444 protein-coding genes, 10 tRNA genes, 1 other RNA gene and 3 pseudogenes (2 of these 458 only partly in view) are annotated in these 453,614 nt (G+C 57.4%); 233 read left to right on the top strand and 225 right to left on the bottom strand.

All coding sequences use genetic code 11. From position 1 onward, the window contains the following. Together QQL78_RS08010 and QQL78_RS08005 are read left to right on the top strand one after the other, a co-directional pair. Nucleotides 1–332: the 3' portion of an ATP-binding protein gene (locus QQL78_RS08010; RefSeq protein WP_284372287.1), read on the top strand. 994 nt of this gene lie to the left of the window's left edge; 332 of the gene's 1,326 nt are visible here — the last part of the coding sequence; the start codon falls outside the window, past its left edge; its stop codon occupies nt 330–332. A gap of 79 nt (nt 333–411) precedes the next feature. Next, nucleotides 412–861 carry a PaaI family thioesterase gene (locus QQL78_RS08005; RefSeq protein WP_284372285.1) on the top strand — a complete coding sequence of 150 codons (450 nt, stop codon included), beginning with the start codon at nt 412–414 and terminating at the stop codon, nt 859–861. 25 nt (nt 862–886) lie between these two features. Here the strand turns inward: QQL78_RS08005 and QQL78_RS08000 are convergent. Further along, nucleotides 887–963 (bottom strand) — tRNA-Ile (locus tag QQL78_RS08000). A 296-nt stretch (nt 964–1,259) separates the two neighbouring features. Here QQL78_RS08000 and QQL78_RS07995 point away from each other — a divergent pair. The 5 genes from QQL78_RS07995 (at nt 1,260) to QQL78_RS07975 (ending at nt 5,869) form a co-directional block, all read left to right on the top strand. Next, entirely contained in the window at nt 1,260–2,456 is a 1,197-nt protein-coding gene (locus tag QQL78_RS07995) for an OmpA family protein (RefSeq protein WP_284372283.1), read from the top strand. Nucleotides 2,457–2,604: 148 nt separating this feature from the next. Then, on the top strand, nt 2,605–3,645 hold the full coding sequence (gene purM / locus QQL78_RS07990; RefSeq protein WP_284372281.1) for a phosphoribosylformylglycinamidine cyclo-ligase: 1,041 nt from the start codon (nt 2,605–2,607) through the stop codon (nt 3,643–3,645). After that, nucleotides 3,642–4,250 carry a phosphoribosylglycinamide formyltransferase gene (purN, locus tag QQL78_RS07985; protein ID WP_284372279.1) on the top strand — a complete coding sequence of 203 codons (609 nt, stop codon included), beginning with the start codon at nt 3,642–3,644 and terminating at the stop codon, nt 4,248–4,250. The genes purM and purN overlap by 4 nt, the downstream gene beginning before the upstream one ends. Before the next feature lie 72 nt (nt 4,251–4,322). Continuing rightward, nucleotides 4,323–5,480, top strand: coding sequence for a ribonuclease D (rnd, locus tag QQL78_RS07980; protein WP_284372277.1), 1,158 nt, complete (start codon nt 4,323–4,325; stop codon nt 5,478–5,480). A 41-nt stretch (nt 5,481–5,521) separates the two neighbouring features. Then, entirely contained in the window at nt 5,522–5,869 is a 348-nt protein-coding gene (locus QQL78_RS07975; protein ID WP_284372276.1) for a RidA family protein, read from the top strand. Between the two features lie 5 nt (nt 5,870–5,874). Here QQL78_RS07975 and QQL78_RS07970 read toward each other — a convergent pair whose 3' ends face one another. Continuing rightward, complete coding sequence (locus QQL78_RS07970; protein ID WP_284372275.1) at nt 5,875–6,393, bottom strand: hypothetical protein; 519 nt, start codon at nt 6,391–6,393, stop codon at nt 5,875–5,877. A gap of 120 nt (nt 6,394–6,513) precedes the next feature. On the opposite strand from QQL78_RS07970, the gene QQL78_RS07965 reads away from it, so the two are divergent. Next, nucleotides 6,514–6,924: a SufE family protein gene (locus QQL78_RS07965; protein WP_284372273.1), complete on the top strand. Its 411-nt coding sequence runs from the start codon at nt 6,514–6,516 to the stop codon at nt 6,922–6,924. 39 nt (nt 6,925–6,963) lie between these two features. Here QQL78_RS07965 and QQL78_RS07960 read toward each other — a convergent pair whose 3' ends face one another. From QQL78_RS07960 to QQL78_RS07950, 3 genes are all read right to left on the bottom strand, one after another. After that, the gene (locus QQL78_RS07960; protein ID WP_284372271.1) at nt 6,964–7,599 is read right to left on the bottom strand and encodes a DUF1638 domain-containing protein; all 636 of its coding nucleotides are present in this window, start codon (nt 7,597–7,599) and stop codon (nt 6,964–6,966) included. Then, a complete protein-coding gene (locus QQL78_RS07955) occupies nt 7,596–7,751 on the bottom strand; it encodes a hypothetical protein (protein WP_284372269.1) in 156 nt (51 codons plus the stop codon). Before QQL78_RS07955 ends, QQL78_RS07960 begins: the two co-directional genes overlap by 4 nt. 96 nt (nt 7,752–7,847) lie before the next feature. Next, nucleotides 7,848–8,549, bottom strand: a complete 702-nt coding sequence (locus QQL78_RS07950) for a corrinoid protein (RefSeq protein WP_284372267.1) — start codon at nt 8,547–8,549, stop codon at nt 7,848–7,850. A 215-nt stretch (nt 8,550–8,764) separates the two neighbouring features. On the opposite strand from QQL78_RS07950, the gene QQL78_RS07945 reads away from it, so the two are divergent. Continuing rightward, nucleotides 8,765–9,841, top strand: coding sequence for a PA0069 family radical SAM protein (locus QQL78_RS07945; RefSeq protein WP_284372266.1), 1,077 nt, complete (start codon nt 8,765–8,767; stop codon nt 9,839–9,841). 88 nt (nt 9,842–9,929) lie between these two features. On the opposite strand, the gene QQL78_RS07940 is transcribed toward QQL78_RS07945, so the two are convergent. Further along, nucleotides 9,930–10,520 carry an NAD(P)H-dependent oxidoreductase gene (locus QQL78_RS07940; RefSeq protein ID WP_284372264.1) on the bottom strand — a complete coding sequence of 197 codons (591 nt, stop codon included), beginning with the start codon at nt 10,518–10,520 and terminating at the stop codon, nt 9,930–9,932. A 105-nt stretch (nt 10,521–10,625) separates the two neighbouring features. Here QQL78_RS07940 and QQL78_RS07935 point away from each other — a divergent pair, with 105 nt between their 5' ends. Continuing rightward, nucleotides 10,626–11,228 (top strand): TetR/AcrR family transcriptional regulator, encoded by a 603-nt coding sequence (locus tag QQL78_RS07935; RefSeq protein WP_284372262.1) that lies wholly within the window; start codon nt 10,626–10,628, stop codon nt 11,226–11,228. Between the two features lie 105 nt (nt 11,229–11,333). On the opposite strand, the gene bmt is transcribed toward QQL78_RS07935, so the two are convergent. The 3 genes from bmt to QQL78_RS07920 form a co-directional block, all read right to left on the bottom strand. Further along, nucleotides 11,334–12,347, bottom strand: coding sequence for a betaine--homocysteine S-methyltransferase (gene bmt / locus QQL78_RS07930; RefSeq protein WP_284372260.1), 1,014 nt, complete (start codon nt 12,345–12,347; stop codon nt 11,334–11,336). Nucleotides 12,348–12,371: 24 nt separating this feature from the next. Beyond that, nucleotides 12,372–14,240, bottom strand: a complete 1,869-nt coding sequence (locus tag QQL78_RS07925) for a phosphatidylglycerol lysyltransferase domain-containing protein (protein ID WP_284372258.1) — start codon at nt 14,238–14,240, stop codon at nt 12,372–12,374. Between the two features lie 140 nt (nt 14,241–14,380). Then, nucleotides 14,381–14,698, bottom strand: coding sequence for a DUF1476 domain-containing protein (locus QQL78_RS07920; RefSeq protein WP_284372257.1), 318 nt, complete (start codon nt 14,696–14,698; stop codon nt 14,381–14,383). Between the two features lie 160 nt (nt 14,699–14,858). Here QQL78_RS07920 and purC point away from each other — a divergent pair, with 160 nt between their 5' ends. The 5 genes from purC to QQL78_RS07895 all read left to right on the top strand — a co-directional run bounded on the left by purC (nt 14,859) and on the right by QQL78_RS07895 (nt 19,721). After that, nucleotides 14,859–15,620 carry a phosphoribosylaminoimidazolesuccinocarboxamide synthase gene (purC, locus tag QQL78_RS07915; protein WP_284372255.1) on the top strand — a complete coding sequence of 254 codons (762 nt, stop codon included), beginning with the start codon at nt 14,859–14,861 and terminating at the stop codon, nt 15,618–15,620. Between the two features lie 67 nt (nt 15,621–15,687). Then, nucleotides 15,688–15,918, top strand: a complete 231-nt coding sequence (gene purS, locus QQL78_RS07910) for a phosphoribosylformylglycinamidine synthase subunit PurS (RefSeq protein ID WP_284372253.1) — start codon at nt 15,688–15,690, stop codon at nt 15,916–15,918. Continuing rightward, nucleotides 15,918–16,586 carry a phosphoribosylformylglycinamidine synthase subunit PurQ gene (gene purQ, locus QQL78_RS07905; protein WP_284372251.1) on the top strand — a complete coding sequence of 223 codons (669 nt, stop codon included), beginning with the start codon at nt 15,918–15,920 and terminating at the stop codon, nt 16,584–16,586. Before purS ends, purQ begins: the two co-directional genes overlap by 1 nt. Before the next feature lie 36 nt (nt 16,587–16,622). After that, entirely contained in the window at nt 16,623–18,383 is a 1,761-nt protein-coding gene (locus tag QQL78_RS07900) for a sensor histidine kinase (RefSeq protein WP_284372249.1), read from the top strand. Between the two features lie 3 nt (nt 18,384–18,386). Continuing rightward, the gene (locus tag QQL78_RS07895; protein WP_284372247.1) at nt 18,387–19,721 is read left to right on the top strand and encodes a sigma-54-dependent transcriptional regulator; all 1,335 of its coding nucleotides are present in this window, start codon (nt 18,387–18,389) and stop codon (nt 19,719–19,721) included. Nucleotides 19,722–19,772: 51 nt separating this feature from the next. Here the strand turns inward: QQL78_RS07895 and QQL78_RS07890 are convergent, their stop codons facing one another. Continuing rightward, nucleotides 19,773–20,198, bottom strand: coding sequence for a GNAT family N-acetyltransferase (locus tag QQL78_RS07890; RefSeq protein WP_284372245.1), 426 nt, complete (start codon nt 20,196–20,198; stop codon nt 19,773–19,775). 38 nt (nt 20,199–20,236) lie between these two features. Beyond that, the gene (locus QQL78_RS07885; protein WP_284372243.1) at nt 20,237–20,527 is read right to left on the bottom strand and encodes a hypothetical protein; all 291 of its coding nucleotides are present in this window, start codon (nt 20,525–20,527) and stop codon (nt 20,237–20,239) included. 569 nt (nt 20,528–21,096) lie between these two features. On the opposite strand from QQL78_RS07885, the gene QQL78_RS07880 reads away from it, so the two are divergent. Continuing rightward, nucleotides 21,097–24,024, top strand: a complete 2,928-nt coding sequence (locus QQL78_RS07880; protein WP_284372240.1) for an Rne/Rng family ribonuclease — start codon at nt 21,097–21,099, stop codon at nt 24,022–24,024. A 118-nt stretch (nt 24,025–24,142) separates the two neighbouring features. On the opposite strand, the gene QQL78_RS07875 is transcribed toward QQL78_RS07880, so the two are convergent. Then, nucleotides 24,143–24,370 carry a sulfurtransferase TusA family protein gene (locus tag QQL78_RS07875; protein WP_284372239.1) on the bottom strand — a complete coding sequence of 76 codons (228 nt, stop codon included), beginning with the start codon at nt 24,368–24,370 and terminating at the stop codon, nt 24,143–24,145. Nucleotides 24,371–24,464: 94 nt separating this feature from the next. On the opposite strand from QQL78_RS07875, the gene QQL78_RS07870 reads away from it, so the two are divergent. The 4 genes from QQL78_RS07870 to QQL78_RS07855 all read left to right on the top strand — a co-directional run bounded on the left by QQL78_RS07870 (nt 24,465) and on the right by QQL78_RS07855 (nt 28,860). Continuing rightward, a complete protein-coding gene (locus QQL78_RS07870; RefSeq protein WP_284372237.1) occupies nt 24,465–25,217 on the top strand; it encodes a cytochrome c biogenesis CcdA family protein in 753 nt (250 codons plus the stop codon). Between the two features lie 65 nt (nt 25,218–25,282). Beyond that, the gene (locus tag QQL78_RS07865) at nt 25,283–26,545 is read left to right on the top strand and encodes a hypothetical protein (protein ID WP_284372235.1); all 1,263 of its coding nucleotides are present in this window, start codon (nt 25,283–25,285) and stop codon (nt 26,543–26,545) included. Continuing rightward, complete coding sequence (locus QQL78_RS07860) at nt 26,542–27,894, top strand: cytochrome P450 (protein ID WP_284372233.1); 1,353 nt, start codon at nt 26,542–26,544, stop codon at nt 27,892–27,894. Before QQL78_RS07865 ends, QQL78_RS07860 begins: the two co-directional genes overlap by 4 nt. A gap of 72 nt (nt 27,895–27,966) precedes the next feature. Then, entirely contained in the window at nt 27,967–28,860 is an 894-nt protein-coding gene (locus QQL78_RS07855; protein ID WP_284372231.1) for a fructose bisphosphate aldolase, read from the top strand. A 50-nt stretch (nt 28,861–28,910) separates the two neighbouring features. On the opposite strand, the gene QQL78_RS07850 is transcribed toward QQL78_RS07855, so the two are convergent. The 10 genes from QQL78_RS07850 to QQL78_RS07805 all read right to left on the bottom strand — a co-directional run bounded on the left by QQL78_RS07850 (nt 28,911) and on the right by QQL78_RS07805 (nt 35,487). Beyond that, complete coding sequence (locus QQL78_RS07850) at nt 28,911–29,141, bottom strand: N-(5'-phosphoribosyl)anthranilate isomerase (RefSeq protein WP_284372229.1); 231 nt, start codon at nt 29,139–29,141, stop codon at nt 28,911–28,913. Between the two features lie 9 nt (nt 29,142–29,150). Further along, nucleotides 29,151–29,384 (bottom strand): ribbon-helix-helix domain-containing protein, encoded by a 234-nt coding sequence (locus QQL78_RS07845; RefSeq protein ID WP_284372227.1) that lies wholly within the window; start codon nt 29,382–29,384, stop codon nt 29,151–29,153. Then, nucleotides 29,381–29,557 (bottom strand): DUF4169 family protein, encoded by a 177-nt coding sequence (locus QQL78_RS07840; RefSeq protein WP_284372225.1) that lies wholly within the window; start codon nt 29,555–29,557, stop codon nt 29,381–29,383. The genes QQL78_RS07845 and QQL78_RS07840 overlap by 4 nt, the downstream gene beginning before the upstream one ends. Before the next feature lie 9 nt (nt 29,558–29,566). Further along, the gene (gene fumC, locus QQL78_RS07835) at nt 29,567–30,958 is read right to left on the bottom strand and encodes a class II fumarate hydratase (protein ID WP_284372223.1); all 1,392 of its coding nucleotides are present in this window, start codon (nt 30,956–30,958) and stop codon (nt 29,567–29,569) included. A 111-nt stretch (nt 30,959–31,069) separates the two neighbouring features. Then, nucleotides 31,070–31,552 (bottom strand): SspB family protein, encoded by a 483-nt coding sequence (locus tag QQL78_RS07830; RefSeq protein ID WP_284375495.1) that lies wholly within the window; start codon nt 31,550–31,552, stop codon nt 31,070–31,072. 72 nt (nt 31,553–31,624) lie between these two features. Further along, on the bottom strand, nt 31,625–32,872 hold the full coding sequence (gene chrA / locus QQL78_RS07825; RefSeq protein ID WP_284372221.1) for a chromate efflux transporter: 1,248 nt from the start codon (nt 32,870–32,872) through the stop codon (nt 31,625–31,627). Beyond that, the gene (locus QQL78_RS07820; protein WP_284372219.1) at nt 32,869–33,681 is read right to left on the bottom strand and encodes a chromate resistance protein ChrB domain-containing protein; all 813 of its coding nucleotides are present in this window, start codon (nt 33,679–33,681) and stop codon (nt 32,869–32,871) included. The genes chrA and QQL78_RS07820 overlap by 4 nt, the downstream gene beginning before the upstream one ends. 115 nt (nt 33,682–33,796) lie before the next feature. After that, nucleotides 33,797–34,264, bottom strand: coding sequence for a CIA30 family protein (locus tag QQL78_RS07815; protein ID WP_284372217.1), 468 nt, complete (start codon nt 34,262–34,264; stop codon nt 33,797–33,799). Between the two features lie 129 nt (nt 34,265–34,393). Next, nucleotides 34,394–34,742: a transfer-messenger RNA gene (gene ssrA / locus QQL78_RS07810) on the bottom strand. Continuing rightward, nucleotides 34,735–35,487, bottom strand: a complete 753-nt coding sequence (locus tag QQL78_RS07805; protein ID WP_284372215.1) for a FadR/GntR family transcriptional regulator — start codon at nt 35,485–35,487, stop codon at nt 34,735–34,737. Before QQL78_RS07805 ends, ssrA begins: the two co-directional genes overlap by 8 nt. 78 nt (nt 35,488–35,565) lie before the next feature. Here QQL78_RS07805 and QQL78_RS07800 point away from each other — a divergent pair, with 78 nt between their 5' ends. The 18 genes from QQL78_RS07800 to QQL78_RS07715 all read left to right on the top strand — a co-directional run bounded on the left by QQL78_RS07800 (nt 35,566) and on the right by QQL78_RS07715 (nt 52,895). After that, nucleotides 35,566–36,363, top strand: a complete 798-nt coding sequence (locus tag QQL78_RS07800) for a DUF2182 domain-containing protein (RefSeq protein WP_284372213.1) — start codon at nt 35,566–35,568, stop codon at nt 36,361–36,363. Between the two features lies 1 nt (nt 36,364). Continuing rightward, nucleotides 36,365–37,072 (top strand): DUF1326 domain-containing protein, encoded by a 708-nt coding sequence (locus tag QQL78_RS07795; RefSeq protein WP_284372211.1) that lies wholly within the window; start codon nt 36,365–36,367, stop codon nt 37,070–37,072. Continuing rightward, nucleotides 37,069–37,578 (top strand): DinB family protein, encoded by a 510-nt coding sequence (locus QQL78_RS07790; protein ID WP_284372209.1) that lies wholly within the window; start codon nt 37,069–37,071, stop codon nt 37,576–37,578. The genes QQL78_RS07795 and QQL78_RS07790 overlap by 4 nt, the downstream gene beginning before the upstream one ends. Continuing rightward, nucleotides 37,578–38,681 carry a dimethylsulfoniopropionate demethylase gene (locus QQL78_RS07785; RefSeq protein ID WP_284372207.1) on the top strand — a complete coding sequence of 368 codons (1,104 nt, stop codon included), beginning with the start codon at nt 37,578–37,580 and terminating at the stop codon, nt 38,679–38,681. The genes QQL78_RS07790 and QQL78_RS07785 overlap by 1 nt, the downstream gene beginning before the upstream one ends. Before the next feature lie 102 nt (nt 38,682–38,783). Beyond that, a complete protein-coding gene (gene acuI / locus QQL78_RS07780; RefSeq protein ID WP_284372205.1) occupies nt 38,784–39,767 on the top strand; it encodes an acryloyl-CoA reductase in 984 nt (327 codons plus the stop codon). Beyond that, the gene (locus tag QQL78_RS07775; RefSeq protein ID WP_284372203.1) at nt 39,764–40,267 is read left to right on the top strand and encodes a hypothetical protein; all 504 of its coding nucleotides are present in this window, start codon (nt 39,764–39,766) and stop codon (nt 40,265–40,267) included. The genes acuI and QQL78_RS07775 overlap by 4 nt, the downstream gene beginning before the upstream one ends. A 26-nt stretch (nt 40,268–40,293) precedes the next feature. Next, nucleotides 40,294–40,713 (top strand): HIT family protein, encoded by a 420-nt coding sequence (locus tag QQL78_RS07770; protein WP_284372201.1) that lies wholly within the window; start codon nt 40,294–40,296, stop codon nt 40,711–40,713. A 200-nt stretch (nt 40,714–40,913) separates the two neighbouring features. After that, nucleotides 40,914–42,560, top strand: a complete 1,647-nt coding sequence (locus QQL78_RS07765; RefSeq protein ID WP_284372199.1) for a BCCT family transporter — start codon at nt 40,914–40,916, stop codon at nt 42,558–42,560. 109 nt (nt 42,561–42,669) lie between these two features. Then, nucleotides 42,670–43,902 carry an aminotransferase class V-fold PLP-dependent enzyme gene (locus tag QQL78_RS07760; RefSeq protein WP_284372197.1) on the top strand — a complete coding sequence of 411 codons (1,233 nt, stop codon included), beginning with the start codon at nt 42,670–42,672 and terminating at the stop codon, nt 43,900–43,902. A gap of 76 nt (nt 43,903–43,978) precedes the next feature. Then, complete coding sequence (locus QQL78_RS07755; protein WP_284372195.1) at nt 43,979–45,403, top strand: cryptochrome/photolyase family protein; 1,425 nt, start codon at nt 43,979–43,981, stop codon at nt 45,401–45,403. Nucleotides 45,404–45,461: 58 nt separating this feature from the next. Next, nucleotides 45,462–46,673 (top strand): SAM-dependent methyltransferase, encoded by a 1,212-nt coding sequence (locus tag QQL78_RS07750; protein WP_284372193.1) that lies wholly within the window; start codon nt 45,462–45,464, stop codon nt 46,671–46,673. Nucleotides 46,674–46,697: 24 nt separating this feature from the next. After that, nucleotides 46,698–47,138: a TrgA family protein gene (locus QQL78_RS07745; RefSeq protein WP_284372191.1), complete on the top strand. Its 441-nt coding sequence runs from the start codon at nt 46,698–46,700 to the stop codon at nt 47,136–47,138. 4 nt (nt 47,139–47,142) lie between these two features. Beyond that, the gene (locus tag QQL78_RS07740; RefSeq protein WP_284372189.1) at nt 47,143–48,276 is read left to right on the top strand and encodes an NUDIX domain-containing protein; all 1,134 of its coding nucleotides are present in this window, start codon (nt 47,143–47,145) and stop codon (nt 48,274–48,276) included. Nucleotides 48,277–48,310: 34 nt separating this feature from the next. Further along, on the top strand, nt 48,311–49,345 hold the full coding sequence (locus tag QQL78_RS07735; RefSeq protein WP_284372187.1) for a cysteine synthase A: 1,035 nt from the start codon (nt 48,311–48,313) through the stop codon (nt 49,343–49,345). Between the two features lie 53 nt (nt 49,346–49,398). Next, nucleotides 49,399–51,783 (top strand): DUF3772 domain-containing protein, encoded by a 2,385-nt coding sequence (locus QQL78_RS07730; RefSeq protein WP_284372185.1) that lies wholly within the window; start codon nt 49,399–49,401, stop codon nt 51,781–51,783. Continuing rightward, nucleotides 51,780–52,502 (top strand): alanyl-tRNA editing protein, encoded by a 723-nt coding sequence (locus QQL78_RS07725; protein ID WP_284372183.1) that lies wholly within the window; start codon nt 51,780–51,782, stop codon nt 52,500–52,502. Before QQL78_RS07730 ends, QQL78_RS07725 begins: the two co-directional genes overlap by 4 nt. An 81-nt stretch (nt 52,503–52,583) precedes the next feature. Further along, nucleotides 52,584–52,673, top strand: a tRNA-Ser gene (locus tag QQL78_RS07720). A gap of 42 nt (nt 52,674–52,715) precedes the next feature. Next, nucleotides 52,716–52,895, top strand: coding sequence for a hypothetical protein (locus QQL78_RS07715; protein ID WP_284372181.1), 180 nt, complete (start codon nt 52,716–52,718; stop codon nt 52,893–52,895). Here the strand turns inward: QQL78_RS07715 and QQL78_RS07710 are convergent. Further along, nucleotides 52,884–52,957: transfer RNA gene (locus QQL78_RS07710), tRNA-Gly, on the bottom strand. The two genes, QQL78_RS07715 and QQL78_RS07710, sit on opposite strands and share 12 nt — an antisense overlap. Before the next feature lie 345 nt (nt 52,958–53,302). Between QQL78_RS07710 and QQL78_RS07705 the strand changes: the two genes are divergently transcribed. Further along, nucleotides 53,303–53,806 carry a hypothetical protein gene (locus QQL78_RS07705; protein WP_284372179.1) on the top strand — a complete coding sequence of 168 codons (504 nt, stop codon included), beginning with the start codon at nt 53,303–53,305 and terminating at the stop codon, nt 53,804–53,806. Beyond that, entirely contained in the window at nt 53,803–55,020 is a 1,218-nt protein-coding gene (locus QQL78_RS07700; protein WP_284372178.1) for a surface lipoprotein assembly modifier, read from the top strand. Before QQL78_RS07705 ends, QQL78_RS07700 begins: the two co-directional genes overlap by 4 nt. Before the next feature lie 52 nt (nt 55,021–55,072). Here the strand turns inward: QQL78_RS07700 and QQL78_RS07695 are convergent, their stop codons facing one another. Both QQL78_RS07695 and speB read right to left on the bottom strand, forming a co-directional pair. After that, a complete protein-coding gene (locus QQL78_RS07695; RefSeq protein WP_284372176.1) occupies nt 55,073–57,118 on the bottom strand; it encodes an ASKHA domain-containing protein in 2,046 nt (681 codons plus the stop codon). A 227-nt stretch (nt 57,119–57,345) separates the two neighbouring features. Beyond that, the gene (speB, locus tag QQL78_RS07690) at nt 57,346–58,305 is read right to left on the bottom strand and encodes an agmatinase (protein ID WP_284372174.1); all 960 of its coding nucleotides are present in this window, start codon (nt 58,303–58,305) and stop codon (nt 57,346–57,348) included. 135 nt (nt 58,306–58,440) lie between these two features. Between speB and guaB the strand changes: the two genes are divergently transcribed. The 3 genes from guaB (at nt 58,441) to QQL78_RS07675 (ending at nt 63,513) form a co-directional block, all read left to right on the top strand. Then, on the top strand, nt 58,441–59,889 hold the full coding sequence (gene guaB / locus QQL78_RS07685; protein ID WP_284372172.1) for an IMP dehydrogenase: 1,449 nt from the start codon (nt 58,441–58,443) through the stop codon (nt 59,887–59,889). 50 nt (nt 59,890–59,939) lie between these two features. Beyond that, a complete protein-coding gene (locus QQL78_RS07680) occupies nt 59,940–61,100 on the top strand; it encodes an RsmB/NOP family class I SAM-dependent RNA methyltransferase (RefSeq protein WP_284372170.1) in 1,161 nt (386 codons plus the stop codon). A 232-nt stretch (nt 61,101–61,332) separates the two neighbouring features. After that, nucleotides 61,333–63,513, top strand: a complete 2,181-nt coding sequence (locus QQL78_RS07675) for a hybrid sensor histidine kinase/response regulator (protein ID WP_284375494.1) — start codon at nt 61,333–61,335, stop codon at nt 63,511–63,513. A 1-nt stretch (nt 63,514) separates the two neighbouring features. Here the strand turns inward: QQL78_RS07675 and QQL78_RS07670 are convergent, their stop codons facing one another. Next, nucleotides 63,515–64,108, bottom strand: a complete 594-nt coding sequence (locus QQL78_RS07670) for a gamma-glutamyl kinase (RefSeq protein ID WP_284372168.1) — start codon at nt 64,106–64,108, stop codon at nt 63,515–63,517. Between the two features lie 202 nt (nt 64,109–64,310). Between QQL78_RS07670 and recA the strand changes: the two genes are divergently transcribed. The 3 genes from recA (at nt 64,311) to QQL78_RS07655 (ending at nt 68,507) form a co-directional block, all read left to right on the top strand. Further along, the gene (gene recA, locus QQL78_RS07665) at nt 64,311–65,381 is read left to right on the top strand and encodes a recombinase RecA (protein WP_284372166.1); all 1,071 of its coding nucleotides are present in this window, start codon (nt 64,311–64,313) and stop codon (nt 65,379–65,381) included. Between the two features lie 176 nt (nt 65,382–65,557). After that, nucleotides 65,558–68,215 (top strand): alanine--tRNA ligase, encoded by a 2,658-nt coding sequence (gene alaS / locus QQL78_RS07660; RefSeq protein WP_284372164.1) that lies wholly within the window; start codon nt 65,558–65,560, stop codon nt 68,213–68,215. Between the two features lie 4 nt (nt 68,216–68,219). Then, a complete protein-coding gene (locus QQL78_RS07655; RefSeq protein WP_284372162.1) occupies nt 68,220–68,507 on the top strand; it encodes a DUF1330 domain-containing protein in 288 nt (95 codons plus the stop codon). A 149-nt stretch (nt 68,508–68,656) separates the two neighbouring features. Here QQL78_RS07655 and typA read toward each other — a convergent pair whose 3' ends face one another. From typA to QQL78_RS07640, 3 genes are all read right to left on the bottom strand, one after another. Further along, nucleotides 68,657–70,474: a translational GTPase TypA gene (gene typA / locus QQL78_RS07650; RefSeq protein WP_284372160.1), complete on the bottom strand. Its 1,818-nt coding sequence runs from the start codon at nt 70,472–70,474 to the stop codon at nt 68,657–68,659. A 72-nt stretch (nt 70,475–70,546) separates the two neighbouring features. Next, nucleotides 70,547–70,882 carry a DMT family transporter gene (locus QQL78_RS07645; protein ID WP_284372158.1) on the bottom strand — a complete coding sequence of 112 codons (336 nt, stop codon included), beginning with the start codon at nt 70,880–70,882 and terminating at the stop codon, nt 70,547–70,549. A gap of 21 nt (nt 70,883–70,903) precedes the next feature. Continuing rightward, on the bottom strand, nt 70,904–71,362 hold the full coding sequence (locus QQL78_RS07640) for an Lrp/AsnC family transcriptional regulator (RefSeq protein ID WP_284372156.1): 459 nt from the start codon (nt 71,360–71,362) through the stop codon (nt 70,904–70,906). A 117-nt stretch (nt 71,363–71,479) separates the two neighbouring features. Here QQL78_RS07640 and QQL78_RS07635 point away from each other — a divergent pair, with 117 nt between their 5' ends. Next, a complete protein-coding gene (locus QQL78_RS07635; protein ID WP_284372154.1) occupies nt 71,480–71,683 on the top strand; it encodes a DUF6356 family protein in 204 nt (67 codons plus the stop codon). A 6-nt stretch (nt 71,684–71,689) separates the two neighbouring features. Next, nucleotides 71,690–72,499 carry a class II glutamine amidotransferase gene (locus tag QQL78_RS07630; RefSeq protein WP_284372152.1) on the top strand — a complete coding sequence of 270 codons (810 nt, stop codon included), beginning with the start codon at nt 71,690–71,692 and terminating at the stop codon, nt 72,497–72,499. Between the two features lie 32 nt (nt 72,500–72,531). Here QQL78_RS07630 and QQL78_RS07625 read toward each other — a convergent pair whose 3' ends face one another. From QQL78_RS07625 to QQL78_RS07610, 4 genes are all read right to left on the bottom strand, one after another. Then, a complete protein-coding gene (locus QQL78_RS07625) occupies nt 72,532–73,746 on the bottom strand; it encodes an NADP-dependent isocitrate dehydrogenase (protein WP_284372150.1) in 1,215 nt (404 codons plus the stop codon). A gap of 95 nt (nt 73,747–73,841) precedes the next feature. Then, nucleotides 73,842–74,429 (bottom strand): HD domain-containing protein, encoded by a 588-nt coding sequence (locus QQL78_RS07620; RefSeq protein WP_284375492.1) that lies wholly within the window; start codon nt 74,427–74,429, stop codon nt 73,842–73,844. Between the two features lie 4 nt (nt 74,430–74,433). After that, on the bottom strand, nt 74,434–74,676 hold the full coding sequence (locus tag QQL78_RS07615) for a hypothetical protein (RefSeq protein WP_284372148.1): 243 nt from the start codon (nt 74,674–74,676) through the stop codon (nt 74,434–74,436). Further along, nucleotides 74,676–75,329, bottom strand: a complete 654-nt coding sequence (locus tag QQL78_RS07610) for an alpha/beta hydrolase (protein ID WP_276150224.1) — start codon at nt 75,327–75,329, stop codon at nt 74,676–74,678. The genes QQL78_RS07615 and QQL78_RS07610 overlap by 1 nt, the downstream gene beginning before the upstream one ends. A 183-nt stretch (nt 75,330–75,512) precedes the next feature. Here QQL78_RS07610 and iscR point away from each other — a divergent pair, with 183 nt between their 5' ends. The 14 genes from iscR (at nt 75,513) to galE (ending at nt 86,734) form a co-directional block, all read left to right on the top strand. After that, the gene (gene iscR / locus QQL78_RS07605; RefSeq protein WP_284372145.1) at nt 75,513–75,974 is read left to right on the top strand and encodes a Fe-S cluster assembly transcriptional regulator IscR; all 462 of its coding nucleotides are present in this window, start codon (nt 75,513–75,515) and stop codon (nt 75,972–75,974) included. An 84-nt stretch (nt 75,975–76,058) separates the two neighbouring features. Continuing rightward, the gene (locus QQL78_RS07600; RefSeq protein WP_284372143.1) at nt 76,059–77,159 is read left to right on the top strand and encodes a cysteine desulfurase family protein; all 1,101 of its coding nucleotides are present in this window, start codon (nt 76,059–76,061) and stop codon (nt 77,157–77,159) included. After that, on the top strand, nt 77,140–78,720 hold the full coding sequence (gene sufB / locus QQL78_RS07595) for a Fe-S cluster assembly protein SufB (RefSeq protein ID WP_386257682.1): 1,581 nt from the start codon (nt 77,140–77,142) through the stop codon (nt 78,718–78,720). Before QQL78_RS07600 ends, sufB begins: the two co-directional genes overlap by 20 nt. Before the next feature lie 2 nt (nt 78,721–78,722). Further along, nucleotides 78,723–79,088 (top strand): hypothetical protein, encoded by a 366-nt coding sequence (locus tag QQL78_RS07590; RefSeq protein ID WP_284372139.1) that lies wholly within the window; start codon nt 78,723–78,725, stop codon nt 79,086–79,088. 1 nt (nt 79,089) lies between these two features. Further along, nucleotides 79,090–79,845, top strand: a complete 756-nt coding sequence (sufC, locus tag QQL78_RS07585) for a Fe-S cluster assembly ATPase SufC (protein ID WP_284372137.1) — start codon at nt 79,090–79,092, stop codon at nt 79,843–79,845. Then, nucleotides 79,845–81,125: a SufB/SufD family protein gene (locus QQL78_RS07580; RefSeq protein WP_284372135.1), complete on the top strand. Its 1,281-nt coding sequence runs from the start codon at nt 79,845–79,847 to the stop codon at nt 81,123–81,125. The genes sufC and QQL78_RS07580 overlap by 1 nt, the downstream gene beginning before the upstream one ends. Beyond that, on the top strand, nt 81,125–81,610 hold the full coding sequence (locus QQL78_RS07575; RefSeq protein ID WP_284372134.1) for a YIP1 family protein: 486 nt from the start codon (nt 81,125–81,127) through the stop codon (nt 81,608–81,610). Before QQL78_RS07580 ends, QQL78_RS07575 begins: the two co-directional genes overlap by 1 nt. Continuing rightward, nucleotides 81,610–82,191 carry a YIP1 family protein gene (locus QQL78_RS07570; RefSeq protein WP_284372131.1) on the top strand — a complete coding sequence of 194 codons (582 nt, stop codon included), beginning with the start codon at nt 81,610–81,612 and terminating at the stop codon, nt 82,189–82,191. The genes QQL78_RS07575 and QQL78_RS07570 overlap by 1 nt, the downstream gene beginning before the upstream one ends. Continuing rightward, nucleotides 82,191–83,411, top strand: coding sequence for a cysteine desulfurase (locus QQL78_RS07565; protein WP_284372129.1), 1,221 nt, complete (start codon nt 82,191–82,193; stop codon nt 83,409–83,411). Before QQL78_RS07570 ends, QQL78_RS07565 begins: the two co-directional genes overlap by 1 nt. A gap of 95 nt (nt 83,412–83,506) precedes the next feature. After that, nucleotides 83,507–83,583 (top strand) — tRNA-Arg (locus QQL78_RS07560). A gap of 124 nt (nt 83,584–83,707) precedes the next feature. Next, on the top strand, nt 83,708–84,157 hold the full coding sequence (locus tag QQL78_RS07555; RefSeq protein WP_284372127.1) for a hypothetical protein: 450 nt from the start codon (nt 83,708–83,710) through the stop codon (nt 84,155–84,157). Then, nucleotides 84,154–84,843, top strand: a complete 690-nt coding sequence (locus QQL78_RS07550; protein WP_284372125.1) for an HTTM domain-containing protein — start codon at nt 84,154–84,156, stop codon at nt 84,841–84,843. Before QQL78_RS07555 ends, QQL78_RS07550 begins: the two co-directional genes overlap by 4 nt. Nucleotides 84,844–84,955: 112 nt before the next feature. Next, nucleotides 84,956–85,555, top strand: a complete 600-nt coding sequence (locus QQL78_RS07545; RefSeq protein ID WP_284372123.1) for a sugar transferase — start codon at nt 84,956–84,958, stop codon at nt 85,553–85,555. 93 nt (nt 85,556–85,648) lie between these two features. After that, the gene (gene galE / locus QQL78_RS07540) at nt 85,649–86,734 is read left to right on the top strand and encodes a UDP-glucose 4-epimerase GalE (protein WP_284372121.1); all 1,086 of its coding nucleotides are present in this window, start codon (nt 85,649–85,651) and stop codon (nt 86,732–86,734) included. Between the two features lie 88 nt (nt 86,735–86,822). On the opposite strand, the gene mepK is transcribed toward galE, so the two are convergent. Beyond that, nucleotides 86,823–87,392 carry a peptidoglycan L,D-endopeptidase MepK gene (gene mepK / locus QQL78_RS07535; protein WP_284372119.1) on the bottom strand — a complete coding sequence of 190 codons (570 nt, stop codon included), beginning with the start codon at nt 87,390–87,392 and terminating at the stop codon, nt 86,823–86,825. Between the two features lie 354 nt (nt 87,393–87,746). On the opposite strand from mepK, the gene QQL78_RS07530 reads away from it, so the two are divergent. Genes QQL78_RS07530 through QQL78_RS07515 form a run of 4 tightly spaced genes read left to right on the top strand, consistent with a single transcriptional unit; the run spans nt 87,747 to nt 92,023 of the window. Beyond that, the gene (locus tag QQL78_RS07530; RefSeq protein WP_431358328.1) at nt 87,747–89,378 is read left to right on the top strand and encodes a L,D-transpeptidase family protein; all 1,632 of its coding nucleotides are present in this window, start codon (nt 87,747–87,749) and stop codon (nt 89,376–89,378) included. A 32-nt stretch (nt 89,379–89,410) separates the two neighbouring features. Further along, entirely contained in the window at nt 89,411–90,502 is a 1,092-nt protein-coding gene (lpxD, locus tag QQL78_RS07525) for a UDP-3-O-(3-hydroxymyristoyl)glucosamine N-acyltransferase (protein WP_284372117.1), read from the top strand. A gap of 50 nt (nt 90,503–90,552) precedes the next feature. Then, complete coding sequence (locus QQL78_RS07520) at nt 90,553–90,810, top strand: acyl carrier protein (protein WP_284372115.1); 258 nt, start codon at nt 90,553–90,555, stop codon at nt 90,808–90,810. Between the two features lie 4 nt (nt 90,811–90,814). Beyond that, nucleotides 90,815–92,023: a beta-ketoacyl-[acyl-carrier-protein] synthase family protein gene (locus tag QQL78_RS07515; protein WP_284372113.1), complete on the top strand. Its 1,209-nt coding sequence runs from the start codon at nt 90,815–90,817 to the stop codon at nt 92,021–92,023. A 66-nt stretch (nt 92,024–92,089) separates the two neighbouring features. Here the strand turns inward: QQL78_RS07515 and QQL78_RS07510 are convergent, their stop codons facing one another. Next, the gene (locus QQL78_RS07510; RefSeq protein ID WP_284372111.1) at nt 92,090–92,716 is read right to left on the bottom strand and encodes an invasion associated locus B family protein; all 627 of its coding nucleotides are present in this window, start codon (nt 92,714–92,716) and stop codon (nt 92,090–92,092) included. A gap of 707 nt (nt 92,717–93,423) precedes the next feature. Between QQL78_RS07510 and QQL78_RS07505 the strand changes: the two genes are divergently transcribed. Beyond that, nucleotides 93,424–94,974, top strand: coding sequence for a helicase HerA-like domain-containing protein (locus tag QQL78_RS07505; RefSeq protein ID WP_284372109.1), 1,551 nt, complete (start codon nt 93,424–93,426; stop codon nt 94,972–94,974). A gap of 98 nt (nt 94,975–95,072) precedes the next feature. Here QQL78_RS07505 and QQL78_RS07500 read toward each other — a convergent pair whose 3' ends face one another. The 6 genes from QQL78_RS07500 to QQL78_RS07475 all read right to left on the bottom strand — a co-directional run bounded on the left by QQL78_RS07500 (nt 95,073) and on the right by QQL78_RS07475 (nt 100,733). After that, a complete protein-coding gene (locus QQL78_RS07500) occupies nt 95,073–96,377 on the bottom strand; it encodes a branched-chain amino acid ABC transporter permease (RefSeq protein ID WP_284372108.1) in 1,305 nt (434 codons plus the stop codon). Then, complete coding sequence (locus tag QQL78_RS07495; protein ID WP_284372106.1) at nt 96,374–97,384, bottom strand: branched-chain amino acid ABC transporter permease; 1,011 nt, start codon at nt 97,382–97,384, stop codon at nt 96,374–96,376. Before QQL78_RS07495 ends, QQL78_RS07500 begins: the two co-directional genes overlap by 4 nt. After that, the gene (locus QQL78_RS07490; RefSeq protein ID WP_284372104.1) at nt 97,384–97,764 is read right to left on the bottom strand and encodes a hypothetical protein; all 381 of its coding nucleotides are present in this window, start codon (nt 97,762–97,764) and stop codon (nt 97,384–97,386) included. Before QQL78_RS07490 ends, QQL78_RS07495 begins: the two co-directional genes overlap by 1 nt. Before the next feature lie 2 nt (nt 97,765–97,766). Beyond that, nucleotides 97,767–98,585, bottom strand: coding sequence for an ABC transporter ATP-binding protein (locus tag QQL78_RS07485; RefSeq protein WP_284372102.1), 819 nt, complete (start codon nt 98,583–98,585; stop codon nt 97,767–97,769). A gap of 48 nt (nt 98,586–98,633) precedes the next feature. After that, a complete protein-coding gene (locus tag QQL78_RS07480; protein WP_284372100.1) occupies nt 98,634–99,416 on the bottom strand; it encodes an ABC transporter ATP-binding protein in 783 nt (260 codons plus the stop codon). A gap of 126 nt (nt 99,417–99,542) precedes the next feature. Next, on the bottom strand, nt 99,543–100,733 hold the full coding sequence (locus QQL78_RS07475) for an ABC transporter substrate-binding protein (RefSeq protein ID WP_284372098.1): 1,191 nt from the start codon (nt 100,731–100,733) through the stop codon (nt 99,543–99,545). A gap of 182 nt (nt 100,734–100,915) precedes the next feature. Here QQL78_RS07475 and QQL78_RS07470 point away from each other — a divergent pair, with 182 nt between their 5' ends. The 3 genes from QQL78_RS07470 to QQL78_RS07460 all read left to right on the top strand — a co-directional run bounded on the left by QQL78_RS07470 (nt 100,916) and on the right by QQL78_RS07460 (nt 103,158). Further along, complete coding sequence (locus tag QQL78_RS07470; RefSeq protein WP_284372096.1) at nt 100,916–102,010, top strand: PQQ-dependent sugar dehydrogenase; 1,095 nt, start codon at nt 100,916–100,918, stop codon at nt 102,008–102,010. A gap of 76 nt (nt 102,011–102,086) precedes the next feature. After that, on the top strand, nt 102,087–102,533 hold the full coding sequence (locus QQL78_RS07465; RefSeq protein WP_284372094.1) for a MarR family winged helix-turn-helix transcriptional regulator: 447 nt from the start codon (nt 102,087–102,089) through the stop codon (nt 102,531–102,533). Between the two features lies 1 nt (nt 102,534). Next, nucleotides 102,535–103,158, top strand: coding sequence for a cysteine hydrolase family protein (locus QQL78_RS07460; protein WP_284372092.1), 624 nt, complete (start codon nt 102,535–102,537; stop codon nt 103,156–103,158). 141 nt (nt 103,159–103,299) lie between these two features. On the opposite strand, the gene QQL78_RS07455 is transcribed toward QQL78_RS07460, so the two are convergent. Continuing rightward, a complete protein-coding gene (locus QQL78_RS07455; RefSeq protein WP_284372090.1) occupies nt 103,300–104,304 on the bottom strand; it encodes a GlxA family transcriptional regulator in 1,005 nt (334 codons plus the stop codon). A gap of 191 nt (nt 104,305–104,495) precedes the next feature. On the opposite strand from QQL78_RS07455, the gene QQL78_RS07450 reads away from it, so the two are divergent. Next, the gene (locus tag QQL78_RS07450) at nt 104,496–105,866 is read left to right on the top strand and encodes a class II 3-deoxy-7-phosphoheptulonate synthase (RefSeq protein ID WP_284375489.1); all 1,371 of its coding nucleotides are present in this window, start codon (nt 104,496–104,498) and stop codon (nt 105,864–105,866) included. Nucleotides 105,867–105,985: 119 nt separating this feature from the next. On the opposite strand, the gene QQL78_RS07445 is transcribed toward QQL78_RS07450, so the two are convergent. Continuing rightward, complete coding sequence (locus QQL78_RS07445; protein ID WP_284372088.1) at nt 105,986–106,408, bottom strand: MarR family winged helix-turn-helix transcriptional regulator; 423 nt, start codon at nt 106,406–106,408, stop codon at nt 105,986–105,988. Between the two features lie 75 nt (nt 106,409–106,483). Between QQL78_RS07445 and QQL78_RS07440 the strand changes: the two genes are divergently transcribed. The 8 genes from QQL78_RS07440 (at nt 106,484) to QQL78_RS07405 (ending at nt 117,507) form a co-directional block, all read left to right on the top strand. Then, entirely contained in the window at nt 106,484–107,635 is a 1,152-nt protein-coding gene (locus QQL78_RS07440; protein ID WP_284372086.1) for a substrate-binding domain-containing protein, read from the top strand. 142 nt (nt 107,636–107,777) lie between these two features. Further along, nucleotides 107,778–109,376, top strand: a complete 1,599-nt coding sequence (locus tag QQL78_RS07435) for a flotillin domain-containing protein (RefSeq protein ID WP_284372084.1) — start codon at nt 107,778–107,780, stop codon at nt 109,374–109,376. Nucleotides 109,377–109,424: 48 nt separating this feature from the next. Then, entirely contained in the window at nt 109,425–110,648 is a 1,224-nt protein-coding gene (locus QQL78_RS07430) for an urea ABC transporter substrate-binding protein (RefSeq protein WP_284372082.1), read from the top strand. Between the two features lie 103 nt (nt 110,649–110,751). Beyond that, nucleotides 110,752–111,618 (top strand): ABC transporter permease subunit, encoded by an 867-nt coding sequence (locus QQL78_RS07425; RefSeq protein WP_284372080.1) that lies wholly within the window; start codon nt 110,752–110,754, stop codon nt 111,616–111,618. Next, complete coding sequence (locus tag QQL78_RS07420; RefSeq protein ID WP_284372077.1) at nt 111,618–112,655, top strand: branched-chain amino acid ABC transporter permease; 1,038 nt, start codon at nt 111,618–111,620, stop codon at nt 112,653–112,655. The genes QQL78_RS07425 and QQL78_RS07420 overlap by 1 nt, the downstream gene beginning before the upstream one ends. After that, entirely contained in the window at nt 112,648–113,364 is a 717-nt protein-coding gene (locus QQL78_RS07415; RefSeq protein ID WP_284372075.1) for an ABC transporter ATP-binding protein, read from the top strand. The genes QQL78_RS07420 and QQL78_RS07415 overlap by 8 nt, the downstream gene beginning before the upstream one ends. Next, entirely contained in the window at nt 113,364–115,736 is a 2,373-nt protein-coding gene (locus tag QQL78_RS07410; protein ID WP_284372073.1) for an amidase, read from the top strand. The genes QQL78_RS07415 and QQL78_RS07410 overlap by 1 nt, the downstream gene beginning before the upstream one ends. 10 nt (nt 115,737–115,746) lie before the next feature. Beyond that, the gene (locus QQL78_RS07405) at nt 115,747–117,507 is read left to right on the top strand and encodes an AMP-binding protein (protein ID WP_284372071.1); all 1,761 of its coding nucleotides are present in this window, start codon (nt 115,747–115,749) and stop codon (nt 117,505–117,507) included. Nucleotides 117,508–117,586: 79 nt separating this feature from the next. On the opposite strand, the gene QQL78_RS07400 is transcribed toward QQL78_RS07405, so the two are convergent. The 4 genes from QQL78_RS07400 to hemB all read right to left on the bottom strand — a co-directional run bounded on the left by QQL78_RS07400 (nt 117,587) and on the right by hemB (nt 122,569). Further along, nucleotides 117,587–118,150, bottom strand: a complete 564-nt coding sequence (locus tag QQL78_RS07400) for a pseudouridine synthase (RefSeq protein WP_284372069.1) — start codon at nt 118,148–118,150, stop codon at nt 117,587–117,589. After that, nucleotides 118,147–120,615, bottom strand: coding sequence for a penicillin acylase family protein (locus tag QQL78_RS07395; protein WP_284372067.1), 2,469 nt, complete (start codon nt 120,613–120,615; stop codon nt 118,147–118,149). The genes QQL78_RS07400 and QQL78_RS07395 overlap by 4 nt, the downstream gene beginning before the upstream one ends. Before the next feature lie 251 nt (nt 120,616–120,866). Next, nucleotides 120,867–121,433: a lipid-binding SYLF domain-containing protein gene (locus tag QQL78_RS07390; protein ID WP_284372065.1), complete on the bottom strand. Its 567-nt coding sequence runs from the start codon at nt 121,431–121,433 to the stop codon at nt 120,867–120,869. Between the two features lie 137 nt (nt 121,434–121,570). Beyond that, nucleotides 121,571–122,569, bottom strand: coding sequence for a porphobilinogen synthase (gene hemB, locus QQL78_RS07385; protein ID WP_284372063.1), 999 nt, complete (start codon nt 122,567–122,569; stop codon nt 121,571–121,573). A gap of 114 nt (nt 122,570–122,683) precedes the next feature. Between hemB and QQL78_RS07380 the strand changes: the two genes are divergently transcribed. Together QQL78_RS07380 and mfd are read left to right on the top strand one after the other, a co-directional pair. Beyond that, nucleotides 122,684–123,217 (top strand): component of SufBCD complex, encoded by a 534-nt coding sequence (locus QQL78_RS07380; RefSeq protein WP_386257674.1) that lies wholly within the window; start codon nt 122,684–122,686, stop codon nt 123,215–123,217. 31 nt (nt 123,218–123,248) lie between these two features. Beyond that, complete coding sequence (mfd, locus tag QQL78_RS07375) at nt 123,249–126,731, top strand: transcription-repair coupling factor (RefSeq protein ID WP_284372059.1); 3,483 nt, start codon at nt 123,249–123,251, stop codon at nt 126,729–126,731. 5 nt (nt 126,732–126,736) lie between these two features. Here mfd and QQL78_RS07370 read toward each other — a convergent pair whose 3' ends face one another. The 5 genes from QQL78_RS07370 to QQL78_RS07350 all read right to left on the bottom strand — a co-directional run bounded on the left by QQL78_RS07370 (nt 126,737) and on the right by QQL78_RS07350 (nt 130,948). Next, nucleotides 126,737–127,906 (bottom strand): MFS transporter, encoded by a 1,170-nt coding sequence (locus QQL78_RS07370; RefSeq protein ID WP_386258914.1) that lies wholly within the window; start codon nt 127,904–127,906, stop codon nt 126,737–126,739. Nucleotides 127,907–128,071: 165 nt separating this feature from the next. Further along, complete coding sequence (locus tag QQL78_RS07365) at nt 128,072–128,479, bottom strand: adenylyltransferase/cytidyltransferase family protein (protein WP_284372055.1); 408 nt, start codon at nt 128,477–128,479, stop codon at nt 128,072–128,074. Continuing rightward, nucleotides 128,476–128,670 (bottom strand): hypothetical protein, encoded by a 195-nt coding sequence (locus QQL78_RS07360; protein ID WP_284372053.1) that lies wholly within the window; start codon nt 128,668–128,670, stop codon nt 128,476–128,478. The genes QQL78_RS07365 and QQL78_RS07360 overlap by 4 nt, the downstream gene beginning before the upstream one ends. Nucleotides 128,671–128,810: 140 nt before the next feature. Next, nucleotides 128,811–129,452, bottom strand: a complete 642-nt coding sequence (locus tag QQL78_RS07355) for a DsbA family oxidoreductase (protein WP_284372051.1) — start codon at nt 129,450–129,452, stop codon at nt 128,811–128,813. Beyond that, a complete protein-coding gene (locus QQL78_RS07350) occupies nt 129,449–130,948 on the bottom strand; it encodes a class I adenylate-forming enzyme family protein (protein WP_284372050.1) in 1,500 nt (499 codons plus the stop codon). The genes QQL78_RS07355 and QQL78_RS07350 overlap by 4 nt, the downstream gene beginning before the upstream one ends. Before the next feature lie 64 nt (nt 130,949–131,012). Here QQL78_RS07350 and QQL78_RS07345 point away from each other — a divergent pair, with 64 nt between their 5' ends. Then, nucleotides 131,013–131,636, top strand: coding sequence for a helix-turn-helix domain-containing protein (locus QQL78_RS07345; RefSeq protein WP_284372048.1), 624 nt, complete (start codon nt 131,013–131,015; stop codon nt 131,634–131,636). Nucleotides 131,637–131,845: 209 nt separating this feature from the next. Here QQL78_RS07345 and QQL78_RS07340 read toward each other — a convergent pair whose 3' ends face one another. Then, the gene (locus tag QQL78_RS07340; protein ID WP_386257672.1) at nt 131,846–133,660 is read right to left on the bottom strand and encodes an extracellular solute-binding protein; all 1,815 of its coding nucleotides are present in this window, start codon (nt 133,658–133,660) and stop codon (nt 131,846–131,848) included. 296 nt (nt 133,661–133,956) lie between these two features. Here QQL78_RS07340 and QQL78_RS07335 point away from each other — a divergent pair, with 296 nt between their 5' ends. Both QQL78_RS07335 and QQL78_RS07330 read left to right on the top strand, forming a co-directional pair. Beyond that, complete coding sequence (locus tag QQL78_RS07335; protein ID WP_284372046.1) at nt 133,957–134,742, top strand: 3-hydroxybutyrate dehydrogenase; 786 nt, start codon at nt 133,957–133,959, stop codon at nt 134,740–134,742. Between the two features lie 6 nt (nt 134,743–134,748). Continuing rightward, nucleotides 134,749–135,792, top strand: coding sequence for a patatin-like phospholipase family protein (locus tag QQL78_RS07330; RefSeq protein ID WP_284372044.1), 1,044 nt, complete (start codon nt 134,749–134,751; stop codon nt 135,790–135,792). Between the two features lie 15 nt (nt 135,793–135,807). Here QQL78_RS07330 and QQL78_RS07325 read toward each other — a convergent pair whose 3' ends face one another. The 4 genes from QQL78_RS07325 to QQL78_RS07310 form a co-directional block, all read right to left on the bottom strand. Continuing rightward, the gene (locus QQL78_RS07325; RefSeq protein ID WP_284372042.1) at nt 135,808–136,581 is read right to left on the bottom strand and encodes a DUF502 domain-containing protein; all 774 of its coding nucleotides are present in this window, start codon (nt 136,579–136,581) and stop codon (nt 135,808–135,810) included. 87 nt (nt 136,582–136,668) lie between these two features. Beyond that, complete coding sequence (locus tag QQL78_RS07320; protein ID WP_284372040.1) at nt 136,669–137,610, bottom strand: pseudouridine-5'-phosphate glycosidase; 942 nt, start codon at nt 137,608–137,610, stop codon at nt 136,669–136,671. Next, nucleotides 137,607–138,491, bottom strand: a complete 885-nt coding sequence (locus QQL78_RS07315) for a PfkB family carbohydrate kinase (RefSeq protein WP_284372037.1) — start codon at nt 138,489–138,491, stop codon at nt 137,607–137,609. Before QQL78_RS07315 ends, QQL78_RS07320 begins: the two co-directional genes overlap by 4 nt. 51 nt (nt 138,492–138,542) lie before the next feature. After that, on the bottom strand, nt 138,543–139,355 hold the full coding sequence (locus tag QQL78_RS07310) for a DUF4198 domain-containing protein (RefSeq protein WP_284372035.1): 813 nt from the start codon (nt 139,353–139,355) through the stop codon (nt 138,543–138,545). On the opposite strand from QQL78_RS07310, the gene QQL78_RS07305 reads away from it, so the two are divergent. Next, a complete protein-coding gene (locus QQL78_RS07305) occupies nt 139,354–140,544 on the top strand; it encodes a HupE/UreJ family protein (protein WP_284372033.1) in 1,191 nt (396 codons plus the stop codon). The genes QQL78_RS07310 and QQL78_RS07305 overlap by 2 nt on opposite strands. Before the next feature lie 42 nt (nt 140,545–140,586). On the opposite strand, the gene QQL78_RS07300 is transcribed toward QQL78_RS07305, so the two are convergent. After that, nucleotides 140,587–141,207: a thiamine phosphate synthase gene (locus QQL78_RS07300; protein WP_284372031.1), complete on the bottom strand. Its 621-nt coding sequence runs from the start codon at nt 141,205–141,207 to the stop codon at nt 140,587–140,589. 120 nt (nt 141,208–141,327) lie between these two features. Here QQL78_RS07300 and QQL78_RS07295 point away from each other — a divergent pair, with 120 nt between their 5' ends. The 3 genes from QQL78_RS07295 (at nt 141,328) to QQL78_RS07285 (ending at nt 144,954) form a co-directional block, all read left to right on the top strand. Beyond that, nucleotides 141,328–142,080, top strand: a complete 753-nt coding sequence (locus tag QQL78_RS07295) for an RNA methyltransferase (RefSeq protein ID WP_284372030.1) — start codon at nt 141,328–141,330, stop codon at nt 142,078–142,080. A gap of 248 nt (nt 142,081–142,328) precedes the next feature. After that, nucleotides 142,329–143,477, top strand: coding sequence for a heme A synthase (gene ctaA / locus QQL78_RS07290; protein WP_284372028.1), 1,149 nt, complete (start codon nt 142,329–142,331; stop codon nt 143,475–143,477). 1 nt (nt 143,478) lies between these two features. Beyond that, nucleotides 143,479–144,954: a carboxypeptidase M32 gene (locus tag QQL78_RS07285; protein ID WP_284372026.1), complete on the top strand. Its 1,476-nt coding sequence runs from the start codon at nt 143,479–143,481 to the stop codon at nt 144,952–144,954. Nucleotides 144,955–145,155: 201 nt separating this feature from the next. Here the strand turns inward: QQL78_RS07285 and gyrA are convergent, their stop codons facing one another. Next, complete coding sequence (gene gyrA, locus QQL78_RS07280) at nt 145,156–147,906, bottom strand: DNA gyrase subunit A (protein ID WP_284372024.1); 2,751 nt, start codon at nt 147,904–147,906, stop codon at nt 145,156–145,158. Between the two features lie 190 nt (nt 147,907–148,096). On the opposite strand from gyrA, the gene QQL78_RS07275 reads away from it, so the two are divergent. Next, complete coding sequence (locus QQL78_RS07275) at nt 148,097–148,366, top strand: usg protein (protein WP_284372022.1); 270 nt, start codon at nt 148,097–148,099, stop codon at nt 148,364–148,366. 95 nt (nt 148,367–148,461) lie between these two features. Then, the gene (locus QQL78_RS07270; protein ID WP_284372021.1) at nt 148,462–149,529 is read left to right on the top strand and encodes a DUF2855 family protein; all 1,068 of its coding nucleotides are present in this window, start codon (nt 148,462–148,464) and stop codon (nt 149,527–149,529) included. A gap of 2 nt (nt 149,530–149,531) precedes the next feature. Here QQL78_RS07270 and QQL78_RS07265 read toward each other — a convergent pair whose 3' ends face one another. Beyond that, on the bottom strand, nt 149,532–150,491 hold the full coding sequence (locus QQL78_RS07265; protein ID WP_284372019.1) for a radical SAM protein: 960 nt from the start codon (nt 150,489–150,491) through the stop codon (nt 149,532–149,534). A 220-nt stretch (nt 150,492–150,711) separates the two neighbouring features. Between QQL78_RS07265 and zwf the strand changes: the two genes are divergently transcribed. The 3 genes from zwf to pgi are packed head-to-tail and all read left to right on the top strand — an operon-like array spanning nt 150,712 to nt 154,438. After that, nucleotides 150,712–152,178, top strand: coding sequence for a glucose-6-phosphate dehydrogenase (zwf, locus tag QQL78_RS07260; protein WP_284375485.1), 1,467 nt, complete (start codon nt 150,712–150,714; stop codon nt 152,176–152,178). Next, on the top strand, nt 152,175–152,846 hold the full coding sequence (pgl, locus tag QQL78_RS07255) for a 6-phosphogluconolactonase (protein ID WP_284372017.1): 672 nt from the start codon (nt 152,175–152,177) through the stop codon (nt 152,844–152,846). Before zwf ends, pgl begins: the two co-directional genes overlap by 4 nt. Then, nucleotides 152,843–154,438 (top strand): glucose-6-phosphate isomerase, encoded by a 1,596-nt coding sequence (gene pgi / locus QQL78_RS07250; RefSeq protein ID WP_386257661.1) that lies wholly within the window; start codon nt 152,843–152,845, stop codon nt 154,436–154,438. The genes pgl and pgi overlap by 4 nt, the downstream gene beginning before the upstream one ends. 70 nt (nt 154,439–154,508) lie before the next feature. Here pgi and QQL78_RS07245 read toward each other — a convergent pair whose 3' ends face one another. Further along, a complete protein-coding gene (locus QQL78_RS07245; RefSeq protein WP_284372013.1) occupies nt 154,509–154,970 on the bottom strand; it encodes a GNAT family N-acetyltransferase in 462 nt (153 codons plus the stop codon). A gap of 6 nt (nt 154,971–154,976) precedes the next feature. Then, nucleotides 154,977–155,459, bottom strand: a complete 483-nt coding sequence (locus QQL78_RS07240; RefSeq protein WP_284372011.1) for an acyl-CoA thioesterase — start codon at nt 155,457–155,459, stop codon at nt 154,977–154,979. 91 nt (nt 155,460–155,550) lie between these two features. Between QQL78_RS07240 and QQL78_RS07235 the strand changes: the two genes are divergently transcribed. Further along, nucleotides 155,551–157,170, top strand: a complete 1,620-nt coding sequence (locus tag QQL78_RS07235; protein ID WP_284372009.1) for a long-chain-fatty-acid--CoA ligase — start codon at nt 155,551–155,553, stop codon at nt 157,168–157,170. A 26-nt stretch (nt 157,171–157,196) separates the two neighbouring features. Here QQL78_RS07235 and QQL78_RS07230 read toward each other — a convergent pair whose 3' ends face one another. Beyond that, on the bottom strand, nt 157,197–157,454 hold the full coding sequence (locus tag QQL78_RS07230) for a zinc ribbon domain-containing protein (RefSeq protein WP_284372007.1): 258 nt from the start codon (nt 157,452–157,454) through the stop codon (nt 157,197–157,199). An 85-nt stretch (nt 157,455–157,539) separates the two neighbouring features. Here QQL78_RS07230 and QQL78_RS07225 point away from each other — a divergent pair, with 85 nt between their 5' ends. Beyond that, the gene (locus QQL78_RS07225; protein ID WP_284372005.1) at nt 157,540–157,920 is read left to right on the top strand and encodes a MerR family transcriptional regulator; all 381 of its coding nucleotides are present in this window, start codon (nt 157,540–157,542) and stop codon (nt 157,918–157,920) included. Between the two features lie 45 nt (nt 157,921–157,965). Here QQL78_RS07225 and QQL78_RS07220 read toward each other — a convergent pair whose 3' ends face one another. Together QQL78_RS07220 and acdA are read right to left on the bottom strand one after the other, a co-directional pair. After that, the gene (locus tag QQL78_RS07220) at nt 157,966–158,967 is read right to left on the bottom strand and encodes an aldo/keto reductase (RefSeq protein ID WP_284372003.1); all 1,002 of its coding nucleotides are present in this window, start codon (nt 158,965–158,967) and stop codon (nt 157,966–157,968) included. Between the two features lie 39 nt (nt 158,968–159,006). Next, nucleotides 159,007–160,203 carry a 3-sulfinopropanoyl-CoA desulfinase gene (acdA, locus tag QQL78_RS07215; protein ID WP_284372002.1) on the bottom strand — a complete coding sequence of 399 codons (1,197 nt, stop codon included), beginning with the start codon at nt 160,201–160,203 and terminating at the stop codon, nt 159,007–159,009. Nucleotides 160,204–160,792: 589 nt separating this feature from the next. Here acdA and QQL78_RS07210 point away from each other — a divergent pair. The 7 genes from QQL78_RS07210 (at nt 160,793) to QQL78_RS07180 (ending at nt 168,098) form a co-directional block, all read left to right on the top strand. Then, entirely contained in the window at nt 160,793–161,005 is a 213-nt protein-coding gene (locus QQL78_RS07210; protein WP_284372000.1) for a Flp family type IVb pilin, read from the top strand. Between the two features lie 87 nt (nt 161,006–161,092). Continuing rightward, entirely contained in the window at nt 161,093–162,316 is a 1,224-nt protein-coding gene (locus QQL78_RS07205) for a CpaE/TadZ family protein (RefSeq protein WP_284371998.1), read from the top strand. Next, nucleotides 162,313–163,971 carry a TadA family conjugal transfer-associated ATPase gene (locus tag QQL78_RS07200; protein ID WP_284371996.1) on the top strand — a complete coding sequence of 553 codons (1,659 nt, stop codon included), beginning with the start codon at nt 162,313–162,315 and terminating at the stop codon, nt 163,969–163,971. Before QQL78_RS07205 ends, QQL78_RS07200 begins: the two co-directional genes overlap by 4 nt. Next, the gene (locus QQL78_RS07195; protein ID WP_284371994.1) at nt 163,971–164,924 is read left to right on the top strand and encodes a type II secretion system F family protein; all 954 of its coding nucleotides are present in this window, start codon (nt 163,971–163,973) and stop codon (nt 164,922–164,924) included. Before QQL78_RS07200 ends, QQL78_RS07195 begins: the two co-directional genes overlap by 1 nt. After that, nucleotides 164,917–165,885, top strand: a complete 969-nt coding sequence (locus tag QQL78_RS07190) for a type II secretion system F family protein (protein WP_284371993.1) — start codon at nt 164,917–164,919, stop codon at nt 165,883–165,885. Before QQL78_RS07195 ends, QQL78_RS07190 begins: the two co-directional genes overlap by 8 nt. A 7-nt stretch (nt 165,886–165,892) precedes the next feature. Continuing rightward, nucleotides 165,893–166,324, top strand: coding sequence for a TadE/TadG family type IV pilus assembly protein (locus tag QQL78_RS07185; RefSeq protein WP_284371992.1), 432 nt, complete (start codon nt 165,893–165,895; stop codon nt 166,322–166,324). Next, a complete protein-coding gene (locus QQL78_RS07180; RefSeq protein WP_284371991.1) occupies nt 166,314–168,098 on the top strand; it encodes a pilus assembly protein TadG-related protein in 1,785 nt (594 codons plus the stop codon). Before QQL78_RS07185 ends, QQL78_RS07180 begins: the two co-directional genes overlap by 11 nt. 83 nt (nt 168,099–168,181) lie before the next feature. On the opposite strand, the gene QQL78_RS07175 is transcribed toward QQL78_RS07180, so the two are convergent. Next, nucleotides 168,182–168,667 (bottom strand): helix-turn-helix transcriptional regulator, encoded by a 486-nt coding sequence (locus tag QQL78_RS07175; RefSeq protein WP_284371990.1) that lies wholly within the window; start codon nt 168,665–168,667, stop codon nt 168,182–168,184. A gap of 463 nt (nt 168,668–169,130) precedes the next feature. Between QQL78_RS07175 and QQL78_RS07170 the strand changes: the two genes are divergently transcribed. Genes QQL78_RS07170 through QQL78_RS07140 form a run of 7 tightly spaced genes read left to right on the top strand, consistent with a single transcriptional unit; the run spans nt 169,131 to nt 176,596 of the window. After that, nucleotides 169,131–169,958: an FAD binding domain-containing protein gene (locus QQL78_RS07170; protein WP_284371988.1), complete on the top strand. Its 828-nt coding sequence runs from the start codon at nt 169,131–169,133 to the stop codon at nt 169,956–169,958. Next, the gene (locus tag QQL78_RS07165; protein ID WP_284371986.1) at nt 169,955–172,675 is read left to right on the top strand and encodes a molybdopterin-dependent oxidoreductase; all 2,721 of its coding nucleotides are present in this window, start codon (nt 169,955–169,957) and stop codon (nt 172,673–172,675) included. Before QQL78_RS07170 ends, QQL78_RS07165 begins: the two co-directional genes overlap by 4 nt. After that, the gene (locus QQL78_RS07160) at nt 172,672–174,162 is read left to right on the top strand and encodes a 6-hydroxynicotinate reductase (protein ID WP_284371984.1); all 1,491 of its coding nucleotides are present in this window, start codon (nt 172,672–172,674) and stop codon (nt 174,160–174,162) included. The genes QQL78_RS07165 and QQL78_RS07160 overlap by 4 nt, the downstream gene beginning before the upstream one ends. Next, a complete protein-coding gene (locus QQL78_RS07155; RefSeq protein WP_284371983.1) occupies nt 174,162–175,016 on the top strand; it encodes a UPF0280 family protein in 855 nt (284 codons plus the stop codon). Before QQL78_RS07160 ends, QQL78_RS07155 begins: the two co-directional genes overlap by 1 nt. Beyond that, nucleotides 175,009–175,590, top strand: a complete 582-nt coding sequence (locus tag QQL78_RS07150) for an amino acid synthesis family protein (RefSeq protein ID WP_284371982.1) — start codon at nt 175,009–175,011, stop codon at nt 175,588–175,590. The genes QQL78_RS07155 and QQL78_RS07150 overlap by 8 nt, the downstream gene beginning before the upstream one ends. Beyond that, entirely contained in the window at nt 175,587–176,171 is a 585-nt protein-coding gene (locus QQL78_RS07145) for an amino acid synthesis family protein (protein ID WP_284371980.1), read from the top strand. The genes QQL78_RS07150 and QQL78_RS07145 overlap by 4 nt, the downstream gene beginning before the upstream one ends. Next, on the top strand, nt 176,168–176,596 hold the full coding sequence (locus QQL78_RS07140) for a MarR family winged helix-turn-helix transcriptional regulator (protein ID WP_284371979.1): 429 nt from the start codon (nt 176,168–176,170) through the stop codon (nt 176,594–176,596). Before QQL78_RS07145 ends, QQL78_RS07140 begins: the two co-directional genes overlap by 4 nt. Here the strand turns inward: QQL78_RS07140 and QQL78_RS07135 are convergent. The 7 genes from QQL78_RS07135 to QQL78_RS07105 form a co-directional block, all read right to left on the bottom strand. After that, nucleotides 176,593–177,771: an amidohydrolase family protein gene (locus tag QQL78_RS07135; RefSeq protein ID WP_284371977.1), complete on the bottom strand. Its 1,179-nt coding sequence runs from the start codon at nt 177,769–177,771 to the stop codon at nt 176,593–176,595. The two genes, QQL78_RS07140 and QQL78_RS07135, sit on opposite strands and share 4 nt — an antisense overlap. Before the next feature lie 22 nt (nt 177,772–177,793). Then, nucleotides 177,794–178,489: an ABC transporter ATP-binding protein gene (locus QQL78_RS07130; RefSeq protein WP_284371975.1), complete on the bottom strand. Its 696-nt coding sequence runs from the start codon at nt 178,487–178,489 to the stop codon at nt 177,794–177,796. After that, nucleotides 178,482–179,201, bottom strand: a complete 720-nt coding sequence (locus QQL78_RS07125; RefSeq protein ID WP_284375483.1) for an ABC transporter ATP-binding protein — start codon at nt 179,199–179,201, stop codon at nt 178,482–178,484. Before QQL78_RS07125 ends, QQL78_RS07130 begins: the two co-directional genes overlap by 8 nt. Next, a complete protein-coding gene (locus QQL78_RS07120) occupies nt 179,198–180,142 on the bottom strand; it encodes a branched-chain amino acid ABC transporter permease (protein ID WP_284371973.1) in 945 nt (314 codons plus the stop codon). Before QQL78_RS07120 ends, QQL78_RS07125 begins: the two co-directional genes overlap by 4 nt. Beyond that, complete coding sequence (locus QQL78_RS07115; protein WP_284371971.1) at nt 180,139–181,065, bottom strand: branched-chain amino acid ABC transporter permease; 927 nt, start codon at nt 181,063–181,065, stop codon at nt 180,139–180,141. Before QQL78_RS07115 ends, QQL78_RS07120 begins: the two co-directional genes overlap by 4 nt. 23 nt (nt 181,066–181,088) lie before the next feature. Next, nucleotides 181,089–182,387: an ABC transporter substrate-binding protein gene (locus QQL78_RS07110; RefSeq protein WP_386257647.1), complete on the bottom strand. Its 1,299-nt coding sequence runs from the start codon at nt 182,385–182,387 to the stop codon at nt 181,089–181,091. Nucleotides 182,388–182,479: 92 nt separating this feature from the next. Further along, nucleotides 182,480–183,838 (bottom strand): hypothetical protein, encoded by a 1,359-nt coding sequence (locus QQL78_RS07105; RefSeq protein ID WP_284371969.1) that lies wholly within the window; start codon nt 183,836–183,838, stop codon nt 182,480–182,482. A gap of 86 nt (nt 183,839–183,924) precedes the next feature. Here QQL78_RS07105 and QQL78_RS07100 point away from each other — a divergent pair, with 86 nt between their 5' ends. Continuing rightward, nucleotides 183,925–184,698, top strand: coding sequence for a copper chaperone PCu(A)C (locus tag QQL78_RS07100; protein WP_284371967.1), 774 nt, complete (start codon nt 183,925–183,927; stop codon nt 184,696–184,698). A 153-nt stretch (nt 184,699–184,851) separates the two neighbouring features. Then, nucleotides 184,852–185,292, top strand: coding sequence for a type II 3-dehydroquinate dehydratase (aroQ, locus tag QQL78_RS07095; RefSeq protein ID WP_284371965.1), 441 nt, complete (start codon nt 184,852–184,854; stop codon nt 185,290–185,292). Between the two features lie 306 nt (nt 185,293–185,598). Here the strand turns inward: aroQ and tsf are convergent, their stop codons facing one another. Both tsf and rpsB read right to left on the bottom strand, forming a co-directional pair. After that, nucleotides 185,599–186,474: a translation elongation factor Ts gene (gene tsf, locus QQL78_RS07090; protein WP_284371963.1), complete on the bottom strand. Its 876-nt coding sequence runs from the start codon at nt 186,472–186,474 to the stop codon at nt 185,599–185,601. Nucleotides 186,475–186,549: 75 nt separating this feature from the next. Continuing rightward, a complete protein-coding gene (gene rpsB / locus QQL78_RS07085) occupies nt 186,550–187,425 on the bottom strand; it encodes a 30S ribosomal protein S2 (protein ID WP_284371961.1) in 876 nt (291 codons plus the stop codon). A gap of 253 nt (nt 187,426–187,678) precedes the next feature. On the opposite strand from rpsB, the gene QQL78_RS07080 reads away from it, so the two are divergent. Then, nucleotides 187,679–188,248: a PA14 domain-containing protein gene (locus tag QQL78_RS07080; RefSeq protein WP_284371959.1), complete on the top strand. Its 570-nt coding sequence runs from the start codon at nt 187,679–187,681 to the stop codon at nt 188,246–188,248. 28 nt (nt 188,249–188,276) lie between these two features. Here QQL78_RS07080 and olsA read toward each other — a convergent pair whose 3' ends face one another. The 3 genes from olsA to QQL78_RS07065 form a co-directional block, all read right to left on the bottom strand. Then, nucleotides 188,277–189,110 (bottom strand): lyso-ornithine lipid O-acyltransferase, encoded by an 834-nt coding sequence (gene olsA / locus QQL78_RS07075; protein WP_284371957.1) that lies wholly within the window; start codon nt 189,108–189,110, stop codon nt 188,277–188,279. Continuing rightward, the gene (olsB, locus tag QQL78_RS07070; RefSeq protein WP_284371955.1) at nt 189,107–189,871 is read right to left on the bottom strand and encodes an L-ornithine N(alpha)-acyltransferase; all 765 of its coding nucleotides are present in this window, start codon (nt 189,869–189,871) and stop codon (nt 189,107–189,109) included. Before olsB ends, olsA begins: the two co-directional genes overlap by 4 nt. Before the next feature lie 147 nt (nt 189,872–190,018). Continuing rightward, nucleotides 190,019–190,201: a DUF3553 domain-containing protein gene (locus QQL78_RS07065; protein WP_284371953.1), complete on the bottom strand. Its 183-nt coding sequence runs from the start codon at nt 190,199–190,201 to the stop codon at nt 190,019–190,021. Nucleotides 190,202–190,249: 48 nt separating this feature from the next. Here QQL78_RS07065 and QQL78_RS07060 point away from each other — a divergent pair, with 48 nt between their 5' ends. Then, nucleotides 190,250–190,846: a histidine phosphotransferase family protein gene (locus QQL78_RS07060; RefSeq protein ID WP_284371951.1), complete on the top strand. Its 597-nt coding sequence runs from the start codon at nt 190,250–190,252 to the stop codon at nt 190,844–190,846. On the opposite strand, the gene QQL78_RS07055 is transcribed toward QQL78_RS07060, so the two are convergent. From QQL78_RS07055 to QQL78_RS07010, 10 genes are all read right to left on the bottom strand, one after another. Then, nucleotides 190,843–192,108, bottom strand: a complete 1,266-nt coding sequence (locus QQL78_RS07055; RefSeq protein WP_284371949.1) for a glutamate-5-semialdehyde dehydrogenase — start codon at nt 192,106–192,108, stop codon at nt 190,843–190,845. The genes QQL78_RS07060 and QQL78_RS07055 overlap by 4 nt on opposite strands. Before the next feature lie 43 nt (nt 192,109–192,151). After that, nucleotides 192,152–193,258 (bottom strand): glutamate 5-kinase, encoded by a 1,107-nt coding sequence (gene proB, locus QQL78_RS07050; protein WP_284371947.1) that lies wholly within the window; start codon nt 193,256–193,258, stop codon nt 192,152–192,154. Beyond that, the gene (gene obgE / locus QQL78_RS07045; protein WP_284371945.1) at nt 193,246–194,280 is read right to left on the bottom strand and encodes a GTPase ObgE; all 1,035 of its coding nucleotides are present in this window, start codon (nt 194,278–194,280) and stop codon (nt 193,246–193,248) included. Before obgE ends, proB begins: the two co-directional genes overlap by 13 nt. Nucleotides 194,281–194,303: 23 nt before the next feature. Further along, complete coding sequence (locus tag QQL78_RS07040) at nt 194,304–194,840, bottom strand: GNAT family N-acetyltransferase (protein ID WP_284371943.1); 537 nt, start codon at nt 194,838–194,840, stop codon at nt 194,304–194,306. A gap of 2 nt (nt 194,841–194,842) precedes the next feature. Beyond that, nucleotides 194,843–195,445 carry a LysE family translocator gene (locus QQL78_RS07035; RefSeq protein ID WP_284371941.1) on the bottom strand — a complete coding sequence of 201 codons (603 nt, stop codon included), beginning with the start codon at nt 195,443–195,445 and terminating at the stop codon, nt 194,843–194,845. Then, nucleotides 195,442–195,999, bottom strand: a complete 558-nt coding sequence (locus tag QQL78_RS07030) for a GNAT family N-acetyltransferase (protein ID WP_284371939.1) — start codon at nt 195,997–195,999, stop codon at nt 195,442–195,444. Before QQL78_RS07030 ends, QQL78_RS07035 begins: the two co-directional genes overlap by 4 nt. Before the next feature lie 111 nt (nt 196,000–196,110). Continuing rightward, entirely contained in the window at nt 196,111–196,380 is a 270-nt protein-coding gene (rpmA, locus tag QQL78_RS07025) for a 50S ribosomal protein L27 (RefSeq protein ID WP_025044752.1), read from the bottom strand. Between the two features lie 11 nt (nt 196,381–196,391). Then, nucleotides 196,392–197,126 carry a 50S ribosomal protein L21 gene (locus QQL78_RS07020; RefSeq protein WP_284371936.1) on the bottom strand — a complete coding sequence of 245 codons (735 nt, stop codon included), beginning with the start codon at nt 197,124–197,126 and terminating at the stop codon, nt 196,392–196,394. 311 nt (nt 197,127–197,437) lie between these two features. Further along, on the bottom strand, nt 197,438–198,271 hold the full coding sequence (locus QQL78_RS07015; protein WP_284371934.1) for a DUF2059 domain-containing protein: 834 nt from the start codon (nt 198,269–198,271) through the stop codon (nt 197,438–197,440). After that, nucleotides 198,271–199,116: a DUF2059 domain-containing protein gene (locus tag QQL78_RS07010; protein ID WP_284371932.1), complete on the bottom strand. Its 846-nt coding sequence runs from the start codon at nt 199,114–199,116 to the stop codon at nt 198,271–198,273. Before QQL78_RS07010 ends, QQL78_RS07015 begins: the two co-directional genes overlap by 1 nt. A 228-nt stretch (nt 199,117–199,344) precedes the next feature. Here QQL78_RS07010 and QQL78_RS07005 point away from each other — a divergent pair. Further along, nucleotides 199,345–199,434: transfer RNA gene (locus QQL78_RS07005), tRNA-Ser, on the top strand. 115 nt (nt 199,435–199,549) lie between these two features. On the opposite strand, the gene QQL78_RS07000 is transcribed toward QQL78_RS07005, so the two are convergent. Together QQL78_RS07000 and QQL78_RS06995 are read right to left on the bottom strand one after the other, a co-directional pair. Continuing rightward, on the bottom strand, nt 199,550–200,083 hold the full coding sequence (locus tag QQL78_RS07000; RefSeq protein ID WP_284371930.1) for an HdeD family acid-resistance protein: 534 nt from the start codon (nt 200,081–200,083) through the stop codon (nt 199,550–199,552). A gap of 75 nt (nt 200,084–200,158) precedes the next feature. Further along, the gene (locus QQL78_RS06995; RefSeq protein ID WP_284371928.1) at nt 200,159–200,650 is read right to left on the bottom strand and encodes a DUF1269 domain-containing protein; all 492 of its coding nucleotides are present in this window, start codon (nt 200,648–200,650) and stop codon (nt 200,159–200,161) included. Between the two features lie 92 nt (nt 200,651–200,742). Here QQL78_RS06995 and QQL78_RS06990 point away from each other — a divergent pair, with 92 nt between their 5' ends. Next, nucleotides 200,743–201,687 (top strand): LysR family transcriptional regulator, encoded by a 945-nt coding sequence (locus QQL78_RS06990; RefSeq protein WP_284371927.1) that lies wholly within the window; start codon nt 200,743–200,745, stop codon nt 201,685–201,687. A gap of 6 nt (nt 201,688–201,693) precedes the next feature. Here QQL78_RS06990 and cls read toward each other — a convergent pair whose 3' ends face one another. The 3 genes from cls to QQL78_RS06975 form a co-directional block, all read right to left on the bottom strand. After that, complete coding sequence (gene cls / locus QQL78_RS06985) at nt 201,694–203,106, bottom strand: cardiolipin synthase (protein WP_284371925.1); 1,413 nt, start codon at nt 203,104–203,106, stop codon at nt 201,694–201,696. Nucleotides 203,107–203,215: 109 nt separating this feature from the next. Then, nucleotides 203,216–203,947 carry an endonuclease/exonuclease/phosphatase family protein gene (locus tag QQL78_RS06980; RefSeq protein ID WP_284371923.1) on the bottom strand — a complete coding sequence of 244 codons (732 nt, stop codon included), beginning with the start codon at nt 203,945–203,947 and terminating at the stop codon, nt 203,216–203,218. Next, complete coding sequence (locus tag QQL78_RS06975) at nt 203,935–205,488, bottom strand: phospholipase D family protein (protein ID WP_284371921.1); 1,554 nt, start codon at nt 205,486–205,488, stop codon at nt 203,935–203,937. The genes QQL78_RS06980 and QQL78_RS06975 overlap by 13 nt, the downstream gene beginning before the upstream one ends. A 143-nt stretch (nt 205,489–205,631) precedes the next feature. Here QQL78_RS06975 and QQL78_RS06970 point away from each other — a divergent pair, with 143 nt between their 5' ends. Then, complete coding sequence (locus tag QQL78_RS06970) at nt 205,632–205,991, top strand: potassium channel family protein (RefSeq protein ID WP_284371919.1); 360 nt, start codon at nt 205,632–205,634, stop codon at nt 205,989–205,991. Nucleotides 205,992–206,045: 54 nt separating this feature from the next. Here the strand turns inward: QQL78_RS06970 and QQL78_RS06965 are convergent, their stop codons facing one another. The 8 genes from QQL78_RS06965 to QQL78_RS06930 form a co-directional block, all read right to left on the bottom strand. Continuing rightward, nucleotides 206,046–207,701 carry a Na/Pi cotransporter family protein gene (locus tag QQL78_RS06965; RefSeq protein ID WP_284371917.1) on the bottom strand — a complete coding sequence of 552 codons (1,656 nt, stop codon included), beginning with the start codon at nt 207,699–207,701 and terminating at the stop codon, nt 206,046–206,048. Nucleotides 207,702–207,755: 54 nt separating this feature from the next. Beyond that, entirely contained in the window at nt 207,756–208,649 is an 894-nt protein-coding gene (locus QQL78_RS06960) for an HAD-IIA family hydrolase (RefSeq protein ID WP_284371915.1), read from the bottom strand. Nucleotides 208,650–208,662: 13 nt separating this feature from the next. Continuing rightward, complete coding sequence (gene phnE / locus QQL78_RS06955; RefSeq protein ID WP_284371914.1) at nt 208,663–209,478, bottom strand: phosphonate ABC transporter, permease protein PhnE; 816 nt, start codon at nt 209,476–209,478, stop codon at nt 208,663–208,665. Further along, on the bottom strand, nt 209,478–210,299 hold the full coding sequence (phnE, locus tag QQL78_RS06950; protein ID WP_284371912.1) for a phosphonate ABC transporter, permease protein PhnE: 822 nt from the start codon (nt 210,297–210,299) through the stop codon (nt 209,478–209,480). Before phnE (QQL78_RS06950) ends, phnE (QQL78_RS06955) begins: the two co-directional genes overlap by 1 nt. Continuing rightward, a complete protein-coding gene (phnC, locus tag QQL78_RS06945; RefSeq protein ID WP_284371910.1) occupies nt 210,296–211,093 on the bottom strand; it encodes a phosphonate ABC transporter ATP-binding protein in 798 nt (265 codons plus the stop codon). Before phnC ends, phnE (QQL78_RS06950) begins: the two co-directional genes overlap by 4 nt. 83 nt (nt 211,094–211,176) lie before the next feature. Beyond that, nucleotides 211,177–212,151 (bottom strand): phosphate/phosphite/phosphonate ABC transporter substrate-binding protein, encoded by a 975-nt coding sequence (gene phnD, locus QQL78_RS06940; RefSeq protein WP_284371908.1) that lies wholly within the window; start codon nt 212,149–212,151, stop codon nt 211,177–211,179. Between the two features lie 83 nt (nt 212,152–212,234). Continuing rightward, complete coding sequence (locus QQL78_RS06935; RefSeq protein ID WP_284371906.1) at nt 212,235–212,891, bottom strand: HAD-IA family hydrolase; 657 nt, start codon at nt 212,889–212,891, stop codon at nt 212,235–212,237. A 59-nt stretch (nt 212,892–212,950) separates the two neighbouring features. Continuing rightward, nucleotides 212,951–213,487 carry a histidine phosphatase family protein gene (locus tag QQL78_RS06930; RefSeq protein WP_284371904.1) on the bottom strand — a complete coding sequence of 179 codons (537 nt, stop codon included), beginning with the start codon at nt 213,485–213,487 and terminating at the stop codon, nt 212,951–212,953. A gap of 214 nt (nt 213,488–213,701) precedes the next feature. Here QQL78_RS06930 and QQL78_RS06925 point away from each other — a divergent pair, with 214 nt between their 5' ends. The 4 genes from QQL78_RS06925 (at nt 213,702) to QQL78_RS06910 (ending at nt 215,674) form a co-directional block, all read left to right on the top strand. Continuing rightward, nucleotides 213,702–214,154 carry a YeeE/YedE family protein gene (locus tag QQL78_RS06925; RefSeq protein WP_284371902.1) on the top strand — a complete coding sequence of 151 codons (453 nt, stop codon included), beginning with the start codon at nt 213,702–213,704 and terminating at the stop codon, nt 214,152–214,154. Between the two features lie 10 nt (nt 214,155–214,164). Continuing rightward, entirely contained in the window at nt 214,165–214,575 is a 411-nt protein-coding gene (locus QQL78_RS06920; protein WP_284371900.1) for a DUF6691 family protein, read from the top strand. A gap of 86 nt (nt 214,576–214,661) precedes the next feature. Continuing rightward, a complete protein-coding gene (locus QQL78_RS06915; protein ID WP_284371898.1) occupies nt 214,662–214,922 on the top strand; it encodes a hypothetical protein in 261 nt (86 codons plus the stop codon). A 221-nt stretch (nt 214,923–215,143) separates the two neighbouring features. Continuing rightward, nucleotides 215,144–215,674, top strand: a complete 531-nt coding sequence (locus QQL78_RS06910; protein WP_284371896.1) for a hypothetical protein — start codon at nt 215,144–215,146, stop codon at nt 215,672–215,674. Nucleotides 215,675–215,863: 189 nt separating this feature from the next. Here the strand turns inward: QQL78_RS06910 and QQL78_RS06905 are convergent, their stop codons facing one another. The 4 genes from QQL78_RS06905 to QQL78_RS06890 form a co-directional block, all read right to left on the bottom strand. Continuing rightward, the gene (locus tag QQL78_RS06905; protein WP_284371894.1) at nt 215,864–216,433 is read right to left on the bottom strand and encodes a hypothetical protein; all 570 of its coding nucleotides are present in this window, start codon (nt 216,431–216,433) and stop codon (nt 215,864–215,866) included. A gap of 233 nt (nt 216,434–216,666) precedes the next feature. Then, entirely contained in the window at nt 216,667–217,437 is a 771-nt protein-coding gene (locus tag QQL78_RS06900) for an RlmE family RNA methyltransferase (RefSeq protein WP_284371892.1), read from the bottom strand. 1 nt (nt 217,438) lies between these two features. Continuing rightward, nucleotides 217,439–218,560, bottom strand: coding sequence for a Ppx/GppA phosphatase family protein (locus QQL78_RS06895; RefSeq protein ID WP_284371890.1), 1,122 nt, complete (start codon nt 218,558–218,560; stop codon nt 217,439–217,441). Between the two features lie 89 nt (nt 218,561–218,649). Beyond that, nucleotides 218,650–219,414 (bottom strand): Stf0 family sulfotransferase, encoded by a 765-nt coding sequence (locus QQL78_RS06890; protein ID WP_284371888.1) that lies wholly within the window; start codon nt 219,412–219,414, stop codon nt 218,650–218,652. Between the two features lie 222 nt (nt 219,415–219,636). Between QQL78_RS06890 and QQL78_RS06885 the strand changes: the two genes are divergently transcribed. The 10 genes from QQL78_RS06885 (at nt 219,637) to QQL78_RS06840 (ending at nt 227,236) form a co-directional block, all read left to right on the top strand. After that, nucleotides 219,637–219,933: a virulence factor gene (locus QQL78_RS06885; protein ID WP_284371887.1), complete on the top strand. Its 297-nt coding sequence runs from the start codon at nt 219,637–219,639 to the stop codon at nt 219,931–219,933. Between the two features lie 56 nt (nt 219,934–219,989). Next, nucleotides 219,990–220,919 carry a methylenetetrahydrofolate reductase gene (locus QQL78_RS06880; protein WP_284371885.1) on the top strand — a complete coding sequence of 310 codons (930 nt, stop codon included), beginning with the start codon at nt 219,990–219,992 and terminating at the stop codon, nt 220,917–220,919. A gap of 27 nt (nt 220,920–220,946) precedes the next feature. Then, complete coding sequence (locus QQL78_RS06875; protein ID WP_284371883.1) at nt 220,947–222,026, top strand: methyltetrahydrofolate cobalamin methyltransferase; 1,080 nt, start codon at nt 220,947–220,949, stop codon at nt 222,024–222,026. Nucleotides 222,027–222,234: 208 nt separating this feature from the next. Next, nucleotides 222,235–222,510, top strand: coding sequence for an STAS domain-containing protein (locus QQL78_RS06870; RefSeq protein WP_284371881.1), 276 nt, complete (start codon nt 222,235–222,237; stop codon nt 222,508–222,510). Next, a complete protein-coding gene (locus tag QQL78_RS06865) occupies nt 222,507–222,872 on the top strand; it encodes a response regulator (RefSeq protein ID WP_284371879.1) in 366 nt (121 codons plus the stop codon). Before QQL78_RS06870 ends, QQL78_RS06865 begins: the two co-directional genes overlap by 4 nt. Nucleotides 222,873–222,884: 12 nt before the next feature. Continuing rightward, complete coding sequence (locus QQL78_RS06860; protein ID WP_284371877.1) at nt 222,885–225,131, top strand: chemotaxis protein CheA; 2,247 nt, start codon at nt 222,885–222,887, stop codon at nt 225,129–225,131. Continuing rightward, nucleotides 225,128–225,586 carry a chemotaxis protein CheW gene (locus tag QQL78_RS06855; RefSeq protein ID WP_284371875.1) on the top strand — a complete coding sequence of 153 codons (459 nt, stop codon included), beginning with the start codon at nt 225,128–225,130 and terminating at the stop codon, nt 225,584–225,586. Before QQL78_RS06860 ends, QQL78_RS06855 begins: the two co-directional genes overlap by 4 nt. Next, nucleotides 225,583–226,434 (top strand): CheR family methyltransferase, encoded by an 852-nt coding sequence (locus tag QQL78_RS06850; protein WP_284371873.1) that lies wholly within the window; start codon nt 225,583–225,585, stop codon nt 226,432–226,434. Before QQL78_RS06855 ends, QQL78_RS06850 begins: the two co-directional genes overlap by 4 nt. Nucleotides 226,435–226,484: 50 nt before the next feature. After that, nucleotides 226,485–226,871 carry a response regulator gene (locus QQL78_RS06845; protein ID WP_284371872.1) on the top strand — a complete coding sequence of 129 codons (387 nt, stop codon included), beginning with the start codon at nt 226,485–226,487 and terminating at the stop codon, nt 226,869–226,871. Then, nucleotides 226,868–227,236 (top strand): DUF8776 family protein, encoded by a 369-nt coding sequence (locus QQL78_RS06840; RefSeq protein WP_284371870.1) that lies wholly within the window; start codon nt 226,868–226,870, stop codon nt 227,234–227,236. The genes QQL78_RS06845 and QQL78_RS06840 overlap by 4 nt, the downstream gene beginning before the upstream one ends. Before the next feature lie 176 nt (nt 227,237–227,412). Here the strand turns inward: QQL78_RS06840 and QQL78_RS06835 are convergent, their stop codons facing one another. The 5 genes from QQL78_RS06835 to QQL78_RS06815 all read right to left on the bottom strand — a co-directional run bounded on the left by QQL78_RS06835 (nt 227,413) and on the right by QQL78_RS06815 (nt 231,323). Then, the gene (locus tag QQL78_RS06835) at nt 227,413–227,916 is read right to left on the bottom strand and encodes a chemotaxis protein CheD (RefSeq protein WP_284371868.1); all 504 of its coding nucleotides are present in this window, start codon (nt 227,914–227,916) and stop codon (nt 227,413–227,415) included. Further along, a complete protein-coding gene (gene cheB / locus QQL78_RS06830; protein WP_284371866.1) occupies nt 227,913–229,022 on the bottom strand; it encodes a chemotaxis-specific protein-glutamate methyltransferase CheB in 1,110 nt (369 codons plus the stop codon). Before cheB ends, QQL78_RS06835 begins: the two co-directional genes overlap by 4 nt. A gap of 235 nt (nt 229,023–229,257) precedes the next feature. Beyond that, nucleotides 229,258–229,779, bottom strand: coding sequence for a gamma carbonic anhydrase family protein (locus QQL78_RS06825; protein WP_284371864.1), 522 nt, complete (start codon nt 229,777–229,779; stop codon nt 229,258–229,260). Continuing rightward, nucleotides 229,776–230,429 (bottom strand): guanylate kinase, encoded by a 654-nt coding sequence (gene gmk, locus QQL78_RS06820; protein WP_284371863.1) that lies wholly within the window; start codon nt 230,427–230,429, stop codon nt 229,776–229,778. The genes QQL78_RS06825 and gmk overlap by 4 nt, the downstream gene beginning before the upstream one ends. Before the next feature lie 3 nt (nt 230,430–230,432). Continuing rightward, nucleotides 230,433–231,323 carry a YicC/YloC family endoribonuclease gene (locus tag QQL78_RS06815; protein WP_284371862.1) on the bottom strand — a complete coding sequence of 297 codons (891 nt, stop codon included), beginning with the start codon at nt 231,321–231,323 and terminating at the stop codon, nt 230,433–230,435. 268 nt (nt 231,324–231,591) lie between these two features. Here QQL78_RS06815 and QQL78_RS06810 point away from each other — a divergent pair, with 268 nt between their 5' ends. Then, a complete protein-coding gene (locus tag QQL78_RS06810) occupies nt 231,592–232,326 on the top strand; it encodes a PAS domain-containing protein (protein ID WP_284371861.1) in 735 nt (244 codons plus the stop codon). Between the two features lie 12 nt (nt 232,327–232,338). On the opposite strand, the gene QQL78_RS06805 is transcribed toward QQL78_RS06810, so the two are convergent. The 5 genes from QQL78_RS06805 to trkA all read right to left on the bottom strand — a co-directional run bounded on the left by QQL78_RS06805 (nt 232,339) and on the right by trkA (nt 237,463). Further along, on the bottom strand, nt 232,339–232,740 hold the full coding sequence (locus tag QQL78_RS06805) for a DUF2177 family protein (protein ID WP_284371859.1): 402 nt from the start codon (nt 232,738–232,740) through the stop codon (nt 232,339–232,341). Nucleotides 232,741–232,829: 89 nt separating this feature from the next. Beyond that, complete coding sequence (hflX, locus tag QQL78_RS06800) at nt 232,830–234,128, bottom strand: GTPase HflX (RefSeq protein WP_284371858.1); 1,299 nt, start codon at nt 234,126–234,128, stop codon at nt 232,830–232,832. Continuing rightward, the gene (gene hfq / locus QQL78_RS06795; RefSeq protein ID WP_007119530.1) at nt 234,125–234,364 is read right to left on the bottom strand and encodes an RNA chaperone Hfq; all 240 of its coding nucleotides are present in this window, start codon (nt 234,362–234,364) and stop codon (nt 234,125–234,127) included. Before hfq ends, hflX begins: the two co-directional genes overlap by 4 nt. A 168-nt stretch (nt 234,365–234,532) precedes the next feature. Beyond that, nucleotides 234,533–236,053 carry a TrkH family potassium uptake protein gene (locus QQL78_RS06790; protein ID WP_284375479.1) on the bottom strand — a complete coding sequence of 507 codons (1,521 nt, stop codon included), beginning with the start codon at nt 236,051–236,053 and terminating at the stop codon, nt 234,533–234,535. A gap of 33 nt (nt 236,054–236,086) precedes the next feature. Continuing rightward, complete coding sequence (gene trkA / locus QQL78_RS06785) at nt 236,087–237,463, bottom strand: Trk system potassium transporter TrkA (protein WP_284371857.1); 1,377 nt, start codon at nt 237,461–237,463, stop codon at nt 236,087–236,089. Between the two features lie 107 nt (nt 237,464–237,570). Between trkA and QQL78_RS06780 the strand changes: the two genes are divergently transcribed. Together QQL78_RS06780 and QQL78_RS06775 are read left to right on the top strand one after the other, a co-directional pair. Next, complete coding sequence (locus QQL78_RS06780) at nt 237,571–238,098, top strand: hypothetical protein (protein ID WP_284371856.1); 528 nt, start codon at nt 237,571–237,573, stop codon at nt 238,096–238,098. Between the two features lie 101 nt (nt 238,099–238,199). After that, nucleotides 238,200–239,216: a nuclear transport factor 2 family protein gene (locus QQL78_RS06775; protein WP_284371854.1), complete on the top strand. Its 1,017-nt coding sequence runs from the start codon at nt 238,200–238,202 to the stop codon at nt 239,214–239,216. Between the two features lie 126 nt (nt 239,217–239,342). Here QQL78_RS06775 and ntrX read toward each other — a convergent pair whose 3' ends face one another. The 5 genes from ntrX to dusB all read right to left on the bottom strand — a co-directional run bounded on the left by ntrX (nt 239,343) and on the right by dusB (nt 246,558). Beyond that, complete coding sequence (gene ntrX, locus QQL78_RS06770) at nt 239,343–240,749, bottom strand: nitrogen assimilation response regulator NtrX (protein WP_284371853.1); 1,407 nt, start codon at nt 240,747–240,749, stop codon at nt 239,343–239,345. Continuing rightward, complete coding sequence (locus tag QQL78_RS06765; RefSeq protein WP_284375478.1) at nt 240,742–242,958, bottom strand: sensor histidine kinase NtrY-like; 2,217 nt, start codon at nt 242,956–242,958, stop codon at nt 240,742–240,744. The genes ntrX and QQL78_RS06765 overlap by 8 nt, the downstream gene beginning before the upstream one ends. A gap of 166 nt (nt 242,959–243,124) precedes the next feature. Then, nucleotides 243,125–244,495, bottom strand: coding sequence for a response regulator (locus QQL78_RS06760; protein WP_284371852.1), 1,371 nt, complete (start codon nt 244,493–244,495; stop codon nt 243,125–243,127). A gap of 3 nt (nt 244,496–244,498) precedes the next feature. After that, nucleotides 244,499–245,584 (bottom strand): two-component system sensor histidine kinase NtrB, encoded by a 1,086-nt coding sequence (locus QQL78_RS06755; protein ID WP_284371851.1) that lies wholly within the window; start codon nt 245,582–245,584, stop codon nt 244,499–244,501. After that, complete coding sequence (gene dusB / locus QQL78_RS06750; RefSeq protein WP_386258912.1) at nt 245,581–246,558, bottom strand: tRNA dihydrouridine synthase DusB; 978 nt, start codon at nt 246,556–246,558, stop codon at nt 245,581–245,583. Before dusB ends, QQL78_RS06755 begins: the two co-directional genes overlap by 4 nt. 201 nt (nt 246,559–246,759) lie before the next feature. On the opposite strand from dusB, the pseudogene ispF reads away from it, so the two are divergent. The 4 genes and pseudogenes from ispF to QQL78_RS06730 all read left to right on the top strand — a co-directional run. After that, a pseudogene (ispF, locus tag QQL78_RS06745) lies at nt 246,760–247,239 on the top strand (2-C-methyl-D-erythritol 2,4-cyclodiphosphate synthase); the annotation flags it as partial. Beyond that, on the top strand, nt 247,236–247,727 hold the full coding sequence (locus tag QQL78_RS06740; RefSeq protein WP_284371850.1) for a phosphatidylglycerophosphatase A family protein: 492 nt from the start codon (nt 247,236–247,238) through the stop codon (nt 247,725–247,727). The pseudogene ispF and the gene QQL78_RS06740, both read left to right, overlap by 4 nt. Beyond that, nucleotides 247,728–248,204, top strand: a complete 477-nt coding sequence (locus QQL78_RS06735) for a CinA family protein (protein ID WP_284371849.1) — start codon at nt 247,728–247,730, stop codon at nt 248,202–248,204. Between the two features lie 142 nt (nt 248,205–248,346). Continuing rightward, complete coding sequence (locus QQL78_RS06730; protein ID WP_284371848.1) at nt 248,347–249,528, top strand: ammonium transporter; 1,182 nt, start codon at nt 248,347–248,349, stop codon at nt 249,526–249,528. Here the strand turns inward: QQL78_RS06730 and QQL78_RS06725 are convergent. Next, nucleotides 249,510–250,787 (bottom strand): MmgE/PrpD family protein, encoded by a 1,278-nt coding sequence (locus QQL78_RS06725; protein ID WP_284371847.1) that lies wholly within the window; start codon nt 250,785–250,787, stop codon nt 249,510–249,512. The genes QQL78_RS06730 and QQL78_RS06725 overlap by 19 nt on opposite strands. Continuing rightward, nucleotides 250,784–251,236 carry a type II toxin-antitoxin system RatA family toxin gene (locus tag QQL78_RS06720; RefSeq protein WP_284371845.1) on the bottom strand — a complete coding sequence of 151 codons (453 nt, stop codon included), beginning with the start codon at nt 251,234–251,236 and terminating at the stop codon, nt 250,784–250,786. The genes QQL78_RS06725 and QQL78_RS06720 overlap by 4 nt, the downstream gene beginning before the upstream one ends. An 80-nt stretch (nt 251,237–251,316) precedes the next feature. On the opposite strand from QQL78_RS06720, the gene hpt reads away from it, so the two are divergent. The 4 genes from hpt to QQL78_RS06700 all read left to right on the top strand — a co-directional run bounded on the left by hpt (nt 251,317) and on the right by QQL78_RS06700 (nt 253,505). Continuing rightward, nucleotides 251,317–251,853, top strand: coding sequence for a hypoxanthine phosphoribosyltransferase (gene hpt, locus QQL78_RS06715; RefSeq protein WP_284371843.1), 537 nt, complete (start codon nt 251,317–251,319; stop codon nt 251,851–251,853). Further along, nucleotides 251,850–252,023: a hypothetical protein gene (locus QQL78_RS06710; protein WP_284371841.1), complete on the top strand. Its 174-nt coding sequence runs from the start codon at nt 251,850–251,852 to the stop codon at nt 252,021–252,023. The genes hpt and QQL78_RS06710 overlap by 4 nt, the downstream gene beginning before the upstream one ends. Before the next feature lie 114 nt (nt 252,024–252,137). Beyond that, nucleotides 252,138–252,614: a c-type cytochrome gene (locus QQL78_RS06705; protein WP_284371839.1), complete on the top strand. Its 477-nt coding sequence runs from the start codon at nt 252,138–252,140 to the stop codon at nt 252,612–252,614. Between the two features lie 3 nt (nt 252,615–252,617). Continuing rightward, nucleotides 252,618–253,505 carry a cytochrome c gene (locus tag QQL78_RS06700; RefSeq protein WP_284371837.1) on the top strand — a complete coding sequence of 296 codons (888 nt, stop codon included), beginning with the start codon at nt 252,618–252,620 and terminating at the stop codon, nt 253,503–253,505. Nucleotides 253,506–253,523: 18 nt separating this feature from the next. Here QQL78_RS06700 and lipA read toward each other — a convergent pair whose 3' ends face one another. Both lipA and QQL78_RS06690 read right to left on the bottom strand, forming a co-directional pair. After that, nucleotides 253,524–254,477, bottom strand: a complete 954-nt coding sequence (lipA, locus tag QQL78_RS06695; RefSeq protein WP_284371835.1) for a lipoyl synthase — start codon at nt 254,475–254,477, stop codon at nt 253,524–253,526. Nucleotides 254,478–254,580: 103 nt separating this feature from the next. Continuing rightward, on the bottom strand, nt 254,581–255,684 hold the full coding sequence (locus QQL78_RS06690) for a DUF6456 domain-containing protein (RefSeq protein WP_284371833.1): 1,104 nt from the start codon (nt 255,682–255,684) through the stop codon (nt 254,581–254,583). Between the two features lie 289 nt (nt 255,685–255,973). Between QQL78_RS06690 and QQL78_RS06685 the strand changes: the two genes are divergently transcribed. Beyond that, nucleotides 255,974–256,303, top strand: coding sequence for a DUF6477 family protein (locus QQL78_RS06685; RefSeq protein ID WP_284371831.1), 330 nt, complete (start codon nt 255,974–255,976; stop codon nt 256,301–256,303). A 51-nt stretch (nt 256,304–256,354) separates the two neighbouring features. On the opposite strand, the gene QQL78_RS06680 is transcribed toward QQL78_RS06685, so the two are convergent. After that, nucleotides 256,355–257,893, bottom strand: a complete 1,539-nt coding sequence (locus QQL78_RS06680) for a trimethylamine methyltransferase family protein (RefSeq protein ID WP_284371829.1) — start codon at nt 257,891–257,893, stop codon at nt 256,355–256,357. Between the two features lie 198 nt (nt 257,894–258,091). On the opposite strand from QQL78_RS06680, the gene guaA reads away from it, so the two are divergent. The 9 genes from guaA (at nt 258,092) to QQL78_RS06635 (ending at nt 266,161) form a co-directional block, all read left to right on the top strand. Beyond that, the gene (gene guaA / locus QQL78_RS06675; protein WP_284371827.1) at nt 258,092–259,681 is read left to right on the top strand and encodes a glutamine-hydrolyzing GMP synthase; all 1,590 of its coding nucleotides are present in this window, start codon (nt 258,092–258,094) and stop codon (nt 259,679–259,681) included. Then, entirely contained in the window at nt 259,672–259,950 is a 279-nt protein-coding gene (locus QQL78_RS06670) for a putative quinol monooxygenase (RefSeq protein ID WP_284371826.1), read from the top strand. Before guaA ends, QQL78_RS06670 begins: the two co-directional genes overlap by 10 nt. Beyond that, the gene (locus QQL78_RS06665) at nt 259,947–260,810 is read left to right on the top strand and encodes a DMT family transporter (protein WP_284371824.1); all 864 of its coding nucleotides are present in this window, start codon (nt 259,947–259,949) and stop codon (nt 260,808–260,810) included. The genes QQL78_RS06670 and QQL78_RS06665 overlap by 4 nt, the downstream gene beginning before the upstream one ends. Before the next feature lie 41 nt (nt 260,811–260,851). Next, the gene (locus tag QQL78_RS06660; protein ID WP_284371822.1) at nt 260,852–261,766 is read left to right on the top strand and encodes a DMT family transporter; all 915 of its coding nucleotides are present in this window, start codon (nt 260,852–260,854) and stop codon (nt 261,764–261,766) included. Between the two features lie 31 nt (nt 261,767–261,797). After that, complete coding sequence (locus QQL78_RS06655; RefSeq protein ID WP_284371820.1) at nt 261,798–262,652, top strand: ATPase; 855 nt, start codon at nt 261,798–261,800, stop codon at nt 262,650–262,652. A gap of 87 nt (nt 262,653–262,739) precedes the next feature. Further along, nucleotides 262,740–263,660: a homoserine O-acetyltransferase MetA gene (gene metA / locus QQL78_RS06650; RefSeq protein WP_284371818.1), complete on the top strand. Its 921-nt coding sequence runs from the start codon at nt 262,740–262,742 to the stop codon at nt 263,658–263,660. A 1-nt stretch (nt 263,661) separates the two neighbouring features. Next, complete coding sequence (locus QQL78_RS06645) at nt 263,662–264,633, top strand: alpha/beta fold hydrolase (RefSeq protein ID WP_386257623.1); 972 nt, start codon at nt 263,662–263,664, stop codon at nt 264,631–264,633. A 48-nt stretch (nt 264,634–264,681) separates the two neighbouring features. Continuing rightward, on the top strand, nt 264,682–265,551 hold the full coding sequence (ppk2, locus tag QQL78_RS06640) for a polyphosphate kinase 2 (RefSeq protein ID WP_284371816.1): 870 nt from the start codon (nt 264,682–264,684) through the stop codon (nt 265,549–265,551). Further along, on the top strand, nt 265,544–266,161 hold the full coding sequence (locus tag QQL78_RS06635) for a TetR/AcrR family transcriptional regulator (protein ID WP_284371814.1): 618 nt from the start codon (nt 265,544–265,546) through the stop codon (nt 266,159–266,161). The genes ppk2 and QQL78_RS06635 overlap by 8 nt, the downstream gene beginning before the upstream one ends. Here the strand turns inward: QQL78_RS06635 and QQL78_RS06630 are convergent. The 4 genes from QQL78_RS06630 to QQL78_RS06615 all read right to left on the bottom strand — a co-directional run bounded on the left by QQL78_RS06630 (nt 266,158) and on the right by QQL78_RS06615 (nt 269,938). Further along, nucleotides 266,158–267,150, bottom strand: a complete 993-nt coding sequence (locus tag QQL78_RS06630; protein ID WP_284375472.1) for an LLM class flavin-dependent oxidoreductase — start codon at nt 267,148–267,150, stop codon at nt 266,158–266,160. The two genes, QQL78_RS06635 and QQL78_RS06630, sit on opposite strands and share 4 nt — an antisense overlap. A 205-nt stretch (nt 267,151–267,355) precedes the next feature. Beyond that, on the bottom strand, nt 267,356–267,844 hold the full coding sequence (rpsI, locus tag QQL78_RS06625; RefSeq protein ID WP_037939483.1) for a 30S ribosomal protein S9: 489 nt from the start codon (nt 267,842–267,844) through the stop codon (nt 267,356–267,358). Between the two features lie 2 nt (nt 267,845–267,846). After that, the gene (gene rplM, locus QQL78_RS06620; protein ID WP_284371810.1) at nt 267,847–268,308 is read right to left on the bottom strand and encodes a 50S ribosomal protein L13; all 462 of its coding nucleotides are present in this window, start codon (nt 268,306–268,308) and stop codon (nt 267,847–267,849) included. 199 nt (nt 268,309–268,507) lie between these two features. Continuing rightward, entirely contained in the window at nt 268,508–269,938 is a 1,431-nt protein-coding gene (locus tag QQL78_RS06615; protein WP_284371808.1) for an aminotransferase-like domain-containing protein, read from the bottom strand. Nucleotides 269,939–270,036: 98 nt separating this feature from the next. Here QQL78_RS06615 and QQL78_RS06610 point away from each other — a divergent pair, with 98 nt between their 5' ends. Continuing rightward, nucleotides 270,037–270,267 (top strand): DUF1127 domain-containing protein, encoded by a 231-nt coding sequence (locus tag QQL78_RS06610; protein WP_284371806.1) that lies wholly within the window; start codon nt 270,037–270,039, stop codon nt 270,265–270,267. Nucleotides 270,268–270,342: 75 nt separating this feature from the next. Here QQL78_RS06610 and QQL78_RS06605 read toward each other — a convergent pair whose 3' ends face one another. Continuing rightward, nucleotides 270,343–270,771 carry a PaaI family thioesterase gene (locus QQL78_RS06605; protein ID WP_284371804.1) on the bottom strand — a complete coding sequence of 143 codons (429 nt, stop codon included), beginning with the start codon at nt 270,769–270,771 and terminating at the stop codon, nt 270,343–270,345. A gap of 59 nt (nt 270,772–270,830) precedes the next feature. On the opposite strand from QQL78_RS06605, the gene QQL78_RS06600 reads away from it, so the two are divergent. The 4 genes from QQL78_RS06600 (at nt 270,831) to gluQRS (ending at nt 274,796) form a co-directional block, all read left to right on the top strand. After that, complete coding sequence (locus tag QQL78_RS06600) at nt 270,831–271,616, top strand: enoyl-CoA hydratase (protein WP_284371803.1); 786 nt, start codon at nt 270,831–270,833, stop codon at nt 271,614–271,616. 346 nt (nt 271,617–271,962) lie between these two features. Further along, nucleotides 271,963–273,312, top strand: coding sequence for a methylenetetrahydrofolate--tRNA-(uracil(54)-C(5))-methyltransferase (FADH(2)-oxidizing) TrmFO (gene trmFO, locus QQL78_RS06595; protein WP_284371800.1), 1,350 nt, complete (start codon nt 271,963–271,965; stop codon nt 273,310–273,312). A gap of 9 nt (nt 273,313–273,321) precedes the next feature. Continuing rightward, nucleotides 273,322–273,930 carry a class I SAM-dependent DNA methyltransferase gene (locus QQL78_RS06590; protein ID WP_284371798.1) on the top strand — a complete coding sequence of 203 codons (609 nt, stop codon included), beginning with the start codon at nt 273,322–273,324 and terminating at the stop codon, nt 273,928–273,930. After that, nucleotides 273,927–274,796: a tRNA glutamyl-Q(34) synthetase GluQRS gene (gluQRS, locus tag QQL78_RS06585; RefSeq protein WP_284371796.1), complete on the top strand. Its 870-nt coding sequence runs from the start codon at nt 273,927–273,929 to the stop codon at nt 274,794–274,796. The genes QQL78_RS06590 and gluQRS overlap by 4 nt, the downstream gene beginning before the upstream one ends. Before the next feature lie 27 nt (nt 274,797–274,823). Here the strand turns inward: gluQRS and hisI are convergent, their stop codons facing one another. Then, nucleotides 274,824–275,180 carry a phosphoribosyl-AMP cyclohydrolase gene (gene hisI, locus QQL78_RS06580; protein ID WP_284371794.1) on the bottom strand — a complete coding sequence of 119 codons (357 nt, stop codon included), beginning with the start codon at nt 275,178–275,180 and terminating at the stop codon, nt 274,824–274,826. Nucleotides 275,181–275,254: 74 nt separating this feature from the next. On the opposite strand from hisI, the gene QQL78_RS06575 reads away from it, so the two are divergent. Beyond that, on the top strand, nt 275,255–275,710 hold the full coding sequence (locus QQL78_RS06575; protein WP_284371792.1) for an iron-sulfur cluster assembly scaffold protein: 456 nt from the start codon (nt 275,255–275,257) through the stop codon (nt 275,708–275,710). A 310-nt stretch (nt 275,711–276,020) separates the two neighbouring features. On the opposite strand, the gene QQL78_RS06570 is transcribed toward QQL78_RS06575, so the two are convergent. The 5 genes from QQL78_RS06570 to sciP form a co-directional block, all read right to left on the bottom strand. Beyond that, on the bottom strand, nt 276,021–276,149 hold the full coding sequence (locus tag QQL78_RS06570; protein ID WP_284371790.1) for a hypothetical protein: 129 nt from the start codon (nt 276,147–276,149) through the stop codon (nt 276,021–276,023). 97 nt (nt 276,150–276,246) lie between these two features. Continuing rightward, entirely contained in the window at nt 276,247–278,337 is a 2,091-nt protein-coding gene (recG, locus tag QQL78_RS06565; RefSeq protein WP_284371788.1) for an ATP-dependent DNA helicase RecG, read from the bottom strand. Further along, nucleotides 278,334–280,454 (bottom strand): NAD-dependent DNA ligase LigA, encoded by a 2,121-nt coding sequence (gene ligA, locus QQL78_RS06560; protein ID WP_284371786.1) that lies wholly within the window; start codon nt 280,452–280,454, stop codon nt 278,334–278,336. Before ligA ends, recG begins: the two co-directional genes overlap by 4 nt. Nucleotides 280,455–280,544: 90 nt before the next feature. Then, entirely contained in the window at nt 280,545–281,252 is a 708-nt protein-coding gene (gene ctrA / locus QQL78_RS06555) for a response regulator transcription factor CtrA (RefSeq protein WP_284371784.1), read from the bottom strand. 107 nt (nt 281,253–281,359) lie between these two features. Beyond that, nucleotides 281,360–281,638 carry a CtrA inhibitor SciP gene (sciP, locus tag QQL78_RS06550; RefSeq protein ID WP_284371782.1) on the bottom strand — a complete coding sequence of 93 codons (279 nt, stop codon included), beginning with the start codon at nt 281,636–281,638 and terminating at the stop codon, nt 281,360–281,362. A 127-nt stretch (nt 281,639–281,765) separates the two neighbouring features. On the opposite strand from sciP, the gene mnmA reads away from it, so the two are divergent. Further along, complete coding sequence (gene mnmA, locus QQL78_RS06545) at nt 281,766–282,908, top strand: tRNA 2-thiouridine(34) synthase MnmA (RefSeq protein ID WP_284371780.1); 1,143 nt, start codon at nt 281,766–281,768, stop codon at nt 282,906–282,908. 116 nt (nt 282,909–283,024) lie between these two features. On the opposite strand, the gene lpxB is transcribed toward mnmA, so the two are convergent. The 13 genes from lpxB to pyrH form a co-directional block, all read right to left on the bottom strand. Beyond that, on the bottom strand, nt 283,025–284,185 hold the full coding sequence (gene lpxB, locus QQL78_RS06540; protein ID WP_284371779.1) for a lipid-A-disaccharide synthase: 1,161 nt from the start codon (nt 284,183–284,185) through the stop codon (nt 283,025–283,027). Next, nucleotides 284,182–284,982: an LpxI family protein gene (locus QQL78_RS06535; RefSeq protein ID WP_284371777.1), complete on the bottom strand. Its 801-nt coding sequence runs from the start codon at nt 284,980–284,982 to the stop codon at nt 284,182–284,184. The genes lpxB and QQL78_RS06535 overlap by 4 nt, the downstream gene beginning before the upstream one ends. Next, nucleotides 284,979–285,761 carry an acyl-ACP--UDP-N-acetylglucosamine O-acyltransferase gene (gene lpxA, locus QQL78_RS06530; RefSeq protein WP_284371774.1) on the bottom strand — a complete coding sequence of 261 codons (783 nt, stop codon included), beginning with the start codon at nt 285,759–285,761 and terminating at the stop codon, nt 284,979–284,981. The genes QQL78_RS06535 and lpxA overlap by 4 nt, the downstream gene beginning before the upstream one ends. Continuing rightward, nucleotides 285,758–286,231 (bottom strand): 3-hydroxyacyl-ACP dehydratase FabZ, encoded by a 474-nt coding sequence (gene fabZ / locus QQL78_RS06525; protein ID WP_025044623.1) that lies wholly within the window; start codon nt 286,229–286,231, stop codon nt 285,758–285,760. Before fabZ ends, lpxA begins: the two co-directional genes overlap by 4 nt. A gap of 69 nt (nt 286,232–286,300) precedes the next feature. After that, nucleotides 286,301–286,882, bottom strand: a complete 582-nt coding sequence (locus QQL78_RS06520; RefSeq protein ID WP_284371771.1) for an OmpH/Skp family outer membrane protein — start codon at nt 286,880–286,882, stop codon at nt 286,301–286,303. A gap of 3 nt (nt 286,883–286,885) precedes the next feature. Beyond that, complete coding sequence (gene bamA / locus QQL78_RS06515; RefSeq protein ID WP_284371769.1) at nt 286,886–289,243, bottom strand: outer membrane protein assembly factor BamA; 2,358 nt, start codon at nt 289,241–289,243, stop codon at nt 286,886–286,888. A 142-nt stretch (nt 289,244–289,385) separates the two neighbouring features. Further along, nucleotides 289,386–289,511, bottom strand: coding sequence for a hypothetical protein (locus tag QQL78_RS06510; protein ID WP_284371767.1), 126 nt, complete (start codon nt 289,509–289,511; stop codon nt 289,386–289,388). Between the two features lie 157 nt (nt 289,512–289,668). Continuing rightward, on the bottom strand, nt 289,669–291,015 hold the full coding sequence (gene rseP, locus QQL78_RS06505) for an RIP metalloprotease RseP (RefSeq protein ID WP_284371765.1): 1,347 nt from the start codon (nt 291,013–291,015) through the stop codon (nt 289,669–289,671). Between the two features lie 4 nt (nt 291,016–291,019). Next, complete coding sequence (dxr, locus tag QQL78_RS06500) at nt 291,020–292,192, bottom strand: 1-deoxy-D-xylulose-5-phosphate reductoisomerase (protein WP_284371762.1); 1,173 nt, start codon at nt 292,190–292,192, stop codon at nt 291,020–291,022. 3 nt (nt 292,193–292,195) lie between these two features. Then, on the bottom strand, nt 292,196–292,990 hold the full coding sequence (locus QQL78_RS06495) for a phosphatidate cytidylyltransferase (protein WP_284371761.1): 795 nt from the start codon (nt 292,988–292,990) through the stop codon (nt 292,196–292,198). Nucleotides 292,991–292,999: 9 nt separating this feature from the next. Next, entirely contained in the window at nt 293,000–293,740 is a 741-nt protein-coding gene (gene uppS / locus QQL78_RS06490) for a polyprenyl diphosphate synthase (RefSeq protein ID WP_284371760.1), read from the bottom strand. Nucleotides 293,741–293,844: 104 nt separating this feature from the next. Then, nucleotides 293,845–294,408 carry a ribosome recycling factor gene (frr, locus tag QQL78_RS06485; RefSeq protein ID WP_284371758.1) on the bottom strand — a complete coding sequence of 188 codons (564 nt, stop codon included), beginning with the start codon at nt 294,406–294,408 and terminating at the stop codon, nt 293,845–293,847. A 109-nt stretch (nt 294,409–294,517) separates the two neighbouring features. Continuing rightward, nucleotides 294,518–295,246 (bottom strand): UMP kinase, encoded by a 729-nt coding sequence (pyrH, locus tag QQL78_RS06480; protein ID WP_284371756.1) that lies wholly within the window; start codon nt 295,244–295,246, stop codon nt 294,518–294,520. Nucleotides 295,247–295,340: 94 nt separating this feature from the next. On the opposite strand from pyrH, the gene miaA reads away from it, so the two are divergent. From miaA to QQL78_RS06455, 5 genes are all read left to right on the top strand, one after another. Further along, on the top strand, nt 295,341–296,225 hold the full coding sequence (gene miaA / locus QQL78_RS06475; protein WP_284371754.1) for a tRNA (adenosine(37)-N6)-dimethylallyltransferase MiaA: 885 nt from the start codon (nt 295,341–295,343) through the stop codon (nt 296,223–296,225). A 74-nt stretch (nt 296,226–296,299) separates the two neighbouring features. Continuing rightward, complete coding sequence (locus QQL78_RS06470; RefSeq protein WP_284371752.1) at nt 296,300–297,103, top strand: helix-turn-helix transcriptional regulator; 804 nt, start codon at nt 296,300–296,302, stop codon at nt 297,101–297,103. A gap of 302 nt (nt 297,104–297,405) precedes the next feature. Then, complete coding sequence (locus QQL78_RS06465) at nt 297,406–298,491, top strand: ABC transporter permease (protein ID WP_284371751.1); 1,086 nt, start codon at nt 297,406–297,408, stop codon at nt 298,489–298,491. A gap of 14 nt (nt 298,492–298,505) precedes the next feature. Continuing rightward, on the top strand, nt 298,506–299,963 hold the full coding sequence (locus QQL78_RS06460; RefSeq protein ID WP_284371749.1) for an ABC transporter permease: 1,458 nt from the start codon (nt 298,506–298,508) through the stop codon (nt 299,961–299,963). Nucleotides 299,964–300,056: 93 nt separating this feature from the next. Beyond that, on the top strand, nt 300,057–302,147 hold the full coding sequence (locus QQL78_RS06455) for a dipeptide ABC transporter ATP-binding protein (protein ID WP_284371747.1): 2,091 nt from the start codon (nt 300,057–300,059) through the stop codon (nt 302,145–302,147). A gap of 55 nt (nt 302,148–302,202) precedes the next feature. Here the strand turns inward: QQL78_RS06455 and QQL78_RS06450 are convergent, their stop codons facing one another. Then, nucleotides 302,203–302,727, bottom strand: coding sequence for a hypothetical protein (locus tag QQL78_RS06450; protein ID WP_284371745.1), 525 nt, complete (start codon nt 302,725–302,727; stop codon nt 302,203–302,205). Between the two features lie 142 nt (nt 302,728–302,869). Further along, complete coding sequence (locus QQL78_RS06445) at nt 302,870–303,448, bottom strand: lytic transglycosylase domain-containing protein (protein ID WP_284375470.1); 579 nt, start codon at nt 303,446–303,448, stop codon at nt 302,870–302,872. A 229-nt stretch (nt 303,449–303,677) separates the two neighbouring features. Between QQL78_RS06445 and QQL78_RS06440 the strand changes: the two genes are divergently transcribed. Continuing rightward, entirely contained in the window at nt 303,678–304,202 is a 525-nt protein-coding gene (locus QQL78_RS06440; protein ID WP_284371742.1) for a single-stranded DNA-binding protein, read from the top strand. Continuing rightward, nucleotides 304,202–304,636 (top strand): GNAT family N-acetyltransferase, encoded by a 435-nt coding sequence (locus tag QQL78_RS06435; protein ID WP_284371740.1) that lies wholly within the window; start codon nt 304,202–304,204, stop codon nt 304,634–304,636. The genes QQL78_RS06440 and QQL78_RS06435 overlap by 1 nt, the downstream gene beginning before the upstream one ends. Before the next feature lie 22 nt (nt 304,637–304,658). Here QQL78_RS06435 and aroB read toward each other — a convergent pair whose 3' ends face one another. After that, complete coding sequence (gene aroB / locus QQL78_RS06430; RefSeq protein WP_284371737.1) at nt 304,659–305,771, bottom strand: 3-dehydroquinate synthase; 1,113 nt, start codon at nt 305,769–305,771, stop codon at nt 304,659–304,661. Beyond that, nucleotides 305,764–306,360, bottom strand: a complete 597-nt coding sequence (locus tag QQL78_RS06425; protein WP_284371736.1) for a shikimate kinase — start codon at nt 306,358–306,360, stop codon at nt 305,764–305,766. Before QQL78_RS06425 ends, aroB begins: the two co-directional genes overlap by 8 nt. Before the next feature lie 80 nt (nt 306,361–306,440). Between QQL78_RS06425 and QQL78_RS06420 the strand changes: the two genes are divergently transcribed. Genes QQL78_RS06420 through QQL78_RS06410 form a run of 3 tightly spaced genes read left to right on the top strand, consistent with a single transcriptional unit; the run spans nt 306,441 to nt 309,155 of the window. Continuing rightward, complete coding sequence (locus tag QQL78_RS06420; protein ID WP_284371734.1) at nt 306,441–306,590, top strand: hypothetical protein; 150 nt, start codon at nt 306,441–306,443, stop codon at nt 306,588–306,590. A gap of 57 nt (nt 306,591–306,647) precedes the next feature. Then, entirely contained in the window at nt 306,648–308,177 is a 1,530-nt protein-coding gene (locus tag QQL78_RS06415; RefSeq protein ID WP_284371732.1) for a hypothetical protein, read from the top strand. 3 nt (nt 308,178–308,180) lie between these two features. Then, a complete protein-coding gene (locus QQL78_RS06410) occupies nt 308,181–309,155 on the top strand; it encodes a site-specific tyrosine recombinase XerD (RefSeq protein WP_284371730.1) in 975 nt (324 codons plus the stop codon). On the opposite strand, the gene QQL78_RS06405 is transcribed toward QQL78_RS06410, so the two are convergent. Continuing rightward, on the bottom strand, nt 309,092–309,919 hold the full coding sequence (locus QQL78_RS06405) for a metallophosphoesterase family protein (RefSeq protein ID WP_284371728.1): 828 nt from the start codon (nt 309,917–309,919) through the stop codon (nt 309,092–309,094). The two genes, QQL78_RS06410 and QQL78_RS06405, sit on opposite strands and share 64 nt — an antisense overlap. An 87-nt stretch (nt 309,920–310,006) precedes the next feature. Here QQL78_RS06405 and QQL78_RS06400 point away from each other — a divergent pair, with 87 nt between their 5' ends. Together QQL78_RS06400 and QQL78_RS06395 are read left to right on the top strand one after the other, a co-directional pair. After that, nucleotides 310,007–311,329: an HlyC/CorC family transporter gene (locus QQL78_RS06400; protein WP_284371726.1), complete on the top strand. Its 1,323-nt coding sequence runs from the start codon at nt 310,007–310,009 to the stop codon at nt 311,327–311,329. A gap of 121 nt (nt 311,330–311,450) precedes the next feature. Continuing rightward, nucleotides 311,451–312,398, top strand: coding sequence for a hypothetical protein (locus QQL78_RS06395; RefSeq protein ID WP_284371724.1), 948 nt, complete (start codon nt 311,451–311,453; stop codon nt 312,396–312,398). Nucleotides 312,399–312,402: 4 nt separating this feature from the next. On the opposite strand, the gene QQL78_RS06390 is transcribed toward QQL78_RS06395, so the two are convergent. Then, nucleotides 312,403–314,826 (bottom strand): GcvT family protein, encoded by a 2,424-nt coding sequence (locus QQL78_RS06390; protein ID WP_284371722.1) that lies wholly within the window; start codon nt 314,824–314,826, stop codon nt 312,403–312,405. A 154-nt stretch (nt 314,827–314,980) separates the two neighbouring features. Between QQL78_RS06390 and QQL78_RS06385 the strand changes: the two genes are divergently transcribed. Next, nucleotides 314,981–317,398: a GcvT family protein gene (locus QQL78_RS06385; protein ID WP_284371721.1), complete on the top strand. Its 2,418-nt coding sequence runs from the start codon at nt 314,981–314,983 to the stop codon at nt 317,396–317,398. Between the two features lie 46 nt (nt 317,399–317,444). Then, nucleotides 317,445–318,059, top strand: coding sequence for a nucleotidyltransferase family protein (locus tag QQL78_RS06380; RefSeq protein WP_284371719.1), 615 nt, complete (start codon nt 317,445–317,447; stop codon nt 318,057–318,059). A gap of 225 nt (nt 318,060–318,284) precedes the next feature. On the opposite strand, the gene QQL78_RS06375 is transcribed toward QQL78_RS06380, so the two are convergent. From QQL78_RS06375 to QQL78_RS06360, 4 genes are all read right to left on the bottom strand, one after another. After that, nucleotides 318,285–322,373: a cadherin-like domain-containing protein gene (locus QQL78_RS06375; protein WP_284371717.1), complete on the bottom strand. Its 4,089-nt coding sequence runs from the start codon at nt 322,371–322,373 to the stop codon at nt 318,285–318,287. Next, entirely contained in the window at nt 322,370–322,918 is a 549-nt protein-coding gene (locus tag QQL78_RS06370; RefSeq protein WP_284371715.1) for a hypothetical protein, read from the bottom strand. Before QQL78_RS06370 ends, QQL78_RS06375 begins: the two co-directional genes overlap by 4 nt. A gap of 471 nt (nt 322,919–323,389) precedes the next feature. Next, nucleotides 323,390–323,473, bottom strand: a tRNA-Leu gene (locus QQL78_RS06365). Nucleotides 323,474–323,572: 99 nt separating this feature from the next. Next, entirely contained in the window at nt 323,573–323,881 is a 309-nt protein-coding gene (locus QQL78_RS06360) for a hypothetical protein (RefSeq protein WP_284371713.1), read from the bottom strand. Nucleotides 323,882–324,087: 206 nt separating this feature from the next. Here QQL78_RS06360 and QQL78_RS06355 point away from each other — a divergent pair, with 206 nt between their 5' ends. Both QQL78_RS06355 and QQL78_RS06350 read left to right on the top strand, forming a co-directional pair. Continuing rightward, nucleotides 324,088–324,666, top strand: coding sequence for a YqaA family protein (locus QQL78_RS06355; protein ID WP_284371711.1), 579 nt, complete (start codon nt 324,088–324,090; stop codon nt 324,664–324,666). Then, the gene (locus QQL78_RS06350; RefSeq protein ID WP_284371709.1) at nt 324,663–325,127 is read left to right on the top strand and encodes a disulfide bond formation protein B; all 465 of its coding nucleotides are present in this window, start codon (nt 324,663–324,665) and stop codon (nt 325,125–325,127) included. The genes QQL78_RS06355 and QQL78_RS06350 overlap by 4 nt, the downstream gene beginning before the upstream one ends. Here the strand turns inward: QQL78_RS06350 and QQL78_RS06345 are convergent. Beyond that, nucleotides 325,124–325,549 (bottom strand): Lrp/AsnC family transcriptional regulator, encoded by a 426-nt coding sequence (locus tag QQL78_RS06345; RefSeq protein WP_284371708.1) that lies wholly within the window; start codon nt 325,547–325,549, stop codon nt 325,124–325,126. The genes QQL78_RS06350 and QQL78_RS06345 overlap by 4 nt on opposite strands. Nucleotides 325,550–325,658: 109 nt before the next feature. On the opposite strand from QQL78_RS06345, the gene rocF reads away from it, so the two are divergent. Both rocF and ocd read left to right on the top strand, forming a co-directional pair. After that, a complete protein-coding gene (rocF, locus tag QQL78_RS06340) occupies nt 325,659–326,579 on the top strand; it encodes an arginase (protein ID WP_284371706.1) in 921 nt (306 codons plus the stop codon). 11 nt (nt 326,580–326,590) lie between these two features. After that, on the top strand, nt 326,591–327,643 hold the full coding sequence (ocd, locus tag QQL78_RS06335; protein ID WP_284371703.1) for an ornithine cyclodeaminase: 1,053 nt from the start codon (nt 326,591–326,593) through the stop codon (nt 327,641–327,643). Here ocd and QQL78_RS06330 read toward each other — a convergent pair. Beyond that, nucleotides 327,640–328,812, bottom strand: coding sequence for an FAD-dependent monooxygenase (locus tag QQL78_RS06330; protein WP_284371701.1), 1,173 nt, complete (start codon nt 328,810–328,812; stop codon nt 327,640–327,642). The two genes, ocd and QQL78_RS06330, sit on opposite strands and share 4 nt — an antisense overlap. Nucleotides 328,813–328,917: 105 nt before the next feature. Next, entirely contained in the window at nt 328,918–329,373 is a 456-nt protein-coding gene (dksA, locus tag QQL78_RS06325) for an RNA polymerase-binding protein DksA (protein ID WP_284371700.1), read from the bottom strand. A 138-nt stretch (nt 329,374–329,511) separates the two neighbouring features. Here dksA and QQL78_RS06320 point away from each other — a divergent pair, with 138 nt between their 5' ends. From QQL78_RS06320 to QQL78_RS06300, 5 genes are all read left to right on the top strand, one after another. Further along, complete coding sequence (locus tag QQL78_RS06320) at nt 329,512–330,351, top strand: AAA family ATPase (RefSeq protein ID WP_284371698.1); 840 nt, start codon at nt 329,512–329,514, stop codon at nt 330,349–330,351. A gap of 385 nt (nt 330,352–330,736) precedes the next feature. Continuing rightward, entirely contained in the window at nt 330,737–332,095 is a 1,359-nt protein-coding gene (locus QQL78_RS06315) for a DUF2927 domain-containing protein (RefSeq protein WP_284371696.1), read from the top strand. Between the two features lie 29 nt (nt 332,096–332,124). Then, a complete protein-coding gene (locus QQL78_RS06310; protein ID WP_284371694.1) occupies nt 332,125–332,298 on the top strand; it encodes an apolipoprotein acyltransferase in 174 nt (57 codons plus the stop codon). Next, the gene (locus tag QQL78_RS06305) at nt 332,298–333,485 is read left to right on the top strand and encodes a vWA domain-containing protein (protein WP_284371692.1); all 1,188 of its coding nucleotides are present in this window, start codon (nt 332,298–332,300) and stop codon (nt 333,483–333,485) included. The genes QQL78_RS06310 and QQL78_RS06305 overlap by 1 nt, the downstream gene beginning before the upstream one ends. Nucleotides 333,486–333,561: 76 nt before the next feature. Next, nucleotides 333,562–334,245 carry a M48 family metalloprotease gene (locus tag QQL78_RS06300; protein ID WP_284371691.1) on the top strand — a complete coding sequence of 228 codons (684 nt, stop codon included), beginning with the start codon at nt 333,562–333,564 and terminating at the stop codon, nt 334,243–334,245. A gap of 9 nt (nt 334,246–334,254) precedes the next feature. Here the strand turns inward: QQL78_RS06300 and QQL78_RS06295 are convergent, their stop codons facing one another. The 6 genes from QQL78_RS06295 to QQL78_RS06270 form a co-directional block, all read right to left on the bottom strand. Continuing rightward, nucleotides 334,255–334,815 carry an RSP_2648 family PIN domain-containing protein gene (locus tag QQL78_RS06295; protein ID WP_284371689.1) on the bottom strand — a complete coding sequence of 187 codons (561 nt, stop codon included), beginning with the start codon at nt 334,813–334,815 and terminating at the stop codon, nt 334,255–334,257. Beyond that, nucleotides 334,815–336,059 (bottom strand): RSP_2647 family RNA methyltransferase, encoded by a 1,245-nt coding sequence (locus QQL78_RS06290; RefSeq protein ID WP_284371687.1) that lies wholly within the window; start codon nt 336,057–336,059, stop codon nt 334,815–334,817. Before QQL78_RS06290 ends, QQL78_RS06295 begins: the two co-directional genes overlap by 1 nt. Nucleotides 336,060–336,117: 58 nt before the next feature. Next, nucleotides 336,118–336,786 (bottom strand): DUF6778 family protein, encoded by a 669-nt coding sequence (locus QQL78_RS06285; RefSeq protein WP_284371685.1) that lies wholly within the window; start codon nt 336,784–336,786, stop codon nt 336,118–336,120. 169 nt (nt 336,787–336,955) lie between these two features. Continuing rightward, the gene (locus QQL78_RS06280) at nt 336,956–337,228 is read right to left on the bottom strand and encodes a hypothetical protein (RefSeq protein ID WP_284371684.1); all 273 of its coding nucleotides are present in this window, start codon (nt 337,226–337,228) and stop codon (nt 336,956–336,958) included. After that, a complete protein-coding gene (locus QQL78_RS06275) occupies nt 337,228–340,023 on the bottom strand; it encodes a [protein-PII] uridylyltransferase family protein (protein WP_284371682.1) in 2,796 nt (931 codons plus the stop codon). The genes QQL78_RS06280 and QQL78_RS06275 overlap by 1 nt, the downstream gene beginning before the upstream one ends. A gap of 180 nt (nt 340,024–340,203) precedes the next feature. Next, nucleotides 340,204–340,674 (bottom strand): YbaK/EbsC family protein, encoded by a 471-nt coding sequence (locus QQL78_RS06270; protein ID WP_284371681.1) that lies wholly within the window; start codon nt 340,672–340,674, stop codon nt 340,204–340,206. Nucleotides 340,675–341,089: 415 nt separating this feature from the next. Between QQL78_RS06270 and QQL78_RS06265 the strand changes: the two genes are divergently transcribed. From QQL78_RS06265 to QQL78_RS06255, 3 genes are all read left to right on the top strand, one after another. Continuing rightward, complete coding sequence (locus QQL78_RS06265) at nt 341,090–341,824, top strand: alpha/beta fold hydrolase (RefSeq protein WP_284371679.1); 735 nt, start codon at nt 341,090–341,092, stop codon at nt 341,822–341,824. A gap of 125 nt (nt 341,825–341,949) precedes the next feature. Then, on the top strand, nt 341,950–342,981 hold the full coding sequence (locus QQL78_RS06260; protein WP_284371677.1) for a sensor histidine kinase: 1,032 nt from the start codon (nt 341,950–341,952) through the stop codon (nt 342,979–342,981). Nucleotides 342,982–343,200: 219 nt separating this feature from the next. Continuing rightward, a complete protein-coding gene (locus QQL78_RS06255; RefSeq protein WP_284371675.1) occupies nt 343,201–344,466 on the top strand; it encodes a hypothetical protein in 1,266 nt (421 codons plus the stop codon). 179 nt (nt 344,467–344,645) lie between these two features. On the opposite strand, the gene QQL78_RS06250 is transcribed toward QQL78_RS06255, so the two are convergent. Beyond that, nucleotides 344,646–345,626, bottom strand: a complete 981-nt coding sequence (locus QQL78_RS06250) for a hypothetical protein (protein ID WP_284371673.1) — start codon at nt 345,624–345,626, stop codon at nt 344,646–344,648. A 573-nt stretch (nt 345,627–346,199) separates the two neighbouring features. On the opposite strand from QQL78_RS06250, the gene QQL78_RS06245 reads away from it, so the two are divergent. From QQL78_RS06245 to QQL78_RS06235, 3 genes are all read left to right on the top strand, one after another. Then, on the top strand, nt 346,200–346,601 hold the full coding sequence (locus tag QQL78_RS06245; protein ID WP_284371671.1) for a DUF2852 domain-containing protein: 402 nt from the start codon (nt 346,200–346,202) through the stop codon (nt 346,599–346,601). Nucleotides 346,602–346,660: 59 nt separating this feature from the next. Further along, nucleotides 346,661–347,086 (top strand): RDD family protein, encoded by a 426-nt coding sequence (locus tag QQL78_RS06240; protein ID WP_386257595.1) that lies wholly within the window; start codon nt 346,661–346,663, stop codon nt 347,084–347,086. A 93-nt stretch (nt 347,087–347,179) separates the two neighbouring features. Then, nucleotides 347,180–348,001 (top strand): arginyltransferase, encoded by an 822-nt coding sequence (locus QQL78_RS06235; RefSeq protein WP_284371667.1) that lies wholly within the window; start codon nt 347,180–347,182, stop codon nt 347,999–348,001. 164 nt (nt 348,002–348,165) lie between these two features. Here QQL78_RS06235 and QQL78_RS06230 read toward each other — a convergent pair whose 3' ends face one another. From QQL78_RS06230 to QQL78_RS06220, 3 genes are all read right to left on the bottom strand, one after another. Further along, the gene (locus QQL78_RS06230) at nt 348,166–350,517 is read right to left on the bottom strand and encodes a TRAP transporter large permease (RefSeq protein WP_284371665.1); all 2,352 of its coding nucleotides are present in this window, start codon (nt 350,515–350,517) and stop codon (nt 348,166–348,168) included. Further along, nucleotides 350,517–351,485: a TRAP transporter small permease subunit gene (locus QQL78_RS06225; RefSeq protein WP_284371663.1), complete on the bottom strand. Its 969-nt coding sequence runs from the start codon at nt 351,483–351,485 to the stop codon at nt 350,517–350,519. Before QQL78_RS06225 ends, QQL78_RS06230 begins: the two co-directional genes overlap by 1 nt. A gap of 130 nt (nt 351,486–351,615) precedes the next feature. Beyond that, the gene (locus QQL78_RS06220; protein WP_284371661.1) at nt 351,616–352,704 is read right to left on the bottom strand and encodes a TRAP transporter substrate-binding protein; all 1,089 of its coding nucleotides are present in this window, start codon (nt 352,702–352,704) and stop codon (nt 351,616–351,618) included. A gap of 252 nt (nt 352,705–352,956) precedes the next feature. On the opposite strand from QQL78_RS06220, the gene QQL78_RS06215 reads away from it, so the two are divergent. The 5 genes from QQL78_RS06215 (at nt 352,957) to ilvN (ending at nt 358,744) form a co-directional block, all read left to right on the top strand. After that, nucleotides 352,957–354,378 (top strand): cache domain-containing protein, encoded by a 1,422-nt coding sequence (locus QQL78_RS06215; RefSeq protein WP_284371659.1) that lies wholly within the window; start codon nt 352,957–352,959, stop codon nt 354,376–354,378. After that, entirely contained in the window at nt 354,375–355,019 is a 645-nt protein-coding gene (locus QQL78_RS06210; RefSeq protein WP_284371657.1) for a response regulator transcription factor, read from the top strand. The genes QQL78_RS06215 and QQL78_RS06210 overlap by 4 nt, the downstream gene beginning before the upstream one ends. Nucleotides 355,020–355,210: 191 nt before the next feature. Next, nucleotides 355,211–355,831, top strand: coding sequence for a glutathione S-transferase family protein (locus QQL78_RS06205; protein ID WP_284371655.1), 621 nt, complete (start codon nt 355,211–355,213; stop codon nt 355,829–355,831). Nucleotides 355,832–356,359: 528 nt separating this feature from the next. Beyond that, nucleotides 356,360–358,111: an acetolactate synthase 3 large subunit gene (locus tag QQL78_RS06200; protein WP_284371654.1), complete on the top strand. Its 1,752-nt coding sequence runs from the start codon at nt 356,360–356,362 to the stop codon at nt 358,109–358,111. Nucleotides 358,112–358,183: 72 nt separating this feature from the next. Beyond that, nucleotides 358,184–358,744 carry an acetolactate synthase small subunit gene (gene ilvN / locus QQL78_RS06195; protein WP_284371652.1) on the top strand — a complete coding sequence of 187 codons (561 nt, stop codon included), beginning with the start codon at nt 358,184–358,186 and terminating at the stop codon, nt 358,742–358,744. Between the two features lie 351 nt (nt 358,745–359,095). On the opposite strand, the gene QQL78_RS06190 is transcribed toward ilvN, so the two are convergent. After that, entirely contained in the window at nt 359,096–359,422 is a 327-nt protein-coding gene (locus tag QQL78_RS06190) for a hypothetical protein (RefSeq protein WP_284371650.1), read from the bottom strand. 238 nt (nt 359,423–359,660) lie between these two features. Here QQL78_RS06190 and QQL78_RS06185 point away from each other — a divergent pair, with 238 nt between their 5' ends. From QQL78_RS06185 to QQL78_RS06175, 3 genes are all read left to right on the top strand, one after another. After that, on the top strand, nt 359,661–360,458 hold the full coding sequence (locus QQL78_RS06185; RefSeq protein ID WP_284371648.1) for a helix-turn-helix domain-containing protein: 798 nt from the start codon (nt 359,661–359,663) through the stop codon (nt 360,456–360,458). A gap of 113 nt (nt 360,459–360,571) precedes the next feature. Next, nucleotides 360,572–361,750 (top strand): aromatic ring-hydroxylating oxygenase subunit alpha, encoded by a 1,179-nt coding sequence (locus tag QQL78_RS06180; protein ID WP_284371646.1) that lies wholly within the window; start codon nt 360,572–360,574, stop codon nt 361,748–361,750. Next, nucleotides 361,747–361,989: a hypothetical protein gene (locus QQL78_RS06175; RefSeq protein WP_284371644.1), complete on the top strand. Its 243-nt coding sequence runs from the start codon at nt 361,747–361,749 to the stop codon at nt 361,987–361,989. Before QQL78_RS06180 ends, QQL78_RS06175 begins: the two co-directional genes overlap by 4 nt. Before the next feature lie 116 nt (nt 361,990–362,105). Here the strand turns inward: QQL78_RS06175 and QQL78_RS06170 are convergent, their stop codons facing one another. The 4 genes from QQL78_RS06170 to QQL78_RS06155 form a co-directional block, all read right to left on the bottom strand. Further along, entirely contained in the window at nt 362,106–363,515 is a 1,410-nt protein-coding gene (locus QQL78_RS06170; RefSeq protein WP_284371642.1) for an amidase, read from the bottom strand. 55 nt (nt 363,516–363,570) lie between these two features. After that, the gene (gene prfB, locus QQL78_RS06165; protein ID WP_284375468.1) at nt 363,571–364,695 is read right to left on the bottom strand and encodes a peptide chain release factor 2; all 1,125 of its coding nucleotides are present in this window, start codon (nt 364,693–364,695) and stop codon (nt 363,571–363,573) included. Between the two features lie 89 nt (nt 364,696–364,784). Beyond that, nucleotides 364,785–367,337, bottom strand: a complete 2,553-nt coding sequence (locus QQL78_RS06160; protein WP_284371640.1) for a penicillin-binding protein 1A — start codon at nt 367,335–367,337, stop codon at nt 364,785–364,787. Nucleotides 367,338–367,449: 112 nt separating this feature from the next. Continuing rightward, nucleotides 367,450–368,664 carry an N-acetylmuramoyl-L-alanine amidase gene (locus QQL78_RS06155; protein ID WP_284371638.1) on the bottom strand — a complete coding sequence of 405 codons (1,215 nt, stop codon included), beginning with the start codon at nt 368,662–368,664 and terminating at the stop codon, nt 367,450–367,452. Between the two features lie 200 nt (nt 368,665–368,864). Here QQL78_RS06155 and QQL78_RS06150 point away from each other — a divergent pair, with 200 nt between their 5' ends. Next, nucleotides 368,865–369,143, top strand: coding sequence for a hypothetical protein (locus QQL78_RS06150; protein WP_284371636.1), 279 nt, complete (start codon nt 368,865–368,867; stop codon nt 369,141–369,143). Here the strand turns inward: QQL78_RS06150 and QQL78_RS06145 are convergent, their stop codons facing one another. Next, nucleotides 369,144–370,292: a pyridoxal phosphate-dependent aminotransferase gene (locus tag QQL78_RS06145; RefSeq protein WP_284371634.1), complete on the bottom strand. Its 1,149-nt coding sequence runs from the start codon at nt 370,290–370,292 to the stop codon at nt 369,144–369,146. A gap of 88 nt (nt 370,293–370,380) precedes the next feature. Between QQL78_RS06145 and QQL78_RS06140 the strand changes: the two genes are divergently transcribed. Beyond that, complete coding sequence (locus QQL78_RS06140) at nt 370,381–371,124, top strand: DsbA family protein (RefSeq protein ID WP_284371632.1); 744 nt, start codon at nt 370,381–370,383, stop codon at nt 371,122–371,124. 6 nt (nt 371,125–371,130) lie between these two features. On the opposite strand, the gene QQL78_RS06135 is transcribed toward QQL78_RS06140, so the two are convergent. From QQL78_RS06135 to hemA, 5 genes are all read right to left on the bottom strand, one after another. Next, entirely contained in the window at nt 371,131–371,670 is a 540-nt protein-coding gene (locus tag QQL78_RS06135) for a GIY-YIG nuclease family protein (RefSeq protein WP_284371630.1), read from the bottom strand. Next, nucleotides 371,667–372,821 (bottom strand): DNA cytosine methyltransferase, encoded by a 1,155-nt coding sequence (locus tag QQL78_RS06130; protein WP_284371628.1) that lies wholly within the window; start codon nt 372,819–372,821, stop codon nt 371,667–371,669. The genes QQL78_RS06135 and QQL78_RS06130 overlap by 4 nt, the downstream gene beginning before the upstream one ends. A 50-nt stretch (nt 372,822–372,871) precedes the next feature. After that, on the bottom strand, nt 372,872–373,996 hold the full coding sequence (gene ispG / locus QQL78_RS06125) for a flavodoxin-dependent (E)-4-hydroxy-3-methylbut-2-enyl-diphosphate synthase (protein ID WP_284371626.1): 1,125 nt from the start codon (nt 373,994–373,996) through the stop codon (nt 372,872–372,874). Between the two features lie 134 nt (nt 373,997–374,130). Further along, nucleotides 374,131–375,381 carry a helix-turn-helix domain-containing protein gene (locus tag QQL78_RS06120; RefSeq protein WP_284371624.1) on the bottom strand — a complete coding sequence of 417 codons (1,251 nt, stop codon included), beginning with the start codon at nt 375,379–375,381 and terminating at the stop codon, nt 374,131–374,133. 121 nt (nt 375,382–375,502) lie between these two features. Next, nucleotides 375,503–376,726 (bottom strand): 5-aminolevulinate synthase, encoded by a 1,224-nt coding sequence (hemA, locus tag QQL78_RS06115; RefSeq protein ID WP_284371623.1) that lies wholly within the window; start codon nt 376,724–376,726, stop codon nt 375,503–375,505. Nucleotides 376,727–376,949: 223 nt separating this feature from the next. Between hemA and QQL78_RS06110 the strand changes: the two genes are divergently transcribed. Together QQL78_RS06110 and QQL78_RS06105 are read left to right on the top strand one after the other, a co-directional pair. Next, a complete protein-coding gene (locus tag QQL78_RS06110) occupies nt 376,950–378,320 on the top strand; it encodes a M20/M25/M40 family metallo-hydrolase (protein WP_284371621.1) in 1,371 nt (456 codons plus the stop codon). Nucleotides 378,321–378,353: 33 nt separating this feature from the next. Beyond that, nucleotides 378,354–379,319, top strand: coding sequence for a hypothetical protein (locus QQL78_RS06105; RefSeq protein ID WP_284371619.1), 966 nt, complete (start codon nt 378,354–378,356; stop codon nt 379,317–379,319). Between the two features lie 6 nt (nt 379,320–379,325). Here the strand turns inward: QQL78_RS06105 and QQL78_RS06100 are convergent, their stop codons facing one another. From QQL78_RS06100 to QQL78_RS06090, 3 genes are all read right to left on the bottom strand, one after another. Beyond that, nucleotides 379,326–380,282, bottom strand: a complete 957-nt coding sequence (locus QQL78_RS06100) for a DMT family transporter (protein ID WP_284371617.1) — start codon at nt 380,280–380,282, stop codon at nt 379,326–379,328. Nucleotides 380,283–380,439: 157 nt separating this feature from the next. Beyond that, nucleotides 380,440–380,516 (bottom strand) — tRNA-Asp (locus QQL78_RS06095). A gap of 329 nt (nt 380,517–380,845) precedes the next feature. After that, a tRNA-Asp gene (locus QQL78_RS06090) sits at nt 380,846–380,922 on the bottom strand. A 336-nt stretch (nt 380,923–381,258) separates the two neighbouring features. Between QQL78_RS06090 and QQL78_RS06085 the strand changes: the two genes are divergently transcribed. Together QQL78_RS06085 and QQL78_RS06080 are read left to right on the top strand one after the other, a co-directional pair. Further along, nucleotides 381,259–381,510 (top strand): hypothetical protein, encoded by a 252-nt coding sequence (locus tag QQL78_RS06085; protein ID WP_284371615.1) that lies wholly within the window; start codon nt 381,259–381,261, stop codon nt 381,508–381,510. A 122-nt stretch (nt 381,511–381,632) separates the two neighbouring features. Beyond that, a complete protein-coding gene (locus QQL78_RS06080) occupies nt 381,633–381,899 on the top strand; it encodes a hypothetical protein (RefSeq protein ID WP_284371613.1) in 267 nt (88 codons plus the stop codon). Between the two features lie 460 nt (nt 381,900–382,359). Here the strand turns inward: QQL78_RS06080 and QQL78_RS06075 are convergent. The 8 genes from QQL78_RS06075 to tgt form a co-directional block, all read right to left on the bottom strand. Next, nucleotides 382,360–382,435 (bottom strand) — tRNA-Val (locus QQL78_RS06075). Nucleotides 382,436–382,480: 45 nt separating this feature from the next. Further along, on the bottom strand, nt 382,481–383,044 hold the full coding sequence (locus QQL78_RS06070; protein ID WP_284371612.1) for a histidine phosphatase family protein: 564 nt from the start codon (nt 383,042–383,044) through the stop codon (nt 382,481–382,483). Further along, the gene (locus tag QQL78_RS06065) at nt 383,041–383,622 is read right to left on the bottom strand and encodes a histidine phosphatase family protein (protein WP_284371610.1); all 582 of its coding nucleotides are present in this window, start codon (nt 383,620–383,622) and stop codon (nt 383,041–383,043) included. Before QQL78_RS06065 ends, QQL78_RS06070 begins: the two co-directional genes overlap by 4 nt. Nucleotides 383,623–383,972: 350 nt before the next feature. Beyond that, nucleotides 383,973–384,047: transfer RNA gene (locus tag QQL78_RS06060), tRNA-Val, on the bottom strand. Between the two features lie 60 nt (nt 384,048–384,107). Then, nucleotides 384,108–384,596 (bottom strand): HU family DNA-binding protein, encoded by a 489-nt coding sequence (locus QQL78_RS06055; RefSeq protein ID WP_284371608.1) that lies wholly within the window; start codon nt 384,594–384,596, stop codon nt 384,108–384,110. 196 nt (nt 384,597–384,792) lie between these two features. Continuing rightward, a complete protein-coding gene (lon, locus tag QQL78_RS06050) occupies nt 384,793–387,204 on the bottom strand; it encodes an endopeptidase La (protein WP_284371606.1) in 2,412 nt (803 codons plus the stop codon). A 235-nt stretch (nt 387,205–387,439) separates the two neighbouring features. Continuing rightward, nucleotides 387,440–388,525 (bottom strand): alkene reductase, encoded by a 1,086-nt coding sequence (locus tag QQL78_RS06045; protein ID WP_284371604.1) that lies wholly within the window; start codon nt 388,523–388,525, stop codon nt 387,440–387,442. Nucleotides 388,526–388,796: 271 nt separating this feature from the next. Continuing rightward, nucleotides 388,797–389,924 carry a tRNA guanosine(34) transglycosylase Tgt gene (gene tgt / locus QQL78_RS06040; RefSeq protein WP_284371602.1) on the bottom strand — a complete coding sequence of 376 codons (1,128 nt, stop codon included), beginning with the start codon at nt 389,922–389,924 and terminating at the stop codon, nt 388,797–388,799. Nucleotides 389,925–390,037: 113 nt separating this feature from the next. Between tgt and QQL78_RS06035 the strand changes: the two genes are divergently transcribed. The 3 genes from QQL78_RS06035 (at nt 390,038) to rimK (ending at nt 392,658) form a co-directional block, all read left to right on the top strand. Next, nucleotides 390,038–390,931, top strand: a complete 894-nt coding sequence (locus QQL78_RS06035) for an SPFH domain-containing protein (protein ID WP_284371600.1) — start codon at nt 390,038–390,040, stop codon at nt 390,929–390,931. Continuing rightward, nucleotides 390,931–391,206 carry an NfeD family protein gene (locus QQL78_RS06030; protein WP_284371599.1) on the top strand — a complete coding sequence of 92 codons (276 nt, stop codon included), beginning with the start codon at nt 390,931–390,933 and terminating at the stop codon, nt 391,204–391,206. The genes QQL78_RS06035 and QQL78_RS06030 overlap by 1 nt, the downstream gene beginning before the upstream one ends. A 69-nt stretch (nt 391,207–391,275) precedes the next feature. After that, a complete protein-coding gene (gene rimK / locus QQL78_RS06025; protein WP_284371597.1) occupies nt 391,276–392,658 on the top strand; it encodes a 30S ribosomal protein S6--L-glutamate ligase in 1,383 nt (460 codons plus the stop codon). On the opposite strand, the gene QQL78_RS06020 is transcribed toward rimK, so the two are convergent. Beyond that, on the bottom strand, nt 392,655–393,395 hold the full coding sequence (locus QQL78_RS06020) for a hypothetical protein (RefSeq protein WP_284371595.1): 741 nt from the start codon (nt 393,393–393,395) through the stop codon (nt 392,655–392,657). The genes rimK and QQL78_RS06020 overlap by 4 nt on opposite strands. A gap of 283 nt (nt 393,396–393,678) precedes the next feature. Here QQL78_RS06020 and QQL78_RS06015 point away from each other — a divergent pair, with 283 nt between their 5' ends. The 4 genes from QQL78_RS06015 to tpiA all read left to right on the top strand — a co-directional run bounded on the left by QQL78_RS06015 (nt 393,679) and on the right by tpiA (nt 395,605). Continuing rightward, nucleotides 393,679–394,041 carry an SUF system Fe-S cluster assembly protein gene (locus QQL78_RS06015; protein WP_284371593.1) on the top strand — a complete coding sequence of 121 codons (363 nt, stop codon included), beginning with the start codon at nt 393,679–393,681 and terminating at the stop codon, nt 394,039–394,041. Between the two features lie 57 nt (nt 394,042–394,098). Further along, a complete protein-coding gene (locus QQL78_RS06010; RefSeq protein ID WP_284371591.1) occupies nt 394,099–394,461 on the top strand; it encodes a HesB/IscA family protein in 363 nt (120 codons plus the stop codon). Further along, nucleotides 394,458–394,787 (top strand): TfoX/Sxy family protein, encoded by a 330-nt coding sequence (locus tag QQL78_RS06005; RefSeq protein WP_284371589.1) that lies wholly within the window; start codon nt 394,458–394,460, stop codon nt 394,785–394,787. The genes QQL78_RS06010 and QQL78_RS06005 overlap by 4 nt, the downstream gene beginning before the upstream one ends. Nucleotides 394,788–394,861: 74 nt before the next feature. Beyond that, nucleotides 394,862–395,605 carry a triose-phosphate isomerase gene (gene tpiA, locus QQL78_RS06000; protein ID WP_284371587.1) on the top strand — a complete coding sequence of 248 codons (744 nt, stop codon included), beginning with the start codon at nt 394,862–394,864 and terminating at the stop codon, nt 395,603–395,605. A gap of 48 nt (nt 395,606–395,653) precedes the next feature. On the opposite strand, the gene QQL78_RS05995 is transcribed toward tpiA, so the two are convergent. The 5 genes from QQL78_RS05995 to QQL78_RS05975 all read right to left on the bottom strand — a co-directional run bounded on the left by QQL78_RS05995 (nt 395,654) and on the right by QQL78_RS05975 (nt 402,047). Then, a complete protein-coding gene (locus QQL78_RS05995; RefSeq protein WP_284371585.1) occupies nt 395,654–397,030 on the bottom strand; it encodes a TRAP transporter large permease in 1,377 nt (458 codons plus the stop codon). A gap of 4 nt (nt 397,031–397,034) precedes the next feature. After that, nucleotides 397,035–397,715 carry a TRAP transporter small permease gene (locus tag QQL78_RS05990; protein WP_284371584.1) on the bottom strand — a complete coding sequence of 227 codons (681 nt, stop codon included), beginning with the start codon at nt 397,713–397,715 and terminating at the stop codon, nt 397,035–397,037. Between the two features lie 84 nt (nt 397,716–397,799). Then, nucleotides 397,800–398,795 carry a DctP family TRAP transporter solute-binding subunit gene (locus QQL78_RS05985; RefSeq protein WP_284371582.1) on the bottom strand — a complete coding sequence of 332 codons (996 nt, stop codon included), beginning with the start codon at nt 398,793–398,795 and terminating at the stop codon, nt 397,800–397,802. A gap of 253 nt (nt 398,796–399,048) precedes the next feature. Beyond that, complete coding sequence (locus QQL78_RS05980; protein ID WP_284371580.1) at nt 399,049–400,278, bottom strand: sigma-54-dependent transcriptional regulator; 1,230 nt, start codon at nt 400,276–400,278, stop codon at nt 399,049–399,051. Next, on the bottom strand, nt 400,275–402,047 hold the full coding sequence (locus tag QQL78_RS05975) for a sensor histidine kinase (protein ID WP_284371578.1): 1,773 nt from the start codon (nt 402,045–402,047) through the stop codon (nt 400,275–400,277). Before QQL78_RS05975 ends, QQL78_RS05980 begins: the two co-directional genes overlap by 4 nt. Nucleotides 402,048–402,090: 43 nt before the next feature. Between QQL78_RS05975 and QQL78_RS05970 the strand changes: the two are divergent. Beyond that, nucleotides 402,091–403,280: pseudogene (locus tag QQL78_RS05970) on the top strand (cytochrome P450). A gap of 214 nt (nt 403,281–403,494) precedes the next feature. Here the strand turns inward: QQL78_RS05970 and QQL78_RS05965 are convergent. Continuing rightward, nucleotides 403,495–403,956: an Lrp/AsnC family transcriptional regulator gene (locus QQL78_RS05965; protein WP_284371576.1), complete on the bottom strand. Its 462-nt coding sequence runs from the start codon at nt 403,954–403,956 to the stop codon at nt 403,495–403,497. A 142-nt stretch (nt 403,957–404,098) separates the two neighbouring features. Between QQL78_RS05965 and cysG the strand changes: the two genes are divergently transcribed. From cysG to QQL78_RS05935, 6 genes are all read left to right on the top strand, one after another. Beyond that, nucleotides 404,099–405,493: a siroheme synthase CysG gene (cysG, locus tag QQL78_RS05960; protein ID WP_284371574.1), complete on the top strand. Its 1,395-nt coding sequence runs from the start codon at nt 404,099–404,101 to the stop codon at nt 405,491–405,493. Further along, nucleotides 405,493–405,789: a DUF2849 domain-containing protein gene (locus QQL78_RS05955; protein WP_284371572.1), complete on the top strand. Its 297-nt coding sequence runs from the start codon at nt 405,493–405,495 to the stop codon at nt 405,787–405,789. Before cysG ends, QQL78_RS05955 begins: the two co-directional genes overlap by 1 nt. Then, nucleotides 405,789–407,468 carry a nitrite/sulfite reductase gene (locus tag QQL78_RS05950; RefSeq protein ID WP_284371570.1) on the top strand — a complete coding sequence of 560 codons (1,680 nt, stop codon included), beginning with the start codon at nt 405,789–405,791 and terminating at the stop codon, nt 407,466–407,468. Before QQL78_RS05955 ends, QQL78_RS05950 begins: the two co-directional genes overlap by 1 nt. Next, nucleotides 407,458–408,210, top strand: a complete 753-nt coding sequence (locus tag QQL78_RS05945) for a phosphoadenylyl-sulfate reductase (protein WP_284371568.1) — start codon at nt 407,458–407,460, stop codon at nt 408,208–408,210. Before QQL78_RS05950 ends, QQL78_RS05945 begins: the two co-directional genes overlap by 11 nt. Next, nucleotides 408,207–408,608, top strand: a complete 402-nt coding sequence (locus QQL78_RS05940; protein ID WP_284371566.1) for a DUF934 domain-containing protein — start codon at nt 408,207–408,209, stop codon at nt 408,606–408,608. The genes QQL78_RS05945 and QQL78_RS05940 overlap by 4 nt, the downstream gene beginning before the upstream one ends. An 81-nt stretch (nt 408,609–408,689) precedes the next feature. Beyond that, nucleotides 408,690–409,538, top strand: a complete 849-nt coding sequence (locus QQL78_RS05935; protein ID WP_284375466.1) for a ferredoxin--NADP reductase — start codon at nt 408,690–408,692, stop codon at nt 409,536–409,538. 73 nt (nt 409,539–409,611) lie between these two features. Here the strand turns inward: QQL78_RS05935 and QQL78_RS05930 are convergent, their stop codons facing one another. Further along, a complete protein-coding gene (locus QQL78_RS05930; RefSeq protein ID WP_284371564.1) occupies nt 409,612–410,664 on the bottom strand; it encodes a translation initiation factor 3 in 1,053 nt (350 codons plus the stop codon). A 55-nt stretch (nt 410,665–410,719) separates the two neighbouring features. Here QQL78_RS05930 and infC point away from each other — a divergent pair, with 55 nt between their 5' ends. Continuing rightward, on the top strand, nt 410,720–411,412 hold the full coding sequence (gene infC / locus QQL78_RS05925) for a translation initiation factor IF-3 (protein ID WP_284371562.1): 693 nt from the start codon (nt 410,720–410,722) through the stop codon (nt 411,410–411,412). A gap of 258 nt (nt 411,413–411,670) precedes the next feature. Here the strand turns inward: infC and QQL78_RS05920 are convergent, their stop codons facing one another. The 8 genes and pseudogenes from QQL78_RS05920 to QQL78_RS05890 all read right to left on the bottom strand — a co-directional run bounded on the left by QQL78_RS05920 (nt 411,671) and on the right by QQL78_RS05890 (nt 419,870). Continuing rightward, complete coding sequence (locus QQL78_RS05920; protein ID WP_284371560.1) at nt 411,671–413,401, bottom strand: OmpA family protein; 1,731 nt, start codon at nt 413,399–413,401, stop codon at nt 411,671–411,673. A 75-nt stretch (nt 413,402–413,476) separates the two neighbouring features. Next, on the bottom strand, nt 413,477–413,713 hold the full coding sequence (locus tag QQL78_RS21685; RefSeq protein ID WP_386258907.1) for a hypothetical protein: 237 nt from the start codon (nt 413,711–413,713) through the stop codon (nt 413,477–413,479). Nucleotides 413,714–413,856: 143 nt separating this feature from the next. Beyond that, a pseudogene (locus tag QQL78_RS21680) lies at nt 413,857–414,336 on the bottom strand (FAD binding domain-containing protein); the annotation flags it as partial. Nucleotides 414,337–414,485: 149 nt separating this feature from the next. Continuing rightward, nucleotides 414,486–416,849, bottom strand: a complete 2,364-nt coding sequence (locus QQL78_RS05910) for a xanthine dehydrogenase family protein molybdopterin-binding subunit (protein WP_284371557.1) — start codon at nt 416,847–416,849, stop codon at nt 414,486–414,488. 88 nt (nt 416,850–416,937) lie between these two features. Further along, nucleotides 416,938–417,270, bottom strand: a complete 333-nt coding sequence (locus QQL78_RS05905; RefSeq protein ID WP_284371555.1) for a VOC family protein — start codon at nt 417,268–417,270, stop codon at nt 416,938–416,940. Then, nucleotides 417,271–417,756, bottom strand: coding sequence for a (2Fe-2S)-binding protein (locus QQL78_RS05900; protein ID WP_284371553.1), 486 nt, complete (start codon nt 417,754–417,756; stop codon nt 417,271–417,273). A 153-nt stretch (nt 417,757–417,909) separates the two neighbouring features. Further along, nucleotides 417,910–418,905 (bottom strand): molybdopterin-binding protein, encoded by a 996-nt coding sequence (locus QQL78_RS05895; protein ID WP_284371552.1) that lies wholly within the window; start codon nt 418,903–418,905, stop codon nt 417,910–417,912. Continuing rightward, the gene (locus QQL78_RS05890) at nt 418,902–419,870 is read right to left on the bottom strand and encodes an XdhC family protein (protein ID WP_284371550.1); all 969 of its coding nucleotides are present in this window, start codon (nt 419,868–419,870) and stop codon (nt 418,902–418,904) included. The genes QQL78_RS05895 and QQL78_RS05890 overlap by 4 nt, the downstream gene beginning before the upstream one ends. A 203-nt stretch (nt 419,871–420,073) precedes the next feature. Between QQL78_RS05890 and QQL78_RS05885 the strand changes: the two genes are divergently transcribed. The 3 genes from QQL78_RS05885 to grxD are packed head-to-tail and all read left to right on the top strand — an operon-like array spanning nt 420,074 to nt 421,029. Next, complete coding sequence (locus tag QQL78_RS05885) at nt 420,074–420,310, top strand: BolA family protein (RefSeq protein ID WP_284371548.1); 237 nt, start codon at nt 420,074–420,076, stop codon at nt 420,308–420,310. Nucleotides 420,311–420,314: 4 nt separating this feature from the next. Beyond that, complete coding sequence (locus tag QQL78_RS05880; protein WP_284371546.1) at nt 420,315–420,662, top strand: hypothetical protein; 348 nt, start codon at nt 420,315–420,317, stop codon at nt 420,660–420,662. 4 nt (nt 420,663–420,666) lie between these two features. Further along, nucleotides 420,667–421,029 carry a Grx4 family monothiol glutaredoxin gene (gene grxD / locus QQL78_RS05875; protein WP_284371544.1) on the top strand — a complete coding sequence of 121 codons (363 nt, stop codon included), beginning with the start codon at nt 420,667–420,669 and terminating at the stop codon, nt 421,027–421,029. A 162-nt stretch (nt 421,030–421,191) separates the two neighbouring features. On the opposite strand, the gene QQL78_RS05870 is transcribed toward grxD, so the two are convergent. Both QQL78_RS05870 and QQL78_RS05865 read right to left on the bottom strand, forming a co-directional pair. Beyond that, a complete protein-coding gene (locus tag QQL78_RS05870) occupies nt 421,192–421,581 on the bottom strand; it encodes a cell division protein ZapA (RefSeq protein WP_284371542.1) in 390 nt (129 codons plus the stop codon). After that, nucleotides 421,581–422,060: a hypothetical protein gene (locus QQL78_RS05865; protein WP_284371541.1), complete on the bottom strand. Its 480-nt coding sequence runs from the start codon at nt 422,058–422,060 to the stop codon at nt 421,581–421,583. The genes QQL78_RS05870 and QQL78_RS05865 overlap by 1 nt, the downstream gene beginning before the upstream one ends. Nucleotides 422,061–422,314: 254 nt before the next feature. Here QQL78_RS05865 and tkt point away from each other — a divergent pair, with 254 nt between their 5' ends. Both tkt and QQL78_RS05855 read left to right on the top strand, forming a co-directional pair. Then, nucleotides 422,315–424,330 carry a transketolase gene (gene tkt, locus QQL78_RS05860; RefSeq protein ID WP_284371539.1) on the top strand — a complete coding sequence of 672 codons (2,016 nt, stop codon included), beginning with the start codon at nt 422,315–422,317 and terminating at the stop codon, nt 424,328–424,330. 247 nt (nt 424,331–424,577) lie between these two features. Then, nucleotides 424,578–424,745, top strand: a complete 168-nt coding sequence (locus tag QQL78_RS05855) for a hypothetical protein (protein ID WP_284371537.1) — start codon at nt 424,578–424,580, stop codon at nt 424,743–424,745. A gap of 118 nt (nt 424,746–424,863) precedes the next feature. Here QQL78_RS05855 and QQL78_RS05850 read toward each other — a convergent pair whose 3' ends face one another. Continuing rightward, nucleotides 424,864–425,835 carry a DUF808 domain-containing protein gene (locus QQL78_RS05850; protein WP_284371535.1) on the bottom strand — a complete coding sequence of 324 codons (972 nt, stop codon included), beginning with the start codon at nt 425,833–425,835 and terminating at the stop codon, nt 424,864–424,866. 184 nt (nt 425,836–426,019) lie between these two features. Between QQL78_RS05850 and gap (QQL78_RS05845) the strand changes: the two genes are divergently transcribed. From gap (QQL78_RS05845) to gap (QQL78_RS05835), 3 genes are all read left to right on the top strand, one after another. Beyond that, entirely contained in the window at nt 426,020–427,027 is a 1,008-nt protein-coding gene (gene gap, locus QQL78_RS05845; RefSeq protein WP_284371532.1) for a type I glyceraldehyde-3-phosphate dehydrogenase, read from the top strand. 69 nt (nt 427,028–427,096) lie between these two features. Beyond that, entirely contained in the window at nt 427,097–427,240 is a 144-nt protein-coding gene (locus QQL78_RS05840) for a hypothetical protein (RefSeq protein WP_284371531.1), read from the top strand. A gap of 113 nt (nt 427,241–427,353) precedes the next feature. Next, a complete protein-coding gene (gene gap, locus QQL78_RS05835) occupies nt 427,354–428,355 on the top strand; it encodes a type I glyceraldehyde-3-phosphate dehydrogenase (protein ID WP_284371529.1) in 1,002 nt (333 codons plus the stop codon). A 10-nt stretch (nt 428,356–428,365) separates the two neighbouring features. Here the strand turns inward: gap (QQL78_RS05835) and coaD are convergent, their stop codons facing one another. From coaD to QQL78_RS05820, 3 genes are all read right to left on the bottom strand, one after another. After that, nucleotides 428,366–428,860 (bottom strand): pantetheine-phosphate adenylyltransferase, encoded by a 495-nt coding sequence (gene coaD, locus QQL78_RS05830; RefSeq protein ID WP_284371527.1) that lies wholly within the window; start codon nt 428,858–428,860, stop codon nt 428,366–428,368. Between the two features lie 81 nt (nt 428,861–428,941). Then, nucleotides 428,942–429,376: a CBS domain-containing protein gene (locus QQL78_RS05825; protein WP_284371525.1), complete on the bottom strand. Its 435-nt coding sequence runs from the start codon at nt 429,374–429,376 to the stop codon at nt 428,942–428,944. Nucleotides 429,377–429,437: 61 nt separating this feature from the next. Then, on the bottom strand, nt 429,438–430,334 hold the full coding sequence (locus tag QQL78_RS05820; protein WP_284371523.1) for a LysR family transcriptional regulator: 897 nt from the start codon (nt 430,332–430,334) through the stop codon (nt 429,438–429,440). Nucleotides 430,335–430,475: 141 nt separating this feature from the next. Between QQL78_RS05820 and QQL78_RS05815 the strand changes: the two genes are divergently transcribed. The 5 genes from QQL78_RS05815 to QQL78_RS05795 all read left to right on the top strand — a co-directional run bounded on the left by QQL78_RS05815 (nt 430,476) and on the right by QQL78_RS05795 (nt 436,640). Then, nucleotides 430,476–431,975 (top strand): CoA-acylating methylmalonate-semialdehyde dehydrogenase, encoded by a 1,500-nt coding sequence (locus tag QQL78_RS05815; protein ID WP_284371521.1) that lies wholly within the window; start codon nt 430,476–430,478, stop codon nt 431,973–431,975. 181 nt (nt 431,976–432,156) lie between these two features. Next, the gene (locus QQL78_RS05810) at nt 432,157–433,299 is read left to right on the top strand and encodes an acyl-CoA dehydrogenase family protein (RefSeq protein ID WP_284371519.1); all 1,143 of its coding nucleotides are present in this window, start codon (nt 432,157–432,159) and stop codon (nt 433,297–433,299) included. Then, nucleotides 433,296–434,327, top strand: coding sequence for an enoyl-CoA hydratase/isomerase family protein (locus QQL78_RS05805; RefSeq protein WP_284371517.1), 1,032 nt, complete (start codon nt 433,296–433,298; stop codon nt 434,325–434,327). Before QQL78_RS05810 ends, QQL78_RS05805 begins: the two co-directional genes overlap by 4 nt. Nucleotides 434,328–434,336: 9 nt before the next feature. Further along, nucleotides 434,337–435,221 carry a 3-hydroxyisobutyrate dehydrogenase gene (mmsB, locus tag QQL78_RS05800; RefSeq protein ID WP_284371515.1) on the top strand — a complete coding sequence of 295 codons (885 nt, stop codon included), beginning with the start codon at nt 434,337–434,339 and terminating at the stop codon, nt 435,219–435,221. A 72-nt stretch (nt 435,222–435,293) separates the two neighbouring features. Then, on the top strand, nt 435,294–436,640 hold the full coding sequence (locus QQL78_RS05795) for an MmgE/PrpD family protein (protein WP_284371513.1): 1,347 nt from the start codon (nt 435,294–435,296) through the stop codon (nt 436,638–436,640). A gap of 12 nt (nt 436,641–436,652) precedes the next feature. Here the strand turns inward: QQL78_RS05795 and uvrA are convergent, their stop codons facing one another. The 8 genes from uvrA to QQL78_RS05755 form a co-directional block, all read right to left on the bottom strand. Then, nucleotides 436,653–439,514 (bottom strand): excinuclease ABC subunit UvrA, encoded by a 2,862-nt coding sequence (uvrA, locus tag QQL78_RS05790; RefSeq protein ID WP_284371511.1) that lies wholly within the window; start codon nt 439,512–439,514, stop codon nt 436,653–436,655. A gap of 84 nt (nt 439,515–439,598) precedes the next feature. Next, nucleotides 439,599–440,753: an MFS transporter gene (locus QQL78_RS05785; protein ID WP_284371509.1), complete on the bottom strand. Its 1,155-nt coding sequence runs from the start codon at nt 440,751–440,753 to the stop codon at nt 439,599–439,601. A gap of 18 nt (nt 440,754–440,771) precedes the next feature. Continuing rightward, nucleotides 440,772–441,335, bottom strand: coding sequence for a methyltransferase (locus QQL78_RS05780; RefSeq protein WP_284371508.1), 564 nt, complete (start codon nt 441,333–441,335; stop codon nt 440,772–440,774). A 285-nt stretch (nt 441,336–441,620) separates the two neighbouring features. Beyond that, nucleotides 441,621–443,015 (bottom strand): dihydrolipoyl dehydrogenase, encoded by a 1,395-nt coding sequence (gene lpdA, locus QQL78_RS05775; RefSeq protein WP_284371505.1) that lies wholly within the window; start codon nt 443,013–443,015, stop codon nt 441,621–441,623. A gap of 95 nt (nt 443,016–443,110) precedes the next feature. Continuing rightward, on the bottom strand, nt 443,111–443,692 hold the full coding sequence (locus QQL78_RS05770) for a DUF924 family protein (RefSeq protein WP_284371504.1): 582 nt from the start codon (nt 443,690–443,692) through the stop codon (nt 443,111–443,113). A 103-nt stretch (nt 443,693–443,795) separates the two neighbouring features. Further along, a complete protein-coding gene (locus QQL78_RS05765; protein ID WP_284371502.1) occupies nt 443,796–445,055 on the bottom strand; it encodes an MFS transporter in 1,260 nt (419 codons plus the stop codon). A gap of 106 nt (nt 445,056–445,161) precedes the next feature. Then, nucleotides 445,162–446,217 carry a tRNA preQ1(34) S-adenosylmethionine ribosyltransferase-isomerase QueA gene (gene queA, locus QQL78_RS05760; protein WP_284371500.1) on the bottom strand — a complete coding sequence of 352 codons (1,056 nt, stop codon included), beginning with the start codon at nt 446,215–446,217 and terminating at the stop codon, nt 445,162–445,164. 9 nt (nt 446,218–446,226) lie between these two features. Then, a complete protein-coding gene (locus QQL78_RS05755) occupies nt 446,227–449,601 on the bottom strand; it encodes a YhdP family protein (RefSeq protein ID WP_284371499.1) in 3,375 nt (1,124 codons plus the stop codon). A gap of 94 nt (nt 449,602–449,695) precedes the next feature. Between QQL78_RS05755 and QQL78_RS05750 the strand changes: the two genes are divergently transcribed. The 4 genes from QQL78_RS05750 to QQL78_RS05735 all read left to right on the top strand — a co-directional run bounded on the left by QQL78_RS05750 (nt 449,696) and on the right by QQL78_RS05735 (nt 452,990). Continuing rightward, complete coding sequence (locus QQL78_RS05750; protein WP_284371497.1) at nt 449,696–450,157, top strand: peroxiredoxin; 462 nt, start codon at nt 449,696–449,698, stop codon at nt 450,155–450,157. After that, nucleotides 450,154–450,957, top strand: a complete 804-nt coding sequence (locus QQL78_RS05745; RefSeq protein ID WP_284371495.1) for a ferritin-like domain-containing protein — start codon at nt 450,154–450,156, stop codon at nt 450,955–450,957. Before QQL78_RS05750 ends, QQL78_RS05745 begins: the two co-directional genes overlap by 4 nt. A gap of 205 nt (nt 450,958–451,162) precedes the next feature. Then, nucleotides 451,163–452,491, top strand: coding sequence for a DUF5930 domain-containing protein (locus QQL78_RS05740; protein ID WP_284371493.1), 1,329 nt, complete (start codon nt 451,163–451,165; stop codon nt 452,489–452,491). Beyond that, complete coding sequence (locus QQL78_RS05735) at nt 452,481–452,990, top strand: bactofilin family protein (RefSeq protein ID WP_284371490.1); 510 nt, start codon at nt 452,481–452,483, stop codon at nt 452,988–452,990. Before QQL78_RS05740 ends, QQL78_RS05735 begins: the two co-directional genes overlap by 11 nt. A 151-nt stretch (nt 452,991–453,141) precedes the next feature. Here the strand turns inward: QQL78_RS05735 and QQL78_RS05730 are convergent, their stop codons facing one another. Then, a protein-coding gene (locus QQL78_RS05730; protein ID WP_284371489.1) for a peptidylprolyl isomerase crosses the window boundary here: on the bottom strand, nt 453,142–453,614 show its 3' portion. 85 nt of this gene lie beyond the right edge of the window; 473 of the gene's 558 nt are visible here — the last part of the coding sequence; its start codon lies off the right edge, out of view; the stop codon is at nt 453,142–453,144.

Here is a 453,614-nt window from a genome sequence, read left to right as displayed (position 1 = left end):
TGCGTCAGCTGGCGATCCGGCGTGCGGTGGACAATCTGATCTCAAATGCGGTGCGCTATGGGGCGCGGGCAGAGGTGTCGGTGCTGCTGACCGACAAAACCCTGCGCATCCGTGTCGAGGATGACGGACCCGGCATCCCCGAAGAACGCCGGGTCGAGGCCACTCGCGCCTTCACCCGTCTTGATCCGTCACGCAATCAGGATCTGGGGGGTGGTGTGGGGCTTGGACTGGCAATTGCCACGGATATTGCCCGTGCCCATGGCGGCGTCCTGCGCCTAGGGGAATCGCAGCGGCTGGGTGGGTTACGCGCGGATATCGTCATCGCCCGTTAAACCGAATGCGACCCAGCGGAACAATTGCACAGCCATGGCAGATTCGTCACGCTGGGCCCGACAACAGCCGGAGCATCCCATGACCCCCTATGACATGATCAAATCCCACCTCGATTCTGCCGTGCCCTTTGCCAATCACGTTGGTGTAAAACTGCTTGAGATCGGGGATGGCACCGCCAGTGCGGAACTTGACCAGCGCGATGAAGTCTCCAATCACATCCAGTCGATGCACGCAGGTGCGATGTTCACTCTGGGCGAGGCAGCCTCGGGCGCAGCGATGGCGGGTGCTTTGGCCCCGGTGATCCTGAACATGCGGCCGGTGGCGGCTGTGGCAAATATCGCGTTCAAGAAAGTTGCCAAAGGTCTGCTGACCGCTCAGGCGAAGACATCACAAGACGGGGCGGCGCTGATGCAAGCGATCAAGGCCGACGGCAAGGTCGCTTTTGATGTGCAGGTAGAGCTGCGCGATTCATCTGGTGATGTGGTCGTGGAAATGACGGTAAACTGGTACGTAAGCGCAAATCGCTAGTGGTATCTGGCTGAAATGGCGGCGATGGTAGGCCCGGCAGGACTTGAACCCGCAACCAAAGCGTTATGAGCGCTCTGCTCTAACCAGTTGAGCTACAGGCCCGCCATGGCGCTGGGGGTATTCTGCGGCGGTGGTTTCGTCAAGGCTTGGGATGTGATTTTAACCAGCTGGCCCGCAGGCCAGTGACTTGCAGCCTAAAAGGGGCATTTGCAGGTGGGATTTTGCGAAATTCGCCTTTCCTTGGTGGTTTTTCAGAAAATTGCACCGATTTTTGTGGGAAAAACCCTACTTCATCTTGACCAAAGGTAAGAGAAGCTACACTACAGGTTGTGTGCGGGCGGATTTCTGCTGATCAGGCTTGACACAACTGCAAGATTTAGTGGGGGGACTAAAACACAATGTCATTTTTCAAGGAAAATATAGTCTGGATTGCACCAACAATCGCGATTGTTCTGGTAGCAACGGGATATTTAGATCGGGAAAACGGCTTTTCGTTATTCTCTTCGGATGGACAGGAAAGCGAAATCGCAGCGGCGGCTGATCCTTACGAACAGCAGCGTCTGGCGGATTTCAACGCGTCGGTTGTTGCGGCATTGGCCAGCCCGAACGGTGCTAACACGGCACAGTCACAGGCATCCGCAGGCAGCATCACCACAGCTGAAAACAATCCCTCTGGGGAGGTGACGCGCAACGCACCGCTTGATCTTTTGCAGGTCGCCCCCGTGGAGAAACCACAGGTCGAACCCGCCAGCCAGAATGCACCGTTTAACGGCGAAAGCGCTGCGGATTTCTTTGCTTCCGCACAGGCGAATCTGGCAGTGGCCAATTCCTGCGAACAGGATCTGGGCGAACTGGCATCTTCTGCACGGATATATTTCCCTGCCGGTGGGCTTTCCGGTGAAGACGCCGGGCTTTCAGCTGCGCGTTTGCTGGGCATGGTGTTGCAGGATTGTCCGGGATATGCGGTGCAGGTTGAAGGTCATTCGGATCCTTCCGGTAACCCGCAATCCAATCAGAAGCTGAGCAAGCAACGGGCCGAGGCGGTGATCAACCGTTTGGCTGCATCTGGTATGGACACATCGAAATTCATCGCTGTGGGCTTTGGCGACACGCGACCTTCGAATGTGGTGGGCGAGGAAAGTGCTGCCTATTATGATCGACGGGTTGAGTTTTCGATCGTGAAATCGGCCCAGCAGGCCAGCTTTACCCCATCGGCCAAACCCTGGCAGGAAAAGCCAGCGGCGGATTGTGTGGCGCAATTGACCAGCAAGGCAGCCTTGGCGCGTCAATATTATGCGCCCGGTTCAATTATTGCGCCGGCTGGTGAATTAGGCGCGGTACTGGACCTTGCTGCAGAGGTTGCACAATGTGACGGGGCGTGGCTGCGCATTGTCGGGCAACACTCTGATCGTGCGGGCAACCGCGAGAATGTCTCAACCGGACGCTTGCGGGCATTGGCCATGCGAAATGCCTTGCTGTCTGCCGGACATACGCAGGGTCGGATTCTTGTCGGCGCACCGTCATATGCGGTCAATGTTGAGGGCGAGCCGGGTCTGCCGCAATCGCGCGTGGATTTTCAGGTGATTTACGACTGATCCGGGTCAAACGGATTACAAGCGGTGAACGGGGGGGCATCTGTCCCCCGTTTTTCGTTTTAGACGGCATTTGTCGGTGTGCCTGTGGTTGCTTGGCTGGGGTTGATAGGGTATCGCGGCGTCATTGTTTGGATACTGGGGATCACGCATGACAAAGAACGGGTTGACCTACGCTGATGCAGGCGTCGACATCGACGCAGGAAACGCGCTTGTTGAGCGGATCAAACCAGCGGCCAAGCGCACCGCGCGCCCGGGCACCATGTCCGGTTTGGGCGGCTTTGGGGCGCTGTTTGATCTTAAGGCGGCAGGGTTTGTTGACCCTGTGCTGGTGGCGGCAACGGATGGTGTGGGCACCAAACTGCGGATCGCGATTGATACCGGGAACGTCGACGGGATTGGCATTGATCTGGTGGCCATGTGTGTCAATGATCTGGTTTGCCAAGGGGCGGAGCCGCTGTTTTTCCTCGACTATTTCGCAACCGGCAAGCTGGAGCTGGATCAGGCGACGCGCATCATCGAAGGCATCGCCGAAGGTTGTGCCCTGTCCGGTTGCGCGCTGATTGGTGGCGAGACCGCTGAAATGCCGGGGATGTATCATGCGGGCGATTTCGATCTTGCGGGTTTCTCTGTTGGTGCGATGGAGCGGGGCACAGAACTGCCGCGCGGAGTCGCCGAGGGGGATGTTTTGCTGGGTCTGCCCAGCGACGGTGTGCATTCCAATGGCTATTCGCTGGTGCGCCGGATTGTGGAAACCTCTGGACTGGCGTGGGAAGATGACTGTCCCTGGGGTGAAGGTACGCTGGGTGCGGCTTTGCTGACGCCGACAAAACTCTATGTCAAAGGTGCGGTCGCGGCGTTGCGGGGCGATTGCGTTCAGGCGCTGGCGCATATCACCGGGGGCGGTCTGACGGAAAACCTGCCGCGGGTTCTGCCCGAAGGGCTGGGTGCGGAGATTGACCTGACCGCATGGGATTTACCCCCTGTTTTCAAATGGCTGGCGGCATCTGGCGGCATGGCTGAGGCGGAGTTGCTCAAGACCTTCAACTCCGGTGTCGGTATGATTGCCGTGGTCGCCAAGGATCAGGTCGCGGCAGCGAAAGCGGCCTTTGCGACAGACGGGCATCAGGCCTTTGAAATGGGTCGCATCACAACCGGGGCAGGGGTTGCGTATAAGGGCAGCCTGCTTTGACCAAACGGGTTGCGATTTTCCTGTCCGGTGGCGGATCAAACATGCGGGCGCTGGTTGAGGATATGACCGGAACTGCACAAGAGGATCATCCGGCGCGGCCTTGTGTGGTGTTTTCCAATCAGGTTGAAGCGGGCGGAATCGCCTGGGCCAAAGCCCGTGGCATTCCCACGGAGGTGGTGGATCACCGCCCCTTTGCTGGTGACCGTGCGGCTTTTGAACAGGCGATCAGCGCCGCATTGGCCCCCCATGCACCCGATCTGATTTGTCTGGCCGGTTTCATGCGCAAGTTGACGGGAGATTTTACCGATCAATGGGCCGGTCGTATGATCAATATCCACCCGTCCTTATTGCCTAAATACAAAGGATTACATACCCATCAGCGGGCCTTGGACGCGGGGGACAGGGCACATGGCTGTACTGTTCATGAAGTTACGGCAGCATTGGATGACGGGCCGATTCTGGGGCAGGCCAGCCTGCAAGTGGGTTGTGAAGATACAGCGGAAACACTGGCCGCACGGGTATTGAAGCTAGAACATCAGCTGTACCCCGCTGTGCTGCGCCGTTTTGCTGCGGGTGACCGCAGCTTGGTGCAGTTGAACGGCTGACTGGTCAATCATCTGTCCGTGATGTAGCTATTCAGCAAAGTCAGGATAGCCTATTCTTCGCGAAGTGAGAGCATGAAAACAATAACAACAACCGCTGACCTTGCCGAATTTTGCGCGCAGGCGGCCAAACACCCCTATGTCACTGTAGATACAGAGTTTCTGCGCGAGCGAACCTATTATTCCAAGCTTTGCCTTGTCCAGCTGGCGATGCCCGGAAGCGATGACAGCAACGCGGTTTTGCTTGATCCTTTGGCTGACGGCATTTCGCTTGAGCCGCTTTATGACTTGTTCCGCGATACTTCTGTGGTGAAGGTTTTCCACGCGGCGCGTCAGGATCTTGAGATTTTCTTTGTCGATGCACAGGTGTTTCCAGAACCGTTGTTTGACACACAGGTTGCGGCGATGGTCTGCGGTTTTGGCGAGCAAGTGGGCTATGAAACACTGGTGCGCAAGATTTGCCATGAGGGTGTCGACAAATCCTCACGGTTTACTGATTGGTCTCGCCGTCCCCTGTCTGACGCGCAAAAGAAATATGCGCTGGCCGATGTGACCCATCTGCGCCAGATCTACGAGTTTCTGGCTGAAAAACTGGAAGAAAGCGGGCGGGCGCGTTGGGTCAAGGAAGAGCTGACCATCCTGACATCACCCGATACCTATATCACCGCGCCGCAGGATGCGTGGAAACGAGTGAAGACGCGGACAAATTCGCCGAAATTCCTAGGCATCGTGCGTGAGCTGGCAGCCTTTCGCGAGGATTACGCGCAGAAACGCAATATACCGCGTAATCGTGTCTACAAAGATGATGCGCTGGTTGAGCTGGCTAGTCTGAAACCCACCAATGCCGAAGAGCTGGGCCGGGCGCGGCTGCTGCTGCGTGAAGCCCGCAAGGGCGAGATTGCAGAGGGCATTCTGGCTGGCATCGCCAAAGGCGTGAAAACCCGCGCCGAGGATCTGCCCAAACCGGATCGCAGCCGCGAAAAGCTACAGGTTAATCCGGCGCTGGCGGATCTTTTGCGGGTGTTGTTGAAGGCCAAGACAGAACAAGCCGGAGTCGCGGCCAAGCTGATTGCGCCAGCCTCTGATCTGGATGCGATTGCGGCGGGGATGCGTGACGTGCCGGCACTGAAGGGCTGGCGGCTTGAGGTGTTTGGCACCGATGCCCTGCGTCTGTGTGACGGCAAGATTGCTTTGACCGCCAAAGGCAATGATGTGCAGGTGGTTGAGGTTTAGAACCGCACTGCAAAGTTTTGAAAAGAAACAAGGAAGATAAAATGTCTGAGATCAAGCGCTACCACTCCAACCAACGGATGAGCCAGATTGTCACCCATGGCGACACGATCTATCTGGCCGGTCAGGTTGGCACTGCCGGTGCCTCTGTGGCGCAGCAAACCCAGGATTGCCTGGACCAGATTGACGCGCTGCTGGCCGAAGTCGGCTCCGACAAGACTCGCATTCTGCAAACAGTGATCTGGCTGCACAGCATGGATGATTTTGCGGAAATGAACGGTGTCTGGGATGCCTGGGCACCTGAAGGGCATACGCCTGCACGTGCCTGTGGCGAGGCCAAGTTGGCCAAGCCGGAATTCACGGTAGAAATTATCGTAACAGCTGCGAAGTAAACAGGTTAGCGCCGGGCCACCTGCGCGTTGAGTTGACCCTCAACGCGGATCCGGCGCACGCCAGCCAACTGCTGATCCGTCACGTGACGCGCTGCAATCACTTCACGGGTGGGTTTGGTGCCGATTGCCGTCTGTGCGGTCGGGCGAACCCCTTCAAGCCGATAAGTCAGAACACCTTCTACCGGCAATTCTTCCTCATTTTCAGGTGTCAGCTGCACAGCATAGATGCCCTGACGCGCGGCCAGACCTGTGGCGCGGATGATGGCACCGCCGGGCACCCGCTCGATTGTCAGATTGGTGACCTGTTCAAAGGGTCGCCCCGCATAAACTGCTTCAGCGGCGCGCCTGTTTGCAAACAAACCGCCACGTTTCGGGATCAGCGGGTTGGTGTTTTCCACCTGTGCAACTGGTTCTGACCGCGACTGTCCGAACCAGTTCAGCGGGTTCACACGGCTTTGGCTGATGGCAGTACAGGCGCCCAGGCCGAGTGTCACTGCGAGGAGAAGGGGGATTGTCTTGCGCATAGGGGCCGCCTTGGAAAATCTGGTCGTGTTTTGAGTATCCTATCGCGTGGGGCTTGGGAAGGGGCTGGACCTTTGCCATCTGCACTTCTAGGTCTGGGCAAAGACTGAAAGGGTGCACAGATGGCCAATGACGCGTTTGAGGAACTGGTGGAGGATTTCGAGTTTCTGGACGATTGGGAAGACCGCTATCGCCATGTGATTGATCAGGGCAAGGCGATGGAGCCTTTGGAAGAGGCGCTGCGTGTGCCCAGCACCAAAGTAGACGGCTGCGCCTCGCAGGTCTGGCTGCATGCGCAGTTTGATAAAGGGACGCTGCATTTTGACGGCGCGTCTGACGCGATGATTGTCTCGGGGCTGATCGCCGTGCTGCGGATTCTTTACAACGGGTTGACCCCGGCAGAGGTTCTGGCGGTGGATGCCCGCGCTGAAATGGGGCGCTTGGGGTTGAACGATCATTTGTCCGCGCAACGTTCCAACGGGCTGCGGGCGATGATCGAACGGGTACGCGAGACAGCTGCAGCGGTAGAGTAACGCGCCGCTGGCTTGAGACTGCCCAAAATCGGCCCGTGCCTAGAGGGTTTCCAGCGCGGTTTTCAGATCGCCATAGCCGGTAAAGCGCCGCTCGAAGGGCAGACCAAGGCGGGCGGCGCAGTCTTGCGCCTTGGCTGTTAACTCGGGATCATCGGTCTGGGCCTGATAGATCAGTTTTTCATAATTGCCAAAATACATGTCGCGCAAATCGGGATGCCTGTCCAACCCCATGGGTTTCCAGATAAAGGCGTCGAACTGGCGGACCAGAAAATCGGTCAGATAAAAACTGGTGAACTCACGGTCCGCTTTTTCGGCAAAGGCGTCATTGCCTTCGAAAAAACTGTAGCAATGCGGCCCTGCAATCATTTTTACGCCCATCTCCGCACAGGCGGCCTGCAACAACCCACCGGTGCCGCAATCGGCATAAACCACAAAGATATCGGCATAGTCGTTGCGATGTTTGTCGACGCTTTCGCGCACCGACTGGGTGATTTTCTCCGGAAACAGGTGATATTTGGCAGGCAGACAGGTCAAGTCCAGATGGTCCCAGCCGTTTACCGCCTTCAGGTCGATGATCTCGCGTGCAAGGGCCCCGCAGGCAATCAGCAGAATGCGGCCTTTGGCAGCGTCGAGCGGCAGGCCTTCTTCGGTCAGAACCTTGTCTGAGGGAATCATCGGCGCAACACCCGCAAAGCAACGGCGGCAATCAAAAAGGCGGGCAGGGCGGCGACCAAAACAGCGGGGCCGCCAAGGGTCAACAGCCACACGGTAACCGCCGCTGCGATTATGGCACTGGCAAAGATCAAGGCAAAGCGGGCATGGGGCATGGCGGTCTCCTGTCTGGTTCAAGATAGGCGCAGCGGTCCTTACAAAAAAGGCCCCGCAATCCTGCGAGGCCTTCCTATCCGTTCAAAGCATCGCACTCAGGCCGATTTGGCTTGGTTATGTTTGCGTGCCATCCATTCTTTTGCAGTTTCCACAGCAACAGCGGCATCGCGGCAATAGGCGTCCGCGCCGATGGCCTTGCCGAATTCCTCGTTCAGCGGGGCACCGCCCACCAGAACAATGAAATCCTCGCGGATGCCCTGTTCAACCATCGTGTCGATGACAACTTTCATATAGGGCATCGTTGTGGTCAGCAGGGCGGACATGCCAAGGATATCAGCTTCTTCGCTGTCCAGCGCCGACAGGTAGTTTTCAACCGGGTTGTTGATGCCCAGATCGACAACCTCAAACCCGGCACCTTCCATCATCATGCCGACAAGGTTCTTGCCGATGTCGTGGATGTCGCCCTTGACGGTGCCGATGACCATCTTGCCAACGCGCGGCGCACCGGTTTCGGCCAGCAGCGGCTTGAGGATGGCCATGCCGCCCTTCATTGCATTGGCGGCCAGCAACACCTCAGGCACAAACAGGATACCATCGCGGAAATCGGCACCGACAATGGTCATGCCGCCCACCAGCGCCTTGGTCAGTACCTCATAGGGCTCCCACTTGCGTTCCAGCAGGATGTTCACGCCCTCTTCGATTTCTTCCTTCAAGCCGTCATACAGGTCATCGAACATCTGCTGAACAAGCTCTTCGTCGTCGAGTTCCGACAGGATGATTTCGTCTTCTTCGGACATTGGCATTTCCTCTATGCGTATCGTGCTGGCGCTTGGCCCATGGTTCTTATTGTCATGTAATATGCAAAATTGACACGCAAATTGCGACATTGGTTGCCGTTTGTGCGACTCATTTTTCTCACGTTGATCATGAATTTTGCACATGTGGACAGGGGGATAGCGCGGGAATACGAAATGCTCCTTTCTAGCGTTCTTCATTTGTTCTACTCTGCCCTATGGATAATGAACGCAGCAGATACCGCATTAAGGCCCGCGCATCGGTCAGTAATCACGTTGGGCGCTTTGAACGCCATTGCCGTGAAACTGTCGATGACGGCTGGCACAGGGACGAAGAATTGCCGCTGTTGCGCACAGAGACAAGTATAGAGCGGCCGGGCAGTGTCATCACCTATAACCGTTCGCCTGACCTGCCGTTTGATCGCTCGATTAACCCTTATCGGGGTTGCGAACACGGCTGCGTTTATTGTTTTGCACGGCCCAGCCATGCTTATCTGGGGCTATCGCCGGGGCTGGATTTTGAAACCCGGCTTGTGGCCCGTCCCGAAGCACCGGAAGTTTTGAAACGCGAACTGGCGGCCAAGCGCTATAAAGTGGCCCCGATCGCCATCGGCACAAACACCGATCCTTATCAACCGATCGAGAAGACCCAGGGCATCATGCGTGCCTGTCTGAAAGTGCTGGCAGAAGCAGGGCATCCGGTGGCGATTGTCACCAAGGGCAGTCTGATCGAACGTGACATCGATATTCTGGCCCCGATGGCACAGCGCGGCTTGCTGCGTGTTGGCATTTCGGTGACAACCTTGGATGCGAAACTATGCCGTTTGATGGAACCACGTGCACCGTCACCGGCCCGGCGGCTGGCGGTGATCCGGCGCTTGGCCAGGGCGGGGGTACCCGTGCGCATCATGGCCTCCCCGATGATCCCGGCGCTGACCGATCCCGAGATGGAGGCGATACTGGCCGCCGGGAAAGACGCAGGTGCGGGCACCGCCAGTTGGATCATGCTGCGCCTGCCGCAAGAGGTGTCGCCATTGGTGCAGGAATGGTTGGCGCAACATTATCCCGACCGTGCCGAACGTATCATGACCCGCTTGCGGGAAATGCACGGGGGCAAGGAATATGACGCCACTTGGCACCGGCGGATGCGCGGTGAGGGACCCTATGCAGAGATGGTGGCGCAGCGGTTTAACGTGGCGGTCAAACGCTTGGGGTTGAAGTCTAACGCGCCACCAATGCGCTGTGATCTGTTTTGCGCCCCCGTGTTGCCGGGGACGCAAATGTCGTTGCTGTAAGGGGGGCGCTGGCCCACAGTTGGACCGTCAGTGGTGGAGGAGGTCCAGAGCAACGGTTCCCCGAAGATCATGAGCTTAAGGCCGCGCCCTATGCACCTTCACCTGCGATGGCTTCGACCTTGCCCAGCCATTTTTTCACCTTGTCAGGTGTGGCTTTGCCTGCTGGTGCGAAATGGGTCAGTTTCACTGGCTTAAGGCCGATAAATTGGAAAATCTGTCCTTTGATCTGGCGGAACAGCGCCTTGCGATAGAGCAAGGCAAAGAAGAAATCAGGCGTATCAGAGGTGACAATCGCCCGCGCGCTGCGTCCTTTCAGCATGGGTTGCGGCATCCCCATGGTCAGTTTGCGGGTGTCAAAGGCCCATCCGGGCAGCAGGACCCTGTCAAAAAGCCCCTTAAGCTTGCCGGGCAGGCCACCCCACCACATTGGCGTTGTCATCACCACATGCTGTGCCCATTCAATATCGGCTTGCACGGCCTCAAGACAGGGCTCCAGCGGTTTATTCTGCGCATAACCTGCAAAGCCATAATCGGTATCAAAATCAAGGTCATGCAGATGGGTAAGGCGCACCTCATGCCCGGCCTTACGCGCTGCAGCGACATAGGTTTCGGCGATGGTTTTGGTGAGGGAGGTGGCGGCGGGATGTCCGTTCAAGACAAATATGCGTTTGGTGCTCATGGCGTTTCCTGACGATTTATGAATATTGACCGTGGTCATATTTCTGCACAATGGGTTGGTCAATCATAAATTGACCGTGGTCAGGAAGTTCTGTAATTTCACGTCATGAACAAGCCCATACAAAAGCGAAGCCAGGCAACACGTGCCAAACTGATCGACGCAGCAGAGAAAGCCATCCTGTCAAAAGGCTTTACCGCGATGCGGGTGGAGGATGTGGTTCAGGAAGCCGGTGTGGCGAAAGGCACCTTCTTTGCCCATTTTCAGGACAAGGACGCCCTGATGGATCTTTTGATCGGCAGAGAGATCGAGACCTATCTTGACGATTTTGAAGAAATGCCGCCGCCGGAAAGTCTGGATGAACTGGTTGACCGGCTGATGCCGCTGATGAATTTCATGACAAGTGAAAGATATGTCTTCGACGTTATCCTGCGCCATTCAGGCGCTGCGGCGAAAGAGGACATTGGCCCGATTGCCAGTACCTTTGAGCATCAACTGGAGATATTTACCCGATGGCTGAGTGAAAAACCGTTTCGCAAGGATGTGTCACCCTTGATCTTGGCGGAAGGGATTCAAGCTTTTGCAGTGCAATCCATGGGGTTGCAATTCTGTGCGATCAGTCGCGAAGAGCCGATGCAAAGCAGGCTAACGCAATACCTGAATGCTTGGTTGATCCTGCCGGCCAGTTCGGTTTCCGGGAACGGCGCGTGAGCGGGCAGTATTTTAGGTCAGGGCAAGGGCTGCGCCTTTGACGCCGTAGCAGATCGGGCGACGTGAAGCGCCGCCCAATATCGAATATTGAATACGATGTGAAGGTTACCCCCGACGGCGGCCTTTACGCGGGGCGCGTACTGGGGCTGCACCATCGGTTCCGTCACTGGCGGATGAAAATTCACCCAGAGCAGATACGATTTCTGCCAGTTCCGGCGCGCTGCCTTTTACTGTGGTATCAAGGGCTTCGCGCATCGCTTTAAGGTGGTTTGGCATGGTCCCGCAACAGCCGCCAATCACCGAGGCACCGCAGTTGCGCGCCATCACCGCATATTGCGCCATCAATTCGGGTGTGCCGTCATAGTGAATATGCCCTTCGACATATTTCGGGATGCCCGCATTGCCCTTGGCGACGATTGGCCGGGTACTGCCCTTGCCGGCAAAACCCAGAACTGTGCGCAGCAGATCCGACGCACCCGTGCCGCAGTTTGCGCCATAGGCCAGCGGCGCATTGGCCAGACCTTCGACCATATCGACCATCCCCTCAGAGGTGATGCCCATCATCGTGCGGCCCGCAGTGTCGAAACTCATCGTGCCGACCCATGGCAATCCGGCCAGCGCAAAACCTTCGGCGGCGGCGGCATATTCCTCGGCGGCGCTGATGGTCTCAAGCCAGCCGATATCGGCACCACCTGCTTTTAACCCATCTGCGGTTTCATGGAACATTTCGACAGCAACCGCATGGCTGAGCGTGCCGACAGGTTCCATAATCTCGCCCGTGGGGCCAACAGAACCTGCGACAATCACTTTGCGCCCAGCTGTATCCGCGATCTCGCGGCCAATCTCGGCGGAGACACGGCTCAGCTCATGGGCGCGTTTCGCGGCGTTATGCAATTTGAGACGTGAGGCATTGGCCCCGAAACTATTGGTCAGGAACAGGTCACTGCCTGCATCCACTGCACCTTTATACAGGGCGCGGATTTTCTGTGGCTCATCGGTGTTCCAAAACTCAGGTGGTTCACCCGACATCAGCCCCATGTTGAACAGGTTTGTCCCTGTGGCCCCATCGGCCAGAAGGGTGCCTTTTTCGGCTAGGAGATCAGTGAAAGCATTGCTCATATGGGGTGCCAATTCTGTAAGGTTTTACCTCCCCTTCCATGGGGCGCTGTTCAACGCAACTTCATAATCTTCATGTTGTTCATGAGGTTGGTCGGAGGATGGCAGGGCACGTGGGTGATGCACCTCGCTTGCGATATCAATCAACCCAAGAACCAGCGCGGGTTTTGACGGCGCGGCGGCGTATCTTGGCAGGTAGAGGGGGGCGAAACTGGCTTTGAACTGGCGTAAACCGGGGTTTTCATAGGCATGGCGCAGGGGCGGGCTGTGTTTGACCCATTCGGGGGCCTGTGGAATCGCCGCAAGGCTGAGCCGGGACTTGCCATCTGAGCGGGCAGCGTCAATCGCACTGTGGATCAACAGATGCATGGTGCCATCAGGCGCGGTGGGGATTTGGCGCATCAGATCAAGACAAGGCGTGGTGGGATCGTTGTGAAAGCTGGCATAAGCGATCAGCCGTCCGTTCTGTCGCGCCAGAAACACATCCTGTACGGCCAGATAGTGCTGACAAAACCGTCCCATCGTGCCGCCCCGTGTGGATCCTTGCGCTTGCTGCCATTGGGTATCAATCGCGGCCATTTCCCTTAGGGGCAAGGCTGTCGCCCTTTCCACGATCAGTCCCGCACGCAGCGCTTTGCGCAATTTACGACGCAGACCACGTCTGCTGGCATGGTCCAGATCATAGGCGGACAGATCAACCACACATTCCTGTGCAATCTGCGCCACGTGCCAGCCCTGGGCGCGGGCAGCTACAGCGGTGCGGGCACTGCATTTATAAACACAGGCGCTTAGGGCATGGGCCGTGGCTTTTGCCTTGAGATGCGCAAGGGCGTCTGCGGGTTGGCCGGTGGCGGGGTCAAACAACATGGTTGCGGTTTGCGGAGTGAACCAAAGCGCATAAGACCCGGTGTCATGCTGCTGCATATGGCCGGCGTTTTGCGCCAGAATACCATGTTCGGCCAATTGCTGACCGCTGGGCGTTGCGGGGGGGCGGGCGGCCTCCGGCTTGGGCTGTTTTGTGAGGAAAACGGTCGCCACCGCCAATACTGCAGGAAAGGCATAATAAAATGCGCGAAACACAAGGATTGCGGTGACTAGATCCGTGGTTGGCACCTGCGGCAGGAGGGAAATCAATGTCAGCTCAAACGGCCCGACACCGCCGGGCGCGCCGGACAGCATCGCCGCGCCTATGGCCAGCATGAACACCGGCAGAAAGCTGCTAAATCCAAGCTCAGGTGCGGGGATCAGCAGGTAGAAAGCACCTGCGGCTGCCAATATGTCCAGCCCCGCCCATGCCAGAATATTTCGGATCGCATGCAGGCTGGGCATTTGAGCATAATGTCTGAAAGGGGCAAGCGCGGGGGTAAAGCTGAGGATAACGACCGCAACAGGCAGCATCGTTGCAACCAGCAGCGCGGGCAGGCTGGTCCAATCAGGCGCGGGCAGGATCAGACAGGCTAGGGCGCAGAGAAAGGCAAGTGCCGTCATGAAGGTGACAGAAACAAAGACCGAAAGCCGCATCGCACCTTTGAAACCGATGTGGGGCAGCATGCGCCAGCGCACGGCAGCGCCGGTGAAGATGCCAAAGCCCGCAGTCTGTGCCACGGCGATGGCGGCAAAACCGCTTTTTCGGGCGAGGGCCGGATCAACGCCGGTGCGAAAATGGCAATGCGCCAGCCCATCATATCGCGCCACGGCCCAAAAGCTGATCCCGCATAGCAATCCGGCCAGCAGGAGGGTATCAGATGGCAAGGTGGCAAATGATTTTGGCAAGCTGGATAAAAGTGGCGGGTCAACCACGCCGGTCAGAATCCACAGGCTCACACCCATGATCAAGAGCGGAGCGGAAAAACGCCCGATCACCGCCCAGGAAAAACTGCGTAACTGCCACTTCATGCCCGATTTTCGCCAAGTTTCCCAAATACGCACCCAAGGGCATGCTAGGCGGAGGAAAGACGCCAATTCGTTAACGGCAGGCGTCAGGGCAGGGGAAATGCGGTTTCCATTCGAGTGAAAACCGCGTTAATTTTTTGGGATTAGCTGGCTTCGTTCAGGATTTCGTTCTGGGCCTGCTGCATCAGTTCGGACATCTTGCGCCGGATGGTCGCCTCATCCGCCTCGCCGCCCAGATCGCCGGATACCTTGCGATAAACATCTTCGTGGCCCGCTTCCTCAAAATCGGATTTCACAACCTCGCTTGCATAGGCCGCCGCGTCCTCCCCGGTTTTGCCCAGAAGATCCGCCGCCCAAAGGCCCAGCAGTTTGTTGCGTCGGGCATCCGCCTTGAACTGCATTTCCGCATCATGGGCAAATTTGGTTTCAAATGCGTTTTCGCGGTCTTTCATTGTCGACATAGGGGCTTCTCCTGTGTTCATTTGACGTAGTTGTTAGATGTGTATGACATGACCCTTTAACAAGATGTTTGCGATTGCTTGCAGCAGAGCAGGGCATAGATTAAGAGGGCCGCAACAGGTGCCGGGGACCCCCCCTGACCCATATCCCGAAAGGACGCCCATGGCCCGGCGCACAAAGATCTACGAAGGCAAAGCGAAAATCCTGTATGAAGGCCCCGAACCGGGCACAATTGTGCAGTATTTCAAGGATGATGCCACGGCGTTCAATGCTGAAAAGAAGGACGTGATTGAAGGCAAGGGGGTGCTGAACAACCTGCTGTCCGAATATTTCATGAAAGGTCTGAATCAGATCGGTGTGCCGACGCATTTCGTGAAACGCCTCAACATGCGCGAACAACTGGTGCGCCAGGTCGAGATTATCCCGCTTGAGGTGATTGTACGCAATTACGCCGCCGGGACCATGTCCAAACGTCTGGGCATCGAAGAGGGTACGCAGTTGCCGCGGCCGATTGTCGAATATTGCTATAAAGACGACAAGCTGGGTGATCCTTTGGTCACTGAAGAACATATCGCCGCCTTTGGCTGGGCCAGCCAGCAGGATATGGAAGATATCCTGAGCCTTGCCCTGCGGGTGAATGATTTCATCTCAGGCGTGATGTTTGGTGTCGGGATCAAACTGGTGGATTTCAAGATCGAGATCGGCCGGGTTTATGACGGTGATTTCCAGCGCTTGATCATTGCTGATGAGATCAGCCCTGATTCCTGTCGTTTGTGGGACATTGAGACAGGACAAAAGCTGGATAAGGATGTGTTCCGCCGGGATCTGGGATCGTTGACCGATGCCTATACGGAAGTGGCCAAGCGGTTGGGCGTGATGCCCAAGACCTCTACGCCGATTACCAAACCGACGCTTATTAATTAATATCGAAACAGCCCGTGGCAGGCCGCGGGATTGAGTTTAATGGCAAGATGAAGCTGGGGGACGCGCTATGAAAGCACGGGTGCATGTGATGTTGAAGAATGGTGTGTTGGACCCGCAGGGCGAAGCCGTGCGCCACGCGCTGGGGGCCATCGGCTTTGATGGGGTGAACGGCGTGCGTCAAGGCAAGGTGATTGAGCTTGATTTGGCTGAGGGTTCGACCGAGGCGGATGTGAACGCGATGTGCGAAAAGCTGCTCGCGAATACGGTCATTGAAAGCTACACGGTGGAGATGTCCTGATGCGCGCTGCTGTTGTTGTCTTTCCGGGGTCAAACTGCGACCGTGATCTTGCGGTGGCTTTCGAGGCTGCGGGCTGTCAGGTGGATATGGTCTGGCACAAGGACAGTGATCTGCCGCAAGGTGTTGATATTGTGGGCGTCCCGGGTGGGTTTTCCTATGGGGACTACCTGCGTTGTGGGGCCATTGCGGCGCAGTCGCCGATTGTAAAATCGGTCAGGGCCCATGCGGAACGTGGCGGTTACGTGCTGGGGATCTGCAATGGGTTTCAGGTCCTGACCGAAACCGGTCTGTTGCCCGGTGCCTTGTTGCGCAATGCCGGGCTGAAGTACATTTGCAAGACCGTTGGTCTGCGGGTCGAGACCTCGCAAAGTGCTTATACCGAAGGGTATAACGCTGGCGATGTGGTCGATATTCCAATCGCCCATCATGACGGAAATTACTTTGCGGATGCTGATACATTGGCGCGTCTGCAAGGCGAGGATCGCGTGGCCTTTACCTATACGGACAACCCGAACGGGGCGCAGGCGGATATTGCCGGCATCCTGTCTGAAAACCGCCGTGTGCTGGGCATGATGCCACACCCGGAGCGGGCGGCGGATGCTGGCCATGGGGGCACTGATGGGCAGGCGCTCTTTCGCGCATTGGCAGGGGCGCTGACCACCGCGTGACTTGAGTGCGCGGCGGGGCCTGCGTAGGGTAGGGGGATGAGCGAGACCTCCTCTATAAGCAAACCTGCATTGATCATTTCCTGGCGCGTGCGTCTGGCGGTGGCACTGATCATGATACTGGCAGTGTTGGTGATTTCGATCACCAATAATCTGCTGACCAACCGTTTCACCGAAAGCACGCGCAACCGGGCCGAGCTGCGGATTGCGCTCTACAGCGGTAACCTGATGGCCGAGCTGCGCCAGAACGCGATTGTGCCGCAATTGCTGGCGCGTGACCCGTCGCTGATCATTGCCCTGCAAGAAGCGGATTATTCCCTGTCGACCCAGCGGTTGATTTCCTTTGTCGAGGAGATCGGGGCGGCCTCTTTGATGCTTTATGATCTGGACGGGCGCACGGTGGCGGCAACGGATCGCAACCGTCTGCAATCCTTGCATAAATCATCGCCTTATTTCGTCGATGCAATCCGCGCCAATGTGACGATTTTCAGTGTGATCAAACTGGAGGGCGGCGGCTACAAATTTGTCTATTCGCGGCGCATTCAGGCAGGTGGTGATACGCTGGGTGTCATCGCGGTCGAGGTCGACCTGCAAAAATTCGAACGTGCCTGGGCCGGGATTTCAGATGCGGTCATAGTGATGGACAGCGCTGGGGAGATCATCCTGGGCACCTCGCCGCGTTGGCGCGGGTTGAGCGAGGCAGAGGCCCTGACCGCCACCTCACCACAAACGGCAATTGAACGGGCCATCAAGGTCACCGCGGATTGGACGGCACTGCCTGCAGATACCTATTTGCAGGGCGAGGCGGTGATGCGGTTGGAACACCGGATCGCCTTTCGCGGCTGGCGCATGGTGAGTTTCACCACCTATGAAAGCGTGCGCGAGCGGGTCAATGCCGTACTGGCGCTTGAGGTGATGGGATTTGCGATTCTTTTGGCGCTGGCTTTTTACTTTCTGAGCCGACGCACGGCGGGACGTCTGGCGATTTTCCAGCGCGAGTCGGCCAAACTTCGCGCATTGAACGTGGCCTTGCAGCGGGAAATCGCTGAACGCAAACGGGTTCAGGAAACGCTGGCGGTGGCCGAACAGACCCTTGAACAATCCAGTAAACTCGCCGCTTTGGGCGAGATGTCTGCGGCGGTCAGCCATGAATTGAACCAGCCTTTGGCGGCGATGAAAACCTATCTGGCGGGGGCGCGGTTGCTGTTGCGCCGCAACCGGCCGGATGAGGCGCTGTCGTCTTTTGGACGGATCGACGATTTGATCGAGCGGATGGGCGCAATCACAAGACAGCTGAAATCCTATGCCCGCAAGGGGCAGGAGGCGCTTTCACCGGTAGATATGGGGGCAGCCCTTGCGTCATCCATGTCGATGATGGAGCCGCAGTTGCGTCAGCGTCAGGTGGAAATTGTGCGCATTCTGCCGGATGAGCCGGTGATTGTGATGGGGGACCGGATGCGTATTGAGCAGGTGATGGTGAACCTGATCCGCAATGCTCTGGATGCCACCAAATCCGAACGCCACCCGCAGGTAGAGATCATTCTGTCTGCGGGGGAGACCGCAACCCTCACGGTGCGCGACAATGGTCCGGGGATTGCGGATCTCGACGCGCTGTTCGAACCGTTTTACACCACCAAGCAGCCCGGCGACGGTGTCGGCCTGGGGCTTGCCATCTCGTCGGGCATCGTCAACGACCTAGGTGGACGGTTGACGGCGCGCAACGGACAGGCGGGCGGGGCGGTCTTTGAGATGCAATTGCCCATCATGGGTGAAACGAACAAAGTAGAAGCAGCGGAGTAAGCTATGGCTCAGGCGATGAAGATTGCGATTGTCGATGATGAACAGGACATGCGCCAGTCAATCAGCCAGTGGTTGGCCCTTTCGGGGTATGACACGGAAACTTTCGGTTCCGCCGAGGACGCCTTGAAAACGCTGGGGCCGGACTATCCGGGCATTGTGATTTCGGACATCAAAATGCCGGGTATGGATGGGATGCAGTTCCTGAAAAAGCTGATGGGCAGTGACAGCGCCTTGCCGGTGATCATGATCACCGGGCATGGCGATGTGCCGATGGCGGTTGAGGCGATGCGCGTGGGTGCATTTGATTTTCTGGAAAAGCCGTTTAACCCCGACCGGATGAGCGAGCTGGCCAAAAAGGCCACCAATGCACGGCGTCTGGTGATGGACAACCGTGCCCTGCGCCGCGAGTTAAGCGACGGCGGACAGCTGATGAAAAAGCTGATCGGCCAGTCGCCGGTGATGGAGCGCCTGCGCGAGGATATTCTGGATCTGGGGCAGGCGGATGGCCATGTGTTAATCGACGGCGAAACCGGCACCGGCAAGACACTGGTGGCCCATGCGCTGCATGCTGTGGGATCGCGGGCGGGCAAGAAATTCGTGCTGGTGTCCTGCGGGGCGCTGGAAGAGGAGATGCTGAGCAAACGGTTGTTCGGCCCGATGCAGCCCGAAGATGCGCAATTGCCCGCCATTGAAGAGGCCCGCGGCGGCACCTTGGTTCTGGAAGATGTGGAAGCCTTGTCTGAAACGCTTCAAGCGCGTCTGCTGAGTGTGATCAACGAACAGGGCACCCCGGCAGAAACGCGGATTGTTGCGATCTCGAACCTGCAAGAGGCGGGGCGGACTTCGGAAGATGCGCTGCGCAGTGATCTGTTCTACCGGCTTGCCGCATTGCGCATCACTGTGCCACCGCTGCGCCAGCGGGGCGAGGATATCCTGACCCTGTTCACCCGGCTGAGCGAACAGTTCTCCGAGGAATACGGCTGTGACACGCCACAGGTCAGCGCACAGGAAGCCGCGCAACTGTTGCAGGCCCCCTGGCCGGGCAATGTACGTCAGCTGATCAATGTGGCGGAACGTGCTGTGCTGCAATCGCGCCGCGGGTCGGGGACCATCGCATCCCTGCTGATGTCGGATCATGAGGAAATGCAGCCGGTGATGACAACCGAAGGCAAGCCGCTGAAGGAATATGTTGAAGCCTTTGAGCGGATGTTGATCGACAATACCATGCGCCGCCACAAGGGATCGATTTCATCGGTGATGGAAGAATTATGTCTGCCACGCCGGACGTTGAACGAAAAGATGGCGAAATACGGGTTGCAGCGCTCGGATTATCTGTAGTCTTGCTCGCTGCTGGTCCGCGCGGGGATGCTGCGTGGGCCAGCGGCACGGCTATAGCGCCTTGCGAAAGGTCACCTTGTCATCCCCTGCGGCCCAGAAGTCGCGAATGCGGGCTTCGGCTGCGTAGCCATTCTTGGCATAGAAGTCTCGGGTTTGGGCAAAGTCGTCGGTACCAGAGGTGTCGGCAATCAGAATACGCGCGTCTAAATCGCGCAAGTGCTGTTCAAGAGCACCGGTTAGACCGGTGCCAACACCCGCGCCCTGCTGGGCAGGGGCCACAGCAATCGCCAGCATGTTCCAGGTTCCCTCGGTAAGCTGTTCGGACTGGGCAAAACAGAAACCGCAGGGCGTGCCGTCGCTTTCTGCCGTCAGCCAGAGCACTTCGGTACTGCCATTCAAGAACGGCGTAACCATGTCTTGCAACATATCAGAAGGAAACAGCTCTGTCGCATCCAGCACTTGTTTCAGCGCTGGCATGTCAGATGCTAACGTTGGCCTGACTGTAAGCGCGGGCATCAACCGTTTTTGCGTTCGACGATCTCGAGTGCCTTGCCATTTGCATCGGTCACGCAGGTCCACATCCCACCCCCCGGCACATCCACGATAAAGCGCTGTACCTCAATCACCGGAATGGTGGTGTTGATGGCGACATTGGCAGCGCCGGTTTCCGCAGTAACCGCAGCCACACAGCTTTTCTGGCCCCGCAGATCGGCCAGGGCGACAGGATCATTGGCCACTGCCAATTCATCACAGGCGACAAGTCCCAAAAGGGAAAAGCCAAGAACAGAGCGGGTCAGAATATGCATGGAAGGTCCTTTGGGTCGTTGGTCAGGGGCACCGCGCTTGGTCGCGGTTTGAATATTTTCAGGCGCAGCATGCGCGGCATCAGATGAGCCTGATCAGGCAGATTTTGTCAAGCAAGCCCCGTGCAAAGGGTGGTTTTGCTGAAGTGGGCGAACATTGCCCATTGTGTTCTCAGGGACAATCCCCTTATCTAGTAGGATCACGGGTAAGTCGCGCTAAGGCGTCACAGATCCTTGAATGAGAGATTCGCTGCTTGCGGCAGCCCCAAGCTGGGCACGCATGCAGACCGATTGGGCCGGAAACGGCCAGAGAACCGCTGATGTTGGATGGGCCAGACCCCGAAGATGTTCAGTAAATAATGGATGCGGCAGGCCGGATAGGCATGACCGTATCGGAGAAGAACCGCGATGACGCGCGCAGAAGCTACGAGCAGGAATGGACTGGCCTTTTCAGGCCCCGTTTCGCTGTACGCTATGCTGGCACCGCCATCCATCGCCCTGACAAGCCACACCGCAACGTCACAAGCTCCCCCGGGGGCTGATCTGGCGCATGTGCTGTGCATAGTGAAAACATGCCTAAAAAAATGCTTATCGATGCCACCCACGCGGAAGAAACCCGCGTTGTTGTGGTTGACGGAAACAAGGTCGAGGAATTCGATTTTGAATCAGAGAACAGACGCCAGCTAGCTGGCAACATCTATCTGGCCAAGGTGACGCGCGTTGAGCCGTCCCTGCAGGCCGCTTTTGTGGATTACGGTGGCAACCGCCACGGTTTTCTGGCTTTCTCTGAAATCCATCCTGACTATTACCAGATCCCGGTGGCCGACCGTCAGGCGCTGCTTGAAGAAGAGCGCGCCTATGCCGAAGCACAGGCCAGCAAGGACGAAGACGAGGCCAAACCCAAGCGCCGGTCACGTTCGCGCAGCCGTGCAAAGCCCAAGGCAGAGGATGCCGTGTCCGGGGATGCCAAGACATCCACCGAGATCGAGGGTATGGAAACCGTCGATCTAAGCGATGATGATGACGTTGAAGTCGATGCTAACGAAGCCTCCTCTCCGATGGAGCGGGTGCCGGAAACACCCATCGAGACACCGGAAGTCAGCGCAGATGATGACGCCGACGAAGAAACAGCCACTGACGAAGTGGCTGCAACGGATGGCGATGCCGCCAAAGACGATGACACTGACACCAACGACGATGCGGAAGAGCCAAAAGCGGCAGATGCGACATCCAAGGATGAAAGCATCGAGTCTGTTGCGGATGAGGATGACAGCGAAGACATCCGCCCGGTGCGTAAACCACGCCCGCGCCGCTATAAGATCCAAGAAGTGATCAAGATGCGTCAGATCCTGCTGGTGCAGGTCGTCAAGGAAGAACGCGGCAATAAGGGTGCTGCCCTGACAACTTACCTCAGCCTTGCCGGGCGCTATTGTGTCCTGATGCCAAACACCGCGCGGGGTGGCGGCATCAGCCGTAAGATCACCAATGCCGCAGACCGCAAGAAGCTGAAAGAAATCGCCAACGAAATCACCGTGCCTTTGGGGGCAGGTCTGATTGTGCGGACTGCCGGTGCCAAACGCACCCGCGCCGAGATCAAGCGCGACTATGAATACCTGCAGCGCCTGTGGGAGCAGATCCGCGAGCTGACGTTGAAGAGCATCGCACCTGCGAAAATTTACGAAGAAGGTGACCTGATCAAACGCTCGATCCGCGATCTATATAACCGCGACATTGACGAGGTGTTTGTCGAAGGCGAACGCGGCTATCGCATCGCCAAGGATTTCATGAAAATGATCATGCCGTCTCATGCCAAAAACGTGAAGCGCTACGAGGAAAACCTGCCGCTCTTCGCCCGTTACAAAGTTGAGGATTACCTGTCCGGCATGTTCAACCCCACGGTACAGCTGCCCTCGGGCGGGTATATCGTGATCGGTGTGACCGAAGCGCTGGTGGCAATTGACGTCAACTCTGGCCGTGCGACCAAAGAAGGCTCGATCGAACAGACCGCGACCAAAACCAACCTTGAGGCCGCCGCCGAAGTGGCCCGCCAGCTGCGCCTGCGTGATCTGGCTGGTCTGATCGTCATCGACTTCATCGATATGGACGAACGCCGCAACAACACGGCTGTCGAAAAGATGATGAAGGACAAGCTGAAGACCGACCGTGCGCGCATTCAGGTGGGCCGGATCAGCGGCTTTGGCCTGATGGAAATGTCACGCCAGCGTCTGCGCCCCGGCATGATCGAGGCCACGACACAGCCCTGTGTGGCCTGTCACGGCACCGGTTTGATCCGGTCGGATGACAGCCTTGCCCTGTCAATCATCCGCCACATGGAAGAAGAGGGCACGCGCCGTCGCACCCGTGAGGTGTTGATCAAGGCACCGGTTGGCATCGCCAACTTCCTGATGAACGCCAAACGTGAACATGTTGCGCAGATTGAAGCGCGTTACGGCATGGCTGTGCGTATCGAAGGTGATCCGCATCTGGTCAGCCCCGATTTCACGATGGAGAAATTCAAAACCGCAACCCGCAATGTGCCTGTTGCCGGTGCGCATGTGGTCTCTGTCGATACGTCGCTGATGGATCAGATCGACGAGGCAGAAGCCGAAGCGGCGGAAGCCGCCGAAGCCTTGGCTGCTGCTGAGGAAGAAGCCGACGACTCCCGCTCTAAATCGCAGCAGAACGGACGTGATCACAACGGCGAACAGCAATTTGATGCGGATGGGAAACCCAAGCGCAAACGCCGTCGTCGCCGCAGCCGTGGCGGCCGTGGCAAGAACGGTGGTGAAAACGGCAATAACGAGAACCGTTCGGATGATGCGGATCAGAATGCCGCACAGTCTGGCGATCAGAACACCGCACAGGGCGATGCGCCGCAAGCTGACGCAACACAGAACGATGCGCCGAAAAGCGATACAGCTGCCGAGGTGAGCGCGAGCGATACTGCTGAGGAGAAGCCGAAGAAGCCCACTTCGCGCAGCCGGACTCGCAAGCCAAAGGTAGAAGTCGAAGCGGTTGCAGAAGCGGCGGCCGATACCGATGCATCTGCGTCAGAAGTTGTATCAGAACCGGCAGAGGTCAAGGAAAAGCCCAAACCGAAGCCCCGCAAGCGCAGCACCGCCACCTCTAAAACTGCGACCTCGAAAAAGGCAAAGGCAGCAGAGGAAACTTCGGGCGAGGACACGCCGGTTGAAGACGGCAAGGCCGAGGTGGCCAAGGAAACCAAAGAAACCAAGCTGAAAAAGCCGCGCGCCAGCCGCGCCAAGCCCAAACCAAAGGCTGCGGAAAAGGTCGAAACAGCTGCGCCAGCGCCAGTCGCACAAGAAACCGCCGCGCCGGCCGCACCGGTTGCAGAGGCACCGATTGCTGACACGCAGGTGCCTGAACCTGTGGCTGTGACGTCTACACCGGAACCCTTGGCAGCCTCTGCCGCCGCGGAGCCGGTCAAGGAAGAACCCAAGAAGCCCAAGAAAAAGGGCTGGTGGTCTTTGGGCCGCTAGGAGATTGCGCCAGTAATGAAAAAGGCAGGCCCTTGTGGCCTGCCTTTTGCGTTCGCGGGGAAATATGCTGCGTGTCTTGGACAGGGCGCAAGCTGGCGTGCCGGGGCCTTAGCTGTCTCTAATTGCCTTTGCGCACAAGATAGATCTGCGCATCTTCCTCTTCGCGGGTTTCGACCAATGTATGACGGGCCTCGGCACAGAAATGCGGTACGTCGATGATCGCAGCGGGATCATCCGCCCGCATGGCAATCTGTTCACCCGGTGCAAGACCCGCCAGACGTTTTCGCAGTTTTAGCACGGGCAGGGGGCATAGCAGCCCGGTGGCATCAAGTTCATGTGTTTTCATGCCCTGCGCAGTACGCCAGTTGTTACATCAGGTCCACAGCCTTGTGACCATTGGCCGCGTGACGCCCCTGCCAATCGGGTCTAAGGATGGTGGCATGTTTGGAATTGAACTCATTGATGCGGGCCTTTTGCCCGCCATGCTGATCGCCCTGATTGCAGGTGTTGTCAGTTTTCTTAGCCCCTGTGTGTTGCCCATTGTGCCGCCTTATCTGGCCTATATGAGCGGGGTTTCCCTGAACGATATGTCCACGCAGGAAGAAAGCCGGCGCAAGGCGGTGATTGCCGCGCTGTTCTTTGTCATGGGGCTCAGCACGGTGTTCCTGATCCTTGGCTTCACAGCCTCGGCCTTTGGGGCGTTTTTCCTGCAAAATCAGGTGCTTTTTGCGCAAGTTTCGGGTGTGGTGATCATAGTCTTTGGTCTGCATTTCCTTGGCTTGTTCCGCATTCCCTTCCTTGATCAAGAGGCGCGGCTGGATGCAGGCGACAAGGGTGGTTCCAGCTTTGGGGCCTATGTTCTTGGCCTTGCTTTTGCCTTTGGCTGGACCCCGTGTATCGGGCCACAGCTGGGCGCGATCCTTTCCTTGGCGGCTTCCGAAGCCTCTGTGTCCAAAGGGACATTGTTGCTGGGGGTTTATGCCGCCGGTTTGGGCATCCCGTTCCTGCTGGCGGCCATGTTTATCACCCGCGCTATGGGGGTAATGAACCGTCTGAAACGTCATATGAAAACCATTGAGCGGGTGATGGGCGGTTTGCTGGTGGTGGTCGGGCTGATGATGGTCACAGGGGCCTTCACAACGCTGGCTTTCTGGCTCTTGGATACTTTTCCTGCTCTTGGCATGTTGGGCTGACGCGACTCGCCCAAGCTCTTACTCTTGCGAAAAATCGCGGATAAGGTGGGATCAAAGAGGGCGCTATGGGCAAGACATCTTCAGACCGCGTGAGAAAGCGCCGGGTGTTTTACATTCCCGGCTATGATCCGATCCACCCGCGCCGCTACCGCGAGTTGTACCGCAAGGAAAGCGCGGCACAGGCGGGGATCTCTGGCTATGAGATCGCGCTTAAACCCAAACCCAAAGGGGCGCATTACGGGTGGTTGGTGGATGCGCGGATTGACGGGGCAGAGGTGCAGGCGGATGTTGACGTGCTGGTCTGGTCCGACATCGTGCGCGATTCCATGGACAGCTCTATCCCTGCAACATACCTGCAACTGATCCGCACGGCTTGGGTCTATATCGGGTCAGGGGCCCTGTGGCGGATGATGAAGCTGCGCAAGGGGCCAGTGATTGCTGCGCTTTATCCGGTGGGGATGTTGCTGGTGCAACTGGTGCTGGCCGCGATCCTCGGCTGGGGCTTCGGGCAGGTAGCGGGATATGGAACGGCGCTTTTGGTTGGCCTGGTGACGGGACCGGAAGATGCCGCACTTGGCGGCACGGCAGTGGCCGCTTCTGTGGGGTTGTTAAGCGCCGTGGCCTTGTTGCGTTGGTTCAAGAAGTTGGATGGCAAGTTCTATGCCTATTACCTGATGCATGATTACTCTTATTCGGCTTCGTCCAAAGGGGCCAATCCGCCAGAGCTTGAGGCACGGATTGCGGTTTTCACCGATGTCATTGCGCAGGCCTTGCAGGAGGATGTCCAGGAGGTTCTGGTTGTCGGCCATTCCTCTGGTGCGCATCTGGGGGTGTCGATCCTTGCGGATCTGATCCGACAGGGCAGGGTGCCTGCATCTGGTCCGGCACTGTCGTTTCTGAGTTTGGGACAGGTGGTGCCGATGGTTTCTTTCCTGCCCGACGCCAACCGCTTGCGCGGCGACTTGCGCCATCTCTCCGCATGTGACGAACTGACTTGGGTAGATGTAACAGCCCCGGGAGACGGATGCTCTTTTGCTCTGTGTGATCCGGTGTCAGTGTCTGGCGTGGCCCCAGAGGGCAAGCAATGGCCATTGGTGTTTTCCGCCGCTTTTACCCAGACGTTAAGCCCTGAACGCTGGAAAACACTGCGCTGGCGGTTTTTCCGGCTGCATTTTCAATATCTTTGCGCTTTTGATCAGCCCAAGGATTATGATTATTTCCAGATCACCGCCGGACCGATGACATTGGGCAGCAGATATGCAGATCGCCCGCCCAGCAAGTCACGCATCACCCGCGCGGTCAGCAAATACACCTCGGTTGCCGCATGACCCTGCCGCCCAAACCCCCCAGCCGACCGGCCAAAGTGTCGCTTTGGCGCTATGCCAAATTGTTTCGAACCGATATTCTGTCGGCCCAGCCTGCGCGGCTCTATCGGGCGTGGATGGCCGAGTTTAAAACGCCGTTTTTCCGCAGCTATCTGATCAACCAGCCGGAATTGATCAAAACCGTGCTGAAAGACCGTCCCGATGATTTTCCAAAGTCCCAGCGGGTCAGCGAAGGCCTGCGCCCCTTGTTGGGCACCGGTGTGTTTCTGAGTAATGGCGAGGCATGGAAACGCCAACGCCGCATCATTGATCCGGCATTTGAGGGCGGGCGGCTGCGCGAGGTTTTTCCTGCTATGTGGGAGGCCGCCGAAGCCGCTGTCGCGCGACTGGATACCCGTGCAGGCGAGATGGTGGAAATCGAGGCAGTGACCAGCCATGTGGCCGCTGATGTGATCTGCCGGACGTTGTTTTCCATTCCCATCGAACATCAGATTGCGCGGGCAGTTTTTGATGAATTCCGTATCTTTCAGCGCTCGCAACCTCTGCTGAACCTCGCCGCCTTCATCCCGCTGCCCCGCTGGATGCCGCGATTTTTCCGCAAAGGCACCAAAGCCAGCGCAGAAAAAATCCGCGCATTGATCACTGAACTGACCCATCAACGGATGCAGGAGATTGAAGCGGGCAGCGCACCGGATGATTTGGCGACCAAGATCATGACCACGGTTGATCCGGTCACCGGCGCGCGCTTTGACGAAGCTGAAATGGTTGATCAGGTCGCGATTTTCTTTCTTGCGGGGCATGAGACGAGTGCCTCTGCCTTGGCATGGGCGCTTTATCTGCTGGCAACCCATCCCGAATGGCAGGATCAGCTTGCAGAAGAGGCACAGGCGCTAAAGACTTGCGATTTCAGCGTGATGTCGAAACTACGCCTCAGCCGCGATGTGTTCCGCGAGGCGCTTCGGCTTTATCCGCCGGTGCCGATGATGGTACGCGAAGCAACATGCCCTGAACAGTTTCGGGATCGCGAAGTCGGCAAGGGATCACAAATTGTGCTAAGCCCCTGGCATCTACACCGGCACGAACGGTTGTGGGAGAATCCCGACGGGTTTGATCCGGCCCGCTGGCAGGGCGAGAATGGCAGGAAATGTGGCCGTGACGCCTATATCCCGTTTTCGGCTGGCGCGCGTGTTTGCACCGGTGCGGGCTTTGCCATGGTGGAGGGGCCATTGATCCTTTCGTGGATTTTGCGGGATTTCCGGGTGGTGGCGGACCCCGGACGCGTTCCTGTGCCCGTGGCGCATTTGACGGTACGGTCCGACAAAGGCATCTGGTTGCGGCTGGAACGGCGGTAGGTTCTATCATCCGCCGCCGCTTTGGATTAGATACGCCTGCAAGCGGAATCAAAATGACGGGGATCGACGGCCATGGCACTTAACGCAGCACAAAAAGCGCAGATGGAAAGCGGCAAAGGCTTTATTGCGGCACTGGATCAATCCGGCGGCTCCACCCCCAAGGCGCTGAGCCTTTATGGCGTGGAACCAAGCGATTACAACGGTGATGCAGAGATGTTTCAGGCGATGCATGACATGCGCGCGCGGATCATTCTGGCGGATGGGTTCACCTCTGAAAAAGTGATTGGCGCGATCCTGTTTGAGCGCACCATGGATGGCGAGATCAACGGTAAGCCCGTGGCGCAGCTTTTGTGGGAAGATCGCGGTGTTGTGCCCTTCCTTAAGATCGACAAGGGCTTGGAGGACGAGGCGAACGGTGTGCAATTGCTGAAACCGATGCCAGATCTGGCGGACCTTTTGTCCCGTGCCGGCAAAGCGGGAATTTTCGGCACCAAGGAACGCTCGGTCATCCATTCTGCGGATGAGGCGGGGATCGAAGCGGTTGTGGCACAGCAGATGGAGGTGGCGCGACAGGTCTGTGCCGCAGGTCTGGTGCCGATCATTGAGCCGGAAGTGAATATTCATTCCGAAACCAAGGCTGAGGCCGAAGAGATGTTGGAAAAAGCCCTGATGCGCCATGTCGCGGCATTGGCGGCAGATCAGATCGTCATGCTGAAGCTGACCCTGCCAGAGCGGCCGGGCATCTATGATGCGCTGGCGGATCATCCAAACGTGCTGCGGGTTGTGGCGTTGTCGGGCGGGTATTCAACCGATGATGCCTGTGCGCGGCTGGGCCAGAACAGCAAGATGATTGCGAGCTTTTCACGGGCTTTGACAGAAGGGTTGAACGTCAAAATGACGGATGAGGGGTTCAACGCGGCTTTGGGTGCGAATATCGGCAAGATTTTTGACGCGTCGGTGGCCTAGCAAGGCGAAAACTTTCAAAGTTTCCGAGCGTTTTCTTTGAAAGAAAACGACTACAAAACTGCGCGGACAGCTTCCTGGTTGCAAAAAATCACGATTTGTCCCGCATTTTCTATGGCATGGAAGCCACGCCTGCGCAGCTCTGCCTTGAATTCTTCCATGCCAACATAGCGTTCGATATCGCGCTTTTTTCTTCGAACAACACCGCCGGTCGCGGCAGCACGCGAGCTGAAGAGATCAATAATCCACTCTTGCGTGGTAAGAGGTGAAGACAGAGATTGCATCTTCTGACCCTAACCGCTGTTTGGTAAACGATCCTTTAATGCGCGCAGCACAAACAGCCGGATCGCTGAGGCAAGCCCCATGTCCAATCCGCGCGCCTCGTCAATTTGCGCGACCAGGGCGTTGATCGGCAGGTCCATCTCATCAGCCAGATCGCGAAACTCGTTCCAGAATTCATCCTCAAGAGACACCGACGTGCGATGCCCCTTGAGGGTGACGGAGTGTTTGACAGGGCGGCCGCTCATGTTTCGCGTTTATGCCCCTCCAACGCGCGCGCGTCTTTTTCCGCGCGCGTTCTCAGACTTTCTTTTGTTGCCTTGCTCTGTCCAAATCGCACGGTGTTTTCATCTGCGCGGGCCTTGCGGGACGCGCGGGCACGTTCCTTTCTGACCTTGTTCAGATTAATCGGCGTGCTCATCAATCGATCCTATTTGGGGCCAATCATATCTTCAGGGCGCACCACACGGTCAAAGGTTTCCGCATCGACAAAACCCAGTGCAATCGCTTCATCTTTCAGGTTTGTGCCGTTCTTATGAGCGGTCTTGGCCACCTTGGTGGCATTGTCATAGCCGATGGTGGGAGCCAGGGCCGTGACCAGCATCAGGCTTTCCTTCATCAGCTTCTCGATACGCGGCTCATTCGCCAGTGTGCCCACGACCATGTTGTCGGTAAAGCTGCCTGCGGCATCACCCAGCAACTGCATGGATTGGATGACATTATAGCTCATCATGGGATTATAGACGTTGAGTTCGAAATGACCCTGTGATCCGGCGAAACCGACGGCGGCATCATTGCCCATCACATGGGCGCAGACCATGGTCAGCGCCTCGGCCTGTGTCGGGTTCACCTTGCCCGGCATGATCGAAGAACCCGGTTCGTTTTCCGGCAGGATCAGCTCGCCCAACCCAGAGCGTGGACCAGACCCCAGCAGGCGCATGTCATTGGCAATCTTGAACATCGAAGCAGCGACGGTTTTCAGCGCGCCGGAGAACATCACCATCGCGTCATGGGCGGCCAGCGCCTCAAACTTGTTGGGCGCGGTCACGAAGGGCAGGCCGGTGATATTGGCAATCTCTGCTGCGACTTTCTCGGCAAAGCCTTTACGGGTGTTCAACCCGGTGCCCACAGCTGTGCCGCCTTGGGCCAGCTCGTAGATGTCAGGCAGGCAAGCCTCAACACGGGCAATGCCCTTGGCCATCTGATGGGCATAGCCGCCAAATTCCTGACCCAGTGTCAAAGGCGTTGCATCCTGCGTATGGGTGCGGCCGATCTTGATGATGTCTTTGAACTCTTCCGATTTTGCCTCAAGCGCGGCGTGCAATTTGCGCAAGCCGGGCAGCAGGGTATCACGGGCCACCATACCAATTGCCACATGCATGGCCGTTGGGAATGTATCGTTTGACGATTGCCCCATGTTGCAGTGGTCATTCGGGTGGACGGGAGATTTGGAGCCCATCACCCCGCCAAGAATTTCAATCGCGCGGTTGGAAATGACTTCGTTGGAGTTCATGTTCGACTGGGTGCCGGAACCGGTCTGCCAGACCACCAGCGGAAAATTGTCGTCAAACTTGCCGTCGATCACTTCCTGCGCGGCTTGTTTGATTGCTGGAGCCAGTTCAGCGTCCAGATCACCAAAGCCAAGGTTCACTTCGGCACATGCCTTTTTGATCACACCCAAAGCGCGGACAATCGCCACCGGCTGACGTTCCCAACCAATGGGAAAGTTGATGATCGAACGCTGGGTCTGTGCGCCCCAATATTTATCGGAAGGAACTTCCAACGGGCCAAAACTATCGGTTTCTGTGCGGGTATCGGCCATGATGGGGCTCCTGATCTTGCCTTGATATGTTCCATTGGGGTGTAACGCCGACCTTGGGTCAGCGCAATCGGAGGACCGCAGGAAAGCCCGTCCAATTCTAGAAAGAGCGCGCTATTTTCGGAAAGAATCAAGCGAGACGATTTCAGCGTCTTTGCTTTTGGTCTCTTTCGGGGGGGCGGAGAGATCCGCCTTTGGCTCTGGCGCCACATCCTGAGTTTCCGGGCTATCCGCGTCTTCGTTCTCTTGCTGCTCGAAACGCAGACCAAATTCGACGGAAGGATCCACAAAGGTGCGGATTGCATCATATGGAATATAAAGCGGTTCTGGCGCATCGCCGAAGTTCAGGGTGATGGAAAACCCGTCCTCGGTCACGTCCAGCCCGTCATACCAATGCTGCATCACAACAGTCATTTCACCGGGATAGCGGTCTGACAGCCAATCGGCCAGTTCGGCATCAGGATGGGAGGTATCAAAGGTGATGAAAAAATGGTGGTCGCCGGGCAAGCCACGGTCGGCCACGTCCAACAACACTTTGCGGATCAGGCCCCGCATCGCGTCATGCATCAGGTTGCCATAGTCAATCTCGCGGCTCATCAGTCCCTCGGTGCGTCCCTTAGTTGCGCGTACCATACTTCTTTTGAGGGTAAGGGGAAGGGGGGTGTGAGGTCAAACCGACGCAATTGCCAAAGCACTTGTCGCGCAAATCAGCATTGTCACAACAAATCCGCGCTTCAGGACCAGCATCAGCACGCCGGCCAGTACCGCAAGCAAGGCAGCCGGTAGGTTGAAGCTGGTCCAGACCGGCAGCGGCATCGCCAGTATGGCAGCGGCGTTGACCTGATCAAACAGGACATGCATCGCAAACCACAGCGACAGGTTGGCGATAACACCCACAACAGCGGCTGTGATTGCCTGTAAGGCGCCAGCAAGGCGAGGCTGCGCAGAAATACGTTCAAGGTACGGGCCTGCAAGGAATATCCATAAGAAACAGGGGGTAAAGGTGACCCAAAGTGCGATTGCGCCAGCAGCGATGGCACCGGAAACGCCTGATTGAGCGAACCCGGCCAGCAGGGCCACGAACTCGGTAACCAGAATCAGCGGCCCCGGTGTGGTCTCGGCCAGACCAAGGGCATCAATCATCTGCGCCGTGGTGATCCAGCCGTAATTCTGCACCACGGTCTGGGTCATATAGGCCAGCACCGCATAGGCTCCACCGAATGTCACCACCGCAAGTTTTGAAAAGAACAGCCCCAATTGCAGCAGAAATGTCTGATCCAATGCCCAAAGCAGCACCAGCGGTGTGGCCCAAAGCAGGCCCCAGACCATTAAGGTTCTAAGGCTCTGGGCCTTGCGGGCAGGCGCGGGGTCAATTCCTGTGGCAGCTCCGCTGCGCGTCGTCATTCCCCAAAGGCCTGCCGCAAGGATGATGAGCGGAAAGGGCAGCCCCAACACAAAAAGGCCCAGAAACGACAGCACGGCCAGCGCCCATCCTTGTTTCCCATGTAAGGCTTTGCCCGCCACTTTGCGCAGGGCCTGAAACACCACAATGATCACCGCGGCCTTGATGCCCAGAAAGGCCGCCTGCACCAGCGGCAGCGCGCCGTAATAAGCGTATCCCAGCGCCAGAACCGCGATCACCAAGGCACCGGGGACAACAAACAACAGCCCTGCCAGAATACCACCGGCTGTGCCGCGCATGCGCCAACCGGCATAGGTTGCCAGCTGCATGGCCTCCGGCCCCGGCAAAAGCATGCACAGGGAAAGGGCCCGAAGGTAGGCCGTTTCGGACAGCCAGTCGCGCGTTTCCACCAGTTCTCGGTGCATCAGGGCGATCTGGGCCGCCGGACCGCCAAAGGATAACAGCCCGATGCGGCCAAACACCCGGGTCATGTCGGACCAGCCTGGCGTGCTCATGCTTTGCCGCCGGGCCAGTCATGGCCTTCGCCTTGACCATCCCGTGCCCAACGGTAAAGCGCGTCATACAGCGCCATGCCCGCCTCAAGCTGGGCCAGATCATCCTTGTATTGCCGTGACAGACCCACCGAAAAGGCAAGCAGCCCCGCCGCTTCGGGGCTGGCCGCGTGTGTGTTGGTATCCGCCGCACGAACAACTGTGGCAAGACGGTCCAGGGGGGCGGTGTGCAGGGCAAATTCATCCAACATGGTATCGAACGTGCATCTGTCGTCACGGTGCGACCAGAATGTGTCTTCGATATCAAACGGGGTTGCCCCGTAACGCTCTGCCACGCCATTGACCTCGGCAGGAGAGACAAAGAGGAATTCTGCCGTCGGGTCGATAAACCGACGGATCAGCCACGGACAGGCAATACGGTCGATCTTGGGGCGGTGGCGGGTGACCCAGAGCGTGCGGCCTGCGATCTTATCGGGGATCGATGTAGCCGGAATGCGCGGTGCCTGTGGGTGATCGCGCCAGGCGTAATTGCCGCCGCCAAGATATTCCGATTTTAACCCTTGATTGCGCAGCATCGCACTCATGCCTTGGGATAGTTTTATGCCTTTTTGGCAGGCGATAATGCTGGGACGCCCATCCAGTTTTGCAACCAGCCCGCCAAAATCCGTGTGGGGATGACGGAAAAATCCGGGGATCAGGAAAGGATCATCCGCAAAGTCGGGATCGATCGAGATGTCGACCAAGACAGGCGCATCGGGCAGGCCGATCAGGCGCAACAGTTGAGGGACGGAAATTTCATTCGGGGCAGCCATGGCATGCGTCCTTATTCTGGATACATGCGAACCTCTGGCCAAAGCCTCACGGGGCGTTCGCGGTTGAACCCCATAAGGGCAGGGTGCAGTGACGCGGCACGATAGTCAAGCGCGCTCAGATCAGGCGGACGCCGGATATTGCGATATCGGCGTGAAAGGCACGTCCGATGGCAAGGACGCCGATACGGCGCAGGCGAGCGGGGGCAAAAGGGATGGTGGTCCGGTGGGGCCGTATGTCCGCGAAGGGGATGTGGATGCATTGCCATTCCGGTTTCGCCATGAAATCAGCGCGATAAGAATGCCAGGGTTTCTCAAGCTGATCCGTGCGCAGCCGCAGATCATAAACTTCGGCATTGCCCCAGACGTCCAATTGAATGCCTTCAAACGGCGAGGCATCCAGAGTGCCGCCGCCCTCGGCCACATCAAAGGCCATTTGAACAAAGCCGCCGTTGTTATCGAGCGAGACTTCTCCGCGCAACCTTGTGGCTTGCCGCCCGTTGTACGCGGTGGTTGCCACATGAGCTTTTGACACCCCACCCATCACGGTGTCGGTGACGCATTCCCAATCGGGGTTCAGGTCCATTTGGATGCCCTTTGGCTGAACCGTTGTTCCGAGAAAGCGTGGTCCAACGGTGATGAACAACATTTGCTTGCGCTCAGATAGCGCAAGATCGACCTCTGCCAAGGCAAAAGGGTGAAATGGAGGGGAAAAGGTGTCGGATTCTGTTGCCAGGCTCCGACAGGCCCCGCCTTAGGTCGCTAAACCCAAGGAGTTAAGTTTCAATAGCTGAAACTGCTTACGCAGCCATCGCCATTGGAGCACGATTGTCATTTGCAATTGTACAGTTTGGGCCGATACGGTGGCACCCAGCCGAAACAAAGCTAACTTCTTTAGGCGTTCGTCGATCCTATTTCGACCCCATGATCCCCAAATGAAGGATGTTTTGGTGGAGTCGCCGGGTACCGCCCCCGGGTCCGATCCGATTATTACAAGCGCGTTTATGTTCATAGTCCCGAAGGACAAGGTAGATATAGGGCAGGCGTTGCGTCTAATCAATGGGTCTCGGTCAGGCTTTCGCGTGATTTTGCCCGTTTGGCCATCACATCACGGCCCAGGTGCAGGGTATATTGCTCCAGATCATTCAGTGCCGTGTCGGCAGCCATGGCATCCTGCGCTTCAAGCGCATCTGCAACACGGGTGTGCAGGGCGACAATTTCCTCCCGTGAACGCGCGGTAAAGGTGATCATGTTCATCAGGGGCTGCATTGCCTCCACCGCGCCGGCAAGTTGGTAGGACATCACCGGATTGCCCGCTCCGTCCACCAATGCCCGGTGAAAAGCGACGTCGGACGCGCAAAAGGCTTCGTCGGTAAGGCCCGGTTGTGACTGGCGATAGCATTCGGCCCGCATGGTGGCGAGGTGATCTGCGCTGCGACGTTGCGCACTGAGTGGGGCGCAGGCGCGTTCCAGCGCATACCGTGCCTCACAGGCGGTTTCAAAGCTGACCGCGTTCATCGACAACAGCAGGGTCGAGGTGGTGATTTGCTGGCTATAGGCCTCTTCAAAGCTGATCCTGTTGACAAAAGCCCCGCCCGTGGCCCCGCGTTGTGTGCGGATAAGCGATTGTGCAGCCAGTCTTTTCAACGCCTCGCGCACCGTGGGGCGCGAGACATTGAAGTGCTCGGAAAGCTCTGCCTCCGAGGGCAGGCGTTGGTCCACAATCAGATCCCCGGAGACAATCGCGTCACGGATGGCATTGGCAATCTGGGCCGACAGATCAGCGGGGTTTTGCGGGTCTATTTTCATATGTCTTACATTTAATGTTTGCGAGGCTTTTAATTGTCTGACATTAAAAAGGCAAGAAGGCGAGTCGAAGGGGATTTCATGACGGCTGCGGTGCGCACATCACTCTGGTTGGGCTTTTTTGCGCTGATCCTTGCGTCTTGGGTGATGATGTATCTGATGGCGATGGACATGGATGTCGACCTGTTGGGCCGTCCCGGCGAGATGGGCGAACGGATGCGAATGATGGATCCGCGCATGCCGATGTATATGCCGATGGCCAATTTCGGACCGCTGTTTGTAATGTGGGGGGCGATGATGGCGGCGATGATGTTGCCGACCATGGTACCGACATTGCGCGCCTATGAGGATCTGATGGTCAGTGCCAATGGCACGCGCGCCGGGTGGTTGGGGGTGATTCTTGGCTATTTCACGGTTTGGCTGCTCTTTGCCGCGTTGATCGCAGCGGTTCAGCTGGCGCTGCTGTTTGGCGGTGTGGTGGATATGCTGGGCATTGCCAGGTCGCGCTGGTTTGCCGCCGGATTGCTGCTGGCGGTGGGGCTGTTCCAATTCACCCGTACCAAAGAGATTTGCCACGGGGTTTGCCATTCCCCAACCATGTATTTCCTGGGCCACTGGCGCACTGGATTTGCTGGCGGTCTGCGCATGGGGCTGGGCCTTGGCGCATTCTGCGTTGGCTGTTGCTGGGGATTTATGGCGTTGGGGTTTGCCGGCGGCGTGATGAACCTTGCCTGGATGGGGATCGCAACCTTGTTTATGGTGGTGGAAAAGCTGCCGCAGATTGGACATTATATCACGAAACCAATGGGTTTTGCCTTGATCCTCGGCGCTGTTGCCGTGGCCGCATGGCCCCAGATACAAATGATAACCGGAGGATAACATGGCTGTTAAGAAAAGACCTGATGCGGATCGCTTGGCAATCTCGCAACGTATTGACCAGCGCATGCCCAACCCCGGGCGGCGCGACAGCAATCCAACCGAATGGGCGATCAAGGGGGAGCTGTTTTTGAACTGTTCCTGTGAAGTGTTCTGCCCCTGCGTGGTGTCGCTGGGCGGGCATCCGCCTACCGAGGGCCATTGTCACGCATGGATGGCAATTGCCATTGATGAAGGCCATTACGAGGGCGAGGATCTGGGCGGGCTGAATGTTGGTCTGCTGGTCGATATTCCCGGGCGCATGGGCGAGGGCAACTGGAAGGTTGCCGCCTATGTCGATGAACGCGCCAGCGGCAAGGCTTATAACGGCATTTTGCAGATATTCTCGGGGGCCGCAGGGGGGACAACTGGATTGTTCACCATGCTGGTTTCCGAGATCATAGGGGCGGAACGTGCGCCGGTACAGATCCTGCGTGAGGGCACCAAGCGCTCGATCCAGATTGGCCGTAAAATTCAGGGAGAGATCGAGATGCTGGCGGGCAAATCACCAGAGCATCCGGTGATGATTTCAAACTCCAAATACTGGATGGGCCCGGATATCATTGCGGCAACCGGCCTGAAAAGCCGGGTGCGCGATTATGGTCGGGTCTGGGACTTTGGCGGAAAATCAGCCGAGATCTGCCCGATTGACTGGAAAGGTCCACGCCCATGATCGACAAGGGCTATGTTCTGACAATAGCGCGCTATAATGCATGGCAAAACAATCAGATCGTGGACATTGTTAAAGCTATGGATGAAGATGCTTTATGGCGCGATCACAAGGCTTTCTTCGGGTCAATTATGCATACGCTGAACCATATCCTCTGGGCAGATACCCTGTGGATGAGCCGCTTTTGCAGTGATGTAGATCTGCCAGACGTACCGGGAAGCGAAAGCACCAACTACATGGCCACCCGCGGAGAATGGCAGGCGGCGCGGTTCCGTCTGGATGGTCGGATCCGGATCTGGGGAGAGACTTTGTCCAACCTGGATCTGGCAGGTGAAATGACCTGGTACTCTGGTGGGATGCAAAGGGATTTCACCCAGCCTGTCGCGCTTTGCATCACCCATATGTTTAACCATCAAACCCATCATCGCGGTCAGGTGCATGCGATGCTGACGGCTTCAGGGCAATCCGCGCCGACAACTGATATTGTCTTCATGCCGGAGGATGCCTGATGGCCCTGATTTCACCGTCGCGCCGGTTGCGCCGCACCCCGTTTTCCGAAGGGGTCGAAGCGGCTGGCGTGAAAGCCTATACGATCTACAATCACATGCTGTTGCCCACGGTATTTCGCAGTGTGGAAGAGGATTATCGCCACTTGAAAGAGGCGGTACAGGTCTGGGATGTGGCCTGCGAGCGGCAGGTGGAACTGCGCGGGCCGGATGCGGCGCGGCTGATGCAGATGCTGACCCCGCGCGATCTGCGAGGCATGTTGCCGGGGCAGTGTTTTTACGTGCCGATTGTCGATGAGACCGGTGGCATGCTGAATGACCCGGTGGCGGTGAAGCTGGCCGAGGACCGTTGGTGGATTTCGATTGCCGATAGTGATCTGCTCTATTGGGTCAAGGGGATCGCCAATGGCTATCGTCTGGATGTGTTGGTTGATGAACCCGATGTCAGCCCGCTGGCGGTGCAGGGACCAAAAGCGGATGAATTGATGGCGCGGGTCTTTGGCGACGCAGTGCGTGATATTCGGTTCTTCCGTTTCGGCTGGTTTGAGTTTCAGGGCCGCGCGTTGCTTGTGGCGCGGTCGGGCTATTCCAAACAGGGTGGGTTTGAGATCTACGTTGAAGGCTCCGATATCGGAATGCCCTTGTGGAACGCCTTGATGGAGGCGGGCAGGGATCTGGACGTGCACGCCGGGTGTCCCAATGGCATCGAACGGGTTGAGGGTGGGCTGCTGAGCTATGGCAATGACATGAATGACGACAATACCCCTCATGAATGCGGGCTGGGGCGGTTTTGTGATACGCAGACGGCGATTGGCTGCATGGGGCGGGATGCTTTGTTGCGCGTTGCCAAGGAAGGGCCGATCCAGCAGATCCGCGCGATCGAAATTTCCGGTGACAGGGTGCCCGGTTGTGACCGTATCTGGCCGGTGACGGTGGGCGGAAAAGCTGTGGGGCAGGTGACCTCTGCGGCCTGGTCGCCTGATTTCAAGACAAATGTGGCGATTGGCATGGTGCGCATGACCCATTGGGACGATGGCACGGCGGTCCGGGTGGAGACACCTGAAGGCGCGCGCGAGGCTGTGGTCAGGGAAAAATTCTGGGCCTAGGCCAGAGTGGCAGGTTTCGCATGTCGGAGGCTCTGCCTGCGGACCTTGGGTGCTTTAGAGGCAAGGTGAAAATCGGGCGAAGGCCCTGAAGAGGAGAAGACGATGTTTAATGCGCTGTTGGTAAGTAAGGATGATGAGGGGAAAACCTCGGCTGAGGTGACGCAGATGTCGTTGGATCAGCTGCCCGAAGGGGATGTGACCGTTGCGGTCGAATACTCCACGGTGAATTACAAGGATGGCCTGTGCATCGGGCCTGGTGGCGGGTTGGTGCGCAATTATCCCCATGTGCCGGGCATTGATTTTGCGGGCACGGTCGAGGCCTCGGATGATCCGCGCTATAAGGCGGGGGATAAGGTGGTTCTGACCGGTTGGCGTGTGGGAGAGGCCCATTGGGGCGGCTATGCCCAGAAGGCACGGGTCAAGGCGGACTGGCTGGTGCCGCTGCCAGCGGGGCTGGATACTCGGCAGGCGATGGCGGTGGGCACGGCGGGTTTCACCGCGATGTTGTCGGTGATGGCGCTGGAGGATCACGGCATCAAAGATGGTCCGGTTCTGGTGACTGGAGCTGCCGGCGGTGTCGGTTCGGTAGCAACGGCGATTTTGGCACAGCTGGGTCATGAGGTTGCCGGTGTGACCGGTCGGCCGGAGACAGCGGACTATCTGAAATCGCTGGGGGCAAGCCGGATTGTGGCGCGTGAGGAGATCAACGAGACCGTGAAACGTCCGCTGGAAGGGGAAACCTGGGGCGGATGTGTGGATGCTGTGGGCGGTGCGATGCTGGCGCGGGTTCTGGGCCAGATGCAATATGGCGCAAGCGTTGCGGCTGTTGGTCTGGCCGGGGGGGCCGGTTTGCCGGCGACGGTCATTCCGTTTCTGTTGCGCGGTGTGAACCTTTTGGGCATTGATAGTGTGATGCAGCCCTATGACAACCGTTTGCGCGCCTGGGAGCGGATTGCCCGCGATCTGCCGATGGATAAGCTGGAAGCGATGGTGCGCCCGGCGACCCTGTCTGATTTGCCAGCGCTCGGCGCTGATATCCTGAAGGGGCAGGTGCAGGGACGCGTTGTTGTTGATGTAAACGCATGAGGGTGCAGGAATGCAGCGTGCCGGAGGGGGCCTTGCTGAACGCCTATGTCGGGCGTGACGGGGCCTATACTGATTGCTTTGAGACCGCATATGCGGGGCAGGTGGATTTGCCTGCCTTCATCACCGCGTTTTACACCACTTGGCTGTTCCGGCTTGAGCGCGCGGTGTTGAGTCTGGCCCTGCGCAAAAAGATCCATGACAGTGATGTGGTGGCTTTGGCGCAGGGGCGCAGCGAGGCTTTTGCTATCTGGACCGTCGAGGCACGGGGCAGCGCGGAAATCCTGCTTTGTGACAATGCTGGGACAACGCGGTCTTATCTGGCGGTGGCAGCACAGGAGGATGGCACAACGCGGCTGATCTTTGGTTCTGCGGTTGTGGGCCGTAACACCGGACAGTTGCCGCTGCTGGTTCGGCTGGCAACGCCGCTGCATCGGCTTTATTCCATCGGCTTGTTGCGATTGGCCGCGCGCAAGGTTGAGCTTGCCGCAACCAGCGCCTAGAAGGTCAGGAAACCAGGGAGATCCACATGTCAGACATCTATGATGATCAGAACATCTTTGCCAAAATCCTGCGGGGGGAAATCCCCAGCATCAAGGTCTTTGAAGATGACGAGACGCTGTGTTTCATGGATATCATGCCGCGCACGGAGGGGCATTGTCTGGTCATCCCCAAGACTCCTTGCCGCAATATTCTGGATGCCACTCCGCAACAGCTTGCGGCCTGTATGGCGACGGTGAATAAGGTGGCGAATGCGGCAAAGACAGCCTTTGACGCAGATGGGATCTCCCTGTTCCAGTTCAGCGAAGCGGCCGGTGGGCAAGAAGTGTTCCATTTGCATTTCCACATTCATCCCCGTCATGAAGGTGTGGCAATTCGCCCGCCGGGGACGATGGGTGATATGGATGTGATCAAGGCCAATGCCGCGCGGATCACTGCCGCGCTGTAAATTTAACATCTGATTGACCTTTGAACCAACTGTCGGCACTGTGAAAGTGCTGTAGCTGCCCGCTTTTGCGCGGCACGGATGTCGCGTTCGGCGCATGGGCAGCCGAAAACCGCCGTCAGTTCCCATGTACCATGTGTTCTGCTGACCGGTGACGGAGGGGGGACTTCCGTTCCAATCAAACTCAAGAAAAGGACATCTCTATGACAGATGCCACTTCCAATCAGGGAATACCGGAGCCCGAAGGGGCCGCAGATATTATCGATACCGATTATGAGATCGGACAGGACAACGTCGATGGCTCGCTTGGTCGCATCGGTTTTGATATCCACAATCCGGTTTTTGCGATCTCCGCAGCGGCCATTGTTGCGTTTGTTTTCTATACTCTCGCCTTGCCTGAACAGGCGGCGGGGGTGTTCTCTTCCATGTTCAGTTTCACCACCAAGAACTTTGACTGGTTCCTGATTGGTGCGGCGGATCTTGTGGTGATTTTTGCACTTTTGCTGGTTGTGTCACCTTTCGGATCTGTGCGTCTGGGGGGGGCGGATGCGGCACCGGATTACACCTATATGGGGTGGTTCGCGATGTTGTTTGCCGCCGGCATGGGCATCGGGTTGATGTTTTACGGCGTATCCGAACCTTTGACGCATTTCTCTACCTCCTTTGGTGAGACAGCTGTGGGTGAGAACGGATTGCGCACGGATTGGGCCCCTTTGGGTGCTGCAACCGGGGATGAAGCGGGGGCAGTACGGCTTGGCATGGCGGCGACGATCTATCACTGGGGGCTGCACCCTTGGGCGATCTATGCCACTGTTGCGCTGGCGCTGGCTTTGTTCACTTATAACAAAGGGTTGCCGCTGACGATCCGTTCGGCGTTTTATCCGCTGTTGGGGGAACGCATCTGGGGCTGGCCGGGGCATGTGATCGACATCATCGCGGTGTTTGCCACGCTCTTTGGTCTGGCGACCTCTCTTGGCTTTGGTGCGACACAGGCCAATGCAGGCTTGAACGAGCTGTTTGGCGTGCCCATCGGCAAGACCACAGAAGTGGTACTGATTTCTGTCATCACTGCCGTGGCTTTGGTGTCTGTTATGCGGGGCCTTGATGGCGGGGTTAAGATCCTGTCAGAGATCAATATGGGGCTCGCCGGTTTGCTGGCGATTTTCACGCTGATCGTTGGGCCAACAGCCTTCCTGTTCGCCTTCTTCTGGGACAGCCTGAAGGCCTATGTCGAATATCTGCCTGCCTTGGCCAATCCGTTCGGGCGTGAAGATGTGAACTTCTCCCAAGGCTGGACGGCGTTTTACTGGGCGTGGTGGATCAGCTGGTCGCCTTTTGTCGGCATGTTCATTGCCCGCGTCAGCCGTGGCCGGACGGTGCGTGAATTTGTGATTTGCGTTCTGCTGATCCCATCGATGGTCTGTGTGATCTGGATGTCGATCTTTGGCGGCACGGCGATCCATCAGGTACTGGCGGACGGGTTCACCGGTGCGCAGGATGCGGGGCTTCCCTTGCAGCTGTTCAAGATGTTGGGCGAATTGCCTTTGGCCTCGATCACATCCTTCATCGGGATTGTTCTGGTCATCGTGTTCTTTGTGACCTCATCGGACTCCGGCAGCCTTGTCATTGATACCATCACCGCAGGCGGCAAGATCGACGCGCCAATGCCGCAGCGAGTGTTCTGGTGTATTTTTGAGGGGGCCGTGGCGATTGCCCTGTTGCTGGGCGGTGGTCTGGCGGCGTTGCAATCCATGGTGATCTCAACCGGGCTGTTGTTCACGGTGGTGCTGCTATTGATGTGTTATTGCATCTTCCGTGGCTTGCAAAGCGAGCGCGCTGAGAACAAGTAAGGCAACGGCCATTTGGCCGCGCTGAAATGACCTGACAAAAGCCCCGGTGCCTTGCTGCATCGGGGCTTTTGCGTTTGACCTGCCGGGCGTTTCGTTGGACGCTGTTGGGATGACAAAACAGATACTTGATACCGCTTGGGTGCGCGCCCAATTCCCCGCCTTCGCCGAGCCGTCCTTGCAGGGGCAGGCTTTCTTTGAAAACGCAGGCGGGTCTTACACCTGCAAGCCGGTGATCGACCGGCTGTTTCGCTTTTACACCCAACGCAAGGTGCAGCCTTATAGCGCTTACGAGGCCAGCAGCCTTGGCGGGCAGGAGATGGACGAGGCCCGCACACGGATGGCGGCGATCCTTGGGGTGGCAACCGATGAGCTGAGTTTCGGGCCCTCTACGACGCAGAACACCTATGTTCTGGCGCAGGCGTTTGGGCAGTTGTTGCAGGCAGGTGAGGCGATCATCGTCACCAATCAGGATCATGAGGCCAACACCGGACCCTGGCGCCGCTTGGCGGAGCGCGGTATCGAAATCCGCGAATGGTGTGTGGATGCCGAAACCGGCGCATTAAACCCGGATGATCTGGAAAACCTGCTGGACGAGAAAGTGCGTCTGGTGTGTTTCCCGCATTGTTCCAACGTGGTCGGGCAGATCAACCCGGTGGTGGAAATCACCGCCTTGGCCCACGCGGCAGGGGCGTTTGTCTGTGTGGACGGGGTGTCCTACGCGCCGCATGGCTTTGCTGATGTTGGGTCACTGGGGCCGGATATCTATCTGTTTTCGGCCTATAAGACCTTTGGGCCGCATCAGGGGCTGATGGTGATCCGCCGCGCCTTGGGTGAACTTCTACCCAATCAGGGGCATGTTTTTAATGGCGATGTGCTGTATAAACGGTTTACCCCCGCTGGTCCTGATCATGCACAGATCGCGGCCTGCGCTGGCATGGCGGATTACATTGATGCGGTCTATGCGCATCACTTTGACGGGGTGGCGTCACCGGCGGAGCGGGGCACGGCGGTGCATGATCTGATGCGCGCGCATGAGACGACATTGTTGCAACCGTTGCTGAATGCGGTGGGGACGCGCAATTCCGTCCGTCTGATCGGCCCATCAGAAGCGGCAGAACGGGCGCCCACCGTTGCACTGGCCCTGAACCGGCCGGGCGCAGAAGTTGCGGCCGAGTTGGCCAAGCATGGCATCATGTGCGGGGGCGGTGATTTTTATGCAGGCCGTGCGCTGTCTGCAATGGGGGTTGAGGGGGACAAGGGTGTTTTGCGGCTTAGCTTTACACATTACACCAACCAATCGGAAATAGATCAGCTTTTATCGGCACTTGAGGCTGTTTTATGAAACCATTTTCTTGACTAAAACGTGCCTGCGCTAACTCCTTTAAGAACACGACCAACAAAGGAATTCTGGCTGCGACATGACTGAGAAAACACCGATCCTGATGTGGTTTCGCCGCGATTTGCGGCTAAGCGACCATGCGGCCCTGACCGCAGCCTGTGCGTCCGGGCGTCCGGTGATCCCTTTGTTTATCCATGACCCTTTGGTGGCAGAGCTAGGCGCGGCACCGAAGTGGCGGCTGGGCCTAGGGGTTGGTGCCTTGGCGGATCGACTTGCGAAAATGGAAAGCCGTCTGATCCTGCGGCGCGGTGCGGATGCGCTGACGGTTTTGCAAGAGCTGATCACGCAGACTGGTGCCGGCGGTGTCTACTGGTCGCGCCTTTATGATCCGGCCAGTGTCGCGCGTGACAAGGACATCAAGGAAACCCTCAAAGAACAGGGCCTTGAGGTGCGTTCCTTTGGTGGGCACCTGATGTTTGAACCCTGGACTGTTGAGACCAAGACAGGTGGGTATTACAAGGTTTACACACCGTTCTGGAATGCGGTCAAAGAGTTGGGCGTTGATACGCCCCGTGCTGCGCCAAAGCAGATCCCGGCACCGGAAGTTTGGCCTGACAGTGATGAACTGGATCAATGGGAGATGGACGCGGCAATGAACCGCGGGGCAGACGTGGTGCGCCCCTTTGTGCAATTGGGAGAGCTGGCAGCGCAGGACCGTCTGGCCCGATTCACTGCTGACAAGATTGCCAGTTATAAGGACAATCGCAACCTGCCGGGGGTCGATGGCACCTCCAACCTGTCGGAAAACCTGTCCCTAGGTGAGATCAGCCCCCATCAATGCTGGCAAGCTGGCGAACGCGCCATGCAAGAAGGCAAACAAGGGGCCGAGACCTTTCTGAAAGAGCTGGTCTGGCGTGAGTTTGCTTATCATCTGATGCATCACACGCCGCATCTTCTCAAAAGCAGCTGGCGGAAGGAATGGGATGCCTTCCCCTGGAAAACTGACGGTGAAAGTGCCGAGGTTATGGCGTGGAAACAAGGGCGTACCGGGGTGCCCTTTGTCGATGCGGCAATGCGCGAGCTTTATGTGACAGGCCGGATGCACAATCGGGCACGAATGATTGTGGCCAGCTATCTGACCAAACATCTGATGACCGACTGGCGCATCGGCATGGCGTGGTTTGAGGATACGCTGATTGACTGGGATCCCGCCAGCAACGCCATGGGGTGGCAGTGGACAGCAGGGTCGGGGCCGGACGCATCTCCGTTTTTCCGGGTCTTCAACCCGGAGACGCAGCTGGACAAGTTTGATCCCGAGCGGGCCTATACCTCGCGCTGGATTGCCGAAGACAGGGGTAAGCCGCACAAGGATGCGCTGGCCTATTTTGATGCGGTGCCGCGCAGCTGGTCTCTATCGGCAGATGCCGATTACCCCGATCCCGTGGTTCCCTTGGCAGAGGGACGTGCGCGCGCATTGGATGCCTACGAAAACAGAGAGTTTTAACGATGATGCAGGATGAGGATGCGGGTGAAGCCCCCATACCATCCCACAGGGAGTGACCATGATTTTAACCACTACAGACGGGCAGACAGGCCTGCCGCGATACTTTTCACGGGTGTTTGAGATGGCGCAGGCAATGCGCAACGGGCGGGTGGATTTTGTGCTGCCTGACGGGCGGGTCTTTCGCGCCGAAGGGGCCAATCCGGGGCATGTGGCGGAATTGCATGTGCATAGCACTGATCTGTTTGCCCGGCTGATCCGCGAAGGCGATCTGGGGTTTTGTGATGCCTATCTGGATGGTGATTGGTCCACGCCGGATCTGCAGGCCTTTATGGATCTGGTGCATCATGGCAATGAAAACATGTATGACGGGTTTCCGGGTATGGGATTGGTGCGCCGGTTTGAACAGCTGCGGTTCTGGTTGCAGCGTAACTCCAAGTCACAAGCCCGCAAAAACATCAGCTATCATTATGATCTGGGGAATGATTTCTACGGGTTATGGCTAGACGACACGATGACCTATTCGTCAGCCTTGTTCGAGCAGGACGCGCAGCTTTCTCTGGAGGCGGCGCAGATTGCCAAATACAAAAGCATGGTTGACCAGATGGGCGTTAAACCCGGTGATCATGTGTTGGAAATAGGCTGTGGCTGGGGCGGTTTCGCCGAATATGCCGCCAAGGAACGCGGGCTGAAAGTGACCGGGCTGACAATCAGCGAAGAACAGTTTAACTATGCCAAGCATCGCATTGAAAATGCGGGTCTTTCTGGTGTAGTTAACTTTAAACTTCAAGACTACCGCGATGAACGAGGTCACTACGACGGCATCGCCAGTATCGAGATGTTTGAAGCCGTGGGGGAGCAATATTGGCCGACCTATTTTGACGCTGTGCGCGAGAGGCTGAAGCCGGGCAAGGCGGCGACGCTACAGATTATCACCGTCGATCACGCCCGATGGGATGTCTATAAGCGTGGTGTGGATTTTATCCAAAAATATATATTTCCCGGTGGGATGCTGCCTTCTCCTAAAGTGTTGCGCCAACAGATCGAACGCGCCGGACTGGTGGTGGATACCTCTATCGAGTTTGGCAAAAGCTATGACATCACGCTGCGCCGCTGGCATGAAACCTTCAATGCCAAATGGGATCAGATCAAGGCGCTGGGGTTTGATGACAGGTTCCGGCGGATGTGGAATTTTTACCTCACTTCCTGTGCTGCGACATTTGACAGTGGAAATTGTGACGTAACCCAGATTACCATACGCAGACCCGGCTGACGGGGATGCATCAGGAGTACGTTCATGCCCACCGCCGCGCGATTGATGGCCGCTTTCTGCGTGGCTGTGACCGCTTATTTCATCTCTTTGATGGTGATGCCGCTGATGCCGGAAAGCACGGACTTTGGGTATTTCATTCCGGTTAACATCTGCCTTGGCCTTGGTGTCGGATGGTTTGCCATGGGCCGCAGGGCTGGGCGCGGCACCACAGCGGCGATCAACAACGGGCTGACGGGCATGTTTCTGCTGATGCTTTGGGGCATCGGTGTGCAGGCGATCAATGAAATGGTTCGGCTGGCGATGCGCAACCGGTATGACGGCCCGTTTGAGGCACTGGTGGCAATCTTTCGGATTGGTGCGGAATATGCGGTGATGGTTGCAACCGTGCCGATTGGGATTGCCTTGCTGGTTGGCACGTTATTCTGCGGGCTTTTGACCGAATTTGCGAGCAACAGATGGCCCTAGGGTCATGAGAAACCTGTTTTTTTACGGCAGTTTGCGGCACCTTCCGTTGTTGGAGGTCGTGTTGGGGCGCGCTGCGGACGATATTGATACGATGGATGCCACGCTGTCAGGCTACCGTGTCAGCGCCGTGGCCGAAGGGCCGTTTCCGATGATCGAGACACAGGCTGGCCAGACCGCCAAGGGGGTGCTGGTGCGCGGTCTGACGTCGGATGACATTGCGCGACTGGATTTTTACGAGGGCAGTTTTGCCTATGATCTTGTGCCGGTGACATTGTCAGGGGGGCAGGCGGCAGAAGTCTATGTGCCGCAAGCGGGGCTGTGGACCGCGGACGGGCCTTGGTCCCTGACCACATGGGCCGAAAAATCCGGAGAGATGAGCGTGATCGCAGCGCAGGAGGTGATGGGCTATTTCGGCCAGCGGACCCGCGATGACGTGGCGGCAATGTTTCCGGTGATCCGGGCGCGGGCGGATGCGCAGCTGCGCGCGGCGCGGTCGTTGCACGGGCAGGATGGTTTTCCGGGCCATGTTGAAGTGTTGTCCCGCATCCGCAGCTATTCCAACTTTTATGCGCTGGACGACATCACCCTGCGCCATTCGCGTTTTGATGGCACCCTGTCCGACAGTCTTGATCGTGCGGTGCTGATTGATGCGGATGCGGCGATTGTGCTGCCTTATGATCCGCTGCGCGACCGGGTGCTTCTGGTTGAGCAGGTGCGTCTTGGTCCCATTGCACGCGGGGATCGGGCCAGTTGGCAGCTGGAACCGGTGGCTGGCCGTATTGATCCCGGTGAAGCACCAGAACAGGCGGCACGGCGCGAGGCAAAGGAAGAGGCGGGGCTGGCCTTGGGGCGGCTGGAAAAGATCGCCGAAACCTATCCCAGCCCAGCCAGTTCAACAGGGTTTTACTATGTCTATCTGGGGCTCGCGGATTTGCCGGATGCGCTGACCGGAATTGGTGGTCTGGACGCTGAAAATGAAGACATCCGGTCGCACCTGCTGTCCTTTGATGATCTGATGGCGCGGGTGGCGCGGTTTGATCTGGCCAATGCGCCTGTCGTGATGGCCGCTTATTATCTGGCGCATCACAGGGATCGCTTGAGGTCCGAGGGGGCGACAGATACACCTGACAGGGAATAAAGCTGCGCCGCAGCTGTAACTATTGGGGGCATTCATGCACATCGCATCTGATCTGGCCAAGGCCGTCGGCAAAACACCACTTATCAAGCTGCGCGGCCCGTCCGACGCGACGGGTTGCGAGATCCTTGGCAAGGCCGAGTTTATGAACCCCGGCCAGTCGGTCAAAGACCGTGCCGCCCTGTTCATCATTCAAGATGCCATTGCCAAGGGAACGCTGAAACCGGGTGGCACGATTGTCGAAGGCACGGCAGGCAATACCGGCATCGGTCTGGCGTTGGTGGGATCGTCGATGGGGTTCAAGACAGTGATCGTGATCCCCGAAACCCAATCCGAAGAAAAGAAAGACATGCTGCGGCTGGCGGGTGCGGAACTGGTGCAGGTGCCAGCTGCGCCTTACCGCAACCCAAATAACTTTATCCGTTATTCCGAACGTCTGGCCAAGGCTTTGGCACGCACCACCAACGAAGGCGTCGTCTGGGCCAACCAGTTTGACAATGTCGCCAACCGTCAGGCGCATATCGAAACCACAGGCCCCGAGATCTGGGAGCAGACTGGCGGCAAGGTAGATGGCTTTTGCTGTGCTGTGGGGTCTGGCGGGACATTGGCGGGAATCGCCCATGTGTTGCAGCCAAAGGGCGTGAAGATTGCGCTGGCAGACCCTGATGGCGCGGCACTGCACAATTATTACACCACTGGTGAACTGACCTCTGAAGGGGGGTCCATTGCCGAAGGCATCGGGCAGGTGCGGATCACCAAGAACCTTGAAGGGTTCAAACCCGACTTCAGCTACAACATCCCTGATGCCGAGGCGCTGCCGGTGGTCTTTGATCTGTTGCAGGACGAAGGGCTCTGTCTGGGGGCCTCTTCCGGCGTGAACGTGGCAGGGGCCATGCGGTTGGCACGTGAATTGGGGCCGGGGCATACAATTGTGACTGTCCTGTGTGACTTTGGCACACGTTATCAGTCTAAATTGTTCAATCCGACCTTCCTGCGCGAGAAGGGGCTGCCGGTGCCCGCGTGGCTGGACCGTGATGCCGTGGTGCTGCCAGAGGTCTTTGAAGATCTGTGATGCTGATGTCTGTCGTCCGTCGCTGGTTGGCAATTGGGATAATGGTCCTGGCCATGGCACAGGCTGCCATGGCGCAAGGGGTCGGTGCCTCTGAGGTCACCCGCTGGAGCGTGGCCGCCGCGGCTGCGGAACAGCTGCTGGATTCTGAAAACAGCACCGAACAACGGCTGGAAATCCTGCGTGAAGAGATCGTTGCCTTTCGCACCGACTTTCGTGAAGCGACCAGTCAAAACGCGGCGCGTATCACAACCCTGCGCGAGCAGCTTGCAGCCCTAGGTCCAGAACCCGAAGGTGAGGGGGCCACGCCGGAACCCCCCGATGTTGCCGCCAACCGCGAAGAACTGAATGCACAGCTTCAGACCCTGTTGATACCGGTGCAGCGCGCCGAGGCCGAGTTTGTGCGTGCGGATGCCATCGTTAGCCAGATTGACCAGACCCTGCGGGAAAGACAGACGGAACAGCTGCTGGAAACCACACCGTCACCGCTATATCCGGTCTATTGGCAGCCCGCTTTGGCTGATTTCAAAGCCGCGCTTGCCGGGTTGTGGCGCGAGAAACCTGAGGCTGGCGGCCTTGCCAGCGATCTGCGCCAGACCCTGCCGGTAACCCTGTCGCTGACCGTGCTGGGGCTGGTGTTGATCCTGCGTGGCCGCGTCTGGTCGCAAATGATCGTCAACAGCCTGCACCGTTTTGGGGCGCGTGGGTTCGGCATCTGGCGGTTTGTGGTGTCACTGCTGCGGATTTTCCTGCCTTTTGCAGGGCTGAACCTATTGGCGCTGGCTGCGATCTCAACCGGTGCTTTTGGACCACGGTTGGACGAGATGTTCCTGCTGTTTGCCTTCCTTGGCGGGATGATGCTTGGGGTGCGTTGGGTTTCCGAGCGGGTGTTTTCGCGCGATGATGACGAAGCATTGATTTCGCTTGGCCCTCAGGATCGCCGCGCTGCGCGGTTTCATGTCTCTGTCATCACGGCGCTGATTGTTGTGGCGGCCCTGATTGCCGAGATATTTGACGCGGGCGACCCGGCACCGGCCTCCAAACCCGTCCTGATGTTCCCGATCACCGTGCTTGCCGCTGTATCGCTTTATCTTATTGGCAAGATCCTTGGCAGGGTGACGGATCCCGGACAGGATGAAACGCTGGGCACAGAGCTGCGGGCCTCGACGTTGGCGCGGATGATCCGCGGCCTGGGGAAGGGGGCGATGCTGATAGCGGTGGTGACGCCGTTACTTGCGGCCCTTGGATATTTCCGCGCGGCTGATGCGCTCTTGCCGCCCTATTTCATGACCCTGACCCTTTTGGGGCTTGTCATGGCGCTGCAACGGTTTTCGGCAGATGTCTATGGGGCCGTTACCGGCATAGGTGTGCAGGCGCGGGATGCGCTTTGGCCGGTGCTGTTCGGGTTTATCCTTTTGCTGCTTGTCATGCCGTTGCTGGCTTTGGTCTGGGGAGTACGGGTCAATGACCTGACCGAGCTTTGGACCGTCTTCCTGCGCGGCTTTTCTGTTGGGGAAAGCCAGATTTCACCAACGGATTTCATTGCTTTTGCGGTGATCTTTGCCATTGGCTATGTGCTGACGCGGCTTGTGCAATCTGCCCTCAGAAATAACGTATTGCCCAAGACACGGCTTGATGTGGGCGGGCAAAACGCCATCGTCTCCGGTCTGGGCTATGTCGGTATCTTCCTTGCAGCCCTTGCTGCGATCACCGGTGCAGGGATTGATCTGAGCTCACTGGCCATTGTTGCCGGTGCCCTGTCTGTCGGTATTGGTTTTGGTCTGCAAAACATTGTCAGCAACTTTGTATCCGGCATCATCCTGTTGATCGAACGCCCGATCTCTGAAGGGGACTGGATCGAGGTAGGGGATCAGATGGGCTATGTGCGCGACATCTCTGTGCGCTCCACCCGTATCGAGACATTCGACAGGACAGATGTGATCGTACCCAATGCTGATCTGATCAGCGGTACGGTGACGAACTATACCCGTGGAAATACCGTTGGGCGGGTCATCATTCCGGTCGGTGTGGCCTATGGCAGCGATACCCGGCAGGTCGAAACCATCCTGCGCGAGATCGCAGAGGCCCATCCGATGGTGGTGCTGACACCGCCGCCTGCTGTGCTTTTGCTGAACTTCGGTGCGGATGCTTTGGAGTTCGAAGTGCGCTGTGTCTTGCGTGACGTCAATTTCATGATGGTGGTCAAGAACGACTTTAACCATGAAGTTGTTGCGCGGTTTGCCGAGGCGGGCATTGAAATACCCTTTGCCCAGCGCGATGTCTGGCTGCGCAACCCGGAGGCGCTGCGCCCCGCCATGCAGTCGCCAGAGGCACAAGATCATACAGATGCAGTGCAAACAGCGGAACGCGCGCAGAAAGCGGATGACGATATCGCGCCCAGGGCCGATGATCGAACCGGGCCAAAAGGAGCAACTTCATGACCCGTATGCTGTTTCGCGAAGACGCCTATCGGCGCGAGTCCCCTGCCAAGGTGCGCGACATTACACCGGAAGGCGGGATCGTCTTGGATCAGTCGCTGTTTTACCCCACCGGGGGGGGGCAACCGGGGGATTCGGGCTGGATCAGCTGGGATGGTCAGCGCCTGCCCATTGCCACGACCGTCAAAGGCGAAGGTGATGCAATTGTGCTGGTGCCCGCAGAGGCATCCGCCCTGCCACCCAAAGGGGCGCATGTGGTGCATGAGCTGGACTGGGACAGACGTTACAAACATATGCGTGTGCATACGGCGCTGCATCTGTTGTCTGTGGCGATGCCCTTTGGGGTGACCGGCGGGCAAATCTCTGCGACCCATGGGCGGTTGGATTTTGATATGCCCGATGCGCCAGAGGATCGCGAAGAGATTGAAGAGACCCTGAATACATTTGTCGACATGGATGCCCGCGTCAGTGAAAGCTGGATCACCCAGGCCAAGCTGGAGGCAAACCCGCATATGATCAAAACGATGGCAGTCCGGCCACCCAAAGGCACGGGGGATGTGCGTTTGATCCGAATTGGCAATGACGACGAAGGCTGGATTGATCTGCAACCCTGTGGCGGTACCCATGTGGCGCGCACTGGCGAAATCGGCGCATTGCGTCTGGGAAAGATGGAAAACAAGGGTCGGATGAACCGGCGTGTCTATCTCCATCTGGACAGTTGAAACACAGTGACAGGGAATGCGGCCAAGGGTGCGTTTTCGCTCTTGCAAAGGGGGGCGCGGTCATACTAAACCCCGCGCAATGGATCGGTGGCCGAGTGGTCGAAGGCGCACGCCTGGAAAGTGTGTAGGCGAGAGATCGTCTCCAGGGTTCGAATCCCTGTCGATCCGCCATTACCCCTCTTTTTGACAATACTGACAGATGCAGTGGCCCGCATGAATGTGCTGGCGATTCTGGTGGCTGCGGGCGTTTCTGCGGGGTGCATGGATCAGGTTGATCTGCGTGATTTTGGAAGCCTAAGTATGCGTCTGTCGAAACGGTCGATCGCTCGCCGAAAGGCTGCATGGACCAAAGAAGTTGGTAAATCTTCTGAAAATAAGTGGTGGAGCGGGTAACGAGAATCGAACTCGTAACTAAAGCTTGGGAAGCTGCCGTGATACCTTTTCACCATACCCGCATGCCTGATCGAATATGATATCTTGAAGGCATGGTCAAGCGATCGTCAATGGGGACAGAACTAGGGTGACTTGCGGGCAATTTTTAATGTCGCTCTATTTCTGGTTGTTCTTCCTGAACGGGTAGCTTAGGTAACTATCCTGAAAATAATGAGTATCCAGAGCGGGGAAAACAGATGCCATTCACCTTTCAATCCAGACGTGCAGCCTTTCAATGCGTAGCGCTTGGTTCAATTGTCTTGCTGTCGGCATGTGGGTCTGGCGGGCGCTCCAGCAATATCACTGCAAGCGGAGTTGAGCGCGTTTCGGACGGAAGGGTAGATGTTTCACTGGAAAGTGAATCGAATTTGTCCGTGTCAGATGCGCGGGTGGGGCTTGTCGCATTCGCAACCGGGATCAATGAACGCAAAGGGCAGGTGGTCGCTGTGGCCGGTATCGCTGATGATCCAGAGGTAGGCGACCCTGTCACAGAGGGCACCGTGACCTACAACACACGCTATAATTACATCGTTCTTGATAACACAAGTCGTTCAGGCAATTACATCAGCGCAGATCAAGGTTCCCGCCGCTTCATCGGCCGTACGACCTTGACCGCAGACTATAGCGAAGGAACACTTACCGGCACATCGTCGGATCTGGAAGTAGATGGTCAGATCAGTGGTCAGGAAGTGACCGGTTCCGTACAGGTGGATTACAACGTCAGCGGTGGCATTGTGGGCACAAAAGTGCTGTCTGGTCGCATGGATACCGCGTTGAACGGGCAGGTTGGCAGCACCGGCGTGATCGCAACATTCCATGGTACTGACAGCAACTCGGCCATTGCAGGTGGATTGGTCGGGACCGCAAATTGACGCAAAGCGCGACTCAGGGCGTCGCGGCTTGGATTGGTGTCTTCCTGACGGTTTTCCTGTTGCTGTCGCCCGGACCGATCCATGCCCTTGAAGACGCGGGGCCGGATCAAAGCCGATTGTCACAAGCGCGTCTATTGCGTGCTGACGGGGAGTTTGCGCGTGCGATAGAGATATTGCGCGCGGCCCTCAGGTCACACCCCAATGACATTCCGTTGCGCGAAGAGCTGGGCTATACACTTATTCTGGATGGTCAGATGGCGGCCGCGCAGTACCAGTTCGAAATCCTGGCAGAGCGCAACCACAGCCCCGAACTGAACAGGCTGTACCGCAGTGTTCTGAACCGGATCGTCGCGGAACGGCCCTTTGGTGTGAGTGTCATTCTGGGATTTACCCCGTCCGACAACATCAATCAGGGAACCGACAACAAAGCGATTGAAAATGATCTTTTGGGGACCGGTACCATCGACCCGGCAAACCGCCGGATTGCGGGGTGGAACAGTCGTATTGGCCTGAAGGGATACGCTCGTACCACGCTTTCCCCCCGCGATCTGGTGGTGTTTGACTGGCGCGTGGAGCGAAAGTTCTATTCCACCCATCTGGCACCGCAAAGCGACCTTGAACTCGGCCTTTCCTATTCACGGTTTTTTCCGCAGGCGGAAATCGGGTTGCGTACCTTCCATCTGTCCAGCTTTCGTGATGCCGGTGATGTGACACGCAATGGCGTCAGCTTTTTCGGATCCTACAACATCGACCGCCGCCGCCGCATTGATGGGCGCCTGCAACTCTCGACCTTTGATGTCGAGGGAGGAAGCGCTGTTGACGGGCCGCGCGTTCTGGTTGATGCAGGTTATCTGCTGACCCCAAGCCCATCCCTCGCGCTGCGCTTTGGGGTGCAGGCGGAACATGCGAATGCTGAGGCGGATGTGCAGCGTTACACAAGCCTTGCCGCCACCCTGCGCGCCAGCACTGCGTTTCGCAACGGCACCGAATTGAGCGGGCAGGTGGTTTTTGGCAAGCGAAACTTCGGCAGTCTACTGGGGTTTGCACGACAGGATCGTTTTGCGGATGTCTCTGTGACCCTGTTCAACAGCACGTTCAGCTATCGTGGGGTTGTACCAAAACTGACCTGTCAGATTGGCAAAACGACATCCAATGTCGCAATCTTCGAGGCCAGAACACGGGCCTGTGGCGTGGCGTTGTCCCGCCGTTTCTAGCGGATGGGCCCGCCAAAATCTGACCGACCCATCCTGCTGAGCGTAAGATCCGTCAGCCGCGCCGCCTGCGCCGTCCGCCACCACGCGCTTCACCGGCCTTGCCGCCGGTGTTGAAGGTCTCGGTTGGCAGGGTGACGATGGAGTTCAGGATCGGGAAAGGTTCGACCGCATTGGGGATGGCTGAGGCATTGACAAAATGCTCCTGAAAACGCGGCTCGATTGCGGTTTCGATTTTGTGAATGTCGCGCACGGTCTGTTCGATCTCCGCGCGGGCCTCTGTGTTCAGCAGGGCAATCCGCGCGCCGGTACCTGCGGCATTGCCCGCAGAGGTCACCTTGTCCAGCGGGCAGTCGGGGATCATCCCCAGCACCATCGCATGTTTGGTGCTGATATGTGCGCCAAATGCGCCGGCAAGCACCACGCGGTCCACCTTGTCGACGCCGAATTTATCCATCAACAGACGCGCACCGGAGTAAAGCGCTGCCTTGGCCATCTGGATTTCCCGGATATCGCGGTTGGTGACGGTGATCATGGGGCCACCTTTACCCGTGCCGTCATAAACCAGATAGGAATTGGTGCGCCCGTCGGCAAAGACGTTGGCCGATCCGGTTTGCGCCGCGGTGCCGATCAACCCGGGGGCATCGACAATCCCGTGGATGCGCATCTCTGCAACCATCTCGATAATGCCGGAGCCGCAAATGCCGGTGACACCCGTGCTGGCAATCGCTGCCTCAAAAGCCGGATCATCAGACCATAGATCACTGCCGATCACCTTGAAGCGCGGCGCTTTGGTTGCCGGATCAATCTCCACCCGTTCAATGGCACCGGGGGCAGCACGCTGGCCAGAGCTGATCTGCGCCCCTTCAAAGGCAGGGCCGGTGGGCGATGAACAGGCCAGCACCTTTTCCTTATTGCCCAGCAAAATCTCCGCATTGGTGCCCACATCAACCACCAGCACAAGGTCCTCGGACTTATCCGGTGCCTCTGACAAAGCCACTGCCGCCGCATCCGCCCCCACATGTCCCGCGATGCAAGGCAACAGATAAACATGGGCCGAAGGATGGATGTTCAGCTCCAGATCAGAGGCCCGCAGCCGCATCTCGTCGGACGTGGCCAGGGCGAAAGGGGCCTGTCCCAACTCAAATGGGTCAATCCCCAGAAACAGATGGTGCATCACCGGGTTACAGACAAACACCACGTCAACAATCAGCTGTTTGTCGATCCCGGCCTCTGAGGCAATCTGGCTGAACAACCCGTTCATCCCTTCGCGCACAGCGGTGGTCATCTCCTCGGCACCGGAGGCATTCATCATCGAATAGCTGACACGGCTCATCAGATCCTCGCCAAAACGGATCTGTGGGTTCATCACCCCGGAGGAGGCAACCACGTCGCCGGTTGCCAGATCACACAGATGCGCGGCAATGGTGGTCGACCCCAGATCAACGGCAAGCCCATAAACCGTACCCTCGTAATAACCAGGCCAGATGTGCATGATCCGGTTGGGGTTCTCATCATCCCCAAGATGGATCGCAACGGTGACTTTCCAGCTGCCCTTGCGCAGAATCGGCTGCATCTTCTGTAGGATGTGCAAATCAACAGTGACCTCGTCGAGTTCCCATTGCTCCTGCAAGGCCATGCGCAACCGTTCCAGATCACCGGAAGGATCGTGCATGTCGGGCTCTGCGACCTCAACGTAAAACAATTTGGTCGAGGGGTTCAGCACGATATCGCGGGCCTCTGCGCGTTTGCGTACCACTTGCTTATGCACCTGACTTTCAGGTGGGACATCAATCACGATGTCCCCCTGTACCGTCGCCTGACAGCCCAGCCGGCGCCCGGAGATCAATCCGCGTTTGTCCTGATAGCGTTGCTCAACCGCATTCCATTCCGACAGGGCATCCTCCTGCACGGTGACCCCGTGTTTGGAGAATTCACCATAACTTGGCGTGATCTGGCATTTCGAACAAATGCCGCGTCCGCCGCAGACCGAATCCAGATCAACGCCAAGCTGACGCGCTGCAGTCAGGATTGGCGTGCCAGCCGGAAAATGCCCGCGCTTGCCGGAAGGGGTGAAGATAACAAGTGGATCACTGCTCATTGCGCTATTCCCAAGGGTGTTTTGCGCCACCATACCGTGATCATCCGCAAGCGAAAGGCGATCCGCGGCACAAAACGCAACATCCCCGCCACAGATGCTGTCCTGCGCATAATACGCCCCTCTTATTGGCCTTAAATGCTGCGGGGAATCGATCTTTGATCGATGGGGCAGAGCCCCCAATAAAATGGCGTGCAGCTTTGCGGCGCCTTTCTGCTGCAATCCGCGAATTACAACTGGCTGCGGGCGTGGAAAATAAAGCCCAGAAAATTCAGCAAAACCTGTGCTGCCAGAATTGAGGTGGATCCGCTTGGGTCGTAATCCGGCGCAACCTCGACCAGATCAATGCCGACAATCTCATGCCGTTCCGCAGCCGCCTGCAACAGCTCCACCACCTCATAATAGAGGAACCCGCCATGTGACGGGGTGCCGGTGCCGGGTGCAATGGAGGGGCAAAAGGCATCAATATCTATCGTCACATAAAGCCGCGCACCGGTTGGCACATGGGCCAGCACGCCGCGCAGCCCCATTTCGCGGGCCTGCCGCACGGAAATAATGTCGGACCCCATTGCGCGGGCATCATCATACCCCTCCTTGGCGGTTGAGCTGACATTGCGAATACCGACCTGCGTGAGCCCCGTGACATAGTCCTGCTCGGCCGCACGCCGCATCGGGTTGCCGTGGCCATGGCGCACCCCGTGGCGCACATCGACGAAATCCAGATGGGCATCGATCTGCAGAATGTGGATGTCCCCCTGACCGTCGAAAGCGCGGATGCAGGGGATGTTGATCGAATGATCCCCGCCAATCACCACCGGCAAGGCACCCGCATCCAGTATCGCCCGCACACCAGCTTCGATATTGGCATGGCTGGTCTCGGTGTCAGTATGCACAATATCGGCGTCGCCAATGTCGACGATATTCACATTGCCCGGCAGATAGGTCACATCATCTTCGTGATCATAGGCACCGGCATGGCCAAAACTGAACAGGGTCGAGGCCTCGCGCACACCGCGCGGGCCAAACCGCGCCCCGGCGCGAAACTGGGTGCCCGCATCAAATGGTGCGCCCAGGATCGCCACATCTGCATCCAGCGCCGCCCAATCCGGCTGATAGGGGCGTTTGCCAAAGGTCGATATCCCCACAAACGGCAGGTTCAGCCGCCCCGCATCATATCCGTGATCTGCCATTGTTTACTCCTTGTTCTGGGCAGCTTTCCGCAAACCTTTGATCAATACAAGTCTACCTCCCAAATCACCCTTTTCATCAGCGCCAGACCGTGAAATAGGAAATTGCCAAATGAAGCCATAAGCCAGAGGTGCAAAATGGAAATTCGTGAGGCTCTTACCTTTGATGATGTGTTGCTGGTGCCGGGAGCATCTTCGGTGCTGCCTTCCACCGCGGACACACGTACACATGTGACACAATCCATTGCATTGAACATTCCGTTGCTCAGCTCTGCGATGGATACCGTAACCGAAGGCCGGATGGCGATTGCCATGGCGCAGGCGGGGGGCATGGGGGTTGTGCACCGCAATCTGACGGTGGATGAACAGGCCCGCGAGGTGCGCCGCGTGAAACGCTTTGAAAGCGGTATCGTCTATAACCCGATCACCCTGACGCCGGATCAGACATTGGCCGATGCAAAAGCCCTGCAAGAGCGGTACAACGTTTCCGGCTTTCCGGTGGTGGATGAAAAGGGCCGGGTGGTCGGCATTGTGACCAACCGCGACATGCGTTTCGCCTCTGATGATGCCACGCCGGTCAAACATATGATGACCAACGAAAATCTGGCCATGCTGATGGAACCTGCCGACCGTGGTGAGGCGCTGAGCCTGATGAAGGCGCGCCGGATTGAAAAGCTGCTGGTGACCGATGGTAAAGGGGTTTTGACGGGGCTGCTGACGTTAAAGGACAGCGAGCAATCAGTGCTGAACCCGACAGCCTGCAAGGATGATCTGGGCCGTCTGCGGGTCGCCGCTGCAACCACCGTGGGGGATGCCGGTTTTGAACGTTCGCAGGCGCTGGTAGAGGCGGGGGTCGATATGATCGTGATCGACACGGCCCATGGTCATTCCGAAGGGGTGGCGCATGCGGTAACCCGCGCCAAAGCGCTGAGCAATGAGGTACAGGTTGTCGCGGGCAATGTGGCCACAGGCGAAGCAACCCGTGCCTTGATTGATGCGGGCGCGGATGCCGTGAAGGTTGGCATCGGGCCGGGGTCCATCTGTACCACGCGCATGGTTGCAGGTGTTGGCGTGCCGCAGCTGACCGCGATTATGGATTGCGCGGCAGCGGCAGGCGACATTCCGGTGATCGCGGATGGCGGCATCAAATTCTCCGGTGATTTTGCCAAGGCAATTGCGGCGGGGGCGTCCTGTGCGATGGTCGGCTCGATGATCGCAGGCACGGACGAATCCCCGGGCGAGGTGATCCTCTATCAGGGCCGCAGTTTCAAAAGCTATCGTGGGATGGGGTCGCTTGGTGCCATGGCACGGGGTTCGGCAGATCGCTATTTCCAGAAAGATGCTGCCAGTGACAAGCTGGTGCCTGAAGGCATTGAGGGTCAAGTGCCTTATAAAGGCAGCGCCGGCGCGGTGGTGCATCAGCTGGTGGGGGGGCTGCGTGCGGCCATGGGCTACACCGGCTGTGCAACCGTGCCAGAGATGCGCCGCGGCTGTAACTTCGTCAAGATCACCGGTGCTGGGCTGAAGGAAAGCCATGTGCATGACGTTCAGATCACGCGGGAATCGCCGAACTACCGGGTTGGATGATCGAGGATTGTCAGCATCTTGCTGGTAATATTTAAAGTATTGGATGAACTATGACTCCTGGTGCCAGAGTGGCCGCGGCCATTGAGGTTTTGCATGATATGTCCGAAGGATTGGCCGCCGAACAGGCGCTGACCCGTTGGGCGAGACGCAGCCGGTTTGCCGGGTCCAAGGATCGTGCGGCCATCCGCGATCATGTCTTTGATGTGTTGAGATGCAAACGCACCGCGGCGCATTTCGGCCAAAGCAGTACGCCCCGCGCTCTGCTGATCGGGATTTTGCGCCAGCAGGGCGCTGATTTGGACGCCTTGTTTTCCGGCATTGGCCATGCGCCCCAGCCCCTGAGTGAAGCAGAAGCTCAGGCACCGTTGCCGCCCGAGGAGGAAGCCACCCTGTGGAACCTGCCGGATTGGTTGATTCCGCTGTTCAAAGAAGCTTTGGGCGCGGAGGCTGGGACCACGGCCATGGCATTGCAGGAACGTGCGCCGATTTTCCTGCGGGTGAATATCGCAAAAATTGATCGTGCAGCGGCGATTGCCCAGCTGGCAGGGGAAGGGATCACCGCAGAGGTGAATCCGCTTTGTGACACCGCGCTGAGCGTTACCGAAGGCGCGCGCAAGATCCGCAATTCCGCCTGTTACACCGAAGGGCTGGTCGAGTTGCAGGATGCGGCCAGTCAGGCGGTTGTGGCCACCCTGCCGACGGGTGTGAAACTGCTTGATTATTGTGCGGGCGGGGGTGGTAAGGCGCTTGCCGTGGCCGCGCAGCAGGGACGGCAAGTCTTTGCCCATGACATTGACCCGCGCCGGATGGCGGATTTATCCGCACGGGCGGAACGGGCAGGGGCTGCAGTGACCCAGTTGGACAGTGACGCGCTGCCTGGTGCTGCGCCTTTTGACGTTATCTTATGTGATGCACCTTGTTCAGGGTCCGGCGCATGGCGGCGCGCGGCGGAAGGAAAATGGACACTGACAGCAGCGCGGCTTGCTGAGTTGACTGCCATTCAGGACAGTATTCTGGACGAGGCGGCGGGTTTGCTTGGCGATCAGGGCACCTTGGCATATGCGACTTGTTCGCTGCTTCGGGAGGAAAATGAAGATCGGGTTGCGGCGTTTCTGGCCCGTCATCCCGGATGGCGTTGCAGCGACCAGCATCGATATGCGGTGGGGCCGGCGGGCGATGGATTCTTCGCGGCACACTTGATGCGTGATTGATTTTGTATATTTTCAATCATGACGTGCGATTCTAAACGCAGTTAAAGGCTGATTAACCCTTCGTGCGCGTAATAGGGGACGATTCGTGCATGCCAAGGGGACCTCTTTGCCCGACACCCAAACCCAGCGACCGAAGCGCTCAAAGCAGTTAAGCGGTGCTGCGCGTCAGGCCCGTTGGACCCTGGCGATCTGCCTGTTTCTGGCGGCACTGGCACTTGTTGCCCCTTACCGGATGTTAAGCCTTGGCCTGATCTCCTCCTCTGTGACCCTGTTTGTTCTGGGGGGGCTGGTCTGGGCCAGCAAACGCCGTGCGCTACGCAAACAAAATGCCGAACTGGCGGTGATTGAAGGGTTCATACGGCGCGACGCCACGCCAAGCTTTGTGGCGAATGCAGATGGCCAGATCCGGTCTGCTAATCCAGCGGCGCATCAACAGTTCGAAATTGACGGATTTAATACATTGGCGGGGGTGCTGAAATCCTCTGTCACCAATCCGGGCGGCATTCTGTTCCGACTGCAATCCCGGGCGGTGGCAAGTGGCGCGGCACAGGAAGATATATTCACCCGCGCCGGGCATTTGCGCCTGTGCGTACATGTGGTGGCCGAAGATGCCTATGTCTGGCGGGTTGATCAGCTGGGCGAACGGGCACCACCGCGGGCGGCGCAGGAAGGGCAGCATTTGCCGATGGTCATGATTGGCCGCAGCGATGCCATCTTGTTCATGAATGACGCGGCGCGGCGGTTGATTGGCAGCAGGGTCAAAGGGCTGGACCGGTTGTTCAACGCCCTGCCGGTGGTGCCGGGCATCCCCACTGATCTGATCACTTCTGACGGGCCGCAGCGGGTTCTGGTTGCAGAGGTAACAGCGGGCGCGGGGCGTCGGGCGCTGTATTTCCTGCCGGTGCCGGAACAAGCGGTTTCCGCGCAGGGCTGGCAGGCCTTTGAGGATCTTCCGGTGCCGCTGATCAAGGTGGCCCCGGATGGCAAGGTGAAGACCTTTAACCGGATGGCGGCAAATCTGGTGGGTGTGGCCTTGGAAGATAATGTGCATCTTTCCAATCTTATGGAAGGTTTGGGACGTTCCATTGCGGATTGGATCAATGACACGCTGGCCTTCCGCAAGGTACAGAAATCAGAGTTCTTGCGGCTGAAGCGGACAGACCGAGAAGTGTTTGTGCAGGTCGTTCTGAGCCATGTTATGGATGAGGGCGAACCCTCCTTGGTTGCTGTTTTACATGATGCAACGGAGCTGAAAACACTGGAGGCGCAGTTTGTCCAAAGCCAGAAAATGCAGGCAATCGGGCAATTGGCCGGTGGTGTGGCGCATGATTTCAACAATTTGCTGACCGCCATATCTGGCCATTGTGATCTATTGCTTTTGCACCGTGATCAGAGTGACCCGGATTACGGTGACCTGATCCAGATCAACCAGAATGCCAACCGTGCTGCCTCACTGGTCGGGCAGTTGTTGGCCTTTTCCCGCAAACAGACGCTGCGGCTTGAAACCATTGATATGCGGGATACTTTGGCGGATTTGACGCATCTGCTCAACCGTCTGGTGGGGGAAAAAATTACCCTCACGCTGACCCATGATCCGGTGTTGAAACCGGTGCGGGCGGACAAGCGGCAGCTGGAACAGGTGTTGATGAACCTTGTCGTCAACGCCCGTGATTCAATGCCCGCGGGCGGGGAAATTCGCGTCACAACGGAATATATCGAGCTGAAGGAACCACTGGACCGGGACCGCGCATCGGTCCCCCCCGGCCAGTATGTCACGGTGCAGGTCAGTGATGATGGGGCGGGGATCGCCCCGGACAAGCTGCAAAAGGTGTTTGAGCCATTCTATACCACCAAACGCACCGGCGAGGGCACTGGATTGGGCCTGTCGACCGCCTACGGAATCATCAAACAAAGCAATGGCTATATCTTTGTCGATTCTGTGGTGGATAAGGGCACGACCTTTATTCTTTACCTGCCGGTCTATGTCACGCAACCGGCCAAGACCCAAAAGGTGCCGGACAAGGTGATGGCAACGCCGCAGCAAAGTGAGGAGGGGGTCATCCTGCTGGTTGAGGATGAAGCCCCGGTGCGCGCCTTTGCCAGCCGTGCATTGCGGTTGCGGGGATATACGGTGTTGGAGGCGGATTCCGCCGAGGCGGCATTGAAAACGCTTGAAGATCAGTCGCTTAGCATAGATGTTTTTGTGACCGACGTGGTGATGCCCGGCATGGACGGTCCAAGCTGGGTGCGCGAGGCGCTGAAAATCCGGCCTGACGTGCGGGTGGTGTTTGTCTCTGGCTACGCCGAAGACAGCTTTGGCGAAGAACAGACCCGCATCCCGAATTCGGTCTTCCTGCCCAAGCCGTTTTCACTAAGTGATCTGACCGAAACCGTGCAAAGCCAACTGCATTAATTCAGGGGATGGAGGCATATAGATCAAACTCTTCTGCACATTTCTTTTTGAAACGCCGCGCCACGTCATCCGAAAGGGGCAGCGCCATCTTTGGGGATACGTTTTCCTGTTTCAGGATCAATTCAACATTAAGTCGCTCTTTCAGAAAAGACCGCAGCCGGGGTTGATCCTCATAGCGGAAAAAATGCGTGACGCCGGTGCCGTTAGGCTGGGTCTTCATGAACTGGAACTGGCTGCCGACATCCGCAAAACCCGGTTTCTTGCCTTTCATATAGGCCAGCACAAAATCGTCAAAGCTGACGCCATGGGTGCTGTTGGGTTTGCCCTCCATAAACGGGCGTTGGCGATACCTGTACCAGCTGCCCAGCCATGATATAGGTTCGCGCATCACGGCCATCACTTCCAGCTCGGTATTACACACTCGTTCAAACATCGGTCGGATGAAGCGGTTGTAGCGATAGACAGGCGCGTGTTTCAGCATGGGTGGTTCGGAAATCACCATATCCGCGCGCGCTGCCAATGCGGTCTCATAGGCGGTTGTGCCTGTCTTGGGCACCGATAGAAACGCAAGGCGTTCCTTATAGAAAACAAGCATTTGAGGGCCCCGCCAATAGAAACTGCACCTGTCAGGTCTAGCGTAAACGACTTTTTAACCAAAGAGGGAAAAAGATGGCTGTAGAAGAATTATGTTGAAATGTTCTCGTTTTGGCCTCATATGGAACATTAGCAGAACATATGACAGTGGACGGTGAGAGATTGCCGATGCCACAACACTATGACACTAAGGGAACAGGCACATGGCAACGGCAGATCTTTTGACAATGACAGATAAAAAAACAGCGGAAAAGCAAAAGGCGCTCGACAGCGCGCTGGCGCAGATTGAGCGGCAATTCGGCAAGGGGTCGATCATGAAACTGGGCTCCGAAGGGGCCATTCAGGACATCAAGGCCAGCTCGACCGGGTCACTTGGCCTGGATATCGCGCTGGGTATTGGCGGTTTGCCAATGGGCCGGATCATCGAGATCTACGGGCCGGAATCCTCTGGTAAAACAACGCTGACGCTGCATTGCATCGCAGAACAGCAAAAGGCCGGTGGCGTTTGCGCCTTTGTGGATGCGGAACATGCGCTTGATCCGCAATATGCCAGAAAGCTGGGCATCGACATTGATGAATTGCTGATCTCGCAGCCCGATACGGGTGAACAGGCCTTGGAAATCACCGATACGCTGGTGCGTTCCGGTGCGGTGAACATGGTGGTTGTCGATTCGGTTGCGGCCCTGACGCCCAAGTCTGAACTCGAGGGTGACATGGGCGACAGCTCTGTTGGCGTGCAGGCCCGTTTGATGAGTCAGGCGATGCGCAAATTGACCGGCTCCATCTCGCGGTCAAACTGCATGGTGATTTTCATCAACCAGATCAGGATGAAGATCGGCGTTATGTTTGGCTCTCCCGAGACGACATCAGGCGGCAACGCGCTGAAGTTCTACTCTTCCGTTCGGCTGGACATCCGACGCATCGGCGCGCTCAAGGATCGTGACGAGGTTGTCGGCAACGCCACACGGGTCAAGATTGTAAAAAACAAAGTGGCCGCCCCGTTCAAGCAGGTTGAATTCGACATCATGTATGGCGAAGGCATTTCCAAGATGGGCGAGCTGTTGGATCTTGGTGTCAAAGTGGGCGTCGTGGATAAATCCGGATCGTGGTTCTCTTACGGGGACGAACGGATCGGGCAGGGGCGTGAGAATGCCAAACAGTTCCTGAAAGACAATGAAGCCATGGCGATGGACATCGAGGATAAGATCCGCGCGGCGCATGGGCTGGATTTCGACGGGTCTGACAAGGATGACGCGGATATTCTGGAGGCCTAGATCCCGGTTGAATTCGGTCCGGCGGATCCATCTGATTGGCGTCGGTTAAGATTTGGGTAAGATTTGGGAAGGGGCGGGTCGAATTGACCTGTCCCTTTTCGCGTTCTGGGCTGTGGACACCCCATGCGCACAGGGCTATTTCTGGCAAACCGTAATCCCGCCCGGAAGGCCAGCCCATGAAGACCCTGAACGAAATCCGCTCCACTTTCCTGTCCTATTTTGACAAGAACGGGCATGCCGTGGTGCCTTCCAGCCCGCTGGTGCCCCGCAATGATCCGACCTTGATGTTCACCGCGGCGGGGATGGTCCAGTTTAAGAACCTGTTCACCGGTGTTGAAACCCGCGACTATACCCGCGCGGCCACAGCCCAGAAATGCGTCCGCGCCGGTGGCAAACACAATGATCTGGACAATGTCGGCTATACCGCGCGTCACCATACGTTTTTCGAAATGTTAGGGAATTTTAGCTTTGGCGATTACTTCAAATCCGAGGCTATTCCGCTGGCCTGGGATTTGCTGACCAAAGGGTTTGGCATCGATGAAAGCAAGCTATTGGTGACGGTCTATCACACCGATGATGAAGCCGTGGAAATCTGGAAAAAACATGCGGGCCTCAGCGATGACCGGATCATCCGCATTGCCACGGATGACAATTTCTGGTCTGCGGGTCCAACCGGCCCCTGCGGTCCCTGTACCGAAATTTTCTATGATCACGGCGATCACATCTGGGGCGGCCCTCCCGGATCGCCAGAAGAAGACGGTGACCGGTTTGTCGAAATCTGGAACCTTGTGTTCATGCAGTATGAGCAGCTGGAAGATGGCACACGGCGCGATTTGCCGAACCAGTCGATCGACACCGGTATGGGCATCGAACGTGTTGCCGCCCTGTTGCAGGGCACCAATGATAACTATGCCACTGACCTGATGCGCAGCCTGATCGAGGCCTCTGCCGATGCCTCTAACACAGATCCTGACGGGCCGGGCAAAACCCATCACCGTGTGATTGCGGACCACCTGCGCTCCACATCGTTTCTGATTGCAGACGGGGTGATGCCGTCAAATGACGGGCGCGGCTATGTGCTGCGCCGGATCATGCGCCGGGCGATGCGCCATGCGCATTTGCTGGGGGTGCAGGATCCACTGATGCACAAACTGGTGCCTTCGCTGGTGGGCCAAATGGGGGCGGCCTATCCTGAACTGGGACAGGCGCAATCGTTGATCACAGAGACGCTTCATCAGGAAGAAACCCGCTTTAAACAAACCCTTGAGCGGGGGCTGCGCCTGCTTGAGGATGAGGTGTCCGGCCTGCCAGAAGGCGCCAATCTGCCCGGACAGGCGGCGTTCAAGCTTTATGATACCTTTGGTTTCCCACTTGATCTGACACAGGATGCCCTGCGCGAAAAAGGTCTGGCGGTGGACACCGACGGGTTTGATGCGGCCATGGCGGAACAAAAGGCCAAGGCCCGCGCGGCATGGTCCGGTTCGGGCGAGGCGGCTGATGCGGCGGTCTGGTTTGATGTGGCCGACAAACATGGCGTCACTGATTTTCTGGGCTATGACACGGAAACCGCTGAGGGGCAGATTGTTGGCGTGGTCAAGGATGGAGGATTGGTCGAGGCCGCCGAAACCGGTGATACGGTGCAAATCGCGCTGAACCAGACGTCATTTTACGCCGAATCCGGTGGCCAGGTTGGCGACACTGGCAGCATCCGCACGGATAGCGGCGTGATCACCGTGACCGACACGCGCAAAGCGGCAGATGTTTTCGTCCACTTCGGAACGGTATCCGAAGGGACGATCAAGCAAGGGCAGGCGGCTGTATTAAACGTTGATCATGCCCGCCGGACCGCGATTCGCGCCAATCACTCGGCAACCCACTTGTTGCACGAGGCCCTGCGCGGGGCGCTTGGCGATCATGTCGCGCAACGCGGGTCGCTGAACGCCGCGGATCGGCTGCGGTTCGATTTCAGCCACAACAAAGCCCTGAGCGTCGAGGAACTGCGTCAGGTCGAGCGGGAGGTGAACGACTACGTGCGTCAGAACACCGCCGTGGAAACCCGCATCATGACGCCTGATGATGCCCGCGCCTTGGGTGCGCAGGCCTTGTTTGGCGAGAAATACGGCGATGAGGTACGTGTGGTGTCAATGGGCCGTGAAGAGGGGTCGGGCAAGGGCACGGATAAGAATACCTATTCGCTGGAGCTTTGCGGCGGCACCCATGTGCGCCAGACCGGTGACATCGGCGCCTTCGTCTTGCTGGGTGACAGCGCCAGCAGCGCCGGTGTGCGCCGGATCGAGGCCCTGACCGGTGCTGAGGCGCTGACATGGCTGCGCGATCAGCAAACCGCGCTGGCGGGTATTGCCGAAGGGTTGAAAACCTCAACCGCTGATGTGCCAGAGCGGGTCAGATCGCTGATGGAGGAACGCAAGAGCCTGAGCAATGAAGTCGCGCAGCTGCGGCGCGAATTGGCGATGTCCGGCGGTGGCGCTGCCGCTCCTGAAGCCATCGAGGTGAACGGCGTGAAGTTCATGGCACAGGTGCTACAGGGGGTGACGGGCAAGGACCTGCCGGCATTGGTTGATGAATTCAAGGCAAGCCTCGGAACCGGGGCGGTGTTGCTGATCGCTGATACCGGTGGCAAAGCGGCTGTTGCCGGTGGTGTCACGGCTGATCTGACCGATAGGGTTTCTGCTGTTGATCTGGTCAAGGCGGCAGTTGTCGAATTGGGTGGGAAAGGCGGCGGTGGCCGTGCTGATATGGCGCAGGGCGGCGGTGCCAGCGCAGAAAACGCGGATGCTGCCATCGCGGCGGCAACCGCCATTTTGAAAGGATAAGACCATGGGCGCACTTTGGATTGCACATGTCACGGTGACGGATGAAGAGGCGTATAAGAAATACGCCGCCGGCGCGACTGTGGCGATTGCTGAGCACGGCGGCGAATTCATCGCGCGTGGCGGGCGGTTTGTACAACTGGAAGGTCGCGAACGCCCCCGCAATGTGGTTGCGCGTTTCCCGGACGTTGAAACCGCAGAAAAATGTTATCATTCAGATGCCTATCAAGCGGCGCTGGAACACGCCAAAGGCGCATCCGAACGCGAATTGATGATCGTCGAAACATCCGAATAGAAAAAAGCCCCGAAAAAACTGCGGGGCTTTTTCATTTCTGATTTGTAGCGGGATGAGCCGGAAAGCAACGGTTGCTTTCGACTTGCCCCTCTTTTTGGCTCTAAATGCTGCGGAGGGTCCGGGAGGCAGAGCCTCCCGAAATTCCGAGTTTACGCAGATTTCGCCATCCGCTTGCGCTCATGCGGATCCAGATACCGCTTGCGCAGACGGATCGCGTTGGGTGTGACCTCAACCAATTCATCATCATCAATATAGGCAATGGCCTCTTCCAATGACAGGATCTTGGGCGTGGTCAAACGTACGGCTTCATCCGTACCGGAGGCCCGCACGTTGGTCAGTTTCTTACCCTTCAACGGGTTCACTTCCAGATCGTTTTCGCGGGAGTGTTCGCCAATGATCATGCCGGTGTAGACATCCGCCTGCGCACCGATCATCATCTTGCCGCGTTCCTCAAGGTTCCAAAGGGCAAAGGCCACGGAGGTGCCGTTTTCCATGGAAATCAAAACGCCAGCGCGGCGGCCTGGGATCGGGCCTTTATGCGGCGCCCATGAATGGAATACGCGGTTGATCACACCTGTGCCGCGGGTGTCGGTCAGGAATTCACCGTGATAACCGATCAGGCCACGTGAGGGTACATGGGCGATGATGCGGGTTTTGCCTGCGCCGGCTGGTTTCATCTCGACCAGCTCACCCTTACGCACGCCGGTGATCTTTTCGATCACTGCGCCGGAATATTCGTCATCCACGTCGATGGTGGCTTCTTCGATCGGTTCATGACGTACACCGTCAATCTCCTGAAACAACACCTGCGGGCGCGAGATGGACAGCTCAAAGCCTTCGCGGCGCATGTTTTCGATCAATACACCCATCTGAAGTTCACCACGACCGGCAACCTCAAAGGCGTCACCGCCGGGGGTGTCGCTGATTTTGATCGCCACGTTGGACTCGGCTTCCTTGTGCAGACGTTCGCGGATGACGCGGGATTGTACCTTTTTACCGTCACGACCGGCCAAGGGGGAATCGTTGATCCCAAAGGTCACAGTGATGGTGGGCGGATCAATCGGCTGTGCCGGGATCGCCTCGGAGACGGATTGATCAGCCAGTGTATCGGCAACGGTCGCCTTGGTCATGCCCGCGATGGAGACAATGTCACCGGCTTCGGCCACGTCGATGGCTGTCTGCTCCAACCCGCGGAACGCAAGGATCTTGGTGCAGCGGAAGTTTTCAATCAGCGTGCCGTCACGCGACATTGCCTTGATCGTCTGACCGGCTTTCAAAGTGCCGGTTTCAACGCGACCTGTCAGCAGACGGCCCAGAAACGGGTCGCCGCCCAATGTGGTGGCCAGCATGGTGAAAGGCTTGTCCGCCTCGGCAACCTGCGCCGGGGCAGGCACGTGATCAAGGATCAGCTGGAACAGATCATCCAGCCCGTCACGTTTGCCGTCCAGCTCGTGATCGGCCCAGCCGGCACGGCCAGAGGCATACATGGTCGGGAAATCAAGCTGTTCGTCGGTGGCGTCAAGGCTGGCAAACAGGTCGAAACATTCGTCCAGCGCCCGGTCGGGTTCGCCATCGGGTTTGTCGACCTTGTTGATCACAACAATCGGCTTCAGCCCCAGCTTCAGGGCCTTGGAGGTCACAAACTTGGTCTGTGGCATCGGGCCTTCGGCAGCATCGACCAGCAGGACAACACCGTCCACCATCGACAGGATGCGCTCAACTTCACCACCGAAATCGGCGTGGCCGGGCGTGTCCACGATGTTGATACGTGTGCCCTTCCATTCAACGGAAGTCGGTTTGGCAAAGATTGTGATGCCGCGTTCACGTTCCAGATCGTTGCTGTCCATGGCGCGTTCGGTGGTCGCCTGGTTCTCACGATAGGTGCCGGATTGTTTCAACAGTTCGTCCACCAGCGTTGTTTTGCCGTGGTCGACGTGTGCGATAATTGCGATGTTGCGCAGGTCCATGGGTTCAGCCTTGTTCAGGGAGTTGGGCGGGCCATACCGTGCAGGCGCAGCAAAGGCCAGATAAAAAGAAAGTTAATGTGTATTGCTGGCCGAAAAGAGGTGAATAATCAGGATTCCGCTGATGATCAGCGCCAATCCCAGCAGTGCCGGCATGTCCAGCTTTTGACCAAACAGTACAAATCCAATGCCCGCGATCAATACGATGCCCAGACCAGACCAGATGGCATAGACAATTCCGACCGGCATCGCCCGCAGTGCAAAGGACATGCAGTAAAACGACAGCCCGTAAAAGACCACAACTGCCAGCGCCGGCCAGAACCGGGTAAACTGCTGTGAGGCCTGCAAGGCAGTGGTGCCCAGCGTTTCGGTCAGAATGGCAAAGAACAGCCAGATGTAATGGGCAGGCATGTCGCGTCCTTTCACGGGTCCTCAGAGGGGCAGGGCGGTGGTTTCCTTGATCTCTTCCATCACAAAACTGGCAGAGACATCAGACAGGGGCACCTTGGCAATCAGCCGTTGATATAACCGGTCATACCCTGCCATATCCGTGACCTGCGCGCGGATCAAGTAATCCAGATCACCCGACATGCGGTAAACGCCCATGATCTCTGGCATGCTTTTGGTGGCGGATGAAAACGCTTTTAACCAGTCAGCGGTATGCGAGCTGGTCCGCAGCTGGATGAACACGGTTAGTTTCAGGCCAAGGGCCTCGGCATCCAGAAGGGTCACGCGCCCTTTGATCACACCGGCCTTTTCCAGAGCACCAATCCGCCGCCAGCAGGCATTGCGCGACAAGCCCACGGTTTCGCCAATAGACTCGAGCGATTGCGCCGCATCGCGTTGCAGTTCGATCAGAATACGGCGGTCGATTGTGTCAATTTCTTTCATAGCGATACTTTGGTGGGAAGTTTTCTCTTCTGCAAGGCAGAACACGTGATCTTTGGGAAAATTTCACTTCCGTTTTTTAACATACTGACCCAAATCAGATAGCCACGGAGAGCCCCGATGATTGCCCGCATTTTTCTTGATCACCCTGCCAAAGTTGACGAAACATTCTTTGAGCATATGGCCTTTGCACTCAAATTTTCGGGGTTGTTGTTTGTGGCGGCCGGTGCGGCGCTGGTGCATGCCTTTGTGCCATGTCTTTGTGAAAAAACCGCAAGCGGGATTATCAAGACATTGTATGAACGCACCCATAACCGGGGCTAAGCCAGCATGTGCAGATGGGCGGCGTGGCAAGGCGCGCCGATATTCGCAAGTGAGATATTGACCGCACCGGATCATTCCCTGATCCATCAGTCCCGCGACGCCAGCGAGTGTAAAACCGCGATCAACGCCGATGGGTTTGGTCTGGCGTGGTATGACAAACGCCCGACACCGGGGCTGTATCGGGATGTGCATCCGGCATGGTCCGATCCAAACCTGAAATCGCTGGCTGAACAGGTGCAGGCGCGGCTGTTTATGGCGCATGTGCGGGCCTCCACCGGCACGGCGACCAGCCGTAATAACTGCCATCCTTTTGTGCAGGGCAGTTGGACATTCATGCACAATGGTCAGGTGGGCGGCTTCGAACATTTGCGCAAAGCCGCTGATATGTTGATCCCCGATGAGCTTTACCCCAACCGCAAAGGGGCAACAGACAGCGAGGCGCTGTTTCTGGTGGCCTGCGGTTTCGGTCTGGAGCAATGTGCGAAAACCGCGTTGGAACATACTGTTGCGCTGTTTGAAGATATGGCGCGGGGCGTGAACAGTACCCCGCATATGCGCATGGCAGCAGCCTTGTCGGATGGGGATACGCTTTATGCGGTGCGCTATGCCTCTGATGACCGGGCGCCGTCACTATATTATCAGTGGAACGCCCAATGGGCCGGGTGGTCGGTGGTTTCGGAGCCATACGAAACCGACTGTGGTGGCTGGAAAGAGGTGCCCAAAGGCAGCTTTTGCCGGTTTACGCCCACAGAGGTCGAGATCACGCCGTTTGTGCCACAGCTGCGTCACGCCGCGATCCAGCTGGCCGGGGAATGAAAAGGGCCGCATCGCTGCGGCCCTGTCTATCCTTAACCTGCGAGTGCCTTGTTCAGGTTTTCATCGACCTTCTCAAGGAAGCCCATGGTGGTCAGCCAGCCCTGATCGGGACCCACCAATAGCGCGAGGTCTTTGGTCATATGGCCACTTTCCACTGTGCCGATGACCACTTTTTCCAGCGTTTCGGCAAAGTTGATCAGCGCCGCATTCTCGTCCAGCTTGCCGCGGTGCTTTAATGCGCCTGTCCATGCATAGATGGAGGCGATGGAGTTGGTTGAGGTTTCTTCACCCTTTTGATGCTGGCGGTAATGGCGGGTTACGGTGCCATGGGCCGCTTCCGCCTCAACCGTTTTGCCATCCGGCGTCATCAGCACGGAGGTCATCAGGCCAAGCGAGCCAAAGCCCTGTGCCACAGTATCGGATTGCACGTCCCCATCGTAGTTTTTACAGGCCCAGACATAACCGCCGTTCCATTTCATCGCACAGGCGACCATGTCGTCGATCAGGCGGTGCTGATAGGTGATGCCTGCCTCTTTGAATTTATCCTCAAATTCAGTCTCATAGATATGTTGGAACAGCTCCAGAAAGCGCCCGTCATATTGTTTGAGAATGGTATTCTTGGTGGACAGGTAGACCGGCCAGCCTTTGGCCAGACCATAGTTCATCGAGGCGCGGGCAAAGTCGATGATGGATTTATCAAGGTTGTACATTGCCATGACCACACCGCTGTCAGGCGCGTCAAAGACTTCCTGCTCAATCTCGGTGCCGTCCTCGCCGACAAATTTGATCGTCAGCTTGCCCTTGCCGGGAAATTTGAAATCGGTGGCACGGTATTGATCGCCAAAGGCATGGCGACCCACGACGATGGGTTTTGTCCAGCCGGGCACAAGACGGGGAACGTTTTTACAAATGATCGGCTCGCGGAAAATTACCCCGCCCAGAATGTTGCGGATGGTGCCATTGGGCGAACGCCACATCTTTTTCAGGCCAAATTCCTCGACCCGCGCTTCGTCCGGTGTGATGGTCGCACATTTGACGCCAACCCCGTATTTCTTGATCGCTTCCGCTGAATCAATGGTGATCTGATCATCGGTGTCATCACGGGCCTGAATGCCCAGATCGTAATATTTCAGATCAATGTCCAGATAGGGCAGGATCAGCTTTTTCTTGATGAAATCCCACATGATGCGGGTCATTTCATCGCCGTCGAGTTCAACAACGGGGTTCTCTACCTTGATCTTGGTCATGGGGATTCCTTTGGCTACGGGGGACGCTATGCACGCGATGTAGCTTATATAAGGTTAAAGGGAAAGTCCGTATACGACGGTATACAGTGTGTCGATTACTTGGTTGAGCGCTCGGCAAAGAAGGTTGCAATGCGCGCTTTTGCGTAGTCCCACAAGGCGGGTGCGCCGATGGCGATTTTGGATCCGACGCGGTTGTGGATCTGTTGTTCGGTGACATCAAAATCGATCCAGCTGCCGCCACCCGATTGCAGGTTTTGCATTGGCGGCTGGAAACGGTCCAGCGATTTGGCAAATTGGGCTGAGGGCGATTCTGCCGCTTCGAATTCGTCCCAGATGGCACGGAAGCTGACACGCAGATCCTCCGGCAGCAGGCCAAAGATACGGTCGGCGGCGGCCTGTTCCTGCGCCTCAATTGCGGCGTGATCCAGATCTCCGAATATCGGATTGTCGCCTGCGTCAATCTCGACCAGATCGTGCAGAATCAACATCTTGATGACCAGCGTGATGTCCACGTCAGGTCCGGCCTGATCCGCCAGCACCATCGCATAAAGCGTCAGATGCCACGAATGCTCGGCGGAGTTTTCGTAACGCGAATTGTCGCAAAGCTCGGTGGCGCGGATGGTGCTTTTGAGCTTGTCTGCCTCGTTCAGGAACGCGATTTGTTGATCCAGCCGCGTTCCCATATCGTTAGTCATTCCCACCCGCCTGTGCACGGTGCGCCTGCAATGTCTGGGCCAGAAACTTGCGCCCCTGATCATTGGCCATCCGGGTACGGATCGCTGTCAGAAAGGCCTCTTCCAGAGTTTGGGAGGAGGCCCCCAGCACATCACCCATGCGCATGAACAGGCGGTCCTCGCCGGTCTCTGCCTGAACCGCAAGGCATTCTTCAGCCAGTTTGTTGGCCATTTCGATGACAACAGAGTCGGCCATCAGCGTGTTGTCTCCGTCAGGCGGCGCTTCACGTAATCCGTGGTCGATGTGATCAGCGTGTCCATATGCGGCTCTTCAAAGAAGTGGCCGGCACCCGGCACTTCCTGATGGGTGATGGTGATGCCCTTTTGCTCATGCAGCTTGTTCACCAGACTGACGGTATCGGCTGGCGGGGCGACACGATCCGCCGTGCCGTTGATCACCAGACCCGATGCAGGGCAGGGCGCAAGGAAGCTGAAGTCATACATGTTTGCAGGGGGTGAGACCGAGATAAAGCCGGTGATCTCGGGGCGGCGCATCAAAAGCTGCATGCCGATCCATGCACCGAAGGAGAAGCCAGCGACCCAGCAATGTTTGGAATTGTTGTTCATCGACTGCAGGTAATCCAGTGCGGATGCCGCATCTGACAATTCACCGATGCCCTGATCATATTCGCCCTGCGACCGGCCCACGCCCCGGAAGTTGAACCGCAAAACGGTGAACCCCATGTTATAAAATGCGTAATGCATATTATAGACGACTTTGTGGTTCATCGTCCCGCCAAATTGTGGATGCGGATGCAGGATGATGGCAATCGGGGCATCACGTTCTTTTTGGGGGTGGTAGCGGCCTTCAAGGCGGCCTTCCGGTCCGGGGAAAATGACCTCTGGCATGAAAGTTCCTGTCTGGTTGTCCAAAGTGGTGTTAGAGGGTGTCGCGAATTGTTGACGACTTCGCTCGACTACTTTAGAACGGTTCTAATCTGGTGGTCCGCATAAGAGGCGGCCCGGGCTTTTCGTTTAGGCGCAACAGCGGCCCGCGTCAATGAACGCGGCAGCAATCAAGGGACGGGTGTGATGAAGCTTTCAACCAAAGGCCGCTACGCGATGGTGGCACTGGCGGATATTGCGTTGCAGCGGGATGACAGTTTGGTCTCTCTGGGGGACATTGCCGAACGCCAGTCGATTTCATTGCCCTATCTGGAGCAATTGTTTGTAAAGCTGCGCCGTGCCGAGCTGGTGTCTTCGGTGCGTGGTCCGGGTGGCGGCTATCGTCTGTCACGTCCGGCGTCTGAAATCCGGGTGGTGGATATATTGTCGGCGGTCGATGAAACCGTGGATGCCATGCACAAGGGGGCAGGGGTATCGGGTGGCGCGTCAGGCAGTCGTGCGCAATCCCTGACCAACCGTTTATGGGAAGGGTTGAGCGCCCATGTTTATGTTTTCCTGCACCAGACGCGGTTGTCAGATGTGATTGAGAACGAACTGGCCCCCTGTCCTGCGGTGCCCAACCTGTTTGACGTTGTGGATGAGGCGTGAGGTTTGATCCGATAGACGCGCAGAGCGCGACGCGATTTTATTTTTGTTGGGGCGCTGCCCCAAACCCCGGAGGTTAAGGGCAAGATGAAGGCCGAACGGTGTTATCTAGATCACAATGCGACAACTCCCTTGAGGGAGGAGGCGCGCGCGGCGATGATCGCGGCGATGGATGTTCTGGGCAACCCTTCCTCTGTGCATCGCGAGGGGCGCAAGGCCAAGATGCTGGTAGAAAAGGCCCGTGCGCAGGTGGCTGCACTGGTCGGATGTTTGCCGGCGCAGGTGGTTTTTACCAGTAGCGCAACGGAGGCGGCGGCGCTGGCGGTGGCGCAGAAGGCGCGGCATGGGGGCGTTTTTGCGGCCTTGCCGACAGAGCATGATTGTCTGGGCGTGTGGAGTGAGGGAGCGCTGCCGGGGTGGTATGACCGGCAGGGTCGGTATCAGCCGCAGCCGGAAGCGGATGTGTGCTTGCTGGCGCTTTCTGCGGCCAATAGCGAGACCGGCGTGATGCCGCCGTCGGGGTTTCTGAAGCAGATGGATGCCCAGCATGTGATCTGTGACATCACTCAGGTGGCAGGCAAGATCGCAGTTGCCTTTGAAGCGGGGCACCGGCCTGCCTATGCAATCCTGTCAGCCCATAAGATGGGGGGACCAAAGGGAATTGGCGCTATGATCAATTTCACCCATGATGATCCCGAGCCCCTGTTGCGTGGCGGCGGGCAGGAGATGAACCGGCGTTCTGGTACGGAAAACATCACCGGCATTGCCGGGTTTGGAGCGGCGGCTGAGGCGGCAGCCCGAGATCTGGCCGCGGGGCGCTGGGAAGAAATTGAAGAACTTAGAAACATTCTAGAAAACGCTCTTGCGACTTCCGCAAAGAAGACTATTTTTGTCGGAAATCAAGTGCCACGTTTGCCCAATACTTCTTGCATCATTGCGGAAGGCTGGAAAGGCGAGACACAGGTGATGCAGATGGATCTTGCTGGATTTGCCATTTCGGCGGGGTCGGCCTGTTCCAGCGGCAAGGTCAAGGCCAGCAAGGTGTTGCAGGCCATGGGCTATAATGAGAGTGAAGCCGCAAGCGCCATTCGGGTGTCCTTGGGGCTGGAGACAACAAAGACGGACGTTTTGCGTTTTGCCGATGAATGGCTTGCAAAACGCGACAAACATGCACAACGGGCGGCCTGATGCGGCCCACGGGAAAAGGACAGATCTCTTGGATACTGTGATTGTAAAAGAAAATGATGGCGTCAAAGACGGCGTAGATCAGGAAACCGTGGATGCTGTGCGTGAAGTGGGCGGTGCCTATAAACATGGATGGTCCACTGACATTGAAATGGAATATGCGCCCAAGGGGCTGACCACCGATATTGTCCGTCTGATTTCCGAGAAGAACGATGAGCCACAGTGGATGCTGGACTGGCGGTTGGAAGCCTATGAACGCTGGCTGACCAAGACAGAGCCTGATTGGGCGATGGTGGATTATCCTGAGATTGATTTTCAGGACCAATATTACTACGCCCGTCCCAAAAGCATGATCGAAAAGCCGAAATCGCTGGATGATGTTGATCCCAAACTGTTGGAAACCTACAAAAAACTGGGCATTCCTTTGAAAGAACAGGCCATTCTGGCCGGCGTCGAAGGGGCCGAAAACATGGGCGACGAGCCGCGTAAGGTTGCGGTGGACGCGGTGTTCGATTCGGTTTCTGTGGGCACCACGTTCAAGGATGAGCTGGCCAAGGCCGGGGTGATCTTTTGCTCGATCTCCGAAGCGATCAAGGATCATCCTGAATTGGTGAAGAAATACCTTGGGTCCGTGGTGCCGGTCTCTGACAATTTTTACGCGACACTGAACTCGGCGGTCTTTTCGGATGGTTCATTCGTGTATGTCCCACCCGGTGTGCGTTGCCCGATGGAACTGTCGACCTATTTCCGCATCAACGCGGAAAACACCGGCCAGTTCGAGCGCACTTTGATCATTGCCGACAAGGGTTCCTATGTGTCCTATCTTGAAGGCTGTACCGCACCACAACGTGATGAATCACAGCTGCATGCGGCGGTGGTCGAGATCATCATCGAAGAAGATGCAGAGGTGAAATATTCCACCGTTCAGAACTGGTATCCCGGCGATGAGGATGGCAAGGGCGGCATCTATAACTTTGTGACCAAACGCGCCGATTGCCGTGGCGATCGCGCCAAGGTGATGTGGACACAGGTCGAGACCGGCTCTGCCGTGACATGGAAATACCCAAGCTGCATCCTGCGCGGCGACGACAGTCAGGGCGAGTTCTATTCCATCGCCATCGCCAACAACATGCAGCAGGCCGATACCGGCACCAAGATGATCCATCTGGGCAAGCGCACCAAGTCGCGCATCGTTTCGAAAGGGATTTCCGCCGGTAAGGCGCAGAATACCTATCGTGGGTTGGTCACCATGCATCCCAAGGCCAAGGAATCGCGCAACTATACGCAATGCGACAGCTTGTTGATCGGGGATCAATGTGGGGCACATACGGTGCCTTATATCGAGGTGAAGAACAACAGCAGCCGGGTTGAGCATGAGGCGACAACATCCAAGGTGGATGATGATCAGATGTTCTATTGCCGCTCGCGCGGGATGGACGAGGAAGAGGCCGTGGCGCTGGTTGTAAACGGGTTCTGCAAGGACGTGTTGCAGGCGCTGCCGATGGAATTTGCGATGGAAGCACAGGCGCTTGTGGCGATTTCGCTGGAAGGATCGGTGGGGTAATCATGGTTGGTGGGTTAGATGCACATAGCGCACAATATCAGACCCGCGAAATGCAACGAGATGCCTATCTGAAGGTTGGCGTCTTTACGTTTTTTGCATCCGGCACCGTGGCTTGGATCGCGCTGAAATATTATGAAATTTCAGTTCATTTTGTGTTCATTCTGCTGGGGTCGGCGCTTTTCGGATTTTTGGTCGGCCATCTGACCAAACGCCATGGTCTCAAGATCAGTGCAGCCTTGCAGGAAGAAGACAGAGCGGCCCGCAAAGCCTACAAGGACGCGAAACTTAAAGAATTTATGGACAACAAAGCGGACAGCGCCGCAGAGAACATCAAGAACACGCGCCAAGGCGCTGAGAAGGAAGACTAAAATGCTGAGCATTAAGAACCTGAACGTGAAACTGGAAGACGAAGACAAGCAGATCCTCAAAGGTGTGAACCTTGAGGTTGAGGCTGGTAAGGTACATGCGATCATGGGGCCAAATGGCTCTGGTAAATCGACCTTGTCTTATGTGCTTTCAGGCAAGGACGGCTATGAGGTGACCGAAGGTTCTGCGACGCTGGAAGGGGACGACCTGCTGGATATGGAGCCGGAAGAACGCGCCGCGGCCGGTCTGTTCCTTGCGTTCCAATACCCTGTAGAAATCCCCGGTGTGGGCAACATGACCTTCCTGCGCACCGCGGTGAACGCACAGCGCAAGGCGCGCGGTGAAGAGGAAATGTCAGCGGCTGAATTCCTGAAAGTGGTGCGCGCACGGGCGAAAGAGTTGAAAATCGACGCGGATATGTTGAAGCGTCCGGTGAATATGGGGTTCTCCGGCGGTGAGAAAAAGCGCAATGAAATCCTGCAGATGGCTATGCTTGAGCCAAAAATGTGCATTCTGGATGAAACGGACTCCGGTCTGGATGTTGACGCGATGAAACTGGTGGCCGAGGGTGTGAATGCGCTGCGCACTGAAGGGCGTGGTTTTCTGGTAATCACCCACTATCAGCGCCTGCTGGATCACATCAAGCCAGACGTGGTGCACATCATGGCGGATGGGCGGATCGTAAAGACCGGTGGACCGGAGCTGGCGCTTGAGGTCGAAAACAACGGCTATGCCGATATTCTGGCCGAGGTGGCGTAATGACGGCACTTGCGGAAAAAACCAATCCTACCGAAGCCTTGATCTCAGGGCGTGACGGGGCGGTGAAAGGCTGGTCCAAGGCGGCCCGCACCGATGCGCTGGCGCGGTTGCGCACCATGGGTGTGCCAGACCGGCGCGATGAATACTGGAAATACACACGGCCAGACACGCTGACGCAGGCTGCGGCCCCAGAGGCAGCGGTGTTTGACAGTGGTGAAGCGCCGATTTTTGACGCTGTTGACAGCCTGAAGCTGGTTTTTGTCGATGGTGTTTTTGATGTGGATGCCTCTGATGATCTGGCCCTTGAAGGGGTGACGATCGAGCGGCTGGCCACAGCGCAAAGCGATCTGCATTGGGCGCGTGACCTTTATGGTGTGCTGGAAACCAATGGGCAGACACCGGTGGCGCGGCCTTTGGCGACCTTGAATACTGCCTTGGCAACTGACGGTGTGTTGATCCATGTGACAGATAAGATCAGCAGGCCCGTTAGTTTAATTTATCATCACAAATCAGATGCTTCTGACGCAATCTTACACCATTGCATTAAGTTGGACGCTGGGGCGGAACTGACTGTTCTGGAAAGCGGCCCGGCTGCGGCGCGGCTGAATATGGTCACCGAAGTCGACGTGGCGGATCATGCCTCTTTCAACCATGTGCGTTCGCAAGGACGTGATCACGAACGTCGCGCTGCGACCCATCTGTTTGCGCGCTTGGGCACAGAGTCAAACTTCAAATCCTTCACCCTGACTGTGAACGGCGTTCTGACCCGCAATGAGGCGGTGATCGAATTGACCGGTGATGACGCCAAGGCGCATGTCGCCGGCGCTTGTGTCGGGGATGGAGAGTTCCACCACGATGATACGGTGTTCATCACCCATGACGCGGTGAATTGTGAAAGCCGTCAGGTGTTCAAGAAAGTGCTGCGCAATGGCGCGGTTGGTGTTTTCCAGGGCAAGATCCTTGTCAAACCCGATGCGCAAAAGACCGATGGCTACCAGATCAGTCAATCATTGTTGCTGGATGAAGATAGCCAGTTTCTGGCCAAGCCGGAGCTTGAGATCTACGCGGATGATGTAATCTGTTCGCATGGCTCTACCTCTGGTGCGATTGACGAGGATGCCTTGTTCTATCTTCGCGCGCGCGGCATTTCCCACGGCGAAGCAACCGATTTGCTGACCCTGTCCTTCCTTGCCGAAGCGGTAGAAGAGATCGAGGCCGACGGGTTGAAGGACGTGATCCTTGAGCGTTTGACCGGCTGGCTGGCGCGTCGTCGGAGCTGATGCCGGCGACCCGCGATATTGTTGCCACCTACCGGGGGCCGGGCAAGGTTATGCGCCGGTTGCTGGGCGAGGGCGCGCGCGAAGACCGTGCGCTGATCTATCTGATGATCGGGTGTTTGATGGTTTTTGTGGCACAGACCCCACGTCTGGCGCGGCAAGCCTTTGAGACAGGCGAAAACCTGCAAATGCTGATGGGGGCGTCGCTGATGGCATGGATGTTTATCGCGCCGCTGTTGCTTTATGCCTTGGGGGCTTTGACCTTTCTGCTCGCGCGGGTGGCGCGGGCCGATATCAGCAATTACGGGGCGCGTCTGGCGTTGTTCTGGGCGCTTCTGGCCTCCTCTCCGGTTATGTTGCTTTGGGGGCTGACCGCGGGGTTCATCGGACCGGGGGCTCAGATGACGGTTGTTGGCTTTTGCTGGTTTGCCTTGTTCATGTGGTTCTGGATTGCAGGGTTTCGCGCCGCATTGGCAGAGGGCGCGTGATGCTGGATGCCTTGATCCCATTGGTCCAGACCAGCCTGCGTAATCCCCGTGGCGCTGCCAGGTTGATTATGGCAATGCGCCTGGGGCGCGAGGCGCTGTGGACAGCGTTGGCGCTGGTGGCGGTGATCAACAGCTTTCTGGTCCTGTTGATCGTGCATACCTCGGCCACCCCCATACCGCTGCCCGGATATTTTGAAAAACCGCTGACCCTGTTTGTGCTGATTGCTGGGCTGTTGGTGGTCTATATCCATGCCATGTATTGGGCGGGGCTGGCTGTTGGTGGCAAGGGTGATCTGATGGATGTGTTGGCGGTTGTGGTCTGGTTTCAGGTCCTGCGCGCCATAGCACAGGCCGCAATCGTCGTCATGTCGCTGGCGATCCCGCCATTGGGGGGGCTGCTCTCTTTGGTTGTTGCGGTTTGGGGGTTGTGGATTTTCCTGAGCTTTCTTGCAGAGGCACTTGGTCTCAAGTCGGTGTGGCACGCGGTCGCGGTGCTTTGTGTGGCGTTTGTCGGCATCGTGCTGGGTGTGGTGGTTTTGATTGCGATGTTCGGGGGCGCGGCCCAAGGAGTGTTAAGCTGATGTATGATGTGACCGAAATCCGCCGCGATTTTCCGATTTTGTCCCGCAAGGTGAACAACAAGCCCTTGGTTTATCTCGATAACGGGGCCTCTGCGCAAAAGCCGCAGGTGGTGATTGATGCGATCACGCGCACCTATTCCGAAGAATATGCCAATGTGCATCGCGGGCTGCATTACCTGTCCAATCTGGCGACGGACAATTATGAATCCGTACGCGGCAAGGTGGCGCGTTTTCTGAATGCCGCCTCAGAGGATGAGATTGTTTTCAACAGTGGCACCACAGAGGGTATCAATCTGGTGGCCTATAGCTGGGCCATGCCGATGTTGCAGGCCGGGGACGAGATCATCCTGTCGGTGATGGAGCATCACGCCAATATTGTGCCCTGGCAGTTCCTGCGCGAACGGCAGGGTGTGGTGATCAAATGGGTCGATGTGGACAGTACCGGCGCGCTGGACCCACAGGCGGTGATGGATGCCATTACCCCCAAGACCAAGCTGATTGCGATCACCCATATGTCAAACGTGCTGGGCACCAAGGTGGATGTGAAAACCATCACCCAGGCTGCTCATGCCAAAGGGGTGGCGGTGTTGGTCGATGGTTCGCAAGCGGCTGTGCATATGCCGGTTGATGTGCAGGACATCGGCTGTGATTTCTATGCGATCACTGGGCATAAGCTTTATGGTCCTTCCGGTTCCGGCGCGATCTATATCAAGGCCGACCGGATGAAACAGATGCGCCCCTTCATCGGTGGTGGCGATATGATCAAAGAGGTCAGCAAAGACGGGGTGATCTACAACGATCCGCCAATGATGTTCGAGGCGGGCACGCCGGGCATTGTGCAAACCATCGGCATGGGGGTGGCAATCGACTATATGATGGGGCTGGGGATGGCGCATATCGCCGCCCATGAGGACCGTCTGCGCGATTATGCCGTGGCCAAGCTGGGGGGGCTGAACTGGATACAGGTGCAGGGCACAACACCGGACAAGGGCGCGATTTTCAGCTTTACCATGGAGGGGGCCGCCCATGCGCATGACATCTCGACGATCCTTGATAAAAAGGGTGTCGCGGTGCGCGCAGGGCAGCATTGCACGGGGCCTCTGATGGAACATATGGGCCTGCCTGCCACCTGCCGCGCCTCAATGGGGCTGTATAACACAGAGGCGGAAATTGACGTTCTGGTCGAGGCGCTGGAACTGGCGCATGATCTCTTTGCCTGACGGGTTAAGGGAATTTGCGCCGTGACCGGATAAGTGTCCAAAACCATGCTGGCGGCCATTGCGAGAGGCGGGCAGCTTATGTATAGGAACAGCGTGGACCATTAGCTCAGCTGGATAGAGCGCTGCCCTCCGAAGGCAGAGGTCAGAGGTTCGAATCCTCTATGGTCCGCCACTTTTGCCCTGCATATCTGTTACTCGTAACATTTCCCCACAACATGCGCATAGTAGGGTGTTGTTTGTCATTACGCGCCCAGCGGATTTACCACGGTTTAACCGCGACCTTGCTATTAACGCTTATGTTGAAAGCAGTTTCGCTGGTCCTTCCTGTATTGATTCCGTCCTGGCGGTTTTTCAAGGCGATTGAACCCTCTCCACGGGTTGAATGGCGGGTGTTGGCCTTGGATGCACCAGCCGGGACCGAAGGTGGCGCATGGGTGGCCTATCAGCCCCGTCCAAACTCTGTTTCTTTGGCGCAGATGATCAGGCGGCTGTTTTGGAACCCGGTATGGAATGATGCGCTTTTTGTGGTCAGCTGCGCAGAGCGGATTGCCCTTGGGGTGGCACCGATGTCCCATAGTATCAATGAAATACAGCGCAGGATCTTACGTGATATCAAAAGGTCGGGACCGGATGTGAGCGGTGAAATGCTACAGTTCCGGCTGGTCTTTGTGTATTTCGAAAACGCAGGGTTGGTACAGGATGTGGTCTTTGTGTCAGATCCGTTTTCGGTGGGTGCGCCGCCTTGACCTTTGATTTGGCCCTGCGGCTGACGGAAATCCTGCTGGCCTTGGCATTTTTGCAGCAATGCAGTGAACATATCCTCTGGTCAGGGGAAACGCGGTGGTTGTTTGTCCCACGCGCGGTGCTGAGCTGTGTTCTGTTGACTGGCCTTTACAGCCCGTGGGTGCTGCTGGCCCTGTCATTGCACAGCGTGCTGGTGCTGCATCGGTTTAACGGGCCTTATAACGGTGGCAGTGACCGGATGGGCCTGTTGGTGCTTTATTGCCTATGCCTGTCGCAGCTGTTGCCCGCAGGGCTGCCCGGCGAGGCGGCTTTTGGCTATCTGGGCATGCAGGTGATCCTGTCCTATTTCATTTCCGGGTGGGTCAAGATTGTGAACCCCGAATGGCGCAGTGGCCGGGCCTTGCGTGATGTGTTCAGTTTCTCCGCCTATCCGGTCAGTGAGGATCTGCGGGGATTTGCCCGGCGGCCCTTGCTGTTGTGGGCGATGTCATGGGCGGTAATGGGTTTTGAGCTGGTGTTTCCACTGGCACTTTTGCATCCAGCAACGCTTTATCTGGCGCTGGGAGTTGCGGCCGGTTTCCACCTTGCCAATGCCTGCCTGTTTGGGCTGAACCGCTTTGTCTGGTTCTGGATTGCCTCTTACCCGTCGATCCTGTGGTTGCAGGGGCGATTGATCGACAGCTTTTAAGGGCGATCCTCCCGACAGAATGGTGTCATTGACCCGGTTTGAAACGCTTTATTAACCAATTCGGAACAGTCTGATTTCTGGTTCAAATCCCGGAAGGCGGGGGATGTAGATCGTGCAAATTGGGGGAACGCGGCTGTTCTGGCGGTTCAAGCGCCTGAATGACCTGGTGATATCGGTGCTGCTTTTGCCGGTGCTGGGCACGGCTGCGGTTCTTTTGCTGGTGGTGAATCCATGGGTGAACCCCGGTCCCCTGATGTTCCGGCAGACACGGGTCGGGTGGTATGATCAGCCGTTTGTGATGCTCAAATTCCGCACCATGCGGCCGGATGCAGGACAAGCCAGATTTGCAGATGCCGAATCGCATCGGATCACCGGTTTCGGCGCGATATTGCGCCGGTTTCGGATAGATGAATTACCACAAATTATCAATGTATTACGCGGCGAGATGAGCCTGATCGGCCCACGCCCTGAGCAACCTGAATTTGCCCGCCAATACTGGCAGACACTGCCGGATTATCATCACCGCCATGTGGTACGTCCGGGGTTAAGCGGGCTTAGTCAGGTGGTGCAGGGCTATACCAGCGATGATCAGGGCACCCGCGTCAAACTGGCGCTAGATCTGCGATATATTTCGAAATCGGGTTTCAGGATGGAGGCCTATATCTTCTGGCGCACGCTGGTCACTGTCTTGACCGGCTATGGTGCGATTTAGCTGTGCTGGCTGGTTTTGATTAACCAAATCCTCTTACTCCACTCCTAAGGATCATCCAACGATGTGTTCTGCCTCGCGCAAAGGGAGGGATCTATGCCCGCTACAATCCTGTTGACCGGTGGTGCCGGGTTTGTCGGCTCTCACACCTATGTTGCCTTGATCGAGGCCGGGTATAAGGTTGTCATTGTTGATGATTTTTCCAACGCTGCACGGGATGTGCCCGACCGGCTGGCGCAGATCACCGGCGCGCCCGTCATTGCCTATGATGTGGATGTGGCCGATGCGGCGGCCCTTGAGGCGGTGTTTTGCAGCCATCAGTTTGATGCGGTGATTCACCTTGCCGCGAAAAAGTCGGTGCCCCAATCCTTGGCCAATCCGCAGGGGTTCTTCAATTCAAACATCACTGCACTTTTGACGCTGCTGCGCGTCATGGGGCAGCATCAGTTGCGCACCATTGTCTATTCCTCCAGCGCTACCGTCTATGGTGTGCCCGAGGCTCTGCCGATCCCTGAACATGCGCCGCTGAGTTATACCAACCCCTATGGGTTGTCGAAATTGCTGGGTGAACAATTCCTGAACCAGAAGATGCGGGCAGGGCGGGAATGGAAGGCCGGGATATTGCGTTACTTCAACCCGGCAGGGGCACATCCGTCAGGTTTGATTGGTGAGGCCCCGTTAAGTGACGGTGGCAATCTGATGCCCCTCGTGGCGCGCGTGGCCAAGGGCCAGTTGCCGGGGCTGGCGATTTTCGGCGGCGATTATGGTACGCCGGATGGTACGGGAATCCGCGATTACATCCATGTCTGTGATCTGGCTGAGGGGCATGTGCTATCGGTGAACCGATTGTTGCAACAGGGGTGTTCGCACACGGTTAACCTGGGTAAGGGCAGGGGATATTCCGTGTTGGAGCTGATCAAGACTTATGAGAAGGTCAGCGGGCAAGTGATCCACTACCGCTTCAAGGCACGGCGCGAGGGCGATGTTGCTGCAAGCTATGCAGACCCGAGTTTGGCGTCCAGCGTGCTTGGCTTTCGGGCAAAGCGTAACCTTTTGGACATGTGCCAGTCCAGTTGGCGCTGGGAAACCATCAGCGATCCTGATTGGTATCCCAGGAAGCTGCCCGCAGCACCAATGGCAATGCCGCATCAGGTGCCGTCGGCGATGCCGCTCGCTCACTGAGCTTTCGGGTGAATATGTTCACGAGGAACATATCTGGGCGTAAAAAAAGCGCCTTAAAAGGCGCTCTTCCCGGTTCTGTTATAGCGGCTTAGCCGCCCCAGCTGCGGACCACGCCGCAATCCATATGCACAAAGTTGGACCCGGAATACTGACCAACACCGCCACCGTGACAGGCAATTGCGGCCCGTGCCATCTGTTTCACGGAACGAGAGCTGAGGCGCAGATCGGCGGCCTGTCCCCGCATGTGCAGAGAATTTTTCGCCACACCACGCGAGCGGGACCGCAACATCGCGTTTGTTTTCGGGCTGCGATACCCGGACAACAGCATATAAGGTTCGTTTACATCCAGCAGGTTATGCGCCGCTGCCATGATATCCACTGTGCGCAGATCCATGGATTTGACGCCGTCCGTACGCCAGTCGCGCATGAAATAGTTGACCTCTTTCACCGCGTCCTTGATGTATTTGCCTTCGATCCAATAGATCATGTCGATGCGTTCACCGGTCCGGCCTGAATACATCTTGATGCGGCGAATATCGCCGCCACCGCGCAGGAAACCCGCTGCATTTGAATAGGTTGGCGCTGCTGCTACTGCGGTTGCTGCAAATGCCCCAAGAAGTGCACGCCGGGTTATCCCCGTTGAGCTTGTTCCAGTCATAGGTCTTCTGTCCCGTTTTCTGCCTGTGTCCATGATGTTACATGGGCAATAAATCTTAGTCCTTCGGTGCAACCTTTTTATGACATAGGCAGAATCGTGAACCAAGCCCTTAAAACTATAGCGGCAAAGTTGTTGGAAGTTTAGGCAATTTTCTGCTCAAAGCAGGGCATTATCGGAGGCGCGATGCCGCGGGCGGGTGATGTTGGGTGGGTGATGTTTTGGCATCAGCCCTGAAATTGTTCTGATGCCACATGAATGTTATTGGACAGGGCTCTCGTTCCTTCGGACAATCAACGCTAAAGCAGGCAAACGGCATGGAAAATGCGTGTTACGGTAAGGAATATGAGGATGCGAATGGCTTTTTCAACTCGGGTCACTGGACAGCTTTTGGCGCGGCGGAGCATGATCGCCGGATGTGCGATTGCCATTGCGGCGGCGGTTGCTTTCGCACCGCTTCCGGCGGCGGCGCAGGTGACCGCGTTCAAACAGGCCATCGCAGAGACCGCAGCGCAAGATGATGATATTGCCGCCTTTTATCGAACCAATGGCTATACGCCAATCTGGACCGGTGCGGGCGAGGAAGACCGCAATCGCCGCGCCGAACTTTTGCGGGCCATCCGGTCGGTGGCGGCACATGGTTTGCCTGTGGCGCGCTATGATCCCGAAGGGTTGATGAACAGGCTGGCCTCGGTGCGCACTGCGCGGGATCGCGGCATGGTCGAAGTCGAGATGAGCCGCGTCTTTCTGAAATATGCCCGTGACATCCAGACCGGCATGCTGACCCCCAGATCAATCGATTCTGCCATTGTGCGCGAAGTGCCCTATCGTGACAGAACCTCCTATCTGACGGGGCTGAGCGCAGCCAAACCTGCGGCTTACTTCCGTTCCTTGCCGCCAACCAGCATGGAATATAACGCTCTGATCAAGGAAAAGGTCGCGATGGAGCGGCTGTTGCATTCGGGTGGCTGGGGCGCAACCGTGCCGGCAAAATCCCTGAAACCGGGGGAAAGCGGCAATGCGGTGATTGCCCTGCGCAACCGGTTGATTGCAATGGGTTATCTGGAACGGACCAATACCCGCGACTATGATGCAGATATGCAGGCGGCGGTGCAGCAATTCCAGATCGCACATGGGTTGAATGATGATGGTGTGGCGGGCGCTGCCACCATGAACCAGATCAATGTCGGCGTGGAAAAACGGCTGCAATCAGTCATGGTCGCACTGGAACGCGAACGTTGGTTCAACACAGAACGCGGCAAGCGCCATATTCTGGTGAACCTGCCGGATTTTTCCGCGAAGATCATAGATGACGACAAGCTGACGTTTTACACCCGTTCGGTGATCGGGGCCAATCGGGAAGACCGCCCGACGCCCGAGTTCTCGGATACGATGACACATATGGTGGTGAACCCCAGCTGGTATGTGCCGCGTTCTATTGTGACCAAGGAATATCTGCCCGCGCTCAAACGCAACCGGAATGCGGCCAGCCATATCGAGATCACCGACAGCCGTGGTCGCAAGGTGAATCGTGGTGCCGTTGATTTCTCGCGATATACCGAGCGGACCTTCCCCTTTGCGATGCGCCAGCCGCCCAGCAAATCCAATGCGCTGGGGTTGGTGAAGTTCATGTTCCCGAACAAATACAATATCTATCTGCATGATACGCCAGCCAAAAGCCTGTTCTCACGCGATGTGCGTGCCTTCAGCCACGGTTGCGTGCGTCTGGCCCAACCCTTTGATTTTGCATATGAACTCTTAAGTAAGCAGGAGGCAGATCCAAAGGGGTATTTTCAATCCGTATTGCGTTCGCGCAATGAAACCAAAGTGGAGCTGGACGAACCCGTGCCGGTGCATCTGATCTATCGGACGGCTGTGACCAATGCGCGGGGCCATACCGAATACCGTGCTGATGTCTATGGACGTGACGCCAAGATATGGAATGCGCTGTCACGTGCAGGGGTGGTCTTGGGCGCGGTTCAGGGGTAAATCTCGGGGCGCTGCCATAAGGGGTGCCCATGATGACTTACACTGTTGCACAGATTGCGAAATCACTGGGGGCAGAGGCCGCCGGTGACACATCCTTGGTGATCCGCCGCGCGGCTGAGCCGCAATCGGCGGGTGCTGACGATCTGGCTCTGGCGATGGATCCTAAATATGCCGAAGGGCTTTCCCAAGGGGCGGCTCGCGCTGCAATGTTGTGGCCGGGTGCCGATTGGCAGGCCATGGGCCTGACAGCGGCGATTTTCCCTGAACGTCCCCGATTTGCCATGTCCGGCATGACGCGGCTGATGGATAAAGGGCAGGGGTTTGGCACAGGCATTCACCCCTCGGCCATTATCGACCCTACTGCGGTTCTGGGTAAAGATGTAAGCGTCGGCCCGCTGGCGATCATCTCGGCAGGGGCACAGATCGGCGATGGATCCGTGATCGGGCCACATTGTTTTATCGGCATGGATGTGACTTTGGGCGCAAATGCCTATCTGCGTGAACAGGTCAGCATCGGCGCACGCGTTACCATTGGCATGCGGTGCATCATCCAGCCCGGCGCGCGGATTGGCGGCGATGGGTTTTCCTTTGTCACGGCGGAACCGTCAACCGTGGAATCCGCCCGCAAAACGCTGGGTGATCAGGGTGCCGCCGCCGCGCAACCCTGGATTCGTATTCATTCGCTGGGCAGTGTCACCATTGGCGATGACGTTGAAATCGGCATGGGCTGCACCATTGATTGCGGCACCATCCGCGACACGACAATCGGTAATAATACCAAGCTCGATAATCAGGTGCACATGGGCCATAACGTCAGCATTGGCGACAACTGTCTGATCTGCGGACAGGTCGGCATCGCGGGATCTGCCCGCATCGGCAATAACGTTGTCATGGCGGGACAGGTCGGCGTGAACGACAACATCTTTGTTGGGGACGGCGTAATCGCGGGGGGCGGCACCAAGTTGATGTCGAATGTGCCCGCTGGCCGCACCATGCTGGGCTATCCCGCGACGCAGATGGACAAGCAGGTGGATCTCTACAAGGCGCAACGGCGTTTGCCGCGACTTCTGCGCGAGGTGGCAGAGCTGCGAAAGGTGGTTTTCAAATCGGACAAGGACGACTAGATCAATCCTTAACGTGACCTGAGGACATGACCGAAACGAAGGACGGACCCATGAACATCACCGATCAAGTCATTGCCATCATTGCAGAGCAGGCCATGCTGGACCCAGAGGATGTCACGCTGGACAGCACATTGGAAAGCCTTGGCATCGACTCACTAGGGGTGGTCGAAAGCATCTTTGCCATCGAGGAAGCCTTTGACATCACAGTGCCTTTCAACGCCAATAACCCTGCCGAATCCGATTTTGATATCACTTCCGTGGCCAGTATCATTAAAGGCATCGAGCGGCTGAAAGCCGAACAGGGCTAGGCCGATGAAACGTGTGGTGATCACCGGTGCAGGGACGATCAATGCCTTGGGGCATTCCGTACCTGCGACCCTGCAAGCGATGCGCGATGGGGTTTGTGGCATCGGCCAACTGGCGTTTCGCGATGTTGAACGGCTGCAAATCCAGATTGGCGGACAGGTGCGCGGGTTCGAGGCAGAGGGGCGATATAACCGCCAGCAGATGTCGCTTTATGACCGTTTCACCCAATTCACATTGGCGGCAGCCAAAGAAGCCATCGCGCAATCCGGCCTGACGTTTTCGGGTGAACTGGCTGCGAAATCCGGTGTTGTTCTGGGAACCGCAGGTGGTGGTGTATCCACATGGGACGACAATTACCGTGCGGTTTATGAAGAGGGCAAAAACCGGGTGCATCCCTTTGTGGTGCCTAAGCTGATGAACAATGCGGCGGCCAGCCACGTCAGCATGGAATGGAACCTCAAGGGGCCGTCTTTCACCGTTTCCACTGCCTGCGCCTCCTCCAATCATGCTATGGCACAGGCGTTTTCCATGGTCCGCTCCGGCATGTCGCCAGCGATGATCACCGGCGGATCGGAATCCATGCTGTGTTTCGGTGGGGTCAAAGCATGGGAAGGGCTGCGCGTGATGAGCCGCGATGCCTGCCGTCCGTTTTCGGCCAACCGCAACGGCATGGTGCAGGGTGAAGGGGCCGGGATATTTGTGTTCGAAGAATACGACCACGCCCGTGCCCGTGGTGCGGACATCCTGTGTGAAGTTGTCGGTTTTGCCATGTCCTCGGATGCCAGCGATATTGTCATGCCGTCCAAGGCGGGGGCAGCCCGCGCCATGGCAGGGGCGCTTGAGGACGCGGGCGTGAGTCGTGAAGAGGTTGGCTATATCAACGCCCACGGCACCGGCACGGCGGCCAATGACAAAACCGAATGTGCAGCTGTGGCAGATGTCTTTGGGCCGCATGCAGATCAACTGATGATCTCTTCAACCAAAAGCATGCATGGCCATCTGATTGGTGGCACCGGTGCTGTCGAACTGCTGGCCTGCATCATGGCGCTGCGCGACGGGGTGATTGCACCGACCATCGGGTATGAAGAACCTGATCCCGAATGCGCACTTGACGTGGTCCCGAATGAAGCGCGGGAGGCAAAGATTTCGGTCGCGCTCAGCAATGCTTTTGCATTTGGCGGGATGAACGCGGTTATCGCCCTACGTAAAATCTGAAGGCAGCAACGCAAAAGGCCGCCCCGAAACCGGCGCGGCCTTTGTATTCTGACGATTATTTCCCGCTTACTGTTCGATCACGGACACTTTGTTATAGCTTGCTGTAAAGCCGCTCAACGACAGGCTGAGTTTGACCTGCTGGTCCGGTGCCAATGCGGGAATGATGGTGATCTCTGCCGCTTTACCACGTTTGAACGCAGAGATGTCCGCCGCGGTCAGCCCCAGTCGCGCGTAACATCCAACCGGGTTGCAGAAGGCATAAGGGTAGCGCCGCGCCTTGCCGCCATCGACAGCAATGGTCAACTGCTGGGGCAGGGAGGTTTCAAGAGGCACAACAATTGTGGCACCGGCTTCGGCCTTGCCGCCAGCAGGCAGGCGGAAAAGGGAGATTTCGGCAACCGGGGCACCCTGACCATCGTCCAGCAGTTGATACATCTGGCAGGGGTCGGTTTCAGCTTCGGTTTTGATACAGCGCATTTCCCATTCGCCGATCACTTCTTGCGTATAGGGTTTGCCCAGTTCCGGGTCGACTGATGCGTCCTCGCCAAGGCTCAACTGCTCTTCGACCTTGGGTGTTTCGGTGGTTTGCGGTGTTGCCTCTTCGGTGGTGGTCGCGGTCTGCGCCAGTACCGGCAGCGGCGCCATTACGGCGAGGGCGGCACAAAGGGGCAGTGCGGTGAAAAACTTGCTCATGTCAATTCCACGTTTGTTACTTTCGCGCCATCTATCATGCCGCATCGGCAATGTCAGCGTCGATCCACAATAATTTGACCCGCGCGAGGCTGAAAACCGCCGACATTGAATTATGTCTGGCGACCCCCAGAATCGGAGAAAGGGACCGCTATGCGTTCCCTTTCCCAATCTTCTCTCCCCGTCGGACTAGGCCGACTTATGCCGAGACGTTACGAAAGCTATGCAAATCGGTCAACAGTTTAATTATTGTTTGAAATCAGCGAATTAGTTAATTTTATGAAATGAAATCCGATCAATACGCGGTTTCGGTTGCTGAATACCACGGTGGATGGCTGATTTTCGCGGCTGATTGAGCCAATCGCCGACAAGCTGTTTCACAAGTCAGGCCAGGGACTGATGACATTACCTGACAAAACCCGAGATCGCCCTCAAAGACATGGCCCATAAAAAGGACCGCACCCAAAGGCGCGGCCAGTCTGACAGGGAGGAAGTGTCACCAGCGCTAAAGGACATAAGCCCCGGTGACAGAATGACTATGGCGCCGAGAGGTTAACTAAGTATGCTAATCTTCGGGCGATATGCCCGGAAAACGTCAGATGCTGCGTGATAAACCGCTTCAATTTTCAGAAATGCCGGTGAAACAGGCTGGATCTGGCGTTAGGACGATGGACGACCAACTTAAATAACACGGCCTGAGAGGACGATTTGTGACGCAGGACATCTTTATTGGAGGGGGGGGCGAAAACTATGCCACCCAGCAATTTCTTGATCTCGGCTATGCCAACCGCCATGGGCTGATCGCGGGGGCCACGGGAACCGGCAAAACTGTCACATTGCAAATTCTGGCAGAGGGGTTCTCTGCCGCCGGGGTGCCGGTGTTCCTGTCTGACGTAAAGGGTGACCTATCCGGCCTGGCTAAATCCGGCTCTGCGGATCACAAACTTCACGGCCCCTTTACCAGCCGCGCGGATACCATCGGCTTTGACAGCTTTGCCTATGATGCCTTTCCTGTGACCTTCTGGGATCTGTTTGGCAAACAGGGACATCCGGTGCGCACCACCGTATCCGAAATGGGGCCCTTGCTGCTTTCCCAGCTTCTGGGGCTGACAGAGGCCCAGGAGGGCATCCTGAACATCGCCTTTCGCGTGGCGGATGAAGACGGGCTGCCGCTGCTTGATCTCAAGGATTTGCAGGCCTTGCTGGTCTGGATTGGCCAGAACGCAAAGGAACTTGCCCTGCGTTATGGCAATGTGTCTTCAGCCTCCGTGGGGGCGATCCAACGGCGATTGCTGGTGTTGGAAAATCAGGGGGCGAATGATCTCTTTGGTGAACCGGCATTGGCGCTTGATGACCTGATGCGCTGTTCGGAGGACGGGCGCGGGGTGATCAACATTCTTGCTGCTGATCAGCTGATGGGCTCCCCGAAGCTCTATGCCACTTTCCTGCTTTGGCTGCTCTCCGAACTCTTCGAAGAACTGCCCGAGGTTGGCGACCCCGACAAACCCAAACTGGTCTTCTTCTTTGACGAGGCACATCTGCTGTTTGATGATGCGCCCAAAGCCTTGGTCGACAAGGTTGAACAGGTCGCACGCCTGATCCGTTCCAAAGGGGTTGGCGTCTATTTCATCACGCAAAATCCAGCAGATGTGCCTGATGATATCCTTGGCCAGCTGGGCAACCGCGTGCAACACGCGCTGCGCGCCTTTACTGCCAAAGACCGCAAGGAATTGCGTATGGCGGCGGAAACCTACCGCGAGAATCCGCGTTTCGACACCGAAGAAGCGATCCGCGAGGTCGGCGTGGGCGAGGCTGTCACTTCTTTCCTGCAAAAGAAAGGTGTGCCGGGGATTGTGGAACGCACATTGATCCGCCCGCCATCCTCCCAGCTTGGCCCGATTACGACAATGGAACGTACCGAAGTCATGGCCGCCTCACCGATGTCGGGAAAATACGACACCCGTCTAGATCGCAATTCTGCCTTTGAAATATTGCAAAAACGCGCCGAACAGGCGGCGAAAGAAGCCGCAGACGCAGAAGAAAAAGCCGAAGCTGCCGAAACACCCGCACTGCGTGAATTCAACAGTGCAAGGCGTTATGCTGGCAAGGGTGTGACCCGCTCCACCTCACGACGTCCGCAGCGAAAATCCCAGGAAGGATTCGGTACTGCGATGGCCAATGTGGTGATGAAGGAACTCAAAGGCACCACCGGCCGCCGCATCGTGCGCGGCATCCTTGGCGGCCTTTTCAAAGGGCGCTGAATTAAACAAGGGGCGCGGGATACACTCCCACGCCCCTCTTTTTCGCCCTATATACTGTCCGCACTCCCGGAGCCCACCGCCCGTTGGCGATGGCGCGCCTATTTTTCGGGGATCAATCCGCGCGGGCTGAACCGCAGCACCAAGAGCAAGACCATACCCATGGTCAACAGCCGCATATGCGCGGCGCTTTCGATCAGATGGTCCTTGAGGGGCGAACCTTCGGCCATGCCTGCCGTGATTGTGTTCATCAGCCAAAGCCCCATCGGTTCCACCTGCACCCAGAGGAACCAAATCAGGAACCCACCCAGCACAGCACCCAGATTGTTCCCCGATCCACCAACGATTACCATCACCCAAATCAGGAAGGTGAAACGCAGCGGCTGATAAGTGCCCGGGGTCAACTGCCCGTCAATTGTGGTCATCATCGCCCCGGCAATGCCACAGATCGCGGAACCCAGAACAAAGACCTGTAAATGTCGCGCGGTCACATCCTTGCCCATGGCTTCGGCGGCAACCTCATTGTCGCGGATGGCGCGCAGCATCCGGCCCCAGGGCGAATGCAAGGCACGCTGTGACATCCACATCAGCAAAAGCAGCACAGCCGCAAACAACAGGATATACAGCATTTTCACATAAAGCGTGGACCCTTCCACCGGGTCGAAGCCCAGATTGGCAGCACGTTCCACAAAGGCGGGATTGTTTTGCAGATCAATCTCATAGGGAACCGGGCGGGGCACACCAATCACGTTTTTTACGCCGCGCGTCAGCCAGTCTTCGTTCTTCATGACTGCAATGATGATCTCGGCAATGCCCAGGGTTGCAATGGCCAGATAGTCAGAGCGCAGGCCAAGTGCCGTCTTGCCAATGACCCAGGCCGCAGCCGCCGCAAACAAGCCGCCCACAGGCCAGGCCAGAAGCACCGGCAGGCCCAGCCCCCCCAGATAGCCGGTCTGCGCCGGGTTGATCTCTTCAATCCGCGCCACAGATGGATCGAGCAGCGCACGGAAGATAAAGAACCCCGCGACCAGCACCGCAATCACCGACAGATTACGCATCCAGCCGCCTTGCATCCGGCGCATGATCACAATCGCCAGCACAATGGTGCCCGCCCCCATCAAAAGGGCCACGATCACGCCAACACCACCGGCAGCAAAAGCGCCTTCGGTGGGGGGCATCCCGATCAGCACCGCGGCCAGACCGCCAAGGGCAACAAACCCCATGATGCCCACATTAAACAGCCCGGCAAAACCCCATTGCAGGTTCACACCCAAGGCCATGATGCTGGAAATCAGACCCATGGCAATGATCAGCAAGGCCGAGTTCCAGCTTTGCTGAAAGCCCACAAAAAGGATCAAGACGGCGATGACGCCAAATAACAGTGTATTTCGTACGGTCTCGGTCATACGGATTGCCCCTTGAATAGGCCGGTTGGTTTGAACAGCAATACAATGAGAAGGATCACAAAACTGACGGCAAACTTGTAATCCGTGCTGAGAAGTTGCACGAGGCCGCTTGGCTCAAGGCTTTCCGGCATCAGATAGACCAGAATTTTCTTCCACGCATAGGTGATCGTGACTTCGGAAAAGGCGATGACAAAACCACCCGCAATGGCCCCCAGTGGGTTGCCCAGACCACCAACAATGGCACTGGCAAAGATCGGCAGCAGCAATTGGAAATAGGTGAAGGGTTTGAACGATTTGTCCAAGCCGTAAAGCACCCCAGCAATGGTCGCGAGCGTCGCCACAATCATCCATGTGATCATCACCACCCGTTCAGGGTTGATGCCCGACAGCAGCGCCAGATCCTCATTGTCTGAATAGGCGCGCATCGATTTGCCGGCCCGCGTCTTGTTCAGGAACCAGAACAGCAGGGCCACAACGATGATGGCGGTGACAATGGTGATGCCTTGTGTGGTTTTGAACGACAGCCCTTCCGCGAGGCCCGTGGCTTTTTTGAAATCCCGTGCCGAGATGATAAACCGTTCCCCATCAAAGAAGTTCTGGTCATCGGCCCCGATGATGAACCGCGTTACCCCGTTGTAGATAAAGGTGATGCCCAGTGAAACGATCACCAGAATAACCGGCTTGGCCTTTTTCACCCGATAAAACCGATAGACCGTGCGGTCGGTGAACAGCAGCAGGCCAATGGTGAACAGGATGCCGAAAGGCAGGGCGAGCAGCGCCGTGGGCAGTGGCCCCAGCGAGATGCCCCAGGACTGGAACAGCCAGGTCATCAGAACCGTCGCCATCGCCCCCATAGCCATGGTGTCGCCATGGGCAAAGTTGGAAAACCGCAGGATGCCATAGACCAGCGTGACGCCCAATGCGCCAAGGGCCAGCTGCGATCCATAGGCCACGCCGGGGATAAAGACGTAGTTCAGGAAAGCAATAAGTGCGTTGAGAAGATCCATTATTCTGTCACCTCGCAGGACCCGACCTGGGATATGACACCCAGAGGATTTTCGTCGAAAATTTGTGTTTGAACAGCACGCCCATCAGGGAAAACGGCAACCAGCTGTACGTTCAATTCCCCGCCCAGACGGCTGAGGAAATAGCGCGTACCGTCTTCACCCGTTAGTTCCACGGTGCCAGAGGCTTTGGTTGCGATCAATTTTTCAGGGGTGGCTTCGGTCACCAATGCAAGGGCAGAGCGGGGATCAGAGGTGGTGACCCCTGTGCCGCTGTCCTTGACCAGTTTCGCAAAATCGCATTCGATCCTGAAACCGGCGTCCTGTGCCTGTGCGGCGACCGCAAGGCCGGCCAGCAGGCCGGCGCATATAAATATCCGCATTCTCAGCCCCCCAAAAACGATTTGCGCACTTCAGGATCAGCCAACAATTCCTTGCCGGTCCCGGTATAGGCATTTGCGCCTTGCACCAGAACATAACCTTTGTCTGCAATCTCAAGCGCTTGGCGGGCGTTCTGTTCCACCATCAGAATAGGGATGCCGGTGCGGGCCACCTCGATGATCCGGTCAAACAGCTCGTCCATCACAATTGGCGAGACACCCGCCGTTGGCTCATCCAGCATCAGAACCTTGGGTTGGGTCATCAGCGCACGGCCCACGGCAACCTGCTGTCGCTGCCCACCGGACAGTTCACCCGCAGGCTGGAACCGTTTGTCTTTCAGGATTGGAAACAGATCGTAAACCTGCGCCATTGTGTCGGAGAAATCATCGGTGCGGATAAACGCACCCATCTCAAGGTTCTCTTCCACCGTCATTGAGGTAAAGATGTTAGAGGTCTGCGGCACAAAGCCCATGCCTTTGGCCACACGGTCCTGTGGGGAAAGATCGGTGATGTCCTCGCCGTCCAGCCGCACGTGGCCCTTGCGCATGTCAAGCATGCCAAAGACCGCTTTCATGCCCGTCGATTTGCCTGCGCCATTGGGGCCGACAATCACCGCAATCTCGCCCTTGTCTACAGCAATGGTGCAGTCATGCAGGATGTCCGGTCCCTGACCGTATCCTGCGGTCATGCCATCACCAATCAGGAAGGGCCCGCCGGGGGCGGCAAAACTGGTGCCGCTGCGTTGTGGAATTTCAGAGCCCATGCCCTTGGGGTTGCCAATCGACAGATCTTTGTTGCCGCGGTCGCCATACGGATCGCTCATGCTACGCGTCTCTTTTCTTGAGTATCGTAAGGAAATGACGAGGGCGGGTCATGCGCCCACCTTGTCCTTGTTCTTCAGGCCAGTGCCCAGATAGGCCTCGATCACCTGTTCATTGGCCTTGATTTCGGCAAGGGTGCCCTGCGCCAGAACCCGGCCTTCGGCCATACAGATGACCGGATCACACAGGCGGCCAATGAAATCCATGTCGTGTTCAATGACAACAAAGGTGTAACCGCGTTCCTTGTTCAGACGGATGATCGCGTCGCCAATGGTGTTGAGCAGCGTGCGGTTCACACCGGCACCAACCTCATCAAGGAACACGATCTTGGCATCCACCATCATAGTACGCCCCAGCTCAAGCAGCTTTTTCTGCCCGCCGGAAATCTGCCCGGCTTTCTGATGTGTCAGATGTTCGATTGTCAGGAACTCCAGCACCTCATCGGCTTTTGCCTTGAGTGCGCGTTCCTCATCCGCGATGCGTTTGCGACCAAACCATGTGTTCCACAGGGTTTCGCCCGATTGGCCGCCGGGCACCATCATCAGGTTTTCGCGGCAGGACATGGAGTGAAACTCGTGCGCGATCTGAAAGGTCCGCAGCAGCCCCTTGTGAAACAACGTATGTGGCGGCAGGCCTGAAATGTCCTCGCCATCCATATAGACTTTGCCGCTGGTGGGATTAAGAACGCCTGCGATCACATTGAAAAGTGTGGTCTTTCCCGCGCCGTTAGGTCCGATCAATCCGGTGATCGACCCGCGATCAATCGACAGGCTGGCTCCATCCACCGCATGGAAACCGCCAAAATGCTTGTGCAGATCGTCAACGACGATCATGTGCTCATCCGAGTGCACCATATGTAACTTCCCCGTTTGCGCCACGTTGGGCGCTGATCTTTTCGATCTTATATATGCAGATACAGCCCGCCCAAGGGCAGGCTGTATCCAAGTGTTCCAGTTGGCTTATTTCATGCCAATTGTTTCGTTCTTCCCGTCTTTGACCTCGATCATACGGTAAGTACCCGCTGATTCACCGGGGCCGATCAGTTCAACCGCAGAAGCACCAACATAGTCGATGTCTGTGCCGGCTTTGATCAGCTCAAGCGCTTTGCCCAGATCGCCGGGATAGATCTTTTCACCGGGCGCGTTGGCAACGTTCAGGATTTCATCCTTATAGTCAGCCGGATCGGTCGAGTTGGCCGCTTGCATGGCCAGCAGGAACAATGCCGCTGCGTCATAGGACTCTGGTGTGTAAGGCGATGTCGCATCAAATGCGCCGTCGACCATTTTGACCAGATTGTCGATGCCGTCACCCTGTGAGCCTGCGATCTGGCCGTAAGAGCCGTTCAGGTCAGGACCGATGGTTTTCGGCAGGTTTTCACCAATCATGCCACCGGGCAGGCCGAATGTTTCCCACGCGCCCGCGTCCAGCGCGGATTTGATGATGCCCGCACCACCTTGGTCAAGGTAGCCCGCAACAACCAGCAGATCACCACCGGCAGATGCCAGTGCGCCAACTTCGGCGGAATAGTCGGCTTTGCCGTCTTCATGCGCCGCTACGATGGTGACTTCGCCACCAACCGCTTTGAATGAGGATTCAATCGCGTCAGCCAGACCCTTGCCGTAGTCGTTGTTGGTGTAGGTCAAGGCGATGGATTTCACGCCACGCTCAACCAGAATCTCCGCCATGACTTCGCCTTCACGGGCGTCGGATGGGGATGTGCGGAAGAACAAGCCGTTGTCTTCCATGGTGGTCAGGCCGGGGGAGGTTGCGGAGGGAGAAATCATCACCATGCCGTTTGGAATGGCGACGTTCTGCAATACCGCACCGGTCACGCCGGAACAATCTGCGCCGACAAGGCCGCTGACGCCTTCCGCGATCAGACGTTCGGCAGAAGCAACCGCCATACCGTTGTCGATACAACCGGAATCAGCGCGCACAGAGGTGACCTTGGCCCCATCCATGAACATACCGCTGTCGGTGACTTCTTTCATTGCCATTTCGGCACCCGCAGACATCGGGCCGGTCAGCGATTCAATCGGGCCGGTAAAGCCGAAGATCACGCCAAGTTTGACTTCTTTGGCGTGGCCGTCAGCCATTGCGCCCGTTGCAACCAGAGCCGCAGCCGTTGTGGCCATAAGCATCTTTTTCATGTGGTAACTCCCTTGTTGGAACTTGATGTTCGCAAAAGAGCGTAAGCGGCACCTGTTGAAAAGAAAAGGTGTTTTTCCTCAACAGAAGCGACATGCGGGGGGCAGGATTAGGTTTGCCGTGGCGTTTTTTAGCTGCCTAAGTCATATTTCCTGAAATCAGGTTTTCGAACAGGAGAAATATCATGAAATTCGATGTGAAATTGCCAAATGTCCTCGGGGCAGCCTGTTTTCTGATTTTGACGGCTCTTCCGGCGGCAAGCCAGAGAAATTGGACAGTCGCGCCCGTTGCGCGTGGGCTGGACACACCTTGGGCGGTGGCACCCTTGCCCGAAGGGGGGGCTTTGATCACTGAAAGAGGGGGGACGTTGATTCACGCCGTTGGTGGTGAAAACACCAAGGTCACCGGCGTGCCGAGGGTGGCGGCAAACGGGCAGGGTGGCTTGCTGGACATCACCTTGGCCAATGATTTTGCTCGCAGCCGCATGGTTTACCTGACCTATGCCAAGCGCCAGCCCGGGGGCGGCAGCGGCACAGCCCTAAGCACCGCGGTTTTCCCGACGGGCGCACGCAAGCTGCAAAATCTGCAAGAGATATTTGCAATGAAACCGGGCAGCCGGGGCGGGCGTCACTTCGGCAGCCGCGTGGTTGAGGCGCGGGACGGGAACCTGTTCATGACCATCGGCGACCGTGGCGACCGGCCAGCGGCGCAAGATCTGACCCGCCACAACGGTGCTGTCATCCGTGTCGGCCGTGATGGCAGTATCCCGCGCGACAATCCCTTTGTGCAGGGCGGCGGTTTGCCTGAAATCTGGTCCTATGGGCATCGCAACCCGCAAGGGGCGGCGCTTGATCTGGCAGGTAACCTTTGGGCGTCGGAACATGGCGCGCGCGGCGGTGATGAGGTGAACGCTGTAAAACGGGGCGCAAACTTTGGCTGGCCGGTGATTTCTTACGGGCGTCACTATTCTGGGGCGAAAATCGGCGAGGGCACAGCGAAGGCGGGGATGGAACAGCCTGCATTTTACTGGGATCCTTCCATCGCCCCCTCCGGTTTGCTCGTCTATTCCGGCAAGATGTTCCCGGATTGGAAGGGTGATATTTTTGTGGGCTCGTTGAAATACGATTATATCAGCCGGTTATCCGGTTCGCCTTTGCGCGAGGTCGAACAGATCAAAACGTCAGAAACAGGTCGTGTGCGCGATATCGTCGAGGCGGCGGATGGATCCATCTGGTTTATTTCGGTCAGCGATGGGGCGGTGTACCGGATCGCCAGATAAAATCGTCACCATCACCGTTAAACGGGGCCTTGATCAATGTTGACAATGTGGATGTCATTATGACATCTACATTGTCATGAATGATGCCAAACAACTTTATACACTTTTGTGGATGTCGCGGCCTTTGATGCAGGCAACGGAGGCCGTTGTGGAAAGCGGGCTTGAGGGGACCGGGCTGACCGTCCGAACCCGCGCTGTTCTGGAGATCCTGTTGGCAAACGGTGCGGCAACGGTCCCCGAACTTGCCAATAAGCTGGAGATAAAGCGCCAATACGTTCAACTGATGGTGAATGAGACCCTCGCGGAGGGGTTAACCAGTAAGCAGCCCAACCCGCGCCACAAGCGCTCCACCATGATTGCCTTGACGGAAAAAGGTCGTGCGCTGGTTGAGGCGGCGGTTGGGCGTGAAATGGCGCTTGTCAGCTCGATTGGCGCAGAGGTCGACCCGGGGGATGTTGAAGCCGCCCTGAAGGTGGTCACAAGCCTGATCGAAAAACTGAAATCAGAAATAGGAGATACCTAAGATGTTCTGGATCATTCCCGCTTTGGCCGCGCTTGGCGTCCTTCTTTGGTTTATCAATGGCATTCGCAAGATCGGTGCCGTCAGTGCGGGTGATCCCATTGGCGCAAGGGCCGGAACAGCCTTGCTACTGGTTGATCTGCAAACCGTCTTTTGGGACGCCGGATATTTCACCGAGGCGGATAAGGACGAGGCGAAACGTCAGGTACTGGCAGAGGTTGATGCCGCGCGGGCAAATGGCATGCCGGTGATTGCGCTGCGTCAGGAATGGTCGATTCCCTCGACCAAAGCTGTGGCCAAGCTGCTGATGAAAGGTCAGGCGGTTGCGGGTACCACAGGCACAGAATTGGCAGCGCCATTTAAGGATGTGGCTGATCACATTCTGGTAAAACGTGTGCAGGACGGGTTTGAAACCAAGGAGCTTGACCGGGTTCTTGAAGAGCTGGACGTTGGCAAATTGCGAATTGTCGGGCTGGATGCAAATTATTGCGTTGCAAAGACCGCACTTGCTGCGCGGCACCGGGGATATGAGGTTGAGATTGTCCGGGCAGGCGTCTTGTCAGCGGATCAGAAGGGGGCGGAGAAAACCTTTGACATGCTGCGCGCGAAACAAGTGGCTGTTTGCTAGGGCAATCGGGGCCCGAGGGGCCGCTGTATCAGAGCCCAAAGGATAAACCGCCAAAGGGTCACCTTGTTTCGCAAGGTGACCCTTTGGCTTTAAGGTGCGGGTAACCTGTCCATATTGGGACAGCTGCCATAGCTATCGTTTCTAAATTGACAGCCGCGCGGCATGAGACCCGCGCTCGCGGTATGGGGTCGTTTCATAATGCGCCCGGTAGCATTTGGAGAAATGCGACGGAGAGGCAAAGCCGCAGGCTAGAGCCACGTTGATCACGCTCATATCGGTCTGCATCAACAGGTTGCGCGCCTTTTGCAGGCGCAGTTCCATATAATAGCGTTTGGGAGAGCGGTTCAGGTAACGGCGGAAGAGCCGTTCCAGCTGGCGCGTGGACATGCCGACATCCTTGGCCAGCAGCGAGGGGCTGATCGGTTCCTCGATGTTGTTTTCCATCATCTGAATGACCTGTGACAGCTTGGGATGGCGCACTCCGATGCGGGTCGGGACGGACAGGCGCTGGGTATCCTGATCGGTGCGGATGGATGAATAGATCAGCTGATCCGCCACAGCATTGGCCAGTTCCTCGCCCTGATCATCGGCAATCAGTTTCAGCATCAGATCAATCGATGACGTGCCACCGGCAGTGGTCAGCCGGTTGCCATCCACCACAAAGACCGATTTGGTCAGGTCAACCTCTTGAAATTCCTCGGCAAAGCTGTCCTGATTTTCCCAGTGGATGGTTGCGCGTTTGCCGTCCAGAAGACCGGCCTTGGCCAAAGTATAGGCCGCCGTACACAAGCCGCCCACAACCAGCCCTTTGCGGGCCTCGCGGCGCAGCCAGCCCAGTACCTTTTTGCTGGTCGCGTCCTGCACGTCCATACCGCCGCAGACCAGAATTGTGTCATCCCGCAGCAGTTCACCCAGATCATCGTCCAGCTGAAACACCGATCCGGCCGAACAGGATATGGTTTCGCCACCTTCACCCATCGCGATCCAGGTATAGACGGTCTTGCCTGCCATCCGGTTGGCGATCCGCAGGCTATCGACCGCTGTGGCAAAACACAGCAGACTGAACTGATCCAGCAAGACAAAAACGAACCGGCGCGGTTTTTCAGTATCGATTGGAACGCGGGTGGCAGAGAGGGGTGCGGACATAGAGCGTCCTTCGATGGAAGTGGAAACGATGCCCAAAAACGAAATTGCATTTGAACCTGACCGGAACCCTGCCCATGGTCAAAGGGCGGCGTCAAGAGGTCGTAAATGGGTTCTGGTCACTGCGCACTGTGTTTTGTATAGAAAAGACCTTGAGAGCGCTGACAGTCAGCGCTTTGACCGGAGAAATGACCATGACCAAGTGGAGTAAATCAAGCTGGCGCAATAAACCGCGAATCCAGATGCCTGACTATCCTGATCAAGCGGCCCTGAATGCCGTAGAGGCACAGCTTGCACGTTATCCACTCTTGGTTTTTGGCGGCGAGGCGAACCGGCTGAAGCGGCATCTTGCAGCAGCGGGACGCGGCGAAGCATTCCTGTTGCAGGGCGGCGATTGCGCTGAAAGCTTTGAGCAGTTCAGCTCGGATGCGATTCGTGACACTTTCAAAGTGCTGTTGCAGATGGCGATTGTCTTGACCCATGGTGCCAAGGTGCCGGTGATCAAGCTGGGCCGGATGGCTGGCCAATTTGCGAAACCGCGCTCGGCAAATACCGAAACCGTCGATGGTGTGGAACTGCCCAGCTACCGCGGTGACATCATCAACGATCTGGATTTCACCGCCGATGCGCGCATTCCGAATCCGGAGAAAATGCTGCGCGCCTACACGCAGGCGGCGGCCACGCTGAACCTGTTGCGGGCATTCTCGACTGGTGGTTACGCCGATGTGCATCAGGTACATGGCTGGACGCTGGGCTTTACCGATGGGGAAAAGGCCGCGAAGTACCGGGAGATTGCCAACCGGATTTCCGATACGCTTGATTTCATGTCCGCCGCCGGTGTGAATTCCGACACCGCGCATACGCTGCAATCGGTGGAATTCTATACCAGCCATGAATCGCTGTTGCTGGAATATGAAGAGGCGCTGTGCCGTCAGGACAGTATGACCGGCAAATGGCTCGCGGGGTCCGGCCATATGATCTGGATCGGCGACCGCACACGTCAGCCGGATGGCGCACATGTGGAATTTGCTTCGGGTGTGATGAACCCGATTGGCCTGAAGTGCGGACCCAGCATGACAGCCGAGGATCTGAAACTGCTGATGGCCAAACTGAACCCGCAAAACGAAGAGGGGCGTCTGACCCTGATCGCGCGTTTCGGTGCCGGGGCGGTGGGGGATAACCTGCCTCGTCTGATCAAAACGGTACAGGAAGAAGGGGCCAATGTGGTCTGGACCTGTGACGCGATGCACGGCAACACGATCAAATCCTCGACCGGCTACAAAACGCGGCCTTTCGAATCCGTGCTGCGCGAAGTCCGCGAGTTCTTTGGCGTGCATGCGGCAGAGGGCACAGTCCCCGGCGGTGTGCATTTCGAGATGACAGGGCAGGATGTGACCGAATGCACCGGTGGCGTGCGTGCCGTCTCTGACGAGGATTTGTCAGATCGCTATCACACGGCCTGCGATCCGCGCCTGAACGCCAGCCAGTCGCTTGAACTGGCCTTCCTTGTTGCGGAAGAGTTGAGCGCCCGCCGGGACCAGCAGCGCGCGCAAGCTGCCGGATAACGCCAGCCGTTTTTTTGGAAAAACAAAAGCCGCCGAAGACCCCTTCGGCGGCTTTTCTCATCTCTCGGTGTAAGACGTCAGAGGGTTTTACGCCTCTATCAGTGCATTGGCACAATCGACTATTTTACAAGCTCGCCCAGAATCCGATGTAGCAGATCGGCATTCTCAACCCCGATCTTATCCAGGATTTCGTCATCTTCGAGTCTGGCTTGTTCGCGAATTTGACCAACACGTTTCTGTCCCAGATCGGTAAGCACAAGGTTCACCTGCCTTTGATCAATGCTGGCCATACGGCGGTGCACGATGCCATCAGAGACCATACGATCCACTAGTTTTGTCAATGTGGGCGGGTTCATCAGCACCGCTTCGGCAAGATCGCCCATTGTCATGTCTGTTCCACTCTCAAGAATTTCCATCACCCGCCAGGCCTCAACCTGAACGTTAAATTCCTTCAATCTCCTGCTGAGTGACCCATGCACTTTGCGATGCGCTGTTGCGAGTGAATAGGACAAATAGGATTGAACAGGGTTTGATTTTGACATTGCAGCTCTGATCCTCTGGTGGTTGTGGATAGAAATAGTTGACTTGGAAAGTATTTTCAATGCACTTTGGCAGTCATGTTGGCCGCTTCTAACACATCCTCAATCGGTCCAAGCTTGTCCAAGGTGATCGTGCCGAGCGAGCTCAGTGAGATCGAGGGCAAGCTTGCGGACTTTCCGCGAGGCACGTTTCGTATCGGGTTGCTGATCCCAATGTGTGGTTCTGCAGGGCTTTGGGCACCTTCCTGTATCTCAAGCGCGCAGGTGGCCGTTGCGCAGTTGAATGCGAAAGACGGGATAAACGGTCGCCCGATAGAGTTGATCATGATTGATTCAGCACTTGAGGCGCAAACCCCGGTCGAGGAAGTCATCAACTCTCTGATTGAGGTTCGCGCGATTGATGCGATTGTCGGCATGCATATCAGTGCCGTGCGTCAGAACCTCAGCAAGATTGTGCGCCAACGCGTGCCTTATATCTATACGCCGCTCTATGAAGGGGGGGAGAATACCAAGGGTATTTTCGCCATCGGCGACACGCCGGACCGTCAACTCGGGCCGGCACTTGAACATTTCTGCAATGATATGAACATCAAGAACTGGGCACTTGTCGGCAATGATTATGTGTGGCCACGTTCATCCAATACCTATGCCGCAGAAAAACTCTCGCAGATGTCTGCCCGGATCTCGTTTGAAAAATATATGCCCTTCGGGGTGAACGACATGTCCGGGCTTGTTGCAGAGATTGCTGAAACCGACGCCGAGGCGGTATTGATTTCGCTGGTTGGGCAGGATGCCATCACCTTCAACCGCGCCTTTGGTGAGGCGGGGATGCATGAACGCATGATCCGGTTTTCATGTGCGATTGAGGAAAATGGTCTGTTAGCAAGTGGAGAGGACAACCTTAAAGAGCTCTACTCGGCCTCATCATACTTCGGGGCGCTGTCGACACCTGAAAACGAAAACTTCCGTGAAAGGTATTATGCGATTCATGGAGAAACCGCGCCGGCCTTGAATTCGCTTGGCCAGTCTACCTATGAAGGTGTGCAGTTCCTTGCAGGTCTCATGACCATGCATAAAGACGACTGGAGCGACAAGGACAGTCGTTGCTCAGGCGCGATCAGCTTCGACTCTGTTCGACGTCCCAACAAGGCGGAACAGCCGCTTGGTGTGGCACCTATTTATCTGGCGAAAGCGGATGGTGCCCTATTCAGGATCATTAAAAAACTATAATTTCAGATAGTTAAGTATTTTATTTGAATTGGAAAATAAAATACTTGAATTGGAAACAAAACTCGGCAAGCCTAAGTGAAAGGGACTTGTTGCCACACTGATGAGCGCGATCCCAAATTCTTGTCTGCTTGGGAGGGTAGCTTTGATCTGGGTTTTTTCCATCATTGTGTTGGCCATTGTCATCTTGCTTGGCATTTGGTTTCTCCAAAAATTTTATGCAAAAGCCACGCTGAACTCCGCTTTGGTACGGACCGGCCTCGGTGGTCGGAAAGTTGTGTTAAACGGCGGCTGCATCGCCCTTCCAATTCTGCATCAGGTGCAGCGTGTGATGATGGGGGCAGTGACATTCTCAGCCGAACGCAAAGGCCGCGAGGGCTTGCTGACCGAAGATCAGCTGCGCGCGGATGTTGCGATGGAGTTTGAATTCCGGGTGGAAGGCACTGATGAGGCCGTGGCAACCGCCGCTCAGGCATTGGGGTCGAGGGTGGAGCGGGGTGGTGATGCCATCGAAGAGCTTTTGAATGGCTCTTTGCTCGATGCGATGCAGAATGCGGCGGCAACGCGGTCCCTTGATGCGCTGCATTCGAACCGCGCAAGTTTCACATCAGAAGTCGAAGCCGCAGTGGCAAAAAAAGCGGCGCAATTTGGTCTGTCACTTATTTCGGCATCTTTGATTCGTGTTGATCAAAGTGATCTGTCACAGTTGGACGAGCAAAACGCATTTGCTGCCAAAGGTTTGCGGCGTCACGCAGAACTTGTTTCGGAACAACGCCGCGCGCGGGTTCGTATCGAGACCGAAACCGATATCGCGGTGCGGGAAAGCGGCCTTGCCAAACATCAGCGTCAGCTGGAAATCGACCGTACAGAGCGCGAGGCAACAATTGCGCAACAGGAAACCATCGAGCGGCTTGAGGCAGAATCGCGCGCCAAAAAAGAAGCGGCAAAATCGGAAGCCGACCTTCTGATCGAACAGCAAAGGCTGACGTCTTTGAAACGTATCGAAGCTGAAAAGGTCGCCAATGACGAAGCGTTGCGCCGTACCGAAATGGCCGCGATCCTTGCACTGGAAGAAACCAAGATCGCAAATGATACGAAGCTGGCGCAATTGCGCACTGCGGAATTCAAGACACAGGCTGCCGAGGAAACGGCGCGGGTTGCGGTGCTTTTGGCAGCCGAAGATGTTCAGGCACAGAAAGAAAGAGCCGTAGCCCGCCGTGAACATGAGACGGCCGGATTGAAGCTGGCCAAAGAAATCGAACTGAGCACTGCACAGGCCAAGAGCGATGCCGAGACATTGGCCCTTAAAACCAAAGCAGAGGCCGAAGCCGCCAAAACGCTGGCTGCTGCTGAACTGGCGAAATCCGAAGCTGCTGCGAAGGGTAAGACTGCTCTGATCGAGGCAGAAAACACCATGAGCGATGCACTTGTCGGAATGCGCTTGGAAGAAAAGCGGCTCGACCGGATGCCGGAGATCATGACGCAGATGATGAAGCCGGTGGAAAAGATCGACTCGATTAAAATCAACCATATCGGCGGGACAGGCATGCAGGCAGGGCCATCGGGGGAGGGCAGCAGTGACAGCGCCTTTGGCTCTGCAATGGATCAGATCCTGGGCATGGCCGTCCGTTTGCCCGCGATGAAGCAGATGGGAGAGGAAATCGGCCTTGATTTCGATCCGAATATTGCTGGCCGCACAGCCGATTACGCCAATCGCATCAAGGCGAAAGACGACAAAAAATAAACGATGCAATCAACAGAGCATGGTGGGGAGCCATGCGTGGAGGGAAATATGACTACATTCAATCGACGTAAATTTCTGGGAACAGGCGCTGCATTGTCCGGTGCCGCCATGTTGCCAAGCTTCGCACTGGCTGCTGATGCCATCAAATTGGGGTCCATTCTGGATACTTCCGGCCCTTTTGACGCCTATGGCAAACCGATGGACATGGCGATGCGTCTGGCGGTGAGCCAGATCAACGCTGACGGTGGTTTGCTGGGCAAGCAGGTCGAAGTTGTTTCCTATGACACGCAGTCGGACATGGCGCTTTATACGCAATATGGCCAACAGATTACGCGACAGGATCAGGTTGACGTGGTCCATGGCGGTATTCTGTCCGCCTCCCGCGAGGCGATCCGTCAAACCATGCGCAGGTCGCAAACGCTCTACTTTTATAACGTGCTTTACGAGGGTGGTGTCTGTGATCGCAATATCTTTATCAACGGTGTGACACCAGCGCAGCAAGTAGAGGCATTGGTACCTTATGCGATGGGTAAATCGGGCAAAAAGGTCTATATTCTTGCGGCTGACTATAACTACGGACAGTATATGGCGAACTGGATTCAAAAGTTCGTGGCCGACAATGGTGGCGAGACCGTCGGCGTGGATTTCTTCCCGCTGGATGTCGCCGACTTTGGCTCAACCATTGCCAAGATCCAGACGGCCGCACCTGATCTGGTGATCGCACCACTTGTCGGGGGTAATCATTTGTCATTCTTCCGGCAGTGGGCTGCCGCTGGCATGAAGGATCGTATTCCCTTGGCGTCGACGACACTGGGCGTTGGCAATGAGCACAAGGTGCTGACCCCTGAAGAGGGCAACGGGATCATGGTGGCCTACAACTATTCGCAAGAATTGGACACGCCAGAAAACAATGCCTTCAAAGAGGCCTGGGCCGCTGCCAATGACGGCGATCAAAGCATGCATGAAATTGCGGTATCCAACTACCACGGGATCCTGACCTGGGCAGAAGGGGTACGCAAAGCGGGGTCGCTTGAGCGTGACGCGATCATCGAAGCGCTGGAAACCGGTATTTCGATCACGGGTCCCGGCGGCGTTGTGACCGTGGACCCCAAGACACATCACGCGGTCCTTGATGTTCATGTGATGGAAATTCAGGACCAGCAGATGAAGGTGATCGAAACGCTCCCGCAACGGCAGCCGATTGATACACAAGCGGTCTGCGATCTGGAAGCCAATCCGGACGACAATACCCAATATGAGATCGAAATCTAAACCCTTGCGGTCGTGATCTCAACGGGCTGCCTTACGGGGTGGCCCTTCAAATCCCCCTATGCTGCGGGTGGTCCCCGGCATTCCCAAAAGCATGTGAGCCTTCATGGATCTGTCATTCGTCATATTGGTGGAAATTCTCTACGCCATCGCCTCATTGGCTCTTATCAGTGTTGGTCTGGCCGTGGTGTTCGGGATGATGAAAGTGATCAACCTTGCGCATGGTGAATTTATGATGATGGGCGGCTATGCGACCATCACAGCGGTGAACCTTGGTGTGAATGTCTTTGTTGCCATGCTGATCATCGCGCCGCTTGTTGTTGGCCTGATTGGGTTGCTCGTTGAGCGGTTGGTCATTCGCCATCTCTATGGCCGTCTGGTCGATACGATGTTGGCGACTTGGGGGCTTAGCCTGTTTTTCATCGGTATGGTGACGATGATTTTTGGCAATACCACCACAAGCATCACCACACCGATCAAGGGGTTTACCGTTGGAAATTACCAGATCAACGGCTACAACTTCTTTGTCATTTTCATCACTATCTGCTTGCTCGTGGGCATTTATGCCCTGCTGAAAACAACGCGGGCCGGGCTGACCGCACGGGGAACGATGCAGCGTTCCGACATTGCTGCGGCCCTTGGATACAGTCCTGATCGCATCTATATGGCGACCTTCTTTTGCGGATCTGCATTGTCCGGGCTTGCCGGTGCTGTTTTGGCACCCTTGGTTGGCCTCGTCCCTACATCCGGCGGGATCTATATCGCAAAAGCCTTCATCACAGTGATTGCCGGCGGCCCGGCCCTGATCACAGGATTGGTCACCAGTTCGGGCCTCTTTGGGCTGGTCAATCAAATCTTCACATTCGCGATCTCGCCTGTGATCGGAGAAGTCGCCCTTCTTATCGCCGCCGTGATCCTGCTGCGCCTGTTGCCACAGGGTGTGACCGGCAAGTTTTTTAAGGGGAAGATGTAATGTCGCTTACTTGGGGAAAAGGCGATGTTGCGGCTTTGATCTTTGCTGTCTTGCTGTTGTTTGTCATGCCGATGTTGATCAGCACCTATACGCTTACGGTTCTCGTCATCTACGGCATGCTGGCGCTCAGTCTTGGGCTGATCTGGGGGTTTGGCGGCATCCTGTGCTTTGGGCAGGCCGCGTTCTTCGGGCTTGGGGCATATACATATGCCGTTGCTGCGATCAATATCGGCGAAAGCACCGTTCCAATGCTGCTGGCGGTCTTTGTTCCGGCCCTGTTTGCTGCCCTTCTGGGGGCGATGATGTTCTACGGACGTCTGACGGATGTATATCTGGGTGTTATCACTTTGGTGGTGACCTTGATCCTGTTCAAATTTGTGAATTCCACAGCAGGTCCGCAATATAAGATTGGCGAGGCCAGATTGGGTGGCTTCAATGGCATTCCCGGTTTCCACACATTGAACGTCCCCGGACAACCTGACAGTTATATCTGGGGTGATGCGCTGTATTATGTCAGTGCCGTCGCGCTGATCATGGTGTTTTTCTTTATCACCTGGTTGTTGCGCACACCTTTCGGGCGCATCGCGGTTGGTATTCGGGAGAATGAAACCCGCGTGTCCCTGATGGGGTATGACGTGCGTGCGCGCAAGACGGCCCTCTTTGCAATAGGGGCGGGAATTGCCGGTCTGGCAGGCGGGTTCTTTGCGAACTGGGGGGAGATTGTGACCCCCGGTCTGTTCAGCCTTGGCCAATCCGCCGAGATCATCATCTGGTGCATCGTTGGCGGGCTGGGTACGCGTTTTGGCCCCATTCTTGGCGCTGCCGGGCTGGCCTATCTGAAGTTCGCACTTGGGCAGCAAACGCTGATCGATAACACCTTGATCACAGGGATCATTCTCGTGTTGTTCGTTCTGTTTCTGCCCAAAGGAATCGTGCCGGCAGTGACATCGCTTTGGTCTGTAAGTTTTGCAAAACGCGCATCAAGGAACCGTCGCCACCGGCGTGGTTCCCGGCAGGCCGGAGGTACATATGGCTGAGATTGTTCTCGAAACCGAAGGGCTAACCAAACGCTTTGGCGGCGTGGTTGCATCCGACAACGTTGATTTCATACTAAAAGCGCGCGAGCTGCGCTGTCTGATTGGGCCTAATGGGGCGGGCAAATCGACCTTTTTCAAATGCGTTACCGGGCTTCATACACCAACCGAAGGTAAGGTTTTTATGCGGGGGCAGGACACCACAGGTTGGCACCCGCATGAGATTGCCGCATTGGGCGTCGGCATCAAAACGCAGGTGCCAAATGTGATGGATGCGCTGTCGGTGTTTGAAAACATCTGGATGGCCGCACGGCGTTTCATGCCGACACGTGAGGCAAATACAAAAACCAGTGATATCATCGACCGTTTGCGCCTGGGACCGATTGCCAAGGCCGATCTGGGCCGTCTGGCGCATGGGGAACGCCAGCGGGTAGAGCTTGGCTTGGTGGCGGTTGCTGACCCCTGGCTTGTTCTTCTTGACGAACCCGCCGCAGGCATGAGCGCCGAAGATGTCGAACGCATGAGCGAAATCATCCACGAGCTGACCCGCACTGCCGCCGTCGTTATCGTTGAACATGACATGCAATTTATCCGCTCCATCGCCTCAACGGTCACGGTGTTTCATCAGGGCGCTTTGTTGATGGAGGACCATGTCGACAAGGTCATGTCTGATCCGGTGGTCCGCAATGTCTATCTTGGAAAGAACGCCTGATGAAACAAGAAGACCGCGCCGCCCTTTTCGAAGTCAAAAGCCTGTCAGGCGGATATGGCAAAGTGCCTGTATTGCACGGCATTGATTTCCAGATCGGCGAAAATGAAGTCGTTGGCATTCTTGGCCATAACGGCATGGGGAAGTCCACGCTTTTGAAGACTGCGATGGGGTTTTTGCCCGCGACCTCTGGAACGATCCGGTTTCATGGGACAGAGATTACCCGCATGGCACCGAATGAACGTGCAGGGCTTGGGATCGGTTATGTTCCTCAGGGGCGCGGTATTTTTCCGCAGCTGTCTGTTCGCGACAATCTGCGATTTGCGTGGCACGACTATTCGGGGGGCAGTGAAGATGACGTGATCGATGCCGTCCTAGAGGATTTCCCACGACTGGTGCGTTTGCTGGACCGCGAAGGCGGAGCGCTTTCCGGCGGGGAACAACAATTGCTGGCGCTGGCGCGGTGTTTGATGGGCGATCCAGAGTTTCTCTTGCTGGATGAACCCACGGAAGGCATTCAACCTTCGATCATTGAAGAGATGTCCGAGACGCTTTTGAAACTGCGCCATGAGCGGGGGCTATCGATCCTCTTGGTCGAGCAGAATTTTGATTTCATCTCGGACCTTTCTGATCGTGTGCTGGTGCTTGAGCGGGGCCGTATCACCGGCGCGCTTTCTAAAACCGATCTTTCTGATCAGGCGAAGGTCGATCAGTTCCTCGGCTTCGGTGCTGCGCGTTCAACACGGGGCAGTGCGGTACCTTCCTCCTCAACCAATACAGATGCGCCGACATCGGCACTTTCCAACCCAACACGGATGCCTTCAGACCTTTTGTCTGATGCATCGCAACCTGCGGTGACCAATATGACAATCAAACGCCCGACCTTAAGTCAGATGCGGACCATGGCAGAGCGGTTCGGAATGAGCCTGACAGACGCTGAGCTTTCAGAATATTGCGAGATCATTGAACCTTACATACAGGCATATGATCGTCTGGATGCGCTGCCTGACAACCTTCCTGAAGTGCGATATCCCCGTGCGCCCGGTCATTTCCCCGATGCCTCTGACAATGCCTTGAATGCCTGGTATGTTAAGACCGAGGTGAAAGGCGCGATGGATGGACCGCTTCGGGGCAAGCGTATTGCACTGAAGGACACGATCTGCCTTGCCGGTGTTCCAATGATGAACGGCTCTTCAATCATGGAAGGCTATACCCCAGAGATTGACGCCACCATTGTCACGCGCATGCTGGACGCGGGCGCCACAATCGCGGGCAAGGCCCATTGCGAGAATTTTTGTCTGTCCGGTGGCTCTCATACCAATGCCAAGGGACCAATCCACAACCCATGGAAACGCGGCTATATGGCGGGGGGATCTTCTGGCGGCTCAGCGGCGCTTGTCGCAGCGGGCGAGGTTGATATGGCCATTGCCGGGGATCAGGGCGGGTCCATCCGCATCCCGGCGTCCAACTGTGGCGTTTACGGTATGAAAGCCACACATGGGCTGGTGCCTTATTCGGGTGTGATGCCCATCGAGCAAACAATCGACCACGTGGGGCCGGTCACCAAGACGGTCGCGGATAATGCGATGTTGCTGGAAATTCTCGCAGGTGAGGACGGTCTTGATCCGCGTCAATACAAACCGCGGACCTATCGTTATACCGAAGCCCTTGGCAAAGGCGCGCATGGCATGCGCATTGGCATCCTTAAGGAAGGGTTTGGTGGACCATCCGCTGAATCCGATGTTGATCAGAAAGTGCGTGCAGCAGCAGAGCGGTTTCGCGAACTGGGCGCGCGTGTTGATGAGGTCTCTGTCCCGGAACATGGGCTGGCCGTGGATTGCTGGACGGCGATCACGGTTGAAGGCTTGCAGGATCATATGATGCACGGCAATTCGGCCGGTACGAATTATCGCGGCCTCTTTGTGCCGTCTATGATGGATCACATGGCGCAGTGGCGCAGCCGCCCGGATGAACTGAGCCATTCTTTGAAGACTTGCATGTTCTTGGGGGAATATTTCCAAGAGCGGTATCGCGGCAGGTTTTACGGCAAGGCGCAAAACCTGATGCGCAAGGTGAACGAAAAATACGCCGCGGCGTTGAAGCAATATGACCTCTTGCTGATGCCGACCGTTCCGATGAAGCCGCAACAAATCCCGCCAGCAGATTGTTCTATTTCGCTTTACGTTCAGCGCGCATTCGAGATGATCGCAAATACCGCCCCGTTTAACGGTGGGCTGCCCGCGATGAGCGTGCCTTGCGGCCTTCTGGAGGGGCTGCCGATTGGCATGATGCTGGTTGGACCGAACTACGGCGAGATGAAAATCTATCAGGCGGCGCATGCGTTTGAACAAAGCGACGACTGGCGGACAATGTGAGGAGCGCATCATGTCAATTCTGAACGAAAGTCTGGCGCATAAGCTTGGCGCAGCTGCACGCTCTCAAGGCAAAGCTGATGGTGCCTCTGCTTTGGCACCGGCTGATGGGCAATCATATGTGAAAGGCTCTACTGAACAAGAGTTAAGATATATTACCATCCCGGCATTGCTGCGCGAAACAGTATCCCGGTTTGGCCCCCGCGAGGCTTTGTTCTTTCAAGAGACCGGCGAGCGGTTGAGCTATTATGATTTCGACCGAGATGTTGATGCCTTGGCGTCTGGCTTTCTGGCCTTGGGGTTGGAAAAGGGCGATCGCATCGGGATCTGGTCACCCAACCGCTACGAATGGGTTTTGACGCAGTTTGCAACTGCGCGCATCGGGTTGATCTTGGTCAATATCAATCCTGCCTACCGCCTGTCGGAGGTCGAATATGCGTTGAACAAGGTCGGCTGCAAAGCGCTTGTCTTGGCGCGGCGGTTTAAATCCTCTGAGTATCTGAAAATGGTGCAGCAACTGGCACCAGAGTTGGAAAATACGGAACCGGGGCGGCTGAATGCGACAAAGCTGCCCACATTAAAAAATGTCATTGTCATGGGGCCGGAAGAAACCCCAGGTACTTTCAGGTTTGAAGATGTGAAAAAACTCGGCGGCCCTGCGCAACAACTGCGCCTGTCGGTGATCGAAAGCACGCTTAGCCCGGATGATGCGATTAACATCCAGTTCACGTCAGGAACAACCGGGGCGCCAAAGGGGGCAACGCTGTCCCATTACAACATCGTCAACAACGCAGGTTTCGTCACCGGGCGGATCAAATTGACCGAAGCAGACCGTTTGTGCATTCCTGTCCCTTTATATCATTGCTTCGGGATGGTGATGGGCACGCTCGGTGCCGTTAGCAAAGGGGCGGCAATGGTCTTTCCTGGTGAAGCCTTTGAGCCCGCCGGGACATTAAAAACACTGTCAAAAGAACGCTGCACAGCGGTCTATGGTGTACCCACAATGTTTGTTGCCATGCTGCAAGAACTTGAGCAAAACCCCGTCGACCTGTCATCCCTGCGCACGGGCATCATGGCCGGTGCCCCATGCCCGATTGACGTGATGGAACGCGTGAATTCTCGGATGAACATGAAGGATGTGACCATTTGTTATGGCATGACCGAAACCTCGCCGGTTTCATTCCAGAGTTTTGTCGATGATCCCACGGACAAGCGCTGTGCGACGGTTGGGCGTGTCCATCCCCATCTTGAGGTCAAGATCATCGATGCCGAGGGTCAGATCGTGCCGGTTGGTGGGCAAGGGGAACTTTGTACGCGTGGTTATTCCGTCATGAAGGGGTATTGGGACGATGATTCACGCAGCGAAGAGGCGATCATCGACGGTTGGATGCACACCGGAGATCTGGCCACATTTGACCACGATGGGTTTTGCACAATTGTTGGACGGGTGAAGGACATGATCATTCGCGGCGGTGAAAATATCTACCCAAGAGAGATTGAAGAATTCCTGTTCCGCCACCCCGAAATCGCAGAGGTTCAGGTTTTTGGTGTTCCTCATGAGAAACTTGGGGAAGAAGTCTGTGCTTGGGTTGTTGCGCGGAAAAATACGGACCTGCCAGAGGATGCTGTTCGACAGTTCTGTCAGGGGCAAATCGCACATTACAAGATCCCGAAACATGTCAGGATCGTGGATGAAATCCCAATGACCATTACGGGAAAGCCGCAGAAATTCGTTATGCGCGATCAGATGGTCGCCATGCTTCAGTCACCCTAGTTTCCTGTACGGATGCTAAAACGGCGCTGTGTCAAAACATTGATCGCTGTGCTGCCACGGCAGGCGGGAGAAGGGCGTCTTATGCCCCGTTTTCCGAGGCCCAGCGCCAGGCACCGGGGCGCAGGTCATTCAGTGCCCAATCGCCGATCTGAACGCGGATCAGCCGCAAGGTGGGCAGACCCACATGCGCTGTCATCCGGCGCACCTGCCGATTGCGGCCCTCGCGGATGGTGATGCGCAACCAGGCATCCGGCACGGTTTTGCGAAACCGCACGGGTGGGTCACGCTCCCACAGACCTTCCGGGGGATCAATCTGGGTGATCTCGGCCGGGGCGGTTTTGCCGTCTTTCAACACCACGCCCTTACGCAGGGCATCCAGCGCTTTGGCATCCGCAGTGCCCTCGACCTGCACGTGATAGGTTTTGGGGCGTTTGTATTTCGGATGGGCGATCCGGGCCTGTAGCGCTCCGTTGTCGGTCAGCACCATCAACCCTTCGCTGTCGCGGTCCAGCCGGCCAGCGGGATAGAATGCAGGCTGGTCGATATAGGCAGAGAGGGTCGGGCGGTTGGACCCCTGGGTGCCCTTGTCGGTGAATTGCGACAATACGCCAAAAGGTTTGTTGAACAGGATAACGCGGTTCATGGGGCAACCGGGGTGAGAGTTGTCACTCCGACAGAGGCGGCGCGGGCCAGATCGGCATCAAGCGACATCGGGATATATTCTCCACGCCGCCACAGCTGCGCCAGATCGTCGTAATGGCGTGACAGGAAATGGCCGGATTGACCGGTGGAGCTGACAAAGACCGAGGAATCCGGGTCAGCAAAATCATACACGCCACGATAGCCGGCACCATGCACATTGCTGAATGGGTCGGGGTCTTCACCCTTGGTCCGCCCGCGTTGCAAGGTGTTGTCCCCGCCGGACGTCGACTGGCGGATGTTCACGAAATAGCGCAGCACCGGCACAGTCCCAAGCACCGGGTGGTCATGGGTTGCCTGATGGGCATCGCCCCAACGCAGGCTTTCCAGCTGCGGCCCCCATGTTTCATTGATCCACAACAGGGCGTCATCCAGAGCCAGCCGCGCCATTTCGGCACAGTCCTCTACACGTGCGGATTGCAGCACGTCACACCAGACGCTGGCCCCATTTACATTCCGAAAGGCCCGTTCGATGAACAGCGGTTGCACATGGTCAAACTCAGCCGCCAGCGGGCCCAGTTCATCCTGAATAAGCCGGGCCTGAAGGCTGCGCAGCCAGGCGGCATAGATCAGCGGTTCGGGCAGATGTTCGTTCATCTCGCCTGACCAGCCGGCCAGCAGGATCAATGCGCGTTGACGTTGACGTTCGGCGCTTCCGTCAGGTGCGGCCTCGCCGGTGAACCAGAGTTCGGCACCGATCAGCGGCAGCAGCGAACGGGCGGTAAAGCTGACCGTGTCCAGCTGCGCCTCGATGAAGCTGTCGCGGGTATGTACCTGCCGCGTTTGCATCAACCGTTGCCAGCGTTGCACCCGCTGGGTGTCCCCCCAGAGAAACGACACATGATTGGGAAAGGGGCGGTCCACGGTTTTATTGTTGGTATTGCCCAGAATACCGCCAACGGGGGCGACGAATTCGGGATTGGCGGCATAGGGCAGGGTGCCCTGCCAGCGGTTCGCGGCGATCCAGCCCGGCGCGGGCATACGCCCTTGGCTTTGGTGCCCGGCATCACGCCGGGGCATGGCACCGATCATCTTCATCGCGATATTCTCGCGATCAACCAACGTCAGGTTCTGTGCCGGGGCGATATAGGGTTGGGCGGCCTTGATGCCTTCCTCAACAGATTTCGCTTCCATCAGGGCCATGGCCGCAGCCAGAGAGGTGTCGCGCGGCGTCAGTACGGTCCAGTTGAGCGAGGTCACATGGCCCGGCGGCGTGATACTGGCAAGGTTATAATGTGACCCGGGCAGCACCGGCCCGTTATCGGTCCAGCGCAGGGTCAGGGTCACCGGATCCGCGTCCTTGACCGTGATGATTGAGGCGCGTTTGCTAAACGCCTTAAAGCCATCCGGTGTGCGATATTCTTCGCGGTTGTCGGGGTTCACCTCTTCGATATAGACATCCTGATCATCCAGATAGGCCGAGGTCAGCCCCCAGCCCAAAGCATCGCTGCGCCCGGTCAGAACCACCGGCATGCCGGGGATGGTGCCCCCGATCACGCCGCCCGATTGCAGATCAAGCCGCGCCAGATACCAGATCGAAGGGGCGGTAAACCCCAGATGTGGATCATTGGCCAGCAATGTCCCGCCAGAAGCAGAACGCGAGGGGGCTGCCGCCCAGGCATTGGAAGCACCGGCAAAGGCCATGTCCTTGAACGGCGAAAGCGGGTGTGGGTTGACCGGGATATTTGCCGCATGGCGGCGCACACCGGGGGCAAGGCTGGCATATTCCGGCAGGGCGGCAACACCGGTTCCGGGGAAATCAGGCAGGATGTCACGTACCCTGTCCTCATCTGGCAGGGCCAGAGACGTGCGGGCGCGGATCACTTCACCCTGTAGATGGCCGGACAGCTGCACCCCCATCAATTTGGTGATGGCCACGGAATCGGCCGGGCGCCAAGGGGCCATTGGTGCATTGAACAGCAGCATTTCCGGAGCCCCGCGTCCCAGAGCTTCGGTGTTGATCTGGTTCAGGCGGGCATTGACGCCAGCGGCATAGGCTTCAAGCGCAGCAAGGGTTTTTGCATCCAATGCAGCGGCGGATTCTACGGCAAGCGGATAAAGGTCCAGCCGCCGCATCAGCTTGTCGATATCCAGTGTCGAAGCCCCGAAAACCTCGCTGAGGCGGCCCTGTGCGGTACGGCGCAGAATGGTCATCTGCCACATGCGGTCCTGTGCATGGGCGAATCCCAGACCAAAGAAGACATCCGCGTCGGTTTCGCCAAAAATATGCGGCACATTGGCATTGTCACGCACGATCTCGACCGGGGCGGTCAGCCCGCGCACGGGCACCGTATCGGTGTAATCTGGCAAGGAGCGCGAGGCGAGCCAGTATATCACAGTGATCGTCAGCACGCTGAGCACCACAAGTGTGGCGGCAAGACGGATAAGCCAGCGAAAGATCAGGGCCATAGGGTGCTCCGGTTGGGTCCGGCGCTGCGCGGCACCGGGGGTTTGCATCCTCTGTCGATACCGCATGTCGCGAACATGTAAAAGTACATCCGCGAAAGCGGGGGAAGGCGGAGGTTTTTAGCAAGGGGGAGCGTTGGTGCTGTGCCTCTGACGGCGGCGTTTGGCGAGAGTGCGGACAGTATATTTAGCCAAAAAGAGGGGGGAGCGGGGCGCGCCCTTAAAGCCGTTGGGGAAGGGCGCGCCGTTTGTTGCTAGGGGATGATGCGGGTGTATTTTGTGCCTTCAAGCGTGGCACCCACGCGCAGGCCCGCACGTCCGAAGACGGCTGCCAGCACAGGGGCCAGGGCCGTTGTGGTGGCAGCCTCAACAGAGTCGCCACGATCAGAGATCACATATTCAAGGTCCGCACCTGCCGCCCAGCCGGGAGAACGGCGAAAACCCAGCAGCGCATCTTCTGTCATGAAGAACAGAACATGGGCGTATTGCTGCGCCCCGATCTGCAATCCGCCGGAGGCTTTGGCGACGGAATAATAATCGACTGTGGTGTCATTGATCAGCAAAGCCCCACGGCCATAGGCCCCGCCCAGACCAAGACCTGCCTCGGTAACCAGCGGCATCACCAGCATGCCGTTGGATTTCTGCGCCAGCTGTACGGTGTTGGGATAGCTGCGGTACATTTCGTTCAGTGTCGCACTGACCCGCGCATCAATGGTTTGCGAGCCGTACCCGCCCACGCCATTGCCACATGCGGCCAATGCGCCGCCCGCAGCCAATGCGCCAAGGGTAAAGGCACGCCGCGAATAAATCGGATTGCTCATCTTGTCTGCCTGTAATTGTTGCCTGATGCCGGTTTGTTCCGACTTGCTGCACAGCATAGGCGGTTTTTCGCGGCTTGTCATGAGATTTGGTGCCGTGGGCGGATTGGTGCTGTTCGGGGGCCGGGCGGACCTCCCGGTTAGCCGTTCAACAGGCGCGCCGCAGCGGGGGCAAAATAGGTCAGCACACCATCGCATCCTGCGCGTTTGAAAGCCATCAGACTTTCCATCATTACGCGTTCTTCGTCGATCCAGCCGTTTTGGGCAGCGGCCTTGATCATGCTGTATTCACCGGAAACCTGATAGGCGAAGGTCGGCGCGCCAAAGCTGTCTTTCACACGGCGGCAGATATCCAGATAGGGCAGGCCGGGTTTGACCATGACCATATCCGCGCCTTCCGACAGGTCGCGGGCGACCAGACGCAGGGCCTCATCGGAATTGGCGGGATCCATCTGGTAGGTTTTCTTGTCCCCGGTCAGGGCACCCGAGGCACCGACCGCATCGCGAAACGGCCCGTAAAAAGCGCTGGCGTATTTTGCCGCATAGCTGAGGATGGTCACATCCTGATGGTTACCAGCTTCCAAGGCGGTGCGGATGGCGGCAATACGGCCATCCATCATATCCGAAGGGCCGATGATATCCGCACCGGCATCCGCCTGCGCAAGGGCCATTTTCACCAGGGCTTCTACAGTGCGGTCATTTACGATGATGCCGTCTTCGACAAAGCCGTCATGGCCGTTGATGTTATAGGTATCAAGCGCCACATCGCTCATCACTGCCATGTCGGGAAAGCGGTATTTGATCGCGGCAATTGCGCGGTTGGCATGGTTTTGCGGGTCCCATGCACCGGCGCAATCTTCGGTACGTTCTTCCAAACCTGTGTAAGGAAAAATGCACATCGCGCGGATGCCCAAAGCATGGGCTTCGGCGGCGGCCTCGACCACCATGTCCACGGAACGGCGCATCACCCCGGGCATTGAGGGGATCGGTTCTTCGATGCCTTCACCGGCACGCACAAAGACCGGCCAGATCAGATCACCCACCTCCAGTGCGTTTTCCCGCACCAGAGCGCGCAAAGCCGGGGTGGCGCGGGTGCGGCGCAGGCGGGTGGCGGGATAGGGGGCTTGGACGGGAGTCATGCAAAAATACCTCACAATTGCGCCTCGCTGTCTTCCCACGAAAAATCTATGCACTCAAGGGTAGGAATTGAGGGCAACCTTGGGTATCACGCTCTGACTTTCACCTGCTGAGGCATGACGTTGGACTGGTACCAGACGCTTTTCGAAATCATCGACATGCGCTCTTTCTCGAACCTGTGGTTCTGGATTGTGCTGGCGGTTGTCTGGTCCACGGCCAGCCATTGGGTGCTGGGTGTGCCTTATGACATGGTGCTGCGGGCCAAACGCTATGGCGAGGATGCGCAGGTTGACCTAGAGGATATGGTGCGCATCAATGTGAACCGGCTGTTGTACATTGGCCGCGTGTCAGGGCTTTGGATGGCAGGCTTTGCCTGTTTTTTCCTGACCATGCTGTTGTTACTGGGGTTTGTGTACCACAATGAGTTTGCTCAGGCCGTGTTTTTGCTGGCCTTGCCCCTGTCCATGGTCGGTATGCTGAGCCTGTCCACTGCGCGGATCATCGAGGCTGAAAACTCTTCAGGCGAGATCTTGTTCAAACGGATGAACCGGCACCGGCTTTATACCCAGATCATCGGCATGGTGTCGATTTTCGTGACCGCCCTCTGGGGGATGTACCAGAATATGAGTCTGGGTCCTTTGGGCGGTTGACAGCCCGCGCGCAAACGCCAATTGAGACCCCATGACCAATCCAAGCAAAATCACCCTGTCTGGCGTGCCCGAAGGGTTTGACGCCCGCGCTATTGTTGATGAAGTCGCCCGCAGCGGGGCTGTTGTGCATGTGGCCCGCGATGACAAGCGGATGGCGGCAATGCAGGCGGCGCTGGCGTTTTTCGCGCCCGATCTGCCGGTCATCACCTTTCCGGGGTGGGATTGCCTGCCGTATGACCGGGTGTCGCCAAATGCGGATATTTCGGCGCAGCGCATGGCGACCCTGGCGGGGCTGGTGCATGAAATGCCGCGAAAATTTGTGGTGCTGACAACGTTAAATGCGGCGACCCAACGGGTGCCGGCGCGGTCGGTGCTGCGCCATGCGGCCTTTTCGGCGCGTGTGGGGGCGCGGATTGACGAGAAGGCGTTGCGCGAATTTCTGGTGCGCATGGGGTTTGTACAAAGCCCCACGGTAATGGAAACGGGTGATTACGCTGTGCGCGGCGGGATCATTGACATTTATCCACCCGGGGAACAGGGGCCGGTGCGGCTGGATCTGTTTGGCGATGTGCTGGATGGGGCGCGCCGCTTTGATCCCGCGACGCAACGCACCACGGAAAAGCTGGAGCTGGTCGAACTGGCCCCGGTTTCCGAGGTCATCTTGGACGAGGCGGCGATCACCCGTTTCCGCCAGAACTACCGTATCGAATTTGGCGCGGCGGGCACGGATGATCCGCTCTATGAGGCGATCAGCGCAGGACGCAAACATCAGGGCGCTGAACATTGGCTGGCGTTTTTCCATGCTGACATGGAAACCCTGTTTGATTATCTGCCCAAGGCGGCGATCACGCTGGATGATCAACTGACCGCCAGCCGTCTGGCCCGTTGGGAAAGCATCCAAGATCAATATGAAACCCGCAAGATCGCCATGGCGAACCGCTCCAAAATGGACAGTGTTTACAAGCCCGCGCCGCCTGAAGGTCTGTATCTGACGGATGAAGCATGGCAGCTGGCGACAGCGGACCACCGGGTGATCCAGATGACGACGCTGCCGCAGCCGACGGGGCCAAATGTGCTGGACGCGGGCGCGCGGATCGGGCGCGACTTTGCACCTGAACGCCAGCAGGAAACGATCAGCCTTTTCGGTGCATTGGCGGATCACCTTAAAGCAAAACTTCAAGAAGGACCGGTGGTGATCGCCAGCTACTCCGAAGGAGCGCGCGAGCGTTTGACCGGGCTGATCGAAGATGAAGGGCTGGCAGAAGCGATTCCAATCCCATCAGCCAAACGTCTGGGTAAACGTGGGCTGCATCTGGCGGTCTGGGCGTTGGAACACGGGTTTGAGGCCCCTTGGGAAGACAGCAAACTGACGGTGATTTCCGAGCAGGATGTTTTGGGCGACCGGCTGATCCGCGCGCCCAGACGCAAGAAACGTGCGGCGAATTTCCTGACCGAAACCCAAAGCCTGACACCGGGTGATCTGGTGGTGCATGTGGATCACGGCATTGGTCGTTATCTAGGCATGGAGGTGATCACTGCGGCGGGGGCGGCGCATGAATGTTTGCTGCTGGAATATGCCGAAAATTCAAAGCTGTATCTGCCGGTTGAGAATATCGAACTGCTGAGCAAATATGGCCATGAAGAGGGGCTGCTGGACAAGCTGGGCGGCGGGGCCTGGCAGTCGAAAAAGGCCAAACTGAAAGAACGCATTCGCGAGATGGCGGACAAGCTGATCCGCATTGCCGCGGAGCGTGCGTTGCGCCGTGCGCCGGTGCTTGATCCGCCGCCGGGCATGTGGGATGCGTTTTCGGCCCGCTTTCCCTATCAGGAAACCGACGACCAGCTGCGCGCCATTTCCGATGTGATCGACGATCTGACCAGCGGCAATCCGATGGATCGTCTGGTCTGTGGCGATGTTGGTTTCGGCAAGACCGAAGTGGCCATGCGGGCGGCCTTTGTGGCCGCCATGTCCGGTGTGCAGGTGGCGGTGATCGCGCCGACAACCTTGCTGGCACGGCAACATTACAAAAGCTTTGCAGAGCGGTTTCGTGGCTTTCCGATTGAGGTGCGCCAGCTCAGCCGTTTTGTGCCCGCCAAAGAGGCCGCAGCGACCCGTGACGGGATGGCCAAGGGCACGGTTGATATTGTCATTGGCACCCATGCGCTGCTGGCAAAGGGCATCAGGTTTCAGAACCTTGGCCTGCTGGTGATTGACGAGGAACAGCATTTCGGCGTGCAGCATAAGGAACGCCTGAAATCCCTGCGCACAGATATTCACGTGCTGACCCTGACCGCCACGCCGATCCCGCGCACCTTGCAACTGTCGCTGACCGGTGTGCGCGACCTCAGCATCATCGGCACACCGCCAGTCGACCGTCTGGCAATCCGTACCTATGTCAGCGAATTTGATGCGGTTACCCTGCGCGAGGCGCTGCTGCGTGAACATTATCGTGGCGGGCAATCCTTCTACGTTGTGCCACGCATCAGTGACCTGCCCGAAATCGAAGCCTTCCTGAAAGACCAACTGCCTGAGCTGACCTATGTCGTGGCGCATGGGCAGATGGCTGCGGGGGAACTGGATGACCGGATGAATGCCTTTTACGATGGCAAATTCGACATCCTGCTGGCGACCACGATTGTGGAATCCGGTTTGGATATCCCGACAGCAAACACCATGATTGTGCATCGCGCGGATATGTTCGGTCTTGCGCAGCTCTATCAGATCAGGGGCCGCGTGGGCCGCTCCAAAACCCGCGCCTATGCCTATCTGACAACCAAGCCGCGCGAAAAGCTGACGCCGCTGGCGGAAAAGCGGCTGCGGGTGCTTGGCTCGCTCGACACGCTGGGGGCCGGTTTCACGCTGGCGTCACAGGACATGGACATTCGCGGCGCGGGTAATCTGCTGGGGGAAGAGCAATCCGGCCAGATGCGCGATGTCGGCTTTGAAATGTATCAATCCATGCTGGAAGAAGCGATTTCTAAAATCAAGACTGGTCAGATGGAGGGCCTGTCGGAGGCGGATGACCAATGGGCACCGCAGATCAATCTGGGCGTGCCGGTACTGATCCCGGAAACCTATGTGCCTGACCTGGATGTGCGGCTGGGGCTTTATCGCCGCCTGTCGGGCCTCAGCACCAAGGTAGAATTGGAAGGGTTCGCGGCGGAGCTTATTGACCGTTTTGGCAAGCTGCCCAAAGAGGTGAACACGCTGATGTTGGTGGTGCGGATCAAGGCGATGTGCAAACGCGCCGGTATTGCCAAGCTGGACGGCGGGCCCAAGGGGGCCACGATCCAGTTCCACAATGACAAATTTGCCTCTCCTGAAGGCCTGGTATCGTTCATTCAGGATCAGCGCGGGCTGGCCAAGGTCCGCGACAACAAGATCGTGGTGAAACGCGACTGGAAATCAGATGCGGATAAGATCAAGGGGGCGTTTGCCATTGCCCGTGATCTGGCGGAACATGTGATCGCCGCGGAGAAGAAGGCAAAGGGCAAGACGTCCGGTAAAGCCTGAGGTTTTCAGCTGTCGTTGGTTGCGCGTGCTTCGATCCGGCCAAGGCGTAGCATCAGGGCATAGCCCGCCATTGCCATGACGAGGATGGCGGCAACAAGGGGCTGGACCGTACCGTTGAACAACAACCCGACAGGGGAAGCCAGAACCGCGGCCAGTACTGTCGAGATGGCTGCAATCGCCGAGGCAGCAATGCCAGCGATATGGCCAACAGGTTCCATTGCAATGGCGTTCAGATTGCCAAGGGTCAATCCGGCCTGAAAGAACAGACAGGTCTGAAAGACGACAAAAGCAGCAAAGCCAAAAACGCCCGGCAGAGAGCCAAGGTCAAAGCCAAGCATGATACTCGACAGGACGATCTGGATGGCGAGGGTGACAGTGACCAGCCTGCGCATGCCAAAGCGTCCCACCATCACGGCGTTCAGCAGGCTGGCAGTGCCGGCGAACAGGGCGACGGCCCCAAACCAATAGGGAAAGCTCTCTGCGCGGTCGTAAACGTCGAAGTAAATCGGCTGAACCAACATCAGCATGGTGAACAGCATCGCCATGGCCAGCGATTGAACAAGGATCGAGACCCGCACAGAAGGGTGAGAAAACAATTCCTTAAGAGCCGAGGTCAGCAGCGACATTTGCAATGGCCGCCGGTTTTCAACCGCCAGCGTTTCCGGCATCCGTGCGCCCATCCATGTCATAGAAAGCAGGGAAAACAGGATGAAGGCGATGAAGATGCCGCGCCAGCCGAAACCTGCGATGATGAAGGAACCGATCAGCGGTGCGACGGCCGGCACCAGGGTAAAGATCATCATCACAATGGAAACGATCTTGGCCATATCGCGACCCGCAAAAAGGTCTCGCACAATTGCAACCGAGACAATGCGCGGACCAGCCGCGCCGAAACCTTGCAAGATCCGCGCAGCCAGCATGATTTCAACCGAAGAACTGGCCCAGGCGACAGCTGCTGACAAAATATAGACCGCGGCCCCGCCATAGATGACCGGCTTGCGGCCAAAAGCATCCGACAATGGGCCTGCAAAAAACGTGCCGACACCCATGCCGAAAACAAAGGATGTCAGGATAAGTCCTGCCCGGTTTGGTTGCTCTGGTGACAATTCTGCGCCGATATCGGGCAGGGCGGGCAACATGGCGTCTACGGAAAATGCGATGGTTGCGAACATCATCGCAATCAGGGCGACGAACTCTGTCCGGCTCAGGGAGAACGGTTGTGACGTTGGGGGCAAAGTTCGACTCCGCTGTATGTGTCACAGCAAGAGTGACGCGACTTGGCGTCAGAGTTACCCTATGGTTGAATTTCCTGCAATGGGTACCAGTTAAAAATTAGCGGCCTAAACAATTTTTTCGTCGAAGCCTGAGTGGACAGACGGCAAATCTGGGGTTGGACGTGCCAAGTAGAGGACCTGAGCAACGTCTTGAAGGTCATCATATTGTCCACGCTGATCGGTGCCTGAGACCAGTGTCGCAATGTTGTAATTCACGATGTCGGTGCGTTTTTGCCCCAGACTGGTCTGTGCAATCACACGGGAGACAAAGCGGCAGCTTTCCAGAACCGCCCGGCGGTCTTCAAAACGATAGGTGCAGGGAAAGCCGATTTGCGCGGCAAGTGCATCTGTTGTGCAGCCAATGATCAGCTCATGCCCCAGCGCACTGACCCGGCGCAAAAACTGAACATGTTGTTGGGTGAACCCGTCAAACCGACCATAGGTCAGGATGATGCGCGACCGGGCCGCGCTCATGTTCGGGCTTTCCGGGCAGGGGTGACATAGGCACCGCCCACTTCGTTGCGCCAGATCGCCTTGACGCCGCCAGCTGTCGCCCGGGCAGCCAGTTGCGCGATGCAGCGCAGCGGTCCAGCGCGCCAATCACAGGAAATCTGCGATACACGGATAAATGCCACCGGGACCGGTGGTGTTGTCTGATTTGCCATCTGCCAATTCTGCCCATCTGTTGGGGTCTTTTGCCCCTTTATGAAAGAATCGTAAGTCAGCACTGCCCGCTTGGCAAAGCAAATACCCTATAAAACCCGGGGCCTGTGGCGGGATTACCATAGTCGGGGCGTGGGTCAGATCAATTGGATTCCGTCAGCTCTGCAATGACATTGGCCCAGAGTTCGGGTGGCTGTGCGCCAGGCACTGCATGCTGCCCGCCAACGATGAATGTCGGCACTGAAGAGATACCCATCTTGCGGCTATGTGCATCGCGGTCGCGAATGGATTGCACATCTTCTTCGGTGTTCAACAGACGGGTAACCACGGCGGCATCCATTTCGATTCCATCCGCGATATCAGCCAGCACTTCAGCGTCACCGATATCACGCGCATCAACAAAATAAGCCTGGAACAGTGCAGACACGGCTGCGGTCTGTCGGCCCTCAATGCCCGCCCAATGGATCAGACGATGGGCGTTCAGCGTGTTGGGGGTGCGCTGCATCCCTTCAAAGTTGATCTTGAGGCCTGCCTTTTCAGCGTGTTCGACCACAGGTGCATAGGCCCGCACTGCGCCCTCTTTGCCGCCGAATTTGCCTTCCAGATAGGCGCGCCGGTCCATTCCTTCGGCTGGCATATCAGGGTTCAGCTGGAACGGATGCCATTCGATCACAAACGGATGGTTTGGATTGTCGTCAAGCGCCACGTCCAGATGGGTCTTGCCGATATAGCACCAGGGACAGATCGGGTCTGACATGATGTCGAGCTTGATGGTCTGGGTCATTTCTTTTGTGCCTCGAAACTGTCGCGCAACTGGCGGCGCAGGATTTTGCCGTTGCCGCTGGTGGGCAGGGCGTCGACATGAACATAAAGACGCGGCTGTTTGTATCGCGCGAGATTGGCCGTGGCAAAATCCGTCAAGGTATATTCCTTGATCGGCGCTGCGGCGGTGTAAAACGCCGCAATCACACGGGTGTTCTTTTTGACCTCAACTTCGGTGACGCCAATGCCGGTGACACCGGGGATGGCAAGCAGGGTTTCTTCAACCTCCAGCGGTGAAACGCGAAACCCGCCAGCGTTCATCATATCATCGGTGCGGCCCAGATAGGTGATCTGTCCGTCATCATCCATCATCCCCTGATCACCGGTCAGGAACCAGTCACCGTCGAATTTCGATTTGGTCAGCTTCTCATCATTGAGATAGCCCAGCATCAACCCCGCATCGGAACGATGGATGGCAATGGTGCCGGGAGTATTGCTGCGGGCAGGGCCTTTGGGGCCGAGGATGGTAACCTGCCGCCCGGGTTGCGCGGTACCGATGGCCCCGTCTTTGGCAGGTGTTGTGGGGTTGCCAGAGATAAAGGTTGAACACTCCGACATGCCAAAGGATTCATAAACCGGGGTATCGGTGATTTCTTCCCAAGCTTCGCGCACAGCGGCGGTCATCTTTTCACCTGCACTTAAACCGTGGCGCAGGTTGGGCAGATACAGTGGCGACAGGTCGCGCAGCATCTGGCGATAGACACCGGGGGCAGCGGCAAAAATCGTGGCTTTATGTGTGGCGATCAGATCAGGCAGGGCAGCAGGCGACGTGCCGGCAACCGGAATCAGGGCCGTAGCCCCCATTGTCCAGGGGTCCATTAACCCGGTGCCCAGCGTATAGGTCCAGTTGAACGCACCTGCATGCAGGACACGGTCTTCGGGGGTCAGCCCGTACCAGCCGTCAAACATCATCTGACGGGCAAGGATGGCACGATGGGCATGCATCACCGCCGTGGGTTTGCCGGACGTGCCAGAGGTGTAGATGATGTAACCCAGCCGCTCTGGATCGCCCATGTGGAACTCTGCAGGGGGCAGGTCGCGCATGGCACGCAGGGTCGCAAGGTCGATGATCTGCGCATGTTCGGGGCAGGGCACATCAGCGTCATGCAGGATCGCGGCGGGTTTGAGTGTTGGGATAATCTTGGCCACTTCGCCCGCGGTCAGGGCCGCAGCAGTGGGCACCGGGATCAGCCCGGCGGCCAGCGCCCCCAGATAGGCAATCGGGAAGTCAGGCGTATTGCCAAGGCGCATCAACACAATGTCACCCGCGCTTAACCCGGCGTCCAGCAATCCGGTCGCCGTGCCGCGCACCGCGCTGATCAGCTGTGCATAGGTCCAGTCTTCGCTGCCTTCCGGTGACAGTAAGGAAAGGGCAGTTTTGTCAGGCAGGGCAGCACCCGCTTGCAATACATAGGCGGCAAGGTTGAACGGGTTTGCGGGGGCAGCGGGTTGGGTCATAAAGACGCGCTAGCCCAACACGCCATCCGTTGCAAGGCACTGGCCTGCACGATATAGCGAGGGCATGAGTGAAAATACCTCTCCCTCCCTGATCCGCATCGCCCGCGAAAGCGGCGAGAATGACACCGCACCGCCCGTTGATCTGGGGGTCCGTGTGCGCGAATTGCGCAAAGCACGGGGCTGGACGCTGGAACAGGCAGCAGGACAGGCCGGTCTGGCCCGTTCAACACTCAGCAAGATTGAAAACGGTCAGATGTCCCCGACCTATGATGCATTGAAAAAGCTGGCCGTGGGGTTGGAAATCTCGGTGCCACAGCTGTTCACGCCCCCTGCGGCTGAAAAGATCAACGGGCGGATGGCGGTGACCAAATCAGGGGAAGGGGCCGCCAAGGCGACCGTCACCTATGAGCACGAGCTTCTGGTCGACACGCTGCGCAAAAAGCAGATGCTGCCCTATCGCGCAAGGATCCGGGCCCGCGCGATGGAAGAGTTTGACGGCTGGGTGCGCCATGACGGCGAAGAATTTCTATATGTGCTGACAGGCGTGGTGCTGCTGTTCACGGAGTTTTATGAACCCGTCGAATTGCGCCGTGGTGACAGTGCCTATTATGACGCGACGATGGGGCACAATGTTGTGTCTACCAGCGCAGAGGATGCAACCATCCTTTGGGTGACTTCGCTGGTCTAGCGCCGCCGCCTGATCTGTCGGCGTTAAAACGATGACGGACCGAGGTGCGGGGCATCACCCTGCTTCATCCCACCAGAGGAATTAACGCATCAGCGCGCATCACACGGTGGACGAAGCGGCTTTCAAAAAAGATCAGGCAAGGCAAAGAACCACCATGCGCGCAGCTCTATACCGATAGCTGCTAGTTGCGCGGTCACAGCCCTGTGGCGTTATTCCTGCCACCACCAAAGCTCGGGCATGTAGTTGGGGCCATCACCATAGATTGGGATTACATCGGGGTATTTCATTTCAGCGCGATGTGCGATCATCCCGGCATCAAATTGCCAGAAGGGGATCACATACCGCCCCGCCGTCAACACGCGATCCAGGGCGCGGGTGGCATGGGTGAACTCTTGCGATGTTTTCGCTGAAAGCATGGTGTCGATCATCGCATCGACCGCAGGACCCTCTACGCCCATCAGATTGCGTGATCCTTCCTGTGTGGCCGCTGCAGTGCCCCAATAATAGCGTTGCTCATTGCCGGGGGACAGGGACAGGGCGCGGCGGAAATGCACCATGTCAAAATCAAAGGCATTGCTGCGTTGGGTCAATTGCGCGGCATCCACCGCTTCGACCACTGCCCTGATGCCCAGACGGGTCAGCGCCTGAACATATAGTTCGGCAATTTTGGTATGCTCTGCGTTGCCCTTGGACAGCAGAATCTCAAATTCCAGCGGCGTGCCGTCAGGGCCGCGCATGGTGCCCCCTTCGGCGGAATAGCCAGCCGCCTGTAGCTGTTTCATCGCGGCACGAATACCCGCGCGATTGCGGGCAGAGCCGTCAGAGACGGGCAGGGCGTATCCCTCAAGGGTGTCCTGTGGCAGGGTTTCCTTAAACGGGGTAAGCAGGGCTGCGACTTCGGGCGGGGCGGCACCTGGTTCCATGGCCAGCACAGAACCGGAGAAATAGGATGTGATGCGCGGCAGGCTGCCGCCGGTCAGCGTCTCATTGATATATTCAAAGTTGAACGCTTGGATCAGCGCATCACGCACCCGCCAGTCGTCAAAAGGCGCGCGGCGGGTGTTCATCACAAAGCCGGTCATGCCAGAGGGTTTCTGATGCGGGAAGGTCGATTTAATGACCTCACCCCGGGCAACGGCGGGAAAGTCGTATTGTGTCGCCCATGTCTCGGCGTTGAATTCGCGCATGGCGGAAATCTCGCCGGCCTTGAACGCCTCCTGCAGGACATTGGCGTCGCCGTAAAAGTCGATCTTGATTTGGTCGAAATTGTGAGTGCCTTGGCGAAACGGCACATCTGCCCCCCAGTAATCGGGGTTGCGCGTCAGGGTGACCTGACGGCCAGCGTCATAGTCGGAAACAACATAGGCACCGGTGCCCAGCGGAATATCGGCGAGGGGCGCATTGGCGAAATCACGCCCTTCCCATTGTGCCTTGGACAGGATCGGGCGCATGCCCGCCAGCAGGGCCAGTTCACGGTTATCACCCTTGAAGGTGAACCGGATCTTGCGCGGGCCGGTTGCGGTGATGCTTTCGATTTGGCGGTAAAGCCCGTGGTAGCGCGGATGCCCTTCTGTCCCCAACAGCGCGTAGGAAAAGATAACGTCCTCAACCGTGACCGGGGTGCCATCGGAAAACGCGGCCTCCGGGCGCAGGGTAAATTCAACCCACGCGCGCGATTCGGGAACTTCCAGCGATTCGGCCAATAATCCGTAAAGGGTGAAGGGTTCATCCTGTGAGCGGCCCATCAAACTTTCGTGAGTGAACTGGTGCAACTGCCACGGGACATTGCCTTTGCGCACGAAGGGATTGAGGCTGTCGAAGGCCCCGGTATTGCCCAGCGTGATCTGACCACCCTTAGGGGCATCGGGGTTGGCATAGGGCAGGGATGTAAAATCGGCTGGCAGGGCCGGATCGCCATACATAGCTAGCCCATGAACCGATTCTGCCTGCGCTGCAAAACCCCAGAGAATCAGCGAAGAAACCCCCGCAACGCCCCGCAACTTTTGGAAAATATCGTTCTCCATTTTGGCAACAATCCCGGACAGCCCTTGTTTTGTTGGGCCTATGGTTAATTGGCTCCAGCGTCCAGTTCAAACTTTATACTTGGCGCAATGACGTTGATCTCGTATAAAGGGGTCACTGCTCGATAGGTTTCTTGCCTGTATGAAACCTGCCTCAATAACTTAACGCCAGCTTCGTGCTGGCGTTTTTTTTTGGCTGTGCAGGGGGTCAGGCAGAAGCCATCGCAATTGTGCGTTTCCTTCTGTGTGATTGCAGGCCATTGTGCAGATGCAGCATTTATTGATCAAGGAGCGCCGTCATGGCTTTCACCATCGACCTGTCTGGCAAAACTGCCGTCATCACCGGATCGAACTCTGGCATCGGCCTTGGGATTGCCTGGGAATTTGCCCGTGCCGGTGCGGATGTTGTGCTGAACTCCTTCACCGACAATGAGGAAGATCACGCGCTGGCCCAGCAGATTGCGGATGAAACCGGCGTCACTGCCCGGTACATTCAGGCCGATATGTCCAAAGGTGCGCAGTGCCGCAATCTGATCACCCAAGCGGGGCGTTGTGATATTCTGGTGAACAACGCAGGTATCCAACATGTCGCACCGATCCCCGAATTCCCGGAGGACAAGTGGGACGCAATCATCGCCATCAATATGTCCTCTGCATTTCACACCACCGCAGTGGCCTTGCCCAAGATGCGCCAGTTCGGCTGGGGCAGGGTGATCAATGTGGCCTCTGCCCATGGGTTGACGGCATCGCCTTATAAATCGGCCTATGTGGCGGCGAAACACGGGGTTGTTGGCTTGACCAAGGTAACGGCGCTGGAAACCGCTAAAGACCCGATCACCTGCAATGCGATCTGCCCGGGTTATGTGTTGACGCCAATTGTTGAAAAGCAGATTCCCGACACGATGAAAGAATATGACATGACCCGCGAAGAGGTCATCGAGAATGTCATGCTGACCCGCCAGCCCTCCAAGGAATTTGCCACCGTTGAGCAGCTGGGCGGTACAGCCACCTTCCTGTGTTCGGATGCTGCGGCACAGATCACCGGCACCACGGTCAGTGTTGATGGCGGCTGGACAGCACTGTAACCGGATATGGCAAAACAGACCGGTAAACTGCGGATCAACCTCGCGCTTCAGGGGGGCGGTGCCCATGGGGCTTTCACTTGGGGCGTGCTTGACCGGCTGTTGCAGGAGGATGACATCGAGATTGGTGCCATCTCCGGCACCTCCGCCGGGGCGCTGAACGGGGCCGCACTGAAGGCCGGATGGGTCAAAAACGGCGCGCAGGGCGCGCGGGACAATCTCGACTGGCTTTGGATGCAGGTGGCGGGTGTCGATGATCTGGAAAAGACCAACTGGATGGCCCCGTTTGGCGTTGGGGCGCTGAGCAGGGCCATGGAATACAGCTGGCCTGTGGCAATGGCGGATGCGATCAATAATGTGACATCGCCCTATAGCTACGGGCCGTTTTACCGCAACCCGCTGACTGATATCGTTGCCAAGTTCGACTATGACAAAGTGTGTAACTCTGTCGCTCCACATCTGCACATCTGTGCCACCCGGGTGCGCAATGGCAAGATCAAGGTGTTTTCCGGCGATGAGATCAGCCCGGAGGCGATCATGGCCTCGGCCTGTTTGCCAACCCTGTTTCAGGCCGTTCAGATTTTCGACCCGCAGACCAACAGGGTCGAACCTTTCTGGGATGGCGGCTACACGGGCAACCCCGCGCTGTTTCCCCTGTTTGATGATGCACTGCCGGCAGATATCGTGATCATCAACATCAATCCTTTGGAGCGTGAGGACCTGCCGGTCACCCCCAAAGAGATCCAGAACCGGATCAATGAGATCAGTTTCAATTCCAGCCTGCTGCGGGAATTGCGGGCGATTGATTTTGTTCAACGCCTGTTGGACGAAGGCACGCTGCCCGAAAGCCGCATGCACCGTGTGCGGGTGCATATGATTGCCGACGATGATCTGATGGCGCAGCTGTCAGTTGCGACCAAGACCGTGCCAAATGCTGCTGTTATCGCCAAGCTGAAGCAGGCAGGACAAACGGCGGCAGAGCGGTTTTTGACGGATCACAAGGGCAAGATCGGCAAGGAAAGCAGCGTAAACTTGCGTCAGATGTTCGCCTAGCTGCCAGATATTCGCCTAGCTGTCCGACCGTGTTTCCTCGGCCTCTGCAATCTTGTTCGCCAGCTCAAGCACGTCATTTCCGTCCGTGCCTGACGCGGTGTCCGGTGGATAGGCCAGCCCGGCAGAAATCACCAGCTTGGCCGCATCCTCTACGGTCATGTCCAGTTCGATCACATCGGATTTTGGAAAGATCAGCAGAAACCCGGAAGTCGGGTTGGGTGTTGTTGGCAGAAAGACCGATACCATCGGTTCGTCTTTCTCACCTGTTTTTCTGGAAATCTCGCCCTTTGCGTCGGTAGAGATGAACCCAAGCGCCCAGATGCCGCGCCGCGGGTATTCGATCAGGCAGGCTTTTTCGAAACTGCGTTCGGATTGGGCAAAAATGGTTTCGGAGATTTGTTTGATGCCGGAATAGATCGTGCGGACAACCGGTGTGCGCAAGACAAGGCTTTCGGCAAAGCGGATCATCGAGCGACCGATATAGCCTTTGGCGAGCCAGCCGACAACAATGGTGAAGATCAGGAAGATCACCACGCCAAGGCCGCGCACGTTGATTTGGACAGAAGGGTCCAGCCCCAGCATATCCTGCAACATGCGATCCGGGTGATAGGAGGACGGCACCAGAGGCAGGACGAACCCGTCAATCCAGCCAACAACCGACCAGATTAACCAGATTGTCAGCCCGACCGGGGCAATCACCACAAGTCCGGTCAGAAACGACGCGCGCAGCGATCCAATGATGGAACCACGCTTTTTCGGTGGGGTTTCAAGGTCAAAGGGCGTGTTCATAGTGTTTTCTGATCCGGTGCTGGTCCCATGTCAGTTAGGGGCTTTCTGCCGCTGCGACAATGGGTGCGCAGCTTCGGATCAGAATATTCATCGGTTCGTGCTGCGCAAACGGGGTTCTCCGGTGGCCAAAAGTGCAGCAATTGCCGCCGCCAGCCGTGCGTTGTTACGGACAAGGGCGATATTGGCGGTCAGGGAGCGACCTTCGGTCAGCTCGAAAATGCGTTGCAGCAGATAGGGGGTGACACCTTTACCGGTGATGCTGTGGGTCTCTGCATCCTGTTGGGCTTGCGCGATGACAGGTGCCAGCGTGGCGGCGGGGATTTCCGCATCTGATGGGATCGGGTTGGCGACCAACTGCCCACCCGGCAGCCCCATCTCCACGCGGGTCTGATGGGCGCGCGCGATGTCTTCTGCGCTGTCCAGACGCAAGGGGGCCTTTAAATCAGAGGTTGCAGACCAGAAGGCCGGAAAACTGTCCTGCCCATAGGCGATCACCGGAACACCCTGTGTCTCAAGCACTTCAAGGGTTTTGGGCACGTCCAGAATGGCCTTGGCCCCGGCGGCCACCACAGTCACAGGCGTTTGCGCCAGTTCCATCAGGTCGGCGGAAATATCAAAAGTCCCCTCGGCCCCTTTATGCACGCCGCCAATGCCGCCGGTGGCAAACACTGCGATACCGGCCAGCTGTGCGGCGATCATGGTTGCGGCAACGGTGGTGGCCCCGGTACGCCCGGTGGCAATGCACACGGCCATATCCGCGCGGCTGAGCTTGGCGACATTCCTGGCCTGCGCCAGCGCAATCAGCTGCTTTTCCTCAAGCCCGATGTGCAACTGCCCGTCGATTACCGCAATTGTCGCGGGGGTGGCCCCGGCAGCGCGCACATCCGCCTCGACTTGCCGGGCAACCTCAAGGTTCTGCGGATAGGGCATGCCATGGGTGATGATGGTGCTTTCAAGCGCCACAATGGGCAAGCCGCCGTCACGGGCGTTGGCAACTTCGCTGCTGAAGGTCAGGGGGAAGGATGTCATATGGTGGTCTCTCCTGAGACATAGAGGGCTGCAGCCTCAAGCGCTTGGGAAAGCGCCTTGGCCGGATCATGCCCGTTTAATTCCGCCGCGATATGTGCAGCCATAAATGTGTCACCGGCACCTGTCACACGGGTTACATGTACCTGTGGCGGTTGTTGGGTGATCAACCCCGTCGCTGCGCCTACAGTGGCGGGATTGCTGCCATCGGTTACAACGGCACGTATGGTGCCGCGCGCCAGCAGGGCACTCGCCGCCTCTGATGAATTGGCAAAGGAGGTCTGGCACAACAGGCCCGCCTCTTCGAGGTTCACATAAAGCGTACCACGTTTGGCCTGAATAAACGGGCTAAGGCGCAGGGCCTTGCCGGGGGAGGCCGGTGCGACCCGTAAATCCGCCGCCGCCAGCAGCGGGCTTTGTGCCATCTGGCCCAACAGATCAACGGTCAGATTGCCATCCAATGCAATGGCACCGGCATAGGGGGACGGCAGGCTGCCATCGGTCAGCGGGCGCAGGATCTTGTCACCTGCCGCTTCCAGCGAATGGGCATCCGCAATGGCGGCGATCAGACCGTTTGACCCTTCCACCGCCATATATTTGTCCGTTGGCAAATCATCAGAGCGGTAAATGAACTCTGTCGTCAAACCGCGCACCTGACAGGCGGCAATCAGGGCATCGCCGTCAGTATCCCGCCCGACCGCACTGAGCAAAGCGGGGCGCAATCCAAAGCGGGCAAGCGCCATGCCAATGTTCAGGGCCACACCACCCGGCAATTGCGTGATGCGCCCCGGCATGTCCGAGCCTTGACGCATGGTCGTTTCAGACCGGCCTATCACATCCCAAAGGACGGAGCCGATGCACAGGATATCAGGTGTTGCATTCATAGCTGCGGTTTACCCATGCGAGGCTGCCGGACGCAAGCAGGATACTGCGATTTACTGCGGAACCGCAAAGGTCAGCGCGGCCCAATAGGTCTGCCAGACAATTGCGTTTTCTTCGGTGGTTGCATCGGCGGCGGGGTGCAGCACCACAGCATCAAAAAGGTACTCATACCCCGGTGACACAGGAATTTCCGCTTTGCCCTCCGCATTTGTGCGGTGCAGGGTGATGGTCACACTGTCATCCGGCGCCCGTGCAAATACCTCGACCTGCGCATCCGGGCGCGGGGCACCATCGAGATACAACATCACCGCCATTGTTCCTGCAAACCCTTCTTCGTAAGGGTTGGTCAGAGCCACAAATTCGGTTTTCAGACCGGCGCCACTGTCGGTTCCCGCACCTGAGCCAATGGCAATCAGCGATTTGATATGGCGCGAATAGATTTCGCGGAACTTTTCCTGTGACCATCCGGCGGCGATGTGATCCACTTCGGCATTGGTGAAATCCTTGTGGGCGACAAATTTCTGAAACTTTTCCCAGTCTCTGTACGTCACTGTTGAGGTGGTGGTTTCATGGACCACACTGATCAACTTGTCTTTCAGGGGCAGGGCAATATCCAGGGCTGGCGAATCGCCGGCGCGGGGGGAGACAGGAAAAGGCGTGCCATCAATGATGATGTCGAACCGGATGGAGCTGCGGTCGAAAAAGGACTGTGAATTGCCTTTAAATTCCTCGCCATTCTTAAAATGCGCTTGAACTCTGTCTCCTGCGGCGACTTGATAAGACAAGGGCTCTATCCAGTACTCATGCGCATTGGCGGTGAAGGGCAGGGCACAAAACAGAAGGGTAAAGAGGCGGTGAGCAATCATGACAACAACTTTCATTAAGACAGTCTACAAGCTGGTGGTACTGGCAGTTTTGTCAATGCTTGGATTCCTATTCGCCCCAGAGGCGCATGCTCATGAGGTGGAACCCACAATTGGTGATTTGACAGTAGCAGACGGACAGGCCGAGCTGACCCTGCGCATCAATCTTGAGGCCTTTATTGCCGGCATCGATCTGGACAGCATCAGCGATACCAATGATGCGGAGAATGCAGCGGGCTATGATGCGCTGCGGGCGATGTCTGGGGAGGATATCCGCCAGCGTACACCCGCCTTGCTCGACATGTGGAATGATCTGCCACTGCTCTCTGTAGACGGGGTGCCTGTGCAGTTGGAAAGCCAATCGATGCGCGTGCCCGAAGATGTCGATATTGAGCTATCACGGGTGTCCGAATGGGTATTACGGGGCGAGGTCGCCGATGCAGCGCAACACGTCACCCTGTCATGGCCCGAGGGCGCAGGTGCAATGGTGCTGCGTCAACAGGGGGTAGATGCGCCGTTTACCGGATATCTGGCGGGCGGGGAAACCAGCCCTGAAATTTCCGTTGCCGGGGGGGGTGCGATGTCTGCCTCCGAGGCGCTTGTCAGCTATATCCCTGTTGGGTTTGACCACATCCTGCCGCAGGGGCTGGATCATATCCTGTTTGTTTTGGGGTTGTTCCTGCTCTCGACCCGTTGGGGTCCGCTTTTGTGGCAGGTCACGGCTTTTACGCTGGCGCATACGGTCACGTTGGCCTTGGGGGCGATGGGCTGGGTCACAATTCCCGGCTCGATTGTGGAGCCGCTGATTGCCGCGTCAATTGTCTATGTGGCGGTTGAAAACATCTTCATGCGCGGGCTGAGTACATGGCGGCCGCTGATTGTCTTTGGTTTCGGCTTGTTGCACGGGCTGGGCTTTGCCTCTGTGCTGGGGGAATTTGGCCTGCCCGAAGGGCAGTTCATTCCCGCGCTGATCGGGTTTAACGTCGGGGTCGAACTGGGGCAACTGACGGTTATTGCCATGGCAGCAGCATTGATCTGGCTGAGTGTGCGCGCCGCCAATGCCGCCAAGATCGACGGCGAAGAAGGTGCCGTGCGCAGCTATCCGGTGATGTTCCGCGCGGTATCTGTCACCGGATCATTGCTGATCGCGATTATCGGTGCATGGTGGGTGGTTGAGCGGGTGTTCCTGTAAGCGGCGCGGCGCAAACCAGTTGGGGGTGGGTTCGCACCCACCCTACATCATAGCTTTGATCAGCGTGCCAAGGGCCGCTTTGGGATCAGCATCCTGCCAGATTTCATCGCCGATGCCGAAAAAGTCGGTATAAGGAGCAAGCGCGCGGATCATCTCTGCGTTCAGGCTACCTTCGGCGACAACAGGGACCTCGATCACCTCTGACCACCATTCAAAAATTTCGCGCTCGGCAAAAGATCCATCGCCCAAGGTGCTGGCCTGAACCGGACCAAAGCTGATGTAATCCGCGCCCGCTTCACCAGCTGCCATGCCGTCATGTTTGGAAGGGCCACAGAAGCTGCCGACGATGGCATCCTCGCCCAGTTCCTTGCGGGTGAAACGGACCGAACGGGCGGCATCGGACAGGTGTACCCCATCAAGGCCAAGCCGTTCGACCATTTGCAGATGATCTGTCACCACCAATGCCACGTCACGTGCATGGGTCACCTCGCGCAGGGCATCGGCGGCGCGGGACAATTCAACCTCATCCTTTGTAGACAGGGCAAGACGCACGCAGGCCACCGGATGGGCATCCAGAACAGCCGCCAATTGCGGCGCAAAGGTGCTTGGATCAATCTCGGTCGGGGTGATCAGGTAGATCTGGGGGTGTTCGGGCGTGTCCATCTTGGCGTCCTTTTGCGGTAACTTATGCAGCACTAGCTGAGTGCTGTCGAAAAGAAAACGGGGGTTTGTGACCTGCGGCTGGTCTTGCAGGTGCAATGCCCCCGGCGTATGAGGCGTTTTATGTCAGATACAGTGATCCCCCCCGCCATTCCTGCCTTTATTCTGGTCCGCCCGCAAATGGGGGAAAACATTGGGGCGGCCTCCCGCGCGATGTGGAACTTTGGCCTGGATCACATGCGTATCGTGGCACCGCGGGACGGTTGGCCCAATCCGGCAGCGGTTGCCATGGCCTCCGGCGCGGGGCGTCTGCTGGACGAGGCCAAGCTTTGTGCGGATCTGCCTGATGCTTTGGCGGATTGCGATTTTGTTTTCGCCACCACCGCACGCAGCCGTGACTTGACCAAACCTGTGTTCAGCCCGGAAGCGGCCATGGTGGAAACGCGCAGGCGCATTGCCGCTGGCCAGCGGGTGGCGGTGCTGTTCGGGCCAGAGCGCGCGGGGCTTGAAAATGATGATATTGCGCGGGCCAATGCAATTGTCTCGGTACCGGTGAATCCGGCCTTTGCCTCTTTGAACCTTGCGCAATGTGTATTGCTGATGGGCTATGAATGGATGCGCGGCGGTGATGCAGTGGTCGCTGTTGAAGATGGTTTGGCCGGCACCGAATGGGCCAGCGGGCAAGAGGTGGAACATCTGGCCGCCCATTATGAAGAGCGGATGGAAGCGGCGGGGTTCTTTTATCCGGCCCATAAAGAGGTTTCGATGAAGGTGAACCTGCGCAATATGTGGTCGCGTATGGCCTTGACGCGGGCGGATGTGCAGATGCTGCATGGGATGATGCGGCAGATGGTGCGATGGAAAGAACGCGACTGAGGTGAGCGTGGCCCCTGTTGCAAAGGGGCGGGCAAGCCCGCGTTCGATTTTATGAATTTTCCTTGGAAAATTCGGGCGAGACGCTGTCTCGCGCTCTGCAGGATATAAGGCCAAAAAGAGAAAAGAAGATTGCGCCGGCGTCTGACCACCATGTGGCGTTGCGGCAAATTGCGCCGGGAGTAGGGTGGCCCTAGACCTTGGGGGAGACTTGCAATACCACTCTTTCAACTGCGATTTAGAGGCGGAACATGGCTGGGAAACGCAAGCTTTTTGAAGATGTCGGGGCTGATCAGGCGGCAAAACCTGTTGTTCAGACAGGGGTGATTGATCGCGGCCGGGGCGCGGGGCGCGGGGCCATCCGGGTCTGGCTGATGGTATTGTTTGTACTGGTCTTTGTGATGATTTCTGTCGGTGGGATGACCAGATTGACGGATTCAGGGCTCTCGATCACCGAATGGCGTCCCTTTACCGGTGCTGTGCCGCCGTTGAATGCGGCGGATTGGGCGTCGGAGTTTGAGAAATATCAGCAGATTGACGAATTCAGATTGCAAAATGCCTGGATGACTCTTGCTGATTTCAAACTGATCTATTGGTGGGAATGGGGCCATCGCCAGTTGGGGCGTGTGATTGGATTGGTCTGGGCAATCGGGTTTGTCTGGTTTCTGTTGCGCCGTCAAATTCCGGCCGGCTGGCATGGTCGTTTGCTGTGGTTGGGGGCGCTTGGAGGCGCGCAGGGCGCAATCGGCTGGTGGATGGTGGCCTCTGGGGTGACCACGGGTGAGGGGGCACTGGACGTTAAAAGCTACCGTTTGGCGACCCATTTGGGGCTGGCTTTCGTGATCCTTGGGTTCATTACCTGGTATGTGTTGTTGCTGGGCCGGACAGAGCGGGATCTGATGCAGGCACGGCGGGCAAAAGAGGCCAAGCCGTTTTCGTTGGCCACCGGGCTGATGCATTTTGCATTTTTGCAGATTTTGCTGGGGGCGCTGGTCGCGGGTATTGATGCGGGGCGGTATTTTGTCGACTGGCCCCTGATGCAGGGACAGTTCTTTCCGCCGGATGCTTTCAGCGAGACCCCGGTATGGCGCAATTTCTTTGAAAACCCCGGTCTGGTCCAATTCATGCACCGCATCAGCGGCTATCTTTTGGCGGTTTTCGGTGTTGTGGTCTGGCTGAGGGGGCGCACATCGGCCCATGCCACCACACGGTTTGCGTTTAATGCGGTGATGGCGGTTCTGGCGCTGCAGATCCTTTGGGGGATCATCACCGTGCTTTATGCGGCACCAGTCCATATTGCGCTGGTCCATCAGGCGCTTGCTGTGGTCCTTTGGGTTTTGATCCTGCGAGCACGGTATCTGAGCGCCTATCCTATTGCCTCTCGTATTCAAGGAAACTGACATGACAGCATTTGCCGAACTGATGGCGCATCAGCGCGAAACGCAGGCCCTTTCGCAGGTGATGGGCCGGCTGGGCTGGGATCAGGAAACCATGATGCCGAGGGGCGCGGCACCGCAACGCGCCGAAGAAATGGCCGCCCTTGAGGGGGTGTTGCACGGGAGGCGCACGGATCCAAGGGTTGCTGAATGGCTGGATTCCATTGACGAGGCTGCACTGGACGAGGTGGGCCGTGCGCAGATCCGCCATATCCAGCGCGCCTATGATCGGGCTTCAAAGGTCCCGGCTGCGCTGGCGGCGCGGATTGCGCGGGTGACCTCTGAGGCACAGGGGATCTGGGCAGAAGCCCGTGCGCAGGATGATTTTGCCGCATTTGCGCCAACCCTGACCGAAGTGCTGGCCTTGAAGCGTGAGGAAGGGCAGGCGCTGGCCGCCAGTGGCGATGTCTATGACGCGATGTTGCAGGATTATGAGCCGGGCACCACGGGTGCCGAACTTGAGGCGATGTTCGGGGCGTTAAGGCCCGAGTTGACCCGTTTGCGCGCCGCGGTCCGGGCCGCCAAGGCACCGCCGCAGCTGACCGGGGATTTTGACGAAGGCGCGCAGATGAAACTGACGCGGCAATTGGCGCGCGATTTTGGCTATGACATGAGCCACGGGCGGGTGGACAAGGCGGTGCATCCGTTTTCTTCCGGTTCGGGGCTGGATGTTCGGGTGACCACGAGGACCAGCATTCGCGATCCATTCAACTGTTTTTACTCTACCATCCATGAAGTGGGCCATGGTGCCTATGAGCAGAACATCAGCCGTGACTATCTGCTGACACCTTTGGGCAGCGGTGCCTCGATGGGCGTGCATGAGAGCCAAAGCCGGATTTATGAAAACCAGATCGGCCGCAGCCGTGCATTCTGCGGGTATCTGTTCACGCAGATGCGGGAAGCCTTTGGTGATTTTGGGGTGGCGGATGCCGAAATCTTTTACAAGATCGTCAATCGGGTATCGGACGGGTTTATTCGTACCGAGGCGGATGAATTGCAGTATAACCTGCATGTGCTGATGCGGTTCGATCTGGAGCGGGCGCTGGTCAGCCATGATCTACAGGTGGGTGACCTTGAGGCCGCGTGGAACGACCGTTTCGAGGCTGATTTTGGCTATGCGGTCGATAAACCCTCAAACGGTGTGTTGCAGGATGTGCATTGGTCGGTTGGGCTGATCGGTTACTTCCCGACCTATAGTTTGGGTAATGTCTATGCGGGCTGTCTGAACGAGGCTATGCGCAAGGATCTGCCGGATCTGGACGATGAGCTGGCACAGGGTGTGACCAGCGGGGCGACCGGTTGGCTGGGTCAGAAGGTGCAGCAGCACGGCGGCTTGTATGAGCCGCGCGAGGTGATCGAAAAGGCCAGCGGGGCTGCGCCAAGCGAGGCACCTTTGATCCGCTATCTGACGCAGAAATTTGGCGAACTTTACGATCTATAGGGTGGGCTGGGGCGAACAAGGGCCGTTGGACCACATGCATCCATGAACAATGCAGCTCCCGGCTGATGCCAGCCGGGGCTTTTCAACAGTTGCTAGGTGCGCAAACGCCAAGGATCACCGACAGGCGGTTTGTCCAAAAGGGGCCTGTCTGGGGTGGTCATGCAGCCCAGTGGAGGGCAGGTGCGCAGGGGCCGACGCAGATTACTCTGCGTCGGGAACCACATCATCCTCATTGCCCTGATCCGCGATCCAGGCGACGCTTACCACAACTTCGTTGCGGCCCGTGTCGAACACCTTGACCCCGCCGGCGCTGCGCGAGCGGAAGGAGATCCCTTCAATCGGCACCCGGATGGACTGGCCTTTCGACGTGGCCAGCATGATCTGATCATCCATTTCCACAGGGAAGCTGGCGACGATCTGACCGCCGCGCATGGCTTTGTCCATTGCGGTCACACCCAGACCACCACGGCCACGCACTGGGTAATCATGGCTGGAACTCAGCTTGCCCGAGCCCTGCGCAGTGATTGTCAGCAGCAGGTTTTCAGCCGCAGACATTTCCGCATAGCGGGCCTGATCAATGGTGGCATTTGGATCAGCTTCTTCATCGGTGCCGTTCTCGGCATCATCGGCAATCCCAGCCATCGCGCGGCGCATCTTGAGATAGGCGGCACGTTCATCGCTGGTGGCGTCAAAGTGGCGGATGATCGACATGGAAACGACCTTGTCATCGCCGTTCAGTTTGATGCCGCGCACCCCGACAGAGGCGCGTGAGTTGAACACCCGTACATCCGTGGCCGGGAAACGAATGGCACGGCCAGAATCAGTGACCAGCATCACATCATCATCATGCGAGGCGATGCGGGCGTTGATCAGTGTGGTTTCGGCATGCTCGTCCTCAAACTTCATCGCGATCTTGCCGTTGCGCATGACATTGGTGAAATCCGACAGCTTGTTACGCCGCACAGTGCCTGCCGAGGTGGCAAAGACCACTTGCAGATCGTCCCATTCTTTTTCATCGCGATCCACAGGCATGATCGCGGCGATCGACACACCTGTCGGGATGGGCAGGATGTTCACAATCGCCTTGCCTTTGGAGGTGCGCCCGCCCGCTGGTAAACGCCAGGTCTTGAGTTTGTAGACCATGCCGTCAGTGGTAAAGAACAACAGCTGTGTATGGGTGTTGGCCACGAAAAGGGTGGTGACCACATCCTCTTCCTTGGTGGCCATGCCGGACACGCCTTTGCCGCCACGGCGCTGGCTGCGGAAATCAATCAGCGGGGTGCGCTTGATGTAACCACCGGATGTCACGGTCACGACCATGTCTTCACGTGCAATCAGATCCTCGTCGTCCATGTCACCGGACCAGTCGACAATCTCTGTGCGGCGCGGCACGGCGAAGAGGTCTTTGCACTCCTGCAATTCGTCCGAGATGATCCCCATGATCCGCTCACGAGAGCCCAGAATCTCAAGGTATTCCTTGATCTTGCGGGCCAGTTCTTCCAGTTCGTCCGTTACTTCTTTCACACCGATCTGGGTAAGGCGCTGAAGGCGCAGTTCCAGAATGGCGCGGGCCTGAATTTCGGACAGGTTATAGGTGCCGTCCTCGTTTGCCGTATGGGTCGGATCGTCGATCAGCGCGATATAGGGCAGGATGTCCTGCGCGGGCCAGCGCCGCTCCATCAGTTTCTCGCGGGCTTCGGCGGCATCAGCAGAGGCGCGAATGGTGGCGACCACCTCGTCAATATTGGTAACAGCCACGGCCAGACCACAAAGGATATGGCTGCGGTCGCGCGCCTTGCGCAGCAAGAAGGCGGTGCGCCGAGCGACTACCTCTTCGCGGAAATTAAGGAAGCAAGTCAGGAACCGGCGCAGGGTCAGGGTTTCGGGACGTCCACCGTTCAGCGCTAGCATGTTACAGCCGAAATAGGTCTGCATCGGTGTGAAACGGAACAGCTGGTTCATCACCACTTCGGCAGTGGCATCGCGTTTCAGTTCGACAACCACGCGCACACCATTGCGGTCGGATTCATCCTGAACGTGTGCAATGCCTTCGATCTTTTTATCACGCGCCGCCTCGGCGATGCGTTCGATCATCGTGGCTTTGTTCACCTGATAGGGGATTTCGTCGATGACAATCGCCCAGCGGTCCTTGCGGATCTCTTCAACGCGGGTTTTGGAGCGGATCACAACGGAGCCGCGCCCTTCAAGATAGGCTTTGCGCGCGCCGCCACGGCCCAGCATGATGCCGCCGGTGGGGAAATCGGGACCGGGAATATAGTCGATCAACTGCTCTGACGTCAGGTCAGGCTCTTCGATCAGCGCCAGACAGGCGTCAATCACTTCGCCAAGGTTATGCGGCGGAATGTTTGTCGCCATACCAACCGCAATACCGCCCGCGCCATTGACCAGCATATTTGGAAAACGCGCAGGCAGGACGGTCGGTTCTTGCTGCTTACCGTCGTAGTTGTCCTGAAAGTCGACGGTTTCCTTGTCGATATCGGCCAACAGATAGGCGGCGGGTTTGTCCATGCGCACTTCGGTATAGCGCATCGCGGCGGCGTTATCGCCATCCATCGAGCCAAAGTTGCCCTGACCGTCGAGCAGCGGCAGCGACATGGAGAAATCCTGTGCCATGCGCACAAGGGCATCATAGATAGCAGAGTCGCCATGTGGGTGATACTGGCCCATCACATCGCCCACTGGGCGGGCCGACTTGCGATAGGATTTGTCGTGGGTGTTTCCGGTCTCATGCATGGCATAGAGAATGCGCCGATGAACCGGTTTCAGACCGTCGCGCAGATCGGGAATGGCACGCGAAACGATGACCGACATGGCATAATCCAGATAGGATGTGCGCATCTCATGTTCGATGGTAACCGACGGGCCGTCATAGACGTATTTCTCCGGCAGGTTTTCATCATTGTTATCAGGTGTTTCTGGCGTGTCGTTCACGTTGGGTGCTCGGCTTTTTATCAGATCTACATATAGCGTTCAGATATAGCAGAGAGCGCAGATAGGGTGCAATCCCTGTGGCCCCGCTGCACCGGTTTATCCCGCTGCTTGGCCCCAAGGTTTTGTTTTCATTGAAAAGTAAATCCTTTGTGCAAGGCTGGTGGTGCAGCAGCAAGAAAGGGAGGTCAAAATGACCCCATCAGAGACCGAGTTGATGCTAAAAGGCTATGGGCTGACCACGGCAGAGTTCTTTTACCACATGCCCGATTATACCCATGTCCTGAACAGCTATATCTGGCAGGAATATGATCTGGCCCCGGATCATCCGAAACTGTTCGAATTTGTTGAGTTCTGGCAGAAGGAAATTGACGGGCCTTTGCATTCCGTGCGTTTTTCCCACCGCAAACTGATCGGCGCGGGAGAGTGGCAAAATCAGGTTGGCGAATTCACCTTACATTAGAGGGTGCCAAAGTGCCGCAACGTCGGATGGATTCGTGCAAGCGCAATGGGTGCCGCTTGGGTTAGGCTGATGCCATATCCATGGGAGGGCATGACATGCAGCGCATTTTGGTAGACCAGCAAAAGATCACCACCGTTATGCAAAACGATGTAACGCCGGCAGACCTGCACCCGAGGGAGGCGCGGATTGCGCTGGAAAGCTTCGCGCTGACCGCCAATAACGTCACCTATGCCGCCTCCGGTTTCGCCATCGGCTATTGGCAGTTTTTTCCAAGTGGGATTGCAGGGCAGGGCATTGTGCCGGTCTGGGGCGTTGGCAAGGTTGTGGAAAGCCGCAATGAAGCCTTGGCTGTCGGGACACGGCTCTACGGGTTTTATCCGATGGCCGAAACGCTGGTGATCACGCCGGAAGTGTCATCGCGTGGAAATGTCACTGATGTCGCAAGCCACCGCAGCCAATTGCCCGCTGTCTACAACCGCTATGTGCCGGTCGGCGACACCACCCCGGATCAGGACCATATTCGTGCGCTGTTGCAGCCCCTGCTGGCAACCTCTTATCTCTTGTCGGACTGGCTGGAGGATAACAGCTACTTTGGCGCAAAACAGGTGATCATCGGCAGCGCGTCGTCCAAGACCGGTCTGGGGCTGTGTAAATATCTGGCCGAGGCCAAGGGCCGGGGTTTCAAGATTGTCGGGCTGACTTCCGAGCGTAACCGCAGTTTTGTGCAAGGTTTGGGTGCCTGTGATCAGGTGCTGAGCTATGATGAGATCACCCAGCTGGCGCATGCACCTTCAGTCTATGTCGATATGGCGGGCAATGCGGCGGTGAAGGCTGCGCTGCACAAACATCTGGCGGAGGACCTGAAACATTCAGCCGCAGTCGGGATCAGCCATTGGGATGCGTTTAACCCTTCTGTTGAACTTGACGGTGTGAAACCAGAGTTCTTTTTTGCACCAGCCCAGATCGCCAAACGCCGCAAGGAGTGGGGCGCGGGCGAGATCGACCGGCGGATTACCGACGCCTTTATGCGTTTGGCCAGGGAGGCTTCTGACTGGCTGACAGTCACGGTGCATAGCGGGCTATCGGCGGCACCACAGGTCTATGCGGGCTTGGCCGAAGGCACAGCAGACCCGTGCGAAGGGCATGTGATCAGGCTGGTATAGGCTCAGGCCGAACAGCTGGCCCCGCCCAAAACGCAGAACTTTGCGCAATGGGGATGGTTCAGGGCGACGTCTTTCTCCGCCTCCTCCAAGGTATTGCCCAGTTCGAATTCCGCAGAATAGGGCAGCAGGGTGCAGGCCAGCACCGCCGGTTTCTCTGCTCCCTTGCGTTTGACAACCATGCGCGAAGAGGAACACATCACCGCGTCAGGGGATTTATCCAGAATGCCCCAACAGGCCGTGGTGATTTCCGGCACTTCAACGCTTTCATCCATTTCGGGAAACAGCACCGTCATGGCAGGGTTATGCGCGTCGATATCCAGCCCGTGTTCCGCATAAAATGCGCCATAACCGGCACGGCTTTCCGCGTCACTGTCACCAAAGACCGAACGCCCCGCCACGGCCATGGTAAACCCGTTATCGCGCAGCCATTTCATGCCGGTCAGGGTTTTCTCAAATGCGCCAGCGCCACGTTCCGCATCATGGAGTTCAGCGCGGTGGTGATCGACGGAAATCCGCAGCGTCAGCTTGCCCGGATAAGCGGCATTCAACCGCAAAAGCCCGGCCTGCATGGATTTGCGCATCATCGGACGCATGGCATTGGTCAGGATCAAGACATCATACCCACGGGCAAGCGAGGCTTCGGTGATCTCGATCATCTGTGGGTTCATAAAGGGTTCGCCACCGGTAAAGGCAATCTCGGTGACCGGCCAGTTGCGCGCCTTGATTTGATCAAGATAGTCGCGCACCTCATCCGCACTGATATAGACTAGGGCATCATTGCTGGGGCTTGAGGCAATGTAGCAGTTTACACATTCGATGTTGCACAGGGTGCCGGTGTTGAACCACAGCGTTTGCGGATTGCTCAGCGCCACCGTGGCCCGCTTTTCCCCCTTGGCGGTCAGCGCAGGGTCTTGGAACTTGCCGATATTGGCGGTTCCGCCCGTGACGTCCAGATCTTTCATGACTGCTCCTTGCTGCGCAACTTTTGCTGTGAAACCACTTGTTTCATTGCTGTGCGTGTTATCCATTGTGCTACGATATCGGGGGTAGGTTTGAAAGACCTGCAACTTAGGTGTGCACGGCCTTGTGAACGGCAGAAATATGGCTATGTTACCGCTAACAATAGCGACGACGATATAAGACGGGGATAAAATGACCAAGCTTCATGATGGTGTGCCGCATATGGTATCGCGGGTTATTCCGGTAGATCCCTTTGATCTGGTGATCTTTGGTGGAACCGGGGATCTGGCGCGGCGCAAGATTTTGCCGGGGTTGTTCCGCCGGTTCATGGCCGGGCAGATGCCGCCAGAGGCAAGGATCATCGGGGCGGCACGTACCGATATGGACAGCGCTGGATACCGCGAGATGGTCGCGGGGGCGATTGATGAGTTCGGTGGAATCGACACGCCGCCCGCTGATACGCTTGCCGCGTTTCTGGCGCAGCTGGAATATGTGACCATTGATGCCAAAGGCGAGGCCGGTTGGGCCGAATTGCAAGATCTGATGAAAGGGACAGGCCGGGTTGAGGCCTATTATTTCTCTGTCGCACCTTCCTTGTTCGGTGATCTGGCTGAACGGTTGCAGCATTGGGGCATGGCAGATGAAGATGCCCGCATCGTGGTCGAGAAACCCTTCGGCCGCGATCTGGCCACGGCCAAGGCGTTGAATGGCACGCTGGCCAAGTATTTTAACGAAGATCAGATTTACCGGATCGACCATTATTTGGGCAAAGAGACCGTGCAAAACCTGATGGCGGTGCGTTTTGGCAATATGCTGTTCGAACCTTTGTGGAATGCGCAATACGTGGATCATATCCAGATCACCGTGGCAGAAACCGTGGGTGTCGGGGGCAGGGGCGAATATTACGATAAATCCGGTGCCATGCGCGATATGGTGCAGAACCACCTGATGCAGCTTTTATGCCTGATCGCGATGGAACCACCGGCGCGGTTTGACCCTGATGCGGTGCGCGATGAAAAACTCAAGGTGATCAGGGCGCTGGATCCGGTCCTGCCGCACCACATTATGCGCGGCCAATATGAGGCTGAGGCGGGGCAAGAGGCGGAAAACCCAAGTTACCGCGAGGCCGTGGGCGATCCACGCTCCAAGACAGAGAGCTTTATCGCGCTGAAAACCCAGATCAGCAATTGGCGCTGGTCAGGCACGCCGTTTTATCTGCGCACCGGCAAGCGGATGGCGGCGCGGTCCTCGGAAATCTCGGTGGTGTTCAAGGAAACGCCGCATTCGATTTTCGGACCGGATGCAGGGCAACACCGCAACGTGCTGTCGATCCGGCTGCAACCAAACGAGGGCATTACACTGGGTGTGACCATCAAGGAACCCGGGCCGGGTGGTATGCGTCTGATTGATGTACCGCTTGATATGACCTTTTCCGAGGCTTTGGGCGATGACGCCGAACATGTAGACGCCTATGAGCGGCTGATCATGGATGTGATCCGGGGCAACCAGACCTTGTTTATGCGCGGCGACGAAGTTGAGGCGGCATGGGCCTGGACCGATCCGATCATCCATGGATGGGAAGCCCGCGGCGAGGTGCCCAAACCCTATGACAGCGGCTCTGATGGCACCACGGATTCACATGAATTGATGCGGCGTGATGGCCGCGAATGGCGAAAGGTATCCCTATGAATATGATCGAATACGCCGACCGGGAAATGTTGGCGATGTCTGTTGCGAATGTGCTGGCTGGTGAGCTGCGCAAGTCTTTGGCAGTGCAGGATCACGTCACCTTTGCCCTGCCCGGTGGCACCACGCCCGGCCCGATTTTCGAAATGCTAAGCGCAGTTGAGCTGGAGTGGTCCCGCGTGCGTGTGATGTTGACCGATGAACGCTGGGTGGATGAAGAGAACGCGCATTCCAATACGCGGTTGGTGAAAAACACCTTGCTGACGGGGGTTGCGGCCGAGGCAGAGTTTATCCCGTTCTATCGTGATGGCCTGTCCGCCGCTGACGGGGCGGCAGAGGTTGCGCCGACATTGGCGGAGCATTTTCCCTTGTCGCTGTTGTTGCTGGGCATGGGGGCTGACATGCACACCGCGTCGCTGTTTCCGAATGGAGAGGGCGTGGGCAAGGCGATGGCCAATGATGCGCCGCTGCTTTGTGCTGTGCAACCGGCAGATCAGGATATGGTGCGGGTCACCTTGCCGCTGCATGTGCTGAATGGTTCCATGTCGACCCATGTGGTGATCTTTGGCGACGACAAACGCGCTGCGGTGGAGCGGGCCCAAAGCCTGCCACCGGAAGAGGCACCGATTGGAGCGGTACTGGCCAACGCCACCGTGCATTGGGCCGCGTGATGGAGATCTGGAATAAACTTCACACCCGCCACGAAGCAATTGGCGAACGGCCCATTCTGGCACTGTTCGAAGATGCAGGGCGGGCGCAGGCCTTTACGATCCGCACGCAGGATATGGCGTTTGACTATGCCAAAACCAATATTGATGCGGACACCCGCGCTGATCTGATTGCGCTGGCCGAAAGTGCCGGCGTGGCAGAGAAACGCGATGCCATGTTCCGGGGTGAGAAAATCAACGACACCGAGGGGCGTGCGGTTCTGCACACCGCTTTGCGCAACCGCGATGATGCGCCGGTTCTGGTGGATGGGCAGGACGTGATGCCCGCCATCCGCGCGACATTAAAACGGATGGCAGACTTTTCCGATGAAATCCGCGCCAGCGAGATCACCGACGTGGTCAACATTGGCATCGGTGGCTCCGACCTTGGCCCCGCTATGGCGGTGGCGGCGCTTGCCCCGTATCACGACGGGCCGCGCTGCCATTTTGTGTCCAATGTGGATGGGGCGCATATCGCGGATACCTTGCGCGGGCTGGATGCGAAAACCACGCTGGTGATCGTCGCCTCCAAGACCTTTACCACCATCGAAACCATGACCAATGCCCGCACCGCACGGGCGTGGATGGTGGATCATGGTGGTGATCCGGCAACGCAGTTTGCGGCGCTCAGTACAGCAGAAGACAAGACCGCGGCTTTTGGCATCGATGCGGCGCGTGTTTTCGGCTTTGAGGATTGGGTTGGCGGGCGCTATTCCGTCTGGGGACCGATTGGCCTGTCCTTGATGATCGCCATCGGACCAAAGGGGTTCAACGCCTTCCTTGACGGTGCCCATGCGATGGACACACATTTCCGTGCCGCTGAACCATTGGAAAACATGCCGATGATGCTGGCGCTGGTCGGCATCTGGCACAATCAGATCTGCGGCCATGCCACCCGCGCCGTACTGCCCTATGATGAACGTCTGTCGCTTTTGCCTGATTATTTTCAACAGCTTGAGATGGAATCAAACGGCAAGCGTGTGCAGATGGATGGCACCGCATCACCGCGTGATACGGGCCCGGTTGTCTGGGGCGCGGCGGGCACCAACGGGCAGCATGCGTTTTATCAGCTGATCCATCAGGGCACCCGTGTGATCCCTTGTGAATTTATGGTTGCGGCCAATGGCCATGAACCGGAGTTGGCGCATCATCATCACCTTCTGATTGCCAATTGTCTGGCCCAGTCCGAAGCCCTGATGCAGGGGCGTTCGCTGGCGCAGGCCCGTAAGATCATGCAGGAGAAGGGGTTGACGGGTGAGGAGCTGGAACGGCAGGCGCAGCACCGCGTCTTTGTCGGCAATCGTCCCTCGACCACCTTGGTCTATGACCGGCTTGATCCCTATATTCTGGGCCAGATCATTGCACTCTATGAACACCGGGTGTTTGTCGAAGGGGTGATCCTGGGCATCAACTCCTTTGATCAATGGGGCGTGGAACTGGGCAAAGAACTGGCCACATCGTTGCAACCTGTTGTCGAGGGCACGCAAGGTACCGAAGGCAAGGACAGCTCGACCGCAGCATTAGTGGAGTATCTGATCAACCTGCGCGACAAGTGAACAGGGTCAGACAGAGTAGGGGCAGCGCAAACGGCTGCCCCTGACGTCATTCTACCAGCGTTGTTTTTACTCAGACCTTGTGATCATAGGTGATCCACATGGTGCGGGTCGCCAGTTTGTCATAGACACCACGCCCGCGATAATTGTCGTCAGCGGTGATCCAGCGCACCACAGGCCAGCCGTTTTCACGCGCCACATCCGCAACCGCCTTGATCAGCGCATCCGCCGCACCAGAGCCACGCGCCGCAGGATCCACAAACAAATCATCCAGAAAACAATTTGTCCGCGCGCCTAGGCAGCTGACAAAAGGTCGGTAGTGGGTCAGGCCGATCAGCTTGCCCGCCGCGTTTTCGGCCACAATCCCGTTGCTGCTGTGATCCGCATCCATCAGCCAGCCAAACACCCGGTCGCGCATTTCGCTGGTCTGTTCGACTTTGTAAAACGTGGCATAGCCTTGGTAGAGCACATCCCATTCCGCGCGGTCCGCGGCTTTGAGCGGGCGGGTAGTAACCGATTTTTCCGGCATCGACATCTATTATTATCCTTCCTGTGTTGCGCCATCGACGGCGATAAAGCGGGCACGAATGGCATCGGGGATCGCAAACCGACCAGACCCGTCCGGCTGTAGCAGCACCAGCACACAATCAAATGTTGCCCGCAATGTACCGGCAGACCAGATCTGTTGCGCCAGCGTATAGGAGTTGGTGCGAAAGGCGCTGCACCGGCAAGTTGCGATGTAATCTTCGTCCATACGCATTTCCTGACGGTAGTGAATATTGCCCGAGCGGATCACGATGCGCGGATTCACACCCCCTGCGCCGTAGTTCGAAATGCCCCATTCCTGCGAATAGCGTACCCGCAGCCGTTCGAACCATTCCAGATAAACCGTGTTGTTGACATGATTCAGCACGTCCAGTTCGGAAAAGCGCACCCGGTCTGCCACAGCCAAGGGTTGTACTGGGTCAATGCCGGCAACAACCTGTTGGGCGGGGGTGAGCGGTGTATGATAAAGTAACGTCATGTCACATGCTTAAAGTGCATCACCACCGCCTTGCAAGAGGGGGTCGGATTGTCCAAGTTGAGGCAAAACAATTCTCTGGGAGGAGACCACAATGCTTGGCCAAATGATGACGCAGCCGCTGCTGATTTCGAGCCTGATCGCCCATGCCGAACGCTACCATGGGGAGGCCGAAATCTATTCCGTTAACACCGGTGGCGGGATAGAGCAGACCTCATGGGCGCAGGTGGGGCAGAATGCCCGCAAGCTGGCAGCAGCGCTGACCGGGCTGGGCCTTGAGCCACAGGCGCGCTGCGGCACAATTGCATGGAACAACCGGCGCCATCTTGAGATTTATTTCGGCGTCTCCGGTGGTGGCTTTGTCTGTCACACGATCAACCCGCGCCTGTTCCCGGAACAGCTGGTCTATATCCTGAACCACGCCGAAGATAAGGTTTTGTTCATCGACAAAACCTTTGTGCCCCTTGTCGCCGCGATCCGCGACAAGCTGGAGCATCTTGAACATATCGTGTTGATGGAAGGTGCTGATGAAGATGCTGCCAAGGCTTTGCCGGGGTTGAAGTTTTACGATGATCTGATTGCCGCAGGTGATGCGGAATACGCCTGGCCGCAGATAGACGAGAACACCGCCTCAAGCCTGTGTTATACCTCTGGCACCACGGGCAACCCCAAGGGGGTGCTCTATTCTCACCGCTCTACCGTATTGCATTCTTTCGGCGTTAATCTGGCGGACAGCATCAGCTTTTCAGCGTCTGACATTGTGCTGCCCGTCGTACCCATGTTCCATGTCAACGCGTGGGGCACCCCATATGCCTGTGCGATGAGCGGGTCGCGTATGGTGATGCCGGGGCCGGGGCTGGATGGTCCGTCATTGGTGGGCCTGATTGACAGCCACAAGGTGACGATTGCACTTGGCGTGCCTACCATCTGGCTGGGCCTTTTGGGTGAAGCCAAGAAGATTGGCAGCAAGCTGGAAAGTTTGAACAAGACCGTTGTGGGCGGGTCCGCGTGTCCTCCGTCAATGATCGCGGCCTTCCGTGAAGAGTTTGGTGTGGATACGGTGCATGCTTGGGGCATGACAGAAATGTCACCTTTGGGCTCGGTCAACCAGCCGCTTGCCAAACACAAGGACCTGCCATTGGAAGAGCAACACCGTTTGCGGGAAAATCAGGGGCGCCCGGTCTTTGGGGTCGAACTTGAAATTCTGGATGATGATGGAAAGCCGCTGCCGCATGACGGCAAGGCGCAGGGCGATCTGGTCACCCGTGGCCATTGGATTCTAGATGCCTACTTCCGCTCTACAACCGAAGAGACGCTGACCAATGGCTGGTTTGATACAGGTGATGTCGCCACCATGGACCCTGATGGCTATATCACCATCAAGGACCGCTCCAAGGATATCATCAAGTCGGGCGGCGAATGGATCAGCTCGGTCGAGTTGGAGAACATTGCAATTGCCCATCCAAAGCTTGCAGATGCGGCAGTGATCGGCGCGCGCCATGAAAAATGGGACGAACGCCCGGTATTGGTTGCGGTCAAGGCCGAGGGGCAGGACCCGTCAGAGGCTGATGTGCTGGGTATTTTCGAGGGTAAGATTGCCAAGTGGCAAGTGCCTGATCGCGTGGTGTTTACCGATGTGCTGCCGCGCAACGCTACAGGCAAGGTGTTAAAGCGCAACCTGCGGGACGAATTCGGTGAAGTCCTGATCGGCTAAACCAGAAAACAGGCCGGGAAGGGGTGTTACACCCCTTTCCACCGTTCAAGACGTGGAATGCCACGGGTGAACAACCAGGCCATGATCTTGGGCATGCCAGAGCGTTGCAGGGCCTCTACACAATGTTGCTGGAATTCGGTCACGCTGACGTCGGGGTGGCGAAATGCGCCTGCATCATAGCAGATCGAACAATAGGTGGTGCTGATGCTGCCATCCGCCTCGGTTCCGCCGCCTTGCGGGTCCTTGGCCAATGGCATCCCGCAGCTCTGACATGAATTTCCCATGAGCATTCCTTTCGATGAGGTGATTGCGTCTTGGGGATGATCATTGTATAAACCATGGACCATTGTCAACGGTTTTGGGGATATTATGCGCATCGGAGAATTGGCCAAGCAAGCGGCCGTCAGTCGGGACACGATCCGGTTTTATGAACGTCACGGGTTGATCCGCTCTGCTGTGGATCCGGCAGCGGGCAATGGGTATCGGGTCTATCCAGAAGATGCGATTATGACGTTAGAGGTGATCCGCGATGCGCAGGCCGCAGGGTTAAGTATCGCTGATATCACGTTGTTTTTCAGTGCATTCTTAGCACAGGATATTGATCAGGACGCGAGCGACTTCCTTGATGCCAAGATCGCGGAAACCACAGAGAAAATCACCGCCAGCCAGCGGTTTCTTACCCTTTTGCAAGACACCAAGGCAGCATTGAAACGTGCGCCACAGGACGGGCTGGATGAGGTGAACACCTAAGCGCGCCCAAATGGGGCCGATCAACTGTCAATAGCCTCTGCCAGCTTAGCAATACTTCTCCGGCCCGTTCCACTGTGCGGCGGCATACCGGTCGCCATGGGCCCAACCAACCGGCAGGATCGTCTCTATCTCTTCAAGCTCCGCCGCAGTTAAGCTCCGGTTGACCCCTTCAAGAAGCTGCGAGAAATGCGTCAGGGAGCGGGTGCCGGGGATCGGGATCACGTGATCGCCTTGCGCGAGCAGCCACGCGATGGCCAATCCGGCGGTCGATATGCCCATTTCCTTTGCCAAGGACTGCAAGGCGTTAACCGCAGCGATATTGGCGCTGTAATTCGGTTCGGTGAAACGCGGATTGCTGGCCAAAAAGGGCAGCTTTTGCACGGCCTCCAAACTATGCGGCCTGTCAGTCAACAGGGACCGGCCCACAGGGGAAAAGGCAACCAATGCTGTGCCCAGCGCCGCGCAGGTCTGTACCAGCCCCAGTTCAGGCGCACGTGTCGACAGTGAATATTCCGATTGCACCGCCGCCACCGGATGCACCGCATGGGCGCGGCGCAGGGAGGAGGGCGCGATTTCGGAAAATCCGATTGCCTTGGTCTTACCGGCCTTCACCAGCGCCGCCATTGTTTCGGTCACTTCTTCGATGGGCAAGGCCGGATCACGGCGATGGACATAATACAGATCAACCGCCTCTACACCCAGACGTTTCAGGCTGCCCTCTAATTCGGCCTGCAGGTGCTGTGCGGAGTTGTTGAAGATATTGCCGGGACCATCGGGATTGCGGGTGATCCCGCCTTTGGTCGCTATGGTAAAGTGATCCCGGGCTTGCGGATGTGCCGAAAGATAGGTCCCGATGACGGTTTCTGACGTGCCCAAGCCATAAACATTGGAGGTATCTATGTGGTTCACACCCGCCCTGCGTGCGGCATCCAGAATGGCATGGCTTTCGGTTTCGTTGGTTGGTCCGTAGAAATTAGAGAATGACATGGCACCGATGCCCAGCGGGTGTACCTGCGGTCCGTTTTTGCCAAGAGTTCTGGTTTTCATGGGGTTTCCTGTCTGCAAGGGGAAGCGGGGTACACGGGGCTAGTTTGCGCCGCGGGTCTGTGGGGTGCGCATCTCCAGAAGGCTGCCGGCAAGCTGGGTGCGCAGGATCTGGGCGGTGCCGCCGCCAATGGTGAACATGCGTACATCGCGGTACATCCGTTCCAGCGGCTCCTCCCCCCCGTAACCGCGTGCACCAAAGATTTGCAGCGCATCATTCACAACCTTGATGGCCATTTCCGATGCAAACAGTTTTGCCCGTGCGGCCATGGTGATGTCGGGAAAGGGGGAGCCGTTTGCACCACGTGAGTGTGCGGCCTCCTGCAACATCAGCCGCGCCGCATGGACAGACGTGTCCATATCGGCCAGCATCCATTGCAACCCCTGAAACTCTGCCAGCGGCCTGCCGAATTGTTCGCGTTCTTGCAGGTATCTTTTGGCGTGTTCCATGGCACCGGCGGCAACACCCATCGCAATGGTGCCTGCGCCGACACGCTGACTGTTATAGGCGTTCATCAAATCGGCAAAACCGTGTTTGAAACCGGAGGGTGGTTGCAGGACAAAATCATCCGCGATGAAAACGTCCCGGAAGGCCAGTGTCGCCTCTGGCATGCCGCACAGGCCCATGGTGCGTTCGCGTCCCACCACCTCAAAGCCCTGTGCATCATGCCCCGCATCAGGATCATGACAAAGGATAAAACCGCCAATGCCCAGTTCCGCCCCGGTTTCATCCAGCACACGGGCAAAGACAAGATGCAGCTTTGACACCCCGCCGCCAGTGATCCAGTGCTTGGTGCCATTAAGCAGATAGCCCCCATCGTTGCGCCGCGCGGTGGTTGTCATCTGCGTGGCGGCGCTGCCGGCTTGGGGTTCTGTGATACAGATGGCTGGCTTGTCACCGGCCAGAACGTAGGGCGCGACAAGTTCTTTCTGGGCCTGCGTGCCATAGGCCATGATGGCGCTGATCCCGCCCATGTTGGCCTCCACCACAATGCGGGCGGTCAGGGTGCAGGCTTTGGCGATTTCCTCTACCACCACCACAGTGTCCAGCCAGGATGCGCCTTGCCCGCCCAGATCGGTGGGCAGGGTCATTCCCATGATACCAGCGTCTGCCAATTCGGTGACATTCTCCCAGCAATAGCTGCGGGTGCGGTCCCACTTCGCGGCGCGGGGGGCGAACCTGGCGGCGAGGTCTTTGGCGATGGCGCGATACTCTGTGCAGGATGCGGCTATGTTCATGGGGCAAGTGTTACGGGATTTCCCAGAGAGGACAACCGTTGAGAAACACCTCTGTCAGACTTGGTGGCAGGGCGGGTTTGCCTAGGGCTTAGGTCCACCCCATGCAGGAAGCAAAATTGCGTGGCCGAATTTTCGTCATGTGGAGATGGCCAAACAGTTCCAAATTTACGCAAGGCGCAACGACGACAAGAAGTAAAGCAACGGGCGGGCGGGGACATAGAATCGCTTGTCAGGGCCAGATCAACCGTGTCGAAATCCGTGTTTCTGGTCCGTGACTGGTCGAAAAACGCAGAATCGGAATCCGAAATACGCATGTCCGAAAGATGGACCAATTCCACTAGTTGCGCCAAAATCCAGCAAAGCGGGTGACTGCCATATTTTGGACATACGGGGGGCTATCGAGGAACACCAACGGGTCTGAAACGCATCATACCTTGGTATGAAAGACCTGCTTCAATGGTCTGATAGGCAATTATTCACACCCAAGGCGGATATCGACGGAGCACGGGGCATGCCATTTCTATTTCACCCCGGGTCACTAGCGACCCTCACAGGTCACTACCGACCACCAAACCGAAAAGAGAACAACATGACCCTTACACGTAAAGCACTGAACAAAGCCCTGCGCACTTTCGCCAAAGACGAAGACGGCGCGACAGCAATTGAATACGCCCTGATGGTTGCCCTTGTGGGTGCCGTGATCGTGGTTGGCGTTACCCAGCTTGGTACCTCCACCAATAACAAGTTCACTGGCGTTGCCACAACAATCGACAACGCAGGTGAAGGCGAGTCCGGCAGCTAATCGCCACTCGGGTTCAGTGTTTGCGGACGGTGGTTCGCAAACACTACTCCTTCATCCTTTCCGCGTTGTAACCACAGGCATCATCACATGACAGTTTCCAATCCATCCCATGGCGCACCAAATCCGGTGGCCGCATATGTCTGTACCGATCAAGGTGCCGATATTGCGCGCAGCGTGGTTGATACATTGATTGGAGATCAATCCCCGCTGCATGGCGGCGGGTTGGGTGGTGCCGCACGTGTGTGCCGCACTCCAGCACCAGATAGGATGGTACTGGCGGAAATGGGCAATATGACCCTTGAAGCAGCCTGTGAATGTGTCGCAGAGATCCGCCAGACCGGCGCATATGTAATTGTGCTGGGTGACAAGGCCGATCTTGCGATCTATCGCGCGTTGCGCAACGCAGGTGCCGAAGAATATTTCGCCTTTCCGGTCAGCCCGGACGAAATCATTGCCGCCAATGACAATATTAAAGAGCCCGTGCAACAGCTGGTTCAGGACACCCCGATTGTACGGGGCACCTGTATTGGTGTGACGGGCTGTAACGGGGGGGTTGGCACAAGCCTACTGGCCCAGAACCTCGCCTTTCATTCAGCGGCAGCCAATGGTGGTGCGCTGCATACCGCATTGATTGATGCAGATCTGCGCTTTGGCTCTCAGGCGATTGATCTGGACCGCAAAGATACGCCCGGCCTGTTTGAAGCTCTGTCCGCGCCAGACCGTGTGGATGAGACCTTTCTGGGTGCCACCATGGAGAAACTGACCGACCGGCTGTCGTTCTATTCTCAACAGGCGCATATCTCGCAAAACGTCGATGCACTGGATGCAGCTTTTCCACCGTTGCTTGAGGAAATCAAAACCAAGTTTGACTCGGTGATTGTCGATCTGCCGCGCACCACATTGGTGGCAAATCCGCAATTCGCCCATTGCCTTGATACCTTGGTTCTCGTGATCCCGGCAGGGTATGCTGGCGTCAACGTGGCCAGCCGTCTGATGTCCGTGCTGAAATCAGAAGCGCCGACGCTCAAGATCCTGCCGGTGCTGTCAGAACTGCGGCTGGACGCCAAGTTGACCGCAAAAGACATCAGCATCGGTATCGGGCAGGAGGTTCAGGCAACCCTGCCAGAAAGCGCCAAAGCGCTGAGCCGGGCTCATCGCGCTGCCAAGTCCCTGATCGAAAGCCAGCCCCGCGCGCCTTACGCCAAGGCCACCCGCGCGCTGTGGGCCAAAGCCACCAAACCACCGCAAGACACCGCCAAGATATCAGTGGCGAAGTCCAAAATGGGCTTCTTTAAACGGGCAACAGCATGACCGTTCATTTGCCGCAACCCTCTTTGCGTGAAGCGGTGGCTTTGGTTGTCGAGATCGCGCAGCAATTTGACGCGGATGGTCTGCCCGCGGAAGAACGGGCAAATGCTGCCGTTTCCTATGTAATCGAACGTCAGAGTTTCCCCTGGCCGTTGGCTCTGCAACGGCAGATCCTGACGCAGGCAACTGCAGCGCTAAGGCTGGAAGCCTCTGAAGAGACTGGAGAGCCCTTGCCAGATGAGGCGGCGGAATCCTCCCTTGATAACACATTCGCCGCGGCGCAACCGGTTGACGTTTCCCATGCGCCGGCAAAAGCTGAAAACCCCGAACCCGCCGCAAAGCGCACTGCGGTTTCGGCACAGGTTGCGGCAAGTTCAAACGCTGCGCCCCCCTCGATCAAGATGCTGTCATTGGCCAATGATGTAGTGCATGCGCTGCTAGAGTTTCTTGATTTTTCCGAGCTGGCGGCAAAGCCACGGGCCGAACAGGAAATCCTGATCCGCAGCGGCATTGAAACAGTGTCGACCGATCGAAAGCTGCATCTGAACGGGCGCGAGATTGCCGAACTGGTGGCGGCGGTTCTGGCCGATATGCTGGGACTTGGTCCGCTTGAATCACTGCTGGCAGATGACCGTGTGACCGATATCATGGTCAACGGACCGGACCAGATTTTTGTGGAACGTGGTGGTAAGCTTGAACTGACACAGGTGCGGTTTCGCGACAATGAACATGTGTTTACCGTGGCGAGCCGGATTGTTGCCGCTGTCGGGCGGCGTATTGATGAATCACAGCCGATGGTGGACGCGCGCCTTGCCGATGGCAGCCGGGTGAATATTGCGGTGCCACCGCTGGCGATTGACGGGCCGACCATTACGATCCGTAAATTCCCTTCCTCTCCGGTGAAGCTGGAGAAACTTGTTGAAGGTGGCAGCCTGACCGCACAGATGAGCCGTTTTCTGGCGCTGGCGGCCTATATGCGCCTGAACATCCTTGTGTCGGGCGGGACCGGTTCGGGTAAAACAACGCTGATGAACGCCATGTCGGGGTTTATTCCCGAAGGTGAACGCATTGTTACCATCGAAGATGCCGCTGAACTGCGGTTTCAGCAGGAACATGTTGTGCGCTTTGAAACCCGCCCGCCCAATGTGGAAGGCACGGGTGAAGTGACCATGCGCACCCTGGTGCGCAACGCGCTGCGGATGCGCCCGGATCGCATCATCATCGGTGAGGTGCGCGGCGACGAGGTCCTGGATCTGTTGCAGGCGATGAACACCGGCCATGACGGCTCCATGAGCACTTTGCACGCCAACTCTCCGGCCGAGGCGCTGACCCGTGTGGAAAGCATGGCAGCGCTGGCTGGGTTTGCGCCGGGAGGCGGGGTTGTCCGCCGCCAGCTGGTCGACGCGGTGCATCTGATTGTTCAGGTTTCGCGGATGCGGGATGGGAAACGGCGGGTGACGTCGATTTCCGAACTGACCGGCCTGTCGGGTGACGTGATTACATTGCAGGAACTGTTTTCCTTCCAGACCGATCCCGAGAGTACGCGTACCAAGGTCACAGGCAAACATGTCTATTCCGGCTACCGTCCCGGATTTTCAAGCCGGGCGGCGGATTACGGTGTGGCGGAAGAGCTCGATTCCATTCTGGGGGTTAAGTAATGTCGACATTTACCATCCTGTTGATGGCTGGGTTTGCCTTGAACGCGGCTTTGATCCTGCTGGGCTTTGTCCTTGCAGACCGTCAGCGCCGCCGCCACATCGCCCGGCTGCACCGCCAGAAAGAGACAATGTCCCTGCCGGTTGTGCAGCATTCCAAATCAAAGAAACGCGGCAGCGCGCGGCCCACCAATGCGATCGAACGGTTCGTGGCGTTTTTTGAACGCCAGCTTGATCAGACCAGCCTGCGTATTGGTGTGAACGAACTGCTGATACAGGTGGGGATTGGTCTTTTGGCGCTCTACGCTCTGGCGGTGCTGGCGCTTGGGCTGCATCCTTTGACCGCTTTGCCGGTGGCTGTAGTTTTGACCTTCGGCATATTGATGAGCCTGCTGAACATCGCGCAAAACCGCTATAAAAAAGCCTTCGCGGCGGGGCTTCCTGAAGCATTGGATATTTTTGCCCGTGGCTTGCGGGCAGGGCGTCCGGTCACCGATTCAATGGCCATTGTTGTCGATAACTCAAGCGGGCCAATCCTGCACGAGTTCAGCCGCTGTCGTGATGAGGTGCGTATGGGCACGTCACTGCCGGAATGTCTGGAGCGGTTGAGCGCGCGGTTGCCCTTGGCCGAGGTCAATTTCTTCGCAGTCTCCACTGCCTTGCAGGCGGAAACTGGCGGCAATTTGATTGAAACCATGGAAAACCTCGCCACGCAGCTGCGCGAACGCCGCAAACTGCGCAAGAAAGCGCGGGCATTGTCCTCGGAAGCGCGGGCCAGCGCGGTGATCCTTGCGTCTTTGCCCTTTGCCGTAACCCTGCTGATTGCGGTGTTGAACGGTTCCTATCTTGAGCCACTTTATGCGGATCCGCGTGGTCGCCTCATGGCCGGCGTGGCCCTTGGCAGTATCGCCTTTGGCATCTTTGTGATGGTGCGGATGGGCAAGCTCGATGTCTGAGACCTCTATGCATATCTTCTGGATGGCCTTTCTGGGGCTGACCACTGCGATGCTTGCGTTGACGCTTTTGATGTTCACCGAACATCAGCGCAGCCTGCGCGCAGCGCGGTTGAACCGTGCCAACGGGTCGGAGAAAGCGCGCCGCGTTGACGGTGCTGCCGAACGCCGTGGCTTTCTGGGCGGGATCACTGGCAAGCTGCGCCAAGTGGTTGTCCTGATCGGAGAACGTCTGGCTGTGGTATTGGGCGGGGAATCCCGCGAAACCGCTGCAAACCTGTCCTCAGCCGGGTTTCGCAGCCGCGATGCCCTGTTGATCTATGCGTTCCTGAAAACCATCCTGCCTTTGGCCGCTTTGCTTGGCGGGTTGATCTATCTGGGTGCTACACGGCCTTTGGACATCACCATCATCGTGCCCGCTGCCATGGTGATCGGTGCCGCGCTGGCCTTGTCCATGGGGGTCGATTTTGTCGTCAACAAGGCCCGCACTGCGCGTCTGGCCCGCATCCGGCTGAGCTTTCCCGATATGCTTGAGCTGATCGTCATCACCTCGGAGGCCGGGCTGGGTCCGCAGCCAGCACTGCACCGCGTTGCACAGGAAATGGCGGTGACCCATCCTGATCTGGCGCAGGAAATGCTGCAAATGGTGTCGGAGATGGCGATGACCAGTGATGCCCGTGGTGCCTATGACAAGCTGAACATCCGCGCACCGCTGCCGGAAATTGCCGTATTCACCCAGACATTGGATCAATCCGACAGATACGGCACGCCCTTTGCCCGCGCAATGCGCACCCTGATCGACGAGCAACGCAGCAACCGTTTGGTGGCTGTCGAGGAAAAAGCCGCGCGCCTGCCGGTTCTGATGACCATGCCTTTGATCTTTTGCATCATGCCCGCGGTATTTGTGGTGCTGGTCGGGCCCGCAGCGCTCAGTGTTCTTGACAATATTCTTTCCGGAGGCTGATCCTATCATGCTGACCCAACCCCTTGCTTTCCTAAAGCGTTTCCGTCGTGATCAATCCGGTGCGGTGGCTGTTGAATTCGTACTGCTGGCACCGCTGGTATTCGCATTGCTGTTCGGGATCATCATTGTTGGCTATTACATCGGCGTCAGCCATTCAGTATCGCAGCTGGCCACAGGTGCGGCGCGGGCATCGGTTGTCGGGCTGGACACGGAAGAACGCGAAACACTGGCACTGGCCTATCTTGACCGTGCGAGCGTCAACTATCCGATGTTGAAACAGGATGCGTTGACCTCTGAGGCCCTGCTGGAAGAGGGTACACCGCCCGGAGTCACCGTGACGGTCTCCTATGAGGTTGACGGTTCCATCATCGGCGTTGCCAACAGCCTTCTGGGTCTTAGCCTCTCGGATATCAAGGGGAGTGCATATCTTGCCTATTAAACCGCATTTTCTCAGATCATTCAGCCGGGATGAAAGTGGCGCTGTTGCGGTGATTGTGTCTCTATTGCTGACCGTGTTGCTGGGGTTTGTAGCGCTTGGCGTAGATGTGGCATCGCTCTATCGTGAAAACGCGAACCTGCAGGCGGATGCCGATCTGGCCGCGATGAGCAGCGTGCGCGACCCGGATGAGGCAACCCCGCGCGCGCAGCTTTCACTGGGCCACAACCAACGCGAAACCGATACCCTGTCCGAGTTGGTGACAGGTCGCTATTTACGCAATCCCGAAATTCCACGTGACAATCGGTTCACCCCCTTGTCAACCGGCAATCCGGCGATCAATGCAGTGCGGGTTAAGCTCAAAGACGAAGGGCCCCTTCATTTTGCCAAGATATTCTCGGACGATGATCATGTTGACCTGACCCGCAGCGCAACCGCCATCCGTACAGGTGCCGCCAGTTTTTCCCTGAACAGCAATATTGCCCGGTTGGACATCACCGATCTGAACGCGGCTTTGTCACAAAGCTTTGGCACGGAAGTCTCCATTTCGGCAGGGGATCATTCGGCGCTGGCCAGCACATCGGTGAATATGGGGGATTTGCTAAAGGAACTGAACCAGCTTTCAGGCAACGCCTCGCGCAATCCGGCCGCCATTCTGGATGAAGGAACCACTGCGGGTGATGTGTTTACCGCTTTGCAGAATATCCTCCCCGCCGGTGCCTCCGGGGGTTTGGGGGCTTTGATCGGGGCAGGTGGCTTGATGGCCCTGGATGTCGAGGCGCTAGTGGGCGGAATCGACAGTGACCTTGGGCTGACCGCCTTTGAATTTGCCTCCGACATTGACGTGACCGCGCTGGATATTGTGAACGCGGTGGCCAGCGTCAACAGCTTCCAGCATGAGTTGGCAGCGGATGTGGCGATTGCTGTGCCCGGTGTTGCTTCTGTGACCTCCCGGCTTGCTGCTGGCGAACCACCCGCACGGTCCGGCTGGGTTGCTTTGGGCGAAGAAGGGGTGCAGCTGCACAGGGCGGCAGCACGGGTCCTGACCGAAGTCTCCCTTGATCCGAACCTGCTGGGATCGCTTGGGGTGGGGGTATCGGTCACTAGCCTGGACCTGCCGATCTATGTTGAGGTCGCAGGCGCGACAGCAACTTTGGAAGAAATCAGCTGCGTTTCCTCAGAGCCGGAAGCGCTTGCCGCGCGGTTTTCCACCGCGCCCACGCCGATCAGCCCCGAAAATGGCACATCGGTTGCCGCACTTTATCTGGGCAAGGTGGCGGAAGACGTGTTCACCAGCGGCCCGATCAGCGCATCAGACCTGAGTTTTGCTGATATTCTCGATCTCACCCTGCGGATTGATCTGCCTTTGCTGCCAGATATCGTGATTGCCGGTATTACCGTTCAGGCACGCTCAAATATCACTGTTGGACAATCCCAGACCGAAACCATCCGTTACACCAATGACGATGTGACCAACAATCGGATGATCCGCCATTTTGGTTCGGGTGAACTGGTGGGGTCTGCCATCTCAACCTTGCTGTCGCCTGCCCATACCGAGCTGCGGGTGAAGCCGGGGCAGGAGGGGCTGATCACACCACTTGCAGCACCTCTGGTTTCTGCCGTGCTGTCGCTGTTGCCAAACCGTCTGCTCAGTGCGCTGGCTGCGCCCTTGGACGGGGTGGTGGATACGGTATTGAACAGTGCAGGTCTGCGGTTGGGTGAGGGGGAGCTTACCCTGGAAGGCCATCACTGTGAAGCAATCCGGTTGGTGCAATGAACGCCATGGTGCAACAGACACAGAAAAAGCGGACCCCAAAAGGCCCGCTTGATCAGATACAATTGTGGTTTGGTGCTGGAAACCTAGGCCTGCAGGGCGGCCTGTTCGCTGTTCTTGTTACGCCCAACCAGCGGCAGAATGCGCCGTGTCGGCACCGAAGAAGTCCGCTGGCGCTGTTCGGTTTTGGTTTCATTTGCGATGGCACAGATTTCATCCGTGACAAAAGCGATCAACTGATACCGCGATCCCATCCCGGACTTTTGATAAATGCTGCTGAGTTGCGATTTGATTGTCGCAATGGCACAGCCGCGCATTTCTGCAACTTCACTGTTGGAAAAACCTTTGGCGACAAAAATAGCCACATCGGCTTCGGCCTGCGACAGACCCCATTCTGGGGCATAGCGGGCAATAACGCTTTCTTTGGCGGCGGGGGCGGCAAACTCTGACGCAGCCTGTTTTTGCTTCTTGCGCATTTTGTCTTGGTAGGAGGCAACCTGCTTGAAGCAAAGATAGGCAACCGCGCTGGTCAGCGCAAAGAACAGCGCAAACAGCCCTACGATTGTCGCCATTTTTGTACCTGCCTGCTCCAAGGCGAAGGCAACGACAAGAAACGTCTTCAATGCGGCGACACTAAAGACCAAAACGAACCCGGAAACCCAATACCGTAACACCTGCATATCCCATCTGTTGTTTTCACAATTGTACCCATGCTGTTTTAGCGGCCAATATGTCGAATTTGTGGCCTTGCGCCCATTTCTCTGCATTTCTTTCCCAAAAGGTCAAATTTGTGCGGCAAATGCTGCAATCAATGAACTATTGGTTAATTTGTAAGGTGTTAGGGCAATGGCATTTGCCGGTAAGCTGCGGGTCAGCGTGGTGATTTCTTCATAAATCCACAGAGTTTTGCGGCGGCGCCGACGCGCGGTTTTCGCTGGTTGAGACTGAGAGAGTCAAAAACGGTGGCGCTTGTCTGTTGACAAGACTCATCCTGTGCATATCATTCGTATGCAAACAATCGAAGGCTTAGCGCCCGTGCCCTATGTTCGCCCGTCAGATTTGGAAACCGCACTTTCACTTGCGTCACAGCCCAATCAGGGTGTGATCGCCGGGGGCACGGATGTTTTCCCGGCCAGCCAGCAAGGGCAGCGGTTCCAGAACCTGTTGGATCTGACCGCTGTGCGCGAGCTGGCCGGGATCACCCTGTCAGAAAGCGGCATACGTATTGGTGCGGCGGCGCGTTGGCGTGACGTGATCGACGCGGATCTACCCGCCGCCTTTGATGGGTTGAAACAGGCTGCGCGACAGGTGGGCAGTGTCCAGATTCAGAACAGTGCGACGGTTGCAGGCAACCTGTGTAACGCTTCGCCTGCTGCGGATGGCGTGCCCCCTTTGTTGACGCTTGATGCCTCGGTCGAGGTGGCCAGTGCGGCGCGCGGTATCCGGCGGCTTCCCCTTGATGCGTTTATCCTTGGGGTCCGGCAAACCGCGTTGCAACCGGATGAAATCATGACCGCGATCATGGTGCCTACACCGCCTGAAAACGCCGGTTCCAGTTTTGAGAAACTCGGCAGCCGGACCTATCTGGTGATCTCCATCGCGATGGTTGCAGCGCTTGTTTTCAAAGACGCTGGTGGGCGGATCACATTTGCGCGGATCGCGGTCGGGGCCTGTTCGCCGGTGGCGCAGCGGTTACGACGGCTTGAGGTTTCCTGTATCGGCAAGCGCCCGGAGGAGATTTCGGTCACGGCAGATCATTTGGCGGATCTGACCCCAATTGATGATGTACGCGGATCAGCGGCCTATCGTCTGGATGCGGTGGCGGAACTGTGCCAACGCGCGGTGAAAGGGGCGGCGAGATGAATGATGTTTCCTTTTCGTTGAATGGCAAGGCCGTCACCACGCAGCCTGCGACCGGGGCGCGTTTGTCAGAAACCCTGCGTGAAACCCTTGATGGCCGGGATGTGAAAATCGGCTGTAATGCGGGGGACTGTGGGGCCTGTACTGTATTGCTGGACGGGCAGCCGATCTGCGCCTGTCTGACGCCAACGCAACAGGTATCGGGGCAAGCTGTTGAAACCCTTGCTGGATTGCACGTCAGTGATCCGGTTGCGCAGATGCTGGGAGAGCGGTTTCAGGATCACGGTGCGGCCCAATGCGGGATTTGCACGCCGGGGATGATGGTTGCTGCGGTTGCTTTGCTGCGCGAGGATCCGACGCCATCAGAACAGGCTGTGAAAGATGCGCTTGGCGGGGTGCTTTGCCGCTGCACGGGGTATCGCAAGATCATTGATGCGGTGATGGGGCGTCCGGCGGTTTTGAAAGATGATGGAGGTGTCGTGGGCGACAGCATCCGCCGTCTGGACGGGGCGGATAAGGTTGCGGGGGTTGAACGGTTCAGCGATGATGTCGCGCCGGTTGGCACGCTTGAAATTCTGGTGATCCGCTCGCCCTTTGCGCGGGCCGGTTTCCGGTTTGGCGACCTTGCGGCATGGGCCGCCGCGACCGACGGGGTTGAGGCGGTCCTGACCGCAGCCGACGTGCCGGGACGCAATGTCTTTGGCGTTATTCCGCAGTTTGTCGACCAGCCGGTCTTTGCTGAAACCGAAACCCGCTTTCGTGGTGAAGCGGTGGCCGCCGTGGTGGGCACCCCCGCCGCAATCAAGGCGCTTGCGCCGGACGATTTCCCCGTCACATGGTCCGAACTGCCCGCCGCGACGGATATTCAGACAGCGCAGGGCTCAGCGGCAGCCACCCTGCATGAGGACCGCACCGGCAACGTCATGTGTGGTGGATTTGTGCAATGCGGCGATGCCAAAGCCGCGCTGGCGCGTGCGGAGGTGGTAGTGGAGGGCCATTTCAACAGTGGTTTTGTTGAACATGGCTATATCGAACCCGAAGCGGGGTTCGCGCAGATGGTTGGCGACCGCGTGGAGATTTACGCAGGCACGCAGGCACCGGTGATGGACCGCGACAGTCTGGAGATCATTCTGGGGCTGGACGCCAGCAAGATCCGCATTGTGCCCACGGGGATCGGCGGCGGCTTTGGCTCCAAACTTGACCTCTCTGTGCAGCCCTATCTCGCCCTGGCCACAATGAAGACGGGTAAGCCTGTGCGCCTGACCTATAGCCGCCGGGAATCGATGCAAAGCAGCACAAAACGGCATCCCTCAGACATTCAATTGCGGATCGGAGCAGATAGATCGGGCAAGGTTTGCGGCTTTGATTTCTATGGTGAATTTGACACGGGTGCTTATGCCAGCTGGGGCCCGACGGTGGCCAACCGGGTGCCAGTGCATGCCTCTGGCCCTTATCGGATCACCGATTACCGCGCTGAATCCAAAGGGATTCATACCCATAACCCGCCTGCCGGTGCCTTTCGTGGTTTTGGCGTGCCGCAATCCGCGATTGCACAGGAAAGCCTGTTTGATGTTCTGGCTGAAAAGCTGGGCATGGACCCGCTGGAATTTCGCATTCTGAATGCGCTGGAAAACCATGTGCCCACAGTCTGTGGGCAGGTGTTTTCACAAGGGGTCGGCATTGGCAAATGTCTGGAAAGCCTGCGGACAGCTTGGTCTGCCGAACGGGGAGCCGCCGAGAGATTTAACGCAACCTCAGAGACCTACAAGCGCGGTGTCGGAGTCGCGGCGGGCTGGTATGGCTGTGGCAATACCTCCTTGCCCAACCCATCGACCATCAAATCGGGCATCACACCGGAAGGCAGGGTGGTGCTGCATCAGGGTGCAATGGACATCGGGCAGGGGGCCAATACCGTCATCGCGCAGATCTTTGCCACGGCCCTTGGCGTGCCGACCATATCGGTTCAGCTCGTCGGCCCGGATACGGATGTCACACCGGATGCTGGCAAAACCTCCGCCTCACGGCAAACCTATGTTTCGGGGGCTGCGGCGCGGCTGTCGGGACTGGCGCTGCGGGCTTTGGTGCTGAAACGGATGAATGTGTCAGAGGGGGCGGTGCTTTCGTTTTCTGAGGGGCTGGCTGTGGCGTTGGATGGCGGCAAAACCCACCGGCTGGACCTCGCCACATTGGAAACCGACGCAGAGGGCTTTGCCTTTTGCGCCATCGAAACCTATGACCCGCCGACCAAACCGCTGGACGCAAATGGGCAGGGCGCGCCCTATGCGCAGTTTGGATATGCGGCGCATTTGGTCGTGGTCGAGGTGGACATGAAGCTCGGCACCGTCAAACCGTTGAAGTTTGTCGCGTCCCATGATGTTGGTCAGGCGATCAACCCGCTGCTGGTTGAGGGGCAGGTGCAGGGTGGCATAGCCCAGGGGTTGGGCATGGCCCTGATGGAGGAATATCTGCCCGGGCGCACGGAGAACCTGCATGATTATTTGATCCCGACCATCGGCGATATGCCTCCTGTCGAGACGATCATCATCGAAGAACCTGACGCGCATGGGCCGTACGGGGCCAAGGGACTGGGCGAACATGTGTTGATCCCGACCGCACCCGCGATCCTGAACGCAATCTATGCGGCGACTGGCGCGCGGATCACACAGGTGCCTGCAACACCGGCCATCGTTCGTGCCGCGATCAAGAGGGTGCAATCATGAGCAGACCCGAAAGAACCAAGCCTGAAAAGATCCGCTGTGACGCCTGCCCGGTTTTGTGTTTCATCGCGGATGGCAAATCCGGTGCCTGTGACCGCTATGCCAATCACGCGGGTGAATTGGTGCGGCTGGACCCGCTGACCATTGTTGAAACGGCGGATGCGCCGCTGGTGCCCTTTATGAAAGACGGCGCGGAATGGGACGGGGACATCGTGAAAGGCAACCGTCCTTTTGTCACCGCGGTGGGTGCCGGCACTACCTATCCTGATTACAAACCGGCACCTTTCATTGTCAGTCAGGATATTGACGGCGTCGATATGGTGACAGTCGTGACCGAAGGAATCTTCAGCTATTGTGGCGTGAAAGTGAAAATCGATACCGACCGCCATATCGGTGATGAACGCGATATCGTCTATGCACAGGGCGAGGCGATCGGCCATGTGATGACTTCTGAATACGGTTCCAAAATGTTGTCGCTGGGCGGGGTGGAACATCTGACCGGCGGCTCAAAGAAGGAAGGCCGCGCCACCTGTGCCGCACTTTTGGCCCTATGCAACCGCGAGGCCGTGACGCTGAGCATTGGTGACGGGGATCACGCCACCGAAGTGATCGTGCAGGCCGGACAAGCCCCTGTCATTAATGGGGATACGGAACGTCTGATGCGAGTGGGCTGTGGATCTGCCACCATCGGGATGTTTGCAAAGCAATGGCTGGGTCTTGTGGATGATGTGGTGGTGGTGGATGACCACATCACTGGCGTTCTGTCTGAACATGAGGCGGGCAAGCAGCTGGACCTGCCCGCCACGGGTATCAAGATCAAAGGCCGCCGTTCGACCCCCGGACGATATTTTCAGGTCGCTGAACCCGGCACCGGCTGGGGTGGTACCGATATTGACGATCCTCTGACCATCCTTGGCCCGTTCAACCCCAAGGTTGCCCGCGCTGGTATGCGTTTGCTGATGGTCTCTACCACAGGTGAACAGTTCGCCTATTACGAACTTGACGAGGCCCTAGAGCCGCAACCGCACGACCTGCCCACCGCTTTACGCAAATCCACTGATCTGATTGCAGAAAACTGCGAACCCTCGGTTTGTTCCGTGCTGTTTATGGGCGGTGCGGGTGGCAGCCTGCGGGCCGGGGTTACGGAAAACCCGGTGCGCCTGACACGTTCGGTCAAGGATGCGCTGACCCATGTGTCCTGTGGTGGGGCGAAACCCTATGTCTGGCCGGGCGGCGGGATTACGGTGATGGTGGATGTGCTGGATATGCCTGAAATGTCTTTTGGCTATGTGCCGACGCCTGCGCTGGTCGCCCCGATTGAATTCACCCTAAGGGCCAGCGATTACGCGGCATTGGGCGGATATGTGGATCAGGTGAAAACCGTGGCTCAGATTGAAACAGCATCCGCACGGCGGGTACAACGGGGCACGCAAGGCCATGATCCTTTGGCTGCGCAACATTATCACTGGACCAAGGCGGATAAGGGCTGATGGGGCCTGTGGCACAGATATTGGGCGACCGCCTGCATCTGCAACATGGCCCGATCGATTTGATCATCGGGGCCGATGGCGCGCGGGCACAGGCTTTTGCGGCTGCGCGGGACAGGTTCGAAACCGTGCTGGAAGAGCTGGTGGCAGAGCTTGATCTGCTGCGCCAGCCCATTGGCCCGGAGACGGTGCATCCGCATGGCGAAACCGCCGCGCGCATGATGGCCGCAGGAAGGCAGTTTGCGCCAACCGCCTTTGTCACCCCGATGGCGGGCGTGGCCGGTGCGGTTGCCGAAACCGTGTTGCAGGCGATGACAAGCACTGCCGAACTGACACGGGCCTATGTCAACAACGGCGGCGATATCGCCCTGCATCTGACACAGGGCACTGAATTTACAATGGCGATGGCTGGTCATGACGCCAGATCGCTGGGGCAGATTAGGATCACCCATGCCGACCCCATTCGCGGGATTGCAACCAGCGGACAGCACGGGCGCAGTTTTAGCTGCGGGATTGCGGATAGCGTCACGGTTCTGGCTGCCACTGCGGCCAAAGCGGATGTTGCCGCCACGCTGATCGCCAATGCGGTGGACCTTGCAGATCATCCCGCGATCCGCCGCCAACCGGCCTGTGAGGTTGACGAAAACACGGATCTGGGCAGACGGTTGGTGGTCACCGGTTGCGGGAGGCTGGGCACAGATGCCATCACGGCAGCACTTGCCAACGGACAGGCCCGCGCCGAAGGGCTTATTGCAGGGGGGCAAATCAACGGCGCCTGTCTTTTCCTGCAAGGTCAGTCACGCGGGGTTGGCCACAGCCCTGTCACAATTTTAGAAGGAACTCCTGAATATGCATAAAGTCACCCTGCGCAAAACGGTTCTATCCGTTGAAGAAGTTTTTCACGAAGGCGGGCCGGTCGCGGAGAAACCCCTGTTGCGCGGGTCGATCATGGCGGTAATCAAGAACCCTTTTGCTGGCGAATATGTCAATGAAATTCAGGGGTTTCAGGATGATCTTAAACCATTAGGGTTGGAAATGGCGATGAAACTTGCAACCGCATTGGGTGGTGCGGGCGCTATCGAAGGATACGGCAAAGGGGCCATTGTCGGTGCAGCAGGTGAGGTCGAGCACGGTGCGCTTTGGCATGCGCCGGGCGGCTATGCGATGCGCGAATTGCTGGGCGATGCCAAGGCGATTGTGCCCTCTACCAAAAAGGTGGGCGGCGTGGGCGCGCGGCTGGATGTGCCGCTGACCCATACCAACGCATCCTATGTGCGCAGTCACTTTGATGCCATGGAAGTGGGGTGCAACGATGCGCCCAAAGCGGATGAGCTGGCCCTGATTCTGGTGATGAGCACCGGCGCGCGCATCCACAACCGCGCAGGTGGTCTGGCGGCAGCGGATATCAAAGGCGAGGACGGTTTGCGATGAAAGCGAAGATCAGAAAAATTGCGGTAAATATAGAAGAAACCCATATCGAGATGGGGCGGGCGATTTCACCACCCACGCGCAAGGCGGTGGCGGTCGCAGTCATCGAAAACCCTTTTGCGGGCAGCTATACCGAGGACCTGTCACCCTTGATGGATATCGGTGCCGAACTGGGCGCGCTCTTGGGCAAACGCTGTGTCGATGCCCTTGGAATCACGCCACAAGCGACTGAAAGCTATGGGAAATCCGCTATGGTTGGCGAGAATGGAGAGCTGGAACATGCGGCTGCCATTCTACATCCGAAACTGGGCGCGCCCCTGCGTCTGGCCGTGGAAAAAGGGGCGGCACTGGTCGCCTCTTCCAAGAAAATGGGCAGCCCGGGACAGGTGTTGGACGTGCCGCTGGGTCATAAGGATGCCGCTTATGTGCGTAGCCATTTCGACGGGATCGAAGTGCAGTTAAACGACTCTCCCCGCGCCAATGAAATCATGGTCGCGGTTGCGGTCACCGACAGCGGGCGCCCTTTACCCCGTGTTGGCGGGCTGACCCATGCAGAGGCTGAAGGCAAGGATGGCTTGCGGTGAGCGGTGATGAAACCGACGACTATGTGCTGGATGACCAAATCGGCTTTCTGCTGCGTCTGGCCAGTCAGCGCCATTCGGTGATTTTTCAACGCAATGTGGTTGGCAACCTAACCCCAACGCAATTTTCGACATTGGTGCGCATATCAGAGCGCGGCGGCGTGTCGCAGAACCACCTTGGCCGTCTGGCGGCGATGGATGTGGCGACCATCAAAGGTGTGGTGGACCGGCTGAAAGCCAAAGGGCTGGTGCAGACCCGCGCCGATCTGAAAGACAAGCGACGGATGTCGATTTCGCTGACTGATGCAGGGCATCAGATGATGGATGACCTCAAGAGGGCCGGGCATAAGATCAGCGCCCTGACACTCGACCCGCTAAGCGAGGCCGAAAGTCAGACACTTGTAACATTGCTCAGAAAAATCAGCTAGATAACTTCGGGCAGGCGATCCGCAGGCGGGGTGTTCCGGCTGCGGGTAGAGGTGACCTTGCCATCAATGATGGTCATGCCGACACCGGGCAGGTTGCCTTGGCCGACCGACTCCAGCATGGAGTTGCCCGGCGCGTGTTGTGCCTGATCCAGCAGCACAAAGTCCGCACATTTGCCGACTTCGATCAGCCCTGTGTCCAACTCCCGTTGCCGCGCCGTATTGCCGGTGCCAAAACAAAACGCCTGTTCCGCCGGTACATTGCCAAAGGCCGATAGCATCGCAATCATCCGCAAGATACCCAGCGGCTGCACGCCCGATCCTGCCGGCCCGTCGGTGCCAAGGATCACTTGGTCCAGCTTGCCCAACTCCCGCGCTGCGTTCAGTGCCAGAACGCCGGAACGTTCGTTGCCGTTATGCACAATTTCAAACGCTGAAGAACAGTTTTCACAAAGGCACAGGATCTGGTCGTCGGGCAGGGCGGAATGCCCGCCGTTGATGTGGCCGATCACATCCGTACCGGTTTCCATCACCATATCCGCATCGATCAAACCTGATCCGGGGATCGAGGGGCCGCCGGTGTGGATCGTGCTTTGCATGCCGTATTTGCGGGCCCATGTGACCATCTGCTGTGCGGTCTTGCCATCCTTGACAGTGCCAAGCCCTACTTCACCCAGTAGTTTCACACCGGCCTCGGAGAGGTCTTTGAAATCCTGTTCGACCATGCCTTGTTCAATCACAGGCGCACCGGCGTGCACCTTCACACCTGAAGGGCGGAAGTTTTCGTACCAACGTTGCGAAGCAATTGCCATCGCCTTGAGACCGACAATATCTTTGGGACGTCCCGGCATGTGAACCTCACCCGCGGAGATAAGCGTGGTAACGCCGCCGTGTAAGGTGCTGTCAATCCAGCTTAATTGCTGTTGGCGTGGAGTGTAGTCGCCAACCACCGGATGCACATGGCTATCGATCAGACCGGGTGCCAATGTGACACCTCTGGCATCGACGGTTGTTGTGGCACCTTCCGTATCGAGGTCTTTTTCCGCGCCCCATTCGGTGATTTTACCGTTCAGTGCAATCAGGCAATCGCCGTCAAAAATCGGCTCTTCCAGCTTGCCCGACAGGATCATGCCGATGTTTCTGATGACCAGTTTTTCGCTGCCGGTTTCTTCACTCATGACGCATCCTCCGTTTCGATTGTTAAACCCCCAAGTAACGCGCAAGCATCCCGGGGTCGTTTTTCAGATCGGCCGCTGTTGCCGATGCAACCGACGTGCCGTTTTCAATGAACACCACGCGATCTGCGACCTGAAGAACCGCATCGACCCTTTGTTCAACAAGAACAATGGCAAAGCCCTCGGCCTTCATCTTTAGAATGACGTCGCGGATCAGGGCGATCATGGAGGGTTGCAGCCCTTCGGTAGGTTCGTCCAGCAACAAAACCTTGGGGCGCAGACAGAGGGCGCGGGCAGTGGCCAACATCTGCTGTTCGCCCCCCGACAGGGTGCCCGCAGTTTGTTTCAGCCGCTCCCGCAGACGGGGAAACAGCTCCAGCACCCATTCTTTCGTGTCTTTCCCCATGCCCCGCGTCATCAGGCCGATCTCGATGTTTTCATCTACCGTTAGCTCTGGAAACAGGCGGCGGCCCTGCGGGATGTAGCCGATGCCACGGCGCGGAATTTCATGCGGGGGCAGGGTGCTAAGCGCCTCTCCCTCCAGTGTGACGCTGCCGGCGGTGATGGGTAAAATCCCCATGACAGATTTCAAGGTGGTGGTTTTTCCCGCACCATTTCGACCCAAAAGACACAATATTTCAGAGGGTTGCACGTCAAAGCTTACCCCGCGCAAGGTGTTGACATCACCGTAAGCGGCATGGATGCCCTTCACCTCAAGCATCGGTCTTACCCAGATAAGCGGCCTGTACAGCGGTGTTTTCGCTGATCTCTTCAGGGGTGCCATTGGCCAGCACCATCCCCTGATCCAGCACCGTAATCCAATCAGCGGCCCCCATGACCACCGTCATATTATGTTCGATCAACAGTATGGTGGTTTCTCCGGCCAGTGATTTGATCAACGCAATAAACCCCGCAACTTCAGACTCTGCGAGGCCCTGTGTTGGTTCATCAAGGATAAAGACACGCGGTTCCTGAACTAGCCCCATGGCGATTTCGAGCAGTCGTTGGTGACCATAGCTGAGGTCACCCGCGATTTGGTCAGCCCGATCTTCAATATCGACTTTACCAAGCGCCGCGGTGATTTTGCTTGCCAGTATTGCGGGCTTTTTCCCGAACAAACGCCGCGCTGCGATGGCTACGTTTTCATGCACCGTAAGGCGCGGAAAGATGGAGGTGATCTGAAAGGTATAGGCGATGCCCAGCTGGATGCGTTTATGTGCGGGCAGGGCGCTTATATCGCGGCCCGCAAAAATAACCTGTCCCCGGGTCGCCTCTGTGCGCCCGCTGACCATACCGACAAATGTGGATTTTCCCGCACCATTGGGGCCGATCAGCGCGGTGATCTTGCCTGTTGGCAGGGTGAAATCCACGTCGGAATTTGCTGTGACACCGCCATAGACCTTGGTCAGCCCCTTGGTTTCCAGAATATTTATGGCAGCCATGGGAACACCCGTTTGCGCATTTCACCCATCAACCCTTGCGGGGCGAACATGGTCAGCAGCACCAGTACCACACCTGCAACCAGCATATAGGCAGTTGTCACAGAGCTGGAAAAATCGATGAGATAGAACATGAAGAACACGCCCAATAGCGGGCCGATGGTGGTGCCGGCCCCGCCCAACAAAACCCACAGCAATGGGAAGATGGAATATTGCACCGTGGCGAAAGTCGCCCCGACATAGCCAAACAGCATGGCGTAGGCCGCCCCTGCAATGCCGGAGATCAGGCCCGACAGGATCATCGCCTTGAGTTTATGCGCGCCGGTGTCATAACCCAGCATGCGGGCGCGTTCCTCGTTTTCACGAATGGCGACCAAGGTCCGGCCAAAAGGCGATCCGATAACCCGCGCCAGCGCCAGAAAACAGGCCGAGAAAAGCAGGAGCGCCGTGACATAGCGCGCCCCTTCAGTGGTCAGATCGATGCCAAAGATTATCCGCTCTGCCGATTGGATCACAAACCCCTCATCGCCGCGTGTGTAGCTGCCAAAGTATAGCACGACGAGATAGGCGGTCTGCGCAAACATCAGTGTCACGATCATGAAGGCCACGCCGGTGGTGCGCAGGGCAAGGAAGCCGGTTACAGCTGCCAGCGCCGTGGCGGACGCCATGCCGATCAGGAAGGCCACCGGCAGCGGCACGCCGCCCAGATTGATCGAAAGGCCAAAGCCATACATGCCTGCCGCGAAAAACATCGCGTGGCCCAGGCTCAACAGGCCAGTGTAGCCAAACAGGATGTTGAACCCCATGGCATAGATCGCCAGCACCATGATCCGCGATAAGTTGCCGGAATGATAAGGCGGGAGGATGAAAAACAGCGCAACCAATGCGGCCAGTACCGATAGGTGCAATGTTGCGGACTTTCTGCGCACCGTCATGTGGCGGACCTGCCGAACAGGCCTTGTGGACGCCAGACAAGCACCATGGCAACAAGGAAAGTAGCAAGGATCTTGGCCAATGTAGGTGAGAAAAACACAGAGATGATGCCGTCGCTCATCCCGATAAGCAGGGCGGCAACCACCGTGCCGGGCAGGCTGCCAAGGCCACCTATGATAACGACGATGAAAGACAGCAGCAGCGGGTCGGCACCCATCAGGTAATGCGCCTGTTGGATCGGCACGACAAGCACAGCCCCAAGGGCAGCAAGGGCAGCCCCAAGGCCAAATACAATCGAATAGACGCGGCCAACAGGAATTCCGAAGGCCTGTGCCGTCTCGCTGTCTTGTTGGGTGGCGCGCATGATCAGACCGATTTTGGTGCGGGTAATCAGCAGCCACAGTGCTACAAGGACCACCGCCGCCGCCGCAATGACGAACAGTTTGTAGCTGGTCGTGCTCAGGCCCCATGGCCAATACATTGCAAAACCGCCCTCACCAAATTCGAACCACGGCAGGGCAAGGCGGTGGTTAAATGGCGGTTCAACCGGGCGCGCATCCGGGCCAAAGGTCATCAGCGTGGTTTGCTGGATGATGTAGAGCAGCCCGATGGTCGCCACGATGGTGCGGTCGGCATCATATTTCAGATGTTTCAGGATCACCCGGTCGGACAGCGCCGCGATCAGCCCCACCAAAAGCGGAGCGACAACCAATGCCGCCACAAACCCAACCGCCGGATGCCCCCCCAGCAGCGACGTCACATACCATGCCAGAACCGCGCCCAGCATGTAAAACTCGCCATGCGCGACGTTGACCACGCGCATCACCCCGAAGACAATGCTCAGCCCCATAGAGGTCAGCACAAGCACCGAAGCGATGACCGCCCCTTCAAGAGAGGCGAGCATCAGATGTGGACCGAATTCCATTCTATTGCCTTGATCTCAAGGGCTTAGAAGGATTGCGCTGTATAGTCGACCTCGTCTTCGTACATCCCGTCCTCAATGGAGGCGGTATGTTCGACCTTGAGCGTCCCATCGGTCACCTTGGAAATAAACTGTGCGCCAAAGACCTGATGGGTCTTGCCGTTAAACAGCTTCGCCCCCTGTGGATGATCAAGCGAATGGGGCAGGTCTGTCATGGCCTCAACCGCTTCGATTAGCTTGGCGCGGTCTTGCGGGCCTTGGTAGTCAGCTGTTTCCATACCGGCCTTGATCACATTCAGGGTTTCCCAGCAGCCAAACATATGGGCATAGGTTGATACGTCTTTGGGATCATCCAGTGATGCGCCGCGCGCATCAACACCCACAGCCGCACGATAGGCGGTGTCGAATTCTGAGTTGTTTTCCTGAGCATGGCGCGGATTACCCTCCCAGAAATAGGTGCCTTCAAGGAACTCCAGACCCGGGCTTTGGATATCCACCGCCTCAAGGCTGTCGATAAAGCCGAAAATCTCGGGGCGTGAGGGGCCGAAAAATTCACCCAGTTCTTTCACAAAGGTCAGCACGGCAGGGCCGACCATGACGTGATAGACCACATCGGTATCGCGCGGTATCTGCGGGAAATAGCGGGTAAAGGAGGTTTCAGCGGGCGGCACAGAAATCTTTGCTACCACCTCACCACCCTGCGCCTCGATCGCCGCAGAGAAGAAATCGCGGTGGTCGTGACCAAAGGCAAAGTCGGGAAAGATCATCGTGACCTTCTTGCCCAGATTATTCGCCACAAAAGGCGCCATGGATTGCACCTGACTTTTCACATCGGTAATGCCGGGTTGAAGCGTATAGCGGTTCAACATGCCGGATGCGACATGATGCCCTTCGGAAACCACGAAATAGGGTAATTTCAATTCACCCGCGCGCGGGGCAGAGCCGATTACCACATGGCTGAACAACGTGCCAAAGGCTACATCGACCTTGTGCTGGTTGGCGAATTTCTCAAGCACCTCGGCCCCGCGTTTCGGGTCGGTGCCATCATCTTCGACTACAATCTCGACCGGGCGGCCATTGATCCCGCCCATGTCATTGATGCGCTTTACAGCCGCCTGCGTCGTCGCATCATACCAGCGGCCATAAGCCGCGCCGATGCCTGTGGCATGTTTCTGGAACCCAATTCGGATGGGGGCTGAACTTTGTGCTTGGGCAAAGCCTAGGCTGCCGGGCATTGCGCCCGTGGCAAGCAGCGCTCCGGCACCGATGCCCTTGAGGGCGGTGCGGCGGTTAAGGTCGGTCTTTTTGGATGTTCCGTTGGACACAGTATTTCTCCCTTGCAGCTGGTGCGCGTTTTATCGGGGCACCTGTTTTATATTGTTCGCATACGAATGATCTGTCCAGAACTTTCTAAAGTTCACGCACCGCGCGGTGTGGACAGCAACCAAAGGCCGAAAATTGTATATAAAATCATCAGAATGCTGAGGAAGAGTTGGATCAGGATCAAATCCCTGCGTGTTTTGGCGATCCGGCCGGACAGATGATGTGTCATTGCTATAGAGATTATATGCGAAATGACAACCGCTGCCATATTCATCAATAATATGGGTTTCACGGTTTCAGTGCTGTTCAAAAATCCGGTGGTAACACGTAAGCCGCCCAGTCCAAACAGGTTCCAACCGCGCGCCAAGGGGTCGCCAAGTGTTGCCGCAAGGTACTGTATTTGAACAAGAAACGATACGAAGTAATGCGCGAAGTGATAGCCAAGCGCAATTGGCAGGATGGTGATGGCATAGGTGCGAAACGCGGGTGCAAAAGGGGCAGGGGTCAGCGTTCCGAACCTTCTGGCAATGAAAATCCCACCCTGAACACAGGCGGCGTAGATGCAGATCACAATGATATTGGCAAGGATCAGTCCAATGGTTGAACTCCAGACCACGGCGGAACGGCCCGGAAACTCCAGTGGGTTGATGCCGATCTGACCCAACCACCAGAATGTCTCTCTCAGGCCGTCAAAACTTCCGGAGACCAGAATGCTCAGGCAAAACAAGGCGCGCGCCATATCGAGCGGCGCAAGCTCGAAACTGGCCCAGCCAGGCATGCCGATGCGTATGTCTTTGCCGCAATGCACCGGACGCAGCGATGTGATCAGGCGGAACAGAACCGAAAAGCACTCCACGTTTTGGGTCCAGATTGCAGGACCGAAAAACGCCATACCGGCAAATGTGAACAGCCAATAGAGAAAGGCAAGTGTTGCAAGCCGGTTAGGATCGCTTGGCGCGATGTCGGCCAGCAGAAAGATCTGAAACAGCATAAAAATGCCAAACGCAGGCCAGGCACCCAAACGGGCAGGGTAGCGCAGCAGCGGCGCATCCCCGTTAAACAGCAGCCAGCACAGGCCAGACCACGGGTTGATCCAGCGCCAAAAATCGCCAATCACAGCCTGCAACACAAACAGGCCAACCCACCAGCCAGTCCAGATCACCTGTGGCAACAGGTTGCTTTGCGGATCGTTTGGACCGTGGATACCCACATAAAGCAGCGCGAAAAACAATATGGTTGAAACCAGTGATGTCAGGTGCGGTGCGACCCCGATGTCAAACCCTTTGGCAATGCGGAACCCACGGTAGATCCGCCCAAGGCCTTGTCCCGGCACAATACTGATCAGGATAATCGAGGCCAGAACCGCCAATGTGCCACCAAATGTATATAGCTCTGTCGGCAGCAGCAGTACCAAAGCCTGTTCCGCAGGATGCGCCAAAACCTGTGTCGGCATCAAAAGCCAGAGCGATATTCCAAAAAGGCACTTTGATTTGCGCAACATATCGGTAGCTTACAGCCGAAATGATTGAGGGAAAATAGATGATGAAGCGGGTTTTGGCCTTTTGTCTGCTGGGTGCGATTGCTGCAGCCGGCTATGTGATGCTGAACCGTCAGGACGCCACTTTGTCGCTGGTTGGGGCCAAAGCCTTTGCCATGGCGCAGCGACCTTCGATGTATATGGTGACCTTGACGGTCGAGAATACCGGCGCGCCCGATGTGATCCTTTCTGCCTCGACGCCTGACGCCGATATGATCACAGTGGTCAATCCGCGGCACAGCGACAGCGTGCTTGTGGTGCCGGGGGAAAGTCAGGGAATTCTGGCAATGGACGGCGCACATGTGATGCTGCGTATGGATGATTTTGCCGAAGGAAGTTTTATTCCGCTGACCCTGACCTTTGAAAATGCGGGCGAGGTTGTCACACGTCTGCAGAACGCTGGCGTCACCACTATGTCACATGACCCCAGCACCGGTGTTGCGACAGAGCCAGCACCATCTGTCAGTCTGCAGGCAACTGATGCACCGAATGCAGATGGGTTTTCTCTGCGCATCGAGGTTGAGAATTTTACATTCTACCGCCCAAAGGACGAATTTGCCGAGGATCCTGCATATGTGGCGGGTCAGGGTCACGGGCATCTTTACCTTAACGGGCTGAAACTGGGCCGGCTGTATGAACCTGGCTTTGACATTGGCCAGCTGCCTGCGGGCGATCATGTGCTTGAGGTTGCCCTGAACACCAATGATCACCGACCATATCTGGCTGCAGACGGAAGGCCGGTGGTTGCGCGGCTGGAAATTCAGGTGGCAGAGTAAGCGCCGCCAGCATTCCGCAACGTATGTAATTTTACATAATACTGATTACGAGAAGTAAGCTATGCGTTAAAACCACATGCCCCTGGCGCTTTGCTGGACAGCTGCACCTTGGTGGCTTTAACTAGGACCAACCGAAATTTGCGAGTATCCCCCATGACGTCGATCTTGATTCTAAACGGTCCCAATCTCAACCTGCTTGGGACGCGACAGCCCGAGGTCTATGGCGCAACGACGCTTGCTGATATCGAAGTGATGTGCCGCGACGCGGCGAAATCCCTTGGTGTGACTTTGGAGTTCGCTCAAAGCAATCATGAAGGAATGCTGATAGATCAGATACATGCGGCAAAATCTTCACAGGATGGCATAATTCTGAACGCTGGTGCCTACACTCATACGTCTGTGGCGATTATGGACGCGATTGCCTCTGTAGAGCTTCCTGTCGTCGAGGTTCATCTCAGCAATATCCACGCCCGTGAAACCTTCCGCCACAAGTCCTATATTGCCCCTGTGGCTTTGGGACAGATCTGCGGGTTTGGCGCAACGGGCTATATTCTGGCGCTTCACGCGCTTAAGGAACATATTTCAAGCAGTTGATTTATAATGTTCTTTCTGGGAAGTTGCTTCGTCTCTGATCAACAGTCTGCGGCACAATCGGATTTGACCCTAACAATGGTCTACCTGGAAGATGATAGCAGCGAAGACGCTGGGCTGCAGTGAACCAGTGGTTTAAGGTTGCCACTTAAATTACTGTAAAAGTATGATTTTTTAAATGCTGGTGTCAGGGTTTTCTTGCTGCAAGGTACGTAACCCTGTTCATCCGATCACTTCAGGCTGGGCACTCGCCCAACTAAAAAGGCGGCGCACCTAAATGCACCGCCCCTCAAATCTTATCGTTAACGCTTAGCTTTGGCCGACTTTGGCAACCTCGGCTGCGAAATCTTCTTTCACAACTTCAATGCCTTCGCCCACTTCCAGACGTACGAAACCGGTGATGGTTGCGCCCGCCTCTTTAGCGGCCTCAGCCACAGTCAGATCAGGGTTGATGACGAACTGCTGGTTCACCAATGTCACTTCGGACATGTATTTCTTCATACGCCCCACAATCATCTTTTCGATGACGGCTTCTGGCTTGCCGGACTCGCGGGCGATGTCCATCTGGACCTGCTTTTCCTTCTCGACCACTGCCGGGTCAAGATCTTCCTCGGACAGAGAAGCCGGATTGGTCGCTGCGATGTGCATTGCAACCTGCTTGCCAAAACCTTCGTCGCCGCCGGTCATTGCGACCAGAACACCGATGTTACCCATGCCTGGCGCCGCTGCGTTGTGCACGTAGGACACAACAGTGTCACCGTCGATGGCCGCCATGCGGCGTACCGACATGTTTTCACCAATCACGGCAACCGCATCCGTCACGGTCTGTTCAACGGATTTACCGCCCATGTCAGCCGCTTTCAGCGCGTCGATATCGGACGCCCCCAGGGCAACATCGGCAATGCCAGCAACCATTTTCTGGAAGTCAGCGTTCTTGCCCACGAAATCGGTTTCAGAGTTTACTTCAACCGCAACGCCGTGGCCGCCGTCAACCTTGACCGCAACCAGACCTTCCGCTGCTGTACGGCCGGATTTCTTCGCCGCTTTGGCCAGACCCTTGGTGCGCAGCCAATCAACCGCCGCTTCCATGTCGCCATTGTTTTCGGTCAACGCCTTCTTGGCGTCCATCATGCCTGCGCCGGTGCTGTCGCGCAGTTCTTTCACCATAGATGCTGTAATCGCCATCTTTTGGTTCTCCTGTTAAATCAGATCGGTTGGAGGCAGGTGTACCCTGCCCCCGTTTCAGTCCTGTGACACGTCTCAGCCTTCGGCTTTGGCGACGGTCTCTTTTGTGGACTCGATATCAAGGACCGCATCCTTGGACATGGCGTCGTTTGACACTGTCTCTTCAGAGGCATTGCCAACTTCAACACCGGTGGAAGGCTCCGCAAGAGCTTCCTCAGCAGGTGCTTCTTCCATTGCGCCCAGATCAACGCCAGCTGCGCCCAGTTGGGCGGACATGCCGTCAAGTGCCGCACGTGCAGCCAGATCGCAGTACAGGCCAATGGCGCGCGCCGCGTCATCGTTGCCCGGAATGATGTAATCGATGCCATCGGGTGAGCAGTTGGTGTCAACCACAGCCACAACCGGAATGCCCAGCTTGTTGGCTTCGGCCACAGCCAGCGCTTCTTTTTTCACGTCGATCACGAAGATCAGGTCGGGACGACCGCCCATTTCACGGATACCGCCCAAAGAAGCCTGAAGCTTGCCCTGGTCACGTTCCATACCCAGACGCTCTTTTTTGGTCAGGCCTTCAAAGCCGCGCTCGGACTGTTCGTCGATAGATTTCAGACGGTTGATGGATTTGGATACGGTCTGCCAGTTGGTCAGCGTGCCGCCCAGCCAGCGGTGGTTCATGTAATACTGTGCGCATTTTTCAGCGGCATCTGCGATCGGCTGTGCTGCCTGACGCTTGGTGCCGACGAACAGGATGGACCCGCCCTTGGCGACAGTGTCACGGATCAGTTTCAATGCTTCATCCAGCATTGGAACGGTCTGTGTCAGGTCCATGATGTGAATGCCGTTACGCGCGCCATAGATGTAGGGACCCATACGTGGGTTCCAGCGCTGCGTCTGGTGGCCAAAGTGTACGCCTGCTTCAAGCAGCTGACGCATGGAGAACTCAGGAAGAGCCATGTCGGTATACCTTTCCGGTTTAGCCTCATCGGGGGTATGATCCCATATGGAACCAACCGGCGGACTGTTTCGGGATTTCTCCCCGAAATGGCCCAACCCCGACTGCGGGTTTAAGTGCCGCGTCCTTAAGACAGATCAACCAAGGGCGCAAGGGGCAATTGATGCGCCAGCGAAGACCCGCATAAATTCAATGGACAGCTCCGGCAAGCTGGCTCAATGTGGCGGAAAAAAACAAACCTTTGGGAGTATCACCATGATCCACCGCATCGCCGCGTTATTTGTGTTTGCGTTTGCCACGCCGGGCTTCGCCCAATCCGTCACCCTGACCCCTGCTGATCCACAACCCGCCGCCGGTGATCTGACCCCCGGGCTGGCCGTCTCCTACGCCTATCCCAAAGATGTGCGTCTGCTGGAAGATGCCGAAGACGCTTTGGAGTCAGCCAAGAGCGGGCCGCCAATCAGAGGTCTGTCCTATTCGGACAATACCGAGGGCGATCTGACCCTGACCTCGGAAAAGGCCAGCAAGGTTGCCGCCGCAATCAGCGGGTTTATCCGGTTTGACGCTGCGGGTACTTTTGAGGTCGAAATGGTCAGCAATGATGGCCTTGTGGCCAGCATCGGCGGTCAGCAGGTTGGGCTTTATGATGGGGTGCATGGCTGTGAACCCGCCGGTATTCAGGAGGTCGTTGTGCCCGAAGCTGCTTGGTATTCGATTGAAATCACCTATTTCCAACGCAAGGGCAGCGCCTGTCTGGAAATGGATTGGAATGTCGACGGCCGCATGGGCCCTGTGCCCGATGCAGTATTTGCACATATCGAATAGGTTAAATCTCGATTGGGCCGAACCCTGATTAGGCCAAATCCGATCCCGATACATGTCCCTTGCGCACCGCTGTTTCACAGTCCAGCGCAAGGGCCTTCCGGTTCGCATATGCGCTTGCCGGCAGTGGCGTGTGATAGGTGACCTCAACCCATCCTTGCCGCGCCGGTGCCAATGTGACCAGCAGATGCGCACCAAAGGATGTATCCCCCCACCAGCCGTAAAACCGCGGGTCTGCCCCGGCAGGTGCGTGATAGGTCACACTGACGGGCTGCACGGCGATTTCGTTTTTTAGGTTTGGCGACAGGAATGATTGGAACAGCGTGGTCTTGAACGGCAAGACCTGCTGCCCGTCCGTGCTGGTCCCCTCCGGGAAAAACAGCAGTTTGTGCCCTGCCAGCAACCGCTCTTCGAAGATCTGGGTCTGCGCCCTGGCCTGCACCGGGTCGCGCACCACAAAAACCGTACCTGTGGCGCGGGCCAGCCATCCGATCCCGGGCCAATTGGCCACTTCGGATTTTGATACGAAATAGATCCGCTTGCTGGCATTCAGCACAAAGATGTCCAGCCAGGAGGTGTGATTGGCGACAATCGCCCCCTGTCCGGCCATTGGCATGCCGGACACTTGCAAGCGCAATCCCAGAAGCCGCAGTGCGTTGCGACAGACAAATTGTGTAATATGTGGCGTCATCGGACGGTGCAGGCCAAACAATGGTCGTTCAATCAGTCGCACCAACAGCAGAATGATCAGCCCGCCAAAGACCAGCACGGCCAAAGCAGTTGCCCGCAGTAAAACCCGCAGCCAGCCCGCAAATGTGATGGCCGGGTAGGACGGGGGCAGATCACTGTCCCAACGCGGGCTCATTGCGACCCTCGCCCGTAGATCCGGGCTTGTTTTCGCGACAGCCGGGCGGTGTCCATGATCAGGCAGACATCTACAGTGTTAAAGGCGTGATCGACAAAAGCCCCCTCGCCCACATAGCCGCCGAGCCGCAGATAGGCCTTGATCAGGCTGGGTACCTGCAACATCGCGGCTTTGCGGTCCAAGGCCTCAGGTGGGATCATGTTCATATCCTGGAAACTCTCTTCAAGTGCGCGCACCCGCAGGTCCGCTGGTGCCAGATGGCGGTGGTGCAACAGTGACAGCGGCGCGGCCAGCGCCTGCACATCGGTGCCGGGGAAGCTCGCCACACCAAACAGAACCTCAATCTCATGCAGGGCCACATACTCCGCCAGAGCTGACCAAAGATGGTGCATCGCCATGCCGCCACGATAATCGGGATGCAAACAGGATCGGCCCAATTCCAGCAGGCGGCGGTTGGAGGTCAACAAGGGCGTCAGATCATATTCCGAGGCGCAGTAGTGCCGCCCTGCCCGCGCCGCCTGTTCTGGCCGCAGCAAACGGTATACGCCAACCACCGCATCGCTGTGCCGGTCCACCAACAGTAAATGATCGCAAAAGGCGTCCAACGCGTCCTGCTCAAGTCCGGCGGCGTGATCGACCAATGGGCCACCGCCGCCCAGCTCGCGAATGAAAACGTCAAAGCGCAACCGCTGTGCCGCGCGCAGATCTTCAGGTGATTGCGCCAGCCTGACGTCAAAGTCCGGGGAGGTGGCTTGGGTCATGGGCAGCTCAAGCTCCGCATTGGGATAAACCCTGTACCATCTGCGCGGCTTTGGAGGCAGGTCGAGCTTGTAAAATTATACTCTGAGTTGTATGATTTAATACCACACAACCTTACATCAGTTCCGTTAATCATTTGGAAACCATGTTCAGTCATCAAAAACCGGCATTAACCCAACCCGAAAGCTGTCGATGACAATCTTGCCCTCGTCCCGAAAGTTCACCGTCACCTTGCCGGCGATATTGCTTTGCACCTGCCCGAGACCCCAATCGGGATGGTCCGGGTGGCGCACCAGCATTCCGGGCGTCAATATTGCGTTCAGGTCGTCCATTCCCTGCCCTCTGCTTGGTCCTCGTTCTTCCCGCGCCATGGCCCTGACATGATTGATATGAACACCACACTGGCCGGGCTGATCGGCAGCCGCATCTGCCATGACCTCATATCGCCGATTGGCGCAATCAACAATGGTCTGGAACTGCTAGGTATGTCAGGCGACCCCGCCGGACCTGAAATTGGCCTGATCGGGGAAAGCGTGGGTAATGCCAGCGCCCGCATCCGGTTCTTTAGGGTGGCTTTTGGTGCGGCGGGGGATCAATTGGTCGGCCCTGCAGAGGTGCAATCGATTCTGCGTGATCTTTATGAAACCAGCCGGCTGTCGCCCAACTGGCAAGCGGAGAGACCGGTGCAGCGTGCCGATGTCCGGCTCGCCTTTCTGGCCATCATGTGCATGGAAACGGCGATGCCCTATGGCGGTCGGATCGACATCACCTGCACGGGGGGCAGTTGGAAATTGGCCGGTACTGCGGACCGCACCAATGTAGACGCCGCACTTTGGGCCCTGCTATCGGGCAGTACTGTGCAAAAGGACCTGCTGCCCTCACATGTTCAATTCGCCCTGCTGCCCCTGATCGCGCGGGATTCTGCACGGCGGATCACCTGCCAATCCGATGAAACCAGTATAAAGCTGGAGTTTTAGGCCCGCACTGTGCCATCGCCGGTCACCAGATATTTGAAACTGGTCAGTTGCGCCGCGCCCACCGGACCACGTGCATGCATTTTACCGGTGGCGATGCCGATTTCGGCCCCCATGCCGAACTCTCCGCCATCGGCAAATTGAGTTGAGGCATTGTGCATCAGGATCGCAGAATCCAGATGATTCATAAAGGTCTGCACCGCCGTTGCATCCTCGGTAATAATGCAATCCGTATGGTTCGAGCCATAGCTGCGAATATGGTCGATGGCATCATCTACGCCGGTCACCGTTTTGGCCGCGATGATCATATCCAGATATTCACAGCCCCAATCCTCTGCTGTTGCGGGCCGGACCCCTTCGATGCTCTGCAGGGTCTCATCCCCGCGCACCTCAACACCGGCATCTATCAGTGCGCGCAGAACCCCCTGCCCGATCGTGTTCACAACCTTTTCGTGGATCAGCAGGCATTCCGCCGCGCCGCAAATGCCGGTGCGGCGTGTCTTGGCGTTCAGCACGATCTTCAGCGCCTTTTCGGGGTCAGCCTGTTCATCGACATAGATATGCACAATCCCTTCCAGATGGGCAAAGACCGGCACCCGCGCCTGTTCCTGAACCAGCCCGACCAGCCCCTTGCCGCCGCGAGGCACGATCACGTCAATGACATTGGTCATTTTCAACATCTCGCTCACCGCCGCACGGTCCCGGGTCGGCACCAGCTGCACCGCATCTTCCGGCAGGCCTGCATCGCGCAACCCCTGCTGCAAACAGGCATGGATGGCGCGCGAGGAGTTGAACCCTTCAGACCCGCCGCGCAGGATCACCGCATTGCCCGCTTTCAGGCAGAGCGCACCGGCGTCCGCAGTCACATTCGGGCGGCTTTCATAGATCACCCCGATTACCCCCAGCGGGGTGCGCACGCGGCGGATGTTCAATCCCGAAGGTTGCTCCCATTCAGAGATTACTTCACCCACGGGGTCAGCCTGTTCAGCCACGCTGCGCAGCCCGTCGACCATGGACTGAATGCGGCTTTCATCCAGCATCAGGCGGTCCATCATCGCGTCAGACAGACCTTTTTCACGGCCAAAGATCAGATCCTCTGCGTTTGCTGCCAGAATATCCTCGCGGGTTTTCCAGATGTTCTCTGCCGCGCTGATCAAGGCGGCGTGTTTACGCTCTGCGGATGCGACGGCCAGTGCAGTAGAAGCGGCTTTGGCACGGGCACCGATATCAGCCATCAGAGATGTAATATTTTCATTTTTGTTCATTATCTTACGCCCGTATCCTAATCTTTTACATGAAGTATCTGGTTCACAACGCCATGTCGTCCCGATGGATCAATGCGGCGCGACCCGGATACCCCAAAAGCGCTTCTATCTCTGCACTTTGGTGGCCCTTGATCTGCGCCGCCTCATCAGAGGCATAGCGGGTTAACCCGCTGCCGATCACACGGCCCGACGGGTCCTGCAAGGCAACGCTGTCGCCGCGTTCAAACGGACCTGCCACTTTGGTGATCCCGGCTGGCAAAAGGGATTTACCCTTGGTCAAAGCAGCCACAGCCCCCGCATCCAGTGTCACCGATCCGCGTGGTTTCATCGCTGCAATCCAGCGTTTGCGGGCGGCTTGCGGATCTGTCTGGGCGGTGAACCACGTGGCATTGGCTCCATCCTGTAGCGCACGCAGGGGCCGCATCACTGATCCTTCGGTGATTGCCATGTCACAGCCCGCGGCGGTTGCTGTTTTGGCCGCCATCAACTTCGTTTTCATCCCGCCTTTGCTCAGGCCCGAACCAGCATCCCCTGCCATCTCCTCGATCTCCGCCGTGATGGCATCGATCACATCGTAACGTCTGGCAGTGGTGTCCTCATTGGGATTGGCACTGTAAAACCCATCCACATCGGAAAGCAGAATCAACTGATCCGCCCCGACCGTCACGGCGATCTGCGCGGCCAACCTATCGTTGTCGCCAAAGCGGATTTCATCCGTCGCAACCGTGTCGTTTTCGTTCACAATTGGTACCACGCCAAAACCCAACAGGGTTTCCAATGTTGCACGGCTGTTCAGATAGCGGCGGCGATCAGAAGAATCTTCCAGTGTTACAAGGACTTGCGCCGTCTTGATCCCATGAGGTGCCAGAGCTTCTTCATAGGCGCGGGCCAGCCGGATCTGACCCACAGCTGCCGCCGCCTGTGATTGTTCAAGCGCCAGCGATGTGGCAGGCAGGCCCAAAACACCGCGCCCCAAGGCGATGGACCCTGAAGAAACCAGAACCACATCACAGCCCACCCCCTTAAGCCATTGCACATCTTCGGCCAGAGCGTGCAACCAATCAGCGCGCAGATCGCCTGTGTTTCGGTCCACAAGTAAAGCCGAGCCGATTTTGACAACCAGCCGTTTGGCGGTGCTTAGGGTTGCCACGTCTCTGCCTCCACCGCGGGTTTGTGGCGCAATTTGTCTTCGTCGATCTCACCGCGCAGGGTCCGCAGGACTTCGGTGGTGCCGATCTTGGCCACACCCGACATCTGCATCACTGGGCCGCCAGATGCTTTTTCCAGTTCTCTCAATTTGATGGCCAGCTGTTCTTCGTCCAACGCATCCACCTTGTTCAGCACGGTCACGCGGGGTTTCATCGCCAGATCGCCGCCATAATGCTCAAGCTCTGTGATGATGGTCTGGTAATCCTCGGCCACCGTTTCGGATGTGCCATCAACCAGATGCAACAGCACCGAACAGCGCTCGACATGGCCGAGAAACAGATCGCCCAGACCGCGCCCTTCGGAGGCCCCTTCGATCAGTCCGGGAATGTCGGCAACCACAAATTCTGTGTTATCCACGCCAACCACACCCAAATTCGGATGCAGGGTGGTGAAGGGATAATCCGCAATCTTGGGCCGTGCATTGGAAGTTGCCGCCAGAAACGTCGATTTGCCCGCATTCGGCAGACCCAACAGGCCCACATCCGCAATCAATTTCAACCGCAGCCACAGGGTGCGTTCCACCCCGTCCTGACCGGGGTTCGAGCGGCGCGGTGCCTGATTGGTCGCGGATTTGAAATGCAGATTGCCCCAGCCACCATTGCCGCCGCGTGCCAATTGCACACGCTGGCCAACTTCGGTGATGTCGACAATCACGGTTTCCTGATCTTCATCCATGATTTCAGTGCCGACAGGCACGCGCAGCACGATGTCATCGCCATCCTTGCCGGTGCGCTGTTTGCCCATGCCGGGCTGGCCATTCTTGGCGAAAAAATGCTGCTGATATCGAAAATCGATCAGTGTGTTCAGCCCATCCACCGCCTCTGCCCAGACAGATCCACCTGTGCCGCCATCGCCGCCATCCGGACCGCCGTATTCAATGTATTTTTCACGCCGGAACGAAATGCAGCCACCGCCGCCCGCGCCGGAACGGATATAGACTTTGCACAGGTCGAGGAACTTCATGGGTTTGGGCCTTTCAGGCGGGGTTACAGCTTACGGCTATAGGTCCAGGTGGGTACGGCAGCATCGCGTGCCAGACAATAGGTTTCCGCATCTCCCAGATAGACAAAACCGGCGTTGGTCATCACTTTGGCCGATGCGGGGTTGTCCTGAAAGACGGTGGCGAACATGGCGTCATTGCCCAGGGGATTGGCACCAACCAATGCGGTAACGCTGTCGGATGCTAAATGGGTGTTCCAGAACGCAGGCGCAACCCAAAAGCCAACTTCGGATTGATTGCGATCCAGCCGTGACAGGGTGATCAGCCCCATCACCTCGGCACCGTTATCCTTGGTGCCGTCCATTGCCCAGCAATCAAAATCACGTGGTTCACCCATGGCGCGGCTGATGAAGGCCTCGATGGTGCCGGGGGGCAAGGGATGCGGGATTGTTGCGGTATTGCGCGCCACCCTCACGTCCCCCGCATGCAATTCGATCAACCCCAGATCCGAACGCCGCAAAGGGCGCAGATCAAACCGTTCAGTCTCGATTACGGGTTGGTTTACAATGGGCTGTATTTTCATCGTCATGTTCCTCCTCCGAACAATACGAATAAAACAGAGGCGACGGTGAGGCCGGCCAATGTCCACATCAGATAGGGTTCCACAGCTGTTCCTGCAACGGTCTTGGCGATCCTGTCCCCCGCCAATGTCCAGATTGGGTGCAAGATCAGCTGGCAACCCAACAATACTGCTGCGATGGTCGCGGTTGCCGTCAGGGTCGCGGTTTCTGGTCCGACAAATGCGGTGAAGCTGCCAACAATCATCGCCCATGCCTTGGGGTTTAGCGGGTGTACGATTAACCCGGCCGCAAAACCCGGTGCGCCAACGTCGCTTGTTGCTGTGTTCAGGCGCAGGTTTGCCACTTTCCAGGCCAGCCAAATAATATAGGCCGCTGAGATATATTTCAGTGCGATAAACAACCAAGGTTGCGTTTCGGCCAGCTCCATCAGGCCAAATCCAATGGGCCAGATGATCAGCTGCTTGCCAAGGGCGACCCCGGCGACAAAAGGCAGGGCCTTGCGAAACCCGAACCGTGCGCCCGTGGCCAGCAACGCCATATTTGCAGGACCGGGCGTGCCGACTTGGCTGGCGGCAAAGATGATCAAAGGGGCAAGGGCGATGCTCATGCTGCGCCTGCCCTACGATACTCTGGGGCAAGCAACCCCATGATGATATCATCATACCATATGTTGCCGACGCGTGCTGATTGCCGTTCGCGGCCCTCTGCAACGAAACCGACTTTTCTGTAGGCCGCGATTGCACGGGCATTGTATTCGATCACCCGCAAGGCTATGCGGTGCAGCTTCATGGTACCAAAGCCCTGGTTCAAAAGCAGATGCAACATCCGCGTTCCGAGCCCCTGCCCCAAGAGCGCGGGATCAAGGATGCCAAGGGCAAGGGATGCACGCCGATCACGGGTGTCGACCGTATGAAAGAACGCATCACCAATCAGGCGGTCCTGATGATCCACCACCCAACAGTTTGGTGTCTTTATCCGCGAGGTGACCCAATCTTCAGCACTGCGTTGGGTTAGTACCGTGCAGTCATCAGGGTGAACCCCGAACATATGCGCAATCTCGGGCGACGTCCCCAAGTCAAGACGCCCTTGCACGTCACTGGCCCGCGCTTTGCGCAGGCGCAGATCTCCGTCTTCCAGAATTGGCAGGTCAGTTTGTGTCATCGCACCACTCCTTTCTGGTTGGCGGGTTCAGGAAACACAGCAATGTAAAATATAAAAAGGGACCGGTGTTTCCACCGATCCCCCAAATTTTTCAAACCTTACGGGTACGGCTTATTCTGCGGCTTCCGCCATCGGGAGTACAGAAATAAACGTGCGGTTTTTCAGACCTTTGTGAAAGGTCACGGCACCGTCAACAGTTGCAAAGATCGTGTGATCCTTGCCCATGCCAACGCCGTCGGCAGGCCAGAACTTGGTGCCGCGCTGACGCACGATGATGTTGCCGGGGATGACGGATTCGCCACCATATTTCTTTACGCCAAGACGACGACCAGCTGAGTCGCGTCCGTTACGGGATGAGCCGCCTGCTTTTTTATGTGCCATTTGGTCTCTCCTTAACCTTTAGCCAGTTCTTTGGCCTGTGCGATCCAGTCTTCACGACCGACACGACCTTTGAACGACAGTTTCTCTTCAATAGCTTCAACGTCCGCATCTGTCCATGCAGCGATCTGCGCGAAGGTTGTGATGCCTTCTGCGTGCAGCTTGCCAACAATGACCGGACCTACGCCGGAGATTTCAGACAGGTCGTCGCCATCAGATTTCTTGGCAGCAGCTTTCTTTGGCGCTGCTTTTTTCTCTGCCTTTGGTTCTGCGTCAGCTTTTGGCGCAGCTTTCTTGGCGGCCTTGGGTGCGGCAGCTTTCTTGGCTTTCGCAGGCTTTGCAGCCTCGTCAGCGGATTTGCCCGTGATCGCGGCAACCGCAGCGGCGGAAACGGAACCTGTACCAACGGCGGCCATCACTTTGGATTTGCCGGCACCTGTCGCCAGGATGTCACCGATTTTGATCAGCGTCAGCTTTTGACGGTGGCCCTTGGTGCGCTTGGATGAGTGCTTACGACGGCGCTTAACAAAGTTAATCACCTTTTCGCCTTTGATCTGATCGACTACTTCGGCCTGAACAGCGGCGTCTTCGATCAACGGCGCGCCAACCTGTGGCTTGTCGCCACCCAACATCAGCACTTCGTTAAACTGAACGGTTTCACCGGCGTTTGCTGCAATACGTTCCACCCGAAGCATGTCGCCTGAGGCTACTTTATACTGCTTTCCGCCAGTCTTGATGACTGCGAACATCGTGTCTTCCTTCATATATCCGCGTTCTGTGGCCCCCTTTCGGGTGTTTCGGACCGGGTTTGACACCGCATCCACCTCGAACAGCGCGCCCTTGGGGCGTCATTAAAAATAGACCCGTCACAGGAAAACCTGTCGGGTTGGCGGCTTATCGGGGGAATGACGCGGCAAGTCAAGCAGGTTTGCCATCAGCTTGCGGGGTTTTCTGCGGATTATGCAAAACAGGCGGACAACCTAGGTGGGTTGTTCGCAAAAGGGCTGGTGATTTCGCTGCCGCGAAGGTCTGTGGTGCCAGTACAGCATTCCCCAGATGCCTAAAGTTCCTGCGCTGTCATGTTCAACGCCACCGCCCGCCCCAAAGCATATGAGATATCCTCGTATGCCTTGCCAAACCCTTCGAACAAGGCCCGGTTCAACGCCTGCCCGGCGGCGGTTTCGGAAAACGCAATGTAGGCCCGCAGATCGTCATCCCCAAGCGGGTGATAGGCCAGCAGCAGAAACCCGAACAGCCATTCGGTGGTGTCACGTGTGCTGGCTTCCAGGTCGCCCGCGGCATCTTTCAGCATTTCCTCTTCGGTCATTTCGATCGCATCACCTTCGGCCAGGCCGCGCAGAAACTGATAGTTCGAATTCAATGCGCTGGTGACATTGCGGGTGATCATATCACCTTGATCAATATATTCTGCGATCAAGGCCAACCGCTCGTCTCCGCTCTCCTCAACTTCGGTAAATTTCGCGCGGGCCGCCTTTTCAACATCGGGATCCTGAATCGCCCGCCGGGCTGCATTTTCGAGTTCGATGATCTCTGTGCCGCGGCTGCTGGCGAAGAAGCGGATGACCTGCTCCAGTGCCTCGCCGGAAAGTTCCTTTTCCAGCTCAGCGCGGACAAGTTCGACCATCCGCGCCGGGGCATAGATCTGCGTGACCTGCTGCGCCCAGCCGGCACCGCCCTGCCCGTCCAGCATGTCGCGGTTCAAATCCTGCGCCTGTGCCTTGCCTTCCTCGCTGAGGATCACTGCCGCTTCAGATAGTTTCAGCACATCAACAAGCGCCGTCATCCGCGCATCGGCGCAGGCCATGGCCGCACCGAAAAACCAGATTGCAGGCCAGAGCGCAAAGGCACGGCCAGCCAAAACAAATCGACGCATCACAGATCCTGACTGGGTTGCATTGCAGAGAGCCGCGCTGCGACTTCCTCAAACCGGTTGGCCTGAATTTCATATTGCACCGCGTTCATCAGGGCATAGACCTTTTGCATCTTCGGTTCGGACAGCGCCTGCGCATACTCCGCAACCTCATCATCTGAAAACGCCTGATAGGTATAGGCGGCATTGGCCAGCGCATTGGCCTTGATCGAGCGACGCATCTCGCCTTCCTGACTGCGCAGCGCCTCGCGCAGATCCGGTTCATCCATCCGCAATTCAATCACCCCAGCCCCCGCGGCGGCCATTAGGAACCTGATTTGTACCTCCTGAATGGCGCGGATAGAGCTGTCCTCAACATCACTTGCCTCGTTCAGTTCTGTCAGCAGGGCCACCCGAGGCGATCCAATGCGCACCAACCCGTCAATGATTGAAGTGCCGCTTTCCGATTTCAGCCCGTCTTCCTCCACCATATGCGAGGCGTTTTCAGCCACCACCAACCGTTGCCCAAGGTCGGAGGCATAAAACCCCGCAGCATGGTTCAGCAAATCATCGCTTAGTGTCTTTGACAGGATGTCGAGTGCCATATCGTGCATCAGATCGGTGTCAAAAACCTCGCCCACCAGCCGGGACCATTCACTGCCAAAGTCATTGGCGCTTAACCCCAGCATCTGCGGCGCGGAATCTGCTGAAAGCCGGATGCTTTCCAATGCGACATCAAAGCCGGTCACTTCCAGAAACGCCTCCAGTCGGTCCGGGTCTGCGGCGCGGGCCGTTTGGCTCTGCAAGGAAAGCGCGAGCAGGCACAAAAGCGAAAAAGCCAACAGTGGCATGCGCAAAATTGGGGTCATGAATGATCCTTTCATTTGCCAATAACCTAGACCGCAATCGGTCCTGATCCAAGCCATCACGCAATCAAATTCGCATCATCTGCGCTTGCGCTGTGCAAAGTGACTGCCCTGCAATCAGCCCTGCGAAGGAGGAACAGAACCACGCCGGAAGGTGAAATTGTAAAACGACGGTAAAACGTCAGGCGGCCCTTGCGTCCGCAATTCGGGAAGTTTAATGAAATCAACCGTGGAGAGGTGCCGGAGTGGTCGAACGGGGCGGTCTCGAAAACCGTTGTGGGTGCAAGCCTACCCAGGGTTCGAATCCCTGTCTCTCCGCCAGTCTACCTGCCGAATATTGCCCCTTGTCGCTGTTTGACCAGCCCCGCGCGGGCGAAGTTTCACCCCCTATACCTTTGGTAAAGGGGGCGATTTAGCGTGGTATTGGTCGGATCAGTCAGACTACTTCTGACTGGCCCTCTGGCGAGGCAAGATACCGCCCCAGCGCAATCATCATCGCGCCGGAAGAAATCAATTCAACGGCAAAGAACAGACCCAGAGTGATGGCCAATGTACCCGGCATTCCCAGCATGATCATCAAGCCAAGGGCAAGTGACAACAGCCCACTGATCAGCACCGCCCAAAAGGCCTGACGGTTATCGAAGGTCCGGGCCATAAAAAGCTTCCCCAGCCCCGCCACAAACAACATGGTCGCGGTCAGAATGGTCAGGGACACAATACCGGCCAGCGGATTGGCAAGCAGCGACACACCAAGAGCGATAAAGGCAATTGCGATCACGATGGCCCAGGTGCGGGCCTTCCAGCCTTCCTCGCGAAAGGAGAAGATCAGCTGTAAAATGCCGATGGCGAGGAAAGATGCGCCGGCCAGTGTTTCTGCAGCAAGCGTGGCCGCAACCGGGTTAAGAAGAGCAAAGAAGCCTGCAACAAGTGAGAGGCCACCGAGAATGTACCAATAAGTTGGTTTGGTCATGAGTATGTCCCTTTATAGAGTTTCAGTTTCGTCCGTGCGTTTCTCTGACCGGCGCACCGGTCAGAGACAGCCCGTTTAGGCCGCTTCAAGCATGGCGCGCAGTTTCTCTTCATCTGCGCGCGAGAGCGATGTCGTGTGGACAGTTCCCTTCCCCGCGTATTTCTCCAGACCTTCCATCACCCTGTCTTGAGTTATATCACGAACAAGGACAAAAACGGCAGCGTGATTTTCTTTCAGGTCACCACCAACATTTTTCATGAACTGATCGTCGACGCCGATATCGGTCAGGGCTCCGCTCATTGCACCGGTGCCAGCCCCGATAACCGCACCCAACAAGGGGTTCAGGAACAGCAGACCAATCAGCGTACCCCACCAGCCACCATTCAAGGCCCCGATGGCCGTCAGGTTCATCGCCTGATGCAGTTTTGGTTTGCCTTCTGCATTGCGGGTGACAACGACGGCGTCGTCAATACCCAGAAGGTGATCCTGTTCCATTCGCACAAGATCTGTACGCATTTCGAAGGCTGTGGTGTGGTCCTGAAAGATTACTGCGATCAGCTTTGACATGATGTGTTCCTTTGTGTGTGTTGGCGTGTTGCCGTTGTTGATGGACATGTCTTAGCGGGCATAAGATCGCGGGAATACTTAGAGGATTGTTTATGGGGTATAGAATTTGTTATACCTTAACCATGTTGTTGGTTCAGATCCGAACATTCGTTGAGGTTTATCGGCAGGGATCCCTGTCAGCCGCAGCGTTGCAATTGGGGCTGACGCAGCCTGCTGTGTCACAACATATTGCCAGCCTGGAAAACCATCTTGGGCGTAAGTTATTTACACGACATGCGCGCGGGGTGGCCCCCACGGCCATCGCAGATGATTTGGCACGCCAAACGGGCGATCCGCTGGACAGTATCGAAGAGGCGTTGTCGCAAACCCGCGCCACTGCGGCCCGGATGGCGGGCACCATCCACCTGACCGGCCCTTCCGACATCCTGTCTGACCTTGTGTCACCGCATCTTGGGGTTCTGACCCGAGAAAACCTGAGCGTCGACATGCATCCTGCCATTGGCGATGAGATTGCCACCCGTTTGCTGGAGGGCACTGCGGATTTCGGGTTCGCCGTTATCAAACCGGATGATGCGCGGCTGGAGGCCTGTCTGGCCGGGCGAGAGGAAATCCTGTTGGCGGTGCCGCCCGAAATGGCCGGTTTTATTCAGGCTGCGGATACCCTTGGTGCAGCATTGGAAGAACAACCCTTTGTCAGCTACTCGGCGCAGCGCGATCTGATGCGGTTCTGGATGCAGCATCACGGGATTGATGTTGGGCGATCCGAGGAAAAGGTCACCGCACCTGACCTGCGCGCCCTGCGGCGGCTGGTGTCCGCGGGGCTGGGCTGGTCGATCCTGCCACGCTATCTGATTGCCGATCACCTCGCCGACGGATCACTGGTATCGATCCCCGGCGCAAACGGCCCGCTCTTTATCGACTATTACCTGTTGCGCACCAGGGCCTCGCGCCGGACACCCCGTCTTGTTGCAGCATGCAAGCTGCTTCTGGAGAGTTTCGACACCCAGGAGCATCGCAAGGCAGGGACGCGGCTCTGAGGGGTCCTAAAGCAATGGCGCAAACAGGCGGGCGATGGGCGCGCCGAAGCGGACATGGTACGGTTGCTCTGGCAGTGATTTCTCAAGTAATGCAGAGACCTCAAAATCCGCTTCCAGCATTTTCGCAGTTGCCTGTGCCGCCTCTTTGTCAAAGATGACTGCGGTTGCCTCAAAATTCAGCCGGCAGGAGCGATTATCAAGGTTGATGGTGCCGATAGAGCTGATCCGTTCATCTACCAGAATAACCTTTTGGTGCAGGAAACCATCATCAAACAGCCAGATCTCGACACCCGCTTCGCGTAGTTCATCGAAGTAGGCAAAGGCAGCCAACCACGTTATCAGATGGTCACCCTTCTTGGGCAGCATCAGCCGCACCTCCACCCCCCGTAAAACAGCCAGTTTCAATGCGGCCAGAATGTCGTTTTCTGTGGCAAGGTAAGGCGTTGCGATCCAAATGCGTTCTTTGGCGGCATGGATCATGGCACAGAAATACAAGGCACCGGTATCGAGTTCATCAGCTGGCCCGGTTGCAATGATGACCCCGTTCATATCGGCCTCATCAGCTTGCGTCATCCAGGTCAGGCTTTCGGTGATGTCTTCCTCTGACGCGCCATACCAGTCTTCTGCGAAAATCAGCTGAAGCTGGCTGACCATGGGGCCGCGCAAAGCGCAATGGGTGTCCCGCCATTTGCCGAATTGCGGATCACGACCGGCATATTCATCACCAACGTTATAGCCGCCGGTGAATCCGATATGTCCATCCACAACAACCGTTTTGCGGTGATTGCGAAAGTTGATCTGGAACCGCGATTTCGGTCCAAACAAGCGGTTGATATCAAGAACCTCGATGCCCGCGTCCTTAAGCCCGGATAAATAATCACCGGTCAGCCCCTTGCTGCCCACCGCATCATACAGCAATCGCACGGTTACGCCGCGTTTGGCGGCCCGGATCATCGTCTTTTGCAGATCGCGACCAAGGTCATCATCATTGATGATATAAAACTGCACCAGAACATAGTCAGCCGCCTCGTCTATTGCATTGAACATCGCCTCAAAAGCGTCTTGCCAATCGATAAGCAGCGACATCTTGTTTCCCCGCACGATGGGCAGGTTGGCGATACCTTCAAAACCGGATTGAAGGTCTTCCGGTGCGAGATTATGGGCACCAAAGGTTGCTTTTTGACGTGCAACACCTGCAATCACCGCCTGTGCCTTGCGCCGTGCGACGACATATCCCTGATAGCGCCAATTCCCCAGAAACAAATAGACCGGCACAGCAATGAACGGCAGGAAGAACAGGAAGGTCGCCCATGCAACCGCCCCTTGCGGGGTCCTTGCGGTCTGGATCGAGCGGAGGATGAAAACGATGGCCAGAACCTGAAGTGCAATCGCCGCAAACGCAATAATTGTATAGGTCATAGGGTCACCGCTTTCCTTGTGTCGTATTTCTACTTCGAGATCAGAGGCAAAGGCGCAGCACCTGCGCCGCCCCCTAACAGGGTCTGGATGTGCCGGCCTCTAACGGCTGTTAAAAATCAACATCTATCACAACGGGCAGATGGTCAGAGGCAAAACGTGTCAAATCCGATCTGTGAACAAAGCTGGCCATTTTTCCGGTGAAGTTGGCAAGAACAAATCGATCCAATGCGGCAAAAGGCCGGGAGGCATGGAACGATGGGCCGGGCTTTACTGCCTGCACCCGGTTGCCGAATAGGGTTTCGATCTGGGCATTTGCGATTGCCGAATTGAAATCCCCGGCGATCAGCACCGGGTAATCGGTTTCGCCAACATGCTCTGCAAGCCGACGCAGCTGTTTTTTGCGGGTGTTAGGGGTTAGGCCAAGATGCACACCAATCACTTCGAATTTCGGTGTTTCAAAGATGGCGGAGACCGCGCCACGTGGCTCTAGGGTGGGTAGGCTGACCTTTCGGTTCTGCACCAGATTAAAGCGCGATTTGCGGAACAGGATCGCGTTGCCGTGCCAGCCGTGACTGGGCGCTTCGGGGTCGAAGTCAGCAAATTCATATCCAAGTTCGTCCAAAAGCACCCCGGTTGGCAATACTCCGGGACGGGGGCCAAGGCGTTTGTCCGCCTCCTGAAGCACCACGATATCAGCGTTCATTTCCGCAAGGACACGCAGGATGCGCGTACTGTCCCGACGCCAGTCCAGCCCCACCGCCTTGCGGATATTATAGCTTGCCACCCGCAAGGAAGAAGTTGCCGGAGGCGTATTCGCAGGGCAGATCGTCATAAAAGCCATTCAATCGGTAGCAGTCCCATTACAGCGAATGAGATCTGCTGAAACCACGAGGCTCCCGGTTCCTGCTGATAAGAAATTATCTTTCCATCCCCCTGTTTATCAAGCCAGACCATATTGCCGTTTGGCGTAATCTGTGGCTGATAGCTGGCGGTTGTGATGGTGTCCTCAAAATATCCGTTCATTCGTGCGGCCATGTCAGTGCTTTCGATGAGAAAACCCATTTCTGTATTCAACAAAGCCGATCTTGGATCAAAGTTAAAGGATCCGATGAACACCCTGTTGTCATCAATCGCAAAGGTCTTGGCATGCAGGGATGCGCCTGACAGGCCAAATGGCAAAACCTGAAACCCGTCGCTTTGGGATGGGGTTCCCCGCAGCTTCAGTTCAAAAAGATCAATCCCGCCTTCCAGCAATTCACGCCGATAGCGGCTGTAGCCTGCATGCACCAGAAACACATCTGTGGTATCGAGAGCATTGGTAAGGATCTGCACATCAATACCGCGTGCGGCCAGTGCGTTGAAATAAGAGGTGCCCGCCTGCCCCGGTACAAAATAGGCAGAGGCCAGAAACAGCCGCCGTTCCACATCCCCCAAAATCGAAGAGAGCTGGTGAATCATAAGATCTTCCGCCACGGCAATGCCCTGCCCTTTCAAAGGGCTGTCCGCCACCACCTGCACCCGTGTCCATTCAAAATCCCCGAACCCACCCTGGGTGACGGAACCGGTTTCGCGGGCAAGGGTGACAATTTCCTGTGCATCTGCACGCCCCAGCGTCTGCGCAACACGTTGGTTAAACCCCTGTCGATCTATGGGGGCCGTAAAGATCAGCTCGGCCTCAAAAACCGATTGGCTGTTCCAATAATCATCAAAGATCTGTCGGGTTTCTTCCACGGCGGCACCGACTGCCAGAACGTCCAGATCAAAATAGAAATCCTCGACATCGACCTTGAAATATTCATCACCGATATTGCGGCCACCAATGATCGCCGCTGCGCCATCCGCAATCAGCGCCTTATTGTGCATGCGCCGGTTGATACGGAAAAAATCGAAACTGTAGCCCAGAAGTTTGGGGTTCCTGATGGTGGAAGGGTTGTAGATACGGACGTCAAAGTTGTCCTGGCTGTCCAATGTCGCAAGCATCCCATCCATGCCGGGGATGCCATTGTCATCAAGCAAGAGCCGTACATGCACCCCCCGTTGTGCTGCCCGGTCCAGCGCGTCCAGCAGGATCATGCCAGAGACATCATCATGCCAGATATAATATTGGACATCGAGAGAGGCTTCGGCGTCTTCGATCAAGCTCAACCTGCTGATCAATGCATCATCATTGCGCGCAAGCGAGCGTACCCCGGTAGATCCCGCCTGATGCTGGCGTTGCTCTGAAATCATGAACTGACCCAAGGTCGTGGTATCATCGGCTGGTGTGCCGAAGGATGCCACCCGGTTAGAAATATCCGGCAGCGGGTACAACAGCCGCAGGCAGAAAAGAACAGCAGCGATGCCAATCCCGGCAATAACAATTCTACGAAGTGCTTTTCTCATATTCATCTGCCCATGCTGCCCCAAGCCTATCCACATGTATCATATGTTTTGCGAGGAACGCGGTTTTGCTTCCTGCCCATTTGCATCCGCAGCGCAGGCCCGGTTATGTTCCTATATTATAGCAAGAATATCGGAGAAACGTAGTGTTGCCTTTCGGAATAACCTTCGCCCGGCTGATTCAGGGCATCGCACGTTCATGGGACAACCCGTATTTTCGTGCGACGTTGATGCTTGCGTTTCTCATTCTGCTGTCTGGTACGCTGTTTTACCGTTCGGTGGAGGGCTGGGGCTGGATCGACGCGATCTACTTCTGTGTCATGACGGCAGCGACCATCGGCTTTGGTGACCTCGTGCCGACAACGCCTGCATCGAAGGTGTTCACAGTCTTTTATGCGATCACCAGCGTGGGGGTATTCGTGGCATTGGTGACTCAAATCACCACTGCGCTGATCCGCCTTCCAACCGGTAAAGAACCGAGAGATGTCGATATCTCGGGAGATTAGAGTGGATTTTACATAGGCGGCGGACAATCAGAGAATTGAGCGACGTCTGCCGTGTCAGGTCAGACGGCTTTTCAAAAGATCGCCGGACTTTGCCAGAATTGGATAGCCAACCATCGAAAAGGAGGTGTTGATCTGTTTCAGCGCCCGCAGTGTTTCCTGATGGATATTGCTGGTTTCGATGCTTTCTACCAGACCCTCACGCAGCCGTTCCAGATGATGGCGTTGCAGTTTTTGCTCCACGCGCCGCACCTTTTCCTTCGCCGCAACCAGTTCCCGGGCCTCGGCCGGGTTCTGGTTCATCATCACGTTAAGCGCCAGTTGCACATTGCCCAACACACGATCGGCAAAATCACCAATCTCTTCGCGGCCCTTGGGCGAAAAGCTGACACCCTGCGCATGCATGCGTTGGGTCAGTTCCAGCATAACCCGGCTGATCGCATCAGAAGCGGCATCAAGGCTGGTCGAAATCGACGCAAGATCCATCGAGCGGCGGCTTAATTCCTCGTTCAGCCCCTGCTGGGCAATTTTTGCAAGATAAAGTTTCACCTCAAGGTGCATCTTCTTGATGATCCGGTCCTGCTCCTCAATCGCTTGTGCCTCAAGGCTGTTCCAATTGTCATATAACGGCTCTACCGCAATCAGCATCTTTTCGATGCGTTGCCCCATATCCAGCAATTCGCGTGCCGCGCAATCAAGACCCCGGCTGGGGCGCGACAGGGCGGCAGGATCAAGAGCGCTGGCGGCCTCAAGGTTCAGCCCAACAGGTGATTTATCCGTCATCACCGCGGCAATCATTCGGGTGATGCTGCCAACAAACGGCAAAGCCAGAACGGCGATGACGATGTTAAACGCAAGGTGCAGATTGATCGCCTGCCGTGCAGGATCAGCGCCCAGATAGGACAAAAGCGCAGGCTGCACAGCAATCAGAACAGAGGCAATCAAGGCACCGCCACCGCGCAGAACAAGGTTGCCCACAACCATATGACGTGCTGCAGCGGGGGCAGAGAGGGTCAGCACATAGGCAATACAGGCACCGCCCAGATTGGCCCCAAGGATCATCGCCGCAGCGGCGGTGGTCGGCAGGATCCCCTGCCCGACCAATGTGACAAATAACAACACAGCGGCAACGCTGGAATGCACGATCCATGCAAAAGCCGCGCCGATCACAAAGGCGGTCAACAGGTCGCGGCCCAGATATTCCATCACCATCAGGGTACCGGGGTTTTCAACCATCGGACCGGTCGCCGCACGGATCATGTCCAGCGATACAAAGATCAGGGCCAGCCCGATCAAAATCCGCCCGACCTGACGCAGACTGTCATTGCTCGACCGCAGGAACAATGAGACGCCAAGCAACAGCAGCAACGGGATGAAAAACGATTGCCGCACCAACAGCAGTTGCGACACCAGGGCCGATCCGACATCCGCACCCAGCAGAATGGCAAGGGCCGTCGCCGCGCTCAGCCCACCTTTCGCGACGAAGTTCGATGCCAGAACCGCAACGGCGGTGGAGCTTTGCAAAAACACCGCCGCTCCGAGGCCCGAACCTGCGGCCAGCAACCGATTGCTGGCAGAATGGCGCAGCCAGGTCCGCAGCTGGTTAGCAAAACCACGCTCGACACCGGTCCGCACCAGACGCACAGCCCAGATCAGCAAGGCCGCAGCACCCGCGATGTTCAGTAAAAATCCGATCAGATGTGGTTCGTTCAAACTGGGGATACCTTGTGTTTATCCAATGATACTAGAGAGCTGCGCGGCGGGTTTTCAAGGGCGCTGCAAAATGAAATCCGGTTGGACGCCGGAACTGGCAATTGGCCCATGCACGTCCTTCCCACCGAAAAACCCGTAGCCGGCGATCAGCGCGGTTTTGATCCCCGCCGCCTGCCCGCCCAGAATATCCGTATGCAAACTGTCACCCACCATCACCGTGCGGGCGGGATCGAAAGGACCAAGCTGCGCAAAAGCCAGATCAAAAATATTGCCGAAGGGTTTACCAAAGAAGGTGACCGCAACGCCGGTAGCATCCGCAAGACGATGCGCAAAATGGCCCGGTTCGGTCGAAAAGCTGGTTTCGCGCGGCGCGACGATATCGGGGTTGCCGACATAGACGGGCCGTGGATTGCGCCGCAGTGTGCCTTCCAACAGCTGTTGGCGTTCTTCGGTCCAGACCGCACTGCCCAGCAATAAAAACGCTTCTGCCGCATCATAGACCTGTGGATTGTCAGCCAGATAGGTGATGTCGAGATGCTGCAGATCCCCCCGGCCAAGGCTTTCGTTCGCCATCAACCCCCATTGTCGGGCGGGTTCCCGACCAAGGCCATGCAGAATGGTCTTGCGGCTGGTGATCACGTCCTCAGGCGCAAAATCATAGCCAAGGCGCGTATATTTTGCCATCAGATCCGCATGGGGATAGCCGGCGGCATTGGACACAACCATGACCCGCTTGCCTGCCCTTTGCAGCCCTGCAACCCTTTCGGGCACACCGGCTATTGCGGTTTCACCAATGTTCAGAACGCCAAATGCGTCCAGCAGAAACGTGTCGATGTCATCCGCCAGAGCATCAAGATCGGGCAAATGGTGACAGGCCGCTGTCCGCTGCACCTTAGGCAGGCGATGACGCACGTTTTCATAGGCGGCAAATGCGTCGTTAGTGTTCAACTGTCCGGCCTACTCAAATGATCGCGCCGCGCACTTTGGCGGAAACCCATTCAGAGATCACAACAGCCGCCAGAATGACCAAGAGGATCAGCGACACCTGCGGCCATGCCAAGACGTTCAACGAAGACGACAGCTGCAAACCGATGCCACCTGCCCCGACCAGACCAAGAACGGTGCTTTCGCGGATGTTGATGTCCCAGCGGAACACGGCAATGCCGGCAAATGCGGGCAGGATCTGTGGCACAATGCCATAGGCCATGACCTGCCAGCGCGAGGCGCCGGTTGCGGTGATCGCCTCGACCTGGGTTTCGTCAATTTCCTCAATCGCTTCATACAGCAGTTTGGCGCAGAACCCGATGGAGCGGATCGCAATTGCGATCACCCCGGCAAACACCCCCGGCCCGATGATGGCAATCAGCAACAGCGCCCAGATCAGGGAATTGATCGAGCGGGTCGAGACGATGATCAGCAGGGCAATGGGGCGGATGATAAAGCGCGAAGGCGTGGTGTTGCGCGCAGCAAGGAAGGCAACCGGTACCGCAAGGATCAGCGCAAAAATCGTGCCCAATGTCGCAATGTTCAGCGTATCCCAGATCGGTTTGCCCAATTGGGTGATATATTCCCATTTCGGCGGTGTGGCGCGGGTCCAGATATCGCTGGCGATGCGCGGGGCATCCCAAACGAAAAACCACGTGGTGGATTTGGAAATCTGCTGCCAGCAATAGGCGAAGATCGCGATACCAACCAGCCAGAGCGCCCAATGAAACAGGCTTTCACGACCCGTGCGGCGCTGCCAGATCTTTAGACCTTTTGTATCTTGTACCGGCATTATTGCACCCTCGCCCTGACAACACCTGACAGGTATTCCAGCGCCATCACAATCCCGATGATGATCAACAGGATCGCCGCTGCCGTGTCATATTCATAGCGGTCAAAGGCCGTGTTCAACGTCGCCCCGATGCCGCCCGCACCAACCAGCCCCAGGATCGCGCTTTCGCGGAAATTGATGTCCAGACGATAGATGCTCAGGCCGATTAACCGTGGCATCACTTGCGGTTGCACCCCATAGTTGATCCATTGTGTCCACCGCGCACCTGAGGCTTTGATTGCCTCTGCCTGCACGCGGTCCATGCTTTCGATGTCTTCTGCCAGCAGTTTCGACAGGAAACCGATGGTCGCAAAGCTAAGCGTCAGGAAACCGGCCAGGGGGCCAAAGCCAAAGATCGCCACCAGCAGGATCGCCACGATGATTTCCTGCAAGGCGCGGCTGACAGCGATGATCCCGCGACAGATCAGATAGATCGGCAAGGGTGCCACATTACGCGCCGCACCCAGCGCAATCGGAATCGAAATCGCAATACCGACAACCGATGCGGCAACGGTCATCACAATGCTTTCCACCATACCTTCCCAAATATCGCCAGAGCGCGAGGTGAAGTCAGGGCTGGTAAATGCAAGAATGAACTTCTTGCCCCGCTCCAAGCCTTCGTAAACCCGGGACCAGTTCACCTCCACGGTCAGATAGGCGGCAATAAGATAAACGATAAACCCAAGGATCAGCGTCCAGCGCAGCCAGCTGCGCCGTACAAAGGGTGGTTTTTTCCACGGCTGTCCGATTCTGGTCTGCACGTCGAAAGCAGTGTCGCTCATAGCGCCACCTCAATTTCTTCTTCATCCTCATCGACGTCTTCGATGGTCGCTTCCCAGTCTTCTTCGCCGTAGATGCTGGTCAATACCTCCGGAGTCAGCCCCTCTGGCGGGCCATCGAATTTAATTGCCCCCAGTTGCAACCCAACGACCCGCTGCACAAACATCTGTGCCAGCGCCACGTCATGAATGTTGATGATCGCCGCCAGGCCTCGTTCTTTGCAGAGCTCGCAAATCAGGCGCATGATCTGGCGTGAGGTTTTGGGGTCCAGCGAGGCGGTGGGTTCATCCACCAACAACAGCGCCGGGTTCTGGATCAAGGCGCGGCAGATTCCGACACGCTGGCGTTGCCCGCCAGACAGTTCATCCGCCCGTTTGTCCGCCATATGGGCAAGCCCCACACGGTCCAGTAACCGAAACGCCTCATCCACATCGGATTGTGGAAACCGCCGCAGGAAGCTGCGCCAGAAACCAACATAACCCAGCCGCCCCGACAGCACATTTTCCATCACCGTCAGGCGTTCAACCAATGCATATTCCTGAAAAATCATGCCCATGCGGCGCCGCTCTCGGCGCAAACCACCTGTGGACAATCCGGTCAGCTCCACATCCCCCAGATAGACCTTGCCCGATGTCGGCTCCACCAAGCGGTTGATGCAGCGGATCAATGTGGATTTGCCCGCACCGGAGGGGCCAATCAGGGCCAGCACCTGCCCCTCGGGGATTTCCAGATCAACAGCCTGCAACGCCTGATCGCCGGTTTTATAGGTCTTAACAAGTTTCTCAAGCCGCAGCATGAAGCTTCCCCGCCTCTATTATTATCATTGTAAAAGGAATTTGCATGAATCAAGACGGGCCCGCAGACCCGCCCGATCAAGGTTTATTCGCAAGAATAACTGACACCATTTGCGGCGTCGATCTTGCGGATCACTTCCCAAAATTCCTGATAGGTCATTGGCAGGAATTGACCTTCGTTCGATTTCTCGAATTCGGCCTGAAGTGTGGTGCCTTCCCATTCAAAGTTGAAGAAGGCGTTGCGGATCTTGTCCTTCAGCTCTGGCGTCAGATTATGCGCCGTACCGAAGCCCGTGGTCGGGAATGTCTGTGATTTGTAAATCACCTTGACCTGATCCTCGGTGATCACATCGCGGCTGAGCATCCGTGCCTTGACAGAGTTTGCAATCGAAGCGGCCATATAGTCCTTGTTGGCGACACCCAGGATCGAGTTGTCATGTTTGCCCGAATAGACCGGTTCAAAGTCGCGATCAGGCAGCAGATCAAAATCGCCTTTCAAAATCGCCGAGGGCGCTTTGAAGCCGGAATTGGACGTGGGCGAGGTAAACGCCAGCTGCTTGCCCTTGATATCCTCGACCTTTTCAATGCCGGAACCCGGATATGTGATGATTTCCATCTCATAGCCAAAATTGCCGTCCTTGGAGGCCATGATGGTAAACGGATTGAAGCCTGCGCAGTTCACCGCCAATGGGTTTGATCCGGTGTTGAAACCCGCGATATGCAAGCGGCCGGAACGCATGGCCTCAATCTGTGCCGCATTGTTCTGCACCGGGAAGAACACGACGGATTTACCGGTTTCCTTTTCCAGATGGGTCAAAAAGTCCGACCATGCGGTTTTATAGACAGCCGGGTCTTCAACAGGGGTATAGGCAAAGACAAGTGTATCGGGATCGACCAGCTCGGCGGGGTCGGTTGGTGTATCCGCGATCAGATCACCATTGATGTCGCAGTAACGCTCGTCCAGATCGCCGCGCGCGCATTCTTGCGCCGCTGCCGGGCCTGCCAAAGACATGGTAAACGCCAGTGCGGCACCGGATAAAAGTGAGTTCATTAGTTTCATTTAGAATCCTCCCAGATATGGAAAGCTAGCCGGAACCCAAGGTTTTACAAAGCAAATTATGCCAGTAAGGGTGATATCGTACCCTACGTAACGATAATGCCGTGTGTGTCCCAATGGTCAAATCGCTCTGTCGGGTGCAGGTCCGGTAAGGGGTCATTCAAATACCCGCCCGCAAAAAGGCGGAAAGGCACCATTGCATTGCGGGCAGTGTGAAAATCAATCGCACTGTCCCCGACATAGAGTGCATTGTTCGCCGCGCACCCGAGCATTTCAAGGCATCTATGTAACATCTGTGGCTGCGGTTTTTTCGCCCGGTCCGGTTTGGCCCCAACAATCGCATCGAAATATTGTGAAAGGTCCAATTGGTCGCAAACCAACTGCGCCGGCGTGGTCAATTTATTGGTGCAAATGCCCAGTTTAAGCCCCTTGGCGCGAAACTGCTCCAACGCGGTGACAACCCCGTCATAGGGGCGGGTCAGGGTTGTGATGTTGTCGTTATAGACCGCAAGAAGGACGGCAAGCGTGTCACGTTCAAGCGCTGGCGTCGTGCCACCAGTCGCCTCAAGCGCGTGTGTTACCAGAGTTTCCACCCCATTGCCGATGAATGAAATAACCTTTGCCAGATCAAGCGGCCCACGCCCGATCTTTGCCAATGCCGCGTTTGTGGCAAACTGGATGTCCGGTGCGCTATGGATAAGGGTCCCGTCAAGGTCGAAAACAATTGCTTCTAGGCGCGCCATTTTCTGGCCTCCGATTATGTCATGATTGGATCTGGGGGGGTGATGGCCCGGTGATCCCGTCACCGGTAGCGGTGGATCTGGCAGTTGTTGAGCATGAAACCTATGATTTCCTGAAATGCATTGCCATGGCCGACAACCGCAACATCTTCGTCACCTATGCTGTCCAGCGCAGTCACAAACCCTGCGATCCGGCGTTGAAAGACCGCCATGGGTTCCGCAGGCACGGGGACTGCAAGATCCTCATGGGCATGCCACCAACGCTCTGGCAGGTGGTCAAAGGACAGATCTGGAAAATCAGCGCCCAGCTGTGCTGGCGCGCGGCCGACGTCCCCACTGAATTTCAATAACTCATGATGACCGTGCTGCACCTCGATTGGGGCGATGCCGTCAAATATTGTTCTTGCCGTCTGGATGGCACGGGTCAGAGGCGAGGTTATCACACGTGACACCCCAAGTGTTACGATGCTTTCGCGGGCTTCGGCTGCCTGTTCAAACCCCAGCGGCGTCAGCGGTGCATCAAAGATCAGCGGATCAACCTCACCCTGAAAGGCGGCGTTAAATTCCGATTGCCCATGTCGGATAAAATAGATGGCCATCGTGATCATTCCTTTCAGATGGGCGGCCCCCCTGCCCTTGGTTCTGCCGCAGTCTGTTCTGGTCTAGTTGAACAGCACCGGAAACGCCATTGCGGCTGGTTAACCGCAGCCATCAGCCGGGACTGCGACGAAACGACGGACCGCGCCCTCTTGCGCCAATGCCCGCCACGCCCCTAAAGATCACCACGGCGTTATTCAAACAAAGGGCTTGCTCATGGAATTAGATACACTCACGGCTTTCACACCGGGGGCATCGCTGTTCGGGGGGATCCTGATCGGGCTGAGCGCGGTCATGGTGATGGCCCTCTTTGGGCGCATTTCCGGTATTTCCGGGATCACCAACGCAGTCTTGAACGGGCTAAGCCCGAATGCCAATCACGGCGGTGATCTGGGCTGGCGGGTCGCATTTATCCTTGGGCTGATCGCAGCCCCTGTGATCTATACCGCCGCCACTGGAAACCCTGTCTTGCAAACTGTCCCAACATCGCTGATCGGCATGGCCCTTGCAGGGATCATCGTGGGTTTGGGCACGGCCATCGGGTCCGGCTGTACCTCGGGGCATGGTGTTTGTGGGTTGGCGCGGCTTTCGCCCAGATCCTTGGCCGCAGTGCTGAGTTTTATGGTCAGCGCGGGTGTCACCGTGTTTGTTTTGCGGCATGTGGTTTAGGGGGGTGGTCATGCGCATATTTGCAGGATTGTTGGCCGGACTACTGTTTGGCGTAGGGTTGGTGGTGTCGGGCATGTCCGATCCGGCCAAAGTATTGAATTTCCTTGATGTCGCGGGCAGTTGGGATCCGTCACTGGCCTTTGTCATGGGCGGCGCATCGGTGACGACCTTTATCGGTTACCGCCTTGTGCTGCGCCAGCCAGCACCGAAACTGGCAGAGGTGTTTCAATTGCCAGCTGCCACACAGATTGATGCGCGTCTGCTGGGCGGTGCGGCTCTGTTTGGTCTGGGTTGGGGCATCGGTGGCTTTTGTCCGGGACCAGCCTGGACCGCCCTGACCCTGCTGGCACCCGGCACCATGGTATTTCTGCCTATGATGTTGCTGGGGCTGTGGATCGGCAACAGGGTGTCGCAGCGGTAAAGCCTTCGATATATGGCCCAGAGGTTGCCGCCTTGCCGCCGCATTCCAACGGTATCAGCGGGCTGTGTTTTAAGAAGTGAGCAAGAATGGACGATCCCGCCCCGCCAAAAAACAACCGGCATAAAAAGATGTTTGAACTGTTACGCCAAGGCGACCTGCGCCCGCAAACTGGTGTGGATTCCCGCTCCGCTGCGATCACCGCGCGGTATTTGGACGGGGATGCGGCACACCGGTTTATCAACCGTGGGGTGACGTCACTAAGGCTGCAACAGGAAATACCCCGTGGTGATGCGGCACACGCGTTCCGCTTTCCGTTTGCCAAGAACTGGCCAATAAAACACCGTTAACCGGTTGTTTGTGAACGGACGGTGCAAAGGTTAGCGCACGGGGGCCCGCTATGCCAATCCGCGATATCTGGGGAAAATAACGCTCGACACCTCAACCTATGGGGCAATTAAGTCGCTATTTTTCGCAAAAAGCGACTGAAAAGCTTATGAAATCTGGACATACTGCGCCATAGAGGGCATGATTTGCGGATAAATGAGCAGATAAGAACGCGAGAACCTCAATGTATTTGTTTCCCCGAACAGTGTCTATCGGAGTGCTGTCCCTGCTTTGCTTGCTGCCCATGTCGGCGGCAGCGATTGGGCCGGATGATGTCGTAGGCGGTGACCCGGTGACGGAGCCACCGACACCAGATCCGGAGCCACCGACTCCTGAACCTCCGACGCCTGACCCTGAACCTCCGACGCCGCCGGTGATCAACAAGGATCCGTCATTTAAAGGTGACGGCAAAGAACCCGTTGGCAAGGAAAAAACACCTGTCCCACCAACTAAGGTCATCGTGCCGGCACCCCCGACAAAGACAAACACCTATCCGGTGCATACGGGTGTGAATTATTGTCCGGCGGGCCTTCAGCCTGTGACGATTTCGGGCAGCATCAGCTGTGGGAAGCCCAACAAACCGGTGACCTATCAACAGATGTTGAAACATCCGCAGAAGAAAAAGACGATGCGGGTCAAGAAAACGCGTCAGGTGATCCGTCGTTCGGCGGTGCCGACCTGTCATCCAGGGACCAAAGGGTGTTCTGACAGATAAGCCAAACCGGGATCGGGTTCAGATCCGACCCGCGCTATAAAAATTCGGGGCGCGATTGGCATAACCGCCGGTCGCGCCCCATTTTTTTGCCAATGGTCATCGGAATCCTGACAGTCGAACATCTTCCCACATCAGGGAGATCAACGCATTGAGTGAGGTGCGGTGTTGTTTTGGCTATAACGGGTTTTCCTAGAAGAATGCGCTGGCGTTCAGACCCACGGTGATTGCGCCAATCACATCCCCGGTTGCCGGGTCAGTGACCGCAAAAGACACCTGCCCCTGATAAGTTTGTGTGCTTTCATCCAGATCAATTTCATCAACAAAGACCGACCCGGCCCCTTTGTTATAGGTCTGTTTGAATTTGGCCTCATCCCCTTGCCAATAATCCGAGGTGACACCGCTGGAAGCCACGTTCAATCCATGGTGGTCCATCACAAAGACTTCAGTGATGCGCCCGCCGGACTGACCCTGATGCTCGCGCAGGAATGTAGACAGCGGGGCGTTGAGAACTGCATCAATCATTGGTGTGCTGCTGCTGCCGACCTCAGCCCGCCATGCGTTGTCCTTGGCGATAACCTCTGCCTCGGTTAATCCGCTGGTGACGCTGTTCTGTTCGGTGATGGCCTGCACGATCTGCGCATCATTCACCCATTTCATCAGGTCATCATAGATATACTTTGACATTGCGGGGGGCACTTCTGCGGCCTGAACCATGGGGGCGGCAATAACGCTGAGCGCGATAAGCGTCGATCTAAACATGTCTGTTCCTTCGGTCTGAAAATTGAGTGGCGGATTGCGACCGCGTGTTTTCAGACTAGGCGGAACCGGTTAAGGGCACGTGAAACGCATGTGTTACAGATGGTTAAACATGCCACGTAAGGCTCTGATAAAAATCAAATTTCTAGATACGGCTGCGGTGAAGTGGCAATTTCTGTACGCAATTTGAAACGTTCTAGTGCTTTCCCGACAGCATCCACCGCAGGCAGCCCGGCCTAGTTGTCGCCCTTGAACCCCAAGGCCACAACGAATTTTTCCGAACTGTCCGAACGGCTGGCTGGCGGTTTCATGTTATGCACCTTGGTGAACCGCTGTTTCAGCAGCTTTTGCAACTCTGCCTCGGCACCGCCTGCCAGCACTTTGGCGACAAAGGTGCCGCCTTCTTCCAAGACGTCAAAGGCGAAATAGGCCGCCGCCTCGCAAAGCGCCATGATCTTTAGGTGATCGGTTTTCTTATGCCCCGAAGAAGAGGCCGCCATATCCGACATTACCACATCAGCCTTGCCGCCCAGCCATTCCTTGACCTGATCGTCGGCCCCCTCATCCATGAAGTCCAGTACATGCAGTTCACAGCCGGCAATCGGCTCCATCTCCTGCAAATCAACGCCAAGGATGGTGCCCACGGCCTTGCCACTGCGTTCACCAAGGACGTTGGAGCGTTTCACCGCCACCTGACACCACCCCCCCGGTGCCGCCCCCAGATCGACAATCCGTGCGCCCGGCACAAGGAAACGGAATTTGTCGTCCAGCTCCATGATCTTATAGGCGGCGCGTCCGCGATAGCCTTCGGCCTTTGCGCGTTTCACATAGGGGTCGTTCAACTGGCGTTGCAGCCAGCGGGTTGAACTGGTGGTGCGGCCACGGGCAGATTTGACTTTGACCTTCAGGTCGCGCTGACCCCGCCCGGAGGTATTCTTTCCGGTGGGGGTTTTCTTGCCCGTGGGGGTCTTCCCCGCGCCACCGCTGCCTGTTGGTGTCTTGGCCATCTTAATACGTTCCTTCTTCCAATACGCCATCCGCCGACATCTGCGCATAAAGCAGACCCTCGCGCAGGCCACGGTCCGCCACACTCAGCCGGTCGGTTGGCCAGCAGCGCATCAGCGCTTGCAGGATCGCGGCCCCCGACATGATCAGCGCCGCACGATCCGACCCGATCCGCGGATCAGAGCGCCGCCCCGCCGGACCCATCGCCAGATAGGAATGGATCACCTTGTCGATCTGTGCCGATGTCATGCGCAGCCCGTCGATTTTGGTACGGTCATAGCGGCGTAATCCCAAATGGCTAGCCGCAACTGTCGTGACCGTGCCGGAGGTGCCGACAATCTGGAACCGTTCCTGTGGCTGCGCGGCCTGATAGGGGGTGAAATCCTGTAGGTTTTCCTCAAAAAACCAGCTCATCAAGGCAAACCGCGCCGCATCGTCATCCACATCAACAAACTGATCGCGCAGGGTGGCCACGCCCAGAGGTACGGAAATCCAATCGACCACCTTAGCCGCCGGAACATCGGTTTTGGCCTGATGAAACCCGGAATGCAGCCGCATGATGCTTTGCGCACGGTCCTTTTTCGGCACTTTGGAAATGTCGATCCAGACCAGTTCCGTTGATCCGCCGCCAATGTCTACCACTAAGAGGTTTTCGGTCTTGTGATTGACCAGTGGCGCGCAGGAAATCACCGCCAGCTGCGCCTCTTCCTCAGGTTTGATGATATCAAGCACCAGACCAGTTTCGCGCTGGATCCGGCGCATGAAATCGGCACCGTTCAAGGCGCGCCGACAGGCTTCGGTGGCAACCAGCCGCATGCGTTTGACCTTGTTGCGGCGCAGTTTCTGCTGACATATGCGCAGTGCCTGAATGGTACGCGCCATTGATCCGCGCGACAAACGCCCGGATTTTTCAAGGCCCGCCCCCAATTGGACGGACTTCGAAAAGCTGTCTACCACGTGAAAACCGCTGCCTTTCGGCTGGGCGATCAACATGCGGCAGCTATTTGTGCCCAGATCAAGGGCCGCGTATAGCTCGGACGATCTGGGCGAAACTGGCACGGGGCTCAGAGCCGACTTTAAGTCCTTATCGAGCGCGCCCGCACCTTTGGGACGCTGTGGCGCCATGGTGTCGCGCCTTTCATTTCGAGTTGACCCCAAAGTAATCGCGCAAACGTTTCCGCGCAAGCGCCAAGGTATGGTTGTGCCGCGATATTTCAGCGATCAGGATATATCTGGCGGTACCTTGCAATCCAATCACTGCTGGTCTGATCCGCCAATTTGCGCAACGAAGGCGTTATGCTGGTGGCAAGCGCGGGGTCCTGCCCGATATGTGACAATACATCAGCAAGGATTGCCTGTGGATCATCCGAAAGGGATTCATATGTCAGGCGCAAAGGTGCAATGTTCTCGGCGGCGAACCACGCATGCCATGCGACATCCAGATGACGCAGCATGTTTAACCGTTCATGGATGGCCAAGACGTTAAAACCATCCGGCAAATTCGGCGCCAAGGCCTCATGGATCGACCCATCCGCGTTGCGGTGCCATACGCCGGATTGTTCTGCTTTCACGTAAGAAACCGCTTCCGCCAGTTTATCTTGCCGTGTCAGGTGAATAAACCGCAACGGTCCGAAGGCGGCCTGCAAGCGGGCAAGATCAGAAGGCAAACCGGGATAGAGGCGGTTTAGCCAGTCACAGGCAAAGCGCAAATCCGGTCCCATCAGGCGAAGCCCGAAAACACTGGTTTTTCCGCGCCCCGCCCGCTGCATTTCCAAAAGGTAACGGCTGGAGAATGCTGGATCCATTGGATCCGCCTGTGCATCTATGCCCCAGTCCTGAGCCCATTCTTGCAGGCCTTCCTGTCGGAAAAAGCTATTGGGGCACCCTGCGACGCCAGTATCCGCCAGCATCGTGCACAGCAAGGTCGTACCGCTGCGCGGATTGCTACAAAGCACATAATTGCAAGGTAGGTCATTCATAGGGGCGTTTTATCAACCGATCCGCGGCCGGTACATGGCCCACCTCATCAAGAACTTGAGAATTATGGGGGCAAGGGCCCCTCGTCCTTGGACACCACCGGGGTTAAGAGTGGACATGGTTTTCCGCAGGGGTCGCGGAAAGCGCATGTGAAGTCGAAAAACGGCGCTGACGAAAGTGCCGTACCCGTTAGACCGATGTGAGAAATTGAAGGGAATCAGCAGATGGTGGACGTGACAATAGTGTACTGGCGCGACATTCCCGCGCAGATCATTGTGGGCAAGGGGCGCCGTGGTGCCAAACGCCCCCTGCCCGAGCGTTTTGAGCAGGCAATCGACCGCGTGGCCATGCGCATCGGCGCAGAGGACAGTGACGCCTATATGGCTGATTGGCGCAAGGCCGAACCCTTTTCCGTGGAGGGTGATGCTGACGCGGTGGCCGATGCCGAGGCGCTGCGCATTGATACTGAATACGACAAGGCGCGCCTGAAAACGCTGATTGACAACGAAGGCCGGGCCTAGGCCCTTTTGAACCGACCTGAAAGATACGTGACCCCCGCATGTTGAAGGACAAGATCATGGCATTGCTGAATTTTCGCCGTAAAGAAACCCCTGCCACCTCCACGCCAACCGCTGAAGTCGAAGCGTTTTTGCGCGACTATTCGATTGAGGTGATGCCGCGCACCGCCGAGAAGGTCGAGGATTTTACCGCCCTTCTGCCTGCCGAAACGCGCGTCTATGTCGCCCATATCGAAGGCACGCCCATTGAGGATATGGTCGCCACCGCCAAACGGCTGAATGCGGAGGGATATAAGGTAATGCCGCATTTCCCCGCGCGTATCATCAAGGACCGCGCAACGCTGGCCAACTGGATCGCCATGTATCAGGGCGAGGCGGATGTGAAACAGGCGCTGCTGCTGGCCGGTGGTGTTGCCACGCCACATGGCGATTTCAGCGACAGCATGCAGCTCATGGAAACCGGGTTGTTTGATGAAGCCGGTTTTGAACGTCTGCATGTGGCAGGTCACCCCGAAGGTAACCGTGATATCGACACAACGGGCACCGCCGGCGTGGATGCGGCGCTGAAATGGAAGAATGACTTCCAGACCCGCACGGATGCACAAATGGCCATTGCCACGCAATTCGCCTTTGACGCCAAACCGATCATCGCCTGGGCGGACAGTCTGCGCGAGGCAGGCATCACCCTGCCCGTACATATCGGCATTGCCGGTCCGGCCAAGTTGCAAACCCTGATCAAATTCGCCATTGCCTGTGGTGTTGGGCCATCCCTGAAGGTGCTGCAAAAGCGTGCGATGGATGTGACCAAACTGCTGTTGCCTTATGAGCCGACGGATGTGATCAACGAACTGGCCCTGCACAAGGCCGCCAATCCTGATTTCAACATTTCCCATGTGCATTTCTTCCCGTTGGGCGGGATCAAGACCAATGCCAACTGGGCCATCGAAAACGGCGGTTCCTCTGCCGTCCCCGCGAACCCTTCCGTCTGAAAACCTCTCTTGTCCAAGGACACCTGAATGACCCGTACCATCATCGAATCCAAAACCAAAACCGCCGTTATCGGCTTTGATGAACCCTTCTGCGTCATCGGCGAGCGGATCAACCCGACAGGCCGCAAGATTTTGGCCGAAGAGTTGGAGCGCGATGATTTCAGCCGGGTCGAGTTTGACGCGGTTGCGCAGGCAAATGCCGGTGCCACGGTGCTGGATGTGAACTCTGGCGCGGTGTTCTCGAACAAAATGGCTGAAGACCCGCGTTACGCAGATAACAATTTCGTCGAACCGATGCTGATGCCTGAAATGATCAAACGTGTGCAGGCCGTGACGGATACGCCGCTCTGCATCGACAGCTCCGTGCCCGGCGCGCTGGAGGCCGGATTGCAGGCCTGTGAAGGGCGCCCGCTACTGAACTCTGTCACCGGCGAGGAAGAGCGTCTGGAGCTGGTGTTGCCACTGGTCAAGAAATACAACGTGCCGGTGGTGGCGATTTCCAATGATGATACCGGTATTTCCGAAGACCCCGATGTGCGCTTTGCCGTGGCCAAGCTGATTGTGGAACGCGCTGCGGATCACGGTATCCCGGCGCATGACATCGTGGTTGATCCGCTGGTGATGCCAATCGGTGCCATGGCGACGGCGGGCCATCAGGTATTCACCCTTGTGCGCCGCCTGCGCGAGGAGCTGGGGGTGAACACCACCTGCGGCGCCTCCAACATCAGCTTTGGCTTGCCCAACCGTCACGGCATCAACAATGCGTTTCTGCCCATGGCGATGGGTGCCGGTATGACAAGTGCGATTATGAACCCTGTCGCCCTGCCGATCAACGCGACCAAGATTGCGGAGAAGAAGGCCGAGCTGGAAGCGCTGGGTGTGGTTCTGCCCGAAGGGATGGAAGATGAAGCCTTTGTGCAGCTGTTCGGCATGGGGTCGACCCTGCCGCGTCCGGGAAAGGAAATGGAAGCCATCCGCGCGGCGAATTTCCTGTTTGACCGGGATCCACACGGCAGTGACTGGATCAAATTCAACAAGGTGACACCCAAAGCAGGTCAGGAAGGTCGCGGACGGGCTGGCCGTGTGGGTGGCCGGCGTCGCGGCTGACACGGCTTTACCAAAGCTACATTCAATCTTGAAAAGGCCCTGACCAGCTCGGGGCCTTTTTCTTTGTGACCGGTTGATCCCTGCCAAAATGTGCTGCCTGCCATTCTGGTAACCCGGAATTAACGGACCGCCCCCTAAAACCGCTCCATTGAACAGATGTGGAGCGCAGAGATGGTCCCTGCCGGAACTTTTTCAATGCGGTCATCCTATGGGTGAGCCGTTGATGCCAGAGGGCAAGTTGGACGTGGCCGCCGCCGTTTCCTTTCACAGTGAGCTGACCGCGCGGATCGGACAGGATGTTATCATTGATTGCGAGAAAGTGACCCAGATCGGGGCGCTCTGTCTGCAAACCTGTCTGGCCGCCGCACGCGAGGCGCGCCGCAATCAAACCCTCTTTAAGATGATCAATGTCAGCGACCCCGTATTGGTGCAGCTCACCAGCATGGGTTTTACCCCTGAAACCCTTGCGGAAGGCACCACATGACCCTTCAGATTCTGGCAGTAGACGACAGCCGCACGATGCGGGATATGATCAAACTGGCCCTTCTACCCTCGGGGTTTACGGTACATACGGCGGATGACGGCATCCATGGCATTGAGGTCTTGGATGGCATCGAACCCGATGCGATCATCACCGATATCAACATGCCCCGGATGGATGGTTTTGGCTTTATCGATGCGGTGCGCGAACAGGACAAACACCGGGCGACCCCCATTCTGGTTCTGACCACCGAAGCCGCGCCGGAACTTAAGGCGCGTGCCCGCGCTGCAGGGGCCACTGGCTGGATTGTCAAACCCTTTGACCCGGCTAAACTTGTCAAAGCGCTTCAGATGGTTGCCGGGTAAAGGAACAGTCTCATGAGCACCGACAATGACCCTATGGCAGAAATCCGCGCCTCATTCTTCATCGAATGTGAAGAACTGCTGGAGGCCCTGCAAGACGGGTTGCAGACCATGGATGATGAGGGCAGCGACGATCCCGAAACCATCAATGTGGTTTTCCGCGCGGTGCATTCGATCAAAGGTGGCGCAGGGGCATTTGGGCTGGAAGGTCTGGTGCGGTTTGCCCATCGTTATGAAACGGTACTTGACGAGGTACGCGCAGGCAGGTTGAGCGTTGACGCTGCTGCGCTAAAGGTGTTTTTTCAGGCGGCGGATCATCTGTCGGATCTGGTGCGGGTCAGCCGTGATGACGACGACCTGCCAGTTGCCGAAACCGCCCGCCTGTTGACCGATCTGGATGCGTTTTTGGGTGGACCGCCCGAACAGGAAGATGAGCAGGAGATTGAATTTCAGCCAATGGTCCTGTCCTTGGACCTTGATCTGGGGGACGGGGAGGACAGCGCTTCTGAGGGTGCCCAGCCTGATCTTGACGCTTTGCCGCCGCTGCCCGACTTTGGCAGCGATGCGCCCTACAGGATTGTTTTCACACCGCATGTTGAGCTGTTTGATACTGGCAATGAACCTGCTTTGCTGCTGCGCAACCTTATGGAGCTTGGTGAAGTTTCAGTGGTTTGTGACGCCTCAGCCCTGCCCGAGCTGGCCAAAATAACACCTGATATTCCGCACCTGAGCTGGGTGGTAACCCTGTACAGCACGGTAGATGAAAGTGAAATCCGTTCCGTTTTCGAATTTGTCGACGGGCTGTGCCAATTGGACATATCTCGCGGGGAGGAGACATCCCCCGCCCCCCCGGATTTCGCGGATTTGCCAACCCCTTTGGAGGTGCCCGCAACAGAGGAAACGCCCCTGCCCGAGGCCCCTCCTGCCGCCGCGCAGAATGATCCTGAGGCGGGTCGCAGCACCGATTCGCCATCCCCCCCGGTAAAAGCCGCAGCCGAAGTGGTGAAACCTGCCGAAAAGGCCAGCCGAGCACAAAGCAACGCACAGGCAAAATCCGTCGTTCGGGTTGATCTGGATCGTATCGAACGATTGGTCAATCTAGTGGGTGAACTGGTGATCAATCAGGCCATGTTGAGTCAAAGCCTTGAAAAGTCTGGGCTTTCTCCACATTCGGATGCGATGAGCGGGCTGGAGGAATTTCAACGGCTTACCCGTGACATTCAGGACAGTGTGATGATGATCCGCGCCCAGCCGGTGAAGTCACTGTTTCAGCGCATGTCGCGGATTGTGCGGGAATCCTCTGCTGCTGTGGGTAAGGATGTTCGCCTGCATACCTTTGGCGAGGGCACGGAGGTTGATAAGACGGTCATTGAGCGGTTGGCGGACCCGCTGACCCATATGATCCGAAATGCGGTTGATCACGGGCTTGAAGATCCCGAAAAACGACAGGCTGCCGGCAAACCCGCACAGGGGCGTGTCAACCTGACGGCAGCGCACCGCAGCGGACGGGTGGTGATTGAGGTCTCCGATGATGGGGCGGGCATCAACCGGCCTCGGGTTTTACAAATCGCCATCGACAAAGGCTTGATCCCCGCAGATGTTTCCCTGAGCGACAGTGAAATCGACAACCTTCTGTTTTTACCCGGCTTTTCTACGGCTTCCGTGGTTTCGGATTTGTCAGGGCGTGGTGTTGGGATGGACGTTGTACGCACCGCCATTCAGGCGTTGGGTGGGCGGATCACCATCACTTCCAATCCGGGGGAAGGGACAACATTTTCCATCTCGCTCCCGCTTACCCTGGCGGTGCTTGACGGTATGGTGATCAAGGTTGCCGGTGAAACATTGGTTCTGCCGCTTAATCTGGTGGTTGAGACGCTGACCTTGGGGCCGAACGATGTTCAGATGGTGCGCCCGGGCCGGAATGTCATCGAGGTGCGCAGCGGGTTTGTACCGCTGTTCGACCTTGGGGCGGCCCTTGGGTATCGACCGTTGCTGGAGGATTTTGACGAATATGTTGTTCTGCTGATCGCGCAAGAGGACGGCAGCAGTGCCGCCTTGGTCATCGACAATATTATTGATCAGCGGCAGGTGGTCATTAAAGGGCTCGACGAGAGTTTTTACCGCGCACCCGGCATTGCTGCAGCCACCATTCTCGGGGATGGGCAGATCGCGTTGATCCTTGACCCGACTGACATCATTTCCACGCCCGGTGCCGCACCAACACAAGCGCAACCAGCACAACAATTGGGACTTTCCGCATGACCGATACAGTGGGCAGCACAACCATCGAACTTCTGACTTTTCGCTTGGCAGAGCAGGAATATGCACTTGATATCATGTCGGTGCGGGAAATCAGAGGGTGGACCCATGCCACCTCCCTGCCCCATGCGCCGCCCTATATGAAAGGGGTGATCAACCTGCGCGGCACGGTTTTGCCGGTGATGGACCTTGCGTCGCGGCTGGGCATGGCAGAACGCAAGCAGAATGAACGCAGTGTGATCATTGTTGTGAACTATGAGGATACGATGACCGGGCTGCTGGTGGATGCGGTGTCTGACATCGTGGCGGTGACGGATGAAGATCTGCAACCCCCGCCGGAACTGGCGGCAAGCACCGCCGACGGCGTTGTCAGCGCCCTGACTCTGATCGACGAAAGGATGATCCGGGTTCTCAACCTGCCGATGACCATCAATTCTTTCGAAAGCGCCGCTGCATGAGTTCACGCAGGCAGGAAATTGCCAGCCTTGATGCTGCCAGTTTTCGCGCAATTGCCGCGCTGGCCTATCGCGAGAGCGGGCTGACCCTGATCGAGGAAAAAACCCCGATGATTCAGTCGCGGCTGCGGCATCGGCTGCGCGATTTGGGCCTAGTTGATTTCCCATCCTACTGTGCGCTGATCGAGTCAGACCAAGGTCTGGATGAACGCCAGCATCTGATTTCCGCGCTGACCACAAATGTATCGCATTTCTTTCGAGAGGATCATCATTTCGAGACGCTGAAATCCGAACTGGACAGATGCCTGCCAAAGCTGCGCGCTGGTGGCCAAATGCGGATCTGGTCGGCTGGATGTTCAAACGGTCAGGAAGCGCTTTCTGCCGCGATCACCCTGATGGAACATCTGCCAGGCATTGCCGATTTGGATGTCCGCATCCTGGCCACTGATATCGATCCGAAAGTCGTGCGGTTCGCGCGCGAAGGGGTATATCCCCAACGATTACTGGGAGGCGTTCCCGCAGGGCTGATTGACAAGTATTTTCAACAGGTTGAAGCGGTGACAGATGAACCGCATTTCTGTGCCCATCAACGGTTGCGATCCATGATCAGAATTAACGAACTTAACCTGCTTGCACCCTGGCCGATGAAAAAGAGATTTGAAGTGATCTTTTGCAGGAATGTTGTGATCTATTTCGACATCGCGACCCAAGAAACCCTATGGCCAAAATTCCATGCCGCCCTTGCCCCGGAAGGGGTTCTGTTTCTGGGCCATTCCGAAAGGATATCCGATCCAGCCAGATTTGGTTTTATCTGCACAGGACCAACAACTTACCGCCCCGACACGCGCTGAACAACCTTGCGTCGATACTGATAACAACATTCTTGCGAAGGAAGAAAACAATGGCATTGCGCGATCAAATTCGGATCATGGTGGTGGATGACATGTCCACAAGCCGCGGGCTGATCACCCAGGCGCTGGATGCTTTTGGGGTGCGCAATGTCGCCACCGCCGAAAATGGCAAACAGGCCCTTCAGGCGCTGGCAAGCAAGCCCGTCCATCTGGTGATTTCAGACTACAACATGCCAGAAATGGACGGGCTGCAATTGCTGCATTATTTGCGTGCTGCGCCCAAGACCAAAGGCGTTGGGTTTGTCTTGATTACAGGCCGTGCCGAACAGCAGATCATTGACCATGGCAAGAAGTTGGGAATGAATAACTATCTTAAGAAACCATTCCAACCTGATGATTTGCGCAACTGCATCGAAACCGTTGTTGGGCGCTTGTGAATAAAAGTGCTGCAGAAACCCTATCCCTGACCGATCTCTTGGCCGGGGTGTCGGGTCAGATGGAGAGCTTGGCATCAGAGGTGCATCAGATCGAACATGCGATCGGGGATGAGCTTGGGGTGATGTCCGCGCAGGGGGCGCAGACCATAACCCGGCTTCAACGGCTCGATTTCCTGCGCCAGTCTCTGGAGGATCTGGCGCTGCTGATGCATTTTCTTTCGAAAAACCATGACGGTTATGTTGAACCCGGTATCGCCGATAAACTGCGTCTTGATGCAACCAAGGCTCTGCTTCAGGAACGTAGATCGGCCCGCACCCGTTTCCCGCCTGATGACCGGATCTTGGGCGAGGTTGATTTATTTTAACACGAATAGCCCCCTCGTTCATCGAAACCAAGACCGCACAAATAGCTGATAAATCACCGAAAAAATGCGTCCAGATGTATGCACGCTGCCATGATGTTGCGCCACAGCCACCCTTGACCACCCTCCGCTAAGCAATGGTCGAAAACCTCACGTCATTGCCTGCTGATCGCACGGTGTCAGAACAGTTCCAGATCGTTACCGCGTGCCGGTGCTGCTGGCGGGATGATTTCAATCTCTGTGGTGTGATGTGCCTTAACCCGTGCCGCACCTGTTGTTGGCGTAAAGACAACATTGCGCGACACCGTACCGCCAAGGGAGCTGGACACGCATTCAATATTTTCCATGGCAAGAAAATTGGTTGCAAACGCGCAGTTGGAGGGGCCGATTTCCGACAGGCCCTTGATCATCTGGGCCCCGCCAAACGCCTTGGCCAGCAAACGTGTGCGGCTTGCCCCCATTTTCAGAAGATCATTGATCAGCAGTTCCATCGCATTGATGCCGGACAGATCGCTTTTCGCAGCGTTGCAGGTGGTGGAGGCCAATAAAATATGGTTCATCCCACCCACTTCAGCAATGGGATCCCACAGGCAGCAGGCCACGCAAGAACCCAGCAAGGTTGAAATTGTGACGGCCGGATCGGCCGAGGTCTGAAATTCGCCCTGCGTGATAACCAGGTTCATTCTTGCCTCTCCCCAATCCGCTGCGCCTCAGCATGTGCGGCTATTGCGCGGTTAACGGCACCACCGATTTTCTCAGGCGGCAATTGCAAGTCAACGGCCCCCAGTTCAAAGGCCGCACGCGGCATCCCGTATATGACGCAGCTTTGCCGATCCTGTCCGATGGTTCGTGCACCGCCAGCGTGAAGTTGCAAAAGCCCCTCTGCCCCGTCCCTACCCAGGCCTGTCAGGATAACCGCGATGATATCACGCCCGTATTGCGCTGCGGATTTGAACAGCACATCCACAGAGGGGCAATGCCGCGACAGGTCATCCTGTTTCGAGAACCGGCAGATCCATTGCCGGTCCTTACACAGGATTTCAGTATGACGGCCCTGCGCCGGGGCAAGCCGTACCTGCCCTGGATGCAAGACCTCGCCCGCGCGCGCGATGCCCACATTCTGCGCCAGGTTCCGGTTCAGCAATTGCGAAAAACTGACAAGGAAAGCACCGGGCATATGTTGTACAATCACCACCGGCGGGCCGTCGGCATCAAGCCCGGCCAAGACATGTTCAATCGCATTTACCCCACCGGTCGACGCGCCGATCAAAACCAACGGCATTTGATGGTCGCCGCCGATAGGCAGTGACGATGCTGGCAACCGACCTGTGATCCCCGGCGGCGTGATAACCTTGCTACAAGCGGCAGAAAAAACCCGCCGGCACATGTCACGCCGACCTTTCGGGCCGGGAACGATGGTGGGTTTTACGATACAGTCAATTGCACCTGCAGTCAGCGCGGTAATGGTCGCCTCTGAGTTCTGATGCGTTGTCGCCGAAATCATCACCACCGGCATCGGACGCAAGGTCATCAGTTTTACCAGAAACTCCAGCCCGTTCATCCCGGGCATGTCAATGTCCAGGGTCACGACATTGGGGTCGGTATCTCTGATCACCTGACGGGCGGTCAGGGCACAGCTGGCCTCGCCCACCACGATCAGGCGGGGATCCTCCTCAAACACCCCACGCAGCCAACGCCGGATGCTGCGAGAATCATCAACGATCACCACCCGTTTGCGTTTTGAGCGATGTAACATGCGACCGCCAAAATCCAGTTCCTGATCCTGCATCCCTGATCCTTACGCCGTTTGCGTCTGGCGGATTGCGCCGATGCTGACACCCGCTACATGCCGGGTCCTTGGTCTGGCAAAAGGATGAAGGATACATGAAAACACGAGGCTGGTAGTGGGAAAACTCGTTCAAATGCGGCCATAGCGCCACCTGCCCTGCGACCTCAGCGTGGGGCGGCCCTCTGTGAGAGCAGTGGTTTACGAGAAGGACGATACTAGCAAAGACTGACCGGGATCAGAGTGGTTTCAACCCTTGCCGAAACCGGGCGGCGTTTTCGGTATAGTGACGCGCCGAGGCGGTCAGCCCTGCAATCGCGGCGGCATCAAGTTCCCGCACCACTTTCCCCGGTACGCCCATCACCAAGGACCCGTCAGGGATCACCTTGTTCTCGGTGATCAGCGCCCCGGCCCCAATCAGGCAATTCTTGCCGATCTTGGCCCCGTTCAACACAGTGGCCCCCATGCCGATCAGTGAGTTGTCGCCAATGCTACAGCCATGCAGCATCACCTTATGGCCGATGGTACAATCTGCACCGATGGTCAGCGGGCATCCCGGATCCGTGTGGAACACACAGTTTTCCTGCACATTGCTGCCTTTACCCACATGGATGACCTCATTGTCGCCGCGCAGGGTTGATCCGAACCAGACAGAGGCCCCAGCCTCCAGCACGACATTGCCGATAACATTGGCATCAGGTGCCACCCATGCGCTGTCATCCACGGTAGGTTTGATATCGGCCAAGGCATAAAGGGTCATGCGTCTTCCTCAAATTCGGTCTGCAACTTGCGCACATGATCCAGTAGACGCGGCTGTTGTGCAACACGCATCCGTTCAGCACGAATGATCGTCTTCAGCTTTTCCTCGGTCTCGGTCAGCTCGTCATTCACAAGGACGTAGTCATACCCGTCCCAATGGCTTATCTCGTCCCAGCTTTTCCGCATCCGTTTTGAAATTGTCTCCATGTCGTCCTGATTGCGACTGATAAGACGGCGTTTCAACTCCGGTATCGACGGGGGCAGGATAAAGATCGAAAGCGTATGTGACCCCAGGGCAGATTTCTGGATTTGCTGCGCGCCTTGCCAGTCAATGTCGAACAGGACATCCCGCCCTGCACTGATAGAGGCTTCGACCGGGGCCTTGGGAGAACCGTAATTGTTCCCGAAAACATGCGCATGCTCCAACATTTCGGAGTCAGAAACCCATTTGCGAAAATCCGCCTGCGTCACGAAATAGTAATCCTTGCCCTCAACCTCGCCCTCACGCGGCGCACGTGTGGTGGCGGAGATCGAGAATTGCAACGAAGGGTCCCATTCCATCAAACGCTTTGCCAGCGTTGATTTCCCCGCCCCCGAGGGCGAGCTGAGGATGATCAAAAGGCCCCGTCTTTCGGCTGTTTCCCGGCTCATCACTTACTCCACATTCTGTACTTGTTCGCGCATCTGATCGACCACCGCCTTCAGCGCCAGACCGATGGTCGTCAATTCCTTCATCTGCGCTTTGGAACACAGGGTATTGGCCTCGCGGTTGAATTCCTGTGTCAGGAAATCCAGCTTGCGCCCCACCGGGCCGCCCTCTGCCAGCAATGCGCGGGCGGCGGCAACATGTGCCTTCAGGCGGTCGATTTCTTCGGTGATGTCCGTTTTCACCGCGATCAGCGCCAGTTCCTGTGCCAACCGCGCGGCCTCCACCCCTTCGGCATTGTCCAGTACGCGGGCCAGATTGCTGCGCAGGGTTGCAGACATTTCGGCCTGTCGGGCGGGGATCAGATCCGCGGCTTGGCCGGTCAACTCTTCGATCTTGTCCAACTGGCCGGATAGAACAGCATGAAGGGCGGCCCCTTCCTGCGCTCGCATCGCATTGAAATCATTCAAGACCGCGTCAAAATCTGCCAGCAGAAGCTGACACAGGGCGGCGGCGTCATCGTCGAAGCTCGCCTGTTCCAACACGCCGCGCATGGTCACGATGTCGGTGGCCTTGGACGGTGCCAGCGACACACCGGCATCCATCGCCCGCTCTTCAATCTGATGCAGCGCGGACAGCACAGTTTCCAGCTGCGCCGCGTTCACCGCCAGAGTGCCACCTGCCTCTTCCCGGTTCAGACGCAGATTACAGGTGATATTGCCACGCGCCACAGAGGCCGACAGCTTCTTGCGCAGCCCGGTTTCCAAGCCTTCCACCCAGTCGGGCACCCGCAGACGCAGATCCAGTCCACGCCCGTTCACTGCACGCACCTCCCACCCCCAGCTGAACGGCGCATCGGCCCCGCTGGCGGATGCAAAACCGGTCATCGAATTGATCATGCGCGTCCTTCCTTATGGCCAAGCGGCCTTTTGACAATCTGTCCTTAGTTCCCTGTGCAATAGGTCGAAACACACCCGGGGGGCAAGCCTCTGCCCCCTGCTGCGCATTAACCAGTTGAGCAGAAACCAGCACAATTGCCTCAAAACGATGATATTAAGTTTTTGGTAACATAGCTGCTTGGGGGCAGTGCAAGATGCGGGATCGGCGTGACGACCAGTGATGGGGTGCCTGCCCCGTTTCGCGGTAACAAGGCTTGGATCAAGTTTCATGGACAACTCTCCACATAAGGCGCAGAATGTCATTGCTATGACAGATTATCAGTCGGACACCGGGTATAGTGCAATTGCGCAGATCGAAGCCTATTGGGAAGCGATCCGCGGCACACGCTTGCTGCCGAAACGGTCAGACATTGATCCTCGCGGTATCGAACAGGCGCTGGAGAATGCCTTTATCCTTGAACGGATTGCGCCTGGCATTGCCAGATTGCGTATCGCGGGCAGTCACCTAAACGATCTGATGGGAATGGAAGTGCGCGGCATGCCGCTGACCTCTTTTTTTATGCCTGCTGCCCGCCCGGTTGTCTCTGACCTGCTTGAGGTGGTTTTCCAGACACCGGCGATCAGCACCCTGCGGCTGACCTCCGCCGCATCGGGGACGCGCCCCGCGCTGGAGGCCCGGATGATCCTCTTGCCGTTGAAAAGTGATCTGGGGGACGTCAGCCGTGTGCTGGGTGGGTTTGTCAGCAAAGGCGACATGGGGCCAGCCCCGCGCCGTTTCGAGGTACTGACCAAAGAGGTGCTGCATATCGCGACCGGGCATCCCCCGATGCCAGCCCCACAGCCCGTCCTCCCGCAGCCTGAACCAAGGATGACCGAACGGCACAAACCCCAAGGGTTTGCAGAGGATCAGGCACCCTATCGCCCGAAAACCGACAAAAAACGCCCGCCTTACCTGCGGCTGGTCAAATCAGATAACGGAACTCTGGATCAAGATTCGAGCTGACACAGCGGCGGATCAGACCAGCAAGCGGGTGAAATACACCCCACCGGCTGCGGATACAGCGGTCAATGCCGTGCCCCATATCAGGTCCGTCACAACCATATCCCATGTCCAGTCCTTCATCACCGCAAGATTGGTAAACTCATAGGTGCCATAGCCCATGGCACCTATCAAAGCGGCATTGCCCAGCACCCAAAGCAGGGATTTTTCCTGTGTTATCGCAGGCCATGACACAAACCAAAGCAATACGGCGATGTAAAAGGCGTAAAAAACAAACGCGGGCAGGATGCGGAACTCCTCCAGCAACAAGGCACTGATATGCCTTTCAAAAACGGGTTTTACGATATTGGTCAGCCCCAAATAGTCAAGACCAAGGAAAAGCACGAATGTCGTGAGATACAGGATAACAAGGCTCATGAAGCAATCTCCGGTTTATTCGCCTACATCTGTGGCAGGTGCTGGAAAATTCAAATGTTCCAGTGAAAAACCTTGCCAGATGTTCGCCGCTACAGCCGCTGAAACTGTGCTTCCTGCGCGGCAGACCAGCGCACGGTGATGTCAAACCCCTCGTCGGTCTGGGCTTCTTTCACCACAATGTCCTGTGCAAACAGCCACGCCCGTTTTTTCCCTTCGGCAAACCCCAGTGAAATATCCGCCTCGCGCACGGCCCCTTGCAGCGCTTCCGCCACATAGGCCTGCAAAGGCTCAAGCCCCTCGCCGGTGATCGCCGAAATGGCCAGCACATCCTCGTCGCGCTCTGCCCTTGCACGCATGGCATCCGCATTTTCAGCGGGCAGCAGGTCAATCTTGTTCCAGATCTCGAATGTTGGAGTTTCCTTGGAGACACCAAGGGTGGTCATGATCTCGCGCACATCGCTGGCTTGTTCTTCGGTTTCCGCATGGCTGATGTCACGGACATGCAGGATGATGTCAGCGGCCAGCACCTCTTCCAATGTGGCGCGAAAGGCAGCGACCAGCTCGGTCGGCAGATCAGAGATGAACCCAACCGTATCCGATAGGATGATCTCTGGCCCATCGGGCAGCACCAGACTGCGCATCGTCGGATCCAGCGTGGCAAACAGCATGTCCTTGGCCATCACATCCGCGCCGGTCAACCGGTTGAAAAGTGTGGACTTTCCCGCGTTGGTATAGCCGACAAGCGCGACAATCGGAAATGGTACCTTGGCCCGCGCTGCACGGTGCAAGGCGCGGGTTTTGACAACTTTTTCCAACTGACGGCGCAGGCGCACCAGCTGGTCGTCAATGGCACGGCGGTCGGCCTCGATCTGGGTTTCACCGGGGCCGCCCACAAATCCAAGACCGCCGCGTTGGCGCTCAAGGTGGGTCCAGGCACGCACCAGACGGGTGCGTTGATAGTTCAGCGCCGCCATTTCCACCTGCAAGACCCCCTCACGGGTGGCGGCGCGGTCACTGAAGATTTCAAGGATCAAACCGGTGCGGTCCAGCAGTTTGACGCCCCAGGCTTTTTCAAGGTTGCGCTGCTGTACAGGGCTGACCGGACCGTCGACCAGCACCAGCTGGACATCGTTTTCTTCCAGCAGGTCGTGAACTTCCTTGATCTTGCCTTTGCCAAACAACTTGCCGGCATCAACATTGCGCAAAGGCACGATATCGGCACCAGCCACTTCCAAGGCAGGCAGGGCACGCGCCAAGGAAACCGCTTCGGCCAAGGCCGGTACCGGGTCGCGGCGGTCAGGATTGCTGCGGATGTCAGGATGCAGGACCCAGGCGCGGGTTACGCGAGGGCCTTCTGTATCATCAATCTGGAACTGCGCTTTACTCAAGAAGCGTCTTCGCCCTCATACAGGCTGATCGGCTGACTTGGCATGATTGTCGAGATGGCATGTTTATACACCAGCTGAGACTGGCCGTCACGGCGCAGCAACACGCAGAAATTGTCAAACCATGTGATGACACCCTGCAGCTTCACGCCATTGATCAGGAAAATGGTGACCGGTACTTTGGTCTTGCGCACGTGGTTCAGGAACGCATCCTGAAGGTTCTGTCTGTCAGACGCCATTGTTATTCTCGATTCAGTTATTCTTGCCGGACTCCGCAGCGAGCCCTCCCCATACTGACCGACTATGAACTTGGGTGAAGGGAGTTTCCACCCCAAATTTTCCCGCTCTTGCTAGTTTAGACGCTAACAAGTGTCAGCCTTGCAACATGCACCCGGAAAGGGCCGGTGTTAGGATCGCCAAAGATCGGGTGTCAGCAGCGCAATAATCGCCAATGTTTCGAGTCGTCCCAGCACCATTGCCCCGCAAAGGATCGCCTTGGCCGCCGGGGTCAGCTCGATCACCTTGATCGGTACATCTGCGGCATATTGGGTCAGCGGGCCCGTGGTTGAAAGGCTGGCGACGGATAGCACCAACGCCTGTTCAAAGCTGCTGCCCGTCAGGGTCAAAAGCAACATGATGGCGGCCAGCGAGATGGCAAAAAGCATGAAGAAGATCCACGCAATAAAAGCACCGTTCGATTGCAACCGCCTGCCCGCCGCCCCTGCCCCGCTGACGGAATTGGGATGCACCAGCCGTTCCATTTCACGGGTGCCATTCACATAAAGCGCAAACACCCGCAGCAGTTTCACACCACCCGCCGTTGTGGCCACGCCGCCGCCCGTCAGGGCCAGCCCCATCAGGACAAGCCCCGGCGTGTTCAAACCGGACCAGTTCTGCGCATCAACCCAATGTTCGGACACAAACCCGGTGGTGGTCAGGAAGGACATCACTGTAAACACCGCCCCCCAAAGCGCATATGCGGCATCCGACAGGCTTTCCATGGATGCCACGTCAATGGCCCCCAGAAAATGACGCAGAAAGATCAGCAGCGGCACTGCGAAAACAATGAACAAGCCGATGCGAAATTCGGGATCGGTGCGCAGCCCGCCTTGCGTGGCCGTTACCGTATCTTTGGAAAAGGTCAGCCGCGACAGGGCGAACAACATAAACAACAGCATCACGGCTTCGCCGGTGACACCGATATCGGCATTTTCGACCCCGCCCACCGGCGAAATCCCCGAGGTCGCCATGACTGACATCGCATGGCATAGGGCGGTCAACGGCCTGTCACCGCCCCCCAGCAGCAATAACCACAGCAATAGCGTCAGCCCGACATAGATCGGCAGCAGGGCCTTCATGGTACGGATCACCTTTTGGCGTGGATCAACTGGCATCATGCGGTGCGATTCACCGGTGTCGCGCCAGCCCGGTTCTGCCTGTGCTGTCACCTCAAACCCGCCAAGGTGCAGCGGTGCCAGAATGGCCGAGGCCGAGACCCACATCAACAGCCCTCCCAGCCAGCCAACCTGAGCGCGCCACAGATGCAGCGTGTCATTCAGCCGTCCGGGGTCCTGAAAAACCTTGGTTCCTGTGGTGGTCAAGGCGCTGACCATCTCAAAATAGGCATTGATGAAGCGCGTCGTCGGCAGGGTTTCGACAAAGGGGATTGCGAAATAGACCGGCAGGAAAACAAAAGCCGAGAACAGCGCCAACAACGGACCAAGTGCCGATTGTTGCGTGCGCCGCCCGTTCAGCACCACGGCCAGCATTGTAAACAAGATCATCCCCAGCAATCCGGCATAAAAGAACGCCCGCGCCCCTTCATGATCGCTGATCACCACCCCGTAGAGGGCCGGCACCATCATCGAGGCTGCACAAATGCCAAACAGCTGCAAAAACAGTGGCAGATGAGACAGCTCGTGGCGCATGGTGCGTTTGCGGTTCACCGGGTGCTTCCTGACCTAGAAAAAGTCGATAGAGACTTGGAGCAACAGCTCGACCTGCGGCACGTCCTCGGCAAGCGCAAACATGGCAATCACATCCCCTTCTTCAATCCGGGTCTTGCCCAGCGGACGGATAACCTTGTCGCCCTTGCGCAGCATCCCGATCAGCACCCCTTCAGGGAAATCAATTTCGGACAGGCGTTTGCCGGCAATGGGCGAGGTTGACAGCACTTCGGCCTCAATCACCTCAGCCTCGGCATCGCCGATGGAGTAGACGGCCCGCACCCGCCCATGCCGGATGTGGCGCAGGATCGAGGAAACTGTGGTTGCACGTGGGTTGATATAGGCGTCAATCCCCAGCGGTGTCATCAGCGGCACCAACGTGGGATCATTGATCAGCGCAATAACATAGGGGCAGCCCTCGGCCTTGGCACGTACACAGGCCAGCATGTTGGTCTTGTCGTCATCGGTAATCGCCAGCATCGCATCAGCCCGCGCAATCCCCGCCTCGGCCAGCAGGGCCGCGTCCAGCCCGTCCCCGTTAAGAACAATTGTCCGCTCCAGCCCCTCGGCGGCGCGTTCAGCACATTTGCGGTTCTTCTCGATCACCTTGGTGCGGATGCGGCGCGGATCATTCTCCAGTGCCTGCGCCACGGTCAGGCCAACGTTACCGCCGCCGACCAGCACCACCCTCTCCTGTTTCGAGGTCTTCTTGCCGAAAATCTCCATCGTGCGGGCGATGTCATCGCGATGGGTAAAGATATAGCAGTCGTCGCCGACAAACAGCTGATCTTTGGCCTCTGGGGCAAACAGGGTTCCGTCACGGCGCACCCCCACTACCACGGCCCGCAGCGTCGAGAACAGATCTGTCAACTGGCGCAGCGGTGTGTGGATAATCGGGCAATCTTCCTCGATGGTGATGCCCAGCAGATGCGCCATCCCATCCATAAAGACCTCGGTGTCAAAAGACGCCGGTGCCGACAACCGTTGCAATGCAGCAGCGGCGACTTCCTTTTCTGGGCTGATCACCACGTCAATCGGCATGTGATCGCGCCGGTACAGATCAGAGTAAATCGCATCAAGATAGGATTGACTGCGCAGCCGCGCGATCTTGCGGTTGATGCCGAAAACCGAATGGGCCACCTGACAGGTGACCATGTTAACCTCATCCGAATGGGTTGCAGCGATGATCATCTCAGCGTCACGCGCGCCTGCCCGGTCAAGTACATCCGGATAGCTGGCAAAGCCAGCAATCCCCTGCACATCCAGCGTATCCGTCGCGCGGCGCACCAGATCAGCGTTGCTGTCGACCACAGTGACATCGTTACGCTCGCCGCTCAGGTGACGTGCGATTTGCCAGCCAACCTGTCCTGCGCCACAAATAATTACTTTCATGCGCGGTCCCTTACGTTTGTTTGGCACGCTTTTTCACGGGCCTGCGTGTCGGCCGGATCTGGCCGATTGCCCGTGAATTTCATTCTTTAGAGGGTATGGCGTGTGTCATGGCAAGGGTCAATTGCGTTGCCTTGATCCGCGATGACGGGCAATATCATAGCATGAAACATCTGTACTCCAGCCTGATCCTGAGTGGTGCGCTGCTTCTGGCCTGTGCCCCGCTTGAAACATATTACAAACCCGGTGCCAGCGTTGCGACCCTGAACCGGGATACAACCGCCTGCGAAGTCAGCGCCCTGCGTAATGTGCCGGTCTCCTATCAGGTCCGACGCAAGCCGCCGATTTTTGTGCCGGGCAATCGCAGTTGCGATGCAGAGGGCAATTGCACCGGGCATCACGGCTATTACATCAGCGGTGGTGTAGAAAGCTATGATCCTAATCTCGCATTGCGCAACCGGGTTGAGGTGCAATGCATGGCAGATAAGGGGTATGCCCCCGTGTCGATCCCGCCTTGCCCGGACAGCATCGCCCGATCCACCCCTGCCGCAGCAACAACAAAACTGCCACAACTGACGGATAAATCCTGTGTAATCCGCAACAAAAGCGGCAGCTTCCAGATCGTAAACAGAGGTTAAGACGGGCCGACAGCGGCCGGTCGACCCTGGAATTTTTTGCTGGTGCACACGTGTGCAAAAGCCTAGCATGATCACATTGATCCTGTAGCGAAGAACCCAAAATGACCAACCCTATCCAATCCGCCAAGGCAATTACGCAGGCTCATTACACGGCCCTTTCACGGGCAACCCCCGAAACCGTCGGCGAGATATTGGGCGGGTATATGACACCCGATGCCCTCTGGCGTGGCGTCCATCCGTTCAACGTACAGACCGGCCCGGAGGGTGCCGCTAAGGCCTTCTGGCAACCTTTTCTCACAGCATTTTCCGCCGTTCAGCGCCGCGAGGATATCTTTTTCGCCGCCGAAAACAGTATCGAAGACCGCAGCAGCATCTGGACCTGTTCAATGGGACATCTGATGGGGCTGTTTGATGCGCCCTTTCTGAACATCCCGCCGACGCGCAAGATTGCCATGCTGCGCTATGCGGAATTCAACCGGATCAAGGATGGTAAGATTGTCGAAACGGCCCTGTTTTGCGACCTTCTGCACCTGATGACCCAAGCGGGGGTCGGGCGTTTCCCAAATCAAACCGCCGCCCATCTGGTTCAGCCGGGCCCGCGCAGCAATGACGGGCTGTTGTTTGATGCTCAGGACGCCGCGGAAGGCACAAAAACGCTGGCCCTGATCAACCAGATGATCGGCGCGATTGATGCGGCCAATGCCGACCCACGTGCTCTGACCCCGCAGGAAGAGCTGCAACGCGACTGGCATGACGATATGATCTGGTGGGGTCCCGAAGGTATCGGCGCGACCTATACGATCGACCGCTATATCGAACAACACCAAGGACCGTTTCGCCGGTATCTTTCAGATCGCGTGTTCAACGGGCATCTTTGCCGCATTGCCGAAGGGAGCTATGGGGCCTTCTTTGGTTGGCCGAACCTGAGCCTGACCAATACATCAGGCTACATGGGGATTGCGCCCAGCGATGTCCGCGCAGATATGCGGGTTGTCGATGTCTATCGGCGCGACGGGGACAAGCTGGCCGAAAATTGGATCTTCATCGACATGCTGCATTTTCTGAAAATGCAGGGGGTCGATGTATTGCAGGAATTGGCGGATACCGCAGCGGGTTAGGCAGATTCCGTTGCTCCGATAGATCCAGCTGGCGGCAAACTCACGCAAGGATGCCGCCAGCCTGTGAAACCCTGCGCGTCACCGGCCAACTGCCCCGCCTGCCGGTTTAGGCCTGACGAACAGCCTTTAAGCGTCAGCCTCTTCATCCACATGGGCAACCCGCACACCGGCCTTGGCGCTGGTGACAACCCCCAGCGATTTCAACTTGCGGTGCAGGGCGGACCGCTCCATCCCAACAAAATTTGCCGTCCGCGAGATATTCCCGCCAAAGCGGTTGATCTGGGTCAGAAGATACTCACGCTCAAAGGCTTCACGCGCCTCGCGCAGCGGCAGGGTGGCCAGTGCGGAAGACAGAACCACACGCCCGTCCTCTTCGCCATTTGGTTCTTCGCCGGGCAGCTCGCGCGCCTCGATCGGACCGGTGCCATCCCCTAGAATAAGCACCCGCTCAACCAGATTTTTCAACTGACGCACATTGCCCGGCCAGATCATCGTTTGCATCAAGGCAATGGCGTCCTCGCTCAGCGAACGTTGTGGCAGGCCCTGCGACTGGTTAAATTCGCTGATGAAATGTTCGGCCAACAGTGGAATATCCTCGCGACGGTCTTCCAGTGACGGCACGGCAATAGGCACCACATTCAGGCGGTGGAACAGCTCCTGACGGAAGGTATCGGCGGCTATCGCCTCTTCCAGATTCCGGTTGGTCGAGGAGATGACACGCAGATCAACGCGCACCTTGTCATTGCCGCCGACGCGGGTGAATTGCTGATCAACCAAGACCCGCAGGATCTTGGATTGGGTGCCCAGCGGCATATCCGCCACCTCGTCAAAGAACACCACGCCGCCATGCGCCTGTTCCAGCAAACCCGGTTCGATCCCGCGCTCCGCGGTTTCCCGCCCGAACAGCATCTCTTCCATGTTTTCCGGTTCCACCCCGGCACAGTTCACCGTCACAAAGGGCGCATCCGCACGGCCTGAATTGGCATGGATGTAGCGTGCGGCAACCTCCTTGCCCGCCCCCGCTGGCCCGGTCAGCATCACGCGGCCATTGGATTTGGTGACCTTGTCCAGCTGGCTGACCAAAGCACGGAAGGCTGCCGATTGCCCCATCATCTCCGCACTCGACGTGTCCCGCCGCTTGAGGCTCTGGTTCTCTCGGCGCAGGCGCGAGGTTTCCATGGCGCGGCGGATCACCACCAGCAACTGATCAATATTAAAGGGCTTTTCGATAAAGTCATAGGCCCCCTGCCGGATCGCAGCCACCGCAATCTCGATATTGCCATGGCCCGAAATAATCACCACCGGTACATCCGGGTTGTCACGTTTCACGGTTTTCAGAATATCGATCCCATCCATCCGGCTGTCCTTGAGCCAGATATCAAGGATCATCAATGCGGGTGGTTCGGTGTTGATTGCAGCCATCGCATCATCCGAATTGCCGGCCAGACGGGTTGCAAACCCTTCGTCCTCCAGAATATCGGAAATCAATTCGCGAATATCGCGCTCATCATCGACGATCAGAATGTCACTCATTTACTGTCTCCACTCGTTTTGCCTTTTTGGAGGCGTTATTTTCTTGTTTGGGGGATGGTGCCACTGGCAATGTGATCACTGCCATTGCACCAAAATGCGCCTGACCTTCAAAGACCGGCGCATTGTCGAGGGTCAGCGTGCCGCCGTGTTCCTCGATGATTTTCTTCACAATGGGCAGACCAAGCCCGGTGCCTTCACTGCGGGTCGTCACATAGGGCTCAAACAACCGCGCGCGGTCCTCGGGCAGGCCGATACCATTGTCGGCAATGGTCACGACCGCATTGCTGTCGCTCTGGCTCAGCGTGACCCGAATTTCGGGCTCCACCCCTTCGGGTGGATCGCTTTTCTTAAGGGTTTCAATCGCTTCTCCGGCGTTCTTAATCAGGTTTGTCAAGGCTTGTGAAATCATGGTGGCGTCAACATCAGCCATCACAACTGCCTCTCCCAGATCCGATTTGATCTTTACATCGGGCTGGCCTGATTGCTGCAAAAACACCGCATCGCGCACCAGCTGCGTCAGATCATGGGTCGAGGTTTCCGGCTCCGGCATCCGGGCAAATTTAGAGAATTCATCAACGATCCGGCGCAGATCGCCAGTCTGGCGGATGATTACCCCTGTCATCTGTTCAAGACTGTCACTGTCCGCGCCCAGCTTCGGGGCAAACTTGCGTTTGATCCGTTCTGCCGACAGCTGGATCGGGGTCAACGGGTTCTTGATCTCATGGGCAATGCGGCGGGCAACATCCCCCCAGGCGGCCATGCGTTGGGCACTGACCAGATCGGTGACATCATCAAAAGCCACCACATATCCCTCCAACCGACCATCCTCAGAGCGCCGGGTTGCCATACGCACCAGCAGGTTTTCCATCGCCCCCTGCCGCGACACTTTGATCTCGTCCTGTGCCACGTCCCCCGGTTTGGTAGAGATGGTGTCGAACAATGGCCCGAACTCGGGCACAGCCACACTCAGCGCCACTGATTGCTGATCTTCGGACCAATCCAAAAGGCGCATCGCAGAGCGGTTCACAAAGGTCACCCGCCCCTCGGGGTCCAGCCCAACCACACCAGAGGTCACAGAACTAAGAACCGAATCAAACAAACGGCGGCGGCGTTCAATCTGGCGCGTGTTGTCGAGCAGGGTCTCGCGCTGCCCCTGCAATTGCTTGGTCATCTGGTTGAAATACCGGCCCAGCATGGCGATTTCGTCATCGCCGTCTTCTTCGCGCACCTGCACATTTAAATTGCCCGCCCCAACCTGTTGCGCTGCGCCGGTCAGCCGCCCGACCGGCCCGGACAGCCGCTCAGCAAACCACAGGCCCAACCAGACAGCAGCAAGGATCAGGATCACGGCAAAGCCCAGATACAGCAGGCCAAATTCGAACAGCAACCGCCCACGGTCGGATTCCAGCTGTTGATAAAGCCGCACGGTTTCGGTGGTTTCATCCAGCAAGGACAGGATTTTGCCATCCACATCGCGGCTGACGTAAAGAAACCGATCCACAAATGATTGCATCGGCACCAGCGCACGAAATTCGTTGTTGGGCCAATCCTCGATCACCAACAACCCCTCTTCGGTTGCGGTGACCAGTTGTTCCGGGCTGGGTTCTTCGAAATCAAACAGATAGGACCGGTCGCCGCGCGCGCGAATCTGTGCGGTGCCGTCGATCAGATAGGCCTCGCGCAGGCCACGTTGGATCTGGCGCTGACTTTCGCCCAGAATCTGGCTGTCGCTCAGGCTAATCCCCTGATTACGCGCATTATCTATCGTGCGGGCAAGGACACGGGCATCCGCAATCAGATCTTCGCGTTGCTCTGCCTCATAGGCTTGGGCGGCCGCCAGCGAAGATCCGACAACACCGCGCACGCGATCCGAAAACCATCCCTCCAACCCCACGTTCACCGTCAGCCCGGCAAATACCGCCACAGTTACAGTTGGGATCAGCGCCATCAGGGCAAATACCCCGGTCAGCCGCAGATGCAGCCGCGATCCGGCGGATTTGGCCCGCCGCGCGGCGATCAACCGGGCCACCTGCGACAGCACAAGAGCAGCGATCAACAGGACATAAACCAGATCAGTCAACAGCACCAAACGCAGCGACAGCGTATTGGCCCCCTGCCCCAACGGCCCCAGCACAAGATAGGTCGCCATGGCCAGAACCGGACCCAGCACCACCAACCCCAGCGTGGACAGATTGCGCACACGTTTCATGCGCCGCAAACGGCCCAGACGTTCCAGATTGAATTTATGTGACCGGGTTGCCACCCGCTCTCCTCACCGATGATGTGGTGCCCACACGCACCAACCGCCATATTCTGTGGTCCTAACCAATCTCAGCGCTTGGCTGATACCGGATGGCCACGGTTATGTGGCGCTTTTACATCATTTTGCGGCCTCTTGTCACCTCAATATCCAAATCAGTGATCTTTTTACGCAAGGTATTGCGGTTGATGCCCAGAAGATCGGCACATTTAGCCTGATTTCCCGAGGTCGCTGCGAGGGCAATTTCGATCAGCGGTGCTTCGATTTCGCGCAGGATCCGCGCATAGAGTCCCGGCGGCGGCAGCATTGCACCATGTTGATCAAAGTAACGTCGTAAATGGCGTTCCACACTGGCCCCCAACCGTTCGGTATTGACCTGTGCATAGACCGGTTCCGTTGTTGGCTGCGCCCCCAGCACCTGCCGCGCCTCTTCAAGTGAAATTTCCGGCGCATGGCTGGTCAGGGCCAGCTGGCGCATCGCATGTTCCAATTGGCGCACATTGCCGGGCCATGAGTAGTTTGCGAACACCTTGCTGGCGCCTTCCGACAGAACCCGGCCAGAGGCAGTGCCGGAATCAGCGCGCGCCAGAAAATGCGCCGCCAGCAGATCAATATCTTCGACACGGTCCCGCAGGGCCGGGACATGCACAGTTGCCCCGGACAGCCGGTAATAAAGGTCGCGACGCAGACTGCCCTGTTTCATCGCCTCGGCCAGATCGGATTGGCTGGTGGCAAGAAAACGCGGGGTATATTCCCCCGGTTCATCCATCATCCGCGCGATACGCGCCTGTGCTTCCAGCGGGATATCGGCAATTTCGTCGATCAGCAATGTGCCGCCCCGCACCCGGGCCAGAACCCGCGCCGGGCCTTCAATGTCTTGCAGATCCGCCGCCGTTACCGTCACAAACGGCAGGGTACGCCGGTCAGAGAAATCATGTATTGCTTTGCCGATCAGTGATTTCCCGGAGCCGCTTTCGCCCCAGATCAACACGGGCAAATCGGTATTCATCACCCGCGCCACCAGCCGATAAAGCGCCTGCATCACCAACGTGCGGCCCACCAAAGGCAAATCATCCCGATCGCCATCCGTTGTTGGCTCCTGAACTGTGCGGCGGGTGCTGTCCTTGCGATCCAATGCGCGCGCTGTGCGCTTCATCAAATCCGGCAGATCAAAGGGTTTGGGCAGGTAGTCAAAGGCTTCCGCCTCTGCCGCCTTGATTGCCGTCATGATGGTATTCTGCGCCGAGATCACAATCACCGGCAATTCGGGGCGATCTGCGGAAATCTTGGGCAGCATCTCCAGTCCGTTGCCATCGGGCATAGCAACATCGGTGATCACCGCATCGCCGCGCCCCTCTGCAACCCAGCGCATCAGCGTGGTCAGACTGGAAGTTGCATGCACCTTACACCCTGCCCGTGTCAGTGCCTGGGTCAGGACCGTGCGGATTGTGCGGTCATCATCTGCGACCAGTACCGTGCCATCCATCTATCAACTCTCCTCTGAGGGGGTGTAATCCGACGCATGCGCGCGCGGCAGTGACATGCGAAAAACGGTGCGCCCGGGAACGGAATCAACCGAAATCCAGCCGCCATGTTCGGAAATAATCTTAGACACCAACGCAAGGCCCAGACCGGTGCCGTTTTCACGGCCCGAGACAAAGGGATCGAAGATATCCCCCTTAATATGTTCTGGCAGACCCGGCCCGTCATCAATGATCTCGATCTGTAAGGGCAGCAGATGGCCCGAGCCATCCGCACGGCGCATGCGAAATGAATGTTCGAAGTAGCTGTGCAGGCGAATGGTGCCGCCGTCCGGTCCCGCCGCCTCGGATGCGTTTTTCAACAAGTTCAGAACCACCTGCACCAATTGATCCTTGTCGCCTAGGGCCGCAGGCAATGAAGGGTCATAATCTTCAACGATCTTCATCTGAGAGCCGAACCCCAAAAGCGCCGAACGCCGCGCACGGTCCAGCACATCATGCAGGTTCACCGGTTTGCGCACAGGGGCGGTCAGATTGCCGAACTGCTCCACCTGCCCCAACAGGTTTACGATCCGGCGCGATTCCGCGACGATCAGATCGGTCAGCTCCAACTCATCCGCATCAAGGTTCATCGACAACAGCTGCGCCGCGCCGGTGATGCCCGCCAGCGGGTTCTTGATCTCATGGGCCAGCATTTCAGCCATCCCAATGGCCGATTTCGCTGCGGATTTCACTGAATGGTTCTGCGTCATGCGCCCTGACAATTCACGCGGCGAGATCATCATCAGCATGTGGCGCGGCTGACCCTGTAGCGGGGCAATCTGAAGCGCAGATTTCTGCGGTGCACGTTGACCGCTGCCCACATCCACATCATTGACAAACAAGGCCGTGCTGCTGTCGCGGGCGCGTTCAAACGCGTCCTCCAGCGGGTAATCCACCGCCACCAGATCCCAGACCGGCACCCCGATCACAGCCTTGGCAGAAGCATTGAAGAACCCTTCAGCAGCCGGATTGATATCGGCGATCATATCATCAGGTGTGATCAACAAGGTAGGGATCGGCAGAGAGGCCCAGATTTGCAATTCTGTACTCATGCGGCCACCTGCTCTGATCTGTAAAACATTGCCTGCGCGATCAGGGTGCGAATTTCACCCGGATCAGCACAGGTCAGCACAGCGCGGCGCAGATCGGCAGGGGTATCACAGGTGTCCATATACCAGCCCAGATGTTTGCGCACGACCCGCGGGCCCAGCTTGGGACCATAGAACCGCTGGATATCGTCGTAATGTTCCAACACCATATCGCCAAAGGCTGCCCCCTGCGGGATCTGCGGCGCGGGTGTGCCATAAAGCGCATGTGCCACTTCGGCCAACAACCATGGTTTGCCCTGTGCGCCCCGCCCGATCATCACGCCATCGGCCTGCGAATGGGCAAGTGCGGTACGTGCCGCAGCGGCAGACGTAATGTCACCATTAGCGATTACCGGGATCTGCACCGCATCCTTGACCCGCGCAATCGCCCGCCAATTGGCATGGCCTTTGTAAAACTGACAGCGGGTGCGGCCATGGATGGTGATCATGCAGATGCCTGCCGCCTCGGCACGTTTGGCAATGATGGGTGCGTTCAACATCTCATCATCCCACCCCAGACGGGTTTTGAGCGTCACCGGCACATCCACCGCATTCACCACCGCCTCGATCAGGCGCAGGGCGTGATCGGGTGTTTTCATCAGGGCCGACCCGGACAGCCCCTGTGTGACCTTCTTGGCAGGACAGCCCATATTGATGTCAATGATCCGCGCACCCTGATTCGCAATCATCCGGGCGGCTTCCGCCATTGGGGCGGCCTCGCGTCCGGCAATCTGGACCGAGGTGCCTTCAATCCCGATGCCCAGCTCGGCCTTCTCGCGGGTGCCCGGGCTTTTGCTGAGCAGCTCATGGCTGGCGATCATTTCTGACACCACCAGCCCCGCGCCGAAGCGGGCCACCAGACTGCGTGTTGGCAGGTCGGTGATTCCGGCCATCGGGGCCAGCAATACAGGAGGTGTCAGGCCAAGAGGCAGAGCCAATGCGCTCACGTGCTTAATCCTTGTGCAGTTGGGTCCGGTGTAGCCATATCGACGTCCGGCCACAACAATTCCACGCCGATTTTCACCTTCAATGACGCAGGGTTGCACAAAAATTAGGCACCCTATGCCGGTGATTGCGCGCCGCGCTGCCTTTGCATAGACAGAAGCCAGAGAATGCAATGGCCAGATCAGGGAACGCTCATGGATATCCGCACCGGGAACGGCTTCGACGTGCATGCTTTTGACATCGGGGACCATGTGGTGCTCTGTGGCGTGAAGATCCCGCATGATCACGGGCTAAGGGGCCATTCGGATGCGGATGTGGGGATGCATGCGGTGACGGATGCGATTTATGGCGGCTTGGCGCGGGGTGACATCGGCCAACATTTTCCGCCCTCGGACCCGCAGTGGAAAGGTGCCGAAAGCCACATCTTCTTGCGCCACGCGGTCCAGCTGGCCACTGAAATGGGCTTCACCCTCACCCATGTGGATTGCACATTGATTTGCGAACATCCCAAGATCGGACCACATGCTTCCGTGATGCGCGAAACCATGGCGGGGATTATGGGCATGGAAATGGACCGCGTGTCGGTCAAGGCGACCACCTCGGAACAGCTGGGCTTTACCGGGCGCGGCGAAGGGATTGCGGCTTTGGCGACAGCAACATTGGTGAAGACATGAAACTTGCACAGATCATTGGCACAGTAATGGGGGTGGGCCATATCCGCCCGGCACCGGGCACCTGGGGGTCGCTGGTGGCGCTGCCTTGGGGCTGGCTGTTGCATGTGATTGGCGGTCTGCCCCTGCTGGTTCTGGCGATTGTTGTGGGGTTCTTCAAAGGCTGGTGGGCCACGGACAAGATGACCGCCGGGCAAGAGGATCACGACCCTTCAGAGATTGTAGTGGACGAGGTGATTGGCCAGTGGATCGCACTCCTGCCGCTCAGCTATGCGGCATGGTCGATGGAGATTTCGATCCTTGCCATGTGGCCCGGCTGGATCGCCGCATTTGCCCTGTTTCGCCTGTTTGACATCACCAAACTGGGGCCCATTGGTTGGGCCGACCGGATGAACACACCGCTGGGTGTGATGCTGGATGACGTGATCGCGGGGATCTTTGCCGCCCTTGGCGTGGTGGCGCTGGCAGCGCTGTATCACGGGGCTTTGTAAATGAGCCTGGCGGATCGCATCCTAGACCTGTGCCGCGCAAAAGATGTGATGGTGACCTGTGCCGAAAGCTGTACGGGCGGCATGGTTGCCGCCGCGCTGACCGATGTGCCCGGATCATCTGCTGCACTGGAGCGTGGTTTTGTCACTTATTCGAATGCGGCCAAGATCGAAATGCTGGGCGTGTCACCACAGACGCTGGCCGCAGTAGGTGCGGTTTCCGAAGACGTCGCCATTGAAATGGCGGAAGGTGCGCTTGCCCGTTCACATGCACAGGTTTCCGTGTCGATCACCGGCATCGCGGGCCCCGGTGGATCGGAACACAAACCGGAAGGTCGTGTATGTTTCGCCGTTGCCACGCCAGCAGGCACATCCGTCGAAACACAGGAGTTCGGTGCCCCTGGTCGGGATGCGGTCCGCATCGCGGCCCGTGATCATGCCCTGTCGCTGCTGCTGGGCGCGATTGACAAACTGCCCTGAATGCAGGCTTTGCCTGCAAATTCCGCCTAAATATTCAGCTCTTTCATAAATGCCTATTTCTTATGGGTGGTATGGCTTTCGCCTGCCTGAACATTAGGCAATCAAACCGGCACCAATTTCTAATCCTGAATGGAGCCACCCGATGAACGCTGCCGATACAGCATGGATCATGACCGCCACAGCGCTGGTTTTATTGATGACTTTACCGGGGCTTGCCCTGTTTTATGGCGGGCTGGTACGTGCGCGCAATGTGCTTAGTGTGTTCATGCATTGTTATGCCATTGCCTGCCTGATGTCGGTGCTGTGGTTTCTGCTTGGATATTCCATTGCCTTTGGTCCAGGCGAAAGCGGCCTTTGGGGTGGGCTCGGCAAGATCGGTTTAAACGGCGTCACAGCGGACAGCCTTAGCGGCACCCTGCCCGAAATCCTGTTCTTCGCCTTTCAGATGACATTTGCTATCATCACCCCGGCGCTGATCGTGGGCTGTTATGTCGAACGGATCAGTTTCGGGTTTATGCTGCTGTTCTCCGGTCTTTGGATGCTGCTGTGCTACGCGCCGGTGGTGCATTGGGTCTGGGGCGGCGGTATGCTGGCTGATGGTGGTATCTTCGGCGAGGTCGGCGTACGTGATTTCGCCGGTGGCATTGTGGTGCATGAAACCGCCGGTCTGGCCGCCATTGTACTGGCGGTGATGCTGGGTGCGCGCAAACATCAGACCACACCACCCCATAATCCCGGGCTGGTGATGATCGGTGCCGCATTCCTTTGGGTTGGCTGGTTTGGCTTTAATGGTGGATCACAGCTGGCGGCAGACGGTGGTGCGGCCATGGCGATCACCGTGACACATATTTCGGCCGCCACCGCATCGCTGACCTGGGCGCTGTGGGAACGGATCAAATTTGGCAAATCCTCGCTTGTGGGGATTGTGACCGGCACAATTGCAGGGCTTGCCTCGATCACGCCGGCCTCCGGTTTTGTCGGCCCTTGGGCGGCGCTGTTGATCGGGGCGGTGGCCGGTATCCTATGCCAGGAGGCAGTTGTGTTGATGCGCAACAAACTCAAGGTCGACGATACGCTTGATGTCTTTGCGGTGCATGGTGTGGGCGGTATTTTCGGCACCATCATGATTGCCGCACTGGGTGCAGGGTCATGGGCGGCACAGCTGGGATCGCTGGCGATTGTCGGTGTGTTCACCATCGTGGTGACCGTGGCGCTGGTGCTGATCTGTCGCGCAGTTCTGCCGATACGCGTGGATCAGGAGACCGAGGTGAACGGGCTGGACCTGTCGGTCCATGGTGAACGCGCTTACGACATCACCAGTTGATCAAGGAGGCCGCGTAGGGATTTGCCTTGCGCGGCGCTCCACAGGGTGCGCGCGCCTTCCCCGCCAAGCAATGCCGCCGCCTTGCCCCGCAGCTTTTGCGCGCGTGTTTCCAGTGCCATGGGTGTCATCAGATCATGACGCAGGTGTTCACTGCTGCCATCCCCCCGGGTGACCAACACTTCGCTTTGTGTCTCACTTAGCCGCGCATCTTCGCTGACCTGAACACGTTCACGCAGGTCAATGACAGTAGTGTCCTGCGCCAATGCATCGGTGAAACTGCCAATCGCCCCGGTATCATGGCCCAACAGGGACATCGCCGCGGTCTGGCCATAGCTGAACTTGGCCGCCAGCCCGGTCTGCGGTGCGATGATGTTGCAGACAGACATCCAGCGCGGATGGGTGCGGATATGGATTGCCTCAACCTGATCCGGCGCGGTCTCGCCATCGCGCAGCGCTTCCAACATCGCGTGAAGCCCGTGACAGCAGGCGTGAAATTTGTGGCTGATACTGTTGATGCGCCAGTCCGTAACCGGCAGCTCGACATCCACCGCCTGCCCGTGATGCGTCGGACCAAACCCCAACGGGCCCGCCAAACCATCCTCTGCCGCTGTCATGCCCGCCCGCGCCCAAAGCGCGGCCTCAACCCCGCTGCGCGCGGCCAGACCAGCGTTCAGCGGTTTCGCCATAGTGCCAAATTGGGCCTTGATACCCGATGCCATGCTGGCGCAGAGGCCAAGCGCATGGCGGATCTGTGTTGCGTTAAGCCCAAGCAAACGACAGGCCGCGACAGTCGCCCCAAACGCACCAGCAGTGGCGGTCTGGTGATAGCCAATCTGATAATGGTCCCGCCCCAGCCAGAGACCCACAGCGACAGAGGCTTCGACACCGATTGCCGCCGCCTCTGTCAACGCATCAAGGTCACAGGCCGTTTGCTCTGCCAAAGCCAGAACCGCAGGGATCACAGCAACCGACGGATGGCCGATATGGGCGAAATGCGTGTCGTCGTAATCCAGCGCATGGCTGAGCGTGCCATTGATCAAGGCGGCGGTTGGGGCAGAAGCGGTGGCACCGCCAAATGTGACATGCAGACCGGGATGCATGGCCAGGTGCGCCTTCACAAAGCTGTCAAATTCCGTTTCCCGCGCCCCGGCTACCCCGCAGGCCGCCCAGTCAAACAGCGAAAGACGCATCATCGCAGCGGCATCAGACGGCACTGATATGCCAGTAAACTCTATCAGTTGGTCGGTGATACCACTCACGCCGCCGGCCCGTATAACGCTTTGGCGCGGGCCTCGAAGGCGCGCACCACCCGTTGCATCGCCTCGTTAAACACGATCCCGATGATGCCCTGCAAAATGGCGTTCTTGAATTCGAAATCGACGTGGAAATGCACCTTGCAACCGCCGGGGGCATCCTCGAACGCCCAGTTGGATTTCATGTATTTGAACGGCCCGTCCAGATACTCCGTATCGATCTTGCGCGCCTCGGGCCAAAGCACCACGCGGCTGGTAAAGCGTTCGCGAAACACTTTGAAACTGATCACCAGATCCGCATCCATCACACGGTGGTCGCCCTTATCCTCATCACTGCGGATTCGCGCAGCGGCGGTCCAGGGCAGAAACTCAGGGTAGGATTTCACATCCGCCACAAGGTCGTACATCTGCTGCGCCGTATAGGGCAGTTCTTTGGTCTCGGTATGGGTTGGCATTGCGTTCCGCGCTGGCTCGGGTTAGCTCTGTTTCACCGTTTATGCGGGCAATTTCAAGGGCCAAGGTAAGGGCGGGTGCAATGACTGATCGTCGGTATGTGATTGATGAAATGATCTCGGCGAAATCGATTGCCGCACGCATCGAAGAGCTGTGCCGCCAGATCCATGACGAATTTGACGGCACAAACAAACTGGTTGTTGTGGGATTGCTGCGCGGCTCTTTTGTATTCATCGCCGATCTGGTGCGCGAGTTGGACCTGCCGATCGAGGTCGATTTCCTTGAGGCATCAAGTTACGGCGACGGTATGGAAAGCAGCCGCGAGGTGCGGATCCTGAAAGACCTGCGCGGAGCCATTGAAGGGCGTGATGTGCTGCTGGTTGAGGATATTGTCGATACCGGACATACCCTGCATCATGTCACCAACCTATTGAAATCACGCGAACCTGCGCGGCTGAAAACCATCGCCCTGCTGGACAAGCCATCGCGTCGCGAGGTGGATATGAAGGCGGATTGGACCGGCTTTGAGATCCCGGATGAATTTGTTGTCGGCTATGGCATTGACTACGCACAGCGCAATCGGAACCTGCCGTTTATCGGCAAGGTGCGCTTTACATGAACACAACCTGGCTGATGCGCATGTCGCAATGGGCGCGTAATCCGCCCTCGGCCAAACGTGTAAAACTGGTGTTTGGCATCATCGCGGTGGCGGCGGTGATTTGGGGTATTGAGTGGCTGGGCTATTGGCCGGAATGGGCCAAGGCCGAGCGGATTCCGCGCAAGTTCTAGGCTCCGCCCCCGCTGCCGCTTGGCAGTTCACGAAAATGTTTTCTCGGTTCGCTCAGGCTGCTGTACACTTTCAGGTAGCATATAAATCAATTTCCATTGAACGAGGGGACGACCATGAAGGCTTTTACGAAATCCCATTTTGCCATCGCCAGTGCTGCCGCGCTATTCGCCACGGCAAGCGTTGCAAGCAGCCATGCAACAAAGTCCAGTAATGCCGATGTTGCCGCACGCCATATGATGATGGAAGTTGTTGCCAAGAATATGGGCATTTTGGGCAGTACCGCCAAAGGTGAAATCGCTTTCAACGCAGGATTGGTGCAGTCCGCTGCCGGCGGCATCAACATGCTGGCAAAGATTGACCCGACCAGCCTTTGGACCGAAGGCACAGAACAGGGGGCGGCTGACCTGTCGCGCGCCAAGACCGAAATCTGGAGCGACCCTGCCGGTTTCGCACAGAAGTTTGAGGACATGGCAACCGCTTCTGCTGTCTTGATGGGTGCCGAAGATCTGGACGCCTTGCGGGCAGGCATGGGCCCCTTGGGCGGGGCATGCAAAGCCTGTCACGAATCCTATCGCGGCCCCAAGAACTGATCCTTGCGCCGGATTCTCCAAGGCACGGCAGTTCTTGCCCTGATCGCAGCAGTGGGCGCTTGGTTTCTTAGCGCCCCTGCCCCGTTGACGCCGGATTTTGCCACCGGGCATCAGCCGGATGTTGGACAGGGCGAGAAAATCTTTATCGCGGCGGGCTGCGCCTCCTGTCATGCCGCACCCGACGCCACAGAAGCACAAAAACAGATCCTTGCGGGGGGACATGCTTTTGCCAGCGACTTTGGCACGTTTTATGCCCCCAACATCTCTGCCGGTCCGAATGGAATCGGAGCCTGGACCCTGCCGGAATTTGCCCGCGCTGTGACCGCCGGTGTGTCCCCAACAGGACAGCATTATTACCCCGCCTTTCCTTATGCCGCCTATCAGCACATGGCGGAAACGGATGTGGCTGATCTATTTGCCTATATGCAAAACCTGCCCGTGTCAGATACCCCGGACAAACCTCATGATGTGGGGTTTCCGTTCAATATTCGGCGTGCGCTTGGGTTGTGGAAGGTCTTGTTTGTTAACAAGGATTTTGTCTTAACGCAGGTCCAGACCCCGGAAATTGAACGGGGTCGTTATCTGGTTGAGGGGCTGGCCCATTGCGGTGAATGCCATACCCCGCGCAACATTCTGGGCGGGCTGGACCGGGGTGCATGGCTGTCAGGCGCGCCAAATCCGTCAGGCAAGGGGCGCATTCCAAACATTACTCCGGGAGCCCTGACATGGTCCGAAGCGGATCTGATCTATTACTTCGAAAGCGGGCTCACCCCTGACTATGACAGTGCCGGCGGCTCGATGACCGCAGTGATCGACAAGCTTGCTCAGCTGCCCGAAAGCGACCGCGCAGCGATTGTGGCCTATCTCAAAGCTGTGCCTGCCCTGCCCTAACAAGCGGGTGATACAGGTTTAGGCGATCCCCAGCTTCTTGTTGCGGGCCGCGCGCAGCTGCGCAAAATCATCGCCCGCGTGATAGCTTGACCGGGTCAGCGGCGTGGCGGAAACCATCAGGAATCCTTTGCCATAGGCGGATTTCTCATAGGCGGCAAATTCGTCAGGATGTACAAACCGATCCACCCGGTGGTGTTTTGGGGTCGGTTGCAGATATTGTCCGATGGTCAGGAAATCAATGTCAGCGGCGCGCATATCTTCCATCACCTGAATGACAGACTGGCGGTCTTCGCCTAGCCCCACCATGATGCCGGATTTGGTGAACATCGAGGGATCAAGTTCCTTGACCCGCTGCAACAGGCGCAGGCTGTGGAAATACCGCGCGCCGGGGCGGACTTCAGGATATAGGCCGGGCACGGTTTCGAGGTTATGGTTGAACACGTCAGGGCGTGCCTCAACAACCTTTTCAAGGGCTTCCGGGCCGCATCGGATAAAATCCGGTGTCAGGATTTCAATGGTGGTATCCGGGCTGCGGTGACGGACCGCGCGGATGGTTTGGGCAAAATGTTCCGCCCCGCCATCGGCGATATCGTCACGGTCGACCGAGGTGATCACCACATGGTTCAACCCCAGTTTCTGTACCGCATCAGCGACGCGCCCCGGTTCGAATACATCCAGATCCTCCGGCGGCTTGCCGGTGGCGATGTTGCAGAAGGTGCAAGCCCGGGTACAGACCTCACCCATAATCATCATGGTGGCATGGCCCTGTGACCAGCATTCACCAACATTGGGACAGCCCGCTTCTTCGCAGACCGTCACAAGGTTGTTGTCACGCATGATTTTGGCCGTTTCAGCATAGCCTTTGCCGCCCGGTGCCTTGACCCTGATCCAGCTGGGTTTTTTCGGCTGGGCATTGTCAGGCTTATGCGCTTTTTCAGGGTGGCGTTGCTCGGGGATTTTCAGATCACGCATGGCGGGGCTCCGGTTGATTGCCCCCTATGTAACATATTCATCCGGCAACAAAAGCCCGGGCAGTTACAATATAGCCATGCGCGGGGCGGTCAGGTGGTTCCCCTCAGCCGATCATTGGTCCACCGGGGCCGACAGTTTCGTCGTAATGCCGTTTCAGCCGCATCAAGGCGATCCGCAGCACCACCTTGCCCGAGCGCGCAGACCAGCCCAACCGCTTTTCCGCCGCTTCCAGACCTTCAAGATAACAACAACAGCGCAGGGCAACATCCGACAGCCCCGGGCCCAGATCCGCCAATGCCGCCGTCACACGGGCGCGTGCCTCGGCCGCAGCGCCCCCCGCCGATCCACTTGCGGAATTGCCGGTCTGCACCCCGGCTGTCAGAAACTGATCCCAATTCTGCGCGGTGGAACCGTCCATCTGGGCCAGCTCAAAATCCTCGCGCAGCCTTTCGCCAGCATGGACCAGCGGTTCCGCCAGAAACGGTTTCCCCTCATTATTACGCCGCCGCGCCAGGGCGCTCAGCGGGCTTTCCCCAATCGGGGCACGGGGCGGACGCGAGTCTTCTTCCCGGTCCAGAACCGCACCCCCCGCCCCCTGCCCCTGAAACGAAGTCGCAGCCTCGGCAAAGCCCGAGGATGAAGATGGGGCCATACCGAACCGTTGCAGAAACGCCCCCAATGCGTTTCGCCCTGCTGTCGTGATATGATAGCGGATGATCCGCCCCGTATTGGCGGGCGTAATCCAGTCTTTTAACGCCATGGCCTGTGCCACTGAATTGGCAACAACCGCCGTGCGGGTGCTGCCCTGCGGGCCGTCACGCACCACCACCGCCTTGTCCAGATCGGCAGCCACGGCCAGTACCGCCCCGGATTCACAAAGCCTGCGCAAAACCCGCATGGATTCGCGCGCAAGGGTGGCATCATCTGGCATGGCCTGTTCGGAAAAGGGGTTCATATCTGCAGCTTCCTTATTGCCTGAAAGGGGTGCGTGTCGGTTCAATCGCAGGACTGCCGCGCCCAGCTTGCGCAAGGCGGCATCAACAAGGGGATCATCACGGCGCAATTCAACTTTACGGATCTGACGCAAGACGGTTGAGGCATGACACCCGGCAGCCCGTGCAAGGACGCGTATCGGCTCGCCGTTTTCCGTATGCGCGATATAGTGAAGTGCCCCAACCGGCACCCATTCAGGAAATTTCCGGGACATGCCTGCCACGCCCGATTGTCCACATTGGTTCATCCTTTTCCCGTGCTCCCACCTGTTTACATTTACCCACAGGTTATCCCAAGATTTCTCCACACAACCTAGGGGGATGCATCGGTTATCGATTGGTAAAATCCCTGCGGTTTGCCGAGCATTGTCTCTAAATCATAAACAGTTGTGAAAGCTCCGAACGCAGATGCAGGGAGGAACGCAACACCTCCATAGGTTGTGCAATGATGGCGTCGACGAAAGGCGGAACCGTGCCTTTATCCACTGCTCAAGGATCAATGCCATGAAAGATGTTCTCTCCATGCTCAACACCCTGCATCGTCCACGCCTGATGATGCGTGCCGCGCGCATTGGCGCTCAGGATTATCGACGCGCCGCGCATCTGCCGCGCCTTCTAGGCTATGGCGTCTTGCCACGCCATGGCGCGGCCTTGCTCAAACTGATGGATATAGAGGCCGCGCTGGAAGAGCAGCGTGTGACATCAGATGGCAGCTACAGTTTGATCCGCCATCTGGATGTGTTGATCGCAATGGTCGCAGAAGCCCGCATCTTGCGCTCTGTGCAGGCCGCGTCTCAATCGCCGCGCCCTGCACCAATTGGTGAGGCAAGCTGAACCTCGCCCCCCGGATCGATACTGCAACGACCGGGATCATATACGTCGGAATCACATAAAGCTGTCAGGCTCTGCACTCTTCTTTTGCGCGACAAAGGCATCAAGCGCCTCGCGGATCGCCGGATCAAGCGCGGGGGCCTGATAATCCGCCAGCATCTTTTCCACCCGGAGTGTCGCCAGCGCCTGCGTGTCACGCGCGCCTTCATCTTCCCATGTTTCGAACGGTTTATAATCCAGCAGATCGGACTTCCAGAAGGCTGTCTTGAAATTGTTCTGCGTATGCGCACAGCCCAGATAATGCCCGCCGGGACCAACCTCGCGGATGGCATCCATCGCCTGCGCGTTCTCGTCAATCTCGACGCCCCGCGCCAGATGATGCAAGGTGCCCAGCTGGTCCGCATCCATCACGAACTTCTCGAAACTGCTGACCAGCCCGCCTTCCAGCCAGCCACAGGAATGCAGCATGAAATTCACACCCGCCAAAAGCCCCATGTTCAGACTGTTCGCCGTTTCATAAGCCGCCTGCGCATCCGGCAGTTTTGAGCCACAGAATGATCCCGCAGAGCGATAAGGTAGGTTCAAACGCCGCGCCAGCTGCCCAGCCCCATAGGTGATATGCGCCGCCTCTGGTGTGCCAAAGGTCGGCGCACCGGAATTCATGTCAATCGAGGTCACAAAGGCCCCCATGATCACCGGCGCACCGGGGCGGATCAGCTGGGAATAAGCAATCCCCGCAAGGGTTTCCGCCAGAACTTGTGTCAGCGTACCTGCAACCGAAACGGGTGCCATCGCCCCACCGACGATGAAGGGCGAGATGATACAGGCCTGATTGTTCTGCGCATAAACTTCCAGCGCCCCCATCATCACATCGTCAAAGGTCATCGGAGAGTTGATGTTGATCAGTGATGTCATCACGGTGTTGTCGCGCACAAATTCCTCACCAAAGAGGATCTTGCACATATCCACCGAATCCTGAGCCCGGCTCGGCTCGGTCACCGACCCCATAAACGGTTTATCGCTCAGGGTCATAAGGGCATAGAGCATGTCCAGATGGCGCTTGTTCACCGGCACATCTGTCGGCTCGCAAACCGTGCCGCCGGAATGATGCAGCCATTTGGACATATAGCCCAGTTTCACAAACTTGTTGAAATCTTCCATCGTGGCGTAACGCCGCCCGCCAACTGCGTCACGTACAAAGGGGGGACCGTAAACCGGAGCCAGCACCAGATTATTGCCGCCAACCACCACATTGCGTGCCGGGTTGCGGGCATGTTGGGTATATTGTGACGGTGCTGTTGCACAAAGTTTGCGTGCCAATCCACGTGGGATGCGCACCCGCTCACCGTCAATCTCTGCCCCGGCATCGCGCCAGCGCTGAATTGCCGCCGGATTATCAAGAAAATTAACGCCAACCTCTTCCAACACGATTTCCGCATTGGTTTCGATCACCTGCATGGCTTCTTCGGTCAGAATCTCAAAGTTCGGGATGTTCCGCTCGATGAACTTGGCCGTTTCAAAAGAAACCGCGTTGCGTTCGGCCCGTCGTGCGGCACCGCCGCCCCCGCGTCCCCGTCGTGCTGATTCCGCCATATGTTCACCTTCTCGCGCAAATTTTTACTTCTGCTACCCTATTCAGGATCGCCACCTTTCGCAGATACCGTCCTGTGCGGGTGAAAAGCGACATTGCCGGTTTCACATCTGTTTTTGGCCGGAAATACTGCGCTGGTTTTGCCGGGGTGCAGCATTCGGGGACTTGCCAGCCGCGCAATCCCCCAATACTCAAGCGGCATGAGCAAAACAGACGCCCCCACCGCCCCAAACCCGCTGGATCATGACCGCCTGCTGATCATCGATTTCGGCTCTCAGGTCACCCAGTTGATTGCCCGCCGCCTGCGCGAGCTGCATGTGTTCTGTGAAATTCACCCGTTCAACACGGTGGACGATGCCTTTCTGACAGCGTTCAACCCCAAGGCGGTGATCCTGTCGGGCGGCCCTGCCTCAGTCTTTTCCGAAGGGGCCCCGCGCCCGCCTGCAAAAGTCTTTGAGCTTGATGTGCCAATCCTCGGGATTTGCTATGGCCAGCAGGTGATGATGGAAATGCTTGGCGGCAAGGTCGAGCGCGGCCATAACACCGCTGAATTTGGCCGTGCCTTTGTCACGCCGGAAGAGGAAAAACTGGATCTGTTGCAGGGGTGGTTTGCCACCGAAAAGGAACAGGTCTGGATGAGCCACGGCGATCACGTCAGCAAAATTGCCCCCGGTTTCAAGGTCTTCGGCACCTCGCCTAATGCGCCCTTTGCCATCACCGCAGATACGGATCGCAACTTTTACGCGGTGCAATTCCACCCCGAAGTGCATCACACGCCCAATGGGGCAAAGCTCTATGAAAACTTCGTGCGCCTTGCCGGTTTCAAAGGCGACTGGACCATGAGCGCATATCGTGAAGAAGCCATTGCCGCCATTCGCGCGCAAGTGGGCGATGAAAAGGTCATCTGCGGCCTGTCCGGCGGGGTTGATTCCTCCGTTGCCGCCGTGCTGATCCACGAGGCGATCGGCGACCAGCTGACATGCGTTTTTGTCGACCACGGCTTGCTGCGCAAAGGCGAGGCCGAAGAGGTCGTCACCATGTTCCGCGATCACTACAACATGCCGCTGATCCACGCGGACGAGCAAGAACTGTTCCTTGGCGCACTCGACGGTCAGGATGACCCCGAAACCAAACGCAAGATCATCGGCAAGCTGTTTATCGACGTGTTCCAGAAACACGCCAAGGAAGTCGGCGACGCCAAATTCCTCGCTCAGGGCACCTTGTACCCCGATGTCATCGAGTCGGTCAGCTTTTCCGGTGGCCCCTCGGTCACCATCAAATCGCACCATAATGTCGGCGGTTTGCCCGAAAAAATGGGGTTGAAACTGGTCGAACCGCTGCGCGAGCTGTTCAAGGATGAGGTGCGCGCGCTGGGTGTGGAACTCGGCCTGCCGAAGTCCTTTATCGGGCGCCACCCTTTCCCCGGTCCGGGTCTTGCGATCCGCTGTCCCGGCGAAATCACCCGCCAGAAACTCGACATTCTCCGCGAGGCGGATGCGGTTTACATCGACCAGATCCGCAAACACGGGCTGTATGATGACATCTGGCAAGCCTTTGTTGCCATCCTTCCCGTACGCACGGTTGGTGTGATGGGCGACGGGCGCACCTATGATTTTGCCTGTGCTTTGCGGGCGGTGACATCGGTCGACGGGATGACAGCGGATTATTACCCTTTCAGCCATGAGTTTCTGGGCGAAACCGCGACCCGCATCATCAATGAGGTGCCGGGCATCAACCGGGTCACCTATGACATCACCTCCAAACCTCCCGGCACCATCGAATGGGAGTAACCCTGCAAGGATATTTGCGCTGTTCGGATGATACAGAGGCCGCCCGTGTGCGCGCTGCGTTGGAGGAACACATCCGCCTGACGCGGGCCGAGGCGGGCTGCGTTTCGTTTCACGTCACCGCCACGGAGGACCCTCTGGTCTGGCAGGTGGCGGAAGAGTTCACCACACCCGCAGCCTTTGAGGCCCATCAGGCACGGGCCGGTGCGTCAGACTGGGCGCGGGAAACCAAAGGCATTGCGCGGGACTACCAGATCAAAGGCATGCCATGAACACCACGGTGCAAGCCGCCCTTTGGATGATCGGTGCAGTGGTCAGTTTCACCGCCATGGCGATTGCCGGTCGCGAATTGGGTGGCGATTTCGATACTTTCGAAATTATGATGTACCGCTCGGCCTTTGGCCTGCTGGTGGTGCTGGCCCTTGCCTTTGCCACCGGCAGCTATCGACAGATTGGCACCGGTGCCCTGCGCACCCATCTGGTGCGCAATCTGTTTCATTTCACCGGCCAGAACCTGTGGTTTTATGCGGTGACCATTGTCCCGCTGGCACAGGTTTTTGCACTGGAATTCACCACACCGCTTTGGGTGATTGTCCTGTCTTTTCTGTTGCTTGGTGAACGGCTGACCAAAGTTCGTGCATTGGCCGCCGTGATGGGATTTATCGGCATCCTGATTGTCGCCCGGCCCAGTATTGAGGGCATGAATGCCGGCATTCTTGCCGCCGCCGGTTGTGCGGTGTTCTTTGCCCTGACCTATGTCTTCACCAAACGGCTAACGCGCACAGAAACCATCACCGCGATCATGTTCTATCTGACCTTCGTGCAACTGGTTTTTGGCGTGATTGCAGCGAGTTACGATGGTGATATCGCCCTGCCGACGGCCCCTGCCCTGCCTTGGTTGATCCTTGTTGCCTGCTGCGGGTTACTGGCGCATTTCTGTATCACCAAGGCGCTGACCATCGCCCCTGCCACGGTTGTCGCCCCAATTGACTTTGCCCGCCTGCCGCTTGTCGCAGTGGCTGCCATGTTGCTGTATAACGAGGCCATCGACATTTGGGTTTTCGTCGGTGCGGTAATCATCTTTGCCGGTAATTATCTGAACATCTGGTTTGAAACCCGCAAATCCGCATGAAACGGATCGTCTGTGCCATTGCTGCGACATAGACCCGTCACATGAACACGCAAAAATCCATATCTTCCCGCGCCTGGGTGGAAATGCTGCTGCTGGCGGCGATCTGGGGCGCCTCCTTTCTGTCGATCCGCATTGCGCTGGATGAAGTTGGTCCACTGACAGCAGTGGCGCATCGTGTCGGCTGGGCCGCACTGGCGCTTTGGTTGGTGGTCTGGTTGATGCGCCTGCCACTGCCGCGCGATCCGAAAATCTGGCTCGGTTTTTTGGGCATGGGGCTGTTGAACAATGTTATCCCCTTTGGGCTAATGGCTTGGGGGCAGCTTTATATCGAGACCGGGCTGACCTCGATCCTGAACGCCGCCACCGCCATCTTTGGCGTGATCATGGCCGCCCTATTTTTTGCTGATGAACGTATCACCCTGCGCAAGGCCGTGGGTGTCACGCTGGGGTTTGCCAGTGTTGCCATGGCAATCGGGTTTGAAAACCTGCGCAGTTTTGATCTACGGTCATTGGCGCAACTGGCGGTGATCGGCGGTACCATCTCTTATGCGTTGGCCTCTGTCTGGGCGCGCAAGCGGCTGGCCGGTCAGCCCCCCCAAGTGGCCGCGGCGGGGATGGTCACCGGATCAACCCTCATCATGCTGCCCCTGGCGTGGTGGATCGAGGGGCCGCTGACCCTGAAGCTGCAATCCGATACAATTCTGGCCATTGGATATTATGCGCTGATCGGCACGGCACTGGCCTATCTGTTGTATTACCGTGTGCTGGCCATGGCGGGCAGTGGCAACCTGATGCTGGTCACCCTGTTGATCCCGCCTTTTGCGATCGTGCTGGGCGGTCTGGTCCTCGATGAAACGTTGCAGCCCTCGGCCTATGGCGGATTTGCACTGCTTGCGCTTGGACTTCTGGTACTGGACGGGCGCATCTGGCGTCTGTTGCCTGCGCGGGCTAGGTAGGGGCAATAGCTGTAACCAATGGACCAACCGCATGCTTTACTCCACCGCTCAAGAATGGCGTGACGCCCCGCGCCGCAAGGTATTGATCTTTGGCATGTCGGGTCTGGGCAAGACGCATCTGTCAGGGCTGCTGCGTGCCTCCGGCGACTGGTTCCACTATTCCATCGATTACCGCATCGGCACGCGCTATCTGGGCGAAACCATCCTCGACAATGCCAAGGCCGAAGCAATGAAAGTCCCCTTTCTGCGCAACCTGCTGTTGTCCGATAGCATCTATATCGCGTCCAACATCACCTTTGAAAACCTGTCCCCCGTGGCCACATGGCTGGGTAAACCGGGCAATGCGGATCAGGGCGGCCTGCCGATGGTCGAATACGCCCAACGGCAAGAGGCCTTCAAACAGGGGGAGATTGCCGCGCTGATGGACACCGCCCATTTCGCGGATCGTGCAAAAACGCTTTATGGCTATGACCATTTCATCTGTGACACCGGTGGGTCGATTTGCGAATGGGTCGATGCAGATGATCCAAACGATCCTTTGCTGCGCGCGCTGGCGGATGAATGCCTGTTGGTCTGGATCAAAGGCGATGCCGCCCATACGCAAGAATTGATCAAGCGCTTTGACCGTGCGCCTAAACCCATGGCCTATCAGCCTGAATTCCTCGCCCGTGTCTGGCAGGAATATCTGAATGAAAACAAATACTCAGAGGGTGAAGTTGATCCTGATGCCTTTGTCCGCTGGACCTATGCGCAGGCGCTGTCCCATCGTCAGCCGCGTTACGAGGCGATGTCAAAATGGGGTGTCACCATCACCCCCGATCAGATCAGCGCCTTGCAGACTCAAAGCGATTTTGTTGACCTGATCGCAAACACTCTGGATGTATAACCGCCTCGCCACATCGTGAGTGCTGCGCTCTTGGCAGTGCCACCTTGGCGGAGTATCTAACCCCTTCACAAGACCGGACCTGATCCCATGCCTATCAAACTGCCCTCCACCCTGCCTGCCTTTGACGTGCTGACGCGCGAAGGTGTGATGGTGCTGGACGAAGAACTGGCAGCCTCGCAAGACATCCGCCCGCTGCGCATCGCGCTGCTGAATCTGATGCCGAAAAAGATCCAGACCGAAAACCAGTTTGCCCGCCTGATCGGGGCGACGCCGTTGCAGATCGAACTGAGCCTGCTGCGCATGTCCGACCACCAGACCCGCAATACCGCTGCCGAACATATGGAGAGCTTTTATCGCCCCGTGTCCGAGGTGATGGATGAGAAATTTGACGGGCTGATCATCACTGGTGCGCCAATCGAACATCTGGATTTTCAGGATGTCGGCTATTGGCAGGAACTGACGCGGGTGATGGAATGGACCCAGACCCATGTGCATTCCACCTTCGGGGTCTGCTGGGGCGGCATGGCGATGATCAACTATTTCCACGGCGTCCAGAAACACATTTTGGATCACAAGGCATTTGGCTGTTTCAAACACCGCAACCTGATGCCGACCTCGCCGTATCTGCGCGGGTTTTCCGATGAATGTGTGATGCCCGTGTCGCGCTGGACCGAGATGCGCCAACCCGAGGTGGATGCCCACGCCGGGTTGATCACGCTTCTGGGCAGCGATGAAGTCGGCCCCTGCCTGATCGAGGATCCTGCCCACCGTGCGCTTTATGTGTTCAACCATTTTGAATATGACAGCGACACGCTGAAACAGGAATATGACCGCGATGTCGCTGAGGGCACACCGATCAATGTGCCGTGTAACTATTACCCCGGTGATGATCCGTCACGCGCACCGACAAACCGTTGGCGCAGCCATGCGCATCTGCTTTATGGCAATTGGATCAACGAGATATACCAGTCCACGCCGTTTGATATGACGGCAATTGGCACCGGCTGAAATGAGGCGCGGCGTGATATTCCTGACGGTTCTGATCGCCGCCTTCATTGCGTTGATCCAATGGCGCGCTGCCGCCCGTGAGGCACAGGCCGAGGCGCTAACACCGCCTGTAGGTCAGATTCTGGACGTCAACGGGGTGCCAGTGCATGCGCTGGTCATGGGGCAAGGCCCGGATCTGGTGCTGCTGCACGGGGCCAGCGGCAACCTGAAAGATTTCACACTTGGATTTGCTGACCGTTTGACCGACCGCTACCGGGTGATCCTGCTGGACCGCCCCGGTCTGGGTTGGACTGGACGGCCTGCGGGCCATGGCGGGGCGTGGAACAACAAAGAGGAATCACCGCTGGAGCAGGCCGCATTGTTGCAGGGCGCTGCTGACCAGCTAGGCGTTGAAAACCCGATTGTACTGGGCCACTCCTTTGGCGGTATTGTTGCACTGGCCTGGGGTCTCAGCCGTCCTGATGACACTGCCGCTCTTGTGCTGCTCTCTGCCGTGTCGGAACCCTGGCCGGGAGAGCTGGGCTGGACCTATGGTGTTTTTGGCTCGAAATTGGGTGGTGCGCTGGTGGTACCGCTGATCACTGCCTTCGTGCCCAAGCAGTTGGTGTCTGACAGCATCAGCGCGATTTTTGCTCCCCAATCAGCGCCTGAAGGCTACGCAGAACATATCAGCACCGGGTTGACCCTGCGCCGTGAGAGCACCCGCGCCAATGCCCAACAGGTCAATGCCCTGCGCCCGCATGTGGTTGAAATGCAAAAGAACTATGGCGCCCTGCACATGCCTGTCGAAGCGGTGCATGGTGACGCCGACACCATTGTTCCGCTCAAGGTACATGCTGAGGTGTTGATGGGGGATATCCCAAACGGCAAACTGACCGTGCTGACGGGCCAAGGCCACATGCCACAACATACCGCACCGGAGGCAGTTGAGGCCGCAATTGACCGCGCCGCCACCCGTGCGGGTTTGCGTTAAGCCGATTAACATCCCATATAGAGTGTAACATTCTATTCAGGAGGCCCCATGGACCTGCCCTTCGACGGCGCAATCAGCGCCTATTTCAACACTGACGCGCCCGACGATATCCGCGCCGCCATCAAACGTGCCGATAAGGGTGACATTCTGTCTCCCAGCTACCCGCATTCCGACCGTATGGCGCGCAAGGTCTATGAGCGTGAAATGGCAAAGCTGCAGATCGAATTGGTCAAGCTGCAGGCCTGGGCGCAAGCCACCGGCACCCGCATCGCCTGTGTCTTTGAAGGGCGCGATGCGGCGGGCAAAGGCGGCACCATCTCGCGGTTTCGTGGCAATTTGAACCCGCGTTCCGCCCGCGTAATCGCACTTGCCAAACCCACCGAAACCGAAGCGACGGAGTGGTATTTCCAGAGATATATCAAACACCTGCCATCCGCCGGTGAAATGGTGTTCTTTGACCGCTCCTGGTATAACCGCGGCGTTGTCGAACATGTTTTCGGCTTTTGCACCCCAGAACAACGCGCACATTTCTTCACACAGGTTACCCCGTTTGAGGAAATGTTGATTGATGACGGCATCCACCTGTTTAAATTCTGGCTCAACGTCAGCCGCGCCGAACAATTGCGCCGCATGCTGGCCCGCGAAAGCGACCCTTTGAAGCAATGGAAACTCAGCAGCATTGATGTGAAGGGCCTCGCCAAATGGGACGCCTATTCAGATGCCATTGAGGAGACGCTGACGCGCAGCCACGCAGCCCATACGCCCTGGACCGTGGTGCGTTCCGATGACAAGCGCCGCGCGCGCCTGAACGCAATCCGCACTGTCCTGCATGCCTTTGATTACACGCGCAAAGACGAGAAAGCCATCGGGCAGATCGACCGGGGTGTCTGCGGCGGACCGGACATTTGGGATGCCTAAGAAGGGCTATCATCACGGCAATCTGCGTCAGGCTTTGGTCGACGCCGCGCTTGAACTGATCGAAGTGCGCGGCCCGATGGGTTTCACCCTGTCGGAGGCCGCAAAACAGGCCGGTGTCACGCCTGCGGCGGTCTATCGCCACTTTGACGGGCGCGAGGCGCTGATCGCCGAAGCGGCTGAACAGGGCTATGCGATTTTTGCCGACTTGATGGATTACGCCTATCAGTCCGGTCAACCCTCTGCGCTTAAGGCGTTTGAGGCAACGGGCCGTGCCTATCTTGCCTTTGCCCGAAAATATCCCGGCCATTATATCGCAATGTTTGAGAGCGGCATTTCGATCAACCGCACACCGGAACTGGCCCAGGTGGCCAACCGCGCCAATGGTGTGCTGGAAAAAGCCGCCACTGACCTAAGCCAGCACATCCCCGAGGACAAGCGACCGCCCGCCTCGATGTTTTCTGCACATATCTGGGCCTTAAGCCACGGGGTGGTCGAACTGTTTGCACGCAATTCACCGGGTCGCGCCTCGCCTTTCCCGCCAGAGGATCTGCTGGAAACCGGGATCGGGATCTATCTGCGTGGTCTGGGGCTGGTGCAGCCGGACGATTAAGCTAGGGCAGCCTTCAGCGTCTGCATCACCTCTGCTGCAATCTCCAGCGAGCGTTTGCGGGCAGCGTGGTCATGTATCTGACTGGTTAATATCACCTCATCCGGTTGATACCGGGCAATCAATCCTTGCAACTCTTCGCGTACCTTACCGGCGCTGCCACTGGCCGAAACCGCCATCATCTGATCCACCGAGCGGCGCACCCCCGCGCCAATCACCGCGTCAATATCCTCTACCGGACGTGGCAATTTGCCCCTTGTCCCTGTACGCATCCGCGCAAATGCCTGCTGCATTGAGGTGCGCAAATAGGCCCCTTCCGCATCACTCTCCGCCCCGAACACATTGGCGGCCAGCATGAAATGCGGCTTTGCCAGATGCGCCGATGGTCTGAAGGTCCGTCGGTAAATCTCTGTCGCCTGTTCCAATGCATCCGGCGCAAAATGCGAGGCAAAGGCGTAAGGCAGCCCATAATGCGCTGCCAACTGCGCCCCGTACAGCGACGACCCCAAAATCCAGACTGGCACATGGCTGCCTTCACCGGGCAAGGCACGCACCTGTGCGCCCTCGCGCGGATCGCCCAGATACCCAATCAATTCAGCGACATCAGCAGGGAAATCATCACTGCCCGCCCGGCGCAGCGCATGGTAGACCGCCTGATCACCACCGGGCGCACGCCCCAGCCCCAGATCAATGCGGTCTCCATGCAGGGCTGCCAGGGTGCCGAATTGTTCGGCAATCGTCAGTGGCGCATGGTTGGGCAACATCACCCCGCCTGCTCCGACTCGCATGGTCTTGGTATGAGCCGCCACATGGCCGATCAGCACGGCCGTTGCCGCACTGGCGATCCCCGGCATATTGTGATGTTCTGCCAGCCAGAAGCGGTGATAGCCCAGTCCCTCACAATGCTGCGCCAGGTCCGTGGTGTTTTTCAACGCCTGCGCAACTTCTACACCTTCCGGCACAGGTGCCAGATCAAGAACGGAATACTGCATCATTTCACCTCATTGTTTTGCCATACCTAAGCATTGCGCATGCCAATCAAAACCCGCTGGCGGGTAAATGATCTTCATCTTGGCGATAAACTCCGGGGGGCTGGCACCCAGCAGCAGCGCGACCCAAGGCCGCAAAACAGGGCATGAAAACCAAAAAGGGCCGCACCCAACGGCACGGCCCTCTTCGAAAAAACGAGTGTAAAGCTTAACGCTTGGAGAACTGGAAGCTCTTACGCGCCTTGGCCTTACCGTATTTCTTACGTTCCACAACGCGGCTGTCGCGTGTGAGGAAACCGGCGGCTTTCAATGCGCCACGCAGAGAGGGATCATAAAGCTGCAAAGCTTTGGAAACACCGTGCTTTACCGCACCGGCCTGACCGGACAGACCGCCGCCCTTGACCGTGGCGAAAACGTCAAACTGACCTTCTGTGCCGGTGATGCCAAATGGCTGGGCCAGGATCATCTGCAGAACGGGGCGGGCAAAATATTCATTCTGCGGCTTGCCGTTTACAACAACCTTACCGGAACCGGGTTTGATCCAGACGCGGGCAACCGCATCTTTACGCTTACCAGTGGCATAGGAACGGCCCAGCTCGTCACGAACGGGCTCGCGTGGGGTCAATTCGACTTCGGGTGTCGCCGCAACGCCAGCAACCTGTGCGAGGTCTTCGAGTGTGTTGATTTCGTCGGACATCTTCATGCACTCCGCGTGTTTTTGGGGTTCATGGCCTTAACGTCCAGAACTTCGGGGTTTTGGGCCTCGTGACCATGCTCTGCACCTGCATAGACGCGCAGGTTTGTCATGATCTGACGGCTCAGGCGGTTGCCGGGCAGCATGCGCTTGACCGCGAGGGTCACGATACGCTCTGGATGTGCGCCTTCAAGGATCTGTGCCTTGGTACGCTCTTTGATCCCGCCGGGGTGGCCGGTGTGCCAGTAGAATTTTTCATCGCGCTTCTTGCCGGTCATCTGGACCTTTTCAGCATTGATGATGATGACATTGTCACCACAATCCATGTGAGGCGTGAAAGAAGGCTTGTGCTTACCGCGCAGGCGGGTGGCGACGATAGACGCAAGACGGCCCAGCACGACGCCTTCGGCGTCAATGATGATCCATTTCTTGTCAATGTCAGCCGGTGTTGCTGAGAAGGTTTTCATCGGACATTCCTAAAAGTTGTGTGGCAAAAGACCAAAGCCCGCTGCCCCGTAGTGATGGCCGGGTTATATAGTGGAAAAGCATAGGGTCAAGCGCGGTATTCACGATTTAGATGAGCAAAATCAATGTGATAGAAATTAGGTAATATAATACCCCACATTTCACCCATGTTTCGCAGCTCTGCGGGAGCCGGATCGTGGATTATACGCCGATTTCTTCCGGCGGATTGTCCAGAAGCCGGCGCAACCGCTCCATCGCGGCCTCAAAGCTGCGCAGCGACACACCGCCGTTCACCGCCATGCGCACCGCATGCGGGCTTTGCGCATCGCGGCTGGCAAATTCTTCGGCTGCCCTGATCTGGACCCCCGCCTTCTCCGCAGCGAGACAGAACGCTGACGCCCGCCAGCCCTGTGGCAACTTCAACCACAGGAATGGCACATCGTGACGCCAACGCAGATCAAACCCGCCCAAAGTGTTCACAGCAACCTTGACGTATCGTTCAACCCCCAGCCGCGAGTTTTCCATGATCTGCGGCAACTGCGGATGGGCCAGCAGGGCGGCACATAGATCGAGCATCGGGGTGGCCAAGCCGAAAAACCCATGTTCTGCTGACCGGTGCAGCGCCGCTGACATGCCTCTGGGTCCAATGGCACAACCGATCCGCAGCGCTGGTGTCACGGATTTGGACAGGGAGCTCACGTACCAGCCGCGTTCCGGCGCAAGCAGGCGATACCCCTCCCCCTCGGCGCGCCCGATCCTGTAACAATCATCCTCTAGGATCTGCAAATCCGCCTTACGGGCAACCTTGACCAGTGCCAGCCGCCGCTCCATCGGGGTGAAGCCACAGGTCGGGCTGTGTACTTCCGGCGAGGTACACAGGATCTGTGCCTCAGGGTGACGTTCTGCGGCAGCAGCCAGGGCTTCGGGAATGATCCCATCCTTGTCACAAGCGATTGGTACAATATCGGCGCGCACCAGCTCGGCCGCTCGACGAAATCCCGGATAGGCCAATTCCTCAACAAAAACCACAGGCCGTCTGCCCCGCAGAATTGTTTGGAATACCAATACAATTGCGTTCTGCCCACCATGGGACAATACAATGTCATTGGCGTCGATCTGACCAATGGGGGCGCCATGCAACCATTGTGTCATCGCTTCACGTGCCGGTTCTGCGCTGCGTCGCGAAGGATAATGCATGATGCCGGAAGGTGGATCCTTTGCAATCTCCCCCATCAGCTTTCGTATCAACTCCACCTGACCGCCATTGGGCAGATGCGGGGAAAACAGGTTTACCGAGTTGACGTCACCGCCGGAATTGTGCCGCACCACGTCTATCTCGATCAAATTCAACGGTAATTCACCGGATTCCTTTTCGATTGTCGTCGCAGGGTCACTGACGAATGTGCCACGGCCAACCTCTGCATGCAAAACGCCGCTGTCGGTTAATACTGTATAGGCGCGGGCCACGGTGCCCGGTGTGATCTGCAATTGCCAGGCCAATTCGCGCACCGGCGGCAGCTTGTCCCCGACCGACAATCCACCCGCCGCAATCTGATCCCGGATCATCGCCACCACCGCTTTGTACTTGGGTTTAGAGTCGCGCAGCATCTCTTTCGCCAAAATTGTACTCATTACAATATTTCCCTAGCAGCTTTGTATCAGTATTTGTATCGTTATCCTGTAGCAAATTGCTATATTGTGTCAATACAATTCTACGAAAGGAGTTTCCCATGACACTCACCAGACCGATGCCGACCGATGCTTCCAGCATTCTCTCCCAGCAAGGCACGCCGATTGCGGCGCAGCTTGCGGTCCGTTTCGCGGTTGTGGTGACGAAATGGGCCACTCGCCGCCGCACACGGCTTGCGCTTTCGCAACTGGAGCCGTGGCAGCTGAGCGATGTGGGACTGACACGCGACGATGTTCGTGACGAATACCGACGCGTGTTCTGGCGGGTGTAACATCCCCGTGGCAACCGCCAGATCTCTTCCAACTGGGCCGGAATTTTCCGGCCCATTTTTCGTTGCTATGGCCCGTCAGCCCATTGATTTCGGCGGGATTGCGTAGGTAAGGCTGGCCCGCGCCACGGGGGCCTCCATCCCTTCCGAAAATAACAAGACATCCGTGACCGACAGTTGCTTGCCCAACTTCAAAAGCCGCGCCTTGGCGATCAGGGGCACTCCGGCCTCGGGTTTGCGCATGAAATCAATCGAACAATTGGTGGTGACCGCCAGCGCCTTGGGCCCGATATGCGCCAGGGTCACGACATAGGCCGCCACATCCGCCAAGCCAAACATCGCCGGCCCGGAGATGGTACCACCGGGGCGCAGATGTTTGTCAGAGGTCAGCAAGCGCATGGTCACATGGTCCCCTGCGACCTCATCCACATGGAAGTCATCCGCGACCTGCTCAAACACCTGCCCCAGAAAATCGTTCAATTGCTGTGCTGTCATCACGGCGGCCATGCTTGTTCTTCCCTTGTTTTTGCCCCTAGAGTTGGCGCAGAAAACACGAGGGTGACAAGATGGCAATTTTGCAAGTGACGCAACGTGGGGCCGTGACCCACCTGACAATGAACGCGCCCGAGCGGTTGAATGCCCTGTCAGACGAGATGCTGGCGGCTTTGCAATCGACACTCGACCAACTGGCCGGTGACCCGGACACCCGTGTGATTACGCTGTCCGGCAGCGGCAAAGCCTTCTGCGCCGGGCATGATCTGCGCCAGATGACCGCGATGCGGCAGGCACCGGATGGGGGCGCGGCGGCGTTCAAGGATCTGTTTGACCGCTGTGCCAGCGTCATGGCCCGTATTCAGTCGATGCCACAGCCGGTGATCGCGCAGGTGCATGGCATCGCCACCGCTGCCGGATGCCAACTGGTCGCCACCTGCGACATGGCTGTTGCGGCCGAAGGCACAAGATTTGGCGTGAACGGAGTGAACATCGGGCTGTTCTGTTCGACCCCAATGGTTGCCCTGTCCCGCAACATCCCCCGTAAACAGGCGTTTGAAATGTTGACCACCGGCAGGTTCATCGACGCGACACGGGCAGAATCATTGGGTCTGATCAACCGTGTGGTGACTGCCGAAACCCTCGAAGCGGAAACCGCAGAGCTGGCCGAAACTGTTGCCGCTAAACTGGGCGCAGCGGTGAAAATCGGCAAAGAGGCATTTTACACCCAAATGTCCATGCCCGTGGCAGAGGCCTATGCCTATACCGGCGAAGTCATGGTGCAAAACATGCTGCGCGATGACACCGCCGAAGGCATCAATGCCTTCCTTGAAAAACGCGATCCCGACTGGGAGCAGTGATTGTTTCCAAAGCTGTTTTCAATTGTTGCAAAATCAGGACTATCAATTGGGGCACAATTGGGGCATGATTATGACAGAGCGCAGACGCGCCTGACTATTTTGGGTCGCCGCCTAGCAGAAGGTCCCTCCAGATCAGCCTCTCACTGATCGACCATCCCTGCAGCGGCGACCCCAAATCAGCCCCCTCCCCGATTGGATCTTTGACGCTGCCCATTGCACCTATGTGGCAGCTGCCCTAAATCCCCCCAAACACCTTGTGATCTGTTTCCCCTGACAAACCTGCCTCTTCCCATGGCCGACCATGTTGGGTGATCCGATCAACCTCAGGAAACCGCAAAGGGCTGACATGGATACCTTACACATCATTGGCGGCGGCATGGCCGGTTCAGAAGCCGCCTGGCAGGCAGCAAATGCCGGCGTTCAGGTCGTCATCCATGAAATGCGGCCCGATGTCGGGACATTTGCCCACCAAACCGGGTTGCTGGGGGAAATGGTCTGTTCCAACTCTTTTCGTTCAGATGATTCAGAACAAAACGCCGTGGGGCTGCTGCATTGGGAAATGCGTGCGGCAAACGGGTTAATCATGGCCACTGCGGATAAGCACAAGCTGCCCGCCGGTGGCGCGCTGGCGGTGGACCGTGAACCCTTTGCCCAATCCGTCACCGACGCCCTGTTGGCCCATCCGAACGTCACCGTTGAATATGGCGAGATCACCAGCCTGCCAGAAGACGGTCAATGGATCATTGCAACCGGCCCGCTGACTTCTGGCGCATTGGCCGAAGCAATTGCCGCAGAGACCGGTGCCGAGGCCCTCGCATTTTTCGACGCCATCGCGCCGATCATCTATTTCGACAGCATCAATATGGACCGCGCCTGGATGCAGTCCCGTTATGACAAGGGCGAGACCGAGGAAGAGCGTACCGCCTATCTGAACTGCCCAATGTCGAAAGAGCAATATGAAGCCTTCATTGACGCGCTGCTGGCGGCGGATAAGACCGAGTTCCGCGAAGGCGAAACCGCCGGGTATTTCGACGGCTGCTTGCCGATTGAGGTCATGGCCGAGCGCGGTCGCGAGACCCTGCGCTTTGGCCCGATGAAACCCGTGGGGCTGACCAATGCCCATCAGCCTGATGTCAAAGCCTATGCCGTTGTGCAGCTACGTCGCGACAATAAGCTGGGCACGCTTTACAACATGGTCGGCTTTCAGACCAAGATGAAGTACGGCGCGCAAACTGATGTTTTTAAAATGATACCCGGCCTTGAGGATGCTTCCTTTGCGCGACTCGGCGGCATTCATCGCAACTCCTTTATCAACTCACCCACCTTGCTGGATGACCAGATGCGCCTGCGCTCGCGCCCCAATATCCGCTTTGCCGGGCAGATCACCGGCGTTGAAGGCTATGTGGAAAGCGCGGCCATGGGGCTGCTGGCCGGCCGTATGGCCGCGGCAGAGCTGCTGGGCGGCACTGCCCCAACCCCACCGAATACCACGGCGATGGGCGCGTTGATCACCCATATCACCGGTGGCGCTGATGCCAAAACTTTCCAGCCGATGAATGTGAACTTTGGCCTCTTCCCGCCGGTTGAAGGGCTGAAATCGGGACGTCGGGGGCGCAAGGATCGTTACAAGGCCTATACGGATCGCGCCAAACTGGATTGGCAGGCATGGCTGGACAGAAGCGAACTGCCCGCCTAAACTTCTGTCATGACAGAGGTTTTTCTGAACAAGGTCTATGCCGCAAGCGGTGAGACCGAAACACGCGAGATCTACGACGCCTGGGCCAAAACCTATGAGACGGAAGTTGGCGAACACGGCTATGCTACACCGGGGCGATGTGCCGCTGCACTGGCAGGAATGACGCCAGACCTGACTGCCCCGCTCCTGGATTTCGGGTGTGGCACGGGATTGTCCGGTCTGGCGCTGAAGCTGGCCGGGTTTGAAACCATCGATGGTGTCGATATATCAAAGGAAATGTTGGCACAGGCGACACAGAAAGGTGTTTATCGCAGCACCAGACAGGTGACGGCCGACACCGTCATTGCAACAGGCAGCTATGCCAATATTGCCGCCATTGGCGTGATTGGCACCGGGGCTGCGCCGATTTCGGTTTTGGACATGCTGATGAAAGCCCTGCCGCGCGATGGCCGTCTGGTGTTCAGTTTCAACGATCACACGCTTCAAGATCCGGTTCATGAGGCGCGGATCAACGAATGGACCGACTGTGGTGCGGCGCGTCTGCTGTTTCGCGAACGCGGCGCACATTTGCCGGGTATCGACATGCAATCTAACGTTTATATCCTTGAAAAAGCGTGACTTTTAGAACCCGTTTTGCGCCATCCCCAACCGGACCACTTCACCTTGGCCATGCCTATTCGGCGATGCTGGCCTATGATATGGCCGTTGAACAGGGCGGTGAATTCCTGCTGCGGATCGAAGATATTGATCAATCCCGCGCGCGCCCTGCATGGGAGGCACAGATCTATGATGATCTGGCATGGCTGGGCCTGCGCTGGCCGACACCCGTGATGCGCCAGTCAGAGCGGCTGGCCGTCTATGGGGCCACGCTGGATAGCCTTTGGAAGAGCAATCATATTTACCCTTGCAGCTGCACCCGCGCCGATATCAACGCTGCACTTTCCGCCCCGCAGGAAGGTGTGCCAACCCATGGGCCGGACGGGCTGATCTATCCCGGCACTTGCCGCCCTGATGGGGAGCAGTCTCAATCGGAACGCCCGCAAGGCAATACCGTCTTGCGGCTTAACATCGCAGCAACCATCGAAAATCCCGATCAGGTTTTCCAGTTCACCGAGACAGGTGCAGGGCCTGTAGGCGAAACCGGCCAGATCAGATTTACCGGTCAAGATGTGGTCAACCAGGTCGGCGATATCGTCATCGCACGGCGTGACATGGGCACCTCTTATCACCTCGCCGTGGTGCTGGATGATGCCGCGCAGGGCATCAGCCATGTGGTGCGCGGTGCGGATCTATTTGAAGCGACGAAAATCCACGTGGTTCTGCAAACACTGCTGGGCCTGCCGGTGCCCAGCTATCACCACCACAGGCTGATCCGCGATGATGCAGGCAAGCGGCTTGCCAAACGAGACGATGCGCGGGCCATATCGACCTATCGAAATGAAGGAATAACTACCCAAGATATTCGTTCACTAATAGATAGATAGCTCCCTTAACTAATCTAAAGCTTTAACTTATTCAGGCGCAATAAGTTCCACCACCTCATCCCCCTTTACTGCGCGGTAAAAGCAGTGACGCCGCCCCGTATGACAGGCCGCGCCGGTCTGGTTGACCAGAACCAAAAGACAATCCTGATCGCAGTCAAAACGAAACTCGACCAGTTCCTGAGTATGACCGCTGGTTTCGCCCTTGATCCAGAATGACTGTCGTGACCGGCTCCAATAGGTCACGCGGCGGGTCTCTAGGGTACGGGTGACCGCCTCTGCATTCATCCATGCCAGCATCAGTACCTCATGGCTCTTTGCGTCTTGAGCAATGACCGGGATCAAACCGGCATCGTTAAAGGTCAGGTCGGATGGATTAAATGACATGGTCAACATCTTTCATGAATTTGCATCTGCGGACGGGAAGGTTATGTAGGCATTAGGCGGCTAAGGAAACAGACATGTCAGGCGACACCGATTTAATCAAACTTTATTCCGGACGCATTTTGGCGCTGGCGGCTGACATCCCTTATCTGGGCCGTCTGGAAGCTCCGGATGCAACTGTCAAACGCCGCTCGCCCCTATGTGGTTCTGCGGTGACAGTCGATGTGCAGGTGCGTGATGGAATATTGGCCGATCTGGGTCAGGACGTGAAAGCCTGCGCCTTGGGTCAGGCTGCCGCCGCCGTGGCCGCTGGTGGTGCAATCGGGGCCTCACTTGAAGTGGTAGCAAAGGGCCGTGATCAACTTCTCGCCATGCTGAAGTCTGGTGGCCCTGTGCCTGACGCCCCTTTTCACGGGTTCGACGTGTTGACCCCAGCGGTCGAGTATAAAAACCGCCATGCCTCGATTATGTTGAGCATGGAAGCCATGGTTGAGGCCATGGAACAGGCCATGCAGCCCGCAGGCGACGCCTAGATCGCCCCGCCTTAAACATGGATCGCTTATTTGCTGCTTCTCGCTTTGGACGAACGCGAAAAGCGATATTTGGGCCTCAGTTTAAGGCGCGACGCATTAGGCCCGGCACGGGTTCCAGTATGCTTACCAGTGCAAAAAAAAACGCCGCACATCCAAAGGGATGGCGGCGCAAGGAAAGCGTTTCTTACGGGGACCCGTTTTGCTCTTGGGGCAGAAACCCCGTGTCAGTCAAGGACAGGCGGTACCCGCTGACAGCATCAATTTGGGACGGATGCAAAGGGGCAAAACGGCATAAGATCGCAGGCAGAAATCAAACAAAAACAGGCAGATAAAGACAACCAACGAGCATCACTGTAAGCGCTGCTGCACCAACCGCATCCTGCACAATCGTATCTTGCGACCGCTTGGCGATGGATTTGAGTGTTTTTAACGTCGTCATCGGAACCTCCGCTCTTGTTGCTCCTTTGTTCTCATTTCTTTAACCGACTGTAAAGAACTTTTTGCGAACATTTGCGAACAAAATGTTCCAGCGGAGGTTAACCTACTGAAATCAAACGAATGGCTTCATCCTGTCGCATCAACCACAACAGCATGCGTGCCGCCTTGCCCCTATCAGATGTCAATGTCGGATCTTCGGCCAGTAATTTACGGGCGTCAGATTGCGCGATCGCCATCAATCCCGCCTGCCGTTCAAGGTCTGCCACTTTGAATCGGGGCACACCAGACTGTGCCGTGCCGATCAAATCCCCCGTACCGCGCATTTTCAGGTCAGTCTCTGCGATGACAAACCCATCCTCGGTCTCGCGCAACACTTCAAGCCGTTGCCGACCTGTTTCTCCCAGCGGGCTTTGATACATCAACAGGCAGGTTGAGGCCCCTTTGCCCCGCCCAACCCGGCCACGCAGCTGGTGTAACTGTGCCAGACCAAAGGTCTCTGCCCGTTCGATAACGATGATCGTTGCGTTTGGCACATCAACGCCGACCTCGATCACGGTTGTCGCAACCAGAACCTGCGTCTCTCCCTTCTGAAAGGCACGCATCGCCGCATCTTTCTCTGCGGGGGGAATCTGACCATGTACCAAGCCGACAACCCCCTCACCAAGGGACGCACGCAACCGTTTGAACCGTTCTTCGGCCGCGATCAGGTCACTGACCTCGCTTTCCTCCACCAAGGGGCAGACCCAATAACATTGCCGCCCCTCCGCTACGGCGGCTCGCAACCGTTCCACCACCTGATCCAACTTGCCGGTGCTGATCAACGCCGTTGTGATCGGCTGACGGCCCGGCGGTTTTTCGTCCAGAACCGACACATCCATATCGCCATATTGCGCCAGCGCCAGAGATCGCGGAATGGGGGTTGCCGTCATCACCAAGACATCCGCGCGATCACCTTTGCGGCCCAGCTCCAGCCGTTGACGCACGCCAAAGCGGTGCTGTTCATCCACTACTGCCAGCCGTAAATCGGCAAAATTCACGTCTGTCTGAAACACCGCATGGGTTCCAACCAAAACCTGTATGTCGCCGCCAGCAAGTGCGGCCAATTTCGCCTGCCGCTCTGCCCCTTTGTCGCGCCCCGTCAGGATTTCCAAAACCACGCCCGCCTCTTCGGCCAGGGGCCGTAGGCCTTGCAGGTGCTGGCGCGCAAGAATTTCTGTAGGGGCCATCAACACCCCCTGCCCGCCTGCCTCAACTGCGGCCAGCAAGGCCATAAAGGCAACCAGCGTCTTACCCGCGCCAACATCACCTTGCAAAAGCCGGTTCATCCGCTGCGGTTGCGCCATATCGGCAGTGATTTCCGCAATTGCCCGGGTCTGCGCCCCTGTCGGTTGATAGGGCAATGAGGCCAATACACGCGCCTGCAAGCTGCCATCCCCTTTGGTGCTGCGCCCCTGTTTGCGCCGTTCCTTCTGACGCGCCAAAGCCAGGGTGATTTGATGGGCCAGAAGCTCATCATAGGCCAAGCGCTCTCTTGCCGGGGCGGTTGCCGCAAGGTCTGCAATCTCCTGCGGATCATGTGCTGCCCCTACTGCGGGCCCAAAATCGGGCCAGCCGGCCTGTTTTTTCTGTTCAGGGTCAATCCATTCGGCCAAATCAGGCAGGCGCGCCAAGGCACCGCGCGTGGCCTTATACATCAATTTTTGGGTCACCCCATGGGTCAGCGGATATACCGGCTCGAACAGGGGCAGCGTCCCGGCTTCGGCCTCAGGCACGGCGAAATCTGGGTGCACCATCTGGGCAACCCCGTCAAACAGCTCGACGCGCCCTGACACGATCATACGCGCCCCCTCTGGCATCTGACGCGCCAGATAATCACCGCGCGCATGGAAATAGACCAGCTGAAAACTGGTTTCTGCATCCTCCACATGGATACGGTATGCGCCGCCTTTGTTGCGTGCGGGGCGATGGCTGCCAATGGTGACCAATACGGTCAAAGTTGAAGGCAGAACTGCATCCTTTACGCTGTTGCGACGACCGCGGTCAATGCCGGAATAAGGCAAAGTAAACAACAGGTCACGCGGGGTTTGCACCCCCAAACCGGCAAAATTCTGGGCGGTCTTGGGGCCGACCCCCTCCAGCGTTTCGAGCCCGGCAAAGAGCGGAAAAAGAGCTTCGGGGCGCTGGCTCATGTGGCCCCGATCAGGCGCAGCCAGCCATCCTCATCCATGGTCTCAATCCCCAGTTCGGCCGCCTTTTTTGCCTTGGACCCGGCACCGGGCCCGGCCACCAGAATATCTGTTTTGGCGCTGACCGATCCCGAAACCTTGGCCCCCAAACGCTCTGCGCGGGCTTTTGCTTCGGCACGTGTCATTTTTTCCAAAGTCCCCGTGAACACGACGGTTTTTCCGGTGACCGGGCTGCCCGAAGTATCTGGGCGTTTCACCGGCTGGACGTCCAGCTGCGCAATCAACCGGTCAATCGACGCCCGTTCACGGTCCTGCGCAAATGTGCCAACCAAAGATCCGGCCATGACCCCACCCACGCCATCAACGCCGATCAGATCTTCCCACGCCGGCCCCTCTTGCGCCGCCGCATCACGCATGGCGGTCTCGAAAGTGGCCCAATCCCCATAGTGCAAAGCGATCAGGTTTGAAGCGGCTTCGCCAACATGTCGTATCCCCAATGCAAAAAGCACACGATTCAAGGGAATTTTCCGTTTTTCATCAATAGCTTGAAAAAGGTTTTGCGCAGATTTCTCTCCCCAGCCCTCACGGTTCTTAAGCTGTTGCAGCCCTTCACCAAAGCGTTCCTTGAGAGTGAAAATATCAGCAGGTTCCGCGATCCAGCCATCGCCATAGAACTGCTCCACCTGTTTTGCGCCAAGCCCCTCGATGTCGAATGCACCACGGGCGACAAAATGCTTCAACTTCTCCACCGCCTGTGCTGGGCAGATCAACCCGCCGATACACCGGCGGACAGCATCACCGGGTTCGCGAATTGCATCGGAGCCACATTGCGGGCAAACATCAGGGAAAACAAAGGGATCCGTATCTTCGGGCCGCTTGTTCAGGTCCACATCCGCCACTTTTGGAATCACATCCCCGGCGCGGTATACCTGCACCCAATCGCCAAACCGAATGTCCTTTCCGCCGCGAATTTCGCCGCCTTTGCTGTCCAGGCCTTTGATGTAATCTTCATTATGCAGGGTCGCATTTGATACCACTACGCCGCCAACTGTCACCGGCTGTAACCTGGCGACCGGCGACAATGCCCCGGTGCGCCCCACCTGAATGTCGATCGCCGTTAGCCACGTCCAGGCAAGTTCGGCGGCGAATTTATGGGCAATCGCCCAACGCGGCGTGGTGGAACGAAAGCCAAGACGCTCTTGCAGGGCGAGGTCGTTGACCTTGTACACCACGCCATCAATATCATAGCCAAGTGTCGCACGCTGCTTTTCGATTTCGGCGTAATGATCAACCAGTTGATCTGGGCCGGCACAGAGGGCAGTCAATGGGTTGGTAACAAACCCAAGTGATTTCAATCTCTTGATCGCCCCATCCTGGGTGTCAGCCAGAGGGGCAGAGAACTCGCCCCAAGCATAGGCAAAGAACCGAAGCGGCCGCGATTTGGTGATGGTGCTGTCAAGCTGCCGAAGAGAGCCGGCAGCCGCATTGCGCGGGTTCGCGAAAGGTTTGGCCCCTGCCGCCTCTTGCCGCACATTCAACGCCTCGAAATCCGCATGACTCATGTAAACTTCGCCACGCACCTCAAGCACTTCCGGCGCGTCTGTCAAAACACGCGGAATATCCGCAATGGTGCCGGCATTGGCTGTCACGTTTTCGCCAATCGCCCCATCGCCACGCGTCGCGGCCTGTTCCAGCACACCATTTTCATAGCGCAGGGAAAGCGAAAGCCCGTCAATTTTTGGCTCGGCGGTATATTCGAGCCTTTCCTGATCGCCAATGCCAAGGTATTTGCGGATGCGCCCGTCAAATTCTGCGACATCTTCCGCATCAAAGGCATTGGACAGCGACAGCATCGCTACCGCATGTGTGACCTTGGAAAACCCCTCCGCAGGTGCAGCGCCCACTTGCTCTGAGGGGCTGTCCTCACGTTTCAGCGCCGGGAAACGGGTTTCAATTTCGATATTTCGCCGCTTCAGGGCGTCATATGTGGCATCATCAAGATTAGGATCATCCGCATTGTAATAATCCTGATTGGCGCGGCCCAAAACATCGGCCAAACGCGCCAACTCAACAGCGGCCTCGTCTTGCGTCAAATCCTCTATGTCGATCTTTGCTGTCATCGCCCCCCGCTTTGCCCCTTCCGTTGGCATCATCGCCCAACAGATAAGTCGGCAGGCAAAGCAGGTCTAGCGTGATTTCACGGCACCCTCTCAGGCAGAGGCAGCCAGATCCATCCGTACAGGTTCAGGATCGCGCAGCACATAACCGCGCCCCCAAACCGTTTCGATGTAGTTATCCCCGCCTGTGGCGGTGCTTAACTTCTTGCGCAGTTTGCAGATAAAAACGTCAATGATCTTGAGTTCAGGCTCATCCATCCCGCCATAAAGATGGTTCAGGAACATTTCCTTGGTCAGGGTTGTCCCTTTGCGCAGCGATAGAAGCTCAAGCATCTGGTATTCTTTACCGGTCAAATGCACCGTCTGATTGTCGACCGCGACAGTCTTTGCATCAAGGTTCACCGCAATCTGCCCGGTCTCGATAACCGATTGCGAATGCCCTTTTGAGCGGCGGATGATTGCGTGAATGCGTGCAACCAGTTCTTCCCGGTGGAAAGGTTTGGTCAGATAATCATCCGCCCCGAAGCCAAACCCCTTGATCTTGCTTTCGGTATCGTCAGACCCCGACAATATCAGGATCGGTGTTGCAATCCGGCTCAACCGCAATTGGCGCAACACCTCATGGCCATTCATATCGGGCAGATCCAGATCAAGCAGGATAAGATCATAGTCATACAGCTTTGCCAAATCGATCCCTTCTTCGCCAAGATCCGTCGCATAGACGTTCAAATTGGCGTGGGTCAGCATCAACTCGATGCTGCGTGATGTTGTGGGATCATCTTCGACAAGCAGTACACGCATGGGCATTCTCCGTTTGGCATCTTTACAGTGGGATGGGCCATTGGAATAGAAACTGGACAAAAAAGGTTAACCACCCGTTACCGATGAGTGGAAATTAGAGCAACAACTTAAAGTTGTCTATACTTTTGAACGGCCGTTGCCTTCAATGCCGCTTCACCATGTTCGGTTACCGCACGCACCCATTCCAGAAACTCTTCTTCACTGATCTGATAGCGTTCAAGCGCCTCGGCCTGGCTCAACAACCCGTAAACCACCCCGCGGACCACGGCAGCCTTGCGTGAGGCAACCCATCGCCGGGTCTTGGCACTGGGCAGGTCGGCCCGGCTCATCACACTGCCATCTGCCAGGGTCACCGATCGCGGGCCATCCACTTTTTTAAGATACATCAGGACTATCCATTTATTCGCACCACGCGAAGCTTGCCCCCATCGCCCTTAACGCTGCATGAAGCCCCCCCTTGTGAGTAGTTAGGATTTTCCTATATTCCCCCCTAACACCCGCCTGGAGAAAACCATGCCGCTTGATCAGACCCCCCCGCTGAATTCACTGGGCTTTGCAAAATCCCCTGCCGACACCCGTGTGGTGGTCGCCATGTCCGGCGGCGTCGACAGCTCCGTGGTGGCGGCCATGCTGGCCGAGGAAGGCTATGACGTGGTCGGCGTCACCCTGCAGCTCTACGACCACGGGGCCGCCCTTGCGAAAAAAGGTGCCTGCTGCGCCGGGATCGACATCCACGATGCCCGGCGTGTGGCGGAAGATATGGGGTTTCCCCATTACGTGCTGGATTACGAAAACGTCTTCAAGGATGCGGTGATTGACGAATTCGCCGACAGCTATCTGGGCGGAGCCACCCCCGTGCCCTGCATCCGTTGCAATGAGCGTGTAAAATTCAAGGACCTGCTGGAAACCGCCAAGGATCTTGAGGCCGATTGCATGGCCACCGGCCATTATATCCAACGCAAAATGGGTGCATCCGGTGCCGAGCTGCACAGTGCCGCCGACGCCAGCCGGGATCAAAGCTATTTCCTGTTCTCCACCACGCCAGAGCAATTGGACTACCTGCGCTTCCCCCTCGGCCATTTGCCCTCCAAGAACGATACCCGCGCACTGGCCGCGAAATACGGGCTCAGCGTAGCGATGAAACCCGACAGTCAGGACATCTGCTTTGTCCCGGATGGTGATTATGCCTCTGTGATCCTGAAACTGCGCCCCGAAGCGGCTGATCCCGGTGACATTGTCGACACCAACGGTGCGGTGCTTGCGCGCCATGACGGGATCATCAACTATACCGTGGGCCAGCGCCGCGGCCTTGGCATCGGCGGGCTTTCCGATCCCCTCTATGTGGTAAAACTGGATGCCGACCGCAAAGAGGTTGTTGTCGGCCCGAAATCCATGCTGGCCACCCGTACCGTCCCGGTGCGCGAAATCAACTGGTTGGGGGATGCGCCCCTGACCTCCCGGTCAGAATGGCATATTGCAGTCAAGGTCCGCTCAACCCGCCCCCCGACAGAGGCCATCCTGCGCCCCCTGTCAGACACCACAGCCGAAGTTGAACTGCTGACCCCGGAACAGGGCGTCTCCCCCGGTCAAGCCTGCGTTTTCTACGATCCCGACAGCACGCGGATTTTCGGTGGTGGCTGGATCCATAAAGGCTAGCCTTTACCCCCAACCACTGCCCCGCAGACCGATCTTCTTCTCTTTTTGGCCTTAAATGCTGCGGGAGTTTGAGGGCAGAGCCCTCATCACTTAAAATAGTGTCGCGCCCTGGCGCGTCATTTTCCCGACAGCCCATCAAGCACCGCCTTCGCGGCCCTTATCCCCGGGGCTTCCCCCCCCTGCCCCAGCCGCTGCATGCTCAGTGCCATTGCCGCATATTGCGCCTCCGGTGCCGCCAAGACCTTTAACACCGCCTGCGCTATCGGTCCGGGTCGGCAATTGGCCCCGATATATTCCGGCACAGCCCGTGTATCGGACACCAGATTGACCAGTGTCACCGTATCCACCTTGACCATCCGCCCGATTACCTGCCGGCTGACCCAATTCATATCATAGGCAATCACCATCGGTGTCTCGCTGGCCGCCAGCTCCAAGGATACCGTCCCGGAGGCCGCAAGGGCGACATCCGCCGCGCGGAATGCCGCGCGTTTTTCAGCCAAAGGATCGGCCACCCCCTCATCCAGCGGGTTCAAGACCACCGGTGGCATATCCCAGTTCTGCACCAAACGTCGCACCGCCCCCACCACGGGGGCCGCAGCGGGGATAACAACCCGCATCTCGGGCTTGTCGCGGGCAAGCCGGGCAACCACCTGCTGGAACACCGGCCCCAGACGGGCCACTTCGCTTTGGCGCGATCCGGGCAGCACGAGAAGAAGCGGCGCATCGCCGAGGTGGTGACGTGCCCGGAAAGCCGCTGCCTCTGCATCGCTCGCCACCGGTTCGGCCACCACCGGATGACCCACAAAGTCACAGCGCATGCCCGCCGCTTCCATATAAGGCGGTTCAAACGGCAACAGGGCCAGGACCTGATCCACAAACCGCGCCATCTTTTCCGCGCGACGCGGGCGCCAGGCCCAAACCGTCGGGGCCACATAATGCACACATCTGATGTCGCTCTTGGCCTTGACCTGTCGCGCCACCCGCAGGGAAAAATCAGGGCTGTCGATGGTAATCAGCACATCCGGCCGCATCTCGACCACAGCCGCTGCGGTTTCATTGATCCGCGCTTTCAACGCCCGGTACTTTGGCAATATCTCGGCAAGCCCCATGACGCTCAGCTCTGACATGTCAAAGCGGCTTTCCAGCCCCTCAGCCGTCATCATCGGGCCGCCAATTCCTTCAAAGGTCACATCAGTGTGCAGCGCTTTCAACCCTGCCATCAACGCCCCGCCCAGCTTGTCCCCCGAGGGTTCGCCGGCAAGGATGAAGATCCTCACGCCGCCCCCCCGCGGCGCGCCCAAAGCACCAGACCATATTGATCCGCCAATTCTGTGCAACGCGCCGCATCAAGAATGATCACATCCCCCTCATCCACCACAACACCTGCCAGCCCCGCCTGATGCGCGGCCTCAATCGTTGCAGGGCCAATGGTGGGCAGATCAATCTCTCTGATCTGGCCGGTTTTCGGCCCCTTGCAGAGGATTGCCCGCATACCAGCTGCCTTTTCCGGCAGGGTCGCCAACAGGTGATCAGTGCCGCCCATGGTCTCAACGCCCAACACCTGTTCCGCCCCGATCACACAGGCCTGCCCGATGTCCAGAGGGGCCAGCCCCGCCAGCACCGCTTCGCCGCGTGCCGCATCGCGGCGCATCTGGGCATCCGGCCAGGCTTCGGACAACATGCCCTGTTCCGCCACCAGATCAGGCAGCAGTGTATCGGCCCCAACCACCTCAAACCCGGTCTGTTCGAATATCTCTTTGAGAACCTGCAAGGCACCATTGTCGCCCGCCGCCAGCGCCTTTTGAAACAGCGGCACCAGTGGCAGGGTCTCGCTGTCCAATCTGGCGGGGTCCAGATCAGGCCGGTCAATCGCCCCACAGAAACACACTTGCGTCACACCACGTTCGCCAAGGGCAACCAGTAGCGTGCCAAGCGTTTCCAGCCGAAAGGTCAGATCAACCCCAAGCACATCCGGCAACATGCCCTCATAGGCGCAGACCAGCGGTGCCACCTCCTGCGCGGCGGCCACTTCAGCGGGCAGGCGCCCGCGCCCTGTGATCAACGCCAGCGTCATTTCGGCGTCAGGAAATGGCGGCCCGTGTCGGCCGTGACAAAATCAACGATCTCGCGCACATAGGCACTTTCCGTTTCTTCACCCAGACGCATGGCGCGGTCCTGAAACGTGCCTTCCCCCTGCGCCAGCATCTGAAATGCGGCCCGCAGGGCCGTGATGTCACCGCGCGCAACACCGCGCCGTTTCAACCCGACAAGGTTCAGCCCGTCCAGATCGCCACGCGGCCCCTGCACCAGACCATAGGGGATCACATCATTGGTCACCATCGTCACCGCCCCGATGATCGCCCCCTTGCCGATGCGCACAAACTGGTGAATGCCGGACAGCCCGCCAATAATGACATCATCCTCGATGATACAATGCCCGGCCACAGCGACGGAATTCACCACAATCACGCGGTTCCCGATCACCGCATCATGGGCAATATGACACCCGGCCATAAACAGGCAATCATCGCCGATCTGCGTGACCCCGCCACCGCCTTCCGTGCCACAGTTCATCGTAACATGTTCACGGATGCGGTTGCGCTTGCCAATCACGAGGCGGCTGGCCTCACCCTTGAACTTCAGATCCTGCGGAATCTCTCCAATCACCGCAAAGGCGAAGATCACCGTACCCTCACCCACATCGGTATTGCCGGTGACAACCACATGGCTTTTCAACTCGACATCCGCATGCAGCACCACATCGGGCCCGACCAGACAAAACGGCCCGACCTTTGCGGTAGGGTCAATCTGCGCGCCCGCTTCGATCACCGCCGAGGGGTGGATATTGCTCATTTCGGCAGATCCAGCATCGCCATGAACTCCGCCTCTGCCGCCATCTCGCCCTCAACCGTGGCCACGCCGGAGAATTTCCAGATCTTGCCACCGGGTTTGCCGCGCACTGTCTTGAGGTCCATGCGCAGGACATCGCCGGGCACAACCTTGCGGCGGAATTTACAATTGTCGATGGACATAAAGTAAATCAGCATTTCCTTATCCATCTGCTCCAGCGCGACACCAACCATCACACCGGCGGTCTGCGCCATGGCTTCGACAATGGTGACACCGGGCATGATGGGGGTGCCGGGGAAATGGCCCTGAAAATGCGGCTCGTTCATGGTGACGTTTTTGTAACCAACCGAGGATTGTGTGCCGTTGATCTCTTCTACCTTATCCACCAACAGGAACGGGTAGCGGTGCGGCAGAATGCGTTGGATCATCTGGATATCAGCGCGCAAAAGTGTGTCGCTTGTGGTCTCGCTCATGTCATGTCCTTTGGTGTCTTGAGGCGTTTTCTAGAGCTATCAACTTCACCACAGACGGGCAAGCGTGGCTCACTCGGCACCGCTGCCCAATGTTTCATTCAGCAATGAAATGGCATCATCGGTGATCTCGATGGCAGAGGCGCTGACAAAAACCGACCGCAGATCAAGGATCACTGCCGCTTCGGCACTGCGCATCAGACGTTCCAGCACCGGCCCCGCCGCACGTTCAAACACCGCGCGTTCCTGATCCAGCAGCGCGTTCAGCGCACGTCCCTTGGTCGCCTGTACCTGACGGGTCTGTTGGACCTTTTCGTCAAACTCATTGGCAAGGGTGCGAAATTCTTCGGGGGTCATGGTCGCACGAACGGAGGTCAGGCGTTTTTCCTCGGCCTCAAGGTCTGCCTCGATCTTGCGGTTCTCGCTGGCCAGTTCCGTACCCTTCGCCTCTACTTCGGCGACGACCCTTTTGCCAAAATCACTGTCCAGAAACAGACGGTCAGAGTCGATTGTCAGAATCGGGCTGACAATGCTGCCGCGGTTTAAAGTGGTGTCGGAACGGGCCTGCTGCGCGAAAGCGGCAGACCCGAAAACAGTTTGCGCCAGCCCGATCAGAGCCAGCGCAAAAACAGCGGATCGCGTGCCGCCCTGCATCCCCTAGAACTGGGTGCGCAGCGTGATCTCGAAAGATTGCTCTTCGTCAAAATCCTCGCTCTTGAGCGCTTTGGAGAAGTTGAATTGCAACGGACCAACAGGGGTTGTCCAGAACAGGGACACGCCCACCACATGGCGGAATGATCCGGCCTCGCCCTGAACATTGCCGCCGTTCAGGTTCACATCATCCAGATTCCACAGGTTTGCCACGTCGTAGAAAACACCACCGGAAATGCCGTATTCTTCTGGCAGGCCCAGCGGGAATTCCGCCTCGAAACGCGCCGCAACATAAAGGTTACCGCCCAGTGGATCATTTGACGTGCCGCTGGTGTCGCGCGGACCAATGCCGCCCGGTTCAAAGCCGCGAATGATCGATGGCCCCAGCAAGAAACGATCAACCACACGGTTGGTACCTTCCTGCCACGCCAGCGCGCCCCCTTCGAGGGTCGCCCGCAGGGTCACATCCTCGTTGAAGACACGTTTTTCGCCGGTCACTTTTGCAACCGTTTTGATGTATTTGCTGTCGCCACCCAGACCGGCAAAATCCTGACTGAACTGGAACAATACGCCAGCTGTCGGATCCAGCCCGCTGCGCCGGGTGTCATAGGTATATTCATAGCCGATTGCCGAAGAAATCTGTGCATCAGCCGCAATATCGCCACCGACGGTCAACCCGTTTTCCGCCGGATCGCGCGCCAATAGGTCAATCTGCTCAGCAGTATAGCGCAGCGACAACCGCCCGTTTTCACTGACCGGGAATGACAGGGAGGGCTGCACAATCAAACGCTCGGTATCATAGCTGGCAAAGCTTGAATTGGTCTCGGCATAGTCAATGTTCAGACCAAAGGCCAAATCCCGGCCCAAAAGCGCCGGCTCGACAAAGTTGATGCCATAACGCGTTGCATCTTCCGCTGTCGAAATCGACAGAGACAGTTTCTGCCCACGCCCAAGGAAGTTCTCTTCCGCAAAGCTGACCGCGACTCCGACCCCGTCGTTGTTCGAGAAAGACCCACCAAAGTTCAAAGAACCGGTTGGCTTTTCAACCACATCCACATCGACAACAACCTGTTCGCCGCTGGATCCCTCACGGGCGTTGACCTCGGCAGTCTCGAAGTAGTTCAGCGCGCGGATACGTTCCGCCGCCTGACGGATCTCACGTGGGTTGAACGGGTCCCCTTCAACACTGTCAAACTGACGTCGGATCACCCGGTCCAGCGTCGTTGTGTTACCCTCAATATCGATCCGTTCTACGAAAACGCGCTGTCCGCGGCTGATCACATAGGTCACATCCAGCGTCAGGTCGCGGTCGTTGCGGTTGATCTGCGGTTCAACCCGCATGAAATCGACGCCATCACGAATGGCCTGCCGTTCAAGACGGGCAATGTCTGCTTCGACAAGGGTTGGCGAATAGATCACCCCGGGGCGCACTTTCACGATATTGCGGTAAGTATCCGCATCGACATTTGGCATCTGGGACACCACCGACACTTCGCCAAATTTGAACTGCTGGCCCTCGGTGATGTTGTAAGACACGAAAAAGCCGTCGCGCTCTTCAGTCAACTCACCGTTCACCGCCGTGGTGCGCATGTCGACATAGCCACGGGACAGATAGAAATCGCGCAACAGCTGTTTATCAACGTCAACCTGCCCTTCGCGGAAGGTATCGCGTTTCACCAGACGGCGGAAAAAACCAGCTTGTTTGGTGCCAAGAACACGGCGCAATCGACGGTCAGAGTACTTGCGGTTGCCGACAAAGCTCAGACGTTCAATCTCAACATTGTCGCCTTCAAAAATTTCAAACACCAGATCAACACGGTTTTGATCACGGCGGATGATGCGCGGCTGTACGCGGGCAGCGATCCGCCCCTCGGAACTATAGGCCTCTGCGATGGCGGCGGCATCTGATTTGGCCTGCGACGGGTTGAACACACGCCGCTCGGTCGATCCGATCAACTGTGCCAGCGCTTCATCCTTGACTCGCTTGTTGCCTTCAAAGCGGACACGGTTCAACGTCGGCAGCTCGACCACGGAAATCACCAACGTGCCGCCACGTGGCTCGATCTCGACACTTTCAAACAAACCGGAGTTTTGCAGCTTCTGGTAGGCGTCATTCAGCTGACCGCCTGACATGGGCTGGCCGCGAGTGATTCCTGCACTGCGCAGGATGGCGGCGTCACCGATGCGGTTATTGCCATTGATCTGAACGGAGTTGAATTGATATTGCTGGGCCTGTACCGGCACCGAAGTGGCCACCCAAGCCACTGATAACAATGCGCAAACCGAAGCACTGCGTGCCAGTTTAGCAATTGTCGATGTTTTTACCTGATGGAAAGGCACTGCGCCCCACGTGCTCAGTCTCATGGTTTCAACCCAATCTTTAGACTTCATTGGGTTTCTGAGTACGGCAGCCGGGCGGGATTGTCAAAACCCGCAAAAGCAAAAAAGCACTACATCAAGCAGTGCATTTCAGCGTGTAAACATCATGATGTGGGCGTTAGGAGGCTTATAGACTGCCCAGATATGCGCCAGCAACCAGCGCCAGGGCAATTGTCCCGACATAGAGAACACGGTCCCAGTTGAGAGCCATCAACAGGCTGAGGCCGCGATAAGAGCTTTGAATAGCTTGCATCTGTCCAATCCTTTACGTTGAATTGTATCTAGCAAACCATTGCGGCACGATTTTGACGAAATAAGGCGAAATTGTGGCGGGCCGCAGAAAATTCTGCCAAATTGGCCCGCAACGGTGATTTTTATGCCCGCAGCAGCGGTGCAGTTGCCCTAGTGGTTCAAGGGCAGAACAGATCGTTCCCCAGCGCAAAGACCATCAGCGCCAGGACCATGCTCAATCCAATTGTCATCAGCACCTTCAGCGCCTTGTCGCTTGGCGGTTTGCCGGTCACCGCCTCATAGGCGTAAAACATCAGGTGCCCCCCATCCAGCGCCGGGATCGGGAAGAGGTTCAGCAAGCCCACAGCCGTGCTGAGCACCGCAATGAAATAGATGAACGACTGAGCCCCCTGGCTGGCCATCGCACCGGAGGTCTGGGCGATGCCGACCGGCCCGCTCAGGTTGCAGGTGCTGATATTGCCCACAATCATTTCGCGCAAACCAGACAGGGATCCGGTGATGATGCGCCAGGTATTCTGCACCCCGCCGGACAGGGCCGCACCCACGCTTGGGGTATCTGTGGCCGCTTCAAACGCCATGCCGCCTGCGATGCCAATGCGCAAGGCCCGTTTGAACGACCCGTCCGCCTGTGGTTCGTCCACGACTTTTGGCGTCATGGTGAAATCAAGGGTTTCTCCGTTGCGCCAGACGGTCAGGGCCAAGGCCGCCCCGTCAGAGCTTTCAACCGCCGATTTCAATTCATCAAAAGCATAGATCGGCGTGCCGTCGATGCCTGTAATCACATCGCCGGCCTCCAGACCGGCGGCGATGGCGGCGGATTGCGGCACCACCTGCAGGATCACAGGTGGCAGCAGATAAGGCCCCTCCACCGCGATCTCGCGCCCGTCACGGCGCACGTCATAAGACAGCGTTGGTGTCTTGGGCAGGCCGTCAATGAATTCACGATAGGCCGGATCACTTTGCGGGATTGTATTGCCCTGCACGGCGACAATCTCGTCCCCGGCCTGCAGTTCAGCGGCCCCTTGTGGCAAAGCGCGTATTTCACCCACGGTCAGCGGATCACGGGCAACACCGGTGCTGAACGCCACGGCAAAGAAGATCAGGATCGACATCACAAAGTTGAACACCGGCCCTGCGGCAACGGTTAATGTGCGTGCCCAAAGCGGTGCGCCGTGCATCGTATGGCGTGCCGCTTCCGGGTTGTCAGCCACAGCAGCCATGGCCGCTTCATCCTTGCCGGAGGCCGCATTGGCATCACCTGCAAATTTCACGTAGCCGCCAAAGGGCAAAGCGGCGATCTGCCACTTGGTGCCGCGTTTATCCATGCCGGACCACAGCACCGGACCAAACCCCAGCGAAAAAACATCCGCCTTGATCCCGCACCAACGCCCGACAATGTAATGGCCGTATTCATGGATTGCGACAATCACCGAAAGCGCGATGACAAACGCCAATAAAGTCCAGATCAGCCCGCCAAATTGCGGTATCAGCCCAAGAATATCCAAAGTTCTACCCTGCTCTTTTATGAATGGCGTCCCGTGCCGCCTTACGTGCCAAATGGTCTATTTGCAGCACGTTATCAAGGGTCATGGTGTCAGCAATAAGGCCAGCTGACGCATCAAACCCGGTTAATGTATCCTCGACCACATCGGCCATCTGCACAAAGGTGATCTGCCCTGCAATGAACCCATCTAACGCGGTTTCCTTGGCCGCATTAAACACTGCCCCCATCATGCCGCCCGACTGCATGGTTTCGCGGGCAAGGCGCAGGGCGGGCCACCGCCGTTCGTCCGGCGTGCTAAAGTCAAAACGGCCAATGGCTGCCAGATCCAGCCGCTCTACCGGGAGATGTTGGCGATCTGGATGATGCAGGGCAAATCCAATCGCATGGCGCATGTCGGCGGGGCCCACATGTGCCATCAGCGCACCATCTTTGAAACCGACCAGCGCATGCACCATGGATTGCGGGTGGACAATGACCTCAATACCTAACGGATCAACTCCAAAAAACTCATGTGTTTCAATGACCTCCATGGCCTTGTTAAACATGGATGCGCTGTCGATGGTGATCCGTTGGCCCATGTCCCAATTGGGATGGCTTGAGGCTTGATCCAGCGTCGCCTCCGCCAACCGTTCCAGCGGCCAATCACGAAACGCGCCGCCGCTGGCCGTGATGATAATGCGTTCAACCGCCGCCATCTCTTCACCGATAAGGGCCTGAAAAATCGCTGAATGCTCTGAATCCACCGGCAGGATGCGGGTGCCATGTTGGCGGGCGGTCTCCATCACCAGAGGGCCTGCACAGACCAGCGATTCCTTATTCGCCAGTGCCAGCGTGCCTCCCTGCGCCAGCGCCGCCATGCCCGGTGCAAGCCCCGCCGCCCCGACAATTGCCGACATGGTCCAATCCGCAGGGCGCGCTGCTGCCTCGGCAACTGCTGCCGCCCCCGCCCCCGCCGCCACGCCGGAGCCGCCAAGGGCCGCGCGCAGATCCTCCAGCCGGTGGTCATCAGCGGTAACAGCAATGTCAGCCTTTAATGCAATGGCATCTTTTGCCAGCTGTGCGATATTGCTGGCCCCGGTCAGGGCAACAACATCGTAATCCTCTGGCGCGCGCGCGATCAGATCAAGCGTATTCTGCCCGATGGAACCGGTGGCACCTAAAACGCTTACGCGTCGCATGGATCAGTTGAAACCTGTAGGCAGGCCAAGAAACGGACTGGCCAGCAAAAGGAAAAGCGCCGCGCCCAGCATACCGTCAAATCGGTCCATCAGGCCACCATGGCCGGGGATCAGATTGGAGCTGTCCTTGACTCCCATCTTACGTTTCAGGGCCGATTCCGCAACATCCCCCATTTGAGAAGCCATTGCGATCAATACAGAAATCACCACCAGCTGGATACCAACGCCGGTATTGATCGAAAACAGCAGCCCCACAATCGCCGCGCCGATCCAGCCCGCAACCGTACCGGACCAGGTTTTCTTTGGGCTGACGGCCGGCCAGAACTTCGGGCCGCCAATCATTCGGCCCGCGAAGTAACCGGCGACATCCGTAACAACAACAACCAGCACCAACCACATTTCCCAGCCGAAACCATAGAAATCACGCAGATGCATCAAGGACAGCCCCGCCAAGAGGATCATCCCCGCAAAGGCCGCGTAGATCCGGCGGTTCACGCGAAACTGACTGACTCCAAAAGCGACCAGAATAACAAAGAGCAGCAAAGCCAACCAAACAGGCAGATAGGGCGCGATGAATACAGTAACCCCGGTCAGCACCCCCAATTGCAGCTGTAGATGCAAAACCCCCGGGCGCAGCATCCCGACCAGTTCCCAAACCATCAATCCACAGATCATCCCGACAAGGAGGTGAAACAGATGCCCGCCAAATGCGATCCCGATCAATCCAATCACAATCATGGCGATCCCTGCCCCGACACGGGCTTTCAGATCAGTCCAGTTTTTCACAGAATTAGCCATTGTCACCGCTCATGTCTTGACCGCACCGAACCGGCGGTCGCGTCCGCCATAGGAGGCACATAATGCACCAAATTCTTCCCGACTGAAATCAGGCCAGAGCGTGTCGATAAATTCATATTCCGCATAGGCCGATTGCCACAGCAAAAAGTTGGAAATCCGCGCTTCGCCACTGGTGCGGATCACAAGGTCTGGATCAGGTAAAACGTAAGTATCCAAATACCTTGGCAGCGTTTCTTCATCCACACTGTCAGGATCAAGCCGCCCTGCTGCAACGTCTTGGGCAAGACGCTGAGTGGCGCGGGCCACCTCGTCGCGGCCACCATAGTTGATTGCAATGGTCAGGTTGACCTTGTCATTATGGGCGGTGGCTTCTTCCAGATCATTCATCAGCTGGATCAGCTTGTTATCCAGCCGCAACCGGTCACCGATAAACCGCACCCGCACTCCCTGTTCGCTCAGATGGCGGGTTTCCTTACTGATGTACCGGCGAAACAGGCTCATCAACCCGGCAACTTCCACCTGCGTGCGTTTCCAGTTCTCGGTGGAGAATGCAAAGATTGTCAGATACTTAACCCCGAAATCGGGACAGGCCTGCACAATCTCGCGCACCCTGCGGGCACCGGCGTGGTGTCCAAACAGGCGCGGCCTGCCGCGCTGTGTTGCCCAACGCCCATTGCCATCCATGATAATCGCCACATGGCGCGGACAGCCTTCGACCTTCTCGTCTGATGCATCAGAAGTATCGGTCATAGTTGTGCTCGGCTCCGTTAAAAAGGCGGTTTCACACGCCTTTTCGGGGCTGTGCTATCAGTCTTATGCAAAACCTCCCTGGGAAGGTTCCCGTGATATCAGGCTTAAACCTGCATGATCTCGGCTTGTTTGATTTCAAGCTGTTCATCAACCATCTTGGTGAACTTGTCGGTCAGGTCCTGCATTTCGGTTTCCCAGATTTTCTGGTCGTCCTCGGACATGCCATCGGCCTTGGCCTTTTTGATCTGGTCCATACCATCGCGCCGGATATTGCGCATCGAAACGCGGGCATTCTCGGCGTAAGATCCGGCAACCTTGGTCAATTGCGTGCGCCGCTCTTCGTTCAATTCGGGAATTGGCAACATGATGATGGTGCCGTTCAGCTGCGGGTTGATCCCCAGACCACTTTCGCGGATTGCCTTTTCGACCTTACCAACAAGACCCTTGTCCCAGACATTGATCGTAACCATGCGTGGTTCCGGCACGTTGACGGTTCCTACCTGATTGATCGGCGTCATGGAGCCATAGGCATCCACCATCACCGGCTCCAGCATAGAGGCAGAGGCGCGGCCCGTGCGCAAAGATGCAAATTCAGTCCTCAGCGACGCGATGGCCCCTTTCATCCGGCGCTCAAGGTCGTCTGTGTCCAGCATAAAATCGTCTGACATATGGTCGGTCCCCGTGGTCTTGATGCGTTTATCGACGCGGTATTTAGGCTTGGTTAACGGTATAGAAAATCGGCATCAGAAACACCAGATGCCTTAAGAGGTGCCGCAGCTAGCCCTGCACCCGCGTATAGGTGCCCTCACCGGCCAGAATACCGCGGAAACCACCTGGCTCATCCAGCGAGAACACAATGATCGGCAGGTTGTTGTCCCGCGCCAGTGCAATGGCTGAGGCATCCATGACACCCAGACGTTTTTGCAGCACATCGTCATAGCTGACCGTATCATAACGTTTGGCATCGGCGAATTTCGCCGGATCCTTGTCATATACCCCATCCACCTTGGTGCCTTTGAAAATCGCGCTACAGGACATCTCATTGGCGCGCAGGGTCGCGGCGGTATCTGTGGTGAAATAGGGGTTGCCGGTGCCGGCAGCAAAGATGCAGACCCGCTTTTTCTCAAGATGGCGCACGGCGCGACGGCGGATATAGGGTTCGGCGACTTCATTCATGGTAATCGCGGAAATCACACGGGTGTGGATGCCCAGCCCCTCAAGAGCGGATTGCATCGCCAGGGCGTTCATCACCGTGGCCAGCATGCCCATGTAATCCGCTGTGGTCCGCTCCATCCCCTGTGCGCTTCCCTGCAGGCCGCGAAAGATGTTACCGCCACCGATCACCATGCAGATTTCAACACCCAGTTGATGCACACTTTGCACTTCGCGCGCGATCCGCTCTACCGTCGGGGGATGCAGGCCGAAACCCTGATCTCCCATCAGCGCCTCCCCTGAGATTTTCAGCATCACACGGTCAAAACTCGCTTCAGAGGGGGCTGCGGTCATTGGGGGAACCTTTCGGGAGAGGTGTTTCAATTTTGCGCAAACTGTCCCAAATAGAGGACAGTTTCAATGCGCACTGACAGGGGTTGGCCAAGAAATGCACCTATCCGCCGTTCTTTCTGCCGCGACCCGCGAGATTTCTCCGGAAAAACACGTTTTGATCGCAGGGCCGACTGCCAGCGGCAAATCCGCACTGGCCTTGGAGATCGCCGAGAAACAGGGCGGAATCGTCGTGAACGCCGATGCGTCGCAGGTATATGACTGCTGGCGGGTAATCACCGCGCGGCCCAGCGCGGATGAGGAATCACAGGCCCCTCACGCGCTATACGGTCATATCGCGGCGCAGGATGCCTATTCGACAGGGCATTGGTTGCGCGAGGTTACGGCACTTTTGGCACAGGGTGAACGTTTGATCATCACCGGGGGCACCGGGCTGTATTTTACCGCACTGACCAAAGGGCTGGCCGAGATCCCGCAAACCCCGGCCGAGATACGGGCCCGCGGGGATGATCTGCCCCTTGCCGACCTGCTTGCTGGCCTTGATGCGCAAACCCTGACGCGGATTGATACCCAGAACCGCGCAAGAGCGCAGCGGGCTTGGGAGGTCGTGACGGCAACGGGCAAGGGGCTTGCGGCATGGCAGGACAACACCGGCCCTGCCGCCTTGCCGTTGGAGGCCTGTCATCCCTTTGTTTTTGATGTCGATAAGGAATGGTTGAATGCCCGGATCGCCAAACGTTTCGATCTGATGCTGGAAGACGGGGCACTGGCAGAGGCAGAGGCTGTGCGTCCGACCTATAACCCGTCCCTGCCCGCTCATCGCGCCATCGGTGTGCCCGAATTGATGGCATATCTGGAGGGGCAGATCACCTTGGACCAAGCACGCGAACAGGCGGTCATTGCCACACGCCGCTTTGCCAAACGACAACGCACTTGGATGCGCAATAAGATGTCTGACTGGCGCAAGCTGTCACCAGAATAACTTACAGTTAAGCGATCTTTTCCCACAAAAATACTGGATTTACCTGCTTCTGAATTGTGTTTATGCAATACCCCATGCAGTTTTCGCCAAGCGCCATCCAGTTTCAGACTTTGGCCCTGTTCAATCAGGGGGGCGCGTGGCGGCGGCAGTTGGCACATGATCAGGATTACCATGTCTTGGTCTGGATCACCCGAGGACAGGGGCGGGTTCTGCTGGACGGCATAAGACGCGGCATCGGGGCGCACAATGCGTTATTTGTACCTGCGGGTTCCCTCTTTGCCATGGATATGGGCCGCCAAAGCATAGGCCATGTTGTACTGGTCCCCGCCGCAACCGATTTGCGCCTGCCTGAAATCCCCCGCCATCTGCGCATCCGCGAGGTGCAGGCCCAGTCAGAGCTGACCAGCCTGATCGAAGCAGGCCTGCGCGAAGATCAGGGAACACGTCCCCTGCGCGAGGATGCGCTGGAAGGTCATGCCACCTTGATGTCGGTCTGGCTGCGCCGCCAGATGCTGGACCTTGCCCATGCGCCAGAACGCCCAAACGCGGCGCAACGGCTGAGCGCGCGATTTTGTGCATTGGTCTCACAACGCTATCGCTCAGGTGCGCCAATGGCTGACTACGCAAAGGCACTTGAGGTAACCCCAACCCATCTGACCCGCGCCGTTAAATCTGCCACAGGTAAAACTGCAGCCGGATTGTTAAGCGAACGCGTCTTGCATGACGCCCGCCTGTTGTTGGCGGAAACCTCCCACCCCGCCAAGCAGATCGCTGCATTTCTTGGCTTTGGTTCAGCCGCCTATTTCACCCGCTTCATGCAACAGCATACCGGCCAGTCACCAAGCAGCCTACGCAGCAAGGCAGAGCGGGTCCCGTAAAACCATTCCTTGGCATATGTCGTTTTTGACAAATGAAAATGTCGCAAAATTCCCAAAATCCGGCGGTCGCAGACATTGACCTTGGCCGTCAACCTGTGCCTGATAGACCTGTAGGGGATAGAAGATGCAGCTGAAACACCGGCAAAAAAGCGGGAATGTGGCAGTATTCGGGAAATGGGGACCTCCGACACCAGCATCGATCCTGACAAGGGAGCTTTCGGGCTTTCTAAATCAATAGCCAGCCATAAGGCAGCATAATACGGACGGGGATAACCCTGTCTGGCCACCAACAGGGGCACTACATGGGAATTTTCATCTTGCGCCGGCTGGGCGTGATGTTGCTGACGGCACTCTGCCTGACCTTCATCGTGTTCTGGCTGACCAATCTTTATCCGAATCTTGAAAAGCTCGCGAAGACCCAAGGCAACTTTCGCATGTCGGACGAGGCTGTAACCTCGTATTTGGGCGATCGGGGGTACTTACAGCCCCTGCCCGTCAAATTTGGTCAATGGCTGGGTGTAATGCCCGGTTGGGTGACCGAAAAAGACGACGGCACAACATTTGGCCGCTGTTTTGACGCGGATACCCCCGAAGCGGACCGCCGCACCCGTTGCGGTGTGATCCAGGGGGACTGGGGGTATTCAACGGTCTTTAAGGAAGAGGTTGGCGCGACGGTAGCTACACGATTGGCCCTCACCGGCAAGCTGATGCTGTGCGTGTTGCTGTTGATGGTGCCCTCTGCGCTGATCGTCGGGGTGCTGGCGGGCATGCGCGAAGGATCAAAGCTGGACCGGTCGCTCTCGACCTTCTCCATCGCGACAACGGCCACACCTGAATATGTGTCCGGGGTGATTTTTATCGCGCTGCTGGCCTCGTCGAAGTTTGGCCTTTCACCGATCTTGGCCGATCTGGGCTGGATAGACGGCAAAACCCTGTTTCTGGGATCTGCCACTTCGGCAATGAAAGACGCCAACTTTTGGAACTTCTTCTTACCGGTGCTGACCATTTCACTTTATGGCATGGGGTATATCGCGCGCATGACAAGGGCCTCTATGGCGGAGGTGATGACCGCGCAATATATCCGCACCGCGCGGCTGAAAGGGGTGAAGTTTTCGGATATCGTCCTGAAACACGCACTGCGCAACGCGCTGATCGCGCCGTTTACTGTGATCATGTTGCAAATCCCATGGCTGCTGAACGGCGTGGTGATTGTTGAAACCCTGTTTAACTACAAGGGGTTTGGCTGGCTGTTGGTTCAGGCGGCGGGCAATAATGACATTGAGTTGCTATTGGCGGTGTCGGTTGTCTCTGTTGCCGTTGTTCTGGTGACACAGCTGATTTCCGATATCGGTTACGTTTACCTTAATCCCCGCATTCGCATTTCTTAAGGGAGGGCACGCACATGGAACCTTTGACATGGACGGGCTCACTTTCGGGGCTCAACTATATTTTCTACTTCGTGGTCGGGTTGTTGTTCCTGTCCATCGTTGTTTCGACACTTGCCTCACTGGTGCCGTCATCCGGCAGCCGCGCGGTCAGTGCGGATGGCACTCTGGCCGCAGATAAGGGGGCGTCGGGTTTTTTGAACATGATCACCGGCTATCTGTTCCTTGGCACAATTGCGCTGGTGCTCGTCTATCTGATTGCCGGTGTGATCATGGGGCCGGGTGCGGGAATTTTCGGCGCGATGTCACGGCAGTTCCTGCCGGTCTGGATTGCGCTGATCGCAACCTTTGCGGTCTCCATCTTCTACAAGCGGAAACTGGGGCTTTACGGCAAGCTGTTTGACAGCACCGTGGGGATGATCGGTTTCGGCATTGTGATGTTCTGGGTATTCACCGGGGTCATGGGGGGCGTGTTTGACATGCTGGTGACCCATGACAGCCTGAGCCAGGTTTCCGGTATGAAAAACAAACTGCCGGGCACACCGCTGCGCGGGGCTGAGGAAGGCGACTACCAGTGGTTTTTGCTGGGTGGCGACAATCTGGCACGCGATGTGTTCAGCCGGTTGATCAAAGGGTCCTGGGTGGTGGTGCAGATTGCGCCAATGGCGACAATTTTTGCCTTTATGGTCGGGATCACACTGGGGCTGCCTGCAGGGTATTACGGCGGTAAACTGGACACGTTACTGTCCTTTCTGGCCAACCTGATCCTCGCCTTCCCTGTGATCTTGCTGTTCTACCTGCTGGTGACACCTGAGATCGTATTGACCGGCATTCCCAATTATATGGCGATCTTCCTCTTTGTCTTTCCGCTGATCTTTGTTGCGATCCTGCTGAATTCACGGTTCTACACCCAACCCTCCCTGCGCACGCCGTTGCTGATTGGTGTGCTGGGGGTATTGGGCTGGCTCTACCTGTCGTTGATCTCGACCGATGGCTATGCGGTGCCGGATAAGATCTGGGGTCTGCCAAGTTTTCTGGATGGCTTTGATATCGACGACGGGGTTTTGGTGGTTTTTGTCGCGGTGGTTTTTGTGAATTCGCCCACGGTGTTTCGCATCGTGCGTGGCCTCGCGCTGGACATCAAGACACGCGACTATGTGGCGGCGGCACAGACCCGCGGCGAAGGGCCATGGTATATCATGCTGTGGGAGATTTTGCCCAATGCCCGTGGCCCGCTGATTGTCGATTTCTGCCTGCGCATCGGCTATACCACGATCCTTTTGGGAACCTTGGGGTTCTTCGGGTTGGGGCTGGAAAGCGAAAGCCCTGATTGGGGATCAACGATCAACGCGGGACGGCGCTTGCTGGCGTTATATCCACATGCGGCGATTGCACCGGCGCTGTCACTGTTGAGTCTGGTTCTGGGATTGAACCTGCTGGCGGACGGTCTGCGTGAGGAGTCACTGCGCGACTGATGTCGGGGCATGCCGGGGCTCTGCCCCGGACCCCGGAATTTACAGGCAAGATGAAACGCACCCGGTTGCGGCCTTGCCGAAAGGGAGTAGACGATGGTTAAAGAAGCATATGACGGGCCGATCCTTGAGATTGATAAGCTGTCGATTTCATTCTTTACGCGGCTGAGAGAAATCCCGGCGGTGATGGATTTCTCGGCCTCCGTGATGCCGGGCGAGGCGCTGGGGCTGGTTGGCGAATCCGGCTGCGGCAAATCCACGGTTGCCTTGGGCGTGATGCAGGATCTGGGCAAGAACGGGCGCATCGTCGGGGGCTCGATCAAGTTCAAGGGGCGCGACCTTGGCGAAATGTCCGATGACGAGCTGCGCGATATTCGCGGCTCCGAGATTGCGATGATCTATCAGGAGCCGATGGCCTCGCTGAACCCGGCAATGAAGATCGGCAAGCAGTTGATGGAAGTGCCGATGATCCATGCCGGCATGAACGAAAAAGATGCCTATGACCGCGCCTTGCAGGTCGTCACGGATGTGAAACTGCCCGACCCCAAACGCATTCTGAATGCCTTTCCACATCAGCTTTCCGGCGGGCAGCAGCAGCGCATCGTCATTGCCATGGCTTTGATGTCGGAACCGTCACTGTTGATTCTGGATGAGCCGACAACCGCGCTGGATGTTACGGTTGAGGCGGCTGTGGTGGAACTGGTCAAGGATCTGGGCAAGAAATACGGCACGTCGATGCTGTTCATTTCGCACAACCTTGGGCTTGTTCTGGAAACCTGCGACCGGATTTGTGTGATGTATTCCGGTGAAGCGGTGGAGCGTGGATCAATCGAAGATGTGTTCGACGAGATGCAGCATCCATACACGCAGGCGCTGTTCCGCTCGATCCCCCTGCCCGGCGCAGATAAAAACGCGCGCCCCCTGGTGGCGATTCCGGGCAATTTCCCCCTGCCCCACGAACGTCCGCCGGGCTGTAACTTTGGCCCGCGCTGCGATTATTTCGAGGCGGGGCGGTGTGATCAAACGGCAATCCCGATGCAACCGATCCAAGGGAATGACCGGCACCATACGCGCTGTCTGAAGTTTGATGAAATCGACTGGAACGCGCCGCTGGAACTGGCGGATGTGAAAACCAAAGGCGCCGTCGGTGATGTGGTTCTGAAAATCGACAAGCTGAAAAAATATTACGAGGTGGCAGCCAATGCGATGTTTGGCGGCGGTAGCACCAAGGTGGTCAAAGCCAATGAGGAGCTGAGTTTCGAAGCCCGTGAAAGCGAGACCCTGGCGATTGTGGGGGAATCCGGCTGCGGGAAATCCACCTTTGCCAAGGTGCTGATGGGATTGGAAACAGCGACGGACGGGCAGATCCTGCTGGATGGCCACAACATCGGTGATGTGGCGATTGAAGAGCGCAGCACACAGAATGTGGCGGACGTGCAAATGGTGTTCCAGAACCCGTTTGACACTTTGAACCCGTCCATGACCGTAGGTCGCCAGATCGTCCGCGCCCTTGAGATTTTCAAAATCGGCCGGAATGAAAAGGAACGTTGGCAGCGCATGCTGGAACTGCTGGATCTGGTGAAACTGCCCCGTGAATTTGCCACCCGCATGCCGCGCCAGCTGTCCGGTGGGCAGAAACAGCGCGTTGGCATTGCCCGCGCCTTTGCCGGGGATGCACGGATCGTAGTGGCGGATGAACCGGTCTCGGCGCTGGATGTGTCGGTGCAGGCGGCGGTGACCGATCTATTGATGGAAATCCAGCGCGAGCAGAAAACCACATTGCTGTTCATCAGCCATGATCTATCGATCGTGCGTTACCTCAGCGACCGTGTGATGGTGATGTATCTGGGCCATGTGGTTGAACTGGGGTCAACGGATCAAGTGTTTTCTCCTCCCTATCACCCCTATACGGAGGCACTGTTGTCAGCGGTGCCGATTGCCGACACCAGCGTGAAGAAAAAGCATATCGTGCTGGAAGGCGATATTCCTTCGGCGATGAACCCGCCCCCCGGATGCCCCTTCCAGACGCGGTGTCGCTGGAAATCCGAAGTGCCCGGCGGGCTGTGCGAAACCGAAGTACCCCCAATCCGCATGGTCGCAGAGGGGCATCAGTTGAAATGCCACCTGTCAGAACAAAAGCTGGCAGAGATGGAACCGGTGATCGAAGTGGGTGTGGCTGCGGAATAGAAAACGCGGCCCCTTGCGTAAAGGGGCCGCGCCGTGATCTGTGCTGTGAGATCAATTAGTTAGAGATCTTGGCACCGGCATCGTTCACGGTGCCATACTGCTGTGCAACGTTCAGCGCAAAACCGTCGACCATGGCCGTGTAGAAATCATCCATCGAGGGTGAAATGCCTACATAACCTTCGGGAACTGCAGTCAGGTCAGTCACGGCCAGAATATTCACCTTAAAGCTCTGCCCGCCTTCGCCGGTATTTGTGTCAATCGAGACGACACCTTCCAGCTGGTTGAATTCCTTTGAATCGGGAAGCATGGTGTCGCCGTCCAGCGCAACCTTACGCAGATCCACGCGGATGATCGGGTCAGCGGCATTGTCGCTGCTTGGGATCAGCTTGGCGATGGCAACCTGCACATCGGTCGCGATTTCAGGGAAGTACTCTGCTGCGTTGGAGTCCTGTGCGGCGTCATAGGACGTAGACACGCGGATCTCTGATACACCATCCACATCGGCGGCAAGTGCAGCACCCGTGAGGGCCATAACGCTTACGGTTGTAGCGAGGGTCAATTTTTTCATCATAACAAACATCTGTATATTCCTTACTCGTTTGTCCGCCGGTGCATATGTTCTGCGGGGCGGTCTGACGGGATAACAGGGGGGTATGACAAAAGGTTCCAAAGAATCTTTGGACCTGTGTTTACAGTATCGCTTTTAATTCCGGGCGCGCTGGTCAGTTGCCGCCGATAATCCGCACGTAATTGCGGGTTTCCTTATAAGGTGGCACACCACCATGTTTGCGCACAGCACCAGGGCCAGCATTGTAAGCGGCCAGTGCCAGTTTCCAGCTGCCGAAGGTCTTGTACTGCTGTTTGAGATACCGTGCGCCGCCTTCAAGATTCTGTTTGGGATCGGTTGGGTCCACCCGCAGGGTCCGCGCCGTGCCCGGCATCAGCTGCGCCAGACCAATGGCCCCGGCATGGCTGATGGCTGCGGGGTTCCAGTTGCTTTCCTGCTGCACCAGCCGCAGGAACAGATCCACCGGCACACCGTGACGCGAGGCTGCCGCCTTGGCCATATTCAGGAACTTACCTTTATATTTTCCGCGGTATTTCGGCAGTGCTGCGACATCCCATTTGGTTGGTGTCGTCACTGTCGGGGGTTTCAGCCGGACCGAAGCAGAATATTGTTTAGAGGCGCGGTTATCGAGCAGTTTGGATTGCGACTTAAACAGGGATGTGCGGCTTTTGGAAGAAAGCACCTCGGCCTGAACAGACCCGCAGGCCAGCGTGATACAAAGCGATGCAATCATCGCCAAAACACCCGAATTCCGCATTGTAAGACACCCGTGCCCGTTTCCTCGCGCTGCTTATACCAGATATAGGGTCTGCCGCCAGTGTTAGATTGTCCCATCAGCGGGGTGCAACCTGTCCTAATCTGCATAAACCCATGGTCCGGCGCCGGATGGGCGGATATAACACCCCGAACCATACGGCTTGGCGGATTCGCAAAGCTCTACTTACAGACGGACGAGGGAAAAAATGGCTGGCTCAGTAAATAAAGTGATCTTGATCGGCAATCTGGGGCGGGATCCCGAAGTGCGCTCGTTCCAGAATGGCGGCAAAGTGTGCAACCTGCGGATTGCGACATCTGAAACATGGAAAGACCGCAACACCGGCGAACGCCGTGAGAAAACCGAATGGCATTCTGTAGCGATCTTTCAGGAAGGGCTGGTGCGGATCGCAGAGCAATATCTGAAAAAAGGCTCGAAGGTTTACATCGAAGGTCAGTTGCAGACCCGCAAATGGCAGGACCAGTCCGGCGCTGACAGATACTCCACCGAAGTGGTGTTACAGGGCTTTGGCGGTACGTTGACCATGCTGGACGGGCGTGATGGCGGCAGCGGCGGTGGCGGCGGTTATGGTGGTGGCCAAGGTGGCGGCGGCGACTACGGCGGCGGGTATGACAGCGGCCAAGGTGGCGGTGGTGGCTATGACAGCGGCCCCTCACAAGGTGGCGGCGGCGGTGGATCCTCGCGGGATCTGGACGACGAAATCCCGTTCTGATGGGCAATGGGGCCTTCCGACTTCTGAAACCTTCGGATGCGGATCAGGCCCTGGTCCTCTACAATGAACTTACGGTTGGCCCGCCTGCAGAAAGCACGGCGGGTTTTTCCGTGGTGCTGGATCATCCCGGCACGCAGGTCTTGGGGGTATTTGCCGGGGCAGATCTGGCGGCCATGGTCACGCTGCATCTGCTGCCCAATGTGCTATGGAACGGGCGGCCCTATGGTTTGATTGAAAATGTTGTGACACGGGCAAGCCACCAGCAGCGCGGATTTGGCCGGCAGGTGATGCAGGGCGCAATTGATGCGGCCTGGGCGGCAAATGCCTATAAAATCATGTTGATGACTGGTCAGGGCCGTGGTGCGACAGGGTTTTACGAATCCCTTGGTTTTTCATCCAAGGACAAGTTTGCAATGGTGATGCGGCGCGACTAAGCGCTGACACATCTCCCGCAGCTCACCGGTCCCGCAAAGCGTCTCGCAAGACGTCCAGGACCACATCGCGCGGTACATCCGAGGTCACAAAGGCCTGCCCGATCCCACGGGCCAGAATGAAACGCAACTGGCCATCCACAACTTTCTTATCCTGCCCCATCAGCGCCAGCAGCCCTTCGGCGTCGGGCAAATCGCCATCAATATCGGAAATGTCGGTTTTCATGCCCATGTTACGCAAATGGGCGCGCACGCGGCTTGGGGTTTCCTGTGCACAGAGCCCCAGACGCGCAGACAGTTCAAACGCCAGGGCACAGCCAATCGCCACACCTTCACCATGTAACAAGCGATCCGAATAGCCCGTTGCGGTTTCCAGCGCATGACAGAAGGTATGGCCAAGGTTCAACAGGGCGCGATCCCCCTGCTCTGTCTCGTCACGTGCCACGATGTCGGCTTTCATTTCCACCGAACGGCGCACCGCCCTGATCCTTGCATCCATGTCGCCTGCGGCCATGGCCGGGGCGTTCTTTTCAAGCCAGTCAAAAAAGGCCGCATCACCCAGCATGCCGTATTTCACCACCTCGCCGTAACCGGCCAGAAAATCACGCGCGCTCAGCGTGCCCAATACGGCGGTATCCGCCAAGACGAGGCTGGGTTGGTGAAAGGCACCGATCAGGTTCTTGCCCTGTGTCGCATTGATCCCGGTCTTGCCGCCAACCGAACTGTCAACCTGCGCCAGCAAAGAGGTCGGAATTTGCACAAACCGCACACCGCGGCGCAGAATCGCGGCGGCAAACCCCACCAGATCCCCGATCACCCCACCGCCAAAAGCAATCACGACATCGTTGCGCTCCACCTTCTGGGACAGCAGCCAATCCACGCAATGTTCCAACTGTGACCAGCTTTTGGTCGCCTCCCCGGGTGGCAGGCTCAGCGCTTGCAGCGTGATCCCTGCGGTGGCCAACCCCGCCTCCAAAGCGGCCAGATGCAAGGCGCCGACTGTCTTATCGGTAATGACGGTTACTTTGGGACGGTGCAGAATGGGCGCAATATAGCTTCCCGCCTGCGCCAGCAGGTCAGGCCCGATCACCACGTCATAGGCGCGGCCCGGCAGGTCAACATGGACGGTTTCAACCATCAATAGGCTCCAATACATCGGGCCGGTCGGCCAGAGCTTCAATCACGCGAATGGCCATGGCATCAATGCTGAGGGCCGGATCACAGGGCACCGCAATATCGGCCTGACTATATAGTGGCACCCGTGCTTCATATAGCGCAGTCAGGGTTGCCTTGGGATCACGGGTGCGCAGCAAGGGGCGGGTATCCTTGTGACGGACGCGATTCCACAGCAGATCCAGTTCAGCATTCAGCCAGACCGACACGCCGCGTTGCGAAATCACCTCGCGGTTGCCCTGCGCCAGAAAGGCACCGCCGCCAGTTGACAGGATACAACGGGCAGTGTCCAGCAACCGGGCAATCACTTCTGATTCACGTTTGCGGAAAAATGCTTCGCCGTCGCGGGTGAAGATTTCAGGTACACTCAGATTGGCCGCCGCTTCGATCTCGGCATCGCTGTCCAGAAACGGTGCGCCCAGCTTGGCCGCCACCGCACGCCCCACAGCCGTCTTGCCAGCCCCCATCATCCCGACAAGGACAACCGTCTTCTTCAGGGTGTATCGGGCGGGTGCCCTACCGTCATCGGCCATCGTTTGCTCAATTCCGCTCATTTTTATCTGAATGACGTGATCTTGCCGAAAAGGCCATATATAGATTGCATAACTCAGGCGTAAAAAAACAGGCGTAACATATGGGCAAACTAATTAAGCTGCTGATCTTCCTACTTGTTTTGGGGTTTGCAGCGCTTGTCGGCTTTGCCTATCTGGGACCGTTTTTCGGGGCGGAGTTTGCACCCGCACAGGTGGAAATCCGCCAGCCCGTGACGTTGGGGGCCGATTAGGTGGGGCAAACCTGCGCAAAACCTTGGCGATATCGAATATTTTCGGGAGCGGTCACCTTGCTGGCAGCTGCCCCGCTGGCGGCCCAGTCACAGGGGCCTTTGTCCGTCATTGACTGGCTGGACACACAATCCCCGCCCGAAGTTGCACGCCCCGTTGTACAGCAGAAAAACACCGGACGGCCTGCGGGCAAACGCCCGATCGACGAACCTGCGGTGGCAAAAACCGCCCTTGCCCCGACTGTTGCTGTTCAGCCCCTGACCCTTGGCAGTGCGCGCGAAATCGGGTTGGTGCCGCCAAAGGTCACCGGCCTGCCTGCCGATCTGTGGCGGGGCAGCGATCTGCGCAAACTGGAGACCAAGATTGCCGGGCTGCCGGATCTGGCTTTGCCGGCGGCGCAGTCTTTGCTTTATACTGTATTGCTCAGCGAGGCGCAGGCACCGGGCGGCAATTCCGCAGCAGGTGATGCGCTGGCGCTTGCGCGTGCGGAAAAACTGATGCAGCGCGGGGCGCTGGATCCGGCGCAGGCGCTGATTGAACAGGCCGGGGTCGCCACCTCACCGGCGCATTTCGATCTCTGGATGCAGATCAGCCTGCTGACCGGCACTGAAGACCGCGCCTGTGACCGCTTGGCCGCCGCCCCGCATCTGACACAGAACTACGGCACCCGGATCTTCTGTGATGCCCGTGCGCAGCAGTGGGAAAATGCGGCGCTGACCTTTGGCACAGCCAAGGCGCTGGCTCTGCTGCCCGATGATCAATTGGCCCTGCTGGACCGGTTTCTGGACCCGGAAGGGTTTGACAATGCCGCGCCTCTGCCGGTCTCGCGCAATATGGACCCGCTGACGTTCCGTATGTTTGAAACCATTGGCGAGCCGGTGAATACCGCCAAACTGCCGCGCGCTTATGCGGTGGCAGATCTGCGTGATCTGGCGGGCTGGAAGGCCCAGCTGGAGGCAGCAGAGCGGCTGACCCGCGCCGGTGCCCTGCCCGACAACCGTTTGCTGGGCCTCTATTCGGACCGCAAGGCGGCAGCCTCTGGTGGTGTCTGGGACCGCGTACGGGCCTTGCAACGTTTTGAAACCGCGCTGGCCTCCGGCAGTGCAGATGCGGTTGGCAAGACCCTGCCGACCGCTTGGCGCGAGATGCGCAATGCGGGGCTTGCGGTTACATTTGCCGAACTTTTTGCAGATCAGCTGGCGCAGGTCACTCTGGAGGGCAAAGCCGCGCGAACAGCCTATGAGATCCTGTTGCTCTCCCCCGCATATGAGACCGCGGCTGCCGGTAGCGAAAGTGCCGATCTTGCCACCCAGATTGCATTGGGAGAAACAAAACCCGGACGTCCTGCCGAAATCATGCAAGGTGCGGTATATGATGCTTTTTCCGGTGCTGCACCCCGTGCTGATCTGGTGGCCATGGTGAAACAGGGCCGGCTGGGCGAAAGCATTCTGGAGGTTTTGACCCTGTTGCACACTGGGACACGGGGCAATGACAAGGCCTTGCGCGACGCGCTTGCCACGCTGCGGGCATTGGGCCTTGAAGACACCGCCCGCCGCGCCGCGCTTCAAACCCTGCTGTTGGACCAATAGCCGATGCAGAGTGACACGTTTCACTGGATTTCCATTTTTCTTGAAGCGCAGGCCGCCGAACTGGGGGCTGCGACAAATACCCAGCTGGCCTATGGTCGGGACCTCAAGGATTTTGACACGTTTCTGGCCCGCAAATTGCTGGATTTCACCTCTGCCAGCCGCGATGATGTGGAAAGTTACCTGATCTATTGCGACGCGCAGGGGTTGGCCAAATCTACCCGCGCACGGCGCCTTTCCGCCATCAAACAGCTCTACCGCTTTGCCTTTGAGGAAGGATTGCGCCAGGACAATCCCGCAATCCAGATTTCCGGCCCCGGACAGGAAAAACGCCTGCCCAAGATCCTGACCGAAGAGGAGGTTGATCGCCTGCTGGACGCCGCCCGCGCCTCGGGGCGCAGCGCGCGTGATCGTTTGCGCAACACCTGCCTGATGGAGCTGCTCTATGCCACGGGCATGCGGGTCACAGAGCTGGTCGGCCTGCCGATATCCGCTACTCGGGGGGACCCAAGGTTGCTGTTGATCATGGGCAAAGGCGGTAAGGAACGGATGGTGCCCCTCTCCCCGCCTGCCCGCGTCGCACTTGCCGCATGGCTCGAGGACCGTGATCAGCAGGACGAGGAAAACCGGCTGAAACGCAAACCCGCCTCGCGATTCTTGTTCCCGTCACGGGGCAAGTCCGGTTATCTGACGCGGCACCGGTTTTATCTGTTGATAAAGGAGTTTGCCGTTGCCGCCGGTGTTGATCCGGCCAAAGTCACACCGCATACGCTGCGCCATGCCTTCGCAACCCATCTGCTGGCCAATGGGGCCGATCTGCGGGCAATCCAGACAATGCTGGGGCATGCTGATATCGCGACCACCGAAATCTATACCCATGTGCTGGAAGAACGGCTGTCTGAACTGGTGCTGGAACGTCACCCTCTGGCCGAAGGCGTCACACGCAAGCTTTCCGGCAAGACATCTTCGGACGGCCAATAACCGCTGAGAAGCCCGTCGCGATACCCCTGCGGCAATCCGGCCCGCGTCATATCCTCGGCAGCGCCCTGCGCGTCATAGGGCAGGTTTTCGATCCATACCTCGCCATCTTCCAAGATCGCAAACCGTGTGCCCTGTTGCCCGTCATGGGCAGGCATCCCAATGACGCCCGCATTGATCCAGCGCCCCCGTGGTATGAATTTGACAAAAGGCACCCCGGCATGGCCCGCAATGATATGATCCACCGGACCAACCGCCCGTTCTACCGCTGCCCATTCCTGTGCAAAGACCTCTGTGCTGCTGGAAGGCCAGATGAACCGCGCCACATCTGTCATACCACCATGGATCACCGCATATCGCGCGCCCTGATGGCGAAAACTGACCACATCCGGCAGGCTCGCCATCCACGCCTTGTCTGCCTCCTCCAGAATGTCCGCCGCAAAACCGTACCAGCCGGCACTCAGCAGATCACAGGCGCTGCCATCCTCGAATCCGCAGCCGCAATCGGGCGCATCGCTGCCCAGCTGGATTTCGCAATTGCCCGCCACCACCGCACAGCCAAGGGCGCGGATCTGCGCCACCGTGCGCGCCGGTGCGCCGCAATAGGCCACCACATCGCCGCTGCAGATCATCTGTGCCGCAGGTATCCCACGCGCCTGCGCCACCCGGATCAAAGCCGCCATTGCCTGCGCGTTGGAATAAGGCCCGCCAAAAACCAGCACGGGCCCCTCAAGAGCTCCCAAATCCAGATGCCTGATACCCCTCATGTGCCCCTCCCCTGAATGGTGCCCTTGAATGCAACGCCCTGCGGCCCCATAACACCATTAGACATTATCACATGGACATCTTCCCGAATGGAACCCTCCTCCGCGCTCGTCGACACTACGTTTATTGATGGGGCATTCTGGTTCAGTACCAGCATCATCTTTCTTCTGTTGATCCTGTCAGGCTTTTTCTCGGGCTCTGAAACCGCATTGACCGCCGCTTCGCGCGGGAAGCTGCGCACACAAGCCGACCGGGGATCAAAAGGGGCCGAACGCGCGCTCAAGATCACCGAGGACAATGAGCGGCTGATCGGCTCTGTTCTGTTGGGCAACAACCTTGTGAACATCCTTGCGACCTCGCTGGCAACCACCCTGTTTCTTGGTCTGTTCGGCGAAAGCGGCGTGGCCTATGCAACGCTAGCAATGACGCTTCTGGTTCTGGTCTTTGCCGAGGTGCTGCCGAAAACCTATGCGATCACCAATTCGGAACGTGCTGCGGCGCTGGTCTCTGGGCCGATTTCAATTGTTGTGCGGATCTTTTCCCCCATCGTGACGGCGGTGCGCCTGCTGGTGCGTGGAATTCTACAGCTGATGGGCGTGACCGTTGACCCTGACAGCAACATTCTGGCGGTGCGCGAAGAAATTGTCGGGGCGCTGCAACTGGGCCACTCCGAAGGGGTGGTGGAAAAGGAAGACCGTGACCGCATCCTGGGGGCGCTGGATCTGGCCGAACGCGCCGTGGAAGAAATCATGCTGCACCGGTCCGGCATCGAAATGATCGACGCAGATGCGGACCCGTCCGATATTCTGGATCAATGCCTGCAATCTAACCACACCCGCCTGCCGGTGTTTCGCGACGACCCTGAAAACATCATCGGGGTGATCCACGCCAAAGACCTGTTGCGCGCCATGTATAAACTGATCGGCGGCCCTGACGGAGATGCCTCTGCGCTCAAGAAATTCGATGTCTCCTCTGTGGCGATGAAACCCTATTTTGTGCCCGATACTTCGACACTTGATGAACAGATGCGCCAGTTCCTGCGCCGCCGCACCCATTTTGCGCTGGTGGTGGATGAATATGGCTCGCTTCAGGGGCTGATCACCCTCGAAGATATTCTGGAAGAGATTGTTGGTGAAATCACCGATGAATTTGACCCGGACGCCGACCATCAGCTCTCTCCCGGTGAAGATGGCAACTATTATGTCGATGGCGCAATGACGATCCGCGATCTGAACCGTGCCACCGATTGGTCGCTGCCAGATGATGAGGCCAATACGCTGGCCGGGCTGGTGATCCATGAGGCGCAGATGATCCCCACAGCCGGTCAGGTCTTCAGCTTTCACGGCTTCCGCTTTGAAGTGACATCGCGGGACGGGAACCGGATTACTCAATTGAAAATCAGGCCACTTTGACGCAGGCGCGCACTAATCCAGACAACGTAACCTCGCGTTAATACTGATCCGACATACCACCAGAAAACGGGCCAATGTGATGGCCCCTTAGGTGAATATGCGCTGTCTACGAACCCTTAGAATGACCTGTTTGATATGGCTTTGGTCGTCATTGGCCGTTTGTGCCGATTGCGACCGGTTATTGTCAGTGATCGAACTTGCACAAGCGACCTTTACCACCGCCGCCGCCCCCGACCAAAGCCGGTTGCCGAAGATCAACAAGATGATCCGTGACATCAATAACGATGCGATGCTTGCGGTCCTGCGCCAGTCGGGACAGGCACATGCCTATGGGACTCTGCGCCATTTCCTTACCGTCATGATGTTTGTTGCTGACCAACCGGACGGGGTGGTTCAGCTGCCTGATGCTTTTGCAGATGATCTTGCACAAGCTGTTGAAACCATTGACAAAGCCTGCGCCTCCCAGAAGCCGCAGGGCACGGCACCCGCCGCTAAAGTTGATCCGTCGGAACCCCGCAGGCTGGCGGGCGAAAGGCAATGGCGCGCCCTGACGGGATGGGTGGGTGATGTTAACGCAGAGATTGAGAGACACCGTTACCAGTTGCGCCTGCTTGGAATCGTGCTTTTGGGCTTCGTCCTGACGGTGCTGCTGGCCATGGCTGCTCATGTCGCTGTGATGGTTTTACGCATCATCCTACGCGGGCGATCCATCTGCGATATCCCAATACATATGACAGTATTGGGGGATCGCCTTGCCGGAAGGATCACCGTCATCGGGAAACTCGGCTGCGTTATTGTTCCGGATGTGCCCCCGGATGCAGAGGCGGCTCCGGTAATCAACCGGGGCATCTATCTCAATATCGTTGTGGGCGAGCAGGTGCTGAATGCCAAAACAATGGTCGAAACCACAGATGTCTACCGAATGTTGTTTTCCACACCGCTCAGCCGCAAGACGCTTCGACAATTGTTGCTCAGCTCGCACTCCCCTGTCCGCTATGATCTGAGCGCCCTGCAAGGCTACAAGCTTGGCCGCCGCTATTTCGGGATCGGCTCCTTGCCAAAAGCCTGAAAGGTCACTCCCGCAGTTTGGTACCCTGAGGATCAAAGGGCGGTTCCGCCAGAACCGTGGCCCGATGGGGTCGGCCCAGCACCATCACATCCACAACATCACCGGCAACGACCTCTTTAACAAACCCAAGGGCCAGCGATTGCCCGACTGAATACCCGTAAGCCCCTGATGTGACACGGCCAATCCCAATGCCATCCTTGAATATCGGCTCCCCACCGGTCGCATCCGCGTTAGAGGCATCGGTCTGACCCGCATCCAATGCCAACACAACAAGATGTTCACGCGCTGGTTTCGCCAATGTTTCAGCCACGGCTGATTTGTTCAGGAACGCCTTGTCCATTTTGCACAACCGCTCAATACCCACCTCATGCGGCCAATATTCGGGACTGTATTCCCGGCTCCAGGAGCCATAGCCCTTTTCAATGCGCAGCGACATCAACGCCCGTGAGCCAACCGGCCCTGCGCCCACCGCCGCCCCTTCTTTAAGAAGTGCCGCAAAAAGCTGCGCCTGATCTTCAACTGCGCAATGCAATTCCCAGCCCAGATCCCCGGTGAAACTCACCCGCAACGCCAGACAGCGCACCCCGGCCAGTTCGACCCAAGCCGACCGCATAAAGCGGAAATCGGCCGTTGCCAGCGAGGTGTTTGTCATCCGCTGCAAGATCTCGCGCGATTTAGGCCCCGCCACGTTAAAGCCGCACATGGCCTCTGTCCGGCTCTCGAATGTGGTGCCATCGGGTAGCGGCACCTGCTTAAAGAACCGCTGGTGATAGCGCTCGGCCATGCCGGACCCGATGATCCAGAATTCCTCATCCCCCATGCGCGTGACCGTGAAATCCCCCGCGATCCCACCACGCGTGCCGATCAATGGTGTCAAACAGGACCGCCCAACCAATTTCGGCATGTTATTGGCAAAGACGGCATTTAACCACGCCTCTGCCCCCGGCCCCGCACAGCGGTATTTCGCGAAATTCGAAATGTCGATGATGCCCGCATTTTCGCGCAGCATGCGGCATTCGCGTCCGACCTGTTCCCACCAGCCCTGCCGCGTGAACCCTTCGGTCACATCCGGCGCGCCGATGTCCTTGCCATAATACAGCGGATGCTCCCAACCATAGTTCAACCCAAATACCGCGCCCAAATCGCGTTGGGCCGCATAGATGGGGCGTTGGCGCATGGGGCGGCCCGCGCTGCGTTCCTCATTCGGGAAATGGATCTTGAAGCGGTTGGCATATTGGTCCCCCACCCGCGCCTTGGTGAACGCCGCATCTGCCCAATCGCCAAACCGTGCCACGTCCCAGGCAAACATGTCATAGCGGCTTTCACCGGTGACTATCCAATCCGCGGCTAGCAGCCCCATGCCGCCCGATTGCGAGAACCCTGGAACAATACCGTTACAACAGAAATAGTTGGACAGTTCCGGCAGCGGGCCGAATAACACATTGCTGTCTGGTGACCAGATCATCGGCCCGTTGATCACCCGTTTGATTCCTGCGGTGCCGACCGCGGGAACACGGTCAATTGCGCGCATCATATTGTCCTCGATCCGCTCCAAATCATCGGCAAACAACTCGTGCCCGAACCCCTGCGGCGTGCCGTTTTCGGCCCAGAATCGCATGTCCTTTTCATAGGCCCCGACCAGCAATCCCTTGCCTTCCTGACGCAGGTAATACTCACCATCGCGATCCGCGACCGAGGGTAAACGCCGGTCCAGCCCGTCGATCTCTGCAATCGTTTCCGTCACAAAATATTGGTGTTCGGTCGGTTGCAGCGGCAGCTTCACACCGGCCATCGCAGCCACTTCACGCCCCCATAGACCGGCCGCATTCACAATCCACTGCGTGGCGATATCACCCTTCTCGGTGCGCACAATCCAACTGCCATCCGCCTGCTGCTCTGTCCCCGTCACGGGACAGAAGCGAATGATCTCTGCCCCATTTTGACGTGCCCCCGCCGCATAGGCATTGGTCACACCCGAAGGATCCACATTGCCGCCGTTCTCTTCAAACATGATACAGCGGATGCCGTCATACTTGACCAGCGGATGCAGCACCTCTGCCTCTTCCCGCGAAACTTCGCGAAACGGCATGTTATAATATTTTGCCTTTGCCGCCTGCAAGCGCAGCTGGTGTTCGCGCGCTTCGGTCTGGGCCAGATAAAGGCTGCCCGGTTGAAACACACCGCAGGACTGCCCGGTCTCTGCCTCCAGCTGGTTATACAGGTCCATGGTGTAATTCTGGATGCGGGTGATATTGTTGTTGTCATGCAGCCCGTGGATATTTGCCGCCGCATGCCATGTTGAGCCGCTGGTCAATTCATCCCGTTCCAGCAAAACCACATCGGTCCAGCCCAGTTTAGTCAGATGGTACAGGATCGAGCAGCCGATCACGCCACCTCCGATCACAACAGCTTGGGCATGGGTGCGCATGGGGCTTGGTCCTGTATTTCGGTTTTCCTTACCCCACCATTTGACCCCCGCCATTTCCCACCGATTGCCAGATCACGACATCTTCTGTCGGAAAACTACATGCGACTGCATTCGTCAGCTTTCAGGCTTGGGGCAAGCAAATCTGGAGACCCCCATGCAAACATCTACCCGTGTTCTGATCATTGGCGGCGGCGTCGTCGGCGCTTCGGTCTTATATCATCTGACCAAACTGGGTTGGTCCGACGTGATGCTGGTTGAACGTTCCGAGCTGACCTCTGGCTCCACCTGGCACGCGGCGGGTGGATTTCACACGCTGAACGGTGACACCAATATGGCGGCGTTGCAGGGCTATACCATTCGCCTTTACAAGGAGTTGGAGGAAATCACCGGCATGTCCTGCGGCTTGCACCACGTGGGCGGAGTCACTTTGGCGGACAATCAGGACCGGTTTGATATGCTGTTGGCGGAACGCGCCAAACATCGGTTTATGGGCTTGGATACAGAGATTGTCAGCCCCGAAGAAATTCAGAAAATCGCGCCGGTCACGAACATCGACGGCATCATCGGCGGTCTTTATGACCCGCTTGATGGACACCTTGATCCCTCCGGCACCACCCACGCCTATGCCCGCGCGGCCAAGATGGGTGGTGCGACCATTGAAACCCATTGTATGGTACAAGAGACCAACCAACGCTCTGATGGCACATGGGATGTGGTCACCGACAAGGGTACGATTCACGCCGAGCATATCGTTAACGCAGGTGGACTTTGGGCACGTGAAGTTGGGGCAATGGCCGGTGTCTATTTCCCGCTGCACCCGATGGAACATCAGTATCTGGTCACTGAAGACGTGCCGATGATTGTCGAGATGATGAAAGACGGAATCGAGCACCCGCATGTGATGGACCCAGCAGGCGAATCCTATCTGCGCCAAGAAGGCAAAGGGCTATGTATCGGGTTTTACGAACAAACCTGCCGCCCGTGGTCCGTTGATGGCACACCATGGTCCTTTGGTCAGGACCTGCTGCAAGATGATTTTGACAAGATCGAAGACAGCATCGCCTTTGCCTATAAACGCTTTCCCGATCTGGAACGTGCGGGTGTGAAAAACGTGATCCACGGGCCCTTCACCTTTGCGCCGGACGGCAATCCGCTGGTCGGTCCGGTGCCGGGAATGCGCAACTATTGGTCCGCTTGCGGGGTTATGGCCGGGTTTTCCCAGGGGGGCGGCGTTGGCCTGACCCTTGCCCAATGGATGATTGAGGGAGAGCCGGAGCGCGATGTGATGGCGATGGATGTGGCCCGTTTCGGCGATTGGATCACGCCGGGCTATACCCTGCCAAAGGTGATCGAAAACTATCAGAAACGGTTCTCCGTCGCCTACCCGAACGAGGAACTGCCCGCCGCGCGGCCCCATCGCACCACGCCAATGTATGACATTTTTACCGAAATGGGTGCGGTCTGGGGCCAGCAATTCGGCCTTGAAGTACCAAATTACTTTGCCAGAGGTGACGAACCAAGCTTCGAAACACCTTCCTTCCGCCGTTCAGATGCCTTTGACGCCACCGCCCGCGAGGTGAAGGCGGTGCGCAGCAGTGTCGGAATCAACGAGGTACAGAACTTTGGCAAGTTTCTGGTGAAAGGCCCAAATGCGCGGGCTTGGTTGGACCGGATCATGGCGGGACGTGTCCCTGCAAAGGGGCGGCTGTCGCTTACGCCAATGTTGTCAGAGAAAGGTAAGCTCATTGGTGATTTCACCATCTCCTGCCTCGCGGAGGATCTGTTCCAGCTGACCGCCTCCTACGGGTCTCAATCCTACCATTACCGTTGGTTTCTTAACCACTTGGAAGATGGTGTTGAGGTTGACAACATTTCCGATCGGCGCACCGGATTTCAAATTGCCGGGCCGCGCGCCCGCGATGTTTTGCAAGCCTGCACACGCCGCGATGTCAGTGATATGAAATTTCTGGATGTCTGGGAAATGACCGTGGGTCAAAGCAAATGCATCGTGCAACGGGTCAGCTATACCGGCGATCTGGGGTTTGAGATTTATTGCGACCCAATGGACCAGCGTAGCCTGTGGCAGCATCTTTGGGAGGCGGGACAGCAACATGGGATCACGCCCTTCGGCATGCGCGCAATGATGTCGCTGCGGCTGGATAAATTCTTTGGCTCATGGATGTCGGAGTTTTCACCAGATTACACAGCAGCAGAGACAGGGCTGGACCGGTTCATCAGCTTCAAGAAAAACACCACTTTCATCGGTCGTGCCGCCGCAGAAGCAGAGCGCACAACACCACCCGATCGCCAGCTGGTCGCCTTCAAGGTCGAGGCCGAGGATGCAGATGTACAGGGCTATGAACCGATCTGGCTGGAGGGTGCCGTTGTGGGTTTTTGCACCTCAGGCGGGTATTCGCATTATTCCGGCACCTCGGTGGCGCTGGGCTTTGTGCCGCGCGCGCGGGCGGTTGAGGGTTTGGCGGTCGAGATCGAGATCCTTGGCCAGATGCGCCCGGCACATCTGATCACCGCGCCGCTGTTTGACCCTGACGGTGCTGCCATGCGCGGCTGACAAGGGGCACTTACTTTTGCCGTCTGCGCCCGGTAAACTGTGGGACATGAATCCGCGCAACCTGCCCATCGTCATCCTTGCCGCCGGTGCATCCAGTCGGATGCGCGGGCGTGACAAGCTGTTGGAAGAGGTAAACGGATTGCCCCTGCTGCGACAGCAGGCCCTGAAAGCCTGTGCGGTCACGGGTGGTCCGGTGCTGATCGCCCTGCCGGCACCGCCACATCCCCGGTATGACGCACTGATAGGATTGGAAGTTCTGCCGTTTGCAGTGCCGGATGCGGATGAGGGCATGAACGCCAGCCTGCGCCGCGCCTTTGCGGCCCTGCCACGGGAAGCCCCCTGCGCGTTGGTATTGCTGGGCGATTTGCCGGATGTGACAGCCGATGATCTGGCAAAGGTGGCAGATGCGGTGGAACTGGACAGCGGTCAATTGATCTGGCGCGGGGCAACGCAGGAGGGTGCGGCGGGGCATCCGATTGTGTTTCACCGCACCTTATTCCCGGCCTTTGCGCAGCTAAGCGGAGACAGCGGCGGGCGCGAGGTGGTCGCACAGGCCAAGGGGCGCATGACCTTGGTGCCCTTAGAAGGACAGCGCGCGCGGCGTGACTTGGATACGCCAGAAGACTGGGACAGATGGCGCAGGGAACAGGACCAGACATAGCGCCAGCATTGGTAAATCCATATGATTTTTCAGGGCAATTTGGACCACTGCATCCGTCCCCATGAGCAGCCTCTATCAGATAAAATTGAGCGGGGCAGTTTCCCGCCCCGCTCTGGTCGTTTGTCATAGGTGATACATCCCTGACAAACTGCTGCATATTTCTGACACCCGGTTGCCCCGCGTGCCTTTGTTCCGTGCCGGGGCCCCCGCCCCTTTTCTGGCGGTTTACTCTGTAATCAGCTTGGCCTCATGCTTTTTCAGCGACCGGCGGGCCGATGCATACCCTTCGATACCGGCCGTGGTGGCCAGTTCCGGGAAAAGTTCCAGAATTTCCTGACGCTGTTCCTTGCCGATGCCGGCCAATGACATGTCGCCGGGCTGGAAACTTTCGGTCCATGCGCCGTCGGACAGGATCACCTCATGTTGGTCAAACATCACGTGGATATAGGTTGTCTGGGACACCTCCACGATGTCCACGCCCTCCAGATCGGTCAGATGTTTGGCCGCGACCAAAACCTCGCGCTCTTCAAAATAAAGCGCGGTCTTGTCATTGGCCACCAGCACCCGGTGGTTGGGCGAAACCATCATATCACGTTCCGGCAGATCGTTACCAAGTGCACCCTGACGGATCAGCACTGGTTTGAGATGCGGCGCTTTTTCCAGCTCGGCCCCGGACATATCGCGCGCGCCAACCCAGCGGATTTCCTGAATGCCGTTGTCCCGGGTGATGACACGTTCACCAACTTTGAGCTCTTGTACCAGACGTTCGCCTTTTGGTGTGGCGATCTTGGTGCCCGGCGTGAAACAGGGGATGACATTTTCGATCTCTTCGAACACCAACTGACCCGCGTCTGCCCCATCTGCGTCGAAGTAATTGACCACCCCGTCTTCACGGTCATCAGAGGTATAGATAACCTCAAGCCCTCCCCCCTCCGGGGCAGAGCCGCGCAGGTCCAGCGTGTCAAGATCAACCGGGCCGGAACCACCGTCGATCTCATCACCGGCGCCCACGGCGGCAAAGACATCCTGACCAGCACCCCCTGTCATGGTGTCCTCACCCGCGCCGCCGCGCAGGGTATCATCCCCAAGCCCGCCTTGCAGATCATCATCACCTTCGCCGCCGTCCAGCAGGTCATCATCCCCGCCGCCGTCCAGCACGTCGTCACCGGCACCACCCAGCAGGATATCGTCATTGCGGTTGCCCCGCAGCGTGTCATCACCGATGCCGCCCTCAAGCGTGTCTTCGCCGGTGCCCCCTTCGATGGTGTCGTCGCCCTGCCCGCCAAGCAATGAATCGTCGCCCGAGCCGCCGCTGATGGTGTCATCGTCAATCTGGCCGTCAATGGTGTCGTTACCAGAGCCACCGACAAGGCTGTCGGCATCATCCGCGCCAAAGACCAGATCATCCCCCGCACCGCCCTGAACAACATCACGGCCATTGTCGGGATTGCGATCCGGCGAGAAAGGCGCGCCTGCGGTTACGTCATCCGGGATATCCAGCAGATCACCGATGCCATCGGGGTCATTGCCCGCATAGATGGTATCATCCCCCGCCCCGCCAAAGATGGTGTCACTGCCTTCACCACCAACAATGCGGTCATCATCTTCGTCACCGTCGATGAAATCATCATCAATCCCGGCATCAATCACATCTGCCCCGGTTCCACCGATGATGGTGTCACGGTCGTCTCCGGTTGTGATGGTGTCATTGCCCGCACCGCCGATAACGGAGTCGCGGTCGTTCTCAGTGTCATCATCGCCTTCAAAGCCCAGACTGTCAGTTGGCGCGTCGGGATAGCCTCGGTCGGGGGCCAGATCGGGACCGGAGGTGTTGATCACATCGTCCCCTGCACCGCCATCCACCGTGTCATTGCCATCTTCACCAAGGATACTGTCATCACCTTCACCGCCGGTGATATTGTCATCCCCCAGACCGGCCATAACCGTATCATCGCCGTCACCGGCACGGATGATATCGTCGTTCGGTGCCTGACCGGGAATGATCGCATCCTCACTATCAACACGATCGCCGTCAGGATCGCCCAGATATTCGCTATCAATCACGTCGGCACCGATGGTGCCAGCAACAATGCCATCGCGCGTGTCTGGTGCGGCCACATTGACCACCAGCGTGCCGACATCGCTCAGCCCCTCCGGATCACCTTCAGGGCGGTCAGAAATGGTATAGGTAATTTCAGCCGGCCCGGTAAACCCTTCGGTCGGGGTAAAGCTGAGCATGCCTTCGGGTGTGATCAGCACGGTACCATCAGGGCTGGTTGCCGAGACAAGGCGCAGCGGATCACCGTCAACATCCGTGTCATTGGCAAGCACGTCGATATCTTCAATAGGGGTGTTATAGGGCGTGCCCATAACGTCATCACCCGCCACCGGCGCGTCATTTACTGGGGCCACTGTGACAATGGCCTCAGCATCATCGGAGGCCCCATCGGGATCGGTCAGCGTATAGGTGATGGTGGCATCGCCGTTAAAATCAGCAGCTGGTGTAAAAGTGACCGTGCCGTCGCCATTGTCCACCACAGTGCCCTCTGCCGGATCAACCAGCAGGTCGCTAAGGGTCAGTTCATCCAGGGTATTGTCAGGGTCGGTATCATTGCCCCGCAGATCGACGATCACCGCAGTATCTTCATCGGTGGCGGCGGTGTCATCATTTGCCACCGGCGGGGCGAGCACCTCGGGGGTGACATCAACCACATGAACCGCGCTATCCTCGCCGCCATTGCCGTCAGAAATGGCATAGCTGATGGTGGCCGGACCAGTGAAGGCCGCAGCGGGGGTGAAAGTCACCGTCCCATCGCCATTGTTGAGCAGACTGCCCTGTTCTGGCGGCACAGTGGCGGCCGTCACGGACAGTGTGTCGCCATCCACATCGCTGTCATTTTCCAGCAGATCTACCGTGATCGGCGTTTCTTCCGGTGTTGTATCCGTGTCATCCGCAGCGACCGGATCATCGTTCACCGGGGTCACATCAACCGCGACGCTGCCTTCGGCGCTGTTTCCTTCAGGGTCTTCGACCAGGTAGGAGATTGTACATGGGCCGCTGAAATCCGGCGCCGGGGTGAAGAGCAGTTCATTCTCGACAATCTCGACCGTGCCCTGCTCTGCCGGTACGGTGGCCTCGGTGAGGGTCAGCGGGTCATCTTGCGGATCGGTATCATTGTCCAGAACGTCGATGGTAATTGCCGTGTCTTCCGGCGTTTCGGCGGTGTCGGGATTGGCCACAGGTGCCACATCCGAGGTGCTGACAGTGACCGTATGCTGCGCGCTGTCCACCAGCCCCTCTGCATCGGCGATGGTATAGCTGATCGTTGCATCACCTATAAAACCGGTGGCAGGGGTGAAATCAAACGTACCATCACCATTGGCGAACAGTATCCCTTGGGTGGCCGGCACCGTCGCCTCTGTCACCGTTAATGCATCGCCATCCACATCGCTGTCATTGGCCAGCAGATCAACCGTCACCGTTGTATCCAAATCGGTGGTATCGGTATCATCAACGGCCACGGGTGCGTCATTAACCGGGTTCACCTGCACTGTGGCCTCGCCCGTATCCGAATTCCCGTCCGGATCCGTCACCGTGTAGGTAAAGCTGGTCTCGCCGTTGAAATTCGGGTTTGGCAGGAAGGACGCCGTGCCGTCCCCCAGGTCGCTTACCGTGCCATCAGCGCTCACAAAATCACCAATCACCAGATCCTCGCGCGGATCATCAGGGTCCGTGTCATTGCCGCGCAGATCAATGATCACTGCGCTGTCCTCATCGGTTTCGCCGCTATCATCAATCGCCGTCGGCCCATCATCCATTGGCAGTTTGTCGTCAAACACCAGATTATCCACCGCCCCGGACCCTTCAAAACGGACCTCCAAGCGGGACACGCCATCTACCGACAAACCAACGGTGTGTTCGCCACCATCCTCGGTTGGCTGCACGAAATGTTCCTCAATCACCACCTCTTCCGCATCGTAAAAGATCATGGATGTGCCCTCACCCTCGGTCTCTTCGATATCCTTGAAAGTCAGTTCTTTGATCAGCGAGGGAGACTCAAAGTCGAAAAAGATGCTGCCCCCGGCGTCATTATCGTCGGGATCGCTGCTGTCGCCATCTTCCGAAATGATCAACACCCCGTCCAGCGTATCGGAAGCCAGATCCGTGTCATCCCCGGTGGGGTTGTTGGTGTCGAATGTCATCGCCTGACCTGACCCGCCAACCGCAGAAACCAACACCCCATCCGTTGCCTGATATTCGTCATCAATAACGGTGCCGGCAGCAAATGCATTGAAATCAAGTTTACGGATCATTGGGTAGTCTCCTGGACGTTGATGCGCATGCCAAGCAGCGCGGCCATTCTGGAAGGTGCTTCGGGACGTGGGTGTGCAAGGAAGGCGCTAGAAAACCGCGGCGCATTAACGGCCAGTAAGGACGGTCTTGATGCAGGCTTCATCACTTTACTCCACTCAAACTTGTGCCCTGTGAGGTATGACCCGCAAGCAGGTGCGGCACAGATTATCATTCCAAACGCATGGGACAGTCCCAACGAATGACGCACCAAAAAGCCGGGGAGAGCTGCATCGGGCAGCGCGCGACGGAACAGCAGTTGTCCGGCAGCGACATGCAGACGGTCGCGCTGGGCACGGCGTTGGCACGTCTCCCGCATCAGCATGGATGCGCGAATATGTGGCCGCCCGCGACCAATAGAAAAAGCCCCCCAGTTGGGCAAAAACATATTTATCCCTGCAAAATGGTCCAACAAAGGGAAAAATGTCGGGAAATTGTCAGAAATGACGGAACAGCCGTAGGTGCGGGGCGATACTCCCCCGGTTGATGAGGGCCATACACCAAACAATTGTTTCCACCTGGAATTCGTCGCAAAAGAACAAACCTCATGTAAATAGGTTAATCAGTTGCTCTACAGTGGAAAGGAAATCATTAAGATGTGGTTAACTGTTCCGCCACGGGAAACAATTTTAGAAAAGGTGAGCCGTCAAACCTCTTGCCTTATTCCCGCCATGAGTGAATCACCACTGTCGCCAACTTGGAACCAATCCGCGCAAAAACACAGGACTGATGCCGCAAACCGGCACCTTCACCAAATTCGTCACGAATCACTTTGCGACAAGATCCGCCTTGGTCAGGGGCTTGGCGCGATGCGGAACGGCGGCATCGTCGCGCGCGTCCTCCGCCCCGTACCCTGACCGCGCAGGCCCTGGGGGACAACCCGCACAAAGCAATCACCACTCTGGTCCGCGTCAAAACTGCGTTTCGCGAGTCCAGACTGCGACAAGAGAGAATTTTGGCGGCTGGCGTATAAACCAGTTGGTACCCGTGGCCGGACTTGAACCGGCACGCATTGCTGCATCAGATTTTGAATCTGACGTGTCTACCATTCCACCACACGGGCACTGTTCGGACCTGCTACAAAGCGTTGCGCGATTCGACAAGGGCTATCGTAGATCGGGGGCTGTTAAGTCGGGCGCAGGGTGTGTTGACCTGCTGGCCCTCAGCAGCCCAGTGCAGCCTGCCCACGTGCAAGATCTTCCTTATCGGCGTAAACGGCGCTGGGTACACGGGGTTGTTGATGGCTTCGGATGATCGCGGATTTATTGGCAAAACATCGACAATTCACCGCATCAGGCTGCTTTTGGCAAAAGGCCAGTTCCGCGCTGACCGCGGCCTTGAACTCTGCCTCGTTCAGTCCTGATTTTCCGCTATTGCCTCCAGAGGTCAGGGGCGGCACCTGAAACACGGCAATGACCACGGCCGCGCCGCCAAACAGCATGAATAACAGAATGCGCAGATTATACGGCATATGTGCCCCCTCTGATGAGGTCAGGCTTTAGCAGATAATCGTTAAGGCAGGATTGAACCGTGCAGCCCCGGGAGTTTTCAGCCCGCAAGTCGCATCAGCGGCGTATCCTGGCGCAATCCGGTCACCCTGCCCGGCCCAAGCACGGCCTGCTCTTGACCCCGTCCATCCGGTATGGTGTTGCAGGTCAACCAAAAAGAGCAATGCAAATGTTAAAACGCCTTTACGACTGGACCCTTGGCCTTGCCCAACACCCCCATGCCCTCTGGGCGCTGGCGATTGTGGCTTTTGCGGAAAGTTCGTTTTTCCCGATCCCGCCGGATATCATCATGATTCCGATGATCATCGCCCGACCCAACCGCGCCTTTGTGATTGCCGGTGTGGCGCTGGTTGCATCGGTGCTGGGCGGGTTGCTGGGCTATGCCATCGGGGCCTTTGCCTATGAAACCATCGGTCAGCCCATGCTGGCTTCGCTGGGCAAGGCCGAGGCGATGGAGGCCTTTGCCGAACGGTTCAATGGTGTGGGTTTCTGGGCGGTGCTGGCGGCAGGGGTCACCCCCTTTCCCTATAAGGTCATCACGATCATGTCCGGCTGGACCGCGATGCCCTTGGGGACGTTTATCGTCACCTCGATCCTTGCGCGGGGCTTGCGGTTCTTTATCGTCGCGCTGCTCCTGTGGAAATTTGGTGCCCCGATCCGTGACTTCATTGAAAAACGTCTGGGCCTGATGTTCACCCTGTTTGTTATCCTGCTGGTGGCAGGATTTGCTGTGGTAAAGCTGATATGACACGTAAGACGCTGATTTTAATCGCCACCTTCGGTTCCGCTGCGCTGTTGCTGGGGGCCTTCGGGTTCCAGCACATCGGCGGTCTGGCCCCGTGCAAAATGTGCCTGTGGCAACGCTGGCCCCATGCTGCGGCAATCCTGATCGGTGTTGCGGCCCTGATGGGCGGGCCGCGTTTGCTGGCATGGCTGGGGGCCCTGGCCACAGCGATCACTGGCGCAATCGGGGCGTATCATGCAGGTGTCGAATGGGGCTGGTGGCCCGGTCCGACCTCTTGCAGCGGCGGCGGTGCCGACCTTGGCGCGATGGATGGCGGCGCGCTATTGTCGCTGGACACACCCACCGGCGTTGTCATGTGCGACGAAATTGTCTGGCAGCTGTTTGGCTTGTCGATGGCCGGCTGGAACGCCGTCTTTGCCTTTGCGCTGACCGCTGTTTGGATCATGGCAGCACGGCGCGCCTAACCCGCCTTTCGGGTTTTGAGCAGCAGGTTGGTTTCGCTGGCAACAATCCCGTCCAGCCGCCTGATCCGTGTCAGCACCGCATCAAAGGCTTCCAGCGTGGCGGTGCCGATTTCGACAATCACATCCCAGCGTCCGTTGGTTGAATGCACCGCCCGCACCTCGGCAAAACCTGCCAGCTGGCGGGTGATCCGTTCCGTGCCGCGCCCCTCGATCCCGATCATCATCAATCCGCGCACCGGATCGCGCATCACATCTGCCCGGGTCAGCACCGTGAAACCAACAATCTCGCCCCGTTCCTGCAGCCGTGCAATCCGCGCCCGCAGCGTCGTGCGCGAGGTATCAAGCGCATGTGCCAGATCCGACAGCGGCATCCGTGCGTCGTGACGCAGGGCAGCGATAATGCGATTGTCCAAATCGTCCATTATTCACTCCATTATGACCAATATCAAACCAATACGGCCACTTCTACTGCTTGTCGATGACCGATATCGCCAGATAAGTCAGGGAAACGCCACTTAAAGGAGCCGTCCCATGTCCCAGTCCCCTTGTATTCTGATCGGTTGTCCACTGGACAGTGGCAAGCGCCGCCAAGGCTGTTTAATGGGCCCTGACGCCTATCGCACTGCCGGTCTGGCGCAGGCGCTGCGCGATCTGGGTCATCCGGTTGAAGACCGTGGCAATGTCCGCCCTGCCCCTTTCACCGCCAAGGATCACCCCAAAATCGTCGCACTGGAAGAAACCATCGCCTGGACCACTGCCCTTGCCGATGCCTCCGAAACGGCGATGCCGGATGGTGTGCCGATCTTCATGGGGGGCGATCATGCATTGTCTCTGGGCACCGTTCTGGGTGCCGCGCGCCATGCCAAAACCGTTGATCGCCCATTGTTCGTGCTGTGGCTGGATGCACATACGGATTTCCACACACCACAAACGACGGACAGCGGCAACCTGCATGGCACGCCATTGGGCTATGTTACGGGCCGCGACGGGTTTGACGGCTTTCCAATTGTCGACACCCCCGTCCCGCAGGAAAACATCGCCATCATCGGCCTACGCTCTGTTGATGCGGCGGAACGCGCGGCGTTGCAGGACACGGATGTCACCTATGTTGACATGCGCGAGATTGACGAGACCGGTATTGCGAAACCGCTTTCCGCTTTTCTTGCCAAGGTCGCAGCCGCCAATGGCCTGTTGCATGTCTCCCTCGATGTGGATTTCCTTGACCCATCGGTTGCACCCGCAGTCGGCACCACGGTTCCCGGCGGTGCCACCGTCCGTGAAGGCCATCTGGTGATGGAGATGCTGCACGATTCAGGCTTGATGACTTCGCTTGATCTGGTTGAGCTGAACCCGTTTCTGGACGAGCGCGGCCGTACCGCAACCCTGATGGTCGACCTGACCGCATCGGCCTTTGGCCGCCGCGTCTTCGACCGCCCGACCCGCGCATATTAAAGGATACTGCCATGACAAACCTGAAACCTTCGTCCAAGGCGCTGGTGCCTTTTGTTTCTGTCGATCACATGATGAAACTGGTGCATCACGTTGGCATCGAAGAGATGTTGCGCGGCATTGCTGACTATATCGAGACCGATTTCAAACGTTGGGAGCTGTTTGACAAAACCCCGCGCGTGGCCAGCCATTCCGAAAGTGGCGTGATTGAACTGATGCCCACCTCAGATGGTGATGTATACGGGTTCAAATATGTGAACGGCCATCCGTCCAACACAGCGGACGGTTTACAGACGGTCACCGCCTTTGGTTTGCTGGCGGATGTGGCGTCAGGATACCCTGTGTTGCTCAGCGAGATGACCCTGCTGACCGCCCTGCGTACGGCGGCGACCTCTGCACTGGTCGCGCGGGTGCTGGCCCCGGAAAACGCCAAGGTCATGGCGATGATCGGCAATGGCACACAATCAGAATTCCAAAGCCTTGCGATGAAAACCATTGTTGGCATCGAAGAGGTGCGGCTCTATGATATCGACCCGGCGGCCACTGCCAAATGCGCTGAAAACCTTGCCGGGATGGGCCTGCGGGTGACCTCTTGCAAAACGGCAGAAGAGTCGATGGAAGGTGCGCAGATCATCACAACCTGCACCGCTGACAAGCAATATGCCACCATTCTGACTGACAACATGGTTGGCGCAGGGGTGCATATCAACGCCATTGGCGGCGATTGCCCCGGCAAGACGGAACTGGCCCCTGCCATTCTGAACCGCGCTGAAATCTTTGTGGAATATCCCGAACAAACCCGAATTGAGGGTGAGATTCAGCAGATGGAATCCGATCATCCGGTCACCGAATTCTGGGAGGTGCTGACCGGTGCTGCCAAAGGGCGGACCGATGACAAACAGATCACCCTGTTTGACAGTGTCGGCTTTGCGATCGAGGATTTCTCAGCGCTGCGTTACGTACGCGACCAGATTGCTGATACCGGGTTGTTCCACCCGCTGGACCTGCTGGCTGATCCTGATGATCCGCGCGACCTGTTCGGCATGTTGCAGCGGGCGAAACCCTAGCCTTTTGGGGGGCGTGTGACGTCATGGCCATAGAGCCAGTTGAACGCCCCCAGCATTTGTGACGGCGCAAGACGGCTGACCAGCTTCAGGCCAAGATGCGCCAAGCTGCGCATGGGGCCGGGGCGCAGATGGTAGCGGTGCGCATTTTTCGCGGCCGCTGCGATCACCCGTCTAACCCGCGCTTCGCGGCGCTGTTGATAGCCGGCCAGCCAATCGCCCGGCCCGCTGGTCACCGCATCCGCTAAGATCCAAGCATCTTCTAGCGCCATATTCGCCCCCTGCGCCAGAAACGGCAGGGTCGGATGGGCCGCATCCCCCAGCAATGCCACACCTTCACGTTGCCAGATTGACGCCACCGGATGCAGGTGCAGCCCCCAGAGCGTCACATCGGTAACCGCATTGATCATCTGCGCCGCATCGCCGCCGAAACCGGCGAAGGCGTCTTTCATATTGGAAGGATCATCAGTGTGATTCCAACCTTCGGCGGCCCAGCCTTCGCGTTCTTCCACGGCAACCAGATTGATCAACCGCCCCCCCCGCAAGGGATAGGTGACCAGATGGCGCGCGGCCCCCATATGCACCTGAGCCTCTGCCGGATGGTTGATGCTGTTGGGCACCAATGCCCGCCAGGCAACCTGACCGGAAAACGCCGCCTCGTCCGGGCCGTTCAACGCAGGCCGTGCCACGGAATGAATGCCGTCCGCAGCTACCACCAGTTCAGCCCGGCGTGTGCTGCCATCGACCATCTGCACCTGCGGCACCTTGCCGGGGCGGATGCTGGCAACCTGCGCGCCCATTTCGAATGTCACATTGGCGCGTTTCGCAGCCCCTGCCAGAAGGTCAATCAAATCAGCGCGATGCACAAAGAAGTAACGTTGCGTCTTCGGCAGTCGGTCCAGTGGCAAACGGGCCACCTCTGCGCCTTTTGCAAAATCGCGCAGCACTACGGCCTGCCCCTGCACCGCCTCTTTGCCGCGCAACCCTGCTTCCAGCCCAAGGGCCCGCAACACCGCAAGACCATTCGGGCTGACCTGCAAACCGGCACCGACCTCGCGCAGGGCGTCGGCCTGTTCCAACACCGTCACCGCCACGCCGCGACGTGCCAATGCCGCTGCGGCTGCAAGCCCGCCAATCCCGCCGCCTACAACAATTGCATTGGAAATATTCATTGCTGCCCCTCAATACAGAAACGCCGGAGGCGATGCCCCGGCGTTTTCCTGTTCAACACAACTATCTTTGACCCCACCCGCATGTAAATAACACCGGGCTAGCGATCAGTCATCGCGATGTACTTTTTCACGCCGCTCGTGTTTTTCCTGCGCTTCAAGGCTCATCGTCGCAATCGGACGGGCGTCCAGCCGCTTGAGTGAAATCGGATCACCCGTCACCGAGCAATAACCAAATTCACCCTCATCAATGCGGCGCAATGCGGCGTCGATTTTGGAGACCAGCTTACGGGCACGGTCGCGGGTGCGCAATTCCAACGCCCGATCGGTTTCTTCCGAAGAACGGTCAATGACATCAGGAATATTGCGTGTGCCATCCTGTAGGGATTCAATCGTATCCCGGCTGCCCTCCATCAATTCCGTTTTCCAATTCAATAGCTTGCGTCGGAAATACTCAAGCTGACGGTCGTTCATGAAAGGTTCATCTTCGGCCGGTGAATAATTATCAGGCAGGAAAACTTCCTGTTTCATATCATACCCCTCAACTGTTTTCGTTTCTGGCATACGAGACCCCTCTCCCTGAGGTCGCCCCCCAATGACGCTGCGTCTATCTTAGCCACTTTGAATTGTCACTACACAATCCCTTTGATTTTTGGTTAAAGGCGCTTGTCCTGCTCCATAATCAGAAGGTTGAAAAGTAAGATGAAATTCCAAGGCACCGCTGATTATGTCGCAACCGACGATCTGACCATTGCTGTGAATGCCGCTGTGACGCTGGAACGTCCGCTGCTGGTCAAGGGGGAACCGGGCACCGGCAAGACTGAACTGGCCAAGCAGGTTTCCGCAGCGCTGGGACTGCGGATGATCGAATGGAACATCAAATCCACCACACGGGCGCAGCAGGGTCTTTACGAATATGACGCGGTCAGCCGATTGCGCGACAGCCAGCTGGGCGAAGAACGGGTGCATGATGTCGCCAACTACATCCGCAAGGGCAAGCTCTGGGAGGCTTTTGAAGCGGATGAAAAGGTTGTGTTGCTGATCGACGAGATTGACAAAGCGGATATTGAATTCCCCAACGACCTGCTGCAAGAGCTTGATAAGATGGAATTCTTTGTCTATGAGACCGGCGAGATGGTGAAAGCCGCAAACCGTCCGATTGTCATTATCACCTCGAACAATGAAAAAGAATTGCCTGACGCCTTTCTGCGCCGCTGCTTTTTCCACTACATTCAATTCCCCGACATGGAGACCCTGAAAAAGATCGTCGAGGTGCATCACCCCGACATCAAGGAAAGCCTTTTGACCACCGCGCTGACCCAGTTTTACGAGATCCGCGACCAGCAAGGGCTGAAGAAAAAGCCCTCAACCTCAGAGGTGCTGGACTGGCTGAAGCTGTTGCTGGCCGAAGATATGGATGCTGCTGACCTGAAAAAGGACGGTACCTCTGCGCTGCCAAAGCTACATGGGGCCTTGTTGAAAAACGAACAGGATGTGCATTTGTTTGAACGTCTGGCCTTTATGGCCCGTGGCGGACGCTAAGCAGATAATATCAACAGTTAATCGCGAACTTGCAGCAAAGCGCCGCAACCTGTGCGCACTTTGCAACGTTTCGCCTGCTGGCTGGCAGGAAATTCACTAGGAAGTCCCTGTAACCCCTTCTAATTGTGTCATTTGTTTGGCCAGCTCTATATTCCCCGTTGTAACCGAATACCCCCTGCCCCAATTCGCCTTATTTGCCCCAAATTTGCCTTAATTGCTCCCTACTAAGGACCGGATGGAAGGCGATAAGACCTGAAATCCAAACGTCCAAAAAGGACAGGCAGGCAGTTATGATGATCAGTTCAGCACCTTACGTGCGCTCCTCTGGTGTGCGTGTGGCACGTCGTTTTCCGAATGAAACCCCAATGAACAATGGGTTTTGTCCATGAGAGCGCGCACAGTCCTGCCACTGGTCATGCTGTTGAACGCCTGTGTGCCCGCCTCGCAACATGACGTCGCGACACGTGCAAATTTCGCCGACAGCTCCCTGCCCCCGATGAAAAGTTTCGCCACCAGCGTTCCCCTTGCGCCGGTGCGTTCAAACAATGATCTGGCGCTGGATTTCATCGAACTATCGTTCCAGATGGAAAGCGGTCGCAAGCTGCCGGTGCTTACCCGGTTCGAAACGCCGATCACTGTGCGTGTCACCGGCAACGCTACAGCTACCCTTGGTCCCGATCTGAAACGTCTGATCTCGCGGCTGCGCAATGAGGCGCGGATTGACATCAGCCAGACCAACGCCGCAGATGCCAATATCACCATTCAGGCGGTGAGCGGTGCGGAAATTCGTTCGGTTTTGCCTCAGGCCGCCTGTTTTGTAGCACCCAATGTTTCTTCGCTGGCCGAATACAGCAAGGCCCGCCGCAAGCCGCAGACCAATTGGACCCTGCTGCAAAAACGCGAACGCCTGTCGATTTTCCTGCCAAATGACTCCAGCCCGCAAGAAGTACGCGATTGCCTACATGAAGAACTGGCACAGGCGCTTGGTCCGTTGAACGACCTGTACCGCTTGCCGGACAGCGTGTTCAACGACGACAATGTGCATACGGTGCTGACCGGTTTCGATATGCTGATTCTGCGGACCTATTACGATCCCGCGTTGCGCTCTGGCATGAGCCGTGGACAGGTTGCCGCCGCCCTGCCCGGCATTCTGGCCCGCACCAATCCGCGCGGTGTGCATAAACCGGCCCGTTACGCCACGCGCACCCCGCGTGAGTGGAGCAAAGCAGTGCAAACCGCACTTGGCCGGTCCATTTCCTTTGAAGGGCGCACCTCCTCGGCGAAGGAGGCGATCCGCATCGCAACCGCCATGGGCTGGCAGGACCACCGCCGCGCCTTTGCCCATTACGCCATGGGCCGTGTGATGCAGACCTCTGATCCCGGACTGGCACATCGCCACTATATCGAGGCAGAGCGCTATTATGCCAACACTCCGGGCACCAGATTGCACCGCGCCTATGTCGCCACGCAGCTTTCAGCCTATGCCATCACCCGCGGTGACGGGGCCGAGGCCCTGCGGATCATTGCACCCCATATCAACACCGCAACAGCCAGCGAAAACGCCGCCTTGCTGTCGACTTTGCTGCTGCTGCGCTCCGAAGCACTGGAACTGGAAAACCGCCACGCCGAAGCGCGCAGCGTCAGACTGGACAGCATCGGCTGGGCGCGATACGGCTTTGGACCAGATTGGGCAGTGCGGGCCAAGCTGCGCGAGATCGCGTCATTGAACCCGCTTAAAGGATAAGCTGCCCACCGGACAAAGTGGGGTCACGAATGATCGTTATCGGTCTAGGAATTATCGGTGTGTTATGGGGCGGGTATACTGCCCGTAAACGCGGTGGGAACCGCAAGGATATGGCGCAATATGCCGCCGGATTCGCCATGGCATTTATGGTTGTCGGTATGGTGCTGACGGTTCTGCTGGACCGGTTTCTGCTGACTGCCTGATGTTTTTACCCTTCTTTGATCAGCTGCGCGCCCATAAGGTGCCGGTCTCCATGCGCGAGTTTCTGGCGTTTCTCGACGGCATGGCCGCTGGCATCGCCACCTATGATGTCGAGGCTTTCTATTACCTCGCCCGTGTTGCAATGGTCAAAGACGAACGCAATATCGACAAGTTCGACAGAGCCTTTGCAGCCGCCTTTAAAGGCTTGGAAAACATCAGCTTGGACGACGTTCTTGAAGCGGTTGAAATCCCCAAGGACTGGCTGGAAAAGATGGCTGAAAAGCATCTTTCACCCGAAGAGAAAGCAGAGATCGAAGCCGCCGGTGGTTTTGACAAGCTGATGGAGACGCTGAAAAAGCGGCTTGAGGAGCAAAAAGGTCGGCATCAGGGTGGCAACAAATGGGTCGGCACCGCGGGCACCTCGCCTTTTGGTGCTTATGGCTATAACCCCGAAGGGGTGCGGATCGGCCAGAATGAATCGCGCCATCAGCGGGCGGTGAAAGTCTGGGACAAACGTGAATTCAAGAACCTGGATGACACAGTTGAACTTGGCACGCGCAACATCAAGGTTGCCCTGAAACGCCTGCGCCGCTGGGCGCGCGATGGGGCCGAAGAAGAGCTGGACCTTGGCGGCACCATCCGCGCCACTGCCGAACATGGTTATCTTGATGTGAAAACCCGCCCCGAGCGGCGCAATGCCGTCAAGGTATTGTTGTTCCTCGATATTGGCGGCTCCATGGATCCGCATGTGAAGGTGGTAGAGGAATTGTTTTCGGCCGCGAAATCCGAATTCAAACATATGGAACACTTCTATTTCCACAATTGCCTTTATGAGGGCGTGTGGAAAGACAACCGCCGCCGCTGGGACCAGCAATTGGAAACCCACGAAATTTTGCGCACCTATGGACCTGATTACAAATGTATTTTCGTAGGTGATGCATCTATGTCTCCATATGAGATTGCCTATCCCGGTGGGGCCAATGAACATTGGAACGCCGAAGCGGGATCAACATGGCTGGCACGCGCAAGGGATCAATGGACCAGCAATCTGTGGATCAACCCGGTGCCCGAGAAATACTGGCCCTACACCCAGTCCATCGCCATGATCCAAGAGATTTTCGGCCCGCAAGCCATGGTGCCGATGACCCTTGAAGGTCTTTCGCGCGGCATCAAAGAGTTAACGCGCTGACCTACCTGCGCCAGTTTCAAACACCCCATCTGGCCGCATCGCTTGCTTGTCGCCGGATCAACCCCATATTAGCCTCATGATCCGTGTCCTTCCCATCTTGCTCGCAGTGGCCTACGGCTTTGCAATGTATCGCTTTTCGGCGTGGCGCACGGCACGGGAACTGGATGCGCGTTCCACCGTGCTGGCCGATCCTGCACTTAAAGACATGAGCGACCGGTTGGCCCGCGCTTTGGATCTGCCACGGATCAATGTCCATATTTATGAAATTGAACCGGTGAACGGGCTGGCGGCACCAGACGGGCGGATCTTTATCACCCGTGGGTTCTACAACAAATTCCGCAAAGGCGAGGTCACAGCGGAAGAGCTGGCCAGCGTGATTGCACATGAGCTGGGCCATGTGGCTCTGGGCCATTCGCGCCGCCGGATGATTGATTTCTCTGGACAAAACGCGTTGCGCACTGCCTTGGCGATGGTGCTGGGGCGGTTCATTCCTTTTGCCGGGATCTGGATCGCTAATATGCTGACAACCTTGCTGGCCGCCCGCCTGTCACGCAGTGATGAATATGAGGCAGACGCCTATGCCGCCGCCCTACTCAGCAAAGCCGGAATCGGCGTCGCTCCGCAGATATCCTTGTTTGAAAAGCTCGAGGCGTTGACCCAATCCAATTCCGGCACCGCCCCTGCATGGTTGCTCAGTCACCCCAAGACGGATGAGCGGATCAGGGCACTGCAAATGCTGCAAAAACGCTGGGACAGCTGAGCTGCGCCCTCAGGATTGACGCGGCGGGGACAGGGCTTTGGCCAATCGGGGCAGCCGTGCTTTTTTGAGCAAGGCACGTAGTTCCCAATGCTTGCCGGACAGGTTGCGGGCCGTGGCCAGCACATCCTCAGCCGCTTGCGCAATCAGCTGCGGGTGGTCCTGCCAAAGCTGGTGCAGATAGCTGTCGGGATCGACGCGGATCAGGTCTTGTTCGGCCAGAAGATCACGGGGAAAATCCTTGGCATTCAAGGTCATGACCATGTCGGCACTGGCATCGACCGCCACGGCCAAAACGTGAATGTCGTCTTCATCCGGCAGCCACAGGCGCTGTGCAACTTGCGGCGCGGCAGGACGTTCGGCGGCGGGCCATCCGGCGCGCAGCATGGCAATTTCGCTTCGCGCCTGCATTTCGCCCATCGGGCCCAGCTTGATCGCCGCGCGGGCCCATTCTTCCAGTATCCTTTCGGACCAGATCGGCTGAAACAGCCCTGCCTTGGCCGCGCCCATCACCACTTCGCGCATTACCGTCGGGTATAAAACGCAAGCGTCGATCAGGATACGCGGTGCCATCAGAGGCGGAAGAACAGCGATTTGAGGTAACCGCTTTCGGCCAGTTGCGGCAGTTGTGGATGGTCCGCCCCGGCAAAGCCGGTGTGCAGCAGGATGCCACGCCGCCCTGCCCGTCCGATACCGCGTACAGAGGCGGTGCGGAACGCCGCCAGATCCGCAGCATGTGAACAGGAACACAGGCCCAGAATACCGTTTTCCGCAACCAGAGGCGCGGCCAGACGGGCAATGCGTTCATAGGCCCGCAGCCCTGCTTCCAGTGCCTTTTTGGATGGGGCAAAGGACGGTGGATCACAGATCACCACATCAAACTCAGCGCCTTCGCTGCGCAGCGCGGCCAGCGTGTCAAAGGCGTCGCCCTGACGCACGGTGAATTTCTCCTGCATCGACATGGCGGCCGCCCCTTGGGTGGCCAGTTCCAGCGCCGGGGCAGAGCCGTCAACGGCCATTGCGCTTTCAGCACCCGCCGCAAGGGCAGCCAATGAAAACCCTCCAACATGGGAAAACACATCCAGCACCCGCAGGCCCCGCGTCATATTTGCCGCAAAGGCGTGGTTAGGGCGTTGATCATAAAACAGGCCGGTTTTCTGGCCGCCGGTCAGATCAGCCATATATGTCGCGCCGTTCATCGGCACCGGCAACGGGCCATCCGGCAGGGTTCCTGCGGTCACCCCGGATATATCATCCAAACCTTCTAGGGTGCGGGTGCGCCCGCCCGCATTTTTCAGCACATTGCCCACGCCGGTCACGGCAACCAGCGCCGCACTGAGCATTTCCATCCTCAGATCGGCCCAGGCAGCATTGGGTTGCACCACGCAGGTATCCCCGAAACGGTCGATGATCACACCGGGCAGACCGTCGGCCTCGGCATGGATCAGGCGATAATAAGGTGCATCAAACAGCTGCGAGCGCAGGGCAAGGGCACGGGCAATCTTGTCCTCAAACCACGCCTGGTCAATCACGGTTTCTGGATCTGCATCCAGCATCCGACCAATGATCTTGGAATTGGGGTTCACCGCGACCAGCCCCAGCGGCTGGCGTTCCGCGTCTTCCAGACGGGCCAGCGTGCCGGGGGCAAGGTTCTTGGTGCGCCGATCCACGACCATTTCATTGGCATAGACCCATGGTGCGCCGAACCGGACGGCACGGGCATTGGCCTTGGGCATCATCCGAACGGTCGGCAAGGCGCTTGTCGCCGTGGCGGTTGCAGGATCATCGTTTGCGGGTGGGGTGTGGGGCGCTGTCATAACGCCCCTTTAGTAGGTAAAACGCCTTTGGGAAAGCGTTGAATTGGTCAAACTGTGCCTAGGCCGCGACAAACCGCGCCAATTCATGGCGGATCGCCTGAGACAGGAAATTGGTCACGCGTACCTTCTGTGTCTGCCCTGCACGGTCTGCATCAATGGCTTCCTTGCCGCCGAAAGCTGGAAGGTCCGCTCTGACCAGACGGGTCGGTCCCAGCGCCTCGCCTGTAGAGGCGCGGCGCACGGTCAGTTTGAAGATCATGTTATGCACGCCACCCACCGAATAACGGGCTTTTTCTGTCACGGAATGGAAGCGCACCACTTCAGCATCCAAAATCACACCGGTCGGACCGGAGAGATCAGCGGTGCCGGCGCGAAAGGCGGTATCGAAAATCTGTTCAATTTGCGCATGACGATCACCGATCAATTCGCCGCGCCAGACGATATCCGCTTTTGGGTAATAGAGGTTGGCCTCGGACACGGTCAGCGAACGTGGCACATTGATATTGATCGCTGTAACGGTCATGGGCAATTGCGCCGTTGAGCGTAGGTTTTTCTGTGACTGTGGTGTCGCGGCAGCGACGGTTGTGGCAGTACCGGGAATCACATCCTTTGATAGATTGCGGCTGGCGATATCGGGCTTGTTGCCACAGGCGGCCAGTGAACCCACAAGTGCCGCACCCAAAGCGAGTTTTGCGCAGCGTTTCCGATCGAACCTAAAATTCAACATGTCTACTACCTCATTCGGGGATTTATTTTGCAATCCCGCCTTCATCTTTGCGAAAGAAAATAATGAAGGATTGAGGCCGTAATGCGGCTTTTTCACAAATTTTCTGGGACTGCCACCGCCCAAAGGTTGCGCCCGGTGATCTCGCCAGTTCCCGGCACATCAGCCAGGGTCAGTTGCGCACCCGATTACGCCAGCCGCCACGACGACGCGGGGCGGACATGTTGTGCAGCCCTTCGTTCAACACCTCGGTCATCGGATGGTCGGGATGGTCAGGTTGATACCGTGCCAAAAGCTGGCTGATGGTGCTGTTGGCATTCTGCTCAAGTGGCAGGCTGAGCGCCCAATCCAGAAAAATCGTACGGCATTCCGGTTTGGTGATGCCTTCAATCCGAAAACTCTCGAATATCAATCCCTTGGGGTCTTGCACGTCGCCTTTTTCCATCATGCTACTCCTTCGGGCCCTGCCAATGCAGCGGTGATTACAGCAGCTGCAGCGGTGCATTTCTGTTCCATTTGCGCCTCGACCTCGTCCAATGTGTCGCAACCAAGGGCGCGGGCCAGAAACGCAGCGCCTGCCTGCCCTAGCGCCCCGGTATCCAGCGCGTCGGGGGATAACAGCTTTCCCGCGCATTGCAATTGCCAGCAAGCATCATAGGCACGGCGCAGGGTTTGCGCCCCGGCGTCATCGATCAGCCCTTTGGCCAAAGCCGCCTCGATGCCGTCCAGAATACGATGCGCCGCACGTCCTGCAATCAGCGCACCGGATTGGGCAAACAACTCGATGTCCTGTAACCGGCCCGGTCCGATTTTGGCGTCCCACGGCCCCGCCACGGCCTTGCTGGCTGCAATCCTGTCGCGCATGTCGGCCACTTCTGCCACAACCTTTTCCTGCGGGCTGGAAAGCGCCAGTACCTGTGCACACATCAGGTCAACATCTGCGCCCAATGCCTCGGGTCCGGCCACAACACTGGCACGGGTCAGGGCCAGATGTTCCCAGACCCAAGCCTGGGTTTTCTGATAGCTTTCAAAGCTGGCCAAGCTGGTCGCCACTGGTCCCTGATTGCCGGACGGGCGCAAGCGCATGTCGATTTCATAGAGTTTCCCCTGTGACATCGGCGCGGTCATGGCAGTGATCATCGCCTGTGTCAGCCGCGCATAATAGGTGCGCGAAGGCAGCGAACGTTTCCCCTCCGAAACATCTTGATCCAGCGGATCATAGATCACCAGCAGGTCCAGATCCGAAGTGGCATTCAATCGCCCTGCCCCCAGCGACCCCATGCCCAGCAGCACCGCCCCCCGCCCGGGTGACGGCCCGTAGCGGGTGGCGAACTCATCCGTCACCACCGGCCAGAGCGCGCCGAGTACAGCGCGCGCCAGATCGGCATATTGCAGCCCCGCAGTTTCGGCATTGGTCAACCCACGCAGCAGATGCACGCCAATGCGGAAATGCCATTCACGCGCCCATCGGCGGGTGCCGTCCAATTGTGCCTCGTAACTGGGTTCCTGCGCGAGCACAGTGCTTAGCGCCTCGCGCAGCCCCGCCTCTCCGGGCCAGTCGCTGAAGAAATCACCACCAATCACCGCATCGAATACAGCGGCATTGCGCGACAGGTGTTTTGCCAGTGCCGGTGAGGTACTGACCACGTCAATCAGCAGATCCGCCAGTTGCGGGTTGGCGTTCAGCAGCGAGAAAAGCTGCACCCCTGCCGGCAGGCGTTCAAGGAAGCCGTCAAAAGCCAGCAGCGCCTCATCCGGTTTCGCCGCATGGGCCAATCGTGCCAGCAGATCAGGTTTCAGGCGTTCAAATATCTCGGCACCACGTTCAGAACGGAAAGCAGGATAGCTGTGCCAGCGGTCCAGCACCTGCATGTCAAAACGATGCGCTTCGCCGGTGGCTTTGGCTTTGCTCTGGGTGCCGGCGAAAAACCCTTCGGTGGTTTCGTGTACATCGGACAGGCGGCGGTGCAGATCGGCCTCAAGATCGGGCACTTCCAAATCCATCATCGCCGCCAATCGGGCAAAACCCTCTTTGGACTGCGGCAGGTCGTGGGTCTGGGCATCGCGTACCATTTGCAAGCGGTGTTCGACCGTACGGTGGGCGCGGTAATGATCGGTCAGACTTTGCGCCACTTCCGTCGGGATCCAGTTCTTCTGCGCCAGAATCTCAAGGTTGGCACAGGTGCCCCGGCCACGCAGCTCCGGGTCGCGCCCGCCGGCAATCAACTGGCGTGTCTGGGTGAAAAACTCGATCTCGCGAATGCCGCCGCGCCCCAGTTTCATATTATGCCCCGGCAGGGTGATCGGCCCGCCCAGCCCCTTGTGTTCGCGGATCGCAAGACGCATGTCATGGGCATCCTGAATCGCGGCAAAATCCAGATGGCGCCGCCAGATAAAGGGGCGCAAGGTTTTGATAAACCGCGCCCCCGCATCCAGATCTCCGGCGCAGGGCCGCGCCTTGATATAGGCCGCACGTTCCCATGTCCGCCCCAGACTCTCATAATACCGCTCCGCGGCCTCCATCGCCATACAGACCGGGGTGACAGCCGGATCAGGACGCAGGCGCAGGTCGGTGCGGAAAACATACCCCGCGCCGGTAAGATCGCTTAACGTGCCGCTCATCGCGCGGGTGGCGCGGACAAATGCGGTGCGGGCGGCGTGGAAATCATCCACCTCGAAACGGGTCTCATCAAACAGGCAGATCAGATCGATGTCTGAGGAATAGTTCAGCTCGCGCGCGCCCATCTTGCCCATGGCAAGCACCACCATGCCACCTGCATCCGCCAGATCATCCTCGCTCATGCCGGGCAATTTCCCGCGCGCAATTTGCGGGGCCAGCCCCGCACGCAAGGCCGCGCCACAGGCCGCGTCAGCATAATCCGTCAAGGCACCCGTCACCTGTTCCAGCGACCATGCCCCACCCAGATCACATAGCGCCGTCATCAGCGCCAATCGGCGTTTGCCACGGCGCAGACCATCACCAACCTCCGAATAAGGGAGTGCCGCCGCCCCGTCGATCACCGCCTGCACCGCTTTTGCAGGATCCTCGACCGCTTGCCCCAACCATGCGGATTCTTTTTCCAGCAGGCTCAGCAGATAGGGCGCGCAGGCGGCTGCCCCCGCCACAAGGTCACGTACCTCTGCCGGGGCATCTGGGACCAAGGCCAAGGCATCGCGGGCGCGATCTTGATCAAAGATACGTGGAATGCGGGTGATTAGAGAGGCAAGGGAAAGTGTCATGCGCTGATCTTTGCGTCAGTCCGTGGTCAGGAGCAAGGGCTGGAAATGCCCATGCGTGCTGTTGCAGGGCGTGACATGACCCAAAGATGAAAAAACGCCCAAGCTCAACGCATCTGCAAACGGTGCCAACTATCCACCGACTCTGCGCGCACAGCGCAAAGCAGCGGCGCCCCTCTGCCCCTAGGCGGTAATAAAATCCGCCACTTCCGCCTGTGCAAGCAATGCCATTTTTTGCGGTGCCAACGCGAATACATGGTGCGGCGTCCCGGCGGCGGCCCATACGATGTCAAAGGCCAGCAGTGACCGGTCAAACCATTTTCGGGTTTCGTTCACATGACCAATGGGAGAAACACCGCCAATGGCAAAGCCAGTCTGTGCCCTTATCAACGCCGCATCCGCCTTGCCCAACGGCTCCCCCGCAAGGGCGGCAGCAGCATCCAGATCAACGGTTTGCCCACCAGCCGTAATAAACAACAGCGCCTCGCCTGACGTTTCCCCCCGTAAAATGATCGATTTGGCAATCTGGTCGACCTGACACCCCAGCGCATCCGCGGCATCCTGTGCGGTGCGCGACAAGGCGGTCTCGCGGATATCCGTGATCAATCCGGCAGTTTCGAGGGCGGTGCGGACACGTTTTAAACTCTTGCTCATGGCGCGATCTAAACGCGAAGTTGAAGCAGGTGCAAGGTGATGGACGACCTGTCTATATCGTCATGAACAGACTCTTCGACCTTCTCCAATGCCCACCCTGAAACCGAATCTCATGAAAATCAGCCCCCAGCTCGCCTTATAAATTATATAGCTTTAGCGGGTCGCTCAGACAACGGCTTCACTTTCCCTACCCAGCCAATGCCGCCAAAACGGGGGCGCTTTCAAAACACGCCATGCCTTCATAGGTTTCGAAAAATGGCCCGCCGTTTCCTGACGCCACGGATGCAACTTCCTGCTTGGCTTGGTCTGCCAAATGGACGATAATTCGGCTCCAATATTTCCTAAACACGTCAGTGAGTTAATGAACCCACTTCTTCAGCACAATGTAAGGGTATCTGGTTCAGGTGCGCGCCAGATGCTCTTTGCGCATGGCTTTGGCTGTGATCAGACAATGTGGCGCCATGTGGTGCCGTCTTTCGAATCCTCGCATAAGGTTGTGGCATTCGACTATATCGGTGCTGGCGGATCCAACCCCAATGCCTATGACCCGGACAAGTACTCTACACTTGGGGGATATGCTGAGGATGTGGTCAGAATCGGCAAAGAACTTGATATACGCGACGGTATATTTGTCGGTCATTCCGTCAGCGCCATGATTGGCGCTCTGGCGACGATACAAGAGCCTGAAATGTTCAGCACCCTGATCATGGTCAGCCCTTCACCACGCTACATCGATGATGAGGATTATATTGGCGGGTTCAGCCCTGACGACATCGAAGAGCTTCTGGCCTCGCTCGACGATAATCCCCTTGCATGGTCTGCGGCGCTCGCCCCTGCTATCGTGGCCAATGCAGACCGCCCTGAGCATGGGCAAGAGTTGACCGAGAGTTTCTGCAAACTTGACCCGAAAATCGCTTCGGGCTTTGCACGGGCGACATTTACATCAGACAATCGTGCCGACCTGCCTAAGATCACCGCAAGAACACTTGTGCTGCAATGCAAGGAAGACATCATCGCCCCTGAACATGTGGGGGAATACGTCCGCGATCAGATCCCGAACAGCAAGCTGCTGATGCTCGACGCAACCGGTCACTGTCCGAACCTCACCGCACCTGATCAGGTGATCGCGGCGATCCGGGATTTCGTTTGATGCCGGACCGTCCAGAACTTTCACCAGCACCCCCGTCATTCCAGAATACCCCCTGCGGCCATCTTGTCCACGATGATCGGGGGATCATCCTTGAAACGAACAACAGGTTACACGGCTGGCTCGCAATGAGCGCTTCAGAGTTGGACGGGACCCCTGTCATCGGTCTGCTGAGCAAGGCCAGCAGGGTTGTCTATGAAACCAGTTTCGTGCCCATGCTGGCGCTGAACGGGAAAGTAGACGGGGCAAGCCTTGACCTCATTGCCAAAGACGGCAGCAAGGTTCCTGTATTGTTAAGTGCCGAAACCACAGGTTCGGGCAAAGAATGCAGGACCACCATCGCCTTTTTGCTGGCCGACGCGCGGCGCGCTTTCGAACGCGACCTCGCCAAGGCGCGTGCGGAGGCGGAAGCACAGCTGTTGTTGACGCAGCGCGAGGGGAAGCTGCGCGAGCAGTTTGTCGCGATCTTGGGCCATGATCTGCTTAACCCGGTCGCTTCCATATCTTCCTCCGTGGGGATGCTTGCGCGAGAATCGCTTAGTGAGACGGGCCAGGAGATTGTTGAGCTGACGCAGGGTTCGGTGAAACGCATGTCACTGTTGATCCATAATATTCTTGATTTCGCACGCAATCGTCTGGGAGGGGGCATCGAGTTGAATATGTCTGACGAAGCGGTCCTGGAAACCGAGGTCAGGCAGGTCGTGAACGAATTGCGCGCGGCCAATACGGATCGTGAGATCCAGCTCGATATCTCTTTACAGGGCACGGTCAGATGTGATGGTCCACGTGTCGGACAGCTTTTGTCCAACCTGCTGGGAAATGCGCTGACCTATGGTGATCCTGAGCACCCCATTTTCGTGAATTTGAACACGATAGATGAAGGTGCCTTCGAGCTTGGCGTGAGAAATGCTGGCGCGCCGATACCGCCATCGGCCATGGAGCGGCTGTTTGATCCCTTTATGCGCAGCACCAACCACGGGGATCAAATGGGCCTGGGCCTGGGGCTCTATATCGCCTCTGAAATCGCCAAGGCGCATGGTGGCAAGCTGGAAGTCAGCTCCAACGATGACTGGACCACATTCACGCTGGTGGTCCCACCGGGAGGGATCGACGGTCAAACCGACAGCGGTCAAGGCGAGACTGCCATCGGCGGGACGTGAGCCACTGGGCCACCTATCATCGCAATCAGGATCATTCCCCGTCACCATCAAGCCTTTCACAACCACGAATTATCTTGGCGATTGTACCTCAACGTTGCCCCCCGCCCTTGCAATCGCAATGTGGCCGGTGGTGTCGGTGTAAGTCATCGATGGCGAGATCAGCCGGATCAGCGATGAAGAGGCCGTCGCGATTGATCAGGCCGATATGTGGTTTCAGGTATGGAAGTTCACAACCGAATGCACACCGAAGGGGCTGGCGGTACGGGGAATAGTTTCCGCGCTTGTACCAATGTTCAGGGGTCCAACTTCACGACAAAAGACGTCCGTGTCGCCGGGACCTACGGACTTGGAATTTTGCAGGGCTCCTTCAACGTGAACATTGATGGTGTGTTAGGTTTCGGTGACCGGCACACCGTCGATATGGACACTTGCGATTATTGCAAGGTGACAGATGCCGTATCAAGGCTAGGTACATCAGCTCCCTTTGGCATAGCTCATAATGGTGTGGGCGGCAGCAATAACACCATTGAGGGGACCGTCTACGTAGAAGGGCAAAACTATGTATTTAATGCGCGTGGCTTCCACGAAGTGACGGGTCAGGGGGCAAGTGAGGTGACGTTCCCTATGCTGGCCCCCACGGTCAAAATCAAGGCTGTGCAAGCCCGTGACAAGGGCACCACGCTCAACACGGGCGTATATTTCCGAATGCCGATTGTGGATGCTAACGTCGAGGTTGATCTGCGCAACGGTGACGGCACATTGGACACACTGAACTCAACGGCAGTGCGTCTTTATCCTTATCGGTGCTCTGGCAAAGTGAAGGTAAGAAGCCGAGGATATACACGCGCTGTTTTCGGTGACGTTCACGACATTGGAACAACACGAGGGCATGTTCTGGAGCTTGATATTGACTGCGACAATGGAAAACAGGCTTTGTACTCACGCGGGGGGGATGGCTACAAGCTCAGCATCAATGCAGGTCCTGGCATGGTTCCTGATTACGATGCCGCTTTAAGACCCGATGAAACCTTGCTGCGGTTCGAAGAGCCATCGGATCCAAAACGTCTGCGGTATTTGGAAATTACTAAGCTCGTGACCTCTTTGGTTGACGCAGAAAAAGGCTTGATTGGGGTCACAAATACTCAAGGCAATGCAGTTGGCTCAATAGGCGTTATTGATACCAACGCTGCCAATACCATCTATACCGAAGGTGCTGACTTCACACTCACGCGGGGTCGAATTCTTGCTGCCGGATCAAAAGCGATCCGCATCGACGGGAGTGCCGCCTGCAAAATCACAGAAATTGAAAAGGGGCTTTTCTTCGGGCAGGAAGTTCAGCTTTGGTCAACGACTGAAGGAACCTTCCCCGTCACCATCGAGGCTTTCACAACCACGAATTACCTGGGCGATGTGACGAGAACCTTGGGCTACGCGCCAATCAGCCTGCGCTGGGATGGTTCTCGTTGGCGTCCTCTGGGGGTGTAGCTGTGTTTGATGAAACGGCGATTGTGCCTCAACGTCGGCCCCCTGCCCTCGTAATCGCAATGTGGCCGGTGGTGTCGGCTTGTAATCGCCCGCTTTGAGATGGTTGAATGCCGACTTTGCGGGACGAAGCCGTCGTTCGTCGATCGGTGCTTGCTGTCCGGTTTGGAGAAAATCCTAAACTATTCATATGGCGAAAACGGCTCGCCAGTAGCTGAACCTTCTTCAACAATGATAAAGTGCACCCTCAACGACTTCGCCAGCCTCACTACATTTCTTGATCGAGAAAGGATACTGATCTTCAATCGCATTAGTTCTCTCTCTTCTTTTCTCAGGCTGATAGTACTGATCAGTCGCTCAATATCACGCGAAGCAACGTGGAAATCGATGCCCAACATTGCACGCCAAAGAGTATTATAAACCCATTTACCAGACTTTCGGGCCTCGCCATCCCAACGCGAGCGACTGTGCTTGCGCATAAGGAAATCTTGCACCCCGTCATGAAGGTCGCGAAATCTAGAAAAGAAAAGCTGTCCGGAAAAGCCTCTCGTGTAAGCTTGGCGTTCTCTGTTCGCTCTAAGTGAAGACAGCTCTCCTGATATGCTCCACTGCGGCTGATTACTCATAAAAATTGACAGGATATTGATCATTTGCGGGGATAGGCAAAAACCGTATGTTGGAACCAAATCACTAATCTCGTTACACAATTTAAGAACATTTTTCAGAGCAGCCTCGTCCAATCCTTCAAGATAAACGTAGTCGCTAGGCAAAATAAATGACTGGTGGTTTTCTCCCAGATGTATCTCGGCTGGAATAAGGAAACCCGGTACTAAATATTCATTCACATCTTGTGAAAAGTCTGCACTTTGCAGATCATCAAAAAGTTCGTTGACTTGTTCAAAGTTACTAATCGAGAAGAGGGCACGGCCTGATGCTTCATCAAGTTTAACTAGGAGGTCACATAGCTCGTTGATAAACATGAAACGGGCCATGCGCCATTTTTTATCAGCTTGCCAGTACACAAACCTTGCGGTCAGCGGAGCCAATAAGGCCAACGACACTAGCTCGAGGCCAATACTAAACCATCTATCAGCCCCGATCAGGCTCGTCAGCCACTCGACACTTTCATTTAACATAATCTTGCTGTTGCTCCAAATAGACATCTCACCTTGTGACGATTAACAATGCCCATACTGTCAACTGTCGCAAGTGCTTCCGGTGATCTCTTTTGCTTACTTGCAGGCGTATAGCCGCCGTTGGTACATCGTGCAGCATCATGCACTTTGGGCTCACTGCTGCCGTTCACCACAATCAACTGTTCGAAGAGTGTTCGAAGCGTTATTTGAATGATTTTACGAAAAACGTTTGCTGCAAATATCTCTGTCATTCACTGCAAAAATTGATGTCGCGCTACAACGGGCTCACTGCTGCCGTTCACCACAATCAACTGTTCGAAGAGTGTTCGAAGCGGTATTTGAATGATTTAGCGAAAAACTGTTTGCTGCAAATATCTCTGTCATTCACTGCAGAAATTGATGTCGCGCTACACGCGCCACACTCACGAAACCCCTAAATACCTGATAAAAAAAGATTTTAAAAATAAATGTAAATAGCATTCACATTTTCTCTTGCAAGCTGCGAAACAATCCCCATCTTGGGTAATGTAAAAGGCATTCACATAAGACCTTTTAAGCAGATAGGCCGCAGTCAGGCCTATGTATTCGAAAGGCTTGACCATGAACACACTCGCATCCGAGCAGACCTTTGCGCCGCGGCCCAATTGGTTTGCGCGCACCGAAAACTGGTTGGACGAAAAGGGCAAAGGCGCATGGATCGCCGCGATGGTCCTTGGGTTCATCTTTTTCTGGCCCGTTGGCCTTGCCCTTCTTGCCTATATGATCTGGAGTAAACGTATGTTTTCTGGCAAATCCTGCGCACAGCGTCGCAGCCGCACCGTGATGTCCACCCGCAGCACCGGCAATTCGGCCTTTGACTCCTATAAAGCTGACACTCTGCGCCGCCTGGAGGAAGAGCAAAACAACTTTGAAGCCTTCCTTGAACGTCTGCGCGAAGCCAAGGACAAGGCCGAATTCGACCAGTTCATGGATGATCGCGCAAAACGCGAAGACGCTGACTAATCCACGCCGCCCTCCGGGTTTTCCGGAGGGCGACCACCACGAAGAACAAAGAGAGCATGATGACCCCTGATCCAGATACCCAACCGCAATTTTACACAGGCGTCCCCACCAAACGGCTTGTGGCATGGATCCTTGATATGGTCCTGATTGTTCTGATCTGTCTGGCCATGCTGCCCGTCACGGCCTTCATCGGCATCTTGTTTTTCCCCTTTCTGATGTTGATCGTCGGATTTCTGTACCGCGTTGCCACCTTGACCGGCGGGTCGGCCACTTGGGGCATGCGCCTTTTGTCACTGGAAATCCGTCAGGGCGACGACCGCCCATTGGATGGCGCAACTGCGTTTTTACACACGCTGGGATATTCCGTGTCCCTTGCGCTCCCCGTTTTGCAACTTATCTCGATTGTGCTGATGCTGACCTCGGCGCGCCGTCAAGGGTTGACCGATATGGTGCTGGGGACCGTTGCCCTGAACAAACGCCAATAGGTAATCCACGGAATAGAGTGGATTTTACTAAAACACCGCTTGGCGGCTTGGGAGCGCGCGGTTACACTCTGACCGTCTCAGAGAACGGAACCCATGCGCCACACACTCCCGCTAACGCCACAGTTCTATGTCACCGCGCCGCAACCCTGCCCTTATCTTGAAGGCCGGATGGAGCGGAAACTCTTCACGGCGCTGCAGGGTGAAAATGCGGGGGCCCTAAACGACAGCCTTTCTGCACAGGGATTCCGGCGTTCGCAGAATGTGCTCTACCGCCCCTCCTGTGCTGATTGCGCATCCTGCCTGTCCGCACGGATTGACGTTGCCGCCTTCACGGCCAGCCGCAGCCAGCGCCGCACCCTTGCACGCAACAGGGGACTGGAACGGCGCGCCACCTCCCCCTGGGCCACAGAAGAACAATACGAGCTGTTTCGCAGGTATCTGGACAGCCGCCATGCGGATGGTGGTATGGCAGATATGGATGTATTCGAATTCGCCGCCATGGTCGAGGAAACCCCGATCCGCAGCCGGGTGATTGAATATATCGACAAGGACAGCCGTGATCTGGCCGGGGTCTGCCTGACGGATGTGCTGGGGGACGGGCTAAGCATGGTCTATTCCTTCTACACACCTGATCGCCCCAAGGATGGGCTGGGCAATTATATCATTCTGGATCACATCGACATCGCCCGCAGCGCCGGTCTGCCCTACGTCTATCTTGGCTATTGGGTCCCGGGCAGCCAGAAAATGGGCTATAAGGCCAAGTTTTCAGGGCTTGAAGTCTATTTTGGCGGCCAATGGCAGAAGCTGAAAAACCCCGAGGGTTTCGAACCTGAACAACACCCGCTTGGCAATGATCCCATTGCCGAACAGGTTGCCAATATCGCCCTGCCCGACATGGCACAGAAACGGCGCTAACACGCCCCTCCTCTTTTTGGCCTTATATACTGTAGTGCTGCCGTGCCGCAGGCCCAACAGTCGTGCTGTGCGCACCGTTCACACCACACACCAGATCCAAAATGAAATGAGGCCGCCTTCTCAGGCGGCCTCTCCTTTGGATCATCCATCGCCCTATGCTGTTGCTAGGGGATCAGATCCGGCACAATGGTCACAATCGCCGGGAAGAACCACAGGATCGCCAGACCGGCAACCTGGATCAGGACAAAAGGCACAATCCCACGATAGATATGCTGTGTTGTGACGCTCGCCGGGGCAACCCCGCGCAGGTAGAACAAGGCAAAGCCGAAGGGCGGCGTCAGGAAGGAGGTCTGCAGGTTCACCGCAATCATGATGGTCACCCATTTGGGATCAAAGGTCCCGCCATAGATCACCGGCCCGACAATCGGCACCACGATGTAGATGATTTCAAGGAAATCCAGCACGAAACCCAAAACAAACAGGACCAGCATCACCAGCAGGAAGACCGTCAGCTCATTGTCAAACGACTTGAGGAACTGCTGAATGTAATGTTCGCCGCCAAAACTAATCACCACCAGATTGAGCAATTGCGAACCGATCAGAATGGTAAACACCATCGATGTTACCTTGGCGGTTTCACGCACAACCGGTGTCAGAACGCCATGGGTGAACAGGATCCAGCAAGAGAACAGCAGACCAAACACCGCATAGAGATAGGCACCATAGGCCACGAAGAAAGCGAACCAGCTTTCAAAGGACACATCGTCCTGATTGATCCGCAGGTCAAAGTTCACCCCGACCAGAATACAGACGATAATGGCCAGTGTGGACCAGATGATCACCTTGGGCGAACGGTCCTCGTCGCGCAGCTTGCGATAGGCCGCCAGCATGATCGCACCACCTGCCCCAAGGGCCGCAGCCGGTGTTGGATTGGTGATACCGCCAAGGATCGACCCCAGCACGGCAACGATCAGCATCAGCGGTGGGAAGACCACACGGATCAGCTCGTTCGCGGCGCATAGCTTGGTGGCATAGACCACCCCGTAAAGGATCAAGGCAAAGGGGATCGCCATCAGTACAACCATCACCCCGGCCGAGGTGGTCGGTCCGATCAACAGAATATCGACCAGCACGGCCAGCACCACACCCAGACCACCAATGATCAGCGGCCGGGTATCAGAAGATGGCGACACGCCACGCCCTGTGGTCAGGAACAGCGACAACAGCACCAGCAGAATGGCAACGCCGGTTCCGATGGGGGCCGCATCCGCAATCTTTGCAGCTTGTTTGGCAGCAAGATCCTCATCACTCAGCTTTTCGGACTGTGCAAGGCCGCCGGCCTCTTCAATCACCTTCTGCTCGGCAAGCGCCTTGTCCCAGGCCTCCTGCCCGTGCAATTCGATCATCGAAGCCTGACATTCCTCTCCTACATTGGTGCGCAGGCTGGCCGCTTCACCAATGTCAGAGAAGCTTGAAACTGTGGTCGACTGGCTGCCGACAACACCAAGGTTGCCAAGGAAAATCGTCCCCACAATCAACAGCACCGGTGCGCCGAGGAACCATGTGAAGGCTTCATTGCGTGTGATCGCTTCGGAATTGGTTGATCCCATGGTAACCGCCGGTGCCTTTTCAGGGTTCAGCAAGGCATAGCCAAAGGCATAAAGCGCATAGAGCAGCGCCAGCATGATACCGGGCAACAGGGCTGCCTGAAACAGCGTCCCCACCGATACAACCGCCGGCTCGCCCAACAGGGTCAAAGCATCGGTACAGCCCGCAGTCTGCGCGCGGGCCTCTTGCGCGGCGGAATAGAGATCCCCCGCCAAAGTGCCCAGCAGAACAATCACAATCGAGGGCGGAATGATCTGCCCCAATGTGCCGGATGCCGCGATGACACCGGTGGCGATTTCCGGGGAATAATTGTTGCGCAACATGGTCGGCAGGGCCAGAAGACCCATGGTCACCACCGTCGCACCGACAATGCCGGTCGAGGCCGCAAGGAAGGCCCCCACAACCACAACAGACACAGCCAGACCACCGGGCAGCGGTCCGAAAACCTTGGCCATTGTGGTCAGCAGATCATCCGCAATTTTGGAGCGTTCCAGCGTGATGCCCATCAGGACAAACATCAAAACCGCCAGCAATGTCTCGATCGACTGCCCCGCCAGAACACGTTCGTTCATGCGGTTGACGATAAAGGAAACATTGCGGTCCAGCGCAGTTTCCCAGCCGTCAGGAAACACCGAAATCGCAACCCGCGGTAGATCCGGGTATCTGAACAGTGACACCGTATCTTCTTTCACCCCGGAGTTAACCAAGGCGCGATAGGCATCAGAGGAGGTGTCGATGGCCTGATGTATCAGCAACCCCGCTGAATCCAGCGCCGCGATGATGGCGAAGGAGATGATCCCCGCGCCACCAATGGCAAAGGCCACTGGAAAGCCGGAAAGGATGCCGCCGAACAGGCAGACAAATACAATAATCAGGCCAACTTCGACCCCGTCGAGACCAAAAAACATCAGTGTGTTCCCTCATATGCTTCTTCGCCTTCGCCAAGGGTATCCCTGTCGAGATATTTACCCTCGGACTCGGAGCCTTCCTTGAATTCGCACCAGCTGCGATAGAAGACGGCGATGGCTTGCAAAATCACCATGACGCAGAACAGGCACAGCAGGATTTTGAAGATAAAGTAACCGTTAAAGCCATTTGGCGAGAAGCCGATGGTTTCAACATTCCATTTCAGCACCCGCGCCTTGCGCAGCAGCAGATCCAGTGAGTCAGAGGCAGAGGGGTTCGGCGTGACCAGATGGCGCCACATGAAGAACCAGCCGTAGAGCCAGGTCACGACCGCAAAGGGGATCATGAAAAACAACGCGCCGAACATATCGACGATCTTTTTGGTGCGGAACTTTGCACCGGCATAGAACAGATCAACCCGCACATGGCCGCCCTGTACAAAGGTGTAGGAGACACAAAGACAGACCACCAAGGCGTTGAAAAGTTTCAATTCTTCCGCAAACCAAGAGATGTCAAACTGCAATGGGATGCCAAAGCCGATCGAAATGTCAGGCCGTGTGAAAATCCGCTGCATAAAGACGATGATGATCTGTTGCAGCACCATGATCAGCCCGGCCCAGGCGAACAGACGGCCAACACCGTTGCCGAACCATTCCAGACCGCGCACCATTGACCACATCATCTCGCGGCGACGCATGGCGATGCCGGTGATGATGATCAGGATCAGCGTCAGAACAAAAAACAGCTCTGTAGAGGCCCCGTAATAGATGAAGCGCATCATCGCTTGCGGATCAGTCCAATTCAACCAGAGCGCAGGCTGAAAAAGCGCCGCAAACAGGTTGTAAGGGGCTTCTACGAAGTTCCCTAAAATATACTGGAGCCCGCCAGAATCCTGGAACTTATCAAGACAGCTGAGCTTGGCACCCTCAGCTGCACGGAAAAATCCCGAACACACCACATCGTCGGCCATTATGTCCCCTCCCCGGAGCGCACGTCAGGGTTGACCCTATTTCGCGCGTATCGGGCGTTTGCGCCCGTCGTTTGAATTGCATCAAGGGCCGCGACAATCGCGCGGCCCTTAAGTATTTTACAGTGAAGGCTTAGCCTTTGTTGCGCACACGCTCGCGCTGCTCAACGTAGAAGGCGTCAGACTTGGACAGCCATTCCGCAGAAGAGGTCAGCGAGGCTTCAAAGCTTTCGCGTGTCCGTGCGAACAGGTCATCGCCCATGTTTTCATCCATGACCTCGGAAGAGGCCGCACCGAATGCATCCCAGACATCGTCAGAGAACTGCATGGTTTTCACACCTTGCTGCTGCAAACGTGAAAGCGCCGCACCGTTGTTGGCCAATGTCTCGGCCAGCTGAATGTGGGTGGTCGCCATTGTCGCATATTCAATGATCTTCTGGTGCGCTGGGGACAGCTCGTTGAAGACATCAAGGTTCACAGCGCAAGCCAGACCGGAACCCGGCTCGTGGAAGCCCGCTGTGTAGTATACTTTTGCCACTTCCTGGAAGCCGGCGCGTTCGTCTGCAAACGGGCCAACCCACTCCAGACCGTCCAGAGCACCGGAAGACAGCGCCTGATACAGTTCGCCACCCGGGATGTTCTGAACAGATGCGCCCAGTTTACCCAGAACCTTACCACCAAGGCCCGGCATACGGAATTTCAGACCGTTGAAGTCTGCGGCAGAACCGATTTCATTGCGGAACCAACCACCGGACTGTGAACCGGAGTTACCGGCGAGGAAGGACTTGAGGTTAAAGATCTCGCCCAGTTCGTTGTGCAGGTCATGGCCGCCACCGTGGTGGTACCAGTTGGTCAGCTCTTGTGCTGTGCCGCCGAAAGGAACGGCAGTGTAATAGGCATAGGCCGGGTGCTGGCCGATGAAATAATAGTCAGCGGAGTGGTACATGTCGGCCTGACCGGAAGATACCGCGTCAAATACTTCGAAAGCACCAACCAGTTCACCCGGGGCTTTTTTGTCGATGGTCAGGGTGCCGTCAGACATCTCGTTGACCATGTTGTTCAGATAGGTTGCCGCATCGTCCAGCACGGCAAAACCGCGCGGCCAGGATGTGACCATTGTCAGTGTCTTCTTGCCTTGTGCGTAAACTGGTGCGGCAAGTGTTGTTGCGGCGGCGGCGGTACCACCGAGGGCAGATGTCTTCAGAAATGAACGACGATCCATAGGGTTACTCCTCCCGAGTAGAATGCCCGCGTCGCGCAGACTCGCACGCGCAGGTCGTTTCAAGTGGAGCTACCCTAGCAAGGGTTGCCAGAAGTGAAATACCTAGTTCTACGTAGGGACGACCCCAAACAGGCCCAAACACCAATTTTTGTTGACTATTTTGATACGAATCCCGCGCGCCTTCGCGAATGTTGCGGCCCGACACCCCGCCTGCCCTTTGATTCGTGACCGATTCGTCGTATCGAATCATTCATGCGGCGTTTCTTTCGTTCCTTTGTCCTCAGCTATGCGCAAAAGCTTACGCTTTTGGCGGCGATTCCGCTGATTGTCGCGGTTGCAGCCATTGCCATGATCGTCGCACTTCAGGCCCGCGCCCTTGCCGAACGCGAGATTTTCACGCTTGAGGCGCAGCTGATCGAGGCCAAAAAAGCAGAGCTGCGCAATTACGTAACTCAGGCCCGCAACGGGTTCTACTTTATCTACGGCAATGCGGCCCCGGATGATGAGGAAGCCAAACAGCGGGTGGCACAGATCCTGTCTGCGATGATCTACGGCGATGAGGGGCAATTCTTTGTCTATGACTACGAAGGAACCCAATTGGTCAGCCCACGACAGACTGATCGGATTAACCGAAACTGGCGGGGTCAGACCGATAGCGAAGGTACAGAAATTGTCGACGCGCTGATCCGCATTGCCCGAGAAGGCGCAGGCCATCACAGCTATCTCTGGCCAAAACCCAGCACCGGAGAAGAAGCGCGGATGATCACCTATGTGACCTCTTTTCCATCCTGGCAATGGGCAGTTGGGACCGGTGTGTTTATCGACGATGTGTTGGCATCGGTGGCCAGTGCGCGGGCCGATGTCGAGGCGCGGGTGCAACGCACCTTTGTCTATATCGGCGGCATCACCCTGGCGGCCTTGTTTGTGGTCTTTGCCACAGGCATGGGGGTGAATCTGCGCGAACGCCGCCTTGCTGATGCCAAGTTGAAAAAGCTGACCGAACGGGTGTTTGACGCGCAGGAAGAGGAACGCGGCCGCGTGGCACGGGAGCTACATGACGGGATCAGCCAGATCCTTGTTGGTGTACGCTATGCGCTGGACAGCGCGCGGCGGCGTCTGGAGCGGGGGGATGCCAAGGCGGCGGAACCTTTGGCCAAGGGGATCGACAGTCTGGGCGAGGCCATCATTGAGGTGCGCCGGATCAGCCGCGATCTGCGCCCCGGCGTGCTGGATGATCTGGGGCTTGGCCCCGCGATCAAAACCCTTGTTGAAGAATTCGAGGCCCGCACCGGCATCACAGGTCGATTTGAAACGGCGGTGTTTCGCAACCGTCTGGACGATGAAGCGAAGATTGCCCTTTACCGCATCGCCCAAGAGGCCCTGACCAATATAGAACGTCACGCCGGGGCAGATCAGATTGACGTCAGTCTGCGCGGGCACCGGCATGGCGCAACCTTGTTGATCCGGGACAATGGCTGCGGGATCGCAACAAGCCCCTCTGCCACCTCATCCGGGCTGGGCCTGCGCAATATGCAGGAACGCATGGAGCAAGTGAACGGCAAATTGGTGGTGCGCATCGGCAAGACAGGCGGCACCACTATTGAAGCCACGGTGCCTTTAAGCCATATGCTTCCGCCGGAAAGCTCAGAACATCCCAAGGTTGCTGCTGAATGACAAATCAGACCCGTGTTGTAATTGTTGACGATCACCCAATGGTCGCTGAGGGCATCCAATCCATTCTGGAAAGTTATGATGACATCAGCGTCATCGCGACACTGCCCAATGGGCGCGCAATGATTGACCAACTGGACCGGCTGAACCCCGATGTCATCCTGATGGATCTGAACATGCCTGACATTGGCGGATTGACCGCCACTGAAATCGTGCTGGAACGCCGCCCCGAGACGCGCATCGTGATCCTGACCATGCATGACAACCCCGAATATATTGCCAGCGCACTGAGCCATGGGGCAATGGGGTATCTGCTTAAGGACGTCCCCACCGACGAGATCAAACAGGCCATTGATGTGGTGATGGGCGGCGAACGCTATCTCTGCACAGGCGCGCAGGGTTCCATCGCCCCCAAGGATGATGGTGGTCGCGAAGCATTGACGGAACGCGAACAGACCATCCTGCTGCAACTGGCCTCTGGCAATTCAAACAAACAGGTTGCTGGCCAATTGGATATCTCTGTGCGCACGGTTGAAACGCACCGCAAAAACATCAAACGCAAACTTGGCATTTCCAGCACCGCCGGGCTGACCCGTTATGCCATGGAACATGGTGTTTTGCAGGGCACAGGCGCGCGCCTGTAGGGACTGGCGATGAAATTCACCTGCCACAATTCTCCCTCATGTGAAATGCCATTAGACCCAACATGTTTCAGCAGACCCAACATGTTTCAGCGCCCGCCCTTCGCTCATCACCGCCGTACGCCGTGTTCGGGGTACGGCGAATAGATATCTAAGAAATTGAAAATAAACAAAACTAACAGGGAAACCCAGACGTGATACAAGTCCTCGGGCGGCCAAATTCCGTAAATGTGCAAAAGGTCATGTGGTGTCTGGCCGAGCTAGATATCGAGGTGGACCGCAAAGACATTGGCGGGGCATTTGGCGGCAATGACGCGCCGGCCTATCGCGCCCAGAACCCAAACGGTAAGATCCCCACGCTGATTGATGAAGGCTATGTGATATGGGAATCCAACGCGATTGTGCGCTATTTATGTGATCTATATGGAACCGCGCCCTGGTTTCCAGCGGACGCCCGGCAACGGGGTCACGCCAGTCAATGGATGGACTGGTATCAAACCGCCCTGCACCTCCCGATGACCACGCTGTTCTGGCAATTGATCAGAACCGATGCTGCAGAAAGGGATCAGACGGCAATCAATGCCGCGATTGCGGAATGCACGGGCTTTTGGGCGATGCTGGACAAACACCTGGAGGAAAGATCCTTCATTCTGGGGGACCACATCAGCATGGCTGATATCCCGCTGGGCTGTGCCGCCTATCGGTGGCATAGGATGGAATTTGACCGACCGGCCTTGCCCAACCTGCGACGGTGGTGGGAGGTTCTTGCAAAACGGTCTGCCTACCAAAAACATGTGATGCTGCCCCTGACGTAAATATCGGCCACTGTTATCCGCGTGCCTTCCCCTTGCGCCCCCGGCCCCGAGCAACAAGACACCGACACATAGATCGCGATCCTCGCGCTGGTATGGTGCGGGCCATGTTACAGAATGGTCCGCTGAGAACGGCCATACGACAGCTGACAACGCGCCAAATGCCATCGAGTTTTCTTCTTAACCAAGACCAATCAGCAGGTAATTGCCCTGCCCCAACGGCAATTACAGTGCAGATTGAGGGTGAAATTTCAATTTATGTCGTTCCAACCACAAGAAACGTAACAAAATTCCAAAATGATCGCCGCCAAAGACATATTTCTCGCCTTATTGCCTGTTGACGCCCCGCAAAACCCCTCCTAATGTCCCGGAACGCATTAAGGAGCCTTTGGGCATGACCACTCTAGTCGTCATTCTAGGACAAACGCGCATGGGCCGGTAACGGTAGACCATATCTTGACCCATGCGCCCCCGACATCCTCGGGGGCTTTTTTATGCGCCACACAAATTAACGCCGCACGGAGCACTACGATGAAACGCCAAATGACCGGAGCCAAAATGATTGTCCAAGCCTTAATCGATCAAGGTGTGGACACTGTGTTCGGATACCCCGGCGGTGCTGTGCTACCGATTTATGATGAGGTGTTTCAGCAGAACTCGATCAAGCACATCCTCGTGCGTCACGAACAGGGCGCGGTGCATGCCGCCGAAGGTTATGCCCGATCCACCGGCAAGCCCGGCGTTGTTCTGGTGACCTCTGGTCCGGGTGCGACAAATGCGGTGACCGGCCTGACCGACGCCCTGCTTGATTCAATTCCGCTGATCGTTTTAACGGGTCAGGTTCCGACGTTCATGATCGGTTCCGACGCCTTTCAGGAAGCCGATACTGTGGGCATCACCCGCCCCTGCACTAAACACAACTGGCTGGTGAAAGAAACCGACCAGCTCTCCGGTGTCCTGCATGAGGCCTTTCATGTTGCCACCTCGGGCCGTCCGGGTCCGGTGCTGGTGGATATCCCCAAGGATGTGCAGTTTGCCACCGGCACCTATACGCCCAAGGCCCCATCTGTGTCACATTACCAACCCCGCCTTAAAGGCGATCTGGAAGAGATCACCGAATTGGTTGCCGCCATCGAAAAGGCCAAACGCCCGGTGTTTTATACCGGCGGGGGTGTGGTCAATTCCGGCCCCAGTGCCTCGCAATTGCTGCGCGAACTGGTCGATGCCACAGGTTTTCCAATCACCTCTACCCTGATGGGGCTGGGCTGTTATCCGGCATCGGGTGACAAATGGTTGGGCATGCTGGGCATGCACGGGCTTTATGAAGCCAATATGGCGATGCATGGCTGCGATCTGATGATCAACATCGGTGCAAGGTTTGACGACCGGATCACCGGCGTTGTTGACCTGTTCAGCCCGAAATCCAAAAAGGCGCATATCGACATTGATGCCTCCTCGATCAACAAGGTGATCCGTGTGGATATCCCGATCCTGGGTGATGTGGGTCATGTGCTGGAGGATCTGCTGAAAATCTGGAAATCACGGGGCCGCAAGACCAACTCCGAAGCGGTGGCCAAGTGGTGGAAGCAGATTGAGGAATGGCGCGCGGTGGATTGCCTGAAGTTCAAGCAGGAAGGCAAGATCATCAAGCCGCAATACGCCCTGTCCCGTCTTGAAGCGCTGACCAAGGACCGCGACCGCTATATCACCACTGAGGTGGGTCAACATCAGATGTGGGCAGCGCAATATCTTGGATTTGAAGATCCCAACCGCTGGATGACCTCCGGTGGACTGGGCACGATGGGCTATGGCTTTCCGGCGTCGATTGGCGTGCAGATGGCGCATCCAGACAGCCTTGTTATCAATGTGGCGGGCGAAGCCTCATGGTTGATGAACATGCAGGAAATGGGCACGGCCATGCAATTCAACCTGCCGGTCAAACAGTTCATCCTCAACAACGAACGCCTTGGCATGGTGCGCCAGTGGCAGGAGTTGCTGCATGGTGAACGCTATTCCCAAAGCTGGTCAGAATCCCTGCCAGATTTTGTGAAACTGGCCGATGCCTTTGGGGCCAAGGGCATCATCTGTTCCGACCCGGACGATCTGGATGATGCGATCATGGAAATGATCAATCATGACGGGCCGGTGATCTTTGATTGTCTGGTGGAAAAGCATGAAAACTGCTTCCCGATGATCCCATCAGGTAAGGCGCATAACGAGATGCTTATGGGTGATGCAGATACGCAGAATGCAATTGACGCAAAGGGGTCGGTTCTCGTCTGAGACGTTTTCTTAGAAAGAAAACGGTCGGAAACTTTGAACGTTTCCGACACCTCCAATTGAAGGATACGGAATATGTCAGCTCTAAAAATCAAAAAAGGTGCCACGTCGCACTCTGCCTACAATCTACGCCCCAATTTTTCTGACGTGATAGAGCGTCACACGCTGGCGGTGCTGGTTGAAAACGAACCCGGCGTCCTGGCCCGCGTCATCGGGTTGTTTTCCGGGCGTGGCTATAACATCGACAGCCTGACCGTGGCCGAGGTGGATCACACCGGACACCTTTCCCGCATCACCATTGTGACCTCGGGCACACCGCAGGTCATCGAACAGATCAAGGCACAGCTGGGACGGATCGTTTCCGTGCATGATGTGCATGACCTGACTGTCGAAGGCCAAAGCGTTGAACGCGAACTGGCAATGTTCAAAGTCACCGGAAAAGGTGAACAACGTGTCGAAGCCCTGCGGCTGGCGGATATCTTTCGCGCCAATGTGGTGGACAGCACCTTGGAAAGTTTTGTGTTTGAAATCACCGGTGCGCCGGAGAAGATCGACGCTTTTGCGGATCTGATGCGCCCCTTGGGCCTGTCTGAGGTGGCCCGTACCGGCGTGGCAGCCCTGTCCCGCGGCGATTGATCTGACGGATATTGCGGGGCGTCGGCACCTCCTTTGGACTGGCGCTCCCCTTTTCGCCTCGAACATCAGCGTCTGAACCTGAACAGAATATCTGTCGCTTTGTTTGCAGGCCGCAATTCCATTAAAAACAGAAATCTGCACACAGATTTTCGGTGGGCTTTGGTAAAATCGCGCCACCTTACCGTCCCGGCAAAAACCGCCAAACCTCTATGTCATATGACATAGACCGCAGCCGGAATTTTGCCTTAGAACCTGTTAATCAACGCTCCCGGATCTTTCTGCAAGGCGATGACTTTGCACGCCTTACCAATCGTGTTCTCGGATATTGAAGCTGGGCCAGCCGGTGGCACTTTAGCCGATTTCGCAACGTTTCAGCGGGCGGAGCATATTTGCTTTCTGAGGGAATGGAACAATTTCACCGGTTGGTGGTGCAGCAACTGATGTCGCATTTTCTTCAGCAACACTGCTGCGCAAACCATCGAGTAACCCATTGCAAACATTACTCTCTATAAGCCGGGCATTTGTTGCGCGCCTTGTCTTGCGCTCAATGGAGACATCAAACTGCACCATATCCCCCGGCTTAAATTGCCTTTGCTCATCGGCAATCATGGCCGCCGCGTCAAAATAGGCAAGATCCCCATGGTCTTCACACCAGAACACAGCTTTCTCGTCTTTCACATTACTCCAAAGTACAACCCCAAACATTAACAGCCACGCCCTTTCATCCCAGCAACCGCAAAACTTCTTACATGTATTATAAGTGTAAGCGGTTTCAGAGCACGGAGGCATTTGTGTCTAAAAATGCACCAACTGCACCAAAATAGCGTCACACCTGTTGCTAGTTAGCGTCAATTGTGCTATGATTTCGGGTAACAGTGCGCTTCACCTCAGAAAATCAGACCACGGACATATTGATATGGCCCGCCCTCCCCAATCTCCTGCTGAGTTGCGCAATATGTTTGGCGAAAACCTGCGCCAGCTTTCAAGCACCTATGCATCTGTTTCGGATCTTGCACGGCAATTGGGCATAAACCGCACCCAGTTTAACAGATACCTGTCCGGCGAGAGCTTTCCGCGCCCTGATGTGCTGGCCCGCATGTGCAGCTTTTTCAAGGTAGACGCGCGCGTGCTGCTTGAACCGGTGGATAAGATCGGAAGAGGCGAAGATCCGATTTCAAACTCGTTTCTACGGGAGTTTTTCGGGACAGGTGCCTCGAATGTTTCCGAAGACGCTTTTCCCAGCGGGTTCTATCGCTATTCCCGGCGTAGCTTTAGCGATCATAACATCTTTATCGTCGGGCTGATTATGATCCTACGGCAAGGTTCCAACACCTTTATGCGCGGTTACGAGACTGTTGAGTCGATGAAACTGCAGGATCTGCCGACAAATGCCCGCGCGCGCGAATTCCGCGCTTTGGTCATGCAGCAGGAAGATGGCATCGTTCTTTTGGTGTCGCGCCGCAACGCCATGACGTCATCGTTCAACTATCTCTATCGTGTTGCCTCGTTTGAAAACAACTTTTGGGTTGGCTTTATCACCCGCACCGTTCCCGAAGAAGTTGGCCGCCCCCGCGCCGTACGGATGGTATATGAGTTTCTTGGCAATAGGGTTGCGGATGCGCTACCAACGGCCCGTCAAGCCGGGTTTCATTCTGTTGACGAGCTCTTGCCGTTTCACCGCCGGCTGCTGCAACCGGACACCCCGTTCTCCTGACCCGCTCCTCTCCCTTCAACAGCTTGTGTCGCCCCTGATAAAAATGGGTCGCCGGGCAGCAATGCTGCCGGTCTGCAATCGCGTATATCTGGGGCACCAACAGGAGAGCACAGATGTCCCACCCCGTGTCCGATCTGAGTAAGGTTCGCCAGCCCATCGCGCAGGCAAACGGCCTGCCCAACGCCCATTACACCGATGCCACAGTTTTCGCTGAGGAACGTCAGGCGGTGCTGTTTGACCAATGGGCCGGATTGGGTGTGGGCGCGGATGTACCCGACATTGGCGATGCGGTGCCGTTGACCTTTCTGGAAATGCCACTGCTGATGCTGCGCGACAAGCAAGGTCAGGTGCGCGTCTTCCAGAACATCTGTCGGCACCGCGGGATGATCCTGATCGATGCCCCGCGCAAGATTGAGGGGGCGATCCGTTGTCCCTATCACAGCTGGTGCTATGCCACCGATGGGCGTTTGGTCAGCACCCCGCATATCGGTGGTCCGGGACAGAACACACATGAAGGAATTGACCGTGATCTGCTGGGGCTGATCGAGGTGCGCAGCCATATCTGGATGGATGTTGTCTATATCAATATCTCCGGCACCGCCCCGCCTTTTGAGGATGCCCATGCCGATCTGATGGCCCGATGGGCGGAATTTGACAAACCCCTGTTTCATGGCGGTGCAGACAGTCGTTTCACCCTTGAGGTGAACTGCAACTGGAAACTGGCGGTCGAGAATTATTGCGAAAGCTATCATCTGCCCTGGGTGCATCCGGCGCTGAACACCTATTCACGGCTCGAAGATCACTATCACATTGAAGCTACGGGCAGGTTCTCTGGGCAGGGCACATGGGTCTACCGCCAGCTTAAGGACGAAGATGGCACAGTCTTTCCCGATTTTGAGGGTTTAGACGCGAAATGGGACACGGCGGCAGAGTACATCACCGTTTATCCAAATGTACTGCTGGGCGTGCACCGTGATCATACCTTTGCCATTGTGCTTGTTCCCCATGGTCCAGACCGCACAGTAGAACATATCCACCTCTATTATGCTGCCGAGAAAACACCTGACGCGCTGCGCCAGCGCAATACAGAGCAATGGAAAGAGGTCTTTGCCGAAGATGTCTTTGTGGTCGAGGGCATGCAACGGGGGCGTCACGCAGCCGGTTTTGACGGTGGCAGGTTTTCACCGGTGATGGATGGGCCGACCCATATGTTCCACGATTGGGTCGCTTCCCGGCTGGAACAGCATCGCAGCGCAGGTGCGGCGGATGACCCGGCGCATGTCGCGGAATGAGCAGCATTGATGCGGCCCTGTTGGCCGCTCATGCGGCGGGGGATGGCACGGCGATGATGCGGCTGTATGCGAAGGCGGCAGAGGCGGCAAAGACATCTGACGCCGCGGCGTTCTACCTTACCCATGCCTATGTTTTTGCATTGGAGGCCGGGCACGCTGATGCCCCTGCCCTGCATCAGCGCCTGATCGACGCCGGGCGCGAACATCCCGCCGCACCACCACGCCCGCCAAAACGTTAGGACCTTGGCCCTATAGCACTTTCGAAAAACCTCAATCACTCAACCGCGCCTGAAATTAGAGATTTCAACGGGTTAAGTGATACGCGGTGTCTCAAGTATTTCCAGAATTGCTTTAATCAGCCGGGCATGGGCCGCGCGCGGGGCCAATCGGTTGCAGTATGCCAATGCTGCGCAAGTTGCAAAAGCTGGCCGTCACTGCCATGCCGCCCGATCAGTTGCAGCCCACCGGGCAAGCCATTGTCGCCAAAACCTGCTGGAATATTCACGACCGGCAAGCCGATCAGCCCTGCGGGGATCACCACCTGCATCCAGCGGTGATACGTATCCATCGACACCCCTGCAATCTCGATTGGATGCACCATGTTCACGTCAAACGGCCAGCATTGCGCCGAGGGCAGCACCAGCACATCCACCTGTTCAAACAGCCGGTTCACTGCGCGCAGCCAGTCAGAGCGCACCATGCTGGCGTGATTGATCTGCATCGCCGTCATGTCCAGCCCGCGTTCGATCTCCCAAATGGCGGCGGGCTTGAGCAGAGCGCGTTTTTCAGGATCCGCATAAAGCGCGTGATTGCCGCCTGCCACGGAAAAGGAGCGCAGGGTGATCCAGCTGTCCCACATTAGATCCGCATCAAACGGGGCCGGTATCTCTGTCACCTGATGGCCAAGCTCTGCCATCTGTTGCAGGGCGGCAGCGCTAAGCTCTGCAATGCCTTTCTCATAAGGGAAGGCACCGCCCCAGTTGCCCAGATACCCAATCCGCTGCGGGGCCAACTGGGTGGCCAGCATGGGCAAGGTTGCCTCCGGCGAGCTGCTGAGAGGCTGGGCCGGATCTGCACCGGTCATCGTATCCAGCAATGCGGCAAGATCCGCCGGGCAACGCGCCATCGGTCCTGAGGTGGACAGCTGATGCAGAAACACATCCCCCTCGGGATCATCGGGCACCGTGCCCCATGTGGGGCGCATGCCGTACACATTGTTCCATCCCGCCGGATTGCGCAACGACCCCATCATGTCGGATCCATCGGCAACCGTCAGCATCCGCGCGGCCAGCGCTGCCGCTGCCCCGCCAGAGGACCCGCCAGAAGAACGATCAAGACTATAGGGATTGCAGGTGGCCCCATGCACAGGGTTGAACGTATGGCTGCCCAGACCGAATTCCGGTGTGTTTGTCTTTCCGATGATCAATGCCCCGGCAGCGCGCAGACGCTGGACCATCAACTCGTCCTGTTGCGCAATCACCCCCTTATACAGGGGGGAGCCTTTTGACGTCGGCAGCCCCTTGGCGTCAGCCAGATCCTTGATCGCAATGGGTATCCCATGCAGCCAGCCTTTGCGCGGTGCCGCATCCGCGGCCCGCGCTTCCGCCAGCAGATCATCACCATCACGCAATGACACAATGGCATTCACCTGAGGGTTAACCGCAGCGATACGCGCCAGTGTCGCTTCCATCAGCTCATGCGCAGATATCTCACCTTGTTCCAGTGAGGCCGAAAGCGCGCGCGCGTCTTGTTCTAAAATATCCATTGGTGGACTAGATTAACTAATTAAACGAAAATCAACACCAACTGTGAAATATGGGTCAATTCCCCTGAGCTTCTGCGCGGCTCTTGCCACTGACCGCCAGCGCCAACGTAGCCCCCATCAACCCATCCAGATCCCCATCCAAAACCCCTTTGGTATCCGAGGTTTCAAAATTGGTGCGCAGATCCTTAACCATCTGATAGGGCTGTAAGACATAAGACCGGATCTGGTTGCCCCAGCCCGCATCCCCGGCGCTTTCATGCACCTCATTGACCAGCGCCGACCGCTTGTCCAACTCCATCTGGTACAGACGGCTTTTCAAGGCTTTCATCGCAATATCACGGTTCTGGTGTTGCGATTTCTCTGAAGAGGTCACGACGATCCCGGTTGGATGGTGGGTGATACGCACCGCGGAATCGGTGGTGTTCACGTGCTGTCCCCCGGCCCCGGAAGACCGATAGGTATCAATGCGGATGTCGTTCGGGTTAACTTCGATTTCAATGTTGTCATCCACCACCGGGTAGACTTTGACAGAGGTGAAAGAAGTGTGACGTTTGGCAGCGGAATCAAACGGGCTGATCCGCACCAGCCGGTGCACACCGCTTTCCGATTTCAGCCAGCCATAGGCGTTGTGACCGGCAATCTTATATGTCGCTGATTTGATACCCGCCTCTTCGCCGGCGCTTTCCGCCTGCAACTCGACTTTATAGCCCTTCTTCTCGGCCCAGCGGACATACATGCGCGCCAGCATGCTGGCCCAGTCACAGCTTTCCGTCCCACCGGCACCAGAGTTGATTTCAAGAAAGGTGTCATTGCCATCCGCCTCGCCGTCCAGCAATGCCTCAAGCTCTTTCTGCGCGGCCGTTTCGGCCAACCCCTTGAGCGCGGTTTCCGCTTCGGAAACAACTTCTTCGTCGCCCTCCATCTCGCCCATCTCGATCAACTCAAGATTATCGGCCAGCTCCTGCTTGATGTCCTCATAGGTCGCGATGGAATCCACCAACGCCTGACGATCACGCATCAGCTTTTGCGCCGCATCCGCATCATCCCACAGGTTGGGATCCTCGACACGGGCGTTAAATTCCTCAAGCCGGTGCTGGGCCGTCTCAACCCCAAGCCGTTGTCCCAGTAATTCCAATGACTTGGAAATCTGATCTGCGGTATTTTGTGCCTCTGCGCGCATCGGGTTCAAGCCTTTTTTCTATGCCTCTCCGACATAGACCAGCGCATCACCACCTTCAAGCCGTAGGGCGGGGTTAACCCCGCCCCCGCTTAATACAAACCACCCGAAGACAAGGTGCCAAAGCTGGCTTTCGGGCCAACAACCGCCTTCTTGCCGGTCGATGTGGTAACCTGTTTGGCGGTGCGGCCCACTTCCTCAACCAAAGGCAGGTCGGCCCCCATTGCAAAACCGCCATCAAAAGTGATGCCGAACAGCGGCTCTTCGCCAGCGCGGAAACATTCGGACACAACATTCGAGCCAGAGGCCCCGTTGCTCAACCGCGCACCGGTGAACCGGTCAATATTGATGAACTCACAGGCCTCGGGCACTTTGAATTTGCCCCCGCCGTATTTCTTGACCGCCTGACGCATGAAGCGTTGGAAAACCGGACCGCACATGCCCCCGCCTGTCGCACCGCGCCCCATTGGTCGCGGTTGATCATATCCGATATAGCACCCGGCGACGATATTGCTGGTGAACCCTACAAACCACACATCCTTTGCGTCATTTGTGGTTCCGGTTTTACCAGCGGTCGGCACGCCAAGGTCAACCGCCTTGCGCGCAGTGCCGCGCTCCACGACGCCGCGCATCATCGAGGTCAGCTGATAGGCGGTCACCGGATCCATCACCCGATCCCGGTTTGAAATCACCCGCGGTGCAAGCCCCGGATCAAGACTGGCAAGCTGGCAGTCGTTACAGATCCGCTCGTCATGCTTGTAGACGGTTTTGCCGTAACGGTCCTGCACACGGTCCACCAATGTGGGCTGCACCCTTTCGCCCCCATTGGCGAACATCGCATAGGCGCTGACCATCTTGAACAGAGTGGTTTCCTGCGAGCCCAAAGCATTGGCCAGCACCGGTGCCAGATCGTCATAAACGCCAAACCGCTCGGCGTAGCTGCCCACCACGCTCATCCCGACCTCCTGTGCCAGACGGATCGTCATCAGGTTGCGCGACTGTTCGATGCCGGTGCGCAGGGGGGTGGGGCCGTAAAACCGGTTGGAAGAGTTCTTGGGCCGCCAGACCCCCTGCGGTGTATTGATTTCAATCGGCGCATCCACGACGATGGTAGCCGGGGAATAGCCGCTATCCAGTGCTGAGGCATAGACAAAGGGTTTGAAACTGGAACCCGGTTGGCGCTGTGCCTGTGTGGCGCGGTTGAACACAGAGGCCTGATAGGAAAACCCGCCCTGCATGGCGATCACCCGGCCGGTGTCAACGTCCATGGCAACAAACGCCCCCTGCACCTCTGGCACCTGACGCAGGGTCCAGCGGATGAAACTGCCATCGGCATCTGCTGTCATGCGACGCACCAGCACCACATCTCCGACCTCAAGCAGATCACCAGCAACCTGTGCCTTGCGCCCCAGTTTGCCGTCTTCCAAACGTTTGCGGGCCCATTGGACATCTTTGGCGGGAATGAAATGACCCTCTGCAGTTTCCTCCACACCTTCAATGCCGATACGCGCAGCGCTGTCACCAACACTCAGAACAACGGCAGGGTACCATTGGTTTTCAAGATCGATATCCCGCGGCACCCGCAGATCGGCCAGCGCGTTGCGCCAGTTCTCTTCGCTATCCAGTTGATCCACCGCGATTTTCTGTCCGGTGCCGCGCCATACGCCGCGCCCGCGGTCATATTGTTCCAATTGCCGGCGCAGGGCATTGGCGGCAATAGGCTGCATCTCGTTGTCGATGGTGGCGCGAACAGTCAGACCGCCGGTGAAAAATTCACCCTCACCAAAGTCTTCGGACAACTGGCGGCGGATCTCGTCGGTGAAATAATCGCGTGGTGGCAGGTCTTTCTTGAAACTGTCAAAATCGCCGTTCTGTACAGAGCGCAGGGGCTGGGCGCGCTCGACCGCATATTCCTCATCCGAGAGATAACCGTTCTCGTTCATTTCGCGCAGCACAAAATTGCGCCGCTGCAACAGGCGGTCCTTGCGGCGCACAGGATGGTAATCTGACGGGGCTTTGGGCAAGGACGCCAAGAACGCCGCCTCATGCGGTGCCAGCTCTGACAGGGTCTTGTTGAAATAGGTCTGCGAAGCAGCCGCCACACCATAGGAGTTCTGCCCGAGGAAAATCTCGTTCAGATAAAGCTCAAGGATCTTTTCCTTGTCCAGCGCCTCTTCCACGCGCGCGGCAAGGATGATTTCCTTGATCTTGCGTTCTGCCCGCCGGTCACCGGATAGCAGGAAGTTCTTCATCACCTGCTGCGTGATGGTCGAGGCCCCGCGCACATCGCGCCCCCGTGTGCGCACCGCGTCAAACGCCGCCGCACCAATCCCACGCAGGTCATAGCCGTCATGTTCGTAGAAGTTTTTGTCTTCCGCCGAAATAAACGCCTGTTTGATCATCGGCGGAATCGTATCCGCAGGGGCAAACAGACGCCGTTCCTTGGCAAATTCATCAATCAACCGGCCCTGCCCCGAATAGATCCGGCTGATCGTGGGCGGGGTATATTGCGCAAGGCTTTCGTGGCTGGGCAGATCGCGGCCATACATCCAGAAAATGGCACCAATGGTCAGGGCCACCATACCGATGCTCATTGTGAGGGTGGTAAAGATACCGCCCAGAAAAGAAAGGATAAATCGGAACACCAATGCAGACCCTTGAATATGGCTGTCGTTACTGGCGCTTATAGGGGATCATGACAGGATCGTCAAAACCCCGGGACAACTGCAATCGGCTGTTTTCAGCGCAAAATCAGGGCTATTGGCGCACCAATGGCGCACGGGCGGCGTCAGTGTCTCGCCATGTTAGAATCGCTTTTGCGATGCCTGTCACCATTGTGTTGCGCCAGACCGGATCGCGCAGGTTTTTCAAATCCCGGTCTGAACTTAGAAAACCGACCTCAACCAATACTGACGGGATGTCCGCCGATTTCAGTACCGAAAACCCTGCCTTGCGCAGCGGCTTGCGGTTCATCGGCCCGCCCGCCTCTGTCATGCCAGCGATCAGCGTATTGGCCAAGGACAGTGACCGTGGCTCGGTTTCCTGTCGCGCCAGATCCAGCAGAATGCCCGCCACCTCATCATCCGATCCGGTCAGATCTGCGCCGGCAATGATATCAGACCGGTTGTGGCGCGCCGCCAGATGTGCGGTTGCCGCATCGCTGGCCTCTTTGGACAGGACGTAAACGGTCGCACCCTTCGCACCGCCCTGCCGCAGGTTGTCTGCATGCAGCGAGATAAAGATGTCAGCCTGCGCCTGATGGGCAATGGCGACGCGGGTTTCAAGCGGCACAAATATGTCCTCATCGCGGGTCATGACCACATTAACTCCGCTGCGCAGCAATACCTCGCGCAGGCTGCGGGCAAAAGAAAGCATCAGGTCTTTTTCGCGAATTTCGCCGCGCTCCGCCCCCGGATCAATGCCACCATGCCCAGCATCCAGCGTCACGGTAAACCGTTCGCTTTCAATATCTTGTATCTTTCTCGGCTTTGCCAAAGCTTCGGGCCAGGCGGGATCAACCGGGGCACCAGCGCGGGCGGAAAATTCTTCTGGGCTGGCGGTTTTCAGGGCAATCTCCAGTACTGCCTGCCCGCTTGCGGCATCCACCGGCATGCCGATTTCCACCGGCACCATGGGTTCCGCCAGATCCGCGACCAAACGTGACCACCCCGGTCGAAAGGCACCGAACCTTACGGCCTCAACCCGTCCCGCCTCGGGCAGGATCATCTCCGGGCGTAAACTGGACCAATCGGCCTCTTTGAAATCCACAACCAGCCGTGCCGGATCTTCCAGCAGGAAGACACGGAATGGCACCCCCTGACTTAACCCGATCGTGACCTCGGATTTGCCGAACCAACCATCCGAAATCCCTGACCTTGCCGGGTCAACACGCGCCAATGCGCTCAGGTCTTGGGCGGCTGTGGCACTTGCCCACAGCCCTAAAAACATCACCAGATAAAGGAATGCCCGCATCTCTCACCGTTTTGGCTTGTGCCATTTCGCAACCCATAACACGCCAGAACAGGCCCGCCCAGCCTCTGTAACACCTCCGCTGTGCAATCGTCAGAGGTCCATCGCAAACAAGGAACATTCCACAGATATGGCGTTTTGCCGCCGCATTGCTGCCCATTTCCGGGCTGATACTGATTTCAACAATGCGAAAGGAGAGTCGCGTGAAAACCCTCAACAGAATCTCTCAACTGGGCCGCGCCCTGCAATGGTTCACCGCTATCTGGATCGTTATGCTGCTGCTCAAAGCGCTATATGTGTCGTTGTTTCATGCAGGCGGTGCCGATGCACAGTCCTTCCTCAGCCTGTTTTCTCATCTGCTTCAGTCCTACGGCTGGATGCCACTTGCCGCAGGGATCGCCCTTCGGATGGCCTGTGCCCCATGGATGCCAGCCCCGACCGGCCCGCGCGGCCCGGAACCACAGCCGGGCGGCACTTACTGATCAGGGTCTTCTGCCCGCCATGAACGTCTTGAGACGGGCAAGACCTTCGGCAATATCGGCGGTGCTGCGGGCATAGGAAAACCGCAATGTAGTGGCCCCGCGTTTGGGGTCAAAGTCAAGACCGGGTGTGACAGAAACCTGCGCCTTCTCAAGTATTTCCGCAGCAAAGCTCAAGCTGTCAGAGGTGTGTTCACTTACATCCGCATAGACGTAGAATGCGCCATCCGGTGGCGCGAAACTGGTGAACCCTGCCTCTTTCAGCCCCGTCAGCATCAATGCACGGTTGGCCCGGTACACATCCATATTGGCCTGTAGTTCCGCCTCGCAATCCATCGCAGCAAGGGCTGCCACCTGACTGGCATGCGGGGCACAGATGAACATGTTCTGGGCAATCCGTTCAACCACACGCACGTGATCCTCTGGCACCACCATCCAGCCAACACGCCAGCCGGTCATCGAGAAATACTTGGAAAACGAGTTGATGACATAGCAGTCATCGGTCACTTCCAAAGCAGTCACAGCTTTTTGATCGTACTCCACCCCATGGTAAATCTCGTCCGAAATGAAGGATGCATTCTGAGCCGCACAGGCGTCGATCAAATCCCCCATCGCCGCACGGTCCAGCATCGTGCCGGTCGGGTTGGCGGGGGAGGCAACCAGCAATCCAGCCAGATCCTGATCTGCAAAATCCGCCGGCACCGGCTGTAAACGATTCTCAAGAGAGGTTTGCAAATCCACCGGCGTCAGGGCCAGCGCCTTGAGAATCTGGCGATAGCTGGGATAGCCCGGTGCACCGATGCCAACACGGTCACCAGTGTCAAAAAGTGACGTAAAAGCAAGGATAAAGCCCCCCGAAGACCCCGATGTGATCACCACTCGGTTGGGGTCCAGATCGACGTTGTACCATTCACCATACATCCGCGCGATGCGGGCGCGCAGGGCCGGCAGACCCAAAGCCACAGTATACCCTAGGGCCCCGTCATCCATCGCGTTTTTCAACGCCTCGACCGCCCCTTTCGGTGCGCCCGTGCCGGGCTGGCCCACTTCCATATGAATGATGTGCTGGCCTTCGGCCTCTGCCTTGGCGGCAGCTTGCATTACGTCCATCACGATAAAGGGATCAACGGCGGACCGGGTTGAGTTGCGCATGGTCTTGCTCCTGTGTCTGGGCCGTGTTTCACTGGGAATGCGTCCAACGTCAAGTTGACGCGGCATTTGCTTAGAAAGGTCTCTCGTCATGTTGCTCCGTTTTGCCGCCCCGATTGTCGCGGCATCCCTCGCCCTGCCTGTCGCTGCCATGGATCTGACTGAATTGTCAGACGCAGAGCGCGCCCAGTTTCGCGCCGAGGTGCGGGCCTATCTGATGGAAAATCCAGAAGTGATCATGGAAGCCGTCGATGCCCTGCGCGAGAAAGAAGCAAACGCCCAAGCACAGGCCGATGTGGACCTTGTCAGCGTCAATGCAAAGGCGATTTTTGATGACGGGTATTCATGGGTTGGCGGTAACCCCGAGGGCGACATCACGCTGGTCGAGTTTCTGGACTATCGTTGTGGATATTGCAAAAAGGCCCATGACGAAGTGGCCAAGCTGTTGAAAAAAGACGGAAACATCCGCCTGATCGTCAAGGAATTCCCGATTTTGGGTGAACAATCGGTTCTGGCTTCGCGTTTTGCTGTGGCGGTGAAACAGGTGGCGGGTGATGACAGCTATAAGGCAATGAATGACGCGTTGATGGCCTTTCGCGGTGACGTGACCCCTGCCTCCCTGCGCCGTATGGCAAGCACATTCGGGCTGGACATGGACGCCATTGAGGCGGTGATGGACAGTGATACGGTGACGCAGGAAATCGCGGAGACCCGCGCCTTGGCCCAGCGGTTGCAGATCACCGGCACACCGACTTTTGTGATGAAAGACGAGCTGCTACGCGGCTATCTGCCCTATGATCAGATGAAGGCCCTGCTTGACGAAAAGCGCGGCTGAAGCGTTTCAAAGAAACGTTTGATGGTACTTCACGAGGCGCTGAAAATGCGCCTCAAGTGACCGTTTCAGATGGGCGGCATCCTTGACTGTCAGAATGTAGTCTACCAGCAAATTATACTGTTGGATCTGACGCGGCAGCCGTTGCGCCGGATCAAGACGCAGCTGGCGGTCCGCTTCCTCGATCACCTGCACCTGCTGTTTCTCGGGCCAGTCAAACATCTCTCCTGTCCCGCCCAGGCTTTTGCCATTCATCAGCGGTTGTTCTGCATCGAAATGTCGAAACACCGCATCTTCCAACGGTTGTACGTCCACCACCTCCGCCACGGGCCAGGCCCAGACATAGGCGATTTCCCAGACATCAATCTGCCGGTTTGCGATCACATCTGACCGGGCCGAGGTCAGATGCCGACGTACACGGGTACGGATGCCATCCACCGACTGGCCGACATAGATCGGCTGACCGTCCAGATCACATAGGGCATAAACACCAATTTCATTGGTCAGTGCCCCTATTGCCTTGGACCGATATGCTTGCGCGGCACTCACGCGACTTTACGGCGCAGCGCGGCGTTCAGGATCGGTTGAAACAAACTGCGGTCCAGATAGCTGACAATGGGCACAGCCACCCCATCCCCAGCTACCTGATAGGCCTGATTGTAACGTTCGGGCATTTTGAACCGGTCGCTTAACCCCATCAGCCGCGCGACTTCCTTGCTGGACAGCAATCGCGCGCGGGTTTCATTGCCTTTGACAAACATGATCGTCTGACGCGATGATCCTCCCGCCGGGGTGCGCAAGCAACCCGCCAGCCCGTCAAACCGCACCTCAGCGCGTTGCCGGTTCAACCCGTTATCGTCGGGGCGCCCACGTTTATAGAGCATGCCGATTTCGGTCTTCCCTGTGCCTCGCGCCTTAAGCACCCGCGCCTGACTTGGCTCCGACATCATCGACAACAGCCGCGAAACATCCGCCTCGGCCAGCCAGTTGGTATTGGGTGTATCATCCACAATTTTGCGCAGGGAGGCGCGGCGTGGCGCGGGCGCATCATGGGCCCACCAGACCCATTGCTGCGCACTCTTCTTGGGCAGTTTCGCGACAAATGAACGTATCTTTGCCGTGTGGAAAACACCGCTCGCAGCCTTGGTCGCAAGCCCCTCGGTCAAAACGTCCTGACGCACGCCGACGATGAACAGCCGTGGCCGGCTTTGCGGCAGGAACTTTGCCGCATCAATCTCCAGCCCGCCAACGCGATAGCCCAAACCAATCAGCGTTTCCAACACCGCGCGCAGGTCCCGCCCGCCATTGCGGGTCATCAATCCGGTGACATTTTCAAAGGCGATGATGCGCGGTGCAAAACCGCGCTCCCCCGCCTGCCCGATCAGCCGGGCCCATTCCATAAACATGCCTGAACGTGCGCCGTTCAATCCACGCCCCTTGCCCGCAAGTGAAAAATCCTGGCAGGGGCTGGATGCCCAATAAAGGTCAATCGGCCGCGTAAGAGGTTCGACGTCAAGAGCAGCAATATCGCCTTTTATCAGGTGTTTGGCCCCCCAGTTCTGCGCATAGGTGGCGCATTTCATCGCATCGATGTCATTGGCCAGCGCACAGTCCCATGCCTTGCCCAGCCCGGCACGCACCATGCCAGCACCGCAGAAAAACTCGGCATACTTGGGGGGATTATCGACAGAACCTACCATATCTATGTCTAGACCCAGCCTGTTTGGGTGTCGACTGAAAAACGGCGGGTTTACTCTGCGGCCTGGGCCTTCTTGGCGTCGATTTCTGCCGCACGTTTCTCAACCTGCTCGACGATATGTTCAATCATATCGGCATTGTCCTGTTTGTGGCTTTGCTTACCCGCAAGATAAACCATACCCGATCCGGCCCCGCCGCCGGTAAAGCCGACATCGGTCATCAAAGCCTCGCCGGGACCGTTCACCACGCAGCCGATGATGCTCAGGCTCATCGGGGTTTTGATATGCTCTAACCGCCGCTCCAGCACCTCGACGGTTTTGATCACGTCAAAGCCCTGGCGCGCACAGGAGGGACAGGAGATGATATTCACACCCCGGTGACGCAGGCCCAGCGATTTCAGGATCTCAAATCCCATCTTCACTTCTTCGACCGGATCTGCGGACAGGGACACGCGGATCGTGTCACCAATCCCCATCCACAGCAGGTTACCCATGCCGATGGCCGATTTCACTGTGCCACTGATCAACCCGCCTGCTTCGGTGATGCCAAGATGAATTGGTGCATCCGTGGCCTCGGCCAGTTGTTGATAGGCGGCCGCAGCCATAAAGACATCAGAAGCTTTGCAGCTGATCTTGAATTCATGGAAATCATTGTCTTGCAGGATCTTGATGTGATCCAAGCCACTTTCCACCATCGCATCGGGACAAGGTTCGCCGTATTTCTCAAGCAAGTGTTTCTCAAGGCTGCCCGCGTTCACACCGATGCGGATCGAACAATTGTTGTCCCGCGCCGCCTTGATCACCTCTTTCACCCGCTTTTCATCACCGATGTTGCCGGGGTTGATCCGCAAACAGGCCGCTCCGGCATCTGCCGCCTCAATCCCACGTTTATAGTGGAAATGAATATCCGCTACGATGGGCACTGACACTTCGGGCACAATCAGTTTCAACGCTTTCGAAGATGCTTCGTCGGGGACTGAAATGCGCACAATGTCCGCGCCCGCATCTGCAGCGGCCTGAACTTGCGCAATTGTGCCTTTCACATCCGTGGTCAGCGTGTTGGTCATGGTCTGCACCGTGATCGGTGCATCGCCACCAACCGGTACATCGCCCACCATGATCTGGCGTGATTTCCGACGGTAAATGTTGCGCCATGGACGGATAGAATTAAGCGACATGAGAGCAACCTTTTAGCAAAGAGTGGTGCCCTTCATCTATTCACTTGAGGTGGTAATCGCAATGGAGGTTTACTCATGCGGTGGTGCTGTCAGGTAAACTGTTTGTTTGAACGTCTGGTCAGCGCTCAGACTGATTAGTTGGACTGGCAGGGCATATCCGCCAGAATCGCCGGATCAATATCCGAGCTGGCAAGATCCGCAAACATCCGCGACAGAGATCTGTCCGCTGTCGGGTCCACCGGTTCGTAAAGGGCCATCAGGGCCTGATTGTCCAGCGGCAGGTTTGACGTGATGCTGCCCCGCGCGCCAACCGGCCCGAAACAGCCATCGGCCATGGCGAAATACAAGGCACCGGATTCGCCTGTACGCAGGGTTGGTGGTTCTTCGGTAGCAGGCACATCCCATGTGTCGCCCTTGTCCATCACACCCTCAAAGATCACCGTACCATCAGCCGCACGCACACGTACCCAGGACGGGTATGCGGCGACCATACGCACTGCGGCTGCCGGGCCTTCAACAACCTGCGGAACAGCGGGATTTTCAATGCCAGCAGGCAGGTCAGCAACGCTGAGTGCCGCCGGTTGTGGTGTCAGATCTGGGGTTGCGAAATTGCCCAGCGACCGGGGATCAATTGTGGCAATCGGCGCATCACGGGCCACCATCAAAGGCACATCAAGCGCCTGAGGACGGTAAAGCCGGTCCAGCGCCTCAACTCTTGGGGCCTCCATGGCGCGCGGTGCGGCGGAGGCAATGTTGTTATCTGGTGTCGTCGTCAACGCCCCCTGAAGCGGATCAAGATCGGACAGGACAACAGGGGTCTGATCCACCGGTGCCACCTGTACACGCTGCACCTCTTGCAACACCGTGTAGCCACCAAAACCAATTGCCCCGATCAGGGCAACCAGAACCAGCATGGAGCCAACGGCCCCCGGTTCGATCCGGCTAAGCAGACTGTCCCCAACGGGTGTGAATGGTGTGTTTGGACGGGCAAATAAATCCGCTTCTTGCGGGGATTTCTTGCGCCCTTCCAGAACCGGCTTTTTGATCACGGAGGCATCCGCAGACATCCCATGCGCCACGGTAAAGCCGGACTCTGCACAGAAAGAGGCAAAGGCCTTGTCAGGGTTCATGTTCAGATAGCGCGCATAGGAACGCACATAACCGGCAATAAACCCGGGTGTATCAAAGGCATCAGGGTCGGCGTTTTCAATAGCGGCGATATAGGAGGCTTTGATCCGCAGCTCACGTTGAACATCCAGCAACGATTTGCCCATCGTCGCCCGCTCGCCCCGCATCACGTCCCCAAGACGCAATTCGAAAGCATCAAACCCTTTGGGTTCCGCGAGTTCTTCGTTTTTAGCCTTAGAGGACCAACGCCCGATCATCCCATCGCCCCATCGTTAACTTGCCTGTCACCATTTACCTGAATCGTTTCTTGATTCGGGATATGGTCTGTTGTTTCGTTATCGATAGCACAGTGCAACGGGAAATACGAATTTTACGTGTTTAGCCAGCAGCTTCGGCACGATTTAGCGCACAATGAGACCACAATCCGTCCATTGCACGAATCAATGCATCAATTTCACCGAATTCATGCACCGGCGATGGGGTGAAGCGCAGACGCTCTGTGCCGCGCGGTACAGTCGGAAAATTGATCGGCTGGACGTAAATGCCATGATCCTTGAGCAACATGTCACTCAACATCTGGGTATGAACCGGGTTTCCAACCATCACCGGCACAATATGTGACCCGTGGTCAATGATCGGCAGGCCCAGCCCCTTTAGCCGCAGTTTCAGGATTTTGGCCTGCTGCTGGTGTTTCTCGCGCAGGTCTGTTGCGGTCTTGAGATAGGCCACAGAAGCCGCTGCACCGGCCGCAACCGCTGGCGGCAAAGATGTGGTAAAGATAAAGCCCGGTGCATAGGAACGCACCGCATCACACATCTTGGCAGAGGCCGCGATATAGCCGCCCATCACACCAAAGGCTTTGGCGAGCGTGCCGTTGATAATATCAAGACGGTGCATCAGCCCGTCCCGTTCCGCCACCCCTGCCCCGCGCGGGCCATACATGCCAACGGCGTGGACCTCGTCAATATAGGTCAATGCACCGAATTCATCCGCAAGATCACACAGGGCTTCAATGGGGCCGAAATCACCATCCATCGAATAGATCGATTCAAAAGCAATAAGCTTGGGGGCCGCCGGATCATCCGCTTCCAGCAGTTCGCGCAGATGGGCCACATCATTGTGGCGGAAAACACGTTTGGCCCCGCCATTGCGGCGCACCCCTTCAATCATGGAAGCATGGTTCAGCTCATCCGAATAGATGATCAGACCGGGAAACAGTTTTGGCAGCGTGGAAAGTGTCGCGTCATTCGCGATATAGGCAGAGGTGAACAACAGCGCCTCTTCCTTGCCATGCAGGTCGGCCAGTTCAGCCTCAAGCCGCTTGTGATAGACGGTTGTGCCGGAAATGTTGCGTGTCCCACCGGAACCCGCACCGGTATTGTGCAGCGCCTCTTCCATCGCCTCAAGCACAACAGGGTTCTGCCCCATGCCAAGGTAGTCATTGCCGCACCAGACGGTGATGTCCTGCTCTGACCCATCGGGACGGGTCCAGACCGCATGGGGAAACTGACCCTTGCGCCGCTCGATATCGATAAAGGTCCGGTACCGGCCTTCTTCATGCAAGCGCGCAATCGCCTCGTCCAGTTTAGCGGTATAGTCCATGCGCATCTCCGATCAGCAGCTTTTGGCAGACGTCTTTCGTACAACTACATATTGTAAGGAACGAATATAGAAATCTTTCTCTGTGTTCAACGTCATATAGATGCGCCCTTTGTCGCATCTTTGATCTATATCAAACCCAGCCAATCAAGCGATGTTGACGCCACTGGACACCCGCCTTTTGCCTGATACGGTCCCCCGGAAACATGAGATACAGGAGCCTCCCATGTCCCTAGACGCCGTATTGTCGCGGATTGACGATGATCTGCCCGCCGCCACCGACCGTTTGCTTGATTTGCTGCGAATCCCGTCCATTTCCACCGATCCGGCCTATAAGGCGGAATGTGACCGTGCCGCTGACTGGCTGGTGCGTGAACTTTCCGATCTGGGTGTGGAAACCAGCAAACGCCCGACACCGGGGCACCCGATGGTCGTCGGGCATCTTGGCGACACCGGCCCGCATCTTTTGTTCTATGGTCACTATGACGTGCAGCCGGTGGATCCGCTGGACCTCTGGGACAATGATCCGTTTGATCCGCAAATCGAAGACACTGCCAAAGGTCAGGTCATTCGCGGACGCGGGTCTTCGGATGACAAAGGCCAGTTGATGACCTTTATCGAGGCGCTTCGGGCGTGGAAAACCGTTAAGGGCGACTGGCCCTGCCGCATCACGTTTTTCCTTGAAGGCGAGGAAGAATCCGGCTCCCCCTCCCTTGTGCCCTTCATGAAGGAAAACGCCGATGAGTTGAAAACCGACATTGCGCTGATTTGCGACACAGGACTGTTCGAATCGAAAACCCCCGCAATCGTCACCATGTTGCGCGGGCTGCTGGGTGAAGAGCTGACCATCACCGGCCCTTCGCTTGACCTGCATTCAGGCATGTATGGCGGCATTGCGATGAACCCGGTGCGCGTGTTGTCCAAAATCATCGCATCACTGCATGACGACACAGGCCGGATCACCGTGCCGAATTTCTATGACGGGGTGCCGGAGCTCTCCGACGATCTGGAAGCACAGTGGCAGGGGTTGGCCTTTGACCACCAGAAGTTCCTGAACGATGTGGGGCTCTCGACGCCTGCGGGCGAACAGGATCGTACCCCGCTGGAGATGATCTGGTCGCGCCCCACCTGCGAGGTGAATGGCATTTGGGGTGGTTATACCGGGGATGGTTTCAAGACAGTACTGCCCTCCAAAGCATCGGCCAAGATCAGTTTCCGCCTTGTCGGCACCCAAGATCCACTGGCGATCCGCGAGAATTTCCGCGCCATGGTCACCGATATGCTGCCGCCTGATTGCGAGGTCAGCTTTAACGGCCACGGGGCCTCGCAAGCCTCTGGCGCGGATTTCTCGGACCCGATGTTCGAATCTGCACGCAAGGCGCTGACCGACGAATGGCAGGTGCCAGCGGCCTATGTTGGCTGTGGTGGTTCAATCCCGATTGCCGGTCATTTCCAGAAGATTTTGGGCACCGAACCGATGCTGATCGGTTTTGGCAAGGATGACGATGCGCTGCACTCTCCGAATGAGAAATACGATATGGAGAGCTTTCACAAAGGCATCCGGTCCTGGGCGCGAATCCTTGACGCGCTTACCTGATCTGCAAAGCCTGTAGCGGGAGGGAGACCGGTTATGCCGATACGAAAAGACTTTCTGGCGATAACCTGTGCTGCTGTCCTTGCTCTAGGGGCAGCCCCTACTGCACGGGCTTGTGCATTTCACGGCTATACCCCTGATCCGACGCTGGTTGACTTACTGTTGGCCACAGAAGAAGTGGTGATTGCGCGCCTGTCACAAGCTGGCGCGCAATTTGACCCGGTTGAGACCCTTGCCGGGCCAGAGGTGACGCAGATTGCGCTGCGCCCCTCAGCCCAAACCCGCCTTGCCGCACAGCGCAGTCCCGGCCTACGCGTGCTGCTTGCGCGGGATGGCAGTTATGGGCCGTGGCAGGAGATTACGGTTCTTGAAGGCAGCATGGGCGCGGTCATGCGGTCGGTCCTATCACGACAGGCGACATGGCAATCGGGTGACCCGCAAGCGCGTGTTGCGTTTTTTGCCCGCCACCTCAATGCCCCCGAGCCTGCCCTGCGCAGGCTCGCCCTGCGCGAGATGGACCGGGCGGATTATGCAACATTGCGCAAATCCTCGCTGCCGCAGGTGACTGGTCTGCGGCGGGATCTGGGGCAAGAGGATGATGCGTTGCGCCCCATTCGCATCCTGCTGGCCGGGCTGTCCGGCGACCGTAGCTTTGTACCCTTTCTGACAGAGGCGCTTGCAAAGGGTGTGGCTGCGCGCAAACCCTATCTGGGTGCCTATGCCACGGCCTTGATTGAGCTGGACGGCACAAAGGGTGTCGAGACGATTGCCGCGCGTTATCTGTCTGATCCCGACCTTGCATTTGATCTGCGCGAAAAGCTGGTGCAGGCGCTTGCGCTGCAATACCATGTCGCCCCCGGCGGTGTGCGGCGCGATATTTCGCGCACAGTGGCCCGCCTGTCACGACAGGACAGCGGATTTGCGCAAAGCGCTGCCCGCCAATTCGGCAGTCTTAAACGTTTTAACGCAGCACCCTCAACTGGTGGCGGTGCAAACCGCTGAGAGCGGTCAGACCTGCGGGGCGACGTTTACCCGCCCCTCGCGCAGAAAGATATAGACGCCCGAGGCAATCACAATGGCTGCGCCCAATAGCACTGTTGTTGCCGGCCATTCGCCAAAAATGGTCCAGCCCCAGAACAGTGAAAAGATCAACAGAACATATTCAAACGGTGCCACCACGGAGGCATGACTTAACCGGTAGGCCTGCGTCATTAGATAGCCGACAATCGCGGAAAGCACCCCAAGACCAAGAATCGGCAGAAGGTCGGCGCTGGCAGGCCAGACCCAGGCACGCAGCAGGAACTGCACCGAAGGGTTGCTGTCCGGGGTCACAAACCGCCCGTCACCGGCCACCAGATAGACCAGCGCACTGACCGAGATAAATGCAAACTGCATATGCAGCGCCAAGGCCGAGGCCCGGCTGGTCTGTCCCAGTTTGCGTGTCAGCACCGACATGGCCGCATAAAAGGCCGCTGCCACCACCGGCAGGATCACAACCCAGCCATAGCCCCCCTCGCCTGCCCACATCTGCGGTCCCATCATCACCATCACACCGACGAACCCCACACCAATCGCAGCGAACCGGCGCGGGCCTACGGTTTCCCCCAGCACCGGGATCGACAGGAGAGTCACAAACAGAGGCGCCACAAAATAAAGCGCGGTGGCCGTGGCCAGGGGCAGCGATGCAATCGCGGCATAAAGCGAAGTATTGGCGATCAGAATAAACAGCGCCCGTGCCGCATGCAGCGCCCACCGCCCGGTGTTCAGCAATTTGACCCCGCCCTCTGCCATCAACAACGCCACGGTAAAGCCAATCGCCACAACAGAGCGCAGCATGATCAACTGATGCAGCGGATAATCACCGGACAGGGATTTCACCAACATGTCATTGATCGAAATGAACAACATCCCGCCCAACATGCAAAAAATTCCAAGACGGGACGGGCTGATCGCAAGTGTATTCATTCCCCCTCATACCGTCATGTTTCCGGCAATGTCAGAGGTGATTTTGTTTTTATGCATGAAGAGCCGAGAAAGCCGTGGCACGGGGCTGCGCAAGACAGGCAACCTCCCTTGTGGCAAAGAAAAAAGGGCCCTCAATGAAGACCCTTTTCGGCAGCGGTGGCGCGGTTGACGGGACTCGAACCCGCGACCCCCGGCGTGACAGGCCGGTACTCTAACCAACTGAGCTACAACCGCCCACTGCGTCGTGACACAGTTAACTGCGCCGCGTTTGCACCTCATATGGGTGTGCCGCACAGCCGTCAAGAGCGAGTCCCCGCAGTATTTGGATGAAATGCGTAATTTCTTTGGGTGACAGCAAAAAAGCGCGCTTTAAGCGCTATCATGCAGTTCAGAAGCTGCAATCCGCACGTTCACGTGCTGGCATATGGGCAGCACCAGCCACACAGCCGGATCGAAACCAGTTAGGCACCCTGAGCAACACAGAAAAGAGCGATCCACCACGCGCCAAACCTACCGAAGATCGGTCGATAAGGCGCAGATTTTATTTGAAAATCTTACAGCGGTGGCGCGGTTGACGGGACTCGAACCCGCGACCCCCGGCGTGACAGGCCGGTACTCTAACCAACTGAGCTACAACCGCCCACTGCAAGCTTGTAAGGTTACCCTCAAAGCGTTTGGACGTCATATGGGCGGCTGCGCGACGCGTCAAGACGGAAATCTGGGCGAAACGATGAAAATGTGGTCTCTGCCCTGTTTTTCCATCTGCCTTACGCAGAGGAATGCCGGATTCGTCTTGATCGCATTGCTTGACCTTTGCCGCACGGCTGAGAAAACAAAAACCCCCCTCAGGCAAACCATGGTGCCCCCAAGGAACCGTCACCGGCTGGCTTAGCGCACATGTGGCGAAGCGTTGAGGCTATAGCCTTGGGGAAAGTCCGCGTTGACATGACCTTAATATTGGTACATTTGTACCAATATGAGTAACAAGATTGAACGCGTCCAAACGGGCGTCCGCATCGAAAAACGTCTTCTGAAAGTCCTCAAGGGGCTTGCAGAGCATTTGGACATTTCGGTCGGAGACTTAATCGAAGGAATTGCCTTGCATAGCTTCGAAAACAAACCACCGTTTTCGCAAGATACCATCGCGAAAATCGCCCAGCTCAAGGATATTTACGAGCTTGAGTGGGCCGCCGCCGATAGCCACAAGCTGAAAGAAGACGACAAATGAAGAACCCACATCAAATGTCCCAAGTCACACAGGCGTTCGAAGCCCACACAATTGACAACACGATGTTTCGGCACGCTGAGCATGTTCAGGTCGCATATGATCTTTTGAGGAAGCATGACTACATGGATGCCGCCATGATCTATGCCAAGGGCATTCAGGCATTGGCCGCCAAAGCAGGCGCGCCCCAGAAATTCAATCTGACCATTACCTATGCATTTATGAGTTTAATCGCGGAACGCATGGCGATTGCGTCCCATCAAGGTTTCGAGGATTTCGTGTCCCAAAATCCTGATTTAATGTCGAAAACGGTTCTGGAACGCTGGTATGCAAACGACCGGCTGCATTCCGATACCGCGCGCAGCATTTTTCTGTTGCCTGACGCCGCGTGAAACCACCCGGCAAATACTGGTCGGCCAACCTTCGCCCGCCCCTTCCTCAGCAACGGTTCACCATTAGACCTGTCGCCGCCACAGTTCATACGCAAGAACAGCAAGCATAAACAGCAACGAAACAACTGGCCAAATGTGACGCCTTGCGCTTTTGCGTTTCTTTTCCCGCCAGTCATATGGCGTCATATGGTTTTCCTATCTGCCTTTGCGCCACGCCGCCAAACCACGGGGCGAACGAATCTGTATTGCCTAGCAGTATAGGGCCGCTTGTAGGTTTAGGTTCAATGAACCTGTGATTACTTTGTGGTGAACGAGGTTGTGGAATTTCTTATTGTCACAATGGGGAAAGATCTGACCGCAGTTCAGAAATCAAAATGCCAGATCCAAGCAGATTGCACATGTGCACAGCCTTACCAGAAAACAGAAGCGGCATTGATTTCCATACAAACACGGTGGGATATGGTGGGTCGTGAGAGGCTCGAACTCCCGACATCTTCGGTGTAAACGAAGCGCTCTACCAACTGAGCTAACGACCCGCCGTGCGCGTCTCTTAGCCCAAGGAGCACGGGGGCTTCAAGCCCCTAAGTGAGCCTTTTTTGCTCTGCGTCGTTTAAAAAGAAAACCACGCCCTGTCCGCCTTCGATTTCACGCAATGCGCCAAGGGGCCTGCCCGTTAAAATCAGGCGTAACATGCGTGAGGTGATGCCATGGGTGATCAAAACCGACGGCTGTTTGAGGCTTTTCAAGAATCGCAGGCAGCGGACATTAAGCGCTGCGAATCCCTCGCCCTCGGGGGCCATCTCATAGAGGTCGAACCCGTCACGGGCACCAGATTCGGCCATAACCTCACTTCGGACCCGCCCCGCCCATTCACCAAGGCCAATTTCACTAAGGGCCGTATCGGTTGTGATCGGGGATATCTGCCCGGCTACCGCGATTTTGGCCGTTTCATAGGCCCTGCCCTGCGGGCTGCTGATCGCGGCAAAGCGAGTCAGGTCCTGCGATCGCAGAATGCGGTTCTGTGCTTGCGCCTGTTGGCGGCCCGTTTCGGTCAAAGCAGAATCAAACCGGCCCTGCAAACGCCCCGTGGCATTCCATTCGGTTTCACCATGGCGCAGAATATAAAGCGGCGGGAAAGCGCTCATACCGCTGCCTGCAGCAATGTTTCCTGCCCGCTTTCAAGCATATAGACACAGCCCTGATCATTGGACAGATGCCCCGCCTGTGCCATGTCCAACCCGCGCACCTCTGCCCGCATCACTTGCCCCCAGAGACCATGTGCAACAACAACGCTGGGCCCGGTCAGATCCTCGAGAAACGAGCGGATGCGGGCCTGAAACGCATTCAACCCCTCGCCCCCTTGCGCGGTTTCGTAAATCTCGAGCGCGGTGGGTTGGCCGCCAGGCCAATCGGGCCGTTCGGCAAGGATCTCTGTGCGTAATCGACCCTGCCAGACGCCTGCGTGGATCTCCATCAACCGTTCATCCAGACGATATGCAGCCCCTGCCAAAGCGATCTCTGCCGTCTGAACCGTCCGGCCCAAAGGCGACACAAAAATATCCGGGGATTGTGAAAGGACCGGGCGGATCAATTCTGCCTGCCGCTCTGCATCGGCAATGCCCTGTGCGGTCAGCGGTGAGTCTAGCTGGCCTTGCAGCCGGTAGGCCTTGTTCCATTCCGTTTGCCCGTGCCGCAAGAACCAGATTTTAGGATAATGTTTCATATGCGCCCTGCCTGTTTCGCTGGGTCTGCAATAGCCAAGTTAAGGTCCATGTTGAAGAGGTGGCGACAGAATGCCTGCGCGCGTTGATCAGGCCCATTACGCAGTGCAACCGGACCATCAATTACACCTTCAGGAATGGTGGGTGATAAGAGATTTGAACTCCTGACCCAGAGTGCCCGAAGGGCGCGCGTCGGTCAGGCCCTCTACGCAGCGCAACCGGACCATCAATTACACCTTCAGGAATGGTGGGTGATAAGAGATTTGAACTCCTGACCCAGAGTGCCCGAAGGGCGCGCGTCGGTCAGGCCCTCTACGCAGCGCAACCGGACCATCAATTACATCTTCGGGAATGGTGGGTGATAAGAGATTTGAACTCCTGACATCTTCGATGTGAACGAAGCGCTCTACCACTGAGCTAATCACCCGCAGGCGCTGATCTAACCGCAGATACAGCGCCTTGCAAGGTTTCCCCTGCGTCTGAAAGACTAGATATCAGATGCGTCGGATATGCCGTTACCGCTGCCAAGGGTATCGGTTTCTACCGGCGTATTCTGACGGATTTTCGCCACAACGACCCGTCCGTTGGACAGTTGTTTTTCGCGCCTGATTTTCACCCGGCCCAAAGGTGGCAGGTTCAATTCGCGATTATCGCCGATGGCTTCACCCAGAACGGCGAGCATGGTTTCGACCACCGGCTTCACGTCCTTCTTCTTCATGCCAGAGCGCTGCACAACTGCTTCGATCAGCTCTTTCTTGCGCATCATGGGACCGATGATAACCGGTTGGGGGGCGTCAACCACACGGGGTTCCGCCTGCTGTTTCAATGGGGCCGGTGCTGATCCGTCCAGAACCGAACCTGTGGATTTGGCCGCAGTGGGCTTGGGTTTCGCCGCGGCTGTTTTTGGCTTGGCTGGGGTTTTGGGTGTTTTGGCAGCACGGGTTGGTTTAGCCGGCTTGCTGGGTGCAGTACTCACGAAATTCTCACTCTTCATTATTTCTTGCCTGCGAACAGTCTAGCCAGTTTGCGTTTGTTTTTCTAGCGTTGCTTGGTTTGCCCAGCCAAAGGGGCAAGGGTTAGAGCGGTATTAAGGCGTACGCCCGACCTGCCCTGCATCAAAAAACGCCCCGGAAAATCCAGGGCGTTTTGATCTTTCTGGGCATTAAACCCGCTTAATGTGCGGTCGGGACTGCCGTATCCGCATTTCGTGCAGCAAGGGCGGCAGCGGCTGCCGCGTCCTCTGCCGCCTGATCCCATTCGATGGGTTCAGGTTTCGAAACAAGCGCATGCTCCAGCACTTCTGATACGTGACCGACGGGGATGATCTCCAGCCCCTCTTTCACATTGTCCGGGATATCCGCCAGATCCTTTTCGTTCTCTTTCGGGATCAGCACGATTTTGATGCCGCCGCGCAATGCAGCCAGCAGTTTTTCTTTCAAACCACCAATCGGCATGGCGTTCCCGCGCAGCGACACTTCACCCGTCATCGCAATGTCCTTGCGCACCGGGATGCGCGTCAGCACAGAAACAATCGAGGTCACCATCGCCAGACCGGCAGAAGGGCCATCTTTGGGCGTGGCACCATCCGGCACGTGCACGTGGATATCCAACGTGTCAAAGCTGGGTGGTTTCACACCAATCTGAGGCGAGATCGACCGCACATAGCTGGACGCCGCGTCGATGCTTTCTTTCATCACATCGCCCAGCTTGCCGGTGGTTTTCATCCGACCCTTGCCCGGCAGGCGCAGCGCCTCAATGTGCAGCAACTCACCACCGACGGAAGTATAGGCCAAGCCGGTCACAACACCGATTTGGTTTTCCTCTTCGGCCAGCCCGTAGCGGTGTTTACGCACGCCCAAAAACTCGTCAAGGTTGTCGCCGGTCACTGTGACGCTTTCGGCTTCCTTCTTGACGATCTTGGTCAGCGATTTGCGCGTCACCTTGGCAATCTCGCGCTCAAGGTTCCGCACACCAGCCTCGCGGGTATAATAGCGGATCATTCCCTGAAGCGCGGAATCCTCGATGGCGAATTCCTTGGCCTTCAGACCGTGGTTCTTGATCTGCTTTGCCACCAGATGCTGTTTGGCGATCTCCAGCTTTTCATCCTCGGTGTAGCCGGACAGTGGAATAATCTCCATCCGATCCAGCAACGGCCCAGGCATGTTATAGCTGTTCGAGGTGGTCAGGAACATCACGTTCGAAAGGTCATATTCAACCTCCAGATAGTGATCCACGAAGGTGGAGTTCTGTTCAGGATCAAGTACTTCCAGCATGGCTGACGCCGGATCACCGCGAAAATCCTGACCCATCTTGTCGATCTCATCCAAGAGGATCAGCGGGTTCGTGGTCTTGGCCTTTTTCAGCGCCTGAATGATCTTGCCGGGCATGGAGCCGATATAGGTCCGACGGTGGCCACGGATCTCGCTCTCGTCGCGCACGCCGCCAAGGCTGATGCGTATAAACTCGCGCCCCGTGGCTTTGGCCACAGATTTCCCAAGCGAGGTTTTACCCACACCGGGAGGACCGACCAGACACATGATCGGGCCTTTCATCTTGCTAGAACGTTGCTGCACCGCGAGATATTCAACGATCCGCTCTTTGACTTTTTCCAAGCCATAGTGATCGTTGTCCAGCACCTCTTGGGCTTTACCAAGGTTCTTTTTCACGCGCGACTTTACGCCCCAAGGGATCGACAACATCCAGTCAAGGTAGTTGCGCACAACTGTGGCTTCCGCAGACATCGGGCTCATGTTCTTGAGCTTTTTGATCTCGGCCTCGGCCTTTTCCTTGGCCTCTTTGCTCAGCTTGGTGGCGGCGATTTTCTCTTCCAGTTCGGCAACTTCATTCTTGCCGTCCTCGCCATCGCCCAGCTCTTGCTGGATCGCTTTCATCTGTTCATTCAGATAGTACTCGCGCTGGGTCCGCTCCATCTGGGATTTCACGCGGGTTTTGATCTTTTTCTCGACCTGCAGCACGGACATTTCGCCCTGCATCAGACCATATACTTTCTCAAGCCGCTCGGACACGCTCAGCGTCTCAAGCAGGTCCTGCTTTTGCTCAACCTCGATGCCCAGATGCCCGGCCACCAGATCGGCCAGACGCGCCGGTTCGGCGGTTTCGCCCACAGCTGACAAGGCCTCGTCCGGCACGTTTTTCTTAACCTTGGCGTAGCGTTCAAATTCATCGCCAACAGAGCGCAACAGCGCTTCGGTGGTTGCCGCATCACCCGGCATTTCGGTCAGATACTCGGCCCGCGCCTCAAAGAAATTATCATTTTCAAGGTAGTCGGTGATGCGCACCCGCGCCTGCCCTTCAACCAGCACTTTCACCGTGCCGTCGGGCAGTTTCAGCAGTTGCAGCACATTGGCCAACACGCCGGCTTTAAAAATACCCTCGGCTTGCGGGTCATCTTCACCGGGGTCAATCTGGCTGGACAGCAGGATCTGCTTGTCATCCGCCATCACCTCTTCCAGGGCGCGGACTGATTTCTCACGGCCGACAAAAAGCGGCACAATCATATGGGGGAACACAACGATATCGCGCAGGGGCAACACCGGATAAGAGGCGTTCAGTGGGTCTAACATGCTCAATTCCTTATTTAGCAAGACAGTTCCGGTCCCTGTGATAGGCAACCAACGCCGTCTCCCGTTCTAGACCGATATGTAGGTCCGGTCTGCCTGTTTCAATCCCCGTTATTTGGGGTTGTCCGCATAATCGCCTGCAAATGCCACAGGTGCAACCGTGGTTTTCAAGCCAATTATGGGAAATTGAAACAGGTGTCGAAAAAGGGCTTGCCACAGGCGCGGCAAGCCCCGGTTTTTAATTGTCCAATGTGGGGTAATCGGTAAACCCTTCGCGGCCACCGCCGTAATAGGTATCACCGTTACCGGCGTTTAATGGCGCATCCTGTCTGTAACGCTCCACCAGATCGGGGTTGGCGATATAGGGGCGACCGATTGCAACCATTTCGGCGTCATCATTTGCCGTGGCTTGCAGTGCCATGTCGCGATCATAGCCGTTGTTGGCCATATAGGGCCCATCGAACAGTTTGCGCAGCGCCTTGAGGTCCTCACCTGCGGCCAGATCACGCGAACCACCGGTCGCCCCTTCGATCATGTGCAGATACGCCAGACCAAAACGGTTCAGCCCTTTGACCACATATTCAAATGTCTCTTGCGGGGCGTCATCGCTGATCCCGTTTGCCGGTGAAAAGGGCGACAGACGGATGCCCGTGCGGTCTGCGCCAATCGCCTTGGTCACGCCTTCCAAGACCTCCATCAAAAGGCGCGCGCGGTTCTCGAGGTTGCCGCCATAGGCATCGTCACGTTTGTTAGATCCGGTCTTGAGGAATTGGTCCAGCAGATAGCCGTTGGCGGCATGCACCTCGACCCCGTCAAATCCTGCGCGGATCGCCATTTCGGCCGCATGGGTATAGTCGTAAACAAGGCGCGCCATCTCCGCCGCCTCCAGTGCCCGAGGGTCCGAAGTGTTCTCAAACCCGTTTGCAGTGAATGTCTTAACACCTGCGTTCAGGGCAGAAGGTGCAACAGGCGATTGGCCCTCCGGCTGTAACGAGGTATGGCTGATACGGCCCACATGCCACAGCTGGACCACGATCTTGCCCCCTTCGGCGTGCACCGCATCTGTCACATTGCGCCAGGCGGCGACCTGCCCTTCGCTGTAGATACCGGGAGTCTGAAAATACCCTTTGCCTTCGGCACTGATTTGCGTGGCCTCGGTGATGATCACACCGGCACCGGCGCGCTGGCGGTAATAGTCGACATGCATATCGCCCACCTCGCCACTGTCATTGTCGGCGCGGTTGCGGGTTAACGGAGCCATGGCGATACGGTTGCTGGCCTCAATCGCGCCAAGGGTTACGGGAGTGAATAGCTTCTCTGTCATGGGGTGCTCTCTTTTGTTTCTTGCGTTGCACCTGACCTAAGCCCCCTTCGTGTTGAGACAAGCATGCCAGTCTGGGAACACAGCCCCACTCGCGCAATATCGCGCGCACCCAGCCAAACAGAATACCGCGTTAAATCCCTACACAGGAACAGGTGTTCCGACGCAGCGGATCAGTCCCGTCAATTCAAATGGGTTACCCCCGGTTATCTACGGATTGGCGTTCTTTTCACGACCTGCCGGATTTAGCACATGACCTCACAGAAACTTGAGGTCAAAGCGGCTCTATATCACCCTCTGCACGGCCATCATGGAAATCTTTTTCCCATGTTTCAAATTCACCCGCCGCAATCGCGCTGCGCATACCGTCCATGATATCCTGAAAATACTGCAGGTTATGCCATGTCAGCAGCATGCCCGAAATCATCTCCTGCGAGCGGAACACATGGTGCAAATAGGCCCGCGAATAATTGCTACAGGCCGGACAGGCACAGTTTTCATCCAAGGGGCGCGGGTCATCCGCGTGGCGCGCGTTCTTGATGTTCAGCACACCACGGCGGGTAAACACCTGCCCCGTGCGGCCAGAGCGGGACGGCAAAACGCAATCCATCATATCAATGCCACGTTTGACCGCGCCGACGATATCATCCGGCTTGCCCACGCCCATCAGATAGCGCGGCTTGTCTTCGGGAAGCTGGTCGGGCGCGTAATCGAGACACCCGAACATCGCCTCCTGCCCCTCGCCCACAGCCAGACCACCCACAGCGTATCCGTCAAATTCGATCTCGCGCAGGGCTTGTGCCGATTGCTGGCGCAGATCCTCTTCCAGCCCGCCCTGCTGGATACCAAACAGCGCATGACCCGGCCTGTCGCCAAATGCGTCCTTGGACCGTTTCGCCCAACGCATCGACAATTCCATGCTGCTGGCAATCCGGTCCCGATCTGCAGGCAGCGCCGGGCATTCGTCAAAACACATGACAATGTCAGAACCCAGAAGCGCCTGTATCTCCATCGACCGTTCCGGCGTGATTTCATGTTTGGAGCCGTCGATATGGCTTTTGAAGGTCACACCGCGTTCCGTCAGCTTGCGCAGATCAGCCAGCGACATCACCTGAAACCCACCGGAATCCGTGAGGATCGGCTTGTCCCAATTCATGAACTTATGCAGCCCGCCCAACTTGGCAATCCGCTCTGCCGTCGGGCGCAGCATCAGATGATAAGTATTGCCCAGCAGGATATCCGCCCCGGTCGCGGCCACGCTTTCGGGCATCATCGCCTTGACCGTTGCCGCCGTGCCCACCGGCATGAAAGCCGGCGTGCGGATATCGCCGCGCGTGGTGTGGATAACGCCGGCGCGGGCCTTGCCGTCCTGGGCGTGCTTTTCAAAGGTGATGCGGGACATTTCGGGCTACTCCTTGTCGTTGGTGCAGGGGGTAAACCACCACAGTAAAACTTGCAATCAGCGCGAGAAATACCCACATATAGCGGGTATAGGAACCAAAAAGGATACTTATTGTGGACATCGAACAATTGATCATCAGCATTCTGGAAAATAACCTTGCCTGGCTTCTGCTGGCCGCACTTGTGGTGATCCTGATTGTCAAATCGGTCAAGATTGTTCCGCAATCAGAACAGCATGTTGTCGAACGTTTTGGCCGTCTGCGTGCCGTGCTGGGACCGGGCATCAATATGATCGTGCCGTTTATCGACCGGATCGCCCATAAGATCTCTATCCTTGAACGCCAGCTGCCCACCGCATCCCAGGATGCCATCACCCGCGACAACGTGCTGACACAGGTGGATACATCGGTGTTTTACCGCATCACCGAACCGGAAAAGACCGTATACCGCATCCGCGATGTGGATTCTGCCATCTCCACCACCGTGGCCGGGATCGTGCGTGCCGAGATTGGTAAGATGGATCTGGACGAGGTGCAGGCCAACCGCAATTCCCTGATCGATACGATCAAGGCCACCGTTGAACAGGCCGTCGACGACTGGGGCATCGAAGTGACCCGCGCAGAAATACTGGACGTGAACCTTGATGCCGCCACCCGGGCCGCGATGATGCAGCAATTGAACGCCGAACGTGCGCGTCGTGCGCAGGTGACAGAGGCGGAAGGCTCCAAACGCGCGGTCGAACTGGCGGCGGATGCGGAACTTTATGCCTCAGAACAAACCGCCAAGGCCCGTCGCGTGCTGGCCGAGGCCGAAGCCTATGCCACACAGGTGGTCGCGGTTGCTATTAACGAAAACGGCATTGAGGCGGCGCAATACCAGATCGCCCTCAAACAGGTCGAAGCCGTCGGCGCGATGAGCAGCGGTGAGGGCAACCAGACCGTGATTGTTCCAGCTGAGGCACTGGCCGCCTTTGGGGATGCCTTCAAACTGCTGAAAGGACGTGGATAATGGCCGATTATCTGACACTCTGGTGGGTCTGGATCTGTATTGCGCTTGCGCTTGGGGTGGTCGAACTGCTCGCCCCCGGATTCATCTTTCTGGGCTTTGCCATTGGTGCGGTGATTGTCGCAGGCATCGTGGCGATCGTCAGCCTCAGCAACATTCCCGCGCTTCTGGCACTGTTTGCAATCCTGTCGCTGATCGCATGGATCGCGCTGAAGGCGGTGTTTCGCAAGCAATCCAGCGGGGCACGGATCGTCACCCGCGATATCAACGAAAACTGACGCCAGTCCCTGGTTGAAATTATCTGACGGCCTGCTAGGTGAAATGCCTGAACTCAAGGGGTGCGGTACATGGATAATCTGGCGTTTGGTTGGGAAGAATGGGTGGCTTTGCCGGATCTCGGGCTGCCCGCGATCAAGGTAAAGGTTGATACCGGTGCGCGCACCTCGGCGCTGCATGCCCATGACATTGAAACCTTTGGTTCAGCGGCCAAACCCAAGGTCCGCTTCAATGTACATCCCATTGCCGGGCGTGATGACATTGTGATCACCTGCTCCGCCCCGCTGGTGGACCGGCGCGAGGTGACCTCCTCCAACGGGGAATCCGAACAGCGCTATGTGATTGAAACCAAACTGGAAGTCGGCGGGCAAAGCTGGCCCATCGAGGTGACCTTGACCAACCGTGCGGGACTGACCAGCCGGATGCTGCTGGGCCGTCAGGCACTGAACGATCACATCACCATTTCTGCCACCGAACGGCGGTTGCAGCCCGACCTCAGCTATGACGTCTATCACTCTGCTGCTGTGCGCAAAACCGCGCCCAAAAGAGCGCTGCGCATTGCGGTGCTCAGCCGTGAGGACAATTATTCCACCCGCCGTCTGGTCCAAACCGGCGAAGAACGCGGTCACACAGTCGAGGTCATCGACACAACCCGCTGTTATATGGCGATCAATGCCATGGCGCCGGAAGTGCATTATGACGGCAAGCGCCTGCCTCGCTATGATGCGGTGATCCCGCGCATCGGGGCATCCATCACCCCTTACGGAACCGCCGTGATCCGCCAGTTCGAAACCATCGGCACCTATTGCGTAAACGGCTCTGCCGGCATCACCGCCAGCCGCGACAAGCTACATGCGCATCAGGTATTAGCGAGCAAAAAGATCGGCATGCCGACCACTGCTTTTGCCGCCTCTCCCAAGGATACGTCAAATCTTATGGGGCTGGTCGGCACTGCACCGCTGATTGTGAAACTGCTGGAATCGACGCAAGGCAAAGGTGTCGTGCTGGCCGAGACCAAAAAGGCTGCTGAATCCGTAATCGACGCCTTTCGCGGACTCAAGGCGAACTTCCTTGTGCAGGATTTCGTCAAGGAATCCGCAGGTGAGGACATCCGCTGTCTGGTGATCGCGGGCAAGGTCGTGGCCGCGATGAAACGCACAGGTGCCGATGGTGATTTCCGTTCTAACCTGCATCGCGGCGGCTCCGCCAAAGTTGTGCGCATCTCGAAAGAGGAACGCGATACCGCCCTGCGTGCCGCCCGCGCCTTTGGACTGGGCAAAGCGGGCGTTGACCTGCTGCGCTCGGAGTCCGGCCCGAAAGTGCTGGAGGTAAACTCCTCCCCCGGGTTTGAAGGCATTGAAAAGGCCACCGGCAAGGATATCGTCGGCAAGCTTTATGACGAGATCGAAGCACGGGTCAAACCGCAGCCGGTGCGCAAACGCAAGGCCAGCTAGCGTGCGCCGGTCTTGGCCGGGTCTGCTTTCTTTTCCGCCGCTTCAATGTGCTTCTTCAGGTCTTTGGCCCAGCTTTTCTCGAATTTATCGTTCTTCTTTTTGCCGTTCACGCGGGTCTGGGTCGCATATTCCACCATACAGGCGATGACCTCTGAGTCACTGCGTTTGGGCCGGGAATCCGGCAACTCCAGGTGGTAGGCATCCCCCTCGCCATAGCCGTCCTTGCCTTTATAGTTCTTGAACCCCTGTTTCTTCATTTCAGCCGCCCATTCACTTTTGAACGTCTCCCACTTCCAGGCAAATTCGGGTCCGTCGCCGAAACAGCTTTTGGGCTTGTCCTGATAGGATTTCTTGTCAAACCCGCCTTTATCGCCCTTTTTGGGGATCTCTGACGAAATATTCACATGTCGCGCCTTATCAGCCATGTGGTTGGAGGCGCAGGTCCAGCTTCTACCCGAAAGGACCGATTTCGCCTGCTCTTTGCCGGTACGCTTTTTCGTGACCTTAGAGGTGGCCACCACAAAGTTCAGCTTGACCACACGGTCTTCCGGTTTGGTCTTGGGCACAGGGCCACCGTCTTTCATACACATGCCGCGTTTTTCGCCCTCGGCATTGGCTTTCTTCTTTTTCTCATCAGAGGCTTTGCAGGCTGCAACACATTTTGCCCGTGCCGCCGCATAGCGTTTGTTCATTCCTGCCGCAAAATCCGCGGCCTTTTTGTCAACATCAACTGTCATCCTAGTCTCCTACCAATCCGGCTTCGACGCGAAGGTGGAAATATCCGCAATGTCGCAACTTATGGGTGAAATTGACCCATGGTCAAGCATGATCCAACAGCATCTGTCGGCACCTGCGTCCCTGAAACTTGAACCACCCGCTCTGAAAGCCCATTCGATAGCGGGTATTTCTGGCTAGCCCGTTGCACCTCAGTGTACAGCACGGTCACGCAAGCGGCTTCTCGCCCTAGACGTTGCAGGTGACAAACCCTATATAAACACTCAAGATATAAACGAGGGCCCGATGACCGATCAAACACAACCCATGGAAGGCACGCCGCTGATTGCGCCCTCCACCACTGATCATCCGATGTACGAACAGGTTGTTGAGGCTTGCCGCAGCGTCTATGACCCTGAAATCCCTGTGAATATCTACGAGCTGGGATTGATTTACACCATCGATATCTCGGATGAAAACGCGGTAGACATAAAAATGTCCCTGACCGCGCCGGGCTGTCCGGTGGCTGGCGAAATGCCCGGCTGGGTCGCGGATGCCGTTGAACCCCTGCCCGGCATCAAACAGGTGAATGTGGAACTGGTCTGGGAACCGCCATGGGGCATGGACATGATGTCTGACGAAGCCCGCCTTGAGCTGGGTTTTATGTAACCCGGCCTTGAGAATACCCGCGCCCCTGCCTACCTTGGGGGCAACAGGAGAAAAGACATGTTCGGCATTCCCGGCAAACAGGCCGTCACCATCACCCCCAAGGCAGCCGCCCAGATTACCAAACTGATGGGCTCTGCCGGACATGCCGGTCTGCGCATCGGCATCAAGAAAGGTGGCTGCGCGGGCATGGAATACACCATGGAATATGTCGATGAGGCCGACCCGAATGACGAGGTGGTCAATCAGGATGGTGCCTGCGTGATGATTGCGCCAATGGCGCAGATGTTTCTGTTTGGCACTGAAATTGATTATGAGACCTCCTTGCTGGAGTCCGGTTTCAAATTCAACAATCCCAATGTGACAGAGGCCTGCGGCTGTGGGGAATCCATCAAGTTTGACGACTCCCTTAGCGTAAAATGAGCCTTGGGGCGGCAGATATCGCATTTACCACCGAACTATTTTCCGATATCCCCAAGCTCAGCACCCGCAAGATGTTTGGTGGGTTGGGGATCTATTCAGACGGGGTGATCTTTGCCCTAATGAAATCAGACAGCCAGCTTCTGCTCAAGGCACAAGAGCGCGCGTTCACCGAAAAACTGGCGGCGGCAGGCAGCACGCAATGGACCTACACCCGCAAGAACGGTGCAGAGTCTTCCATGCCTTACTGGAGCCTGCCGGACGCCGCCCTTGATGAGCCGGAACTGGCGGTCAGCCTCGCGCGCGAGGCGCTGGCCCAGTTGCAATAGGCGACAGCCCACAATTGCCTTGGACGTCACCAACTGCTAGGCAAAGACAATATTCCCAACACCATAGGACAGATATGCGCCGCAAAATCGCCGCCGGAAACTGGAAGATGAACGGTACAAGTGCTGCCTTGGCAGAATTGGAACAGCTTGGCACCTCCCTGCCGCAAAACGCCCCCACAGTGATCATCTGCCCGCCTGCCCCGCTTTTGTTTCGCGCCTGTGAAGCCGCAAAGGGCATCGCCATAGGGGCGCAGGATTGCCATATGCAATCCTCCGGTGCCTACACCGGTGATATCTCTGCCGGGATGATTGCCGACAGCGGCGCGACCTATGTGATTGTTGGCCATTCCGAACGCCGCGATGCCCATGAGGAAACCAACGCCATGGTGCGCGACAAGGCAGAGGCGGCTTGGGCCGCTGGCCTGACTCCGATCCTCTGTATCGGCGAGGCGCTGGAGGACCGCGAGGCGGATAACACCCTGAACATCATCGGCGGCCAGCTTGCCGGTTCCCTGCCCAGCGATGTCAGTGCCGAAAACACCGTGATCGCCTATGAACCGATCTGGGCCATTGGCACTGGAAAGGTTCCGACCCTTGAACAGATCATTGAGGTCCACGATTTCATCCGCAGCCGCCTGATCGCCCGCTTTGGCGAGGACATTGGCAATGCGATCCCGCTGCTCTATGGGGGCTCGGTGAAACCCGACAATGCAGCCACCATATTCAAGGCCGAGAATGTCGACGGTGCCCTTGTCGGGGGGGCTTCGCTCAAGGCCAGCGATTTCGCCCCGATTATCGCTGCCCTCGCCGCCTGCTGATCTTCATCTTGCCTTTAAACTCAATGCCGCAGGTCTCACCAAGCGCCGTCACTTGGTGATGATCTCCGGCCCCATCATCAGCTCTGGCAACCAGGTGCTGAGCGCAGGAATGTAAGTCACCATAATCAGGAAGACGAAGAGGACCGCCAGAAACGGCAGGGCCGCGCGTACCACATTCATCATCGGCATATTGGCCACGCCAGAGGTCACAAACAGGTTCAAGCCAACTGGCGGCGTGATCATCCCGATTTCCATGTTCACCACCATGATGATGCCCAGATGAATGGGATCAATGCCCAGCTCAATGGCAATCGGAAACACCAGCGGTGCCACGATCACCAACAGGCCAGAGGGTTCCATAAACTGTCCGCCGATCAGCAGGATCACATTGACGATGATCAAAAACACAATCGGTCCGAACCCCGCACTCAGCATCGCCGCCGAGATCTGTTGCGGGATCTGCTCATCCGTCAGAACATGTTTCAGGATCAGCGCATTGGCGATGATGAACATCAAGGTCACTGTCAACTTGCCCGCCTCAAAAAGGGTATCGCGGGTGTCGCGGTGGAAAAATACGGTCAGTGCGGACCATGGTTTGCTGAGGAAGGAAATATTCGCCCCCTCACCTTCCACATGCAGCGGCCCCATGTCGCGATAGACGAAGGAGGCGATGAAAAACGCATAGACCGCCGCCACCGCTGCGGCTTCGGTTGGCGTAAAGATACCGCCATAGATGCCGCCCAGAATGATCACGATCAGGAACAGACCCCAGCCCGCCTCGATGCCAGAGCGGCGTACTTCACCCCAGCCCTTCCAGTCGCCCTTGGGCAGGTTTTTCACCCGTGCCATGATATAGATTGTCATCATCAACATCAGCCCGGCAAGCAACCCGGGAATGACTCCGGCCAGAAACATCCGGCCTACAGAGACGTCAGTGGCGGAGGCATAGACCACCATCACAATCGACGGCGGGATCAAAATGCCCAGGGTGCCCGCAACGGCGATCACACCGGCGGCAAAATCCTTGGTATATCCGACCTCACGCATGCCCACGATGACAATCGAACCGATCGCAACCACTGTCGCAGGCGATGAGCCGCTGAGCGCAGCGAAAAGCATACAGGCAAAGACACCGGCAATGGCCAGCCCGCCCGGCAGATGCCCGACCAGCGCAATGGAAAACCGGATGATCCGCCGTGCCACGCCGCCGGTGGACATAAACGACGATGCCAGAATGAAGAACGGGATTGCCAGCAGCGTGTAGTGCCCTGCCATCGCCTGAAAAAACGTCTGGGCAATCGACGCCATAGAGGTGTCCGACAGCGCCAGCAAAAAGATGATAGAGGACAGGCCCAGCGAAACCGCAATCGGTACGCCGACCAGCATCAGGCCCACAACCATGGTGAAAAGAATGACAACTTCCATGTGCTTAGCCCTCCGCGTTCATGTGTTTGACGTCTTCGACCGCGTCCTCGGCCTCATGACTCACGATCAGTGATTTCTGCCGTCCTGTGACGACTTTGACAGTGGCTTGCACAAAGCGCAGCAGCAGCAGCGCCGCACCAAAGGGCAACATGGCATAGGGAATGAACCGCGGGATTTTCTCATAGGCTTCGCCCTCATTCATGATCGGCTCGATAAAGCGCAGCCATTCAGGGATCGGCGTGTCGATCACCTCGTACCAGGCCTGATCGCGGCTGTTCTCAAACCCTGTCGGAAACCAGCGCCCGGTGGTGGCATCCAGCCCGGCAAAAGGTGCCCAGTAATCCCATGCACCTTTCATCAACAGCCCCGCATAGATCACACAGACGACACCGGCGATGATGGCCAGCACCTTGCGTGGGCCTGCGTCAAACAGGTTGATCACCGCATCCACGCCCAGATGCGCCGTTACCTTCACCGCGTAGGACATGCCAAACAGCACCAGCCAAGCGAAAAGGAAGGTCACCACCTCAAGGCCCCAGATGATGCCGGTGTTGAACCCGTAGCGCAGAACAACATTGATAAATGTGATGAGCGTCATCAGTCCGAGGATCAGCGCTATCGCCGTTTCCTCAATCTCGCTTACGATACGCGCAAGCCCGGTTTGCGTCGATGAATGGCCAGACATGCGGCACCCCCTGCCGAAAATATACGTGCAAATATAAATGGTTGCCGCCGGCCCTTCATCTGACGGGCCGGCGGCGTTTAAGGCTTAGTGCTTGGCGTTGATCGCCTGTGCCGCATCGATGTTTTCCTGGCCAACATCGTCCTTGAACTCTTCCCAGACAGGTTTCATCGTGGCCACCCAGGCATCACGCTGTGCCGCGTCCAATTCGCGCACAACACCGCCAGCATCCAGGATCGCTTGCTTGGCTTTTGCGTTCACAGAGGTGGATTCCGAGTTACGGGCTTCGGTCACTTCAGCGACGATTGTCATCAGCTGGTCGCGCACATCCGCATCCAGTGAATCAAGCCAATCCGTCGAGGTTACCAGCAGATAATCAATGGTGCCGTGGTTGGTTTCGGTCACACCATCCTGCACTTCAAAGAACTTTTTGCCGTAGATGTTGGACCATGTGTTTTCCTGACCATCAACAACGCCGGTTTGCAGGGCGCCATAAACTTCGGAAAAGGCCATCGGCTGGGGTGACCCCCCCATCGCTGCCATCTGCGCCTTCAGCACGTCAGAGTTTTGCACGCGGAACTTCAGACCTGCCGCATCTGTCGGCAGGTTCAGCGGCTTGTTGGCCGACATCTGCTTCATGCCATTGTGCCAGAATGCCAGCCCCAGCAGGCCGCGACGGGTCATGGCCTCTTTCATCGCCTGACCGGTCTCGGAGTTCTGGAATTCATCCACCGCATCGATGTTTTTGAACATGAACGGAAGGTCAAAGATGCGGAACTGTTTGGTGAATTGTTCAAACTTGGACAAGGATGGTGCGGCCAGTTGGACATCGCCCTGCAGCAGTGCTTCCAGTACCTGATCATCGTTGTACAGCGTGGAGTTCGGGAAAACTTCCATGCAGGCCTTGCCGTTCATCTCGTCATTGACGCGCTGTTCCAGCAGGGATGCGGCGATGCCTTTGGGGTGTTTATCAGTATTGGTCACGTGGCTGAACTTGATAACGATTTCGCCATCGTCACAGGCTGCAGCAACAGCGCCAGCGGATACGGTCATAGCCAAAGCGGCCATTGTCAGGAATTTCATGGTGATCTCCTCCCAGAGTGCAGAATCAGTTGGTCACAAGCCTTTGCCTGCGCTGTGGATATAAAACGCCTGCTGTAGCTGGCTCACAAGGAAGTGTGGAGATCAGGAGATTGAAGTGAATTTAATTGTTTATTTACAAACTACTGCAAATTAAAATTCATTCAAAAGATCAACTTTGAAAAACCCTCCTGTGCGGTTTTCCGCACAGGGACATTGCAGCTTGTGCGGAAATCCGCACAGCCTGCCGACCACTCTAGGGGCGAAAATCCTCTGCCCGGATGCTGTAGCGGGCCAGTTTGTCGTAGAATGTCTTGCGCGGCAGTTTCAGGGCCTCTGCTGCCGCTGATGCCTGCCCGCCCGTGCGCCGCAATGCGGTTTCCAGCAGGGATTGCTCTATCATCGACATCTGCTCTACCAGTCCTAAGGTGGTATCTGGTGCCACGTCTTCCGGCAGCCCCATAACAAACCGCATCGCCACCGACATCAAAGAGCGTGCATTGCCCGGCCAGTCCCGCGCCATCAGGCTGGCAATCACCTCTGGTGTGATCTCCGGCGCACGCAGCCCCGCCTGTTCGGAGGCCTGTGCCACATAGCGGCGAAACATCTCCGCAATATCCTCTGGGCGTTCGGCCAACGACGGGATGCGTACACTCAGCGCCTCCAGCCGATAGTAGAGATCCGCATTGAACCGCCCGGCCTGCATTTCCGCAGTCAGGTCACGGGTGTTGCCCGCCATCAGACAGACGCCCTGTGGCCCGTCACGCCCCTCGCTCAGCACCAGCTGTAACTGGGCCGGCAGATGCGAAATCTCGTCAATAAACAGGCTCCCGCCCTCGGCCTCTTGCAAGGCGGCGCGCAGGGTTTCCGTGGTCATCCCGGCTGCCGCGCGTTTGACAAAAGCTGCCTTGGAGCGCGCCGAACTGAGGTGGATCACCTCTGCTACTTTAGAAATCCCCGATCCCGGTGCGCCATTGACCAGCGCATCCCCCTCAGCCTGTGCAACCAGCCGCACCTGACGGCGCAGCTTTTCCGCCAGATCGGAGGTGCCGAACACCATCCGCGCGGCGGGATCACCAGTTTCGACCAATTGACGCAAACGGCGGTTATCCAGCACCAGCGCGCGGGTATGCAAGGCGCGCTCCAGAACAGCGATCAATTCTGCAGGCGCACAGGGTTTTTCAAGGAAACCAAAGGCACCCTGCGCCATGGCCGCCACCGCCATCGGAATATCGCCTTCGCCGGTCAGCAGGATCACCGGCAAATCACGATCCTGTCCATGGGCATAATCCAGCAGATGAAACCCGTCCCGCCCCGGCATCCGCATGTCCGACAGGATCACCCCGTCAAAATCCGCTGTGATCCGGTCTTTGGCGGCAACAAATGATCCCGCTGTGATCGTCGAGATATCTGCCAGTTCCAGCGTCTGGGCCAGCGCCTCGCGCACGGCGGCATCGTCATCAACCAGTAATACGCGCCCCTTCATGCGGCCAGTTCCTTGGCCGCTGTTGCCTCAAGTGTCACTGTAAACACAGCCCCTCCGCTGTCCTGATTGGCCCCGCGGATCTGCCCACCGAAACTTTGCACAATACCATAGCTGATCGACAGCCCCAGCCCCATGCCACTGCTCTGATCCACCTCCTTGGTGGTGTAGAACGGATCAAAAACCTTATCCGGCATTTCAATTCCCGGCCCGGTATCGCGAAACTCAACGCTCACCACATCCCCCTGACGTCGCGCCTCTACCTGCAATCTGCGTTCGGTGCGACCGGCCATTGCATCCACCGCATTGGTGATCAGATTCACAAACACCTGCCCCAACCGCACCTCGCCACCGCGCACCCATATGTCACGGCCCGTGGCGTCCCATTCCAATGTGACCCCTGCCGCCTCGCGATGGCTTTGCGTCAGATCCAGCGCCGATTGCAACACTTTTTGCAGGTTCACCCGATCCGGTGCGATATGCTCCTGACGGGCGAAAGCGCGCAGGTTCTGGATGATCCGCGCCATCCGCTGGCTCATCTCGGAAATCCGGGTCAGGTTCTCGCCCACCCGCTCTGCTTTGCCACGCTCCAAAAACTGTACCGCGTTTTCAGCAAAAGACCGGATCGCCATCAAGGGTTGGTTCAACTCGTGACTGATGCCCGCCGACATCTGGCCCAGGGCGCTTAACTTGCCCGCCTGCACCAGATCATCCTGCGCCTGTCGCAATGCCACCTGAGCGGCCTCGCGCACAGCAGCCTCTGCCACCAGTTTCTCGTTGGTTTCACGCAAGGCCACCGTGCGTTTGGCCACCCGCGCCTCCAGCTGCACATTCGCCGCCGCCAGCGTGCGCCGCCGCTCGGAAGCAAGAAACAACAACGATCCAAAAGCCAGACACAGGGCCGCCAATGCCGCCGCCTGAGCAAAAGCAAAGGCGCGGGTCTGTGCCACATCCAACAGGACCTCCCCTGTCAACCCGATCACCGGCAGGTCCTGTGTCAAATGCAGAGCCTCTTGCGGAAGATAAGGCCCCCAGCCCAGATGCCAGATCTCATGCGGGCCGACCATCTGCGCGCTGAACGGCGGCGCGTTGCCTTTGGGCGGGATCAGCCCTGCGGTCCCCGCCGGACGTTTCCAGAACAACAGCTCGGTGCGGTTTGCAATATAGACCTCTCCCGCTGCATCGGTGAAAAACGCGGCCGGATTGGTGCCGCGCCAATTGTAGTCAATGCCATTCAGGTCGGTCACAACAACCACCGCCCCCTGCACCCGCCCGGCATCGTTGAAAATCGGGGCCGCATGGAAAAAGGCCCGCTGGGTCAGCGGTTCCGCCGGTCCGTGGCCCCAGCCCAGAGCACCACGCAACGCCCTTGTGACAAAAGGATATGCACCCAACTCCGCCGGATGTTTCCCAGAGACAGAGGCCATCACCCGCCCCTGCGCCGATAAGACCAGAATATCCAGCGCTGCCGACTTATCCGCGGCTCCCACCAGCACATCACGCGTGCCCTCTGTCACCCCATAGCGTGCTGCAATGCTGATCACCGGATGATCAGCCATCAGCACCGCCAGATCACGATAGCGTTGCAATTGCCCAACCAGCCTGTCGCCCGCGAGGGCCAGATCCGCCTGCCCTCGCGCGGCCAATTGGTCCAGCCCCTGCTGATAGGCGTAGCGCCACACCCCAGCCGTCAGGATCAGTACGATCCCCGAAAAGGCCAGCACCAAAAGCGCCCGATGTCCAATCCCATGTTTCATAGTGTTAGTTTGCACATGCCGTCTTGCCTTGGCCAGTCCTCTGCGGTTTGGATGCACTATGAAAGCCCTGTCGCAATCCCCACTTGATCCCGAATTTATCCAAAACCCCTATGTGACTTATGACCATGCCCGTGCGCTGGGTCCGGTGGTCTATTGGTCAGACTACGCCATCTATGCAACCTTTGACGCCGCCACCGTGCAGGCCCTGCTGCGCGACCGCCGGTTGGGCCGCGAAAGACCCAAAGATCTGGTTCAACCGGTGCCGGATCATTTGCGCGACTGGGCAAAAACAGAAGCCAATTCCATGCTCGATATGGAACCGCCGCGCCACACCCGGCTGCGGTCACTGGTGCTGCGGGCTTTCACCTCGCGGCGCATCCGTGAGCTGAGGCCGGATATCGAGGCCGTCACCGCAGAATTGCTGACCGCTCTGCCAAGCGCGCCCTTTGATCTGATCCCCGCCTTTTGCACCCAATTGCCGGTGCGCATCATTGCACGGCTGTTGGGCGTGCCCGAAGAGATGTCGGATGATCTGCTACGCTGGTCAAACGCCATGGTCGCCATGTATCAGGCAGGCCGTACCCGCGACATCGAAGACGCTGCCAATCAGGCCAGCGCCGATTTCACCGATTTTCTGACCCGTTACATCGACAAGCGCCGCGCGGATCCACGTGACGACCTGATCACACAGCTGATCGCCGCTGAGGAAAACGGCGACAAACTCTCCACGGATGAATTGATCGGCACTTGCATCCTGCTGCTGAACGCCGGTCATGAGGCAACGGTCCACAGCCTTGGCAATGCGGTGAAATGCCTGCTGGAACACAAGACCCCGGCCAGTGCCCTTGCCCCGGATCACATTGCCACAACAGTTGAAGAACTGCTGCGTTTTGATCCTCCCCTGCATATGTTCTCGCGCTTTGCCTATGAGGAGATCCTGCTGGGCGATGTTACCCTGCCCAAAGGTGCCGAAATCGCCCTGATCCTTGGAGCCGCGGGGCGCGATCCTGGGGTGTATGACGCGCCGCATCACTTTGACCCGGCGCGCCCCGCCAAACCGCATGCGGCTTTTGGCGGCGGGCTGCATTTTTTTGCGTTGGTGCGCCGCTGGCCCGACTCGAGTTGCAAATCGCCCTGCCCGCGCTCTTTGCCCATATGCCGAAGATGCGGCTGGCAAAACCGCCGCGCTACGCAAACTCCTACCATTTCCACAAACTCGACGCATTGATCATCGACCCGCGATTCTGATCGGGGTCAAGGATCGCGCCAGCGACCGCGCCTGCGCGGCTTGTCCTTGAGGCCGGTCGGAATCGTATCCAGCCTCGCAACAAGTCGTTTAGGACGCAGCGCGCCCTAAACACCTTCTCAGCAATTGCCAAATCCTAACAACACAATACAGACCCCGCCGCGAAGGGATCCGACCTATAACACCTTCCCCGAAATGCAGCCGCACGGTTTTCGATCACAAGGGCAATACCACCGTAGACTTGATTTCTTCCATCGACAAAAGCGCTGTCACATTATGCACCCGCACCTCGGAAATCAGCGCCTGATAAAACACATCATAGGCCCGCGCATTTTTCACCCGCACCTTCAGGATGTAATCAATATCCCCCGCCAGACGATGCGCCTCTTGCACCTCTGGCCGGTCTCTCAAAGCTTTGAGAAACCGCGCCTGCCAATCGGCGTCATGTTCAGAGGTGCGGATCAGTACAAAAAAACAGGCCTCGAACCCAAGGGCCTCCGCGTCCAGCATCACGGTCTGCTGACCAATCACACCAGCCTCTTTCAACTTGCGAATCCGGTTCCAAACCGGGGTCTTGGAAGACCCGACATTCTTGGCGATATCGTCCAGAGACTGGCTGGCATCCCGTTGCAGCTCCGCCAAAATCTTCCGATCCGTCTCGTCAATTCGAACGCTCATTCCGATATCCTTCCGGTTCAGGGCCATATGTTCTTCTGCGCAGATCATTCGGAACGAACGTCCTTATCCGCACAGGTATCTGGCGCAATATCGGGAATATTTCCTATATTGCAACTCAGAAATCAACGAATGGCAGGCCCACATGGATCACTTCCCAATCTTCCTCGCAACCACAGGCCGTCGCATTGTCCTGTCGGGCGGTGGTGACGCGGCGCTGGCCAAACTGCGTCTGTTGATGAAAACAACCGCGCAGATCAGCGTCTTTGCCGATGCACCGGCTGCGGAAATCTCCCAATGGGCCGCTGCGGGCAAGCTCACGCTGATCCCACGCGCCCTGACAGCGGGCGACATCTCGGGCGCGGCCCTGTTTTACGCCGCCAATGAGGACGATGGTGAGGACAAGCGCACCGCCGCCATTGCGCAGGCCGAAGGGGCACTGGTTAATATCGTTGATAACCTCGCGGACAGCGCCTTTATCACACCGGCCATTGTGGACCGCGATCCGGTGACCATCGCCATTGGCACCGAAGGGGCGGCACCCGTGTTGGCCCGCGCAATCAAGGCCGACCTTGAAGAACGCCTGCCACAATCCCTTGGCACCCTCGCCCGCATCGGCAAGGCCTTCCGCGCGGCCTCTTATGCGCTGCCATTTGGCCGTGCGCGACGCGACTTCTGGCGTGAGTATTATTTCAACACCGGCCCCAAGGCGATGAACGAAAGTGAGGAGCGGGTGCAGCCTGCCCTTGAGGATCTGCTTGACACGCATCTGAATAAAACCGCCCGCGCCGGCCATGTTGCCTTTGTTGGCGGTGGCCCCGGCGATCCAGAGCTGCTGACCCTGAAAGCGCGTCGCGCTCTGGATGAGGCCGATGTGGTGATCTACGACCGGCTGATCTCTCCTGAAATCCTCGAACTGGCACGGCGCGAGGCTGTGATGATCGACGTGGGTAAGGAAGGCTTTGGCCCTTCGACCTCACAGGAAACCATCAATGATCTGCTGGTAGAACATGCCCTGAGCGGTGCGCAGGTCGTGCGTCTGAAATCCGGCGATGCCACTGTCTTTGGCCGTCTGGACGAGGAAATCGATGCCGTCGATGCCCACCAAATCGGCTGGCACATCGTGCCCGGCATCACCTCGGCCTCTGCTGCTGTGGCTTCTATCGGGCAAAGCCTGACACGGCGGGGGCGCAATGCCTCGGTCCGTTTCCTGACTGGCCATGACATGAAAGGCTTTGCCGATCACGACTGGGCCCAGCTTGCCCGCAAGAACGAGGTTGCCGCGATCTATATGGGCAAGAAATCCGCCCGTTTTGTCCAGGGCCGCCTGATGATGCATGGCGCGGACCGCGCCACCCCTGTCACGGTGATTGAAAACGCATCCCGCGCGGATCAGCGCATTCTGGAAACCACGCTGGGACATATGGCGGACGACATCGCAAAGGCCGCCATGTCCGGCCCTGCACTCACCTTTTACGGCCTTGCGCCACGCGCCGCAGCCGCCGCTGCGACCGACATCAAACTTGAGGAGATGGCATAATGCCAAAACCCTTCACCCCCAAAGTCATCACCGCAAATGCCTTGCTTGAAGGTGATGTGATCTACCTTGCCGACAATGGCTGGACCCGCCAATTGGCACAGGCCGAAGTCTTTACCGACGAGGCCCACGCTGATCTGCGCATGATCGAGGCCGCCGCCCAGACGGGTGAAGTTGTTGGCGTCTACCTTGCGGATGTCACGCTTGAGGGCAGCACGCCCGTCCCAACCCATTTTCGCGAAGATTTCCGCGCCCGTGGCCCATCCAACTATGCCCATGGCAAACAGGAGCAATTCTGATGTATCATTACACTGATTTCGACGACGCTTTCCTCAAGGAACGCAACGCCCAGTTCCGCGCACAGGTCGAGCGCCGCATTGACGGTTCCCTGACCGAGGATGAATTCAAACCGCTGCGCCTGATGAACGGTCTCTATCTGCAACTGCATGCTTACATGCTGCGGGTGGCGATCCCCTATGGCACGCTGAACAGCCGTCAGATGGACACGTTGGCGATGATCGCGGACAAGTGGGACAAGGGCTATGGCCATTTCACCACGCGTCAGAACATACAGTACAACTGGCCTGAACTGCGCGATGTGCCGGATATGCTGGATGCCTTGGCCGCAGTAAACATGCATGCGATCCAGACCTCGGGCAATACCATCCGCAACGTGACGGCAGACCACTTTGCCGGTGCCGCCGCGGATGAGGTCGCTGATCCGCGCCCTGTGGCTGAACTTATTCGTCAGTGGTCTACTGATCACCCCGAATTCCAGTTCCTGCCGCGCAAGTTCAAGGTTGCCGTCACCGGTGCCAAGGCTGACCGCGCGGTGATCAAGGCCCATGATATCGGGCTGCGCATCGTCAAACGGGACGCAGAAATCGGCTATGAGGTTGTCATTGGTGGCGGGCTTGGCCGCACGCCGATGATCGGCAAGGTGCTTTATGACTTTGTGTCTTCCGAAGACCTTCTGCCCACTCTCGAAGCGATTGTTTCGGTTTATAACCTATTGGGCCGGCGCGACAATAAATACAAGGCGCGGATCAAGATCACCGTGCACGAAAACGGCATCGAAGACATTCGCGCCCGTGTTGACGCGCGATATGCGTTGATCCGCGATCAGTTCACCGGTGTGGATCAGCAGATGCTGGCCCGCATTGAGGCGGATTTCGCGCAGCCCAGCTTTCGCAAGGCCGATGTCACACCGTTTCACAACACCTATCAGCACGACCCGCTGTTTCGCAGCTGGGCCGATACCAATTTGGCGGCCCACCGGAACCCTGACTACGCCATTGTCTCGATCTCGCTTAAGGCGCACGGCAAGACGCCGGGGGATGCGACATCGCGCCAGATGCGTCTGATGGCACAAATCGCCAAACGCTATGGCCATGACGAATTGCGCATCAGCCACGAGCAGAACGTGATCCTGCCTCATGTGCATAAGGGTGATCTGCCGTCAGTCTATTATGCACTGAAAGCCGAAGGGTTGGGCACTGCCAACATCGGGTTAATCTCCGATATCATCGCCTGCCCCGGTATGGACTATTGCGCTCTGGCCACGGCGCGTTCGATCCCGATCGCACAGGAAATTGCCACCCGTTTTGACGAATTGAAGCTGGAGCATGAAGTTGGCCCGCTGAAGATCAAGATCTCGGGCTGCATCAACGCCTGTGGGCACCACCATGTGGGACACATCGGTATCCTTGGACTGGACCGCGCAGGTGTGGAAAACTACCAGATCACGCTGGGCGGTGACGGCACCGAGGATGCGGCAATTGGCGAACGCGCCGGTCCGGGTTTTTCCGCGGAGGAGATCATTCCCGCTGTGGAACGCATTGTTCTGGCCTATCTCGATCTGCGCAACGACCCGGCGGAAGAGTTTTTGCAAACCTTTCGACGCCTTGGCCTCGCGCCGTTCAAAGCCGCGCTGTATCCAGAAGCCCCAGCCCAGAAAGTGCGTGAAAATGCCGCTTGATGACCCCAAGCTGACAGCCGCGCCTGACGCGCAGGTTGCCCGCCTGAACGTCCAGATGCGACACCATGCGGCGCATGACGTGATGCGGGCGGCGGTGGAGTCGGTGCCCAACCTTGCGCTGGTGTCCAGCTTTGGCGCGGAATCCGTGGCGCTGCTGCATCTGGCCTCACGGGTGAAAAAGGATTTGCCGGTCCTGTTCATCGATACCGAAATGCTGTTTCCCGAAACCCTTGCCTATCAGCGCGAGGTGGCGCTTAAGCTGGGGCTGACACGGATCAAGGTGATCAAGGCAGATGATATTGCCACGCTTGATCCGGACGGACAGCTGCACAAGACGGATACCGATGCCTGCTGTGCGCTGCGCAAAACCGTGCCACTGCAAAAGGCACTGGACGGGTTTGACGGCTGGATCACCGGACGCAAACGTTTTCAATCCGGCACCCGTGCCCAGCTGCCGCATTTCGAAACCGAGCTGACAAAGGACGGCGCCGGAACACGGATCAAGGTGAACCCTCTGGCATTCTGGGCCGCTGAAGACGTGCAACACTATATCGAAGAGAACAACCTGCCGCGTCACCCGCTGGTGGCACAGGGATACCCTTCCATCGGCTGTGCGCCCTGCACCTCGCCCGTGGCGGAAGGCGAAGATCCTCGTGCCGGTCGCTGGCGCAACCAATCCAAAGACGAATGCGGCATTCATTTCGTAGATGGCAAGGCCGTCCGCACAGGAGCATCGACATGACACAACTGATCAATGACGCCGGCTTTGTCGCCGATGACTGGACCCATGGGTTTTGCGCCGCCGGGGCCGCAAATGACTGCCGCGCCCTCGACCTGCCATCCGACGCGCAGCCCGAAGAGGTGCAATTGCAGCCCAGCATTGAAATGATCCGCATTGATTTCCCATCCTCTGCGGATGGGCGCGGTTTCACCATCGCCCGTGCCTTGCGCTTGCGCGGCTATACTGGGCGGCTGCGGGCCAAAGGTCATGTGATTGCGGATCAATATGCCATGGCGCGCCGCGCAGGGTTTGACGAGGTCGAAGTCAACGATGAAATCGCTGCCCGTCAACCGGCGGATCAATGGCAGTTTCGCGCGAATTGGCAGGAACACAATTACCAGTCGCGCCTGCGTGGCTGACATGTCGCATCCGTAATCGTTGCCCCCACCCCTTTTCTGATCTAAAAGAGGAGTACACATTTCATATGTGTACTAATGAATATGACTGAGCATTCCCCTGTGAACACACAAACCGCCAAAGCCGTACCCACCCTGCCCGATGCGCAGACTGTCACCGCAGTCACACATTGGACGGACAGGTTGTTTTCTTTCCGCGTCACACGCCCTGCCTCCCTGCGCTTTCGTTCTGGCGAATTTGTGATGATTGGCCTGATGGGTGATCCGCACCCCGAGACCGGCAAGCAAAAGCCGCTGCTGCGGGCCTATTCCATCGCCTCTCCTGCCTGGGATGACGAGTTGGAGTTTTATTCGATCAAGGTGCAGGATGGTCCGCTGACCTCAAAATTGCAGCACATCCAGCCCGGCGACGAGATCATTCTGCGCCCCAAGCCTGTTGGCACGCTGGTGCATGACGCATTGCTGCCCGGCAAGCGGATCTGGTTCTTCGCCACCGGCACCGGGTTTGCACCTTTTGCATCGCTGCTGCGCGAACCGGAAACCTATGAAAACTATGACGAAGTGATCGTGACCCACACCTGCCGGGACGTGAACGAGCTGGAATACGGGCGCAAGCTGATCGAAGATCTGCAAGCCGATGAGATGATGCAGGAATTAATCGGCACCGAAAATCTGGCCAAGATCCGCTATTACCCGACCACCACGCGCGAAGAGAGCCCCAAAATGGGCCGCATCACCACGCTGCTGCAAGATGGCACTGTGTTCCGCGATCTGGGCATTGACGCGATCAACGTGGAAACCGACCGCGCCATGGTCTGTGGCAGCCTTGATTTCAACAAGGACATTCTGGCGATCCTCGAAGGTTTCGGCCTTGAAGAAGGGGCAAACTCTGACCCCAAACATTTCGTGATCGAAAAAGCCTTCGTCGGGTAAGTCACTTTACGGAAACAAAAAACCCGCGCCCGATACCTCGGACGCGGGTTTTTCTATGTCTATAGCTTAAGGGTTACATACCCAGGGCTTCGCGGATTTTCTCCAATGCGACCTTCAGCAGTTCAGGATTGTCCTGTGCCGATTGCAGACCCTTGGTCAGAACCGTTTTTTGCAAGGCACCAATCTCGGATTCTTCAACCATCGCGGTGACCTTCTCCAGATCGAAACCTTCAACGCTCAGCAATTGCTCAACCAAAGAGGCCTCTGCCGGAGTCTCGGTCCCTTCAGCGACAGCTTGCGCTGCTTCTTCAATCTCTGCGGTTGTCGCTGTTTCTACATTGGCCGCTGTGTCAGTCGCCGTTGTGGTCGCGGCATCTGCTGCCTCTGCGGCTTCTGTTGCAACTTCCTCTGTCGCCTCAACTGCGTCACTTGCCGCCTCCGCAGTGGCATCCGCAGCTTCGCCAGCTGTCTCTGCAGCTTCGTTTGCTGTTTCGGCAGTTGTGTTTGCAGCCTCGGTTGCCGCTTCAGCCGTCGCTTCTGCTGCGTCGGTCGTGGCTTCTACAGCGTCACTCGCCGCTTCGGCAGTTGCGTCTGCCGCTTCCGTCGTGGCTTCCACGGTTGCGTCTGCTGCCTCGGCAGCTTCATCCACGGCCGTTTCGGTTGCAGCCGTTGCATCCTCGGTCAGCGTCGTCACAGCCTCAGCTGCCGCATCCCCGGATGTTTCCGCTGTCCCGGTGACAGCCTCAACCGCATCATTTGCCGCCTCTGACAGCGCCTGACCCGCGGCCGTCGCCGTTTCGCTCGCAGCCTCCACCGCATCTTCGGTCGCTTCTGCAACAACGCTTGCCGCATCACTGACCGCTTCTGTCGTTGCCGCAACCACATCGCTGGCCGCTTCACTTGTTGCCTCAGCCGCGTCACTGGATGCATCAACGGCTTCCGCAACGGTTTCCTTGGCCGCATCCGCAACGTCACCTGCGGCTTCGGACGCCGCTTCCAACGCCGCTGGAGCATTTACTGCATCAGAAGCATCCGTCACCATTTCGGTGGGTGTCTTCCCCGAGAACAGCATATAGCCAACGCCGGCAACGATGGCAGCAACTACGATCCAAACCAGATTTTTCATTTTTTTCCCCAAATTACTGAATGCTACCCGTCGTCGAAGGACATTGGGCGGCTTGATGATCAAATGCGCAACCCTGCCGCGAGGTGCAAGGGGGAATAAATCAATCCTCACCCCCTTGCTGAAATTTAGCGGCTTGAAGAAGCCGCCTGTCACAGCTAGTTTACGACCTCGACAGATCGTGAATAATCAAAGGACCACCACCATCGCTCGCAGACCACATAATGCGCCGCCGCAACGAGACACCGGCCCGCGCGTCAATGATAACATCCGTTCAAATGAAATTCGCCTGATTGGCGCCGATGGCGAGAATGTCGGCGTGGTTACGCCTGCGCGCGCCATGGAAATGGCTGACGAGGCCGGGCTTGATCTGGTGGAAATTTCGCCAAATGCCAATCCACCTGTCTGCAAGATCATGGATTTCGGCAAATTCAAATATGAAACGCAGAAACGCGAGGCCGAGGCCCGCAAGAAGCAGAAGATCATCGAGATTAAAGAGGTCAAGTTCCGCCCAAACACGGATACGAACGACTATGAAGTCAAGATGCGCAATGTCTTCAAGTTTCTGGAGAACGGCGACAAGGTCAAGATTACCCTGCGTTTCCGGGGCCGCGAGATGGCGCACCAAAATTTGGGGCGTGAGCTGCTGGAGCGTGTTGCCGAAGACACCAAGGACGCAGGCCGCGTGGAGAACTTTCCCAAGATGGAAGGCCGCCAGATGGTCATGCTGATCGGACCGCTGCCGAAATAAAATCCCAAGAGGGTCTTCTCATCGCTCCCTATAGGGGGAGCGACTGCCAGACCGCAGTGGTGGTAAACCACCACCTTGGAAGGCCGCCAGATGGTCATGCTGATCGGACCGCTGCCGAAATAAAATCCCAAGAGGGTCTTCTCATCGCTCCCTACAAGGGGAGCGACTGCCAGACCGCGGTGGTGGTAAACCACCACTTAGCAAAAGCCCCCGCTGGTCCACACCAGCGGGGGCTTTGTCGTTTCACGTCAGAATGAACTACCGCAACAGGTTGGTAATGTTACGCACCACAGCGCGGCGGTTACGTACCTCATCTGACAGGGTCAATACCTTCAGGGCACTCTCACCGTAGCCTTGGGTGATCATGTTTTCTGGGGGCACGTCGAAGTACTCGGTCAATGCCAGAGCCACCGTTTCGGCCCGTCGATCAGACAGAGCAAGGTTATAGGTCGCACTGCCCACAGCATCGGTATGCCCCTCTATCAGGATCACCGTGCGTGGATCAGCCGCCACCAGATCGCTCAGCGTGCGGCCAATCTTGGCGAGGCTGCGCGCCTGTTCCGGGCGGATCGCAGCAGAACCGCTGTCAAAGCGGACCGCGTCCAGCTCAAGCTCCGGGGCCAGCGCACGTACCTGTTTGATATCGCGCACCTGCCGCAGGGAGAACCGGCGGTCCTGTCCCGCGTTCATTTCGGCCTCCAGTGCGGCACGCAAAGCGGCCTCATCCTGAGTTCCCACCGCTGCAAAGCTCTGTTTCACCGGGGGCAGTTCGGTGACCACAACCCGTTCTTCGCGGGCCAGATCGTCGATCAGCACATATTCATTGCCCTGTGCGTCGATGTTCACACGCCGCAGCACCGTGCCGTCACGGCCCCGGACGGTGATGATTTTCGAGCCATCCGGTTTGGTCACGATAGAGCGCGAGGAACCATCATCAAAGGTTTCGGTCGCAACCTGATCACCCGCACGGCGGATCAATGCATCATCGTCCTTCAACACCCGCAGATCGCCATTGGGATCTTCGACCACCACACGGTCACCTGAACGGCTTAGAACCTTGTCACCGTTTTTCAGGACAGAGCCGACAACCACGGCCCCCAGCCCCAACAACAAAGCTTTCTCGAATTTGCTCAAACCGTCATCATCGCCGTTTTCCACAGCAGCGCCGTCACCGGTCACCGCTGTCTCAAATTCCTCACTGGAGGAACGTAAATCTTCCTCGGCGATCTCTTCGGTCACCACCTCACCGGTGCTTTCCCCCTCGGCTGCGGCTGCCGCTGCTGCGGCGGCTGCTTCCAATTCGGCTTGACGCTCTGCAGCACGTGCTTCGCGCAGGGCGGCGCGATCGGCCTCTGCTTGCAGCTGTTCTGCTGCCAGACGTTCGGCTTCTGCTGCGGCTGCTGCATCCGCCTCAGCCTGTGCTTGTGCCGCTGCTGCCGCATCCGCTTCAGCCTGCGCTGGCGCCGCTGCTGCCGCGTCCGCTTCAGCCTGTGCCTGCGCCGCTGCCGCCGCGTCTGCCTCAGCCTGTGCCTGCGCCGCTGCCGCCGCATCCGCCTCAGCCTGTGCCTGCGCCGCTGCCGCCGCATCTGCTTCAGCCTGTGCTTGCGCCGCTGCTGCTGCATCCGCTTCAGCCTGCGCTTGCGCCGCTGCTGCTGCATCCGCTTCAGCCTGCGCTTGCGCCGCTGCTGCTGCATCCGCTTCAGCCTGCGCTTGCGCCGCTGCTGCTGCATCCGCTTCAGCCTGTGCCGCATCAACATTGCCGCGCTCTACTGCAACACTGTCTTGCTGAGCAGCTTCATCACTCCCCGCGAGATCCAACGCCGCCAGATCCTCTGCGCTGCGGATCACAGTGCCCTCAACCATACAGGGGAACAGCGCAACCTCGGCACTCAGATCACAGGAATCGAGATCCTGCGCAAAGCCGGTCGCCGGCATCGCCATGGCAACACTCATGCCAAGGGCTGTGGTGGAACGGAAAAACTTTTTCATCGGTATGTCCTCGTTAGGAAACGACTGCCAAAAACTGGCTTCATCACACAACTGACATGTCGCAAAGTGGTTCCGTTATTCAATATCAACAGCAAAAAGCCGCGCACCCTGCGGTACGCGGCTCCTGAAATCCTTCACAAACCGGATCACCCGATGGCGGCAACCGCGCGTTTGGTCATCACTGCGGTCAGATGTGCGCGATAGGCCCCGGTGCCATGCAGATCGCTGATCATCTCGGAACCATCGACCTTCAAACCAGACAAAGCCCCTTCCGAGAAATCCGCACTCAACGCCGCTTCCGCATCGCGCCAGCGGAACACACCATTGTTGGAGGCCCCTGTCACGGCGACACGCACGCCATCGGCAAATTTCGCCACAAACACTGCAACCAATGGAAAACGCGACGCCGGCTGAATCATCTTTTCGTAATGTGCGACCTGTGGCACCGGAAACTTCACCGCTGTTACAATCTCCCCCTCGTCGAGGGCTGTCTCGAACATGCCAAGGAAATAATCATCCGCTGCAATCTCGCGCTGGTTGGTCACAACGGTTGCCCCGCTGCCCAGAACCGCCGCCGGATAACAGGCCGAAGGATCGTTATTTGCAACCGATCCACCAAGGGTGCCCCGGTTGCGCACCGCCGGATCACCGATCCGGGCGGCCAGACCCGCCAATGCCGGGTAATGCGCTGCCGCCTCACGTGCAACAACCGCGTGGGTGGTGCCGCCACCAACCGACAGCTGCCCATCCGCCATGGACAGACCTTTCATTTCCTCAATCCCGCCAAGCGAGACCAGAACGGACGGCGCGGCGAGCCGGGCCTTCAGCGTCGGGATCAAGGTCTGGCCACCGGATATCGGCTGCGCCTCCTCACGTCCCATTGCCGCTGCCGCTTCCGCAACCGTGCTTGGCCGTTCAACATCAAAATTATACATCTTTTCTACCTTTCCACCGGGGTGCCGCTGCATCTGCCGCGCAGCCCCTGCTTCATCTTGCCTTTAAACTCATCTCGCGCTTGCGCGACATAAACATCCCATCAAACAGCGCCGGTGCGACGGCACGCTGTCGCCGCACCGCGCGCCTGTTACCCGTTCATCGCGGCCCAGACCCGGGAGGGCGACACTGGCATATCGATGTGTTTCACATCATGCCCGCCGGACCGCATCGCGTTGATCACCGCATTCACCACCGCCGGCGGCGATCCGATCGCCCCCGCCTCACCGCAGCCTTTCACCCCCAAGGGGTTATGCGTGCAGGGCGTCTGACAGGAGTGATCCACCTCGTAAAACGGCAGATCGCTGGCCCGCGGCATTGCGTAATCCATATAAGACGCGCTGAGCAACTGACCATCCTCATCATAGGCACAGTTCTCCAGCAAGGCTTGCCCGACCCCCTGCGCAATCCCGCCATGGACCTGACCGGTGACAATCATCGGGTTGATAATATTGCCAAAGTCATCTGCCGCCGAAAACCGCTCGATGGTGACCTGACCGGTTTCAGGGTCCAGCTCCACCTCGCAGGCATAGGCACCTGAGGGGTAGGTAAAGTTCGACGGATCATAAAACGCGGTCTCCTCCAGACCCGGCTCAATGTCTTCCAGCGGGTAGTTATGCGGCACATAAGCCGCAAGGGTCACATCCCCCCAGGCCACAGATTTATCCGTGCCCGCCACTGAAAACGCGCCATCCTTCAGTTCGATATCCCCTTCCGAGGCTTCCAGCAGATGTGCAGCGATCTTCTTGGCCTTGGCAATGATCTTTTCCGTCGCCCGCACCATGGCAGAGCCACCCACCGCAATCGAGCGTGAGCCATAGGTGCCCATGCCCATCGGTACTTTCGAGGTATCGCCATGCACAATGTCGATCATGCTTTCGTCAATGCCGATCATCTCGGCCACCACCTGCGCAAAAGAGGTTTCATGCCCCTGCCCGTGGGAATGCGACCCGGTCATCACAACCAGCCCGCCGGTGGCGTTCACCCGCACGGTTGCGCTTTCATAAAGCCCTGCACGCGCTCCAAGTTGGCCGACAAGGTTGCTAGGCGCAATGCCACAAGCCTCAATATAGCAATTCACCCCAAAGCCGCGCAGCTTGCCCTTCGCCTCTGACGCCTTGCGCCGTGCCTCAAAGCCCGAGAGATCAGCCATCTCTTCCAGCTTGTCCATGGTCGCGACATAATCCCCCGTGTCATATTCCACCGCCACCGGCGTGGCATAGGGAAACTGGGTGATAAAGTTCTGCCGGCGCAGGGCAATCGGATCAACACCCAGCTCATGCGCGGCCATATCGACCAGACGTTCCAGCTGAAAGGTCGCCTCAGGGCGCCCCGCACCACGATAGGCATCCACCGGCACAGTATTGGTAAACACCGCCTTAACGTTCACATAGATCAGCGGAGTCTTGTAATTGCCCGCCATCAAGGTGCCATGCAGCCATGTGGGCACGGAAGGCGCAAAGGTCGACAGATAGGCCCCCATATTGGCGTAAGTATCTGTGCGCAAAGCAGTAAAGTTATTCTCTGCATCCAGCGCCAATTCAATCTTGGTCACATGGTCACGGCCATGAGCATCCGAAACAAAGGCCTCTGAGCGGGTTGAAGTCCACTTCACCGGACGGTTGACCGCCTTGGCGGCAAAGGTGCAAAACGCCTCTTCCTGATAGTGGAAAATCTTAGTGCCGAAACCACCGCCCACATCGGGTGCCACCACGCGCAGCTTATGTTCCGGGATGCCCAGTACAAAGGCCCCCATCAGCAAGCGGATCACATGTGGGTTCTGGCTGGTCGTATAGAGCGTATGCTCACCATCCGAGCGGTCGAAATCTCCAATCGCCACACGCGGCTCCATCGGGTTGGCAACCAGTCGGTTATTGGTCAGTTCCAGCGTGGTGACATGGGCAGCGTTCTGAAACGCCTCATCCACAGCACCCTTGTTTTCCTCGACAAAACCCCAGTCATAACACAGGTTTCCGGGCAGTTCGTCATGTACCTTCGGCGCACCATCCTTGACCGCCTCTTTCATGTTCACCACCGCCGGCAGTTCGACGATATCAACTTCAATCGCTTCTGCCGCATCGCGGGCCTGCGCCAATGTATCTGCAACGACAGCAGCAATCGGTTCACCGACATGACGCACCTTGCCATGGGCCAGCACCGGATGTCTGGGCTCGTGCATCGGATCGCCATGTTTGTCCGTTACCTGCCAGCCACAGGGCATACCGCCGATTTCCGCAAAATCCTCACCAGTGAAAATCTGCACCACACCGGGCATTCCAGCCGCGGCAGAGGTATCAACCTTTGTCAGCGTACCATGGGCCACGTCAGAGCGCAGAAAATGCACATAGGCCTGCCCCCGCATGTTGATGTCATCGGTATACTTCCCATTTCCGGTCAAAAACCGAACGTCTTCGCGCCGCTTGCTGCTGGCACCAATTCCGCCATCCTTAGGCATGTTATTCCTCCCTAGTGGGGTGCATTGAAATGCACCTTACGTATTTGAAATGATTTTCAGGCCGCACGCACGCAGCGCGCAGCCTCTCTCAATCTTCCTGATGTAATCCAAACCGCACACCGCGCGGATCGGTACAGGTGGCAAAACGGCCAAAACCGGGGGCATCCGCGATCTCTCCCATCAGGGTGCCCCCCGCCTGTTTGACCTCCGCCACCTTGGCCTCAATGTCTTCCACAGCCAGATAAGGCACCATGCAGGGGGATGCCTCTTCGTGCATCCCGACCTTGCGTGTCCCGTCGGTGAAAAACCCCGCAGGCCCCGCGCCCATGCTTTCCCAAGACCAGCCCATGACCTCCTGAAAGAACGCCGCAGTGGCGTCCCGGTTGTCCGTGCCAATCTCGATGAAATCAGGGCCAGTCACTTATTCGGCCGCAATCGCGCTGACATCCTGACCGGATGCCGCCATGATCGCCTTGACGATATTGTGATACCCTGTGCAGCGGCAGATATTGCCATCCAGATAGTGGCGCACATCCGCCTCAGTCGGTTTGGGATTTTCTTTCAACAGGGCAGCCGCAGACATCACCATACCCGGTGTGCAAAAACCGCATTGCAAGCCATGATGGTCCTGAAACGCCTGTTGGATCACATTCAGGGAACCATCGGCGTTTGCCTGACCTTCAATCGTATCCACCGTTGCCCCGTCAGCCTCCACCGCGAGCATGGTGCAGGCTTTGACCGCCGCGCCGTTGACATGCACCACACAGGCCCCGCATTGGCTTGTGTCGCATCCGATGTGTGTGCCGGTAAGCCCTTGGTCTTCGCGCAGAAAATGCGCCAAAAGCGTGCGGCCTTCGACCTCACCCGATGCTGCCTTGCCGTTCACGGTCATTTTGACCTGTGTCATATCACCCTCCCTTGGTGTGCTTGGTTAAAGGGAGTTAACCACGGGCAAGCGCAGTTGAGAATAAAAAATTCGAGAGTTTTCAATTAAAGGTCGAAGTCGCCAGTCGACCCGGCAGGTTCCGGCGCGCCTTTGACAAGGTTAGCATGTCTTGTGTTAAGTTGAGCGACCCCGCCGTGGCTGTGGACGGGATGGAATTTCTTTCAGCAATCCGCCAACCCCCATGCCAGCAATGTCGCGCGCACGCACCGGTACGCCGCATAGAACGCGCGACAGCACCCAATCCGCGCCATTCAGTGCCGGGGCACGGGCACAGCCTGGCAGACCAATCACCGGACGCCCGTGTAAATCCCCGATAAACAACAGGTTTCCGGGATCCACTGGCATGCCAAACCGTTCCACCTGCCCCCCTGCGGCACGCAGGGCGGACGGGGCCACATCCTGCGGATCAGAAGTGGCCGATCCTGTCAGCACCAGCGCCAGATCGCTTTGCACCGCATCGATCGCCGCTGCCAATGCGGGTGTTTCATGAGGCACCATCACCACGGCCTCCAGATCAACATCAAGGGCGGCCAGACGATCAGCAATTGCCTTGCGCCCCTTGTCCCCAGCCCCGCCAGGTATTTCGCTGATGATCAATGTGGCGGTGCGCAGGCTGGGTCGTGCCAAGGCGATAGCACCGCGACCAGCAGCCGAGATGGCCCGCTGCAAAGCCACGCCCGGGACCGCGTAAGATATAATCTTGATCGTGGCCGCCATGCCACCGCGGGCCAGTTGTCCAAACTGCGGCACCGTGGCGATTGTGATCATCGGATCAACCGCATTCACCGCCTCAAGGGCCGCCACATCCAGCTGCACAACCCCCGGCCCCTGCCCCAAGAGGTTTACCCGCCCGGTAAAGGGTGCCGTCACATCCAGCCCCTGCCCGTCTCCCAGCACCGCCTTTGCCAAAGCCGCTGCCGCATCGTTTTCGCTGACGTCCCCGGCCTCCAGCCGCGCCACGGTGATTTCGCGCAGCTCTGCCTCCGCCAAAGCCGCGATATCATCCGCGTCCAAAACACGTCCCTTGCGCAACCGCCCTTTGCGCAGGGCCACAGAATGCGCCAGCACCGCACCTTCGGCATCTTTCAGGGGAACCGGGCCAAACTTCATGAGCCGCGCAACGTCTGGATGATCTGGGCCATAATTGATACCGCAATTTCGGCAGGGCCTGCCGCGCCGATGTCCAGTCCGACCGGCCCTTTAATCCGTGCAATCTGATGGGCATCGAACCCGGCTTCCCCCAACCGTGTCACCCGAGAGGCATGGGTGCGCGAGCTGCCCAATGCGCCGATGTAAAACGCCTGAGAATGCAGCCCGACATGCAAGGCGGGATCATCCAGCTTCGGATCATGGGTCAACAGAACCAGCGCAGTACGGGCATCGACGCCAATTTCGTTCAGGGCGTCATCAGGCCAGTCGTTGATCAGTGTTGCATCAGGAAACCGGGCAGTAGAGCCAAAAGCCTCGCGTGGGTCGATGACGATGGGGTCAAAACCAACAGCCCGTGCCATGCTGACCAGTGTCTGGGCAATGTGAACCGCCCCCACAACCACCAGCCGCAGTGGCGGGTTATGGATTGCAATAAAGCTGGCACCGTCTTCGCTGACGCCGGAACGATCCATCCTGAACCGCGCGTCATGGCCGTCACGCCGCAAGCCACGTGTCGATCCGTCCAGAGCAACCTCATAAGCCACCGCAACACGTTCTGCCCGCGCCGTGACCAGTTCCTCCAGCATCGCAACAGGCATCCCGCCTGCACCTACGGGTTCAACCAGAATACGGATGGTCCCGCCACAGGCCAACCCAACGGCAAAGGCATCACCATCACTGACGCCGTATTCCAGAACCCGGGTGCCGCCCTGCGCCAGCGCTTCTTGCGCCTCAAGAACCACAGCCCCCTCGACACAGCCTCCCGAAACGGAGCCTTCCATATCGCCTTCGCCGGAAATCACCAGCTGCGATCCCACACGGCGCGGCGCGGAACCCCATGTCTCTATCACTGTGGCCAGAACAGCCCCTGTGCCGGCCCGCGCCCATTCCAGCGCCTGTTCCGGCGCTCTTTCGCTTTGCTGCATGTCGGTCCTCCGTGACTGTTGGCGCGCATCCTTATTCATGCACGGCCTTCCTGAAACATCTAATCTGTGGCCCCGCCGCGCTCAACGGGATAACCTATTGCGCGAATATTACCGGTCATTCGCTTGCACAGCCCCCCTGTCGCGATTACATCTGACATAACGTTTACACCCCATCCACTGTCCCTACTGCCGGAGCCGCCTTCATGCCGATGCAAGCCCAAGAGATCGAAGATTTGATCCGTGCGTCCTTCCCTGACGCCGAGATCACTGTACAGGGCAATGACGGCGTGCATATGGCTGCTATGGTCGTAGACGCCTCTTTCAAGGGCATGAACCGCGTGCAACAGCAACGTGCAGTCTATGCTGCCCTAAAGGGCAAGATGGACGGGCCCAACGGTGATCTGCACGCGCTGGCGCTGACCACCAAAGCACCGGATTAACACCATGTGGATCTGGTTGCTTGCTCTGGTTGTTGCGGGGGTCGGTATCACCGGCTTTTTGCAATACCGTGCGCAACGGTCCACCTATCGCCCGCTTGCCGGCCGCCAGCCCCCGCGCCGCACCTCTGATGTGCCGCTGGGCATGGAAGCCACTGATCTGGACGCAGTGTCACGCACCAATCGGCGCAACGAAAGCCTTGAGCGGGGCCAGACCAACTGGTTGACCTCCAAAGGCGTTTTCGGGCGGGCCGATACAGATGTGCCGCCATTGGCCGATGATGAAACCTATGCTGCGCGTTACCATGACGCGTTTCACACCCCTCAATCCAAGTCTTCGAAATCAAAGGATTAACTCCATGAGCGATGCCGCCACCCGTATCAAATCCACCATCACCGACAACAATGTTGTGTTGTTTATGAAAGGCACCAAAGAGATGCCGCAATGCGGGTTTTCCTCCCGCGTGGCCGGTGTGCTGAACTACATGGGGATCGAATATTCCGATGTGAACGTGCTGGCCGATGAAGAGATCCGCGCAGGTATCAAGGATTTCTCCGACTGGCCCACCATCCCGCAGCTTTATGTCAAAGGTGAATTCATCGGCGGCTGTGACATCATCACCGAAATGACACTGTCTGGTGAGCTGGACACTTTGTTTGAGGAAAACGGCGTGGCTTACGACAAAGAAGCCGCTGACAAGATCCGCGAAGCCAACGGGTAACGTCCAAACGCCAAGCCCGCAGGTGACCATTCACTTGTGTACGAAAACATAAAAGCGTTCCATCATTGCTGATGGAACGCTTTTTCATGTCCGGCATTCCTTTAGGTCAGACAGTCATTTCTGTATGTCAGCTAACCCCAACGGGCAGCCGGGAAGCCTGACCTAACCGGCTTTTTCTTCCACCGCTGCGGCCAGCGCTTCGGCCTGGGCAGCAACTTCTGCCAGAGTGTCGGTCACTTGCTGGGGCACCACGGGCACCTCAATGCGTTCAGGCTCAACCACGGTGTTGCGCAACCCGGCCAGTTCAGCCTCGCGCTCGGCCAGTTCTGCGCGAACCTCCTTGATCTTATCCTCGACGCTGGCGGTCTTATCCGCCAACAGCAGACCAGCCATCAACAACATCCGCGCCTCTGGCATCCGGCCCACCTGATCCGACAGGATCTGCGCTTCATCGTCCAGCATTTTGGCAGCGGAATGCAGATAGGTTTCCTCGCCCTCCTGACAGGCCACTTCAAACTGGCGACCGCCGATTGTGATCTTGGTTTCCGGCATCAGGCTGTCTCCTCGTCTTTTGCATTCTCCAACAGCGGTGTAAGCGCGGAAATAATGGCGCTGGTTTCCGCCACATCAGAGGCCCGCGCGGCGCGTAAGCCCTCCAGCTCCGCCAGCATCGCCTTGTTGATCAGATGCGGCTCGCCCACCCCTTCGGCATTGGCCGCTTGCAGGGCCTCGCAGGCTTCGGTCAACTGCGTGTTGGCGCGGCGCACCCGCTGTAGATCGGTGTCCAGCTGCGCCATGCGCGCCTCGCCTTCCTCCAGCTTGGCACGCATCTGCGCCAGTTCATCTTCATACCGTGTCTTCAGGGTGCGCACCCGTTCGGTCAGTTGGGCGTTCGCGGTGCGCTCGTCCTCCAGCGCCTGAACCATTTCCGGGTCCGGCCCTGCCGGGCCGCCGCCGATTTTGTCCAGCCCGCTTGCAACCCGGTCCATCGCCTTGGTGATGCGGCGTTGTAGATCGTCGATGTTACTCATTTGCCTGACGTCCCCCGTAAGTTCTTGTTCATTCGTCTTGCGTCATTTTGAGATCTAGGGCGCGAATCGCCCTGAAACAATATTCCCGTAATCCTACCCAAAGAAATTACCAAATGCGCCCCCCCGTTTGAGATCAGCCACTTGAACGGCGAAGTTGAACCCATAAAGGCCCCGCCGCGCCTTTGGCTTGAACTTTGCGGGCGCACTGATATGCACAGGCGCAACTCAATTGCTCACCCATAAGGAAGTCCCCCTTGGATCTGAACGCCCTGCGCACCGCAAACCCCGACCATTGGTCCAAAGCCACCGCCATTCGCGCCCTTACTCTGGACGCCGTTGCCGCCGCCAACTCCGGCCATTCCGGCATGCCTATGGGCATGGCAGATGTTGCCACTGTGCTGTTTGAAAACCATCTGAAGTTTGATGCCGCCAACCCGCTGTGGCCTGACCGCGACCGGTTCATCCTGTCCGCCGGTCACGGGTCGATGCTGATCTATTCCTTGCTGCATCTGGTGGGCGACGCGCAATTCCCGATCGAAGAAATCAAGAACTTCCGCCAGATGGGTGCACGCACTGCGGGCCACCCCGAGAATTTCCTGGCCGATGCGATCGAAACCACCACCGGCCCCTTGGGCCAAGGCATCGCCAATTCCGTGGGTTTCGCCATGGCGGAAGAAATTCAGCGCGCGACCTATGGCAAGAAAGTGGTCGACCATTTCACCTATGTCATCGCTGGCGACGGCTGCCTGATGGAAGGTGTGTCGCAAGAGGCGATTACATTGGCCGGGCGTCATCAGCTGTCCAAGCTGATTGTCATGTGGGACAACAACAACATCACCATCGACGGCCCTGTCACCCTGTCGGACCGCACTGATCAGGTGACCCGCTTTGAATCTGCCGGTTGGCATGTGATCGAAATCGACGGGCATAACCCGGCCGAGATCGACGCCGCCCTGACCGAGGCCCGCAAATCCGATAAGCCGTCGATGATCGCATGCAAAACCCACATCGCTCTGGGCCATGCGGCGCAGGATACCTCAAAAGGCCATGGTGCGCTGACCGACCCGGATCAGATGGCCGCGGCCAAAGCTGCCTATGGCTGGACCACAGCGCCATTTGAAGTGCCCTCAGACGTGAAAGCCGCATGGGAAGAAATCGGCAAACGTGGCGCGGCGGAGCGTGAAGCATGGGAAGAACGGTTTGACAAGATGCCCCGCGCCAAACGTGAGACTTTCAACCGTGCGCTGGCACTGGATGCCCCCAAGAAGCTGAGCGCGACCATCAAAGCCTTTAAAAAGCAGATGTCGGAGACCGCGCCGAAATTGGCCACCCGCGCCTCTTCTGAAAAAACCCTTGAGGTGATCAACCCGATCATGCCCGAAACCGTTGGTGGCTCTGCCGATCTGACCGGTTCAAACAACACCAAGACATCCGATCTGGGTGTGTTTGACACGGACAACCGCGCGGGCCGCTATGTATACTGGGGCGTGCGTGAACACGGCATGTCCTCTGCGATGAACGGCATGGCCTTGCATGGTGGTGTGCGCCCTTACGGCGGCACATTCATGTGCTTCACCGATTACGCCCGTCCCGCTATGCGTCTGGCAGCGCTCATGCAGGTGCCAAGCGTCTTTGTAATGACCCATGATTCCATCGGTCTTGGCGAAGATGGGCCGACTCACCAGCCGGTCGAGCATCTGGCAATTTCACGTGCCACGCCGAACACCTATGTCTTCCGCCCTGCCGATACGATTGAAACGGCAGAAGCCTGGGAAATCGCGTTGACCGCCAAGAAAACCCCATCGGTGCTGTCGCTGACGCGTCAGGGGCTCCCGACCGTGCGCCTTGAGCACAAGAACAACAACATGGTCGAAAAAGGGGCCTATGTGCTGGCGGATTCCGACGGCAAACGTCAGGTCATCCTGATCGCTACCGGTTCCGAGGTGCATCTGGCCATGCAGGCCCGCGAGATGTTGCAGGCAGAGGGCGTCGGTACCCGCGTGGTTTCCATGCCCTGTATGGAGCTGTTTGCCGCGCAGGACGAAGCCTATCGCAAGCGCATCCTGCCGGGTGGCGCTGTGCGTGTCGGCGTTGAGGCCGGTGTGCAGATGGGTTGGGACCGTTGGCTGTTTGGCGAGCGTGGCAAGGCGAACAAAGCAGCCTTTGTCGGCATGGACCGTTTCGGAGCCTCTGCCCCGGCGGAAGAGCTGTTCGAGAAGTTCGGGATCACTGCGCAGGGCGTGGCAGATGCCGCCAAGGCGCTGCTCTAACGCCAGATTACAACCCTAAGGTTACTCGGAAGCCCCGCCTGTTTTTGGCGGGGCTTTTCGCGTTTGGGGTCGCGGTAAGCAGGAATTTGCATGAAGTCAGCGAGATAGCGCCGAAAACGGATAGCCGCAATTCAGCCCTAGCATCTTAAAACACCCTAACCTAAGGTTGATGCAAGAGATGTTCATACTTTTTTAGTTTTCGCTGGCTTATCATCCGGTGAAGCAGAGTTGCCGAGAAGGGGACCGTATGTCTATCACGTTCATGATCACAGCGCTTTGTGCTGGAGTTGCATCTAGCGCTGTCTGGTTGTCTTTGGGCGGGTCTGGCCTGATGGCATTTGTTGTTTACGTCCTGACCGGGCATCTGATGATTGCCGCCCTTCTTGGCCGCGCTGCCCTGCGCCAGCAAAACTAAAACAACAAGTTACCTGCTAGAACCGCGGTTAACTTACTTTCATCGTGAAAGGCGCGAGAGACCACTGTCAGTTGTTTAGCACACAAACCTCTGTCTCACCGGTTTTCCCCTCCAAGGATCACGCCTTCCGATGAAAGACCTTGCGCCATAGGGGAGTGATGACCTTTTCCCCCAAAGGGATCAGCAAAAGCCCCAGCGCCAACCCGAAGATTCCATCCATCACAGCCTTGGCAAACCACTCTGTGGCACCTTCCACTGCGGGGGGGACCATATGGGCCAAGGCATATGCCGCATCGTGGATCCAATGACCCAACGTTGCGTAGCCCAGCTCTTCTAGCCCGTGGATGATAATTGACCCACCAACCCACAACATCGCTGCTGTGCCAATCACTGTCAGGGCCTTCAAAAACCCCGGCATGCCGCGCACCAAGCCACGCCCAAGGCTGCGCGTCAGCCCCAGTCGGCCCTTGTTGGCCATCAGCAAACCCAGATCATCAATCTTCACAATGATGGCAACCGCGCCATAAACCGCCACCGTTATCATCACAGCCACAGCCGCAAGCGTGGCCGCTTCCATCCAGAAGGTGCTGGCGGGGATCGCCGCCAAAGCGATTGTCATGATCTCGGCTGACAGAATGAAATCGGTCTTGATCGCCCCTGCCGCCTTTTGCTCCTCCAGTTGCGCCGGATCCTCGACCACTTGATCCTTGTCGGGATAATCCTCATGCCCATGGCTAAGCCCCAGAGAATGCGCGACCTTTTCCGCCCCCTCAAAACACAGATAGGCACCACCCAGCATCAGTAAGGGGGCAATCGCCCAAGGGGCGAAGGCAGAAAGCGCCAAGCCCGCAGGCAGCAGAAACAACAACTTGTTGCGCAGACTGCCCTTGGTGATGCGCCAAATGACCGGCAATTCCCGGCTTGCGTCAAACCCTTGAACATATTTTGGCGTCACTGCCGCATCATCAATGACCGCACCCGCCGCCTTTGAACCGGCTTTTGCCGCCTGCCCGATCACATCATCAATCGAGGAGGCCGCAACTTTTGCAATTGCCGCCACATCGTCCAACAGGGCTATTAATCCGCTCATCCGGCATCCTTCCACGCGTTCACGGGAAATTTAGCGTGATCTCACCCCGCTGCAAGCCCCGAACTTTACCGCTAACACAAAAATTTAGCGCTAACAGTCACTTATCCCCTGTCTTTCACCCTTTCCCCTATGGTCCACAGCCGGATATAGAGCGCCCAAGAGACCCACCAAAAGGACGCATTTCATGACCATCAAAGTTGGTATCAACGGATTTGGCCGCATTGGCCGCTGCACCCTTAACCACATCGCGGCTTCCGGGCGGGACGACATTCAGGTGGTCAAGTTGAACGCAACCGGCCCGCTCAGCACCGCTGCGCATCTGCTGAAATACGATTCTGTACATGGTCGCTTTCCGGGCACCGTGACCATCGACGAAAACGAACGGTATCTGAACCTTGGCCAGAACGACATTGAAGTGATGTCGAGCTACAACCTCGAGGAGCTGGACTGGTCCGGTTGTGATGTTGTTCTGGAATGCACCGGCAAATTCAACGATGGCAATAAGGCAAACGTTCATCTGGAACAGGGTGCGAAACGGGTGCTTCTCTCTGCCCCCGGTAAAAACGTTGACCGCACAGTGGTTTACGGCGTGAACCATGACACTTTGGTCAAAACCGACAAGATGATCTCAAACGGCTCCTGCACCACCAACTGTCTGGCCCCGCTGGCCAAGGTAATGCATGAGGCCATTGGCATCGAAAGCGGTCTGATGACCACGATCCACAGCTACACCGGCGATCAACCCACATTGGACCGGCGCCATTCAGATCTATACCGTGCCCGCGCCGCTGCCATGGCCCTGATCCCGACCTCTACCGGTGCGGCCAAAGCCTTGGGTGAAGTCTATCCCGCGATGAAGGGCAAACTGGACGGCACCGCCATGCGTGTGCCGACACCGAATGTCAGCGCCGTCGACCTGACCTTTACCGCCTCGCGCGATGTGACCGTCGAAGAGGTGAACGCCGCCGCCAAAGCCGCTGCCAAAGGTCCGATGCAAGGTGTCTTGGGGTATGATCCTGAACAGAAGGTCAGCATCGACTTCAACCACACCGAAGAAAGCTGTATTTTCGCGCCGGACCAGACCATCGTTGTCGCAGGCCGCACCGTGCGTGTTCTGGGCTGGTATGACAATGAATGGGCGTTTTCGGTGCGGATGGCCGATGTTGCCGTCGCCATGGGCAATCTGGACTAACGCCCCTGCCACTTGCGCGCCCCGTCCGCCCCTGTCATATCGGGGCGGACCTTTGCGGAGCCTTGCCAAGTGACTAATCCCATCGCCATCTTTCTTGGAGTGTTCATTCTGGGTGCTCTGGTGATCGACGTGATGATGTTCGGCACGGAACATCTTATCTTCCTTGGGAAAAAGTTCTTCGAGCTGATCGAATGGATCGCTTTCTGGCGCTGACTGCTATCGCGCCGGTTAAATTGTATCGGTACTTGATTCCTGCCCTGCGCCCGTTGACATAGCCGGCCGGTTACCTTTTTTCTGGGTCAAGAATTTGATCAAAAGGTGACGCCATGACAGTAAAACTGGCCATCAACGGCTTTGGGCGGATCGGCCGCAACGTATTGCGGGCCCTGACGGAACGCGGCATGGGCGATTTTGAGGTTGTCGCGATCAACGACCTTGCCCCACTTGAGACAAACGCGCATCTGTTCGAGTTTGACTCCGTGCATGGGCGCTATGGCAAGCCGGTGACATTGGGCGAAGGCACCATGGACGTGGGGTTCGGGCCGATGCGCGTCACAGCAGAGCGCGCACCGGACAAACTGCCCTGGGATGACGTCGATATTGCATTGGAATGCACTGGCTTCTTTCGCACACCGGATAAGGCGGCCCTGCACCTTGCCAATGGGTCAAAACGTGTGCTGATCTCGGCACCTGCCAAAGGCGATGTGAAAACAGTAGTTTACGGCGTGAACCACGGGCTGATCAACGCTGATGACAGGATCATCAGCAATGCCTCCTGCACCACCAATTGTCTTGTCCCGGCGGCGCATGTGCTGCACGAATCCTTTGGAATCCTGCGGGGGCATATGACCACCGTTCACAGCTATACCGGCACCCAGCCGGTGCATGACCGGGCGCATAAAGACCTCTACCGCGCCCGTGCCGCTGCCCTGTCGATGATCCCAACCACGACCGGTGCGGCTGAGACCCTGGGCGTGGTCCTGCCCCAGCTTGACGGGTTGATCACCGGCACCGCCATCCGCGTGCCAACGCCAAATGTCTCTTGTTGTGACCTGGTGGTGGAACTGTCCCAAGATGCCAGCGAAGCAGAGATCAACGCGGCCATGGTGAAAGCCGCAACTGGCCCGTTAAACGGTGTGCTTGAAGTGACGGACCGCAAACTGGTATCGACCGATTTCAACCACCATCCGGCCAGCGCCATTTTTGCCAGCGATCAAACCTCGGTCCAGAAAGGCAATCTGGCCCGCGTCTTGGTCTGGTATGACAACGAGTGGGCGTTTTCCAACCGGATGCTGGATACAGCCACAGTCATGGCACAGTTTATCTAGGGGAACGGTCCTAGCTGGCGTATTTCGCCAATACCTTGGCTTCAACACGGGGGGTGACAAACTTGCTGATGTCCCCCTCCAGCCGGGCGATTTCCTTGACCAGTTTACTGGCAATCGCCTGACGTTGTGCTTCCGCCATCAGAAACACGGTTTCGATTGAATCATCCAATTGGCGGTTCATGCCAACCATCTGGTATTCATATTCAAAATCCGCCACTGCCCGTAAACCACGCACAATCATCTGGGCCCCGACATCACGGGCACAGTCAATCAGCAGATTCTCGAAAGGGTGAACAACAATCTCTACCCCGGTCTGTTTGGCAAGGGTGACACATTCCGCTTCGATCATCGCAACCCGTTCTTCCAGATTGAACAACGGCCCCTTGTCGCGGTTGATCGCAACCCCGATCACCAGTTTATCCACCAGCGTCGAAGCACGGCGAATGATGTCTATATGCCCCAGGGTAATGGGATCGAAAGTGCCGGGGTAAAGGCCAATGCGCATAGGGCTTCCTGACTGTCAATTCGATTTGGTGGCTCAATGTCGACCGCAAGCAACCACGCGGCGCAGTCGGGCGCAAGTCGATTAATGCCCCATAATCATCCCTTCGAGCGCATCTTTCTCCATCGCCAGTTCGGACAGGCGCGCCTTGACCACATCACCAAGGCTGATCAATCCGACAAGTTTGCCCTCATCCAGCACCGGCATATGGCGAAAACGCCCCTCGGTCATCTTTTGCAGAATTTCATCCGCACGGTCATCCCGACCACAGGTCACCAACTTGGTGGTCATCAGCTTGTCCACGGTCAGCGACAAGCACCCAGACCCTTCCCGACCCAGTTCGCGGACAATGTCACGTTCCGACAAGATGCCGTCAGGCGTCGTGCCATTTGAGGAAATCACCAATGTCCCAATGCGTTTTTCCGATAACACCTTTGCGGCCTCGGAAATCAACATCGTTGGCAAGGACGTCACCACGGCATCATCCGATTTAGACTTCAGAATCTGTGAGACAAGCATGCAAGTTTCTCCTGTTTGACCACCCATGGTATCCAAAGGTCCGCCAGAAACTGCATGGGAGTCAAGCTTTTGCCTCCAGTAATTGAACTTCATTGCGCAAAGCACCGCTTAGAATTTCGGCAAAGCGGCGCAACCTGTGGTTCTTTTGATCATCCACATGACGGATCAGGTAAAACGCCCGTTTCAACGAAACTTCCTCTGTCAGGATACGTTCCACACCCGGCAGAAACGGCAGAGCAAAGTCGTGAACCACCCCAACGCCACCGCCCTGCTGGATCATATGCGCCTGCACAGAGACCGAATTTGACCCCAAGGCGACCCGTCCCAACCCCAGATCCGCCAGATAATCCAATTCCCGGTCAAAGATCATATCAGCGATATAGCCGACAATCCTGTGCCCTTTCAGCGCGGCAATAGTTTTGATCGGGCCATGCGCGGCAAGATATTCTGCCGAAGCCGCCAGATGCAGATGATAGTCACTGATCTTCTGTACCGTTAGACGCCCGGCGTCAGGCGCGCTGACCGCAATTGCCATATCCGCCTCGCGCCGCGACAGGTTAAAAACGCGGGGCAATGCGACAATCTGAATGTCCAACCCCGGATGATCCGACGCAATTCGGGCGCATACCTGCGGCAAAAGGAAATTGGCGCTGCCATCCGGTGCCCCAATCCGAATTTGTCCGGTCAGACGGTCGCTGGAGGCTGCCACATCCGCTGTCGCCTTTCGCATGGCCTGTTCCGCAACTTCCGCACGTTCCAGCAACTGCGCACCCGCGTCGGTCAAGGCATAGCCCTGCGGTGACTTCACAAACAACACCGCCTCCAACGCCTTCTCCAGCCGTGCCACCCGCCGGCCCAAGGTCGCCGGATCAAGCCGGACCAATTTGCCTGCCCCCGACAGGCTTTGCTCGCGTGCCACGGCCAGAAACAACCGCAAATCATCCCAATTATGCGCCACGCCCCACCTTCATCTTGCCCCTAAACTCATCTGCGTTTTCAACATAGGGAACCTTTGCAAAAATGCAAAACCACTTTGTCAAACTGCCCCTTTCCCAGACCTTTTTGCAAGACTACAGTGCGGTCAACTCAGGAGGAACCCATGCAAGAACTTACCCACTATCTAAACGGTGCCCATGTCAAAGGCACTTCAGGACGTTTCGCAGATGTAATGAACCCTGCGACAGGCGAAGTGCAGGCGAAATGCCCGCTCGCGTCGAAAGAAGAACTGGAACAGGCCGTCGCCTTCGCCGCTGCCGCACAGCCCGCTTGGGCCGCCACCAACCCACAGCGCCGCGCGCGGGTGTTGATGAAACTGGTTTCCCTGTTGAACCGCGACATGGACAAACTGGCTGAAGCCCTGTCACGCGAACATGGTAAAACCCTGCCAGATGCTGCCGGTGACGTGCAGCGGGGCCTTGAAGTGGTTGAATATTGCATCGGTGCGCCCGAGCTGTTGAAAGGCGAATATACCGACTCCGCAGGCCCCGGTATCGACATGTATTCCATGCGTCAGGCCCTTGGCGTGACTGCCGGTATTACCCCGTTCAACTTCCCCGCAATGATCCCGATGTGGATGTTCGCCCCCGCCATCGCTTGCGGGAACGCCTTTATCCTGAAACCTTCCGAACGTGATCCTTCTGTGCCCTTGATGCTTGCAGAACTGGCCGAGGAAGCGGGCCTGCCCAAAGGCATTCTTCAGGTGGTGAACGGTGACAAGGAAGCGGTCGACGCGATCCTTTACAACGACACCATCCAATCGGTTGGCTTTGTCGGCTCAACCCCGATTGCAGAATATATCTATGGCACGGGCTGTGCGCAGGGCAAACGGGTCCAGTGTTTTGGCGGCGCGAAAAACCATATGATCATCATGCCGGATGCCGATATGGCCCAGGCCGCTGATGCTTTGATCGGCGCAGGCTACGGCGCGGCTGGCGAACGCTGCATGGCAATCTCGGTTGCCGTCCCTGTGGGCGATGAGACAGCTGACAAGCTGATCAAGGAACTGGTGCCGCGCATCGAAAGCCTGAAAGTCGGTCCTTATACCTCGGGCAAAGACGTGGATTACGGCCCTGTTGTGACCGCCGCAGCCAAGGCCAATATCGAACGGCTGGTGCAAACCGGCATTGATCAAGGTGCCGAACTTGTGGTCGACGGTCGCGACTTCAAATTGCAGGGTTATGAAGACGGTTATTTTGTTGGGCCGCACCTGTTTGACCGGGCGACCAAGGACATGGACATCTACAAGCACGAGATTTTCGGCCCGGTCCTGACCTGTGTGCGGGCGCAGAGCTATGAAGAGGCCATCGGCCTCGCGATGGATCATGAATATGGCAATGGCACCGCGATCTTTACCCGCGATGGTGACGCGGCGCGTGACTTTGCCAACCGGATCAATGTGGGCATGGTTGGCATCAACGTGCCAATCCCTGTGCCGCTGGCCTATCACACCTTTGGGGGCTGGAAAAAATCCGTCTTTGGCGATTTGAACCAGCATGGGCCGGATGCGTTCAAATTCTACACCCGCACCAAGACCGTGACCGCACGCTGGCCTTCAGGCATCAAAGAAGGTGGCGAGTTTTCAATTCCTGTCATGGAATAAAAGACCGGGGTGGGCCCAAGGCCCACCCCAAACCCAAATTTCAACTGATGTGTCCAGTGTGTGAAGGCGGGATTGAGTTATTGGCAAGGTGAAATCAGCCCCAAGCGGCAATCACTGCCCTTGCAAAATTTCTGCAAACATTAGAATTTAACACTCGTTCATTAAACCAGCGGAGCGCATCATGGATTTTGCACTGAGTGACGAACAGACAGCGATTTTTGACATGGCTTATGCCTTTGGTCAGGAAAACATCGCGCCCTTTGCCCAGCAGTGGGAAAAAGACGAGACCATCCCGAAGGATCTGTGGCCGCGTATCGCGGAACTGGGGTTTGGCGGGCTTTACGTCTCTGAAGAGGCGGGTGGCTCTGATCTGACCCGTCTGGATGCGACATTGGTGTTTGAAGCGCTCTCCATGGCCTGCCCTTCTGTGGCGGCCTTTCTGTCGATCCATAACATGTGCGCAAAGATGCTGGACAGCTTTGCCGATGATGATCTGAAGGCACGGGTCATGCCAGATGTCCTGTCGATGAACACCGTGCTCAGCTATTGCCTGACCGAACCGGGCTCTGGTTCAGATGCCGCGGCGCTGAAGACGAAGGCAACACGCACAAACGAAGGATACAGCCTGAACGGCACCAAGGCGTTCATTTCCGGCGGCGGATATTCAGACGCTTATGTCTGCATGGTGCGCACTTCGGAAGACGGGGCCGCGGGTGTTTCAACCGTCTATGTGGAAGACGGCACTGACGGGCTGTCCTTTGGCGGTCTGGAAGATAAAATGGGCTGGCGCAGCCAACCAACCTCTCAGGTGCAATTCGACGATTGCAACATTCCCGCCGGAAATCTGGTGGGAGAAGAGGGAAAAGGCTTCAAATATGCGATGATGGGCCTTGATGGCGGGCGTTTGAATATTTCGGCCTGTTCACTGGGTGCAGCACAAACCGCATTGAACAAAACGCTGGAATATATGGGCGAACGACGGGCCTTTGGCAAACCCATCGACCAGTTTCAGGGGCTGCAATTCCGCCTTGCGGACATGGAAATCGAACTTCAGGCCGCACGGGTCTTCCTGCGCCAGGCAGCATGGAAACTGGACACCGGCGCGCCGGATGCCACCAAGTTCTGTGCCATGGCCAAGAAGTTTGTAACCGAAACCGGCAGCAAAGTTGTGGATCAATGTCTGCAATTGCATGGCGGCTACGGGTACCTTGCGGATTATGGCATCGAAAAGCTGGTGCGGGATCTGCGGGTGCATCAAATTCTTGAAGGGACCAATGAGATCATGCGTGTGATCGTATCCCGCGATATGTTGAAGAACAGATGAGCGATATTGATATTCGCATTGAAGGCCATGCCGGTCGGATCACCTTGAACCGACCTAAGGCATTGAATGCAATGACTTATGAGATGTGCCTGGCGATTGAGGCAGCGTTTGACCAATGGCGCGATGATGACGCGGTGCAGCTGGTCCTGTTTGATGCTGCGGGTGACCGCGCCTTTTGCTCTGGCGGTGACATTGCGGATCTCTATGAACAGGGGACGAAGGGCAACTTCGCCTATGGGCAGAAATTCTGGGCGGATGAATACCGTCTGAACCACAAGATTTTCGCCTATCCGAAACCTGTTATCTCCTTTTTGCAGGGGTTCACCATGGGCGGCGGCGTTGGCATTGGCTGTCATGGATCACACCGCATCGTGGGCGAAAGCAGCCAAATTGCCATGCCCGAATGTGGCATCGGTCTTGTGCCGGATGTCGGCGGCTCGCTGTTGCTCGCACTCGCACCGGGACGGCTTGGTGAATACCTTGGTATCACAGCAACACGCATGGGACCACAGGATGCAATTTTTTCAGGTTTTGCAGACCATTACATCCCAGAGTTAAACTGGCCAGACCTGATCGGAAAGCTGACACAGACAGGTGACCCTGATGTCATTTCGCAGGCGGCAAAGCCCGCCAGCGGCGGGACGTTCGAAGGTCAGATGGCGCAGATCAACACCCTGTTTGCCGGTGAAACCCTATCGGATATCCTGACGGATCTGCGTCATGCCTCCGGCAGTTTTGCCGAAACGGCGCTTAAGATGATCGGGCGCAGCTCCCCGCTCTCTGCCGCTTGTACGGTGGAAATGATGCATCGTTTGCGCGGCCCAAGCTTGAGTATGGAAAAGGCGCTGGAGCTGGAGTACCGCTTTACCTATCGCGCCTCTGAACATGGCGATTTCCTTGAAGGGATCCGCGCCGCCATCATCGACAAAGACCGCAAGCCCAAATGGCAATATGCGGATGCTGACGTGCCCCTCGCTGCCGTCGCCAAAATGCTGCAACCCTTGGGTGCGCAGGCCCTCAAACTTTAGGAGATCCCCATGACCCCTCTCAAAATCGGTTTCATCGGACTGGGCAATATGGGCGCGCCCATGGCCAGTAATCTGGCCGCCGCAGGACATAGTGTGACCGGGTTTGACGTCGCAGGCGCAGAGGCGAAAGACGTCACATCCGCGCAAAACCTTGCGGAGGCTGTGACGGATGCCGATGTGGTGATCACGATGTTGCCAAACGGTTCGATTTTGCGGCAGGTCGCCGCGCAGGCCTTTGCCGATATGAAACAGGGCGCGCTGTTTATCGACTGTTCCACCGTAGATGTAGAGAGCGCCCGCAACACATCGGAAGCCGCTGAAAAGGCAGGGTTTCTTGCTGTTGATGCGCCTGTCTCCGGTGGGATCGGCGGGGCCGCCGGCGGAACATTGACCTTTATGGCCGGGGGCACGGTTGATGCCTTTGCCAAAGCGGCACCCCTCTTTGATATCATGGGGCAAAAAGCGGTGCATTGTGGTGAAGCCGGTGCCGGACAAGCCGCTAAAATCTGCAATAACATGATCCTCGGGGCGACAATGATCGCCACCTGCGAGGCCTTTGCGCTTGCCGACAAGCTGGGCCTTGATCGCCAGAAGATGTTTGATGTTGTCAGCACTTCCTCAGGCTATTCATGGTCGATGAACGCCTATTGCCCTGCCCCCGGTGTTGGGCCAACCTCCCCTGCTGACAATGACTATAAACCCGGCTTCGCGGCCGAGCTGATGTTGAAAGACCTTGGGTTAAGCCAGCAAGCCGCAGAAGCCGCAAATGCGGATACACCGATGGGTGCCCTTGCCCTGTCCCTGTACCGCCAGTTCGTCGAGGAAGAAGACGGCATGGGGCGCGATTTCTCGGCCATGTTGCCGCGCCTTTCAGCGCGCAACCGCGACAGCTAGGGTCGCAAAACGGCATTTTTGGCGCGTGGTGCAGGGGCTAGGCTGGGGTCACCCCAGTTGGAGCCTGCCGCCATGTCGCCCCCTTTCCACGAATTTGCCGCTGACCTGACTTATGCAGATCTGCCAGAGGCGCTACGCGCTGTTTTGCGGCGCTCGTTTCTGGACACTATGGGGGTCGCGGCGGTCGCATCAACCACACAGATGGCGCAGATTGCTGTGCGCGGGGCACAGGCGATGTTTGGCCCAACCGCGACCGGGTCCGCGCGGATATTGATGGAAGGTACGCCGCTGTCGCCCGCTGGGGCCGCGATGGCAGGTGGGTTTACTGTCGATGCCGTTGATGCGCATGATTCAACATCACCTTGCAAAGGGCATGGCGGTTCGGCTGTTTTCCCTGCGCTGATGGCGATGGCTGATGCATCAGCTAACCCTCTGACAGGACAGGCATTTGCCACACATCTGGCGGTGGGGTACGAGGTCAGCTACCGCGTGGGTCTGGCACAGCATGCGACCTGCGCAGATTATCATACCTCTGGTGCATGGACCGCAGTGGGCGTTGCAACGGCCGCCGCACGAATGTTGGAATGTGACGGCGAAACGATCCGCCACGCCGCCGGAATCGGAGAGTACCACGGGCCGCGCAGCCAAATGATGCGCTGTATTGATCATCCGACTATGGTGCGCGACGGCGTTGGCTGGGGCGCACCATCGGGCGTGGTTGCGGCTTACCTCGCGCGTGACGGGTTCACCGGCGCACCGGCCCTGACCTGCGAAGACGCGCCACCCTTCTGGTCCGACCTTGGCACAGCCTGGCGCACGGTTGAGGACACCAGCTACAAACCCTACCCCTGCTGTCGTTGGGCACATCCAAGCATTGATTCAGTTGCCCATTTGATGGCCACACATGGCCTGACCCACACGGAAATCGCGTCTGTTGATATAAAGACGTTTCACAATGCCACACGTCTTGCCGGTCACCGCCCCGCAAGCCCGGATGAATTCGCCTATGGCATCGCATTTCCTGTCGCAACAATGATTGTGCGTGGCCAAATTGGTGTGTCGGAACTGGGGCTTACGACATTAAGTGACCCTGATATTCTACGGATCAGCGATGCCGTGCGGCTGATCGACGATCCCCATTTGACCAGGATTTCACAGGGCAAACGCTGGGCGCAGGTGACGTTGCACACGCGCGACGGGCGCAGCTTTGAAGATGTGCCGCGCACCCCAAAAGGCGACAATGACCTGCCCCTTTCAGACAGTGAGATTTCCGACAAGTTCCACCTGTTCGCCGACCCGGTGCTTGGGGCGGCGCGGGCAAACGAGATTGAAACACTCTGTTCTGATTTTGACAGCCTCTCCGCCGCCGATTTCACCCGGCTGCTTGATCTTTGTCTGACCGCGCCCCCGCGCAATTGAAAAAGCCGTGCCTTATTCGGCGGCGACTTTCCCGCGTTTTGCCAACATCGGTTTGAGGTATTTGCCGGTATAGCTTTCCGCAACTTTCGCCACATCCTCTGGCGTGCCAGTTGCCACCACACGACCACCACCATCACCGCCTTCAGGACCGATATCAATGATGTGATCCGCTGTTTTCACCACATCAAGGTTGTGCTCAATAACAATCACTGAATTGCCCTGATCAACCAGTTCATGCAGCACTTCCAACAGCTTACGCACATCTTCAAAATGCAAACCGGTCGTCGGTTCATCCAGAATATACAGGGTGCGCCCGGTGGAGCGCTTGCTTAGCTCCTTGGAAAGTTTCACCCGCTGCGCCTCACCCCCCGAAAGGGTTGTCGCCTGCTGGCCCACCTTGATATAGCCCAGCCCGACCCGCATCAGCGCGTCCATCTTTTCGCGGATCGAAGGCACAGCGGCAAAAAACGTCTGCGCATCCTCCACCGTCATGTTCAGCACATCGGCAATCGATTTGCCCTTGAATTTGATTTCAAGCGTTTCACGGTTGTAGCGCGCGCCCTTACAGGTTTCACACTCCACATAGACATCCGGCAGGAAGTGCATTTCGATCTTGATCACACCATCACCCTGACAGGCCTCGCAGCGTCCACCTTTGACGTTGAAACTGAACCGTCCGGGCTTGTACCCCCTTGCCTTTGCTTCAGGAAGTCCAGCGAACCAGTCCCGGATCGGGGTAAAGGCACCTGTATAGGTCGCCGGGTTAGAGCGTGGCGTGCGCCCGATCGGGCGTTGGTCAATATCGATGACCTTATCCAGATGTTCCAGCCCTTTGATGGTTTCACAGGGGGCCGGTGTCTGGCGTGCGCCGTTCAGGTTCATCGAGGCGGTCTTGAACAGGGTTTCAATTGTCAGCGTCGATTTACCGCCACCAGAAACCCCTGTGACACAGACGAACTTGCCCAAGGGTAAGTCCACGGTCACATTCTGCAAATTGTTCCCCGTGGCCTTCACCACCTGAATTTTCTTCTTGTTCCCCTTGCGGCGGGTGGCTGGCACGGCAATCTCCCGCGCCCCCGTCAGATATTGCCCGGTGATCGAATTTGGATCCGCTGCAATTGCCGCAGGCACCCCGTGGCTGACCACCTGCCCGCCATGCACACCGGCACCCGGCCCGATGTCAAAAACATAATCCGCCTCACGGATCGCCTCTTCGTCATGTTCCACCACGATCACGGTATTGCCTTGGTCGCGCAGGTTTTTCAGGGTCAGTAAGAGACGGTCATTGTCGCGCTGATGCAACCCGATCGAAGGCTCATCAAGCACATAAAGTACACCCGTCAAACCGGATCCGATTTGCGAGGCCAGTCTGATCCGTTGGCTTTCGCCACCACTTAATGTACCACTTGAACGTGCGAGTGTAAGATACTCTAATCCAACATTATTCAAGAACCCCAGACGTTCACGAATTTCCTTGAGGATCGCCTTGGCAATCTCGTTTTTCTGCTTCGTCAACTCGGCAGGAACGCTTTCACACCAAGCCAGCGCATCGCGGATCGACATCTGCACCACCTGTCCTGCATGCAACCCGGCAATCTTCACCGCCAGCGCTTCAGGACGCAGTCGGAAGCCTTCACAGGTGCCGCAGGGTCGGTTGTTCTGGTAGCGTTCAAATTCTTCACGTACCCAATTACTGTCAGTCTCACGATAGCGGCGTTCCATGTTGGGGATGACCCCCTCAAACACGCGGCTGACCTCATAAACGCGCCCGCCTTCATCATAGCGGAACTTGATTTCTTCCTTGCCCGACCCGCGCAGGAATACCTTTTGCACCTTTGGGTCCAGATCCTTCCATTTGGTGTTCTGATTGAACCCGTAATGTTTGGCAATCGCCTCAATCGTCTGTTTGAAGTAAGGGCTTTTCCCCTTGCGCCAGGGGGCAAGCGCGCCATCATAAACCTTAAGGTTCTGATCCGGCACCACCAGCCGTTCATCAAAAAACAACTCTTTACCCAAGCCATCGCAAGAGGGGCACGCGCCAAAGGGGGCGTTAAAAGAGAACAGGCGCGGCTCGATCTCGGGAATGGTGAACCCACTGACCGGACAGGCAAATTTTTCGGAAAACGTACTGCGCTCCGGGTCGCCCTCTGCCGGTGCGGTTTCCAGAATGGCGATGCCGTCGGCAAGATCCAGTGCCGTGCGCAAACTATCCGCCAGCCGCGTTTCCAGCCCTTCACGCACAACGATGCGATCCACCACCACATCAATGTCATGGCGGAATTTCTTATCCAGCGTCGGCGGCTCGTCCAGCTCGTAGAATTCGCCGTTGACCTTAACCCGTTGAAAACCCTGCTTGCGCAGTTCAAGAAACTCCTTGCGGTATTCGCCTTTGCGGTCGCGCACAATCGGGGCCAGCAGATAGGCGCGTGTCCCCTCTTCCATATTCATGATCCGGTCAACCATGTCCTGAACTTGTTGGGCCTCAATGGGTTTGCCGGTGGCCGGGGAATAGGGTGTGCCGACACGGGCGAACAGCAGCCGCATGTAGTCATAGATTTCAGTGACCGTGCCAACCGTCGAACGCGGGTTTTTTGATGTCGTCTTTTGTTCGATGGAAATCGCCGGGGACAGACCGGAAATATGATCCACATCCGGCTTTTGCATCATGTCGAGGAACTGACGCGCATAGGCGCTCAGGGATTCGACATAGCGCCGCTGCCCTTCGGCATAGATAGTGTCAAAGGCCAGCGAGGATTTACCCGAACCAGAAAGCCCAGTGATTACAACCAGTTGGTCGCGTGGAATATCCACATCAATGCTTTTGAGATTATGTTCGCGCGCGCCGCGCACTTCGATATTTTTCAGCTCAGCCATGCCACACCCCTGTTAACATCCCAGACATAGGCGGCTGCGCATGATTTTCCAATGGAAAAGTAAGAACTAAATAGGAACATCCGCCTATCGGCGTGCATATCCCAGCAGCAGATGGGCCAAGCCCCCCACCGCAAGAACCACCGCCACCAGAAGCGGTAGCGCACTATACCCCAGCCCGGCAATTGCCATGGCTATGACCGGCGTGCCCAGCGTATTCCCCAGATTGCCCATTTGCGCCATCGCCCCGTTGGCCTGCGCCTGTGTTGCAGCATTGTCGTTCAGCTGCGGTACCGCGGCAAAGCTGGCCCCCTGGACAAGCCCCAACCCACCCGCAAGCGCAATACATGCCCAGGGTGCGGCAGGCACCGCCCACAGCCAGATCATACAAAGGGCGCTAAAGGCAAATCCCAGCTCAATCACCCGCACCGCTGGCATGATACGCAGTAAAGCCACACCAAGAGTCATCGACACCACAATGCTGGTTAGCGGCATCGCTGTCATCACCATCGCCCGCAGCGCCGGATCAAGAAACGGCGGCAGCAGCGTCAGCACAGAAACAAAGCTGAAAGTGTAAAACAGCCATCCGGCAGCAGGGGCTGCGATGAAAGGCGAGCGGTAGATCTTCACATGATCCCGCAGGATCTGGCTCAGGGACAGCTCCGGTTGCACCCCTTCTTCAGGCAAGGCGCGCAGCCGGGCGCCCAGCAGGATCGCAAAAACCGCCATATACAGTGCATGCCCGGCAAATAATGCAGGCAGACCCAGGTTCACCGCCAGCGGATAGCCACCAAAAGCCAGCACCGCAAAAGCAACACCAAAAAACGTGCCCCAAAGGGTCAGGGCCAGCCCGCGATCCTTGGGCGCACAAAGCTGGGCAATCAAGGTTGGCGCGGCCACAACGATGGCCAGATGAGAGGCCCCTTCAATCACCCGACTAATCAACATCCACGGCAAAGGCGGCAGGCTGGCCTGAAACAACGATACCGCCGCCCCCACCCAAAGCGCGCTTAACAAGGCGCGGCGGTACCGGATCCGCGCCACCACCAGCCCCGCAACCACCCCAAACAGGATCCCGACAAAGCCAACCAGTGATACAACCCACCCCAGCGCCGGACCTGCATCAGGATAGGCCTGTGGCAGCAGGTCAAAAATCACCGATACCTTGCCATATTGCGCCGCAGCACCCAGCCCCGCCCCCCAAAGTGTCAGGATCAGCGGCCATGAAGTCCGTTCAACCATGCCTCGCTCCAAAGAACATCAGATTTTCTGCGCCAGGGCCCAGGCACAGACCGGCATCTCGGGGTCGTTCCTGATGTCATCCGTCTCCGGGTCATGGACCGGCGGCCAGATTTCTTCAAGATTGCGCAGGGCCACATGCCGGTTGCCCCATTGCTCGGCATGAATCGCATCTTCATCAAACCCACCTTCCACCAGCAGGTTTCTCAAGCCGCGCGCGGACCAGCGCGAACAATCCTGCGGGGCCGCATGCAGCGGCGCAAAAAATGGCACGGCAAGCCAGAAGTACCCACCGGGGCGCAGCATCGCATAGACATTGCGCGTGGCGGCATAGGGGCGGTCCAGATGTTCCCAGACCTGATTGGCAAGGATCAGATCAAATTGCACCATCTCCCCGGTGGCTTTATCCACAAAAGGTTTGGCGCAGACGTCATATTTGGGATAGCGAAACTGCACATAGCTCTTAAAGGTAAACCGCTCACCCCATTTCCCGGAAATCTCCGCTGTATCAAGATCTTGCGGACCAAGAGCGTTGATCATCCGTCGGCTTGACGGCTGCATGACGACACGATTGAGACTAACCATATCACATCTATGACAGCGCATTGGACAAGGGTCCAGTGCGATATGGAACCGCGATTCTGAACGGGGTCAAGGATCGCGCAGCGACCAATCTTTGATTGGCCTGTCCTTGACGCCGGTCAGACTCGCATCACCCTTGATCAGGCGCGTTCAGGGCAGAGCTGCCCCTGAACCGCTTTCAGCAAAGGGAAGACCCTCAATACCACATCGCCCCTTGCAAGGGCTGCGATCTCGTTGCCATAGATTCCAAAAAATGAAGTCGCGGCACCGCCGCGTCCGCAGGATCATCTACATATGGATGACACGGCCATAGGCATCCAGAACGCTCTCATGCATCATCTCACTCAGGGTTGGATGCGGGAAGACCGTGTTCATCAGATCCTCTTCGGTGGTCTCCAACTGGCGGCCTACCACATAGCCCTGGATCAGCTCGGTCACTTCCGCCCCAACCATATGCGCGCCCAAAAGCTCGCCGGTTTTGGCATCAAAAATCGTCTTGATCAGCCCCTCCGGCTCGCCCAAAGCAATTGCCTTGCCATTGCCGATAAAGGGGAAACGCCCCACCTTAATGTCATACCCAAGCTCTTTGGCCTTGGCTTCGGTATAGCCGACACTCGCCACTTGCGGATGACAATAGGTGCAGCCGGCGATGCTTTCAGGCTTGACCGGGTGGGCGTGTATACCGGCCATCAATTCTGCAACCATCACCCCTTCATGGCTTGCCTTATGGGCCAGCCACGGGGCCCCCGCGATGTCACCAATGGCATAAAGCCCGTCCACACCGGTGTGGCAATATTCATCGGTCACAACATGGGTGCGGTCGATTTTTACGCCCAGTTCTTCAAGGCCCAGATTTTCGACATTGCCAACAATGCCAACGGCGGAAATCACCGTGTCGAAATCCATCTTCTCGACCTTGCCGCCCACCTCAATATGAGCTGTCACCTTGTCACCTTTGCGGTCCAGCTGCTTGACCATGGCCTTTTGCATGATCTTCATGCCCTGTTTCTCAAAGGCCTTTTTCGCAAAGGCAGAAATCTCTGCATCTTCCACCGGCAGCACCCGGTCCATGACTTCCACAACCGTGGTATCAGCGCCCAAGGTGTTGTAGAAACTGGCAAATTCAATGCCAATTGCACCGGAGCCAATGACCAGCAGTTTTTTCGGCATATGCGCCGGTTGCAACGCATGTTTATAGGTCCAGACCAGTTTGCCATCTGCCTCAAGCCCGGGCAATTCGCGCGCCCGCGCGCCGGTGGCCAAGACGATGTTCTTCGCAGTTAGGTCTTCACTGCCCTTATCGGTCTTGACCGATACTTTACCCTTGGCCGGCAATGTCGCCTGCCCCATGAACACGGTGATCTTGTTCTTTTTCATCAGATGACCAATGCCACCGGACAATTGCCCCGCCACCTTGCGCGAGCGTTTGACCACCGCATCCAGATCATACCCGATGCCATCCGCCTTCAGGCCGAATTCCTTGGCCCGGTGCATCAGATGAAAAACCTCTGAGGAGCGCAGCAGCGCCTTGGTGGGGATACAGCCCCAGTTCAGACAAATCCCGCCCAGATGTTCACGCTCGACAATAGCGACTTTCATGCCCAGCTGGGCCGCGCGAATTGCCGCGACATAGCCCCCCGGACCGGCACCAATTACGATCAGATCAAAGGAATTCGCTGCCATGGTCGACACCTCGCGGGCTAAGCATTAACAATATAGTTTACCATTAAACTACATTGCCCCCACCCACAACCGCGAGATTTACCGACCTGCGGCGCTCAGGCCGCCTTGGCCTGAAGTGTCCGCAAGGTGCTGGCATAACCGCCCTGCCCGACATAGGCCACTTCTGCCGCTGTGCTGGTCCGCGACAGGGCTTCATTGCGATAGGGGAAACGACCAAACAGCCGGATAACTTCGCGGTGGGCCCTGGCATGCAGCAGGTTGCCCGCGCCTTCCTGCGGCATGCGTTCACACATCAGCCGCACACAACGTTCCTGATCACACAGGTTTTCCGAATGCATCAAGGGCATGTAAAAGAACTGCCGCGCCGGTTCGTCGATGGTCAGATCCCAGCCCCGTTCAATCGCGGATTTGGCCACAGCCAAGGACGCACGATCCGTTGAAAAGGCGCGGTCCTGCCCGCGAAACATGTTGCGCGAAAACTGGTCCGTCAGAATGATATAGGCCAAGGCACCGGACGGATAGGTCAGCCAAAGCGAATACTGCCCTTCACTGGCATTTTCCCAGGCGTCCAGAAACCGGTCGCTTATCTGTGCGTCCAGCGCATCACTTGCTTCATACCAGCCCTTGGGTCCAACCTCGTCCAGCCAGAATTCAAGGATCTCTTGGGGCGTCGTCATATCGTTTTCCTTTGGCCTGATTGACCCAACCTGTTCATCTTAGGGGCATTTTCGCGCAACTGCCCATTCACGAATTGTATCAAAACCGACATCTTCGCAAGCTTCACGGGGAATTTTCTGGCTCATGCTCCGCTTCGATGGCTATTTCTTGCGCATATTCGACCGCAACCACCGTGGAGGACGCCGTCAGCGCCACAAAATCGCCGGTGTCTTCAACCGCGACCCCTGCCCGCTGTGTGGCACGGTAGGTGGCGTAAAATGCCAGAGCGATAAACAGCACCGCGGTGAAAAGATAGAACCCACCGGGGCCCAATGCGGTGCCCATCATCCAACCGGTGATCACCGGCCCAAGGATCGCCCCCAGCCCGTTGATAAACACCATTCCGCCAGATGCGGCCGCCATATCCTCATGTTCCAGAAAATCGTTAGTATGGGCAATCAGCAGCGAATACAGCGGGTTAGACATACCACCAACAATAAACGCCGAGGCCAGCAAAATCGGAAACACATGGCCAAGAAACATGCCGATGAAGGAGCCCGCCGCACCAGCAACCGAAACGATGGCAATCAATGTCCGCCGGTTCATCCGGTCGGAAATCCAGCCGATGGGATATTGCAGCACCACGGAGCCGACAAAGAAGGTCGCCACAAACATCGAGATCTGCGCCACGCTCAACCCCGCCTCTGCACCGTAAACCGCCGCCATGCCGAATTGCGCCGAGAACACTCCACCCAAAAGGAACATACCGACACAGCCCAGCGGCGAGAAATTGACCAGCTCGCGCAGGCTCATCGGTTTGGTGGTGTCAAATGCCGGTGTTGGGCTGATCGACAAAAGGATTGGTGTAACCGCGATGCTAACCAGCACGGAAGGGATCACAAAGAGGATAAAGCCGGACGGATCCGCGGTCAGCAGCAGGGCCTGCGCGATCACGATGCCCAGCGTTTGCACAATCATGTAAAGCGACAGGGCCTGTCCACGGTTGGAGTTATCCGCTGCATTGTTCAGCCAGCTTTCCGCCGTCACATAGACCGCCGAAAAACAAAATCCGATCAGAATCCGGCCCAGAGACCAGATCACGATATTGGGGAAGGTTGGATAAAGGATCATCACCGCCGAGATCAGAGAGGCAAGTGCCGCAAAAACCCGCACGTGGCCAACACGGCGGATCATGCCGGGTGCCATGCGCGACCCGCCCAGAAAGCCGACAAAGTAACATGACATCACGATCGACATCTCGAAGGTCGAAAACCCCTCCAAGGCACCGCGAATACCCAGCAGCGTCCCCTGCATACCGTTGCCGACCATCAACAGGCCCATACCGAGTAACAACGCCCATGCGCTAGAGAGAACCTGTATCATGCTGCTTGTTCCTTCGTGTTGTGGTGCCTCACTGAACCTCTGCGTCCAATGGGTCACTTCTGTCCGCGACACGGAATGCCGCAATCGGGGGTTTGAGGGATTTAGATTAAGAAACCGGCGGCAACAGCAAAGAAGCGTCACCGTAGGAGAAAAAGCGATATTCCTGCGCGATCGCATGGGCATAAATGGTTTTGATCTGCTCTACACCCATCATGGCAGAGACCAGCATCATCAGGGTCGATTTCGGCAGGTGGAAGTTGGTCATCAAAGCATCCGCCACGTTAAAACTGAACCCCGGCGTGATGAAAATATCGGTATCCCCTTGCCAGGGCGCAATTTCTCCACCGCGCCCGGCGGTTTCAATCAGGCGCAGCGAGGTTGTGCCAACGGGTATGATCCGCCCGCCCGCGGCTTTGGTTGCGGCAATTTCTTCTGCCGCCGCGGCGCTGACACTGCCCCATTCGGCATGCATCTTGTGATCGGCAATATCGTCCACCTTGACCGGCAGAAAGGTGCCCGCCCCCACATGCAGCGTCACATAGGTAAAGGTAACGCCAATCTCGCGCAGCTGTGCCAAAAGGGCATCGTCAAAATGCAAGGATGCCGTGGGCGCAGCAACAGCACCGGCATGTCTGGCCCAGACCGTTTGATAATCCGTCTTGTCCTGCGCATCAGCGGGGCGTTTGGCCGCAATATAGGGCGGTAGCGGCATGGCACCTGCTGCATTCAGGGCCGCATCAAAATCCGCACCCGCGCAGTTAAACCGCAAATATCCCTGCCCGTCCTGCGTCCCCTCAAGTGTTGCGCTTAAATCAGCGCTGAAGGTGACAACCTCACCCAGCTTGAGCTTGCGCAGTGGTTTGATCAGTGCAGACCAGGTGCCATCACCGCGCGGCTCCAGCAGGGTGACCTCGATCTTGGCCTCGACCCGGCCCTGACTGCTGTCACGCACCCGCACCCCGAAAAGCCGCGCAGGGATAACACGGGTGTCATTCAGCACCAGCCGATCCCCGGCCCGCAACCAGGTTGCCAGATCTGTAACCCGTTGGTCATGGATCACGTCCCCCTCTGCCACCAGCAGGCGTGCCGATGTGCGCGGCACCGCAGGGCGGGTCGCGATCAATGTTTCGGGCAGATCAAAATCAAATTCAGACAGTTTCATGGCCGCGCCTTATCGCCCTTCGTAGCGGCGTTCAACGGGTCTTTCTGGTTGAGGTTCCGGCTTTGGCAATGTGCTGCCGGTCACACCTTCCACAGCGGGCAAATCCGGGGGGGGTGCGCGAAAGATCTCGCGGAACATTGCAGGGGTCAATGCGGAGAGCGGGTTCACCCCGACCTTGGGATCTTTTGCAGCTCCGCTGAGAGTGTAATTGAACCCGATCAACCCCTCGCCCTTGCGGGTGAACAACGACCCGATGCCGTTCAGCAGATAGACCGGAGAGATCACCCCCTGCATCGCGATCTGCCCGGTATCCAGCGCATAGGTCCCATCCATCGACAGCCCCATGGAGGCCCCCACCGCGCTGGCTTCGGTCAGGGTCAGCCGGTTCGGGGTCAGCCGGAAACTGCCCTCCACATCCTCAAAATAAATCCCATCACCGTTCAACTCATTGACCAGCCCCACCACCGAAACAGCATTCAGCAGTGCCGCGATCCCTGGTGCATCCTTGATGGCAACACCACCGATTTCCAGCTTGCCATCAAAGACACCGCCTGATCCAACCGGCAATAACACCAGCGACAGCGACCCGCCGACCACCTGTTTCAGCAATCCTGCCGCGCGCAACACCCGCCCCGCATCCGAGGAGATCAGACGCACCGCGCTGCGCCCTGATTGCGGGATCACACGTCCCTCGACCGGCGCATCGCCGTTCAGCAGCGCCTTGAAACCACCATCCAGCCCCCGGCGCGTATCAAACTGCCCCTGCAATCCAGTAAGACTAATCGTGTCGGTGATCTGCAACCGATCCAGCGCAATAATCATCGGCGGCGCAGCGGGGTCTGGCGGTGCAGAGCCGAATGCGGCGCGGCGCAGGTCCAGTGATCCGCCGCGCAGCGCCACCTGCACTGGACGCCCCGCCCCACGCCCAACCAGATCCAGCGGCACATCCAGCCAGTTGCCGACCTTCAACCGGTCAAAACGCACCCGCTCCAGCGTGCGGTCACTGTTGAACTGCACCGCACCTGCGGCCGAAAGACCCGGCCCCGACACCTCCAGCCGCTCAACCGCGGGCACCGGCGACAGGGTCACATCGACCGCCAGCGCGCCCGATTGTGACGCGGCTTTACGCCAGGAGACCTGCGGCACAGCGACCCCCAGCCCGACAAGATTCGAACGCAAGCGCAGCTTCGGAGAGGTGCCGCGCTTCAAGGTTACCTCGATTTCGCCAACACCGCGCCCCGACACCGACCCTTCGGGCAGTTTGACGCCAAAGGTTTCCAGCGCCTTGGGCGTTAATGCGATTGTGCCGCTTAAGATACCGGGGGCCGCGTCCGGCCCCACCGGCTGCTTCAGCACCGCATCAAAGGGCACACCGTCCATTTGGCCTTTGCCGGTCAAAGAGAACCCCTCGTTCTGGGCAAAAAGCACCAGTTTGGGGGTGGTGATGGTCCGGTCCTTGACCAAGACCTTTGAACGCATGTCCAGAAGATCACCCTGCACGTGATAGCTCACCTTGGGCTTGGTGCCGCGTTTCAGGGAGAGCGCCAATGTGCCTGTCACTGTGGCCCGGCCCTCGGCCAGCTTTACTGGCAGCTTGGCCTTATCCATCACTGACAGAGGCGGCATGTTCAACAACGACAGCGCCGCCTCGATGTTTGAGCTTGCATCCAGACGGACCACGGCGGGGGTGCCGTCCTTGGCCAGAATATCAGGGATGATAAACGACGATCCGGTCAGCCCGATTGTGCCCCCCTGAGGCGGCGTCAACTTGCCGGTATCCAGCGACACCACCAAACGTCTGTCGGCCAGACTGACATGTCCGCGCCCTTCGGTGACCAGTGGCAGGGTTTTTGAAAACCGCACGGTGGCATCTGTGTAATCAAACGCCAGAAAGGTGCGGGGCGTGGCATTGGGCGTGCGCCGCACTGCCAGATCAATATTGCTCAGCGCACCGGATCTGAGGTTTTCCACCAGCCATTTACGTGTGCCTTTTGCCGCGCGTTGTGGCCAAAGCGCCAGCAAACGGTCGGGTTCCAGCCCGTCCATCTGCGCATCCAGCGCCACATGCCAACCGTCCTCTCCCGCCAGAACACTGCCATCCACCAGCGCTGTCTTGCCCTGATCCGAAATCTGGGCACGGCCCAAAGTCACCCGAAACGGATTCAGTTCCAACCGCAGGTCAAGATCAACCCCCGCAAGGGCCACCGGCATTTCATAAAGGTCCCCCGGATTGGCCTGCAAACCGCTGAGCCTGATCTGCCAGATAAGATCGCTTAGCGCACCGCTGGTTTCATCCAGCCCCAAAACGGCGGTGCCGCTTGCCTGACCGGTGATCCATTGGCTGCGCACGGACAGTTCATCAAAGGTCAGCAGTTTTTCATCCGGGTCATAACTGAAATAGCTGCGCGCACCGTCAAAAGGGACAGGTTCCGTGCCCTCGTTCGGCTGCACTGCGCCGGCGCCGATCTGCAAGGTTGCAGCCCAAGGGGTGAACCGTCCCGCATCGTTCAGCCCTGCCCGCACCGATCCCGAAATCGGGGCCCGAAGCACCCCCAGCCAGGCAAGTGCGGGGTCCTGAACCGCAATGTCCTGTGCGCCAACCCCGTCAAAGGTAACACCAAATTCCGCGGCGGTTTCCCCGATCCGGCTGGTATAATTCGCCGCAAGTGTGGCAACCCCGGTGCCACCGGTCAGCACCGCAAGATCCGCGTTGATCCGCAGGGTGTCTCCCTCACGGCCCAGCTGCAACCGCCCGCCATCCATCGTCCAGACCCGACCCGATCGCGCATCCTCAAACCGCAGGGTCAGCGCGCGCAGATCGACACCGCGCAGGGCACTCAGGGCCGGGCTGAGCAGAACATCATCCACCTGCCCGATCAGCTCTGGCAGGGTTGCCGCCTGCCGCTCTGCGCCAAATCCGCTAAGTCCGGTTTGCACAGAGACGCGCCCGTCCCTGTCCCGACGCAGACGCGCCACGATACCGCTCAGCGCGATGTCTTTGGGCCGGGGCTGTCCTTTCAGCAACTGACGGGTTGAAAACGTAGCCTTGAATTCGTGGAACCGTATCAGCTCCTCACCGGTGACAGCGGTTACCGCGACATTGCGCAGACGCACACGCGGCCGCCAGCCCTCATCCATCAGAAACGCCATCTCACCAAAACTCACGCGTGCCTGCGGCAGGGCCTCGGCAATCCGCGCCTCGATCATCGTGCGGGCCCAGATCGGGGCCGTGACCGCGTTGCTTTTGAGGTACATCACCACACCACCAACCGCCAGAACGGCAACCGTGACCAGCCCCAGCACCCAGTTCAACAGCCACATCACCCCAAGGCCCAACAGGCGCTTGCGGGGTTTTGCAACAGATGGGGGTGCAGGTTCGCTCATCGATGTCCGAATTCTGGGGCGCGGGCTTGGCACTGGCGCGTATCCCACTACTATGTCAGGCCACCGAAGCGCTTCCAAGTGAAAGAGAACAGAGATGCCAGATATCGCCGATACCGCCCCCGATTTTACCCTGCCTGTGACCGGTGGCGACAGTGTCACGCTCAGCGCCTTGCAGGGCGCGCCTGTGGTTTTGTTTTTCTATCCACGCGATGATACCCCCGGGTGTACCAAGGAAAGCATCGGCTTTTCTCACAGCCTTGCCGATTTTGAGGCCTTGGGGGCAAAAGTATTCGGCATTTCGCGCGATACTATGGCGAAACACGATAAATTCACCGCCAAACACGATCTGACCGTGCCGCTTTTATCCGATGAAGAAGGCCGCGTTACCGAAGACTACGGGGTCTGGGTTGAAAAGAACATGTATGGCAAGAAATCCATGGGAATCGAGCGGGCGACCTATCTGATCGGTGCTGATGGCAAAATCGCACAGGTCTGGCGCAAGGTGAAAGTCCCCGGTCATGTGGAAGCGGTGCTTGATGCGGTGCGCGCCCTATGATGCCGCTGGCGCAGATGGCCGAAAGCGTGTTGCGTTGCGGCGATGGACGGGAAAAAACCGCCCTGTCGCGACGTCTGGCCGCAGAGTGGCAGGCGGCGCGTGCAGCAGGCGAGCAGCCCGAAATTGGCCGCGCTGATCCGCCGATGCACCCGGCCCGCCCGGCACAGCCGGAGCTGTTGAACCCACGTGATGTGCCCAGCCGCAAACCCGGCACGCCAGAGGGGCGCATCGCCCTGCTGCACGCTGTGGCGCATATCGAACTGAACGCGGTGGACTTGCATTGGGACATCATCGCACGGTTTGCAGATGTCGAAATGCCGATGGGATTTTACGATGATTGGGTCAAAGCGGCGGATGAAGAGTCCAAACATTTCAACCTGATGGCCGATTGTCTGGAGGAATTGGGCAGTTTTTACGGGGCGCTGCCCGCCCATGCAGGCATGTGGCGCGCCGCCGAGGATACCACCAGTGATTTCATGGGCCGTCTGGCTGTGGTGCCGATGGTGCTGGAGGCGCGTGGTCTTGATGTGACGCCGGGGATGATCAAACTGTTCAAACAGGCCAAGGCACAAAGCGCGGTTGCAGCGCTTGAGACCATCTATGCAGAGGAAGTCGCCCATGTCGCCTATGGCAGCAAGTGGTTTCACTTTCTGTGCGGCCGCCACAACGAAGACCCCAAAGAGCGGTTTCACGCCCTGGTGCGGACTTATTTCCATGGCCACCTGAAGCCACCGTTTAACGAAGAGAAACGCGCCGAGGCAGGCATCCCGCCGGACTTCTACTGGCCGCTGACCGCCTGAAAACAGCCTTTGGTGTAGCGTGAACCACGCAACACAAGTCACTGGTATCGGCGGATTTTTGCCAATCCGCATCAATCCGCCGCTTTCACAGGGTGACAAAGGGCAACAGACTTGCCCCATCAGCAATCACTGGATATTGAACCGTTAACAAAAAAGACGGGCCACCCTTACGGCACCGCAACTGGGATGCTGAAAGGTTACACAAGTGCGCACACGGATCGCGATCAAAATCCATTCGATTCTGGAAACCTATTTCCCGGAACGCCGCGTTTTCCTGAAGTCCGACAGCGACACCCGATTTATCCGCCTCCGCCCCAGCACCCAATTGATTGCATTTGCCGGCAGCGCCCTGTTGGTCGCCTGGTCGATCATCGCCACCGCTGTGATCCTGATGGACAGCATCGGGTCGGGCAATTTTCGCGAACAGGCCAAACGTGATCAGCGCACCTATCAGGCCCGCCTGAACGACCTGTCCTCACAACGTGACAGCCGCGCCACCGAAGCGCTGGCCGCGCAGGAACGGTTTAACGTCGCATTAAAACAGATCTCTGTGATGCAATCAGAACTGTTGCAGTCAGAAACCCAGAGACGTGAACTGGAAACCGGGATCGACGTGATCCAAAGCACCCTGCGCGAGACCATGCAGGACCGCGAAACCGCACGGGCGGAACTGGCGGCGCTTGAGGGCAGCCTGGAAGAGGGCGACACCGGTGCCGTGCGCACAGCATCAAATGCTGCGCCCATCGGTTTTCTGGCCGAGGCGCTTGAGCAAACTGCGAAAGAGCGGGACAAGGTTGTGGCTGACGCGCAGGAAGCCCTGTTGGAAGCCGACCGGATGAGCCAGCAGATTGCCCTGATGCGCGATCAGAACGATGCGATTTTCCGCCAGCTGGAAGAAGCGATGACCGTCTCTGTCGCGCCGCTGGACAAGATGTTCCGCAGCGCGGGCATGCCCACCGACCGTATTCTTGAAACTGTCCGCCGCGGCTACTCCGGTCAGGGCGGCCCGATGACCCCGCTGACATTCAGTACCCGTGGTGAAGAACCCACAGCAGATACCCTGCGGGCGAACCGGTTGCTGAACCAGATGGACCGGCTGAACCTCTACCGGATTGCCGCCGAAAAGGCCCCGTTTGCGAATCCCGTGAAGGATGCCTTCCGCTTTACCAGCAAATTCGGCTATCGCCGCGATCCGAAAACCGGTGGCCGCCGGATGCATTCCGGTGTTGATTTCGCCGCCCGCAGCGGCACACCACTTTATGCCACAGCGGACGGTGTTGTGACCCATGCGGGCTGGCAATCAGGATATGGTAGGCTTGTCAAAATCCAGCATGAATTTGGCATTGAAACCCGTTATGCGCATCAATCCCGCATCCGCGTAAAAGTCGGACAAAGGGTCTCGCGCGGGCAACATATCGGTGATATGGGAGCCTCTGGAAGAGTAACCGGCGTTCATCTGCACTACGAAGTGCGTGTAGGTGGCAAGGCTGTAAACCCGATGATCTATATCAAGGCAGCAAACGATGTTTTCTAAAAGCAAAATCAACGACCCCGCCCCGAGCAAAGACGCAGACGCGTCCAAACCGGCAGCCCCTTCAGCCCCTGCCCCGCAGGCGACCGCACAGGCAAAGCCAAGCGAATTCAAGGCCAGCGCACCAAAGGCCAAACCGCCTGCCTCGCTGCTCTCTGCTGATCTGCATGTGACCGGCAATATGAAGACAACAGGCGATATTCAGGTTGAAGGTACGGTTGAAGGCGACATTCGCGCGCATCTGCTGACCATCGGTGAAAGCGCCACCATCAAGGGTGAAGTGATTGCTGATGATGTGGTGATCAACGGCCGTATCGTGGGCCGTGTGCGCGGCTTGAAGGTGCGTTTGACTTCGACCGCACGGGTCGAGGGTGACATCATTCACAAAACCATCGCGATTGAATCCGGTGCCCACTTCGAAGGCTCCGTTCAGCGCCAGGATGATCCCTTGAACCCCGGTGCGAAATCCTCCCCGGTGCCCAAGGGTAACCCTGCCGCCTAAGCCGCGACAGCAAAGATTGAACAAAGGCATCGCCAGTTGGGCGGTGCCTTTTTCGTTTGAGGCCATCAACGATGCACTACAGCGCCCTGCCCATGAAAAAAGGGCGCACCCTGCGGTACGCCCTCTGACATTCAGCAACTGCGTCTGATGCTTAGTCGATGACTGTCACCGATTTCATTACATCTGGCGCGCCAACCATGGCACCATTGCCACCGGTGCCCAGTTTGATGGCCTCCACAACGTCCTGCCCTTCGGTCACACGGCCAACAACCGTGTATTGACCGTTCAGGAAATGCCCCGCATCAAACATGATGAAGAACTGGCTGTTCGCAGAATCCGGGTTTTGTGATCGGGCCATGCCCACCACACCTTTGTCGAAAGGCACATCGGAAAACTCTGCCGCGACATCGGGCATATCGGAACCGCCCATGCCGGCGCGACGGGTGTCGCCGCCTTCTTTGCCGAATTCAACATCGCCGGTCTGCGCCATAAAGCCTTCGATCACGCGGTGAAAAACAACACCGTCATAGGCACCAGAGGCCGCCAGCGTTGTGATCCGCTCTACATGATTGGGGGCGACATCTTCCAATAGGTCAATGACAATTGTGCCATTGGCCTCGCCCG

Origin of the sequence: Sulfitobacter pacificus (assembly GCF_030159975.1) — a bacterium.
GTDB lineage: Bacteria > Pseudomonadota > Alphaproteobacteria > Rhodobacterales > Rhodobacteraceae > Sulfitobacter > Sulfitobacter pacificus.
This window is presented reverse-complemented; position numbering and strand designations above follow the sequence as displayed.

Excerpts from the sequence above, each read along its gene's own strand:
- QQL78_RS08005 (WP_284372285.1), top strand. The coding sequence starts at position 412 with ATGACCCCCTATGACATGATCAAATCCCACCTCGATTCTGCCGTGCCC.
- QQL78_RS07995 (WP_284372283.1), top strand. The coding sequence starts at position 1,260 with ATGTCATTTTTCAAGGAAAATATAGTCTGGATTGCACCAACAATCGCG.
- purM (WP_284372281.1), top strand. The coding sequence starts at position 2,605 with ATGACAAAGAACGGGTTGACCTACGCTGATGCAGGCGTCGACATCGAC.
- rnd (WP_284372277.1), top strand. The coding sequence starts at position 4,323 with ATGAAAACAATAACAACAACCGCTGACCTTGCCGAATTTTGCGCGCAG.
- QQL78_RS07975 (WP_284372276.1), top strand. The coding sequence starts at position 5,522 with ATGTCTGAGATCAAGCGCTACCACTCCAACCAACGGATGAGCCAGATT.
- QQL78_RS07970 (WP_284372275.1), bottom strand. The coding sequence starts at position 6,393 with ATGCGCAAGACAATCCCCCTTCTCCTCGCAGTGACACTCGGCCTGGGC.
- QQL78_RS07965 (WP_284372273.1), top strand. The coding sequence starts at position 6,514 with ATGGCCAATGACGCGTTTGAGGAACTGGTGGAGGATTTCGAGTTTCTG.
- QQL78_RS07960 (WP_284372271.1), bottom strand. The coding sequence starts at position 7,599 with ATGATTCCCTCAGACAAGGTTCTGACCGAAGAAGGCCTGCCGCTCGAC.
- QQL78_RS07955 (WP_284372269.1), bottom strand. The coding sequence starts at position 7,751 with ATGCCCCATGCCCGCTTTGCCTTGATCTTTGCCAGTGCCATAATCGCA.
- QQL78_RS07950 (WP_284372267.1), bottom strand. The coding sequence starts at position 8,549 with ATGTCCGAAGAAGACGAAATCATCCTGTCGGAACTCGACGACGAAGAG.
- QQL78_RS07945 (WP_284372266.1), top strand. The coding sequence starts at position 8,765 with ATGGATAATGAACGCAGCAGATACCGCATTAAGGCCCGCGCATCGGTC.
- QQL78_RS07940 (WP_284372264.1), bottom strand. The coding sequence starts at position 10,520 with ATGAGCACCAAACGCATATTTGTCTTGAACGGACATCCCGCCGCCACC.
- QQL78_RS07935 (WP_284372262.1), top strand. The coding sequence starts at position 10,626 with ATGAACAAGCCCATACAAAAGCGAAGCCAGGCAACACGTGCCAAACTG.
- bmt (WP_284372260.1), bottom strand. The coding sequence starts at position 12,347 with ATGAGCAATGCTTTCACTGATCTCCTAGCCGAAAAAGGCACCCTTCTG.
- QQL78_RS07925 (WP_284372258.1), bottom strand. The coding sequence starts at position 14,240 with ATGAAGTGGCAGTTACGCAGTTTTTCCTGGGCGGTGATCGGGCGTTTT.
- QQL78_RS07920 (WP_284372257.1), bottom strand. The coding sequence starts at position 14,698 with ATGTCGACAATGAAAGACCGCGAAAACGCATTTGAAACCAAATTTGCC.
- purC (WP_284372255.1), top strand. The coding sequence starts at position 14,859 with ATGGCCCGGCGCACAAAGATCTACGAAGGCAAAGCGAAAATCCTGTAT.
- purS (WP_284372253.1), top strand. The coding sequence starts at position 15,688 with ATGAAAGCACGGGTGCATGTGATGTTGAAGAATGGTGTGTTGGACCCG.
- purQ (WP_284372251.1), top strand. The coding sequence starts at position 15,918 with ATGCGCGCTGCTGTTGTTGTCTTTCCGGGGTCAAACTGCGACCGTGAT.
- QQL78_RS07900 (WP_284372249.1), top strand. The coding sequence starts at position 16,623 with ATGAGCGAGACCTCCTCTATAAGCAAACCTGCATTGATCATTTCCTGG.
- QQL78_RS07895 (WP_284372247.1), top strand. The coding sequence starts at position 18,387 with ATGGCTCAGGCGATGAAGATTGCGATTGTCGATGATGAACAGGACATG.
- QQL78_RS07890 (WP_284372245.1), bottom strand. The coding sequence starts at position 20,198 with ATGCCAGCGCTGAAACAAGTGCTGGATGCGACAGAGCTGTTTCCTTCT.
- QQL78_RS07885 (WP_284372243.1), bottom strand. The coding sequence starts at position 20,527 with ATGCATATTCTGACCCGCTCTGTTCTTGGCTTTTCCCTTTTGGGACTT.
- QQL78_RS07880 (WP_284372240.1), top strand. The coding sequence starts at position 21,097 with ATGCCTAAAAAAATGCTTATCGATGCCACCCACGCGGAAGAAACCCGC.
- QQL78_RS07875 (WP_284372239.1), bottom strand. The coding sequence starts at position 24,370 with ATGAAAACACATGAACTTGATGCCACCGGGCTGCTATGCCCCCTGCCC.
- QQL78_RS07870 (WP_284372237.1), top strand. The coding sequence starts at position 24,465 with ATGTTTGGAATTGAACTCATTGATGCGGGCCTTTTGCCCGCCATGCTG.
- QQL78_RS07865 (WP_284372235.1), top strand. The coding sequence starts at position 25,283 with ATGGGCAAGACATCTTCAGACCGCGTGAGAAAGCGCCGGGTGTTTTAC.
- QQL78_RS07860 (WP_284372233.1), top strand. The coding sequence starts at position 26,542 with ATGACCCTGCCGCCCAAACCCCCCAGCCGACCGGCCAAAGTGTCGCTT.
- QQL78_RS07855 (WP_284372231.1), top strand. The coding sequence starts at position 27,967 with ATGGCACTTAACGCAGCACAAAAAGCGCAGATGGAAAGCGGCAAAGGC.
- QQL78_RS07850 (WP_284372229.1), bottom strand. The coding sequence starts at position 29,141 with ATGCAATCTCTGTCTTCACCTCTTACCACGCAAGAGTGGATTATTGAT.
- QQL78_RS07845 (WP_284372227.1), bottom strand. The coding sequence starts at position 29,384 with ATGAGCGGCCGCCCTGTCAAACACTCCGTCACCCTCAAGGGGCATCGC.
- QQL78_RS07840 (WP_284372225.1), bottom strand. The coding sequence starts at position 29,557 with ATGAGCACGCCGATTAATCTGAACAAGGTCAGAAAGGAACGTGCCCGC.
- fumC (WP_284372223.1), bottom strand. The coding sequence starts at position 30,958 with ATGGCCGATACCCGCACAGAAACCGATAGTTTTGGCCCGTTGGAAGTT.
- QQL78_RS07830 (WP_284375495.1), bottom strand. The coding sequence starts at position 31,552 with ATGAGCCGCGAGATTGACTATGGCAACCTGATGCATGACGCGATGCGG.
- chrA (WP_284372221.1), bottom strand. The coding sequence starts at position 32,872 with ATGAGCACGCCAGGCTGGTCCGACATGACCCGGGTGTTTGGCCGCATC.
- QQL78_RS07820 (WP_284372219.1), bottom strand. The coding sequence starts at position 33,681 with ATGGCTGCCCCGAATGAAATTTCCGTCCCTCAACTGTTGCGCCTGATC.
- QQL78_RS07815 (WP_284372217.1), bottom strand. The coding sequence starts at position 34,264 with ATGGACCTGAACCCCGATTGGGAATGCGTCACCGACACCGTGATGGGT.
- QQL78_RS07805 (WP_284372215.1), bottom strand. The coding sequence starts at position 35,487 with ATGAAAATAGACCCGCAAAACCCCGCTGATCTGTCGGCCCAGATTGCC.
- QQL78_RS07800 (WP_284372213.1), top strand. The coding sequence starts at position 35,566 with ATGACGGCTGCGGTGCGCACATCACTCTGGTTGGGCTTTTTTGCGCTG.
- QQL78_RS07795 (WP_284372211.1), top strand. The coding sequence starts at position 36,365 with ATGGCTGTTAAGAAAAGACCTGATGCGGATCGCTTGGCAATCTCGCAA.
- QQL78_RS07790 (WP_284372209.1), top strand. The coding sequence starts at position 37,069 with ATGATCGACAAGGGCTATGTTCTGACAATAGCGCGCTATAATGCATGG.
- QQL78_RS07785 (WP_284372207.1), top strand. The coding sequence starts at position 37,578 with ATGGCCCTGATTTCACCGTCGCGCCGGTTGCGCCGCACCCCGTTTTCC.
- acuI (WP_284372205.1), top strand. The coding sequence starts at position 38,784 with ATGTTTAATGCGCTGTTGGTAAGTAAGGATGATGAGGGGAAAACCTCG.
- QQL78_RS07775 (WP_284372203.1), top strand. The coding sequence starts at position 39,764 with ATGAGGGTGCAGGAATGCAGCGTGCCGGAGGGGGCCTTGCTGAACGCC.
- QQL78_RS07770 (WP_284372201.1), top strand. The coding sequence starts at position 40,294 with ATGTCAGACATCTATGATGATCAGAACATCTTTGCCAAAATCCTGCGG.
- QQL78_RS07765 (WP_284372199.1), top strand. The coding sequence starts at position 40,914 with ATGACAGATGCCACTTCCAATCAGGGAATACCGGAGCCCGAAGGGGCC.
- QQL78_RS07760 (WP_284372197.1), top strand. The coding sequence starts at position 42,670 with ATGACAAAACAGATACTTGATACCGCTTGGGTGCGCGCCCAATTCCCC.
- QQL78_RS07755 (WP_284372195.1), top strand. The coding sequence starts at position 43,979 with ATGACTGAGAAAACACCGATCCTGATGTGGTTTCGCCGCGATTTGCGG.
- QQL78_RS07750 (WP_284372193.1), top strand. The coding sequence starts at position 45,462 with ATGATTTTAACCACTACAGACGGGCAGACAGGCCTGCCGCGATACTTT.
- QQL78_RS07745 (WP_284372191.1), top strand. The coding sequence starts at position 46,698 with ATGCCCACCGCCGCGCGATTGATGGCCGCTTTCTGCGTGGCTGTGACC.
- QQL78_RS07740 (WP_284372189.1), top strand. The coding sequence starts at position 47,143 with ATGAGAAACCTGTTTTTTTACGGCAGTTTGCGGCACCTTCCGTTGTTG.
- QQL78_RS07735 (WP_284372187.1), top strand. The coding sequence starts at position 48,311 with ATGCACATCGCATCTGATCTGGCCAAGGCCGTCGGCAAAACACCACTT.
- QQL78_RS07730 (WP_284372185.1), top strand. The coding sequence starts at position 49,399 with ATGGCACAGGCTGCCATGGCGCAAGGGGTCGGTGCCTCTGAGGTCACC.
- QQL78_RS07725 (WP_284372183.1), top strand. The coding sequence starts at position 51,780 with ATGACCCGTATGCTGTTTCGCGAAGACGCCTATCGGCGCGAGTCCCCT.
- QQL78_RS07715 (WP_284372181.1), top strand. The coding sequence starts at position 52,716 with ATGAATGTGCTGGCGATTCTGGTGGCTGCGGGCGTTTCTGCGGGGTGC.
- QQL78_RS07695 (WP_284372176.1), bottom strand. The coding sequence starts at position 57,118 with ATGAGCAGTGATCCACTTGTTATCTTCACCCCTTCCGGCAAGCGCGGG.
- speB (WP_284372174.1), bottom strand. The coding sequence starts at position 58,305 with ATGGCAGATCACGGATATGATGCGGGGCGGCTGAACCTGCCGTTTGTG.
- guaB (WP_284372172.1), top strand. The coding sequence starts at position 58,441 with ATGGAAATTCGTGAGGCTCTTACCTTTGATGATGTGTTGCTGGTGCCG.
- QQL78_RS07680 (WP_284372170.1), top strand. The coding sequence starts at position 59,940 with ATGACTCCTGGTGCCAGAGTGGCCGCGGCCATTGAGGTTTTGCATGAT.
- QQL78_RS07675 (WP_284375494.1), top strand. The coding sequence starts at position 61,333 with ATGTTAAGCCTTGGCCTGATCTCCTCCTCTGTGACCCTGTTTGTTCTG.
- QQL78_RS07670 (WP_284372168.1), bottom strand. The coding sequence starts at position 64,108 with ATGCTTGTTTTCTATAAGGAACGCCTTGCGTTTCTATCGGTGCCCAAG.
- recA (WP_284372166.1), top strand. The coding sequence starts at position 64,311 with ATGGCAACGGCAGATCTTTTGACAATGACAGATAAAAAAACAGCGGAA.
- alaS (WP_284372164.1), top strand. The coding sequence starts at position 65,558 with ATGAAGACCCTGAACGAAATCCGCTCCACTTTCCTGTCCTATTTTGAC.
- QQL78_RS07655 (WP_284372162.1), top strand. The coding sequence starts at position 68,220 with ATGGGCGCACTTTGGATTGCACATGTCACGGTGACGGATGAAGAGGCG.
- typA (WP_284372160.1), bottom strand. The coding sequence starts at position 70,474 with ATGGACCTGCGCAACATCGCAATTATCGCACACGTCGACCACGGCAAA.
- QQL78_RS07645 (WP_284372158.1), bottom strand. The coding sequence starts at position 70,882 with ATGCCTGCCCATTACATCTGGCTGTTCTTTGCCATTCTGACCGAAACG.
- QQL78_RS07640 (WP_284372156.1), bottom strand. The coding sequence starts at position 71,362 with ATGAAAGAAATTGACACAATCGACCGCCGTATTCTGATCGAACTGCAA.
- QQL78_RS07635 (WP_284372154.1), top strand. The coding sequence starts at position 71,480 with ATGATTGCCCGCATTTTTCTTGATCACCCTGCCAAAGTTGACGAAACA.
- QQL78_RS07630 (WP_284372152.1), top strand. The coding sequence starts at position 71,690 with ATGTGCAGATGGGCGGCGTGGCAAGGCGCGCCGATATTCGCAAGTGAG.
- QQL78_RS07625 (WP_284372150.1), bottom strand. The coding sequence starts at position 73,746 with ATGACCAAGATCAAGGTAGAGAACCCCGTTGTTGAACTCGACGGCGAT.
- QQL78_RS07620 (WP_284375492.1), bottom strand. The coding sequence starts at position 74,429 with ATGGGAACGCGGCTGGATCAACAAATCGCGTTCCTGAACGAGGCAGAC.
- QQL78_RS07615 (WP_284372148.1), bottom strand. The coding sequence starts at position 74,676 with ATGGCCGACTCTGTTGTCATCGAAATGGCCAACAAACTGGCTGAAGAA.
- QQL78_RS07610 (WP_276150224.1), bottom strand. The coding sequence starts at position 75,329 with ATGCCAGAGGTCATTTTCCCCGGACCGGAAGGCCGCCTTGAAGGCCGC.
- iscR (WP_284372145.1), top strand. The coding sequence starts at position 75,513 with ATGAAGCTTTCAACCAAAGGCCGCTACGCGATGGTGGCACTGGCGGAT.
- QQL78_RS07600 (WP_284372143.1), top strand. The coding sequence starts at position 76,059 with ATGAAGGCCGAACGGTGTTATCTAGATCACAATGCGACAACTCCCTTG.
- sufB (WP_386257682.1), top strand. The coding sequence starts at position 77,140 with ATGCACAACGGGCGGCCTGATGCGGCCCACGGGAAAAGGACAGATCTC.
- QQL78_RS07590 (WP_284372139.1), top strand. The coding sequence starts at position 78,723 with ATGGTTGGTGGGTTAGATGCACATAGCGCACAATATCAGACCCGCGAA.
- sufC (WP_284372137.1), top strand. The coding sequence starts at position 79,090 with ATGCTGAGCATTAAGAACCTGAACGTGAAACTGGAAGACGAAGACAAG.
- QQL78_RS07580 (WP_284372135.1), top strand. The coding sequence starts at position 79,845 with ATGACGGCACTTGCGGAAAAAACCAATCCTACCGAAGCCTTGATCTCA.
- QQL78_RS07575 (WP_284372134.1), top strand. The coding sequence starts at position 81,125 with ATGCCGGCGACCCGCGATATTGTTGCCACCTACCGGGGGCCGGGCAAG.
- QQL78_RS07570 (WP_284372131.1), top strand. The coding sequence starts at position 81,610 with ATGCTGGATGCCTTGATCCCATTGGTCCAGACCAGCCTGCGTAATCCC.
- QQL78_RS07565 (WP_284372129.1), top strand. The coding sequence starts at position 82,191 with ATGTATGATGTGACCGAAATCCGCCGCGATTTTCCGATTTTGTCCCGC.
- QQL78_RS07555 (WP_284372127.1), top strand. The coding sequence starts at position 83,708 with ATGTTGAAAGCAGTTTCGCTGGTCCTTCCTGTATTGATTCCGTCCTGG.
- galE (WP_284372121.1), top strand. The coding sequence starts at position 85,649 with ATGCCCGCTACAATCCTGTTGACCGGTGGTGCCGGGTTTGTCGGCTCT.
- mepK (WP_284372119.1), bottom strand. The coding sequence starts at position 87,392 with ATGACTGGAACAAGCTCAACGGGGATAACCCGGCGTGCACTTCTTGGG.
- QQL78_RS07530 (WP_431358328.1), top strand. The coding sequence starts at position 87,747 with ATGGCTTTTTCAACTCGGGTCACTGGACAGCTTTTGGCGCGGCGGAGC.
- lpxD (WP_284372117.1), top strand. The coding sequence starts at position 89,411 with ATGACTTACACTGTTGCACAGATTGCGAAATCACTGGGGGCAGAGGCC.
- QQL78_RS07520 (WP_284372115.1), top strand. The coding sequence starts at position 90,553 with ATGAACATCACCGATCAAGTCATTGCCATCATTGCAGAGCAGGCCATG.
- QQL78_RS07515 (WP_284372113.1), top strand. The coding sequence starts at position 90,815 with ATGAAACGTGTGGTGATCACCGGTGCAGGGACGATCAATGCCTTGGGG.
- QQL78_RS07510 (WP_284372111.1), bottom strand. The coding sequence starts at position 92,716 with ATGAGCAAGTTTTTCACCGCACTGCCCCTTTGTGCCGCCCTCGCCGTA.
- QQL78_RS07500 (WP_284372108.1), bottom strand. The coding sequence starts at position 96,377 with ATGACCGAGACCGTACGAAATACACTGTTATTTGGCGTCATCGCCGTC.
- QQL78_RS07495 (WP_284372106.1), bottom strand. The coding sequence starts at position 97,384 with ATGGATCTTCTCAACGCACTTATTGCTTTCCTGAACTACGTCTTTATC.
- QQL78_RS07490 (WP_284372104.1), bottom strand. The coding sequence starts at position 97,764 with ATGCGGATATTTATATGCGCCGGCCTGCTGGCCGGCCTTGCGGTCGCC.
- QQL78_RS07485 (WP_284372102.1), bottom strand. The coding sequence starts at position 98,585 with ATGAGCGATCCGTATGGCGACCGCGGCAACAAAGATCTGTCGATTGGC.
- QQL78_RS07480 (WP_284372100.1), bottom strand. The coding sequence starts at position 99,416 with ATGATCGTCGTTGACGATCTGCACAAGCATTTTGGCGGTTTCCATGCG.
- QQL78_RS07475 (WP_284372098.1), bottom strand. The coding sequence starts at position 100,733 with ATGAAAAAGATGCTTATGGCCACAACGGCTGCGGCTCTGGTTGCAACG.
- QQL78_RS07470 (WP_284372096.1), top strand. The coding sequence starts at position 100,916 with ATGAAATTCGATGTGAAATTGCCAAATGTCCTCGGGGCAGCCTGTTTT.
- QQL78_RS07465 (WP_284372094.1), top strand. The coding sequence starts at position 102,087 with ATGAATGATGCCAAACAACTTTATACACTTTTGTGGATGTCGCGGCCT.
- QQL78_RS07460 (WP_284372092.1), top strand. The coding sequence starts at position 102,535 with ATGTTCTGGATCATTCCCGCTTTGGCCGCGCTTGGCGTCCTTCTTTGG.
- QQL78_RS07455 (WP_284372090.1), bottom strand. The coding sequence starts at position 104,304 with ATGTCCGCACCCCTCTCTGCCACCCGCGTTCCAATCGATACTGAAAAA.
- QQL78_RS07450 (WP_284375489.1), top strand. The coding sequence starts at position 104,496 with ATGACCAAGTGGAGTAAATCAAGCTGGCGCAATAAACCGCGAATCCAG.
- QQL78_RS07445 (WP_284372088.1), bottom strand. The coding sequence starts at position 106,408 with ATGTCAAAATCAAACCCTGTTCAATCCTATTTGTCCTATTCACTCGCA.
- QQL78_RS07440 (WP_284372086.1), top strand. The coding sequence starts at position 106,484 with ATGTTGGCCGCTTCTAACACATCCTCAATCGGTCCAAGCTTGTCCAAG.
- QQL78_RS07430 (WP_284372082.1), top strand. The coding sequence starts at position 109,425 with ATGACTACATTCAATCGACGTAAATTTCTGGGAACAGGCGCTGCATTG.
- QQL78_RS07425 (WP_284372080.1), top strand. The coding sequence starts at position 110,752 with ATGGATCTGTCATTCGTCATATTGGTGGAAATTCTCTACGCCATCGCC.
- QQL78_RS07420 (WP_284372077.1), top strand. The coding sequence starts at position 111,618 with ATGTCGCTTACTTGGGGAAAAGGCGATGTTGCGGCTTTGATCTTTGCT.
- QQL78_RS07415 (WP_284372075.1), top strand. The coding sequence starts at position 112,648 with ATGGCTGAGATTGTTCTCGAAACCGAAGGGCTAACCAAACGCTTTGGC.
- QQL78_RS07410 (WP_284372073.1), top strand. The coding sequence starts at position 113,364 with ATGAAACAAGAAGACCGCGCCGCCCTTTTCGAAGTCAAAAGCCTGTCA.
- QQL78_RS07405 (WP_284372071.1), top strand. The coding sequence starts at position 115,747 with ATGTCAATTCTGAACGAAAGTCTGGCGCATAAGCTTGGCGCAGCTGCA.
- QQL78_RS07400 (WP_284372069.1), bottom strand. The coding sequence starts at position 118,150 with ATGAACCGCGTTATCCTGTTCAACAAACCTTTTGGCGTATTGTCGCAA.
- QQL78_RS07395 (WP_284372067.1), bottom strand. The coding sequence starts at position 120,615 with ATGGCCCTGATCTTTCGCTGGCTTATCCGTCTTGCCGCCACACTTGTG.
- QQL78_RS07390 (WP_284372065.1), bottom strand. The coding sequence starts at position 121,433 with ATGAGCAATCCGATTTATTCGCGGCGTGCCTTTACCCTTGGCGCATTG.
- hemB (WP_284372063.1), bottom strand. The coding sequence starts at position 122,569 with ATGACTCCCGTCCAAGCCCCCTATCCCGCCACCCGCCTGCGCCGCACC.
- QQL78_RS07380 (WP_386257674.1), top strand. The coding sequence starts at position 122,684 with ATGACGTTGGACTGGTACCAGACGCTTTTCGAAATCATCGACATGCGC.
- mfd (WP_284372059.1), top strand. The coding sequence starts at position 123,249 with ATGACCAATCCAAGCAAAATCACCCTGTCTGGCGTGCCCGAAGGGTTT.
- QQL78_RS07370 (WP_386258914.1), bottom strand. The coding sequence starts at position 127,906 with ATGATGTTCGCAACCATCGCATTTTCCGTAGACGCCATGTTGCCCGCC.
- QQL78_RS07365 (WP_284372055.1), bottom strand. The coding sequence starts at position 128,479 with ATGAGCGCGGCCCGGTCGCGCATCATCCTGACCTATGGTCGGTTTGAC.
- QQL78_RS07360 (WP_284372053.1), bottom strand. The coding sequence starts at position 128,670 with ATGGCAAATCAGACAACACCACCGGTCCCGGTGGCATTTATCCGTGTA.
- QQL78_RS07355 (WP_284372051.1), bottom strand. The coding sequence starts at position 129,452 with ATGACCCAGACCATCAAGCTCGACATCATGTCAGACCCGATCTGTCCC.
- QQL78_RS07350 (WP_284372050.1), bottom strand. The coding sequence starts at position 130,948 with ATGACCCAACCCGCTGCCCCCGCAAACCCGTTCAACCTTGCCGCCTAT.
- QQL78_RS07345 (WP_284372048.1), top strand. The coding sequence starts at position 131,013 with ATGAGTGAAAATACCTCTCCCTCCCTGATCCGCATCGCCCGCGAAAGC.
- QQL78_RS07340 (WP_386257672.1), bottom strand. The coding sequence starts at position 133,660 with ATGGAGAACGATATTTTCCAAAAGTTGCGGGGCGTTGCGGGGGTTTCT.
- QQL78_RS07335 (WP_284372046.1), top strand. The coding sequence starts at position 133,957 with ATGGCTTTCACCATCGACCTGTCTGGCAAAACTGCCGTCATCACCGGA.
- QQL78_RS07330 (WP_284372044.1), top strand. The coding sequence starts at position 134,749 with ATGGCAAAACAGACCGGTAAACTGCGGATCAACCTCGCGCTTCAGGGG.
- QQL78_RS07325 (WP_284372042.1), bottom strand. The coding sequence starts at position 136,581 with ATGAACACGCCCTTTGACCTTGAAACCCCACCGAAAAAGCGTGGTTCC.
- QQL78_RS07320 (WP_284372040.1), bottom strand. The coding sequence starts at position 137,610 with ATGACATCCTTCCCCCTGACCTTCAGCAGCGAAGTTGCCAACGCCCGT.
- QQL78_RS07315 (WP_284372037.1), bottom strand. The coding sequence starts at position 138,491 with ATGAATGCAACACCTGATATCCTGTGCATCGGCTCCGTCCTTTGGGAT.
- QQL78_RS07305 (WP_284372033.1), top strand. The coding sequence starts at position 139,354 with ATGACAACAACTTTCATTAAGACAGTCTACAAGCTGGTGGTACTGGCA.
- QQL78_RS07310 (WP_284372035.1), bottom strand. The coding sequence starts at position 139,355 with ATGATTGCTCACCGCCTCTTTACCCTTCTGTTTTGTGCCCTGCCCTTC.
- QQL78_RS07300 (WP_284372031.1), bottom strand. The coding sequence starts at position 141,207 with ATGGACACGCCCGAACACCCCCAGATCTACCTGATCACCCCGACCGAG.
- QQL78_RS07295 (WP_284372030.1), top strand. The coding sequence starts at position 141,328 with ATGTCAGATACAGTGATCCCCCCCGCCATTCCTGCCTTTATTCTGGTC.
- ctaA (WP_284372028.1), top strand. The coding sequence starts at position 142,329 with ATGGCTGGGAAACGCAAGCTTTTTGAAGATGTCGGGGCTGATCAGGCG.
- QQL78_RS07285 (WP_284372026.1), top strand. The coding sequence starts at position 143,479 with ATGACAGCATTTGCCGAACTGATGGCGCATCAGCGCGAAACGCAGGCC.
- QQL78_RS07275 (WP_284372022.1), top strand. The coding sequence starts at position 148,097 with ATGACCCCATCAGAGACCGAGTTGATGCTAAAAGGCTATGGGCTGACC.
- QQL78_RS07270 (WP_284372021.1), top strand. The coding sequence starts at position 148,462 with ATGCAGCGCATTTTGGTAGACCAGCAAAAGATCACCACCGTTATGCAA.
- QQL78_RS07265 (WP_284372019.1), bottom strand. The coding sequence starts at position 150,491 with ATGAAAGATCTGGACGTCACGGGCGGAACCGCCAATATCGGCAAGTTC.
- zwf (WP_284375485.1), top strand. The coding sequence starts at position 150,712 with ATGGTATCGCGGGTTATTCCGGTAGATCCCTTTGATCTGGTGATCTTT.
- pgl (WP_284372017.1), top strand. The coding sequence starts at position 152,175 with ATGAATATGATCGAATACGCCGACCGGGAAATGTTGGCGATGTCTGTT.
- QQL78_RS07245 (WP_284372013.1), bottom strand. The coding sequence starts at position 154,970 with ATGTCGATGCCGGAAAAATCGGTTACTACCCGCCCGCTCAAAGCCGCG.
- QQL78_RS07240 (WP_284372011.1), bottom strand. The coding sequence starts at position 155,459 with ATGACGTTACTTTATCATACACCGCTCACCCCCGCCCAACAGGTTGTT.
- QQL78_RS07235 (WP_284372009.1), top strand. The coding sequence starts at position 155,551 with ATGCTTGGCCAAATGATGACGCAGCCGCTGCTGATTTCGAGCCTGATC.
- QQL78_RS07230 (WP_284372007.1), bottom strand. The coding sequence starts at position 157,454 with ATGGGAAATTCATGTCAGAGCTGCGGGATGCCATTGGCCAAGGACCCG.
- QQL78_RS07225 (WP_284372005.1), top strand. The coding sequence starts at position 157,540 with ATGCGCATCGGAGAATTGGCCAAGCAAGCGGCCGTCAGTCGGGACACG.
- QQL78_RS07220 (WP_284372003.1), bottom strand. The coding sequence starts at position 158,967 with ATGAAAACCAGAACTCTTGGCAAAAACGGACCGCAGGTACACCCGCTG.
- acdA (WP_284372002.1), bottom strand. The coding sequence starts at position 160,203 with ATGAACATAGCCGCATCCTGCACAGAGTATCGCGCCATCGCCAAAGAC.
- QQL78_RS07210 (WP_284372000.1), top strand. The coding sequence starts at position 160,793 with ATGACCCTTACACGTAAAGCACTGAACAAAGCCCTGCGCACTTTCGCC.
- QQL78_RS07205 (WP_284371998.1), top strand. The coding sequence starts at position 161,093 with ATGACAGTTTCCAATCCATCCCATGGCGCACCAAATCCGGTGGCCGCA.
- QQL78_RS07200 (WP_284371996.1), top strand. The coding sequence starts at position 162,313 with ATGACCGTTCATTTGCCGCAACCCTCTTTGCGTGAAGCGGTGGCTTTG.
- QQL78_RS07195 (WP_284371994.1), top strand. The coding sequence starts at position 163,971 with ATGTCGACATTTACCATCCTGTTGATGGCTGGGTTTGCCTTGAACGCG.
- QQL78_RS07190 (WP_284371993.1), top strand. The coding sequence starts at position 164,917 with ATGTCTGAGACCTCTATGCATATCTTCTGGATGGCCTTTCTGGGGCTG.
- QQL78_RS07185 (WP_284371992.1), top strand. The coding sequence starts at position 165,893 with ATGCTGACCCAACCCCTTGCTTTCCTAAAGCGTTTCCGTCGTGATCAA.
- QQL78_RS07175 (WP_284371990.1), bottom strand. The coding sequence starts at position 168,667 with ATGGCGACAATCGTAGGGCTGTTTGCGCTGTTCTTTGCGCTGACCAGC.
- QQL78_RS07165 (WP_284371986.1), top strand. The coding sequence starts at position 169,955 with ATGAATGATGTTTCCTTTTCGTTGAATGGCAAGGCCGTCACCACGCAG.
- QQL78_RS07160 (WP_284371984.1), top strand. The coding sequence starts at position 172,672 with ATGAGCAGACCCGAAAGAACCAAGCCTGAAAAGATCCGCTGTGACGCC.
- QQL78_RS07155 (WP_284371983.1), top strand. The coding sequence starts at position 174,162 with ATGGGGCCTGTGGCACAGATATTGGGCGACCGCCTGCATCTGCAACAT.
- QQL78_RS07150 (WP_284371982.1), top strand. The coding sequence starts at position 175,009 with ATGCATAAAGTCACCCTGCGCAAAACGGTTCTATCCGTTGAAGAAGTT.
- QQL78_RS07145 (WP_284371980.1), top strand. The coding sequence starts at position 175,587 with ATGAAAGCGAAGATCAGAAAAATTGCGGTAAATATAGAAGAAACCCAT.
- QQL78_RS07135 (WP_284371977.1), bottom strand. The coding sequence starts at position 177,771 with ATGAGTGAAGAAACCGGCAGCGAAAAACTGGTCATCAGAAACATCGGC.
- QQL78_RS07130 (WP_284371975.1), bottom strand. The coding sequence starts at position 178,489 with ATGCTTGAGGTGAAGGGCATCCATGCCGCTTACGGTGATGTCAACACC.
- QQL78_RS07120 (WP_284371973.1), bottom strand. The coding sequence starts at position 180,142 with ATGACGGTGCGCAGAAAGTCCGCAACATTGCACCTATCGGTACTGGCC.
- QQL78_RS07115 (WP_284371971.1), bottom strand. The coding sequence starts at position 181,065 with ATGGAATTCGGTCCACATCTGATGCTCGCCTCTCTTGAAGGGGCGGTC.
- QQL78_RS07105 (WP_284371969.1), bottom strand. The coding sequence starts at position 183,838 with ATGCCGACACAGGTTTTGGCGCATCCTGCGGAACAGGCTTTGGTACTG.
- QQL78_RS07100 (WP_284371967.1), top strand. The coding sequence starts at position 183,925 with ATGATGAAGCGGGTTTTGGCCTTTTGTCTGCTGGGTGCGATTGCTGCA.
- aroQ (WP_284371965.1), top strand. The coding sequence starts at position 184,852 with ATGACGTCGATCTTGATTCTAAACGGTCCCAATCTCAACCTGCTTGGG.
- tsf (WP_284371963.1), bottom strand. The coding sequence starts at position 186,474 with ATGGCGATTACAGCATCTATGGTGAAAGAACTGCGCGACAGCACCGGC.
- rpsB (WP_284371961.1), bottom strand. The coding sequence starts at position 187,425 with ATGGCTCTTCCTGAGTTCTCCATGCGTCAGCTGCTTGAAGCAGGCGTA.
- QQL78_RS07080 (WP_284371959.1), top strand. The coding sequence starts at position 187,679 with ATGATCCACCGCATCGCCGCGTTATTTGTGTTTGCGTTTGCCACGCCG.
- olsA (WP_284371957.1), bottom strand. The coding sequence starts at position 189,110 with ATGAGCCCGCGTTGGGACAGTGATCTGCCCCCGTCCTACCCGGCCATC.
- olsB (WP_284371955.1), bottom strand. The coding sequence starts at position 189,871 with ATGACCCAAGCCACCTCCCCGGACTTTGACGTCAGGCTGGCGCAATCA.
- QQL78_RS07065 (WP_284371953.1), bottom strand. The coding sequence starts at position 190,201 with ATGGACGACCTGAACGCAATATTGACGCCCGGAATGCTGGTGCGCCAC.
- QQL78_RS07060 (WP_284371951.1), top strand. The coding sequence starts at position 190,250 with ATGATTGATATGAACACCACACTGGCCGGGCTGATCGGCAGCCGCATC.
- QQL78_RS07055 (WP_284371949.1), bottom strand. The coding sequence starts at position 192,108 with ATGAACAAAAATGAAAATATTACATCTCTGATGGCTGATATCGGTGCC.
- obgE (WP_284371945.1), bottom strand. The coding sequence starts at position 194,280 with ATGAAGTTCCTCGACCTGTGCAAAGTCTATATCCGTTCCGGCGCGGGC.
- QQL78_RS07040 (WP_284371943.1), bottom strand. The coding sequence starts at position 194,840 with ATGAAAATACAGCCCATTGTAAACCAACCCGTAATCGAGACTGAACGG.
- QQL78_RS07035 (WP_284371941.1), bottom strand. The coding sequence starts at position 195,445 with ATGAGCATCGCCCTTGCCCCTTTGATCATCTTTGCCGCCAGCCAAGTC.
- QQL78_RS07030 (WP_284371939.1), bottom strand. The coding sequence starts at position 195,999 with ATGACACAAACTGACCTGCCAATTCTGGAAGACGGAGATCTGCGCCTG.
- rpmA (WP_025044752.1), bottom strand. The coding sequence starts at position 196,380 with ATGGCACATAAAAAAGCAGGCGGCTCATCCCGTAACGGACGCGACTCA.
- QQL78_RS07020 (WP_284371936.1), bottom strand. The coding sequence starts at position 197,126 with ATGTTCGCAGTCATCAAGACTGGCGGAAAGCAGTATAAAGTAGCCTCA.
- QQL78_RS07015 (WP_284371934.1), bottom strand. The coding sequence starts at position 198,271 with ATGCGTCGATTTGTTTTGGCTGGCCGTGCCTTTGCGCTCTGGCCTGCA.
- QQL78_RS07010 (WP_284371932.1), bottom strand. The coding sequence starts at position 199,116 with ATGACCCCAATTTTGCGCATGCCACTGTTGGCTTTTTCGCTTTTGTGC.
- QQL78_RS07000 (WP_284371930.1), bottom strand. The coding sequence starts at position 200,083 with ATGACCAAACCAACTTATTGGTACATTCTCGGTGGCCTCTCACTTGTT.
- QQL78_RS06995 (WP_284371928.1), bottom strand. The coding sequence starts at position 200,650 with ATGTCAAAGCTGATCGCAGTAATCTTTCAGGACCACACCACAGCCTTC.
- QQL78_RS06990 (WP_284371927.1), top strand. The coding sequence starts at position 200,743 with ATGGGGTATAGAATTTGTTATACCTTAACCATGTTGTTGGTTCAGATC.
- cls (WP_284371925.1), bottom strand. The coding sequence starts at position 203,106 with ATGACCTATACAATTATTGCGTTTGCGGCGATTGCACTTCAGGTTCTG.
- QQL78_RS06980 (WP_284371923.1), bottom strand. The coding sequence starts at position 203,947 with ATGGCTTTTATGACGATCTGCCCTGCGAATACGCCTCCGGCAACTTCT.
- QQL78_RS06975 (WP_284371921.1), bottom strand. The coding sequence starts at position 205,488 with ATGAGAAAAGCACTTCGTAGAATTGTTATTGCCGGGATTGGCATCGCT.
- phnE (WP_284371914.1), bottom strand. The coding sequence starts at position 209,478 with ATGCCGGTACAAGATACAAAAGGTCTAAAGATCTGGCAGCGCCGCACG.
- phnE (WP_284371912.1), bottom strand. The coding sequence starts at position 210,299 with ATGAGCGACACTGCTTTCGACGTGCAGACCAGAATCGGACAGCCGTGG.
- phnC (WP_284371910.1), bottom strand. The coding sequence starts at position 211,093 with ATGCTGCGGCTTGAGAAACTTGTTAAGACCTATAAAACCGGCGATCAG.
- phnD (WP_284371908.1), bottom strand. The coding sequence starts at position 212,151 with ATGAAACTAATGAACTCACTTTTATCCGGTGCCGCACTGGCGTTTACC.
- QQL78_RS06935 (WP_284371906.1), bottom strand. The coding sequence starts at position 212,891 with ATGGCGCGCCTAGAAGCAATTGTTTTCGACCTTGACGGGACCCTTATC.
- QQL78_RS06930 (WP_284371904.1), bottom strand. The coding sequence starts at position 213,487 with ATGGCCATCTATTTTATCCGACATGGGCAATCGGAATTTAACGCCGCC.
- QQL78_RS06925 (WP_284371902.1), top strand. The coding sequence starts at position 213,702 with ATGGAATTAGATACACTCACGGCTTTCACACCGGGGGCATCGCTGTTC.
- QQL78_RS06920 (WP_284371900.1), top strand. The coding sequence starts at position 214,165 with ATGCGCATATTTGCAGGATTGTTGGCCGGACTACTGTTTGGCGTAGGG.
- QQL78_RS06915 (WP_284371898.1), top strand. The coding sequence starts at position 214,662 with ATGGACGATCCCGCCCCGCCAAAAAACAACCGGCATAAAAAGATGTTT.
- QQL78_RS06910 (WP_284371896.1), top strand. The coding sequence starts at position 215,144 with ATGTATTTGTTTCCCCGAACAGTGTCTATCGGAGTGCTGTCCCTGCTT.
- QQL78_RS06905 (WP_284371894.1), bottom strand. The coding sequence starts at position 216,433 with ATGTTTAGATCGACGCTTATCGCGCTCAGCGTTATTGCCGCCCCCATG.
- QQL78_RS06900 (WP_284371892.1), bottom strand. The coding sequence starts at position 217,437 with ATGGCCAAGACACCAACAGGCAGCGGTGGCGCGGGGAAGACCCCCACG.
- QQL78_RS06895 (WP_284371890.1), bottom strand. The coding sequence starts at position 218,560 with ATGGCGCCACAGCGTCCCAAAGGTGCGGGCGCGCTCGATAAGGACTTA.
- QQL78_RS06890 (WP_284371888.1), bottom strand. The coding sequence starts at position 219,414 with ATGAATGACCTACCTTGCAATTATGTGCTTTGTAGCAATCCGCGCAGC.
- QQL78_RS06885 (WP_284371887.1), top strand. The coding sequence starts at position 219,637 with ATGGTGGACGTGACAATAGTGTACTGGCGCGACATTCCCGCGCAGATC.
- QQL78_RS06880 (WP_284371885.1), top strand. The coding sequence starts at position 219,990 with ATGGCATTGCTGAATTTTCGCCGTAAAGAAACCCCTGCCACCTCCACG.
- QQL78_RS06875 (WP_284371883.1), top strand. The coding sequence starts at position 220,947 with ATGACCCGTACCATCATCGAATCCAAAACCAAAACCGCCGTTATCGGC.
- QQL78_RS06870 (WP_284371881.1), top strand. The coding sequence starts at position 222,235 with ATGGGTGAGCCGTTGATGCCAGAGGGCAAGTTGGACGTGGCCGCCGCC.
- QQL78_RS06865 (WP_284371879.1), top strand. The coding sequence starts at position 222,507 with ATGACCCTTCAGATTCTGGCAGTAGACGACAGCCGCACGATGCGGGAT.
- QQL78_RS06860 (WP_284371877.1), top strand. The coding sequence starts at position 222,885 with ATGAGCACCGACAATGACCCTATGGCAGAAATCCGCGCCTCATTCTTC.
- QQL78_RS06855 (WP_284371875.1), top strand. The coding sequence starts at position 225,128 with ATGACCGATACAGTGGGCAGCACAACCATCGAACTTCTGACTTTTCGC.
- QQL78_RS06850 (WP_284371873.1), top strand. The coding sequence starts at position 225,583 with ATGAGTTCACGCAGGCAGGAAATTGCCAGCCTTGATGCTGCCAGTTTT.
- QQL78_RS06845 (WP_284371872.1), top strand. The coding sequence starts at position 226,485 with ATGGCATTGCGCGATCAAATTCGGATCATGGTGGTGGATGACATGTCC.
- QQL78_RS06835 (WP_284371868.1), bottom strand. The coding sequence starts at position 227,916 with ATGAACCTGGTTATCACGCAGGGCGAATTTCAGACCTCGGCCGATCCG.
- cheB (WP_284371866.1), bottom strand. The coding sequence starts at position 229,022 with ATGCAGGATCAGGAACTGGATTTTGGCGGTCGCATGTTACATCGCTCA.
- QQL78_RS06825 (WP_284371864.1), bottom strand. The coding sequence starts at position 229,779 with ATGACCCTTTATGCCTTGGCCGATATCAAACCTACCGTGGATGACAGC.
- gmk (WP_284371863.1), bottom strand. The coding sequence starts at position 230,429 with ATGAGCCGGGAAACAGCCGAAAGACGGGGCCTTTTGATCATCCTCAGC.
- QQL78_RS06815 (WP_284371862.1), bottom strand. The coding sequence starts at position 231,323 with ATGATCAATTCGATGACCGGTTTTGCATCCGCCAGCGGGGCCGATGCG.
- QQL78_RS06810 (WP_284371861.1), top strand. The coding sequence starts at position 231,592 with ATGGACAACTCTCCACATAAGGCGCAGAATGTCATTGCTATGACAGAT.
- QQL78_RS06805 (WP_284371859.1), bottom strand. The coding sequence starts at position 232,740 with ATGAGCCTTGTTATCCTGTATCTCACGACATTCGTGCTTTTCCTTGGT.
- hfq (WP_007119530.1), bottom strand. The coding sequence starts at position 234,364 with ATGGCGTCTGACAGACAGAACCTTCAGGATGCGTTCCTGAACCACGTG.
- QQL78_RS06790 (WP_284375479.1), bottom strand. The coding sequence starts at position 236,053 with ATGCGCCACGAGCTGTCTCATCTGCCACTGTTTTTGCAGCTGTTTGGC.
- trkA (WP_284371857.1), bottom strand. The coding sequence starts at position 237,463 with ATGAAAGTAATTATTTGTGGCGCAGGACAGGTTGGCTGGCAAATCGCA.
- QQL78_RS06780 (WP_284371856.1), top strand. The coding sequence starts at position 237,571 with ATGGCAAGGGTCAATTGCGTTGCCTTGATCCGCGATGACGGGCAATAT.
- QQL78_RS06775 (WP_284371854.1), top strand. The coding sequence starts at position 238,200 with ATGACCAACCCTATCCAATCCGCCAAGGCAATTACGCAGGCTCATTAC.
- ntrX (WP_284371853.1), bottom strand. The coding sequence starts at position 240,749 with ATGAGTGACATTCTGATCGTCGATGATGAGCGCGATATTCGCGAATTG.
- QQL78_RS06765 (WP_284375478.1), bottom strand. The coding sequence starts at position 242,958 with ATGAAACGTGTGCGCAATCTGTCCACGCTGGGGTTGGTGGTGCTGGGT.
- QQL78_RS06760 (WP_284371852.1), bottom strand. The coding sequence starts at position 244,495 with ATGGATGGCACGGTACTGGTCGCAGATGATGACCGCACAATCCGCACG.
- QQL78_RS06755 (WP_284371851.1), bottom strand. The coding sequence starts at position 245,584 with ATGAGTACAGAATTGCAAATCTGGGCCTCTCTGCCGATCCCTACCTTG.
- QQL78_RS06740 (WP_284371850.1), top strand. The coding sequence starts at position 247,236 with ATGAAACTTGCACAGATCATTGGCACAGTAATGGGGGTGGGCCATATC.
- QQL78_RS06735 (WP_284371849.1), top strand. The coding sequence starts at position 247,728 with ATGAGCCTGGCGGATCGCATCCTAGACCTGTGCCGCGCAAAAGATGTG.
- QQL78_RS06730 (WP_284371848.1), top strand. The coding sequence starts at position 248,347 with ATGAACGCTGCCGATACAGCATGGATCATGACCGCCACAGCGCTGGTT.
- QQL78_RS06720 (WP_284371845.1), bottom strand. The coding sequence starts at position 251,236 with ATGCCAACCCATACCGAGACCAAAGAACTGCCCTATACGGCGCAGCAG.
- hpt (WP_284371843.1), top strand. The coding sequence starts at position 251,317 with ATGACTGATCGTCGGTATGTGATTGATGAAATGATCTCGGCGAAATCG.
- QQL78_RS06710 (WP_284371841.1), top strand. The coding sequence starts at position 251,850 with ATGAACACAACCTGGCTGATGCGCATGTCGCAATGGGCGCGTAATCCG.
- QQL78_RS06705 (WP_284371839.1), top strand. The coding sequence starts at position 252,138 with ATGAAGGCTTTTACGAAATCCCATTTTGCCATCGCCAGTGCTGCCGCG.
- lipA (WP_284371835.1), bottom strand. The coding sequence starts at position 254,477 with ATGCGTGATCTGAAAATCCCCGAGCAACGCCACCCTGAAAAAGCGCAT.
- QQL78_RS06690 (WP_284371833.1), bottom strand. The coding sequence starts at position 255,684 with ATGTCCCGGAAATTTCCTGAATGGGTGCCGGTTGGGGCACTTCACTAT.
- QQL78_RS06685 (WP_284371831.1), top strand. The coding sequence starts at position 255,974 with ATGAAAGATGTTCTCTCCATGCTCAACACCCTGCATCGTCCACGCCTG.
- QQL78_RS06680 (WP_284371829.1), bottom strand. The coding sequence starts at position 257,893 with ATGGCGGAATCAGCACGACGGGGACGCGGGGGCGGCGGTGCCGCACGA.
- guaA (WP_284371827.1), top strand. The coding sequence starts at position 258,092 with ATGAGCAAAACAGACGCCCCCACCGCCCCAAACCCGCTGGATCATGAC.
- QQL78_RS06670 (WP_284371826.1), top strand. The coding sequence starts at position 259,672 with ATGGGAGTAACCCTGCAAGGATATTTGCGCTGTTCGGATGATACAGAG.
- QQL78_RS06665 (WP_284371824.1), top strand. The coding sequence starts at position 259,947 with ATGAACACCACGGTGCAAGCCGCCCTTTGGATGATCGGTGCAGTGGTC.
- QQL78_RS06660 (WP_284371822.1), top strand. The coding sequence starts at position 260,852 with ATGAACACGCAAAAATCCATATCTTCCCGCGCCTGGGTGGAAATGCTG.
- QQL78_RS06655 (WP_284371820.1), top strand. The coding sequence starts at position 261,798 with ATGCTTTACTCCACCGCTCAAGAATGGCGTGACGCCCCGCGCCGCAAG.
- metA (WP_284371818.1), top strand. The coding sequence starts at position 262,740 with ATGCCTATCAAACTGCCCTCCACCCTGCCTGCCTTTGACGTGCTGACG.
- QQL78_RS06645 (WP_386257623.1), top strand. The coding sequence starts at position 263,662 with ATGAGGCGCGGCGTGATATTCCTGACGGTTCTGATCGCCGCCTTCATT.
- ppk2 (WP_284371816.1), top strand. The coding sequence starts at position 264,682 with ATGGACCTGCCCTTCGACGGCGCAATCAGCGCCTATTTCAACACTGAC.
- QQL78_RS06635 (WP_284371814.1), top strand. The coding sequence starts at position 265,544 with ATGCCTAAGAAGGGCTATCATCACGGCAATCTGCGTCAGGCTTTGGTC.
- QQL78_RS06630 (WP_284375472.1), bottom strand. The coding sequence starts at position 267,150 with ATGCAGTATTCCGTTCTTGATCTGGCACCTGTGCCGGAAGGTGTAGAA.
- rpsI (WP_037939483.1), bottom strand. The coding sequence starts at position 267,844 with ATGTCCGACGAAATCAACACACTCGAAGACCTCGCACAGGTTGCTGGC.
- rplM (WP_284371810.1), bottom strand. The coding sequence starts at position 268,308 with ATGAAAACCTTCTCAGCAACACCGGCTGACATTGACAAGAAATGGATC.
- QQL78_RS06615 (WP_284371808.1), bottom strand. The coding sequence starts at position 269,938 with ATGAGTACAATTTTGGCGAAAGAGATGCTGCGCGACTCTAAACCCAAG.
- QQL78_RS06610 (WP_284371806.1), top strand. The coding sequence starts at position 270,037 with ATGACACTCACCAGACCGATGCCGACCGATGCTTCCAGCATTCTCTCC.
- QQL78_RS06605 (WP_284371804.1), bottom strand. The coding sequence starts at position 270,771 with ATGGCCGCCGTGATGACAGCACAGCAATTGAACGATTTTCTGGGGCAG.
- QQL78_RS06600 (WP_284371803.1), top strand. The coding sequence starts at position 270,831 with ATGGCAATTTTGCAAGTGACGCAACGTGGGGCCGTGACCCACCTGACA.
- trmFO (WP_284371800.1), top strand. The coding sequence starts at position 271,963 with ATGGATACCTTACACATCATTGGCGGCGGCATGGCCGGTTCAGAAGCC.
- QQL78_RS06590 (WP_284371798.1), top strand. The coding sequence starts at position 273,322 with ATGACAGAGGTTTTTCTGAACAAGGTCTATGCCGCAAGCGGTGAGACC.
- hisI (WP_284371794.1), bottom strand. The coding sequence starts at position 275,180 with ATGTCATTTAATCCATCCGACCTGACCTTTAACGATGCCGGTTTGATC.
- QQL78_RS06575 (WP_284371792.1), top strand. The coding sequence starts at position 275,255 with ATGTCAGGCGACACCGATTTAATCAAACTTTATTCCGGACGCATTTTG.
- QQL78_RS06570 (WP_284371790.1), bottom strand. The coding sequence starts at position 276,149 with ATGACGACGTTAAAAACACTCAAATCCATCGCCAAGCGGTCGCAAGAT.
- recG (WP_284371788.1), bottom strand. The coding sequence starts at position 278,337 with ATGAGCCAGCGCCCCGAAGCTCTTTTTCCGCTCTTTGCCGGGCTCGAA.
- ligA (WP_284371786.1), bottom strand. The coding sequence starts at position 280,454 with ATGACAGCAAAGATCGACATAGAGGATTTGACGCAAGACGAGGCCGCT.
- ctrA (WP_284371784.1), bottom strand. The coding sequence starts at position 281,252 with ATGCGTGTACTGCTTGTCGAAGATGATCCCACAACATCACGCAGCATC.
- sciP (WP_284371782.1), bottom strand. The coding sequence starts at position 281,638 with ATGTATCTTAAAAAAGTGGATGGCCCGCGATCGGTGACCCTGGCAGAT.
- mnmA (WP_284371780.1), top strand. The coding sequence starts at position 281,766 with ATGCCGCTTGATCAGACCCCCCCGCTGAATTCACTGGGCTTTGCAAAA.
- QQL78_RS06535 (WP_284371777.1), bottom strand. The coding sequence starts at position 284,982 with ATGACGCTGGCGTTGATCACAGGGCGCGGGCGCCTGCCCGCTGAAGTG.
- lpxA (WP_284371774.1), bottom strand. The coding sequence starts at position 285,761 with ATGAGCAATATCCACCCCTCGGCGGTGATCGAAGCGGGCGCGCAGATT.
- fabZ (WP_025044623.1), bottom strand. The coding sequence starts at position 286,231 with ATGAGCGAGACCACAAGCGACACACTTTTGCGCGCTGATATCCAGATG.
- QQL78_RS06520 (WP_284371771.1), bottom strand. The coding sequence starts at position 286,882 with ATGCAGGGCGGCACGCGATCCGCTGTTTTTGCGCTGGCTCTGATCGGG.
- bamA (WP_284371769.1), bottom strand. The coding sequence starts at position 289,243 with ATGAGACTGAGCACGTGGGGCGCAGTGCCTTTCCATCAGGTAAAAACA.
- QQL78_RS06510 (WP_284371767.1), bottom strand. The coding sequence starts at position 289,511 with ATGCAAGCTATTCAAAGCTCTTATCGCGGCCTCAGCCTGTTGATGGCT.
- dxr (WP_284371762.1), bottom strand. The coding sequence starts at position 292,192 with ATGCGACGCGTAAGCGTTTTAGGTGCCACCGGTTCCATCGGGCAGAAT.
- QQL78_RS06495 (WP_284371761.1), bottom strand. The coding sequence starts at position 292,990 with ATGGCTAATTCTGTGAAAAACTGGACTGATCTGAAAGCCCGTGTCGGG.
- uppS (WP_284371760.1), bottom strand. The coding sequence starts at position 293,740 with ATGACCGATACTTCTGATGCATCAGACGAGAAGGTCGAAGGCTGTCCG.
- frr (WP_284371758.1), bottom strand. The coding sequence starts at position 294,408 with ATGTCAGACGATTTTATGCTGGACACAGACGACCTTGAGCGCCGGATG.
- pyrH (WP_284371756.1), bottom strand. The coding sequence starts at position 295,246 with ATGACCGCAGCCCCCTCTGAAGCGAGTTTTGACCGTGTGATGCTGAAA.
- miaA (WP_284371754.1), top strand. The coding sequence starts at position 295,341 with ATGCACCTATCCGCCGTTCTTTCTGCCGCGACCCGCGAGATTTCTCCG.
- QQL78_RS06470 (WP_284371752.1), top strand. The coding sequence starts at position 296,300 with ATGCAGTTTTCGCCAAGCGCCATCCAGTTTCAGACTTTGGCCCTGTTC.
- QQL78_RS06465 (WP_284371751.1), top strand. The coding sequence starts at position 297,406 with ATGGGAATTTTCATCTTGCGCCGGCTGGGCGTGATGTTGCTGACGGCA.
- QQL78_RS06460 (WP_284371749.1), top strand. The coding sequence starts at position 298,506 with ATGGAACCTTTGACATGGACGGGCTCACTTTCGGGGCTCAACTATATT.
- QQL78_RS06455 (WP_284371747.1), top strand. The coding sequence starts at position 300,057 with ATGGTTAAAGAAGCATATGACGGGCCGATCCTTGAGATTGATAAGCTG.
- QQL78_RS06450 (WP_284371745.1), bottom strand. The coding sequence starts at position 302,727 with ATGTTTGTTATGATGAAAAAATTGACCCTCGCTACAACCGTAAGCGTT.
- QQL78_RS06445 (WP_284375470.1), bottom strand. The coding sequence starts at position 303,448 with ATGATTGCATCGCTTTGTATCACGCTGGCCTGCGGGTCTGTTCAGGCC.
- QQL78_RS06440 (WP_284371742.1), top strand. The coding sequence starts at position 303,678 with ATGGCTGGCTCAGTAAATAAAGTGATCTTGATCGGCAATCTGGGGCGG.
- QQL78_RS06435 (WP_284371740.1), top strand. The coding sequence starts at position 304,202 with ATGGGCAATGGGGCCTTCCGACTTCTGAAACCTTCGGATGCGGATCAG.
- aroB (WP_284371737.1), bottom strand. The coding sequence starts at position 305,771 with ATGGTTGAAACCGTCCATGTTGACCTGCCGGGCCGCGCCTATGACGTG.
- QQL78_RS06425 (WP_284371736.1), bottom strand. The coding sequence starts at position 306,360 with ATGAGCGGAATTGAGCAAACGATGGCCGATGACGGTAGGGCACCCGCC.
- QQL78_RS06420 (WP_284371734.1), top strand. The coding sequence starts at position 306,441 with ATGGGCAAACTAATTAAGCTGCTGATCTTCCTACTTGTTTTGGGGTTT.
- QQL78_RS06410 (WP_284371730.1), top strand. The coding sequence starts at position 308,181 with ATGCAGAGTGACACGTTTCACTGGATTTCCATTTTTCTTGAAGCGCAG.
- QQL78_RS06405 (WP_284371728.1), bottom strand. The coding sequence starts at position 309,919 with ATGAGGGGTATCAGGCATCTGGATTTGGGAGCTCTTGAGGGGCCCGTG.
- QQL78_RS06400 (WP_284371726.1), top strand. The coding sequence starts at position 310,007 with ATGGAACCCTCCTCCGCGCTCGTCGACACTACGTTTATTGATGGGGCA.
- QQL78_RS06395 (WP_284371724.1), top strand. The coding sequence starts at position 311,451 with ATGACCTGTTTGATATGGCTTTGGTCGTCATTGGCCGTTTGTGCCGAT.
- QQL78_RS06390 (WP_284371722.1), bottom strand. The coding sequence starts at position 314,826 with ATGCGCACCCATGCCCAAGCTGTTGTGATCGGAGGTGGCGTGATCGGC.
- QQL78_RS06385 (WP_284371721.1), top strand. The coding sequence starts at position 314,981 with ATGCAAACATCTACCCGTGTTCTGATCATTGGCGGCGGCGTCGTCGGC.
- QQL78_RS06380 (WP_284371719.1), top strand. The coding sequence starts at position 317,445 with ATGAATCCGCGCAACCTGCCCATCGTCATCCTTGCCGCCGGTGCATCC.
- QQL78_RS06375 (WP_284371717.1), bottom strand. The coding sequence starts at position 322,373 with ATGATCCGTAAACTTGATTTCAATGCATTTGCTGCCGGCACCGTTATT.
- QQL78_RS06360 (WP_284371713.1), bottom strand. The coding sequence starts at position 323,881 with ATGCCGTATAATCTGCGCATTCTGTTATTCATGCTGTTTGGCGGCGCG.
- QQL78_RS06355 (WP_284371711.1), top strand. The coding sequence starts at position 324,088 with ATGTTAAAACGCCTTTACGACTGGACCCTTGGCCTTGCCCAACACCCC.
- QQL78_RS06350 (WP_284371709.1), top strand. The coding sequence starts at position 324,663 with ATGACACGTAAGACGCTGATTTTAATCGCCACCTTCGGTTCCGCTGCG.
- QQL78_RS06345 (WP_284371708.1), bottom strand. The coding sequence starts at position 325,549 with ATGGACGATTTGGACAATCGCATTATCGCTGCCCTGCGTCACGACGCA.
- rocF (WP_284371706.1), top strand. The coding sequence starts at position 325,659 with ATGTCCCAGTCCCCTTGTATTCTGATCGGTTGTCCACTGGACAGTGGC.
- ocd (WP_284371703.1), top strand. The coding sequence starts at position 326,591 with ATGACAAACCTGAAACCTTCGTCCAAGGCGCTGGTGCCTTTTGTTTCT.
- QQL78_RS06330 (WP_284371701.1), bottom strand. The coding sequence starts at position 328,812 with ATGAATATTTCCAATGCAATTGTTGTAGGCGGCGGGATTGGCGGGCTT.
- dksA (WP_284371700.1), bottom strand. The coding sequence starts at position 329,373 with ATGCCAGAAACGAAAACAGTTGAGGGGTATGATATGAAACAGGAAGTT.
- QQL78_RS06320 (WP_284371698.1), top strand. The coding sequence starts at position 329,512 with ATGAAATTCCAAGGCACCGCTGATTATGTCGCAACCGACGATCTGACC.
- QQL78_RS06315 (WP_284371696.1), top strand. The coding sequence starts at position 330,737 with ATGAGAGCGCGCACAGTCCTGCCACTGGTCATGCTGTTGAACGCCTGT.
- QQL78_RS06310 (WP_284371694.1), top strand. The coding sequence starts at position 332,125 with ATGATCGTTATCGGTCTAGGAATTATCGGTGTGTTATGGGGCGGGTAT.
- QQL78_RS06305 (WP_284371692.1), top strand. The coding sequence starts at position 332,298 with ATGTTTTTACCCTTCTTTGATCAGCTGCGCGCCCATAAGGTGCCGGTC.
- QQL78_RS06300 (WP_284371691.1), top strand. The coding sequence starts at position 333,562 with ATGATCCGTGTCCTTCCCATCTTGCTCGCAGTGGCCTACGGCTTTGCA.
- QQL78_RS06295 (WP_284371689.1), bottom strand. The coding sequence starts at position 334,815 with ATGGCACCGCGTATCCTGATCGACGCTTGCGTTTTATACCCGACGGTA.
- QQL78_RS06290 (WP_284371687.1), bottom strand. The coding sequence starts at position 336,059 with ATGACAGCGCCCCACACCCCACCCGCAAACGATGATCCTGCAACCGCC.
- QQL78_RS06285 (WP_284371685.1), bottom strand. The coding sequence starts at position 336,786 with ATGTTGAATTTTAGGTTCGATCGGAAACGCTGCGCAAAACTCGCTTTG.
- QQL78_RS06280 (WP_284371684.1), bottom strand. The coding sequence starts at position 337,228 with ATGGAAAAAGGCGACGTGCAAGACCCCAAGGGATTGATATTCGAGAGT.
- QQL78_RS06275 (WP_284371682.1), bottom strand. The coding sequence starts at position 340,023 with ATGACACTTTCCCTTGCCTCTCTAATCACCCGCATTCCACGTATCTTT.
- QQL78_RS06270 (WP_284371681.1), bottom strand. The coding sequence starts at position 340,674 with ATGAGCAAGAGTTTAAAACGTGTCCGCACCGCCCTCGAAACTGCCGGA.
- QQL78_RS06265 (WP_284371679.1), top strand. The coding sequence starts at position 341,090 with ATGCTCTTTGCGCATGGCTTTGGCTGTGATCAGACAATGTGGCGCCAT.
- QQL78_RS06260 (WP_284371677.1), top strand. The coding sequence starts at position 341,950 with ATGAGCGCTTCAGAGTTGGACGGGACCCCTGTCATCGGTCTGCTGAGC.
- QQL78_RS06255 (WP_284371675.1), top strand. The coding sequence starts at position 343,201 with ATGGAAGTTCACAACCGAATGCACACCGAAGGGGCTGGCGGTACGGGG.
- QQL78_RS06250 (WP_284371673.1), bottom strand. The coding sequence starts at position 345,626 with ATGTCTATTTGGAGCAACAGCAAGATTATGTTAAATGAAAGTGTCGAG.
- QQL78_RS06245 (WP_284371671.1), top strand. The coding sequence starts at position 346,200 with ATGAACACACTCGCATCCGAGCAGACCTTTGCGCCGCGGCCCAATTGG.
- QQL78_RS06240 (WP_386257595.1), top strand. The coding sequence starts at position 346,661 with ATGACCCCTGATCCAGATACCCAACCGCAATTTTACACAGGCGTCCCC.
- QQL78_RS06235 (WP_284371667.1), top strand. The coding sequence starts at position 347,180 with ATGCGCCACACACTCCCGCTAACGCCACAGTTCTATGTCACCGCGCCG.
- QQL78_RS06230 (WP_284371665.1), bottom strand. The coding sequence starts at position 350,517 with ATGTTTTTTGGTCTCGACGGGGTCGAAGTTGGCCTGATTATTGTATTT.
- QQL78_RS06225 (WP_284371663.1), bottom strand. The coding sequence starts at position 351,485 with ATGGCCGACGATGTGGTGTGTTCGGGATTTTTCCGTGCAGCTGAGGGT.
- QQL78_RS06220 (WP_284371661.1), bottom strand. The coding sequence starts at position 352,704 with ATGGATCGTCGTTCATTTCTGAAGACATCTGCCCTCGGTGGTACCGCC.
- QQL78_RS06215 (WP_284371659.1), top strand. The coding sequence starts at position 352,957 with ATGCGGCGTTTCTTTCGTTCCTTTGTCCTCAGCTATGCGCAAAAGCTT.
- QQL78_RS06210 (WP_284371657.1), top strand. The coding sequence starts at position 354,375 with ATGACAAATCAGACCCGTGTTGTAATTGTTGACGATCACCCAATGGTC.
- QQL78_RS06200 (WP_284371654.1), top strand. The coding sequence starts at position 356,360 with ATGAAACGCCAAATGACCGGAGCCAAAATGATTGTCCAAGCCTTAATC.
- ilvN (WP_284371652.1), top strand. The coding sequence starts at position 358,184 with ATGTCAGCTCTAAAAATCAAAAAAGGTGCCACGTCGCACTCTGCCTAC.
- QQL78_RS06185 (WP_284371648.1), top strand. The coding sequence starts at position 359,661 with ATGGCCCGCCCTCCCCAATCTCCTGCTGAGTTGCGCAATATGTTTGGC.
- QQL78_RS06180 (WP_284371646.1), top strand. The coding sequence starts at position 360,572 with ATGTCCCACCCCGTGTCCGATCTGAGTAAGGTTCGCCAGCCCATCGCG.
- QQL78_RS06175 (WP_284371644.1), top strand. The coding sequence starts at position 361,747 with ATGAGCAGCATTGATGCGGCCCTGTTGGCCGCTCATGCGGCGGGGGAT.
- QQL78_RS06170 (WP_284371642.1), bottom strand. The coding sequence starts at position 363,515 with ATGGATATTTTAGAACAAGACGCGCGCGCGCTTTCGGCCTCACTGGAA.
- prfB (WP_284375468.1), bottom strand. The coding sequence starts at position 364,695 with ATGCGCGCAGAGGCACAAAATACCGCAGATCAGATTTCCAAGTCATTG.
- QQL78_RS06155 (WP_284371638.1), bottom strand. The coding sequence starts at position 368,664 with ATGCGGGCATTCCTTTATCTGGTGATGTTTTTAGGGCTGTGGGCAAGT.
- QQL78_RS06145 (WP_284371634.1), bottom strand. The coding sequence starts at position 370,292 with ATGCGCAACTCAACCCGGTCCGCCGTTGATCCCTTTATCGTGATGGAC.
- QQL78_RS06140 (WP_284371632.1), top strand. The coding sequence starts at position 370,381 with ATGTTGCTCCGTTTTGCCGCCCCGATTGTCGCGGCATCCCTCGCCCTG.
- QQL78_RS06130 (WP_284371628.1), bottom strand. The coding sequence starts at position 372,821 with ATGGTAGGTTCTGTCGATAATCCCCCCAAGTATGCCGAGTTTTTCTGC.
- ispG (WP_284371626.1), bottom strand. The coding sequence starts at position 373,996 with ATGTCGCTTAATTCTATCCGTCCATGGCGCAACATTTACCGTCGGAAA.
- QQL78_RS06120 (WP_284371624.1), bottom strand. The coding sequence starts at position 375,381 with ATGATCGGGCGTTGGTCCTCTAAGGCTAAAAACGAAGAACTCGCGGAA.
- hemA (WP_284371623.1), bottom strand. The coding sequence starts at position 376,726 with ATGGACTATACCGCTAAACTGGACGAGGCGATTGCGCGCTTGCATGAA.
- QQL78_RS06110 (WP_284371621.1), top strand. The coding sequence starts at position 376,950 with ATGTCCCTAGACGCCGTATTGTCGCGGATTGACGATGATCTGCCCGCC.
- QQL78_RS06105 (WP_284371619.1), top strand. The coding sequence starts at position 378,354 with ATGCCGATACGAAAAGACTTTCTGGCGATAACCTGTGCTGCTGTCCTT.
- QQL78_RS06100 (WP_284371617.1), bottom strand. The coding sequence starts at position 380,282 with ATGAATACACTTGCGATCAGCCCGTCCCGTCTTGGAATTTTTTGCATG.
- QQL78_RS06085 (WP_284371615.1), top strand. The coding sequence starts at position 381,259 with ATGAGTAACAAGATTGAACGCGTCCAAACGGGCGTCCGCATCGAAAAA.
- QQL78_RS06080 (WP_284371613.1), top strand. The coding sequence starts at position 381,633 with ATGGATGCCGCCATGATCTATGCCAAGGGCATTCAGGCATTGGCCGCC.
- QQL78_RS06070 (WP_284371612.1), bottom strand. The coding sequence starts at position 383,044 with ATGAGCGCTTTCCCGCCGCTTTATATTCTGCGCCATGGTGAAACCGAA.
- QQL78_RS06065 (WP_284371610.1), bottom strand. The coding sequence starts at position 383,622 with ATGAAACATTATCCTAAAATCTGGTTCTTGCGGCACGGGCAAACGGAA.
- lon (WP_284371606.1), bottom strand. The coding sequence starts at position 387,204 with ATGTTAGACCCACTGAACGCCTCTTATCCGGTGTTGCCCCTGCGCGAT.
- QQL78_RS06045 (WP_284371604.1), bottom strand. The coding sequence starts at position 388,525 with ATGACAGAGAAGCTATTCACTCCCGTAACCCTTGGCGCGATTGAGGCC.
- tgt (WP_284371602.1), bottom strand. The coding sequence starts at position 389,924 with ATGTCCCGCATCACCTTTGAAAAGCACGCCCAGGACGGCAAGGCCCGC.
- QQL78_RS06030 (WP_284371599.1), top strand. The coding sequence starts at position 390,931 with ATGGCCGATTATCTGACACTCTGGTGGGTCTGGATCTGTATTGCGCTT.
- rimK (WP_284371597.1), top strand. The coding sequence starts at position 391,276 with ATGGATAATCTGGCGTTTGGTTGGGAAGAATGGGTGGCTTTGCCGGAT.
- QQL78_RS06020 (WP_284371595.1), bottom strand. The coding sequence starts at position 393,395 with ATGACAGTTGATGTTGACAAAAAGGCCGCGGATTTTGCGGCAGGAATG.
- QQL78_RS06015 (WP_284371593.1), top strand. The coding sequence starts at position 393,679 with ATGACCGATCAAACACAACCCATGGAAGGCACGCCGCTGATTGCGCCC.
- QQL78_RS06010 (WP_284371591.1), top strand. The coding sequence starts at position 394,099 with ATGTTCGGCATTCCCGGCAAACAGGCCGTCACCATCACCCCCAAGGCA.
- QQL78_RS06005 (WP_284371589.1), top strand. The coding sequence starts at position 394,458 with ATGAGCCTTGGGGCGGCAGATATCGCATTTACCACCGAACTATTTTCC.
- tpiA (WP_284371587.1), top strand. The coding sequence starts at position 394,862 with ATGCGCCGCAAAATCGCCGCCGGAAACTGGAAGATGAACGGTACAAGT.
- QQL78_RS05995 (WP_284371585.1), bottom strand. The coding sequence starts at position 397,030 with ATGGAAGTTGTCATTCTTTTCACCATGGTTGTGGGCCTGATGCTGGTC.
- QQL78_RS05990 (WP_284371584.1), bottom strand. The coding sequence starts at position 397,715 with ATGTCTGGCCATTCATCGACGCAAACCGGGCTTGCGCGTATCGTAAGC.
- QQL78_RS05985 (WP_284371582.1), bottom strand. The coding sequence starts at position 398,795 with ATGAAATTCCTGACAATGGCCGCTTTGGCTATGACCGTATCCGCTGGC.
- QQL78_RS05980 (WP_284371580.1), bottom strand. The coding sequence starts at position 400,278 with ATGAAGGGGCGCGTATTACTGGTTGATGACGATGCCGCCGTGCGCGAG.
- QQL78_RS05965 (WP_284371576.1), bottom strand. The coding sequence starts at position 403,956 with ATGAGCGTTCGAATTGACGAGACGGATCGGAAGATTTTGGCGGAGCTG.
- cysG (WP_284371574.1), top strand. The coding sequence starts at position 404,099 with ATGGATCACTTCCCAATCTTCCTCGCAACCACAGGCCGTCGCATTGTC.
- QQL78_RS05955 (WP_284371572.1), top strand. The coding sequence starts at position 405,493 with ATGCCAAAACCCTTCACCCCCAAAGTCATCACCGCAAATGCCTTGCTT.
- QQL78_RS05950 (WP_284371570.1), top strand. The coding sequence starts at position 405,789 with ATGTATCATTACACTGATTTCGACGACGCTTTCCTCAAGGAACGCAAC.
- QQL78_RS05945 (WP_284371568.1), top strand. The coding sequence starts at position 407,458 with ATGCCGCTTGATGACCCCAAGCTGACAGCCGCGCCTGACGCGCAGGTT.
- QQL78_RS05940 (WP_284371566.1), top strand. The coding sequence starts at position 408,207 with ATGACACAACTGATCAATGACGCCGGCTTTGTCGCCGATGACTGGACC.
- QQL78_RS05935 (WP_284375466.1), top strand. The coding sequence starts at position 408,690 with ATGACTGAGCATTCCCCTGTGAACACACAAACCGCCAAAGCCGTACCC.
- QQL78_RS05930 (WP_284371564.1), bottom strand. The coding sequence starts at position 410,664 with ATGAAAAATCTGGTTTGGATCGTAGTTGCTGCCATCGTTGCCGGCGTT.
- infC (WP_284371562.1), top strand. The coding sequence starts at position 410,720 with ATGATCAAATGCGCAACCCTGCCGCGAGGTGCAAGGGGGAATAAATCA.
- QQL78_RS05920 (WP_284371560.1), bottom strand. The coding sequence starts at position 413,401 with ATGAAAAAGTTTTTCCGTTCCACCACAGCCCTTGGCATGAGTGTTGCC.
- QQL78_RS05910 (WP_284371557.1), bottom strand. The coding sequence starts at position 416,849 with ATGCCTAAGGATGGCGGAATTGGTGCCAGCAGCAAGCGGCGCGAAGAC.
- QQL78_RS05900 (WP_284371553.1), bottom strand. The coding sequence starts at position 417,756 with ATGACACAGGTCAAAATGACCGTGAACGGCAAGGCAGCATCGGGTGAG.
- QQL78_RS05895 (WP_284371552.1), bottom strand. The coding sequence starts at position 418,905 with ATGAAGTTTGGCCCGGTTCCCCTGAAAGATGCCGAAGGTGCGGTGCTG.
- QQL78_RS05890 (WP_284371550.1), bottom strand. The coding sequence starts at position 419,870 with ATGCAGCAAAGCGAAAGAGCGCCGGAACAGGCGCTGGAATGGGCGCGG.
- QQL78_RS05885 (WP_284371548.1), top strand. The coding sequence starts at position 420,074 with ATGCCGATGCAAGCCCAAGAGATCGAAGATTTGATCCGTGCGTCCTTC.
- QQL78_RS05880 (WP_284371546.1), top strand. The coding sequence starts at position 420,315 with ATGTGGATCTGGTTGCTTGCTCTGGTTGTTGCGGGGGTCGGTATCACC.
- grxD (WP_284371544.1), top strand. The coding sequence starts at position 420,667 with ATGAGCGATGCCGCCACCCGTATCAAATCCACCATCACCGACAACAAT.
- QQL78_RS05870 (WP_284371542.1), bottom strand. The coding sequence starts at position 421,581 with ATGCCGGAAACCAAGATCACAATCGGCGGTCGCCAGTTTGAAGTGGCC.
- QQL78_RS05865 (WP_284371541.1), bottom strand. The coding sequence starts at position 422,060 with ATGAGTAACATCGACGATCTACAACGCCGCATCACCAAGGCGATGGAC.
- QQL78_RS05855 (WP_284371537.1), top strand. The coding sequence starts at position 424,578 with ATGTCTATCACGTTCATGATCACAGCGCTTTGTGCTGGAGTTGCATCT.
- QQL78_RS05850 (WP_284371535.1), bottom strand. The coding sequence starts at position 425,835 with ATGAGCGGATTAATAGCCCTGTTGGACGATGTGGCGGCAATTGCAAAA.
- gap (WP_284371532.1), top strand. The coding sequence starts at position 426,020 with ATGACCATCAAAGTTGGTATCAACGGATTTGGCCGCATTGGCCGCTGC.
- gap (WP_284371529.1), top strand. The coding sequence starts at position 427,354 with ATGACAGTAAAACTGGCCATCAACGGCTTTGGGCGGATCGGCCGCAAC.
- coaD (WP_284371527.1), bottom strand. The coding sequence starts at position 428,860 with ATGCGCATTGGCCTTTACCCCGGCACTTTCGATCCCATTACCCTGGGG.
- QQL78_RS05825 (WP_284371525.1), bottom strand. The coding sequence starts at position 429,376 with ATGCTTGTCTCACAGATTCTGAAGTCTAAATCGGATGATGCCGTGGTG.
- QQL78_RS05815 (WP_284371521.1), top strand. The coding sequence starts at position 430,476 with ATGCAAGAACTTACCCACTATCTAAACGGTGCCCATGTCAAAGGCACT.
- QQL78_RS05810 (WP_284371519.1), top strand. The coding sequence starts at position 432,157 with ATGGATTTTGCACTGAGTGACGAACAGACAGCGATTTTTGACATGGCT.
- QQL78_RS05805 (WP_284371517.1), top strand. The coding sequence starts at position 433,296 with ATGAGCGATATTGATATTCGCATTGAAGGCCATGCCGGTCGGATCACC.
- mmsB (WP_284371515.1), top strand. The coding sequence starts at position 434,337 with ATGACCCCTCTCAAAATCGGTTTCATCGGACTGGGCAATATGGGCGCG.
- QQL78_RS05795 (WP_284371513.1), top strand. The coding sequence starts at position 435,294 with ATGTCGCCCCCTTTCCACGAATTTGCCGCTGACCTGACTTATGCAGAT.
- uvrA (WP_284371511.1), bottom strand. The coding sequence starts at position 439,514 with ATGGCTGAGCTGAAAAATATCGAAGTGCGCGGCGCGCGCGAACATAAT.
- QQL78_RS05785 (WP_284371509.1), bottom strand. The coding sequence starts at position 440,753 with ATGGTTGAACGGACTTCATGGCCGCTGATCCTGACACTTTGGGGGGCG.
- QQL78_RS05780 (WP_284371508.1), bottom strand. The coding sequence starts at position 441,335 with ATGGTTAGTCTCAATCGTGTCGTCATGCAGCCGTCAAGCCGACGGATG.
- lpdA (WP_284371505.1), bottom strand. The coding sequence starts at position 443,015 with ATGGCAGCGAATTCCTTTGATCTGATCGTAATTGGTGCCGGTCCGGGG.
- QQL78_RS05770 (WP_284371504.1), bottom strand. The coding sequence starts at position 443,692 with ATGACGACGCCCCAAGAGATCCTTGAATTCTGGCTGGACGAGGTTGGA.
- QQL78_RS05765 (WP_284371502.1), bottom strand. The coding sequence starts at position 445,055 with ATGATACAGGTTCTCTCTAGCGCATGGGCGTTGTTACTCGGTATGGGC.
- queA (WP_284371500.1), bottom strand. The coding sequence starts at position 446,217 with ATGAAACTGTCTGAATTTGATTTTGATCTGCCCGAAACATTGATCGCG.
- QQL78_RS05755 (WP_284371499.1), bottom strand. The coding sequence starts at position 449,601 with ATGAGCGAACCTGCACCCCCATCTGTTGCAAAACCCCGCAAGCGCCTG.
- QQL78_RS05750 (WP_284371497.1), top strand. The coding sequence starts at position 449,696 with ATGCCAGATATCGCCGATACCGCCCCCGATTTTACCCTGCCTGTGACC.
- QQL78_RS05745 (WP_284371495.1), top strand. The coding sequence starts at position 450,154 with ATGATGCCGCTGGCGCAGATGGCCGAAAGCGTGTTGCGTTGCGGCGAT.
- QQL78_RS05735 (WP_284371490.1), top strand. The coding sequence starts at position 452,481 with ATGTTTTCTAAAAGCAAAATCAACGACCCCGCCCCGAGCAAAGACGCA.